Annotated in this window: 397 protein-coding genes, 45 tRNA genes, 12 rRNA genes, 1 pseudogene, 6 riboswitches and 1 other annotated feature (2 of these 462 running past the window's edge); of the genes and pseudogenes, 124 read left to right on the top strand and 331 right to left on the bottom strand. The window is 41.9% G+C overall.

Going from position 1 to position 461373, the window contains the following annotated elements; genetic code table 11:
• The 4 genes from IMZ31_RS03205 to safA form a co-directional block, all read right to left on the bottom strand.
• A protein-coding gene (locus tag IMZ31_RS03205; protein ID WP_207529180.1) for an alpha-helical endospore appendage domain-containing protein crosses the window boundary here: on the bottom strand, positions 1–2 show a 2-nt sliver of it. 346 nt of this gene lie to the left of the window's left edge; only 2 of the gene's 348 nt are visible here; its start codon straddles the left edge of the window (only 2 of its three bases are visible, at positions 1–2); the stop codon falls past the left edge of the window.
• Between the two features lie 204 nt (positions 3–206).
• Positions 207–1631 (bottom strand): aldehyde dehydrogenase family protein, encoded by a 1425-nt coding sequence (locus IMZ31_RS03200; protein ID WP_207529179.1) that lies wholly within the window; start codon positions 1629–1631, stop codon positions 207–209.
• Positions 1632–1877: 246 nt separating this feature from the next.
• On the bottom strand, positions 1878–3092 hold the full coding sequence (locus IMZ31_RS03195) for a NupC/NupG family nucleoside CNT transporter (protein WP_207529178.1): 1215 nt from the start codon (positions 3090–3092) through the stop codon (positions 1878–1880).
• A gap of 294 nt (positions 3093–3386) precedes the next feature.
• Positions 3387–4010 carry a SafA/ExsA family spore coat assembly protein gene (gene safA / locus IMZ31_RS03190; RefSeq protein WP_207529177.1) on the bottom strand — a complete coding sequence of 208 codons (624 nt, stop codon included), beginning with the start codon at positions 4008–4010 and terminating at the stop codon, positions 3387–3389.
• Between the two features lie 153 nt (positions 4011–4163).
• On the opposite strand from safA, the gene IMZ31_RS03185 reads away from it, so the two are divergent.
• A complete protein-coding gene (locus tag IMZ31_RS03185) occupies positions 4164–4874 on the top strand; it encodes an alpha/beta hydrolase (RefSeq protein ID WP_207529176.1) in 711 nt (236 codons plus the stop codon).
• Between the two features lie 553 nt (positions 4875–5427).
• Here the strand turns inward: IMZ31_RS03185 and opp4C are convergent.
• Genes opp4C through IMZ31_RS03160 form a run of 5 tightly spaced genes read right to left on the bottom strand, consistent with a single transcriptional unit; the run spans position 5428 to position 11183 of the window.
• Positions 5428–6339, bottom strand: a complete 912-nt coding sequence (gene opp4C / locus IMZ31_RS03180; protein ID WP_207529175.1) for an oligopeptide ABC transporter permease — start codon at positions 6337–6339, stop codon at positions 5428–5430.
• 11 nt (positions 6340–6350) lie between these two features.
• On the bottom strand, positions 6351–7316 hold the full coding sequence (gene opp4B, locus IMZ31_RS03175; protein WP_188654243.1) for an oligopeptide ABC transporter permease: 966 nt from the start codon (positions 7314–7316) through the stop codon (positions 6351–6353).
• A gap of 38 nt (positions 7317–7354) precedes the next feature.
• Entirely contained in the window at positions 7355–9124 is a 1770-nt protein-coding gene (gene opp4A, locus IMZ31_RS03170; RefSeq protein ID WP_207529174.1) for an oligopeptide ABC transporter substrate-binding protein, read from the bottom strand.
• 35 nt (positions 9125–9159) lie between these two features.
• Positions 9160–10161 carry an ABC transporter ATP-binding protein gene (locus IMZ31_RS03165; RefSeq protein ID WP_207529173.1) on the bottom strand — a complete coding sequence of 334 codons (1002 nt, stop codon included), beginning with the start codon at positions 10159–10161 and terminating at the stop codon, positions 9160–9162.
• A complete protein-coding gene (locus IMZ31_RS03160; RefSeq protein WP_207529172.1) occupies positions 10158–11183 on the bottom strand; it encodes an ABC transporter ATP-binding protein in 1026 nt (341 codons plus the stop codon). Before IMZ31_RS03160 ends, IMZ31_RS03165 begins: the two co-directional genes overlap by 4 nt.
• A 271-nt stretch (positions 11184–11454) precedes the next feature.
• Between IMZ31_RS03160 and IMZ31_RS03155 the strand changes: the two genes are divergently transcribed.
• Positions 11455–11919, top strand: coding sequence for a hypothetical protein (locus IMZ31_RS03155; protein WP_207529171.1), 465 nt, complete (start codon positions 11455–11457; stop codon positions 11917–11919).
• Positions 11920–12011: 92 nt separating this feature from the next.
• On the opposite strand, the gene yhbH is transcribed toward IMZ31_RS03155, so the two are convergent.
• From yhbH to IMZ31_RS03105, 10 genes are all read right to left on the bottom strand, one after another.
• Positions 12012–13172, bottom strand: coding sequence for a sporulation protein YhbH (yhbH, locus tag IMZ31_RS03150; RefSeq protein WP_207529170.1), 1161 nt, complete (start codon positions 13170–13172; stop codon positions 12012–12014).
• A 351-nt stretch (positions 13173–13523) separates the two neighbouring features.
• Positions 13524–14294 (bottom strand): membrane protein insertase YidC, encoded by a 771-nt coding sequence (gene yidC / locus IMZ31_RS03145; protein WP_207529169.1) that lies wholly within the window; start codon positions 14292–14294, stop codon positions 13524–13526.
• A 26-nt stretch (positions 14295–14320) separates the two neighbouring features.
• Positions 14321–14629, bottom strand: coding sequence for a hypothetical protein (locus IMZ31_RS03140; protein WP_207529168.1), 309 nt, complete (start codon positions 14627–14629; stop codon positions 14321–14323).
• A 163-nt stretch (positions 14630–14792) separates the two neighbouring features.
• Positions 14793–16121: a 2-oxoglutarate dehydrogenase complex dihydrolipoyllysine-residue succinyltransferase gene (gene odhB, locus IMZ31_RS03135; protein WP_207529167.1), complete on the bottom strand. Its 1329-nt coding sequence runs from the start codon at positions 16119–16121 to the stop codon at positions 14793–14795.
• Positions 16108–18960, bottom strand: coding sequence for a 2-oxoglutarate dehydrogenase E1 component (locus tag IMZ31_RS03130; RefSeq protein ID WP_207529166.1), 2853 nt, complete (start codon positions 18958–18960; stop codon positions 16108–16110). Before IMZ31_RS03130 ends, odhB begins: the two co-directional genes overlap by 14 nt.
• A gap of 201 nt (positions 18961–19161) precedes the next feature.
• Positions 19162–21261 carry an RNA degradosome polyphosphate kinase gene (locus IMZ31_RS03125; RefSeq protein ID WP_207529165.1) on the bottom strand — a complete coding sequence of 700 codons (2100 nt, stop codon included), beginning with the start codon at positions 21259–21261 and terminating at the stop codon, positions 19162–19164.
• A 281-nt stretch (positions 21262–21542) separates the two neighbouring features.
• Positions 21543–23075: a Ppx/GppA family phosphatase gene (locus IMZ31_RS03120; RefSeq protein WP_207529164.1), complete on the bottom strand. Its 1533-nt coding sequence runs from the start codon at positions 23073–23075 to the stop codon at positions 21543–21545.
• A gap of 181 nt (positions 23076–23256) precedes the next feature.
• Positions 23257–25152 carry a PrkA family serine protein kinase gene (locus IMZ31_RS03115; protein WP_207529163.1) on the bottom strand — a complete coding sequence of 632 codons (1896 nt, stop codon included), beginning with the start codon at positions 25150–25152 and terminating at the stop codon, positions 23257–23259.
• A gap of 218 nt (positions 25153–25370) precedes the next feature.
• Positions 25371–25811: a MarR family winged helix-turn-helix transcriptional regulator gene (locus IMZ31_RS03110; RefSeq protein WP_207529162.1), complete on the bottom strand. Its 441-nt coding sequence runs from the start codon at positions 25809–25811 to the stop codon at positions 25371–25373.
• A gap of 18 nt (positions 25812–25829) precedes the next feature.
• A complete protein-coding gene (locus IMZ31_RS03105) occupies positions 25830–26159 on the bottom strand; it encodes a DMT family transporter (protein WP_207529161.1) in 330 nt (109 codons plus the stop codon).
• Between the two features lie 153 nt (positions 26160–26312).
• Here IMZ31_RS03105 and IMZ31_RS03100 point away from each other — a divergent pair, with 153 nt between their 5' ends.
• Positions 26313–26657, top strand: a complete 345-nt coding sequence (locus tag IMZ31_RS03100; RefSeq protein WP_207529160.1) for a hypothetical protein — start codon at positions 26313–26315, stop codon at positions 26655–26657.
• Between the two features lie 262 nt (positions 26658–26919).
• A complete protein-coding gene (locus IMZ31_RS03095; protein WP_207529159.1) occupies positions 26920–27120 on the top strand; it encodes a hypothetical protein in 201 nt (66 codons plus the stop codon).
• A 68-nt stretch (positions 27121–27188) separates the two neighbouring features.
• On the opposite strand, the gene trmL is transcribed toward IMZ31_RS03095, so the two are convergent.
• From trmL to IMZ31_RS03075, 4 genes are all read right to left on the bottom strand, one after another.
• Positions 27189–27662 (bottom strand): tRNA (uridine(34)/cytosine(34)/5-carboxymethylaminomethyluridine(34)-2'-O)-methyltransferase TrmL, encoded by a 474-nt coding sequence (gene trmL / locus IMZ31_RS03090; protein WP_207529158.1) that lies wholly within the window; start codon positions 27660–27662, stop codon positions 27189–27191.
• A 48-nt stretch (positions 27663–27710) separates the two neighbouring features.
• Positions 27711–28589 (bottom strand): amidase domain-containing protein, encoded by an 879-nt coding sequence (locus tag IMZ31_RS03085; RefSeq protein WP_207529157.1) that lies wholly within the window; start codon positions 28587–28589, stop codon positions 27711–27713.
• A gap of 156 nt (positions 28590–28745) precedes the next feature.
• Positions 28746–30317: a PTS transporter subunit EIIC gene (locus tag IMZ31_RS03080; protein ID WP_207529156.1), complete on the bottom strand. Its 1572-nt coding sequence runs from the start codon at positions 30315–30317 to the stop codon at positions 28746–28748.
• 88 nt (positions 30318–30405) lie between these two features.
• The gene (locus IMZ31_RS03075) at positions 30406–31758 is read right to left on the bottom strand and encodes a 6-phospho-alpha-glucosidase (RefSeq protein ID WP_207529155.1); all 1353 of its coding nucleotides are present in this window, start codon (positions 31756–31758) and stop codon (positions 30406–30408) included.
• A 148-nt stretch (positions 31759–31906) separates the two neighbouring features.
• On the opposite strand from IMZ31_RS03075, the gene IMZ31_RS03070 reads away from it, so the two are divergent.
• Positions 31907–32617, top strand: coding sequence for a GntR family transcriptional regulator (locus tag IMZ31_RS03070; RefSeq protein ID WP_207529154.1), 711 nt, complete (start codon positions 31907–31909; stop codon positions 32615–32617).
• 145 nt (positions 32618–32762) lie between these two features.
• Here the strand turns inward: IMZ31_RS03070 and IMZ31_RS03065 are convergent, their stop codons facing one another.
• From IMZ31_RS03065 to IMZ31_RS03040, 6 genes are all read right to left on the bottom strand, one after another.
• Positions 32763–33293, bottom strand: a complete 531-nt coding sequence (locus tag IMZ31_RS03065; protein WP_207529153.1) for a methylated-DNA--[protein]-cysteine S-methyltransferase — start codon at positions 33291–33293, stop codon at positions 32763–32765.
• 123 nt (positions 33294–33416) lie between these two features.
• The gene (queG, locus tag IMZ31_RS03060; RefSeq protein WP_207529152.1) at positions 33417–34544 is read right to left on the bottom strand and encodes a tRNA epoxyqueuosine(34) reductase QueG; all 1128 of its coding nucleotides are present in this window, start codon (positions 34542–34544) and stop codon (positions 33417–33419) included.
• A 37-nt stretch (positions 34545–34581) separates the two neighbouring features.
• Positions 34582–36291 (bottom strand): ABC-ATPase domain-containing protein, encoded by a 1710-nt coding sequence (locus IMZ31_RS03055; protein ID WP_207529151.1) that lies wholly within the window; start codon positions 36289–36291, stop codon positions 34582–34584.
• 151 nt (positions 36292–36442) lie between these two features.
• A tRNA-Gly gene (locus IMZ31_RS03050) sits at positions 36443–36516 on the bottom strand.
• A gap of 202 nt (positions 36517–36718) precedes the next feature.
• On the bottom strand, positions 36719–38104 hold the full coding sequence (gene argH / locus IMZ31_RS03045; protein WP_207529150.1) for an argininosuccinate lyase: 1386 nt from the start codon (positions 38102–38104) through the stop codon (positions 36719–36721).
• 13 nt (positions 38105–38117) lie between these two features.
• Positions 38118–39323 (bottom strand): argininosuccinate synthase, encoded by a 1206-nt coding sequence (locus IMZ31_RS03040; protein ID WP_207529149.1) that lies wholly within the window; start codon positions 39321–39323, stop codon positions 38118–38120.
• A 357-nt stretch (positions 39324–39680) separates the two neighbouring features.
• On the opposite strand from IMZ31_RS03040, the gene IMZ31_RS03035 reads away from it, so the two are divergent.
• The 4 genes from IMZ31_RS03035 (at position 39681) to IMZ31_RS03020 (ending at position 43189) form a co-directional block, all read left to right on the top strand.
• Complete coding sequence (locus IMZ31_RS03035) at positions 39681–40598, top strand: metal ABC transporter solute-binding protein, Zn/Mn family (protein WP_207529148.1); 918 nt, start codon at positions 39681–39683, stop codon at positions 40596–40598.
• Between the two features lie 78 nt (positions 40599–40676).
• Positions 40677–41426: a metal ABC transporter ATP-binding protein gene (locus tag IMZ31_RS03030; protein ID WP_036786162.1), complete on the top strand. Its 750-nt coding sequence runs from the start codon at positions 40677–40679 to the stop codon at positions 41424–41426.
• 3 nt (positions 41427–41429) lie between these two features.
• Positions 41430–42299 (top strand): metal ABC transporter permease, encoded by an 870-nt coding sequence (locus tag IMZ31_RS03025; RefSeq protein WP_207529147.1) that lies wholly within the window; start codon positions 41430–41432, stop codon positions 42297–42299.
• Positions 42296–43189: a metal ABC transporter permease gene (locus IMZ31_RS03020; protein ID WP_207529146.1), complete on the top strand. Its 894-nt coding sequence runs from the start codon at positions 42296–42298 to the stop codon at positions 43187–43189. Before IMZ31_RS03025 ends, IMZ31_RS03020 begins: the two co-directional genes overlap by 4 nt.
• 379 nt (positions 43190–43568) lie before the next feature.
• Here the strand turns inward: IMZ31_RS03020 and ilvD are convergent, their stop codons facing one another.
• From ilvD to IMZ31_RS02920, 20 genes are all read right to left on the bottom strand, one after another.
• Positions 43569–45251, bottom strand: a complete 1683-nt coding sequence (ilvD, locus tag IMZ31_RS03015) for a dihydroxy-acid dehydratase (RefSeq protein ID WP_207529145.1) — start codon at positions 45249–45251, stop codon at positions 43569–43571.
• A gap of 375 nt (positions 45252–45626) precedes the next feature.
• Positions 45627–45708, bottom strand: a tRNA-Leu gene (locus IMZ31_RS03010).
• Positions 45709–45715: 7 nt separating this feature from the next.
• Positions 45716–45789: transfer RNA gene (locus tag IMZ31_RS03005), tRNA-Cys, on the bottom strand.
• A 9-nt stretch (positions 45790–45798) separates the two neighbouring features.
• Positions 45799–45873: transfer RNA gene (locus IMZ31_RS03000), tRNA-Gly, on the bottom strand.
• 9 nt (positions 45874–45882) lie between these two features.
• Positions 45883–45957: transfer RNA gene (locus tag IMZ31_RS02995), tRNA-Gln, on the bottom strand.
• Between the two features lie 7 nt (positions 45958–45964).
• Positions 45965–46040: transfer RNA gene (locus tag IMZ31_RS02990), tRNA-His, on the bottom strand.
• A gap of 13 nt (positions 46041–46053) precedes the next feature.
• A tRNA-Trp gene (locus IMZ31_RS02985) sits at positions 46054–46127 on the bottom strand.
• Positions 46128–46147: 20 nt separating this feature from the next.
• Positions 46148–46233, bottom strand: a tRNA-Tyr gene (locus IMZ31_RS02980).
• A 15-nt stretch (positions 46234–46248) separates the two neighbouring features.
• Positions 46249–46321: transfer RNA gene (locus IMZ31_RS02975), tRNA-Thr, on the bottom strand.
• A gap of 8 nt (positions 46322–46329) precedes the next feature.
• Positions 46330–46405: transfer RNA gene (locus tag IMZ31_RS02970), tRNA-Phe, on the bottom strand.
• Positions 46406–46451: 46 nt separating this feature from the next.
• Positions 46452–46528: transfer RNA gene (locus IMZ31_RS02965), tRNA-Asp, on the bottom strand.
• Positions 46529–46600: 72 nt separating this feature from the next.
• A tRNA-Met gene (locus tag IMZ31_RS02960) sits at positions 46601–46677 on the bottom strand.
• A 72-nt stretch (positions 46678–46749) separates the two neighbouring features.
• Positions 46750–46825: transfer RNA gene (locus tag IMZ31_RS02955), tRNA-Val, on the bottom strand.
• Positions 46826–46836: 11 nt separating this feature from the next.
• Positions 46837–46911 (bottom strand) — tRNA-Glu (locus IMZ31_RS02950).
• A 13-nt stretch (positions 46912–46924) separates the two neighbouring features.
• Positions 46925–47016, bottom strand: a tRNA-Ser gene (locus IMZ31_RS02945).
• Position 47017: 1 nt separating this feature from the next.
• Positions 47018–47092 (bottom strand) — tRNA-Asn (locus tag IMZ31_RS02940).
• 50 nt (positions 47093–47142) lie between these two features.
• A 5S ribosomal RNA gene (gene rrf, locus IMZ31_RS02935) occupies positions 47143–47258 on the bottom strand.
• Between the two features lie 275 nt (positions 47259–47533).
• Positions 47534–50448: ribosomal RNA gene (locus IMZ31_RS02930) — 23S ribosomal RNA — on the bottom strand.
• A 213-nt stretch (positions 50449–50661) separates the two neighbouring features.
• Positions 50662–52224 (bottom strand): 16S ribosomal RNA (locus IMZ31_RS02925).
• The 16S, 23S and 5S rRNA genes sit together here with 15 tRNA genes alongside, the layout of an rRNA operon.
• A 421-nt stretch (positions 52225–52645) precedes the next feature.
• Complete coding sequence (locus IMZ31_RS02920) at positions 52646–53521, bottom strand: nucleotidyltransferase-like protein (RefSeq protein WP_207529144.1); 876 nt, start codon at positions 53519–53521, stop codon at positions 52646–52648.
• A 128-nt stretch (positions 53522–53649) separates the two neighbouring features.
• Here IMZ31_RS02920 and IMZ31_RS02915 point away from each other — a divergent pair, with 128 nt between their 5' ends.
• A complete protein-coding gene (locus IMZ31_RS02915) occupies positions 53650–54024 on the top strand; it encodes a YgzB family protein (RefSeq protein WP_207529143.1) in 375 nt (124 codons plus the stop codon).
• A 98-nt stretch (positions 54025–54122) separates the two neighbouring features.
• Here IMZ31_RS02915 and perR read toward each other — a convergent pair whose 3' ends face one another.
• From perR to IMZ31_RS02900, 3 genes are all read right to left on the bottom strand, one after another.
• Positions 54123–54560: a peroxide-responsive transcriptional repressor PerR gene (perR, locus tag IMZ31_RS02910; protein ID WP_371825478.1), complete on the bottom strand. Its 438-nt coding sequence runs from the start codon at positions 54558–54560 to the stop codon at positions 54123–54125.
• Between the two features lie 125 nt (positions 54561–54685).
• Complete coding sequence (locus IMZ31_RS02905; RefSeq protein WP_207529141.1) at positions 54686–55243, bottom strand: cob(I)yrinic acid a,c-diamide adenosyltransferase; 558 nt, start codon at positions 55241–55243, stop codon at positions 54686–54688.
• Positions 55244–55245: 2 nt separating this feature from the next.
• A complete protein-coding gene (locus tag IMZ31_RS02900; RefSeq protein WP_242705627.1) occupies positions 55246–56211 on the bottom strand; it encodes a D-2-hydroxyacid dehydrogenase in 966 nt (321 codons plus the stop codon).
• Between the two features lie 601 nt (positions 56212–56812).
• Here IMZ31_RS02900 and abc-f point away from each other — a divergent pair.
• Entirely contained in the window at positions 56813–58405 is a 1593-nt protein-coding gene (abc-f, locus tag IMZ31_RS02895) for a ribosomal protection-like ABC-F family protein (RefSeq protein ID WP_207529140.1), read from the top strand.
• A gap of 92 nt (positions 58406–58497) precedes the next feature.
• Here the strand turns inward: abc-f and bcp are convergent, their stop codons facing one another.
• Positions 58498–58968, bottom strand: a complete 471-nt coding sequence (gene bcp / locus IMZ31_RS02890) for a thioredoxin-dependent thiol peroxidase (RefSeq protein ID WP_207529139.1) — start codon at positions 58966–58968, stop codon at positions 58498–58500.
• Positions 58969–59021: 53 nt separating this feature from the next.
• Positions 59022–59441, bottom strand: a complete 420-nt coding sequence (locus IMZ31_RS02885) for a potassium channel family protein (RefSeq protein ID WP_207529138.1) — start codon at positions 59439–59441, stop codon at positions 59022–59024.
• 198 nt (positions 59442–59639) lie between these two features.
• Between IMZ31_RS02885 and IMZ31_RS02880 the strand changes: the two genes are divergently transcribed.
• The 3 genes from IMZ31_RS02880 to IMZ31_RS02870 all read left to right on the top strand — a co-directional run bounded on the left by IMZ31_RS02880 (position 59640) and on the right by IMZ31_RS02870 (position 67098).
• Positions 59640–60935: a glutamate-1-semialdehyde 2,1-aminomutase gene (locus tag IMZ31_RS02880; RefSeq protein ID WP_305849399.1), complete on the top strand. Its 1296-nt coding sequence runs from the start codon at positions 59640–59642 to the stop codon at positions 60933–60935.
• A gap of 370 nt (positions 60936–61305) precedes the next feature.
• Entirely contained in the window at positions 61306–65832 is a 4527-nt protein-coding gene (locus tag IMZ31_RS02875) for a glutamate synthase-related protein (RefSeq protein ID WP_207529136.1), read from the top strand.
• Between the two features lie 192 nt (positions 65833–66024).
• A complete protein-coding gene (locus tag IMZ31_RS02870) occupies positions 66025–67098 on the top strand; it encodes an FUSC family protein (RefSeq protein ID WP_207529135.1) in 1074 nt (357 codons plus the stop codon).
• Positions 67099–67481: 383 nt separating this feature from the next.
• On the opposite strand, the gene IMZ31_RS02865 is transcribed toward IMZ31_RS02870, so the two are convergent.
• The 3 genes from IMZ31_RS02865 to IMZ31_RS02855 all read right to left on the bottom strand — a co-directional run bounded on the left by IMZ31_RS02865 (position 67482) and on the right by IMZ31_RS02855 (position 70451).
• Positions 67482–69260: an ABC transporter ATP-binding protein gene (locus tag IMZ31_RS02865; protein ID WP_207529134.1), complete on the bottom strand. Its 1779-nt coding sequence runs from the start codon at positions 69258–69260 to the stop codon at positions 67482–67484.
• A 165-nt stretch (positions 69261–69425) separates the two neighbouring features.
• The gene (locus IMZ31_RS02860; RefSeq protein ID WP_036787395.1) at positions 69426–69956 is read right to left on the bottom strand and encodes a nucleoside tri-diphosphate phosphatase; all 531 of its coding nucleotides are present in this window, start codon (positions 69954–69956) and stop codon (positions 69426–69428) included.
• Positions 69957–70253: 297 nt separating this feature from the next.
• On the bottom strand, positions 70254–70451 hold the full coding sequence (locus tag IMZ31_RS02855; RefSeq protein WP_036787397.1) for a gamma-type small acid-soluble spore protein: 198 nt from the start codon (positions 70449–70451) through the stop codon (positions 70254–70256).
• A 149-nt stretch (positions 70452–70600) separates the two neighbouring features.
• Between IMZ31_RS02855 and IMZ31_RS02850 the strand changes: the two genes are divergently transcribed.
• Complete coding sequence (locus IMZ31_RS02850; RefSeq protein WP_188655159.1) at positions 70601–70825, top strand: hypothetical protein; 225 nt, start codon at positions 70601–70603, stop codon at positions 70823–70825.
• 118 nt (positions 70826–70943) lie between these two features.
• Here IMZ31_RS02850 and mutY read toward each other — a convergent pair whose 3' ends face one another.
• The gene (mutY, locus tag IMZ31_RS02845) at positions 70944–71996 is read right to left on the bottom strand and encodes an A/G-specific adenine glycosylase (protein WP_207530282.1); all 1053 of its coding nucleotides are present in this window, start codon (positions 71994–71996) and stop codon (positions 70944–70946) included.
• A gap of 92 nt (positions 71997–72088) precedes the next feature.
• On the opposite strand from mutY, the gene IMZ31_RS02840 reads away from it, so the two are divergent.
• The gene (locus IMZ31_RS02840) at positions 72089–73069 is read left to right on the top strand and encodes a metal-dependent hydrolase (RefSeq protein ID WP_207529133.1); all 981 of its coding nucleotides are present in this window, start codon (positions 72089–72091) and stop codon (positions 73067–73069) included.
• Positions 73070–73147: 78 nt separating this feature from the next.
• On the opposite strand, the gene IMZ31_RS02835 is transcribed toward IMZ31_RS02840, so the two are convergent.
• Positions 73148–73414: a YfhJ family protein gene (locus IMZ31_RS02835; RefSeq protein ID WP_036787406.1), complete on the bottom strand. Its 267-nt coding sequence runs from the start codon at positions 73412–73414 to the stop codon at positions 73148–73150.
• A gap of 139 nt (positions 73415–73553) precedes the next feature.
• Between IMZ31_RS02835 and sspK the strand changes: the two genes are divergently transcribed.
• A complete protein-coding gene (gene sspK / locus IMZ31_RS02830) occupies positions 73554–73712 on the top strand; it encodes a small acid-soluble spore protein K (RefSeq protein ID WP_036787409.1) in 159 nt (52 codons plus the stop codon).
• A gap of 12 nt (positions 73713–73724) precedes the next feature.
• Positions 73725–73898, top strand: coding sequence for a YpzG family protein (locus IMZ31_RS02825; RefSeq protein ID WP_207529132.1), 174 nt, complete (start codon positions 73725–73727; stop codon positions 73896–73898).
• 122 nt (positions 73899–74020) lie between these two features.
• Here IMZ31_RS02825 and IMZ31_RS02820 read toward each other — a convergent pair whose 3' ends face one another.
• From IMZ31_RS02820 to glcT, 4 genes are all read right to left on the bottom strand, one after another.
• Positions 74021–74620 carry a TetR/AcrR family transcriptional regulator gene (locus IMZ31_RS02820; protein WP_207529131.1) on the bottom strand — a complete coding sequence of 200 codons (600 nt, stop codon included), beginning with the start codon at positions 74618–74620 and terminating at the stop codon, positions 74021–74023.
• Between the two features lie 220 nt (positions 74621–74840).
• Positions 74841–75107, bottom strand: a complete 267-nt coding sequence (locus IMZ31_RS02815) for a phosphocarrier protein HPr (protein WP_036787411.1) — start codon at positions 75105–75107, stop codon at positions 74841–74843.
• An 18-nt stretch (positions 75108–75125) separates the two neighbouring features.
• Positions 75126–77153, bottom strand: a complete 2028-nt coding sequence (ptsG, locus tag IMZ31_RS02810; RefSeq protein WP_207529130.1) for a glucose-specific PTS transporter subunit IIBC — start codon at positions 77151–77153, stop codon at positions 75126–75128.
• Between the two features lie 199 nt (positions 77154–77352).
• On the bottom strand, positions 77353–78192 hold the full coding sequence (gene glcT, locus IMZ31_RS02805) for a glucose PTS transporter transcription antiterminator GlcT (RefSeq protein WP_207529129.1): 840 nt from the start codon (positions 78190–78192) through the stop codon (positions 77353–77355).
• Between the two features lie 157 nt (positions 78193–78349).
• Here glcT and IMZ31_RS02800 point away from each other — a divergent pair, with 157 nt between their 5' ends.
• Positions 78350–79147 carry an HAD family hydrolase gene (locus tag IMZ31_RS02800; RefSeq protein WP_207529128.1) on the top strand — a complete coding sequence of 266 codons (798 nt, stop codon included), beginning with the start codon at positions 78350–78352 and terminating at the stop codon, positions 79145–79147.
• Between the two features lie 47 nt (positions 79148–79194).
• Here the strand turns inward: IMZ31_RS02800 and IMZ31_RS02795 are convergent, their stop codons facing one another.
• The gene (locus IMZ31_RS02795; protein WP_207529127.1) at positions 79195–79545 is read right to left on the bottom strand and encodes a YfhH family protein; all 351 of its coding nucleotides are present in this window, start codon (positions 79543–79545) and stop codon (positions 79195–79197) included.
• Between the two features lie 82 nt (positions 79546–79627).
• Between IMZ31_RS02795 and IMZ31_RS02790 the strand changes: the two genes are divergently transcribed.
• Positions 79628–80287 (top strand): SDR family NAD(P)-dependent oxidoreductase, encoded by a 660-nt coding sequence (locus IMZ31_RS02790; protein ID WP_207529126.1) that lies wholly within the window; start codon positions 79628–79630, stop codon positions 80285–80287.
• 50 nt (positions 80288–80337) lie between these two features.
• On the opposite strand, the gene recX is transcribed toward IMZ31_RS02790, so the two are convergent.
• The gene (gene recX, locus IMZ31_RS02785) at positions 80338–81153 is read right to left on the bottom strand and encodes a recombination regulator RecX (RefSeq protein ID WP_207529125.1); all 816 of its coding nucleotides are present in this window, start codon (positions 81151–81153) and stop codon (positions 80338–80340) included.
• Positions 81154–81272: 119 nt separating this feature from the next.
• Between recX and IMZ31_RS02780 the strand changes: the two genes are divergently transcribed.
• The 8 genes from IMZ31_RS02780 to IMZ31_RS02745 all read left to right on the top strand — a co-directional run bounded on the left by IMZ31_RS02780 (position 81273) and on the right by IMZ31_RS02745 (position 91029).
• Positions 81273–82178, top strand: a complete 906-nt coding sequence (locus tag IMZ31_RS02780) for a TIGR01777 family oxidoreductase (RefSeq protein ID WP_207529124.1) — start codon at positions 81273–81275, stop codon at positions 82176–82178.
• Between the two features lie 21 nt (positions 82179–82199).
• Positions 82200–83312 (top strand): amidohydrolase, encoded by a 1113-nt coding sequence (locus IMZ31_RS02775; RefSeq protein WP_207529123.1) that lies wholly within the window; start codon positions 82200–82202, stop codon positions 83310–83312.
• A gap of 446 nt (positions 83313–83758) precedes the next feature.
• Positions 83759–85177, top strand: coding sequence for an MBL fold metallo-hydrolase (locus IMZ31_RS02770; protein WP_207529122.1), 1419 nt, complete (start codon positions 83759–83761; stop codon positions 85175–85177).
• Between the two features lie 207 nt (positions 85178–85384).
• On the top strand, positions 85385–86182 hold the full coding sequence (locus IMZ31_RS02765; RefSeq protein WP_207529121.1) for a DUF4397 domain-containing protein: 798 nt from the start codon (positions 85385–85387) through the stop codon (positions 86180–86182).
• A gap of 10 nt (positions 86183–86192) precedes the next feature.
• Positions 86193–86825 carry a class F sortase gene (locus IMZ31_RS02760; RefSeq protein WP_207529120.1) on the top strand — a complete coding sequence of 211 codons (633 nt, stop codon included), beginning with the start codon at positions 86193–86195 and terminating at the stop codon, positions 86823–86825.
• 335 nt (positions 86826–87160) lie between these two features.
• A complete protein-coding gene (locus tag IMZ31_RS02755; protein ID WP_207529119.1) occupies positions 87161–87712 on the top strand; it encodes a GNAT family N-acetyltransferase in 552 nt (183 codons plus the stop codon).
• A gap of 103 nt (positions 87713–87815) precedes the next feature.
• A complete protein-coding gene (locus IMZ31_RS02750; RefSeq protein ID WP_156969235.1) occupies positions 87816–87938 on the top strand; it encodes a YfhE family protein in 123 nt (40 codons plus the stop codon).
• A 760-nt stretch (positions 87939–88698) separates the two neighbouring features.
• Entirely contained in the window at positions 88699–91029 is a 2331-nt protein-coding gene (locus IMZ31_RS02745) for a sensor domain-containing phosphodiesterase (protein WP_207529118.1), read from the top strand.
• Positions 91030–91108: 79 nt separating this feature from the next.
• Here the strand turns inward: IMZ31_RS02745 and IMZ31_RS02740 are convergent, their stop codons facing one another.
• The 3 genes from IMZ31_RS02740 to IMZ31_RS02730 form a co-directional block, all read right to left on the bottom strand.
• Positions 91109–92584 (bottom strand): 4-hydroxyphenylacetate 3-hydroxylase family protein, encoded by a 1476-nt coding sequence (locus tag IMZ31_RS02740; RefSeq protein ID WP_371825477.1) that lies wholly within the window; start codon positions 92582–92584, stop codon positions 91109–91111.
• Between the two features lie 92 nt (positions 92585–92676).
• Complete coding sequence (locus tag IMZ31_RS02735; protein WP_207529117.1) at positions 92677–94038, bottom strand: sodium/glutamate symporter; 1362 nt, start codon at positions 94036–94038, stop codon at positions 92677–92679.
• 398 nt (positions 94039–94436) lie between these two features.
• Positions 94437–94509: transfer RNA gene (locus IMZ31_RS02730), tRNA-Ala, on the bottom strand.
• A 146-nt stretch (positions 94510–94655) separates the two neighbouring features.
• Between IMZ31_RS02730 and IMZ31_RS02725 the strand changes: the two genes are divergently transcribed.
• The 4 genes from IMZ31_RS02725 to IMZ31_RS02710 all read left to right on the top strand — a co-directional run bounded on the left by IMZ31_RS02725 (position 94656) and on the right by IMZ31_RS02710 (position 97747).
• The gene (locus tag IMZ31_RS02725; protein ID WP_207529116.1) at positions 94656–94874 is read left to right on the top strand and encodes a PLD nuclease N-terminal domain-containing protein; all 219 of its coding nucleotides are present in this window, start codon (positions 94656–94658) and stop codon (positions 94872–94874) included.
• The gene (locus tag IMZ31_RS02720) at positions 94871–95779 is read left to right on the top strand and encodes an ABC transporter ATP-binding protein (protein WP_207529115.1); all 909 of its coding nucleotides are present in this window, start codon (positions 94871–94873) and stop codon (positions 95777–95779) included. Before IMZ31_RS02725 ends, IMZ31_RS02720 begins: the two co-directional genes overlap by 4 nt.
• Positions 95779–96555, top strand: a complete 777-nt coding sequence (locus IMZ31_RS02715) for an ABC transporter permease (RefSeq protein WP_207529114.1) — start codon at positions 95779–95781, stop codon at positions 96553–96555. The genes IMZ31_RS02720 and IMZ31_RS02715 overlap by 1 nt, the downstream gene beginning before the upstream one ends.
• 412 nt (positions 96556–96967) lie before the next feature.
• Positions 96968–97747, top strand: coding sequence for an SDR family NAD(P)-dependent oxidoreductase (locus IMZ31_RS02710; RefSeq protein ID WP_207529113.1), 780 nt, complete (start codon positions 96968–96970; stop codon positions 97745–97747).
• A 17-nt stretch (positions 97748–97764) separates the two neighbouring features.
• On the opposite strand, the gene IMZ31_RS02705 is transcribed toward IMZ31_RS02710, so the two are convergent.
• Together IMZ31_RS02705 and IMZ31_RS02700 are read right to left on the bottom strand one after the other, a co-directional pair.
• A complete protein-coding gene (locus IMZ31_RS02705) occupies positions 97765–98490 on the bottom strand; it encodes an N-acetylmuramoyl-L-alanine amidase (protein ID WP_207529112.1) in 726 nt (241 codons plus the stop codon).
• On the bottom strand, positions 98468–98779 hold the full coding sequence (locus tag IMZ31_RS02700; RefSeq protein ID WP_207529111.1) for a hypothetical protein: 312 nt from the start codon (positions 98777–98779) through the stop codon (positions 98468–98470). The genes IMZ31_RS02705 and IMZ31_RS02700 overlap by 23 nt, the downstream gene beginning before the upstream one ends.
• A 205-nt stretch (positions 98780–98984) precedes the next feature.
• Between IMZ31_RS02700 and IMZ31_RS02695 the strand changes: the two genes are divergently transcribed.
• From IMZ31_RS02695 to IMZ31_RS02675, 5 genes are all read left to right on the top strand, one after another.
• On the top strand, positions 98985–99998 hold the full coding sequence (locus IMZ31_RS02695; RefSeq protein WP_207529110.1) for an ABC transporter ATP-binding protein: 1014 nt from the start codon (positions 98985–98987) through the stop codon (positions 99996–99998).
• Positions 99979–100953, top strand: coding sequence for an ABC transporter ATP-binding protein (locus IMZ31_RS02690; protein ID WP_207529109.1), 975 nt, complete (start codon positions 99979–99981; stop codon positions 100951–100953). The genes IMZ31_RS02695 and IMZ31_RS02690 overlap by 20 nt, the downstream gene beginning before the upstream one ends.
• 42 nt (positions 100954–100995) lie before the next feature.
• Entirely contained in the window at positions 100996–102666 is a 1671-nt protein-coding gene (locus IMZ31_RS02685; protein ID WP_207529108.1) for an ABC transporter substrate-binding protein, read from the top strand.
• Positions 102667–102842: 176 nt separating this feature from the next.
• On the top strand, positions 102843–103847 hold the full coding sequence (locus IMZ31_RS02680; protein ID WP_207529107.1) for an ABC transporter permease: 1005 nt from the start codon (positions 102843–102845) through the stop codon (positions 103845–103847).
• A gap of 14 nt (positions 103848–103861) precedes the next feature.
• Complete coding sequence (locus IMZ31_RS02675) at positions 103862–104758, top strand: ABC transporter permease (protein ID WP_207529106.1); 897 nt, start codon at positions 103862–103864, stop codon at positions 104756–104758.
• 59 nt (positions 104759–104817) lie between these two features.
• Here IMZ31_RS02675 and IMZ31_RS02670 read toward each other — a convergent pair whose 3' ends face one another.
• The 9 genes from IMZ31_RS02670 to trpE form a co-directional block, all read right to left on the bottom strand.
• Positions 104818–106278, bottom strand: coding sequence for an FAD-binding domain-containing protein (locus IMZ31_RS02670; RefSeq protein WP_207529105.1), 1461 nt, complete (start codon positions 106276–106278; stop codon positions 104818–104820).
• 128 nt (positions 106279–106406) lie between these two features.
• Positions 106407–106703: a hypothetical protein gene (locus IMZ31_RS02665; protein ID WP_036783902.1), complete on the bottom strand. Its 297-nt coding sequence runs from the start codon at positions 106701–106703 to the stop codon at positions 106407–106409.
• A 239-nt stretch (positions 106704–106942) separates the two neighbouring features.
• Complete coding sequence (locus IMZ31_RS02660) at positions 106943–107542, bottom strand: anthranilate synthase component II (protein ID WP_207529104.1); 600 nt, start codon at positions 107540–107542, stop codon at positions 106943–106945.
• 43 nt (positions 107543–107585) lie between these two features.
• A complete protein-coding gene (gene trpA, locus IMZ31_RS02655) occupies positions 107586–108398 on the bottom strand; it encodes a tryptophan synthase subunit alpha (RefSeq protein WP_207530280.1) in 813 nt (270 codons plus the stop codon).
• A gap of 13 nt (positions 108399–108411) precedes the next feature.
• Positions 108412–109602, bottom strand: a complete 1191-nt coding sequence (trpB, locus tag IMZ31_RS02650; protein WP_207529103.1) for a tryptophan synthase subunit beta — start codon at positions 109600–109602, stop codon at positions 108412–108414.
• Positions 109580–110239, bottom strand: a complete 660-nt coding sequence (locus IMZ31_RS02645; RefSeq protein WP_207529102.1) for a phosphoribosylanthranilate isomerase — start codon at positions 110237–110239, stop codon at positions 109580–109582. The genes trpB and IMZ31_RS02645 overlap by 23 nt, the downstream gene beginning before the upstream one ends.
• A complete protein-coding gene (trpC, locus tag IMZ31_RS02640) occupies positions 110220–110996 on the bottom strand; it encodes an indole-3-glycerol phosphate synthase TrpC (protein WP_207529101.1) in 777 nt (258 codons plus the stop codon). The genes IMZ31_RS02645 and trpC overlap by 20 nt, the downstream gene beginning before the upstream one ends.
• On the bottom strand, positions 110989–112014 hold the full coding sequence (trpD, locus tag IMZ31_RS02635) for an anthranilate phosphoribosyltransferase (RefSeq protein WP_207529100.1): 1026 nt from the start codon (positions 112012–112014) through the stop codon (positions 110989–110991). Before trpD ends, trpC begins: the two co-directional genes overlap by 8 nt.
• Complete coding sequence (gene trpE, locus IMZ31_RS02630) at positions 112007–113530, bottom strand: anthranilate synthase component I (protein ID WP_207529099.1); 1524 nt, start codon at positions 113528–113530, stop codon at positions 112007–112009. The genes trpD and trpE overlap by 8 nt, the downstream gene beginning before the upstream one ends.
• Positions 113531–113958: 428 nt before the next feature.
• Here trpE and IMZ31_RS02625 point away from each other — a divergent pair, with 428 nt between their 5' ends.
• Positions 113959–115446: a potassium/proton antiporter gene (locus IMZ31_RS02625; protein ID WP_207530279.1), complete on the top strand. Its 1488-nt coding sequence runs from the start codon at positions 113959–113961 to the stop codon at positions 115444–115446.
• Between the two features lie 152 nt (positions 115447–115598).
• Here IMZ31_RS02625 and IMZ31_RS02620 read toward each other — a convergent pair whose 3' ends face one another.
• Positions 115599–116900: an NCS2 family permease gene (locus IMZ31_RS02620; protein ID WP_207530278.1), complete on the bottom strand. Its 1302-nt coding sequence runs from the start codon at positions 116898–116900 to the stop codon at positions 115599–115601.
• Between the two features lie 110 nt (positions 116901–117010).
• Positions 117011–117112: riboswitch (purine riboswitch) on the bottom strand.
• A gap of 257 nt (positions 117113–117369) precedes the next feature.
• Here IMZ31_RS02620 and IMZ31_RS02615 point away from each other — a divergent pair.
• Positions 117370–118575 carry a helix-turn-helix domain-containing protein gene (locus IMZ31_RS02615; RefSeq protein ID WP_207529098.1) on the top strand — a complete coding sequence of 402 codons (1206 nt, stop codon included), beginning with the start codon at positions 117370–117372 and terminating at the stop codon, positions 118573–118575.
• A gap of 30 nt (positions 118576–118605) precedes the next feature.
• On the opposite strand, the gene IMZ31_RS02610 is transcribed toward IMZ31_RS02615, so the two are convergent.
• Entirely contained in the window at positions 118606–120774 is a 2169-nt protein-coding gene (locus IMZ31_RS02610; RefSeq protein ID WP_242705625.1) for an ATP-dependent helicase, read from the bottom strand.
• Between the two features lie 198 nt (positions 120775–120972).
• Positions 120973–122211 carry an aminopeptidase gene (locus IMZ31_RS02605; RefSeq protein WP_207529097.1) on the bottom strand — a complete coding sequence of 413 codons (1239 nt, stop codon included), beginning with the start codon at positions 122209–122211 and terminating at the stop codon, positions 120973–120975.
• Positions 122212–122716: 505 nt separating this feature from the next.
• On the opposite strand from IMZ31_RS02605, the gene IMZ31_RS02600 reads away from it, so the two are divergent.
• The gene (locus IMZ31_RS02600) at positions 122717–124348 is read left to right on the top strand and encodes a BCCT family transporter (protein WP_207529096.1); all 1632 of its coding nucleotides are present in this window, start codon (positions 122717–122719) and stop codon (positions 124346–124348) included.
• A 329-nt stretch (positions 124349–124677) separates the two neighbouring features.
• On the opposite strand, the gene queE is transcribed toward IMZ31_RS02600, so the two are convergent.
• From queE to queC, 3 genes are read right to left on the bottom strand one after another with little or no spacing between them, the layout of a single operon-like run.
• Positions 124678–125442: a 7-carboxy-7-deazaguanine synthase QueE gene (gene queE, locus IMZ31_RS02595; RefSeq protein ID WP_371825476.1), complete on the bottom strand. Its 765-nt coding sequence runs from the start codon at positions 125440–125442 to the stop codon at positions 124678–124680.
• On the bottom strand, positions 125387–125860 hold the full coding sequence (gene queD, locus IMZ31_RS02590; protein WP_207530276.1) for a 6-carboxytetrahydropterin synthase QueD: 474 nt from the start codon (positions 125858–125860) through the stop codon (positions 125387–125389). The genes queE and queD overlap by 56 nt, the downstream gene beginning before the upstream one ends.
• Positions 125861–125865: 5 nt before the next feature.
• Entirely contained in the window at positions 125866–126531 is a 666-nt protein-coding gene (gene queC, locus IMZ31_RS02585) for a 7-cyano-7-deazaguanine synthase QueC (protein WP_207529094.1), read from the bottom strand.
• 97 nt (positions 126532–126628) lie between these two features.
• A riboswitch (PreQ1 riboswitch) is annotated at positions 126629–126673 on the bottom strand.
• A gap of 895 nt (positions 126674–127568) precedes the next feature.
• Here queC and IMZ31_RS02580 point away from each other — a divergent pair.
• Both IMZ31_RS02580 and IMZ31_RS02575 read left to right on the top strand, forming a co-directional pair.
• Entirely contained in the window at positions 127569–128408 is an 840-nt protein-coding gene (locus tag IMZ31_RS02580) for an STAS domain-containing protein (protein WP_207529093.1), read from the top strand.
• Between the two features lie 145 nt (positions 128409–128553).
• Positions 128554–129060 carry a cupin domain-containing protein gene (locus IMZ31_RS02575; protein ID WP_207529092.1) on the top strand — a complete coding sequence of 169 codons (507 nt, stop codon included), beginning with the start codon at positions 128554–128556 and terminating at the stop codon, positions 129058–129060.
• 376 nt (positions 129061–129436) lie between these two features.
• On the opposite strand, the gene IMZ31_RS02570 is transcribed toward IMZ31_RS02575, so the two are convergent.
• Complete coding sequence (locus IMZ31_RS02570; protein WP_207529091.1) at positions 129437–130495, bottom strand: class I SAM-dependent methyltransferase; 1059 nt, start codon at positions 130493–130495, stop codon at positions 129437–129439.
• A 181-nt stretch (positions 130496–130676) separates the two neighbouring features.
• Positions 130677–130997 (bottom strand): FAD-dependent monooxygenase, encoded by a 321-nt coding sequence (locus IMZ31_RS02565; protein ID WP_242705624.1) that lies wholly within the window; start codon positions 130995–130997, stop codon positions 130677–130679.
• Between the two features lie 208 nt (positions 130998–131205).
• On the opposite strand from IMZ31_RS02565, the gene IMZ31_RS02560 reads away from it, so the two are divergent.
• A complete protein-coding gene (locus IMZ31_RS02560) occupies positions 131206–131754 on the top strand; it encodes a GNAT family N-acetyltransferase (RefSeq protein WP_207529089.1) in 549 nt (182 codons plus the stop codon).
• A gap of 65 nt (positions 131755–131819) precedes the next feature.
• Here IMZ31_RS02560 and mbcS read toward each other — a convergent pair whose 3' ends face one another.
• The 9 genes from mbcS to IMZ31_RS02515 form a co-directional block, all read right to left on the bottom strand.
• Positions 131820–133403 (bottom strand): acyl-CoA synthetase MbcS, encoded by a 1584-nt coding sequence (mbcS, locus tag IMZ31_RS02555; RefSeq protein ID WP_207529088.1) that lies wholly within the window; start codon positions 133401–133403, stop codon positions 131820–131822.
• 391 nt (positions 133404–133794) lie between these two features.
• Positions 133795–134433 carry a YczE/YyaS/YitT family protein gene (locus IMZ31_RS02550; RefSeq protein ID WP_036783952.1) on the bottom strand — a complete coding sequence of 213 codons (639 nt, stop codon included), beginning with the start codon at positions 134431–134433 and terminating at the stop codon, positions 133795–133797.
• 444 nt (positions 134434–134877) lie between these two features.
• Positions 134878–135567, bottom strand: a complete 690-nt coding sequence (locus tag IMZ31_RS02545; RefSeq protein ID WP_207529087.1) for a GntR family transcriptional regulator — start codon at positions 135565–135567, stop codon at positions 134878–134880.
• 53 nt (positions 135568–135620) lie between these two features.
• On the bottom strand, positions 135621–136469 hold the full coding sequence (locus IMZ31_RS02540; RefSeq protein WP_207529086.1) for a YitT family protein: 849 nt from the start codon (positions 136467–136469) through the stop codon (positions 135621–135623).
• A gap of 360 nt (positions 136470–136829) precedes the next feature.
• A complete protein-coding gene (locus tag IMZ31_RS02535) occupies positions 136830–137273 on the bottom strand; it encodes an SRPBCC family protein (RefSeq protein WP_207529085.1) in 444 nt (147 codons plus the stop codon).
• A gap of 62 nt (positions 137274–137335) precedes the next feature.
• Positions 137336–137716 (bottom strand): hypothetical protein, encoded by a 381-nt coding sequence (locus tag IMZ31_RS02530; protein ID WP_207529084.1) that lies wholly within the window; start codon positions 137714–137716, stop codon positions 137336–137338.
• A 232-nt stretch (positions 137717–137948) separates the two neighbouring features.
• Positions 137949–140372, bottom strand: a complete 2424-nt coding sequence (locus tag IMZ31_RS02525; protein WP_207529083.1) for a glycogen/starch/alpha-glucan phosphorylase — start codon at positions 140370–140372, stop codon at positions 137949–137951.
• Positions 140372–141811 carry a glycogen synthase gene (locus IMZ31_RS02520; RefSeq protein ID WP_207529082.1) on the bottom strand — a complete coding sequence of 480 codons (1440 nt, stop codon included), beginning with the start codon at positions 141809–141811 and terminating at the stop codon, positions 140372–140374. Before IMZ31_RS02520 ends, IMZ31_RS02525 begins: the two co-directional genes overlap by 1 nt.
• Positions 141812–141963: 152 nt before the next feature.
• Positions 141964–142848 (bottom strand): DNA-3-methyladenine glycosylase family protein, encoded by an 885-nt coding sequence (locus IMZ31_RS02515; protein WP_207529081.1) that lies wholly within the window; start codon positions 142846–142848, stop codon positions 141964–141966.
• Between the two features lie 162 nt (positions 142849–143010).
• Between IMZ31_RS02515 and IMZ31_RS02510 the strand changes: the two genes are divergently transcribed.
• Both IMZ31_RS02510 and IMZ31_RS02505 read left to right on the top strand, forming a co-directional pair.
• A complete protein-coding gene (locus IMZ31_RS02510; RefSeq protein WP_207529080.1) occupies positions 143011–143412 on the top strand; it encodes a VOC family protein in 402 nt (133 codons plus the stop codon).
• A gap of 12 nt (positions 143413–143424) precedes the next feature.
• A complete protein-coding gene (locus IMZ31_RS02505; RefSeq protein WP_207529079.1) occupies positions 143425–144048 on the top strand; it encodes a class I SAM-dependent methyltransferase in 624 nt (207 codons plus the stop codon).
• Positions 144049–144080: 32 nt separating this feature from the next.
• On the opposite strand, the gene pdaA is transcribed toward IMZ31_RS02505, so the two are convergent.
• The 5 genes from pdaA to IMZ31_RS02480 all read right to left on the bottom strand — a co-directional run bounded on the left by pdaA (position 144081) and on the right by IMZ31_RS02480 (position 148321).
• Entirely contained in the window at positions 144081–144869 is a 789-nt protein-coding gene (gene pdaA / locus IMZ31_RS02500; RefSeq protein WP_242705697.1) for a delta-lactam-biosynthetic de-N-acetylase, read from the bottom strand.
• A 214-nt stretch (positions 144870–145083) separates the two neighbouring features.
• Entirely contained in the window at positions 145084–146403 is a 1320-nt protein-coding gene (locus IMZ31_RS02495) for a Na+/H+ antiporter family protein (protein WP_207529077.1), read from the bottom strand.
• A gap of 192 nt (positions 146404–146595) precedes the next feature.
• Positions 146596–146760, bottom strand: coding sequence for a hypothetical protein (locus IMZ31_RS02490; protein WP_207529076.1), 165 nt, complete (start codon positions 146758–146760; stop codon positions 146596–146598).
• On the bottom strand, positions 146729–147817 hold the full coding sequence (locus IMZ31_RS02485) for an AimR family lysis-lysogeny pheromone receptor (protein WP_207529075.1): 1089 nt from the start codon (positions 147815–147817) through the stop codon (positions 146729–146731). The genes IMZ31_RS02490 and IMZ31_RS02485 overlap by 32 nt, the downstream gene beginning before the upstream one ends.
• A gap of 357 nt (positions 147818–148174) precedes the next feature.
• Positions 148175–148321, bottom strand: coding sequence for an SE1561 family protein (locus IMZ31_RS02480; RefSeq protein WP_188655004.1), 147 nt, complete (start codon positions 148319–148321; stop codon positions 148175–148177).
• A gap of 144 nt (positions 148322–148465) precedes the next feature.
• Between IMZ31_RS02480 and IMZ31_RS02475 the strand changes: the two genes are divergently transcribed.
• Entirely contained in the window at positions 148466–149347 is an 882-nt protein-coding gene (locus IMZ31_RS02475; RefSeq protein WP_207529074.1) for a mechanosensitive ion channel family protein, read from the top strand.
• A gap of 121 nt (positions 149348–149468) precedes the next feature.
• Here the strand turns inward: IMZ31_RS02475 and IMZ31_RS02470 are convergent, their stop codons facing one another.
• Together IMZ31_RS02470 and IMZ31_RS02465 are read right to left on the bottom strand one after the other, a co-directional pair.
• A complete protein-coding gene (locus tag IMZ31_RS02470; protein WP_242705623.1) occupies positions 149469–150278 on the bottom strand; it encodes a YfkD famly protein in 810 nt (269 codons plus the stop codon).
• A 133-nt stretch (positions 150279–150411) separates the two neighbouring features.
• Positions 150412–150810, bottom strand: a complete 399-nt coding sequence (locus tag IMZ31_RS02465) for an OsmC family protein (RefSeq protein WP_207529073.1) — start codon at positions 150808–150810, stop codon at positions 150412–150414.
• Positions 150811–151023: 213 nt separating this feature from the next.
• Here IMZ31_RS02465 and IMZ31_RS02460 point away from each other — a divergent pair, with 213 nt between their 5' ends.
• Positions 151024–152190, top strand: a complete 1167-nt coding sequence (locus IMZ31_RS02460) for an MFS transporter (protein ID WP_207529072.1) — start codon at positions 151024–151026, stop codon at positions 152188–152190.
• Between the two features lie 112 nt (positions 152191–152302).
• On the opposite strand, the gene IMZ31_RS02455 is transcribed toward IMZ31_RS02460, so the two are convergent.
• Positions 152303–153151 (bottom strand): transporter substrate-binding domain-containing protein, encoded by an 849-nt coding sequence (locus IMZ31_RS02455; RefSeq protein ID WP_207529071.1) that lies wholly within the window; start codon positions 153149–153151, stop codon positions 152303–152305.
• A gap of 271 nt (positions 153152–153422) precedes the next feature.
• Between IMZ31_RS02455 and IMZ31_RS02450 the strand changes: the two genes are divergently transcribed.
• On the top strand, positions 153423–155354 hold the full coding sequence (locus tag IMZ31_RS02450) for a heavy metal translocating P-type ATPase (RefSeq protein ID WP_207529070.1): 1932 nt from the start codon (positions 153423–153425) through the stop codon (positions 155352–155354).
• A gap of 338 nt (positions 155355–155692) precedes the next feature.
• On the opposite strand, the gene IMZ31_RS02445 is transcribed toward IMZ31_RS02450, so the two are convergent.
• From IMZ31_RS02445 to IMZ31_RS02435, 3 genes are read right to left on the bottom strand one after another with little or no spacing between them, the layout of a single operon-like run.
• Positions 155693–156508: a YihY/virulence factor BrkB family protein gene (locus IMZ31_RS02445; RefSeq protein WP_207529069.1), complete on the bottom strand. Its 816-nt coding sequence runs from the start codon at positions 156506–156508 to the stop codon at positions 155693–155695.
• A gap of 29 nt (positions 156509–156537) precedes the next feature.
• Positions 156538–156831 (bottom strand): YtxH domain-containing protein, encoded by a 294-nt coding sequence (locus IMZ31_RS02440; protein ID WP_207529068.1) that lies wholly within the window; start codon positions 156829–156831, stop codon positions 156538–156540.
• A gap of 16 nt (positions 156832–156847) precedes the next feature.
• The gene (locus IMZ31_RS02435) at positions 156848–157318 is read right to left on the bottom strand and encodes a low molecular weight protein-tyrosine-phosphatase (RefSeq protein WP_207529067.1); all 471 of its coding nucleotides are present in this window, start codon (positions 157316–157318) and stop codon (positions 156848–156850) included.
• A 170-nt stretch (positions 157319–157488) separates the two neighbouring features.
• On the opposite strand from IMZ31_RS02435, the gene IMZ31_RS02430 reads away from it, so the two are divergent.
• Positions 157489–158859, top strand: a complete 1371-nt coding sequence (locus IMZ31_RS02430; RefSeq protein ID WP_207529066.1) for an alanine/glycine:cation symporter family protein — start codon at positions 157489–157491, stop codon at positions 158857–158859.
• A gap of 232 nt (positions 158860–159091) precedes the next feature.
• Here the strand turns inward: IMZ31_RS02430 and IMZ31_RS02425 are convergent, their stop codons facing one another.
• From IMZ31_RS02425 to IMZ31_RS02395, 8 genes are all read right to left on the bottom strand, one after another.
• Positions 159092–160015: a LiaF transmembrane domain-containing protein gene (locus IMZ31_RS02425; protein ID WP_207529065.1), complete on the bottom strand. Its 924-nt coding sequence runs from the start codon at positions 160013–160015 to the stop codon at positions 159092–159094.
• Positions 160012–161097 (bottom strand): hypothetical protein, encoded by a 1086-nt coding sequence (locus IMZ31_RS02420; RefSeq protein WP_207529064.1) that lies wholly within the window; start codon positions 161095–161097, stop codon positions 160012–160014. Before IMZ31_RS02420 ends, IMZ31_RS02425 begins: the two co-directional genes overlap by 4 nt.
• On the bottom strand, positions 161090–161539 hold the full coding sequence (locus IMZ31_RS02415) for a zf-HC2 domain-containing protein (protein ID WP_207529063.1): 450 nt from the start codon (positions 161537–161539) through the stop codon (positions 161090–161092). Before IMZ31_RS02415 ends, IMZ31_RS02420 begins: the two co-directional genes overlap by 8 nt.
• Positions 161539–161850, bottom strand: coding sequence for a sigma-70 family RNA polymerase sigma factor (locus IMZ31_RS24415; protein ID WP_242705696.1), 312 nt, complete (start codon positions 161848–161850; stop codon positions 161539–161541). Before IMZ31_RS24415 ends, IMZ31_RS02415 begins: the two co-directional genes overlap by 1 nt.
• An 11-nt stretch (positions 161851–161861) precedes the next feature.
• Entirely contained in the window at positions 161862–162017 is a 156-nt protein-coding gene (locus IMZ31_RS24410; RefSeq protein WP_256438014.1) for a sigma factor, read from the bottom strand.
• 220 nt (positions 162018–162237) lie between these two features.
• The gene (locus IMZ31_RS02405) at positions 162238–162903 is read right to left on the bottom strand and encodes an SOS response-associated peptidase (RefSeq protein ID WP_207529062.1); all 666 of its coding nucleotides are present in this window, start codon (positions 162901–162903) and stop codon (positions 162238–162240) included.
• An 80-nt stretch (positions 162904–162983) separates the two neighbouring features.
• Entirely contained in the window at positions 162984–163430 is a 447-nt protein-coding gene (locus tag IMZ31_RS02400; RefSeq protein WP_207529061.1) for a DUF4385 domain-containing protein, read from the bottom strand.
• Positions 163431–163498: 68 nt separating this feature from the next.
• On the bottom strand, positions 163499–165253 hold the full coding sequence (locus tag IMZ31_RS02395) for a CAP domain-containing protein (RefSeq protein WP_207529060.1): 1755 nt from the start codon (positions 165251–165253) through the stop codon (positions 163499–163501).
• A gap of 165 nt (positions 165254–165418) precedes the next feature.
• Here IMZ31_RS02395 and IMZ31_RS02390 point away from each other — a divergent pair, with 165 nt between their 5' ends.
• Complete coding sequence (locus tag IMZ31_RS02390) at positions 165419–166249, top strand: HAD family hydrolase (protein WP_207529059.1); 831 nt, start codon at positions 165419–165421, stop codon at positions 166247–166249.
• A 593-nt stretch (positions 166250–166842) separates the two neighbouring features.
• Entirely contained in the window at positions 166843–167607 is a 765-nt protein-coding gene (locus tag IMZ31_RS02385; RefSeq protein ID WP_207529058.1) for a LysM peptidoglycan-binding and 3D domain-containing protein, read from the top strand.
• 483 nt (positions 167608–168090) lie between these two features.
• On the opposite strand, the gene IMZ31_RS02380 is transcribed toward IMZ31_RS02385, so the two are convergent.
• Entirely contained in the window at positions 168091–168465 is a 375-nt protein-coding gene (locus IMZ31_RS02380; protein WP_371825475.1) for a DnaJ family domain-containing protein, read from the bottom strand.
• A gap of 123 nt (positions 168466–168588) precedes the next feature.
• Between IMZ31_RS02380 and glsA the strand changes: the two genes are divergently transcribed.
• Complete coding sequence (gene glsA, locus IMZ31_RS02375) at positions 168589–169536, top strand: glutaminase A (protein ID WP_207529057.1); 948 nt, start codon at positions 168589–168591, stop codon at positions 169534–169536.
• Positions 169537–169604: 68 nt separating this feature from the next.
• Here the strand turns inward: glsA and IMZ31_RS02370 are convergent, their stop codons facing one another.
• The 8 genes from IMZ31_RS02370 to IMZ31_RS02335 all read right to left on the bottom strand — a co-directional run bounded on the left by IMZ31_RS02370 (position 169605) and on the right by IMZ31_RS02335 (position 177698).
• The gene (locus IMZ31_RS02370; protein WP_207529056.1) at positions 169605–171047 is read right to left on the bottom strand and encodes a glycoside hydrolase family 32 protein; all 1443 of its coding nucleotides are present in this window, start codon (positions 171045–171047) and stop codon (positions 169605–169607) included.
• Between the two features lie 12 nt (positions 171048–171059).
• Positions 171060–172010, bottom strand: a complete 951-nt coding sequence (locus IMZ31_RS02365; protein WP_207529055.1) for a carbohydrate kinase family protein — start codon at positions 172008–172010, stop codon at positions 171060–171062.
• 113 nt (positions 172011–172123) lie between these two features.
• On the bottom strand, positions 172124–173497 hold the full coding sequence (locus IMZ31_RS02360; RefSeq protein ID WP_207529054.1) for a sucrose-specific PTS transporter subunit IIBC: 1374 nt from the start codon (positions 173495–173497) through the stop codon (positions 172124–172126).
• A 219-nt stretch (positions 173498–173716) separates the two neighbouring features.
• Entirely contained in the window at positions 173717–174544 is an 828-nt protein-coding gene (locus tag IMZ31_RS02355) for a PRD domain-containing protein (RefSeq protein ID WP_207529053.1), read from the bottom strand.
• A gap of 107 nt (positions 174545–174651) precedes the next feature.
• On the bottom strand, positions 174652–175149 hold the full coding sequence (locus IMZ31_RS02350) for a PTS sugar transporter subunit IIA (protein ID WP_207529052.1): 498 nt from the start codon (positions 175147–175149) through the stop codon (positions 174652–174654).
• Positions 175150–175355: 206 nt separating this feature from the next.
• Positions 175356–175808: a nucleoside deaminase gene (locus IMZ31_RS02345; RefSeq protein ID WP_207529051.1), complete on the bottom strand. Its 453-nt coding sequence runs from the start codon at positions 175806–175808 to the stop codon at positions 175356–175358.
• 112 nt (positions 175809–175920) lie between these two features.
• Positions 175921–176655 carry a CAP domain-containing protein gene (locus IMZ31_RS02340; protein ID WP_207529050.1) on the bottom strand — a complete coding sequence of 245 codons (735 nt, stop codon included), beginning with the start codon at positions 176653–176655 and terminating at the stop codon, positions 175921–175923.
• Between the two features lie 290 nt (positions 176656–176945).
• A complete protein-coding gene (locus IMZ31_RS02335) occupies positions 176946–177698 on the bottom strand; it encodes a YkgJ family cysteine cluster protein (RefSeq protein WP_207529049.1) in 753 nt (250 codons plus the stop codon).
• A gap of 358 nt (positions 177699–178056) precedes the next feature.
• Here IMZ31_RS02335 and IMZ31_RS02330 point away from each other — a divergent pair, with 358 nt between their 5' ends.
• The 3 genes from IMZ31_RS02330 (at position 178057) to nhaC (ending at position 181130) form a co-directional block, all read left to right on the top strand.
• Entirely contained in the window at positions 178057–178191 is a 135-nt protein-coding gene (locus tag IMZ31_RS02330; RefSeq protein ID WP_207529048.1) for a YflJ family protein, read from the top strand.
• Between the two features lie 178 nt (positions 178192–178369).
• A complete protein-coding gene (gene mreBH / locus IMZ31_RS02325; protein ID WP_207529047.1) occupies positions 178370–179377 on the top strand; it encodes a rod-share determining protein MreBH in 1008 nt (335 codons plus the stop codon).
• Between the two features lie 328 nt (positions 179378–179705).
• Positions 179706–181130, top strand: coding sequence for a Na+/H+ antiporter NhaC (gene nhaC, locus IMZ31_RS02320; RefSeq protein ID WP_207529046.1), 1425 nt, complete (start codon positions 179706–179708; stop codon positions 181128–181130).
• A 32-nt stretch (positions 181131–181162) separates the two neighbouring features.
• On the opposite strand, the gene IMZ31_RS02315 is transcribed toward nhaC, so the two are convergent.
• The 5 genes from IMZ31_RS02315 to yfcC all read right to left on the bottom strand — a co-directional run bounded on the left by IMZ31_RS02315 (position 181163) and on the right by yfcC (position 187303).
• Positions 181163–182512: an alanine/glycine:cation symporter family protein gene (locus IMZ31_RS02315; protein WP_207529045.1), complete on the bottom strand. Its 1350-nt coding sequence runs from the start codon at positions 182510–182512 to the stop codon at positions 181163–181165.
• A 181-nt stretch (positions 182513–182693) separates the two neighbouring features.
• Positions 182694–183323, bottom strand: coding sequence for a hypothetical protein (locus IMZ31_RS24405; RefSeq protein ID WP_242705622.1), 630 nt, complete (start codon positions 183321–183323; stop codon positions 182694–182696).
• 68 nt (positions 183324–183391) lie between these two features.
• On the bottom strand, positions 183392–184456 hold the full coding sequence (locus IMZ31_RS02305) for a PQQ-dependent sugar dehydrogenase (RefSeq protein WP_207529044.1): 1065 nt from the start codon (positions 184454–184456) through the stop codon (positions 183392–183394).
• Between the two features lie 150 nt (positions 184457–184606).
• Positions 184607–185776: a beta-aspartyl-peptidase gene (iadA, locus tag IMZ31_RS02300; RefSeq protein WP_207529043.1), complete on the bottom strand. Its 1170-nt coding sequence runs from the start codon at positions 185774–185776 to the stop codon at positions 184607–184609.
• A 24-nt stretch (positions 185777–185800) separates the two neighbouring features.
• On the bottom strand, positions 185801–187303 hold the full coding sequence (gene yfcC / locus IMZ31_RS02295) for a putative basic amino acid antiporter YfcC (protein ID WP_207529042.1): 1503 nt from the start codon (positions 187301–187303) through the stop codon (positions 185801–185803).
• A 155-nt stretch (positions 187304–187458) separates the two neighbouring features.
• On the opposite strand from yfcC, the gene IMZ31_RS02290 reads away from it, so the two are divergent.
• Positions 187459–189474, top strand: a complete 2016-nt coding sequence (locus tag IMZ31_RS02290; RefSeq protein ID WP_207529041.1) for a sigma 54-interacting transcriptional regulator — start codon at positions 187459–187461, stop codon at positions 189472–189474.
• A gap of 98 nt (positions 189475–189572) precedes the next feature.
• Here the strand turns inward: IMZ31_RS02290 and IMZ31_RS02285 are convergent, their stop codons facing one another.
• Positions 189573–191480, bottom strand: coding sequence for an ATP-binding protein (locus IMZ31_RS02285; RefSeq protein WP_207529040.1), 1908 nt, complete (start codon positions 191478–191480; stop codon positions 189573–189575).
• Between the two features lie 411 nt (positions 191481–191891).
• Positions 191892–193610: a WG repeat-containing protein gene (locus IMZ31_RS02280; RefSeq protein ID WP_207529039.1), complete on the bottom strand. Its 1719-nt coding sequence runs from the start codon at positions 193608–193610 to the stop codon at positions 191892–191894.
• A gap of 154 nt (positions 193611–193764) precedes the next feature.
• On the opposite strand from IMZ31_RS02280, the gene IMZ31_RS02275 reads away from it, so the two are divergent.
• Positions 193765–193926, top strand: coding sequence for a CDGSH iron-sulfur domain-containing protein (locus IMZ31_RS02275; RefSeq protein WP_371825474.1), 162 nt, complete (start codon positions 193765–193767; stop codon positions 193924–193926).
• A 71-nt stretch (positions 193927–193997) separates the two neighbouring features.
• Here IMZ31_RS02275 and IMZ31_RS02270 read toward each other — a convergent pair whose 3' ends face one another.
• From IMZ31_RS02270 to IMZ31_RS02245, 6 genes are all read right to left on the bottom strand, one after another.
• Positions 193998–194276, bottom strand: coding sequence for a hypothetical protein (locus tag IMZ31_RS02270; RefSeq protein WP_036784061.1), 279 nt, complete (start codon positions 194274–194276; stop codon positions 193998–194000).
• 80 nt (positions 194277–194356) lie between these two features.
• Entirely contained in the window at positions 194357–195055 is a 699-nt protein-coding gene (locus IMZ31_RS02265; RefSeq protein WP_207529038.1) for an AIM24 family protein, read from the bottom strand.
• Between the two features lie 102 nt (positions 195056–195157).
• A complete protein-coding gene (locus IMZ31_RS02260; RefSeq protein ID WP_207529037.1) occupies positions 195158–195619 on the bottom strand; it encodes a DUF2188 domain-containing protein in 462 nt (153 codons plus the stop codon).
• A 59-nt stretch (positions 195620–195678) separates the two neighbouring features.
• On the bottom strand, positions 195679–196116 hold the full coding sequence (locus tag IMZ31_RS02255; RefSeq protein ID WP_207529036.1) for a hypothetical protein: 438 nt from the start codon (positions 196114–196116) through the stop codon (positions 195679–195681).
• A gap of 439 nt (positions 196117–196555) precedes the next feature.
• Positions 196556–196882 carry a thioredoxin family protein gene (locus IMZ31_RS02250; RefSeq protein ID WP_207529035.1) on the bottom strand — a complete coding sequence of 109 codons (327 nt, stop codon included), beginning with the start codon at positions 196880–196882 and terminating at the stop codon, positions 196556–196558.
• Between the two features lie 89 nt (positions 196883–196971).
• Positions 196972–198444, bottom strand: a complete 1473-nt coding sequence (locus tag IMZ31_RS02245) for a methyl-accepting chemotaxis protein (RefSeq protein WP_207529034.1) — start codon at positions 198442–198444, stop codon at positions 196972–196974.
• Between the two features lie 137 nt (positions 198445–198581).
• Between IMZ31_RS02245 and IMZ31_RS02240 the strand changes: the two genes are divergently transcribed.
• Together IMZ31_RS02240 and IMZ31_RS02235 are read left to right on the top strand one after the other, a co-directional pair.
• Positions 198582–199151, top strand: a complete 570-nt coding sequence (locus tag IMZ31_RS02240; protein WP_207529033.1) for a methyltransferase — start codon at positions 198582–198584, stop codon at positions 199149–199151.
• Between the two features lie 100 nt (positions 199152–199251).
• Entirely contained in the window at positions 199252–199431 is a 180-nt protein-coding gene (locus IMZ31_RS02235; protein WP_207529032.1) for a hypothetical protein, read from the top strand.
• A gap of 141 nt (positions 199432–199572) precedes the next feature.
• Here IMZ31_RS02235 and msrA read toward each other — a convergent pair whose 3' ends face one another.
• Positions 199573–200043: a peptide-methionine (S)-S-oxide reductase MsrA gene (gene msrA, locus IMZ31_RS02230; RefSeq protein ID WP_207529031.1), complete on the bottom strand. Its 471-nt coding sequence runs from the start codon at positions 200041–200043 to the stop codon at positions 199573–199575.
• 124 nt (positions 200044–200167) lie between these two features.
• Positions 200168–200289, bottom strand: a riboswitch (SAM riboswitch).
• Between the two features lie 290 nt (positions 200290–200579).
• Between msrA and IMZ31_RS02225 the strand changes: the two genes are divergently transcribed.
• Positions 200580–200966, top strand: coding sequence for a Rid family detoxifying hydrolase (locus IMZ31_RS02225; RefSeq protein WP_207529030.1), 387 nt, complete (start codon positions 200580–200582; stop codon positions 200964–200966).
• A gap of 251 nt (positions 200967–201217) precedes the next feature.
• Here IMZ31_RS02225 and IMZ31_RS02220 read toward each other — a convergent pair whose 3' ends face one another.
• Positions 201218–202270 carry a C45 family autoproteolytic acyltransferase/hydrolase gene (locus IMZ31_RS02220; RefSeq protein ID WP_207529029.1) on the bottom strand — a complete coding sequence of 351 codons (1053 nt, stop codon included), beginning with the start codon at positions 202268–202270 and terminating at the stop codon, positions 201218–201220.
• A 35-nt stretch (positions 202271–202305) separates the two neighbouring features.
• Positions 202306–202536: an excisionase family DNA-binding protein gene (locus tag IMZ31_RS02215; RefSeq protein ID WP_207529028.1), complete on the bottom strand. Its 231-nt coding sequence runs from the start codon at positions 202534–202536 to the stop codon at positions 202306–202308.
• A 255-nt stretch (positions 202537–202791) separates the two neighbouring features.
• Between IMZ31_RS02215 and IMZ31_RS02210 the strand changes: the two genes are divergently transcribed.
• The 5 genes from IMZ31_RS02210 (at position 202792) to IMZ31_RS02190 (ending at position 208906) form a co-directional block, all read left to right on the top strand.
• Positions 202792–204060: an ATP-grasp domain-containing protein gene (locus IMZ31_RS02210; RefSeq protein WP_207529027.1), complete on the top strand. Its 1269-nt coding sequence runs from the start codon at positions 202792–202794 to the stop codon at positions 204058–204060.
• A 27-nt stretch (positions 204061–204087) separates the two neighbouring features.
• Entirely contained in the window at positions 204088–206049 is a 1962-nt protein-coding gene (locus tag IMZ31_RS02205) for a hypothetical protein (RefSeq protein ID WP_207529026.1), read from the top strand.
• Positions 206050–206601: 552 nt separating this feature from the next.
• Positions 206602–207408 carry a glutamine ABC transporter substrate-binding protein gene (locus IMZ31_RS02200; RefSeq protein ID WP_207529025.1) on the top strand — a complete coding sequence of 269 codons (807 nt, stop codon included), beginning with the start codon at positions 206602–206604 and terminating at the stop codon, positions 207406–207408.
• 109 nt (positions 207409–207517) lie between these two features.
• Positions 207518–208183 (top strand): amino acid ABC transporter permease, encoded by a 666-nt coding sequence (locus tag IMZ31_RS02195; RefSeq protein WP_036784105.1) that lies wholly within the window; start codon positions 207518–207520, stop codon positions 208181–208183.
• Entirely contained in the window at positions 208184–208906 is a 723-nt protein-coding gene (locus IMZ31_RS02190; protein ID WP_207529024.1) for an amino acid ABC transporter ATP-binding protein, read from the top strand.
• Positions 208907–208962: 56 nt separating this feature from the next.
• On the opposite strand, the gene IMZ31_RS02185 is transcribed toward IMZ31_RS02190, so the two are convergent.
• Complete coding sequence (locus IMZ31_RS02185; protein ID WP_207529023.1) at positions 208963–210276, bottom strand: phenylacetate--CoA ligase family protein; 1314 nt, start codon at positions 210274–210276, stop codon at positions 208963–208965.
• A 242-nt stretch (positions 210277–210518) separates the two neighbouring features.
• On the opposite strand from IMZ31_RS02185, the gene IMZ31_RS02180 reads away from it, so the two are divergent.
• Positions 210519–211319, top strand: coding sequence for an alpha/beta hydrolase (locus IMZ31_RS02180; RefSeq protein WP_207529022.1), 801 nt, complete (start codon positions 210519–210521; stop codon positions 211317–211319).
• A gap of 426 nt (positions 211320–211745) precedes the next feature.
• Positions 211746–212183 (top strand): CHRD domain-containing protein, encoded by a 438-nt coding sequence (locus IMZ31_RS02175; RefSeq protein ID WP_207529021.1) that lies wholly within the window; start codon positions 211746–211748, stop codon positions 212181–212183.
• 58 nt (positions 212184–212241) lie between these two features.
• On the opposite strand, the gene IMZ31_RS02170 is transcribed toward IMZ31_RS02175, so the two are convergent.
• From IMZ31_RS02170 to IMZ31_RS02150, 5 genes are all read right to left on the bottom strand, one after another.
• Positions 212242–213297, bottom strand: a complete 1056-nt coding sequence (locus IMZ31_RS02170) for a PLL family lectin (protein ID WP_207529020.1) — start codon at positions 213295–213297, stop codon at positions 212242–212244.
• Between the two features lie 82 nt (positions 213298–213379).
• Positions 213380–213871, bottom strand: coding sequence for a hypothetical protein (locus IMZ31_RS02165; RefSeq protein ID WP_207529019.1), 492 nt, complete (start codon positions 213869–213871; stop codon positions 213380–213382).
• A 112-nt stretch (positions 213872–213983) separates the two neighbouring features.
• The gene (locus tag IMZ31_RS02160) at positions 213984–214682 is read right to left on the bottom strand and encodes a Na-translocating system protein MpsC family protein (RefSeq protein WP_207529018.1); all 699 of its coding nucleotides are present in this window, start codon (positions 214680–214682) and stop codon (positions 213984–213986) included.
• Positions 214683–214969: 287 nt separating this feature from the next.
• Positions 214970–215812 carry a formate/nitrite transporter family protein gene (locus tag IMZ31_RS02155; RefSeq protein WP_207529017.1) on the bottom strand — a complete coding sequence of 281 codons (843 nt, stop codon included), beginning with the start codon at positions 215810–215812 and terminating at the stop codon, positions 214970–214972.
• Between the two features lie 209 nt (positions 215813–216021).
• Positions 216022–216489, bottom strand: coding sequence for a divergent PAP2 family protein (locus IMZ31_RS02150; RefSeq protein ID WP_207529016.1), 468 nt, complete (start codon positions 216487–216489; stop codon positions 216022–216024).
• Between the two features lie 231 nt (positions 216490–216720).
• On the opposite strand from IMZ31_RS02150, the gene IMZ31_RS02145 reads away from it, so the two are divergent.
• Positions 216721–216903, top strand: coding sequence for a hypothetical protein (locus tag IMZ31_RS02145; protein WP_188655489.1), 183 nt, complete (start codon positions 216721–216723; stop codon positions 216901–216903).
• Between the two features lie 28 nt (positions 216904–216931).
• Here IMZ31_RS02145 and IMZ31_RS02140 read toward each other — a convergent pair whose 3' ends face one another.
• The gene (locus IMZ31_RS02140) at positions 216932–219124 is read right to left on the bottom strand and encodes an ATP-dependent helicase (RefSeq protein ID WP_207529015.1); all 2193 of its coding nucleotides are present in this window, start codon (positions 219122–219124) and stop codon (positions 216932–216934) included.
• 215 nt (positions 219125–219339) lie between these two features.
• Here IMZ31_RS02140 and IMZ31_RS02135 point away from each other — a divergent pair, with 215 nt between their 5' ends.
• Positions 219340–220557: a DUF4317 domain-containing protein gene (locus tag IMZ31_RS02135; RefSeq protein WP_207529014.1), complete on the top strand. Its 1218-nt coding sequence runs from the start codon at positions 219340–219342 to the stop codon at positions 220555–220557.
• Between the two features lie 38 nt (positions 220558–220595).
• Here the strand turns inward: IMZ31_RS02135 and IMZ31_RS02130 are convergent, their stop codons facing one another.
• The gene (locus tag IMZ31_RS02130; RefSeq protein ID WP_207529013.1) at positions 220596–221060 is read right to left on the bottom strand and encodes a UPF0158 family protein; all 465 of its coding nucleotides are present in this window, start codon (positions 221058–221060) and stop codon (positions 220596–220598) included.
• Between the two features lie 171 nt (positions 221061–221231).
• Here IMZ31_RS02130 and IMZ31_RS02125 point away from each other — a divergent pair, with 171 nt between their 5' ends.
• A complete protein-coding gene (locus tag IMZ31_RS02125; RefSeq protein ID WP_207529012.1) occupies positions 221232–221945 on the top strand; it encodes a DsbA family oxidoreductase in 714 nt (237 codons plus the stop codon).
• Between the two features lie 143 nt (positions 221946–222088).
• On the opposite strand, the gene IMZ31_RS02120 is transcribed toward IMZ31_RS02125, so the two are convergent.
• Entirely contained in the window at positions 222089–223192 is a 1104-nt protein-coding gene (locus IMZ31_RS02120) for a DUF1648 domain-containing protein (RefSeq protein ID WP_207529011.1), read from the bottom strand.
• Positions 223193–223579 (bottom strand): GntR family transcriptional regulator, encoded by a 387-nt coding sequence (locus tag IMZ31_RS02115; protein WP_207529010.1) that lies wholly within the window; start codon positions 223577–223579, stop codon positions 223193–223195.
• A gap of 196 nt (positions 223580–223775) precedes the next feature.
• Between IMZ31_RS02115 and IMZ31_RS02110 the strand changes: the two genes are divergently transcribed.
• Entirely contained in the window at positions 223776–224654 is an 879-nt protein-coding gene (locus tag IMZ31_RS02110) for an NAD(P)-dependent oxidoreductase (RefSeq protein WP_207529009.1), read from the top strand.
• A gap of 292 nt (positions 224655–224946) precedes the next feature.
• Positions 224947–225771, top strand: coding sequence for a Cof-type HAD-IIB family hydrolase (locus IMZ31_RS02105; RefSeq protein ID WP_207529008.1), 825 nt, complete (start codon positions 224947–224949; stop codon positions 225769–225771).
• 160 nt (positions 225772–225931) lie between these two features.
• Here IMZ31_RS02105 and IMZ31_RS02100 read toward each other — a convergent pair whose 3' ends face one another.
• Both IMZ31_RS02100 and IMZ31_RS02095 read right to left on the bottom strand, forming a co-directional pair.
• Positions 225932–226129 (bottom strand): hypothetical protein, encoded by a 198-nt coding sequence (locus tag IMZ31_RS02100; RefSeq protein WP_207529007.1) that lies wholly within the window; start codon positions 226127–226129, stop codon positions 225932–225934.
• Positions 226130–226295: 166 nt separating this feature from the next.
• On the bottom strand, positions 226296–226835 hold the full coding sequence (locus tag IMZ31_RS02095; RefSeq protein WP_207529006.1) for a GNAT family N-acetyltransferase: 540 nt from the start codon (positions 226833–226835) through the stop codon (positions 226296–226298).
• Between the two features lie 244 nt (positions 226836–227079).
• Between IMZ31_RS02095 and IMZ31_RS02090 the strand changes: the two genes are divergently transcribed.
• The 4 genes from IMZ31_RS02090 to metA all read left to right on the top strand — a co-directional run bounded on the left by IMZ31_RS02090 (position 227080) and on the right by metA (position 230499).
• Positions 227080–227406, top strand: coding sequence for a PadR family transcriptional regulator (locus tag IMZ31_RS02090; RefSeq protein WP_207529005.1), 327 nt, complete (start codon positions 227080–227082; stop codon positions 227404–227406).
• A 4-nt stretch (positions 227407–227410) separates the two neighbouring features.
• Positions 227411–228157 (top strand): HAAS domain-containing protein, encoded by a 747-nt coding sequence (locus tag IMZ31_RS02085; protein ID WP_207529004.1) that lies wholly within the window; start codon positions 227411–227413, stop codon positions 228155–228157.
• 127 nt (positions 228158–228284) lie between these two features.
• Positions 228285–229367, top strand: a complete 1083-nt coding sequence (locus tag IMZ31_RS02080) for a thermonuclease family protein (RefSeq protein ID WP_242705621.1) — start codon at positions 228285–228287, stop codon at positions 229365–229367.
• 202 nt (positions 229368–229569) lie between these two features.
• Positions 229570–230499 carry a homoserine O-acetyltransferase MetA gene (gene metA / locus IMZ31_RS02075; protein ID WP_207529003.1) on the top strand — a complete coding sequence of 310 codons (930 nt, stop codon included), beginning with the start codon at positions 229570–229572 and terminating at the stop codon, positions 230497–230499.
• 241 nt (positions 230500–230740) lie between these two features.
• On the opposite strand, the gene IMZ31_RS02070 is transcribed toward metA, so the two are convergent.
• The 3 genes from IMZ31_RS02070 to IMZ31_RS02060 form a co-directional block, all read right to left on the bottom strand.
• Positions 230741–233500, bottom strand: a complete 2760-nt coding sequence (locus IMZ31_RS02070; protein ID WP_207529002.1) for a UPF0182 family membrane protein — start codon at positions 233498–233500, stop codon at positions 230741–230743.
• Between the two features lie 352 nt (positions 233501–233852).
• Positions 233853–234602 (bottom strand): C39 family peptidase, encoded by a 750-nt coding sequence (locus IMZ31_RS02065; RefSeq protein WP_207529001.1) that lies wholly within the window; start codon positions 234600–234602, stop codon positions 233853–233855.
• Positions 234603–234911: 309 nt separating this feature from the next.
• Entirely contained in the window at positions 234912–235889 is a 978-nt protein-coding gene (locus IMZ31_RS02060; protein ID WP_207529000.1) for a thermonuclease family protein, read from the bottom strand.
• A 245-nt stretch (positions 235890–236134) separates the two neighbouring features.
• Between IMZ31_RS02060 and IMZ31_RS02055 the strand changes: the two genes are divergently transcribed.
• Positions 236135–236962: a toll/interleukin-1 receptor domain-containing protein gene (locus IMZ31_RS02055; protein ID WP_207528999.1), complete on the top strand. Its 828-nt coding sequence runs from the start codon at positions 236135–236137 to the stop codon at positions 236960–236962.
• A gap of 158 nt (positions 236963–237120) precedes the next feature.
• On the top strand, positions 237121–238761 hold the full coding sequence (locus IMZ31_RS02050) for a DUF2075 domain-containing protein (RefSeq protein ID WP_207528998.1): 1641 nt from the start codon (positions 237121–237123) through the stop codon (positions 238759–238761).
• A gap of 630 nt (positions 238762–239391) precedes the next feature.
• Here IMZ31_RS02050 and IMZ31_RS02045 read toward each other — a convergent pair.
• The 3 genes from IMZ31_RS02045 to comJ (IMZ31_RS02035) all read right to left on the bottom strand — a co-directional run bounded on the left by IMZ31_RS02045 (position 239392) and on the right by comJ (IMZ31_RS02035) (position 240991).
• On the bottom strand, positions 239392–239652 hold the full coding sequence (locus IMZ31_RS02045; protein ID WP_207528997.1) for a YesK family protein: 261 nt from the start codon (positions 239650–239652) through the stop codon (positions 239392–239394).
• Positions 239653–239794: 142 nt separating this feature from the next.
• A complete protein-coding gene (locus IMZ31_RS02040; RefSeq protein ID WP_242705620.1) occupies positions 239795–240370 on the bottom strand; it encodes a VanZ family protein in 576 nt (191 codons plus the stop codon).
• Between the two features lie 150 nt (positions 240371–240520).
• On the bottom strand, positions 240521–240991 hold the full coding sequence (comJ, locus tag IMZ31_RS02035; protein WP_207528995.1) for a competence protein ComJ: 471 nt from the start codon (positions 240989–240991) through the stop codon (positions 240521–240523).
• Positions 240992–241331: 340 nt separating this feature from the next.
• Between comJ (IMZ31_RS02035) and IMZ31_RS02030 the strand changes: the two genes are divergently transcribed.
• Positions 241332–242552, top strand: a complete 1221-nt coding sequence (locus tag IMZ31_RS02030) for an IS110 family RNA-guided transposase (RefSeq protein ID WP_207528994.1) — start codon at positions 241332–241334, stop codon at positions 242550–242552.
• Positions 242553–242779: 227 nt separating this feature from the next.
• Here IMZ31_RS02030 and IMZ31_RS02025 read toward each other — a convergent pair whose 3' ends face one another.
• The 18 genes from IMZ31_RS02025 to IMZ31_RS01940 form a co-directional block, all read right to left on the bottom strand.
• Complete coding sequence (locus IMZ31_RS02025) at positions 242780–244747, bottom strand: insertion element protein (protein WP_207528993.1); 1968 nt, start codon at positions 244745–244747, stop codon at positions 242780–242782.
• Complete coding sequence (locus tag IMZ31_RS02020) at positions 244740–244994, bottom strand: hypothetical protein (protein ID WP_207528992.1); 255 nt, start codon at positions 244992–244994, stop codon at positions 244740–244742. The genes IMZ31_RS02025 and IMZ31_RS02020 overlap by 8 nt, the downstream gene beginning before the upstream one ends.
• A 306-nt stretch (positions 244995–245300) precedes the next feature.
• Positions 245301–247145: a DUF2075 domain-containing protein gene (locus IMZ31_RS02015; RefSeq protein ID WP_207528991.1), complete on the bottom strand. Its 1845-nt coding sequence runs from the start codon at positions 247143–247145 to the stop codon at positions 245301–245303.
• A 238-nt stretch (positions 247146–247383) separates the two neighbouring features.
• The gene (locus IMZ31_RS02010) at positions 247384–247890 is read right to left on the bottom strand and encodes a YehS family protein (RefSeq protein ID WP_207528990.1); all 507 of its coding nucleotides are present in this window, start codon (positions 247888–247890) and stop codon (positions 247384–247386) included.
• 75 nt (positions 247891–247965) lie between these two features.
• A complete protein-coding gene (gene rlmD, locus IMZ31_RS02005) occupies positions 247966–249339 on the bottom strand; it encodes a 23S rRNA (uracil(1939)-C(5))-methyltransferase RlmD (protein ID WP_207528989.1) in 1374 nt (457 codons plus the stop codon).
• 131 nt (positions 249340–249470) lie between these two features.
• Positions 249471–250373 carry a diacylglycerol kinase gene (locus tag IMZ31_RS02000; RefSeq protein ID WP_207528988.1) on the bottom strand — a complete coding sequence of 301 codons (903 nt, stop codon included), beginning with the start codon at positions 250371–250373 and terminating at the stop codon, positions 249471–249473.
• 153 nt (positions 250374–250526) lie between these two features.
• Complete coding sequence (gatB, locus tag IMZ31_RS01995; RefSeq protein ID WP_207528987.1) at positions 250527–251957, bottom strand: Asp-tRNA(Asn)/Glu-tRNA(Gln) amidotransferase subunit GatB; 1431 nt, start codon at positions 251955–251957, stop codon at positions 250527–250529.
• Positions 251957–253432, bottom strand: coding sequence for an Asp-tRNA(Asn)/Glu-tRNA(Gln) amidotransferase subunit GatA (gatA, locus tag IMZ31_RS01990; protein ID WP_207528986.1), 1476 nt, complete (start codon positions 253430–253432; stop codon positions 251957–251959). Before gatA ends, gatB begins: the two co-directional genes overlap by 1 nt.
• 11 nt (positions 253433–253443) lie before the next feature.
• The gene (gatC, locus tag IMZ31_RS01985) at positions 253444–253734 is read right to left on the bottom strand and encodes an Asp-tRNA(Asn)/Glu-tRNA(Gln) amidotransferase subunit GatC (protein ID WP_036784246.1); all 291 of its coding nucleotides are present in this window, start codon (positions 253732–253734) and stop codon (positions 253444–253446) included.
• Positions 253735–254226: 492 nt separating this feature from the next.
• Positions 254227–255771, bottom strand: a complete 1545-nt coding sequence (gene putP / locus IMZ31_RS01980; protein ID WP_207528985.1) for a sodium/proline symporter PutP — start codon at positions 255769–255771, stop codon at positions 254227–254229.
• 534 nt (positions 255772–256305) lie between these two features.
• A complete protein-coding gene (locus tag IMZ31_RS01975) occupies positions 256306–257445 on the bottom strand; it encodes a bifunctional cystathionine gamma-lyase/homocysteine desulfhydrase (RefSeq protein WP_207528984.1) in 1140 nt (379 codons plus the stop codon).
• Between the two features lie 4 nt (positions 257446–257449).
• Positions 257450–258364, bottom strand: a complete 915-nt coding sequence (locus tag IMZ31_RS01970) for a PLP-dependent cysteine synthase family protein (protein WP_207528983.1) — start codon at positions 258362–258364, stop codon at positions 257450–257452.
• A 12-nt stretch (positions 258365–258376) separates the two neighbouring features.
• Positions 258377–258844, bottom strand: coding sequence for an S-ribosylhomocysteine lyase (locus IMZ31_RS01965; RefSeq protein WP_207528982.1), 468 nt, complete (start codon positions 258842–258844; stop codon positions 258377–258379).
• A 28-nt stretch (positions 258845–258872) separates the two neighbouring features.
• Positions 258873–259514, bottom strand: a complete 642-nt coding sequence (locus IMZ31_RS01960) for a class I SAM-dependent DNA methyltransferase (RefSeq protein ID WP_207528981.1) — start codon at positions 259512–259514, stop codon at positions 258873–258875.
• A 286-nt stretch (positions 259515–259800) separates the two neighbouring features.
• Positions 259801–260970 carry a CamS family sex pheromone protein gene (locus tag IMZ31_RS01955; protein WP_207528980.1) on the bottom strand — a complete coding sequence of 390 codons (1170 nt, stop codon included), beginning with the start codon at positions 260968–260970 and terminating at the stop codon, positions 259801–259803.
• A gap of 15 nt (positions 260971–260985) precedes the next feature.
• Complete coding sequence (ligA, locus tag IMZ31_RS01950; RefSeq protein WP_207528979.1) at positions 260986–262992, bottom strand: NAD-dependent DNA ligase LigA; 2007 nt, start codon at positions 262990–262992, stop codon at positions 260986–260988.
• A gap of 15 nt (positions 262993–263007) precedes the next feature.
• The gene (gene pcrA / locus IMZ31_RS01945) at positions 263008–265254 is read right to left on the bottom strand and encodes a DNA helicase PcrA (protein WP_207528978.1); all 2247 of its coding nucleotides are present in this window, start codon (positions 265252–265254) and stop codon (positions 263008–263010) included.
• 15 nt (positions 265255–265269) lie between these two features.
• Positions 265270–265959, bottom strand: coding sequence for a heptaprenylglyceryl phosphate synthase (locus IMZ31_RS01940; RefSeq protein WP_207528977.1), 690 nt, complete (start codon positions 265957–265959; stop codon positions 265270–265272).
• Between the two features lie 413 nt (positions 265960–266372).
• On the opposite strand from IMZ31_RS01940, the gene IMZ31_RS01935 reads away from it, so the two are divergent.
• Complete coding sequence (locus IMZ31_RS01935) at positions 266373–267761, top strand: glycine--tRNA ligase (protein ID WP_207528976.1); 1389 nt, start codon at positions 266373–266375, stop codon at positions 267759–267761.
• A 1089-nt stretch (positions 267762–268850) separates the two neighbouring features.
• On the opposite strand, the gene IMZ31_RS01930 is transcribed toward IMZ31_RS01935, so the two are convergent.
• Genes IMZ31_RS01930 through IMZ31_RS01920 form a run of 3 tightly spaced genes read right to left on the bottom strand, consistent with a single transcriptional unit; the run spans position 268851 to position 272067 of the window.
• Positions 268851–269156 carry a YerC/YecD family TrpR-related protein gene (locus IMZ31_RS01930; RefSeq protein WP_188655446.1) on the bottom strand — a complete coding sequence of 102 codons (306 nt, stop codon included), beginning with the start codon at positions 269154–269156 and terminating at the stop codon, positions 268851–268853.
• A gap of 17 nt (positions 269157–269173) precedes the next feature.
• Positions 269174–270274: a DUF3048 domain-containing protein gene (locus IMZ31_RS01925; RefSeq protein ID WP_207528975.1), complete on the bottom strand. Its 1101-nt coding sequence runs from the start codon at positions 270272–270274 to the stop codon at positions 269174–269176.
• Between the two features lie 53 nt (positions 270275–270327).
• Positions 270328–272067 carry an adenine deaminase C-terminal domain-containing protein gene (locus IMZ31_RS01920; RefSeq protein ID WP_207528974.1) on the bottom strand — a complete coding sequence of 580 codons (1740 nt, stop codon included), beginning with the start codon at positions 272065–272067 and terminating at the stop codon, positions 270328–270330.
• A 107-nt stretch (positions 272068–272174) separates the two neighbouring features.
• On the opposite strand from IMZ31_RS01920, the gene IMZ31_RS01915 reads away from it, so the two are divergent.
• Both IMZ31_RS01915 and IMZ31_RS24735 read left to right on the top strand, forming a co-directional pair.
• Positions 272175–272426: a YgaP family membrane protein gene (locus IMZ31_RS01915; RefSeq protein WP_036787834.1), complete on the top strand. Its 252-nt coding sequence runs from the start codon at positions 272175–272177 to the stop codon at positions 272424–272426.
• Between the two features lie 487 nt (positions 272427–272913).
• Positions 272914–273018: an EYxxD motif small membrane protein gene (locus IMZ31_RS24735; RefSeq protein WP_332307825.1), complete on the top strand. Its 105-nt coding sequence runs from the start codon at positions 272914–272916 to the stop codon at positions 273016–273018.
• Here IMZ31_RS24735 and purD read toward each other — a convergent pair.
• Genes purD through purE form a run of 11 tightly spaced genes read right to left on the bottom strand, consistent with a single transcriptional unit; the run spans position 272990 to position 284277 of the window.
• Positions 272990–274261: a phosphoribosylamine--glycine ligase gene (gene purD, locus IMZ31_RS01910; protein ID WP_207528973.1), complete on the bottom strand. Its 1272-nt coding sequence runs from the start codon at positions 274259–274261 to the stop codon at positions 272990–272992. The two genes, IMZ31_RS24735 and purD, sit on opposite strands and share 29 nt — an antisense overlap.
• 14 nt (positions 274262–274275) lie before the next feature.
• Positions 274276–275814: a bifunctional phosphoribosylaminoimidazolecarboxamide formyltransferase/IMP cyclohydrolase gene (purH, locus tag IMZ31_RS01905; RefSeq protein WP_207528972.1), complete on the bottom strand. Its 1539-nt coding sequence runs from the start codon at positions 275812–275814 to the stop codon at positions 274276–274278.
• The gene (gene purN, locus IMZ31_RS01900; RefSeq protein ID WP_207530270.1) at positions 275811–276389 is read right to left on the bottom strand and encodes a phosphoribosylglycinamide formyltransferase; all 579 of its coding nucleotides are present in this window, start codon (positions 276387–276389) and stop codon (positions 275811–275813) included. The genes purH and purN overlap by 4 nt, the downstream gene beginning before the upstream one ends.
• Positions 276389–277411 (bottom strand): phosphoribosylformylglycinamidine cyclo-ligase, encoded by a 1023-nt coding sequence (gene purM / locus IMZ31_RS01895; protein WP_207528971.1) that lies wholly within the window; start codon positions 277409–277411, stop codon positions 276389–276391. The genes purN and purM overlap by 1 nt, the downstream gene beginning before the upstream one ends.
• A gap of 12 nt (positions 277412–277423) precedes the next feature.
• A complete protein-coding gene (gene purF, locus IMZ31_RS01890) occupies positions 277424–278836 on the bottom strand; it encodes an amidophosphoribosyltransferase (RefSeq protein WP_207528970.1) in 1413 nt (470 codons plus the stop codon).
• Positions 278812–281034: a phosphoribosylformylglycinamidine synthase subunit PurL gene (gene purL, locus IMZ31_RS01885; protein WP_207528969.1), complete on the bottom strand. Its 2223-nt coding sequence runs from the start codon at positions 281032–281034 to the stop codon at positions 278812–278814. The genes purF and purL overlap by 25 nt, the downstream gene beginning before the upstream one ends.
• On the bottom strand, positions 281018–281701 hold the full coding sequence (gene purQ / locus IMZ31_RS01880) for a phosphoribosylformylglycinamidine synthase subunit PurQ (protein ID WP_207528968.1): 684 nt from the start codon (positions 281699–281701) through the stop codon (positions 281018–281020). The genes purL and purQ overlap by 17 nt, the downstream gene beginning before the upstream one ends.
• Entirely contained in the window at positions 281698–281949 is a 252-nt protein-coding gene (gene purS / locus IMZ31_RS01875; protein WP_207528967.1) for a phosphoribosylformylglycinamidine synthase subunit PurS, read from the bottom strand. Before purS ends, purQ begins: the two co-directional genes overlap by 4 nt.
• A complete protein-coding gene (gene purC / locus IMZ31_RS01870; protein WP_207528966.1) occupies positions 281942–282661 on the bottom strand; it encodes a phosphoribosylaminoimidazolesuccinocarboxamide synthase in 720 nt (239 codons plus the stop codon). The genes purS and purC overlap by 8 nt, the downstream gene beginning before the upstream one ends.
• A gap of 4 nt (positions 282662–282665) precedes the next feature.
• The gene (gene purK, locus IMZ31_RS01865; RefSeq protein ID WP_207528965.1) at positions 282666–283799 is read right to left on the bottom strand and encodes a 5-(carboxyamino)imidazole ribonucleotide synthase; all 1134 of its coding nucleotides are present in this window, start codon (positions 283797–283799) and stop codon (positions 282666–282668) included.
• On the bottom strand, positions 283777–284277 hold the full coding sequence (gene purE / locus IMZ31_RS01860; protein WP_207528964.1) for a 5-(carboxyamino)imidazole ribonucleotide mutase: 501 nt from the start codon (positions 284275–284277) through the stop codon (positions 283777–283779). The genes purK and purE overlap by 23 nt, the downstream gene beginning before the upstream one ends.
• Positions 284278–284427: 150 nt before the next feature.
• Positions 284428–284529: riboswitch (purine riboswitch) on the bottom strand.
• A 440-nt stretch (positions 284530–284969) separates the two neighbouring features.
• Here purE and IMZ31_RS01855 point away from each other — a divergent pair.
• Positions 284970–286469 carry a glycine betaine uptake BCCT transporter gene (locus tag IMZ31_RS01855; protein WP_207528963.1) on the top strand — a complete coding sequence of 500 codons (1500 nt, stop codon included), beginning with the start codon at positions 284970–284972 and terminating at the stop codon, positions 286467–286469.
• 82 nt (positions 286470–286551) lie between these two features.
• On the opposite strand, the gene purB is transcribed toward IMZ31_RS01855, so the two are convergent.
• From purB to IMZ31_RS01840, 3 genes are all read right to left on the bottom strand, one after another.
• Complete coding sequence (gene purB, locus IMZ31_RS01850; RefSeq protein ID WP_207528962.1) at positions 286552–287847, bottom strand: adenylosuccinate lyase; 1296 nt, start codon at positions 287845–287847, stop codon at positions 286552–286554.
• 190 nt (positions 287848–288037) lie between these two features.
• Positions 288038–288235, bottom strand: a complete 198-nt coding sequence (locus IMZ31_RS01845) for an NETI motif-containing protein (RefSeq protein ID WP_036787801.1) — start codon at positions 288233–288235, stop codon at positions 288038–288040.
• Positions 288228–288785: a DUF2179 domain-containing protein gene (locus IMZ31_RS01840; protein ID WP_371825473.1), complete on the bottom strand. Its 558-nt coding sequence runs from the start codon at positions 288783–288785 to the stop codon at positions 288228–288230. Before IMZ31_RS01840 ends, IMZ31_RS01845 begins: the two co-directional genes overlap by 8 nt.
• A 207-nt stretch (positions 288786–288992) precedes the next feature.
• Here IMZ31_RS01840 and IMZ31_RS01835 point away from each other — a divergent pair, with 207 nt between their 5' ends.
• Positions 288993–289427: an Hsp20/alpha crystallin family protein gene (locus tag IMZ31_RS01835; protein WP_207528961.1), complete on the top strand. Its 435-nt coding sequence runs from the start codon at positions 288993–288995 to the stop codon at positions 289425–289427.
• 38 nt (positions 289428–289465) lie between these two features.
• On the opposite strand, the gene rrf (IMZ31_RS01830) is transcribed toward IMZ31_RS01835, so the two are convergent.
• The 10 genes from rrf (IMZ31_RS01830) to IMZ31_RS01785 all read right to left on the bottom strand — a co-directional run bounded on the left by rrf (IMZ31_RS01830) (position 289466) and on the right by IMZ31_RS01785 (position 303071).
• Positions 289466–289581: ribosomal RNA gene (gene rrf, locus IMZ31_RS01830) — 5S ribosomal RNA — on the bottom strand.
• Between the two features lie 68 nt (positions 289582–289649).
• Positions 289650–292564: ribosomal RNA gene (locus IMZ31_RS01825) — 23S ribosomal RNA — on the bottom strand.
• 104 nt (positions 292565–292668) lie between these two features.
• Positions 292669–292744: transfer RNA gene (locus IMZ31_RS01820), tRNA-Ala, on the bottom strand.
• Positions 292745–292767: 23 nt separating this feature from the next.
• Positions 292768–292844, bottom strand: a tRNA-Ile gene (locus IMZ31_RS01815).
• A 196-nt stretch (positions 292845–293040) separates the two neighbouring features.
• A 16S ribosomal RNA gene (locus IMZ31_RS01810) occupies positions 293041–294603 on the bottom strand.
• A gap of 603 nt (positions 294604–295206) precedes the next feature.
• Positions 295207–296535, bottom strand: coding sequence for an NCS2 family permease (locus IMZ31_RS01805; RefSeq protein ID WP_207528960.1), 1329 nt, complete (start codon positions 296533–296535; stop codon positions 295207–295209).
• A gap of 114 nt (positions 296536–296649) precedes the next feature.
• Positions 296650–296751: riboswitch (purine riboswitch) on the bottom strand.
• A gap of 80 nt (positions 296752–296831) precedes the next feature.
• Entirely contained in the window at positions 296832–298370 is a 1539-nt protein-coding gene (gene guaA / locus IMZ31_RS01800) for a glutamine-hydrolyzing GMP synthase (protein WP_371825472.1), read from the bottom strand.
• Positions 298371–298497: 127 nt separating this feature from the next.
• Positions 298498–298599, bottom strand: a riboswitch (purine riboswitch).
• A gap of 27 nt (positions 298600–298626) precedes the next feature.
• Positions 298627–300843 (bottom strand): transglutaminase-like domain-containing protein, encoded by a 2217-nt coding sequence (locus IMZ31_RS01795; protein WP_207528959.1) that lies wholly within the window; start codon positions 300841–300843, stop codon positions 298627–298629.
• Positions 300843–302108, bottom strand: coding sequence for a DUF58 domain-containing protein (locus IMZ31_RS01790; protein ID WP_207528958.1), 1266 nt, complete (start codon positions 302106–302108; stop codon positions 300843–300845). Before IMZ31_RS01790 ends, IMZ31_RS01795 begins: the two co-directional genes overlap by 1 nt.
• A 3-nt stretch (positions 302109–302111) precedes the next feature.
• Complete coding sequence (locus IMZ31_RS01785) at positions 302112–303071, bottom strand: AAA family ATPase (protein ID WP_207528957.1); 960 nt, start codon at positions 303069–303071, stop codon at positions 302112–302114.
• A gap of 271 nt (positions 303072–303342) precedes the next feature.
• Here IMZ31_RS01785 and IMZ31_RS01780 point away from each other — a divergent pair, with 271 nt between their 5' ends.
• The gene (locus tag IMZ31_RS01780; protein WP_207528956.1) at positions 303343–304986 is read left to right on the top strand and encodes a glycoside hydrolase family 68 protein; all 1644 of its coding nucleotides are present in this window, start codon (positions 303343–303345) and stop codon (positions 304984–304986) included.
• Between the two features lie 106 nt (positions 304987–305092).
• Here the strand turns inward: IMZ31_RS01780 and IMZ31_RS01775 are convergent, their stop codons facing one another.
• Entirely contained in the window at positions 305093–305371 is a 279-nt protein-coding gene (locus IMZ31_RS01775; RefSeq protein ID WP_207528955.1) for a hypothetical protein, read from the bottom strand.
• Between the two features lie 241 nt (positions 305372–305612).
• Between IMZ31_RS01775 and IMZ31_RS01770 the strand changes: the two genes are divergently transcribed.
• Positions 305613–306503 (top strand): fructose bisphosphate aldolase, encoded by an 891-nt coding sequence (locus tag IMZ31_RS01770; protein WP_207528954.1) that lies wholly within the window; start codon positions 305613–305615, stop codon positions 306501–306503.
• Between the two features lie 293 nt (positions 306504–306796).
• Here IMZ31_RS01770 and IMZ31_RS01765 read toward each other — a convergent pair whose 3' ends face one another.
• The 5 genes from IMZ31_RS01765 to IMZ31_RS01745 form a co-directional block, all read right to left on the bottom strand.
• Positions 306797–307831, bottom strand: a complete 1035-nt coding sequence (locus tag IMZ31_RS01765; RefSeq protein WP_207528953.1) for an aldose epimerase family protein — start codon at positions 307829–307831, stop codon at positions 306797–306799.
• 29 nt (positions 307832–307860) lie between these two features.
• Positions 307861–308772 (bottom strand): ArsR/SmtB family transcription factor, encoded by a 912-nt coding sequence (locus tag IMZ31_RS01760; RefSeq protein WP_207528952.1) that lies wholly within the window; start codon positions 308770–308772, stop codon positions 307861–307863.
• Between the two features lie 98 nt (positions 308773–308870).
• The gene (locus IMZ31_RS01755; RefSeq protein WP_207528951.1) at positions 308871–310271 is read right to left on the bottom strand and encodes an MFS transporter; all 1401 of its coding nucleotides are present in this window, start codon (positions 310269–310271) and stop codon (positions 308871–308873) included.
• A 17-nt stretch (positions 310272–310288) separates the two neighbouring features.
• A complete protein-coding gene (locus tag IMZ31_RS01750) occupies positions 310289–312100 on the bottom strand; it encodes a glycoside hydrolase family 2 protein (protein WP_207528950.1) in 1812 nt (603 codons plus the stop codon).
• 349 nt (positions 312101–312449) lie between these two features.
• A complete protein-coding gene (locus tag IMZ31_RS01745) occupies positions 312450–313100 on the bottom strand; it encodes an SDR family oxidoreductase (RefSeq protein ID WP_207528949.1) in 651 nt (216 codons plus the stop codon).
• Between the two features lie 247 nt (positions 313101–313347).
• On the opposite strand from IMZ31_RS01745, the gene IMZ31_RS01740 reads away from it, so the two are divergent.
• Entirely contained in the window at positions 313348–313887 is a 540-nt protein-coding gene (locus IMZ31_RS01740) for a general stress protein (RefSeq protein WP_207528948.1), read from the top strand.
• Between the two features lie 295 nt (positions 313888–314182).
• On the opposite strand, the gene IMZ31_RS01735 is transcribed toward IMZ31_RS01740, so the two are convergent.
• Entirely contained in the window at positions 314183–314401 is a 219-nt protein-coding gene (locus IMZ31_RS01735; RefSeq protein ID WP_207528947.1) for a hypothetical protein, read from the bottom strand.
• A gap of 368 nt (positions 314402–314769) precedes the next feature.
• On the opposite strand from IMZ31_RS01735, the gene IMZ31_RS01730 reads away from it, so the two are divergent.
• Positions 314770–315531 (top strand): coiled-coil domain-containing protein, encoded by a 762-nt coding sequence (locus IMZ31_RS01730; protein ID WP_207528946.1) that lies wholly within the window; start codon positions 314770–314772, stop codon positions 315529–315531.
• A 74-nt stretch (positions 315532–315605) separates the two neighbouring features.
• On the opposite strand, the gene IMZ31_RS01725 is transcribed toward IMZ31_RS01730, so the two are convergent.
• Positions 315606–316280 (bottom strand): hypothetical protein, encoded by a 675-nt coding sequence (locus IMZ31_RS01725; RefSeq protein ID WP_207528945.1) that lies wholly within the window; start codon positions 316278–316280, stop codon positions 315606–315608.
• A gap of 188 nt (positions 316281–316468) precedes the next feature.
• Between IMZ31_RS01725 and IMZ31_RS01720 the strand changes: the two genes are divergently transcribed.
• Positions 316469–316615 carry a hypothetical protein gene (locus tag IMZ31_RS01720; RefSeq protein WP_207528944.1) on the top strand — a complete coding sequence of 49 codons (147 nt, stop codon included), beginning with the start codon at positions 316469–316471 and terminating at the stop codon, positions 316613–316615.
• A 186-nt stretch (positions 316616–316801) separates the two neighbouring features.
• Here the strand turns inward: IMZ31_RS01720 and rlmD (IMZ31_RS01715) are convergent, their stop codons facing one another.
• Complete coding sequence (rlmD, locus tag IMZ31_RS01715) at positions 316802–318322, bottom strand: 23S rRNA (uracil(1939)-C(5))-methyltransferase RlmD (RefSeq protein ID WP_207528943.1); 1521 nt, start codon at positions 318320–318322, stop codon at positions 316802–316804.
• A 253-nt stretch (positions 318323–318575) separates the two neighbouring features.
• Between rlmD (IMZ31_RS01715) and IMZ31_RS01710 the strand changes: the two genes are divergently transcribed.
• Both IMZ31_RS01710 and IMZ31_RS01705 read left to right on the top strand, forming a co-directional pair.
• Positions 318576–319493 carry an ABC transporter ATP-binding protein gene (locus IMZ31_RS01710; RefSeq protein WP_207528942.1) on the top strand — a complete coding sequence of 306 codons (918 nt, stop codon included), beginning with the start codon at positions 318576–318578 and terminating at the stop codon, positions 319491–319493.
• Positions 319490–320266 (top strand): ABC transporter permease, encoded by a 777-nt coding sequence (locus IMZ31_RS01705; protein ID WP_207528941.1) that lies wholly within the window; start codon positions 319490–319492, stop codon positions 320264–320266. Before IMZ31_RS01710 ends, IMZ31_RS01705 begins: the two co-directional genes overlap by 4 nt.
• A gap of 76 nt (positions 320267–320342) precedes the next feature.
• On the opposite strand, the gene adhE is transcribed toward IMZ31_RS01705, so the two are convergent.
• Both adhE and IMZ31_RS01695 read right to left on the bottom strand, forming a co-directional pair.
• Entirely contained in the window at positions 320343–322946 is a 2604-nt protein-coding gene (gene adhE / locus IMZ31_RS01700; RefSeq protein WP_207528940.1) for a bifunctional acetaldehyde-CoA/alcohol dehydrogenase, read from the bottom strand.
• A gap of 66 nt (positions 322947–323012) precedes the next feature.
• Positions 323013–323240: a hypothetical protein gene (locus IMZ31_RS01695; protein ID WP_207528939.1), complete on the bottom strand. Its 228-nt coding sequence runs from the start codon at positions 323238–323240 to the stop codon at positions 323013–323015.
• Positions 323241–323500: 260 nt separating this feature from the next.
• On the opposite strand from IMZ31_RS01695, the pseudogene IMZ31_RS24400 reads away from it, so the two are divergent.
• The 3 genes and pseudogenes from IMZ31_RS24400 to aceA all read left to right on the top strand — a co-directional run.
• Positions 323501–323587: pseudogene (locus IMZ31_RS24400) on the top strand (YhfH family protein); the annotation flags it as partial.
• A 69-nt stretch (positions 323588–323656) separates the two neighbouring features.
• On the top strand, positions 323657–325249 hold the full coding sequence (gene aceB / locus IMZ31_RS01690) for a malate synthase A (RefSeq protein WP_371825471.1): 1593 nt from the start codon (positions 323657–323659) through the stop codon (positions 325247–325249).
• A gap of 14 nt (positions 325250–325263) precedes the next feature.
• The gene (gene aceA, locus IMZ31_RS01685; protein WP_207528938.1) at positions 325264–326550 is read left to right on the top strand and encodes an isocitrate lyase; all 1287 of its coding nucleotides are present in this window, start codon (positions 325264–325266) and stop codon (positions 326548–326550) included.
• Positions 326551–326647: 97 nt separating this feature from the next.
• Here the strand turns inward: aceA and IMZ31_RS01680 are convergent, their stop codons facing one another.
• The 16 genes from IMZ31_RS01680 to groES form a co-directional block, all read right to left on the bottom strand.
• A complete protein-coding gene (locus IMZ31_RS01680; protein WP_207528937.1) occupies positions 326648–327445 on the bottom strand; it encodes an MBL fold metallo-hydrolase in 798 nt (265 codons plus the stop codon).
• A 175-nt stretch (positions 327446–327620) separates the two neighbouring features.
• The gene (locus IMZ31_RS01675) at positions 327621–332654 is read right to left on the bottom strand and encodes a TIM-barrel domain-containing protein (protein ID WP_207528936.1); all 5034 of its coding nucleotides are present in this window, start codon (positions 332652–332654) and stop codon (positions 327621–327623) included.
• 13 nt (positions 332655–332667) lie between these two features.
• Positions 332668–333882, bottom strand: coding sequence for an ROK family transcriptional regulator (locus tag IMZ31_RS01670; RefSeq protein WP_207528935.1), 1215 nt, complete (start codon positions 333880–333882; stop codon positions 332668–332670).
• Between the two features lie 336 nt (positions 333883–334218).
• Entirely contained in the window at positions 334219–334587 is a 369-nt protein-coding gene (locus tag IMZ31_RS01665; protein ID WP_207528934.1) for a hypothetical protein, read from the bottom strand.
• 80 nt (positions 334588–334667) lie between these two features.
• Complete coding sequence (locus tag IMZ31_RS01660; RefSeq protein ID WP_207528933.1) at positions 334668–335519, bottom strand: DegV family protein; 852 nt, start codon at positions 335517–335519, stop codon at positions 334668–334670.
• Between the two features lie 328 nt (positions 335520–335847).
• Positions 335848–336057, bottom strand: coding sequence for a hypothetical protein (locus IMZ31_RS01655; protein WP_207528932.1), 210 nt, complete (start codon positions 336055–336057; stop codon positions 335848–335850).
• A 28-nt stretch (positions 336058–336085) separates the two neighbouring features.
• Positions 336086–336244 (bottom strand): hypothetical protein, encoded by a 159-nt coding sequence (locus tag IMZ31_RS01650; protein WP_207528931.1) that lies wholly within the window; start codon positions 336242–336244, stop codon positions 336086–336088.
• Positions 336245–336530: 286 nt separating this feature from the next.
• A complete protein-coding gene (locus IMZ31_RS01645) occupies positions 336531–336722 on the bottom strand; it encodes a DUF488 domain-containing protein (RefSeq protein ID WP_207528930.1) in 192 nt (63 codons plus the stop codon).
• A gap of 12 nt (positions 336723–336734) precedes the next feature.
• Positions 336735–338666: a fructose-1,6-bisphosphatase gene (locus IMZ31_RS01640; protein WP_207528929.1), complete on the bottom strand. Its 1932-nt coding sequence runs from the start codon at positions 338664–338666 to the stop codon at positions 336735–336737.
• Positions 338667–338974: 308 nt separating this feature from the next.
• Complete coding sequence (locus IMZ31_RS01635) at positions 338975–340189, bottom strand: Bcr/CflA family efflux MFS transporter (RefSeq protein WP_207530266.1); 1215 nt, start codon at positions 340187–340189, stop codon at positions 338975–338977.
• 336 nt (positions 340190–340525) lie between these two features.
• A complete protein-coding gene (locus tag IMZ31_RS01630) occupies positions 340526–342589 on the bottom strand; it encodes a UvrD-helicase domain-containing protein (protein ID WP_207528928.1) in 2064 nt (687 codons plus the stop codon).
• A gap of 1 nt (position 342590) precedes the next feature.
• On the bottom strand, positions 342591–344624 hold the full coding sequence (locus IMZ31_RS01625) for an ATP-dependent nuclease (RefSeq protein WP_207528927.1): 2034 nt from the start codon (positions 344622–344624) through the stop codon (positions 342591–342593).
• A 905-nt stretch (positions 344625–345529) separates the two neighbouring features.
• Positions 345530–346003 carry a competence protein ComJ gene (gene comJ, locus IMZ31_RS01620; protein ID WP_207528926.1) on the bottom strand — a complete coding sequence of 158 codons (474 nt, stop codon included), beginning with the start codon at positions 346001–346003 and terminating at the stop codon, positions 345530–345532.
• A 14-nt stretch (positions 346004–346017) separates the two neighbouring features.
• A complete protein-coding gene (locus IMZ31_RS01615; protein WP_207528925.1) occupies positions 346018–352437 on the bottom strand; it encodes a DNRLRE domain-containing protein in 6420 nt (2139 codons plus the stop codon).
• 452 nt (positions 352438–352889) lie between these two features.
• A complete protein-coding gene (gene groL / locus IMZ31_RS01610; RefSeq protein ID WP_207528924.1) occupies positions 352890–354524 on the bottom strand; it encodes a chaperonin GroEL in 1635 nt (544 codons plus the stop codon).
• Positions 354525–354584: 60 nt separating this feature from the next.
• On the bottom strand, positions 354585–354869 hold the full coding sequence (gene groES / locus IMZ31_RS01605) for a co-chaperone GroES (protein WP_036786984.1): 285 nt from the start codon (positions 354867–354869) through the stop codon (positions 354585–354587).
• A 279-nt stretch (positions 354870–355148) separates the two neighbouring features.
• Between groES and IMZ31_RS01600 the strand changes: the two genes are divergently transcribed.
• The 3 genes from IMZ31_RS01600 (at position 355149) to IMZ31_RS01590 (ending at position 356570) form a co-directional block, all read left to right on the top strand.
• Positions 355149–355847, top strand: coding sequence for a CPBP family intramembrane glutamic endopeptidase (locus tag IMZ31_RS01600; protein WP_036786982.1), 699 nt, complete (start codon positions 355149–355151; stop codon positions 355845–355847).
• Positions 355848–355854: 7 nt separating this feature from the next.
• Positions 355855–356055, top strand: coding sequence for a YdiK family protein (locus IMZ31_RS01595; RefSeq protein ID WP_198135881.1), 201 nt, complete (start codon positions 355855–355857; stop codon positions 356053–356055).
• A 110-nt stretch (positions 356056–356165) separates the two neighbouring features.
• Positions 356166–356570: a hypothetical protein gene (locus IMZ31_RS01590; RefSeq protein ID WP_207528923.1), complete on the top strand. Its 405-nt coding sequence runs from the start codon at positions 356166–356168 to the stop codon at positions 356568–356570.
• Between the two features lie 57 nt (positions 356571–356627).
• On the opposite strand, the gene IMZ31_RS01585 is transcribed toward IMZ31_RS01590, so the two are convergent.
• Positions 356628–358040 (bottom strand): MDR family MFS transporter, encoded by a 1413-nt coding sequence (locus IMZ31_RS01585; RefSeq protein WP_207528922.1) that lies wholly within the window; start codon positions 358038–358040, stop codon positions 356628–356630.
• Positions 358041–358145: 105 nt separating this feature from the next.
• A complete protein-coding gene (locus IMZ31_RS01580) occupies positions 358146–358823 on the bottom strand; it encodes a redox-sensing transcriptional repressor Rex (protein ID WP_207528921.1) in 678 nt (225 codons plus the stop codon).
• A 325-nt stretch (positions 358824–359148) separates the two neighbouring features.
• Here IMZ31_RS01580 and IMZ31_RS01575 point away from each other — a divergent pair, with 325 nt between their 5' ends.
• The gene (locus IMZ31_RS01575; protein WP_207528920.1) at positions 359149–361083 is read left to right on the top strand and encodes an ABC-F family ATP-binding cassette domain-containing protein; all 1935 of its coding nucleotides are present in this window, start codon (positions 359149–359151) and stop codon (positions 361081–361083) included.
• Between the two features lie 336 nt (positions 361084–361419).
• On the opposite strand, the gene tsaD is transcribed toward IMZ31_RS01575, so the two are convergent.
• The 22 genes from tsaD to IMZ31_RS01465 all read right to left on the bottom strand — a co-directional run bounded on the left by tsaD (position 361420) and on the right by IMZ31_RS01465 (position 371761).
• Positions 361420–362454, bottom strand: a complete 1035-nt coding sequence (gene tsaD, locus IMZ31_RS01570; protein ID WP_207528919.1) for a tRNA (adenosine(37)-N6)-threonylcarbamoyltransferase complex transferase subunit TsaD — start codon at positions 362452–362454, stop codon at positions 361420–361422.
• The gene (gene rimI, locus IMZ31_RS01565) at positions 362454–362876 is read right to left on the bottom strand and encodes a ribosomal protein S18-alanine N-acetyltransferase (RefSeq protein WP_207530265.1); all 423 of its coding nucleotides are present in this window, start codon (positions 362874–362876) and stop codon (positions 362454–362456) included. The genes tsaD and rimI overlap by 1 nt, the downstream gene beginning before the upstream one ends.
• Positions 362877–362892: 16 nt before the next feature.
• Positions 362893–363603: a tRNA (adenosine(37)-N6)-threonylcarbamoyltransferase complex dimerization subunit type 1 TsaB gene (gene tsaB / locus IMZ31_RS01560; protein WP_207528918.1), complete on the bottom strand. Its 711-nt coding sequence runs from the start codon at positions 363601–363603 to the stop codon at positions 362893–362895.
• Positions 363600–364058, bottom strand: a complete 459-nt coding sequence (tsaE, locus tag IMZ31_RS01555) for a tRNA (adenosine(37)-N6)-threonylcarbamoyltransferase complex ATPase subunit type 1 TsaE (RefSeq protein ID WP_207528917.1) — start codon at positions 364056–364058, stop codon at positions 363600–363602. The genes tsaB and tsaE overlap by 4 nt, the downstream gene beginning before the upstream one ends.
• A gap of 222 nt (positions 364059–364280) precedes the next feature.
• Positions 364281–364357 (bottom strand) — tRNA-Asp (locus IMZ31_RS01550).
• A 149-nt stretch (positions 364358–364506) separates the two neighbouring features.
• Positions 364507–364583: transfer RNA gene (locus IMZ31_RS01545), tRNA-Met, on the bottom strand.
• Between the two features lie 164 nt (positions 364584–364747).
• Positions 364748–364863, bottom strand: a 5S ribosomal RNA gene (gene rrf / locus IMZ31_RS01540).
• A 198-nt stretch (positions 364864–365061) separates the two neighbouring features.
• Positions 365062–367976, bottom strand: a 23S ribosomal RNA gene (locus IMZ31_RS01535).
• 213 nt (positions 367977–368189) lie between these two features.
• Positions 368190–369752: ribosomal RNA gene (locus IMZ31_RS01530) — 16S ribosomal RNA — on the bottom strand.
• Positions 369753–369862: 110 nt separating this feature from the next.
• Positions 369863–369939 (bottom strand) — tRNA-Ile (locus IMZ31_RS01525).
• 10 nt (positions 369940–369949) lie between these two features.
• Positions 369950–370023: transfer RNA gene (locus IMZ31_RS01520), tRNA-Gly, on the bottom strand.
• Between the two features lie 16 nt (positions 370024–370039).
• Positions 370040–370116, bottom strand: a tRNA-Pro gene (locus tag IMZ31_RS01515).
• A 9-nt stretch (positions 370117–370125) separates the two neighbouring features.
• Positions 370126–370202 (bottom strand) — tRNA-Arg (locus tag IMZ31_RS01510).
• An 84-nt stretch (positions 370203–370286) separates the two neighbouring features.
• Positions 370287–370373, bottom strand: a tRNA-Leu gene (locus tag IMZ31_RS01505).
• Between the two features lie 53 nt (positions 370374–370426).
• Positions 370427–370511 (bottom strand) — tRNA-Leu (locus IMZ31_RS01500).
• Positions 370512–370525: 14 nt separating this feature from the next.
• A tRNA-Lys gene (locus IMZ31_RS01495) sits at positions 370526–370601 on the bottom strand.
• Between the two features lie 10 nt (positions 370602–370611).
• Positions 370612–370686, bottom strand: a tRNA-Gln gene (locus tag IMZ31_RS01490).
• A 6-nt stretch (positions 370687–370692) separates the two neighbouring features.
• Positions 370693–370769, bottom strand: a tRNA-Asp gene (locus IMZ31_RS01485).
• Positions 370770–370780: 11 nt separating this feature from the next.
• A tRNA-Glu gene (locus IMZ31_RS01480) sits at positions 370781–370855 on the bottom strand.
• 10 nt (positions 370856–370865) lie between these two features.
• Positions 370866–370956 (bottom strand) — tRNA-Ser (locus IMZ31_RS01475).
• 2 nt (positions 370957–370958) lie between these two features.
• A tRNA-Asn gene (locus IMZ31_RS01470) sits at positions 370959–371033 on the bottom strand.
• A gap of 281 nt (positions 371034–371314) precedes the next feature.
• Positions 371315–371761 (bottom strand): SprT family protein, encoded by a 447-nt coding sequence (locus tag IMZ31_RS01465; RefSeq protein ID WP_207528916.1) that lies wholly within the window; start codon positions 371759–371761, stop codon positions 371315–371317.
• A gap of 116 nt (positions 371762–371877) precedes the next feature.
• On the opposite strand from IMZ31_RS01465, the gene cmpA reads away from it, so the two are divergent.
• Positions 371878–371991: a cortex morphogenetic protein CmpA gene (cmpA, locus tag IMZ31_RS01460; protein ID WP_156969217.1), complete on the top strand. Its 114-nt coding sequence runs from the start codon at positions 371878–371880 to the stop codon at positions 371989–371991.
• A gap of 16 nt (positions 371992–372007) precedes the next feature.
• On the opposite strand, the gene IMZ31_RS01455 is transcribed toward cmpA, so the two are convergent.
• The 15 genes from IMZ31_RS01455 to acpS form a co-directional block, all read right to left on the bottom strand.
• Entirely contained in the window at positions 372008–374170 is a 2163-nt protein-coding gene (locus IMZ31_RS01455) for a Tex family protein (protein WP_207528915.1), read from the bottom strand.
• 134 nt (positions 374171–374304) lie between these two features.
• A complete protein-coding gene (locus IMZ31_RS01450) occupies positions 374305–374898 on the bottom strand; it encodes a SpoIIE family protein phosphatase (protein WP_207528914.1) in 594 nt (197 codons plus the stop codon).
• Positions 374895–375686: an RNA polymerase sigma factor SigB gene (gene sigB / locus IMZ31_RS01445; protein ID WP_188655951.1), complete on the bottom strand. Its 792-nt coding sequence runs from the start codon at positions 375684–375686 to the stop codon at positions 374895–374897. Before sigB ends, IMZ31_RS01450 begins: the two co-directional genes overlap by 4 nt.
• The gene (rsbW, locus tag IMZ31_RS01440) at positions 375658–376137 is read right to left on the bottom strand and encodes an anti-sigma B factor RsbW (protein ID WP_036786609.1); all 480 of its coding nucleotides are present in this window, start codon (positions 376135–376137) and stop codon (positions 375658–375660) included. Before rsbW ends, sigB begins: the two co-directional genes overlap by 29 nt.
• The gene (locus tag IMZ31_RS01435) at positions 376137–376472 is read right to left on the bottom strand and encodes an STAS domain-containing protein (RefSeq protein WP_036786611.1); all 336 of its coding nucleotides are present in this window, start codon (positions 376470–376472) and stop codon (positions 376137–376139) included. The genes rsbW and IMZ31_RS01435 overlap by 1 nt, the downstream gene beginning before the upstream one ends.
• Before the next feature lie 67 nt (positions 376473–376539).
• Positions 376540–377550: a PP2C family protein-serine/threonine phosphatase gene (locus IMZ31_RS01430; RefSeq protein ID WP_207528913.1), complete on the bottom strand. Its 1011-nt coding sequence runs from the start codon at positions 377548–377550 to the stop codon at positions 376540–376542.
• Between the two features lie 14 nt (positions 377551–377564).
• Positions 377565–377966 carry an anti-sigma regulatory factor gene (locus tag IMZ31_RS01425; RefSeq protein ID WP_036786615.1) on the bottom strand — a complete coding sequence of 134 codons (402 nt, stop codon included), beginning with the start codon at positions 377964–377966 and terminating at the stop codon, positions 377565–377567.
• Between the two features lie 4 nt (positions 377967–377970).
• Entirely contained in the window at positions 377971–378327 is a 357-nt protein-coding gene (locus IMZ31_RS01420) for an STAS domain-containing protein (RefSeq protein ID WP_036786617.1), read from the bottom strand.
• Positions 378328–378332: 5 nt separating this feature from the next.
• Positions 378333–379202 carry an RsbT co-antagonist protein RsbRA gene (locus tag IMZ31_RS01415; RefSeq protein WP_036786619.1) on the bottom strand — a complete coding sequence of 290 codons (870 nt, stop codon included), beginning with the start codon at positions 379200–379202 and terminating at the stop codon, positions 378333–378335.
• Positions 379203–379433: 231 nt separating this feature from the next.
• Entirely contained in the window at positions 379434–379784 is a 351-nt protein-coding gene (gene ndoA / locus IMZ31_RS01410; RefSeq protein WP_036786621.1) for a type II toxin-antitoxin system endoribonuclease NdoA, read from the bottom strand.
• Between the two features lie 4 nt (positions 379785–379788).
• On the bottom strand, positions 379789–379998 hold the full coding sequence (locus tag IMZ31_RS01405; protein WP_255688859.1) for an antitoxin: 210 nt from the start codon (positions 379996–379998) through the stop codon (positions 379789–379791).
• A gap of 216 nt (positions 379999–380214) precedes the next feature.
• A complete protein-coding gene (gene alr, locus IMZ31_RS01400; RefSeq protein ID WP_207528912.1) occupies positions 380215–381396 on the bottom strand; it encodes an alanine racemase in 1182 nt (393 codons plus the stop codon).
• 151 nt (positions 381397–381547) lie between these two features.
• Positions 381548–382573, bottom strand: coding sequence for a LolA family protein (locus IMZ31_RS01395; RefSeq protein WP_207528911.1), 1026 nt, complete (start codon positions 382571–382573; stop codon positions 381548–381550).
• A gap of 50 nt (positions 382574–382623) precedes the next feature.
• Positions 382624–384147 (bottom strand): NAD(P)H-hydrate dehydratase, encoded by a 1524-nt coding sequence (locus IMZ31_RS01390; protein WP_207528910.1) that lies wholly within the window; start codon positions 384145–384147, stop codon positions 382624–382626.
• Positions 384148–384222: 75 nt separating this feature from the next.
• Positions 384223–384579: a holo-ACP synthase gene (acpS, locus tag IMZ31_RS01385; RefSeq protein WP_207530264.1), complete on the bottom strand. Its 357-nt coding sequence runs from the start codon at positions 384577–384579 to the stop codon at positions 384223–384225.
• A 138-nt stretch (positions 384580–384717) separates the two neighbouring features.
• On the opposite strand from acpS, the gene IMZ31_RS01380 reads away from it, so the two are divergent.
• A complete protein-coding gene (locus tag IMZ31_RS01380) occupies positions 384718–385482 on the top strand; it encodes a rhomboid family intramembrane serine protease (RefSeq protein WP_207528909.1) in 765 nt (254 codons plus the stop codon).
• Between the two features lie 108 nt (positions 385483–385590).
• Here IMZ31_RS01380 and IMZ31_RS01375 read toward each other — a convergent pair whose 3' ends face one another.
• The 4 genes from IMZ31_RS01375 to IMZ31_RS01360 form a co-directional block, all read right to left on the bottom strand.
• Entirely contained in the window at positions 385591–386799 is a 1209-nt protein-coding gene (locus IMZ31_RS01375) for a DUF4129 domain-containing protein (protein ID WP_207528908.1), read from the bottom strand.
• Complete coding sequence (locus IMZ31_RS01370; RefSeq protein WP_207528907.1) at positions 386792–388006, bottom strand: DUF58 domain-containing protein; 1215 nt, start codon at positions 388004–388006, stop codon at positions 386792–386794. The genes IMZ31_RS01375 and IMZ31_RS01370 overlap by 8 nt, the downstream gene beginning before the upstream one ends.
• Positions 388006–388953, bottom strand: coding sequence for an AAA family ATPase (locus IMZ31_RS01365; RefSeq protein ID WP_371825470.1), 948 nt, complete (start codon positions 388951–388953; stop codon positions 388006–388008). The genes IMZ31_RS01370 and IMZ31_RS01365 overlap by 1 nt, the downstream gene beginning before the upstream one ends.
• Before the next feature lie 219 nt (positions 388954–389172).
• Positions 389173–390696, bottom strand: a complete 1524-nt coding sequence (locus tag IMZ31_RS01360) for a degradosome RNA helicase CshA (RefSeq protein WP_305849398.1) — start codon at positions 390694–390696, stop codon at positions 389173–389175.
• Between the two features lie 225 nt (positions 390697–390921).
• Between IMZ31_RS01360 and IMZ31_RS01355 the strand changes: the two genes are divergently transcribed.
• On the top strand, positions 390922–391830 hold the full coding sequence (locus tag IMZ31_RS01355) for a DMT family transporter (protein ID WP_207528905.1): 909 nt from the start codon (positions 390922–390924) through the stop codon (positions 391828–391830).
• 56 nt (positions 391831–391886) lie between these two features.
• Positions 391887–392741 carry a DegV family protein gene (locus tag IMZ31_RS01350; RefSeq protein WP_207528904.1) on the top strand — a complete coding sequence of 285 codons (855 nt, stop codon included), beginning with the start codon at positions 391887–391889 and terminating at the stop codon, positions 392739–392741.
• 110 nt (positions 392742–392851) lie between these two features.
• Here IMZ31_RS01350 and IMZ31_RS01345 read toward each other — a convergent pair whose 3' ends face one another.
• The 5 genes from IMZ31_RS01345 to IMZ31_RS01325 all read right to left on the bottom strand — a co-directional run bounded on the left by IMZ31_RS01345 (position 392852) and on the right by IMZ31_RS01325 (position 397143).
• Positions 392852–394129, bottom strand: a complete 1278-nt coding sequence (locus IMZ31_RS01345) for an MFS transporter (protein WP_207528903.1) — start codon at positions 394127–394129, stop codon at positions 392852–392854.
• 127 nt (positions 394130–394256) lie between these two features.
• A complete protein-coding gene (locus IMZ31_RS01340; protein ID WP_207528902.1) occupies positions 394257–394655 on the bottom strand; it encodes a YppG family protein in 399 nt (132 codons plus the stop codon).
• A 134-nt stretch (positions 394656–394789) separates the two neighbouring features.
• Positions 394790–395074: a glutaredoxin family protein gene (locus IMZ31_RS01335; protein ID WP_207528901.1), complete on the bottom strand. Its 285-nt coding sequence runs from the start codon at positions 395072–395074 to the stop codon at positions 394790–394792.
• A 242-nt stretch (positions 395075–395316) separates the two neighbouring features.
• Entirely contained in the window at positions 395317–395943 is a 627-nt protein-coding gene (locus IMZ31_RS01330; RefSeq protein ID WP_207528900.1) for an SDR family oxidoreductase, read from the bottom strand.
• Between the two features lie 741 nt (positions 395944–396684).
• Positions 396685–397143 (bottom strand): MarR family winged helix-turn-helix transcriptional regulator, encoded by a 459-nt coding sequence (locus IMZ31_RS01325; protein ID WP_207528899.1) that lies wholly within the window; start codon positions 397141–397143, stop codon positions 396685–396687.
• 179 nt (positions 397144–397322) lie between these two features.
• Between IMZ31_RS01325 and IMZ31_RS01320 the strand changes: the two genes are divergently transcribed.
• A complete protein-coding gene (locus IMZ31_RS01320) occupies positions 397323–397940 on the top strand; it encodes a class I SAM-dependent methyltransferase (protein WP_207528898.1) in 618 nt (205 codons plus the stop codon).
• 105 nt (positions 397941–398045) lie between these two features.
• On the opposite strand, the gene IMZ31_RS01315 is transcribed toward IMZ31_RS01320, so the two are convergent.
• The 15 genes from IMZ31_RS01315 to IMZ31_RS01245 form a co-directional block, all read right to left on the bottom strand.
• Positions 398046–398450 carry a FixH family protein gene (locus IMZ31_RS01315; protein WP_207528897.1) on the bottom strand — a complete coding sequence of 135 codons (405 nt, stop codon included), beginning with the start codon at positions 398448–398450 and terminating at the stop codon, positions 398046–398048.
• A 21-nt stretch (positions 398451–398471) separates the two neighbouring features.
• On the bottom strand, positions 398472–399380 hold the full coding sequence (locus IMZ31_RS01310; protein WP_207528896.1) for a YegS/Rv2252/BmrU family lipid kinase: 909 nt from the start codon (positions 399378–399380) through the stop codon (positions 398472–398474).
• A gap of 102 nt (positions 399381–399482) precedes the next feature.
• Entirely contained in the window at positions 399483–400592 is a 1110-nt protein-coding gene (locus IMZ31_RS01305; protein WP_207528895.1) for a hypothetical protein, read from the bottom strand.
• A gap of 98 nt (positions 400593–400690) precedes the next feature.
• Entirely contained in the window at positions 400691–401353 is a 663-nt protein-coding gene (locus IMZ31_RS01300) for a DUF4396 domain-containing protein (RefSeq protein ID WP_242705618.1), read from the bottom strand.
• 58 nt (positions 401354–401411) lie between these two features.
• The gene (locus tag IMZ31_RS01295) at positions 401412–402896 is read right to left on the bottom strand and encodes an AMP-binding protein (RefSeq protein ID WP_371825469.1); all 1485 of its coding nucleotides are present in this window, start codon (positions 402894–402896) and stop codon (positions 401412–401414) included.
• A 315-nt stretch (positions 402897–403211) separates the two neighbouring features.
• A complete protein-coding gene (gene fabG / locus IMZ31_RS01290; RefSeq protein WP_207528892.1) occupies positions 403212–403952 on the bottom strand; it encodes a 3-oxoacyl-ACP reductase FabG in 741 nt (246 codons plus the stop codon).
• Entirely contained in the window at positions 403949–404866 is a 918-nt protein-coding gene (locus IMZ31_RS01285) for an intracellular short-chain-length polyhydroxyalkanoate depolymerase (protein ID WP_207528891.1), read from the bottom strand. Before IMZ31_RS01285 ends, fabG begins: the two co-directional genes overlap by 4 nt.
• Positions 404866–405882 (bottom strand): 3-oxoacyl-ACP synthase, encoded by a 1017-nt coding sequence (locus IMZ31_RS01280; RefSeq protein WP_207528890.1) that lies wholly within the window; start codon positions 405880–405882, stop codon positions 404866–404868. Before IMZ31_RS01280 ends, IMZ31_RS01285 begins: the two co-directional genes overlap by 1 nt.
• A gap of 3 nt (positions 405883–405885) precedes the next feature.
• A complete protein-coding gene (locus tag IMZ31_RS01275; RefSeq protein ID WP_207528889.1) occupies positions 405886–406080 on the bottom strand; it encodes a hypothetical protein in 195 nt (64 codons plus the stop codon).
• 14 nt (positions 406081–406094) lie between these two features.
• Positions 406095–407096 (bottom strand): branched-chain amino acid ABC transporter permease, encoded by a 1002-nt coding sequence (locus IMZ31_RS01270; RefSeq protein WP_207528888.1) that lies wholly within the window; start codon positions 407094–407096, stop codon positions 406095–406097.
• 6 nt (positions 407097–407102) lie between these two features.
• On the bottom strand, positions 407103–407963 hold the full coding sequence (locus IMZ31_RS01265; protein ID WP_207528887.1) for a branched-chain amino acid ABC transporter permease: 861 nt from the start codon (positions 407961–407963) through the stop codon (positions 407103–407105).
• A gap of 15 nt (positions 407964–407978) precedes the next feature.
• Positions 407979–408686 carry an ABC transporter ATP-binding protein gene (locus IMZ31_RS01260; RefSeq protein WP_207528886.1) on the bottom strand — a complete coding sequence of 236 codons (708 nt, stop codon included), beginning with the start codon at positions 408684–408686 and terminating at the stop codon, positions 407979–407981.
• On the bottom strand, positions 408670–409437 hold the full coding sequence (locus IMZ31_RS01255; protein WP_207528885.1) for an ABC transporter ATP-binding protein: 768 nt from the start codon (positions 409435–409437) through the stop codon (positions 408670–408672). Before IMZ31_RS01255 ends, IMZ31_RS01260 begins: the two co-directional genes overlap by 17 nt.
• Before the next feature lie 72 nt (positions 409438–409509).
• Positions 409510–410766 (bottom strand): substrate-binding domain-containing protein, encoded by a 1257-nt coding sequence (locus IMZ31_RS01250; protein ID WP_371825468.1) that lies wholly within the window; start codon positions 410764–410766, stop codon positions 409510–409512.
• A 156-nt stretch (positions 410767–410922) separates the two neighbouring features.
• Entirely contained in the window at positions 410923–414165 is a 3243-nt protein-coding gene (locus tag IMZ31_RS01245; protein ID WP_207528884.1) for an AfsR/SARP family transcriptional regulator, read from the bottom strand.
• 211 nt (positions 414166–414376) lie between these two features.
• Here IMZ31_RS01245 and IMZ31_RS01240 point away from each other — a divergent pair, with 211 nt between their 5' ends.
• Positions 414377–415366, top strand: a complete 990-nt coding sequence (locus IMZ31_RS01240; protein WP_207530261.1) for an LLM class flavin-dependent oxidoreductase — start codon at positions 414377–414379, stop codon at positions 415364–415366.
• 38 nt (positions 415367–415404) lie between these two features.
• Here the strand turns inward: IMZ31_RS01240 and IMZ31_RS01235 are convergent, their stop codons facing one another.
• Positions 415405–415914 carry a GNAT family N-acetyltransferase gene (locus IMZ31_RS01235; RefSeq protein ID WP_207528883.1) on the bottom strand — a complete coding sequence of 170 codons (510 nt, stop codon included), beginning with the start codon at positions 415912–415914 and terminating at the stop codon, positions 415405–415407.
• 122 nt (positions 415915–416036) lie between these two features.
• Between IMZ31_RS01235 and IMZ31_RS01230 the strand changes: the two genes are divergently transcribed.
• Positions 416037–416996: a BMP family lipoprotein gene (locus tag IMZ31_RS01230; RefSeq protein WP_207528882.1), complete on the top strand. Its 960-nt coding sequence runs from the start codon at positions 416037–416039 to the stop codon at positions 416994–416996.
• A 1-nt stretch (position 416997) separates the two neighbouring features.
• A complete protein-coding gene (locus tag IMZ31_RS01225) occupies positions 416998–418647 on the top strand; it encodes a methyl-accepting chemotaxis protein (RefSeq protein WP_207528881.1) in 1650 nt (549 codons plus the stop codon).
• A 77-nt stretch (positions 418648–418724) separates the two neighbouring features.
• On the opposite strand, the gene IMZ31_RS01220 is transcribed toward IMZ31_RS01225, so the two are convergent.
• Together IMZ31_RS01220 and IMZ31_RS01215 are read right to left on the bottom strand one after the other, a co-directional pair.
• Positions 418725–418979, bottom strand: a complete 255-nt coding sequence (locus IMZ31_RS01220; RefSeq protein WP_207528880.1) for a DUF2164 domain-containing protein — start codon at positions 418977–418979, stop codon at positions 418725–418727.
• A 14-nt stretch (positions 418980–418993) separates the two neighbouring features.
• Positions 418994–419620: a class I SAM-dependent methyltransferase gene (locus IMZ31_RS01215; protein ID WP_207528879.1), complete on the bottom strand. Its 627-nt coding sequence runs from the start codon at positions 419618–419620 to the stop codon at positions 418994–418996.
• A 161-nt stretch (positions 419621–419781) separates the two neighbouring features.
• Here IMZ31_RS01215 and IMZ31_RS01210 point away from each other — a divergent pair, with 161 nt between their 5' ends.
• Together IMZ31_RS01210 and IMZ31_RS01205 are read left to right on the top strand one after the other, a co-directional pair.
• Positions 419782–420456 (top strand): SIMPL domain-containing protein, encoded by a 675-nt coding sequence (locus tag IMZ31_RS01210; RefSeq protein ID WP_207528878.1) that lies wholly within the window; start codon positions 419782–419784, stop codon positions 420454–420456.
• Between the two features lie 125 nt (positions 420457–420581).
• Complete coding sequence (locus tag IMZ31_RS01205; protein ID WP_207528877.1) at positions 420582–421205, top strand: Bax inhibitor-1/YccA family protein; 624 nt, start codon at positions 420582–420584, stop codon at positions 421203–421205.
• A 69-nt stretch (positions 421206–421274) separates the two neighbouring features.
• Here IMZ31_RS01205 and IMZ31_RS01200 read toward each other — a convergent pair whose 3' ends face one another.
• Positions 421275–421763 carry a hypothetical protein gene (locus tag IMZ31_RS01200; RefSeq protein WP_207528876.1) on the bottom strand — a complete coding sequence of 163 codons (489 nt, stop codon included), beginning with the start codon at positions 421761–421763 and terminating at the stop codon, positions 421275–421277.
• Positions 421764–421860: 97 nt separating this feature from the next.
• Positions 421861–422163: a thioredoxin family protein gene (locus tag IMZ31_RS01195; RefSeq protein ID WP_207530260.1), complete on the bottom strand. Its 303-nt coding sequence runs from the start codon at positions 422161–422163 to the stop codon at positions 421861–421863.
• A gap of 753 nt (positions 422164–422916) precedes the next feature.
• Between IMZ31_RS01195 and IMZ31_RS01190 the strand changes: the two genes are divergently transcribed.
• From IMZ31_RS01190 to IMZ31_RS01145, 10 genes are all read left to right on the top strand, one after another.
• Positions 422917–424155: an ABC transporter substrate-binding protein gene (locus tag IMZ31_RS01190; protein WP_207528875.1), complete on the top strand. Its 1239-nt coding sequence runs from the start codon at positions 422917–422919 to the stop codon at positions 424153–424155.
• The gene (locus IMZ31_RS01185; protein WP_207528874.1) at positions 424133–424993 is read left to right on the top strand and encodes an ABC transporter permease; all 861 of its coding nucleotides are present in this window, start codon (positions 424133–424135) and stop codon (positions 424991–424993) included. The genes IMZ31_RS01190 and IMZ31_RS01185 overlap by 23 nt, the downstream gene beginning before the upstream one ends.
• A 1-nt stretch (position 424994) precedes the next feature.
• The gene (locus IMZ31_RS01180) at positions 424995–425804 is read left to right on the top strand and encodes an ABC transporter permease (protein ID WP_207528873.1); all 810 of its coding nucleotides are present in this window, start codon (positions 424995–424997) and stop codon (positions 425802–425804) included.
• Complete coding sequence (locus IMZ31_RS01175) at positions 425801–426787, top strand: ABC transporter ATP-binding protein (RefSeq protein ID WP_207528872.1); 987 nt, start codon at positions 425801–425803, stop codon at positions 426785–426787. Before IMZ31_RS01180 ends, IMZ31_RS01175 begins: the two co-directional genes overlap by 4 nt.
• Before the next feature lies 1 nt (position 426788).
• Complete coding sequence (locus IMZ31_RS01170) at positions 426789–427442, top strand: TVP38/TMEM64 family protein (RefSeq protein ID WP_207528871.1); 654 nt, start codon at positions 426789–426791, stop codon at positions 427440–427442.
• A 20-nt stretch (positions 427443–427462) separates the two neighbouring features.
• Positions 427463–428044, top strand: coding sequence for a CDP-alcohol phosphatidyltransferase family protein (locus tag IMZ31_RS01165; protein ID WP_207528870.1), 582 nt, complete (start codon positions 427463–427465; stop codon positions 428042–428044).
• 14 nt (positions 428045–428058) lie between these two features.
• Complete coding sequence (locus IMZ31_RS01160; protein ID WP_242705617.1) at positions 428059–429489, top strand: dihydrolipoyl dehydrogenase family protein; 1431 nt, start codon at positions 428059–428061, stop codon at positions 429487–429489.
• 164 nt (positions 429490–429653) lie between these two features.
• A complete protein-coding gene (locus IMZ31_RS01155) occupies positions 429654–430091 on the top strand; it encodes an OsmC family protein (RefSeq protein WP_207528869.1) in 438 nt (145 codons plus the stop codon).
• A 170-nt stretch (positions 430092–430261) separates the two neighbouring features.
• The gene (locus tag IMZ31_RS01150) at positions 430262–430369 is read left to right on the top strand and encodes a YjcZ family sporulation protein (protein WP_084599696.1); all 108 of its coding nucleotides are present in this window, start codon (positions 430262–430264) and stop codon (positions 430367–430369) included.
• 51 nt (positions 430370–430420) lie between these two features.
• The gene (locus tag IMZ31_RS01145; protein WP_084599704.1) at positions 430421–430552 is read left to right on the top strand and encodes a YjcZ family sporulation protein; all 132 of its coding nucleotides are present in this window, start codon (positions 430421–430423) and stop codon (positions 430550–430552) included.
• 726 nt (positions 430553–431278) lie between these two features.
• Here IMZ31_RS01145 and IMZ31_RS01140 read toward each other — a convergent pair.
• From IMZ31_RS01140 to IMZ31_RS01110, 7 genes are all read right to left on the bottom strand, one after another.
• On the bottom strand, positions 431279–432082 hold the full coding sequence (locus tag IMZ31_RS01140; protein WP_207528868.1) for a DUF368 domain-containing protein: 804 nt from the start codon (positions 432080–432082) through the stop codon (positions 431279–431281).
• Positions 432083–432097: 15 nt separating this feature from the next.
• Positions 432098–433405 carry a DUF2254 domain-containing protein gene (locus IMZ31_RS01135; RefSeq protein WP_207528867.1) on the bottom strand — a complete coding sequence of 436 codons (1308 nt, stop codon included), beginning with the start codon at positions 433403–433405 and terminating at the stop codon, positions 432098–432100.
• Positions 433406–433495: 90 nt separating this feature from the next.
• Positions 433496–434305 (bottom strand): ZIP family metal transporter, encoded by an 810-nt coding sequence (locus IMZ31_RS01130; protein ID WP_371825492.1) that lies wholly within the window; start codon positions 434303–434305, stop codon positions 433496–433498.
• A 266-nt stretch (positions 434306–434571) separates the two neighbouring features.
• Entirely contained in the window at positions 434572–435555 is a 984-nt protein-coding gene (locus IMZ31_RS01125) for an NAD-dependent epimerase/dehydratase family protein (RefSeq protein WP_207528865.1), read from the bottom strand.
• A 150-nt stretch (positions 435556–435705) separates the two neighbouring features.
• Positions 435706–435996 (bottom strand): YkvA family protein, encoded by a 291-nt coding sequence (locus tag IMZ31_RS01120; protein WP_207528864.1) that lies wholly within the window; start codon positions 435994–435996, stop codon positions 435706–435708.
• A gap of 108 nt (positions 435997–436104) precedes the next feature.
• Positions 436105–436299 (bottom strand): hypothetical protein, encoded by a 195-nt coding sequence (locus tag IMZ31_RS01115; RefSeq protein WP_207528863.1) that lies wholly within the window; start codon positions 436297–436299, stop codon positions 436105–436107.
• Positions 436300–436432: 133 nt separating this feature from the next.
• Positions 436433–436882 (bottom strand): GNAT family N-acetyltransferase, encoded by a 450-nt coding sequence (locus tag IMZ31_RS01110; RefSeq protein WP_207528862.1) that lies wholly within the window; start codon positions 436880–436882, stop codon positions 436433–436435.
• 139 nt (positions 436883–437021) lie between these two features.
• On the opposite strand from IMZ31_RS01110, the gene IMZ31_RS01105 reads away from it, so the two are divergent.
• Positions 437022–438455, top strand: a complete 1434-nt coding sequence (locus tag IMZ31_RS01105; RefSeq protein ID WP_207528861.1) for a DUF2254 domain-containing protein — start codon at positions 437022–437024, stop codon at positions 438453–438455.
• Between the two features lie 127 nt (positions 438456–438582).
• Here the strand turns inward: IMZ31_RS01105 and IMZ31_RS01100 are convergent, their stop codons facing one another.
• The 3 genes from IMZ31_RS01100 to IMZ31_RS01090 all read right to left on the bottom strand — a co-directional run bounded on the left by IMZ31_RS01100 (position 438583) and on the right by IMZ31_RS01090 (position 440836).
• The gene (locus IMZ31_RS01100; RefSeq protein WP_207528860.1) at positions 438583–439599 is read right to left on the bottom strand and encodes a cation diffusion facilitator family transporter; all 1017 of its coding nucleotides are present in this window, start codon (positions 439597–439599) and stop codon (positions 438583–438585) included.
• A gap of 135 nt (positions 439600–439734) precedes the next feature.
• Positions 439735–440127, bottom strand: coding sequence for a DoxX family protein (locus IMZ31_RS01095; protein ID WP_242705616.1), 393 nt, complete (start codon positions 440125–440127; stop codon positions 439735–439737).
• A 154-nt stretch (positions 440128–440281) separates the two neighbouring features.
• Entirely contained in the window at positions 440282–440836 is a 555-nt protein-coding gene (locus IMZ31_RS01090; RefSeq protein WP_207528859.1) for an LOG family protein, read from the bottom strand.
• Between the two features lie 114 nt (positions 440837–440950).
• On the opposite strand from IMZ31_RS01090, the gene IMZ31_RS01085 reads away from it, so the two are divergent.
• From IMZ31_RS01085 to IMZ31_RS01075, 3 genes are all read left to right on the top strand, one after another.
• Entirely contained in the window at positions 440951–441586 is a 636-nt protein-coding gene (locus tag IMZ31_RS01085; RefSeq protein ID WP_207528858.1) for a uracil-DNA glycosylase, read from the top strand.
• A gap of 132 nt (positions 441587–441718) precedes the next feature.
• Positions 441719–441944 (top strand) — a binding site (T-box leader).
• 256 nt (positions 441945–442200) lie between these two features.
• Positions 442201–442683 (top strand): sunset domain-containing protein, encoded by a 483-nt coding sequence (locus IMZ31_RS01080; protein WP_207528857.1) that lies wholly within the window; start codon positions 442201–442203, stop codon positions 442681–442683.
• Between the two features lie 196 nt (positions 442684–442879).
• Positions 442880–443887, top strand: a complete 1008-nt coding sequence (locus IMZ31_RS01075; RefSeq protein WP_207528856.1) for a S8 family peptidase — start codon at positions 442880–442882, stop codon at positions 443885–443887.
• Between the two features lie 38 nt (positions 443888–443925).
• Here IMZ31_RS01075 and IMZ31_RS01070 read toward each other — a convergent pair whose 3' ends face one another.
• On the bottom strand, positions 443926–445224 hold the full coding sequence (locus tag IMZ31_RS01070) for a globin-coupled sensor protein (RefSeq protein WP_207528855.1): 1299 nt from the start codon (positions 445222–445224) through the stop codon (positions 443926–443928).
• 191 nt (positions 445225–445415) lie between these two features.
• Between IMZ31_RS01070 and thiD the strand changes: the two genes are divergently transcribed.
• Positions 445416–446240: a bifunctional hydroxymethylpyrimidine kinase/phosphomethylpyrimidine kinase gene (thiD, locus tag IMZ31_RS01065; protein WP_207528854.1), complete on the top strand. Its 825-nt coding sequence runs from the start codon at positions 445416–445418 to the stop codon at positions 446238–446240.
• A gap of 345 nt (positions 446241–446585) precedes the next feature.
• Here thiD and glmS read toward each other — a convergent pair whose 3' ends face one another.
• The 6 genes from glmS to sigW form a co-directional block, all read right to left on the bottom strand.
• Positions 446586–448391: a glutamine--fructose-6-phosphate transaminase (isomerizing) gene (glmS, locus tag IMZ31_RS01060; RefSeq protein ID WP_207528853.1), complete on the bottom strand. Its 1806-nt coding sequence runs from the start codon at positions 448389–448391 to the stop codon at positions 446586–446588.
• Between the two features lie 503 nt (positions 448392–448894).
• Positions 448895–450247 carry a phosphoglucosamine mutase gene (gene glmM / locus IMZ31_RS01055; protein ID WP_207528852.1) on the bottom strand — a complete coding sequence of 451 codons (1353 nt, stop codon included), beginning with the start codon at positions 450245–450247 and terminating at the stop codon, positions 448895–448897.
• 39 nt (positions 450248–450286) lie between these two features.
• Complete coding sequence (locus tag IMZ31_RS01050; protein ID WP_207528851.1) at positions 450287–451516, bottom strand: CdaR family protein; 1230 nt, start codon at positions 451514–451516, stop codon at positions 450287–450289.
• Positions 451509–452342 carry a diadenylate cyclase CdaA gene (gene cdaA, locus IMZ31_RS01045; protein ID WP_207528850.1) on the bottom strand — a complete coding sequence of 278 codons (834 nt, stop codon included), beginning with the start codon at positions 452340–452342 and terminating at the stop codon, positions 451509–451511. The genes IMZ31_RS01050 and cdaA overlap by 8 nt, the downstream gene beginning before the upstream one ends.
• A gap of 163 nt (positions 452343–452505) precedes the next feature.
• Positions 452506–453117 (bottom strand): anti-sigma factor family protein, encoded by a 612-nt coding sequence (locus IMZ31_RS01040; RefSeq protein WP_207528849.1) that lies wholly within the window; start codon positions 453115–453117, stop codon positions 452506–452508.
• Positions 453118–453131: 14 nt separating this feature from the next.
• Positions 453132–453695, bottom strand: a complete 564-nt coding sequence (gene sigW / locus IMZ31_RS01035; RefSeq protein WP_188656201.1) for an RNA polymerase sigma factor SigW — start codon at positions 453693–453695, stop codon at positions 453132–453134.
• A gap of 208 nt (positions 453696–453903) precedes the next feature.
• On the opposite strand from sigW, the gene IMZ31_RS01030 reads away from it, so the two are divergent.
• Positions 453904–454056, top strand: coding sequence for an aspartyl-phosphate phosphatase Spo0E family protein (locus IMZ31_RS01030; RefSeq protein ID WP_084599698.1), 153 nt, complete (start codon positions 453904–453906; stop codon positions 454054–454056).
• Between the two features lie 59 nt (positions 454057–454115).
• Here IMZ31_RS01030 and rocF read toward each other — a convergent pair whose 3' ends face one another.
• The 16 genes from rocF to IMZ31_RS00950 all read right to left on the bottom strand — a co-directional run.
• Positions 454116–455015: an arginase gene (gene rocF / locus IMZ31_RS01025; RefSeq protein ID WP_207528848.1), complete on the bottom strand. Its 900-nt coding sequence runs from the start codon at positions 455013–455015 to the stop codon at positions 454116–454118.
• A gap of 188 nt (positions 455016–455203) precedes the next feature.
• A tRNA-Ala gene (locus IMZ31_RS01020) sits at positions 455204–455276 on the bottom strand.
• Between the two features lie 7 nt (positions 455277–455283).
• Positions 455284–455358 (bottom strand) — tRNA-Gly (locus IMZ31_RS01015).
• A gap of 39 nt (positions 455359–455397) precedes the next feature.
• Positions 455398–455470 (bottom strand) — tRNA-Lys (locus tag IMZ31_RS01010).
• A 9-nt stretch (positions 455471–455479) separates the two neighbouring features.
• Positions 455480–455554: transfer RNA gene (locus IMZ31_RS01005), tRNA-Gln, on the bottom strand.
• A 4-nt stretch (positions 455555–455558) separates the two neighbouring features.
• Positions 455559–455644 (bottom strand) — tRNA-Tyr (locus IMZ31_RS01000).
• A gap of 70 nt (positions 455645–455714) precedes the next feature.
• Positions 455715–455791 (bottom strand) — tRNA-Thr (locus IMZ31_RS00995).
• Between the two features lie 16 nt (positions 455792–455807).
• Positions 455808–455883, bottom strand: a tRNA-Val gene (locus IMZ31_RS00990).
• A gap of 15 nt (positions 455884–455898) precedes the next feature.
• Positions 455899–455973, bottom strand: a tRNA-Glu gene (locus tag IMZ31_RS00985).
• A 20-nt stretch (positions 455974–455993) separates the two neighbouring features.
• A tRNA-Thr gene (locus tag IMZ31_RS00980) sits at positions 455994–456066 on the bottom strand.
• A 4-nt stretch (positions 456067–456070) separates the two neighbouring features.
• Positions 456071–456145: transfer RNA gene (locus IMZ31_RS00975), tRNA-Asn, on the bottom strand.
• Positions 456146–456206: 61 nt separating this feature from the next.
• A 5S ribosomal RNA gene (rrf, locus tag IMZ31_RS00970) occupies positions 456207–456322 on the bottom strand.
• Positions 456323–456522: 200 nt separating this feature from the next.
• Positions 456523–459437, bottom strand: a 23S ribosomal RNA gene (locus IMZ31_RS00965).
• Positions 459438–459541: 104 nt separating this feature from the next.
• Positions 459542–459617 (bottom strand) — tRNA-Ala (locus tag IMZ31_RS00960).
• 22 nt (positions 459618–459639) lie between these two features.
• Positions 459640–459716 (bottom strand) — tRNA-Ile (locus tag IMZ31_RS00955).
• A gap of 121 nt (positions 459717–459837) precedes the next feature.
• Positions 459838–461373, bottom strand: a 16S ribosomal RNA gene (locus IMZ31_RS00950) (it continues 27 nt past the right edge of the window).

The raw sequence follows: 461373 nt of genomic DNA, 5'->3' as shown, positions 1-461373 counted from the left end.
ATATAAAACCTCCTAACTCATTGATCAGCTTTTATTGAGTTCATTTCAGTATATGGCTCATCATTAGTTCGTAATGACAACTATTTATTGATTCTTTATACCAGTCCTCAATATTTAACATTATTACCTGGGAAATTTGAAGATTCAGCAGCATTCGACTAAAAAAGCTCGTTTTGGAATAATTCCAAAACGAGCTTTTGATACCCTTATTGTTCTAAATTCATAACAACTAAACGATCTTCCGTCATATCCTCAATCGTGTATTTTGGTCCTTCTTTACCCCAGCCGCTGTTCTTAACACCCCCATAAGGCATAAGGTCTACACGGTACTGAGAAGCATCATTAATCATAAACCCACCAACTTCTACTTTCCGAGCAGCTTTAAAAGCACGATCGACATCTTGTGTAAAGATTCCACCTTGTAATCCATAGTTTGATTTGTTTACCTCTTGAATACACTTATCAAGATCAGTGAAGGACATCATTGTCACTACAGGTGCAAAGATCTCTTCACAAACGACTTTCATAGAGTGGTCTACGTTTGTTAACAAAGTGGGTTCAAAAACAGATCCTTTTCGTTGGCCTCCGTGAATAACATCAGCCCCTTGTCCTTTGGCCTCCTGAATCCACTCTTCAACCCGTTCTGCTTCGCCCTGACTAATCATCGGTCCTACATCCGTGTCATCATCTGTTGGATCACCTACATTTAACTCTTTCGTAGCGTTAATAAAATGTTTCTTGAATTCTTCTGTTACTTCTTCATGAACGTACATGCGCTGAACAGAAATACATACCTGACCTGCAAAAGCAAAACTCTTTTGAGCTAAAGTTTCTGCAGCCCACTTTACATTAGCTGCCTTGTCTACAATGACAGGTGAATTATTTCCAAGCTCTAAAATCAACTTATTCAAGCCTGTATTTTGCTTTAGCTTTAACCCAACTTCGGCACTCCCCGTAAACGTATAAAGGTTGATACGCTCATCCTTCATCATTTGGCTACCAATATCTGACCCAGATCCTACTACAACGTTTAAAAACCCTTCAGGTAGGCCTGCTTCTTGGAATAACTGTGCCAGTTTTAAAGAAGAGATTGGTGTGTTCTTAGCTGGCTTAAGGACAACAGCATTCCCAGCAGCTATAGCCGGAGCAATCTTATGAGACACAAGGTTTACAGGGAAGTTAAAAGGACTGATCGCCCCAACGACTCCAACAGGTACCTTGATGGTAAAAGCCATCCGATTCTCTGACCCAGGAGCTGCCTCCACAGGGACACCTTCTCCATGAATCCGTTTCGCCTCTTCAGCAGACAGTTCAAATGTTTGAGTAGCTCGGTCTATTTCAGTCCTTGCCTGCTTAATTGGTTTCCCTGCCTCAGCCGTAATAATTTGGGCCATTTCTTCTTTATGTTCCTGTAACAACTTACTTACTTTATGGAGAACTTCAAAGCGCGAATAAGGAGACATTTCTTTATTACGATACGCCGACTCTGCACTAGCAATCGCCTGGTCTACCTCATCTTTCCCGGCTTTCGAAACATTCGCAAACACTTCTTGAGTATACTTATTGTACACCTCTACAGTTTCTTTGGATTTTGCCCATTCACCATTTATAAAAAGTCCGTACTGCTCCATAATACGAGCACTCCTTTATTTGGAATATTCCTTTGGATATTACCTTTATTAGGAAATTGTAAACATCAAAGCACGAGCTCTTCTCCTATTCCATAAGCGGGCAGTAATTATGAAAACTCGAAGCTGCGAGAATGTTTCCGTTAGCTTTAGTTTAGTGTAAGATGGGCCTGGAAACCACTCGCTTTCCTGTGGGCGATAATGGCATAAAAAAACGCTTAGAACATATTGTTCTAAGCGTTTTAGACTTTATAAGAATAGTCCAGCGATTGTTGCGGATAGTACAGAACCAAGTGTCGCACCGATTAACAACTTCAAACCAAACTTGGACACGGCTGCACCCTTCTTACTATCAATTCCTTGAACTGTACCGGCAATAATACCGATAGAAGCGAAGTTCGCGAAGCTTGTAAGGAACACAGATACAATACCAATCGTTTTTTCGGACAATTCATTTGGCTGATTAGCCATAATATCTGTCATTTGAAGCATTGCAACGAATTCGTTTGTGATGATTTTCGTCCCCATTAAGCTACCTGCCTGAAGGAGATCGCCAGAAGGAACACCCATTAAGAAAGCAAGTGGAGCTAATACATAACCAAGAATTTGTTCTAGTGTAACCCCTGCGAAAACGCCAGAGATCAGGAAGTTAACAAAGTCAAGAGAAGCAGTAAATGCTACCAACATAGCAGCTACGATTAAAGCAATTTTACCGCCATCAAGAGCTCCGTTCCCCATTGCCTCGAAGAAACTGTTTGCGTTTGAGACTTCTTTAATATCTACATGGTCTTCTTCTTTAGAAACTTTTACAGGAGCGATGATTGATGCAAGAATAAGAGCACTAAACATGTTTAACGGAATCGCTACAAGTACAAATTGTTCTGGTAACATTTCAAGATATGCACCTACAATTGAAGCAGATACAGATCCCATTGCGGAGGCACTTACGATGTACAGTCGGTTATTTTCTAAGTGGTGAAACTGGGACTTAATCGCCAATAACGCTTCAGACTGGCCAAAGAACATACTGTTTACAGCGTTAAATGATTCTACTTTTGGAAGACCTGTGATTTTAGAAATCGCAGCTCCCAAGTATTTAATAATTGTAGGTAAAATTTTCAAATACGTTAGTACAGAAAGAAGAACAGCGAAGAAAATAATGATCAAAAGAACATCTAGGAAGAAGACGTTCATCGGGCTTCCATCTTCCCCAACGTTTGCAACGTTTGGAAGAATAAAACTCACACCAGCTCGTCCAGATTGAATGAGCTGATCAAACGCACCTGATATCCCCGTAATAATGATCTTACCAATCTTAGTATTGAACACAAACCAAGTCGTAAACAATTGAAGCACAAGCATAATTCCGATACCTTTATAATTAATGTTGCTTCTGTTATTGGACATTAAAAATCCGATACCAAGAACCACTACAATTGCAAGCAAGCCAAGTAAAATATTCATGGCACAAATGCCTCCCTTTCCCTTTTATATAAATTTAATAATAATTGATATGACGGCAATGAAAATGCTTTCATTAATACCTTCTTACAGAATCATACCAAGTTGTCAGACGTCATGCAAATGCAAACATTTCCAAATAAACGCTTACATAGGGAAAAACGTTAATTTATCGCTATTTTCAATAAATAATTTTTTTTGCCCGCTCTCGTAGTATTGTCCTATTGCGTTTGAATCATGTCGTGTAGAGGTGCTTTTCATACAAAAAAAAGCCAGCCGAAAAGGCTGACTTTTACATCATTTTGTAATAAATTGTTGAGTCCAATAGTGGCCATAGCTCCCGCCCTGAGCATATCCTACCCCAATATAGGTTAGGTCTTTATCTAGAATATTCTTTCTGTGTCCAGGACTATCCATCCATGCTTGAACAACTTCTTGTGGAGTGCGTTGTCCTGCTGCAATATTTTCTGCTGCTTTACGATACGAAATATTAAACGACTTCATCATTTCAAACGGTGATCCATAAGTTGGAGAATTATGGGCGAAGTAACCCTGGTCTCTCATATCACGTGATTTGTAACGCGCTACACGCGATAACTGCCAATCACTCTTTAAAGCAGGTAACCCTTGCTTCGCCCGTTCCTTGTTTGTAAGGCGAATGACTTCTTGTTCAACTGATTTAAGGTCTCCTTTAAGCGGAATTGTAACTTGATCACCAGGATAAATTAAGTCAGGATTACTAAATTGAGGGTTGGCATTAATAATTTCTGTCAGCCCAATTTGATATCGCTTAGAGATCTTCCAAAGGGTGTCACCACTCTTTACGGTATATGTATCCGTACTCTGTGCATGGCTAGAACCTGGCACAATCATGGCAACAAGCAGAACTGCAAAAAGAAGGGAAAATATAATCTTCTTCATTTCTTATCGCTCCTTATTTTTTGTAATCATGTGTAGTGTGCCTAAAATAAGGAAAAATACTCATAAATCTAAACAAACGTTAACAAAACCTATATTAATGAAGGACAAAAAAGGGTACTGCTCTAGAGTCACTAAATACAAGGAGTGGTTATATTGGCTGTAGGCTGTCTCTTCATTCATGGATTTGGTGGAGCTCCTTACGAATTAGAGCCCCTTTATAAAGAAATTGAAGAGCATTCGAACTGGGAATTAAAAATCCCGATTCTACCCGGACACAACGAGGATGAATCACTGAAAGAACGTGAGTATATGGACTGGGTGCACAAGGCAGAAAACGATTTAAGAAAGTTGAAAGCAAGGTGTGATACCGTATATATAATCGGCTACTCGATGGGGGGAGTCATCGCGGCTTACCTCTCCACTATTTACAAGGTTGATAAACTTGTTCTTTTAAGTACATCCGCTCATTATATAGACATTTCACAAATTGCTAAGGATTTATGGAAAATGGCCAAGGATGGTATACGGGGAGATTTACTTGAAAATGATCTATTTCATCGGTATATCAGACGCATGGGAAATGCGCCAGCGAGCGCATCACTTCAATTTCAGAAACTCGTAGGTGAGTTCCGCCCGTATTTCAAACAGGTCACAACCCCTACTTTAATCCTTCAAGGTGGAGAAGATGGATTGCTCCCCCCAAAGAGCGCCAGATACATTTATAATTCCATCCAAGTCACAGAAAAAACTCTTCACTTCTTGCCTCAATCGAAGCATATGGTCTGCCATGGGCCTGACCAAAGCGACCTCATTGATATGTGTTTTGAATTTTTGGATCACAGTAAACGTACGGAGTCTTATTAAACTAATAAGATAGGTAAGCCCTCCTTATATGGAAGACTTAGTTTTGAGATGGTTATGTTATGCGACAAATGGAGTGATGTTTCCGTCAGCCTTAATGGAGCGTAAGGTGGGCCTGGAAACCACTCGCTTTCCGCGGGCGAGCTGGCGAGCCTCCTCGGGAAAACCACCCTGCGGGGTCTCGTCTACCTCTTTCACCCGCAGGAGTCTCGCAATTTCCAGGCCCACCTTTGCCAAATAGGGAGAGACGGAAACGTGCCAGAGTTGGTAAGTATGGGGATTAAGAGCAAATATAATAAGCGGGCCGTTCACCTGTTTAACGTTAGGGCAGGCTTGGGGACTGCGAGACTCCCGCGGGGTAAGGAGCCTAGGGGAGACCCCACAGAGAGCGAAAGCGAACGAGGAGACTTCCCAGCTCCCCGCAGGAAAGCGAGTAGTCCCCAAGCCTGCCCTTGCACTTATAAGAGTAACGGCCCCCAGTCACAATAAAGTGTCTCAACATCGAGTCTTCGTGGAAATAAAAAAAATCTACCAAAGAATCTTTGGTAGATTTTACTTAACGGAAGGATTTTGGATTAAAGGCGTCTTTAACCCCTTCTCCGATAAAGTTAATAGCTAGGATGGTAAACACAAGAATTACCGCTGGTGGAACCCAGATCCATGGCATATCCTGAAGAACTTCAGGTTGTTGAGAGGCGCTTAACATGTTCCCCCAACTTGGCACTTCCTGCGGAACACCGAAGCCTAAGTAACTTAAAGCTGATTCGGCTACGATCATGTTTGCAAACAATATTGTCGCTTGAACAATGACTGTTGTCAAAACGTTTGGTAGCAAGTGTTTCATTATGACTTTATTGGGTCTGCCTCCGATTGAAGTAGCAGCCAGTACATATTCATTTTCTTTCTCAGATAAGATCTTACTACGGACAAGACGGGCAACCCCACCCCAACCGAGAAGACTAATAACCCCAATTAGTACACCGACACCGCCTACTTTACCGAATAGAATCGCGTTAAGAACGATAACGAATACTAAGAATGGGAAGTTCAGAACAAAGTCCGTGAAACGCATCAACATGCTGTCTACAATACCACCGAAGAAACCGGCAATTGCTCCTACTATGACTCCTAGGAACAAGATAATCATCGTACAGCTAATTCCTACAAATAATGAAACACGGCCTCCGTATAACAAACGAACGAAAACGTCTCTTCCACTAGTATCTGTTCCAAACCAGTGCTCGGAAGAAGGAGGGAGTTTCATTTGCCCAATATTAACTCGTGAAATATCCACGGTAGTTATGTACGGAGCTAAGAAGGATAGGATTGCTAAAATGATTAAATAAACTAAACTAATCATCGCTAATTTGTTCTTCATAAACTTTCTACGGGCCATTGCCCAAGGGGACATACTCTTGGGTGGCTTTGTTGTTTTTAGTTGTGGGTCTTTGTTAGGAACAACTTCCATAGCCACACCTCCTAATCAATTCTGATCCTTGGGTCAACGATTCCGTATAATATATCAGCTATTAAGTTACCGACTAAAACGATAAACGAGAACATCAATGTTAACGTCATCAGAGTAGGATAGTCAGAAGCCTGAACTGACGTTAGGAATAATTGTCCTAAACCTGGATAAGTAAAAATCGTTTCCGTAATCAACGCACCATTTACTAGAGATACTAAGTCAAAACCTAAGAATGTAATCAATGGAATGACAGAGTTTCTTAAGATATGGTGGTTATAAATTCTAGACTCAGGCGTACCTTTCGCACGCGCTGTCCGCACAAAGTCTTTGTTACTGTTATCAATAATATCGTTACGCAAGAATTGTGTGTAACTCGCCGTTCCCATAGCCCCTAATACTAGTGCAGGTAAGAACGTATGATAGACCTTACTTAACCACCAGTCTAGTGTACCTTCATCAACGGCTATGTTAACGGAACCGTTAAACGGAAACCAACCTAATTGGAATGAGAAGAAGTAAATCGCAAAAACACCTGCGATATAACTAGGGATAGCCAACATCATGTAGTTAAATCCACCGATAAAGTGATCCAATTTTGTGTAAGGCTTTCTCCCAGCTGTCATTCCCATAGCAAAGGCAAAGCAGTATGTGATGACTAATGACATTATTCCCAAGAATAAAGTGTTTGGCAAACGTTGAGCAACTAAATCACTTACAGGGATCTTGTACTTAACAGACTTACCAAAATCTCCTTGAACAAACCCAGTAATCCAATCGTAATACTGTACGTGAATTGGATCATTGTACCCCAATTTCTCACGCATTTCTTCAATATACTCTGGATCGGTATTATTCGGATCTATCTCTCCAGAGAAGGGATCTCCTGGCATAGCTAATGCCAGGAAGAACACTACAATGGAGATAAGGAGTAACATCGGAATCATGCCTAATAATCTACGAAGTGTGTACTTTAACATGGACATTCCCCTTATCTAATAAAACTTACAAGATGGTCTTAGTTCTGGATGTACCATTCGTGAGGGCTGTTTGAACCTGATACATCAAATTCTACTCCGCCTACACGTTTGTTTACACCATAAATTTCTTGAAGTTCAGCGATATAAAGCATTGGAAGCTGCTCGTTAAGAAGTTGTTGCCATTCACCATAAACTTCTTTACGTTTTTCTTGATCTGTACCAACTACATCAATATCAATCGCATCTTCTAGAAGCTGATCACTTTCTTCGTTTACCCAACGAGTGTAGTTCCACAGCTGGTCAGATTTCCAAAGTGCTGATGGGTCTGGGTCAGAACCAGTTCCCCAACCGCCGAAGTACACTTCAATACCTTCAGCATCTTTCTCTAGCTTGTCATAGTAAAGGCTTGATTCGATCATTTCTAGTTCAGCCTTCAGACCTACTTCTTCCCAGTACTGAGTCAATGCTTTTGCACGAGACTCAAAAGTTGGGTTTGTAGAAGAATAGTGTGCAAAGTTAATAACAAATTCATCACCATTTGGATCTTCACGGAAACCGTCATCGTTTACATCTTTATAGCCTGCTTCATCAAGAAGGCTCTTCGCTTTTTCAGGATCATATGCATAGTCGTTTAGTTCGTCTTGATCAGCTGCAATCCAGTGAGCCGTTGGTACTGGAGCATTTACTTTAGAACCATAACCACTAAAGAATGCGTCAATCCACTCATCACGGTTAATTGCATGGTACATTGCTTTACGAAGCTCTAAGTTTGCATACTTGTCATTTTGTTCAACAACTTCTTTCTTTTCATTGTCGAACTTACCAAATTTGAATCCAACATAGTAGTATGCAAGACCTGGGTATGTTACAAGATCAACATTTTCCATATTTTCTACTTGCTCACCTAGTGTTGGGTGAACAGGAACCATGTCCACATCGCCATTTTCAAGAGCACCAATTACTGCTTTGTTATCAATTACTTTAACGATAACTTTGTCTAGCTTTGGAGCGCCTTTCCAATAGTCTTCATTTGCTTCAAACTGGTACGATTCACCAGGTACAACTTTAGTAAGTTTAAATGGTCCAGTACCCATCATGCTTTGACGTGTTTTTTCGCTGTCAAGAATGTCAGCTACTTCTACACCTTCCCAATAGCTACGGTTCATAGGATATGACCAAACATTAAGTAAGTTGTTTACACGAGCTTTGTCGAATGTAATCTTAATTTCATAATCACTAATAACTTCGATACCAGAGATGCTGTCTGCTTCTCCATCACGGTATGCTTTTGCACCTTCAATTGTTTCAACGTTTGCATAGCGAGGACCTTCATAATCAGGGCTAGCAAGCGTTTCAAGTGCGAACTTCCAGTCTTCAACAGTTAGCTCATCGCCATTATGCCATTTAATACCTTCTTCAAATGTAAAGGTATAAACTTTGTTATCCTCAGTGCTCCAATCAGCAACATTTGGTTGAATGGCTAAATTCTCGTCATATTCGAATAATGGATCAACAGCGAACTGGATAATTTCAAAGTCCGTTGCTGTACCATAATAGTGAACGTTCAGAATACCTTCTGGTTCACCATCAATTGCGTAATTTAACGTTCCACCCTCTTGTGGCTCTCCACTTGCATCTTCTCCACTGTCACCTTCAGAGTCTGTGTTTTCAGTAGTATCTTCCGTGTCGGTTTCTCCACCGTCACCTTCACCAGAATCTCCGTTAGCATCACTGTTACATGCTGCTAAGAATAACGTTAGCATTAACATTAAAGACATTAACCAATAAAAACTTCTTTTGTTATTCATGAAAAAATGAACCCCCCTGATAATTTTTTGAATGATTATTCATAAAGAAGACATGCGACGTGCTGACCTGGTTTCACCTCCTTTAATTGAGGTTTGACTTTAGAACATTCATCCATCGCTTTTGGACATCTTGTATGGAATGGACATCCAGATGGTGGATTTTCAGGACTTGGAACGTCCCCTTCAAGGACGATACGCTCACGTTTTTGCCCCATTTTCGAGGCATCTGGCACAGCTGAAATCAATGCCTGAGTATAAGGGTGTAAAGGCTCTGCATAAATAGAGCTCTTATCAGCTACTTCCATGATATTTCCTAGATACATAACACCAATTCGATCACTCATGTGTTTTACAACACTTAAGTCATGTGCAATAAAAAGATAGGTTAAATCAAAGTCATCTTGTAACTCGTTTAATAGATTCAACACTTGTGACTGTACAGAAACGTCCAATGCAGATACAGGCTCGTCCGCAATAATGAGCTTCGGTTTAAGCGCAAGCGCTCTAGCAATTCCAATACGTTGACGTTGTCCACCTGAGAACTCGTGCGCATACTTATAATAAGCATCTTCAGGAAGACCTACACGAGTTAATAAATCCATAACTTCCGCTTTCAGTTCTTCACCTTTGCGGTTTTTATGGTAGTTCTTAATAGGTTCGCTTACGATATCCCCAACCATTTGCATGGGATTTAAAGATGCGTAAGGGTCCTGGAACACCATTTGTATATCTTGACGGATATCCCGGAGTCTTTTACCTGTTAATTTCGTAATATCCTCACCATTGAAGAGAACCTCTCCATCCGTAGGATCTAACAATCTTAAAATGGAACGACCTGTAGTAGATTTCCCGCACCCAGATTCTCCTACAAGGCCTAGCGTTTCACCCTTTTTAATATCAAAGGAAACACCATCTACTGCTTTCACAGCTCCTATTGTTCTTTTAAAGAAACCGCCCTTTACCGGAAAATGCATCTTTAAATCGTTCACTTCGAGCAACTTTTCGGTTTGAGATTTGTTCAATTCGGTTATACTCATCGTAACACCTCTTCTTCAGGTCGACTTGTTTCGTAGAGTAAGCAAGCTACTTCATGACCTTCTTCATTTTTCGCTAACTTAGGTGTAACGGTTGTGCATTCTTTCATAGCTTTTGGACAACGATTAGCAAATCGACACCCAACTTCTGGCATCTTCGTCAATGAAGGCACAATTCCATCGATTGTTGCAAGCATATCTTTCTGTTCCTCTAATCGTGGAATAGCTCCCATCAACAATTCTGTATATGGATGTTTAGGTGAATTGAATAGACGCTGAACATCCGTACGCTCTACAATTCTTCCTGCATACATAACAATAACCTCATCACAAGTCTCAGATACAACTCCAAGATCGTGTGTGATAAAGATAATCGCCATATCATTTTTCTTTTGAATATCTTGAAGTAGCTCAAGGATTTGAGCTTGTACCGTTACATCCAATGCTGTTGTAGGCTCATCTGCGATTAGTAACTTTGGCTGACATGCAATCGCCATGGCAATCATGACGCGCTGCCTCATACCACCAGATAACTGGTGAGGATACTCATCAACAATACGGTCTGCTCTTGAAATTCCAACAGCTGATAAGAGTTGTACAACTTTTTCCCGTGCTTCTTTTTTTGACAATTTAAAATGGTTATGGAGTACTTCCTCCAACTGATAACCAATTGTAAATACCGGGTTTAAGGAAGTCATAGGCTCTTGGAAGATCATCGATATATCTTTACCGCGAATTTTATTCATTTCTTTATCATCTAAACCTTCTAAATTTCTTCCTTCAAAAAGAACCTCTCCATTTCGGATTTTCCCGATTCCTTTTGGTAACAAATTCATAACAGATAAAGACATTACACTTTTTCCACAACCGGACTCTCCAACGATTCCAACGATCTTACCTTTTTCGACATTAAAAGAAACACCGTCGACCGCATTGTGGTCTTTCCCCTCAATACTAAAGGCCGTCTCTAAGCCCTTTACCTGAAGTAAAGGTTCATGATTTACATTTGATTGTGAGTTATTCATTAGGACACCTCAGATTTAATTTTTACAAATGTATTATAATTAATAATTTTCTGATTTTTTATTATAGTAAACTATTTATTGGTAGAACGTCAATGCTTTATTAACAATTTATTGTAATATGTCCGAAATTTTTTAAAGATTTGTAATTATATTGTAATATTTGACGCTTAATTTTCATGTTAAATAATCATTCCGGCCTATTAAACAAAAAGGGTCATATGAATTTGTGTCGAATATTAAGATGTAGAACCCATACAATAGGAGGAGAACAATGAAACAAGACGTGGATCAGTTACATAATTTAGAGGATTTTCATAAGAAAATGGCCGTAGATTTATTTAATTACGTTTGGACCTTTCTTGATCTCGAAGTTCGAACTTCAGATCAAGAGCAAACAATGATTCATGCTGCACATGCCTCGAGGTATCACTGGGAACAAATTGGGACGCCGCTCAACAAAGTTCGAGGGGATTGGCAACTAGCCAGAGTATATTCTGTTAGTGGCCGAGCGGAACCTGCCCTATATCATGCTAAGGTTTGTTTAGACTTATGTTTGGATGAAGAGATCGGAGATTTTGACTTGGCTTTTGCATATGAAGCAATGGCAAGAGCGTACAAATTAGCTGGGCAAACGGAGAAGAAAGAAGAATACAAAGGACTAGCTCTTAATGCTTGTGAGGATATTAAAAACGAGCCAGATCGCCGCATTGTAATGGAGGACCTTGCTTCACTCTAAGTTAAAAAAGGCATAAACTTAAAGAGTTTATGCCTTTTTAGTTAATTACACAAAAAAACTCGAGTCCCTTATTCGAGGGACTCGAGTTTTTCTTATACCAACACTTCCTCATCTTCCTCTTTAAAGAAATGCTTCATCGCGTAAAATACATCAGCTTTTCTTCTTAAAACAAAGTGTCTGAAGCGCTCATCTTCAATTTTCTTATAGGCTGACATTAGGGTACTATGACGGTTATACTGATTCACTTCACCATATCCAAACATACTCGATACATCCATTAATTGTTCCACAAGCTGTAAGCATCGTTTATTATCAGAAGTTAAGTTATCTCCATCAGAGAAGTGAAATGGATAGATGTTGTAACGCTCAGGGTTATATTTCTTATCGATTAAATCAAGTGCCTTCTTATACGCCGACGAACAAATAGTTCCTCCACTTTCTCCTTTTGAAAAGAAGTCATCTTCTGGGACAACTTTGGCTTCTGTGTGGTGGGCGATAAATTCAATATCCACTGTTTCGTATTTCGTTCTCAAGAAACGTGACATCCAGAAGAAGAAACTACGAGCCATATACTTTTCCCACATACCCATTGAACCTGAGGTATCCATCATGGCTAACACAACCGCTTTTGACTCCGGCTTTACTTCCTCATTCCACGTCTTGTATCGAATGTCTTCTGGGTAGATTGGATTAAACGTTGCATCCCCTCCCATAGCATTCCTCTTAAACGCTTCTAGCATAGTACGTTTCTTATCGATATTTCCTTGTAATCCCGTTTTCCGAATGTCATTAAAATTAATATCCGTTGTAATGATGTTATCTTTCTCTTTCTCCTGCAAATTCGGCAAAGCCAACTGGTTAAACAAAGCCTCTTCTAACTCCGCAATCGAAATCTCTGCTTCATAAAAATCCTCACCAGGCTGATCACCTGGTTTCTCACCTTTTCCTTGCGCTTGTTGCGGGGATCCATCTCTAGCAATGACATCTCCGACTTGGCTGTCTCCTTCACCTTGCCCTACATGTTTATTCTTATCATGGTTATAGCGAATCTTATATTCATCCAACGACCGAATCGGAATCTTCACAACATCTTTCCCATTTGACATCACAATGTTTTCTTCAGAAATCAGGTCCGGGAGTTGATTCTTCAGCGCATCCTGAACTTTTTCTTGGTGGCGCTGCTGATCATCATACCCTTTTCTATGGAGGGACCAGTTCTCTTCAGAAATCACAAAATTTTTCGAACGACTCATCCTTACCCCTCCTCCATTTTGTTTACTCTATCATATGCAGAAGTTGTCATTTTGATTAAAAATTCTGAAAACTTATTTAAAAACTTGTCACTTTCCGCACATGACTGCTTGCACCCATAGCGTTCCGTCCGCGACAATACTTATAATACCTGTAAGCTGACCGTGCCTCACCTAACGTTTTATGTCTTTCATCATATGTGCGAATGCCGTCTATTATGAGTCGGTCATAAATAGAGGACATGTATTGTCATGTTCATTTGAGGCCAATAGTGATAAGACTGCCTACCTCATCGTTTTCCAAAGAAACTAAAGCCCAGGATCCTATAGAGGGGCCTGGGCTTTAGTTTATAGTTAGTTTGAAGTTTGCGGTACAGGTTCTGTTTCTGTTTGATACAGTTTGCGCCCAATAATCGTCTGGACAATTAAGAACAGCCCACCTACTGCCCAGTAAACTGGTAACGCTGCAGGAGCGTTAAGAGAGATGATAAGAATCATTACTGGAGACAGTAGACCAATGAGCTTCATCTGTTTTTGTTGTGATGCTGGTACGCCGACTAATGAAACCCTGTATTGAACAAAATATAAAGCTCCTGCAATGAGAGCCATTGCAATATTGGGTTCGCCAAGGTTAAACCATAAGAAAGAATGTGTGGCAATGGTTTCTGAGCTTCGAATTGCAAAGTAGAAGCCCATTAAAATTGGCATTTGTAAAAGCATAGGCAGACATCCCATATTTAGTGGATTCACGCCATGTTTTTGGTATAGAGCCATCATTTCCTGCTGCATCTTTTGTTTATCTTCAGGAGTGGCCTCTTTCATTCTTGCCTGAATATCATCCATTTCAGGCTTCATTCCTGCCATTTTCACCTTCATTTGTTGCTGGCTTTTATACATGTTCAGCATAAGAGGCATTAACACAAGGCGAATGATTACGGTAATGACAATAATGGCTACCCCGTAATTTCCGCCTGTAACAGAGGCTGCCATTTCAATGGCTTTCGTGAATGGTTCAACGAATAAGTTGTGAAGAATTCCATCTCCACCATCATCCTGACTTGAACATGCTGACAGTACAAATGCTGTAACAAAAAATAGCAGACTTGATTTCCATAAAGCTTTCATTCTATTTCATCCTCCTCAATAGTCGATTATAAAATGAGTAACCGATTATTGAGGTAGTCTTCATCATCTGGTGAACTTTCTTGTCTCCCTATTGTTTTGCAAAACCAACTAACGAAATGGTCAGTCGGTTTTACTCCACTGTTCATATGAGACGGTAATTGAATAGTTGTTTGTTTAATGGACCAATCTTTTGAGAATAGATTGGCTGCATCGCCAACGAGTGAACCCCATACTCTATTAAACGCAAGGGATAAGAACAAACTTACGTAAAATGAATAAAGAAAAGGGTCATTGACTAAATCCATATCCAAAAGATATTCGATAAGCATATTCATTCATCTGCCTCATTTCTTCTTTGCATCTCTTACATTTACGGCACAATCATTAAATGCGTTTCATGTTTCTTGCCATCAGTCTACTACTTTTTCTACTCTCAAACAACCAACCTAAAAAGCCCGTTCTGCAAACGAGAGCAGAACGGGCTTTTAGATAATCTTATTAACCTTCTAGTAGAAGATTGTATGGATCTTCTAACATTTCTTTAATACGAACAAGGAATTGAACCGCTTCTTTCCCATCAACAATGCGGTGGTCATAGGACAATGCAATGTACATCATCGGACGAACCTCAATAGAATCATCTGGCATAACCATTGCACGTTTTTGGATGTTGTGCATTCCTAAAATCCCTACCTGTGGAGCGTTTAGGATTGGCGTAGAAAGCATAGAACCAAAGATTCCACCATTTGTGATTGTGAATGAACCGCCTTGTAGCTCGTCTAGCGCTAACTCTTTGTCACGAGCTCTCTTGCCAAGACGACCAATTTCTTTCTCAATACCAGCAAACCCTAATCGGTCTGCATCACGAACAACTGGAACAACAAGTCCTTCATCTGTAGATACGGCCATACCGATATCATAGAATTTCTTTTTCACAATCTCATCGCCTTGGATTTCAGCGTTAAGAAGTGGGAATTCCTTAAGAGCACCGACAACAGCTTTGGTGAAGAAGGACATGAAACCAAGTTTTACATCGTGCTTTTGTAGGAACTGATCCTTACGTTCTTGACGAAGATTCATAACCGCAGTCATATCTACCTCATTAAACGTTGTAAGCATAGCAGCCGTTTGCTGTGCTTCAACAAGACGTTTTGAAATCGTTTGACGACGACGAGACATCTTCTCACGTTCAACTGGCTTTTCGAATTCGGTCTTCTCAGATGACTTCTCATCTGATTTCTTAGATTTCTTACTTTCTTTCTTGCTATCCTTAGAACCTTTGTCCTCTTTAGATTGGTTGGCTGCTGCCTCTACATCTTCTGGACGAATGCGCCCTAACGGATCATTCGGCTTAACTTCTCGCAGGTCAATCCCCAATTCACGCGCTTTCTTACGAGCAGCAGGAGAAGCTACGACATCTTTATTCGGATCTTCTTTGCTATCATCCTTTGTATCTTCTTGTTTCTCTGAAGCTTGTTCTTTGCTGTCCTTGGAAGATTCCTGTTTTCCATTATCAGACGACTCTTCTTGTTGCTCAGATTCTTCTTGTTGGCCGCTATCTTCTTCAGCCTCAGAAGAACCGCCGCTTTCACCGTTTTCATCTATTTTTGCAACGGTATCCCCTACTTCAACGTCGTCTCCTTCCTCAACTAGAAGTTCGGAGATGACGCCAGAAGCATCAGCGTTTACTTCAACATTTACTTTGTCTGTTTCTAGTTCAAGGATCGCATCGCCTTTTTCAACGGAATCGCCTTCTTTGACGAGCCATTCTGCGACCGTGCCTTCTGTAATGGATTCTGCAAGTTCTGGTACCTTAATTTCCTTCATTGGAATCTCCTCCTTTAGATAGCTTCAGTGCTTCTTGGATGATTCTGTTTTGCTCTGTCTTGTGAATATTCGGTTCACCGACAGCTGGTGAAGAACGTTTTGGACGTCCAATATATTTAATTTCGTGTGTATTGTTTACTAATTGATAAAGTGTTTCTTTAACAAAGTCCCATCCGCCCATATTACGCGGTTCTTCCTGGACCCATACCACTTCTTCGATATTTGGATACTGTTCCAGTATTTCCTGCAGTTGCTTTTCTGGGAATGGATAGATCTGTTCTACCCGAACGATATGAAGCCAGTCCCAGTTTTGATCTTCATTTTCGATCCTGTCTTCTAGATCAATCATGACCTTCCCGCTACCAATAACAAGACGTGTCACTTTATCTTCGTTTTTCCCTAATCCGCGCTGCGGTTTAAGTGGCTGGAATTGTCCTTCACTAAATTCTTTACCATCTGAAGCAACACGTTGGTTACGAATAAGGCTCTTTGGAGTCATGAGCACGAGTGGACGTGCTGCGTCTTTACCACCAATTGCAGCCTGGCGACGAAGCAAATGGAAGTACTGAGCGGAAGAAGTTACATTTGCAACCGTCCAGTTATACTCTGCACTCATCGTCAAATAACGCTCTAAACGGGCGCTGGAGTGTTCAGGGCCTTGTCCCTCATAACCATGAGGTAACAACATCACAAGACTTGATTTCTCTCCCCATTTTGCACGTCCGGCTGAAATGAATTGATCAATGATTACCTGACCTGCATTGGCAAAGTCTCCATATTGCGCTTCCCATAGAACAAGGGCTTCTGGCGCCAGAACGCTATACCCATATTCAAAGCCAAGCACACCCGCTTCATTTAACGGGCTATTATAGATATCAAATGAAGCATTCGCTTCTTCTAAACCATGCATCGGGCAATAGGTAAATCCATCTTCTACATCATGTAAAACAAGGTGACGATGTGCGAAAGTTCCTCGCTGGCTATCCTGACCTGTTAAACGGATCGGCTTACCATCTTGCAAGATTGAGGCGAAAGCAAGCGATTCACCTGTAGCCCAATCTACTTTGTTCCCTTCTTCAAGAACATTTTCACGACGCTGAAGGATTTTCTCTAACTTCTTAAAGCCATTGAAGCCTTCTGGACGTTGTAATAAACCTTTATTCAACGTTTTCAGGACATCTAGCGAAACAGATGTATCAATGGAATCTAGTCCACTTACCATTTCTTCTGGAACATCTTTCGCATCACGTTCTCCTGTTTCATTTTCTTTCATATTTTCATACGTTTGGCGGAAGTTCTCGTCAACCTCTTCTTTCACTTGGTCGAAGTACCCTTCCTCAATCACACCTTCATCCTGAAGTTGCTCTGCATACAACGTTGCAACCGTGGCATGATCATCGATTTCTGAATACAACTCAGGCTGAGTAGCACGAGGCTCATCCATTTCGTTATGACCAAAGCGACGATACCCTACAAGGTCAATCAAGAAGTCTTTATGGAACTTCTTACGGTATTCATATGCTAGCTGCATGGCAGACAAACACTGAATTGGATCATCAGCGTTCACATGAATAATCGGGATCTCGTACCCTTTAGCAAGATCACTTGCATAACGAGTCGAACGCCCGTCCTTTTGAATCGTTGTAAATCCAACTAGATTGTTGGCAATAATATGAACGGCTCCACCTGTGCGATAGCCCGGCAAGTCACTCATATTTAGCGTTTCAGCTACAACCCCTTCACCTGGGAAGGCTGCATCCCCATGAATAAGAATTGAGAAGGCTTTACTAGTATCCTGATCTGACAAACCACGTTCTTCGCGGCTATCCTGAGCTGCACGGGCAAACCCTTGTACAACTGGATCGACAAATTCAAGGTGAGATGGGTTGTGAGAAAGGGTTACACGTGTTGTTCGCTCTTCCTTCTCAACATCAAGACTAGCACCAAAGTGATATTTCACATCACCAGTCCAACCATAATTAATGCCCATTGAACCTTCTGATGGCACAAGCTCCTTATTTGGAGCATGGTGAAATTCAGAGAAGATTCGGTCATATGGCTTTCCTAATACGTGAGCTAAGACATTTAAACGGCCACGGTGAGCCATCCCCATCATCACATGCTCGACGTCCTCTTCAGATGCTGCTTGCACAATGTGATCAAGCATTGGAACCATGACATCTAAACCTTCAATTGAAAATCGCTTTTGAGCAACGAAGGTTTTAGCAAGAAAATGTTCAAACCCTTCTACTTGAGCTAATAGTTTCAGGACTTGCTTCTTCTTATCATCATTGAAATCTACTCTATACGTACCTTGTTCAATCTTGTCTTGTAACCACGTACGTTCTTCCTCATTGTGAACATGATCTACTTCGAAAGAAATACGTCCAGCATATTGCTGCTTTAACGTATGAATAGCTTCAAGTCCATTCGATACTCCATTAGGCGCTTCAGGCCAAATCCATTTCGCTGGAATGGATTTCAAATCATTCTCCGACAAATTATATGTTTTCGGATCGAGTAGCGGTGAATAACGCTCTCGGCCTCGACCAACGGCATAAACTTCTGCCTCTAGATGACCGGAACGACGAATAGCCTCAACCAATTTCAAAGCTGAGGTCACCTTCTGGATATCCGCAGCAGATGGGCTATCAGAACCTTGCTGGCTCTCTTCCCCTTTTATCCACTCCGGAGCACCATATTGTTCAAACACCTCGACTAGAGATGAATCGACCCGCTCTGGATCTTCTAAGTATAAATCGTACTGTTCTTCGATGTACCCCATGTTGGGGCCATGAAACTGTTCCCAAATGTTTTCGTTAGACCCTTTGTTCGACACTGTTTACTACCCCCATTAGAAGTTCGCTTTCTGTGACGTAAACGTTTGCAAACTCATCTTCTATTATAATTTTTTTCCGTTTTCTTCTTCAACTACTTTACCCTAGTTTTTTTTAAGAAAACAAAAAAAATTGAAAAAGATAATAAAAAAAGTACAAATGTACGGAATATTGTACACTTGTACCTATTGATTTTTCAACTATTATTCTTCATCTTCGCTCACCGTGTAAGCTCGATCAAATAGTTCTAGCTGGCTATCGAGTTCTTCTTCGTTTGGACTTTTCTTTACGTAGTGGTAATTACCATGCTCATCCTGAACACGAGCTTTTAAATTATCTTTCAACTGAAGTTCTAGTATTTGGTGTAACCTAGACTCTATATGGTGGTCATAGATTGGGAAGAGCAGCTCTACACGCTTTTCCATATTACGTGTCATTAAATCTGCAGAGGATAAATATATTTTACCTTCCCCGTTTTGATGACAATAATAAATTCTACTATGCTCCAGGAAACGGCCGACTATACTTCGTACTCGAATATTTTCGCTGACACCTTTAATTCCCGGACGAAGGCAACAAATTCCTCGAACGATTAAGTCGATTTGAACACCTTCGTTTGATGCTTCGTAAAGCTTTTTAATAATAACCTTATCTGTTAACGAATTCATCTTGGCAATAATTCGACCACTCCCATGCTTCTTGTGACTTTCAATCTCTTGATCGATGAGAGCCACCAGGTCGCTACGAATATCAAATGGCGCCATTGAGATGTGATGGTAGGCTGGCTTCTCTGTATAACCACTTAAGTAATTAAAGAAGTTTGTTGCATCGATTCCAAATTTACGATCTGATGTAATAAGCCCCATATCCGTATACAATTTAGCTGTTTGGTCGTTATAATTTCCTGTGCCAAGGTGTACAAATCGCTCAATCTGATGCTTCTTCCTGCGGACAACTAGTGTAATTTTACTGTGAGTCTTTAAATAGTTCATCCCGTATATAACATGACATCCGGCTTTTTCAAGTTCTTTTGCCCATTGCACGTTATTCTCTTCATCGAAGCGAGCTTTTAACTCCACCAGAACCGTAACTTGTTTCCCTTTTTCAGCAGCCCTTTTTAAACCTTCAATAATCGGAGAGCCTCCACTTACCCGGTACAGTGTTTGTTTAATGGCTAAGACGTCCGGGTCATCAGCGGCATCCTCTACGAAGTCTACAACAGGCTGGAACGATTCATATGGATGGTGTAGAAATACGTCACGCTCTGCCGCAAGCTCGAATAAATCTTCATCTGATCCCACGTCTTTAGGCGGCTGAGGAATTAACGCTTCATAGATAAGGGAATCATTGTATTCTTCCATATCTTTATAAAATTTAAATAAGAACGTAAGATCAAGAGGCCCGTCAATTTCGTATACATCTTTACGATGGATCTCAAGAACATTCAAAAGAAACTCTAACAATTTCGGATCATATTGTTCGCGCTTAATCTCTAAACGAACTGCCGCGCCCCATTTCCGCTTTTTTAGCTCCTTCTCAATCTCCTTTAATAAATCTCGTGCACCTTCCTCGTGAATCGTCATGTCTGCATTTCGCGTGATTCGAAATTCTGTAACAGACTTGACCTTATACCCTTGAAACATTTTGTAGATAAAGTGGCTTATGATATCTTCAAGCATCATAAACTTGCGTGTCCCTTCCTCATCCACCTCTAATTCAATATATCGATCGAGGACGGCAGGGACCTGAACAATAGCCGTTTTCTCAGAGTATTCCTCTTCATCAAACGTATCTTCAAGCACAACGGCAATATTAATACTTTTATTAAGAAGCATTGGAAAAGGACGATACGCATCCACTGCCATAGGGGTCAGCACAGGGAAGACTTGCTCATCGAAATATTTTTCCATCGCATCGTGTTGCATGGTGGTAAGTTTGTCCATTTCTACAAATGAGATCTTATGCTCTTCTAACATAGGAAGTAAGATGTGTTGATATGTCGAATATTGCATATCAACAAGTTTATGGTTTTTCTCAGAAATTTTAGCTAACTGCTCCTTTGGGGTAAGGCCTGCTTTATTCTCTGGCTTATTGAATCCTGCTTTTACCTGGTCTTTTAATCCAGCTACACGAACCATAAAGAACTCATCCAAGTTCGAGCTAAAAATCGCAAGGAATTTAAAGCGCTCCATTAATGGGTTACGTTTATCTAACGATTCTTGTAGTACCCTTTCGTTAAAAGCTAACCAGCTTAATTCACGGTTATTATAATAACGTGGATTATCTAGTTGAATAGTTTCCATCTCTCCTCACCCTTTCATCCAAAGTAGACAAATGTAATCACTTATATTTTATCAACAAATTATTATTGTCGTATTAATCAAATATGAACCTCGTGTTAACTTTTCACTTCTATTTACCACTGACTAGTCTATGTCAATCCACAAAAAACTATCACACCTCTTGAACCTTTCACACACCACCGCACGAAACGGTGCCAGACACCCTTCATGCTAGTAAAGCACGAAAGGGTGTCTGGCACGCTTTCATGCTTTAGTGTGTAAAAAAAGGGTAGCTTTAGTGGCTACCCTTTTTGTGTGAATGTGATGTTGATTCGCATTTTAAGCGCTTTTTCTAGATGTTTCTTTTGCTTCTCAACTTGATATTCTTCCGCCATAGGATCCTGGTTGCAAAAAGCAACGATATTAATATCTTCACCTTTCACTTCTACGTGTAGATCTTCTACAACGCTTCTCCTTGTTGAATCAAAGCTGTAAGCAAATTTCGTCAGTGCTCCAAGGGTTCGAATTTTCTTCTTCTCTTCTTTTAAGAACCAATGTTTATACGGATGAAGGTACTGTTTAAAGATTGGCTTACTTTTATAAGAAGCAACAAGAGCTAGCATAAGTCGTTCTTTATGCATCAAACCATCGATGGTCCGATTGGCTAGTAAATAAAACGTGTGCTGAGAGCTTGATTCTGAGTCAATATACTCCCCAAGGTTAAATACGTATGCACCTCGCTTAAGCAAGGTCACATCTTCTCTTGTTAGGTGGCTCACTTCCGCTTCTTGCAACTCATCGAACATGATTTGCGCTAAATGAGTTACCTGGTGAACGTGTTTATAATTAATATTATAGTCAATGGCCAGTTCGTTAAAGCTTTCTTCTAATACATCAGGAAAAACTGTGATATTAAAATCTTCCATTAGTTGTTCATAAAACACGCCGTCTCTTAGTCCCTTACGACTCAAAATGAACGATGTGGCATCTGTCACCTCATATAGAGAATGAAAGACTTCAATGGCTGGTAAGATAATATCCGCACGGTCTTTCGTTAATCCTTCGACCTTTTGCAGCTTCTTAAATGACAACGTTAGTAAATAACTTTTTATAAAACTCATATCGTGTTCAAACATGCGGTATTGGTGAAGGCCAGCTAATGGGTAGCTTTTCAGTGACTGATCGACCTGTACCATGTTACGAGCACTTCCCCCGATCCCGATGACAGGTACTCTTCTGTCTGATAACCAGGACAATGAATGAAACTGCTCCATTAAGTAATTCTTCACATTTTCCATCTCTTTAGCCGACGGCACATCGTCTTTCACAAACATTTGCTTTAGCGTTAATGCACCGAAAGGGAAGCTATGAGAATGCTTAATTTCCTTATCTTTGTAATACGTAACTTCTGTACTTCCACCACCGATATCAACCGTAATGCCCTCACGAAGTGCTGTAGAATTGACAACAGCAAGATATCCGTAGTAAGCTTCTTCTTCTTCAGAAAGAATCCGCATATCGTGATCAAGCTCGTCCTTTACACGTTTAGTAATCATTTCTTGGTTAAGTGACTGACGAATCGTCGCTGTAGCTACGCAAAGAAGCTGCTCTAATTCATAAGTGTCTGTGACTTTCTTAAAACTTCGTAAAATCGATAGGAGATTCTCGATCCCCTCTTCGCTTAGATTAAAATCTTCTCCTAGATAATTCCTTAGCCGAGCTACCGCTTTAATATTCTCTACTTCCTTAAAACGCCCACTTTCACTCCGCTCATAAACGACTAATCGCACTGTGTTGGATCCTATATCAATAATCGCATAATGCTGTTCACTCATCGGAAGACACCCTTTTCTAACAATGAAATTTCCACCATTATAGCACAGGTGCTCCTTTAACCCTTGATTAGATATACATTCTTTCATCCGGATGAACATTTACCTCTTTGAAACGTATTTTAATAGTCTTTATCATGAAATAAAAAACCGGATCGCTTAAACGATCCGGTCTCCCTACTACCTATCGATTTAACAAGCTACCTACATACCTTAGCAACTCATTGGCTGAACTAGAATTGTAACCGTACTCCTCTACAAGGGTCGCCACTACTTCATTTACTTTCTTAAGCTGCTGTTCATCTGGTGTTTTCGTCGAGGTAGTTATCTTCACTACGTCCTTCAGATCGGCAAACAGCTTCTTCTGGATCGCTTCTCGTAAACGTTCGTGAGAAGAATAATCGAACTTCTTCCCTTTACGAGCATATGCTGAAATGCGAATGAGGATTTCTTCACGGAACGCTTTCTTCGCATTTTCAGAAATGCCAATTTGCTCCTCGATGGAACGCATTAGCTTTTCATCTGGATTAAGCTCTTCCCCTGTTAACGGATCCCGAAGCTTCGATTTGTTACAGTATGCTTCAACGTTGTCGAGGTAGTTATCCATAAGCGTCTTCGCAGATTCTTCATAAGAGTACACAAAGGCTTTTTGCACTTCTTTCTTCGCAATCTCGTCATACTCTTTACGAGCAACTGAAATGAAATTCAGGTAACGCTCCCGGTCATCTTTTGAAATGGATGCGTGACTTGAAAGCCCTTCTTTCAAAGAGCGTAACACGTCTAGCGCGTTAATCGACGTCATCTCTTTTTTAATAATGGTTGATGAAATACGGTTGATGACATAACGTGGATCAATGCCACTCATCCCTTCATCGTGATGCTCATTGCGCAATTCCTCTACATCTACATCACTAAAGCCTTCAACGGTTTCCCCATCATACAAGCGCATTTTCTTCAATAAATCGATGTTATTTTTGTTCGAGTCTTTCAGTCGAGTCATAATCGTAAACATCGCGGCCACTTTCAACGTGTGAGGGGCAATGTGGACGTCTCTAATATCACTTTGGTTAATCATTTTGTCATAGATGCGTTCTTCCTGCGTGACTTTTAAGTTATATGGAACTGGCATAACAATCATCCGAGAATGGAGGGCTTCGTTCTTTTTATTCGAAATAAACGAGCGATACTCCGATTCATTCGTGTGAGCGATAATCATCTCATCTGCTGAGATCAAAGCAAACCTTCCTGCCTTAAAGTTTCCTTCCTGGGTTAAAGATAGTAAATGCCACAAGAATTTTTCGTCACATTTCAACATCTCCTGAAACTCCATGATGCCTCGGTTGGCTTTGTTAAGTTCACCGTCAAAACGATAGGCTCGAGGGTCAGATTCAGAACCATACTCCGCAATCGTCGAAAAGTCAATCGAACCTGTCAGATCCGCAATATCCTGTGATTTAGGATCAGACGGACTAAAGGTTCCAATACCCGTCCGCTTATCCTCTGAGAAGAAGATTCGCTCGACTGGCATATCTTCAATACGTCCTCCGAATTCTTGCTCAAGCCGCATTAAGTTTAGAGGTGATAAATTCCCTTCAATGCGGACACCAAATTCATCAGCAAAATCTTCCCGGAGATGTTGTGGAATTAAGTGCAAAGGATCCTCATGCATCGGGCACCCCTTAATTGCATATACTGCACCTTCATCTGTATGAGAAAATCGCTCTAATCCGCGTTTTAACAACGTAACAAGTGTTGATTTACCACCACTGACCGGTCCCATCAATAACAAAATACGTTTCTTTACATCCAGTCGCTTGGCTGCAGGGTGGAAATATTCCTCCACCAATTTCTCCATCGCTTCTTCTAACCCAAAGATCTGATCATCAAAAAACTTATAATGAACTTTTCCATTTTGCTCCTCAATTCCCGCATGTTTAATCATATTATAAACACGGGAGTGAGACGACTGAGCCAGGTACGGACGTTCTCGAAGCATGTCTAAATACTCACCAAATGTCCCTTCCCACTTCAAATTCTCCTCTTCTTCCCTGTAACTTTGCACCTTTTTTAAGAAATCCACTCAAAAGACCTCCCCTGTTGAAGTTAGGCAAGCACTGAATAATACAGTCTATGTACGAGGTTTCGGAAAAATGAGTCGAAAGAGAAGATTCATGTCCATTACATATGAGCTTAAGGAAACACTTCATCATTTATCACTCTGTACACTATGTACTTTTACTTAGCGCTACGTAACATGAAAGAACTTTTAAACCATATAAAAAGCTGACCCCCCTCTTTTTAGGCGTCAGCTTTTTGATGGATGTTCCGTAAAACCTTTTCAAACGATTGAGCCGTTTGAGTGAGCTCTTCGTCAGAGAGACTGTTTGCAAATAAATCATAGACATAGCTGTCGTATTGCTCCAGATCCTTGGCATAAGCTTCACCTTTATGACCTAAACCTATACGTTGAATACGCTTATCATCTGGGTCAGCAAGTTTAATAATGAACCCATCCTCTTCTAACTTTGAGATCATTTGACTCACTGCACTCTTTGTAATTGATAATTTTTTCGCTAACTGACTGCTTGTAGGTTTCTCCAATCGAATCACTGTGGTTAGGAGAACTTCTACAGTTGAAGATAGACCATATTCTTTGAACCGATCTTCTTCTTCAGCCAGATTCATCCACAATTCTTCATATAGATGCTGTAAATAAGCAGCCTTTTCATTCGTCTTCATGAGTATCCCTCTAATCTATTAATGGGCAGCTTTAGCCATATTCAGGATAAAGACACCACCGATGATCAACACTAAACCCGCAATCATCATACCATTGATTTGTTCTTTAAAAAGCAGAGCGCTAATAGCTACTGTGAGCGCGGTTCCCCCACCAGCCCATACCGCATAAGCTGTGTTTAATGGGAGGTACTGAAGAGTGAGCTGAAGGAAAAAAAGAGCCATCAAGAATCCAGAAATAACTCCAATCGTTCCCCATAGTTTGGATATGCCTTCGACTGTAGACCATTTCAACATGGAACTTCCGAACACTTCCGTTACTATGGCAGCTAGTAGATAAATGTAACCCATGTACACCCACCCCTTTACATTTTAATATTTTAGTTTAGTTTAGTTTAGTTAACTAAACTAATATTACACCGTTACTAATCTTATGTCAATCTCGTTCTATGGAACATGCCTCTTCTTTCTATTGCATATACATCAATAAGGAGTTGAGAGCGGATGAACAAACGAATCGTTATCATAATAGGGTTGTTGTTACTTACTATATCTGCAGGCTGCAACGAAAAACCTCCTTCCCTATATGGTACATGGGTTATTTTAGAAGAGGGGGGATCTTTCCATACAGGAGATCGTTTAACTTTAAAAGAAGATGGTATGATAACCCTTAACGGATGGACCTCACAATATGAACTTATTGAAGATCAGCATATAAAAATTGCAGCAGATCGCGGGAAGTTGATGTGGGCGTATAGTGTGACGAAAGATACCTTAACTCTTCAGTCTAAGAACAGCAAACATGACATGAAAGTGTCTGCTCAGCGCATAGTTACTAAGCAACCTTAAGAAAACGTTCACATTTCAACTAAGAAAAAACCTATTCTATGTTCACACTTTTGTCCAAATTGGGTATAATAACTAATAGCGAACATTTTCTCGTTTCAAGACTAAGGGGGCATCAGATATGAAGATCATGTTAATTCTTGGGGTTATTGTAACTTTTGTTGTTTCCATTTTCTCAGCAGGTTACGATACAAAATAATGCGCTACATAAAACCAGCATCTTTTGAAGGTGCTGGTTTTTTTATAGTAAAGGAGGCTTTTTTAGATGAAAAATATCCATGTATTCTATATCAAACTTCTCTTTACCGCAGCCTTGCTCTATTACTTTTTTCATTATCTAGTCACAGGTGAAGGTGGCCTTTTAAACATATTGCTACCATTTGTCTATATCACCTGGGTGGGATCGGATTTCATGAGACACCGAAAAAACAATACGTGGCAAGAACCTTATACGTTCAAAAGCTGACTTTTTAAGTATGTTTGATACACATAAAAAAGCCGATCTGTCATTATCAGACAGATCGGCTTTTTTCGTTAACTTAATCCAGGAAATCCTTGCTGACGTAATACTTCATACACTACAATTGCGGCCGTGTTCGATAAATTTAAAGAACGAACTTTATCAGACATATGAATACGCAAGCATTGGTCTTCCTTACCTTCTAGTAAGGATTTTGGAATACCGTCTGTCTCCCGTCCAAACACAAAGAACAATTCTTCTTCCGGGTTGCTATAATCATAATCCGTCCAATATTTCGTACCGAAATTTTCAATAAAATAAAAGCTGCCATCCGGATGAGCTTCATACAGATCATGAATAGAATCATGATAGCGAACATCAACATCGTGCCAATAATCAAGGCCAGAACGACGAAGCATTTTATCATCTGTAGAGAAGCCAAGTGGGCGAATTAAGTGCAGTACAGTATCTGTAGCCAGACAAGTTCTTGCGATATTGCCTGTATTGGCTGGGATTTCTGGTTGGTATAATACGATATGAAGAGCCATTTGCAGTCACCTCTAACATGTAATAACTACAGTATTATACCATATTTTCTACTCTCCTATTCGAAAAAACTTATACTGAATATTTGTAGTATATGCTGTAGAATCCTCGTAGTCCCAATAGCGGTGATAGCTATTTGAAGTGTGAGCATTGACAAGAGGCTCACCAAAGGCATCTTTTTCTACTACTATGGTCGTATGGTTCCACCTTCCGTCCCCTTCAAAGTCATAACAAATAATATCCCCTAATATAAGATCACTTGCCCTCTCCATTTCCCTGCCTCGAACCCCTTGCTTTGCTCCGCTTAAGTACCATCGCATAGCATTCGCAACTGTCCAGCTATAGCTCCAAACTTTACTGTTGTACCACCAGCCCTTCCCCCTAGCAGGCGAGCCCCACATCGGTGCCCCTCCAGCTCGAAGACACTGCGATATGAAATTTGTACAATCATCTGTGAAGTGGCGATAAGCAGGGTTATAAGTGTTCCACCACAAATTAGCGTACTGCACCGCCTTCTGCCGATCATAGGTTCCTCTCTCTCCCTCGTTCTCGAGAGTACCTTCTTCATTTATTAATGTGAGAGCATCTCGCGGGACCTCTGGCTCATGAGGAGCAGGCAGTTGCTCATCGTAGAGTAGCTCCCCTCTTACGAAATGTGCCCTATGATTACGCTGTTCCTCCTCTATATAATAATAGTCTCCTTGTTGTATAAAGAAAGTGACATATAGGGCATAATCTACCTGATGCTCTCCGCCATTTGTATATAATGATCGATACGGAGCCCCCTCAGCTGTTACACGAACAACTCTTGACCCGCGCTTTTCATGACACTTCATTTTATGAGTGATCCATGAATGATTCCTTGCGTCAATCTCACTGCTATTGAGGGATCTTTCCCAGTACCTCTGTAACCGCCTTTGAATCTCCATAGCTCCCCTCCTTTCTTACAATCTATGAAACACCACCGCAAATCATCCCTTTCCCACACTAAAGCATGAACGCGTGCCTGGCACCCTTCACTGCTCTAAAGCACGAAAAAGGGACAGGTTTTCTTTACGTTGGTAAAGATCCCTGTCCCTTTTTGATTAGGCTGTTTCTTGTTTGATGATGCGGTTAATTTCGTTTTTATAAAGGTCGGAGCGCCCGCCAAATATGGCTTGTATATTGTGGTCTACTTTTACAACTCCAGCTGCTCCTAAAGCTTTCAATTTGTCTTCGTCAATCTTCTCACGATCACTGACTTCAACACGTAAGCGAGTGAAGCAGGCATCAACATGTTTTAAGTTTTCCTGTCCACCTAGAGCTTCCATAATCGCCGAAGCTGTTTCTCTATTAGCGCTTCCTTTATCCTTCTTACCTTCCTTCTCATCGCCTTTCTTATCATTATAATCTGCTCTTGTATAGAGCTTGTTCTCTTGTCCACCGCGACCTGGTGTAGCAAGATCCCATTTCTTGATTGCAAAAGAAAAGGAAAAGAAGTAAATAACGAAGAATGCAGCACCTAATACAAGGTTCATCCACCAGTTTCCTGTTCCAGGTATAGCGTTTACTAGAACATAATCAATAAATCCAGAGCCCCCGGCCCATCCTAAATGGACATCTAGCATATACGTAACAGCGTAAGAAACCCCTGCTAGGAAAGCGTGGAATACAAAAAGCAATGGAGCTACAAATAAAAATGTAAATTCAATCGGCTCGGTAATACCTGTTAGAAAAGCCGTCCCCGCAGCTGCGATTAGCATTCCCTTTACAACCGGTCGATTGTCTTTATCAGCTTGACGATACATCGCAAGGGCTGCACCTAATAACCCAAACATAATGACTGGGAATTTCCCTGCCATAAAGCGACCAGCCGTAACTTCTACACCCTCAGCAATTTGAGCTAAGAAAATATATTGGTCACCTGATACCATTTGACCAGCCACTTCCGTTGTTCCACCGAGTGACGTCCATAAAAACGGTGCGTACCAAATATGGTGTAATCCTGTTGGAATAAGGGCACGTTCCAAGAAACCGTAGAGACCAATGTACAGAGGATTTGTTGCACCGTTCGCAATCACGTTCGCAACAGCATCTATACCACTTTGAATGGGTGGCCATACAATCATCATCCCTATAGCAAGAAAGATCGATGTAAATACCATTGCAATCCCTACTGATCGATCCCCAGCGAAGAAACCGAGCACTTCCGGAGGATCAAACTCATGGAATTTGTTATATACCCAAACCGCAAGTAACCCGACAACAATTCCACCGAGCACCCCTGTCTCGAGCGTCGGAATGCCAAGCGCCATCCCATACTCACCGTTATCTGCTACCATCTCAGGAGTGATACCAAGTGCAAAAGAAATGGTCTTATTCATAATCACATAACCAAGTAACGCTGCTAAAGCAGCAATTCCTGATCCGCCAGTTAAGCCAATCGCTACCCCGATTGCAAAGATAACAGCAAGGTTGTTAAATATACTAATTCCGATATCTGACATGCCTTCACCGATAAATTGAACAACATCATGTTGTAGAAATGTAACGGTTTCCGCCAGCGGACCTGTCAGCGCTGCCCCAAAACCTAGTAATATACCTGCTGCCGGCAGGAGTGCCACAGGAACCATCAACGATTTACCAAACTTCTGTAATGATCCAAAATATTTTTTCACGATTCCGATCCCCCTTTTAATACGAAAACGCTTACCTATTCAAATGAGAAGAAGACCCGGGGTGTGGTCCGGGCCCATCTATCACCTTTTACTGTAAAACAGCTTCCTTACTCTGTTTATGAAGGTCTGGCCAATAGTCTTTATTCGCATCAATTAAGTCATCTAAAATTTGACGTGCAACAGGTGCGTCGACAACCGTACGATTTAAAGTTAACGCCTGGAGAGCCTTTTCATAACTATTCTCAAAGTAGGCATCTACTACGAGTTTCTCATAAGCAAGCTGGCCTTCAATTAACCCTTTATAGAAAGTTGAGATGTGCCCTACAGCAAATGGTTTAGGTCCGCGGTTTGTCATCATAGCCGGAACCTCTACCATTGCATCATCTGGAAGGTTGGCAATCGTACCGTTGTTCTTAACCATTACGATGAAAATATCGCCGTTATTGTATGCCATCGAAGCAGCTACACGGATCATGTAGCGCCCGTGAATATCAACTTCTAACTCAACATTTTCCGTCGTTCCATCTGCCACAATTTGGTCAGCTAACGCATGCACACGTTCCTGACGACCATTAATGACTTGGCGAGCTCTTGTGTTCTCAGGATCTTCTTTCTGCACCATTTCAGTTGGGTATAAATAATACTGCAGATACGTATTTGGAAGGTAATCAGGAAAGTCATTGACCATCCGCTCAACCTGCTTAAATGTCTTAATCCAAGATGGGTCATTTGCAATTTCAGCGTCTTCTGGTATGAATCCATCTTCTGTAATCGCACGCTTAATCGTTTGTGTATGGTCATTTCCGTCCTTGTCATAGATCCCTGTAAACCAACCAAAGTGATTCAGACCAAAGTACTCTGGCACAAGGTCGAAAACATCTTTCCCTAAGATCCCTGCGTAACTTACCATGATAGCTGCTGGCATATCACAAATATTTAATAGTTTCTTATCGTTTGGAAATTCTCGCTTAAGTGCTTCCGCTACAATCGCAGCAGGATTTGTATAGTTCAGAATCCAAGCGTCAGGAGCATAATGTCTTATGTCATTGACGAGATCAATCATATCTCCAATAGAACGTAGTCCATAAGCCATCCCTCCTGGACCACATGTTTCCTGGCCAACCGAATCGTAACGAAGAGGAATCTGCTCATCTTTCTCACGCATCTGCAATCCACCTGTACGAATTTGAACAAAGACGAAGTCAGCTCCTCTTAAAGCTTCTTCTTTATCTGTGGTATAAGAGAATTTTTCAAGCTCAGGATATTTCTCGCGTAAAATAACATCTGTTGCTTTAGCTATCTGTTCTTGCCTCTCTCCATCTGTGTCATAGAACGTAATCGTTTTCAAAGGAAATTGTTCTTTTTCAGCGATCAAACTCATAATCATCCCGATTGTATATGTGCTTCCGCCACCAACAACTACTAAATTTTGTTTTTTCATATTCATAACCTCCAAAAAGGTATTATATTTGTATTAAAAATAACTTAACATGAATATAATACACATTTGTGAAAGCGTCAACATCATTGATCGATATTTTTTATATTTTCCGTTATAATGGTTTTATAGAAGAACTGGAGGAATCCTTATGTCAGCTCCCCTATATAGACAAATTGCACACAAAATAAGAGAAGAAATCGAATCAGGAAATTGGAAAGAAGGAGAAGCCATCCCCACAGAGAAACATCTCTCTGAACAATATTCCGCTTCTCGTGTAACCATCAGGCAAGCCATTAAATGCCTCGTAGAAGAAAACATGTTAAAGCGGGTTCAGGGCAGTGGAACATATGTAAATGAGAAAAAAATAGAACATAATATCTTTGAATTACAAAGTTTCACAGAAGAAATGAGACAGTTAAATAAAGAACCAGTAAACCATGTTATAAACTTTCAAATGATTTCTCCTAATGATTATGTAAGAGAAATTTTGCAACTCCCAGACGGCGAAAAGGTCTTTTATATTAGACGGCAGCGTTTAGTAGATGAGACGCCTTATGTATTAGAAGACACTTATTTGCCAGTCACGATGTTTCCAGACCTCTCTTATCAGATTATGAGCGGATCGAAATATGACTATATTGAACAAATGCGAGGCATGAAAATAAAAGAAAGCTTTCAAGAAGTTATTCCGATCTTGCCTGAGGAAGAAGTAGCCACTTCACTGAGTCTTGATAAGACCACGCCTATCTTAAAGATCCAACTGCACAGCATCTTTTTCGATGGCACCGTCTTTGAATACAGCGAAATCTACTTTAAAAGCGATGAATACAAATTCAAACTTCGCGCATCAAGACCATAAAAATGAGGCAGCTCCTATAGGAGCTGCCTCACTTTTATTCTATAAAGGAACACCGCGTGTCAGACACCCTTTACTAAGGTAAAGGGTGTCTGACACGCGGCAGTTCTTTGCTGTAATAAAGTAAACGAAAAAAAGCCGTTTCCTCCTAGGAGGAAACGGCTTTATGATGTTCTAAATCAAGTAAATGCTCTTTGCGCTCAAGGCCGCCTGCATATCCGACAAGTGCACCATTACTTCCAATGACTCGATGACACGGAAGAATAATAGATAGAGGGTTCTTATTAACTGCTCCCCCTATAGCGCGGACAGCTTTTGGCGCCTGAATAGCTAAGGCAATATCTTTATAGGAACGAGTTTCACCGAACGGAATTTCGGCTAAGGCTTTCCATACTTTTTGTTGAAATGGAGTTCCATACAAATCAAGCTGGACCTCAAAACGATCTCGTTTGTTGGAAAAATACTCATCTAACTGTTGCTTTAATTGCTTAAATTGAGCTGGGTCGTGAACGTATTCAATGTGTAAGAAATATTTCCTGGCCCACGTTGTTTGTCTAGATTCAACATCCCGCAACGAACCATGGTCAATGCGACAAAGACCTTTTTCAGTTGCAAGAAGTGTTAGGGGCCCAATCGGACTGTCCATTTCATCGTAATAAAGGAAGGAACCTTTCGTCATGTTTTATCCCTTCTTTTACAACAGATTTTCTATTATTGTACATGGTATTCAGGGAATGTAAAAGTGTTTTTCAGCCATTTTTATAAAAATAGACTTACTAATTTTAGGAGAATTTGTCGAAGATTATAATAAAGCCAACCCTTTATCCATCTCTCCGACTACTTCGTCATCTGTTTCTTTCGCTTTTGCTTCGTGTATTGCAGTATATGCAGAAGGGTTCCCAATTTTACCTAACGCCCAGGCGGCTGTCCCACGTATCACAGGTCTTGGGTCTTGGTTCATTAAACGGATAAGTTCATCCTGAGCTGTTTCATCTTTGTAGTGTGCAAGTGCCAAAATCGCATTTCGCTGAATTGGTTTCTTCCCACGCCAGGAACCAGACATCTGTCCATACGTTTCTTTAAATTCACGGTTCGAAATGGATAGAAGAGGCTTTAAGCTTGGCTTTACTCTCTCTGGATCTGGTTGAAACTCAGCATGAATTAAATTGTGCTTCTTTCGATTCTTCGGGCATACTGTCTGACACGTGTCACACCCATATAATCTGTTTCCTATTACACTACGATATTCGTCAGGAAGAAACCCTTTTGTTTGGGTAAGGAAAGCAATACACTTCTGTGCATTCAATTGTCCACCTTCAATAAGAGCTCCCGTCGGACAAGCATCTACGCATATGTTGCAGTCTCCACATGAATCTTCAACAGGCTCATCAGGAGGGAATGCGATATTGGTTAGCATCTCTCCAAGGTAAACATAAGACCCGTATTCTTCCGTAATTAAATTTGTGTTCTTACCAGTAAATCCAATACCAGCTCGCTCTGCAACAGCACGGTCAGACAGTTCCCCAGTATCGACCATAGACCGACCATAAAAATCTGATACACGTCCTTGCAAATATTCGCCTAACTTATTCAAACGGTCACGAAGCACATCGTGATAGTCTTGTCCCCAAGAGGCACGGCAAAATAATCCGCGACGATCATCTTTCGTACTACGTGGTGCATCCTTAAGCTTTGATGGGTAGGCAAGAGCAATCGAGATAATGGACTTAGCTTCTGGAACTAACCGATTCGGCTCTGTACGTTCCTCAATGCTCCCCTTTTCAAAACCAGATTGATAACCCAAATCTTGTTGGGTACGTAAGCGTTCTTTTAGCTCCGTAAACACATCTGGTGTTGTAAAACCAATCTTATCAATCCCAATCACTTTAGCATAAGCCTTTACGTCTTCTTTCAACTCATGAATATTCATCTTCATCCCCTCCCTTCCTGTATAATCTTGATTTAGTTTATGAAAACTGGTCTACTTTACTCGTTCTTAAACGATTCAGCGTAGCTGCAATCTCATGTCGTCTTGGTCTTGCCAAGTCGCCTGGGTGTTGATCTTTAAAGCCTGTAAATGAAGCGAGACCCTTTTGGTCAAGTTGGTCTTCTATCGCATCTAGCAGTTCTTTAAAACTACGCTGTTCCTTCAGCCAGTTTCTTTGCTCTAAATGGTGAAGAACCTCCGCAATCATCCGTGTTTGAGAACCACTAACAAGCTGCTCCACATAGTGTAGAGAGATTTCAGAACGCCCCATTAAAATCAGTGTACGACCCTTTGCCTGTACTTTCGACTTTTTCCCTTTTCGACTATCTAAACTACCTGGAAGGAAATGACGGTTTGGCATCGACTTGAACTGATTGACTGCTTCTTCATCACGATGGAACGGATACTTCTCAGCAATCGCTTTTGCTTGATCCGTTACGTTATAAGGAAGATATTGATCTAGCATAATAACATCGTCAACCGCATCAAAGTAGTCACCTGAGCCTCCCATAACAAGGATGGTTGATACGCTTAATTGATCACGCAATTGCTTAATCTGATCAATAAATGGTGTAATTGGCTCCTTATCTTTTGCAACAAGCTCCTGCATACGCGCATCTCGAATCATAAAGTTCGTTGCACTTGTGTCCTCATCGATGAGTAAAGAAGATGCTCCTGCTTCAATGGCTTCCATGACGTTCGCTGCCTGTGATGTACTACCACTTGCGTTTTCTGTAGAAAAGCGAATCGTATCTTCGCCGTGAGGTAAGTGGTTAATAAATGGTGATATGTTAACGCTCGTAACCTGGCGTCCATCTTCTGCACGGACCTTAACAGCATCAGGATCTGTTAAAACATATTCACGACCGTCTCCTATAATATGAGGATACACCCCACGCTCGATCGCTTTCAATAGTGTACTTTTTCCGTGGTAACCGCCACCAACTATGAGAACAATTCCCTTGTTCAGAGCCATACCTGTAATTGGTTCATCTCGATGAGGGATTGTAAAGGAAACTCTGTTGGCTTCCGGACTTTGAAATGGAACAGCACGTTTCATAGGCTTGTTGCTTATACCGCTCTCACGAGGAAGAATAGAATCGTCTGCGACAAATGAGATCCATCCCTTTTCCTTCATCTTCGCGCGGATTGCGTCATGCTGATCTGCTAGTTGACAAACAGCTTCGAAATCATTTTCCCGCATCTTAAACAAAGATGTTTTCATAATTGAAGGAATCACCTGGAGAAATAATTTCTCGGCTTCTTTGCCATTGATGCGACGACCGTTCGCCGGAAGTCCAATGGATAAACAGATCTCAGTCTGTTTTTCATTGATCGACACGGCTGTTCGTTCTAGGATTTCCTGCCCTGGAGCATCAATCGAAATCGCTCCACTCTTTCCAGACCCTTTGACGACTGTACGATCTTGATGAATCGCTCTGCCAACATGACGAGCGACCAGGTCTTCTATATACGTCAATCGAGTCGACGTTTCCATCCACTCGTTCGCTATTTTATATTGATTTGATGGTACAACTATCCGAATTTTAGATGGTGCTGCAAACGGATCACCCTGAACATAGTCTATCGCAAGCGAGTAAGATTGAAATCCATAACTCCCTTGAATATCCTTATAACCTTTATAACTTTTTCCATCAATTTGTCTCAATTTTTGCTGTAGGTCCTTCATCCAAATGGCACCCTTTCTTTATTGGTTCTTGTTGTTATGATAAAGGGCAAAGAATCCCTTATAACCAATGTAACCTTTTTGGACAATATAAAAACGCAATGCTTCGTTTCCACACCTTTAAACGAAACACTGCGTTGGCAACATAAAATTATGGAGCGGGTGATGGGAATCGAACCCACGACATCAGCTTGGAAGGCTGAGGTTTTACCACTAAACTACACCCGCATTTCACCAAATGCATAAATTATTTATACTATGACTGTAATGTTAATTATGTGCTTGAATCAGCTACAGAAATTATCTTAACAAACCCTTAACAATAGGGCAATAGAAATTTAAAAAAATTGTCGAAAACCGTAACATTTATGCGAAGTTGGAATTCTTTGAATCTTTCTTATAGTGTATACAAAAAGAGCAACTATTAAACCTAATAGTTGCTCTTTAATAGAGATTTCGCATGATTTAGTTGTTTTTTCACCTGATTTGGAGCTGTTCCACCTAAGCTATCACGTGCTGCTACAACGTTCTCAGGACGCAAGAAATCATAAATATCCGCTTCTATATAAGAAGAATACGATTGATATTCTTCAAAACTGACTTCTAATAGGTTTTTCTTCTTCTGGATCGCCGTTAGCACGATTTTCCCGGTTACTTCGTGTGCCTTTCGAAAGGCCATTCCCTTCGTAACCAAGTAATCAGCAAGGTCGGTTGCATTCGAGTAATCCTGTTTCACTGACTCATACATATGCTCACTTCTAACCGTCATACTTTCAATCATTGGCGCAAGCACCGACAAACTCTTCTCAAGGGTTTCCACCGTATCAAACATGCCTTCCTTATCTTCTTGCATATCTTTATTATAAGTGAGTGGCAACCCTTTTAGCGTTGTTAACAGCCCCATTAAGTGTCCATATACGCGCCCTGTTTTCCCTCTTAAAAGTTCCGGCATATCTGGATTCTTTTTCTGTGGCATCATACTTGATCCTGTACAGAAAGTATCATCAAATTCGACAAACTTAAACTCCTCACTCGACCAAATGATCATCTCTTCACTAAGACGAGATATGTGCATCATGAGCATCGAAGCATTGCTTAAAAATTCAACTATGAAGTCCCTATCACTTACAGCATCCATACTATTCGGATAAACTTCATCGAAGCCAAGGAGCTCTGCTGTAAACGTTCTGTCAATCGGAAATGTCGTGCCTGCGATGGCTCCTGCACCGAGGGGGGAAACATCAATCCGCTTCAAACTATCCTCAAGTCGTCCTGTGTCCCGATGAAACATCCAGAAGTAAGCTAACAGATGATGGGCGAACGAAATGGGCTGTGCACGCTGGAGGTGAGTATAGCCAGGAACAATCGTATCAATGTGTGCTTCTGCTTTGTCACATAAAACATATTGTACATCTTTTAAAAGTCCCATGATGCTTTTAACCTTCTTCTTAAGGTATAAATGCATATCCGTAGCAACCTGGTCATTACGACTACGTGCCGTATGAAGTTTCCCCGCCAGATCTCCTACTTCTTCATGAAGCAACATTTCCACATTCATATGGATATCTTCATATTGAGCTGAAAACGTCGCTTCCCCCGATGTTACTTTTTCATGAACCCTCTTTAGCCCTTTTGTAAGCTTTTGAGCTTCATCTTCTTCTACAATGCCGCAACGAGCCAGCATAGCTACATGCGCTATACTGCCTTCTATATCCTCATCTAATAGAGCCTGGTCAAAAGAGATGGAAGCGTTCATTTCCTCTACGAGTTGATTAGGACTAGCGGTAAAACGTCCTCCCCATACTTTTGATGACATATTCTCCCCTCCTTTATACCTTTACTTTAGTCTTTTGCTTTTTAGCGTATACTTTAGAAGGCAGTCCCCACAGTTTTATAAAACCAACAGCTGCATCGTGATCAAAGGCATCCCCTTTTGAATACGTCGCTAATTCTTCATCATATAAACTCACATCTGCTCTAGTACCTAAAACAGTCGCTTGCCCTTTAAAGCACTTCACCTTAACTTCTCCAGTCACATTGACCTGTGTCTCTTCATGAAAGGCAAGGAGAGCTTCACGTAGTGGGGAATACCATAATCCCTCATAAATAAGCTCTGAAAGTTGCTGCTCCGCTTGTGGTTTAAACTTAGCTACATCTCTCGTATGAGTAAGATGCTCTAATTCTTTATGAGCCTGAATTAACATCATCGCTGCCGGGCACTCGTATACTTCGCGTGATTTAATGCCCACAAGGCGATTCTCAACATGGTCAATACGCCCAATCCCATGTTCGCCACCAAGAACATTTAACTTTTCAATTATATCCACAAGGGACATAGATTTGCCGTTTAATGCGACAGGCTTCCCTTTCTCAAAAGAAATAAAGATCGTCTCTGGCTCATCTGGAGTAAGATGAATCGGTGCTGTCCATTCATAGGCTGCTTCTGGTGCCTCCTGCCATGGATCTTCAAGAACTCCTGCTTCACAAGCGCGCCCCCAAATGTTTGCGTCAATCGAGAACGGATTCTCATCTGTAATCGGTATGTTAATCCCTTTTTCTTTTGCATAAGCAATCTCTTCATCACGAGTCATTTTCCACTCCCGAACAGGTGCAATGACTTCAAGATCGGGATCTAACCCTTGAATCGCTACTTCAAACCGCACCTGATCATTTCCTTTTCCGGTACAACCATGCGCTACAGCGACCGCTCCTTCCTGGTGAGCTACTTCAACGAGTTTTTTAGCAATCAACGGACGAGACAGCGCTGAAGATAAAGGATACTTTCCTTCATATAAAGCATTTGCTTTTAGTGCTGGCAATAGAAAATCTTCTGCTAGTTCTTCTTTAGCATCAATCATGATGGCTTTCACCGCTCCAACATCTAATGCTTTCTGACGAACCGATTCCATATCTTTACCTTCACCAACACTCAATCCCAGTGCAATGACATCATAACCGTACTTTTCTTGAAGCCATTTAACAGAAACGGAAGTATCTAAACCTCCGGAATAAGCTAATACACACGTTTTACCCATATTAATAATCTCCTTTCCTGCTCCCATGTTCTATAGTATGTATGATTATAACTCTTTTAGTATACTTATTCAACAATTGTGTATAAAACGATTGATAGAAGCGGTTTTTATTCATTTAAACGTATAAAAAACCAATTATGTATTTATTTCACGCACAACTGTTGACATTTCTTTCGGTTATCTATATATTTTGCACTAAGGAAACTTTTATTGTATCGGTTAAATTTTATAAAAACACGCACACTTTTCATCTAAGCTCATATCTTTATAGAGCTAAAGAAAAGTCATTTTTTTAATTATTTTTTTGCGTAAAGGAAACTTTTATTAACATGTACAAAAAGGGAGGACAAAAGAAACATGAAAAAGTTTATTACAATCGCATTACTATCCATTGTTGCTTTAGTAGGGTGTAATTCTGAAACAGGCACAGAAGAAGAAGGAAACGTTAAGGTTGTCACCACTATCGCTCAAATTGGAGATATCGCTGAAAACGTTGGCGGTGAACATGTTGAAGTGAAGAGTCTAATGGGACCAGGAACAGACCCTCATACCTACAAAGCCACAACAAGTGATATTGAAAACTTACAAAAAGCAGATGTGATTTTTTATAACGGACACCACCTCGAAGGACAAATGAATGATGTGTTTGCGAAAATGCGCTCTGAAAAACCAACTCACGCTGTAGCTGAAGCGATTCCTGAAGATATGCTAGATGCTGACCCAGAAAATCCTGATATTCCTGACCCTCACGTCTGGTTTGACATTAACTTATGGAAGTACGCTGTAGATGAAGTTACAAAAGGTTTAAGCGATTTAGATCCTGAGAACAAAGAATACTATGAACAACAAGCCGAAAACTATAAACAAAAATTAGACGAAACGCATACTTATGCTAAAGAACAAATTTCTCAAATTCCAGAAGAAAGCCGCGTCCTTGTCACAGCACACGACGCTTTCCATTACTTCGGCAAAGCATATGGATTAGAGGTAATGGGACTTCAAGGGTTGAGTACAGAGTCTGAATACGGATTAAAAGATGTCCAACGTATTATAGATACGGTCTCAGAACGCAATATTAAAGCCGTATTTGTTGAGAGTAGTGTAAACGAACGGTCCATTAACGCTGTAGTTGAAGGCGCAAAAGCTGAAGGGCACCAACTGAAGATCGGCGGAGAGTTATATTCTGATGCAATGGGTCCAGCGGATACGGAAGAAGGAACGTATATTGGAATGTTTAAACACAATATTGATACAATCGTTAATGCATTGAAGTAATTAGAGACTAGAGGGGATTAAGTCCCCTCTTCATTGTTTTACGAAAGAACAGGAGTCAAATAGAAAGGAGTTTCTTATATGAAAGCTATTGAAATTCAGAATCTGGCTGTTACCTATGAACGACAACCCGTCCTTGAAAATGTGAATTTCACAATACCAGAAGGAACGCTTACAGGAATCATTGGTCCTAACGGAGCTGGAAAATCCACTTTAATTAAATCAATCCTTCACCTAATCCCTCGTTTATCTGGGGATGTTGTTGTTTATGGGAAACCGTATAAAAAACAACGAAATTTAATTGGCTATGTACCTCAAAGAAGTGAAGTGGATTGGGATTTCCCAACCAACGCGCTAGACGTTGTCCTAATGGGACGCTATGGACATATAGGCTGGATTCGTCGTCCGAATAAGAAGGAAATTCAATTCGCCTATGAGTGTCTTGAAAAAGTCGGTATGAAAGAATTTGCAAATAGACAAATTAGTCAGCTCTCAGGAGGACAACAACAACGCGTCTTCCTCGCTCGCGCATTAGCACAAGATGCTCAAATCTACTTCATGGATGAACCATTCGCAGGAGTAGACGCTGCAACGGAGAAAGCGATTATGAAATTATTGCAAGAATGGCGTGAACAAGGTAAAACGGTGCTTGTCGTACACCATGATTTACAAACGGTAAAAGACTACTTTGACCACTGTCTATTGCTAAATAAAACACCTGTAGACTATGGGCCAACTGAAAGTGTCTTTACACTTGATAATTTAGAACGGACTTATGGAGGAGCCATTTCCTTTTTAGGCAACAGTCCTATACTCACTCAAGGAGGGTAACCCATGAATGAATTACTAAGCCTTTTAACCAACCCAAACACCCAATGGGTTTTAGCAGGTTCCTCCTTACTCGGTTTTGCCAGCGGATTAATCGGTAGCTTCGTACTACTCAAAAAACAAAGTCTAATCGGAGACGCTATGGCTCACGCTACATTGCCAGGCGTCTGCTTAGCATTTCTCTTATTTGGTGTTAAGTCGATCCCTCTCTTTTTAATAGGGGCTGCGACAACAGGGTTAATTGCGACATACTGTATTCAAGCTATCGTTAAACACTCTAGAATTAAAACGGATGCGTCAATCGGCGTAGTGTTATCTGTCTTTTTCGGTCTTGGGATCATGCTCCTAACTTATATTACGAAACATGCAAAAGGAAACCAGAGCGGTCTAGAGGACTTCATCTTTGGCCAGGCGGCTGCAATGGTTAAGAGCGATATACAAGTCATTGCAGTTGGGTCCCTTTTAATCATTATTCTTTCATCACTATTTTTCAAAGAATTTAAGATTTCAATATTTGACCCTAACTATGCTCGAGGTATCGGTTTACCAGTCAGCGTCTTTAATTTTGTTCTAATGGCTCTCGTCGTAGGCGTAGTGGTTGTCGGAATACAAATGGTAGGTGTAGTCCTTATTGCAGCACTTCTAATCACCCCTCCCCTCGCTGCCCGCTATTGGACAGATCAACTTGGGAGGATGGGTGTAATCGCAGGTGTATTTGGGGCCATCTCTGGTGTAACCGGCACACTAATAAGTACAGCAGGAGAAGGACTTCCAACAGGCCCACTCATTGTCTTGTGTGCCTCATTAATCTTTGTCCTTTCCCTTCTATTTGGAGCTAGTAAAGGAATCATTGTAAAGGCGGTGAGACAAACATGACGTACAGTTTATGGATTATCATTACAGGAGTATTAGTTGGCGTTACATGCGGTATGACAGGAGCCCTTCTCGTTCTTAGGAAAATGTCGATGCTTGCAGATGCAATCAGTCACACCGTTCTTCTTGGAATTGTAGGAGCTTTTCTTGTGACGCACTCTTTAAACGGGGTACCTATGCTTGTTGGAGCTGCTACTGTGGGAATACTCACAGCTTTAATGGTGCAACTACTAGACTCAAGTGGGGTTCAGTCAGATGCGGCAATTGGAGTTGTTTTCACCTCCCTTTTTGCTCTAGGTGTCGTACTCATATCCTTTATAGGAGATAGTGTCCACCTCGATGTTGAGCATGCTCTAATGGGAGAGATTGCTTTTGTTCCATGGGATACATGGACATGGAACGGCATGAACCTAGGACCAACAGCAGTCTGGCTCTTAGGATTTGTTTTTATCTTAAACCTAACCATTATACTACTCTTTTATAAAGAGTTTAAAATTAGCACATTTGATCCTCAGTTGGCCATATCAATCGGTGTTCCTGTAGTAGCGATCCATTACGTATTAATGTCGATGGTTTCGTTCTCTACAGTTGCTTCCTTCGATAGTGTAGGAGCTATTCTAGTTGTAGCGATGTTAATCGTTCCAGGTGCTACTTCTTATCTTCTAACGGATTCTTTTGGTGGTATGATTGCTTTAAGTGCCCTAATTGGCGCACTATCATCCTTGCTCGGTTATACATTCGCTCTATTCGTAGATGTGTCCATCTCAGGAGCCATGGCAACAGCCACAGGCCTTCTCTTTACCCTAGCCTTCTTCCTTAGTCCAAAACACGGCATGCTCGCTAAATGGTATAGAAGAAAGCAAATGCAAAAGCAACAACAACTAAACGCGTAAGAGTATACTACTTTAGCTTCCTACTCGGTTAGTAAAATAATATGCTATAGCAATATGAACAACTTAATAAACAAACAGAAACGTTCAGAATTACTTCTGAGCGTTTTATTTATTCCTTTATGAAGATCTCATTAGTGTAAGGATGTAGATTGATTATTCTCCCTGTTGGACATTTTCAGCCCATTTTCAGATCATGGCGTTATTTACGTCGTTTGCCCTTCTTAGGGAATAGGGTTGATCTTGATGTATGAAAAGATCTACTTCCTCATAGGGTTCTTCGAATAGCATTTTGGCCTAAAAAATTTTTTTAATTTTCTTTGGTTAAAGTTTAGGATAAAAAAACTCCAGTTTCTGAAAACTGGAGTTTTTCAATATGAGTTTAATTTTTGTAATCTGTTACAGCACCTTTGGAAGAGCATGATACATTATGAGCATATTTGCCCAAAATCCCCTTCTTGTAAAGAGGCGGTGCTTCCCAATGCTTACGACGACTTTCTAGTACTTGTTCTGTTACATCCATGGATATTTCTTTTTTGTTTGAATCTATTGTGACAAGATCCCCTTCTTCTAATAGAGATATTGGTCCTCCGACTTGAGCTTCAGGTGCGATATGACCCACCACGAGTCCATGGGTTCCTCCAGAGAATCTACCATCTGTTAATAAGGCGACCTTTTCCCCTAAGCCTTTCCCAACCAATAGAGCGGAGATTGATAACATTTCAGGCATACCAGGCCCGCCTTTAGGACCAACATATCGTATAACTAATACGTCGCCTTCTTGTATTGAATTATTCAGAATAGCTTCCGTAGCTTCCTTTTCAGTATTAAATACACGAGCTGGTCCAGTATGACGCGCAACCTTAACACCGGATACTTTAGCTACTGCACCACTTGGAGCTAAGTTACCTTTCAAGGTGATCAAAGGTCCATCTTCTCGCTTAGGATGACTAAATGACGTTATAATATCTTGTCCTTCTTCTAAGGTTGGCGCTTCTTCTAAATTCTCTGCAACTGTCTTTCCTGAAACAGTTAAACAGTGTCCGTGTAGATAGCCATTGTCATAAAGAAGCTTCATAACTGCCTGTACTCCTCCAACTTTATGCAGGTCTTGCATCACATATTTGCCGCTCGGTTTCAAATCAGCAATATGTGGTGTTTTTTCTTGAATTCGATTAAAGTCTTCCATAGTTAAATCCACTTCAATGGCATGAGCCATAGAAAGCAAATGAAGTATCGCATTTGTAGAACCACCAAGTGCCATAACGACTGTAATCGCATTTTCAAAAGCCTCTTTAGTCATGATATCTTTCGGGTAAATATTATGCTCGAGTAAGTATCTCACAGCTTCTCCAGCCGACTCACAATCTTTTGCTTTATGGTCAGATTCCGCAGGATTTGAGGAGCTTCCAGGTAAACTCATCCCCATAGCTTCAACAGCAGATGCCATCGTATTTGCAGTGTACATACCACCACACGCTCCTGCACCAGGACATGCACTACACTCAATTGCGTTTAGTTCATTTTCATCTATGTCACCCTGGTTATATTTTCCGACTCCTTCAAAGACAGAAACAATATCAACATCTTTCCCTTTATGAGACCCGGGAGCAATTGTGCCTCCATAAACAAAAACAGATGGCACCTCAGCATTTGCAATAGCAATCATACAGCCTGGAATATTTTTATCACAGGCTCCGATTGCAACTAATCCATCCAAGTTCTGAGCTCCTACTACCGTTTCGATAGAGTCAGCGATCACATCTCTACTTGGTAATGAATAACGCATTCCCTGTGTTCCCATAGAGATACCATCCGATACAGTAATAGTATTAAAGATTAAGGGTAACCCTCCTGCTTCTTGGGCACCTTTCTTTGCACGGATGGCTAAATCATCTAGGTGTATATTACATGGAGTCACTTCACTCCATGTACTTGCAATACCAATCATCGGCTTTTTAAAGTCATCATCTGTAACACCAACAGCACGAAGCATGGCACGGTTCGGTGCTCTCATTGCACTTTCACTAAACACTTTACTATTTATTCGTAAATCTTTTGTCATTCAAAATCCCACCTTTTCTTTCGCATAATTATAGGACTCTTTACTTTAATCTTCAATGATTTTTTCTGAAAAATTTTTTTATTTAGAAAATAATTAATATGTGATTAAAGCAATTTATGTATAGAGTAAATGCAAGGTAGGGGGCGACAGGAGAAAAAATTACCTTCTAGCCATTTTGTTGTGTGTATTAATAGAGTCTTTCTACTAAAATAAAAAATCCCCGTTAACATAACGGAGATTAGAGAAATTTATAAATAATTCTGTGCCTATGAGTCCTAAACAAATAAAACAGTATTTTCTAACTCAAACTTATTAATTAGACATAAAAAAAATCGCTTTCGTTAGCGATTTCCATTGCAATGTTAAGTTTTACGATACCGGTGGTCGGGCTCGAACCGACACTCCGTGAGGAACACGATTTTGAGTCGTGCGCGTCTGCCAATTCCGCCACACCGGCATATGAATGGAGGCGGCAACCGGATTCGAACCGATGGTAAAGGAGTTGCAGTCCTCTGCCTTACCACTTGGCTATGCCGCCAAATAAAAATGGAGCGGAAGACGGGATTCGAACCCGCGACCCCCACCTTGGCAAGGTGGTGTTCTACCACTGAACTACTTCCGCGAAAACTCTTGGCTGGCCCAGCTGGATTCGAACCAGCGCATGACGGTACCAAAAACCGTTGCCTTACCGCTTGGCTATGGGCCAATATTTATGGGGCGAATGATGGGGATCGAACCCACGAATGCCGGAGCCACAATCCGGTGCGTTAACCACTTCGCCACATCCGCCATAAAATGAAATTGGCAGGGGTAGTAGGAATCGAACCCACATCGGCGGTTTTGGAGACCGCTGTTCTACCGTTGAACTATACCCCTACTTACTGTAGTAATTATAATGGTGGAGGGGGCAGGACTCGAACCTGCGAACCCAGAGGGAGCGGATTTACAGTCCGCCGCGTTTGGCCAACTTCGCTACCCCTCCACGTTTTTTAAAGTATGCAGGCCAGAGGACTTGAACCCCCAACCTACTGATTACAAGTCAGTTGCTCTACCAATTGAGCTAGGCCTGCACAAAACATGGTGGCTCGGGACGGAATCGAACCGCCGACACACGGATTTTCAGTCCGTTGCTCTACCGACTGAGCTACCGAGCCAGTCTTATGTACTTTACAGTAACAAGAATTTATTTAATTGAAAAAGTGGCGGTCCGGACGGGACTCGAACCCGCGACCTCCTGCGTGACAGGCAGGCATTCTAACCAACTGAACTACCGGACCATTGGTTGCACCTAAAGGTACACAATCATTTGTAATTCGAAGAAGTCTTTTCGACGTAGTACAAATTTAAATTGGTTGCGGGGACAGGATTTGAACCTGCGACCTTCGGGTTATGAGCCCGACGAGCTACCAGACTGCTCCACCCCGCGATAATGTTGAATACTTAATGCATATTCAATTATATGATGTTTGCAATGATCTTGTGCATTGCATTTTTAAAATGGTGGAGGATGGCGGGCTCGAACCACCGACCCCCTGCTTGTAAGGCAGGTGCTCTCCCAGCTGAGCTAATCCTCCATAATATTAAGTGGTGACCCGTACGGGATTCGAACCCGTGTTACCGCCGTGAAAGGGCGGTGTCTTAACCACTTGACCAACGGGCCAGTGAAAAGTTAGTGGCGGAGAGCGAGGGATTCGAACCCTCGAGACCCGTGTTTGGGCCTACACGATTTCCAATCGTGCTCCTTCGGCCACTCGGACAGCTCTCCATGGCTCCAACGGCAGGATTCGAACCTGCGACCGATCGGTTAACAGCCGATAGCTCTACCACTGAGCTACGTTGGAATCATGTCAAAAGACCGTTTGCCTTTTGATCAAAGTCAATAAAGTGACTTGCCTGGCGGCGTCCTACTCTTGCGGGGGTGAAACCCCGACTACCATCGGCGCTGAAGAGCTTAACTTCTGTGTTCGGCATGGAAACAGGTGTGACCTCTTCGCCAAAACCGCCAGACTCTTTATTGATTTTCTCTCTCGTTTTTTCAACGACAAGTTATATTTTATCTTGTTTCGAAAGAAAAGTCAAGAGGTATTTTAGATTTTTTCTAAGTACCTTCAAAACTAGATAAGAATTATGACATCGTGCCTGATCACGTGTTTGCGCTTGAACTGACTTCCAGCTCCAACTCCCAGACCCTAGCGTATAAGTCATCTTTTCTACAAAGGCTAATCGCCTTTTCCGAAAATCTGTCTTATCCGTACGGGTCTAAGCGGTCGTTTGCGCTTTAGATAGATAAGCCCTCGATTTATTAGTATCGGTCAGCTGCACGTGTCACCACGCTTCCACCTCCGACCTATCAACCTTGTCGTCTACAAGGAATCTTACTCACTCGAAGTGATGGGAAATCTCATCTTGAAGTGGGCTTCATGCTTAGATGCTTTCAGCACTTATCCCTTCCGCACGTAGCTACCCAGCTGTGCTCCTGGCGGAACAACTGGTGCACCAGCGGTGCGTCCATCCCGGTCCTCTCGTACTAAGGACAGCTCTCCTCAAATTTCCAACGCCCACGACGGATAGGGACCGAACTGTCTCACGACGTTCTGAACCCAGCTCGCGTACCGCTTTAATGGGCGAACAGCCCAACCCTTGGGACCGACTACAGCCCCAGGATGCGATGAGCCGACATCGAGGTGCCAAACCTCCCCGTCGATGTGGACTCTTGGGGGAGATAAGCCTGTTATCCCCGGGGTAGCTTTTATCCGTTGAGCGACGGCCCTTCCATGCGGCACCGCCGGATCACTAAGCCCGACTTTCGTCCCTGCTCGACTTGTAGGTCTCGCAGTCAAGCTCCCTTGTGCCTTTGCACTCTGCGAATGATTTCCAACCATTCTGAGGGAACCTTTGGGCGCCTCCGTTACTTTTTGGGAGGCGACCGCCCCAGTCAAACTGCCCACCTGACACTGTCTCCGGACCGGATCACGGTCCTGGGTTAGAATGTCAATACAGCCAGGGTGGTATCCCACGGATGCCTCCACCGAAGCTAGCGCTCCGGTATCGACGGCTCCCACCTATCCTGTACAAGCTGTACCAACATTCAATATCAGGCTACAGTAAAGCTCCACGGGGTCTTTCCGTCCTGTCGCGGGTAATGCGCATCTTCACGCATAGTATAATTTCACCGGGTCTCTTGTTGAGACAGTGCCCAATTCGTTGCACCTTTCGTGCGGGTCGGAACTTACCCGACAAGGAATTTCGCTACCTTAGGACCGTTATAGTTACGGCCGCCGTTTACTGGGGCTTCGGTTCAAAGCTTCGCATAAGCTAACTCATCCCCTTAACCTTCCAGCACCGGGCAGGTGTCAGCCCCTATACTTCACCTTTCGGTTTCGCAGAGACCTGTGTTTTTGCTAAACAGTCGATTGGGCCTTTTCACTGCGGCTCCTCCTATGAAGGAGCACCCCTTCTCCCGAAGTTACGGGGTCATTTTGCCGAGTTCCTTAACAAGAGTTCTCCCGATCACCTTAGGATACTCTCCTCGTCTACCTGTGTCGGTTTGCGGTACGGGCACCTCTTTCCTCATTAGAGGCTTTTCTTGGCAGTGTGAAATCAGGAACTTCGGTACTATAGTTCCCTCCCCATCACAGCTTGTGATTGATGCACGGATTTGCCTATGCATCTCACTCACTGCTTGGCCGCTCACATCCAGTGGAGCGGATTCCCTATCCTACTGCGTCCCCCCGTCATTCAAACGGAAAGGAGGTGGTACAGGAATATCAACCTGTTATCCATCGCCTACGCCTTTCGGCCTCGGCTTAGGTCCCGACTAACCCTGAGCGGACGAGCCTTCCTCAGGAAACCTTAGACTTACGGTGGAAGAGATTCTCACTCTTCTTTCGCTACTCATACCGGCATTCTCACTTCTAAGCGCTCCACCAGTCCTTACGGTCTGACTTCACAGCACTTAGAACGCTCTCCTACCATTGTTCGTAAGAACAATCCACAGCTTCGGTGTTATGTTTAGCCCCGGTACATTTTCGGCGCAGAGTCACTCGACCAGTGAGCTATTACGCACTCTTTAAATGATGGCTGCTTCTAAGCCAACATCCTGGTTGTCTGAGCAACTCCACATCCTTTTCCACTTAACATAAACTTAGGGACCTTAGCTGGTGGTCTGGGCTGTTCCCCTCTCGACTACGGACCTTATCACTCGCAGTCTGACTCCCAAGGATGAGTCGTTGGCATTCGGAGTTTGACTGAATTCGGTAACCCGATGAGGGCCCCTAGTCCAATCAGTGCTCTACCTCCAAGACTCTTACCTTGAGGCTAGCCCTAAAGCTATTTCGGAGAGAACCAGCTATCTCCGTGTTCGATTGGCATTTCACCGCTACCCACACCTCATCCCCGCACTTTTCAACGTGCGTGGGTTCGGGCCTCCAGCCAGTGTTACCTGGCCTTCACCCTGGACATGGGTAGATCACACGGTTTCGGGTCTACGACCACATACTATTTCGCCCTATTCAGACTCGCTTTCGCTGCGGCTCCGATTTTTCATCTTAACCTTGCATGGGATCGTAACTCGCCGGTCCATTCTACAAAAGGTACGCTGTCACCCATTAACGGGCTCCAACTACTTGTAGGCACACGGTTTCAGGTTCTATTTCACTCCCCTCCCGGGGTGCTTTTCACCTTTCCCTCACGGTACTGGTTCACTATCGGTCACTAGGGAGTATTTAGCCTTGGGAGATGGTCCTCCCGGATTCCGACGGAATTCCTCGTGTTCCGCCGTACTCAGGATCCACTCCGGAGGAAACAAGATTTTGACTACAGGGCCGTTACCTTCTTCGGCTGACCGTTCCAGATCATTCATCTATCTTGTTTCTTTGTAACTCCAATGGAGTGTCCTACAACCCCAGAGAGCAAGCTCTCTGGTTTGGGCTAATTCCGTTTCGCTCGCCGCTACTCAGGAAATCGCGTTTGCTTTCTCTTCCTTCGGGTACTGAGATGTTTCAGTTCCCCGAGTCTACCTTCCTTAACCTATGTATTCAGTTAAGGATCCTACCCCATTACGGGTAGTGGGTTTCCCCATTCGGAAATCTCCGGATCATAGCCTACTTACGGCTCCCCGAAGCATATCGGTGTTAGTCCCGTCCTTCATCGGCTCCTAGTGCCAAGGCATCCACCGTGCGCCCTTATTCACTTAACTATCTAAAATCAATGTGAAAAGACGCATCATAATGATGCTTACGTTAAATCTAACGTTGGTTTGATGTCTAATTCTTATCTAGTTTTCAAGGTACTGTTTGAAAGCATTTGAGCTTCCAAAACCGAACGAAACAAACATGGTCAATGGTTTAATGGCACAGTATGTGCCTGCTAGCAAGTCCCGAAGGACTCGCTAGTTCCGTAATATCCTTAGAAAGGAGGTGATCCAGCCGCACCTTCCGATACGGCTACCTTGTTACGACTTCACCCCAATCATTGGCCCCACCTTCGGCGGCTGGCTCCAAAAAGGTTACCTCACCGACTTCGGGTGTTGCCAACTCTCGTGGTGTGACGGGCGGTGTGTACAAGGCCCGGGAACGTATTCACCGCAGTATGCTGACCTGCGATTACTAGCGATTCCGGCTTCATACAGGCGAGTTGCAGCCTGCAATCCGAACTGAGAATGGTTTTTTGAGATTTGCTTGACCTCGCGATCTCGCAGCCCTCTGTACCATCCATTGTAGCACGTGTGTAGCCCAGGTCATAAGGGGCATGATGATTTGACGTCATCCCCGCCTTCCTCCGGTTTGTCACCGGCAGTCACCTTAGAGTGCCCAACTGAATGCTGGCAACTAAGATTAGGGGTTGCGCTCGTTGCGGGACTTAACCCAACATCTCACGACACGAGCTGACGACAACCATGCACCACCTGTCATTCCGTCCCCGAAGGGAACTCCCTATCTCTAGGGATAGCGGAAGATGTCAAGACCTGGTAAGGTTCTTCGCGTTGCTTCGAATTAAACCACATGCTCCACCGCTTGTGCGGGCCCCCGTCAATTCTTTTGAGTTTCAGCCTTGCGGCCGTACTCCCCAGGCGGAGTGCTTAATGCGTTAACTTCAGCACTAAGGGGCGGAAACCCCCTAACACCTAGCACTCAACGTTTACGGCGTGGACTACCAGGGTATCTAATCCTGTTTGCTACCCACGCTTTCGCGCCTCAGCGTCAGTTACAGACCAGAGAGTCGCCTTCGCCACTGGTGTTCCTCCACATATCTACGCATTTCACCGCTACACGTGGAATTCCACTCTCCTCTTCTGTACTCAAGTTCCCCAGTTTCCAATGGCCCTCCACAGTTGAGCTGTGGGCTTTCACATCAGACTTAAGAAACCGCCTGCGCGCGCTTTACGCCCAATAATTCCGGACAACGCTTGCCACCTACGTATTACCGCGGCTGCTGGCACGTAGTTAGCCGTGGCTTTCTGGTTAGGTACCGTCAAGGTACCAGCATTTCCTCTGGTACTTGTTCTTCCCTAACAACAGAACTTTACGATCCGAAGACCTTCATCGTTCACGCGGCGTTGCTCCGTCAGACTTTCGTCCATTGCGGAAGATTCCCTACTGCTGCCTCCCGTAGGAGTCTGGGCCGTGTCTCAGTCCCAGTGTGGCCGATCACCCTCTCAGGTCGGCTACGCATCGTCGCCTTGGTAAGCCGTTACCTTACCAACTAGCTAATGCGCCGCGGGCCCATCCATGAGTGACGGCCGAAACCGCCTTTTACCAGTGAACCATGCAGTTCACTGGGTTATTCGGTATTAGCTCCGGTTTCCCGGAGTTATCCCGATCTCATGGGTAGGTTGCCCACGTGTTACTCACCCGTCCGCCGCTCGATCCACAACAATCACCCCGAAGGGATCATGTTGTTTCACGCGCTCGACTTGCATGTATTAGGCACGCCGCCAGCGTTCGTCCTGAGCCAAGATCAAACTCTCCATAAAGTTAGAGTTTGCCTAGCATCAAATAAATGATTACTGGCTTTAAAAATAATTTAAAGACATTGACGTTACATGTTGTTTCGTTCAGTTTTCAAAGATCAAATGTTTCTTTAAAGTGTTTCTTTTTGTTTGCCTGCTGTTTAACAGCGACTTAATCATCTTAACATTTTGTCGTTTTGATGTCAACAATGTTTTTTAATTTTTTCGTTGCCGTTTTGTTGGCTGCTCGAAATTGTTTGTGCCGTTTCAGCGACAAGTAATACTATATCACCCTGAGAAAACATCGTCAATAACTTTTGTTAATTTCTTTTGATATTTTCTCGAAGCTTTTTGGGCTCTCTTAAAGCCACTTACCTATACTAAAAGAAAAGAGCCTCCTATGCAACCCTTTTTTTAAAGAATTGCGGGAGGCCTTATTTTAACTTTAGTCATTCCTTCTTAACCGATACGTTCTATGATATAAGTTCTTGCCTTTTGTTTCGATTTGTACAGCTTCAATGATTTCCTTATCTACAAGGTAATCTAGGAGCGCTCCAAGATCAAGCGCGTATGGTTGGATATCTGGATGAACCATCAACTCCCCATATGCCCAAGGCTCTTCTTTACTTCCCATTACTTCTATTAAATGTTTTGCACAATTAATCGTTCTTGAATTAATAGCAAACTCAGTAGCTAAAAGCATAAGCTGAACCCGTTTATCGAGCGTTTCATTGCTTTTACTCAATTCTTGATGGAGCTTGTATACTTCTGGTTCTATTCTTTTCACCTGGTTCCATACTGTCACTTCTGGGTGGAATCCTTTTTCAATGACCGAGAGACGAGCTAAGTAATGTAGTGAATGAATCATTTTACTAAATGCATCCATGTATTGTTCTGTTTCATATAGATCTTTACATTCTCCATACGTTCGAATGAGCTTGGCGAATTCAATTGCCTTTTTCAAATCACGCTTTTCCTGTGGGAAGTTACGTAAGTTTTCTTTTAAAGTTGTTACATACTCGTTTCGATCGAATACAACACGACCCTCTATCACCCATTCTACTGCTCTGCGGAATGAACTCGTGTCGATCCAATGGGTAAGTTGATCTTCATCTACGATGTGCATGGCCGCATTTTTGTTCTCAAATTCATAATGTTTAACGTACCAAGGCTGAGTAGCCCCTCGTACAATGATTAATAGAATAACATCAAAGTTATCTGTTACAGGGCTAATGGGCTTTTTCTTTTCTATAATCAAAATTCCTAATGTGCTTTTCTGACTAGCGCGTTCTTGGTAGATCGGACGTAACACATCTTCCATACTACTTTCCCCCAAATACTAAGATAGTGATTAATTTCGACACATTCACAGAAAATCCTTTTTTCGACGACGCTTTCTCTCCTAGAAATATGCTATACTACCAATTGAAAATGTTAGGAGGGAAAAGGTTGGGCGTTAAGTACTCGAACAAAATAAACAAGATACGCACGTTTGCGCTAAGTTTAGTATTTATCGGTTTTGGCATCATGTATGTTGGCCTTTTATTTAAGGATACAATGTGGCTAATGAGTATCTTTATGATCCTTGGGCTTCTTTCAGTCACCCTGAGCACAGTAGTGTACTTTTGGATCGGAATGTTATCCACCAAAACGATAAAAGTTGTCTGCCCTAATTGTGGCAAGCCAACAAAGCTATTAGGACGCGTCGACGCATGCATGCACTGTAATGAGCCCTTAACTTTAGATAAAGATCTTGAAGGAAAAGAATTCGATGAACGGTACAATTCTAAAAGATATCAAAAAAATACAGAAAATCAAAAGTAAAATGAAAGTTAATTGAAAAGACCTTGTAGAGTATACACTCTTCAAGGTCTTTTTACATATCCATAAAAAATGAGAGTTCTTTAAAAAGAACTCTCAGCTTAGTGCTTTGACTTACACTCTTCACAAATTCCGTACACTTCCATACGGTGGTTACTAACATCAAATCCTGTAACCTGTTCCGCAAGCGATTCTACCTCATCAAGGGATGGATAATGGAAATCGACGATCTTTCCACAATTATTGCAAATCGCATGGTAGTGCTCAGAGGTATTACAATCAAATCGGCTTGATGAATCACCATAAGTCAATTCACGAACCAACCCAATTTCACGAAATACGCGAAGATTGTTGTATACCGTGGCTACGCTCATATTTGGGAATTTGCTTTCTAATGCTTTATAAATTTCATCTGCGGTTGGATGAGACATGGAATCAATGAGAAACTCAAGCACCGCATGACGTTGGGGTGTAATACGGACGCCAGAATCTTTTAATGTGTCCAAAGCCTCACGAAGTCGATGATCAGACACCGTCATGCACCTCGCTTTCACATATTTTCATATAAACAATATTATTACATTAAAATCTTTATAAATAGTGTATACCCTTGTGCCTCTTTTTGTCAATGTAACTCGCTTGATACCAAGCCTATTTACATATATTACACATCAGCTCGTAGCGGCATTTCTTTACCACCTGTCATCTTATTAACAAATCGAGCTGCTACGAATAAGAAATCAGATAATCGGTTTAAATATGTCAGAACAAGTGGGTTATTTAACTCATCTTTCACGACCACAGCACTACGCTCAGCTCTTCTCACAATCGTACGTGCAGTGTGTAATGTAGCCGAAGCCTCGTGACCTGACGGTAGAATAAAGTTCTGAAGAGCTTCTAGTTCTTGATCCCAACTGTCAATTTGTTTTTCTAGTTCATCAATGTGACCCTGAGTGACTTGCCACTTTACTTCTTTTCCTTGAGGGGTCGCAAGTTCAGCACCTACATGGAAGAGAATGGTTTGCACACGGTGCATCGTGTCACAGAAGGTTTGTTTCTCCGGCCAGTCTTCTCTTCTTAAATAACTTAAGGATAACCCAATCATGGAGTTGGCTTCATCACAAGTACCATAAGCATCGACGCGTGCATCACTTTTCGGCACCCGTTCCCCGTAAATAAGTGAAGTATCACCTTTGTCACCGGATCGTGTATAAATCTTCATTATTAATACCCCTTTCTTGGATCAATTTGATTCACAAATACTTCCCCGCCAGCTTGGAAAGTATGTAGGTTTTCTTCAAAGATTGACATGGCTCTTGGTTGATAATTAGGAGACATTCCTGATGAATGAGGTGTTATGGTCACATTCCCCATCTCCCAAAATGGGTGAGCAGCCGGCAAAGGCTCTACTTCAAACACATCTAATATCGCATGGTGAATTAACTTTTCTTCCATTACATGCAATAAAGTATCTCCGTCCACTACATCGCCTCGGCCCATATTAAGGAAGACCGCATCGTCTTTCATTATTTCAAAGTGTTTTCTCTTAAGAAAGTTCTTAGTACCTTCTGTACTAGGAAGCACTGAAACAACGAAGTCAGCTTCAGACAGATGCGCATCTAGTTCATCTTTCGTATAAACATTATCAAAATGTTCCTTAGCCGTTCCACTATTCGATATACCGATTGTGTACATTCTAAATGCCTGAGCAAGGCGAGCAACTTCCTGCCCTATCGCCCCTGTTCCTGCGATGAGCATTGTCTTCCCAGTAATTTCAACAGGCTTCACACTACGATCCCATTCATGCGCCTTTTCATTCTCTAGCAATAAACGAGTATTCCTTGCTACTTGAAGAAGCATTGCTATGGCATACTCCGCCATCGGGGCTTTATGGATTCCCTTCGAATTGGTAACGAGAATCCCTCTTTCTTCTATCTTCTCAAATGGCATTTTATCTAACCCGGCCGACAAAACCATAATCCACTTCAGTCGGGCAGCTTCCTCTACGAGTTCTTCCGTCAAATCTTCCCCATATGTAAGTAGTACATCCGCTTCCGACAAAGAAGAAGCAGCTTCCCCCATCGACTCTGTAAACTGAAACGCAACTGAAGGATAGGCCTCCACTAAACGCTCCCGTAAATCCCTTCTGATCTTACAAGACGATAAAATAAACAAATGATTCCCTCCCATTCTAAAACTCCTACTGTCTATACTATAACCTATTCCCAAAAAATCATAGAAATCAATGCTCCACAACACTTTCACACACTAACGTAATACAACGTACCAGACACCCTGCACCTCTGCACAGCAGTAAAGGGTGTCTGGCACGCTGGGCTTTGGTAGAGTGCTAAAGGCATTAAAGAAAGCGCGAATGAGATTCGCGCTTAACATGTTGCTCTATATAATAAGGGGAGGTTGGTTTCTTAATGTACTATACGCAGATCTTCATTAATTGGTATGGACCTTCACCCAGCGTTTTGAAAATAGGCTCATACTCATTTTCCAAATTCAAGTTGATTTTCAATATAAAACACGCGTATAATAATAGTAATATTATGGAAGGGGTGAACGTTAGCGCAATGAAGTACTAATCCTAGTTTGAGAGGCGAGTTCAATAGCACATTTTATTGGAAACGACTCGTTCCAGACAGGATAGGTATGTCTTCTTACAGACCACTTGCGCAAACACACGCTTCTTCACCTATAGAACGGTAAGATTTATTTGGTGTGCCATGAGCATAAGTACGTCTATATACCTTCCTCTCTGGAGCGTCCAGGGAGGTTTTTTATGAGATTATTACACGCTAATCACATTCATTATTCAATCGCAGACCGTACATTACTTCACATCAACGAGCTCTCCATCAATAAAGGGGACCGTATTGGGTTAATTGGAAGGAACGGACAGGGGAAAACACTTTTACTACATTATTTACTAGGAAAAACCGAAGCATCCGCTAAAGTAAAGTTGTATAGTAGGGTTGCTTCATTTGATCAGTTAGACCTTAATCGAGAAGATCTGAACTGGGATCGATTAAGTGGCGGGGAAAAAACACTTCAAAAATTAGAGGAGTTGTTTTCTAAAGAGGCTGATCTTCTCTTCTTAGATGAGCCGACTAACAACTTGGATTGGCAACAGATTGAAAAGCTTGAGCACAGGCTTTTAACTTGCAAGAGTTCCTACGTAATTGTATCGCATGACCGAGAGCTCCTTAATCAGGTTTGTTCGACCATTTGGGAACTTGATGAAGGTGAGATTTCTAAATACAAAGGAAATTTCAGCTCTTATGAAAAGGCTAAAAAGATCGAAATCAATCAGCAGCAAGAAGCTTACGAGAAGTATACAAAAGAAAAGAAGCGCCTTACAGAGCGAGTTCACCAAAAAGAACAACAGTCAAAAGGAATGAATAAACCTCCTTCACGGATGGGAAATTCTGAATGGCAACTCCACAAAGGAAAAGCCAAAGGGCAACAACAAAAAATCCAGCGCGTTACAAAAGTGATGCAAGAACGGCTGGAACGGTTAGAACGTGTAGAGAAGCCATTTGAATGGGCTGATTTAATAATGACAAATCATTCAACGGAGCCCATAAGCAACAAACACATCCTGTCTGCACAAAATTTATCAGCCAACATAGCTTCTACCCTTTTATACCGAATAGACCGACTATCGTTAAAAACGGGTTCAAAAACAGCACTTTTAGGCTCGAACGGTAGCGGGAAGACCACGTTGCTTAAACAATTATTGGCTGATTCAGATTACGTGACCATGTCCAAGCAAGCACGTGTTGGATATTTTGCTCAAGTAATTGAGGAACTCCCTCAAGACCAAACCATTCTCCAATATGTGAAACAAGATAGCCTATTATCCGAGCACATCATCCGAACGATTCTTGGACGCCTTCGCTTTCTTCGTGAGGATGTGAATAAACCTATACGTGTTCTTAGCGGTGGCGAACGGGCTAAGACGGCTATCGCCAAATTATTGAGCGGTCAGTTTAATGTTCTTATCCTCGACGAACCGACCAACCACCTTGATATTGAAGCTATTACAGCATTAGAGCAATTAATCAACGATTTTCCCGGTACGGTACTTTACGTAAGCCATGATCGCCGCTTCGTAGAACAAACAGCCACCAACTTGTGGTTACTAGAGAACCATACCATTAACGTTTTTGAGGGCACCTACAATCAATGGACAGAAAGAAACTCCAAAGCTTCTGCCCCTGAAGAAGAACAATACGATCTTATGAAACTTGAAACAAAGTTATCCGAAATTATAAGCAGACTCAGTACACTAAACACCGGAGAGGACAAGAGCGAACTTGAACAAGAGTATCAGAATACCTTACGCAAAATACAATACATCAAACAAGATTAGGTCACATTGATACACTAATGCGCGAAAGCGTGCCAGACACCCTTCATTACAGTAAAGCAATCCAAACAAAAACCCTCCTTGATGGAGGGTTTTTAAGTTAGGTTTTCTCTTATATATTGTAAGGCTTCTTCAACATGGCCCTTCACGCGTACTTTACGCCATTCGTTCACTAAGTTACCTTCCTTATCAATAACAAAAGTTGAACGTTCGATCCCCATGTACTCTTTACCAAAATTCTTCTTTAACTTCCATACATCATATTCTTCAGCGACCGCATGCTCCTCGTCTGCTAATAATAAAAACGGGAGTTCATGTTTATCGATAAACTTCTGATGACGATCAATAGGATCTGGGCTAACACCTAGAATAACAGCATCTAAGTCTTTGAAGCTTTCATGATGATCGCGGAAGTCACAAGCTTCGGTCGTACACCCTGGCGTCATATCTTTCGGATAAAAATACAAGACGACATTTTTCCCTTTATAATCAGAGAGCTTTACCTTTTCCCCATTGTTAGCTGGCAGTTCAAAATCTGGCGCTGGTTTACCAATTTCCATAGTCATTCCTATCCCTCCTGAACATAATCTACTTTAAGGGTAACCAAATTCAGGAGAACTTACAACTTATCTGATGGCTCATCCTGGTGATGATGATGCATATATTGAACAACAAAGGCAGCGGGCACGATATAACCAATCATAGCCTCAATTAAAGCAATTGCCTTCCCTAATCCTATCGGAGTAATATCACCGTATCCTACCGTCATTAGTGTTACCCCGCTAAAATAAACAGAATGAGCAAAACGATCAAGCAATGAATCCTGTTGCAAGAGCTCATCTTGTAATATCACCAAACCTTCAGAAGCTAGAATAAAGTAGATCAAACCAAACCCTATCATAACGATTCCATAAACCGTAATAAGCGTATAAAAGTGATGAAAGGAGAATAGTTGGCGAACTTCTTGATCATGCCGAAAAAAACCTGCTAAACTCCCACAAACACTCAACACAACAAGACTCAACAACACCCAAACCATCTCACACCACTCCCCCTATCCCTATCATATAAACAAGCCCCACCTAATATGAATTCCCTTCACCATATTAAAGCGTGCCAGACACCCTGCATCTCTTCACAGCACAAAAGCGTGCCAGACACCCTTCTCCTCTGCACAGCATTAAAGGGGAGGTGTGTGTTAGAATGGGGGTGAGTATTTTTTATGGAGGTTTTCTTGTTGAATATTAATAGATCGAAAGAGTTATATAGAGAAGCAGAGGACCATATAGTCGGAGGGGTGAACTCGCCTTCTCGCGCGTATAAAGGGGTTGGTGGCGGAACTCCTATCTTTATGGATAAAGCAGAAGGGGCTTACTTCTTTGACGTCGACGGAAACAAGTACATCGATTATCTAGCCGCGTATGGACCAATTATTACAGGCCATGCTCACCCACATATTGCTGAGGCGATCTCAAAGGCAGCCTACAACGGTGTGTTATATGGTACACCAACTAAACTTGAGAACAAATTCGCGAAGATGATTAAAGAAGCGATCCCATCTATTGAAAAGGTACGCTTTGTCAACTCTGGTACAGAAGCTGTTATGACAACGATTCGTGTCGCACGTGCTTATACAAACAGAACTAAAATCATTAAGTTCGCCGGCTGTTACCACGGACACTCTGACCTTGTCCTTGTTGCAGCAGGATCTGGACCCGCGACACTTGGCACACCTGACTCAGCAGGGATCCCGACATCCATCGCACAAGAAGTGATCACGGTCCCATTTAATGATATCGACACATACAAAGACGCACTTGAGAAATACGGGGACGATGTTGCGGGTGTTCTTGTAGAGCCAATCGTCGGGAACTTCGGTATCGTTGAACCAAAGCCTGGTTTTCTACAAGAAGTAAACGACCTTGCTCACGAAGCTGGTGCTCTTGTCATTTACGACGAAGTCATCACAGCTTTCCGCTTCCACTACGGTAGCGCCCAAGATATCGTCGGTGTTGAACCAGACATGACAGCAATGGGCAAAATTATTGGCGGTGGTCTTCCAATCGGAGCCTACGGAGGCCGTGTAGATATTATGGAACAAATCGCTCCACTTGGCCCAGCTTATCAAGCTGGAACAATGGCTGGTAACCCTGCATCCATTTCAGCGGGAATTGCTTGTCTTGAAGTACTACAAGAAGAAGGCGTCTACGACAAAATGGATCAGCTCGGCGCTATGTTAGAAGAGGGAATCTTACAGCACGCCGAGACATATCAGCTTCCTGTTAAGGTCAACCGCCTAAAAGGAGCCCTCACCGTATACTTCACAGATGTAGAAGTTGAAAACTATGATCAAGCAGAAGCGACAGACGGTGAAATGTTCGCGAAATTCTTCCACCTAATGCTACAAGAAGGAATCAACTTAGCTCCATCTAAATTTGAAGCATGGTTCTTAACAACTGAACACACAGAGGCTGACATTAAAGAAACGCTACGTGCTGCGGAATCTTCATTCAAAGCATTAGCAAGCGAATAAATATACAGACTTTTATACACCTCCGCAGACACAATGTTTGCGGAGATTTTTTGCCCTCTTTTTGAAAACGCTTACCTAAAGGTACCTCAACGATTTCAGCACTTCGTATACACGCAAATCCCTCTTCTTCATCATACAATTCACTGTATATTTAATTGCAAAGCCTACACCCTTATGATACTATAATAAATAATTCAGAAAATTTGTACATCGGATTGTACACTTTTCATTTCTTACCCTTTTCATAAAATCTTTCACTTCGCTCCGAAAGATTTAGTTCTGAACAGAACACTTTTCAAGGCTTTTGCAATCTATTGCGAAAGCCCTTCTTTTTCTCCATTGACGACTACAGGAAGTCCTTCACTTCCTAATGTCGATTCTATTTGTAAATCTTCAAGGAGGTGCGGTCATCTTGACCAAATCGAGACGAGTAAACTGGGATCCTAATGAATTTCGTGATTATCACAAACATGAACATGATGCATGTGGAATTGTTGCTTGTGTTCAGAAAGAAAACAAGCCCACAAAAGAAAACATTAACACTGTCATTAATGCCCTTGTGACCATGAACCACCGTGCAGGTTTCACTAAGCAAGAAGGAGACGGCGTTGGTATTCATATGGATATACCAAAAGCCCTTTGGGAAGAGAAACTAACTTCTAAACAACAAGACAAAAACCTTGCCCACCACTCTCAATTTACTGTAGGACACCTTTTCATCAATAAGCAAGCTCAAACCACCACTATAAAAACCAACATCCAAGATATCTTAGCTCAACACGGCTTTCAACTAATCTACCAAGACGAACAATCAACTCGCACAGAAGCACTAGGCCCTCTTGCGCAAAAACAAGAGCCGATATTCTGGCAGATTGCCCTTTTACCAAACAATGAGGACGTTAACTTAGAGCGTGCTTTATTTGATGTTTCCCTTGCGATTGAAGAGGATGAGAATGTACATGTCGCCTCTTTATCTTCTTATCACGTGGTCTATAAAGTAATGGGTGCCGGAGATCAGCTTCCTCAGTACTTCGCTGACTTAGACCACCCCAAGATTGCTTCTGCTATGACACTAGGACACAACCGCTACTCTACAAACACGCTTACAAGCTTTTTTCGTGTGCAACCATTTAGCATGTTAGGACACAATGGTGAAATTAACACGATCGCTAAACTTCGAGATGAAGCTGAAATGATCAATGTCCCTTTAACCGGTAACGGTAGTGATTCACAGGACCTTAATCGAACAATTGAAACGTTTGTGAAACGAGAAGGTTATGGATTGTTTGAAGCACTCGATTTAATGTTCCCACCTATTTTAAACGAATTAAAGCGGTACCCATCTCACCTCCAAGACATGTATGCCTACATGCGTGAAGCTTGGGGTCATTTCGCGCAAGGCCCAGCTGGTATTATTTCAAGACACAAAAATGAAGCCGCCTTCAGCTTGGATTCTCTTGGGCTACGGCCGCTATGGCAGCTTGAAACAATGGATGCTCATCTATTCTGTTCAGAACCTGGTATTCGGGCAAATAGCGAGTACGTTAGCGATCCTAAACCTCTCTCCCCAGGAGAAAAGGTAGGGGTAAAGTATGATGAAGAAGGCACGCTGCAAGTTTTCGACCACTTTGCTTATCAAGAAGAAGTTTACCGTCGTATGGGCGCACGCTTTGATTTCGAAGGCTTCCATTCTCGCATCCAACCTGGTAAGGCAGATACAGTTAAGCCTCACCCAACCGTAACGAATGTTCACAATGGGTGGTATGCTGCATATGGTTGGGACAGGGAACACATTCAACTTCTTGAGCAAATGGCTGAAAAAGGAGCTGAACCGATTCGCTCTCTTGGGCATGACGTTCCTCTCGCTTCTTTACACCAGGGCCGTAAAAACATAGCCGATTACTTTAAAGAAAGTGTCGCAGTTGTCACAAACCCGGCAATCGACCGGGACCGTGAAGCCGAGCACTTCTCTACCAGAACAATCTTAGGGCGTCGTCCTAATGTAGTAACAAAAGACGAAGCTCCCTTTAACTTAGAGCTATTATCACCAATTCTCGTAGAAGGTGTACACGCTCAGACCATTTCATATAAAGAACAGCAACCTTCTTATGAACAAATTCTCCACCGCTTTGACCAAGACGGACTTAGCCAAACTCTGTCTATAACAGCTAGAGAGGATGAAACGATCGAAGAGGCCATCAACCGGTTATCAAGTGAAGCAGAATCACTTGTAGATAAAGGTGCTGAACTTCTTGTTCTAGATGATGGGAATACTCATCAGGAAGACCACCTTTGGCTAGACCCTCACCTTGTCGTATCGGCAATTGATAAACGACTCGTTGAGAATCATAAACGTAGAAACACATCGATCATTCTGCGTTCGGCTTCTATTCGCTCCTTACATGACCTCATCACCGTATTTGGTCTAGGAGCAGATGCAATCAACCCTTATCTACTTTTCGCGACTGTAGCTGAGGAAGAATTAACGCCAACCCTTAACTTGTATCATGCGTTGAATAAGGGCCTTGAAAAAGTTATTTCAACAATCGGTATTCACGAACTAAGAGGATATGCTCGCCTCTTCTCAAGCATCGGTTTACACAACGATTTCTCAAGATTGCTACGCATTGTAAACTTCTTTGGCGGTGAAGGGTTATCCTATAACTGGAATGCACTGAAGGAAGATTCCATCGCTCGTCGAGAAGATTTCCAAAACGAAAAAGCTCGTCCAGGCAAGAGCTTCCATGCTTGGCCTCGCCTTTGGAAATCAATCGGAGATGTAGCCAAAGGAAACCCTATAGATGATCTTCGTGACAAAATTGACGGACTTGAAGAGAAGAATCCGCTAAGCATTCGTCACTTAGTTCAACCAAAATCAAGCGAACATAAAGAAGAAGCATCTAAAGTAGATCTTGGAGTTGGCACACATGATTTGCCATTTATGATCTCTTCCATGTCATTTGGTTCTCAAAACGAGACAGCTTTCCGTGCCTACGCTGAAGCTGCCGACCAACTAAATATGATTTCCTTCAATGGCGAAGGCGGAGAGATCAAAGATATGCTCGGAAAATATCCAAACACACGCGGTCAACAAATCGCTTCTGGTCGATTTGGTGTGAATGCAGAGTTATTGAATTCTTCTAATCTACTAGAAATCAAGATTGGTCAGGGCGCAAAACCTGGTGAAGGTGGTCACCTGCCAGGCTCCAAAGTAACCGCTAAAATTGCAGAAGCACGTAATGCGACAATCGGTTCTGATTTAATTTCGCCATCGAACAACCATGATATCTATTCTATTGAAGATTTAGCACAAATGATTTCAGAGCTGAAAACCGCCAATGATCAGGCGAAAGTTACAGTAAAAGTCCCGATTGTTCCAAACATCGGAACAATTGCCGTCGGTGTAGCTAAAGCCGGCGCGGATTTCATTACGCTCAGCGGCTTTGATGGCGGTACAGGTGCAGCAAGAATTCACGCTCTTCAACACGTAGGACTTCCTGTTGAAATAGGTGTGAAGGCTGCTCATAATGCACTTCTTGAAGCCGGTCTTCGTCATTCTGTTGAGATTTGGGCAGATGGAGGGCTACGCAGTCCTCTTGATGTAATGAAAGTCATGCTTTTAGGAGCTAATCGCGTTGGATTTGGCACGTTATCTATGATTGCCGTTGGGTGTACCGCTTGTCGCGGGTGTCACCTTGATACGTGTCACGTTGGGATTGCTACACAAATTGAAACAGAAGCTCAGGCAAAAGAGCACGGACTTCGCCGCTTCGTTCCAAGGGAGTACCAACCTTCTGTTACAGGGCTTATGAATCTATTTACCACATTCGGTGAAGAACTTAAACGCCTAACAGCTGAGCTAGGGTTCTCCAAAACTCAAGACCTGGTCGGCCGTTCTGATTTACTAGAACAGTACCGTGGTGAAGACTGGATGGATTTAACGCCTCTACTTGAAAAACTTGAAGTTGAAGAAATCCAAGCTTATCAGAAGAAATATGAACGAATGGAAGAACGTCTCCTTATGGCAGTAGGAGCAGAATATTTAGACGGTAATCAAGAACAACTTCTTGATTCCAGGGAATTCTCTAATGTAACAAGTGAACAACGAAACCTTAGCAGTCGCGTTTCTTGTCACCGCGTCCGTGATCGTCTCGATGGATCCTATCGTGACCTTGATCCAATTCGACTCCACTATAAAGAAGGCTCTATAGTGGGTAATGGATTTGGGGCCTACCTGACTGACGGTATGGATACATCTGTTATCGGTGGCGGTCAGGACGGTGTCGGAAAAACGGCATTCGGCGGAACCCTTGCTATCTTAAAATCCCCTGGAGCTCACGGTGGGTATATTAACGGAGCGGTTGGAAAAGGGTTTGGATACGGTGCTCAAAAAGGGCGACTTATTGTTCAAGGCACAGCTGACTCTAGAGCCGGCATTCGATTATCTGGTGCTGATATTATTATAGGGCAGCAACTACAGGCCCCTCTTCCAACTGAACACGATGGCAACTTCGGATGTTACTCAAGTATTAAAGGGTTCGCCTTTGAATATATGACCAACGGACGCGGCCTGGTACTTGGGGATCCAGGACCTTGGATGTGTGCCGGAATGACTGGCGGAGCCGTTTACCTTCGTCATCAACCAGAAATGGGATTAACGAAAGAAGCTCTTCATAAACGAATCGCTAAAGGAGCTAAAGTCGAAATTGAACCCTTGAACGAAGGCGGAAAAGATGACGTAAACGAAATGCTTACGGGATACATTGAAGTCTTAAAGCAGCATGACCAACATGCAGAAGCGGAATCTCTTGAACTTCTTCTCGAAAACCTTGAAGATCACTTCCTTCAAGTCGTTCCTGAGAAAATTCAAGCAGATCCATCCGTATCAACCGAATAATATACGATGCCCTGCCAAGTGCAGGGTATTTTTTTGCATTCCTTCCCCCTCTATACTAGACTCATCATGAATAGTATGTGACACTGTCCACATAGATTAGTAAAGATTTACAAATAAGATCTATTATTTTAACGAAAACAATTGTATAATCAATCTCGCTTATTGGATTTTCTTCTGAAGGAAGGTTATGAAATGAAGTTAGGTGCACGTATGCTGAAGACAGGATTAGCCGTAGCCATTGCGATGTATATAGCGGCTGCCCTCCCCTTTCAGACCAGCACAGTTTTCGCCGGTATGGCTGCCTTATTCTCGATACAGCCATCCATTTACCGGTCGTATCAATCGATTGTTGAACAGGTAGAAGCAAATGTTATAGGTGCTATTGTAGCCTATATAATTTTGATTTCCCTTGGTAACGACCCATTCATCATGGGGTTCACCATTGTCCTCGTCATCGGAGTTTGTGTGAAGTTTGGCATGAAAGAAAACACGATCCTTCTTGCCCTTGTAGCTGTAATTGCCATTATGGAATCAACAGAGATGGATCTGCTTCCATTTACAATGCTACGGTTTTCATCACTTATGATCGGGATTTTTGCATCCTTTGTCGTAAACTTAGTCTTTTTACCGCCAAAATATGAAACAAAACTTTTTAATCAAGTAGACCAGCATACAAGTGACATTCTGCAGTGGCTACGTATTACCACACGCCACTTATCCGATCGCCCGGCACTTAGGGAAGAAATTGAGAGGCTTGAAGGCGCCATGGTCAATTTAGATCATACGTATAGCTTGTTTAAAGAAGAACGAACCTATTTCAAAAAACGTCGTTTCGAAAAGGCCCGCAAACTCATTTTGTTTAAACACTTAATCTCAACTACACGTAAAGCTTTCGAGGTATTAAAAACATTTAGCAGTCTAGAAAACGAAATGGATAAGGTTCCAGCTGAGTTTCGAACGACACTTGTTAACGAAATTGATAAGGTCATTCATGTTCACGAGAAGCTCATCCTCTCTATTAAAGGCAGAATCCGTTTTCACGAATCAGACCCAATAGAAGAAGCAGGCGAACCCAATATTCCAAAGCTCGTTGAACATTTAATTGATATCTACGAGGAAAAAGAAACAGAAGAAGAAAAATTAATGTTTCTCCCTCTTGCTACAAAATTAATGGATTACCATCAGAAAATGGCACACTTGAAAAAACTCCTCTCAAGTTATCAGCTTTATCATACGAGCGAGCATATTAAGACGATTAAGAAGTAGACCCTATCCATGTATAGGGTCTACTTTTCATTTAACGATCGTTAGAGTAACATTTCCGCCAGCTTTGATGGAGCGTAAAGTGGGCCTGGAAATCACTCGCTTTCTGTGATCCCATACAATATGGGAGGAAAGAGAATTAAGACAACCTGTAATAAGCGGTCCGTTCATCCCATTAACGCAAGGGCTTGCTGTGGGACGACGAGACTCCCGCGGGGTAAGGAGCCTAGGTAAGACCCCGGACGGAGCGTCAGCGAAGGAGGAGGCTTACCAGCTCCCCGCAGGAAAGCGAGTTGTCCCACAGCAAGCCCTATCCCCCAATCGGTAACGGACCCCTTAAACATAAAAAAGAGAGGAGCCGCGCAGTGCGGTTCCTCTTCTTCTTTTTATGTTCCTAAATATTCAGTTTCAGGTTCAGCGTCATCCAGTTGCTGTACTTGATAGAGATCGTAATACGCACCCTTTTTATTCATCAACTCTTCATGACTACCAACTTCCTTAATCTCACCATCGGCTAACAACACAATGCGATTAGCGTGAGTGATTGTTGATAAGCGGTGAGCAACGATAAAGGTCGTTCTGTCTGCAGCGAGTTTTTCTAAGGCCTCTTGTATTAAATGCTCACTTTCAAGGTCTAGTGCGGATGTTGCTTCGTCTAAGATTAACAGAGGTGGATTCTTTAAGAATACGCGCGCAATGGCTACACGCTGCTTCTGTCCTCCTGATAATTTGACGCCTCTTTCCCCTACAGTGGTGTCATACCCATAAGGCAAGCTCATAATGAAATCATGAGCATTGGCCGCTTTGGCTGCTTCGATCATCTCATCATCTGAAGCATCAGGGTTCCCCATTTTAATATTCATCGCAATCGATTCACTAAACAAAATGTTATCCTGCAGAACCATACCAATCTTATCACGAAGTGTACGAGCTTCTACATCTCGTATATCTTTTCCATCAATCTTAATACTTCCTGATTCTACATCATAAAAGCGCGGTAGAAGGCTGATGAGGGTCGATTTTCCTCCACCACTCATCCCAACAAGCGCAATCGTTTCCCCTTTTTTTACGTTTAGAGAAAGATCCTTGAGCACAAGACTTTCATCTTCATCGTAACGGAAAGAGATACGGTCAAATTCCACATCACCGTGAACGCGGTCGAGCTTCTCTGCCCCTTCCTTATCTTTTATATCATACGTTTCATCCATGAATTCGAATACTCTGTCCATCGATGCTAACGATTGAGTTAGAACCGTTGAAGAGCTTACAAGTCTACGAAGCGGGCTGTAAACCCGTTCCATGTAACCAATAAACGCGACCATCGTACCAATTTGAATATTACCTTGGATAACAAAGTAACCTGCAAACCCAATCACGATAAGTGGTGCGATATCAGTAATCGTGGACGTTACGCTGAACGTCTTCGCATTCCAGCTTGTATGACTAAGTGCTTTATTCAAGAAGTTTCTATTCTGAACAGTGAATTGCTCCTGTTCGTAATCTTCAAGAGCGAAACTCCTCACAACCGGCATCCCCTGCACTCTTTCATGCAAGTGTCCTTGTACTTGAGCCAAAGCTTGAGAACGATCTCTTGTTAACCTTCGTAATTTAGAATAGAAGAATTTAATAGCAAATCCGTAAAGTGGAAACAGAGAAATCGAAACGAGTGTTAACCAAACATCCATATAAAGCATGATACCAATGGCAATGACAATGGTAATCATATCTAGCCATATATTCATAAGCCCTGTCATAACGAAGTTCTTCGTTTGTTCGACATCATGAATGACACGAGATATAACTTCCCCAGTCTTTGTTTTAGAATAAAAGCGTAAGCTAAGCCGTTGAATATGATCAAATAATTTCTCTCGAATATCAAATAGAATACTGTTTCCCACCCACTGAGCAAGATATTGCCTGAAATACTCAACAGGCGGTCGAATTACAGCAAATACAATAAAAGCTCCTCCCATGAGCCACAGCAGTTGATCGATTTGTTCTGTCTGGGTCATGTCAGGGTTGTTAAGGATTGAATCAATTACATATTTAGATAACAGCGGAATCAATAGCGGAATACCGAATTTCACTATTCCGATTGACACCGTTAATACAATTTTCCATTTATATGGCTTCACAAAATTCATATAGCGCTTCACGCTACCCATGGTGTCACCTCTTTCTCTATGTTGTTGAAAAAACGTTCCCCTACTTCAAGAACAAGATATCAACAAAGTAGTCATTCTGATCGTGCAAAAACCATTCAACGAACATAAAAGGGGACAATCCCACAACTTGCTGGGATCCGTCCCCTTTTAGGACATTTCTTGTACTTACGATAAGTAGGTTAAATAACGTTCATACCATTGATCTATAAATTCCGGTGAGAATGGCCCTTTTCTTTGCCTTACCCAACGAAGCAAATGATTCACATTATTTTTTAGAATGTGGTCTAAAACACCGGGATAGTTCATATCTTCACGATGGATTTCATACTCATCCTCATCTAACAGGATATGCGTATAATCCGGGAACACTTTAACATCAAGGTCATAATCAATGTACTTAATCGCTCCTTCATCATAAACGAAGGGAGAGCTGATATTGCAATAATAATAAACCCCGTCGTTTCGAAGCATGCCAATAATGTTAAACCAATACTTCGAATGAAAATAACAAATGGCTGGTTCCCTTGTTACCCAGGTACGACCATCACTTTCGGTTACCCTGGTTTTATCATTGGCACCGATGACCACATTATTCGTACCCTTCAAGATGGTGGTGCTATCCCACACTCGGTGCAACTGACCATTATGCTTGTAGCTATGAATTTGTATATGTTGACCCGGCTTTGGGACTGACATGAAATCTCCCTTTCTCCTCTATTCGCACGACCTTTATTTATAAAATTCTATATCTTTCCTTCATATTATTATAACGATAACAAGGGACGATTGGAAATAATAAAACCATATTAAAGAGCGAGAAAGGGATTTTTATTTATAATATGTATAAAAAGAGTACCCCCTAAGCTACTCTTCCGTAGGTTCCTGGCCGATTAGGCTAAGGAAAACTAGGGGGAGAGATCTTTTCAGGGATACTCTTCTTCTTAGGAAGTCGTTAGAATTCGGGGGTTACGACCGCCAAGTATAGTGTTGCTGTTATTGTTTCTTTTGAGCAGACTTTTGGTTTTGTTGTTTCACGTGTTGTACGTCTGTTTTACCTTGACCTTGAGCAAATTCTGTACCATATTGCCCTTGTCCTTGTGCAGACTGTTGGTTTTGCTGTTTCACGTGATCAACACTTGTACCTGAAGCTGTTTTGTTTGCTTGCTGCTGTTGGTTTTGTTTTTTAGCCAACTTAATCACCTCCGCAACAACTAGATTGTGCAGAAATCGTTAAAGCTATTCCACGAATTTATATTCCATTAAAATCCATTTATCACAACAGCCTATCGGTATAGGTGACGTTCCAAATGCCCATCCTATATATATGGGAGGGATCAAATATGTATATCGGTAGAGATATGACCGAACTCACAATGACAAAAAAAGACGATTGGCGTGAAGATGAACTCGTTTATTTTCAACATGCTTTAAGTCAGATGGTTCCTTACCTTAACTCTGAAGGAACCACCATCCTCAGAGAAATTAATCAAGAAATCCAAAACCGCGGCGGCTTCCAAAGACGAGAAGCCACGTGGACATCTGGAACAAAACCAATCGTTGATTAATACAAAAGCGAAAGCACCCGTTTAGCAACGTACAGACTGGACTGAACCCGAGTAGAGATCAAGGAAACTCTAGATTTAAAGGAAAAAAACTGCCCCCATTAAAGGGGCAGTTCTCTTCCTATAGATGTTTATGAACTTTTTGGTGGGAAACCGGAAACGGTAACTCCTCTAGTTCCTCTTTTGTAGAAAAACGAGCTTCTTTAGATTCTAGCTCTCCTTTTGCTGTAGCGGTAACCACTTCCATATCCCAAATAACGTGGGAGAAGGTGTGTTTGATTTGATCAACGGTGTTCATTAAATCAATTTCCAAACCATAATGGTCTTTTACCCAATCGACGACTTTTTCTCGGTCTACTTGCTGCATCGGTACCATAGGAAATTGCCATAGATTAGCGAGCAGTCCGTTATCAGGACGTTTTTCAACTACATATCGTCCTTCTTGATCTTTTAGAACCAGTGTCATATAAGGAAGTCGTTTCTGCTTTTTTTTAGAAGACTTAATAGGCAACTCGGTTTCTTTCCCCTGATGGAAAGCTCGACAATGAGAGCGTACCGGACACAGAAGACAAGATGGGCTCTTAGGTGTGCACACAAGAGCGCCTAACTCCATTAAACCTTGATTGAAAGCAGATGGATCTTCTTTTGATATTAACTCTCGTATAAGCGATTCAAAAATCTTTCTTGTGGCTGGCTTGGCAATATCTTCTTCAATCATCAAAATACGGGACAACACACGCATAACATTTCCATCCACAGCAGGAGATGGAAGGTCATAGGCAATACTTAAGATCGCCCCACGAGTATAAGGCCCTACACCTTTTAAGGAACCAAGTTCTTTTTCATCATTTGGCACCTTGCCATCGTAGGATTCTACTACTTCACGGACGGCTGTTTGCAAATTACGTGCACGGGAATAGTAACCTAAGCCCTCCCATGCTTTTAATACTTCTTGCTCTTCAGCATAAGCAAGAGCTTCTGGAGTCGGGAATTTCTCTAAAAAGTTTTGGAAGTATGGAATTACCGTATCAACCCTTGTTTGTTGGAGCATAATTTCAGATACCCACACACGATAAGGGTCCTGGTTCTCACGCCAAGGGAGTATTCGTTGTTCAGCTCGGAACCACTCGATTAAATCATGGCGAAAGGCTTCTATATCAAAGCCTTCGAGCATATTGTAAGTTGGTTCATTTTTCACAATTGTTCACCCTTTTGTTACAATAAAGTTATCTAAAAAATCGAAGAGAGTCTACAAGGAGGCTTAAGATGGACACTGGTACCCATGTTGTTATGGGAGTTGCTTTAGGAGGACTAGCTACGCTAGATCCTGCTGTACAAAGCGATCCGGCCCTATTCAATGCCGTTTTCATTGGCGTAATGGCTGGTTCTCAAGCTCCCGACCTCGATACTGTTAACAAACTTCGCAATAATGCAGTCTATATTCGTCACCATCGGGGGATTACCCATTCAATGCCAGCTGTTGCTTTATGGGGGATTTCAATCGCAGCATTAATTTATGCGTTCTTCCCTCAGGTGGATTTCCTTCATTTATGGTTATGGACTTTCTTCGCCGTTATTCTGCACGTATTTGTTGATGTATTTAACGCATACGGCACGCAAGCATACAGACCATTCTCAAATAGATGGGTTGCCTACGGGATTATTAACACGTTTGATCCGTATATTTTTGGTCTTCATATTGTTGGCATCATCGCCTGGGCACTCGGTGCTGATCCTGGAATAACCTTTCTCATCGTTTGGTTTGTACTCGTCCTTTATTATCTTAAACGATATTTCACTAAACGTGAAATGGTAAATAAAATCAAGAATCATTATGATCATGTTGAGCAAATCGTGACTTCCCCTACCATTCGATATAATAAGTGGCGACTAGCTATCACAACGATGGATAAGTTTTATGTTGGTCGGGCTGAGAACGGGGAAATTGAAATACTGGATGAATTCATGCGTAAACCACTTCCTGATTTACCTGTTATGCAAAAAGCCATTGAAGATGAAAACATGGACGCCTTTCTTTCCTTCTCCCCTGTATACCGCTGGGAGATTGACGAATACGATGATTACACGGAGGTACGGTTGATTGACTTGCGTTACCGGTCCAATGAACGCTACCCGTTCGTGGCTGTCGTGACATTAGATGACGATCTAAATATTTTATCTTCTTATACGGGGTGGATCTTCTCAGAAGAAAAGTTACAGAAGAAGTTAGACATCTTACCGACATGAAAGGATGAAAAAGACACGGAATAGCTATTCCGTGTCTTTTACTCATATCCGAAAACAATGTATGTTCTCTATCCTTCATTAGTGCAATTGTTGATCATCATTGAATAAGTGCTGGTAACGGGGGTTCTGACTCATAAAGTCATGAAGACGAGAACCATAGCTGTTAATCCATTGCATAACAATCTGCTCTGTCATCTGTTTTCCCTCATATTCACGCCCAGCTTTGGCTCTTGTTGTTTCAAAATCTTCCCACAAGTACTCTACCCAAATCCTCGCTTGGTACATGCTTAGTTTATCATTTTCTTCACAAAGACGATTCGCTAATCGATCGAAAATATCTTCCATGGTATTCACCTCTTTTACTTCCAACAATCTGTCCTTCATTGTATCACATAGCTTAGGCTTACATGCACATACTATGCTTACACCACTTCAAAGAACTTGTTCTTTGAGAGGTGTAAGAGATGACTCAGGAGGGATTAGAATGGTAAGAAATAAAACCGTGGGATTTCCTGAGAAAAAGCCAAATGGTGAAGCACGCGCTAAGTCTGAATACGGAGCTAAACGTGCAAACGGCACCATTAACACGCGCCCACAAGAACGAGCGCGCAAATCTTCCCAACGCGATCACACAAATTTCTAGGAGGGACCTGTCGTGGCCAATAAATCAGAGAAACGTGAAGATAAACGTTTTTTCAAGAATTTATACAGTGACCCTTTCCAATCTCCACGAGCTAGTGCGAAACACGCTTTCGATCAAGTAAATGGAGAGACCCAACAATCTCAATCCGAAATCATCACCAAAGTCCAGATGCGCAAGCGCAGCTAAACCTGGACAAGAACCAAATACTCTAACGCTTTAAAAGAACAAAGGGTGTCTGACACCCTGCTGTACTTTACAGCGATAAAGAGTGTGTATGAGTGAGGCGAGCCTTTATGGGCTCGTCTTTCTTATGTGAGTACAAACTGTAATTTCTTCCTGATTCCGTTGTTAAGCTGCTCTCTAGAATGATTAGGCTGATATATATAAACTAGGAACTCAAAAGCTAATACACTGTAAATAATTTCTCCTGCTTGAACAGAATCAAATTCTTCCTCAAGGCACCCTTTATCTTTCAGATCATCTAAAAACGCAATTAAATCATCAACGAACATAAAATCCATTTGGACGAACTTGTTCATCAGCCCTGGTTTCTTCTTCATAAGACTTAAACTCCACGACATCATTTCTTTAAACATTTTCTTACCAAACACCATATAACGATCCAAACGCTTCATGATATAATCGTATACAATGTCTGCTACGGCCATATTTAGATCGATTTGCTCGAGTTCTTGTGCATCCTCTTCCTCAAGAGAAAAACCTTCTATCATAAGCTCTATTACGAAGTCACCTTTTGATTTGAACATCCCTACAAACTGTTTCTCAGAAAGGTTTGCTTCTTCTGCAATCTCCTTCATAGTTACTTCTTCATATCCACGCTCGATAAACAGTTGTGTTGCACAGTTATATATTTCTTCTTTCCTCGCATCATCCTGAAACCCTCTCATGTTCCCACTCCCATTCCTTCCAATCTAACTCCATTGTAGAAAATCCCCACCCCCAACACAAGTAGACCCAAGGGGACTTTCCCCAACTAAAGCGTGCCAGACACCCTGCTTTTCTCTACAGCACTAAAGGGTGTCTGACACGCTTTCACACTCTACCACGATAGAGGGGAGTGCATAAGAAAAACCAGCATCGTAGAGATGCTGGTTTTTGGTTTGGTTATTATTCGCCTAGTTCTTGGTTTTTAACAACGTCGATGATTGCTTTAAGTGCTGCATCTTCGTCGCTACCTTCAGCTTTGAATGTTACTTCTGCGCCTGAAGGAATTCCTAGAGACATGATACCCATGATTGATTTTAGGTTTACACTTTTACCGTTGTAGTCAAGGGTAACGTCTGCTTCGTATTTACCTGCTTCTTGAACAAGTACTGTTGCTGGGCGTGCGTGCACACCGTCTTTTGCTGTAATTTTCACTGTTTGTTCTGCCATGAAAAATCTCTCCTTTTATTAAATTGAAATAATATCCTCTTGTCCTTGTGAGACAGTGCCTTCTGCGTTGATCTTCACAGCTTGTCCTTCTCCAAGGTTTGTAAATACAATTGGAGTGACAATGGATGGTACTTTCTCTTGAACAGATGCAATATCAACTTTCAATAAAGTTTGACCTTGCTTAATTTCATCACCTTCTGAAACAAATGCTTCGAATCCTTCACCTTTAAGGGTAACGGTATCGATTCCAAAGTGGATAAGTACTTCTGTTCCATCTTCAGCTTGTAAACCAAGAGCATGTTTCGTTGGGAAGACATTTAGTACTTTACCGTTGATCGGTGAAACAATCTCACCATCAGATGGAAGAATTGCAAAGCCGTCCCCCATCATTTTACCTGAAAATACGTCATCTGGCACGTCTGAAATCGGCATAATTTCACCTTTTAGAGGACTCACAAAGCTAAATTCACCTACTGGGGTATCACAAGCTTCTTCTGTAGTCGGTTCTTCAGGCTTCTCTTCCGGTTTTCGAGGCACTTTGCCATCAATAATATCTTGAATCTGGCCTCTTATTGAGTCAGAAGCAGGGCCGTAAATGGCTTGAATATTATTACCAACTTCCATTACACCTGATGCGCCATTCTTTTTCAAGCGTTCTTTATCAACTTTCCCTTTATCGTCCACAGATACTCGTAAACGAGTGATACAAGCATCTAAATATGTGATATTTTCTTCTCCACCTAGAGCTTCAAGAATGTTATAAGGTTTTTCACTTACTTCTATTTGTTCTCCGTCATCGTCGGATTCATCTTCACGCCCCGGAGTAGCCAGGTTAAATTTCAGAATAGCCCAACGGAAACCGAAGTAATAAATAACCGCAAATACTGCCCCTACCGGTAGTACAAGCCACCAGTCAGTTTTATTTTGAAGAACTCCAAATAGTAAGAAGTCAATTAAACCACCAGAGAACGTCATCCCGATCTTAACTTGCAAGATCTCCATTACCATAAATGATAAACCAGCGAAGACCGCGTGCACCGCAAATAATAATGGTGCCACAAATAGGAATGAGAATTCAAGTGGCTCTGTAATACCTGTTAAGAAAGATGTTAAAGCTGCAGAGGCCATAATTCCTCCAACAACTGCTTTTCGTTCAGGTTTGGCTGTATGATAAATCGCTAGTGCTGCTGCTGGAAGACCGAACATCATGAACGGGAACTTACCTGTCATAAAGGTACCAGCCGTTAATTCTACATTGTCTTTTAACTGTGCAAAGAAGATCTGTTGGTCACCACGAACAATTTCCCCTGCCTGAGTTGTATAGGTTCCAAACTCAAACCAAAATGGTGAATAGAAAATGTGATGCAATCCAAACGGAATAAGAGAACGTTCAATAAGTCCAAACACAAACGCTGAAATTACTCGGTTTTGATTCAACATTAGGTGCGAGAACGCATTAAGTCCATCTTGAATTGGTGGCCAAACGAAGACCATCGCAATACCCACGAATAATGAAGTAAAGGCCGTCACAATTGGTACGAAACGTTTACCAGCGAAGAACCCTAAATATTGCGGGAGTTCGATATTAAAGAAGCGCTTGTATAAGAGGGCCGCTATGACACCTATTATAATACCTCCAAATACCCCCGTCTGTAAGGTCGGTATTCCTAGGACCTGACCGTATGCGGCACTGTTTTCTGCCATTTTAGGTGTTACTTGTTCAATCGTCCCCATCGTAACATTCATAATGAGGTAACCGATGATGGCAGCTAGTCCTGCCGCACCTTCACCACCTGCTAAACCAATCGCAACTCCGACTGCAAAGAGCAAGGCTAAGTTTGCAAAGACAATATCACCTGCACTCGCCATTACTTCAGCAAGAAGCTGGAACCAATCAGCTTTAAGAGCAGGAAGACGCTCTAATAATGTATCATTCTGAAACGCTGTCCCAACCCCAAGTAGCAAACCGGCAGCAGGCAATAGCGCAACCGGAAGCATTAGAGCCTTACCAACTTTTTGTAATGTACCAAATGCTTGTTTAAACATTTTTGTTTCCTCCCCTTCATGAGTTTTGGAACAAAAGCTGCAAGCCCATTCACAAACGCTTTCATTTAAAGCATTAAAAAAGGCATGAGTAAAAAAAGACTTACAAATCTCCTTAAAGGTACACGTGACCCTTAGTATGATTTGTATTGTCTTTCCTTACTCATGCCTGATCGTGTCAGTAACACGTAAAGAATAACGTTTATGATGATTGCAAACGCTGTAAATGAATCGTTAAATAAACGATTTCAGCATCGTCAATAGGTTGTTTAAGCTTTTGTTGCATAATCTTAATCAACTTCCATGCTAAATTATAGCATACAGGATACTCATTTTTCAATAGGTTATCAAGTTTTGTTCTTTCTCCTACTTCTTCGCCTTTGTAAACGCGGTCAATCGCACGCCTTAAGTGCTGAACAAGTCGGTGAAAATCAATACTTTGGCGATCCAAATCAATCGAAAGCTCCTGTTCAATCATGTGCGTTAATTGCCTGATTAATTCTGAGTCGCGGCTAATTTGGGAGATTTCTTTATCTGTGATGGCACTGTGAATGTGCATCGCTATGAACCCAACTTCCCCTATTGGAAACTTAAAACCAAGCTGACGCTCAATCATATCAACAACCTCTATGGCAACCTCATGTTCTTTAGGATACAACGACTGGACCTCAATTAAAAAAGGATTATTAAACTCTAACCCTTCCTTCATCCGCTTAATCGCGAATGATAAGTGATCGGTTAACGCAATGTGAATGTGCTCATTTAAGGTACTGTCCATCCGCTTTTCAATATGTGATAAGAGATCGTCCATAAATCCAATAAATTCTTCCCCTACATAGGGTAAGAGCTGCTTGTAATTTTCTTGCATCACCTTATCTTCTAATAAAAACGTCTTCTCGACTTCACTCACATCTAGCGCCTCTCCATTTTTCTTGCCAAACCCAATCCCTTTTCCTATTAAAATGACTTCTTCATGAACAGGATGGATGGCTATGACAACATTATTGTTGAGTACTCTTTTGACCCTAGCTGAAGCTGGCATTCCCTCACCCCATTTCCACTCTTTTAACCAGTTATGTCTCTTTATCTTTATCATAACAGTCTTTACTATTTGTATAAAAACGCTTGCAAATTATAAAATAATTTTATGGTAAAATCAATCTTTGACCCCAATCCATATAATAGAAGGTGTGTTACATATGATAAAAATGCTTGTTCTTGATTTAGATGGAACAATTTTAAACTTTGAGAGAGAGGTGAGCCCCCGTGATATCGAAGCTATTAAAAGAATCATGGATCACGGTGTTCAATTAACCATTGCCACAGGCCGCCTCGATCACGAGATAGAAGCTGTCCTAGAGATGATGGACCTAAAAGGAAAAGCCAATCGTATCAGTCAAAACGGTGCTTTTGGTTACGACAAAGAAGGTCTCCACATTCACAGTCACACGTTTGATCCTACTCATGTCAAAGAGATCTTCCAAGCAGCTGTACATGATGAGTTAATTACAACAGTCTCTACAGAAAAAGACGTATATGTAAAAGAAGAAAGCGAAGGTCTTGAGGCTATGAAAAAGCGAATGTTCCGTCCAGTTATAATCGAGCCTAACTTGGCTGACCAGCTTGGAACAAATGTAGAACCATCTAAGATCTCTCTTCACGGAGCGAACATAACTCTTAAGCAAATGCAGCAAAGAATTGAAGAACAGTTCGGTCATCTTCTGGACACATTCATTTCGGATCCTGCCTGTCTTGACTTAATGCCAAAGAATATCAGCAAAGGAGCAGGAATTAAGCACCTTCTTGAATCATTTGATATACAACAAGAAGAAATTGCATGTGTCGGAGACTCCTTTAACGATTTATCTATGTTCAACTTAACCGAGCATAGCTTTGCAATGTCTCAGGCTGAACAAGCTGTAAAAGACCAAGCAAGTCACGTGGTTCCTTCTGTAGCCAAAGCGATTGAATCTATGTATGATCAAAGATTAGTCTAAATTAAAAAGTCCCGCCTAAAGGAGGAATTCCTTGTGCGGGACTTTTTCTATAATTGAACCCTTTCACCAAACATCGAAATAGGCATCGCTTCTTGCTCCTCAGAACCTTGAACATCTAAGCGCTCACCTTGTGAACTCAAGCGATATCCCCAGGCAAAAACACCGTTCATATATACAATCTCAAAGAAAATCCCCGGGTCTCCCTCGATCTCATAAACCTCCCCAACCTGATACTCGGCTGGGTTCATCATATATGATTTTGCCATAATAATTTTTCGCTGATGGACCGCATATTCATTTACCATTCCCATTTGTTCAGCTTTCCTAGCTTGCTCAGTAAGCTCAGCCACACGGTCTCGTAACTCTTCAATCGTCATATCGCTAAAACGTTTCTCCATGTTGACACCCCTTTCATTTACATTTTAGCAACGATTGGACACAATAGAAACTAGATTCTATTTAAAGAAAGGGAGTCATCACATGAGTTACATAGCCATAACAGGAGCCGGAACAGGGTTAGGAGCAGCTCTTGCCAAACAGTACGCTGCAAATGGCCATACCATTTACCTTCTAGGGAGAACAGAAGACCGACTACTTACCATTAAGCGCGAGATTGAGGAGAAAGCCGGAGAAGCAAGCGTTGTAATATGTGATGTAACGGATCCTTCTTCGGTCGAAGAAGCGATGACACAGATGCCTAAATTAGATGTTCTAATTAACAACGCAGGACTTGGTATTTTCGGCCCTGTTCAAGAGTTAACAACAACAGATATCAACCAAATGCTCAATACAAATGTGAAAGGTACCATTTATATGACCCAGACTGCTCTACCTCTTTTAACCGAATCAGGTGGCCGAATTTTAAACATTATCTCCACTGCTGGTCTTAGAGGAAAAGTAAACGAATCCGTCTATTGCGCTAGCAAGTTCGCCCAACGAGGCTTCACCGAGAGCCTGCAAAAAGAACTCGAAAACACCTCTGTTTCTGTAACAGCGGTATATATGGGTGGAATGAATACCCCATTTTGGGATGGAAGTGAGCACGTAGATAACCCAACAAAGCTCAAAGACCCTGCCACAGTAGCTCAAATCATCTTTGACCAGGATGACGGACGTCAAGAAATAAAAGTACCAAAGTAGAGATTAAGAAAAAGCTGCCTCACCTGTTCTCAAAGATGGCAGCTCTCCCTTTATTCTTCCGTCACATATTCTTCTAGGAATTGTTCAATTAACTCAAAAGGAAAACCTTTACGGTATAAGGCCCCTTTGATTTTATGCTTTAATTCATACCTTTCTGCCTTTGAAGCATACTTCCGAAGAGCTTTTTCTCCCTGGTGAACAACAGCCTCCCATTCGGCATCATTGTCTTTTTCCTCTTTCACATCTTCCATCGCAACTTTAATCACGTCTTGAGGAAATCCTTTTTGCATAAGGGTTTGTTGGACTTTTTGAATCTGCTGTTTGAACGACTTTTTTCCATCTAAACGAAGCTTCTTCTCTACCCATTTGCTTGCCTTTTCAACTTGGTCTTCATATGGATAGTGTTGAAGCGCATCTTCCGCTTCATTAGCTGTTAACCCTTTTTCAATCAGCTCTTTCTTCACAAGCATTGGACCTTTACTAGACGTATGAAGTCGTGTACGAACGAGAGCGACCGCAAATTCCTGATCATTAAGGAGTCCCTCTTTTACTAAACGGTCTACCACATAATCAATCTTATCCTCATCGTACTCTTTCTCTCTCATATAATTCCTCATCTCTTTCACAGAGCGCATTCGGTAGCTTAAGTAATTGAGAGCCAGGGAATACGCTTTGTGATAGCCGTCTTTTTCAACAAGAACTTCAATCGTTGGTTCATCAATTTCCTTCCCTTTACGAAGCATATATTCAATTAATATTTCTTCGTCAACACTAAAGGCGTAGGCTTCCCCTTCGCCTCGATCAAGGAAAATGTTATAGCGCTGCGTATTTTTCTTTTGCGTAGTTATTTTAGTGATTTTTGGCAACCATATTCACCTCTGTTTCATCTTATCACGAATAGAGGTATGACTCGTACATTCCTCTATCGCTTTTTCCAAAGAACTGATATAAACTAAAATTACCTATATTTGTAGGAGGGTTTCCAATGCGAATAGCCATTACCGGAGGAACAGGTTTTGTAGGAACACACATCACGAGACATTTTGTTCACCAAGGTCATGAAGTTTACGTTTTAACAAGAAATCCAGACAAACACCCTAATACGGATCAAGTAAAATATGTAGGCTGGTTAAAGGATGAATTTAAACCAGAAGAAGAACTTCCACCCTTAGACGGGATTGTGAATCTTGCTGGGGAGAATTTGAACAGTAGTCGCTGGACAGAAGAGACAAAACAAAGCATCATGAACAGCCGTATTGAAGCAACAGAAGCAGTATTAGACCTGATCAAAACGATGGAACACCCGCCGGGAGTACTTGTCAACGCATCCGCCGTAGGTTTTTACGGCACATCAAGAAGCGAAACATTTACAGAAGAGACAACAAAACCAGGTGATGACTTCCTAGCAAAAGTCGTAACAGAGTGGGAAAAGCGTGCGGAACAAGCGACAGATTATAACGTCCGCACCGTCTACTTACGCTTTGGAGTCATTCTTGGTGATGAAGGGGCTCTTCCGAAAATGGCCCTTCCCTATAAAATGATGGCTGGGGGCCCTGTTGGTGACGGGGAACAATGGATGTCGTGGATCCACATTCAAGACATCGTTGGGATGGTCGACTTTGCTTTAAACAACGAAAATGTTTCAGGACCAATGAATGCAACAGCTCCTGAGCCAAAACGGAACAAAGAGCTTGGTCAAACAATCGGGAAGGTACTAAACCGCCCTCACTGGCTACCTGTTCCTTCTCTCGCATTAAAAGGAGCACTTGGCGAAATGAGCATCCTCCTTCTACAAGGACAATACGTATATCCACAAAAAGCGCTAGAACTAGGCTATCAATTCAAATATGCAACGCTTGAACCAGCCTTACGCGATATTTTGTGCGATTAAAGAAAGGGAAATAGGCAACCCATGAAAACTCGTATTACAAATGTTTCGATTAACCCCATTACATCTCCTGCTATAGAGTATGGAGAAGTTCTTATTGAAGACGGGAAAATTAAAGCGATTGGGCAGACTGTGGATGGAAATTCAGATGTTGAGGTCATTGATGGACAAGGCCTCCACTTATTTCCTGGTTTTATTGACGTTCATACCCATTTGGGTTTGTATGATGAAGGGACAGGCTGGGCAGGAAACGATGCAAATGAAACGATTGAACCCATGACACCGCACATTCGTGCTTTAGACAGCGCACATCCTCTCGATAGTGCTTTTCAAGACGCGCGACAATTTGGTATTACTGCAGCTCATATCATGCCAGGTAGTGCAAACGTAATCGGAGGTACAACTTCTGTCATTAAAACGGTGGGCAAGAATATCACGAACATGTTATTGAAAGAAACGGCCGGACTTAAACTTGCTTTAGGTGAGAACCCAAAACGAATTCACTCTCAGTCACGCGATGATTCCATTACCCGCATGGGCATAATGGGGATGCTTCGGGAAACATTTATACGTGCACAGTGGTGCGAATATCCTGAAGACCCTCGTAACAAACCAATCATCCAAGCACTGAAGCGTGAAATTCCTGTACGAGTACACGCACATAGAGCAGATGATATTATGAGCGCGGTCCGCTTTGCTGAGGAATTTCAATTAGATCTTCGCATTGAACACTGTACAGAAGGGCACCTCATTGCAGAAGAATTAGCAGGACGTAACCTCCAAGTAGCTGTGGGCCCAACATTTACCCGCCGTTCAAAAGTAGAGTTAAAGAATAAATCTTGGGAAACGTCTCGGGCTCTTACAGAACAAGGAATTCACGTAAGCATCACCACCGACCACCCCTACACTCCTATTCAGTATTTAAATGTATGCGCAGCCCTTGCTGCCCGCGAAGGTCTTTCACCACAAAAAGCACTTGAAGCCATCACCATTCTTCCTGCGCGAAACTTGGGTGTAGACGACCTGGTTGGTAGTATAGAAGTTGGTAAAGACGCGGACCTTGTTTTGTGGAATGGTCACCCATTTGATTTTATGTCAAAGCCTGTTTGGACAATGATTGACGGTAAAATCGTATAATCCCTCCCCTCTTTGAGTAGTCAAAGAGGGGGTTTTTTGTAGCTCAGCTACTATTAACTTGGTGAATTTATGATTTATGCCCCACTAATTTCACCCCCTCCATATATAAAAGACTTAGGAAAAGATCATTCTTTAAAAAACATACTTTTTTACCTCGGTGGGTACATACGTTACACTATATATATCCTTTCTTTTTCACTATGTTAACGTTTTGTGAAGAAACGGTGATTTTGAAGGAGATTCTTCATCTCCCTTAGAAGAAATGGAATAGGGACAAGACCTTAAACTACAAACATTAATTACCAAAAAACAAACCCCTTTACCCCTGAGGGTATATGTGGTACTATAAAAAATGTAGCAAGCAAGACAAAAATTTTTTAGTTGTTTATATACCTCCACTGGTATAAAAGATTGATATAAAAATTTATTAAAAGCGAGGGATTTTCATGTTATTAAAGTATTTTTATGATGAAAAACTAGCACAGGCTTCTTACATGGTTGGTTGCCAGGCAACTGGTGAAGCACTAGTTGTAGACCCTTCCCGTGACATTCAAGCTTATTTAGATACTGCAAAGAAAGAAAACTTAACGATTACACGCGTTACAGAAACACACATTCATGCTGACTTCGTTTCAGGTGCTAAAGAGCTAGCAACAGAAACAGGCGCAACAGCGATGTTATCTGGAGAAGGCGGTAATGATTGGACGTACCAATTCCTAGATCAGATTAATCACGAAATTGTACGTGACGGCGATGAATTTATGGTCGGTAACGTGAAGATCGAAGTTATGCACACTCCAGGTCACACACCTGAGTCAATCTCATTCGTTCTTTACGATCGCGGCCAAGATACGCCAATGGGTGTATTCACAGGCGACTTCGTATTCGTTGGTGACGTTGGGCGTCCTGACCTTCTTGAGAAAGCAGCCGGTCAAAAAGACACATCTCGTGTAGGCGCTAAGCAGATGTTTGAATCACTTAAACGTTTCAAACAACTTCCAGATCACATGCAAGTATGGCCTGGCCACGGAGCTGGAAGCGCTTGTGGTAAAGCACTTGGTGCAATTCCTTCTAGTACAGTTGGATATGAAAAAGTAACCAACTGGGCACTACGCCATGACGAAGAGGAAGCATTCATTAACGAATTAATCAGTGAGCAACCAGAACCACCGAAATACTTTGCTGTTATGAAAAAAGTCAACAAAGTTGGCCCGGCTCTTATTCGCGAGTTAGGCGAACCTAAGAACACAATCCTTTCAGCAGATGAACTAACAAAAGAACTTGAAAACGGTATGCAACTAATCGATACACGTCCTGCAAGTGAATTTGCTAAAGAACACATTGCCGGAACTATTAACATTCCAAACAACAAGTCCTTTGCTAACTGGGCAGGTTGGTTAGTTGATTACAACAAGCCTGTTTATCTAATTGCTGACGAACGTAACATTGAAGATTTAACGAAATCTCTTCGTTCTATCGGAGCTGACGAGGTTGCAGGTTACATGGAAACAGCTGCAATTGCTGGCTTAAAAGGAGAAGGCATTGCAACTGAATCTTATGAAGTAGCTACACCTGATCAGCTAAAAGACAAAATCGCTAACGAAGAAGTTACCCTAATCGATGTGCGTAACGAAGGTGAATGGAACGATGGACACATTCCACAAGCCCAGCACATTATGCTCGGTTATCTTCAAGAGCGCATTGACGAAGTCCCAACAGATAAGCCAGTTGTACTGCAATGTCAGTCTGGCGGTCGTTCTGCAATGGCTACAAGTATCCTTCAAGCAAACGGCATTAAGAACGTAACAAATATGGCCGGTGGCTTTGGTGCTTGGGCTAAGGAAGACCTACCACAAACTAAATAAAATCATCTATAAAGAACGCTCTGATAGGGCGTTCTTTTTTTACTTTCTTATTTAGAGGAGAATCTTTACTGGTTAATAAAGTGAAATCATACCCTTAGCACATTGCGGAGAGTTTGAAGGTTGTTTTTATTGTATAACGGGTAATACAATTAATATACAACGATAGAACAATTGTTGTACAAAAACATTAAAGGGAGAGATTCTTTCATGAAAAAGTTTTTATCAGCTCTTTTCGTCACAATGCTTATTGTAGGAACGATGGGTTCTTCAGTTTTTGCCGATAACCACAGCGATATGGCAATGGTTCGTGTGCTTCACGCTTCCCCTGATGCTCCTGAAGTTGATGTTTATGTAAATGGAAATGCAGTTGTAGAAGGCGCTTCTTTTAAAGCTTCAACTGACTACTTAGAACTACCTGCTGGTGAACATACTGTTGAAATTTACGCGGCTGGCACTAAAGGTGAGAAAGATCCCGTAATTTCACAAAAATTAACTGTAAAATCTGGAATGGCTTATACAGTAGCTGCGATTAACACACTCGAAAATCTCGAACTCAAAGTTGTAGAAGATTCTATGAACATAACAGAAGGAATGACGAAAGTACGCGTTGGACACCTTTCTCCTGACGCTCCGACAGTAGATGTTGGTGTTATTGGTGGAGATGCATTATTTAGTGGCGCAACTTTCCCAATGGTAACAGAATACAAAGAACTTGATGCTGGCACATATGACTTAGAAATTCGTACAGAAGACGGAACACAAGTTATGGATCTTTCAGGAACATCCCTTGAAGAGAACACTGTTTACAGCGTATTCGCTGTAGGTATGGCTGATAATCTTGACGTACTAATGCTTAAAGATTACACGGTAATGCCTAGCGATATGCCACAAACTGGTATGGGCGGAGCATCTACTAACGCTACATCTTACCTAACGATGCTTGCTGGTGTTGCAGTACTAGGCGCAGGTGCACTTCTGTTATTCCGTCGTCGTACTCAGCAATAACATGAAACGCATGACCATTGTGTTTGCTCTCCTCTTGTTAACTGCCTGTAACGGAGAGATCGTTGACACAACTAACGACACTTCATTAGTAGAGCCAGAACAGGCTACAATCCAGCCCCTGACTTCTACGAGTGTCAATGCAACAAGAAATAGTTCTGGAAGCGAGCAACCAACCATGCTCCAAGAACCTGATCAACACGGAATCTCTCCTACTCGTGTCCGCATTCCCGCCATCAATGTTGATGCACCTATCGTTCAGAAAGGGTTGAACGAAGAGCGCGAGATGGAGGTTCCTGATAACGGCGAGGATGTTGGTTGGTTTGAACCAGGTACCATGCCAGGTAATAGTGGTAACGCGATCCTTGCCGGTCATGTTGATGATCGCACTGGTCCAGCTGTTTTCTTTGACCTCAAAGATTTGGAACAAGGAGATTTAATCTATTTAACAGGTAAAGATGGTAAGGAACTTACTTTTGAAGTCAACAAAGTCATTGCTTACCCAAAAGACAATGCTCCTCTTCATAAGATTTTCGGGCCATCTAACCAAAGAAATCTTAATCTCCTAACCTGCACAGGGACATTTGATCATTCAATCCAAGATCACGAAGAACGCCTTGTTGTTTATACTTCATTAAAGCCCTAACAGAAGGTATCAGTCCATCTTTAGAATTCTAAAGATGGACTGATTTTTTTGAAAATATTTTTTGAAAATGAGCAAAATAATGATTCCCTTTTTCACTTGCATCGAGTACTATAAGGTTAGAGATATGATGCGAAATCATAAATTATTAATAGACAATTTCGCAGGGAAGGCAAATGGTGAGCCACCAGTTACGACTGGTCCTAGTGGGTTCGATTCCCACCCCGGATTTTTGTGAGCATTTGATAAAAATTCGAGGGTGGTTCGAGACCAGGAAACCAATGTGTGGATTCCAAAGACGGTACATTTCTGCCCTCATGACCAGGAGGGTATTTTTTATGTTGAAAAAACGTGATTTGCATGATTCCCCGCACCTTTTCGATTTGATGTCTGACCCTGATGTGTTCCCGTATGTCCGCCACAAAGCTTATTCCTCAGATGAATATTACTTTCTAACAAAACAAACCCTCGAGGCTGAAGAACGAGGCGAATTAATTTCAAGAACCATTGTAGACGAATGGCACCAGCCGATCGGTACAATCAACCTGTTTGATATGGACAACAACACTGGTTTCTTGGCAACGTGGTTAGGTAAACCCTTCCACGGAAAAGGGTATAACCGTTTAGCTAAAGAAGCTTTCTTCGAAGAGTTGTTTTTTGAATTAGATGTGCAAACCATTTTTATGAAGATTCGAAAAAGCAATCCAAGGTCTCAAAGAGCTGCTCTAAAACTTCCATACTGTTCTATGGCAAACAAAAGTTACCCCGAAGTTTACGATTGGATCAATAAAGAAGATAAGGTATTTGACCTCTTTGCGATCTCTAAAGATCAATTTGTCTTTCATTACTACCGTACAGACGAAGGAGAAGAACAAGCGCAAGAAGCATGAAAAGCAGCTTAAAGAGCTACTCGTATCCAATAAGGCGAGTAGCTCTTTTTGTATAATTTTCCTCTTTTTCGCCTATCCTATAACTAAAAAGGAGGCATTCCTAATGAAATCAAAAGCCCAACAAGCCAAAGAACGACGAAGCAAATTAAGTAAAGCTCAAGAAGTGATGTATCGTAAAGAATTTAAACGAGCGAACACAGCTCTAGATCATGCAAAGAAGAGTTGATTTTTTTGAAAATTAACCCTGTTGAAAAAAGTTATCCACACAGTTGTGCACACTGTTAACAATCTTGGAAAAACCTTTCATATCCGTTCCCCATTTTGTGTATAATAAAATGTGTATAAATTTTCAGAATTTTGTGGATTATGTTGATAACATCTGGAAAACACATGTATATAACACTTCACTTGTGGATATAACTGTGTATAACAGATTGTTCCATTCAAGCGAACTATATCGCAATCACATGCACCGATTCCTCCCCTTTTCGTGCACATATAGAATGGAGCAATCACTCTGTACGGCTACCTAACTAGTAGCCGTTTTTTTATTTCCGGACGCTTGGGGATGGCGTCTCGACACTTGGCGGCCTTGTCCGGACACTACAGGGCTGCGTCCCGACACTTAGCACCTCCGTCCGGACACTACGGGGCGGCGTCTCGACACTTGGCGGCCTTGTCCGGACACTACAGGGCTGCGTCTCGACACTTTACTGCCTTGTCCGGACACTACAGGGCTGCGTCTCGACACTTTACTGCCTTGTCCGAACACTACAGGGCTGCGTCTCGACACTTTTCTGCCTTGTCCGGACACCCAGCCACGGCCTCCCTTCAATAAAGCGTGTCAGCCACCCTTTAACAAACTAAAGGGTGGCTGACACGCTTCTTTGCTTTACTAGAGTAACGTAAAGGTTATTGCTCCCTTTTAGGCTTTTGTTTTGTTATAATACCGTTATCTCGAATACTGAAGGAGGAGCTTGTCGATTATGCTACAATCTGAATCAGAACTATTTGAAGTACTCAAGCTTATCTACCGTGAAATGGATAAACGCAGTGTTCCTGAGGCAACCTATTATGCTCTCGAGCAGATGAATCATTTTTTCCAAAGTGATGGCGCCGTCGTATATACCACTCATAACAGTCGCTTGTTTCCTGAGTACGAAGCGATTTTAAATACAAGTCTATACCCCCTCCCTTTGTTATCTCCTCAATGGTTAAACGAAGTAAAAGCCTCAGACAAGTATATCCATACCAATCCTCTTTCCTCACCTATTATAGAACCATTTAAGAATATGCCTGCAACGCATCACATTGTCGTTCCTTTAGAGTATAAAGATCTGCAATTAAATGGAGCTCTTGTAGTATTTTCAGACAAACCCTTTAAGCATCATCATTATATTACGCCACTCATTACATTAATTGGAGTCATGTTAGCTCAGAAGCAACCAGCTTCCAAGGTGCAAGAAGAAGGTGTGTTATACAGAACCGACCAAGTTCGTCGTCAGCAAGCCGAATTCATGCGACTCGCTAAAGACGAAAGACTCAACTCTGTAGACTTAGTTCCAGCTATGCGAATGCTTTGTGAATCCACAGCCCATACCCTTGGGGCTAGCCGTACTAGCATCTGGCTGAAAGAAAAGGATCAATACTCGTCATATTTTGAGAATGTTACATCATACTCGAGTGAAACTAGGTCCCATTCAAAAGTCGAACCTTTGAGAAAAGATGAACACCCCACGTACTTTGAAGCAATCGAGGAAGAGCGTACCGTTTCAATAGACAACACAACTCTGGATCATCGTGTTAATGAGTTTCAAGACGTTTACTTTCACAAAAACAACATACACGCATTACTAGATGCACCGATTCTTTGTAACGGGAAATCAATTGGAGTTTTATGTGTTGAACATACGAAACCAAGGCACTGGACATTTGAAGAAGAAGCTTTTGTCAGCTCCATTGCAGACCTGACTGCTTTTGTACTAGAACATATTGAACGTAAGAAAGCTGAGGATGAGATACGCAACCTTGCTTACGTTGATCCATTTACCCAGCTACCGAACCGCAATCAAATGGAAGCCTATATGGAAGAAAAGATAGCACAGGTAGATGAGCAGGTAGACACATTCGCCGCCATCTATATTGATTTAGATCAGTTCTGGAAAGTTAACGAAGCACTAGGGTATAAAGTAGGCGACCAACTGATTCTCGCCATTACGAAGCGTATAAATCACTTACTGGAAGATGGGGAACATTTAGGTCGTTTAAATGGGGATAGCTTTCTGATTCTAACCCGAGTTACTCCTGAACAACATGCTCTTTATCGTCGGATCCAAACCTTTAAGGATGCATTTAAGGAAGCTTTTACCGTGAACGAACAATGCTTATATTTAACGTGTAGCTTCGGGATTGCATTTTATCCGGAACATGGAGACTATTCTGGTGTTTTAATTCAAAATGCACACCGGGCTACTTATGAAGCAAAGCACAGAGGGCGAAATGGACTTCAGGTTTATCAAGATTCAATGGAACACCAATCAAAAGAACGCCTGATTTTTGAAATGAATCTTATGCAAGGGCTACAAGAAGGCCAATTCCAACTGTATTATCAGCCTCAAATTGACCTTCACACGAAGAAAATTGTCGGTATGGAAGCTTTAATTCGCTGGCATCACCATGAGCATGGTCTTATTTCTCCAGCTGATTTTATTCCATTAGCTGAAATCACAGGACACATTGTCCCGATCGGAGAATGGGTGATACAAGAAGCTGCTCATCAATTGAAAGAATGGAATGAGATGGGACATAAAAGTCTCACTGTTTCTGTGAACATTTCACCGCGTCAGTTTCAACAAGGAAACCTTCCTGAAGTGATTCAAGAGGCTATTGCCAACACAGGCATCGACCCTTCTTCTCTTATTATTGAAATCACAGAGAGCTTGGCTATGGAAAATCAGGAGCGAATCATGAAGCAAATGGATGCCATTCGAGATCTAGGATGTTGCATTGCAATTGACGACTTTGGCTCTGGGTATTCGTCATTACGCTATCTTCAACACTTCCCTATCCAATCGTTGAAAATTGATCGACGTTTCGTAGAGAATATTCATTCAAACCAAAAGGATGCAGCTATTGCCAGAACAATGATTAACTTAGCCAAAAGCTTAGAACTGACTGTCGTTGCTGAGGGTATAGAAGAAATAGAACAACTCAAAACCTTAAGGAAAATGAACTGTCATCATATACAAGGCTACTTCATTTCAAGACCGCTTCCTGTCCAAGATATTACAACATGGATGGAACAATATCCTTTATAAGCAAGAAACCAGCATCTCTTTCAAAAGATGCTGGTTCTCATTATAGGACCATATCCACGCAATGCCCACTTAATGGCTGTTACTCTAAGAAACGGCTGACCCGACGGACCGCACTCTCAGTCGAACAAGCCTTATACACCGATTGTGCAAGTCGAACAGGATCCCCGAAAAAGAAGCGTTCATATAGAGTTTGTCTTGAACCAAACTCACTCATCGACAAATCCCAAGCAAGGCGAAATAGCTCAACTTTCTCTTTTCCGTCCTTTTCGTATCCTTTTAAATAGAAGTGAAGATCATCATCTAATTCAGAAGAAAAGTCACGTTCAGATGGGAGAGTCACCATCCCGCTAGCACCGAGTTGTTGAACAATCTCCATACAACGAGGATAGAAAGTCTGGAATTCATTCACTGCTACATAGAGAGGTATAGAATCCGGGATATAAACCCCACTTTCATCTAGCCTTCCTGTTTCTTCTGCCTTGAACAAAAGAGCTTTTATTGATTCAACGCCGCGAATCATTTCCGCCATCTTCCCCTGCACATGCTCATACTCACCGATGTTTATCATCTCAATAATGGATTGAGCAACCCCCAATGCAAATTCAGCCTTTATTACTTGCCTTGAAACAATTTGATGGAGGGTGAAAGGAATAAACTTTCCATCTTGATATAAACTCGACACTGCCCTTATATTTTCATAAATAAACACCCGCTCCCAAGGGACAATAACATCATCGAATAACACGATTGTATCCATTTCATCAAAACGGGAAGAAAGAGGGGTATCACAATGCACGAAAGAGCGTCTGCATATAAATTTCAATCCTTTTGTATCACTTGGTATCGAAAATAAGTATGATTGATCTTCTTCAGCTGTCCCAGGAGTGGAATACACAATGATCTCGTCTGTAATCCCTCCTTGTGTTGCAAGTAATTTCGCTCCTCTTATAACCAATCCTTTGTCGCTTTTATCTATAATTCTTGCATTCGTAACCTCCTCATCAAGAACAGAGAGCTTCGATCGGTTTGATTGAGGACTAATAAACGTATGAGTAAAAGATAAATCATTCTCTCGAGCGTATTCATAAAATGTCTTCAACCTCTTCGGGAATGTTTTCTTCTCTCCTTTAAGGACCTCAAGAGAAGCAGCGAAAGAAGCTAACACCGTATTCATATAATCCGGACTTCTCCCCATAAGTCCTCCATTAAATGACGCCCATTCCTGAATCATGTCTCTTCGCTTCTGTAAATCCTCTTTTGATCGAGGGATGAGGTAAGAGACACCAACGTCCGCCCCTGTTTTCTCACATTTAAAAGTCATATTCTTGTTCTGGTGTTGCAAATCATATAAAGCTGCTTGGCTTTTAATCATTCCTGCAAAAGCAGGGTGCTCTGAGATCTTCCCTGTTATCTTCTGCCCGTCATACCACACATTGCTCTTGAGTGCATTAACTCTTCTGAGGTACTCATCGCCTATTATGGCCGGCATATCCTCACATCCCATTTTAGAAAGTTCATATCCTATATTATTAGGGAATCCACTAAATGTGAGCATAAGAAAACCCTCGTTCTAAAGAGAACGAGGGAATCTAGAAATGTTAGTCTAACAGATGGCGATCCTGAGTTAGAGTCCATCTAACATTTATATTATGAAACTTTTGAATTCTCGCTTGGAACATACGCTTTTGAGTTTGGTACAAGCCACCCCACTCTACCAGCCACAGCTACGAGCACAAGACTCCCACCTAATAAAATCAGCGAGAATACTGGACCAAGTCCACTCATCGCCATAATAGGTCCAAGCGCAATAATTAAGATTTCAATCGGAATCATGCCTACATAACCTAGAGCATAATCATCAAGTGTTGTACTCTCTGATTTCGGATCAACGATACGTAGTAATGCAATCCCCATCGCTACAGTACCCGTACTCCAGCCCCAGCCGAAGATCCCATTCTCAAACCAATGTTGATGGAACACGCGTGGTGCGATAAATCGGAAAATACAGTAAGCCCAAATGACACCAAACACCATTAACGCTAATAGCGGCCATAAGTAAGATGCCACTACAGCTAGATTAATAGACGTCATACCAAAGATGACAATTAAATCTGTAGCTGTCCCGCTTAAACGGTCAATAATACGCTTATCCACATATTCATTCGTACGAGTGCCATTCAACACCATCTGGATAATAAGACCAACAACAAAAGAAAGACTCAACAGCGGTATACTTACTTGTGGAAATAAGGCTTCAATACCCGTTTTTAAATAAAAACTTCCTAACACCACAACACCTAAGATCGCTATGTGGAAAAATAACGGATCGACCGTATTGCTAGAAACCGTATCCTCACCTGAAGCTACACGCTTGTCCTTCTTCACAAGTCCTGTTCGTAACTCTTGTGGCAGATCGCTAAAATCTGAAATGAAGTTTGTTTGCTTCTTCTTTGTATTTGACTTAATTAACAAAAGTCCGCCTAAAATTGAAGCAACAAGTCCAATCGTTGCTGAGGTATAACCAAGGTCTGTCGCCTCTTCCCAGCCTAGTCCACTAAACGCTTCTCCAATCGCAGCTGCCGTGCCATGGCCTCCAAGGAAACCGGCACCTAAAATTAAACCAAAACCATCTGGAACATCAGACACCCGGGCAATCAGAAGGTACGTAATAAATGCTCCCCCGCCCCACATAAGGAGGGTTAGTAGCATGGAGTAGACCCACATGTTGCGAACTCGTCCAAAAGTTTTCTTCCACTGAACTTTAGCAGCTCCAATCGGAATCGCACCAAAAATTACGGCAATTAAAACCGTTGGATAAGAAGAAACCATATCGCTAAACGGCAGAAGGTCAAACCCATTTGGTCCAAAGGTCAGTCCTAAAACTCCTGCTGTAATACTTGCTGGAATAAATAATTTTTGCATAAATGTAACTTTGGCACGTAACACCACGCCAATTAGTAATAATACGGAAATGACACCTAAATCAATCGCTAAATCCCAAACTGTCATTTACCCACGCTCCTTTTATGTTTTTATTGTCTTTCTTTCGTGTAGGGTAACTCTGTAAATGTAGGGTAGAGTTCTCGCGGAAGTTAAACTTCAAAAATATGGAAAGATAATTCATTAAAAACGACTTTTTTAGGCAGAAAAAAAGCCGCTTCAGGTAGAGGGATCCTCTTGTATTGGCAGCCTAGTGTGCATGGAATTCGACAAAATATCTCGAGTTCCGACTTATTTAATTATAAGCATTTTTTCGGTTTTAGCAAGAAAAATTTTCAGGATGTTCATTCCATTTTTATAGGTTTATGTTGCCAGTACTGTGATTCTTAGTCCTATTAGCTCACATCTAACATTCCATTTAGAACATAAAAAAACCTTCTTGCAAGTATGCAAGAAGGCCTTCTCGATGGAGCATAGCGGGCTCGAACCGCTGACCTCTACACTGCCAGTGTAGCGCTCTCCCAGCTGAGCTAATGCCCCGTATGTAATATTAGTCAACGATTAGTATACTACACAAAGCTAACCATAATCAATCCTTTTTCAAAAAAATCTAATTTCTTATTTTTCATGAACCTTTCCCCTCCCCCATACGTTATATAAGTGAATACTTAGAAGGGATGATGGAAATGGAACAAACATTTTATGAAGTGATTAGTAGCATTCCATGGGGGATTGTAGCTCCTCTTCTTGTCATACAAGCCATTTTACTTATAGTCGCACTAGTGGATTGGTTTAGAATTGAGCGAACTAACGGTCCTAAGTGGATCTGGCTAGTTATTATTCTGTTCTTCAATATACCTGGCCCCATTCTTTACTTCCTTATAGGAAGGAGAAATGATGGATGAGTTTTATACGCGTACAACATTTAAAGAAACAATTTGGTGGGACTGCTGTGATTGAGGATGTTTCCTTTGAGTTAGAGAAAGGAATGTGTGTATCCTTACTTGGCCCAAATGGAGCCGGTAAAACTACAACCTTGCGCATGCTTTCTGGTTTAATGAAGCCAACATCTGGCCTCATTACGTTTGAAGGCAAGTCCAATAAAGAAGACATTCGTTCTTGGATTGGATATTTACCTCAGTATCCTGTCTTCCATAACTGGATGTCAGGTCGTGAATTCCTCATCTATGTTGCTCGCTTAGCTCGTTTATCTAAGAAAGAGGCCGCAAGCCGTGCAGATCAACTTTTACAAAAGGTAGGATTACACGAAGCTAAAAACCGTAGGATCGGAAAATATTCTGGTGGAATGAAGCAACGACTCGGGATTGCACAGGCTATGATTCACCGCCCTAAATTAATCATGCTCGATGAGCCAGTATCCTCCCTTGACCCGAACGGGCGTCGTGAGGTGCTAAACTTAATTGAAGAATTAAAGAAAGAAACAACGATCTTGTTTTCGACACATATCTTAAGCGATGCCGAGGAAGTGAGTGATAGACTATTGCTTCTTCATAATGGAATACTACATCATTCAGGGACAATTGAAGAACTACAAGCAAATCAAGCCGTAAACAGAATCATTATAGAATTTGAATCACATTCAGAGCAATATATTGAACAACTCCATTCATTACCAGAGGTCCTCCAGGTAGAGCGGCACGGAGATGCACTCTACGTTGAAGTGAACGAAATAAAAGATGCAAGGTCAGCTATTCTACAACAAGCCGTCGAACATTACTGGCCACTTACCTCGTTTGAAATCGGACGCCTTTCCCTAGAAGAATTGTTCATGAAGGTGGTGAACAAGTAATGCAGTGGATGACACTATTTCAAAAAGAAACGCTTGAAAACTGGCGAAATTTCAAGTGGTTGTGGGTACCGATCACGTTTATTTTGTTATCTGCCCTCGATCCTGTTACGACACATTATTTACCCGTCATTCTTGAAAAGTCTGGTGAGTTGCCTGAAGGAGCGACCTTTGACTTACCAACTCCCACACCGCCTGAAGCATTCTTATTAAGCTTCGGACAGCTTAATCTCCTCGGTGTTGCCGTTGTGCTTCTTATGACAATGGGGATTATTGCCGCAGAGCGTAAGAGCGGGGTTACAGAATTAATTCTAGTAAAACCCGTAAGTTATACAGCCTATATTACAGCTAAATGGGCAAGCACGCTTGTCCTCATACTTGTAAGCTTATTCTTAGGTTTACTGACTAGCTGGTATTACGTCAATATCCTTTACGGAGACTTAGCATTCTCTATTATGATCGGTTCCTTTTTCCTTTATAGTGTATGGATCACGTTTGCCCTCACCATCTCGATCTTTATGAATGTATTCTTTAAAACACCTGGACTGGTGGGATTTCTATCAGTAGCCCTTATCATTGTTATCAACAGCCTTAACGGACTTGTCTCAAGGTTCATTGAATGGTACCCACCTCAAATGAATACGTATATAAGGGAGTATGTCATAAACGGCTCAACTAGCAAAGACTTGTGGCTTACTATAATTATCACTCTTTTACTTATTGGTGTATTGTTAATAAGTTCCGTCTTGATATTCCGGAAAAAGGAACTAGCTGCATAATAAAAGCGTAAGCACCATTTCTCTATAAAATGAACTCAACCAGATGATATTAAAGCAAAGGAGGCTCAATTAGAGCCTCCTTTTACGTTGTGTGCGGAACGGGTCTTTACGTCGTCCTCCTCTAATCCTAGTCTCATGTGACTCTTCCTCCTCCCCACACAATAATTCCATTTATTGCTCAAATATCCTTCACTAGATTTAGAACTCAATAGAAACGGGTACATTATATGAAAAGGAGATTGTCTATGTTTGCTATAGTATCTTCCATTATCATCGTTCTTGCCGTCATTATGTTTCTCGTCTTTGGACGCTTCAGTGCTTAAACAGCCAAGTTGACTTTACAGATAAACTTATGTATGGTTTAAATACTTAAACATACGAACTAACAAACATTGTAGGAGGTTCTTTTGCTATGAATCCAACTGCCTTAATTACAGGAGCATCTAGTGGTTTAGGATACGAATTCGCGAAACTTTATGCAGCAAACGGCTATAACTTGATTATAACTGCCCGAAACGAAGAGAAACTTCAGAAGCTGAAAGACGAATTGAATCACATAGAGGTTACGATCATTCCTAAAGACCTTTCTCAACCTGAGGCTTCAAAGGAACTATACCAATATGTTGTGGACAAGGATCTTCAAGTCAGTGCGCTCGTCAACAACGCTGGGTTTGGATTAAATGGGTATTTTGATGAACTTTCCCTTCAAGAACAACAAGATATGCTTCAAGTAAATATTACAGCCCTGACTGAACTTACGCATTACTTCCTGCCTTCATTGAAAAAGGCAGCAAACCAAGGCTTGTCCGCAGGAATCTTGAATGTAGCTAGTACTGCTGCATTTCAACCTGGTCCTAAAATGGCTGTTTATTACGCATCCAAATCTTACGTTCTTTCCTTCTCAGAAGCCATGGCGGAAGAGTTAAAAGACTCAAATGTTCATGTCACGACGCTATGTCCTGGTGCAACGGAAACGAACTTCTTTAAAACTGCAAAAGCAGAAAATTCTAAACTAACTTCGAGCACGATGTCTCCACAAATGGTTGCTAAAGCTGGATTCGAAGGATATATGAAGAAGCAGCGCGTTATTGTACCTGGTCGAATAAACCGGGTTAGCGCCCTTGCTGCTAAATTTGTTCCTCGTTCTGTCGCTGCTCGTATTGCACAAAATATGAATAGTGCCAATTCCTAAAGGAGTTGGCACTATTTTTATGCATCGATTACATAAACCGTCCACCCGAACTCACCCTCTAGTACGGATGCATAGCGCTCAGCTTCCTCTTTTGATACAAAGGTCCCTGTTATAAGCCGGTACGGAGGGTTAAAGTTTGAATGATCCGCTCGTTCATACACCGTCCAGTTAAAGCGACTTAATAAGCGCTTTTTACCTTTTGATAATTCTTCGGCCGTAGAGAATGTGCCTGTCATTATTCGGTACCTTTTAACGTCTGCTTCCACCTTCGCTTTTTCCAACACAGCCCTATAGTCAAAACTAGGGCAAGCCTTCCATTCATAACCTGGAAATTCATTGTGACCTAACGTACGCTCATAGCGGGGCATTTCTTCCTTCAATGCCTCATGAAGGACCCTGAGTGCCTTCTTTTGATCTAAACTCGGCTCATAATACCTGAAATCTCCTACCAAACAAACTCCGATCGCTCTTTTATTCCCATTTCCTACGTGATAACTCATTCGATCCAAATCGTGGTTCCATTCAATCGTTCCATCTTTCAGAATGACAAAGTGATAGCCGATCCCTGGCCATTGGTTCGTATGGACATGATACCTAGCAAAGGCTTCTGAGTCCCCCTCATCTGTTAACGAATGGTGGATTGCAATATCTGTTTTACTTTCTAAACCACCCCGTTTATAATCCCCATCCTGCGCTGTTTTCCCACGCAGATCTACTAGTTTAGGTAGACTTTTGATTTTCATCCTCTCCCTCCTTCTTCGTCTCTTCCTCTATAACTTCTTTATTTGCCTCCTGATCTAAAAGCTGTTGTTCTTCTTCCTTAGATTTGATTTCCTCTTCTAACACTTCCTTAATGACTTCCTTCTCGGGTGAATGGATGACGCCGAGGAAGATTAAGATTGAGAGAATCACGCTCACGTACATTTCATATCGATCTACCATATTGATAAACCCACAATCTTGCAAGAACATCCCTAAAAGCGCTGCAATGGCTACCCATAGTCGATAACTCTTCCATCTATTCCTCTTCATATACTCACCTCCTTTTCTCTTTCTATAGAGTATGAAAGGTGGTCCACTTTTGACTGTACATTCCAGGAAAAACAACCCCTTTCTCCTCTATAATCGCGTGCAAATTATTTTAAGGTGTCTACCTTCTACCAAAATCAATTCATGAATATTCATTTCATTACATGAATAGAGTGATAGTACTAGATTTAGAGAAAGAGGTGGAACTGTGGACAAGCAGCAGGACATTTTACATGTACAAGGGTTACGGACAAGTTTCTTTACTGATAATGGAATTGTACCAGCAGTCGATCATATCGATTTCACCATTCATAAAGGGGAAGTATTGGGGATTGTTGGAGAGTCCGGATGCGGAAAAAGCGTAACGTCGCTATCGATTATGGGCCTTCTCCCTCAAGCAGGGAGAATCGTCGGCGGAGAGATTTTATTTCAAGGGGAATCCCTTACGAAAGCTACTGAAAAACGAATGCGGTCTATAAGAGGAAATGAAATTGCAATGATTTTTCAGGAGCCGATGACCTCACTCAATCCCCTTTTTAAAATAGGAAATCAGCTCACTGAAGCCATTCATACCCACCAAGCATGCTCGAAAGAAGATGCCAGAAAGCGAACAGTTGAGATGCTTGAGCTTGTTGGGCTACCGAGAGCTAAGCAACTACTTAACGATTACCCTCATCAGTTATCAGGGGGCATGAGACAAAGAGTAATGATTGCGATGAGCATGATCTGTGAACCACAACTTTTAATTGCGGACGAGCCTACAACAGCTTTAGACGTCACGATTCAGAAACAAATTCTTCAGTTGATGAAAGAGTTGAACCAGAAGCTCCATACATCCATTATGATGATTACTCATGACCTCGGTGTTGTAGCTGAAGTATGTGACCGAGTTGTCGTAATGTATGCGGGAAAAATTGTCGAGGAAGCCCCTATTAAGACGATTTTCAAACACGCCTTACATCCATACACACAAGGGCTACTCGCATCTGTTCCAGATATTCGTTCTAAAAAGGATCGCCTTCAATCCATACCAGGTAACGTGCCAAAGCCTGGATCCATTGATACGGGCTGTCGCTTTGCGGAGCGTTGCGAGCATGCAATGGAGCGATGTTTTGTCGAAGACCCTCCTCTTTACAAGGCAGAGGAGAGTCAACAAGTAAGATGTTTCCTTTATGACACAGAAACTAAAAAGGAGGAAGGCCATGAAACTACCACTCCTTGAAGTAAACCAAATTAAAAAATACTTCCCCATTAAGGGTGGAATTCTGAGCAAAAAAGTCGGAGAGGTCAAAGCCGTGGATGGTGTTTCATTTGCCGTGTACAAAGGAGAAACGTTAGGTCTTGTAGGGGAAAGTGGATGTGGAAAGTCGACAATCGGACGCCTCTTACTCCGTCTTCAGGAAGCAACAGATGGCGAAATACGATTTGAGGACAAAAATATCCAAGCCCTCTCACCTAACCTTATGAAAAAAATTCGAAAAGAAATGCAGCTCGTCTTCCAAGATCCTTATGCCTCCCTTAATCCAAGGCACAAAGTTGAGAAGATCCTAGAAGAGCCACTTATTGTTCATGGCATTAAGGATAAAAAAGAGCGGAGGGAACGTGTCATGAACATGCTCGAAACGGTCGGATTAGACCGATACCATGCCGCGCGTTATCCCCATCAATTTAGTGGCGGACAGCGTCAGCGAATCGGCATTGCCCGTGCGTTAATGACAAATCCAAAGCTCATCATCGCAGATGAACCTGTCTCCGCTCTAGACGTTTCCATACAGTCCCAAGTATTGAACTTGTTAAAGGATTTACAAGCTGAATTTGACCTCACCTATATTTTTATTGCACACGATTTAGGAGTTGTTCGTCATATCAGCGACCGTGTTGGCGTAATGTATTTAGGAAGAATGGTCGAGCTAACAGACAGTGAAACACTTTACGAGGAACCGCTTCACCCTTACACCAAGTCTCTCCTCTCTGCTGTTCCTGTTCCAGACCCAGACTATCAATCAGATAGTGAAGTTTTAACTGGGGAAATCCCGAGTGCTTCTAAACCTCCTAAAGGCTGTGCCTTTCACACAAGGTGCAAAGAGTGTATGGACGTCTGCAAAACGAGCCGCCCTGCTTTTCAAGAAATTAGTCCTGGGCATCACGTTGCGTGCCATCTTTATGGTGATGCGTAACATTTATATAAAGCTTTTAAAAATTAAGGGGGAATTTCAAGAATGACGAAACGTTTTTGGCTTTTATCATTACTACTTATGCTTGTCTTATCTGTGGCTCTAGTTGGTTGCAGTGACAAGGAGAAAGAAGACGAAACGAAGGAACCTGCGACAGAAGACCAAACTGATGACGCTACAGAAGAAACGACGGACGATGGTTCAGAAGAGGGTACTACGGAAGTAAAGGACACACTAGTTTATGCTCGTGGCGGAGACTCAACAGCTCTTGATCCGATTACAACGACGGAAGGTGAAACATTCCGCGTTACCGAGAACCTTTTTGAAACCCTATTAAACTATGAAGATACAAATACAGAACTTGTTCCAGGTCTGGCTAAGGAGTGGGACGTTTCTGAAGATGGGTTAACCTACACCTTCTCACTTCAAGAAGGCGTAACATTCCACGATGGAACTCCTTTCAACGCAGAAGCAGTTGTATTTAACTTTGAACGTTGGATGAACGGGGATGCAGATCAATTCCCTTACTACACCATGTTTGGTGGATTTAAAGGAGACGAGGGACACGTTATTGCAGGCGTTGAAGCTGTTGACGAGTTTACCGTTCAATTTACTTTAAATCGCCCACAAGCTCCGTTCCTGAAAAACTTAGCCATGTCTCCATTCGGAATGGCAAGCCCAGCTGCCCTCGAGGAATATGGCGACAAGTTCACAGAAAACCCTGTTGGAACAGGACCTTTCAAGTTTTCAGAGTGGAAACGGAACGAACGTATTGTATTAGAAAAGAACGAAGATTACTGGAAAGATGGACTACCGAAGCTTAATAAAGTGGTTTACACGGTTATCCCTGAAAACTCTGCTCGCCTGAATGCTCTGATGACAGGTGAAGTTGATCTCATTGATGGCGTAAATCCGTCTGATGTAGAACGAATCAAAGCAGATGACACTCTTCAACTACTAGAACGCCCATCTATGAATATTGGATACATGGCTTTTACTATGAACCGTGAAACACCAATGGCTGATGTATTGGTGCGCCAGGCTCTCTCTCATGCCGTACCGAAGGATCAAATCATTGAGGCCTTCTACGGAGGGTTAGCAGAACCTGCAAAAACCGTTATGCCTCCAAGTATTGAAGGATACAACGATGATATTGAGGATTATGAGTACGATTTAGAAAAAGCTAAATCTCTCTTGGCTGAAGCCGGATATGCAGATGGCTTCGAGTTTGACTTATGGTATATGCCTGTTCCACGCCCGTATATTCCAGAAGGCCAAAAAATCGCAGAAGTCCTACAACAAAGCTTCGCTCAAATCGGGGTCACAGCGAACTTACAAACGGCTGACTGGGGTACGTATCTTGAGAAAGCCAGCAAAGGAGACTTTGATGCCTTCTTACTTGGCTGGACAGGTGACAATGGCGACCCTGACAACTTCATTTACACATTACTTGATAAAGACAGCATCGGTAGTAACAACTATGCCTACTACTCAAACGATGAGCTTCACGATATCTTGATTGAAGCTCAAACCATAACCGACCAAGACAAACGTAACGAGCTATACAAAGAAGCCCAAGTCATCGTACACAATGACGCACCATGGATTCCACTTGTTCACTCAACTCCAGTCATCGCAGCTAAGAAAGAAATCAGCGGCTACATCCCACACCCAACCGGATCCGAACCAGTCACAAACACAGAATTCACCAAATAAAAGTTTCACACATTAAAGCAGTAAACGGTGCCAGACACCATGCCATACTGTACAGTGTTAAAGAACTGAAGGGTGCCTGACACCCTCAGTTGCTGTGCAGCATTAAAGTGGTGCAGGGTGTCTGGCACCCTTCTTTATGATAAAGCAGTAAAGTTTGCTAATACGGGAGGTGTCGTATGGGGGCTTATGCCGTTCGTAGGATTTTTATGCTTTTACCTGTTTTGTTTGGTATGAGTTTACTGGTTTTTTCGATCATTTATTTAATACCTGGTAATCCAGCACAGATTATATTGGGGCAACGAGCCACCGTTGAAGCCATTGCTGAAGTGGAGAAGCAGCTCGGGCTTGATCAACCATGGCATATTCAGTATGTAGATTATATTGGCAGCCTTCTTCAAGGGGACCTTGGAACATCTATTAAAACGGACGTTCCAATTAGTCAGGAGATCTTCCCTTATCTGGCTGCTACAGTAGAATTAACGATTGTCGCTATGGTCATCGCTATATTTATCGGTATCAACGCAGGAATCATTAGTGCTTGGTTTCATAACTCTTGGTTCGACTATACCGCTATGGTGTTTGCTCTTATCGGTGTTTCGATGCCAATCTTCTGGCTCGGTTTAATGGAGCAATATATCTTCTCTGTTCAATTAGACTGGCTCCCTTCTACCGGCCGTTATGAAGCTTCAAGCGTAATAGATCCCATCACTCATTTATATTTGGTGGACACGCTTTTACAAGGAAACATGGAACAATTTACAGACGTAGCCAAGCACCTAGTTTTACCTGGCATTGCTCTTGCCACTATTCCAATGGCCATTATCGCCCGCATGACTCGTTCATCAATGCTTGAGGTTATGCGTTCTGATTATATCCGTACTGCACGCGCAAAAGGGCTCACAAACTTCTGGGTTGTGTACAAGCACTCTCTAAAAAATGCAGTGATTCCCGTCCTTACAGTTATTGGGCTTCAAACCGGACTATTATTAGGTGGCGCCATATTAACCGAAACCATCTTCGGTTGGCCAGGGATTGGACGTTATATTTACGACGCCATCCAGTACAGGGACTACCCTGTTATCCAGTCTGGGATTCTATTAATTGCAACGATCTTCGTCTTTATTAACGTCATTGTGGACTTGCTTTACGCCGTTATCGATCCACGAATCGATTATAAATAGAAAGGAGGAAACGCATGCAGCAGACCACACCTTCACTACAACAACCTGTGGACACTTCTATAGAAAAACCATCATCTCCTTGGCGTGACGCATGGCGAAGCTTTGCCAAGAATAAGATTGCTATTGCAGGCTTGAGTATTGTTGTCTTTTTTATCTTAGTGGCGCTTCTCGCCCCACTTATTATGCCCTATGATCATACGAAACCAGATCTATTAAATCGATTAAAGGGTCCTTCTGCTGAGCACTGGCTTGGGACAGATGACTTCGGACGAGATATTCTATCACGCATTATTTACGGTGCAAGAATCTCTCTTTGGGTCGGCTTCTCTTGTGTAGCAGGATCCATCCTAGTCGGCTGTACACTTGGTATATTAGCCGGATTTTACGGAAAATGGGTGGATACAGTCATCTCAAGAATATTTGATATTCTCCTGGCCTTCCCTAGCATCCTTCTCGCTATTGCAATCGTAGCTATACTAGGACCGGATTTACAAAATGCACTCATTGCCATCGCTGTCATTAACGTACCGAATTTCGGTAGACTCATTCGTTCAAAAGTGTTGAGTGTGAAAGAAGAAGAATACATCACAGCAGCTAGATCAATTGGCATGAATGATGCGCGTATCCTTTTCCATCACGTACTCCCTAACAGTATGACCCCTGTCATTGTACAAGGGACACTTGCTGTAGCTACAGCGATTATTGAAGTAGCCGCACTAAGTTTCCTTGGTCTAGGTGCACAGTCACCAGACGTTGATTGGGGGAAAATGCTCGCAGATTCAAAAAGTTATCTTGTACAAGCCCCGTGGACGATGATCTTCCCAGGACTTGCCATTATGTTGACAGTGCTTGGTTTCAATTTAATGGGGGATGGATTGCGGGATGCCCTTGACCCTAAGATGAAACAATAAGATTCTTGACCAATAAAAAGCGCGAAGAGTTCCATTAACCCTTCGCGCTTTTATACGTTTTATTCCGTAAACAAATCAAATACGATTTGTTCATCACCTTCCTTAGCTGCTTCCTTCTTTTCTGAATCCTCCCCACTACTTTCAATGTCTGCCATCCGTGTCTTCACATGTCGATTAGCTCTACCTACATCAACAATGGGACCATAGTAATCCAAGTGAAAGAAGCCATCATATTTCCAAGGTTCATGAATGTATTGATCCGGAACATGCTTTAATTCCGGTATATACTGGCGCACGAACCTCCCTTCTGGGTCATTCTTTTTCCCTTCTTTGACAGGGTCATATAAGCGCACCCTTTTACTAGATTCAGGTGAGACGACTAGATGTACCTGTTTATAATAAATACCTGGCTCATAATCTACGAAAAGTCCCGCAAGGTATTCAGCTGGTTCCTGCCAGTTCATCCTGAGTGTGTGACACGCAAAAGATAAAAGCATGGCACGAGATCTAAAGTTAAGCCAACCTGTCTTTATTAGAGCTCGCATCGCTGCATCAATTATAGGGAGCCCCGTCTCTCCTCTAGACCACCGTTCGAAGCCTTCTTCCCATACTTCCCTACTTGGATCGAATGAAGGATTACCAGAGTTGCAAGCAAATTGAGGGTGGTCCTCAATCCATTGAATGGAACGACAATGCTCTTCCAGCTTAGAGTTGAACGCTTTTAATTGTTTCCTATCATCACTCTTATCACAATGCTCTATCGCTTCCTTTGTTTTCTGCACGACCTGCCTCATAGATATATTCCCAAAGGCAAGGTAAGGAGAAAGTCGGCTACAAGTGTTCGTTGAAGCAAGAGGATTAGCAAGTTCTTCTTTGTACCTTGTAAATCGCCCGTCAAGAAAGCTCTCAAGCGTTTCATGCGCCAGTCCTTCTCCCCCTTGTTGCCCGTATTTGATACGCGATCCTCCGGTTTTAAACCTCAAAAGCGTATCCATATTAGTGGTGATCGTACTTGGTAGAATTTCCTGATCTAGGGTAAGAATCGAATTAGGAGCATTCATAACAGGCGTTTCGATAAACTCTTTCCAATCTTTCTTAAAAAGCTCCTCGCTCTTCTCTCCCCGCACAACCCCACAGTGTTGATATTCATGAAAAAGAAGACCGCGATCCTTCATCCATTGACGCACACGCTTGTCTCGCTCGTATGTAACAGGAGTTCCATTCTCTTCATGAGCATGCAATGTAAAAGGGCCCACCGATTCGTAAATCGTATTTAGAACGCTCTCCATCTCTGCAATCGTCACGAACATTGATCCCCCTAATTCTTTAAAAGCTCCCTGTAAATCTTCCAAACTTTCTTTCACGAACTGGAAATGGCGAATGGACAGTTCACTCTCTTGCCAAATAGACGGTTCCGCCACATAAAGAGGTAAAATAGGCTCCTTTTCTCTCCATGCTTCTTGAAGCGGACGATGATCATGAATACGTAAATCTCGTTTATACCAAACTACATGTAACACAAGAATCCCCCCTCTTGATGTACAATTATTGTAAATCAAATTGGAAACATTCGCACAGAAATAGAAGCGCTCTCCATAAAAAAGGAGTACTCGATTACCGAGTACTCCTTCTCTATCTAACATAAACTTTATAAATGATAGGCAATTCCCCTGCAAAATTCGTAAACAAAATCTGCATCAACCATCTTCGTTGATCCATTGGCAGAACATAAGTAAAAGGTACCTTCTTGATTATGAATATAATCTCCACTTCCAACGTATTGACCGTTTCTTAATTCAATTAAGCAATTAGGCACGTGTACGATATTTTCATTTCTAAAAGTAATCAAATACTCTACAGTTTTCTCATCTTGTTCTTGTTTCGCCCGGGAAATGCTTTGCAATAAACTTAAGTCCGATTCAAGAAACTTTGCTGTCATTGTCATATGCATGCCCTCCTATTATTTTTATATAATACCCGTTTCCAAGTATTATAAAACGTTTCTAGTGAAAAAACGCGCGAATTTTGTAGATTGTTCTAAATTTTCTAATAATATTATGTAAAATATTTATTACAGATAGATACTGCCTTCTTTTCGTAAGACTACCCCACTGCCCCGCTACAAAAAAAAGTAGTCCAGTTCAAGGAAATCATCCCCTTAAATACTGAACTACTTCTATACATCTATTGAACTGCTTCTTTTTTAGTGGTCGCAACCTCATAATAGTCTAAGAAATTACGAAGGAGTTTCTTACCATGTTCCGTTAAGATCGATTCAGGGTGGAACTGAACGCCTTCCACTGCGAAATCCATGTGACGAACTCCCATTAAGTCACCCTCTGGCGTACGCGCGGTAACTTCCAGACTCGGTGGCAGCGTTACTTCACTCCCTATTAGTGAGTGGTAACGAGCCACGGTAAATGGAAGAGGAATTTGATTATACATGCTACGTCCATCATGTATAACGAGCGAGGTCTTGCCATGGAACAACTCTTTCGCTCGACCAATCTCCCCACCAAACGCTTGAATAATCGTTTGATGTCCAAGGCAAACGCCTAAGATCGGCGTGACTCCTGCAAATTGACGAACGACCTCTAAACAAATTCCGGCTTCATTTGGACTACATGGACCAGGAGATAAAATGATAGCATCAGGCGCCATAGCTCTAATCTCCTCAATAGTCACCTCGTCATTTCTCCTTACTGTGATATCTCCATAAATCTCACCTACATATTGAACTAAGTTATATGTGAAAGAGTCATAGTTATCAATCATTAAGATCATATTTACTCTCCTATTCTCGGCTATTCTCGGCTCCAAAGGAATATTATTCGTTCCCTTTAACTAACTGCTCCACTTCACTCTGTAACTCTTGCAACGCTCCTGCTCTAGTCGTTTCATTTGATAGAGCTTCACGATGAGTGTCGATTAATTTAATGATTTTACTTCCAATAATGACACCGTCACTATGGCCTTGGACAAGCTTAACTTGTTCATAGCTCGAGATCCCAAACCCAACCGCTACAGGCACTTGGCTATATTGCTTCACCTTCTCTAAGAAAGAAGCGATATCAGGGTTCATATCCTTTCGTTCCCCCGTTACACCAAGAGAGGAAACGCAGTAAAGGAATCCTTTTGCTTGCTCTGCAATACGCTTAATGCGTTCTTCTGAATTTGGGGCCACAAGGGATATGAGCTCGACCCCGTACTGTTCTGTAAATCCTCGAATATCTTCACTTTCTTCTAGCGGAATATCAGGAATGAGTAATCCATCCACATCATTTTCTTCCATTGCCTTCGCAAAAGCTTCAAGACCATATCGTAAAACAGGATTGTAGTACGTAAATAGGACAACCGGAATAGTAACCCCGCGCTCCCTCATCTTTGGAACCAGCTTCATCGCTTCTGTCAGGTTCATTCCTTGCGCTAAAGCTCGACCTGCTGCTTCTTGAATCGTTGGTCCATCAGCTAGCGGATCTGAATAAGGAACTCCTAGTTCTAATACATCTGCTCCGCTTTGCTGCATTGTGTACGCAATCTCAACAGTCGCCTCAGGAGTCGGGTCCCCACTCATGATAAACGGTATAAATAAATCTTTCTCGCGCTTCAACCTCTTTTGAAAACGTGTTTGTTCGACCATTTGCGTCATTGTGTTACCCCTCCTGAAATTGTTCCATAATCGTATTCATATCTTTGTCTCCTCGACCAGACACGTTAATCACAATGGTTTCACTAGGATCCATTTGTTTTGCTTCTTTAACAGCTTGAGCAATGGCGTGAGCACTCTCTATAGCTGGAATAATACCTTCCGCCTGCGAGAGGGTTTTTACGGCTTCTAACGCTTCAGCATCTGTAATTGATTCGTATCGAACGCGACCGGAACTGTGCAAGTAAGCATGCTCTGGTCCAATACCTGGATAGTCAAGTCCAGCCGAAATGGAATAAGGCTCTACGATCTGGCCGTGATCATCCTGAATTAAATACGTCATAGAACCATGAATAATTCCTTGTGTTCCATTAAGAAGCGTTGCTGCATGATCAGGGGTATCAATTCCTTTTCCAGCCGCTTCAATTCCAACAAGCTCTACATCGTCCTCTAAGAATGGATAGAACATGCCAATTGCATTACTCCCTCCGCCTACACATGCGTAAATTCGATTAGGAAGCTTTCCTTCTTTTTCTTTGAACTGGCGCTTTGTTTCATCACCAATGACACGTTGGAAATCACGAACCATCTTCGGATATGGGTGCGGACCTACAACAGATCCGATTAGATAATAATGATCATCACAGTGGGCGACCCAGTAACGAATCGCTTCGTTGGTGGCATCTTTTAATGTCTTGTCACCAGAAGAGACAGAGATGACTTCCGCTCCTAATAACTGCATACGAAATACGTTTAGCTGCTGACGTTCAATATCTTTCTCTCCCATGAAGACCTTACATTCTAACCCAAGCTTCGCAGCTACGGTTGCAGATGCAACACCATGCTGACCGGCACCTGTTTCAGCTATAATCTTTTTCTTCCCCATCCTTTTGGCTAGAAGCGCCTGACCGATCGCATTGTTTAGCTTATGAGCTCCTGTATGATTTAGATCTTCACGCTTTAAGTAGATTTGGGCTCCACCTAATGTCTTCGTGAGCTGATCGGCATAAGTAAGAGCCGTTGGACGACCGCTGTAATGCTCTAGTTCATTACGGTAGGCTTCCTGAAAGCTCTCATCTTTCATAGCTTCATCAAGTGCATCTTCAATCTCTTTTAACGGAGCCATTAATGTCTCCGGTACAAATTGACCTCCATAATCCCCATAGCGACCTCTGTTATCCGGATATACGACTGACATGATGGATCCCCCTTACAAATTTACTTATCTTATCAATATCTTTAGCTTCATCTGATTCAATCCCTGAGGAAACGTCAATACCTTCAGGCTTTAACTTTACTAATTCACTCACGTTCTCATCTGTTACGCCCCCTGCAATAAAGCAAGGCACGCCTTGTCTTTTACCCTCTTCTATATAGAAAGGAGCCTGACCCCAGTCAAAGCGAACACCTGAACCTCCCCAGTGTCCTTTCACTTTAGAGTCAACCACGTATCCATCAACTACACCTTGAAACAAACCCATTCTTTCAAGCGCGTCTTCAGAGTGATGGATTGCCTTCCAGACCGGTTTCTTAAATCGCTCTTTTATGGCAAGGACTTCAGACAACGTCTCCGTTCCATGCAGTTGTATAATATCTAAATGAGTCAGGTGCAGGGCTTCTTCAATATCTTCGATGGACGGATTAACGAATACACCCACTATTTGCTGATTCTCGCTTAAAGGCGCTCGCTCTAACCAGTCTGAAACCTGTTCTGGAAGAACTTGGCGTTTACTTTCAGCGAAGATTACACCTACGTAAGGTACACCTGACTGGATGGAATTCTTTAGATCTTCAAAGCTTCGATTTCCACAAAATTTAAGAGCGGTTTGACTCATGATGTACACGTCCTAACATGTTGTGAATTTGTTTTGTCGCATTGTTCTCACGCATGAGAGCCTCTCCGACAAGGATTGCTTTGGCTCCTGCCTGTTTCACCCGCTTCACATCTTCATAAGAGAATAGACCACTTTCACTAACAACTAGACTGCCTTCAGGAATGAACCTAGCAATCTTTTCAGTTTGCTCGAGAGTCGTTTTGAAAGTCGTTAAATCTCGGTTATTCACGCCAATAATCTTTGGTTGAAAAACATCAAGAATGCGCTCGAGCGTTTCCGCTGCATGAACTTCCACCAAAGCATCGAGACCTAACTCTGTGGCTTTTTGATAAAGTTCGTAGAGCTTCTGAGGCTCTAACACTTCTCCTATAAGAAGAATGGCATCTGCACCAATCCGCGCACTCTCTTCCACTTGGAGCTCATCTATAATAAAGTCTTTTCGTAAGATAGGAACCTTAACGTGTTGCTTAACCGCCGTTAAGTCTTCCCTCTTGCCTTGGAAGTAGGTCTGATCGGTAAGAACAGATATCGCACTAGCTCCTGCTTCATTATATATAGCAGCAATTTCGACAGGACGAAAGTCTTCACGAATTACCCCCTTAGAAGGAGATGCCTTTTTCACTTCAGCAATGAGGGAAATGGGATCTTCTCCTGTACTTAACGCTTCATAAAAAGAACGCTTCTCTACTTCTGCTTGTTCAGGTAATGAAAGAGTGCTCACTTCTTCTTTCTTCGTTTCAATGATTCGATTAAGCATAACGCGCTCCCTCCAGTGTGTGTCGCAACGATTGATAATAATGATAAACCGTTTTATTCATTAATGCCTTCTGAACTTCTTGTACCCCTTCTTCAATAGAAGAAACTCTTCCTCCTACATAAAGACCAGCACCAGCGTTCAGGACAACAATATCTCTCGCACTCTCATTTGCGGTTCCTTCAAAGATTGCTTGTATGAGATTAGCGCTCTCTAGTGAATTTTGGACTTGTATCTCTTCTAAACGCCCACGCTTCAGACCAAATTGCTCGGGCTCAACGGTCGTTCTCGTCACAACGCCTTCTTTTAATTCCACCACGTTTGTTTGTTCTGAAATCGAAAATTCATCTAAGCCATCTTTTCCAGTTACAAGCAGAACATGCTCAGATCCAAGTTCGTGTAAAGTATGAGCCAACTTCTCTCCAAGCGAGGTATCATATATCCCGATCACTTGATGTCTGGCATTAGCAGGATTGGATAATGGACCTAGTACATTAAAGGCTGTACGAAAGCCAAGTTCCCGTCTTGCTGTTACAGCATGCTTCATGGCTTGGTGATAATTAGGTGCGAATAAAAACGTCATTCCTGTAGTCTCTAGCATTTCAGCCGCTTGTTCGGCTGTCGTATCAACCGGCACTCCAAGATACTCTAAAACGTCAGCACTTCCACTTGCAGATGATACTTTTCGGTTTCCGTGCTTCGCGACTTTCACATCCATTGAAGCTAATACGATTGCAACGGCTGTTGAGATATTAAATGTGGACAAACCATCTCCGCCCGTTCCACAGGTATCCACAACTACCTCTTCTGAATGTTGAATCGTTCGCATGTGCTTACGCATTCCTTTAGTAAATCCAAGAAGTTCTTCGACCGTTTCACCACGAAAACGCAAGATTGATAGGAAACTAGCAAGCTGCTCTGTACCGATTTCCCCTTTCATGATAAGATCCATAATCTGAAAAGCCTCTTGTTCCGTTAACGTCTCTTCATTTAACAATCGGTTAAGGGTTGCTTTAAGCATAGTTCGTCTCCTCCTCGTGAGATTTCGTTCCAAACAGTTCCTCTGCTTGATCAATGGTCTGCAACAGCGCACTTGCTTTATTCACGGTTTCCTGCCATTCTTTCTCAGGGTCGGAATCAGCTACAACACCTGCGCCAGCTTGCACGTGAGCCATTTGATCTTTAAGTAGAATGGTCCTGATTGCAATACACGAGTCGAGGTTTCCATCAAAACCAAAGTAAACGACGCCTCCGCCATATACGTTACGAGCAGTCGGCTCTAGTTCTTGCAGGATTTCCATAGCTCTGATTTTAGGAGCGCCTGATAATGTTCCTGCTGGGAATGCAGACTGAAATGCTTCAATCGGATGAGTCCCAGGACTAAGGTCGCCAGTAACTTTACTGATCATATGCATAACCCTTGAGAACTTCATGATTTCAGAAAGCACTGGAGTTCTGACTGTTCCAAAAGAAGCCACTCGGCCTACATCATTTCTCGCTAAGTCCACTAACATGTAGTGTTCTGATTTCTCTTTCTCATCTTGGAGAAGGTCTTCTGCCAAGGCATCATCATCTTCTTTTGTTTCCCCACGCTTTCTTGTGCCAGCTATGGGATGGATTTCAATTTCATCATCAGCTACCTGAATTAAACGTTCTGGGGAACTACCGATCAATTCATAATCCTGATAGTTAATATAAAACATATAAGGTGATGGGTTCACGTGCCGTAATACACGATACAACTGAAGTCCATCAACGCTCACTTTCTTTGAAAATCGTTGGGATAGTACAGATTGAAATATGTCTCCTGCGCGAATGTATTCCTTAATTTTCTCTACATCTTCTTTATATTTGCTCTTCTCATAGTTCGTCTCGACACCCTCGAGACCATTTGTTTTGCTATGGTTGTGAAAAGCTAAAAATGGCTGTGCCTCTTGAGTTGATGAAAGCTTTGACAAAAGCTCATTCACCTTATTTACAGCCTGGTCGTACTTTTGACGAAGTGTGTCTTCATCATCATCCTCGCTTCGAACAAATCGAACAAGGGTTAGCTCATTTGACTTATGGTCGTAAGCTAATAATGTTCGACAAAACAGAAAGTGGTAATGAGGCATGTTCAAATCGTCATATCGAGGAGCTGGTATTTTCTCCATATCAGAAATGGCATCATAAGAAACAAATCCGACTCCTCCGCCGTGAAATGGCAATGGGACATCTGGTAGTTTCACTTGTAGTCGATTAAAAATTTGATCAAAGCCGTCTTGAAGGGACTCTGCCTCTGTTGTTTCTTGCCGATCTTCATCGTAAAACGAAATTTGACCATTCGTTTCTGACATCGTAATAAATGGGTGTAAGCCAATAAAGGAATATCGAGACCAAGAGGAGGTATGGTCTCCGCTTTCTAATAAATAGACCGCTTCTTCGCGCAAGCGTTCATACATTTGAATGGGGGTTACCGTATCACTATAGCACTGATACGTAACGGGAACCGTCTTATGGGTAGACGACTCCTGTAAAAATTGAAGTATGTCTTTCATCGATCTCACCTCTCCATAATAAGTCATGGAAAATGAGAGGGCTTGAGGATAAATATATGGGGAACCATCTTCATATGATGGACCTATGCTCTACTCATCTCAACTAAAAACTCCTCAACTCACCTATCTCATTCTCAACTCACCTAAACTAATCTCTTCTATTTAACATCATACTAATCTAATCTACTCTGCATACATCTAATTGCCTAATTTTCTCTAATCTAAACTCTTCTAAAACTTGTAAACTAGTGTAATACATGCCTTACTTCATGTCAATCGGACAGCTGTCCAACATTTATTTGAATGCATTTATTGGAGATTGATTTTCCTTTTTAATATAATAAAGAAAAGAAATAATTGGGCAAGCTAGAAATAATATTGCCTATTTATCCATTTCTAAGTGTCAGTTACAAAGGACGGGATTCAGAATCGAAGAGCTATTTCAATCTAATCAAACCATACTGCTTATATCAATCTTATTAATAACAAGTGTTTTAGTCACAAAGTTCTCAACAAGACTAGGTGTACCGTCTCTCGTCTTGTTCATTGGAGTTGGAATGCTTGTTGGAAGTGACGGTCTTGGCTTTATTTATTTCGATAATGCTGGACTTGCTCAAACGGTAGGAACGTTCGCACTCATCGTTATATTGTTTGAAGGTGGACTAGAAACAAAATGGGGCACGATAAAAAAGGTCGCAACGCCTGCATTAATTCTTGCTACAGTCGGGGTGTTGATTACATCGGCACTTGTCGGGGTAGCCTCTAAATTCATATTTGATATTTCTTGGCTTGAAGCCCTGCTATTCGGCTCGATCGTCGGATCTACGGATGCTGCTGCCGTCTTCGCCGTATTAAGAGGGAAAAATGTTAAAGGAAAAATCGAAGCAACCCTCGAAGCCGAATCCGGGTCAAACGATCCCATGGCTGTTTTCTTAACCGTTTCGTTTATTGAACTGATTAAACAACCAGAAGCCAATTACTTCATAATTGCAGGCTCTTTCTTTTGGCAAATGGGTATTGGTTTACTTGTTGGCTTAGGAGTCGGGAAGCTCGGGAGCATGGCAATCAATCGAATTAATTTGGATTCTGGGGGACTCTATCCTTTATTTGCTCTTTCCTTTGCCTTACTTACATATAGCGTAAGTTCATTACTTCAAGCAAGTGGTTTACTCGCTGTATACGCTGCAGCTCTTGTAATCGGTAACTCAGAATTAACCTATCGTCACTCTATTCTCCGTTTCAACGAAGGCTTTACGTGGATGATGCAAATTACCATGTTTGTAATCCTTGGGTTACTTGTATTTCCTTCTGAACTGTTTACATCAGATGTGGTAGGAAAAGGCTTATTACTATCCCTTATTCTCATTTTCATCGCTCGACCGATTGCTGTATTAATCTCTTTAAGTGCATTTCGCTTTTCCCTTAAAGAAAAGCTGTTCTTATCTTGGGCAGGCCTTAGAGGGGCCGTTCCAATTGTTTTAGCTACTTTTCCACTAATGGCAGACCTTGATGACAGCCAGTTGATCTTTAATGTTGTATTCTTTATCGTGCTTACTTCCACCCTTCTCCAAGGAGCTACAATTACACCGCTAGCTAAGAGATTAAAGCTTGCAGGTGAAGCACGAAACAACCCGGTTCATTCCCTTGAGCTCATCTCAATCGGTAAGGCTAACGTAGAACTTGTGGAATACGAGGTGACACCTACAACCTCCATTAATGGACAGAACCTTGAATCTATTGAATTCCCAGAAGGCACGCTTATTAATGCGATTATACGAGACGGAGATATTGTCACACCTTATGGTCAAACCGTCATTCAAGAAGGTGATGTATTATACATCCTTGTTTCCAAGAAGAACAAATCAGAATTGCAAAAGCTATTGCAAGCCGAAACGCTTCATGCCCAAATTGAATAACGTTTACCTAATGACACTTCGATTGAACTAAATCGGAGTGTTTTTTGCGTTTACGAAAGTCCTGTCAAAAAGCGGTGTTGATTTTTTAAGATCCCCTACAAAAAACCCCCTGCAACTTTACGGTTACAGAGGAAATTGAAGAGCTTGGCTCTTTATGCACTATATATTAAATAAGGAATAAATAGAACGAATAGCACATACATCATCGGGTGCATGTCCTTGTGTTGTTTGGATGCGATCATGGTAATCGGATATACAATAAACCCAAGAGCAATACCTGTTGCGACACTGCTTGTTAAAGGCATCATAAGAATGGTTATAAACGATGGGATCGCAATTTCGATTCGAGTCCATTCAATCGCTTTTGCCTCTGATGCCATCATTGCACCAACAATTATAAGAGCTGGAGCAGTAAGAGTAATCGGGACAATGGACAGAACAGGTTCAAAGAAGATTGCAATAGCAAAACAGATACTCATAATGACAGCTGTGAACCCTGTACGTCCTCCTGCTCCAATTCCTGCAGAAGATTCTACCATGGAAGCGGTAGTAGATGTTCCTAGCGCAGCCCCTACCATTGAAGCTGTACTATCTGAAAGTAAAGCACGTCCTGCGTTTGGTACTTTATTGTCCTTCATTAAACCAGCTTGTGATGCAATGGCAATCAGGGTACCCGCTGTGTCGAAGAAAGCTACGAATAAGAACGTAAAGATTACAGGTAAAACAGCAGGAGAGAGAGCGTTAGCTAGGTTCTCAGGTTGGAGGGCCACACCAAGAGTTGGCTCTAAACTTGGAATACCACCTACAATGGCGTCTGGCTTTTCAATCATCCCTGTTAATAAACCTACAACCGTAGTAATGATAATTCCGTAAAAGATAGCACCTTTCCATCCGTAAGTTAGCATAATAATTGTAATAATAAATCCGAATACAGCTAAAAGCGTGCTCGCGTCCGTTAAATCTCCGAATGCTACAATCGTGTCAGGGTTACTCACAATCAAGTTCGAGTTTTTTAAACCGATAAAAGCAATAAAAAAGCCAATACCAGCTGATACAGCATGCTTTAAATTTTTAGGAATGGCGTTAATAATCTTTTCGCGGATTTTTAACAAGCTTAGGATTGTAAACAGAATCGCTGCTATAAACACACCAGTTATAGCTGTTTCCCAAGGGATCCCCATTGTATTTACAACTGCAAAAGTAAAGAATGAATTTAAGCCCATACTTGGTGCAATCCCAATCGGATAATTGGCGATTAAACCAATCATGAGTGTACCAAATATAATGGTTAAGGCCGTAGCGGTAAAGACAGCACCTTTATCCATTCCTGCTTGACTCAATATCGCTGGATTAACAATTAAAATGTACGCAAGTGCCAAGAAGGTTGTCATCCCAGCAATGGTTTCTTGTTTGAAGTTTGTTTCGCGTTCTTTAAATTGAAAGAACTCTTGTATGCGGTTCATAGTTGATCCTCCCTTTATGCATTAAAAAAAGCCTCGGTTAGGTATCTACCGAAGCTTGAGATCTACAAAGGGATCGTGTATCAAAATCCAAAATGGGATTATAAATAAACGAAATCCCTTGTAGCCTAGCTATTTACGGTAGCTTAGTAGATACGTTCGAGCCCTATTCTCGAACTTATACAAGGAAATGAAGTGAAGTGTAGTGTATAGTATTAATTCATTGATGACGATATCGTCACTTAAGCAACTTTAGCAGTCTGGGATAATACCGTCAATACTATTATCATTTTCGAAAAATTAAGTGTATAAAGAAGTTCGACTAAGATTGTCATACCAATGATCTCTCCCACTTCATGAGGGATAAAAAAACTTATACAAAAAACACATATTTCTTATACATCTTTGCAATTTAATGCTATTATATGTAAACGAATAGACTACAATAAAAGGAGATTATAGTATGGAGATGAAAACAGATAATTCTCTGCGCGCTCTGTTCACCTTTTATTACTCGACTAGAGTCCCCATCTATTTCTTCGAGTACGATAATCAGACTAAGACATCCTTAGGTGAGATTCCAGCGCCACTAGAGCGTTTACACCAAGAAGAAAGGAAACTCATCCAAGAGCAAATGAAAGAAAAAGGACGGGTTCACCACGTAACAGACGCTTTCCACCGCCACTTTTTAGCTATTAATACCGAAACATTTGCCTCGTTTCCAACAGGTTATGTTTGTATAGGACCTTTCCTGTACAATGAGTTAAACAACCAAGATATTCAAGAAGCCTTTCAAAGACAAAGAGAATCTATTTATGTTTCGAGGAAGGTGTTAGCGTACTATTCCCAACTTCCTGTTGTTCATACGAAGCAAGTTCTTTATTACGGACAGATCTTACTCGCCTTACTCACCACTGATTGGGACACGTCGATACTTGATCAAACGTTTGATCAATTTACTTTTTTCCCTAAGAAAACAGAGCCATCTCAAGAAGACACAAAGTTCTTATCTCAAGCTTTTCAGTTGGAGCAAGAGTTCTTGCACAAGTTAAGACAAGGAGACCCTTCTGCAGTTAATGATTTGAGTCACGCCAAGTATTATCCTACTCCAACTTACGGGAAGGACAATATGGTACGTTCTTATAAGAACAGGTTAATTGCCACAGTGACGCTAGTAGCCCGAGCAGCTATTGAAGCAGGAGTGAACGAAACGGAATCCCTATCCATTTCTTACTACTATATAAATGAAATTGATCAAAAAGAGAAAGTTGAAGATCTTATGCACTTAGAGAAAGTGATGGTCCATGATTATCTTTCTAAAATACAAAAACAAGAACAACTTGACCACTCACCACTCATGCAAGCCTGCCTTGAAAGTATACAGGCTAACCTTCATAAACCTATTACAATTGAAAGAATGGCGAAGGAGTTAGGCGTAAGATCCGAGCACCTATCCAACCTATTCAGAAGAGAAGTTGGCCTCTCCCTTCAACAATACATTCATAGACAAAAAATGAAGGAAGTTAAAAAAGCATTACTTAACCAGAAAGACTCTATTTTATCCGTCGCAGGACAATACGGCTACAAGAGCGCCTCTCACTTCTCTCGTATATTTAAAAAATACGAAGGTATATCACCAAGTAACTATCGAAAACAAAACGGATTATAAAAACGAGGCTGTCACATGCAGCCTCGTTCCTTATTCATTCGACCGTTCTAAACGCTTGAAGTTCCAACTAATAGGTCGAGTCACTTCCATCTCTTCGAAATAGATTTTATACATCCTTTTCCGATCATCCACCTCTTCAATGGTACCTATACCAAAAACAGGATGCTTTACCCGCTCTCCTTTATTGAAAGCAGCATCTGATGTATGTGTCGCGTCCAATTGACTGTTCATCCGAATGACTTCCTTCGCCTCTTGTTCAAACTCCTGTTCAATAATACCAATTCGTTCGTACAATGTTTCTTCAAGTTCAAACAGGAAACGAGAAGGATACTTCTTCTCTCCTCGTCCACCTCCCCCCTCAGATTCGGTCAGGTATAGTTCACGTTCCGCTCTGGTGATGGCGACATAAGCAAGGCGACGTTCTTCTTCAAGAGCATACTCTTTTCTTTCTCTCAGAGATCGTTCATTAGGTATAACCCTATTATTAAATCCAACCAAGAAAACATATGGGTATTCTAACCCTTTCGAGGTGTGGATGGTCATGAGCTTCACAGCTTCTCGCTGGTCCTCTCTATCATTTTCCGTGTAAAGCGTAAGCATTTGTAAATAATATTCAAGAGAAATCTCTTCCCCCATTGCTTCTTCGTACTGTACAACGGAGTGCTTAAGTTCCATAAGGTTATCTAATCTCTCATGATCTCCATCCTCACGAATAAAGGCTTCATAACCTGTAGCCTGCAATAAATCTTGAAGTAAGTCTGCGACAGATAGTTCGTTCCGCTTTAGTTTCATTGCTTCTATGATTTCAATGAATTCTTTCGCTTTCGTACGATTAAAGATAGAGTGGTCTATATGGTCGCGTAACGTCTGATAGAGTGACTTTCCTCCTTCTTCAGCCCGCTCTCGTAAAAAGGTCATTCGCTTCTTCCCCATTTGTCTTCTAGGTGTATTTATTATTCTCATAAATGATAAATCATCTTCAAAAGCCAAAAGCTTAAGATGAGCAAGCGCATCCTTAATTTCTTTTCGTTCAAAGAACTTAAATCCTCCAAAAATACTGTACTCTAAGTTTTCATGGATGAGCTCTTGTTCCACAAAACGGGATAAGTAATTCGCACGGTATAAGATTGCCACCTCATTTAACGAGGCTCCACTTTCTTTTTGCAAGGATTGAATACGCGAAACAATCCATTTGGCTTCTTCTTGCTCTGTCTTAGCGTGGTAGTGAATGACATTAACGCCCTTAGGGTTTTGTGTGAACATATCTTTATCCACTCGTAGTTTATTTTGTTTTATAAGTGCATTTCCGAGATTTAAGATTTGAGGAGTGGAGCGGTAATTTTCATTTAAGAGAATCGTTTTACAACCAGGAAACCATTGATTAAAATTCACCATAAATTTCGGATCCGCCCCTCTCCATTCGTAAATCGTTTGGTCGGGATCCCCAACTACGAACACGTTTCCATGACCTTTACTAAGAATACGGATGAGTTCAAATTGTTTTGGACTACTGTCTTGAAACTCATCCACCTGAATATAGTATAGTCTTTCCTGCCATTTCTCCAATACGTGGTTATATTCTCCAAAGAGAACTAATGTAAAGTTTATAAGATCATCAAAATCGAGCCCATACACTCGTTTTTGTTTCTTTAAATAGGCTACTATAATCTTCCGGTCTAGCTCCTCTACTTGGTCTGGCTCAAAGGTTTTTTCTCTCGAAATAAGATCATACACATAGCCGGTATCTGCTTTAAGTTCACCGATTTTCTTTAAAATCCGCGCAAACTTATGATCATTCACCTTTAACCCGAACTCTTCATAGATTTCCCTTAGGATTGATTTTTGATCTTCAGTGTCCAAAATGAGAAATTGCTTTGGATAAAAGAGGTGATGAATATCTTCTCGTAAGATCCTCACACAAAAACCATGATACGTATTGATATAACCCGTATCCCTTTCTCCTCCTACAAGTTTTTTCACCCTTCTTCTCATTTCTTGAGCTGCTTTGTTCGTAAACGTGACACACAAGAGATTAGAAGGCTCAATCCCTAATTCACTTACTAAATAGGCATAACGATTCGTTAAAGTTCGTGTCTTACCAGAACCAGCTCCAGCAATAACCCGCACAGCTCCTTCAGTCGTAGTAACCGCCGTTGTTTGCTGTTCATTCAGACCATTAAAGATTCCATCCACTTCCATTTAACCAACCTCCGAACGGAACATTTGTTTGTACACCATTATACCAAACAACCGACCACTTTAACCATGCACAGCACTGAAGGGTGCCAGTCCCCCGTTACCTAAGTAAAGGGGGACTGGCACCCCGCAACCCTTTACAGTGATAAAGAATTAGGAACATAAAAAGAGAGCTCAAATAGAGCTCTCCTTTTTTAGGCATTAAGAAAAATCAAATGCCCAGTTCCCATTACGAAAAACAGGTTCTGTTTCACCAGATGGTGTGATACCGTCGATATCAAGTTCTCCTGATCCCATCATAAAGTCAACGTGAACAATGCTGTTATTCACACCGTTTTCATCAAGCTGATCATCATCCATCTTTGCTCCACCCTCGATACTGCTAGGGTAAGCTTTTCCTAAAGCAAGGTGACAAGACGCATTTTCATCGTAAAGTGTGTTATAGAAAATAACGCCACTTTGAGAAATTGGGGATTGATGAGGAACAATGGCAAGCTCTCCTAAACGACGAGCCCCTTCATCCATGTTTAACAGTTGCTCTAATGTTTCATACCCTGTTTCTGCTTCGAAATCAACCACTTTACCTTCTGTGAATGTTAAAGAGAAATTCTCAATCAAGTTCCCGCCATAACTAAGTGGTTTAGTACTTGAAACGGTGCCATTTACTCCGTATTTATGAGGTAATGTAAAGACTTCTTCAGTAGGCATATTTGCATTAAAGGATATTCCTTGCTCTGACTTAGATGATCCACCTTTCCAAACATGGCCATCAGGTAAGTATACTTCAAGATCTGTACCTGGAGATTTATAGATCAATTTCTTAAATTGCTTCTTATTAAGGTAATCGCGAGCTTTCCCTAACGTTTCGTTATGCTCATCCCAAGCTTTCAGTGGGTCTTCTTGGTCTACTCTCGTAATCGTAAAGATCTGTTCCCACAGCTTAGATAACGCCTCTTCTTCCGATACATCAGGAAAGACCTTTTTAGCCCATTCTGTATTTGGTATGGCTACGATTGACCAAGTAATCTTGTCATTCATCGTGTACTTTCTAAAGTTCTTCATCGCTTCTCCACTTGCTTTACTAGCGGCAGCTATTCGAGAAGAATCAATGCCATTTAAATTATCGGGGTCGGTTGAACGAATAGATAAAACAGCAGCACCATTTTCAGCGAAATAATCATATTGATCTACTTTCCATTGAGGTACTGTTTCTAAGACATCTTGTGAAGCATGTTCAAAGTAAAGACGTTGCATAACATCATCGGCCCAGTTAATATGAACATCTTTCGCACCAGCTTCATAGGCTTTCCTAGCTACAATGCGCGCAAACTCAGCACCATCTACAGGAGCATTTAACATAAGAATTTGATCTTTCTGTAAGTTGACCCCTTTATGTATAGCTAACTCTGCATATTTTTCTAACTGTTGTGTTGTAGGCATATAAGCCCTCCTTTAAAGTGTTTGGAATACTTTGACTTCTCTTTAGCATAACAAATTACGGCCTTTTTTTGTAACAAAAGCCTTCTTACTTTCCTTTATGATCCACTATTAAGATTCGAATTTTCTTCACTGGATGTAAAAATAACGGACAGGATCATTGTTTACGAACATTATAGAAAAGTTTGAGATCACAGAACGCTTTGAACCTGTCATGCTTATTTTTACCGGAAAAGAAGACTGGACTGAACCGCTGTGAATTTAAAGAAACTCTTAAACTCTTTATAAAAACTATTAATATCCCCCAAAAACCTCGATTTAAATCGAGGTTTTTTTATTCTTTTCGACAAAATTTCAACACCTGTTCACCCCAGCATTATCAGTAAGTTTGTCCAGTTTGATCACCTCGTTCTTTTCAATTAATTCAAATAGATTGTACAATTTGTTCTGTACAAAAAGTTATCAATCTATTATGATTAAATATGTACTTGAAAGAAAGGACGATTAGATGAATAAAAAAATAATGGATTGGCCCACATTTGCAGGGGCATTATTCCTACTATTATCAGTAACAATTCCACTCATTTTATTTCCTCAAAAAGGTCAGGTTGTCGTAGACAAACTCCAAGAAATCATAACCACAAACTTTGGTGTTGTCTTCATGATTGTTGGCCTCGGCATTTTCTTATTCCTTCTCTATGTCGCATTTAGTAAAAACGGTCAAGTAAAACTAGGAGACAAAGGTGAAAAGCCTGAATTCAAAACATTCTCCTGGGCAGCTATGTTATTCTGTGCCGGAATCGGTTCTAGTATTCTATACTGGGGTACGATCGAGTGGGCATATTATTACCAAGCACCTCCATTTGCAGTTGAAGGTGGCACGAAAGAAGCGATCCAATGGGCGAGTGTATACGGAATCTTCCACTGGGGACCAATTGCTTGGGCCATTTATACATTACCCGCACTACCAATTGCTTATTTCTATTATGTTCGTAAAAAACCTGTATTAAAAATTAGTGAAGCTTGTCGACCTGTTATCGGAAAACGAGCTGACGGCCCTCTAGGTACGATCATTGATGTTCTATTCATGTTTGGTTTAATGGGCGGAGCAGGTACAACACTAGCGCTCGGAACACCTATGATAGCTGAAGGAATTTCAAGTCTTACCGGCATTGAAGTTACACTCGGACTTAAAACGGGTATACTAATTGTTTGTACTGTTATTTTTGCCATTAGTGCTTACTCTGGGTTGAAAAAAGGAATTAAAGTTCTAAGTGATGTGAACTTATGGTTATCACTTTTCTTACTTGCCTTTGTATTTATTTTCGGACCAACGAAATTTATCTCTGAAACAACGTTTAATAGTCTTGGTTTATTAGCGGATAATTTCTTCCGCATGGCTACATGGACAGAATCATTTGCTGGTCTTAATTCAATTGCTGAAACAAGCTTCCCGGAATCATGGACGGTCTTCTACTGGGCTTGGTGGCTTGTATACGCACCATTCGTTGGACTCTTTATTGCAAGAATCTCGCGTGGGCGTACAATCAAACAGATGGTTCTTGGAACAATGCTTTACGGTACACTAGGAAGCGTTCTTTTCTTCGGAGTAATCGGAAACTACGGTATGTACATGCAACTTACAGGACAATTTGATATTATTGGTGTCTTGAATACACAAGGAGCACCAGCTGCAATTATTAGTGTAATCGCACAATTGCCAATGGCTCCTATTATGATTACAACCTTCACTGTTCTAGCAATTATCTTCCTTGCAACAACATTTGACTCCAGTTCTTACATACTGGCCTCTGTTGTACAGAATTATGTTGAAGAAGAACCATTACGTTGGAATCGTTTGTTCTGGGCCTTCGCCCTTTGCCTACTTCCACTTACCCTAATGATCTTAGGCGGATTAGGTACATTACAAACAGCTAGTATTGTCGGAGGAACACCATTACTATTCATTATGGTCATGCTAGCCTGGTCATTTATGAAAGCTTCAAACGAAGACATCGTTGCTTCAGATGACTACCAACCAAAAACAATTAATCTAGATTCTAAACAAATCAAACGACGCTTAAAGCGCAAAAAACGTCTTCAAAAAGAACAAGAACAAGAAGACTCTCAAGTAAGCTAACCCCCCCTATTTATATAGAAGAAAAGGTGCTCCTTCACTAAGGAGCACCTTTTTTATGTAAGCTTTATAAAGCTATAATATTGAAGATAAAGGCAGAATTGTTGAAGACTCGAAGTTGAGACATGTTAGTGGGGATGGAAACTGCGAGACTCCCGTGGGCAGAAGAGCCTAGGTGAGACCCCGGAGCCCGGCTTTGCCGGGTGAGGAGGCTCACCAGCTCCCCACAGGAAAGCGAGTGGTTTCCAGGCCCACCTTACACTCAATTAAAGCAAACGGAAACATTCTCTCAACTAAAAAGCAGTACCCTCCAAAAAGAGTACTGCTTCACCTTATACACCTCGTCGGTTACCCCACAGCAGTGCGTGCACTTGAGGCAAGACGCGAACGCGGTTTAATTCTGTCGAGGCCATTACCTGATCAATAAGCCATTCATACTTCCCTAACAAATGATGCATCAATTTCGTATCATCAGCCTCTTCCGTATCATCGTTTCCAACTTGTACGAAGAACGGAATACCAGGATAGCGTTTATGCACTCCTTTGGCATAGTCCAAGTCTTCTTCATTAAAGACTACAACTTTCAAACTCGTTGTTAGAGGATCAAGATGTTCAATAATATCATCAAGCTTTTGCCAGTCTGTTTTCATCATCGAGCTTGGTGGCTTCGGTGAAATCGTAAGGTCATCAATGCTTGTAAACCAGTCCTGCCACTTACTCCCCTGCGTTTCAAGAGCAACCTCACAACCGTTTTCGTGCAGGAGATCGACAAGCTGGCCCATATGTTTTAACAACCCAGGATTGCCACCAGAAATCGTAACGTGATCAAAGGCTTCTCCACCAACTTCTTTTAACTCATCATATATTTCACCTGCTGTCAGTAAACGAATGTCCTCTTTCGCACTTCCGTCCCATGTAAAGGCGGAATCGCACCAGGCACAGCTGTAATCGCAACCAGCTGTTCGGACAAACATCGTCTTTCGCCCAACAACCATCCCTTCTCCCTGAATAGTCGGTCCGAATATTTCTAAAACAGGAAGTTTACTCAAGCTCCATCCACTCCCTTCTTGCCTCTGCAAAGCTTGTTGGTGTTTCATAAAGCTTTACAAATTCAACACGAAGGGATTGATTATTCTGCGGTAATGCGCCTGCCATCTTCTCATAAATCCACACGACCATGTTCTCAGCAGTCGTATTCATCATAGGAAGGGTCTCGTTGATGTAACGGTGATCTAGGTGGACTTCAATTTGTTCTTTCCAAATTTGCTTAATGTCGCCAAAGTCCATTACGATACCGATCTCATCCGTGTAACCACTAATGCCAAACACAACACGATACGTGTGTCCGTGTAAGTTCTTGCATTTCCCTTCATAGCAATGCAGATGGTGAGCAGCATCAAACGTAAATTCTTTGCTGACCATGACGCGCTTTTTATGATACTGAAGGTCACTACGCTTAATATCCTGATCAATTTTCTGTAAGTCTTCTACGATGCGAAATCCATATTGATCCATAGCCATTATGCGTTCGCTCCTTCTTTTTGATTTATATAAGTGTCTAAACCGTTTTGTCTTAATTTACAGGACGGGCATTCGCCACAGCCTGAGCCACGAACACCGTGGTAACAAGTTAACGTACGTTCCTTCACGTAAGTAAGTGCATTAAGGTCATCCGCAAGCTCCCATGTTTGTGCTTTGTCTAACCACATTAACGGCGTATGAACTACGAACTGATCGTCCATAGATAGATTAAGCGTTACGTTAAGAGATTTAATAAATACATCACGACAGTCTGGGTAGCCGCTGAAATCTGTCTCACAAACTCCTGTTACGATATGCTGGGCGCCAATTTGTTTACCCATAATAGATGCAAAAGATAAGAATAATAGATTTCGACCTGGTACAAATGTAGATGGAAGATCACCATTTTCCCCATCTTCCACCTCTATATCATCTCTAGTCAAAGCGTTTGGTGCCAGCTGACTTAATAACGACATATCAAGTATGGTATGCTTCACACCTAAATCTTCCGCTATCTCTTTCGCTACTTCAATTTCTTCATCATGACGCTGATTGTAATCAAACGTCACTGCCTCTACTTCATCAAAATGCTTCATTGCCCAAAAAAGACAAGTCGTACTATCCTGTCCCCCACTAAACACAACAAGGGCTTTCTTATTATCCATAAAAAAATTCTCCTTTCATTATAAAAAGAGAATTCTACACACCCGTACATCAATTCGAACTAAATAAAAAAACCATACCTAAGGCGAAGGTACAGTTCGATCCTTAGTTTTTTATAGAGGGTGTAGCTAGAACCTCTCCTGCATCACACACGCAGATTTTCATTCAATTTTGTCTACTTGATTGTAACATAAGTCCATGCCAAAACGTAAGGTTTCATTTAGTCCACCTTTGCGCTAGGTAGAGTAAGCTGAAAATGCTGCGGAAGACAGCAGGTTTGTTGAAGGACTCGCTACACTCCAGCTGCGGGGCCGTTCTACTACTTCTGATAAGGGGTGTCTGGGGAACGGGGAGACTCCTACGGGAGAAAGAGGTCGACGAGACCCCGAAGCGAACGAAGTGAGTGAGGAGGCTCTAATAAGAACAAGGAAGTTCGACTAAAATCGTCACGTCCTGTGACAACGCCGAACGACCTCACGTCGTGTGAGGCCGCCCGTGGAAAGCGAGTCGTTCCCCAGACACCCCTACCACCTCACTAACATAACGGCCCCTTTCACGCGAAAGTTATACAAAAAAAGAAAGCTAGCAGCTCGTTTCCAAGGTGCTAGCTTTCTCTTATGGGAGTGGTTTTTACAATTTAGGAGTCTTTTACAATGCACACGGGGGAAAAGATTCTCCAATTGCATAAAGGGAAAAAGCCGCCAAACCTTTCTATCTAAACCGGTTAAACATTTGTGGGACACGGAGTTCAATAAGCCAAAGGATATTGTTTAAACCTGACGTAATCGACAATAACGAAAGGGGGGCGTTTGGCGACTTTTTTTATGGGTAAAAGGTGGTCAATGGCGTTTGACCTTCTATAATGTATCAAGTTGAAAATGCTTTCAGCAACATAAAATACTTGGAAATCAAGATGTTTTTATTTTCTCAATAATCCAAACAAAGAATTATAGCGGATTTACTAGTTATTAATTTCATTACACTTTTATCTCCGATATGATGGGGGAGGAGCACGAATATGCAGCCGGAGGTGTAAACGATGAACATTTATCATAAACTTTATGAATACATAAACAATAACGTATCAGATATTACAGAAGCATGGCTAAACATGCGAGAAAACGATGTAACCTACTACTCTTCAACAAAGAGCAATGCAAGTACTGACCAACTAAGGGATGAAAATTATCAATTAATTGAATCTCTATCGAATGTTTTTATTTCTGATAAAACGGATCCTAATCTAGAACTAAAAGATTGGGCACAGCAAATTTCAGAGAAACGAGTTGGAGAACAGGTACCTATTAATGAAGTGCTTGGGCAGTTTTCAAATTTCCGTAAAGCAATTTGGCAACACCTTAAGACATTTGCCAATGAATATAATATTGGAATTGAACAGGCGATGGATATCGGCCAAATGTTTAACGATGCCCAAGACTATGTAATTTATCAGTTCTCTAAACATTATTACGAAACAAGCATTCGTCAAATCCATACTCAGCAACAGCTCATCAATGAATTAAGTGCGCCCGTTATACCTATAACAGATAAAGAAGCGATCATTCCTCTTATTGGTGACTTAGATCCTGAGCGTACGAAACATATTCAAGAGCATACGTTAGAACAATGCAATCAGCATCCTTATGAGACGCTTTACCTTGATATGTCAGGCGTTCAGAACATTGATACCTTGGTAGCTCACCATTTGTATCAACTTATTCAATCCTTAGACCTTCTAGGAGTAAAGTCTGTCCTTTGCGGAATGAATCCAAAAGTAGCACAAGTAGCTATCCAGCTCGGAATCAACTTCTCTAATGTGCCTATCAAAAGCACGCTTTACCATGCACTTGAAGAAGCATCCTTACACCAAGGAAAGTGATTTCCTATAAACTCAGAAGACTCAAGTATAAACATATACTTGAGTCTTTTTTTACTAACTATTTCCTTTTTCTTCATATTTTATGGTTTAATTATAACTATAGGAGGGTATTTCCCTAAGGAATTGGTTATAGGAGGAAAGTCTTATGCATGCATTTGCTAATCAGATACAAACCTACTCATTTGAAGACGACGGAGAGATCCCAAATAATCCGCTTCCACTATTGGTTTATCCTGGAGTACTAAACGAATACATCGACCAGATGGACGAAATCTTTTTACAAAAAGGTTGGCACAGTACATGGATTGGCTCAATCTTGCCCCATCACCACTACCATAGCACCGCACATGAGGTGCTCGGGGTCCTAAGCGGTGAAGCCACAGTTCAATTTGGCGGTCAAAGCGGACGTAAATTAGAAGTATCGCCTGGTGATGTTCTCATTATCCCAGCAGGTGTAGGTCACAAACAGCTTTATGGTTCGAAAGATTTCCTTGTTGTCGGAGCTTATCCAGAAGGCCAGTATAAAGATATGCGGAATGGCAATCCAAACGAGCGCCCTGAGGTCTTACACAACATTAAAGAGGTCCCTCTCCCCTCAACAGACCCCGTATTCGGAGACGATCTTCTTTTCTTAGAGTATTGGGGCAAATAATTGGCAGTACATATAAGAAGAGGCTCCCACTATAATGAGAGCCTCTTCTTATTCGTGTGAAAGATTAAGAAACTGTCTCCCCTCCCTCGATTCTCCACCTTGATATTGATATTTTTAACACGTTTCTTCAATAATAGGGCAGGATTGTTGAATGCTCGTAATTGAGAAAGTGTTTCCGTTTGCGTTGTTAGAGCGTGAGGTGGTTCGGGAAATCACTCGCTTTCCGCGGCGAGCTAGCCCAACCACTCATCAAACATAACGGTCCTTTCCAGCTTAAATATCTCAACTTCGAGTCTTCCACATAAGGCGGCTTATGCGAAAACAATCACCACCCACTATTAACAGAGACAAAAAAAGCCTGACCTACAATTGTAGATCAGACTTTCCCGGATGCTATTAAGGGGCGTGACTCTGGCTCTCTCTCTAAATTGGAATCAGACACAGTTTGTGGCATCAACCAAAAGGCATACCATCCACCTTCCTTAATAATAGAGTTGTAAGCTGATAGCGTAAGACCTGAAGCTTCAGCTAACTCTTCTATATCCTCAGAAGAAGGAAGAGCATATAAGTTGGAATGAGCTGTAAAGAAACTATTGAAGGCACTAGAGAATGCCTGCCCTTGATCTGTTTCGTTTACTGGTGTAATCACTGAGATGCGACCTTCATCAGATAACCAGGATGTTAAATTACTCAAAAGTTCTATGCGGGCCATCGGGTCTAAATAGTGAAACACATTATGCAAAAGAATTAAATCAGCTTTTTCACCCTCTTCAGGACGCCAATCACTAGCATCTGCAACAATATAATCAATATTGTTATATCCTGCTGAGGCCTTTCTCGCTGATTCAACTACCCGTTCATTCACATCTACACCTAGCATTTGTACTTCAGGGAAATCTTTCGCCAGCTTCCTTAAGTAACCTCCATGCCCACACCCTAAATCAATCACGGTTTCTACTTTATGTTCTTTCATCATCTTCTTAATCCGACGTATCGCGAAGTGCTCTAACAATGTAGACGTTTCCGCCACCACATCTCCGAACTTCTCATGATTGAATACCGCACGTTCGTTTGATTTCATGTACTTTGGATATGCAAGTAATGTGGGAATGTGCAGTTCCATCATCTCTTTTAAGAGAGCTCCTACACTGTTAGATCCATCTTCAAGAAACTCCCCGCAGTGATGTTTAGACGTTCGATACCGTCCACCTGTCCGTTTTCGTAAATGCTTAATGGAAGCCCCTACATCTACCCAACACTGCAAAAGCTCTTTACTGAGACCTGTTTCTGCTACAACTTCATCTACTGTTTTCGGATTTTTGAAAGTCTTAAATAAGTCTAATTCATACCCTACATAGGCATGCCAGGTAGGTAAGAATGATTCATTCCGCTTCATCCAGTTTCTCGCCTTTAAGGCGGTTTGGATTATATTCATTTCCCATCACTCCTATTTCTCCCATGGATAGTCTTCACTACGTTCAAAAAAGTATTTAAGCTGTTTTGATTCTGAGACGTATCATGAGCTGTATGTCATTCCAATTGCGAAGAGATGTAACATGGTCAAAAAGCTCAGGGCAAAGTTCTGCATATGCTTTATGAAAATAGTCGATTCCCTCTTACTGGTTCGCCTTCTTTAATAAAATAGACTTTAACGTTTCATGAGGGATCATAAGGGCGTAATTGTACGGTGTCGTTAATAATCCGTAATCCATACACGATTCTCCGACTTTTCTAGGCTGTTCAGATGATTGTCTTTCTAGCTCAATGTACTCAAGGGAAGAGAAGGAATGGCCACTTGCCAATACCTGATCGATTACGCCAAGATCCTCTAGAATAGCTAGCGTTTTAGGCTGCAACAGTTCCCCTTTATATTGAGGAGACTCCGCCTTTAATTGTTCAACTACCGCTACATTCACACCCCGACTCGCTAATTTCACAGCTAATGTGAGGCCTCCCACGCCTCCCCCATTAACTAAAACCTCCGTGTCGATGATCCTCCCTCCTTACATGGATTATGTAATGTTAATCTATTCCACCCACCCAAATAGATGAAACCTTTCAACTATCCGACCATTTCCTTTTCGTATCATAACCTACAATCTTTTGATAAAATATTGAATAACCTTCAATAAGGAGGATTCATTCATGTTTATCTATCAAATTAACAAAGAACTCCATTTAAAATTACTAGATATAACAGATGTAGACCGGCTTTTTCAATTGGTTCATTCGAATCGAATCCACTTAAGAAAATGGTTACCTTGGATCGATGAAACAGAAAAGCCAGCAGATACTAAACGTTTTATTGAAGGAACCATGGAGAAATTCGCTGATAACAAGGGGTTTGAAACCGGCATTTATTATAAAGGAGAGCTAGCTGGTGTGATTGGTGTCCATCAATTGGATCATCAAAATAAACACACGAGTATCGGATATTGGTTAGGTGAGAAGTTCCAGGGTAAAGGAATTATCACGAAAGCCGTATCCACCTATTTGCATTACCTTTTTGAAACACGTGAATTTAATAGAGTAGAAATACGCTGCGCAAAGAGGAATAAGAAAAGCCAAGCCATTCCTGTGCGCCTAGGCTTCACAAAAGAAGGAACGATCAGACAATGTGAGTGGTTATACGATCGTTATGTAGATCATGTTGTTTACAGTCTCTTAAAAGAAGAATATGATCTTATGAAATAAGAAAAAAGCTGGTGTAGAGGTCATTGAAGACTTCCACACCAGCTTTTTGATTTAAGTAAGATTTGTTATGCACGTTCTGATTGTTTCTCTTGATTCCGAAGTTCAACCCGGCGGATTTTTCCTGACGTCGTCTTCGGTAACTCAGCAAGGTACTCAATTTTTCTTGGATATTTATAAGGAGCTGTATGATCTTTGACATGTTGTTGAAGCTCACGCGTAAGCTCATCCTGATCCACTTGAACGTTCTTCTTCAACACAACAAATGCTTTAACTATATTTCCCCTGATTTCATCAGGACTAGCTACGACGGCACACTCTTGCACAGATGGATGTTTAACGAGAGCATCCTCCACCTCAAAAGGTCCAATTGTATATCCTGAACTAATGATAATATCATCACTTCGGCCTTCAAACCAGAAGTATCCATCTTCATCCATACTAGCTTGGTCCCCAGTTAAATAGTAGTCACCTCTAAAAGACATCTTCGTACGTTCTGGGTCTTTATAATATTCTTTAAATAAAGCAGGTGTATTCAAATGAACGGCAATATCACCGATCTCTCCCGCTCCTAATGGTCTTCCTTCTTCATCAATGATCGCGACTTCATTACCTGGCGTCGGTTTCCCCATTGAACCTGGTTTAACTTCCATCCCTTTTAATATGCCAACTAACAGCGTATTTTCCGTTTGTCCGTAACCATCCCTCACCGTTACATTAAAATGGTTCAAGAAGATATCAATAACTTCCCTATTTAATGGCTCACCTGCTGATACAGCACTGTGTAAATGTGACAAATCAAACCGGTCTAAGCCATCTTGCTTCGCCATCAATCGGTATTCAGTCGGAGTACAGCACAATACATTTATTTTGTGGTTATCCAACAAGGTCAGATAGCGTTCAGGATCAAATTTACCTTGGTACACAAAGCCAGTGGCTCCTGTCCCAAGCACAGATAAGAACGGACTCCATATCCACTTTTGCCAGCCAGGCCCCGCTGTAGCCCATACTTTATCTCCTTCTTCAATGGCCAGCCATTTATAAGCAGCTGTCCGCAGGTGAGCAAATCCCCACCCATGAGTATGTACAACCCCTTTAGGGTTCCCTGTTGTTCCAGATGTGTAAGATAGAAATGCCATGTCATCCCTTGATGTAGGAGCGATCTCAAGATGATCATTCTCTTGATCCATTAAATAATCCAGGTAAAGCCACCCTTCTGATTCATGACCCACAACAAATTTAGTGACTTGATCAATTGCATCTACATCAGCAAATTGGTCAACATAAGGATAGTAACTGACTACAGCCTTAACTTCCCCATGCTTTATCCGATATTGGAGGTCCTTCGCACGAAGCATCTCTGAACTCGGAATGACGACAAGACCAGCTTTCAGCGCACCAAGATAAACTTCATACGCTTCAATTAGCCGAGGAACCATGACTAAAACTTTGTCCCCTTTCTTAAGCCCTCGCCTCAAGAAAGCGTTACCAATTTTACTTGCACGTTTTATCAGTTTCCGGTACGTAATCTCACGAGCATTACCAGAATCATCTTCCCAGTGAAGCGCTGTATGGTTCGGATCGTTCGCAAACCGCTCTACTTCACTTACGACATTATACTGCTCTGGAGCAATTAAATCTTCACGTTTCATCCTGACATCCCCTCTCAACAAATTGATCGACTCTATTATATCAAATTTTCTAACAATTTAGGAAGAGGCATATTATCCCCACCCGCACCACGCTTTCTTGTGTTTAGGGCCGTTACGTTTATTGAGTGCTAAGGGGTGTCTGGGGAGACCCCACAGAGAGCGTAGCGAACGAGGAGGCTTCCCAGCTCGCCGCGGAAAGCGAGTGATTTCCCGAACCACCTTATTCTCAGTTTGAGCAAACGGAAGCATTCTCTCAATTCGTGTCTTCCACATAAGGGGGACTTATGTGAAAGATTGGACTCGGTTACTACTACCGCAGGGGACAATCGATAAACATAAAAAAGCACGAGGTCCTTCCTACTATTAATAGAAGGAGAGAACCTCGTGCTTATTAGGAGATGAGTTCAACCTCATCTTGATAATTCGGATGGAATCGATAATACATTGGATAAGTTTTCATATACCAGAACTGTATGGCTGGGCCTAAGAATAGAATACCAGCTAATGTCCCAAGACCTACGGGACCTCCAATTAAAAATGCACTGGTAGCCATAACAACAGCTACGACCGTTTGCCCCATGCGCAAGCTTAGATTAAAGCGGCGGCTTACAGTTAAGAACAGCTGATCCACGGGTGCTCTTGGGAACTCAGGGATAATATAGATCGCTACACCAAGACCCGTAATAAGGACACCTGATATAAGCATAACGACTTGTAATAAAAACGGAGCTGTTGAGAAGTCTAAATGTCCAAAGACAATCTCTAGCCAAAAATCCAAAATAAAACCTTCCAAGATCACAGGAATCACTGCTCTAAATTCAGGTGCTTGCTTGATTAACCATCCATTGACGAAAATAATAAGAAATTGGAAGATGGCATACCAAGTACCTACCGTAAGACCAAACAGGTCGGACATACCTATAAAAAAGGACGTCCAAAATCCCGCTCCAAGTGTGGCATTAATAATTAATGCTACACCAAAGAAATTCACAAACATTCCAAGAAGGTAAACCGTTACTCTATAAGTCATGACGATTTCCCCCTTTCTTTGATGTAATTATTCACTAAGCTGTAGGGCCAATTGAAAAATCCTGAAAACATTCTACACCCGCTTATGCAAGGTGGTCAATACGTATAATCCATTTATTCGATAACGTTATATAACAATTTTATTACACTCAAAAATGAAATCGTATTCACTGATTCATACATACATAAAGGAAGTAATAATATCCTACGAGTCCAAAAAAAAGAAACCTGAAACGGCATCTTCTCTTAATCTTCCAGAGAAGTATACGTTCAGGTTTCTTGTTTTTTATTTATACTAATTCAAGTTCGTCTTGATATGCTGGGTGTAATCGGTAATACATAGGGTATGCGTGCGTACAGCTCAGAGTCTTCCATATAAGGAGGCTTATATGGAACAACACCTCATAAAAAAGACTGATTGCGAAATGGCTCACCATTTAACAAATCAGTCTTCGAGTACGTTCTCTAGCGAACGATATGTGGTTTTATCTAAATTCATCGATTCTAAACTGAATCGCATATGACGCTCAATTAAATGCAACAAATGGTCAAGATCGCGGTTACTAAGAGCTTCTATAATATGCTCATGCTCAACAAAGCGTGTACTTCCTTCCATCGATGAGTCAGCATCGTAGAAGACATCATATAATACTAGATAGACATTCATCTGATCCAATATTCGCTCCATATAGTCTTGCAAAAACGTGTTTCCCGTCTTTTGAGCTAGATACATATGAAAGGATTTATTTACGTGAATATATCTTAAAATATCGACGCTTTCATACGTTTCTTTTTCCCTTGAAACCAGCTCTCTCATGACTTCTAGGTCCTTGTCTGTTATCTCACCAATTGCTAAGCGAGCTGCGGTACTCTCTAGTTCCTTTCTCATGACAAACGCTTGTCTAATCTCTTCTACGGTAGGTTGAACTACAAAAGCTCCTCTATTTGGAACAATCGTAACCAGTCCTTCTTGTTCTAAACGAATCATTGCGTGTCGAATTGGCGTTCTAGAGACACTGAGCTGCTCAGCAATCGTCTTCTCAACTAGTTGCGTTCCAGGTGCAATCTTCCTATAAAGAATCGCTTCTTTAAGGGATTGATGAACGCGATCAATCATTGATTTTTTCTCACTCATGGTGAACTATTCATCCTTTATAAACAAGTTCTATTTTGACAAGTTTATTATCTTTAGGCCAAACGTTTAAAGTTCTCTCCGATGATTTCATTCATCGAGTGAACGGTAATAAACGCGGTATGGTCAATTTCAGCGATATATTTCTTAAGACGCGTATAATCCTTACGTTTCAGAATCGTTGTAATAACTTCTTTAGAATCCTGGGTAAAGGCACCTTTAGCAGTATGAATCGTTGCCCCTTTTCCAAGTTCATTAACGATAAAGTGTTGAACTCGTTCACTTTCACGACTAATGATGACAATCTCTTTGTTATTATCAAATTGCTGCAGTGCGTAATCAATCACAATTCCATTCAGAATAACACCAAAGAAGGCATATAGTCCGATTTGTGGACCGAATAAGAATATAGATGATGTTGCAATAGCAATATCCGAAAGCAAGACAGCCTTACCAAGTTCTAGGGAGAAGAATTTATTAATAATCATAGCAATAATATCGGTTCCTCCCGTAGATGCCCCCTGGTGAAAGACCATAGCAATACCAGCAGCAGCAATCATTTGGCCGATAATCAGTTGAATCAGAATATCATCGGATACCGGTTGGCTAAGGGGAGCAAATCGCTCAAGTGCCCAAACCATGAACGAAACCGCAAAGCTTGTATAAATGGTTTTCGCTCCAAAGTTAAATCCGATAAAGATAAAGCCTAGTATGAAACAAATTACGTTCAAGATTAACATAACAAGTCCCAATGAAATGTCGGGATAGATATTATGAAGAACGATAGAAAGACCACTCACTCCGCCTGTTGCCAGGTTGTTTGGAGATAGGAAAAAGTGGACGTTTACCGCTAAACAAAATACACCCAGATTAATGATTAAAAAGGAAAGGACCTTTTTGAACATACGCATCTTCCTCTTCTTCAAATTGTTTTCGTATTGTCGATCAAAATTGTAGTACAATCTGAAATTATAAGACTCATAGAAGACCGTGTAAACAGCTGAATTTAACTTTTTACAAAAAATCCACATAAGCGCTTAAACCTTGATTTAAAGGCTCTGGAAAGCGTTTACTTAAACAAATTTTCAAACAACTATAAAGAAATTAATATCTTTAATCTAAATACATCTCTTGCTGAGTCACTCCAAATTCGAAAGGTATATACGGACCAGCTATTTAAATAAACAAACAAATTAAAACGCCTAGAGTTAAAACTCCAGGCGTTTTAATGCTTGCAATATAATCTTTCATTAAACAGAAGGAGCCTACTCGCTTTCCTCCAGAGCCTTCTTGATCAGCGATAAATGCTCTTTGTCTTCTCGTTGTAGTGTTCTTTTGAAGATCGGTTTAATCATTTTCATCTTTAGTGTAGAGGTATTAATTTCGCACTCAAACTTGATCGTGGTGGTTTGTTTCTCATCTTCATGGAAGGAATAATGATAGATTGTTTCTAAACCTTCAAGCGCGCTGCGTACAGAATAACGCTCACTTGGAACGAAATCTATCACCTCAATTGTAGTGGTACCTTTCCTCCCCTTGATCTCCCGTGTTTCTTTTATCTTAGTACCGACCCCAAATGCACCTTCTGTAATAGTTTCTACTTGGACTACATTAGGCATCACTTTTTTAAAATTATCTATATTAGTTGTAAATGCAAAAACCTCTTCAAGAGGTTTTTCGATTACAACTTCATCTGTAAATGCAGTCATTGTTATTCTCCTCCCCTAAACGTTCTTATATACCCAGTATATCAAACGGGGCGAGGTGAAATCTATGAAGTATGCAGTAAACAAGGCGGGGCCATGGATGTCTGTGCATGGATAATGTATGAAAGCGCTTCCTTTTCAGATGAGAATTTCCCCTCGATTGGAAACCAGCCGAAACGTTCTCTTAAATCCTCGACCGCTTTCAACTCTATATACTTTAAATTCCCTCTATCATCCCGATACACAGCAAAACCTTCTGTATCTAGCTTAATCTTCCCTTGCCGAATCCGATTTTGTACATACTTCCTGGCTTGTTTTTGTGTAGGAAAACCTCCTACAACATCAACGTAGCCCCATACTTTCTGAAAACTTTGGTGATCATAACTAGACAATATAAAAAAGCAATCAGGGGTTTGCACGACAACAAAGCGTTTCGCTCTTTCCATGGTTTCTTCCCCTCCTAAAATGAAGCCTTTTCTCTATTATATCTCAATCTCTTTCTTTAATACTAGTCCAAAAGAATGATTCATTTTACAAGTATGTAGTGTGGTAGAAAAAGAAATACTAGATATATAAATACAGATATTCCGTATAAATTTTCACAAAATAGAAGTCTTTTTACGAAAGTAAGAGGCAAAAAGGATGACGCGTAGCGCCACCCTTTGAACAAATAACCTATTAGATAAACACCGGTTCAAGCTGCCAGATCCCACTTGCATACTCATGGATGGTCCGATCACTTGAGAACTTGCCGGAGTGTGCGATGTTGTGTAAACTCATGCGCCTCCACTCCTTTTGATCCACATACGCTTTGGCAATGCGCTGCTGAGTATCAATATAGGCGGAAAAGTCTTTCAGCACGAAGAATTCATCGTGATCAATTAAGCTGTAATAAATGGACTTAAAATCCACGTCTTCCTTTACAAATGTTCCATTCATCAGTTGATCTAAAATTTGCTTCAACCGGGGATCTTGATTATACATTTCGCGGGCGTGATAACCACCATTCTCATAATAGGAGAGAACTTCATTCGGCTTAAGGCCAAATAAGAAGATATTCTCCTCCCCTACCGCTTCTGCCATTTCAATATTAGCTCCGTCATGTGTACCAATTGTAACAGCACCATTCATCATAAATTTCATATTTCCAGTTCCTGATGCTTCTTTACTTGCCGTTGAAATTTGTTCACTAATGTCTGAAGCCGGGATGATTCGTTCTGAATCTGACACCCCATAGTTCCGAATAAAAACAACTTTTATCTGATCATTAATTGATTTATCATTGTTAATAACATCTGCAATCGTATGGATCAGCTTCACGACACTTTTGGCTAAATGATAGCTCGGAGCGGCTTTACCACCGAATATAAACGTGCGCGGGGTAATTCTGCTCTTTGGATTTTCCTTTATCCTGCGATAAAGATCCATAATATGAAATACATTCAACAGCTGACGTTTGTAAGCGTGCATACGTTTAATTTGTACGTCAAATATAGAGTCAGGGTCCACAGAGATCCCGTATTGATCCGCAATGTGATTGGATAGCCTTTCTTTATTGTGACGTTTCACGTAAGCGCTGGCTTGTTGAAGAGATGGATCATTCGTTAAGGGTTGCAAATTCATCAGGTCACTCGGGTTCTTCAACCATGTTGACCCAATCGCTTCCGTGATGACTGATGTTAGGTCAGGGTTCGCATACATTAGCCAACGTCTGTGAGTGATGCCATTAGTCTTGTTATTAAACTTATGTGGTTCCCACTCATAGAAAGGCTTCATCAATTCCTTCTTAAGAATGTTGCTATGAAGCTTCGAAACACCATTGACGCTATAGCTTCCTACAACAGCTAAATTGGCCATATTCACATACCCATCAGCAATGATCGCCATGTGGTGAATCTTCTCCCATTGACCAGGGTAGGTTTCCCATAGCGTCTTACAGAAACGCTCATTGATCTCATCTATAATCATATAAATTCTTGGAAGCAGCGCTTGCATTAAATCAACGGACCATCGCTCTAACGCCTCTGCCATTAGTGTATGATTGGTGTAGGAAATCGTCTTCTTCGTAATCGACCACGCCTCATCCCAACCTAACCCTTCTTGATCCATTAACAGACGCATCAACTCAGGAATCGCAAGCACAGGATGAGTATCATTGGTATGAATCGCTACTTTATTCGGAAGCTCCGACAAGTCGTGATTCATTCGTTTAAACCGACACAGAATACTTTGCAGGTTGGCTGATACCAAAAAGTATTGTTGTTTCAACCGAAGCCGCTTCCCATCTTCTGTTGAATCATCCGGATACAGGAATTCTGATATCGCTTCAGTTGCCTTCTTATATTCAATAAGACGATGGTAATTGTGATCATTCATTTGATTGAAATCAAAGTCCTTTATAGCAGACTCAGCACTCCACAAGCGGAGAGAGTTCACTGTTTGATTCCGATACCCGACAATCGGCATATCGTATGGAACGGCCAATACAGGTTCATAATCTTCGTGCACAAACGTTAGTTGATCATCCTTTTCATACGACGTTACCCGTCCCCCGAATCGGACCTCAACAGCTTTATCTGATTTCCTAAGCTCCCACACATTCCCTTCCCTCAGCCAATAATCAGGGATTTCTACTTGATAACCATCTATGATCTTCTGCTCAAACAATCCGTACTTGTAACGAATTCCACACCCATGCCCAGGAAGACGAAGAGAAGCCATTGAATCAAGGAAATCAGCTGCAAGACGTCCTAACCCACCATTTCCAAGACCAGCATCAGGTTCTTGTTCTTCGATCCTGTCCAAATCGATCCCCAATTCGTCCAATCCCTGCTCGCACAATTCACGTATTCCTAGGTTCATCAAATTACTCTTCAACAATTTCCCTAAAAGAAACTCCATGGACAAATAGTAGACTTGTTTCTCTCCCTTATCCCGGTACTGATCATTCGTGGTAATCCAATTTCGACTAACATATTCCCGAACCATTGCTCCAAGCGTTGCATACTGGTCTGATGGAGTCGTTTCCTCCACACCTTTCCCATGCATATTCACTAGCCTTTCTAGGTAAGCCTCTTTAAAAGCATCTACGTTTCGAAACATTATAATCGAACCTCCTGATCAGTGTATGAAAGAAGCGTTTTATATAAATTTACGTACGATTTAGATGGTTCATTCCAGCCGTAGTCTACAGATTTGATATTTTGCACAATACGCCACCAAAGTAACGGGTCTCTATAAAAGTGAAGAGCTCGTCGCACAGTGAAAAGCAAGTCGTGAGCTTGATAAGGAGCAAAACTAAACCCGTTCCCTTCTCCTGTAAATTCATTAAAACTCGTAACCGTATCTTTTAGCCCACCTGTTTCTCTCGCCACAGGGACCACCTCATATTGAAAAGCCATAGATGCCCTTGCTCCTCCTGGTTCACATTTAGAAGGGATTAACGATAGATCGGCCGCAGCGTACACCTGCCTAACTAACTCCTCGTCCCATCCACTATGAACGAAAAGCTTTTCCTTATACACGTCCTGCCATTCTTTCAAACGGTGCTCAATGCCCTCACTTTCTTTTCCAATAATCAGAACTTGTACTTCTTCATCCAATAATTCTTCTATGACAGGTAAGAAGATTTCTATTCCTCTTGAATATCCAACTGGAGAAACCATAATAAGAATAGGTACTTCTCTTACCGCCAATGATAGGAGTTGTTGGAGAGCCCTTTTATTCACAGCCTTCCACTCTTTCAGTGGGGGATGACAGACGAGTGAAGGATCTGTATAGGGGTCATAAACAGAGAGATCTATCCCATTACAGATTCCAACAAGTTTAGATTGTTGTTCCCGTAACACCCCATCGAGACCTTCCCCGTGATAGGGGGTGAGAATTTCATCCGCATAGGTCTTACTTACCGTTGTAAGTAGATCCGCATGTATCAAAGCTCCCTTCATGAGGTTGACCTTGCCATAATACTCACAAGTATCTTCATTTATACTGAGCAGATCCTTAAAGGTTCCGGCCGTATAGACTGCTTGTTGATTCAATTGATAGATCGTGAACATGGTTTTTATAGAGGCATAATAAGGGTTATGGTTATAGTCTTCTTTTAACAAATAAGGAATAAATGCTGCGCGCCAGTCATGCGCATGCAACACATCTGGCTTATCACGGAGTTTTGGAAGAACTTCTAGAACGGCTTTACAGAAGAAAGCAAAACGCTCCGCTTCATGAAAAGAGCGAGGGTCACCATAGACCTCCTCTTTCCCAAAATACTCTTCTTGTTCTATAAAATAATATCTTAGTCCATCAAACTCCGCTTCTTTTAAATAACAAACCTTCTCTCTCCACCCCAAATGCAACGAGCATACTGTTTTAGTTGTCATCAAGGCTCTAAAATGAGAAGGAATCGCTTTATATAAAGGCAGTATAACGCTGACCTTAACGTTTTGTTCCTGAAGAGCCCTTGGTAAGGAACCTAGCGCATCAGCTAAATCATTCGTTTTACAAAACGGCACACACTCTGAGGCGATATGGAGTACATTCATTTTTCCTCTCCTTACTCAATTGATCGTATATGTGATAAAAGACATATAGAAAAATGTATGCTCTGGAACAACAAACATGCCCACTTTCCATGATCCACATTTAATTTGATTCAAATAAAAAAAGTCTGGTCATTTAACATGACCAGACTTCTTCACCCTTCTATACTTCTCCAAAGAGTCAGAGATGCATAACTCTTATACGGACTCCAACCGCTACTCATAGCTTCAATATCATCTTGCTTAGGCTTCGATTCAAATCCAAAGTAATGCTTTAAAGCGTTTTGGATACCAATATCCGCCTTTGGTAAGAAATTGGCTCGTCCTGCCCCGAATAAGAGCCAATTCTCTACCGTCCAAGGTCCAATCCCACGAATTTTGGTGAGTTTCTTCATAACTTCTTCGTTATCTAAGGTAGTGAGTTCTTGCAAGTTCAGCTCCCCATTAACCATCTTTTGAGATGTATCGATTACATACTCAGCTTTTCGTTGGCTAAATTGCAAGGCACGAAGCTCTTCATAAGGAATCGATGCTACGCGCTCAGGTGTTGGATAAAACCAAACGCCATCTATTTGATTACCGTATGTCTGAACAAAACGAGTACTCAATGTGTAAGCAAACTTCATATTGAGCTGTTGATGAATAATCGTTTTCATCAAACAATCATACGGGTGATAATCCTTAACAATCGGTGTGGCAGGGTGATCCTTAAACAACTGGTCAAGGTTCGTATGGAGAAAATGCTCATGAACGTCTTCAAGATTCACATCCCACTGAAATAAGTCGTGCATGTGGTGAAGCAGTTCTTCTTTCCTCTCTACTGAATCCCCTTTTATAACAAAAGCCGGCTCTTCTCTTGTACCAGTCCCTTCTACTTGAACCACATGCTGTTCCGAACCGATTTGAACCGGGATTTGCACCCACCTTTCTTCCCGATTTAATTTACTCAACGGATCGAGACTAAAACGTAACAATGTGTAGTCAAAGTCATAAAACGTATCTAAATAAACATGTTCCTGCCAAGCGTAACGTGTCGACAAATCAAGCCCCTCCCTTTCTTAAACGCTTCATTTTCTGAATGTCTTTTAACGCTACCCTAAAACGTTCTACATGTAACTTGATATGGTTTTCTTGTTTATCAGACGTACAAAAAAGGAAGAGAAAAATAATAGTTTGCAAACAAAAATGAAGAGGTGAAGATCATGGATGATAAATTAATCGTAAAAATTGCAACCATCGAAGTACCCGTTTCAAATTTAGAAAAGTCTCAGGAGTTTTACACTGAAATCCTCGGGCTACACACGGTAGAGGAACAAGACCATGCCCGCTACCTTTCCTTTGGAGAAAAAGGAACAGCAACGATAAAATTAACGGAGACAAATTCGGTATCTCCTTTACATTTCTCCAATTCCAACGCGAATATCCAGCATAATCCTGTCATAGATTTTTATACAACAGACATTCATGCCTGTTACCACTTCTTCCATGAAGTGAATCTGTCCGTTACAGAAATCGAAGAAGCCGAAAGTGGAAAAATCTTTTATTTTCAAGACCCAGATGAACATTGGTTATGCATGAGCACGACCAACCATGTCAGCCAGTAAGGAGTTGATCTAATGAGCTCCGAGCAAATTGGGGCGGTTGATTCCCAACATGAAGCCTCACATAAGTTTGACTACTTCTTTCAAAAATGTGAAGACCAGGGCACGACACTCTATAGGAGAAATGTATTAACCTTAGGCTGCGGAGATGGTGCTTTCACAAATGCTCTCTTTCATCACGAAGCCCACGTCACAGGACTTGACCGTTCTACTAAGAAACTTACTGATGCTAAAAGCCGAAACCCAAACATCACTTACCGTAAAGGCGATGCTGAACACTTGCCTTTTGAAAGGGACAGTTTCGATGTCGTTATAGCCTTTGGGGTTTGGCATTTATTTGACCGTCCAAAAGTTTTGAGTGAAGCAAGCCGTGTCCTTACTGAACACGGAACCTTACTTATAGTTTGCGAAAAAATCCTTTCCTCTAACGAAAATTCCGAGACCGCTTCCTTTTTCCCTGAGGAATGGTACGAGGAATGGGAAGAAACAAAGTGGCACATTAATAATCAATGGTCTGTACAGGACGTTTCTTCAAAATGGTTTCCTGAGAAAACATTTTTCCAAAACGACCAAAAGTTGAATCAATTTAATTTGGTTGAAGTCGAAACGCACTACAACTGCATTACATTACGAAAATAGCGAGTCCTCCAAAGGCGAGGTCTCGCTATTTCTTATTGCTCAGATAATGACTGCAATGGGTTTGGCAATAGATCTTTCAAGACTAAATCATCAAGACTCTTAAACGTGTAGCCTCTTTTTCGAAGTTCATCGATCATATGTTCAAGAGCAAGTGCGTTATCCTCTGAAACAGTGTGAAGCAGTATAATTGCGCCTGGATGGACTTGTTTTACAACACTTTTATATGCATATTCCCACCCTTTTTGACCGTCCGTGTACCAATCCACAAAAGCTAAAGACCAAAACATTGTAATGTAACCCATTCTTTCTGTTTCAGCTAAACTTCTCTCACTAAAGGTTCCTCTAGGAGGGCGTAGATATTGCATGGATTCCTGATCTGTAAGCTTCGCAACAGCATCCTCAACCCTGTCTAATTCTTTTTGAATCTTATCAGAAGAGGACCTTGAGAAATCTGGATGATTCCAGGAGTGGTTACCAATAATATGCCCTTCTTTAACCATTCGCTTCACAAGATCAGATGCGCTATTCACATAGTGCCCGGTTACAAAGAACGTTGCCGGAACTTCTTTCTTTTTTAATACATCTAGAATCCGCCCTGTGTATCCTTGCTCGTATCCATTATCAAACGTTAAATACACGACTTTTTCATCAGTATGGTCCATATAATAGCCGCCATATTTCTCTAAAAGCGGTCCGTATACACCAACATCAGGAGGCTGTCCTTCTCCCACCTTACTGAATCCCCACCCATAGCTTCCGTGAGCACTCACATTTGGCGCATAGAGTAAACTCCCCGCCACCATACTAATAAGCAACCAAATCCTCACAAGCACACACCACCTTTTTACATTAGTCTTCATCACAACCACCAAAATATACATCACCCATCCTTCACCGCTCCACCGTAGTGCAGCGTGTCTGACACCCTGCGAGGCTTTAACGTAATGAAGGGTGTCTGACACCCTTTAGTGGTTTAAAGACATAAAAAAGCCTGCCCCGGTGTGGTGGGGCAGGATGGTGGAACAATCGATTTATTTATAAGATAATCGCTGCGACCCAACCGAACACAAACAATGGAATGTTGTAGTGTAAGAAGGTCGGAACGCAGGTGTCCCAAATGTGGTTGTGGCGACCATCAGCGTTTAAGCCTGATGTTGGGCCAAGTGTACTGTCAGATGCAGGTGAACCCGCATCGCCAAGTGCTCCTGCTGTACCGATAAGCGCTACAGTAGCAAGTGGAGAGAAGCCTACTGATACACAAATTGGTACATAAAGAGCTGCTAAAATCGGAATTGTACCAAAGGATGAGCCAATCCCCATTGTGATTACAAGACCAACGACAAGGAGAAGGAACGCAATGACCATCTTGTTATCACCAAGTTGACCAGATGTTTGTTCAACAAGTGCGTCAACTGCACCAGTTGTCTGAATAACATTAGCAAAGCCAGAAGCAATGAGCATAACAAAGGCAATTGTCCCCATCATCCCAATACCTTCTGAAACAACTTGATCGCCTCTCTTGAACGGTACAATACGGAAAGCAAACATCGAAACAAGTCCAGCAAGTGCTCCGAACACCATACTACCTGTATACCACTGAATACCAAGGGCAACAATAATGGCAACAATCGTTAATACATGCTTACGACCAAAGGTTTCTACTTTTTCTTCTGAAGCAGCTACTTCAGCTTTTTCAGAGTCAACCTGAATAACATCCTCAGGGTCACGTGGTTTACGATACGTGAACAAGACCGCAATAAGCAGACCAACAACCATTCCTAAACCAGGAATCAGCATCGACTGAGCAATTTCAGGCACTGAAACGGTCACTCCATTTTCTTTCATAGAGTCTTGAATAGTCTGATGGAAGATAAGCCCGAAACCAGCAGGAATCATAAGGTAAGGTGCTTTCAACCCAAATGTTAAAGCTGTGGCAACACCGCGACGGTCTATTTTCATTTCGTTAAACAGTTTTAAAAGCGGTGGTATAAGAATTGGAATAAATGCAATATGAACCGGGATCACGTTTTGGGATAAAGAAGCAACACCTGCAATAACGAATAGAAGCGCTACTCGTTTCCCCTTCATCACCTTTAATAAATTTTGGACCAGAATGCCTGTAATACCTGAATAAGCAATCGTAACAGCAAAGGCACCTAATAATATATAACTTAGGGCAACTTGCGCTTGATTACCCATACCGTTAATAATCATATCTAGCGTATCTGTCAAACTCGCACCAGTCATAAGCCCGCCTGTAAGCCCTGCAGCTAATATGGCAATGATAACGTTGACGCGCAACAAGCTTAAAACCGTCATAACAAGAACAGATACGACAACTGACCAAGCTAGCATATTTTAATACCCTCCTATAGTTTTCAAGAAATTTGTATTTTTACGTTATTGTATTAGTTCGTTAACAATTTAATATGGTAAAGGACTAACGTAAAAAAATCAACCCTCTTGATTAAAAAAAGGGAGGTGGGAATATTTGTTGTTATGGGAGGGCATAGAAAAAGGAAGCATTGGGATGCTTCCTATAGAGTATTATTTTCCTACACCTTTGATGTATGGGTCACTAAAAGTCATAATTTCAACTGAAGTAGTTTCTATAGATGACTGATTAGTACTTTTATCTTGTTCTACTCCTAATTGCAAAGATAGAGTTAACGCTAATACACTAATTAATGTGATAAGCTTTTTCTTCAACATTATCCCACCCCCTTTTTTGTAACTCTCTCAACGGCAATCTACCAAAGAAATAGTCTCCTATTTCATCAATAATTCTCCTATAGGACTCATATAATAATTTTTCATCATCTTTAGCTAAGCCTAGGTAGTAAAGTTGGAAAGGAGATAGAGATTCAAGTTCACTTAATAATTCTATAGCTTTTTCCTTTTCCCCTTTCATTACTGCTAGGTGAGCAGCTTCAGGGATATCAGTTGTTTCAATGCCTTCACACTTTCCGTTCACCGCATGGATAAAAGGTATTATCTCTTTTCTAAATAAATCCAGGTAGTAAGTAATATTGTATTCTTCTGCAATCTTAACAGCTTGGTCCATATAATTAATTGCCATTTTAAAATCATCATATATATAAGTTTCAGCTAAATTAGCTAACACATAACATTTTTTCTCGTAATTAATAAGGGTATTTTCTAGCAGATTCTCACCATAATGGCGTGCCATTTCTACTTCATTATTCCTCCAATGAATTACAAACAACATTTCATTTTCTCTATACTGGAAATATAGTCTAAGTAATGTACTCTCAATCTCAAGCATTTTCTGAGTCAGTTCACTTCTATGCCCTTTGGTATAGGCAAAGTTTAACTTATCACAATGAGCATAAAATACAGTAAACATTACCAAGCACTCTAATTCAGGATCAGAAGATTGGAATTTTGAAATAAATGTATCAAGATCAGCAATTTCAGCTCCCCTCAATTTTCGATCTAAAAAGAATTGATAGAGAAATGCCCATTCGCGATTAACTTGGTTCTCTGAATTCTCGTTGATTTTAACGAGGTCTTGCACCTCATCTAGAAGTCCATTCATATACAAATACTCTAGACCCACTCGCATATTTTCATCAGTTTGGCATAGAAAACAAAATTCTCTCATTAGGCGTATGGTCGTAACCTCATCATATTCCTTCGTTAACTGTTGCAACACGGTAAACAGCGCAGGCTCGTCGGGGCCTACTAACTGTCGAACCGACTCTAATTGCTCAGAAGAACAGATCGGACCAGTTTCTTCATTTCGCATATGCTAATCCCCTTATATAGAAGATTGAATTCACATCTGATCGTTTCGTAGTAAGATGCCAGAATTCTTGGTGCTTACTGAGGTTCTTTTCTAAGGTGTCCTTTTTCACATTTCTGTATTGTCAATGATTCTCTGTGACTATCTTAGTTATCATCTTAATATAAAAATGGAATTTTTACCATTCTAAATGTTTAAAAATGAAGAATTTATAGAAAAGTTAAAACAAAAAGTAATTTCCTATAAAAGTTGTCATATCGATTTATAAACCCCAATCCGTATTTACTACTCGAACCATTTCTCTTACTTGTGATTACCTATATAAATATAAAAAAAGACACCCCTAAAGGTGTCTTTTCATTAAAAACGTTCTTCTAAATCTTCTAGCATTTTAATTAAACGATCCACATCTTCAACAGATGTTTTCTCTGGATCCAACTCATCAACTTTCGTCATAAACGTGTTTAGACGTAATTTCAGTTCATCAATTTTAGCTTCGTTACTCATGGATGTGCTCCTTTTTAATTGAAGTCATGTAGCTCTATCCTATTAGAAAAGTCGTAATTTGTCTAATGACGCCGCGTGTTTATAGAGCCGCACTTCCGTTCATGCTATAATATAGCCAACATACAGCACGACGGAGGTGTCGATATGGAATGGATAAACAAATTGCAAGACTGGTACGGAGTTTTCATTCAAATATTCGAATATAAAATCGTTCAAGTCATAGTTGCGATTCTCGTCGTTTTTATAGGAATTCGCTTCATCAGGCGTTCTATTCGATCTTTCTTTTATCGTACTTCTTTCATAGAAGAACGAAAAGAAAAGACGCTTGAATCGATGATTAACTCCATTGTTTCTTACACAGCTACGATTGGAATCATTATTTATATTCTTTCTGTATATGGTGTACAGGTCGGAAGCATCCTTGCCGGGGCTGGTGTCATCGGTATTATTCTTGGCTTCGGTGCACAAAGTCTTATTAAGGACATTTTATCGGGTATCTTCTTTATTTACGAAAAGCAGCTTCATAAAGGCGATTTCGTCTCTATTAACGACAAGTTCATTGGGACTGTAGAAGATATTGGGCTACGCTTCCTTAAAGTACGGCAGTGGAGCGGGAAGCTCCTGACCATTAGTAATGGGCAAGTAACTTCGATTCAAAACTATAACATCGATCATATGCGCGTCATCGAAGCGATCACTGTTAGCTTCACTGAGGATCCAAAACGTATATTTACGCTATTAGAGGAAACTTGTGAACAACTTAATGAAGAACTTGATCAATACCTTAAGAAAGACTTAACGAAAAAACCAATTCAACCATTCCAAGTGTACGGCATGACCTCCTTAAACAAAGATCACAGAGGATATGAATACACCATTGTTGGATTAACCGAAGACCTCGTGTACTGGACCGCTGCGAAAGAAGCCAGGAGGATGATCGCTGAAAAACTGTTTGACTCTGGTGTTCAAATGTCACTACAGCATATTGACCTTCCATCTCCGCCATCAAATGAACAGAATCAATAAAATGCCTGCCCTCTTGAGGGACAGGCATTCTTTATTGCTGTAAAGGACCACCGTGTGCCAGACACCCTTTAGCACTCTAAATCCCTAAACGGTGTCTGGCACGCTTTGTTTGGCTAAAGTGTTATTGGATGTTGAAGTTGAAGGAGATGTGGTCTTGGATTGGGATCCAGGCACCAATTCCTTGTTTGGTTACGTTTTTTACAACGAGGTATTTTTTTGAACCTTTTAGTTCGATATATACTTCTCCAAATGTAACTTTCCCTTTTTCATTTACGGCTGGTGCAAAAGCGCTTAATGTTCCGATCTTTTTAGGCGGTATACCGTAGGAGTTATCTTTCTTTGTCCCTTTACCAAATACCGTATGGAATGATAGGGGTAAATCTGTATTCTCCTGCGCCTCAAGTAGCATCATCTTTTTGATATCTTCTGTTTTTTCAATCTTAGCTGTTAAGCCACCTTTGATATGCTTCTCAGCCTCTTGATTATAATTAAGCTTTTGTGTCTCTTTACCACCAAGGTTGTTTAACTGGTTTTGATTAATCTTTTGGTATTGCCAATTGATACTAGTTTCTTCTGATTCATATTGAAGTGGCCAGTGCCCCATGTAGATCATGCCACGATACCCAATCGCTACAGGTGACGGTTTCAGATTTGTTTCATTAAGCATCTTGATTAACTGAGGGTTCTCGATTTTTACCTCTGACCCTTCAATTAACTCTCTCGTTAGTTCACTTGGCTCTAACGTCACTTGATCTTGTGTTGAATTAGGGTACGTATTGTCTTTTGAAATGTTTAATACATGACTTGGAATCTTTCCTTTATCATCCTGGCTTTCATCAGGACCCTTCTTTTCAGCTGCATTCACAAACCCCGGAACAAGTAGGACGATAGCGACAATAAGAGCAAGGAATTGTTTCATATCTATTTTCATCGGTCACTTTCCTTTCGATTTTTGCTTAGTTTGAACGTCCTCAGGAATTTGTATGCATCCAGAGATTCAATTCATACACAAAAAAAAGAGCTTCACTGCCTATGCAGCAAAGCTCTTCCCCTTTTATACCAAATTAGTCTAGCTCGATCGCTTCAACTGTTTCCTCAATCTCGATGCATCCTTTAACGGATTGGACCATTGAGCAGTTCTTACTAGATAACTCTAAGTTCTTTGTAAGCTTATCTTCATCAAGGTGTGAACCTTTAACAACGAAGTGTAAGTGAATCTTCTCAATTCGATTCGCTTCAGCTTCATTACGAGTAATATCAGCTGTCACTTTAATATCTTCATACTCAATACGTTGTTTGTCTAGAATCTGACGATAAACAGAAAGGCTGCAACTTGCAATGGAAGATACCATCAATTGAAATGGGCGAAACCCTTTTTCCTCATCAGGTGAAATATTAAGTTGACCAAATTCCGTAGATGTACGAACACCTTCATTTTTCAAATAAAACTGTAGCTGTGGCATTAAGCTTCACTCCTTTTCAAATCTCAGTAAGATTTCTTGTTACATATAGTGTAACCGATATTAGTGGATTGATAACGTAATCTGCTTACATTAACCCTTCATTACTTTGCCACAAGGTCCCTTATGAAACAAGAGACATGGCAGGATTTCTCTTGCTATTTCCTATGACCGTTAGTAGCATAAACAGATGAACAAGTTTTGGAGGACGACATAATGGCTTCAACACGATTTCGTTTTACAGCATTAATACTTTTAGTTTCTATTTCAGGCTTCACTCAAGGGATGCTCTTACCGTTAATTGCAGTCATTTTAGAGCAAAACGGTGTATCATCCTCGATAAATGGCCTTCATGCGACCGGCTTATATATTGGCGTTTTACTTGCCTCTCCCTTTATGGAAAAGCCTTTGCAACGAATTGGCTTTAAGCCAATGATCCTCCTCGGAGGTGCGCTTGTTTTTGTCTCTATGGCTTTCTTTCCGTTTTGGGAATCGTTATGGTTTTGGTTTATATTACGCGTAACGATCGGGATTGGAGACCATATGCTCCATTTCGGGACACAGACTTGGATCACCACAACATCTGCAGAAGAACGTCGTGGGCGAAACATTGCATTATATGGCTTATTCTTTGGTGCTGGCTTTGCAATTGGTCCACTAATGACAAGGCTCGTGGATATCCACATCGCTTTACCTTTCTTATTATCTGCCGGTTTCAGTGTGATTGTCTGGTCTCTTATGCTTTTTGTACGCAATCAGTATCCAGAAGATGACGGGGGCTACACCTCTTCATCTAGCTCTTTTTCCCGTTTCTTTCAAGCAGGTAAATTAGCATGGGTAGCGTTCCTGCCTCCATTTGGTTATGGTTTTCTCGAAGCGACCCTACACGGGAACTTCCCCGTGTACGGAATGCGCATTGGACATGAAGTGAGTATGCTGTCATTAATCATTCCTATGTTTGCAGTTGGAAGTATTCTTTCACAGCTCCCTTTAGGGATTCTTAGTGATAAAATCGGTCGTAAAAACGTGCTTATTGGTGTAATCCTCGCTGGAATCGTTTGTTTTTTCCTAGCTTCAATCTTTGAAGATTCAGTAGCTTGGTTATTTGGCTTATTTACACTTTCAGGCATATTCGTGGGATCGATCTTCTCGCTCGGTATTTCTTACATGACCGATATACTACCAAAGAGCCTTTTGCCTGCCGGGAACATTATGTGCGGAATTGCTTTCAGTATCGGAAGTATAATAGGACCCTACACCGGAGGAGTATTCATTGATCTCTTCCCAGGAGCTTCCTTCTTCCACATCATCACAACTATGCTCATCCTGATACTAATTCCAATCTCCCTAAAAAAAGAAGCACCACTCCCTTCAACACAATAAAGACCCACAGCGTGCCAGACACCATCTGTCACACTAAAGCGCTAAACGGTGTCTGGCACGCTTCACTGCTTTACTATAAGAAAGAGGCATCCCATAACGGGATGCCTCTTTCTTATTGGGTTGCTACTGGGCTTTGTTGGATTGGGGCTTGGGGTTTGATGGATGCATCTTCTCCGAAGAATCGTTTAGCAAGCCGGGTGAGCTGACCTTCTTGTCTCAATGCCAACATTGCCCTATCGATTTCTTCCTTAAGAGATTGATTCTCCTTATTTAATAAAACTCCATGCTCAGTTGGATTTAGTTTAATATCAGGATGTAAGACAAGATCATATTCAGGATAAGCTTGAAGCCCTAACTTCGATAAGTAATAATCATTGATAATGACATCAAGTATTCCTCGATGGACATCCTTTAAATAAACCTCATTCGAAACGTTATCATATGTAATTACTTTAGCCCCAAAAGCACGTGCAATTTCACTAAATGTCGTCGTGGCTTCTCCCCCTGCTTTCTTATCTTCCAGGTCTTCCAACTCCTTAATTCCGCTATAACTGTCTTCACGCACAATCATGGTCGTATATGAATACTTATAAGGATTACTAAACAAATAGCTCTCTTCTCGCTCATCATTTATCTGAAAGTCGTTCATCGCAGCATCAATCTTCCCACTCTTTACTGCAGCAAACATTTCATCTACACCTATCTCTTTAAACACAATATCTATACCCATATGCTCTCCCAGAGCATGCATAACTTCCACGTCATAACCCGACAATTGATTAGAGCCTTCCGGTGTATAAGAAACCCCAACAAGCGTTCCAGACGTTCCAACGACAAGCTCGCCAGTTTCTTGTACTTGTTCCCACTTGGAATCAGATTGTTGAGTATCTCGAGAACACGCCGATAAAAGAAAAGCAAAGCATACGAGCGCTCCATAAATCACTACACGTTTCAAAACCATTGTCACTCCTCTTGATGTAATCTCACTTAATATAGCAACCACCCCATTTGAATTCAAGCGGGTTTACAGTTTATCCTCCGCACATGCGTATTTTAGTTGTAAGTCTTGACTTCGACCAAAAACGTGCTACTATTAAATTACATACTAAATTATAATTATTCTAAATAAGAATCATTATCACTATAGACAAAGCTTTTACAAAACACATTTAAAACATTATAGATAATTGAAAAGAGTTTTCATTCTCAATTAAAAAAGGAGAGTTGAGAAAATGTCAGCTGAATCAAAAGCAATGAACACCTCCCCTTCCACGACACCGACCTCACAGAACCCGTCCGCATTCATCGCCAGCCTGAAAAGTAATGGTGAATTAATCGCGGCCATTATAAGTGGAATCATTATTTTAACAGCTTGGTTAACAGAAGGTATACTTAGTGAACCTGTATCCGTGGGACTATACATTTCTGCCTTTATTATAGGTGGCTTTGCTAAAGCGAAAGAAGGTATTGAAGAAACGATTGAAGATAAAGATCTAAATGTAGAAATGCTCATGATCTTTGCTGCTATTGGATCAGCTTCCATTGGATACTGGACAGAAGGTGCTATTTTAATCTTTATTTTCGCTATGAGTGGAGCTCTTGAAACGTATACGATGAACAAGAGTCAACGTGAGATCTCATCCTTAATGGACCTCCAACCAGAAGAGGCGCTTCGAGTTCATAATGGAAAAACAGAACTCGTTCATGTTTCTGAACTTACAATTGGTGATCACATCCTGGTAAAGGCCGGAGAACGCGTTCCTTCAGATGGAGAAATCATTAAAGGAAACACTTCTCTCGACGAAGCCGCCATTACAGGAGAATCGGTCCCTGTCTCTAAAGAAATGGGTTCAGAGGTGTTTGCCGGAACCGTTAATATCAACGGAAGCATAACGGTAAAGATTACGAAACGATCTAACGAAACGCTTTTTCAGAAGATTATCCAGCTCGTCCAATCGGCCCAAAGCGAAAAATCACCTTCCCAGTTATTCATTGAGCGTTTTGAGGGAACATACGTTAAAGTTGTACTGATCGCCGTTGCCCTAATGATGTTCATCCCTCACTATGCTTTCGGATGGAGTTGGCAAGATACCATTTACAGAGCGATGATTCTACTTGTTGTTGCCTCTCCTTGCGCTCTTGTCGCATCGATTATGCCTGCAACATTATCTGCTATTTCTAACGGGGCACGGAACGGTATTCTCTTTAAGGGAGGCGTTCACCTAGAGAACCTGTCCCATCTTCAAGCAATCGCTTTTGACAAAACAGGCACTTTAACAAACGGCAAACCAATTGTAACGGATGCCTACTTCCGCTCAGAAGATGAGAACTTATTAGAAGTTTTCACTTCGATAGAACGGGAATCGAATCACCCCCTTGCACAGGCCATTGTGAAATACGGGGAAGCAAATAATGCTACTGAGCACTTAGATGTATTCAATATGAAAGATGTATCCGGTAACGGAGTAACAGCAAGCGTATACAATAAAGAATGGAAAATCGGGAAAGCTGCTTTCGTCGGAGAAGAAGAAGCTTTCAATTTCCAAAATGGCATAGCTGAGAAATTAGCAAACGAAGGAAAGACGTTAACCTTTATTGCTGATGAGAATGGCATAGCCGGATTAATCGCGCTCAAAGATACAATTCGGAAAGATACGAAACGTGCCATCCAAACCCTACGTCGTAATGGCATTTACACCGTAATGCTTACAGGTGACCATGAGACAACAGCGAAAGCCATCGCAAAAGAATGTGGCATCGACAATTACGTGGCCGAGTGTTTGCCAGAAGACAAAGTTGAACAAGTGAAGCTTCTCCGTCAATCCTTCGACAATGTTGCCATGGTGGGCGACGGCATTAACGATGCCCCTGCCCTAGCTACCGCAAACGTAGGGATTGCTATGGGAGAAGGAACGGACGTTGCACTCGAGACAGCCGATATCGTTCTTATGAAGAATGATTTACCAAAGATATCCAATGCATTGTCTTTATCAACAAAAATGAATCGAATTGTGAAGCAAAACGTGATTTTTTCTATACTCGTTATTATGCTTCTGATTATTTCAAATTTTCTTCAGTTCCTTAACCTGCCTCTAGGTGTGGTTGGCCATGAAGGGAGTACCATTCTTGTTATTTTAAACGGTCTGCGTTTATTGCGCTCGTAGAGAATATCCAAGGAGTATGAAGCTGTCCTTCAGCTACATATTCCTTTTTACTTTCCCATACAAAGAAGCCCCGTTAAATGAATAACGGGACCTTCTAGAAGCAAGCCATACGTGTTAAGCTCCACTTCTTCATTAATGGAAATTGTTCTTTTTATTCGCTGAGCTACTTGTTTTGTGCTTTGCATCATCAGAAGTTTGCTTATTTTGGTTTTTATCACTGCGTGCTTTTTGGTTACGCTTGTTGTTAGCCATTCGTCATCAACCTCCCTCTCATGAAGTCCTTATTAGAATGCTCGTGCAAGCCATTCTTTATGTACATCGTAAGGACCTTGAAAGAGTTACCTTTTAAACCATTGACGCTCACGTAACATCGCATTTATTTCGCCGCCCAGAATGATTACAACACCTGAGAGGTAGAACCAAATCATTAAGATAATGACAGCTCCTAAACTCCCATAAGTAGCCGAATAGTTACCCACACCTGAATTTACATAAAATGAAAATCCTAACGAAGCCGCTTGCCAGGTCACCGTTGCAAATACAGCCCCAATAAATGATTGCCTAATATTTACGTGATGGTTAGGTGCTAAGATGTATAAAGACATCAGCACTAGCAAGAAGAGTGTAGACGATATGACCCACCGCAACGCATTCCATACTGCCAGAAAATCTTCAGACACACCAAACCATGAAAAGATATATACCCCTATCGCTTTACCGAATACCGGAAGCATAAGAGCAACAAGAATGACAATAAACATCGCAACGGTAAGTACAATGGCAATCAGACGACTCTTAATAAACGAACGGTCTTCTTTAACGTCATAAGCTCTATTAAACGCCCTCATGACAGCATTCGTCCCATTTGAAGCAGACCATAACGTTGCGAGTAAACCAACTGATAGCAGCCCTGTATTTTTCGTTTCTAAGTTTGACGTTAGTAAATCCATCGCTTCACTTGGAATATAGCGTGACATGGCCAACACGATATCTTCAATTGAAATCGGCAAATATGCCATAAGCGCAATTAAAAAGATCATAAATGGAAAAATGGATAGCAGAAAGAAATACGCTAATTGTGCGGCAAGGCCAGCCACTTCATGGTCGGAGAAGCGACGAAACAAATCTTTCCCGAATTGAATTATAGTCGACAATGTATCCCCCTACCTCGCAAATGGAGTGTTTACTCAGGAGGTTCTTCGCTTTGACTTTCGATCTTTTCTAGAAATTCATTGAGCTGATCCAAGATACGAACAGCCTGCTCAGAACCTGTAGTAACAGCTTGTGCCATATGTTCGTATTTCAAACGAAGGTCGTGAATCGCATCAGATGGGTGCGCTGCATACTCTCTTACTTTTCCACTCGTTTGCTTTACACATGTTGAAGCTTCGCGTCGAGTATCTTTATCAAAAAGCGAATACACAACACCCGCTAACGCCCCCATTAACACGCCTTTAATAAATTTATTTTCTCCCATGGTATCTCCTCCTATTTTATAACTTATATGCTTCTTTTATGTCAGCTAAAAGATTTTCACAGCCTTTTTCAATGAGTTCATATACTTCCTCAAAGTTCCCTGTGAAGTAAGGATCCGGAACGTCTTGATCATCGCTGTCCTGCACAAAATCCATGAACTGAGCAACTACCACACCTTCACCAAACGAACGAAGCGTCTCTAGATCACTATAATTCTGACGATCCATTGCAATAATGTAATCAAACTCGTCCCAGTCAGCAACCTTCACTTGACGGGCTGTCATTCCATCATAAGAAACATTATGTTGATCTAACATTCTTCGCGTATCCTGATGGGGAGGTTTCCCCTCATGCCAACTTCCTGTTCCAGGTATATCGATCCGAAATTGCCCTTTCAACCCTTGTTGCTCCGTTAAATTTCTAAACACCGCTTCCGCCATTGGAGAGCGGCAAATGTTCCCAAGACATACAAACAATACATTTATCACACGATCACCCTCTTCTATCATTAGTTCTTTCTATATTATATAAAATCCTCTACTCAATTACACATCATAGCTCTTTTTGAAAACTTATAAAAATTTTAGCACAAGATCCCTTGACAATCGTTCAGATTTTTCAGAATATTTATACTATATGAAAAAGGGAGGTCAGTATTATGCAAGAGCAGATCTTAGAAGTACTAAGCAGCATCAGCGATTTCGTATGGGGAACACCACTCCTTGTTCTGCTAGTCGGAACTGGAATATACTTAACGATTCGATTAGGGTTTCTACAATTACGCATGTTACCTTACGCTCTCCAACTTGCGTTTAGCCCGAAACGACAAGACAAAAAATCAAAGGGAGATATCTCTCACTACCAGTCGTTGACAACCGCCTTAGCGGCGACTATTGGAACAGGTAATATCGCCGGTGTAGCTGGAGCGGTTCTTCTAGGAGGACCTGGTGCGATCTTTTGGATGTGGGTCACAGCACTCTTTGGTATGGCAACCAAGTATGCAGAAGCCATACTTGCGGTTAAATACCGTGTGACTGACAAAAATGGCAAAATGGCCGGTGGCCCTATGTATTACTTGGAAAAAGGACTAAAAGCCAAGCCACTTGGAATATTATTTGCCCTTTTTGGTTCCATTGCCGCTTTTGGAATTGGAAACATGGCACAGTCCAATACGTTAGCTGATGCCGTAGACACAACGTTTAATGTACCCACTTGGCTTACAGGAATTATTTTGACAGTCTTAACGATTTTAGTAGTTTTAGGTGGGATTAAAAGTATCGGGAAAGTAACATCTTTCTTTGTTCCGATTATGGCGATATTTTATATTATTGCTGGTCTTATTATTATCCTTCTCAACTTAGATCTTGTCGGCCCTGCCTTTTCTACAATCTTCACTAGCGCCTTCACAGGGGAAGCTGCTGTGGGTGGAGCAGTAGGTAGCGCAATCCGATACGGTGTAGCTCGAGGAGTATTCTCAAACGAAGCCGGTCTTGGTTCTGCACCCATTGCAGCCGCTGCCGCCAAAACAGACTACCCTGGCCGTCAGGCACTCGTATCCATGACCCAGGTGTTCCTAGACACCATCTTAGTTTGTACCATCACAGGACTTACAATTGTTATGGCGGATATGTATTCAGGAAACATCGATGGTGCTGATTTAACAAGTGCATCCTTTGAGCATTTCCTTGGTAGTACCGGTTCAATGATCGTCGCAATTGGCTTAGTCTTCTTCACGTTCTCAACCATTGTGGGTTGGTCTTACTACGGAGAGAAATGTTTTGGATACTTAACGAAAGAACGAATGCTCCCAGCCTACCGAATCGTCTTCATCGCATTTGTATTCGTGGGGGCTGTTGTCAAAATCGATATCGTTTGGACATTTGCTGATATCATGAACGGTCTTATGGCTGCACCAAACTTAATTGGACTCCTTGGACTATCGGGCGTTGTTGTTTCTGAGACGAAACGATTTATGCGAGTGGCAAAAGAAGAACGAAAAGCAAAATCTGACCCAAGTTATGAAGCCTAACGAAAAAGAGCATCCTCATTCGAGGATGCTCTTTTTATGATTGGCCCTGTTACTATTTAGTGTTGCTCAGGCTCCACATAAGCCCCTTATATGGAAGACTTGATACTGAAATAGAAATGTTCTTGTATAGATAGAGAGAGGTTTCCCAGCTCCCCGCAGGAAAGCGAGTTGTCCCCAAGCCTGCCCTAGCACTTCAAAACGCAACGGACCCCCTCTGATGAAGCAGATCCTCTTAAGACCTCGGCCCGACGTCTTTGATTGTAAATTGATCAACCAAATTCAGTTGTATGGTCGCTTCTCCATCTCCGAACACTTTCTCTTTATAAAACAATTCATTCTTCTCGTCACCGCTACGAATCGTTTCTTCTTTATCCCACTCAACGTCCCAACCTAGTTGTTCAGAATAACTTTCAGCTTTAACAGAAACGTTCGCTTCTTCCGGGAGATTCAGGATCATATTACGGGCTTCATCAATCATCCAGTCTCCGGTTATATTCCCTGCGTTTAGTTTCAGATTCCCTGTAGTACCACGGATTTCAACATCAACATCTTCAGGCAAGGAAATCGTACGGTTAAACGTTGTTCGGCTATAGTGCATTCCTTCCTTAGACGGTCCTTGCAACAATTGAATGTACAGTTTATCTCCTACTTTGTTGATTGAAGCTACATCAGTCTTTTTTAAATCTTTTTGTTTTAGAAACTCCGAGGTGAATGTTCCAAATATGTGAACCTTACGAGCATTATTCGTCTCAACGACCAAATCATCATACGCTTGCTCAAGCACGATCGTATTGATATCTTCTGAGATTGACTCTTCTAGAGATGGCAAGGGACCTTGAACTCGTTCTGTATTCATAGCCCCTTTCACTTCATTAATCAATCCTAGTGAGGTCATTACATATAGACCAAGAGCTACCATTCCAAGTACCCCGATAAAGAAGATTGAAAGGAAGTCATATTGCACGATCGGCTTCTCCTTCTTAGATAGAGCAATGTAGACGAGCACCTCGATTCCAAGCACAATTAAAATAAACGGCCACCACGACATGGTTAAAGTAATAGGATCCCAATCTGTAAACTGCCCCACCATTAGTAAGACTCCCAGGAAAATAAGAGCAAGTCCCATTGATACCGTCCCTACGCGCCACTTCCTCATTTGCTGACCTCCCCGTTCTTCACTTTTGAGCCTAATAATAGCTTAATTCCCCCACCGATAAAGAGCAGGCAAACAATAACCATTTGGAAATAACGTTCGTAGTAATAATAGAGATTAATTTGAAACGTCTCGCGAATTTCATCTGCTAAAACAGGCATTAACACATCATCTAACATATAGAACACACCTAGCAAAATGAGCGCAATTCCAATCCAGCGCTGATGATTAATAAAGTACTTAATAACTGGGACATCATCAATGATCTCCTCTTCATACCGACTAGCAAGCTGAAGCGCGTCGAAGAAGCTGAAGAACCAGATAATCGGAATTAAGAATAAGAAGATCGATAAATGTAAGACATCAAGAATATAGATCGACAATAAGAATGCAGCCATTAGTTGTAAACCTCTGCGCTGTAATCCTAAATACATATGCCCGGCTCCCGGAAAAATTCCAAGCAACGTTGCAATCACTCGGCTTTTCTTGCCACTATCACGGTGACGATCAAAGTCTTCTAAAATGGTACGATCTTCGAGTGCTTCACCTTTATCCTTTTGGTTTAATAGCTGAATCACATCAAATAGTCCATATATCCAAATAATTGGCAGTGCCAGAAGAAAAATCAGAAAACCTCCTGTACTCGTAATAGCAGCCACAAAAAAGATCATGATTCCCACACCAAGAAACCCTGTTAAGAAGGTAAGTCCACGTTGGTTTAACCCTAGATGAAAATGACCAACACCCGGAATAAATGATAAGAGGATTGTTACCCCCCGTTCTTGACTTTTAGAAGCGGACAAAATGGTGTCGTCCGTATGTTTAATTCCAATTTGTTGATTCTCTTTCTCCATTTTTCGTAACTGCCTTATCATATCTCCCATGTTGATAAGCCACACCAATAATGGAAAAACCACTAGTATAATGGCATCTCCACCCGTACCCATCACCGCCACCGCAGTAATAAAAAGTGGGGCAAAAAAGAACACTCCGAAAATCAATCCCCTTATTATAAGACCGAGATAAAGTTGCCCTAGTCCTGGCACAAAGGATAAGAAAAAGGCCAATATTACTGACTTATTCATCTACATCACTCCTCATATCTTCATTTACTTTCTGAAACAAGCGATCCGTTTCATTTACAATATCCTCTGAAATTGAAGGTCTGTCTTTAAAGGAGTCTTCATCAAAAACATGGAGAACTTGTTCAAACACACCAGATACCATCAAAATCATCGTTAAGCCCGCTGCAAGTCCGTAATGAACGAGCGTACGCTTTTGCTTTTGGACTGAACCTCGTTTAGCCTCTTCCATTGGCATCACTTGCTTTTTAACGATTTGATCAAACGTTTGATCAGTAAAATCCTGTGCAAGGGAGGGTTCCAAGGTCCAGCTTTCTACTTTCGTCATGTAGGCTTCAAAACAAAAATCACATTCATCTAAATGATCCTCAATTTCCCTACGTTCATAATCACTCAACGAATCTTCCATAAATGCTTCTAACCGAGTCGTCTCTATATGCTTCATCAGAACTCATCCTCCTTCCAATTTCGTTTCATCCACTTCCTTGCACGGTACAATCGCATCTCAACCGTCTTCTCCTCAAGCGCTTGCTCTCTAGCAATCTCGCTGTATGATTTACCTTCTATGTAATACGCCTGAACAACCCCTTGATAATTTACTGGTAACAATCCTATTGAATGAGAAACAGCTACAACCTTTTCATGTTCAAGCCATTCTTCTTCTGCACTTTGCATCCGCTCATACTCGAACGTTTCATAAGCCAAATCCTCTTTTTGCCTGGCTTTCTTCCGCTTATAATCAATAGCTTTATTCATTGCAATACGACTTAACCACGTCTTAAATCCTTGTGACTGATAAGAGGGGAGGGGAGCGCATCCATCATTTTGATAAATGTTTCCTGAGCCAGATCCTCAGCCTCTTTCTCATCACGGACAACGCTATAGGTTACTTTAAACACGTGTCCTTTATAACGCTCAATCAAAAGCCTGAGCGCCTGCTGATGACCTGCTTTAACCTTTTCAATTAACCGCTCATCCTGAATTCTGCTCCCCTCCCTTCATTCTTAATCCATCTTATAGACGAAGCATACAACAAATCCCCTACACATTTCAGAAAAATTTTTCAAAACATAAAAAAAGCTCAGGTTATTATCCTGAACTTAGTCATTTATCATTTCGAAAACCATATCCCTATCTCTCATTCTAAGCTAGCGGCTCCACACATTCCGGACCTTCATTCTTAGCGTTGTTCACATACGTGCTGACCGGATATGCTTCTAACGTCTCTATATTTAATTGGCTTAAATATTCATGCATCTCATTAGGATCTTGCTTCGTTTGCTCCATCCACCATGACTCATCTTCTCTAGGAAGAATAATTGGCATTCGATTATGAATGGGCGCCATGAAGTCGTTGGCTTCTTTCGTTAAGATCGTACATGTTACAAGTTCAGCGTCACCTTGTTTCCACCGATCCCACAATCCAGCAAATGCAAAGAAAGATCGATCTTGAGGAGAGATTCGATAGGGCTGTTTCTGTCCATCTTCTTTTTTCCACTCATAGAAACTATCCGCTAAGATCAGACACCTTTTTCTCTCTAGCAGACGTTTGAAGCTTGGCTTTTCATGAGCTGTTTCAGACCTTGCGTTAATCATTTTATACCCAATAGAAGGATCCTTCGCCCACACAGGAACGAGACCCCATTTCAATTGACCAATCCGGTTCTTCTCACCGTCATTTATAACCGTCACTACTTGTTGACCAGGTGCAATGTTATAACGGGGTTCAATCAAGTCTTCATCTGGTTTAATCCCGTACTCTTTTAAAATCTCGTGTTCTTCTATTGAAAATGTAAAACGACCACACATGTCATTCCGCCCCTTTCTACTTACTGGTAGTGTAAGCATTTTACAGCAGAATTTCAAATTGAACTGCACCTACAGAGAATTCACCCATAATTCTTCTGATGCTCTTTCTTATAAGCTAAGTATTCATCATCATTACGCACCTCTTTCCACTTCTCCTCAAAGATGCGGGCCGATTCAGCTTTTTCTTCGTCGATCTCTCGTTCGTTTATGTTACCGTCTTGGTCGTACTTCTTTCCGCCTTTGTAATTCGCATAACGTCTTGCTCGTGTGTATCCCATTTGGATATATTTACGAGCCATATCCATTCCCACAAAATCTTCTTGCTGTCTATATTGCTGAAACAGTTCATAAATCTTATCTGCTGACTCTTTTGCGATATCAGGAGTTTTAAATCTCCAGTGGGGCAGGATTTCGCTTTTATATGGCTCTACCATTAGCACACCTTGCTCTCCCTTTCCCACTCTGTAAAGATCCGGTCGCTCTCTAAAATTGATGTTGTCAAAGTCCATTTCATAATCAAAGCTCATAGAAAAACCCCCTTCCTTTGCTAAACTTCCCAATACAAAGGAGGGGGAAACACTTCAATCTTCTTAGACTAGTAAGGCGTGTAACCACTTTCTATATTCTCTTCTTGAGTAGGTAGAACAGTAGATGAATCTCCTGCCTCACTTCCATTTAAAAAGGATGTGATTAGGTTTCCTATACGATCAATAATGAAGGAGCCCTCCTCATCATGATCCGATTGCTGCCCCCTATCATTAAAGACCTTATACGAGCCGTAAAAGCTTTGGCGAGCTTCCCATATCGGGAATTTTTGATAGAGCGCCTCTAGTGAATTCGTTTGATAAAAGTCCACAACTTTTAGGTTGCTTCCGTATTGATAGTGAGGAAGATTCCCCGTTTCAATCTTGAGGATATAGGTTTCTTGCTCATTAAAGTGAGGGCTATCAACCTTCAGCTCATATGTTCCTGATTCAAGGGATCGGACAGTACGCTGCGTATCCCCTTTCTTCTCTATATAAATCTTATCTTTCTTACTCAAAATAGCCTTAGCTTCAGGATCTTCTCCATTTGCCCATTCTAAGGTTAGAAAGTGAACCCCATTCTGTGCTTCGAAATAAATATCATCAAACCGAACACTCGCCCCAGTTTTAAATGACCACGTTCGTGACACATCGAACAGATTCCCTTCCCCTGTCTTCGCTTGAGCATTCACTCTCGCCTTGTAACCTGCACCCGGCATAAGCTTCTCTTTTGGAATCAGGAAAACGTGATGAGTACCTTCGTTCTCCATTTGTGGCGTGACCGTGTAGGATGGCACTGTTTCACCATTCTCATTAACTAATGATGCCTCTGAAACTTGGAGTTCATGAGAGGAAGGACCATAATACACATAAGAAACAGGATAACCTGTCCATACCTGATCTTGGTTGAAAAAACGGAGAGGATTAGGCGTTTCATAAGCAAACCAGGAAACGGGCACACCTCTTTGTTTTGGATAAGGATACTGAATAATACGGTGCTCCCCTTCACTTCCATCTCCACCTAAGTTCATGACTACATCGCCTTGATTATTGTACCCTGTTCCTACTTCGTTATAAAACGGATTCATTAAGCTCAAACGATGGTAGGGAGCGTCAAAAAGATGATCAACAGCGGATGATCCTCCGGGCTCTTCATAGGAAATCCCTTCTCCTACAAACCATTTGGTATAGCCAAAATAAGACGTCCTTTCAGCAGGTTGTTTTCCAGTAAATAAATTAGCACTGCTGTTTGTTTCATGGTGTCCTTTGGAATAGACATTCATATAATTGGCATGAGCTTGAGCTGCTTCTTTTAAATGATCATTGCTTTTTAATAGAGGAATATCCAACCGTTCACGATATTCGTTAGCACGAGCTAGCGCATCGTTTCCGACAGAGGTCAAGATTTCGGTATCCATTGAAGCAAAAGGATCCATATTGCGACTGTCTATTTCAAATGACCAAGAACGTTCAAGTTGCTTTTCACCATACACTTCAAGTTGAACCGTGACTGTATTTGCACCTGTTAAACCCCGGGACTCATAGGTGAGCATCCCTGTATTTTCACTATACGTCGAGGAAACTACCTTTCCATTTACAAACATGTCCACCTCATAGGGCAAATCATAATTCGATAGTTTTATGAAATATGTAATTTCGGGCGAACCTGTAGATACTAAGCCATTCGGAGACCCTTCTTCATGGTAACGAATGGTATAAGAATCTAATTCCATCTCAGGCTGATTATTCTCAGTACCATGAACGTCATCAGGCAGAAGGACAAACAACACAATACCTACTAGAATCCAAACCGAATGCTTGATCATCTTAATAACACCTTTCTCAGATCTTTTCCTTTTATTTTACTAGAAAGAAACCTACACTCCTAGTGGTTCAGAAAGTTTTTCCATATCGTCCCCACCTCTTTACTTGAAATTAAAGAAGGGATTTCAGATAATGAAACAAATTGCCGGAAAGGAAGCTGATCGCGCATGTCACTACATGATTCATACTTAGACACATGTCACCTCTTCATCTTTGACCTCGACGGAACCCTATATGAAGACACGTTGCACTTTGACCATTTTGCTTATAAATTAAAGGATAAATTACCAAAAGAAGAACACGAGTCTTTCTTAAGAGACTTTACACAAGTAAAAGAAGGTCTCCATCCACTGTCCATCGGAAAGGTCTATGACACGAAAGAAGATCTATTCTGGACGTGGGATCCATTTACCGAAAAAATTAGCAACCCTGAGTCATGGAACGGTGAACAAGTAGAGCGCTCCTCAGACGAACCATTTCCCGCATCTACATTCGATTTTGAACGATGGATTGCAATCGGAGATGGTTGGTGGCCCCCATATGTACTCGCGCGCCATTATGGGTTACCGATGAGCGAATGTCACAAAGCCTATGATGAAACAAAAGTCGATATGTCTTCTCAACAAGGGTGGCTAACAGAGACACCTGGATTACGTTCTTTCTTGGAGAAAATGAAGAAAGAGAAAACCATCGTCCTTATGACAAATAGCGAAGCTACAGATGTAGATCGTCTACTCAAGGAACTGAACCTACAGGATCTATTCCATGACCGGATCACATCAGCTACAAAGCCTGTTCAAACGAATGAGCACTTCCATGAGCTATTAAAACGATACAAAGTCAAGCCAGAAGAAGCCGTATCAATTGGCGACAACTTCATGAACGAAATCGCCCCCGCCCTCCAATATGGCATGCACGCAATCTGGCTAACACCCGATGAACCAAACATCGAACACGAGAAACTCCATCCTGTTCGTTCGTTAACAGACATTCTTTAAACTAAGGCTCTGTTAATGTTTATTGTTGTATTCATTTAATCCATATAAATCCCTTATATATAAGACTTGAATTCAAGATGATTCCGTCTTGCTACGAATAGAGAAACGCTCCCGTAAACTTTTATGGAGCGTAAGGTGGGGTTTTAATGCAACCATGATGAGGGGCCGTTCATCCAATAAACGTTAGGGCAGGCTTGGGGACTGCGAGACTCCCGCGGGGTAAAGAGCTTAGGGGAGACCCCGGAAAGCGCGTAGCGATTGAGGAGGCTCCCCAGCTCCCCGCAGGAAAGCGAATTGTCCCCAAGCCTGCCCTAGCACTTATAAGCGTAACGGCCCCATAAACAATACAGTGTCTCAGCTTCAAATGCAGAAAAATAGAGAAAAAGATCCTCTAAAAGGGTCCTTTTCTCTATTTTTCCCACATTGTAAAATGCATGTAACATTCTTGTTAGAATTGCAATCACATTGTTGTCATTCTGTTGTTGGGCTTTTCCCATGAGCTTGTTATAGTTGTCCATAGAGTTAATTCGTTACTCAATAAATTGTGAATTTCAACAGCTCAAGGCTATTGTAATTCCTAGGAGGTTAACAAAATGAAAAAACTATTTCTATCCCTAGCTGCTGTAGCAACGATTTCTACAACAACAGCGATCACAGCAAGCGCAGAAGAAGTAGACGTCAAGAGCGGCGACACATTATGGGGTATCTCTCAGGATTACGATGTGTCCGTTGAACAAATAAAACAACAAAATAATCTAACATCTAACTTAATCTTCCCGAACCAAAAACTAACAGTAAACCGCAGCGGAGACAGTAAAACAACTGCTGATAGTAATGTGTATACTATTAAACCTGGTGATACACTATTCGCCATTGGTCAACAATATAACGTAAGTGTGAATGAGCTAAAACAATGGAATAGCTTAAGCTCAAATACGATTTATTCAGGAGATACCCTGAACGTAAACGGATCAAACGTAGCAACTAAAGAAAAAGCAACTGTAGCAAGCACACAACCTGCTCAACCTAAAACACAAGAAAAACAAGTCCAAACTGAGCAACAAGAGCAAAAGACCATTACTATGGAGTCTACAGCTTATACAGCACACTGCGACGGCTGCTCTGGTATCACAAGAACAGGGATCAACCTTCTTGAAAACCCAGATCGTAAAGTCATTGCAGTAGACCCTAACGTAATCCCACTAGGCACTGAAGTATATGTTGAAGGGTACGGAAAAGCAGTAGCTGGTGACATCGGTGGCGACATCCAAGGAAACAGAATTGACGTCTTCATCCCATCCCAATCAGAAGCACTAAACTGGGGACGCAAATCAGTAGACGTAACAATCTTAGACTAATTCCTTCCCTTAAAAAATGATACAAGCCCAAAGCTGAATGCAGCTTTGGGCTTTTTTATGCTCTACTCATCCCAATCCGGAAAGCGCTTAGCGATTGAGGAGGCTTCCAAGCTCACCGCAGGAAAGCGAGTAGTCACCAAGACTGCCCCTTGCTCTCATTAAACGTAACGGCCCCAATCACAATAAAGTGTCTCAGCTTCGACTCTTAAGGTTACTGAATCTCTCTGACTACAACAAAAACACCACTGCGTACTCTTCAAAAGAGAACACAGTGGTGTTGTTAATCTTGCGCAGTCTGAAGACCATTCAAGAGATAATCAATCGTACGATTAATTTCAGCCTCGTCGTACCATTTATATTCTTTAATAAATGTAGCATTTATATGCCCACATCCCCCCTACTCTCTAAAGAGAAGGTCAGCGCATAAAAAAGAACACTTATCCTTAAGGGTTCTTAGATAGTAAAAGCTGAAAACTTATGAGATTATAAACCAAACCTTCTCCGAATCTTACCGCTATATCTCTTATAAGCACCAGATTCCTTCATCTTCCGTTTTTCCATAAGCGTTTGGAAGTGAATCTGCTTTTCGTTTAACTCTTTTTGATAGGCTAGTCGTTCTTCTTCATCATTACAAAGTTCTACTAGTTCTTCGATACGAATCATTTCCTTTTTCACTTCCATCTCTTCAGGGAGCATATTCGCATTCTTCAAAATCGTATAACTCGCCCTCAGGTCCTCAGGAACAGCTTGAATCTCTGACAAGTCGAGCGGTTTCCCTTTACCAGGAAGGTCCTTGAACGCCCCTTCACGCTCGGCTTGTTTAATCTTTTCCTCAGCCATCATTGATACAAAATCCAATTAAATGAACCTCCCTTAAAAAGGTTTTCGTTATATTACATAAATTGTAACACATGTTTTGTAGGTTTCGACCTTGTAAAGTTAGGCTACATAATTAGGACGAAGACGATTGGGGGCAGCATTATGGTTACATTAAGTAATGAATATTTAAAAGAAATTATCACCGAATATACACCATATACCACTCAGGGCGAAGTCGTTCAAAGTCTCCCTTGTGTGAGTGAACTCAACCAAAATGATATCGGAATTGCTGTAATTGATTTAGATCAAAACGTATACACAGCAGGCACTAAAGATCTTTCCTTCTCATTACAAAGTGCTTCTAAGGTTGTCAGTCTTATGATTGCCCTCGAGGACCTCGGAGAAGAAAAAGTGTTTCAAACCGTCGGGATGGAGCCAATGGGCGATTTCTTCAATACTATTAGTCATCTAGAAGCTGATGATGTACATAGACCATTTAATCCAATGGTAAACGCAGGAGCTATTGCCATCTGTTCTTTAATTAAAGGATCATCAGTGGAAGAGCGATTTGAGCGAATCTTGACAATGTTAAAGAAGGTCCTTGGTCATGATGACATACACATGAATGAAGATGTGTATCAAGCCGAGAGACGAAAAGGAGACCGCAATCGCGCACTTGCTTACTATATGAGCAGTACAGGTTCTGTAGCCCTTGACCCTGAGGAAGCGCTCGACTTGTATTTCAGAATTAATTCCATAGAGTTTCAGGTTCGGGACTTAGCCTTACTCGGATTGTTTTTTGCAAACGGGGGCAAAACGATTGAAGGTGGAGAGCAACTTCTACATCCCGATCATTTAACAACAATTGAAGCCATTATGATGACATCCGGCATGTATAATGAATCAGGTCGCTTTGCTGTAAATGTTGGATTTCCATGTAAAAGTGGAATTAGCGGCGGGATCTTCGGAGCTGTTCCAGGCCGATATGGAATAGGCGTCATCGGACCTGCCATCAACCCTAAAGGTAACAGTGTAGCCGGCAGTAAAATCCTTGAACGTCTCTCAAAGGACCTAGGTTTAAACATCTTTCACCCTGAAGCAAAAGAGTAAAAGGTTATAGACGAAAGACGCCTTTGGGGCATAACCCAAAGGCGTCTTTTTTATATGATTCTATTTTTTTATAACTTCCAATGAGAAACATTTAACGTCAGTTCGCCTGAAGCAGCAAAATAAACGGAACGATTCTCTTGCTCAGGATAGTAACGAGCTGTGAAGACTTCTTCCCCGCCATTGACAAACATCTCTACAGAAGATGTATCTACGAACAAACGAAGATCTTCTAACTCACCAATCTTGCACGTTCTTGATTCCATTCTACGATCTTCAAATCGTTTACGCTCAAGAGTTAATTCACCACTTGGCTTGTGGTACACAACGCGCGCATTGTTTCGTAGCGTTAGTTCGAACACATCCGAATTGCTGTGTTCAACCCCGATCTGAAGTTCAAAGGCATCCCCTTCAATTCCTTCAATGGTCGTTTCTACCCCATTTAATTCCACCCGTTCGTAAGAGGTTTCTTCTTTTCGAAGCTTCTCTAACTCCGCTACAGGCTTTTGAATCAGCTTGTCTCCATCAAACGTTAACTCTCTCGGAAGAGTCAACGTATGGATCCATCTATGTTTAATCGTTGGATGATGTTCTTCGTCCTGATCAGGTACACCCATCCAGCCAACTAAAATGCGACGCCCTTGATCATCTTCAGTAGTTTGAGGAGCGTAGAATTCAAATCCTTGATCCAGTTCTTTAAACGACCCATGATCAAGCTTCCCTGTTTCGTAATTCATATCGCCCACAAAGTAACCAGATTGATAGACATTTTGATAATGGTTGCCTTCTACTTCTAACCCTTGAGGAGATACAACTAAGATGTGCTTATCCTGAAGTTCGAACAAATCTGGACATTCCCACATAAAACCGAAATCATCTAATTGATCCGTATGTGCACCAGTTACAACGCCCATGTGCTCCCAATCACTAAGGTCAGATGAACGGAACAGCGCTACACGTCCCTCTAGATCGTGATTCTGTGTGCCAACAACCATATACCAGTACTCTTCATGCTTCCACACTTTTGGATCGCGGAAGTGGGCTGTATAGTCTTCAGGTAATTCTAATACGACACCTTGCTTCTCAAAATGAATTCCGTCTTCTGATGTTGCTAACACTTGATAGCTTTCACGGTTGCCTTCTTCATCTTTCACATTACCCGTATAGAACAAATTCATCAATCCATTCGCTTCAACAGCACTTCCGGAATAACAACCATTCTTCTCAAACCACTCAGAAGGTGTTAGAGCGATTGGTTCTGCCTGCCAGTTCACTAGATCCTCAGATGTGTAATGGCCCCAGAATTTTGCCCCATGTCCTGTTTTAAATGGCATCCATTGATAAAACATGTGATACGTGCCATTATATTGAATAAAACCATTTGGATCGTTTAACAACCCAACAGGGGGCTGAATATGAAAGCGAAGGCGATGAGGATCGGCTTCTACTTGATCACGAAATTTCTCGATTTCTGCATAAGCTTCTTGACGAAGCTGATTATCTCTATGAGACACAAAAGTCCCTCCTTAGGAAGATAAGTGTTGTTTAACTTGTTCGATGGTTGGTAAAGCTGTCATAGCACCTTTAGTCGAGGCTGCAAGTGCACCAGATACACTCGCCATCTTCGCCATCTCTACAGCTTGTTCAATTGATAACTCTTCCATAGAAACATCCGCTTCATTGATTGCATAAAGAATTCCCGAAACGAATGCATCTCCTGCACCAGTTGTATCGACTGCATTCACTTTCATAGCGTCCACTTTAGCCATTTCACCATTCGTAACCACGTAACTACCTTCTCCACCAAGTGTTACAAGCATAAATGGAATATCGTACTTCTCGTTCAATTGCTTAATTCCAGCTTCAATGTCTTTCTCACCTGTAACAAACTCAAGTTCTTCCTCTGAAACTTTCAATACATCTACCTGGTCAAGCATAGAAACAATCGCTTCTTTCGCCTGATCTTCAGACGACCACAAGCTCATACGTAGGTTTGGATCAAAGGATACAATCATGCCTTTTTCACGAGCTATCTGCACAGCATGCTTCGTTGCTTGCTTAGCAGGTTCATTAATCATCGAAATTGTTCCGAAGTGAAGAACGCGATGTTCATCAAATAAAGATTCTTCTACATCATTTACATGAAGCATCTGATCGGCACTTGGATTAATGAAGAATTCAAAGCTACGCTCCCCATTTGCTGCAAGAGATACAAACACGACACCTGTTCGTACGTCTTGAGTAAAGGTCATGCCATCTGTTCTCACACCATAAGAAGTAAGAGTATCTTTCAGGAAGTGACCTAATGAGTCATCTCCTACTTTACCTAGAAATGTTGATTTTGCTCCTAAACGCGCCAAGCCTACTGCAACGTTAGCCGGAGCGCCACCTGGGCTTTTCTGATATTCAGTGTTCTCACTTGTTAATGGGATAAAGTCGATTAGTGCTTCACCCAAACTAATAATACCTTTTGTCATGGTTCTATCTCCCTTCACGAGTTCCATACTTACAGATTACCAAAAACGAACTCTTATGTCCTACATGAATAAAAGAAGTCAGGCAACCTGGCCTGACTTCTTGTTCATTTGTTCTATTTTTTCTCTTCTTTCCAACCTAGCAGCAATGTTGCTAAGAAGGCACCACCGATAGCAATCACAAGTCCGATGATATAATTTAGCGTGTCAGAACCTGTTGTTAGAGCAATCATTGGTAGTCCAGTTAAACCAATACCATTCGCTATTACGCCTGTAAAGGTAACGTAGAAGCCACCTAGAGCGCCACCAATCATCGCACCGATGAATGGACGACGGTGCTTCAAGTTAACACCGAAGATGACTGGCTCTGTTACACCAAGGAAGGCGGATACAGCACCTGGAAGTGCAATTTCTTTTGTTTTCTTGTTCTTTGTTCTGAAGAATACAGCTAGACCAGCACCACCTTGAGCTACGTTTGCCATCGCCCAGATTGGTAGAAGGTAGTTACCTGCTTTGGTTAAAAGCTCAGCTTCTATCGCGTGGAAGCTGTGGTGTACGCCCGTCAATACGATAAGGGAGTACGTACCACCAAACACTAGACCAGCTAGTCCTTGAGCTGTTCCATAAACCATATCTAAAACCGTTGTAATACCAGAACCAAGTAGACGGCCTGCTGGTCCAACGACAAGCAGTGCTGCGAAACCAGTTAAGATAACCGTTAAGAATGGTGTAACAAGTAAATCAATAACTCCTGGAACCACTTTGCGGATATTCTTCTCAAGAACACTCATGATATATACCGTTAACAATACCGGGATAACTGTTCCTTGATACCCTAACATTTCAATGGAAAAGCCAAAGAAATCCATTGTAGGAATTTCAGCTGAACCTGCATTCCAAGCGTTTAATAACGCCGGGTGGGTCATAATACCACCAATAACAGCACCTAGATAAGGGGTCGCCCCAAACTCTCTCGCTGCACTAAAACCAATCAGAATTGGTAAGATAATAAAGGCTGCAGAAGAGAACATATCTAACATGGTGAAGATCGCGCCATCTGGATCTCCCCATTCATAAGCCTTCATCAAACCAAGAAGCCCCATTAACATACCGCTGGCTACGATTGCCGGGATGATTGGTACGAAAATATTCGAAAGCATACGAGCGAAACGAGCAAATGGATTCATGTTTTGCTTAGCTGCCTCTTTATGATCGACACCTTCTTTTTGCTCACCTTGCTCAATGCCTAATTCTTTTGCAAATGGTTGAAACACTTTGTTGACAATTCCTGTACCGAAAATAATTTGATATTGACCTGAACTTGAGAAGGCCCCTTTAACCCCATCAAGTTCTTCAATGGCAGATTGGTCAACCTGGCTTTCGTCACTAATCACCAAGCGAAGACGTGTTGCACAGTGAGTCGCACTGACAACGTTATCCTTTCCACCTAACAACGGAACTAACTTCTGTGCTATATCTTTGTAGTCCATGTTGTTTTCCTCCCTTTTCAATATAAGTTAACCAGAACGTTTCTAAAATATAAAAAAAGGCAAGACCTAAACCATCTACAAAGGGTACACCTATCCCTTGTAAACACTTTAGGTCTTGCCTGCCAAAACAGTAACAATCCTGCTTTATTAGTTTGTATCTCCATTGTAGTGTAAGCGTTGCCGAGATGCAATACTTTTATCCTAAAAATCCTTTCCAGTCTAGGTACGTTCTAGTACTCGCTGGATGTGAAGAGCAATGTAACCAATCTCGGAATCAGGGAATGTAATTTCATACTCTTCTTTAATATACTGGGCCATCTTCTGAGACAACACAAAAGCCCCTTCATACTTTGTTCGAATTAGATCAAGCATATCCGGGTCCATATCATGAAATGGTTCTCCTGTTTCAATACGATTTAAAGCAAAGTGAAGATGCGTTACCATACGCTGGTGAGAAATCCCTTCAGGATCTACCCTTGAGCCTGACTCTTCTTCTAATACACCGATCATTTCATTAATCATCGTTGTATGCTTCATCGTATTCTCCATCGTACTTGCTCCAAGCTTTGCCGTATGAATGTGCAAGGCAATATGTGCGGCTTCATCCTCAGGAATCGGAACCCCAGTTCTCTTCTCAATCAAGTCAATTGCCCACAAGCCTATTGAGAACTCTTGAGCATAAAGGGTCTTTATTTCTGTAATAAGCTTGTTCTGAATTCGGAATCCTTGTCTTAAACGCTCTACTGCGAAGGATATATGATCAGTTAAAGAGATGTGAATATGATCACTAAGGGGGACTTTCAAAAAGCCCTCCGCATAACTGATAATTTCTTCTGCTAGTTCAACAACGTCTTCAGGCAGCGTTTTCAACAGTTCCTGGAATTTCTTATTCCCTTCAGACATAACGAAGATCTTCTCAATCTTTGATTGACTGATCACATCATTCTTGGATTTTTGGAAGGCAATTCCCGCTCCCATTACAATCTTTTCCTGATCGTCTTCTTTAACGACTACCGCATTATTATTTAGGATTTTGTTAATTTTCATATCGCCGCCACCTCCTATACGTTTCTAAAAAAATAAAAGGTTGTGTTTATCATGGCAGTTTTCCATGATAAACACAACTTTTGATGAAGCAAATGGCGGCTAGTGTATTATTTTACGGTTACTTTTAGAAGTTCAGTTTCACCTTTAGTCGCATCACCGCTGTTTAGACGCTCCATATTCTCAAGTTCATCACTGTTTGTGATGATGACTGGTGTAATAGTGCTCTTAGCTTTTTCTTTTACTTTATCCATATCAAACGTAATTAGAGAGTCACCCGGTTTCACTTTATCTCCAACTTCTACGTGACCTTCGAAACCGTCACCTTCCATGCTAACAGTCTCAAGACCAATGTGAATAAGTACTTCTAGTCCACCTTCTGTCTTGATCCCAATTGCGTGCTTGGTTGGGAATAATTGAACAATTTCACCAGCAATTGGTGCTACAACATTACCATCTGCAGGTTCAATCGCCAGTCCTTCACCCATCATCTTTTGAGAGAAAACAGGGTCAGGTACTTCTTCAAGGTCTAGCACCTTACCGTTTAGTGGAGCTACTAGTACTTCTTCTGATACTTTGTCTTTTTTACCAAATAATTTCTTTAACATATTAGGTCACCCTTTTTCAGAATATTTTATGAAATTAAAAAGACCTAAAACGGGTAGAGGTAATCTACGTTTTAGGTCTTGCCTGATCGAGTCAGTTACAATCCAAGTCATATGTTTACTTTTAAGAGTAAACGGATCCATATGGATTGTCAAGAAGTTGTAACGTAGTTTACCTTATACAATGAATATACCCGATCTACATGTGGTTAACCATTTTCTTTTTTATAGTAACCCATTGCATCAAAGTCTGAATTGCTAATCGGGACGTGCACCATATCGATCGAGCGTTGTTCTTTAGGTTTTGATAACTCCATATAAACGTGTTTAGATAAACCAAGCCCTGTTTCTTCAGCTTCAAGAATCGTTTGAGCGTAGAACACTTTCTTGATGCCGGCGAAATACATAGCTGTTAAACACATTGGGCAAGGCTCGCCACTTGCGTACATCACACAACCTTTAAGATCTGTTTGCCCTAACTTCTCTTGCGCCCTACGTATAGCTTCCATTTCCGCATGTGCACTAACATCGTACCTTTGGTGTGTACGATTCACATCTTCCGCTACAATTTCATCCCCTTTTACAAGAACTGCCCCAAATGGCGTTCCACCTTCGCCCACGTTCTGAACAGCTAACTCTAAAGCTCTTTTTATAGGATCCATATCTACGCCTCCTTTTCCCTTTTCATATTATGTACCCGTTCTTCCTCTATTAAAGTATCCTGATTGGCACAAAAAATGCCCCGGGTATAATAACCCGGAGCACAATGAGATCTTACTTTCCAATAAATTGTTGTGTCCATACATTTCCATTCTCAACGAAACCTACACCAATATGGGTAAAGTTCTCATTTAAGATGTTTGCACGGTGACCTTCACTATTCATCCATGCATCTACGACTTCTTGAGGGGTTTGCTGTCCTTTAGCAATGTTTTCACCTGCTGTACGGTATTCAATACCAAATTGTTTCATCATATCAAATGGAGACCCGTATGTTGGGCTATCATGAGAGAAGTAACCGTTTTGAGCCATATCTTGAGACTTCTTCTCGGCTACATTGCTTAACTCTTTATCAATCTTAAGTGGTTCTAAGCCCTGCGCTGCACGCTCTTCGTTTGTAAGTTCAACCACTTTTTGCTCAAACTGACTCAGCGCATTTGTTTGTTGTTGTTCCGGTTGCTTTTGAGTTTGGGCAGGCTCTTGTTGTTGTTGTGGAGCAGGTGCTTGCTGTTTATCAGGAGCTGGCGTTGCTTCCTCTTGTTTAGGCTTCTCTTGTTGAGGTTTTTCTAGTTGTTGTTTGTTTGGTTGATTCCATTTAATTTCATAGTTTGATAGAAAATCGTTCATCCATTGATCTAGTTGTTCTTGACTGACTTGTTGTCCACCTTCAAATTGGAACGTTTTCGTCTTAATTGAATCTTGAGACTGTGCATGTGCGTCAGATTGCATCACGCCTCCCGCCATAAGAGATGCTGCAAGAGCAGTTGTTATTGTGACTTTTTTAAACATGTAATCTCCTCCTGTAGAGTTCTTTGTTTGGAACATCTACATCATACCATCGGATTTTATGTAATATTTTTGGGAGGAATTTACTCGTGAGGCTTTTTGAAATGAAACCTATTATCGAAAAAGTGGCTCAATTATTGATACACCAAACTAGAACTAAGATTTAATCAGAATCAAGAATCTTCCCATATATATCCTTTGATAGTATAATTTTTAAGAGAATTGCTATTGACGTCTACAAAAGAAAGCCTCCCTTGTAACATTAAGGGAGGCTTTGTAAACTTGTTGTTACATTATTTCTGTTGTTCTTCCGCAATCCACTGCTTGGCCCAGTTCGCCAGATAATCATAATTCCAAACGTCTGACGGATAGTCTATAAACATCTCTTCTCCGTCTTCATACATTTCTTGAAGAACTTCATTTAATGAACCCATATAAAAGTCATAAAGGAATTCATAACTAATCGTTTCCTTTGGCATGTAGTTATCCGCACAAACTTGAGGGTCTGCATAGTTCACATACGTCCGGCACGGAATCGGTCTGATTTCATAAGCCATACACATGTTACTTTCTGTATCTAACATTGGGCAAGGAACCTGTGAAGCAATATATTTCTTCTTAAACTCAGGGTCATTCTCATGATCAATGGACGTAACATGTTCAATTTCTTCCTTATAATTAACCTGCCACTTTTTTAAATGATCCATAATACGCTGCTTACGTTCTGCCGGCCAATGATCAATGATCCGCTTCATTGTTTTTGCTTCAAGTTCGGTAATAATAATTGGGAAGTAACAACAAAACGCACATCCCATAAAACAAGAAGCTTTAACATCCATGAACTGCTCCATGTTACTCATTTCTTCATTAACTTGTTGAAGAAACTGCTGAAACCCATCCATTATAATCTCATCAGCCGAACGCTCACTCGCCAATAGCTGATCTGTAATGGAAGCAAAATATCTATCATTTAACTCGTATTGCTCATTTAATAATTCAATACGTTTTAAAATGTCCTCATATGTCAAATAGTGCTGTGATGTCACACCTTACACCCTTTCCTAAACCTTACCTACTCCCAATAGTTTAACATCAGCACTCACTTTTGTACTAGTTTAAAAGGAAATTCGAGCACCCTCGAACAGGATCCATATATTGTAACCCAAAAAAGAGGGGACGTTTCCAAGCCCCCATTCCCTCAATAAACGTAACGTCCTCAACCAAAACCCAACTTCAAGCCTCTCACATATATGGTGGATATATGAAACGAATGAAAAACAAGAGTAAACATATACAGGACCAAAAAAATAAAGGGATACCCTTTCACTAGCTTGGGAAAGATGGTACAATGACAACGATGATTATTGCTCTTTATTAAATGCTATAGAAGAAAGGATGTTAGCCATGCATATCGGAAGCAAAGGTTGGTATGTTAACGAACTTAAAAAAGCTGGCATGAGCCGTTACGAAGGCCGCAAGCTTGAAAGCTATAAAAAGCACATTCTTGCAAACCTATACTTCGGCAAAGCTGCTAAGTAAGGTTGCTTGAAAAACAGAGAGCCCTCGCGCTCTCTGTTTTTTTATGCTTAAATACATCATCCCTCATTAGCAATACTGGAATATATTGCGCACAAATCGCGACGTCTGACACCCCCATAAAACTTGGCTTATAGGAGAAAACTATAGGAAGAAATACATCATTGGAGGAACGCTACACATGTTTTCTAATGCAGAAATTGGTATTGATTTAGGTACTGCGAACGTTTTAATTTATTCTAAAAATAAAGGGATTGTTTTAAACGAACCCTCTGTTGTAGCTATTGATACAGAAACTAAAAATGTTTTAGCTGTCGGGAAAGAAGCTAAACAAATGGTCGGAAAAACACCTAAGAACGTCATCCCGATCCGCCCTCTTCGAGAAGGAGTTATTGCGGACTATGACATAACCGCACAAATGTTAAAAGAAATGCTTAAAAAGGTCAGTAAGAAAATGGGTCTTTCTATGCGTAAACCGAACGTAGTTATTTGCACACCATCTGGTTCCACTTCTGTTGAGCGTCGTGCGATCCATAACGCTGTAAAAAGTTATGGCGCAAAGCATGTTCACTTAATTGAAGAGCCAGTAGCAGCAGCAATTGGTGCTGATCTTCCTGTAAGTGATCCCGTTGCAAACGTTGTTCTCGATATTGGCGGTGGTACAAGTGAAGTAGCGATTATCTCCTTTGGTGGTGTCGTTTCCTGCCGTTCGGTTCGCTATGGCGGAGACACTATGGATGAAGAAATCGTTCAACACGTACGCCGAAACTACAATGTGCTTATCGGTGAACGCACAGCTGAAGAAATTAAAATCAACATCGGCTATGCACTAGTCGATCACGAAGAACTAACGATGGAAGTCCGCGGCCGCGACATGGTAACTGGCTTACCTAAGACGATTACACTTGGCTCTGGAGAAGTTCAATCTGCCTTACGCGAAAATCTTGAAAACATTCTCGAAACCGTCCGTGCTACACTAGAAGATTGCCCACCTGAACTAAGCGGCGATATTGTAGACCACGGCGTTGTCATCACAGGCGGAGGAGCTTTATTAAATGGTATGGAAGAATGGTTAAGCAGCGAGATCTCTGTTCCTGTTCACCTTGCTCCAAACCCATTGGAATCTGTCGCAATCGGCACAGGCCGTTCCCTACAAATGATTCAAAAACTTCAAAAAGCTGCAAAATAAAAAAAGGCTGTCCTAACAATATTAGGACAGCCTTTTTGTTTTGGTTTTGAGGTCGTGCTCGTCCTTCTTGGGCCGTGCTCTTCACTTTTCGAGCCGTCGCTCGCGGCTTGTACGCGTTCACTTTTCGGGCCGTTGCTCGCCGCTTTCGGACCGCGCTCTTCCCCTTTCCACCCATCCGGACTCTTTTCTAATCTCGTTCCATGCTTATGTTGACATTCCAGGCAGATGCAAGTAAAATATTTTAGTAAGTAAAAGCATAAAAGCATAAAAGCGTTAAAGCAATTTGTATACATCTTAGATTTTTTTCACTATGAAAGGAATGCACTCTATGAATAAAAAACCTAGCTTTCTACTAGCTCTGTTCCCGCCAGCGGCACTTATTGCAGCGGCAGCGTACTCCATTCCGAATGAGTTAGGAATGTTCCTTCCCTTAATTATCGGAATTGTTGCTACTAGTATCGTTGGAATGATTACAGGAAACTCCTGGGACGAGCTACAAGAATATATGAAAAACGGTGTTTCAAGAGCCCTACCTGCTATCTTCATCCTATTTATTATTGGTACCATCGTTGGATCGTGGATGTTAAGTGGTACGATCCCTTCTATTATCTATTATGGATTAGAATTTATTAAACCGAGTCTATTTCTTCCTACCATTGCCTTAACAACAGGTGTAGTGGCCATTACACTCGGAAGTTCATTCACAGCCATTGCTACTGTTGGTGTGGCATTCATGGCAATTGGAGCCGGCATGGGAATACCAGACCCATACATTGTCGGAGCATTAGTATCTGGCGCATTCTTTGGTGACAAGATTTCACCACTATCTGATACGACCAACATCGCCCCTGCTATGGTTGGGGTAAACCTCTTTGATCACGTAAGACACATGCTTTGGGATACGATCCCAGCATTCGCCATTAGTTTAATTTTATTCTGGTTCCTTGGCTTAAACGCAGGAGGAGGAGCTGCTCAATCAGAGAAGATCTCCTCTATTATGTCTGGCCTAACTGACACGTTCACCATTCATCCATTACTTCTGACTCTACCGGTCATTACGATTGTCTTAATCGTGAAGCGATTGCCAGCAGTGCCTTCCCTTGTGATCGTGAGCGTGATTGGAGGAATCGTTGCCTTCTTCGTTCAAGGCAGTTCACTTGCTCAAATTATGGGCGCCATGACAGATGGCTTCGCTCCAAGCACAAGTTCAGAGACATTAAATGCTTTATTCGATCAAGGCGGAGGCGTGACATCCATGCTTCCAACAATCGGTTTAATTATTGCTGCAACAGCACTAGGCGGTGTTCTTGAAGGAACAGGGATCTTCACAGTTCTATTAAATCGCATCGTCAATACGATTCAATCCACAGGATCACTCGTGTTACGCACAGTTCTCTCAACGCTCGTTGTTGCATTCACAAGTGGTGAGCAGTACTTGTCGGTCATTCTTCCATCCCGCGCTATGGCTGAAGCATACGAGAAACAAGGGGTTCATCCAAAGAACTTATCTCGCACAGTGGAAGCAGCTGGTACCGTGGGAATCAACTTAGTCCCATGGGGAGTTACGGCACTATTCGTTAGCAATATTACAAACGTTAGCCCTTATAGCTTCATACCATTTATTTTCTTTGCTTATCTCGTAATTGGGATTAACCTATTCTACGGGTACACCGGGATCTCTATTACAAAGGCAGATGCTAAAGCAGAACAAGATGAACAACAAGAAAGGGACAGGTTCCCTGTAGCTCGTTAAGACGCTACAGGGGCCTGTCCCCCTTTTATCATCTAGCGGAAGTCATGTAAGTAAGTCTTCCATGTTTTTTTAATTATTTTCGTTAAGCCAATAAGAGCAAGAATGTTTGGAATGACCATTAATGCGTTAAACGTGTCAGCCATTTCCCAAACAAAATCCACTTGAACGAGAGCTCCCAATACAATGCAAATTAAAACAATACTTCTGTAAAACGGAACACCTTTTTCTCCAAACAGAAACTTCACATTCACTTCGCCGAAATAAGCCCATCCGAGGATGGTCGTGAACGCAAAGAAAAGTAAACATATCGCGATAAACGGAGTTCCGAATGAACCCAAGCCTCGCGCAAACCCCTCTTGAGTAATCGCACTCGCTTCTAATCCTGATTTATGAGCATTTGTTAACAACACGACCATAGCTGTTAGCGTACAAATAACAACCGTATCAATAAATACACCAACCATCGCAACTAAACCTTGTTGGGCTGGATGCTTCACGTTTGCAACAGCATGAGCATGTGGTGTTGAACCCATACCTGCTTCGTTTGAAAAAAGTCCACGCGCAATTCCATAACGTACTGCTTCTTTAATCGTCGCTCCAAGTACACCACCACCTGCAGCTTCAGGGCTAATAGCTGATTGTACAATCAACTTTAAAGTTGGAATGACCTGATCAGCATGCAAGAACAGGATAACGAGACTTCCTATAATATAAAGGAGCGCCATTACGGGAACAACATTCCCAGCGAATGTTGAAATACGGCTAATTCCTCCAAAAAGAATGAGCCCAACAAAGAAGGCAATAAGGACACCCAAGATAATATTAAAGAATTGAGAATGATTTCCGATTGTTTCGTTCATTGCTACAGTAATCGCATTAGATTGCACCATGTTCCCTACAAACCCTAACGCAAATATAATCGCAATCGCGAAAAAGCCTGCAAGCCAGCGACTGCCGAGACCATCTCTTATATAATAAGCCGGACCACCATAGACCTGATCTCCTTTTTTCACTTTATACACTTGCGAAAGCACCGCTTCAGCGAAGATTGTCGCCATGCCAAAGAAAGAACTAATCCACATCCAGAATATTGCGCCGGGACCACCAGCAGCAATCGCCGTTGCTACACCAGCAAGGTTACCCGTACCAACTTGTGCTGAAATGGATGTAGCAAGTGCTTTAAACGAATTAATACCGTCTTCTTCCTCCTGCTTTTTAAACAAAGGGGCAAACGTTCGTTTAAACCCTTCTCCTAAAAAACGAACTTGAATGAAACCAAGCTGTATTGTTAACCAAAGACCTGTCCCAAGTAAAAATAGGAGCATAACCGGCCCCCATAAGAAACTGTTAATTTGTTCAAATGTTGTTGTTAAAAAATCCACGATGTATTCCTCTCGATCTGTTTTCATTATTCACGCATAATACCATAGAAGAGTATAGTACGTGCAAGCGTTTTACAGCAAGACATTTTCCACCAGAGATAGACAGTAATTTATGGGAGGTGGAATCATACAAAAAGAGGCCCATTCTTTGGGCCTCTTCTATTATTGATCAAACGTTTGATTAAAAGAAGAACGGATAGAACAGACGGCCAATTCCGAAGAATGGGAAACGGTACCTTCTGAAGCGACGGAAGCGTCTTGGATAACCATATCCATAACCACCATACCCTCCGTAGCCGCCATATCCACCATACCCAAACTGGCGCTCATCTGGTGATTCACCATCTTCCTCATCACCCATTGGAACAAGCATGTAGACATTTTCTTTATCTACTTCATCAATAATCCCTTCATATTGAGCACCATCTTGCATTTCAATGATTACAAAGTAATGCATGTGACTATTCGCTTGGTTTTGCTTATCTTTCATACTCATATTTTGAGAAGGTCCTTCCCCTTGACCCATGCCCTGCTGTGGCATTTGCATCCCGTTACCTTGACCCATGCCTTGCTGTGGCATTTGCATTCCGTTACCCTGACCCATGCCTTGCTGTGGCATTTGCATTCCGTTACCCTGACCCATGCCTTGCTGTGGCATTTGCATTCCGTTCCCTTGACCCATGCCTTGCTGCGGCATTTGCATTCCGTTCCCTTGACCCATGCCTTGCTGCGGCATTTGCATTCCGTTCCCTTGACCCATCATGCCTTGTTGTCCAGGCATTTGCATATTAAATGGTTGCTGTTGATACACATTTATCTCCCCTTTTTGTTTCTTAAGTCGATGTTAGTGTATTCTTTTGACTGGGTGAATGTGACACTTTACTGTGACCGATCCATCATCTCAGTACGATAAAGTTTATCGTCATCAGGTTGCGGCGTGCCCCTTCCATCCGTATTATTCGTTACAAAGTACAAAACATTTTCTTCTATTATTAAGTCACGCACACGACCAACCCCATCTTTATATATACGAGATGTCCCTTTCTTTAAATCGAAGGCCCGTATCTGTTCTCCTCGCAATCCTGCCATATAGAGCTTTTCGTTATTGTATCTCAATCCTGAAGGAGCCCATGTGTCTTTCCCAGAGTGAAATAAGGGTTTCTCCATACCAGCTTTCTGTTCATCCCCGCGAATTACAGGCCAGCCGTAGTTTGAACCTGGTTTAATCAGATTAATTTCATCATAAGCTCTAGAGCCATGTTCAGCTGCATACATCGTTCCATCCTCTGCCCACGTCATTCCTTGTGGGTTACGATGGCCGTAACTATAAATGTACGAGTTAGCAAAAGGATTATCTGAAGGAATTGAACCATCAAGATTCATGCGCAAAATTTTACCCGCAAGGCTGTTCCGATCTTGCGCACTACTTTCATTCGCAGCGTCACCTGTAGAAATATAAAGAAGCTGATCGGGTCCAATCTCCAACCGCCCTCCATTATGAATATTACTACCTGGAATACGATCAATAAGAACATTCAGCTCCTTCCAAGTGTCATCCTCAAGCCTCACCGTAATCACTCGATTAAATCGCCCCTGAGCTTCATACGTATGGTACAGAAACGCTAAACGATTTTTATCAAAATCAGGATGAAGCACAAATCCGAGCAGACCCCCTTCCCCTTGTTGAACCACTTGCTTATCTAATTGAAGAGGCATCTCTTCTTTCACTCCATCTTCTTGGACTTTCACAATCGTTCCACTGCGCTCACTAATATAAAACGAATCCCCCACCTTATTGATATCCCAGGGTACATCAAGGTTCTTTGCAATGACCTCTCCTCTATCCGTTTGATCTTTCGTAACAGGTTCAGCTTCTTGTTTTTTTTCTTCCGCCTGACACGCGACTAATGTTAGGGCAGTCATCCCAATTAATATGTATTTCATCTGATCAATCCCTTCCGTTCTTGTACTTACACGTTTCCCCATAACTGAACAAATTAGACCCCGCATCTTACAGTCTTTCACAACCTATTAAAAAACGACCAGAGCACATTCTCTGGTCGTTTCGATCGAAATGCATTAAATTTTTTTAGTTTATTCAAACGTACCTTTAACAATGGCTTCTTTGCCCTCAACCATAAGCTTACCAAGGGCAAATACCGTATCCACTTGAAGATTCTCATCAAGCAAAACAAGATCCGCATCTTTCCCTTTTGAAAGCTCCCCTTTATGAGTAAGCTTCAGAATGCGAGCTGGGTTACTCGTAACGGTTCGGATAGCTGTTTCTAGCTCAATACCTTCTTCTATTACCGCTTCTCTTACTGCTTTATATAGCGTATCTACTTTCCCTAACTTCAGGCCAATAAATTCACCATTTGCGTCAAAGTCAGGTAAGCTTGCCTGACCGTCTGAAGTAAACGTGATTTGCTCTACGGGAACACCTGCTTCTAGCATCCTTTTTAATGCACGGCCACATTTTACTTCACCTTCTTCGAGGAACTTTGGGATGGTACTTGTTGTAAAATCAACATAGCCACCCTTTAGCGCGTATTGAATACCCGCTTCAAATAAATGCGGATTCCGGTTCATATGGGTGGGGTAAAATTGTTTTATCGGGATATCCGTTCCATCTGCAATCTCTTCTAGGATCGAGACCCCGTCTTTACTATCACCGACGTGTACATTTACAATACCGGACTTGCCCGAAAGAATACCGCCGATACGGGCCTGTGATGCAATCTTCGCCAATTCCTCAATAGTTGGTTGGGAAGAGCGATGGTCTGCTATCGCAATTTCACCTGCCCCAATAATTAAGTCAATTAAAATGAGGTCATCCTCGATCTTACCCGTCAGCGTCTTCACAGGTACTTGATAGGAACCAGTATGAGCAAAGCAACTGATCCCTTCCTCTCGTAATGCTCTGGCTTTTGCAACAAGGTTCGTCATTGTTCGGGTTGTTCCATCTGTCCCTAATACGCCTACTAGGGTCGTAATTCCACCAAGCGTAGCGTCTGTTAACTGAAGTTCTGGCGTCCGAGTCTTATAACTACCCTCGCCACCACCTCCTGTAATGTGTACATGGGAATCAATAAAGCCAGGAACGATTTTTTTCCCAGTTGCATCAATGACATTAACATCCACAAAGTTCTCCGGAACCGGGATCGAATCTGCAATCGCTCCAATTTTTTGATCTACGAGTAAAATGTCTTTTCTTCCTATATATTGCGGCGCATATACATCACCATTCTGAATAAGAGTTAGCATAGATTCTCACACCTTTCCTGCTGTCTACACAAAGTTAAGTAAAGAAGCTCCGATAACAAACAAGGATCCTCCGATAAATAACACGACGAAGAACTTAATAACAAACTTAAACCAAGTCCCCCACTCTAATCTCGCTGCTCCTAATGACCCCATAAGAGCTGCAGATGTTGGAACAATAATATTCGCAAAGCCATCTCCTAGTTGGAAAGCTAGTACAGCAACTTGCTTTGTCACACCTGCAAGTTCAGCAAGCGGAGCCATAAGCGGCATCGTTAAAGCAGCCTGCCCAGAACCAGATACAACAAAGAAATTAAATACCGTTTGGAACACATACATAAACCAGGCTGATATAGCCGGAGCTACACCATCAAAGAGCTGCCCCGCTCCATACAATACAGTATTTAAAATTGAAGGTTCAGCCGGGTTGTCTCCACCTAAGATAATTACAATCCCTTGCGCCATCCCTACAACTAATGCTGCTGGCAGTAAATCTTTCGCCCCACTAGCAAAAGCATCGGCAATATCGTTAACCCGCATGTTATTTAATTTAAAGATCACTCCAATAATACCTGCCACAAGTCCCATCGTGAAGAACTGACTTGCGATCTCAGGAATATAGTAAGCATGCTCAACAACGCCCCAAATAATCCATGCAATACCGGCTAACACGGTTAATAGGACGAGAATGTGACCTGTTTTAAAATGAACATCCAGATCCTTTGATTTGAAGTCTTCCCTAAAGTACTCGTCAGATTGATACGATAGCGAGCGAGTTGGCTGCTTTCGAATCTTATTTGCATACCACCATGTATAAGCAATTCCTAACAGCGTGAAGAATGCCCACATCGCAATTCGGAAAGGCGCACCAGAGAATACCGGAACTCCGGCGACCCCTTGAGCAATAGCTACTCCAAAAGGGTTCATCCAAGAAGTTGCAAATCCAATTTGAGTTGCTACATACGTAATCATGACTCCCGTGATTGCATCATAACCAAGTGCAACAACTAAAGGAACGAGGATCATAGCAAAAGCAATTGCTTCTTCCCCCATACCAAATACTGCTCCACCTAGAGAAAAGAGAAAGAATAAGATCGGAATAATAAGTCCCTCTTTCCCTTTCGTTTTATCAATAACTGAAAGAATCCCCTCTTCAATCGCACGGGTGCGAATGATAATTCCAAAAGCACCACCAACAATGATGATAAAGGCGATTACTCCAACAGCAGATCCCCATTTACTTCCTGAAACCAACCCTTCAAAAACGTAGTTTAAGAAACCAGCGCCTCCTCCAGGTTCAAATAAACTAGTTCCTTCCTGCTCTCCTTCAACATAACTGAAGCTATCCGGAACCAGGACCGTTTCGGTTTGCGTCTCTCCACCTTTCTCATACGTTACCTCTTTCGTCTCGAATACCCCAGCCGGAACCACATATGTCAGAACAGCTGCCAATACAACCACAAAAAAGATAATAACGTACGTATGAGGCACCGTTATCCCTTTCTTTGGTTCTCTTTGGTCTTTCTCCATTTTAATTCCTCCCTGTAATGGTCTTATGTACTTAGATGCAAAAATCATGCCAACTTAATAATCTGAATTTTCTGGTGTCAATTGGTTCGTAATCTCTCATATCGTTGTTTTAGGGTGTTATAATTAAACCATTAACAACCTAAAAGGAGAATTCAATGAGAACACAAGAGCTTGTCTTATTAGCTGGAACAACTGAAACGCAACATACACTTCAAGAACAGCTAAACGATATCCTCGGAGAATTTATCACCATTCATAGCTACGCCTCCGAAGATTGGCTACCAGATACTCTGACAGATCAACTCGTTATCTATTCATCCGCTATCATAGATAAAGAAGTTCAACACGTAGTAGGACAAGGGTGTAAAGTCATCGTAGCTCGACGTACCACAAACTATGAATATATCGACCAACTCTTTGAACTCCCACAAGGAGAGAGAGTATTATACGTTAATGACTTCCCCCAAACAGCAGAAGAATCGATCGAGACGCTTCAGAAAATCGGAATTCATCACATCCATTACGTCCCATATTACCCCGGCAAAACACTTACTCCCGATCAGCAAACCATCAAAACAGCCATTACACCAGGCGAAGTGCATTTAATTCCTGACTCCGTTACACAGAAGATTAACATCGGGGTTCGTCTAATTGACATTACGACTCTTATGGAGATTTTAGAGCACTTTAATCTTAAAGAAGCTTTAGGTGGAGAGATTTCCGATCGTTATACTAGAAAAATCATCGAACTAAGTCACCATCTATCTCTCGTAAACCAGCAGACTACTTTACTAAACCAGCATTTAAAACATGTGGTTGATGGAGTGAATGACGGGGTTGTTGCGTTTGATTCAAGAGGGAAGATTACCGTTTTTAATCAAGTGGCTGAACAGTATATCCGCGTTTCTTCCGTTCATGCAATCGGGAAACACATTCAACATATTTTTAAGCAAGACTCCCTTCTCTCGTTTATTTTTCAAAACGATGAAACAAGTCGTTACTTTACAATTAACGGATTGAACTTGATGGTTTATCGCTTCCATTTAAATGAAGAAGATACGACTGTGATTATTTTCAAGAATACAGACGAAACCATTTCTATGCAAAAAGCAGCCCGTCATGACCTTCTCCAAAAAGGTTATATCGCTAAACATACGTTTGACGATATCATCGGTAACAGTCCGGCCGTTCTAAAAACAAAGCAAATCGCCAACCGCCTCGCCCAAACTGAACTCCCTGTTCTAATCCAAGGAGAAAGCGGAACAGGAAAGGAACTTTATGCAAATGCGATCCACAACGTTTCATCGAGAAAATATCAACCATTTCTAGCTGTTAACTTTAGCGCTTTACCTGAAGACTTACTAGAGAGTGAATTATTTGGATACGAAGAAGGAGCTTTCACAGGGGCTAAAAAAGGGGGAAAGAGGGGATTATTCGAACAAGCCGATGGAGGGACAATTTTCCTCGATGAGATAGGCGATGTAAGCGTGAAGATGCAAGCAAGACTTTTGCGTGTCATTCAAGAGATGGAAATCCGCCGTATAGGAGGAAATAAAAATATCCCGATCGATGTCCGCATCGTTGCTGCAACAAACAAAGACCTACTCAAACTCATTGAACAAGGGGCTTTTAGAGAAGACCTCTATCATCGCCTAAAAGTGTTAACTTTATCGTTGCCAGCTTTACGAGAACGAGCTGGAGATATCCCTGGACTCGCAGCCATGTTCATAAGGGAGCAAACTCATGAAGAAATTCACGTCTCCACTCCAGTTATGAATCAATTAAAGATGAATCCATGGAACGGAAATATTCGAGAACTAAAAAATACGATATCCTATATGCTTGCTGTCCGTGAATCCAACGAATTAAAGCGTGAGGATCTACCAAATCCCGTTTCTTATCAACCCGGAACTACACAATCCACCAATGCTGTAGATATTGTAGAGAAACAAGACCAAGTAGAGCTCCTTCAAGTCATCTATGATCTCAACCAACATCAAGGCAGAGCAAGTCGAAGCAAAATCACCCAAAGGACCCCCCTATCCGAGCAACAAGTTCGATTGAGACTTCAGAAGCTACAAGAAAAAGGTTACATTCAAGTTGGAAAAGGACGATCAGGAACAGCGATCACCGATGCAGGCGTTACTTTTTTAAAAAGTCAATCCTTGTAATAAAGAGGTATAATTCCCCCAAGCATTTATGAATCTAATGCTTGGGGGATCTTTGCCTACGGCAAAAAAATCGGAACCCCTTAAAGGTGCTCCGATCTTTAATCTGAATGTATAACAGGTAATGTAATCGTAACTGTTGTACCATCACCAATTTCACTTTTATATTTGACAGTTCCCCCTAAGCTCTCAACGAATTTAGTTGTGACCATCATGCCAAGACCTGTTCCCTTTTCTTTTGTCGTGAAGAAGGGTTCACCGATCCTTTTGATTTTTTCTGGCTCAATCCCTTTTCCGCTATCCGATATGTTAATAACAACAACATCCATATCAACTTTATACATCCCAACTACTGTAAGATCACCAGGGCCATCTATAGCCTCAATGGCATTTTTTATAACGTTAATAAAGATTTGTTTTAACCGCTTCGGATCTGATGGGAGGTCTGGTATAGTTGCATCAAAGTCTGTGGTCACTTTAATGCCACCTTGACGACATTGGGCCCGAAACAGAGCAAGAACATAATGAATAATATCAATAAGATTTGTATCTTCAAGCTCAACTTCTTGTTCCGGTTTAGCTAACAACATAAATTCATTTACAATCGACTCAATACGAGATAGTTCTGAGAAGACGATATCCCCATATTGGCCGTTACTCGATTCGCCAGACATCATCAGTTGTAAGAAACCTTTAATAGACGTGAGCGGATTCTTAATTTCGTGAGCAATTCCGGCAGCAACACGTGTAATTGTCTCGAACTGTTCAGACCGAGCAATAAGTTCGTCTTTCTCTTTAATATCCGTGATATCTTCATGAACCCCAACAATCATGACCTTTTCCGCTTTCTCTAAAGGGTAGCCTTTCGTGCGAATCCACTTCCACACACCAGGCTCATATTCAAATCGGTATTCACAAGCCGTCTTCTGCGAGCCCATTTGACGGAACGCTCTTATTACACGATCCCTGTCCCTTACATGGATACAGTCTAACCAAGTATTATAATCCCTCTCAACAACTGGTATAGAGAGACCAAAGATTGATTCAAACGTTGGACTCATGTACTCCCATGTTTGGAAGTTGGATGACAAAACCCAAAAAGCTTCGTTAATGTTGTCAGCCAGTAAAGAAAACCGTTCTTCTGTTTCCTGCAAGGCATGAATGTAGGTGTTTACTTCTGTAATATCCTGAACAAAAACAGTAAGTTCATCATTAGAAGGATATGCAGTTACGTCTACCACCCTTCCAGTCCCATAAATATAATCTTGGAACTTTACAACCTGATTGAGCTCAAAAGCTCGCTTGTAATGCAGGTAGTAGTTTTGATAGACCTCGCCAGGAAAAACCTCCCAAAGATTGCGATTACACAACGTTTCTGAAGAACGGTCGAGTATTTCTTCAAGCGTAGGATTTACGTACAAAATCTCCCAATCCCGACTGATCACCGCAAAACCATGAGGAATGTGCTCAACAACTTCTTTCAAACGATTATAGACAACCGAACTTCCACCTGGCGCTTCAAGAAACCGTTCTAAACTCTTAGAGCTTAGGGGTTGATTATTCAGTTGCTCATCTATCAAAGAAAGCCAAGTCATAAAATGATCGACCGATTGCGAAGCCGGAATCGTCCCTAATTGACTATCAATTTGATAACTCCCTTTGCCTTGACTCGTCAATGAATGATGGCCCGTAACCATAACTCTGCTAGGAGATAGTCTCTTCATGACCCCTTCTAATCTAATCCCCTCAGGACTCGTCATAAAAATATCTACAGAAGTCATAGCATCATCATTCTTGAGCACACTTTGTCCTCTTTCGTTAAACATAGATACCCACTCATCACGATTGATCACTGGGTGATCTAACTTGAACAACTTCATGAATTGTTCATTAACGCGGACCTCACCTTTCTCTTCATTTAATAAACACAGCCAATTCCCCGCTACATTAAACATTTCCAAGCACTCGTCTATGAGAAAGTACTCTTCCACCTTTTCAGTTTGAACCACACACATCCCTCTCTTTTCCTTGATCGCGTAGTTCTTTCTAATCAAGTACACGTATAATAGTACTCTCATCATATACTAAATAAGTAAAAGTTTGTATAGATTCGAGGGTATTTTCGGTTATTCGCCACCATTCGACAAAAACCTCAAAAAAGAGCTGAAAAGGCCCGTTACGTTTATGAGTGCTTGGGCTTGCTCGGGGACAACTCGCTTTCCTGCGGGGAGCTGGGGAGACCCCAGAGGGAGCGAATGCGACTGAGGAGGCTCCCCAGCTCGCCGCGGAAAGCGAGTGATTTCCCGAACCGCCTCACGCTCCAATAACGCATACGGGAACATTCTCTCAGCTTCAAGTCTTCAAGATTAATTCCCCATTCTTGAACGCAGAGCAAAAAAAGACCAACGAAGGTAAAAACCCTAGTTGGTCATATTACTATGGAAGGACCTCCAGAAGGACCCCTTATAATCAATAAGTTCGCTGATTTGCTCAAAAGGAATTTCAAATGTTGGGAAGCCTGCTACATAAGGAGCGATTTCATAAGGGGCATAATATACGAACAAAGATGTATCGTTCACATAGAATGGCTGATCCGCATCCACTTTCACATCTACATCGTCAAAATAATAAGAGTCAGCTTGTTCTTTTATTTGCTCATTAACTAACTTTGTTAACACTTCAGTATAAGGGCTTCCCTCTTTGAAGAGATTCGATAGTTGATAAAATGTACCATCAACTAGATTCAGATTAGCATGCAGTTTCGTTGGCATTGGATGAGCAGCTCCAAAGTAATATTGGGAGCCGTTTAATTCAATAACGACAAGATCTTTATGGAAATAATCAATCGCGAAATCACCAAAATAGCTGTAATCGAGCTTCTTTTCTTTTGGGATCTCCTTAACCTGTGACATCTCTTTTAAAGTTTCGTTGACTTCTTTTTGAATATCCGTTTCATCCATTCCTCTTACGACTGGGTAGTAGACGAGATAATCGATATTTGGTTTGTACTTCATCTTCAAAATTCGAAACTGGTTATTCAGACGTATTGTCCTCTTTGGCCTCCATATCACTTCCCCTTCTTGTGTTAAATAGAGAAGTTCATAGTCAATTATGGCTTTAATAAGAGGACCTTCTAACGAGAGGTTACCTTGACCTGGCAAGACTGGTTTGTTTTGCGCGATATTACCTTTTCGATTGAGGAAAAATGTATTTTCATCATCATGAGCGGATGCCAATCCTTTCTCATAATCCAATACATTCTGATAACGAAATGGAGATAAAAGGTCTCCATTTAAATCCGCTATGGCATACTTACTCCCAAGGTACGGTTGGTCAGGGACAATGGCCTTACCTATCGCTATCCTCTTCTCCCCCAACCGATTGATATCATCATGAACAGGCTGTAAGATTTGGTTGCCTTTTGGGTCAATCAGTCCATACCGAAAGATATAATCTTCAGCCACGGTAACAACAGCACGACCTTCTTTAAAAGCCTGCACGTAATCGTAAGAAGGTTCTATGACCACTCGACCTCTTTCGTTAATATAACCGTATTTCCCACCCTTATCTTGTTGAAAGGCGAGCATCCCTTCGCCATAATTGCCAACATACGGGTAATTATAGGTATAAAAAGGATTTCCATCTCGGTTAATTAAAGCATATTGATTCTCCTTGACCTGCACAACTGCCCTCGCATCCTTAAATGGATCACCAGACAAATATTGAGCAGGAATTGCTTCTTGACCTTGATTATTTAAATAACCGTAATACGTCGTCCCCTCTTTCTCTTCACTAAATAAGGCTAAACCATTTTGGTACGTTCCAATGTATGAATAGGATTTGGGCGTAAGAATAGCCCCTTTCTCATTAATAACCTGAAACTCATTATTTCTATAAACGACTGCTCGCCCTTCACTGAATTCAGTAATGGATTCATATATAGGTTCAACAACATAATCGCCTTTTATATTAATAACTCCATTTCGCTGATCCCCTTCCACTACTGCTAACCCATTATTCTGAAAATCCCGTGCATATGAATACTTAGGTGTTATTTTAATGTCGCCTTTACGATCAATATATCCCCATCTTTCCCCGTCATCCATTTGAACCAATACCGGAAATCGCTTGATAGACATAGAAACCGCCCCCCCTAACTGAACACGTTTACATTAGTTTATTCGCCCATTTGCATAATGTGCTTAGACTGTCGTAAAAGTTAGCTAACCAACATATAGTGACAAAAAGGAGGAGATCGAGATCGCAGATATAAAAGTAAGAGACAACGGGCCTTTGTTTGTAACGGGAGACTTCACACTTAAAGATGCTACAGGCAAAGAATTTACCACAAAGAAAGGATGCTCCCTGTGCAGATGTGGACGATCTAGTAACAAACCCTTCTGTGACGGAGCACATAAAGGCGTATTTAAAGACGAATCCCGTGCTAGCGAATAAGGTTCAGCTATATAGAAATCATATATTGCGCATAAAAAGCGACCTTTCTTGTACAAGAAAGGTCGCTTTGATTAAGAGACTTCATTTACTTTAAACAAAGCATCGACTTTTTGTGCCAGTTCCGATATGAATCGGTTCACATCTGGCGGAACAGTTTGTTGACTCTTCCATTCTACTTCTCTGCTATTCATCATTTTCGGGCGGCTCGATACAAATACCCAGCCAACGTTCCCTTTCTTTACAAAAGCCGTCCATAGCCATTCCTCACGTTCCCCAACACTTACGCCAACGAGCTTATGTTCAGCTCTTCTATTGCCACTACGCTCAATCCGTTTCAGTTGATGCTTCAATCCTGCCACTCCTTGCCTTTTTTCTATCAGTATGAACGAATGCAGTCGGAAACATACTTGAAGGAGCAGTGCTAGTTCACTTACTGGTTAGATTGAGAATAGTAGACTTCTTCAAAAGGTTGAACGATTACGAAGCCTTCACCAGAGAATTTCATTTGAACAGACTCTCCACTCCCCCGTCCAAAGAAGCTCTTCAACGTAACATCGGTTTTAAACTCAGGCTGCAAATGTCCAGACCAAGCCACAGTAGCGTTAGGATCCGTCATAACAGGTTGATCCGGTGTAACCAAAAGGGTTAAAGGCTCGTAGTGAGAGGTTATGGCTACAAGTCCGCGGCCTTCTAATCGAATATTAAAAAGCCCTCCAGACATCATGCCAGCTACCTTTTTCATCAACTTAATGTCCCAGTCGATGCCAGGTTCAAAAGCAAGAAGGTCATTGCCATTTACCGTAATTGCTTCATTATTCAGATGAAGGATGGTAATCTTCTTCCCCTGATCTGCTAAATAAAGCTTTCCATTACCATCTGCCTTCATGAGAGAAGCACCTTCTCCTGAGAAAGCTTTCTTAAACATCTTTCCAATTCCATGTTCAAGGATTCCTTCGCGCTCAAATCGAATGGATCCATTATAAGAAATCATGGACCCCATCTTAGCCCACACATCACCATTTAAATTAACCTCAAGCATACGAGGGGTTTCTAACTCAAAGTAATCATTCTCCGATTCATCCTGCTTTGTCTGCCGAATAAACTCATCAATGGAATAGTTATGTTTCATAAGTCGACCTCTCCTCTATTAAGTATAAACTCAAACTCAAGACACTTTGCCAGATTTAAAATAAAGCTGTCCCACCTTTGTTGTATGAGACAGCTTTGGTAATTATGAATCGTATGATGTTTGTTCCTGGATACTGCCATCTTTTTTATGGATAATGACTTTCGTTCCTTTGTTTTGAGCGATCTCTTTGGCACGGTCAATAGCATCTTGCTTCTTTTCAAACACGTCTGAAGGCTTTTTCGCCTGCTCTGTTTGAACGGCCCACCCATCTTCATGAGCTACAACGTGTTCTCCTTTTTCAAGAAGTTCAGGTCGAGGATCAGACTGATTGTCTTGATCATCACGACTCTTTAAATCCTGATCACTCATCTGTTTCACCTGATTGACTTCTTTTTCACTTGCATTGTCATACCATTCTTTCGCTTGTTCTGTCGCAATTGGAATAGCCCGGTCTTCGTCATAGCCATCATCTAACATTGCATTCGCAATATCGATTGCTTTCTTTCTTATAGGTGTGTCTAAATTCTTTAATGAGCTTGGATAATCATTTGTATCCCAAGGCATATCGCCCACCTCCGGTAACCTTTTTCTTACAAATTACCGCATTACGTGCGAATGTAAACCTATTTCAAACGACCGTAACCACTCACGAACTGCTTCGCTTCCTCAAGACTAGCCGTCTCGAAAACCAACGCTTCCCACGGTAAATCAGATTGAGTTACCGTATGAATCTTATGTTCGAAAAACAAGAAGTACGGCTCTTGTTCCTTGTTATAGCTAGTGTTTGCGAGAAGCCCGTCCCACGTATCCTCATATTGGTCCCCATAAAGGTCAACTCTACAAAGTATATGACCAGGCTCAAACCACGAATACTGTTCAGAAAGCTCTTTCAATGGTTGAAACGATTGCTCAAATTGCTCTTCATCTTCTATTTCCATAACGATATAATTGCTAATGATGGACATTTGTCCTACTTCCTCAACCTCTTCTCTCTTACGATCCGTACGAATAATCATATACGCTAAGAAAAGGGCTACAACCGCAAAAAGCACGTAAATCATGCTGGATCAATCCTCTCTTCATTATCTTCGTGACACCTTCTAGTATTTCCTCTTTACTCCAAGAGTTTACATCGTTTTCACAGAGCATCTGCTTTATTAGTATTCTATCATGTATATGTAATGAAAAAGTAAGGATAACAGAAAGCTCATTACTCAGTAATTGACTCTTCACTGGTTGAGGATTACGGCTCAAATACTGCGAGCTCGGCTTAAGTTAGTGATACATGACTCAAGTCAGTTTGCGCAGGTTCAAGCTATAAAAATAACAGCTTAAATCTGACTTTTATAGCGCAAGATCAGGAGACATGGCTCCACTTACGTAATGGTGGCTTAAGTTGAGCAAAAAGCGGCTCTAGTGCGAGAGCACAAAAGCGGATATCTAATCTACCATCTATAAAAAACTCGTCCATTCTCATAAGGAATGAACGAGGCTCTTCAATTACTCATTAATAAGACGATTTAACTTTGCAAGTTGCTCTTCGAATTCATCCACAGGTACGAAACGAGCTTTACGAAATTGCTCTTTCCCATCCGCAAAAACCATTATTACAGGTACAGTAAAGATAGAAAATTCCCCTGCTATTTCAGGGATTTCATCTGCATCCGCGTGCACAGCTTGAACGGCAGGGTACTGCTCTAATACTTCATCAATTTGAGGTAAAAGGGCATGGCACACTGAGCATCCTGGCCTTGAAATATATAAGAGGTTTAATCCATCTTGTTCAATTGTTGAACGAATCTCTTCCATTGTTTGAGCGTGTTGCATAGGTACACCACCTAACATATAATCGATTACTCGTAGTGTACCACAGGAGAAGGAATGATACTCCATATATGCTCATAGGGGTATATACCTTAAAGGGATATAAGCTGCCTTGCGCTTGTAGAGGTTTCATCTATATAAGCTCCAATTTTCTCACTATCTTCATTAAGGCTCTCAATCGTCGCGCTCATCTCTTCCATACTTGCAGAAGCTTGTTCAATAATAGCAGCTAGTTCGCTCGTAGCTGCTTCTACTTGACGAGATCGATTTTCGACATCTCCGCTTATGGCGTTACACTCATCTGTACGTTCCTCGACATGACGTAATGATGACTGGATACGTTCAAACGAAGAAACAACTTCGTTCATGGTTTCTACACTTTCATCGAGCTTTTCACTACCTGTTTTCATCTGATTTAACGCTTTTGCATTGCTATCATTTAATTCTCCAAGATTTGTGGTAATCTTCTTAGCTGACTGACCCGTTACCTCTGCCAACTTACGAATTTCATCAGCTACCACTGAAAAGCCTTTCCCTGCTTCTCCGGCTCTTGCTGCTTCAATCGAAGCATTAAGAGCAAGAAGGTTCGTCTGTTCTGTAATTTGCTGAATATCTTCAGTAAATTGATTCGTTTCTTTAATTTTGCCTGTTAAGATATTAAATGTATCATTGAGCATGCGAATCACTTTTCGTAGCTCATTCATTTCAGATTCAAGATGGTAAATACGTTGTTGGCCTCCATTAATCTCTTTAGACGCTTGATTCGTTTCTGACTGAAGAACGGTTAGCGACTCTTTCATTTGAGAAATGGTTGTCATCGTACTTTGAGCGTGTTCCGAAATATCTGTAATTTGCTCACTTTGACTTTGGGCACCAGCTGACACCTCTTGAACGGCTGTTTTCATTTCCCCTTGTGCGTGAACGTTTATCTGAACCTGATCGTTAACACGGGTAATGTTCTCCGCAATGAGTGTAGCCTCTTTTTCAAGCTTTTCCTTCTGCTTGGCTTGAATCTCTCGCTCCTGTTCAGTGGTGTAAAGAATCGTCTCAAGTTTCTTAAACGTTTGTTCCGCCAAATAAACCATTACACCTAACATGACTCCCATTAACAAATAGATAAACGTTATAGCAGGGAAAATCGTGTTCATCAATTCTACTTGATCTGGGTCAGGCCAAGTATGACTGGCAATTAAAGTAGCAAGCCCAAGGACATACCCTATCGCAAAGTTCCTACGGTCTAAATGGATGGCCGAGAATACAGCTAGGAATAAAAGAATTAAATCCCCAGTTAGGGTTCCGCCTTCTAAATAGACTATCCAGCCATATCCACCGAATGGCATAAGCACAGCGATGTAAGCAAACACTTTTGGTTTTTGTAACAGCCTTTGTAATACATAGAGCAATATCCAGAACATGATTAACTCTATTCCATAGATCGACGCTCGAAAAACAGCCTCCTGTTGTAAAGCGAGGGTTAGCCCTGACAACATAGTAATACTATATGTAGCAGTCATTAACACGTTTTTCTTTTTCACATCTTGCAAACGCATGTCCTTAACATTCATAATCAGCTACCTCCAGAAGTCATCTTTTTTCTTTTTATCGACTTCTCAGAGTTTACATTCAAGTGAAAATGGCATATTTTGTAGAATTCAAAGAATTATATCTCACAATTATCAATCGGAAAGGAAATTCTTTTTTTATGATTACAAATGCAATGACAGTCATACTTCTTGCAACCATCACATTTATTCTTGTCTCTATTGTATTACGTTCATTTACAAATGGAATCACGCCAACACCTACAAGTCTTAAGGTTAAGCAAGAAGTAATAAGGGTTGCAGAAGCTTACAATCCTTCTACAATCGCCGACTTTGGCGCTGGTTGGGGAACAATGGCCATTGCTTTCTCTAAGGAATTTCCTACCGCAACGGTGTACGCCTATGAAACCTCCTTAATCCCATTCCTCTATATGAAAGGGATGATTCGCTTAAGAGGTTACCGCAATATAGTTGTTATTAGAAAAGATTTCTTTACCGCTTCACCCGAACAATTTGACCTCATTTATTGTTACTTATTCACTAGAGCCATGAGAGAGCTTTCCATCACACTGTCTACTTATAGAGGGGTTGTCATTTCCAATACCTTTTCCTTACCAGGGGTCACCCCCTATTCTTCGGTTCAAGTCAGTTCTTGGAATATCACGACACCTATTTATATATACCGAGAACAAAAAGGAAACCTAAACATAGATAAGATCGTATATGAGTAAACGGTAAGGAAATCTTTTAGGAGGTAGATCATATGAGTTTATTAAATAGTTGTATCTTTTTTCTATCTAAGAAACAAGATAAAGGACAAAGGGTAAGCCTATGAAGACTATTCTCCTCTTTATAGTGGGATTTATATTTGCGATTATTGGTTATTTTAATGATATTGCCACATGGTTTACGCTGTTTTGTTATGTAGTTGCAGCTACATGCTTTATTGTTTTAGCTTTAATTCAGATAAAACTAGAAAGAGAAAAAGGCGATACGAACCGTTATGAATAACGGTTCGTATCGCCTTTAGAATGAATCATTATGTAACCTGCCACCTCAAACGGATGGTTAAGTTCCCGCAGTCGTATCGATTACGAGGTGGCATTGAAATTAAAATATCATATGTTCTGAAGAAACACAAGTCAGGCTGCCTTAGCCAATTCCGCAAGAAACGGAGCCATTCTTCTGAAGATACTTCTGATGATACTCTTCAGCGTCGTAAAACTCTGTAACTTCATTAACTTCCGTAACAATCTCGCTCTTGAATATACCTTTGTTGTTCCATTCAGTAATCTTGGCAGAAGCAATCGCTTGTTGTTCTTCTGTAGCGAAGATAACAGATCGATACTGAGAACCTACGTCTTCGCCCTGACGATTACGCTGTGTAGGGTTGTGGCATTCAAAGAAGTGATCTACAAGTTCGCTATAGGAAATCAGGCTTGGATCATATTCAACTTTCGTTGCTTCCGCATGACCGGTTCCCCCTGCTTTCACCTGTTGGTATGAAGGGTTTGTAACAGTGCCTCCCATAAATCCGACGCGTGTCGCTTTCACGCCTTCAATTCGTTCAAAATAAGCCTCTACTCCCCAAAAACATCCTGCTGCAAATACTGCTGTTGCCATTCTAATCTCTCCCTTTCTTAAAACGACACTTCTTTCTTCGAGAGTACGATCGCGGCCTCTTACATATAGAAGAGCCCTCTCTTTTTATCCAAGAAAGGGCTCGTAAGTGTATATCCGTACGATCCTCTCATCTTCCAAGAACATATTGTTCCTGCAGGAATTGGCACCGTTCTTGTCGATTGTATTCATCGACTCGATGGTTGCCGGGCATCAAAGGGCCAGTCCCTCCGCCTCTCTGGATAAGAAGTTTATCGCTATTTAAAATTTTAAGTTAACCCAAATCATACATGATCCCATTAGCGAAGTAAAGTGGTAAGCGCCTAAAAATTTCGATCGTTAAAATTTTCTGATAATATATGGTATGATAGGCGTACTTGCCACGCAAGCTTTCATCAACTTTTGTATCCTCATTATATAAAAAGTTCATCGCATTTATGCGTGTCCATTAGACTTTTTTTATGAATAATGAGGCCTTCATTTATAGGGGTGGACTCCCTCACATACCGTCCCATTAAATAATAAAGGAGTTTTTCAAAATGGTTAAAGCAATTTCAACAAACAACGCACCAGAAGCAATCGGCCCTTATTCTCAAGCAATTGACCTTGGTCAAATTGTATTCGTATCCGGACAAATCCCACTAAACCCAAGCACGATGGAAATTGTTTCAGATGATGTGAGCGAGCAAACGACACAGGTGATGAAGAACGTTGGAGCGATTTTAGAAGAAGCGGGCCTTAACTATGCGCATATCGCTAAGGCGAATATTTATCTTGCTTCTATGGAAGACTTCCAAACAGTTAATGAAATCTATGCCAGCTTCCTTCAAGAACCTTACCCAGCACGAGCAGCCATTGAAGTAAGTCGTCTGCCGAAAGATGTTAAAGTCGAAGTAGAAGTAGTCGCCCACCGCTCAGACGCGTAAGCATTCCAAGGTAACTATAGGCAGAGAAGGTCCGTTACGGTAAAAGAGCTTGGGCTGGCTGGAGGACAACTCGCTTTCCTGCGGCAGTAGGAGCCTAGGGGAGACCCCGGAATGAGCGTAGCGATTGAGGAGGCTCCCCAGCTCGCCGCGGAAAGCGAGTAATTTCCCGAACCACCTTACACTCTACTAAAGCGAACGGAAACAACCTACAGCAACAAAGAAGGGCCACCTTTTTAGGTGGCCCTTCTTTGTTAGCGTGCGTTTTCGTCCATGTGGACAAATGGTAGGTCTGTGTCGACTTCGCCATAGATGCGGGAGATGTCCAGGTCATTTCCTTGCAACCAGTGAGCAAAGTCAAATTCTACTGGCTCTCTGTTGCCTCCAAGGGCCATCCAGGCTGTAAGGCTCTTTGGGAAATAGGCGGTGGTGTGAATCGTTCCTGCCCAGTTCCGATATTGCTTCGAGAATACACCTCGGTCAGAATCGTTCATCAATCGAAAAGCTTCATATCCGCTTGTGAGTTGATCCTTTTCATGATTAATGACATCCATTCGACGCTCAGAGTCTTTTAAGTAGTTCCGGTTCTCATGTTTCATAATCTCGAAATGGTTCGTGCATACGTTCGATTGGCGCACCTCGACACCTCTTGGAGATGTTTCTACAACATAGGTCTCGCCTTTGCCATCATAAACGATATAACTGAAGGAATGACGATGAGGAATGTCTTTAAGCATCGCCACCGCTTCGTCCACATTTGCACACGATTCAAGAATTAAGCGACCAATCATGCAACAAATAAATCCATTACCCGGCTTCTTGCGGTGCATAAAGTTATACCCTATTGCCAAACCTTTCTCATTAATGCCATCCATTCTGCCTGTTACACGCTGAGAAGGTCCAGCCATCGCGTAGCCCCCATCTGTTGGCTGATAGAAAACATAACGACCTTCGTACGTTTTGGGCTGGTAGTCGTAGTTACGAATCATGTAGCCATCGCCTGTTAAGATGGAACAGCCCGATTTTACATACTCGACGCGATATCCACCAAACTCCATCATCACCCGCTCCATCGACCAGCCGAGAGCATCTCTAAGTCCTAATAATTCATCCCAAATACCAGGGGCAAACCGCTTAATAGCATTCTTAACTTCCTCCTCCTCAACCGTAAACCGCGGTTTTCGAATCTTCCACTGCTTCTCTCTGTTTCGGACGGTTAATGAATCCTTTAAGAGTTCACCTTGTTTATAGCCAAAGTCATAATGCGTCCCTCGATATTGCAGCACTTCACTATAGATTTCTTTCAATGCAAAGCTCCCTTTCTAGATGGGCCTCTCCCACATTAATCCTCATCCTTAATGTCTGGATCTTCTGGGATTGGTTCATTTAAGTAGTCTTGTATATATTGGCGATACTTCTCCACTTGTTCAAAATGAGTTGTAAACTGATTTTGATTAATCAAATAGCGTTCACCATCAAATATAGAACGAATTCTCCCCACTCTTACAAGCTTTTCAATATATTCTGCAGGTAATTCTAAGTACTCTGCTGTTTCCTGTATTGATAAATACATGCGTTCACCTTCTACACTTCAGTGTTGTACGTTCAAATTACCAAATCTAGCATGAAAACACAATTGTTCGTTAAATCTTCATAAAATCCTTGTAGAATCGACACTAGTTTTGTCGAATCGACTATAAAGCGCTTACTCTTTCTACGAGTTATGATACGTTTAAACTAACACTGCACTCCATCCAAATTTAAACTGGCAATCATCATGCTTCTCCACAGACGTTTCATCACTTATTGATTAAAAGGAGCGATTTATATGGAACTTGATCAATTAGAAAGAGAATCATCTACACAAGAAACAGATTTAAAGGAACAAACAAAACCTTATTTAACTGCTTTAATCGGTTGGAGTTTACCTGCCATTGAAGCAGCAGCTCGGCTAAACCGACCATTTGTTGTAGTTGGACCTCCAGATTTTGAATCTTATGCGGAAAAACATGATATAGCCTTTGTTGGGTGGGACTTTCACAAGCTAAATGAGGGTTCTGACTTATTGTATAAGAAGTTAAAAGCACTAGGTGCTGAGCTAGCCGTTCCTCTTTACGAAGAGTGTGTAGAATGGGCAGGCGCACTAAATGCTCGTTTTAGAGAAGAACCACGTATCTTCAACAGATCCCTGTTACTACGTGACAAAGGAATGATGAAGCGAAAAGCTCAAATAGCTGGTATTAAAGTTGGTGTATTTGAAGAAGCGCGCTCAATCGAAGATGTAAAATGGTTCCTAAAACGAGTGAATGAAGCCCTACTTAAGATTGACGGGGATGTATTAGATCCAATTCACGTTAAGCCTCTTGATAAAGCAGGATCTGTCGGCCACCTAGCCATCAATACAGAAGAGGATGTTGAAAAGCTTCAGGATCAAGACTTCCCATTACTTATGGAAAGTCACTTAGACGGTCAAGAGTTTTCTTGTGAAGCTTTTGTTCATAAAGGCAAAGTCCGCTTCTTAAACATTACGGAATATATTCGCTTAGGCTATTCCAATTTCGTTCCCGCCTCTCCTTCTTTAGAGGCAAAGCGTCCTCTCATTGAAAAAGCTGTTCAACAGCTCGTGGATGCGTTCGAAATTGAGTATGGCGTCATTCATCCAGAATACTTTATAACGCCTGATGGAACACTTCACTTCGGGGAAGTTGCTGCACGGGTTCCTGGTGGACATATCTTTGACTTGATTGAAAAAGCTTATGGATTTAGTGCGTACGAAGCGCAAATTCTATGCAGCGATCCAAATACAACTGATGAAGAACTAGAACTCTTCTTCCCTAATCCAACTGATTTTGACGGTTATGCAGGATGTTTGATGGTTCATCCTCAAACAGATTACGTAGAAGAGTTAAACATTCCAGAAGAGCTTGAGGAACATCCGTTTTTTGAAAAGCACGATCTTTTTACTCCTCCTCAAGGGAAAGTAGCAGAGCGAATCGGCTTTGGCAATCACTATGGAACGATTTTCTTCCACGGAGATGACAGCGAAGAAATGCGTCGATTACTACAGTTGTACGAAGAATATAATTTCTACCGTTAAGTTTCTAAATGTAAAGGGAGAGTAGATATGGCTCAACGTACTGAAGATCTAGTCGAACGTTTTACACATGCTTTACAAGCATTAGAAAAAGCTGCACCTTTCGCAAAATCAAGATACCAAACGGACGTGTATCAAGAAGCCAACCGCCTCCTTCGAACAGAAGATGGACTTGAACAACTGTTTCACTTTGCTCACCAGTTCGAAGAAATAGGTGTCTTCCAAGATGGTCCTTGGGAAAAGGCTGAAAATTTACAGCCGCCTCTTGTTTCAGGCTCCTTAAAGGCTAAAGGAGTACCGATGATTATCGAAATCTTAAGCGAATTACGGATGCTTGCGATCGCTAAAGATGCCTATACTCATCCAAAAATATCGGCTGAAATGGCAGAGGAGTTTTTGAACGAAGTATTAGCTTTAAATTTAAACCTCCTCTTCCCTGATGCTAGTGAAAGTGCTCGCATTGAAAAACACGAAAACGATGATTTAACAAGCGAAGTGTTTCAATTTATCGCAAGCTACTTATCTACCAATGCTTTAACCAAAACCCTCGTCTCTGAGATTACGAGAATTACGGCTCAGCGCCCTATTATGATCAGGCGTGTCGTTTCTATGATTCGAATGGGGAAAGAAATGCTAAAGTCAGAATTGGAATATGATGAGAGAGAATCGCTTCTTACTTATATAGAAGCCATTGAAGGCCCTTCCCCTCTCAGCAAGCAGTACAGAGACTTAAGCATATACAGAAATCGACTGCGAGAGTTATCCCAACAAGAGTTACGTTCTGAGTGCGTTGCTATGGCCACATCGATGCGGAAAACCGGCTTAACTTGTCCGCACCATGCGACTCTTTTAAGGGTACTCTCAAAGAAGGTTCCTACTCTTATACCATATGCACTTCAACTGAACGGAAAAGGAAAGGCAAACCTCGAAGAACATCAGGACATGGTTACACAATTAATTAAGGTCGCGGTCTTTCCCGCAACCTGCCAGTCCATTTATGGCTTAGCTCTGATGCTCGAACGAGGCGTTCTATCTTCTTCTCCGGTTATGCCTGGCTTAAGAAGATTAATAGAATTGGATATTCTCCCTGATGTCCGAACAGCTCTGTTGAAAACGGTTCGAAACGGAGAGGGAATGACAGCAAACAGCATCCTAGTTGCTGGTGTTATCAGCGTTCTAGGCCAGCCACTAGGAGTGGGCCAGGGATTCAACCCAACATGCCAAGCGGCTCGAGGCATTAGTCTATGGGCACAGCATGCACCTGGTGTGCTACTTGAGCTAATCCCACGCGCAGCACGTGATGGAGATATCGATTTCACATTTGAAGGTCTCCCAATTCATTCGAAAGATTTAAAAGGAGGGCTAGCACCTGAGTTGCACACAGAACTTGATCCAGTATCACTCGTTCTCGTCCCTCACCTTGACCGGATCTATAGTGAAATGATGACGAAAGTCGCCCTTCGTGGAGAAGACGGCCACCGCTGGGTAAATCCGGCTTTCTATGGGGATTGGGTGTCTAAAGGCTTCAGTACCGTAATCGATCCACTTACAGGGTTTATCAACGACTTCTCTGGCTTCGTCCGCCTGTTTTATGCCACCCACCACCCTGATTATAACGATGACTATGAACTAATCTATCCAAACCCAGTTGGGATTTTCATTACCAATGTAAGAGGTAAATTGCTCGGGTTCCATGCGGTCTCCATCATTAGAATCGCCAGAGATTCAAGTGATCAGTACCGGGTTTATTTCTACAATCCAAATAACGACAGCTCCCAGAACTGGGGACAAAACATTGAACCAAGTGTCATGGGCAACGGCGAACAAGAAGGCGAATGCTCCCTACCCTTTCACGAATTCACATCACGCCTATACGCCTTCCACTACAACCCATACGAACAAGGCGACGCCTACGCAGTAGAACCCCACCTCATCAACCAAGTCAAACAACTAGCGAAAGAGAGTTGGGGTGAGGACTATACGTGGGTATAAAGAAAAGCGCAGGCGGGGTGCTCAGGGCCGTACGGATAAGCAAGCTGCCGGAAGTGACGCTAGTCACTGCAGGTAGATTGCTTATCGCGCTAGCCTCTAGCCCCCGGAGCTGGATCTAGAACGAAAAGCGCAGGCGACTGGTCAGCAGAAAAGGAAGTTCGGTTAAGACCGGCACGTCAATAGCCAACACCGAACTGACCTGCATCCTGCAGGCCCGCATAGCTAATAGAAAAAGCAGCCTCTATCAGAGAGCTGCTTTTTCTATTATTCTTCTAAGTATTTAATAGTGAATTTCTATGAAAGTTCTACAACATCCCTCAAAAAGAAGCCGATACAACTCTCTCAAAGCCAACATAAACTTACAAATCATGAATAATTACGAGCAATCACGACCAAATACAAGCTATTGTAAGTAAAGCGGCAATATATACAGTACAGCTTTAATTTTCATACTTTTCTGTTAATTACTAGCCCTTACCGATATTTAAATTTTCTGACTATTATGAGATACTATTACACAGATTCATAAAATTGGAAGGGGATGTCCATTAGGTGAAACGTTTATTTGCACTTTTTATCACAATTCTATCAATTGCTGTACTAGCAGCATGTGGTTCCTCATCGGACTCTAGTGGGGATGCAACAAATGGAGATAGTGGAGACAGCGGTGACTCTGGAGAGAAAGAGACATACACGGTTGCCACAGATGCAAACTTTAAGCCTTTTGAATATAAAGATCCGGATACTGGAGAAATGAAAGGCTTTGATATTGATTTAATGAAAGCTATTGCTGATGAAGCTGGTTTTAACGTTGAATTTAAATCCATGCAGTTTGACGGACTTATTACTGGAATGCAGTCCGGGCGCTATCCACTTGCCATTGCTGGGATCTCTATTACAGAAGAACGTAAGGAAAGTATTGATTTCTCAGACCCTTACTATGATTCTGGCTTAATTTTAATGGTTAATAGCGATAACGATGAGATTAAATCGATTGATGATGTCGATGGAAAAGAAGTCGGCGTTAAGACAGGAACAACAAGTGAGGCATACTTAAAAGAAAACACAGATGCTAAGATAAAAGCTTTCCCTCAGATTATCAACGCTTATATGGACGTTCGAAACGGTCGCGTTGATGCATCTTTATATGATAAGCCGAACGTCGAATTCTACATTAAAGAAAGTGGCGAGGGTGAGTTGAAGACGGTTGGTGAAACCCTTCAAGGTGAGTCTTACGGTATTGCAATGGAGAAAGGCTCAGACCTTGTAGAACCTGTTAACGAAGCGCTTGCTACACTGAAGGAAAACGGAACTTACGACGAAATTTATGAAGAATATTTCGGGAAAAAACCAGAGTAATAGAAGTCACTTAGGTTCATAACACCTTAGAAGGCACAACAGAAAGCGCGACAAGTTATGAACTTGTTGCGCTTTTCTATTTCGTACTTAATTAAGGAGCGATTAATCAATGTTTGATGCTATTATGGATTCTCATTACATTCGAAGTTTTCAAGCGATCTTCCCTGAAGGACTCATACTCACCATAGGGATTACATTAGCTGGTTTATTTTTTGGCTTTATCATTGGAGCCATCGTAGGCCTAGGGCGTTTATCAAAGAAAAAGATCATCAACTTACCGTCTCTTTGGTTTGTAGAGATTGTTCGTGGTACTCCGATGCTTGCACAAATTCTTTTTATCTATTCAGGACTCACAGAAGATATTATCGGTTTTAATATCGGAGCACTTCCAACCGCTATAATTGCAATCGCTATAAATGCCGGCGCTTATATTGCTGAAATCGTCCGTGGTACGGTACACTCTATTGATAAAGGACAACGTGAAGCAGGACGTGCACTTGGGTTAAGTGAGCGGGAGACAATGCGCCTTATCGTATGGCCACAGGCTTTCAAACGAATGATTCCTCCTCTTGGAAACCAATTTGTTATCAGTTTGAAAGATACCTCTTTATTTTCCGTTATCGCCATTGGTGAGCTTTTATATCTCGGAAAACAGTATTACAACATAACGTATTCTCCATTTCAGACGCTAATTGTTGTCTGTTTCTTATACTTATGTATCACAATCCCTGCCTCATTTTTCTTAAGAAGATTAGAAAGGAAGCTGGACGTATAAATGATTACCGTAAAAGATCTACACAAATCGTTTGGTAAAACAGAAGTCTTAAAAGGAATTGACGCTAAAGTTGAGGAAAAAGAAGTAGTCTGTGTAATCGGTCCCTCAGGTTCAGGCAAGAGTACGTTCCTAAGGTGCCTCAACCTTTTAGAAGAGGTCACCTCTGGTGAGATTATCATTGATGGAGATGTCTTAACAGACCCGAAAGTGGATATTAATGCTGTACGTTCCCAGGTTGGAATGGTGTTTCAGCACTTCAATCTATTCCCCCACAAAACGGTCTTAGAGAACATCTCATTAGCTCCTATTAAAGTAAAGGGATTATCTAAAAGTGAAGCGGATAAAGAAGGGCAAGCTCTTCTTGATAAAGTCGGGCTTGGTGACAAAGCAAATGTCTACCCTGAGAGTTTATCAGGCGGACAGAAACAGCGTGTCGCCATTGCACGTTCTCTTGCCATGAACCCTAAAGTCATGCTCTTTGATGAGCCAACCTCTGCTCTTGATCCAGAGCTAGTCGGGGACGTTCTTCAAGTTATGAAAGACCTTGCCGTTGAAGGTATGACTATGGTCGTTGTTACCCACGAAATGGGCTTCGCTCGCGAAGTAGGTGACCGTGTACTCTTTATGGACGAAGGGATTATTATGGAAGAAGGATCTCCTTCACAAATTTTTGATGACCCTCAAAACCCTAGAACCCAATCCTTCTTAAGTAAAATTTTATAAAATCTAAAAAGCCTAAATCGTAAGAAACGATTTAGGCTTTTTAGTAGACTCTACTACTAACTCATCATCTGCTCTACAACCCGAACCGCTTTCCCCTCAGAACGAGGAATGGAATTCGGTTTGTTCACACGTACATCGACAGAGACAAGACAGTTATTTTTCATGATTGTCCTGATTTGTTTTGATAAGGTCACGCATTTCTCATGATTCAGATTCTCTCCGATACTCCCATAGAACGCTTCATCAACTTCGACCTGTAACTCCACTTGTTGCATACTTCCTTTACGCATTAAATGAAGCTGATAATGAGGAACAATTCCTTTTACCTGTAATAGAAAATGTTCAATCTCAGAAGGAAATACGTTTACTCCCCTTATAATAAGCATGTCATCGATTCGACCTTTGACTCTCGACATGCGCGTTGTCGTACGCCCACAAGCACAAGGTTCACGTGTAATCGAAGCGATGTCACCTGTACGGTAACGGATAACAGGAAAGGCCTCTTTCGTTAAGCTGGTAAAAACAAGCTCTCCGTCTTCACCATCAGGCACTGGCTGCATCGTTTCAGGATCAATGACCTCAATAAGGAAATGGTCCTCAGCAACATGAAGGCCTTCTTGGGCTTCATGACATTCCATAGCCACACCAGGCCCCAACACTTCACTTAGACCGTAAATATCACACGCTTTAATATCAAATTTCTCCTCAAGAGTTCGTCTCATCTCTTCAGACCATGGCTCTGCTCCAAAGATACCATACTTTACGGAAGTAGCACGTGGATCTTTACCCATAAGCTCCATGCGCTCTGCAATATTCAACATATACGAAGGAGTACCACAGATTACCGTGGGTTTGAAATCCTCAATCAGTGTAATCTGACGTTCGGTATTCCCCCCTGAGACAGGAACGGTGGCCATCCCTAACTCTTCACTTCCAAAGTGCAGACCAAGCCCACCCGTAAATAAACCATAGCCATAAGCATTGTGCAGAATTTCCCCCTTCTTCCCACCTGCTAAAGAGATCGCACGAGCAACAAGATCGGACCACATCTGTACATCCTTTTTTGTATATCCGACAACAGTCGGCTTTCCGCTTGTCCCAGAAGAAGCATGCAGACGCACAAGTTCACTACGATCTACGGCGAATAACCCAAATGGATAATGTGCACGAAGGTCCTTTTTCTGCAAAAAAGGAAGCTTTTGAACATCCTTAACTGTTTGAATATCACTAGGCTTCAGACCTAGTGCATCAAATTGTTCCCTGTAAAAAGGAACATTCTCGTAAACACGTTGAACAGTAGTCTTAAGACCATCTAGCTGCACTTGTTCCATATCACTTTTTGAAGCGCTTTCATTTTTGTGCAAAATCATGTATCTTCCCCCATTTTCGCTTAGAATCATTCCTAAAACCAGGCAGACAGAACCAAAACGTATTGCACTAATATATCGGATTTGTATTTATCGTTATATCATCTACTTACTAACTTATCTTGAAAGAAAAGGAAAGTCAACAATTAATCAGAAAATTAAGTCTTTTAAACTGCACGGAACTTTCATTTCCATCAGTCATCTGTGAGATAATGCCTTATATAAAAGAATGAAGAGGTGTTACGATGAAGAAAATATTTTACGGAGACCACACAGACCAATTTGGGGAACTAAGACTCCCAGAAGGAGACGGACCTCACCCAGTTGCAGTTGTCATCCACGGTGGTTTCTGGAGAGAGCCATTCAATTTAAATCTCATGGACAAGGTTGCAGAAGATTTAACCACCCAAGGCTTTGCTACTTGGAATATTGAGTACCGACGTGTCGGGCAGGATGATGGTGCTTGGCCAAACACTCTTTTAGATGCGGGACAAGCCTTTGATTACGTACTTAAACTTGCTCATGAATATAACTTAGATACGAGTAAGACCATTACTATTGGCCATTCAGCTGGCGGACATCTAGCCATGTGGCTCGCAGGTCGTCATAAGATCTCTCCCATAAGTGATCTTTATGTAGAGAACCCTCATTCGGTGGCAGGAGTCGTAAGCCTCGCAGGTGTGGTTGATCTTGAGACAATGTACAATGTTCACCATTTCAGAGACACTTCTATGGGAGCAGAACCAAACAACCCTGTTGCCGATTTATTAAAGGGCAGCCCTAAAGAAGTATCTGAACGACTAAAAGCCGCCTCACCGCTTGAACTGCTTCCTTTTAACGTTCCGCACGTCCTTATTCACGGGGCACTAGATATACATGTCCCTATTGGAATCAGCTCACGATATCAGCGCATCGCTGAAGAACTGGCTGAATTTGTGAAGTTTGTAGAACTTACAGAAGCCGAACACTTTATGCTGATCGACACAAAAACAGAAGCATGGGCCGCCGTTCGTGAGGAAGTGGATCTACTTTTACAGAGTATATAAACTCAAAAAGATCTTACTATTAAGAAGAGACGAAGTTAGTAGACTTTTTTTATGAAAGGAGTCGTTACATATGTTGAGTAGTTAAGGTGTATAGGGGACGATTCACTTTCCACTGGCGAGATGTCGAGATTTCTTTATTTTAGGTTGGGCATAAGGCGGGCCTATCACTACATAAACGCAGGGCTTGCTCGGGGACTGCGAGACTCCCACGGGGAAAGGAGCCTAGGGGAGAATCCGCAAGAGAGCGAAAGCGAACGAGGAGGCTTCCCAGAGCTCCCCCGCAGGAAAGCGAGTTGTCCCCGAGCAAGCCCTAAACCCCATATGGTAACGGCCCCTTCACACTAACTCTCAGATCCACTTAAATATACAAACACCATTCAGAGCCCAGTGAATAAGATAAGAGCGTTCACTACAGGAGGCGATGATATGGATAAATTTTTTAAAGCACGCTTAAAAGGAAGAAACGAAGTTCCACCAGTTGAATCTGAAGCATCTGGGTTTGCGAAATTCGTCGCAAATAAGTATGACACTAAAATTAAATTCGTTTTAAAAGTAGAAGATATCGAGAACTTTGTTCAAGCACATATCCATTTGGGCGATCGTGATCAGAATGGGCCTGTTGTAGCTTTTTTGTTCGGGGCAGATCTTGATACGCTGCCAAACCAAAACGGCATCTCCACTCATAAAGGTGTAGTAACAGGCATTCTAAGGGATGAAGACATTGTGAAGAACGACGTCGGGATTCACTCCATTTCTGAACTTCTCGATTGTATGAAGAAAGAATTAACGTATGTGAATGTCCATACTGAACAAAACCTAGCAGGTGAAATCAGAGGCCAGATCATTCCTATACATGAAGGCTAATCATCCATAATTACAACAACGAAAAGCCTGCACCTCCTATAGGAGATGCAGGCTTTTTCTACGAATACCACTTATGCCACATATTATCGTTTCTTCCTCTTACAAAACAGTCCACTCGCTTCCTTGCCCATGAGACTGCCGCCGGGCTTGAGCGGACACCACCTTGTGGAGAACCAAGGTCTTTCCAATTACTCCACTTCGTCCCTTTCCATGTTTTCTTCCATAAACTATTGTTATCACCTCGAACGAAGCAGTCGATTCTGTCCGAAGACCACGATGAAGCTGCCGGTGCATTTTCAAATCCACCACGCGGAGCACCAAGGTTCTCCCAATTGCTCCATCTAGAACCATCCCACCATTTATGCCATAGCTGATCAGTACGACCGCGCACGAAACAATCAATTCGATTAGGTCCCCATGACACAGCGCCAGGACCATCACGTAGCCCACCTTTAGGCGATCCTAAGTTCTCCCACTCGTTCCACCTGAAACCATCCCACCACTTATGCCACATGTTGTTGTCTTCACCTTGAACAAAACAATCTAATCGGTTTGCTTGCCATGATGCCACAGCTGGAGCACCTTTCATGCCTCCAGGAGGCGTGCCAAGGTCTTCCCACTCGTTCCAACGAGAGCCGTCCCACCACTTGTGCCACATTCGTTCGTTGCGTCCACGAACAAAACAGTCAATACGGTTTTGCCCCCATGACACAGCAGCCGGATAGCTTCTTAGACCTCCTCGTGGTGCACCAAGATTCTCCCACTCTCTCCACCGGGAACCATCCCACCATTTATGCCACATAGCGTTATCGTCCCCACGTACGAAACAATCCAGCCTATTGGCCTGCCAGGAGGCCACTGCCGGTGCTCCTTTCATTCCCCTTGGAGGAGAGCCAAGGTCTTCCCATGACTTCCAACTGGCACGATAGGCTGGATCAAATCCATCTTGTACTATGAGTTGATCGGCATATGAAAGTGGAACTTGGGCCGGATCATAGTAAACAGGTTGCTGCTCGGCTCCATAGCCTCCCTGTCCAGCATATCGGGCATCATGGTAATAAGGAGTTTGAAAAGGATAATAAGGATACATATGATATCCATTCTGATTCCACATTGATGTCCCTCCTATCTAAGCTGATCTATACATGATATGCCCAAGAAGGAAGGATTAGAGGTCGTCCACTTGAAAAAATGCCTTACTCTCCTTCTTTTTCGAAATCCGGAAATTTATTATGACGAATAAGGTCATAGATCACCCTTCCGTTGCTCGGTTGACCATCAGGGTAATACACAGGAAGAAAATCGAATAAGACAAAGTAAAACGCATAGAAGATAAACTGAGTCCAGAACGACTCCATAGGAATTCCATCTATGGCAAGTAGCGCATTGACTCCAATTGCTACCACTACGTTACTTAATATGGGCGCAGAATAAATGACGATATGAGCCCATTTCTTATCAAATTTTAAAGAATCATAGCTACACCAGCTATACATAAAATAATAGCGTCGCACTTCAAAAACTCCTAAATTAAATAGCTTCGGACCGCACCCTACCGTTACCTTAGAACTGCTGGCCCCCAATAAATAACTCGCAATTAAATAGCCCCCTTCCCTAATAATGGATACAACGGGCAATATAATAAATGCTGATAGAATAAGTTTAATTACACCTGCAAATCCAAACATGTTTTCTTACTCCTTTTCTTTCATTTCGCTTTTATCCACAAAAAAAGCCGAAAAGACGTCACATGACGTCTTTTCGGCTTATGTCTAGCTCTATAGTCTAGCCCATTTCCACCTACATCGGTTTATTCTTTTGAATAATTAATACTATAAAACTCTGATCCAACTGAAAATCCCAGTCTACAAAAAGATCGGTAATTGAAACACCTAATATAGATTCATAGAGTCGACGGTCGAGCATGTCTTTCTCTAACCTCCGCTTACTTAAGCGAAGCGGCTGCTCATACCCTGAGCGAATCAGTTCTTTCTCAATATCAACTAGGATTCCTTTACGCTGAATAACGAGTGTTCGATCATTCAAATAAAGTGAATTCGTTTTTTCCGGCTCTTTCTCAACCTGTCGGCTTACACGGTTAATCTCTTCATGCAGCTTATCTTTGGCCGGATATTCATAAAAGTGTTCATCCTTGTTTGCTTGATCTTCTGACAGGACGCCGAGAATAATACCCGTACGGTTTTCTAACGACCAGTCATAGTATAAGTTATCAACTTGAAGGTCCGCCACAACCGTTAACGTGGCCTTCAGTTCATGTAAAACTTCTTTCATTAAAAGGTCCCGTGTCTCTTCCACCTTCCGATCGTGACCTTGGCTACGAAGGACACGCTCTGTCGGGGTGAGGAAATCACGAAGATAAAATGTAATAAACGGATGCTTAATCGACACATAGACAGAAGCTGGTCCTTTGCCATAGTGCTCTCGTAAAAGCTTTCCTGTATAACTCGCTAATTCAGCTTGAACGGACTTCTCTTCCATATCTCTCAACCCTTTTCTTTCGCAGTTTCTACTATCGTCTGATAGATACTTTACCTCTTAAGAAAACAAGCTAAACAAATCGTAGAAGAAGCGTTCAAAAAAGCCAAAGAAGGCTAACCTTCTATGGCTTAGGTAGACAGTAATTGTGGTTTCTTATTGTAGGAGAAAAGTTTATTCATCTCTCCCGTGGCTATTATAACGCTTCTACCATTATTTTTAAATAATAATGTTAAATGTTTCCGTTGCTTCTGGTTAGAGGTAGATGGTCCGAAATCAAAAAGTTATGTTTATACTTGAGAGGTCTTAGAGGATTGACCTTTCAATGGTTTTAGTCCTTTCACAGACACAGGTACGTGTTGTTTTTTCTGGTTTAAGTATACGTAGACAGCTCCTACAAAGAAGCCTCCGCCGATAATATTGCCAAGTGTAACAGGAACGATGTTATGCATGAAACCTCCAAGACTCACTAAAGCTGTGTGAGGAGAGGATAATGCTAGTGAAAACAGAGCGACGTTTGCAATACTATGTTCATAACCTGAAATGAAGAATGTGAACACAAGAAGCATCATTAGCATAATCTTCGAGATATCCTCCTTCACTTGCATAGGAACCCAAACAGCCAAACATACGAGCCAGTTGGCTAAAATGGCACGGAAAAATAGTTGGGAGGTTGGTACGTTCATCTTCTTCTCAGCTGCAGCGATTAGAAAAGATTCTTCAGGAATAATGGTTTGAAGAAGACCTGTAAAATAGATCATCCCCGCCAAAAATAAGATCCCTATAACATTCCCTGCATAGCAATAACTCCATACTTTTATCGTATCCCACCAAGTCGTCTCTTTCTTTAAAGAGGATACAGTCAAGTACATCGTGTTTGACGTAAAGAGTTCTGAACCGCCATAGATAATTAAACAAAAAGCAACTCCAAAAAACAACGCATTCAAGAGATAGGTTGATGCTACATGTTGTTCGTAAAAAGGCTGAGCAAGTGTAAAAGATAAAATAACAGCAAATCCAATATAAACCCCTGCTAACGCAGCTCGGATTAAGTAATGACCTGGGCTCTCCTCCACCATTTTCTTCTTCCCGATAGCCTTTTGCACTACCTGGTGTATTGTGTGCTCCTCCATAAAAATCACCCCCACCCGTTATGTGAATCACTTCACATTTAATCTTATGCCTGTCTTTTAAGAATGGCAACCTTTATCACTAATTTGTAATATATAGAAAATAGTAACGTTTTCGTTTCAACTTTAAGTTGACAATATAATGGAATAAGGTTCTTGCCATTAAAAGAAACCTCCCTTTACAAAGAGAGGTTTTTAAGACTACATATTCCTTAGTTATTCTCGAGCTTCGCTGAAGCAAAGCCTAGGGCACAACCAAAAATCGCTCCACCTAATACTTCCACAGGTTGGTGACCAAGTAGTTCTTTCAATTCTTTCTCTCGCTCTACAAATTCAAAGCTTGGGAAATCCCCAGCTAAAGAGGCAAAGCTGTCCTCTAACTCATTTACAAGTCGTGCGATCTCACCAGTATGTCGTCTTATTCCTTGAGCATCATACATAACAATCGCTCCAAAAACCGTGGCTAGCGCCGTTTCTGTATGACGCGCTCCCTTATGAGAAGCTAAGTACGTAGCTAAGGCACAAACCCCAGCCGAGTGAGAACTTGGCATTCCTCCTGTCGTCGCTACCTGCTTCCAGTCCCAATTACCTGAAAGTTTCTTATGGGTTAAAATTTTTAGCCCTTGAGCGATCCCTATTGATGATAAAGCTGTTAGAATTCCTCGATTCATTTTCTTCATCTGTTCACCCTCCGTAACATCATCTTCATTCCAGTCATGAACTTCTAGTAACTCCATACCCCGAAATGGGTCAATTTAAGCAGGTGATGTGTGTAAAAGCTATGTGTTTCAAACTGTAGATGAAGACCATCGAGAAACTTTTGACTCAATTGTGTGAATGTTGAACAGTGCATCCACGGTATAAATGTTCTCCCAAGAAACATACTAAACTAGACAAAAGGAGGGATTCACATGGCAAAGAAAACAAAGAAAAACGATGCAGAGCAAAAGCACAAAAAAGGATTTGATCCGAAGAAGATGGACGTTGAATTTGGACAAGAAGTTACGGGCGAATTCGGAAGTGCCGCAGCGAACAAAGCGCACAAAGAATCAGCTAAACGCGCACGCAAATCGAAGAATCCTGAACAAAACTAAAAAAAGGACTTCCTCATTACAGGAAGTCCTACTCTTTCTTACGCAATATTCCATTATCAATACAAATCTCCGCATTAAATTCTTTATAACCTACTTCTTTAAATTGAATGGAAATGGCATCGCCGCCGTACTCTTTAATAACACCAACGCCAAATTTTTGATGCTCCACTTCTTTCCCTACCTCAATCTCATCCCATCCGAGCAAACTCTTATCAGATAAATCGGGAGCGGGGCGTGTACGTCGTGTTACAGCTCTCTTCTCATCAGGGAACTTGGCAATTCTGCGTACATTGGTCAAAAACTGCGACTCAGATACACGCTCGTCCCCTTTATACCCATAAGTCAACAGCTCCAAGTGAGTACGTGCACGCGTCATACCAACGTAGAAAAGACGAACCGCTTCTTCCATCGGGCCATATTCTTTCTTCCGATAGCTGTCCATATCTTCCTTCGAAGGTACAACGCCATTGATTAAATCAATCATATAAACCTTGTCATACTCAAGTCCTTTAGCACTGTGGAAGGTAGTCAGGGTAAGGGAACACGACTCTTTATTATATTTAGACGTTTGGACCAATTGTTCAAGCTCCTTCAGCCGGTCTGCAAAACCTTTTAAAGACCCGAGTCCTTCTGCAATCTCTTCTAGTGTATTTAAAATCGTGAACAAATGCTCGCCGTTAAAGCCGAATTTCTCTACCATCTTCTGAATGGCTTTGTCGTAACCAAGCCGATCGCGAATGACACGGATGGCTCTCGCGGGTTCCATCTTGTTCATCTCAGCGAACAGCTTCTTTGCCTGCGTCACGTTTTTCTTCTGATAAGAAGGGAGCTCAGTTTCAAGAAGAAGATCAAAGACTGATTCCTGAGCGTTGTGACTTCTGAGAAACGCTATCTGCCTCTTTGTGATATACGCATTAAACTTCGTATGAATTCTCTCTAGTATATCCACGCGTCGATCATTGTAAGTGAATCTCATAAAGTTGAGGATGTCCTCAACAATCCAGTGTTTGAAGAACTTCGCATCAATATCTTTCATATAGAAGTCGATCCCTGCTTTACTAAGCTTATCCGCAAGGGGTACTGCAGAAGCGTTATTTCGGTACAATACCGCGACTTCTTCGTCTGGACCGCTTTGTTTCACTTGCTCCGTCACGTACTTTAGCTGATCCTCATAGCTTCGCATTGCTTTAATGGCAATCGGATTGGCTGAGGGATTTTCGGTGAACATTTCCTTATGAAATCGGTTCTGATTCCGCTTAATAAACTGGTTCGAAACTTCAACAATCTCAGTAGAAGAGCGGTAATTCTGCGACATTGTGAGCACAGTCGCATCCGGGTACGTCTTCTCAAACTGAAGAAGCTTCGTCACATCAGAGCCGCGCCACATAAAGATTGACTGGTCATCATCGGCCACAACACATAAGTTATTTTGAGGCTTCGCAAGCAGCTCGACAATCTCATGCTGAACAACTGAATTATCCTGGCTCTCATCTGTTAGAATATATTCAAACTGTTGCTGATACCTGCTCAGGATCTGCGGATCATCCAACAAGCTTTGATGACAATACGTCAACATATCGTCAAAATCGAGCAGTAAAGAACTTGTGTACTCTTTCTTAAAACGTTCATAAGCCTGATAGATCGACGCTGCATTCTTGACATTCGCCTTTACTTTATAAAGCTCTTTCCCACTAAGCATCCGGTTTTTCACGAAACTGATATACGTCATCAGCTCGTCCATCTCATCATCAGAGATTTGGGTCCCGTTCTCATCTTCAAAGAGCTTCTTTAAGATAAACTTCTTGTGAAGAGGCACATGGTCCCCGTGGAATCCTTTCCTCCACTCGTCCTCATTAATCTGTCCTTCGATGAGCTGAAAGTCTTGTCCTTCTTTCCTTAAAGCCTCCCGAACGACCTTAAAGGCAAAGCTGTGAATGGTTGAGAAATGAACCTTATCATCTGTTAAGCTAGAGAAGAATTCATCAAAGCGTTCTGACATATCCTGAGCCGACTGCTTACTAAACGTGATCGCCATAATACGCTCTGGACTAACCTTCTTCTCTAACAACAAGTACCCAATCTTCATATTAAGAGTTGTCGTCTTCCCAGATCCAGGTGAAGCTAGCAACAGAAGCGGCCCATCCGTATGCATCACAGCTTGTTGCTGCACCTCATTTAAAGCAACCCCTGTTGCCTCCTTCATTCTCGTAAAGAAATCCATTAAAGCCTCTCCCTTTCCTTATCTATACACAGAACAAAAATAGATGGAAGAAGGCACAGCATCCCTCTTCCATCTATTCTCCTCACACGACATGACTCGGTCTATGTCCTACTTGTATTATATCTTCTATCTCTATGAGATTCTACCTCTTTTAAGGTGGTAAGCTATGTTAAAATAAACTATTATAAGCAGAACCACGTAGGAGTGAACGACCGATGGATAAGAAGGATATCGCCGGAATTCGCCGGCAGCTGAAAGTTGATAACGATCTACTCAAGATCCAGAACATCTTTAACGTCTATATCATGAAAGAAACAACAGAAATCTACCACCATCAGAGCCAGCCATTTGAACTACTAGAGCGGGAACAGCAAGAACTGTTTATGAACAATTTCAAAAAGTTGCTAACAGGAAAGCTCGATGAAAAGTTGTTTGAACTAAAGTTTCAACGAGAAGCCGAGAATCATACGCAGCTTATTTTACATAAAGGCCTGTTAACCAATAATGTTCAGGACTGGATGCAAGAAATGCTCTATATGACGGAGAAGATGATCGCAGAACGCCCTTACGAACACGATGTAGTCATTACATTCGTCCGGGCAGAATATTTGAAACCAACGCGTAGAGGGAATTCAGAATCAGAAGAGAGTGACCGGGACACTGTATACTCCCATCCCTTCATCCTTTGCAGCGTGAACAAAACAGAAGATCCGAAGAAGGAATATCAATTCGACTATGTGCAGAAAGAGTTTAAGTACAACATTGAAGTCGACCCCGTCGTTGACCTGAATACACCAATGGGCGGCTTCCTCTTCCCTACGTTTACCAATCACTCAGCGGATGTGAACCACATTCTGTACGCTTCTGGAAAAGCTCATGAGCCAGACCTTCATTTTGTAGAAGAAGTGCTAAACGGTGAAGAACCAATGACGGCTATGGAGGATAAGGCAGTATTTGAAGAAGTGATTCGCGATGTCGTGGGTGATCAACTTAATCCCTCTACGCTCGGGAACGTCTATCGTGAGGTCAATCAAGTTGTTGAAGACCATGAAGAAGGCGAAGAGCCACCGAAACTTGATTATAGAGACGTTGAGCGCGTTCTGACCATGAGCGGTGTAGAGCAGGAGAAGATTGATTCTGAGAAAATCAAAGAATCCTTTAAGAGGTACACAGAAGACGATAATTATGAATTAAAAGCCAGCAGTATCGTACCGAAATACAAGTCAAAATCAATCAAGATCAATACGAAGCTCGCCAATATCTCCATTAGTCCGCAAGACTTAGAACACGTCAAACAAGTCAATTTCGACGGAAGACGTTATCTAATGATCGAACTAGAAGAAGATGCGGAGATTGAAGGCTTTAAGATGTTGCCAGAAGCCTTTGGCGGTGCCACAAAAGCAGAAGAAAAAGAAGAAGAAGGAGACAGTTAACTGTCTCCCTCTTTTCCTTGATCAAACGTTTGATCAATTTATGATTCGTAAGGAATTTCTTCATCCTCGCACCATCTCTCGGCGACTTTAAGAAATTGAGCTTCCCGATAAGCATACCAATCTTCTGCGAGGCCTAAGTCTCCCACCATATCTTTAAAACGGCGGAAAGCTCCTCGGCCGCGAATCGCCCGAAGTAACTTATTCCCCTTCTCTTCATCTTCTAGCGAATGAGCGAAGGATTCCATCACTCTATACTCGTCCAAGTCACGTGGTGTTGGCAGTTCTACGAAGCGACCATTCTCATCCGCGACAAAAAGATCGGCCCATTTACGATTTTCTTGCTGCCAATCCGGTAAATGATCAATTGGCTTCTCGTCTTCTGCATCACGGATCTCATCATGAGTGATTGTGATGATCTGTCCTGTTTCTTTGTCCAGGTATATATTCCAATCGCCATCGTTCATTTCTGCGTTCTCAGCAATAGTTTGAAGGTTTACTTTCATTACGTTCAGTCCTTTCCTCCATAAATCATAGTTTTTTATAATTTCAACGCCCTTTTCGGCTCTACTGTAACAAACCTTACTTTGCACAGAACAGCCCTAAAGCACCTAACATGCCCACAAACCTCTCCGATGTTATAATAGAGGCACGTAAGAGACATGGAGGTATGTATCATGAGAATTGAAGTATGGTCAGATGTAGTCTGCCCGTTTTGCTATATCGGGAAACGTCGTCTAGAAGCGGCTCTTAAAGAATTTGAACAAGCCGATCAAGTAGAGATTGATATACAGTTTAAAAGCTTTGAATTAGACCCAAATGCTCCAGTGAACAGCAATCAAACCACCAATGAAAAACTCGCTGAAAAATACGGCAAGACCTTAGAAGAAGCCAAACAAATGACAGCAAATATGACTGAGCAAGCTGCAGCAGTTGGTCTTGACTTTGACTTTGATCGTACGATTCCAACAAACACGTTCGATGCTCATCGCCTCTTCCAACGTGCTTCTGAAAAAGGAAACGGCAACAAAGTATCTGAGCACTTATTCCAAGCTTACTTTGAAGCAGGCAAACACGTCGGCGACCGTTCCATCTTGAAAGAAATCGCCCTTGAAGCTGGTCTATCAGAAGAAGACGTAAAAGCTGCCTTTACTGATGAGAAATATGCAACAGCTGTAAGAAGCGATGAACAAGAGGCCGGACAAATCGGTGTTCAAGGCGTTCCATTCTTCGTATTCAACCGCAAATTTGCTATATCAGGCGCCCAGCCGAAAGAAGTCTTCTTACAAGGCTTGCAAAAAGCTCACGAAGAAGAGAAACAAGCACCTGCTTTCGAATCGATCGGCGGTAAAGACACAGAAGTATGTACGGATGAAGGATGCGACATCTAATGAAGAGTTTAAATATACAAAAATAAGACAGGGCTCTAGGCCCCTGTCTTATTTTTTAGCTATATTTTATTGATCAAACGTTTGATCAATAGCCCATCACCTTCGATATCAAAGGGGTTTAGAGAGTATTGATGAGATACTCTCTAAAGGAAAGATAGTAATAAAATCAGCAAAATCGGAACCACTAACACAATGTAAGCCATCGGACGAGCAAAGTTAACCGTCATTCCTATCCCAAACCGCTTCTCTACCAAGACAGAAGGATCTTGTTTATTAAAGTAGATCATGCCACCGATCCAGTACCTGTCTTCATCATACTCCTCTACTTTACCATCTTGATCCGTCACCACAACTTCATCTAAATCAGAATCCACTTTCCCAACTTTAATAGCAAACACTACGGCCCCGGCTAATGTAAGAAACATAAAGATCAGAGGCACCAGCATAATCATCATGTCATCAAACATGTTTCCGTATAGAGTCATAGCTTGTAAAAACGAGAATAGCATGGTCAGTAACAAAGAGACTAACAGCAGTAACCAGCTTGTGTATTTACGTAAGTTTATTTGCCTCTTTTTAGACGCCTGTTTGTTCGTTGGACGAATTTTTATACCTGAGCGTTTCGTTAGTTCAATGATGCCAAGAAACATCCCTTGGAGAACCATCAAGATAATCGGAAGGGAGAAAACAGATAGAACACTCTTATCTGTATAAGCATCAGGTTGCCCATCTGCTCCCCAATGAACAGGAATCTGATCAGGAAACTGATTATAGTTGGCTGCTGTAAAAGCCATTAATCCGATTGTTAAAAGAATTGGCAGGGACACGACATACCAGGGCAGCATTTCATCTTTAGCCCTGATGTTTAGATCAGAGATTTTCACTTGCTTTTTACCCTCAAACCAGCGCTGTTCCTTCTTCAACTTAGAGATCTTCACATGAAAATAGAAGTAAAGAACAAGTGAAGTAACAATAACAAGCATCGGCTGCATCGTTCCCATAAGTGCCAGTTGGACATCTGTTGGTGTGGTGCTCATGCTCCAGACTAAGAAAGTTATGAGAACACCAAGTGCCAATACCCCGGTAATAAGAGAATATAATTTTTTCGATCGCTTAATCACCGCGTTATTCGTATGTTCCATCGGTACCGTCACACCAAACACAACAGTCCGTTTAACTAAGAAAGGAATGGAAACTTGAATGACACTCACGATCAGCGTCGATAAGAATAAAATGATCCCTTCCATTTATTTCATCTCCCTTACATTTCTCATAATTGAATCTACAAGCGCGTGAACCTCTTCATCGTTCATCCCTGAAACCATAGCTTCAACAACAGTCGGCCTTAGCTTTTCAGACAATAGATTCGTTTGCTCTTTAGAGGCACCTTTCAATGGGTCCACGCTTATAACAGCTCCTGATTTCGGAACGATTGTTATAACCCCTTTGGCCTCCAAGTCATGATAGCTCTTATTAATCGTATGCATGTTCACACCAAGGTCCGACGCAAGACCACGCACAGAAGGTAACACATCGCCAACTGCTAGCTCCCCGCGAATAATCCCTTCCATCACCTGGGTGCTCACCTGGGAATAGATCGGTATATCCGAGTCTGGCTCAATTTGAATATACATCCTCCCACCTCCATTCTGTTCTACTACTATTATAACAGAATTGTTCTAGTTGGTGTATAACAATTTACAGTAGACATAAAAAATAGGCAGGAATCGAATTCCCGTTATTTAAAACCCAAAATAGATGCAATTCCTGTAATCGCTACCACTCTCCTGCTATACTGTACATAAATAAAGAGTAGGATGGTGAGTACATATGAATAAGACAATTGGCTTTATCGGAACAGGAGTTATGGGGAAAAGTATGGCGCGGAACCTAATGAAAGCTGGATTCTCGGTCAATGTATATACTAGAACGAAAGTAAAAGCAGAAGACCTAATTGCTGAGGGGGCTTCGTGGAAAGACAATGTGACAGAGCTCGCTGCAAGCTCAGACATTATCATAACGATAGTGGGATACCCAAGTGATGTGGAAGAAGTGTATCTTGGAGACAATGGGATTATCCAACATGCCAAATCCGGTTCTTACCTCATTGACATGACTACCTCCTCGCCACAACTGGCTCAACAAATCTTCGACACAGCAAAAGAACATAACCTTCACGCGTTCGACGCTCCTGTTTCAGGTAGTGACATTTACGCAGAGCAAGGGAAGTTAACGATTATGGTTGGTGGAGACAAGGAGTACTTCAATGACGTTCTCCCAGCTTTTGAGGCCATGGGCCAAAATGTTGTCCTTCAAGGACCAGCAGGATCAGGCCAACATACGAAAATGTGTAACCAGATCGCTATTGCCTCTACGATGATGGGCGTTGTTGAAGCCATTACGTATGCAGAGAAAGCAGGACTCGATCCAAAGACCGTTCTTGAAAGCATTCAGTACGGAGCAGCAGGCAGCTTCTCCCTATCCAATCTAGCCCCTCGTATGATCGATGGAAACTTTGAACCCGGCTTCTATGTGAAACATTTTATTAAAGATATGAACCTCGCCATCGAGTCAGCTGATAAAATGGAGTTACCAGTCCCAGGCTTAAAGCTGGCTAAAGATCTATATGACCGTTTGAGTGAAGCTGGTGGGGATAATGACGGGACCCATGCGCTTTATAAATATTATAAGATGATGGCTGAACAATAGGATAAAGATAATTAGTTCTCTTTCACTTATAAAAATAAAAGCAAGGAATTCTCCCCCTTTATGGAGAATTCCTTGCTTTTTTAATGACTTCGAAGCTACTATAAGTACTTTGACACAGTTTAATAATCCATGCTCATCGCAATATTTTATCAGGATCTCATCCCCACTATATAAGCGATTATCCTTTATCTCCCTTTGTTTCATATGAAAGACCCTTCCCCATGTCTTAAGAATTCTAGTAAAATGATAGTAGATACGAAATGAAGCTAGATAAAGAGAGGATTATGCAGGCATGTCTTACAAAATGATTATTCTAGACTTAGACGATACATTGTTAGGAAATGACCACAAGATCTCAGATCGCAATAAACAGGCTCTAATGAAAGTTCAAGAACAAGGGGGTAAAGTGGTACTTGCCTCAGGTCGACCAACGTATGGCATGGTACCTTTCGCTAAAGAGCTTTCCCTTGCTGAATACGGAAGCTTCATTCTTTCCTTTAATGGTGGAAAGATTATAAACTGCCAAACAAATGAAGAATTCTTTAGTCAGACGTTAAGTGTAGAAGCCGTTCGTCGACTAAACGAAATTAGCCAGCGAGAAGGCGTTCAGATCCACACCTATGTTGGAGATGAAATCGTTACAGCGGAAGAAAACCCTTATACGTCAATCGAATCAGATCTGACAGGTCTTCCGATTAAAGTGGTGGATTCATTTATGGATGGTGTGACTGAACCCGTTGTGAAAATACTTATGGTTGGAGAACCTGAGCACCTTAAAGTTGTTGAAAAGAAACTTCAAGAAGAACTAGGGGACGAATTTAGCGTCATGCGCTCGAAGCCATTCTTCCTCGAATTCACCGATAAAGGCATTACAAAAGGAACAAGCATTGAGAAATTAATACAAGAACTTGGTGTAAAGCGTGAAGAAGTAATTGCCATGGGCGACAGTTACAATGACCAGGAAATGATTGAATTCGCAGGTCTGGGCGTTGCGATGGGAAATGCCCCTGAGGATATTAAACACGTTGCTGATTTTGTGACCGATACGAATGTGAACCATGGTGTCGCACAAGTGGCTGAGGAGTTTCTGTTGAAAGAGCACTTCACTTATAAATAACGAACCTTTGCAAAGGCATTGAAAAACAAGATGAAGCATCGCTCATACGATTGTAAAAGAGATCCCGAAGAACTAAGATTAGTTCTTCGGGATCTCTTTTTATCTTGATCAAACGTTTGATCAACGCTTGTTTCGCTACTAGCATATTCACCTATAGCAATTATTCCAATTCCACAACTCTTGCAACAGACTCTCCGCAGTTTTTGCATTTTCCTTCTAAGAGAACGCCCTCAGGATGATCTAAGATGATAAAATCCACTATAGTCACAGCATCCAGGCAATTTGAACAAAACACATTTTGAATTAACTTCTCCCTACTATCTTTTGGGATCGATAACCACTTTTTGTTTGCTTCCATTATGTCACCTCCAGGGACCATGAGACAGGTTCCTTGTCCCGCTTTGGGTAAAGCTGTCAACTTTTCACTCATTATACTAAGGAAAGGTCACTGATCTTTTTTTTCTTTAACTTTGATAAAATGTCATTGATCATTATGGTGATCGCCTAAAAAAAACTCACCTCAATCATAAATCATTTGGATTAATAACCGCAAACACCTGATGATCTTCCCAGATTCCATTAATCTTCACATTTTTAATTGCCAGTCCCTCTTTATGAAAACCTGCTTTCTCTAACACACGACAAGAGGCTTTGTTCTTTGGCATAACACCAGCTTCAATACGATGTAACCCCAAAACAGTAAACGCGTACGCAACAACTAACTTCACTGCTTCTGTAGCATATCCCTTGCCGTTATAATCAAGCGCCAAAGAATAACCGATCATGGCGCTTTGTAAGGCGCCCCGCTTCACATCAAATAAGCTCACCTCTCCAATTAACTCATCATTTTCCCGTAAGAAAATGCCAAACTTATAACTTTGATCCTGCTTTTGGTATTCTATAAACTTCTGAATCCTGTCACGTTGATTATCATATGTATAGAAATCAGGTTCTCTCGCCATCGAGGTGGATTCAAAAAAAGCTCGGTTGTCTTGCTGTAGATGAAGCAAGCTTTCTATATCCTCCATTGTAAAAGACCTTATATAGATCACAGTTGATTTCAAGCAGGTCACCTCCTCTCTTTTCTAATACCATTATACACATTGTAACATTCAAGGCACTAAGGGACTTGGGGACAGGTTCCTTGCCCCATAAATTAACAAAAGACTTGAATTTCCATCTAATGTATATTACCTTTAAACTATATTGTATTACAAAGTAGTTGAGGTTTCTGGTTATTTTTTTTGGTTAACTATATTGCATTACAAGTTAGTTAACGACAACGAACTGTTAAAAGGAGGTACATGATTGTCTTCAAGTCAAATACTAAAAGGCATTCTAGAAGGGTGTCTTCTCTCGATTATTGGTAAGGGAGAAACCTATGGCTATGAAATGATAGAAAAGCTACATGCCTCCGGGTTTACTATGGTTAAAGAAGGGAGCATTTATCCCCTATTACTCCGTATGAAAAAGGATGGGCTTGTAGCAACGACTCAAAAGAAGGTGCCCTCAGGTGGACCAAAACGTAAATATTATTCTTTAACCTCAAAAGGGGAAGAAGAACTAGAGGAGTTCAAGAAGAGATGGAGTGCTATTTCAGGAAGCGTTGAAACTTTGTTAGGAAAGGATGGTTAAATACATGCAGATATCTAGGGAAAGTCAGGAATTTTTGAAGAATCTAAGGGTGTACTTATTGTCTAGCGGTAAGAACGAACAAGAAATTAATGATATTGTTGAAGAGTTAGAAGATCATTTACATGAAGCTGAGAAGAATGGAAAAGACGTGGATGAAATCATCGGTCAGTCTCCAAAAGAGTACATGAATCAGTTAGCAGATGAAATGCCACTTGATCTCACAAGCGTATTAAAGTATATTCCTATTATTATACTTGGGGGCTTTTCGTTTATCCTGATGGAGGACGCGATTCGAGGTAACTTAGAATACTCATTACTAGAGATCATCGGTTACCCATCGGGTCTCCTAATCAATCTCTTTCTTATCGGCGCCGCTTTTAAATATTTAGCTAGCACTAAATTATCTGCAACCAAACAATGGCTCATCCTATCCATTGTTGGAATGGTCCCTACTGCATTATTTGTCGGTATTTATTACTTAGATCGTTTTATTGAAACACCTGCGTTTCAGTTAGGAACCTTTGGAGTCGCGTCGGCGGTCGTTGTTTCCATTTCGGTCTTTATCGGAATCGCTGTATGGAGTAAGTCGTGGGTAACGATCATTATTCCTCTTCTCTTGTTCCTGCCAAAGGTGCTCATTGATATGACGAGTATTGAAGGGGACACAAAGTTAATCGTCAACAGCATCTTACCCTTCTTATTGGTCGGCCTTTACCTGCTGATCGTTTCAAAGAAAGAGCAACAAATCTAACGATAAAAAGACTGCTACTGTAGCAGTCTTTTTTCTTTGCTTTACTGATAATGTGGAATAATTTTGATCTGTAGTTACTATATGTTTTATAATGAACGCTGATTGAAAAACGTTTGGAGGACTTTTTTTGAATAATGTATTTATGATACTCGTGCTTCTGTCATTCCTTGGATTGATTGCAGGTTTAATAGCTCCTAAACTCGCAATCTTCTGGAATCGCAACAAGGCGAGTCGCAAGAAAGTGTTAAAGATCTATCCGGCAATTTTAGTAGCCAGCTTCATTCTGTTTGGTATTACATCTCCTTCCCTTGAAGAAATGGAAGAGAAAACTACTGTATCTAGCGAATCGGAGACTGTTGAAGAAAGTAAGCCAGCGGAAGATACAAAGGAACAAAAAGATGACCCTCAAACTAGTGAAAATAAGACTGATGAGGTAGAGAATAAAGAGAAGCACAACTCAGTTGAAACAGAAAATAACAACACTGCCAACAAGAGCAAGGAAGAAGATGAGTCAAATCAATCAATAAGTAAAGACTCTCCATATGAACAAGCGACTGTTTCAAGAGTAGTAGATGGCGACACAATTGAAGTTACGTATAACGGGAAAACCGAAGACGTGCGCTTGTTACTGGTAGATACACCTGAAGTGAAACACCCATCAAAGCCTGTTCAAGAATTCGGGCCAGAAGCATCGGCATATGCAAAGAAGATGTTAACACCAGGAACAAAAGTTGGACTCGAATTTGACGGTCCAAAACGTGATAAATACGACCGACTTCTTGCTTATATTTGGGTAGATGGACAAAACTTTAATAAAGCGTTACTCGAAAATGGATATGCCCGATTAGCCTACAGGTACGATCCTCCCTATACCCATTACGAAACGTTCATGAAAGCACAGAATCAGGCCAAATCTCAAGACCTTGGCATTTGGAGCGTAGAAGGCAATTACGTACAAGATGATGGATTCCACCAGGAAGTTCTAGTTACAGAAAGTGCCGAAGAAGAGACGCAACAACAAGAAACAACTAGAGATCAAAACGGAACAACTAGTTTACCGTATGATCCAAATGGACCTGACCGTGACTGTGGCGATTTCGACTCTCATGAAACAGCCCAGGCATTCTTTGAAGCTGCAGGAGGTCCGGAACGAGATCCCCATCGATTAGATGGCTCAGATGGAGACGGGCTAGCTTGTGAGAGTTTATAAGGAACAAGGGTTTCAGACCCTTGTTTTTTTATTGGATATGTTAATAGAGCTTTCTGTTTTATTGATCAAACGTTTGATCAATCCCTCTTCACCCATTCCCCCTTTTCCTTCATGAATTTAAAATTTTTCGGGATGGTGAATACATTAAATTTTGTTATAATAGATAAAATATTGAAAAAGTTTAAAAGAGGGGTGAATGCGAATGCCTATTAATATACCTGAGAAACTACCGGCTAAAGATATATTAGAGAAAGAAAACATCTTCCTCATGGAGGATCCACGCGCTAATAAACAGGATATTCGTCCTTTGAATATCCTCATCTTAAACCTAATGCCAGAAAAAGAGAAAACCGAACGCCAATTGCTTCGTTTACTTAGTAATTCACCATTACAAGTCAACGTAGAATTCATCCACACATCTACATACGAATCGAAAAATATTAGCAAATCTCACTTAAGTCAGTTCTACAAAACGTATAATGAAATTAAAGAAAAAAATTATGATGGGATGATTATTACGGGTGCCCCTGTCGAGCAGCTACCTTTTGAAGAAGTTGCTTACTGGGAAGAGCTAACGGAAATTTTGGAATGGACGAAAACAAACGTTACATCTGTTCTGCACATTTGTTGGGGTGCACAGGCTGCTCTCTATCACCATTATGGGATTGATAAGTATGAACTACCAGAGAAAATCTCCGGAGTTTTTCAACACCGCATCATGAATGAAACGAACAAACTAGTCCGAGGAATGGATGACGCGTTCCTTGCTCCTCATTCACGCTACACTGATGTATCAGAAGAAGAGATTCTAGCGAACGACCGATTAACGTTACTCGCCTCATCAAAGGAAGCTGGCGCACTATTGATGATGTCTAACGATGAGAAGCATGTGATGATTACAGGTCATATTGAGTATGAATCAACGACGCTCGCAGAAGAATATGAGCGGGATGTCGCGAAAGGGCTCGATGTCAAAGTTCCATCCGGCTACTATCCAGATGATGATCCTGACCAGAAACCTCTCAATCGGTGGCGATCACAAGCCTATCTGCTGTTTTCGAATTGGCTGAATTACTGCGTTTATCAGGAGACTCCTTATGAATGGGGCACGGAAGATTTGTGGAGCATTTAGTGGGCCAGGGGGACAGGTTCCTTGTCCCTATGTAGGATCTACTACCTTTTGATTGATTACAAAAACCTATTAAAAGATCACTGATCTATTGAATCAGTGATCTTTTTTCATTTCATCCACCTCATAACGTCACAGATCCAATCACCTATACTCCCCCTATCCAAAAAGTGGGACAAGGTACCTGTCCCCACTTCCCACAAATAAAAATGCCCGCCACAATTAAGGGCGGGCAGATTATCATTTATCCTTCTGTATCAGAAGAGGAATCCTCAGACTCCTCTTCCCCATCAAGTTCCGGCTGGGAAGGTTGTTGTTCTTGTTGAGCTTCTTCCAACAAGGACTGAATCTCCTCCATAATACGTCCGGCTTCTTGATAGTTGCCTTCTGACGTTTGTTCCTGATACTGATCAAATAGATCGGATACTTCTTGAAGTACTTGACTTGATTCAAGCATCTCTCCTGTATCAGGTGTCTCGCCTTGCTCTCCTTCTCCATCTGGCGCTTCGCCATCAGGATCAATGCGGGATAGCAAGACTTCTAAAGCACGGTCAAAGGTCGGCTCCATCACAATCTGGTTCTGATAGGCAACGATGACCTGTTTGACTTCTGGTAAAGATGTTTCATTAGACGATTTTATATAGATTGGTTCCGCGTAAAGGATCGTATCCTCAATCGGCAGGACAAGTAAGTTCCCGCGGATGACCTCAGATCCACCTTGAGACCACAGGTTCAACTGCTGAGAAATGTCGCTGTCCTGGTTAATTCTGTTCTCGATTTGTTGCGGACCGTAGACGTTTTCCTGTTTAGGGAATTCGTACACCATCATCTCCCCGTAGTTATCCCCATCGTTTCGAACACCCATCCAAGCAATCATATTTTGACGATTACGCGGAGTGAATGGAGTCATGAGGACGAATTCTTCTTCCTCTGCTTCAGGCAGACGCATCGTCACATAATAGGGTTCCATCGTTACATCATCGTTAAAGTATTTTTCCGTTGGAATCTCCCAGTAGTCCTCACGATTATAGAAGACTTCAAGATTCGTCATATGATAGGTCTGGTAAAGATTCGACTGGACCTTGAACAGATCGATCGGATAACGGAAGTGACTGCGAACATCTTCAGGCACTTCTTCTGTGAACAGGTCTGGGAAGATATTGCGGTACGTCCCAAGCAATGGCTCTTCAGGGTCTACCACATAAAACGTGGTTTCTCCTGTATACGCATCTACGGTTACTTTCACCGAGTTACGGATATAGTTTTTACTTCCTTCATAGGCCTCAGAGTAGGGATAATTACTCTCTGTTACATATGCATCAATCATCCAGGCCATTGTCCCATCATCTCTGACGAAAATATATGGATCTTCGTCATACGAAAGGAACGGAGCAATACGCTCCACACGATCCATAATGTTTCGTGTCTGAAGCATTTGGCTATCCCCCGTTACCTGATCCGAAACAAATAATCGGAACGACCCTTCATCAAGGGCAAAAAGTGCTCGGTTAATGCCAGATAGCGGAATGCCGGTATCCGCTTCAAAACGGTTCGACTTGTTCTCATCCCCAGAAGGATAATCAAACTCGTCGACCCCACTATTTACAACAACCGTGTCATACTGCTCCTCACCGAAGTAAACTTGCGGTCGTGTGATCTCCAGCTCTCCTTGAGGAGGCAAGTTCTGAACCATATATTCTGGTTGTCCTTGCGGTGTAATCTCATGAACGTTACTCATTGCGAGCCCGTAACCGTGCGTATAACGAAGGTTCTGGTTCACCCACGTCTGCGCTTGCGATGGCAAGTCTGACGTATTCAATTCACGAGCTCCCAAGAAGACTTGTTGGTATTCACCATCAATGTTGTAACGATCGATATCAATATCATTAAATTCATAATACGTACGGAACGTTTGTAGCTGATTGTACACATCAAGGATTGGTCGACTATCGTTAATGCGTACATTATTAATCGTATCCTGGTTTCGTTCCACCATCTCACGATCAAGCGTATCCGCTCCCGGATGCTGAGCCTCCGTCATATCCTCAAGCTCATAGGCAGTTCTTGTCATAGAGAGGTTCTCTTCCAAATAAGGGCTTTCTTTAGAAAATTCATTCGGCGACACAACGAAATTTTGTACAATCATGGATGCACCTTGTGCCACAATCCCCACGACAATATAAAGAATAATCGGCAGAATCATGCTCTTCCAATTGCCACGGAATAAAGAAATGATCACCCAGATTGTACCGAGTAAAGCGGCACCAGCCAGAACATATGAAGCTGGGTTATTAATCACATCGTCCGTATAACTCAAGCCATGCACAACACTTTGTTGCGCCACATTGACCTGATTGGTAAGTAGTGAATAAAACGGCTCAAGTACATGTTGCGCTGCTAGTAACACGCCAATAATCGCTAGTGTCGTACCAAGATGCAATTGCGCTGTACGACTTGTGCGATACATCGTGAAAACAGAATACAATCCAATTTCCACAAACAAGAAGAAAATCGCAAGACCTAAAACAGTCGATAGAGCGAACTCTATAAATGGCAGCACGAACATATAGAAGGATACATCACGATCAAAGTGTGGATCACTTACACCGAAAGGCTCATAATTCAAGAACTTAAGCCACGGCTCCCAGCCTACTCCTTGAACAATTGTACTTCCGATCAGTCCAATAAATAGGGCCAAAAGAAGTACCAATGATCGACTCCACTTCTTACTCGTAACGAGCGTTGGTAACTGCCCTTCATTAAAGTGTCTTAAATAAGATTTCCGTACCCAACTAAACGTAACGTAGGTACAAACCGCGAAGAGGATAAAGCCAACAATCCCAAGCATAAACTTGCTCGTCAGAATCGTCATATAGGAATCCTGGTACCCTACTGTCCCCATCCATATGTAGTCTGTAATCCAGTTTAAGGACAAAAGAGTGAGAACCAACAAGGCAATGACAACAAACCCTATCTTCCCAAACCATCCTCCAAACTTTTTCATCTTTTTATTTCCTCCAGAGGGAAATCCTCTGACATTACTCGTCTCGTTGTCCAAACCAACGCCTCCTTTTTCTCTATACCTAACTATACGAATGAGAGTAAGAAATGTTTCGTGATTCTTTAGTTTGACTATAACGGAATGGCACGGCGTCTGCAATCAAAGGATGGGTCGTCTTGATCAAACGTTTGATCAATTTTTTATAAAGGGTGGCAGGGGCAAGTGGGTCTCTGACATTTTGATTGCTTTTTGCTAGGAAAAGGTCATAGAACAGGTTCTTCTCTTACCTTTTGGAGCTCCCAATCTATAAAAGGTCACAGACAGACTCCTGTGCCCCCATCTATAAGTGATGAGATTAGTTTAATGTAATAGCTTGTCTACCAAATGTATCCCAAGCAGCTACGAAATCTGATAACGGTAATTTACGATCCTTTTCCTCATAAAGTGGATCGTTTATATAGACGTGGTCTTCATCATAGCCCGTAATGAGAACAGAATGAATCTTCTTCGTAATACGTAGCTCTCCTTCATTAGTGATCCATGTTTCCCAGTGTTCGGGATCAATGTCTCCAAATGTACTCGCTACAATGACCCATACTGGCTTCTGATTATCGAGCGCCATCTGAATTTGATAAAATGAGCCACCCGTTAGATTGTGAATCTCACCTGGCAAATACGTTTCAGCCAAACTCACAACAGGCTCCGCAAAGACAGAAAGACCAGGATTTGAGTAATCATACATATCACCCACAAACCCGTCATTCGGATTCCCGTATAACCCATTTGCTAAATAAGGTACCTTCGGGATCTCTTCAGCTAGCTTCATTTTATCTACATCAACATCTGCATATTGCAGCAACATCGCGAGAGATGTCATTTCACATCCCCTTGGTAACTCTGGTAATTGTTGAATATGAGGGGCATTTACGAGTACTTGTGATTCTAGTTTTGGTGTTAGAGGACTTGAAGAAATAGTAGGTTTGCTGCTATGTGACGACGCTTGATAGACAACAACTTCTTTTGCTTTAGTAGTTTTATGATTCTGAAAGACAAACATCACAGCTACAATCGTCAAAATAGTAATACCACTATATAAAATTTTCAATACTTTCTCCCCCGTATTTAATTATGTGGTGAATCTGGGTTAATTCTATCTTTTGTACTATAGTTAATTATAACCAAATCCTCCCATGTGTTAAATAGAATTTTTGGACTGGGAGGCAATTCAGATATTAGAAACTAGTTTAATAGTAATAAAGTATTACTGTATAAGGATTAAGGAAAAGCGCCCGTCGTAGCTTTATCAAACTATGAAATATGCGTAACATAAAAAAAGTGTTTGGCCCTCAGAACTGAGGGCCAAACACTTTGTTTCACGAGCGCTAAACACACCTATTCCTATGACAGCGCCTCCTTAAGGTAAACTCTCACATGCCACACCATTACCATCTCTATCTAAACCATGTGGATCTTCTTCAGGCCCACCTGCAGCCTCAAAGAAACTCTGAGCTTCTTCGTGAGTATCAAAATCACTGCAATTCTTATCTTCACCAAATGGATCATACGGACCTTCATACTCCTTATCGTTATTCGGATCTTCTGCAACATCTGAATTAAAGCCATCTTCTGTTACATAACCTTCAATACTCCATATATTCAGGTTTTTGTTCACTGCTTTCGTCTGAGCTTTTATGAACGATTCAGAATAAGTATATGGTGGGTCGTAAACATAAGCATAGCGAGCCAACCCTTCTTCTAGAAGCATTTTGTTAAAGTTAGCACCATCAACCCAAACATAGGCGAGTAAACGGTTATACTTGTCTCTCTTTGGGCCATCAAACTCAAGTGTAACTTCTTTACCACTCAAAGTTTCTTTAGTAAATTCACTCGCTTCCGGGCCATAAGGTTGCACTGGCAAGGATGGATGTTTCGTTTCTGGTGTATCTACTAACAGTAGCCTAACCTCTTCTGTTTTACCATTATAGGCAACCTCAATCGTATCACCATCAATCACGCGAGTTACAGTAGCCGTTTGTTTTTCATTAATAGTGAAGTTAAAAGTCGTTTCCCCATTCATTTCTAGCCCTTGCGAAGAATGAACCCCACTAATATGTAAGGTGTACTCAGCACCAGTATCGTAACCATTATCAGGAGCTTCAATTTTTAGAGTATGTTCATCAGACAAATAGATGTTTTGTGTTAGGACAAGTCCATTGTCTCCTTTTTGAACATAAACATCATCCAACTGATCCCCATCAATGGATGTATTGAACTCTACTGTCCAATCCTTATCCACCGGTACATCCGTTTCAGAACCGAATGTCTCTGCATGAATAGGAGTGACTACAGCTAACATGAACACGAGTGCCATCAACCACGTTTTCCATTTCATCGCTATCTCCTCCTCAAGTTTTAATCTAATTACCCAACCTTATATTAACAAAAGTAGTATATTACGGAAATTAATTCAGGGCAAGGGAACAGGTACCTTGTCCCCTGGCTTAAACCCATCAGTTAACAGGATGCAAGATTTATATATGGAGAACTTTAATATAAAAAACATTGAATTCCCCCTCCAAAAAATACATTTTATGTTAAAGTTTTAGGGAATACAGCAAAATGAAAGAGGTGGAATAATTGGATACATTAAAAAGTCTTAAGTTTGATGCGCAAACATATAAAAAATTAGTTAAAGATTACATTGATGATCCTTATATAAATAAAACTTTTGATAATTTAATTACTTGCTTAGAGAGTAAGGATTATGAAGGTACGATGTTTTTTTTAGAAAAAATATTAAACTGGTATACATCAAATCTTCAAAAAATTGAGAATAATGAATTTGTTAATAATTACGATAGCCACTTTGAAGCAGCAGTTCAGATTACTAATTACTTTCATACATTAAAAGAGCTTTCTAATAGAAATGAGTTAGGTATTGAAAATTTTGATGTGAATAATACTACTCACCCAAAAGAAACAATTTTAGGTAACCGCATATTTATAAGTCACTCTAGTAAAGATGAAAGGATTTGTACCGCCTTCGTGAACCTGCTAGAAGTTTTAGGTGTGCCTGAAGAAAATATATTATACTCAAGCTCCGAACGATTTGGCATACCTGCAGGAAAAGATATTTTTGAATACTTAAAAGACAGTATAGTTGAAAATTTCAACGTATTTTATATGTTGTCAGATAACTATTATAATAGCGTTTATTGTCTAAATGAAATGGGAGCAGCTTGGATAAACCAGAATGATTTCTCCATTTATCTTCTTCCTAACTTCCATCAGGGGATTGAAGGTGTTATTGATAAAAATGTTAAAGGATCTAATTTAACCAGTAAAGTGATGTTAAATCAGCTCAGAGATAAAATAACACATGACTTTAATACATCAATTTCGGAAAATAGATGGGAAGAAGAGAAAGATAAATTTCTTGAAGTAGTAAATTCTTTTGAAGTTTAAAAATTTTGTAGAAGTCCACTGTAGCGCCGAAGCGTGTCTATTGCTCTTTCCAACAATAATTTCATCTAAAAAAGAAGCATGGAAACCTTCCTGTTCAAGTGAAAAAGTACTTCTTTTATTAAAGCCTATTATCTAAAAAGAAAAATGAGGCCAAAAATATGAGTGAATTAGTATTTGAAAACAGAGATTTTACATGGGATTATGAGCATACCGTTAAGCAGGTTCATCTAAATAATTATCCTATCGTCTATATTCTTTATAACGAGAAAAAAAGACCATCAGCTTATATCGGACAAACCGTTCAGGCTACAAGAAGGTTAAAGAATCATTTAGAGGATAAAAGGCGAAAGAACTTGAACCGGTCTATTTTAATTGGACACATGAAGTTTAATCAGTCTGCTACGTATAACATCGAGTCGAACTTAATTAATTTTTTTATTGCCGATAACCACTTTCAATTGCAAAATGTAAGTCAGACCAGCTCAAGGGAAACGCACAATTACTTTCAGAAATCATTCTATAATGAAGAGCTTTTTCAAGAAATTTGGGAGAAGCTTCGGGAAGATAAAATTGTGAATGATACCCTTGAAAATCTTAGGAACAAAGATATTTACAAACTATCACCTTACAAGGAATTGTCACCTCTGCAGCTAGATATTAAAGATGAAATTCTTAATTTCTGTAAGGAACATATTAATTTAAAAGAAAACCATGTGATTACAGTTGAAGGAGATGCTGGGACAGGTAAAAGTGTCCTCTTAAGTTCTTTGTTTAATACTATTCAAGATTTATCTAAAGATAGTAGCTCTCTTCTACAAGGAACCGATAATTACATGCTAGTAAATAATGGCGAGATGCTAAAGACCTATAAAAATATCGCTAACAGTTTGCCGAATATTAAGAAAAAAAATCTAATGAAACCAACATCATTCATTAATGAGAAAAAGAAGGCAGGAGATTCAGCTGATATTGTTCTCATTGATGAGGCTCATCTACTATTAACAAAGGAAGATAGCTATAACAATTTCTACTCTAAGAATCAATTAGATGAAATTATTAAACTTAGCAAGATTACTATTGTTATCTTTGATCCTAAGCAAGTATTAAAAATTAAAAGCTATTGGAACGACAGTTTGCTTAAGGAAATTACCAAAAACTATTCCGCCAAAACCATAAAGTTAACAGACCAAATGAGAATGAATGCCAATCCTGAAACAATAAATTGGATTGATCACTTTGTCGCCAAGGACGTTCTTCCTCTCCCTGTAGAAAAAGACTCCTCATTTGAGCTAAAGATTTTTAAAGATGCTGAGTCGTTTAAAAAAGCTATAGAAATTAAGAATACTGACATTGGACTATCTCGTATTGTTTCAACCTTTGACTACTTACATAAGAAAGACAAAGAATTGTATTTTGTCGATAAAGAAGGGATTAACATGCCTTGGAATAACACTATGAATAATGTGGCATGGGCTGAGAATCCGGAATCAATTAGAGAAGTAGGCTCTATTTATACTGTTCAAGGCTTTGACCTTAACTACGTTGGAGTAGTTCTAGGTCCATCCATTAGCTATAATGAAGATGAAGAAAAACTAGTTATTGATCCCTCAAAATATAAGGATAAAGGGGCATTCGCTTCACGATCTGACTTATCAACAGAGAAGAACCGAGAAATTAAGGAAGAAATCATTCTCAATTCCATTAACGTTTTAATGAAAAGAGGAATTCACGGTTTATATATTTATGCTACAGACCCTATATTAAGAAGACACCTACTACATTTAGAAAGAATAAGATAAGCTTGAGCGATATTCCACAGTTAATTAATAAAATAAATACATTCCAAGTCGAGCGTAATTAGAGACCATATCACTATCCTAAAACTTTGTTAATTCTATTGAAGTAGCTGAACTACTTGAAGACTTTAAAGGGACCAGTAGCGAGGAAGCAATAGAAACTAATAAAGAAAACATCCGAAAAAAAACGCGGATATCTAAATCTACTCATGTTCTTCATCTGCATATTTTCTGACTGTTCGCAAATTAACTTTTGCTCGGTTTGCGATTTCATTTATTGAAACATCTTCATGAGGTCTTAAAGTTTTCATATAATTATCTTGCCCATTCCTAGCAATCCTTTCGACCTCCACTGTCTTTGGTTCGACACCAATAACAGTAGAGCTATACAATGAAAAAAGAAGCAGCAAAAAAGCTTAAGTAGTTCAGTTGTGAAGTAGAAAACACCAATTCACAAGCGAAATAACAAGGTAAATCGCATAACTTTGGACAGCAAAATCGCACAAGAAAACGCAGAGGTATATGTCCCTCTGCGTTTTTAATGTTTTATTGACTTGTTTTTCAACTAAAGCACCCGTTAGCTTAATAGGGAACGTTGTTAAAGTGCCCTGACTGGACCGCTTTTTTAAGCGGTTACTTAATTCTTTTCAATAAAGCTGAGGTCCACATAACGATAGAAGAGATGACGGAGGCAATCAAAATCGAAAAGCTTATAGCCCCTATCCCTATTCCTTCCCAACCTCCCACAAGGAAACTGATCAGTAATAAAACAATACTTACCAACATGAATAGTGGTGAAAAGACATAGTAGAATTTGGAGTCATTCTTTTGTAATATCAAAGAAATGCCTATTAAACTAACGGTAATGATAGCCGTCATGAATAAGTAAGACATTTGAATTCCTCCTCTGGAAAAGTCGTAACATACATCTCTATATTCAAAAAATCGTTCTTCCACTAAACTGCCCTATTAGTAAAAAGCGATCATCCATTATTGAACAATCGCACCCGTTAGTTGAAGTAAATCGCTTAACAAATCAAGCCCCAACACCTTGATCTTTTTTATTTTTTGCAAATATGATAATTCTTTTAATTAGTTCAACAACTACAAATCCTAAAAGACCACCCAAAGTATTTAAAATTAAATCATCTACATTAAATGTTCTTCCTCTAATAAACCCTAAAAACCCAAATATTAGCTGGGAAATTTCAATAGTCAGACTTACCATAAGAACAACAAAAAAGGATTTTGAAAAACGTTTTAATCTAAATAAAACAGATAAATAAATTCCTAATGGCATTAACATAATCAAATTATAAACACTTAATTTAACAGAGTTCCAAAAAAACCAATCCAGACCATTGTTATGATACATGCCGTACAAGTCACCAACAAAATGGAGTGGAACGACCTGTATTCTTGGATCAACATCTTTTTGAGGGGGAAGCACAATTCCACCCGTTGTTAATTGAATGACATTCAAAAGATAAAAAATGAAACTATAAAAAATAATTCTTCTTAATAGATTTTTTGTTCTATTTTTAATCACATCAATAACTATGTATATAACTAATAGTATTGAACCTAATGCAACAACATCATATATAGCCAACAAGATCCCTCCACAATTTCGTTCATTTAGATTACCCATACCAAACCTTAATTCTTGTTAAACATTACTGCCTCTTTAACACAATAGGAGCTGCCGCATCGACAACTCCTATTTCACTATCGCACCCGTTTGTTTAATTAGACTTTCTCTTTATATTGCTGGTTCAGCTTTCATCAATAACGCTGATGGTGGGTTTGGTTCTTCATCTGCTTTGATAATATTTGCCTTTGGATTATTATTTTTTATGAAATTGAATGAATAATGACCTAAACCATTTTCTAATCGCTTTACGGTAAAAAGTAACTCGTACATCCCTTCTTCGATATCGATAGCTGTTGTTTCCATGACAGAACCAATTTCAATTCCTTTATCACCGATTTGAAAAGGTACAACTATTGCCCTAATAACATCAGTATCCACTTCTTTTTTTTCCGTAACTCTTACAGTAATTTTGCCCTCTTCATCATCGGAAAGAGTACCAAAAGATACAGAACCTTTTCTCCAAGCAAAACCTTGATTTATATGAATGTCATTCCAGTCATTAAAGGGGGTTTCTAAACCATACTGAAATACAGCTAATTGGGAATAGAAAATATCACTTTCAAAGGTTATCTCACTCATTGACCTCATCATTTTAATAAATAATAAAACCATTATACCGTAAGTAAAAGAACAACTCTTCTTTCACTAAACTGCCCCGTTAGTCATTCATGTAGCGCAAGACCAGCGCTACACCACAGAGAATGAAAATGGATATGATCTGGATATACTGATTCTACGGCTGGATGAGGAAGGTCGATAAACTTTGGTGCGTTAGAGCCCTTCCGTTAGTCTGACTCCTTCGACCACGGTGCATCACAGACTGTCGCTCCCTTACGGGAAGCACTCATGGTAGATTAATCCTTTTTCTGGTTGTTGCACCAGCCTCCAATAATTTTTTGCCGTAGAAAGGATGGTTTCAATGGATGTCATCATTGAAAGAGCCTGTGGTATGGATGTCCACAAAGACAACATTACTGCATGTATCATCACTCCAGAAGGAAAGGAGATTAGAACATTTTCAACTAAAACGGTATTCTTGATTCAAATGATTGACTGGATCAAGGAACATAGGTGTACCCACGTGGCAATGGAAAGTACAAGTGTCTACTGGAAACCTATTGTCAATTTACTAGAAGCAGAAGATATTGAGTTTCTAGTTGTGAATGCCCAACATATTAAGTCTGTCCCTGGACGTAAAACAGATGTAAAAGATGCTGAATGGATTGCTAAACTATTAAGCCACGGCTTACTCAGAGCTAGTTTCATTCCAGACCGAATTCAACGAGAGTTGCGTGAACTTGTTCGTTATCGTCGAAGCATCATTGAAGAGCGTGCTAGACAACATAATCGGATTCAAAAAGTTTTAGAAGGAGCTAATATCAAACTTGGTTCTGTTGTTTCCGATGTTATGGGCGTATCAGCTCGTGATATGCTTCGTGCAATCGCCGAAGGCGAAGACGACCCAGAAACACTAGCTAACTTTGCAAGACGAACAATGAAAAAGAAAAAAGACGAACTTAAGCTTGCGCTTAAAGGTTATATTAGTGATCATCAACGTCTCATGATAAAGACTATTTTAAATCATATTGATTTCCTGACCGAACAAATTAATATGTTAGATCAAGAGGTATCAGCTAGGGTGAGTATCTATCATGAAGATGTAGAGCGTTTAGATTCAATTCCAGGTATCGCAACAAGAATGGCTGAACAAATGCTTGCTGAACTCGGAACAGATGTAAAGAATCAATTTCCAAGTGCATCCCAAATGTGTTCTTGGGCAGGATTAGTACCTGGAAATAACGAAAGTGCAGGAAAAAGAAAATCCTCTAAAACTAAGAATGGAAACAAATACTTAAAATCAGCATTAATTGAAGCAGCTCATTCTGTCCGAGGATCAAAGAACTATCTTGGCGCACTTTATCGTCGTACTGCTTCACGAAAAGGTAAAAAACGAGCAGGAATTGTAGTCGCTCATGCAATATTGCGTATCTCTTACTATCTATTAACCCGTAAAGAAATGTATGTAGATTTAGGAGAAGATTATTTTGATAAGCAAAAACAACAATCTATTATTCGGCATTCACTACGAAGACTAGAAAGTCTCGGTTACACTGTTTCAATTGTAGAACCAGAAGCATAATAAACTGATTCAGTCAACTTTAATAGATATTCGAACTTAAGCGCACTCCCTTTTTAAAAAACAATGTGCTGCGTCTTCTTTAGTTTTGCCTTTTTACTGATTTTGGGTAAGTTAATTTTCATGGTAGTTTAAGTACATTTCTTCACAAACTCTACATTCATTTTAACATTAAATCCCAAAACCCTCCATGTATTTGGATAAAAAAAACCAAGCTCAACACACTTGGTTTATCTTAAATAGATAATGTCGTTCCAATCGAACGCTTTATCAGTAATTCCTAGTCTCTGGGCGGGAGTTGCAGTTACAATTCCTCCATTTTCTTTTGTGTTAAAACTCAAGCAGAAGTTGTAATGCGTTCTTATAATCGTAATTGCCATTTGTGCGTACTTCGGATTGAAATTTGAATAGATATAACTCTTTCCATCCTTTCGAGCAGTCACAATAGGTCTTTCTAAGATACTTAAACGTCGACGAATTTGTTGTAAAAAAGAACTAATCGCATTGTCATTTACGTTTAGCAGCAGCTCTGCAATTTCCTTTGGCTCGTATGCAGATAAGTCCGTAGTACAGTCCACCTCATTAAACCCTTTGTCTTTAGATGCTATCGGATGTTCAATAGGCGAGTTAGCCCACTCCCTATAAGAATATCCTGATGCTGTCGTCGTAGTTTCGTGAAATGAGTGCGTTTTGAAGTGTTCGGTTAACTTATGCTTTGCCAAATTCATAATATTTTTTGTGTCGTATCCTCTGTGGGCTCCCCAATCTAATAAATCTTCTTTGGCATTTTCAAACTCCCTCAACGCCTCTTTCTTAGATTTGTTTCTATCGGTTAAAAACAAGAAATGGTGAGCATCAGAACGCTTGATTTCCTTTGCAAATACACGGTAGAAAGCGGTCATTATAGAGTTATCCTTATCACTTACCATGCGCCACTGAGAAGCTTTCACAAGCTGTTTAATGAGCCAGTAATGTGCGACGGTTGTGTAGGTTGAATTAACGTGCAATCCATTTACATACTGTTGTCTTTGCTTAATTTCACGCAGTTTTTTATCGAAATCAAACTTCGATTCCGTATCGTTTTTAGAGGGTTCTTGAGGATAGTGTTGGAAGTCTAATCGAGCATTCTTCTTACAGAAATCATTGAGGTGATCCTCTTTGAATTTTCGGGTATCAACGTTTAATTCATCAAATGATTTCTCCCAATCGTAGGCAATATCTGAACGGATTATATAACGAGAATGAACATCGCCTGTCACAACAATATAAGTGGGCAGCAACAGATCTTCTAATCCTCTATATTTCGCTGAACCTTGCCCTTTCTTCCGAACATTGTTGAGGTAGTAGTGCATTTTGTCAGTATTGAGCCAAATCTCTTTAAATTCATTTACTTCAAAAGCTGGTTTTTCGTGGCGTTCAAGAAACTCTAAACACCTACGATATAGCCATTCTAACTTGCCATAATACGTTCCTGAACCGATCTCCAGAATATCGCAAGCGCGATTAATAGGGACTTTATTGACAAGCAGTTTAGCAAACATAGGAAGGATATCATTTCTTTTTTGATTGTAGGTTGTTGATTGTTTTCTGGTTGGCAGAACATTGGTGATTTTCTTGCAGGTCTTACATTGCCATCTTTGAGAACCAGCGGAGCTTTTCCCTTGCTTATAAAACAACTTTTTAAATTCGAAGGGAGAAGAGCCAGTGTTAGGACACCCATCCTTATGAAAGTTATAATCAGGGTCAATGTCTTGCACAGTTTCCATCGTTACTATCCGCCTAATTTCTTCTGCAATAGCCCAGTTTGATAGGGGGACGGTACTACAATCAAGCGTTGGCAGTCCTTTAGTGGGATTTATTGGGTCGGGGTTGCAACGAATGGTTTTGCTTCTACTTTTTGAACTTCCAAAAAGTCGGTATCTACTTGGTTTGCCTTTAACAGTTTCGTATTTGTGTTGATCTTCTCCAAGCCACTTACAAAAAGGTTCGTTACAGTGGTTATATTGAATGGTATGGTTTAGACCATTCCAATTAAAAGATACAGGTTTATAAAGCATGTCATTGTATCTAGTTGCAAACTTCTTAGGTTTTAATAAATCGTATTGCTTTTGGCGATCTTTTATTTCCTCATTCGAAACAGGAACTGCTACCTCAACAATTGTGTCCTCACTTGTTGCAAGTCGCTTTAATTTAGCCAATATGCAAATCCTCCAAGTCTTTTTCTTCGATTTCCAATTGCTTTAAAATCCGCTTATTATTTCGCTTAGAAGCGATCCATTCTAAGAATTGTTCATCATTTAAAATGTTCACCAAGAACATATCGACAACTTCACTTTCACTGTATTCGGTGTATTCCGCGTAGTATTTCACAATTGCTCTAATACGTACTGAGATGTCCCAATCCACTTTAGTAGAATTCTTATTTTTGGGTTCAATGAACTTCATACTCCAATTCGACTCCTTCTATTGAAAATGGTGGTCTAAATAACATACAAACTAACATTGTTTTTAGCACGCTTTTAAACATTGACCAACAGCTATTGTCCACTTGCTAAAACAAGTGTTAAAACTAATGCTAATTTGTGTGTTGAAACGTAAGAAAGCTTATAATATCAGTATATACTAAAAGGCGAATTCATATGCGAATTCGCCTTAAAATTAACCTGTTATTTTCGTTTTTCTACCTCAGAACTGAACTACTTAAAAAAAGCTGCTTCTTTTTCATTGATGTAATTTGTGTCTAATGTTCACTCAAGACTTTTTCTTAAGATATCCCCCCAATTCTTCATCACAACAATAAACATAACACCCTTTCATGCCCCGAGTCATAAGCGTCTTATACGTATTCCGCACCAAATCAAACAAGGGATCCTCTTCTCCTTTTTTAGGCTTCCGAGGTCTAGCGCCTTTATCTTTAAATTCTTCCCTTCGCACAATAAGGGAGTCCGTTTCTGTGTCATATCCTAGGTCCTTTCCAATAATGACACCTACATAATCCATCTCTAATCCCTGGACTGTATGAATACACCCAACCTGCTCCGAACAGTCAGGGTGAATTGCCCAATCGATTCGATTTGGGTCGTTCCAAGGAAGAGCAAAGTTGTGTTTTGGTATTGTTACATCAAGCGGAAGTTCTCCCCCTTTTGAGTTCTTGTCCCAATCCCAAGCATATCCTGCCAATAACCTTCCTGAACGTTTATTGACGATCTCTTCTGTAAGTTCATGGGGATTCGAAACCACTTTAAAGTCAAAATCACCTTCTAGCTCAACCTCTTCATCGGTATAACCTAATACACTATTCAGCCATTCAATGAAATTACCTGAACCTGAACACCGATACTGTGAATCTAGTTCAACGGTATGCATGGTAGCTCCTTGTTTAGCGGCTTCTTCTCTGATGACCTTTTCACTTCCAATATCCTTTTTAGAGATAACTTGCTCGTCATCTACAAAAAAGACACTCACTTTAGAAGACCGAATAATTTGGGTAGCCTGATTCTCCCCTTCAATCTTTTTCTTCATATGGCCTTGTTCTTTTAAACGGTGAGCCTCATCGCAAATTAACACATCAAAATAATCTACCGGTGTATGAACGTAAGAAGCCGAGCCTTTGAATAAATCTCGCACTTCTACATGACTAGTTGAACCAATTAGTTTTTTACGGAGGATTTCTCTGAATGCCTGATTGGGAGTAATATACTCGGCATATGCGTTTTGCTTTAATAACTGACTCATAAGGTTCAATCCTATAACAGACTTACCAGTTCCGGGTCCACCTTTAATAAGGATCGAATGCTTTTGATCCGTTTCTGGGCTGATTCGATTATATATACTTAACACTTTCTCAAAAGCGACCTTTTGTTCGTCTAACAACACAAACTCCTCATTACCATCTATTAAGGATTCTACTGTTTCTACTAGTTTCTTAGAAGGTTTTATTTTTCCATGTTCGATGGCCTCAGCTATCTCGCCTCCCCCACCTTCAGAAACAGTATGATTAATCCTCTTCGCTAGGTCACGGTCACTAAATTGAAAAAACAAAGGAGATTCATCTAAATATCCTTTATAGCGCGGGTCCAACAAAGGTTCTTTGTCTGGATTTTGGATATAATTATGTAAGTACGCGCAAGAAGACAACTGGATTGAATCATCTGTGTAGAGTGATTCATTAAAATTAAGTAAAAACTTTTTGTAAGAAGATGCTTGATAAGAGGGATGAACCGTTTCTCGATCACGCCCTCCTAGAAATGTTGTGACAATACCATTACCATCTGCGAGATTAGCCTTTTGCCATTGTTTTAACTCAATAATCATAGCGTTCTTTTTATTCTCCTTATCACGGCCTGCTATGATGAAGTCAATTCTCTTCTCTGTAGACGGAAGCTTATACTCTAATAAGATATGGGCATCTTTATCCACACCTGAATCTCTTATCACTTTAGCCATTTGGGGCAAGGAATTTTCCCAGGATCTAATTTCACTAGATGACACCACTTTATTCATTTTGTTTAAGACGTTTTCCTTTAAGACGTATCCAATTTTATTCTCTTTTATATGGTTAACAAAACTTGATGACGTTTCATTATAGATAATCATATGTATGATCCGTCCCCTCTAACTGGATATTTAAGTGCGTTTATCTCAAGGCTTCTATATACTTACTCTTCTAAGATTATTAATCTTTTTTCATTCTGTATTTAAGAAACCCTTATATTGTAATAAGTTTTAATCAGTTTCATTTTACCATCAATTTACATCGAGTTATATTATAGAAGCCTACTCAACACTCTCTACAAAAAAACAGAAACCCTCAAAGAGTTTCTGCTTCTCAACATCAAATGCTTTTACCCCTATACCTCACAGTCAACCCCTTCAAAAAACTCCTCGCAAACTTATCCCCACAATCCTTATAATGCTTATGCCCCTTCTTCCTAAGCAAAGCACTCAACTGACCTTTCGTCACATGAACTCCCGCCTGATCGAAAACCTCAAGCATATCCTCACTCGTCAACTTAAGAGCAATCCTCAACTTCTTCAACAGGACATTATTAATCCACTCATCGCGAGACAATGCTGGGCGCTCAGGCTGTCCTGGCTTCGGCTCTTGCTTACCTCTTTTATGAATAATCAATCCATTTAAGAAGCGCTCTACCGTTTCATCATCGACCGTCTCTTCCGCTTCCTCTAGGTCCTCGCTGTAACTGTCATTTGGCTTAGTAAGCATTTCGCCTACTTCTTCTTTTGTTACCTTCATGCCGCCTAGTTCAAAGATCTCGACCATTTCGTCATTCTTTAAATCAAGCGCATATCGCAATCGGATTAATCGATCGTTATTTATCATTTATCTGGACCACCTTCGTTTATAAAGCAAAGCCCCGAGAATTAGGACAAACTCTCGGGACTCTTGTCTTTTGTATTATTTTCTTTTTAACCAAGCTACATTCTCAATGTGGCCGGTTTGTGGGAACATGTCCACTGGCTGTACTTCCTGGGTCTCAAATCCACCATCTTCTAGAATGCGAAGGTCGCGGGCTAGTGTTGATGGGCTGCAGGATACATACACAATTTTCTCTGGCTGCATCTCGATCATCGCCTTTAGTAGCTCTTCGTCGCACCCTTTACGTGGAGGGTCAACTACGATCACATCAGGATCAAGGCCCTGGCTCTTCCACCATGGGAAGACTTTCTCGGCTTCTCCGACGAAGAACTCAGCGTTGTCCATGCCGTTTAGTTTTGCGTTTTTCTTAGCGTCCGTTACGGCTGGGGCAACGATTTCAACGCCATATACCTTTTTCGCTTGTTGGGCTAAGAAGAGGGAGATTGTGCCGATGCCGCTGTAAGCGTCGATTACCGTTTCGTGACCTTTTAGGTCTGCATAAGCTAGAGCTTGATCGTATAGCTTCTTCGTCTGAACAGGATTGACCTGGTAGAACGATTTTGGTGAGATCTTGAACTCGATATCGCCAATGCGGTCGACGATGTAGTCGTCTCCGTATAGAACGGTAGTTTTGTCACCTAAGATGACGTTTGTTTTCTTTGAGTTAACGTTGTGAACGATTGACTTCACATTCGGATACGTCTCTCGAATCTCTTCGACAATTTGTTCTGCGTATGGCAACTGCTTTGTACGGGTTACCATGACAACCATAACATCGCCAGTTGTTTGGCCGGTGCGAACCATAATGTGACGAAGGACGCCGCGGTGTTTTTCTTCGTTGTAAGCTTCAATGCCGTACTTCTCAGCAATGCGGCGAACAGCTTCGACCATGCGGTTGTTGTGTTCGTCTTGAATCATGCATGTGTCCATCTCAATTATGTCGTGGCTGCGCTTGCGGTAGAATCCAGCCTTCAGGCGATCACCGTCTTGCCCGACTGGGATCTGAACTTTATTACGGTAGTACCACGGGTCTTCCATGCCGATGGTTGGATGTACAGGCACGTCGCTTAAGTGTGCGATCTTATGCATAGCGTTTTTCACTTGATTCTGTTTCATATCTAGCTGCATTTGGTAGCTCATATGTTGAAGCTGACAGCCACCGCATTGCACGTAAACAGGACATGGCGGGTCTACACGGTCCTGGCTTGCTTCTGTAACATCTAGTAACTTCCCAAATCCGAAGTTCTTCTTCACTTTAATGACTTTCACTTTTCCTGTTTCACCTGGTAGAGCATAAGGTACGAAGAGCGGGTACCCATCGACTTTGCCGACGCCGTTCCCTTCGTGCGTTAAGTCTTCAAATGTCACTTCAATTGTGTCATTCTTCTGTACCGGTGGTGCTGGCTTAGACATTCACATCTTCCTTTGCCGTTCAGATTGCTGAATGGAATCAGCTCTTTTGATTAGTGTTGCCATTTCCTGAACAGAATAACAAACGACTCTGAATCTTGCCGCTGTGACAAAATCCGAGCCGTTTTCATTCCTTATTTCTCTTCCCATCGTTCTCTAGGGAGAAAGAATTCCAGATGGCGATATAAATTGACAAATTCCCCGGGCAATAATCCGCCATATTCCCCGTCAATATTTAACTGCATCTTCTCGTTCGTATGAACCTTAATGCGGTTTGCTTTTGTATAAATGACGTTCGGGTCACTGATGTGATTCCCTTTCATCGCGAGTGAAGCGAGACGAATGAGTTCAGCAAGGTTGACGCGCTTAATAATAAGCAAATCAAACATACCATCATCCATCTCAGCGTCTGGTGCTAGCTTCTCTAAACCGCCGACAGAGTTCGTGTTCGACACGAGAAACACCATCACTTCGCCTTCGAAATACTTTCCGTCATACTCGATTTCAACAGTCGTTGGACGGATGGAAGGGATCATTTCAACGCCCTTCAGGTAATAAGCGAGCTGCCCCAGCATCGTTTTTAATTTACTCGGAACTTCATACGTCAGTTCCGTTAATTTACCGCCACCGGCGATATTCATAAAGTACTGGTCGTTCACCCGGCCAATATCAAGCTCTTTTGAAAATCCGTCCAGAATCACATCAACAGCTTTCTTCACATTCCGCGGCACACAAAGCGCTCTAGCGAAATCATTCGTCGTTCCAACTGGAATAATCCCCAGTTTAGGGCGATATTCATGTTCGGCGAGACCATTAATGACTTCATTAATCGTCCCGTCTCCACCTGCTGCAACCACTACATCAAACTTCCGCTCTACGGCGATTTTGGCTGCATTGGTTGCATCTCCAGCGCACGTCGTTGCGTGTGTAGATGTTTCATATCCTGCTTGTTCAAAGCGTTGCATGATATCAGGGAGCTCTTTCCTTACAGCCTCCCTGCCTGACGTGGGATTGTAAATAATTCGAGCACGTTTCATAGGTCCTTCCCCCATCCAAGCCTATTTTTCCTTACATCATCATAAACCTTTTTCATCCATTTGAAAAGTTTTTCCTATTAGGCTCTTTTTCCATTTTATAACCCACACAAAAGCACGCTGTAGCAGCGTGCTTTCATGCAAGATTCATACTCTTTAGCGCTTATCCATTTCTTCAACGATAATCTTGTTTACCATTGGTGGGTTCGCTTGTCCTTTAGTAGCTTTCATCGTTTGACCAACAAGGAAGCCTAGTGCACGGTCTTTCCCGTTCTTGTAGTCTTCAATTGATTGCTGGTTCTGATCAAGGATGCCAGTAATAATCTCACGAAGCTGTCCTTCGTCAGAGATCTGACCCATGCCTTGATCTTTCACGTATTGTTCTGGCTCTGTACCATTCTCAACTGTTTCAGCGAATACTTTCTTCGCGATCTTAGAAGAAATTGTACCGTCTTCAATAAGTTTGATTACTTTTGCAAGATTAGCAGGAGTTAACGCAACGTCTGTTAGTTCCTTTTGTTGCTTGTTCAAGTAAGCCGATACTTCACCCATCATCCAGTTTGATGCTTGCTTCACGTCAGCACCTGCATCGATTGTTTCTTGGAAGAAGTCAGATAGCTCTTTGTTATTTGTAAGAACCATCGCATCGTACTCAGGTAAACCTAGGTCGTTAATGTAACGAGCTTTACGAGCATCTGGAAGCTCTGGAATCTCAGCACGTACGCGCTCTTTCCAGTCTTCACTCACGTATAGTGGTACAAGATCTGGCTCCGGGAAGTAACGATAGTCATCAGAACCTTCTTTAACACGCATAAGGATCGTTTCTTTCGTAGCTTCATCGAAACGACGCGTTTCCTGAAGGATCTCGCCACCGGCTTCTAGTACTTTTTGCTGGCGCTTTTCTTCAAACTCTAGTCCTTTTTGAACGAATGAGAAGGAGTTTAAGTTCTTAAGCTCCGTTTTCGTACCGAATTCTTCCTGACCGATTGGACGGATGGAGATGTTCGCATCAGCACGAAGAGAACCCTCTTCCATCTTACAATCGGATACGCCTGTGTACTGAATGATGTTCTTCAGTTTCTCAAGATATTTGTATGCTTCTTCAGGAGAAGCGATATCTGGCTCAGAAACGATCTCAACCAGCGGCGTACCTTGACGGTTGTAGTCGACTAGAGAATAGCCGTCGTCACTGTGCGTTAATTTACCCGCATCTTCCTCGATGTGAAGACGAGTGATTCCAATGCGCTTCGTCTTGCCGTCTACTTCAATGTCGATATACCCATTCTCACCGATTGGCTGGTCAAATTGAGAGATTTGATATGCTTTCGGGTTGTCCGGGTAGAAGTAGTTCTTACGGTCAAACTTTGTATGTGTAGCGATGTCACAGTTTAGTGCCATCGCAGCTTTCATAGCGTAATTGACAACCTCTTCGTTTAGGACAGGTAGTACTCCTGGGTACCCTAAATCGATTGGGTTCACGTTTGTATTCGGCTGGTCACCGAACATGTTCGGACTTGGGCTGAAGATTTTAGACGCTGTCTTTAGCTCAACGTGTACCTCAATACCAATAACTGTTTCAAAGTTCATTACTTCGCACCTCCCAGGCTTGGCTTTTGTGTATGGAAATCAGTCGCCTGTTCGTAAGCATGTGCTGCACGGTAAACCGTTGCTTCATCAAAGTGCTTACCAATGATCTGTAGACCAATTGGAAGCCCTTCTCCTGAGAATCCACATGGCACAGAGATTCCTGGTACGCCCGCTAGGTTTACAGGGATTGTCAGGATATCGTTCGCATACATCGTTAGTGGATCTTCTGTCTTCTCGCCTACTTTAAAGGCAGGAGTTGGTGTTGTTGGTCCGATAATCACATCGTAATCTGCTAGTACATCATCAAAATCCTTCTTGATTAGCGTACGAGCTTGCTGCGCTTTCTTATAATACGCATCGTAGTAACCAGAGCTTAACGCAAATGTTCCAAGCATAATACGACGCTTCACTTCGTCACCAAAGCCTTCACTACGAGATAGTTTGAACATGTCTAGCATATTCTCAGCATTTGGAGAACGACGACCATAGCGTACACCGTCGAAGCGTGCTAGGTTAGCAGACGCTTCAGAAGAAGATAGTAGATAATACGTTGATAGTGCGTATTTCGAGTGAGGAAGCGTTACTTCATCCCACGTCGCGCCCATATCTTCGTATACTTTAAGAGCCTTTTTAACGGCTTCTTTTACTTCATCAGATACACCTTCAGCAAGGTACTCTTTCGGCACAGCAATCTTAAGGCCTTTCACATCACCTGTAAGAGCTGCTGTGTATTTTGGTACTTCAATGTCAGCAGATGTAGAATCCATCTTATCAAGACCTGCGATTGTCTCTAAGATGTACGCATTATCTTCAACCGTACGCGTTAATGGGCCAATTTGATCTAAAGAAGACGCAAAGGCAATCAGACCGAAACGAGATACACGGCCATAAGTAGGTTTTAGTCCAACAACACCACAATAAGCTGCTGGCTGGCGGATGGAACCACCTGTGTCAGAACCTAATGAGAACGGTACTTCGCCTGCTGCAACTGCTGCTGCTGAACCACCACTAGAACCACCTGGTACATAGTCTGTGTTCCATGGATTACGTGTTGCATAATAGCTTGAATTCTCGTTCGAAGAACCCATTGCGAACTCGTCCATATTTAACTTACCAACGTTAATCGCTTCAGCTGCATCAAGCTTCTGCACAACCGTTGCATCATATAATGGATCTGTTAGGTTATCTAAAATTTGGCTGGCAGCCGTTGTACGAAGGCCTTTTGTTACGATGTTATCCTTCACACCAATTGGCATACCGAATAACAGGCCGCGTCCTTCAGGCGTACCTCGTAGTTCATCTAATTCTTTCGCACGAGCACGAGCAGTTTCTTCATTTAATGTAATGAAGGCTTTCACGTCTCCGTCTACTTCGCTGATTCGATTATATGCTTCATCTAAAAGATCATTTACGCTGATCTCTTTCTTATGTAGCATTTCTTGAAGATCTGATAATTTATAATCAAAAAGAGACATTCGTCACCCTCCTATTCCAAAATAGATGGTACACGGATTTGACCATCTTGCGTTTCCGGCGCATTCTTAAGCGCATCTTCTTGTGTAATCCACTTCTTCGGTTCGTCCTTACGCATCACATTCTTAAGATCCTGAACGTGTGTCGTAGGCTCAACACCCTCTGTATCCAACTCGTTCAACTGCTCCGCAAACGAGATAATATCATCCAATTGTTTCGTAAAACGCTCTGCTTCTTCATCAGACACGTGCAAACGCGCCAAATGAGCCACATGCTTCACTTGCTCTTCACTAATTCTAGACATCCTTTAACCTCCATTCGTATCGAACATCACATAATAATGATAATACCAAAAAACAAGGTACTTTATCAATCTCGGGACTAAGAAAAGCGCAGGCGGGGTGCCCAGGGCCGTACGGATAAGAAAGCTACTGTAAGTCTGCGTAGCAGACTGGAGGTAGATTGCTTATCGCGCCAGGCCCTCCCCGCCGGAGCTAGACAAGAAAAGCGCAGGCGGGGTGCCCAGGGCCGTACGGATAAGCAAACTGCCGCAAGTGGCGTTTAGCCACTGCAGGTAGTTTGCTTATCGCGCTAGGGCCCTCCCCGCCGGAGCTAGATCTCATAAAAGCTAAGGCGGGTTGGTCAAGTAAAAGAGGAAGTTCGACTACACCGCCACTTAAATAGCCAACACCAAACGCCCGACGTCATTATAGGCCAAAATGTATACATCCCCACCATAACGGAAAGAGCTATACAAAAGAGCCCCTTCTAAAAAAAGAAGAGGCTCTCAACAATCTTAGCTATTCGCTTTATCAAATTCAGCTTGAATTTCTTTAGACGGGCCATTGCCAATCATACTTACAACAACTGCTGCAATTGTACAAAGGATAAAGCCTGGTACGATTTCATATAAACCGAAGATATTCGTCCAATCTTGACCTTCTGTAGGATTTAACAGATCGCCCCAAATGACGACTGTAATAGCACCTACAAGAATCCCTGCTACTGCACCATTACGAGTAAGGCGTTTCCAGAATAGACTCAAGATGATAATTGGTCCAAATGCGGCACCAAATCCTGCCCAAGCGTAACTAACAAGTTCAAGTACAGAGCTTTGTGCACCGTATGCAAGTGCAATCGCTAGTAAAGCAATCGCTGCTACTGAGAAACGACCAACCCATACAAGTTCACGCTCAGAAGCGTTCTTACGTAGGATGGCTTTGTAGAAGTCCTCCGCTACTGCAGAAGATGATACAAGTAGCTGAGAGTCAATTGTACTCATAATCGCAGATAGAATTGCTGCTAGTAAGATCCCGGCAATTACAGGGTGGAACAAGATTTGTGAGAAGGCAATGAAGATCTTCTCAGCTTCTGTGGAATCCGGAATCACATTGTATCCACCTTGCTGAACGATTTTCACACCTAAATCAGCAAGTTCTCCTGCCGTACCACCGTTAGCTACATAAGCGATACCAACAAGACCTGTAAAGATCGCTCCATATAGACCCAGAATCATCCAAGTCATACCAATGAAACGAGCTTTCGGTACATCTTTAGGAGAACGAAGCGCCATAAAACGAGTTAAGATATGCGGCTGTCCAAAGTAACCAAGTCCCCAGGCAAGGGAAGATACAACACTTAAGACCCCAACACCTTTAACCATATCAAGACGAGTTGCGTCGATCTCACTAATCATGCTAACTACTTCATTCCAGCCACCAAGTTCGCTGATCGCAACGATTGGTACAGCCAGTAAAGCAACAAACATCAGAATTCCTTGGAAGAAGTCCGTCCAGCTTACTGCAAGGAAACCACCTAGGAATGTATAAGAAATAATAACAATTGCACCAATCCAAAGGGCTTGGTTATACCCCATATCGAAGGATGCTGAGAATAATTTAGCTCCACCTACCATACCTGAGGATGTGTAGAAGGTGAAGAAGAATAAAATTACAAGTGCGGAGATCACACGTAAGATATGTGATGTATCATGGAAGCGATTTTCTAAGAAGTCCGGTACTGTAATGGAATCATTCGCAACCTCTGTGTAAACACGAAGACGACGTGCTACAAACTGCCAGTTTAAATAGGCACCTACCGCTAGCCCGATTCCAATCCATGCTGCAGACAGACCTGAAGCATAAACAGCACCTGGTAAACCAAGTAATAGCCAACCACTCATATCAGAAGCCCCTGCACTTAACGCAGCAACACCTGGCCCTAAGCGTCGACCACCTAACACATAATCTGATAAGTCATTTGTCATTCTTGAAGCAATAACACCAATTAAAAGCATTCCAAGTAAATAAACTATAAACGTAATTAACGTAGCTATACTCATTAAGTTCTACTCTCTCCTTCCAGTAAATAAAGTGATGGTTGATAGGATAATTAATAATGGCATGGGAATAAAGAGCCACATCCATGTTGCAGTTGTTAACATTCGACGCCCCCTCCTTTTCAATGCATTATATATACAATACCATACATTTTTCTTATAATTCTGACAAGTCATGTATGGTATGCATCAATGAATTGCAATTGATATACAACAAGTACTATAACATAAAGAAATTGTCAGAACATTGCGTATTTTAATTCCTTCGTATTATTTTGTATTATTATACATCAAATTCTTGTATTTGTAATAATATAAATAGAATCGCCTATATGTATTCATCATAATTTATAAAATTAAATCTAGAACTTTTGTCATTTTTATCTTTTTTTAGAAAAAAACTCTAATACTAGAATGTGTATTTCTCACAACTATTTTTATTACCCATTTCACACAAAACTAAACTTCTTTCTAAATAAATCAGCCATCTTTTCTTATAAAAAAGAAGCCCAGAAAATCTCTGAGCCCCCTCTTCACTTATTCTCCTTTTAGCGCCTGAACGAAGTCTTCTTTCAGATCTTCTATGTCTTCAAGTCCGATTGATACTCGAACAAGTCCATCGGTAATCCCTAATTCCGCTCTTCGGTCACTCGGAATTGAGGCATGAGTCATTTTTGCCGGAACTGAAATTAGACTCTCTACAGCTCCTAAACTCTCGGCTAACGTAAAGTACTTTAGGTTCTTCAATAATTTCTCTGCATTTTCATCACTTCCGACGTCAAAAGAAATCATGCCGCCTGCTCCCCTAGCCTGTAAAGCATGGATATCATGACCAGTGTGATCGTTTAAGCCAGGGTAATAGATCGTTGTCACTTCCGGATGCTCCTGAAGGAATGAAACAAACGCATGAGTATTTGATTCGATTTCTTCCATACGGATCCCAAGTGTCTTAATCCCTCTCATTAGAAGCCAAGAATCCTGCGGTCCTAATACAGCCCCTGCTGAATTTTGAACATAATGGAGTTCTTCTGCTAAGCTTTGTGAATTCACCACAACCAGGCCTGCTACCACATCACTATGCCCACCTAAATACTTCGTCGCGCTATGAAGCACGATGTCAGCACCTTGCTCAATTGGATTTTGCCAATAAGGGGTACTGAACGTATTATCGACAATAAACGTAAACCCTTTTTCCTTCGTTAGACGAGCTACGGCCTCAAGATCTGTTATCTTTAGCAAAGGATTAGTAGGTGTTTCAACATAAACAGCCTTCGTATTTGGTCGAATCGCCTCTTCAATGTTATCAACATTAGACGTATCCACAAACGTTACATCAAGGTTAAAGCGACTAAGCACACCAGAAAGAAGGCGGTATGTGCCTCCGTACACATCATCCGTAATAATAAGATGATCACCACTCTTATACATCATAAGAATGGACGTAATTGCAGCCATCCCCGATCCAAAGGCAAAGCCAGCATAGCCGCCTTCTAAATCTTTAATCAATTCTTCTAACGCATGACGAGTTGGATTGCCTGTTCTTGAGTATTCATAGCCTTTGTGCTTGCCAACTCCATCTTGTTTATACGTACTGACTTGATAGATCGGGACAGAAACCGCTCCAGTTTGTTCATCACCTGTGATGCCACCGTGTATTAGTTGTGTTTTCCTTCTCATATTCTCACTCCTCGTAGATTCCTTGGCTTAAATATCGTTCACTACTATCTGGGAAGATTGTAACAATGTTTGTTCCAGGCTCAGCCTGCTTCGCTTCTTTCAGTGCTGCCACAAACGCAGCTCCTGAGGAACTAGCGACAAGCAGTCCTTCTTTCTCCGCTAAAAGCTTTACCGCTCTGAACGCATCTTGGTCTGAAATGGTATGAATGCCATCGAAATAATCCGTATCCATATACTTCGGCAAAAATTCCATCCCAATTCCTTCTGTTTTATGAGGGCCTGCTGGACCCCCGTTTAAAATCGACCCCTCTGGCTCGACAATGACGGTTTTAATAGAGGGATTCTTTTCTTTCAGATAGCGTGCGGTTCCCATGAATGTACCACCTGTTCCGCCACCTGCTACGAACACATCCACACTGCCTTCTAAAGAATCATAGATTTCAGGGCCAAGCGTTTCATAATAGGTCTGCGGATTGGCGTGGTTATCAAATTGTTGGGGACAAAAAGCGTTTAACTCTTTGGCAAGGTCAGTCGCTTTGTCAATGGCTCCCTGCATGCCTTCTTCTGTGGGGGTGTTGATAATTTCAGCACCGAGCGCTTTCATAAGCGTCTGTTTCTCCATGCTGAATTTTTGAGGTACAACGAACATCACTCGAAACCCTCGACCTATAGCGGCGAGAGCTAATCCAATTCCTGTATTCCCAGCAGTGGGCTCGACAATTGTTCCTCCAGGGTTCAATTGTCCAGACTGAATTGCGTCGTCAAGAAGCTTCTGCCCAAGACGATCTTTAATGCTGCCTCCTGGGTTAAAATATTCTAATTTAGCAAAGAGGCGCACGCCCTCAGGAACTCCAACATTCTGGAGTTCCATTAGAGGGGTGTGGCCAATCAGTTGCTGAATGTTAGTCACGTACTGCATATCGTTCGCTCCTTATTGTTGTTCAGCGAAAACCTCTGTCCATTCGTCTCGTTTGTCTAATAGTTCTTGAGCCAGCTGCTTTGCCCCTTCTAAGCTGTGACTAGCTGCGAAGCCACACTGCACTTCATTGCAAGCTGGTACTTCCGTCGCTTCTAAGACATCTTTCAGCGCATTTTCAATAACAGTTAGGATGTTTTCGTAACTATCATCATTTAATACGGCAATGTAGAAACCGGTCTGGCAGCCCATTGGGCCAATGTCTAAGATATGGTCGTGATGATTGCGGCTAAATTCTGCCAACATGTGCTCTAACGAGTGAAGAGCAGGCATGTTCATGTGATCCTTATTTGGTTGTTTAATACGAAGGTCGTATTTGTAAACTTTATCTCCTTTTGAACCTTCTGTAATTCCAACCAGTCGTACATAAGGTGCTGCGACTTTTGTGTGATCTAAGTTAAAGCTTTCTACGTTCATTGGCATGGATAAACCTCTCCCTTTTTTTTTGAAATTATTTTTTCTCTGCTACCATTACCCAAACATATTTATTCTTCTGCTCAAACAGTACTTCAAAGTTATATTTCTTACAGATTGCTTGCAGGGTTGGAATGTCGGAGTAGTATTCTACTGATAAATCATCAGCTAAATTGTTATAGTGCGAGGCAATAGCTGTTTCAATCGCTTTCCTCTTTGAAGCATGTGTTTCAAAAACGGTATCAGCGAAAACAATCCGGCCTCCTTTTTCTAAGATCCTACTATATTGGCCAATCGCCAGATCCTTTTCCTCATCTGTAAGGTGATGAAATGCGTAACTGCTCACAATCGATTGAACCGGTACCTGTGGCTTTGGAAATTCAATAAAATCTCCATCATACACTTTGGCATCTGGCACTTTAATCTGAGCAATCTTCAGCATTTCTGCCGAAGGCTCAACACCAATAACGGAATGTCCTCGGTTAATTAACTTCTTCGTTAAATTCCCTGTTCCAACACCAAATTCAATGACGTTTGGTCCCTTTGTATGATCAACTACAGCGTTTAAGATCTCATCATAATGCGCGAATACTTCTTTATATTCAACGTCCTCACCAGACACGGTCTGATCATAAGACGAGGCCCAACCATCAAATAAATCAATAAACTCTCTTCCCATACCCTTCACCTCGTGGTGTTAATTTATATAATCCTTATAAGTTTACTCAGGTTTAGTTGTATAAAAAATTCTAACACATTCGTGTAAGTAAAGTAAATGGGCATACACCCAATTTACAATTTGCCAAATAAAAGAAGTAAAGCGTGCCAGACACCCTCTGTTACAGCACAGCATCAAAGGGTGCCTGGCACCCTGCGGTACTGCACAGCACTGAAGGGGGTCTGGCACGCTTTCTTCTTCTACAGCACAAAAGAAAGGGACAGCGCAGTTAGCGCTGTCCCTTCCTTTATTTGTCGTAGATGTGTACGTATGGTTTGTCTTCGCCTGGTTTTCGGACGATGAGACTTTCTTGTCCTTCATGCGATTCAATTTTCACTTCAATCCCGAAGTAGTTCGGGAAGTTTTCCATGATGAGCGAGTAGACATACTGGGTTAACGAGACGATCTCGGCTTTACCTTTGAATTCAACAGGAATGGTAACTTCCATATTGACTAATTCATCATCTTTGTAGAACCCTTTCCCAACAACCCCAATGTAGTTCGGGAAGTAATTGGCAACATCGTTCTGGAAGTCCACCATGTCTTCAGACTCTTTCTTATAGTTTTCTTCCGCTTCGTCTGAAGGGAATAAGATGTATTTCTCATCAATTGTTTCCCATTCACTAATCTGATCATTTTTTTCCTCAACGGTCGTTTTCGCTAAGTAATTACCCGGCACTACAGAAGACTTTGCTTCTTGCTGATAGATCGTAATCATAATCGGAATATCCTCAAGCTCCTCCATGCCACGGAGACGCTCTAATACTGTTTGTGCCATTTTCTTTCCTTGTGTAAGCATTTCATCCCGACTAATCTCTTCATAGTAAGAAGCTCCCCACTTCTCTACTTGGAATTCATATTGTGATTTCATCGCAAGACTTATAGAGATACCGCTTAATTCGACAGAGTTCCCATCCGTCTTCTTAAAGAAGTTCTGCTCGAGAATATGAGAAAGATAAACAGGGTTATCTCTATATTGCTGCTGAGATGCACCTAAAGGCAGAGATGGATTTAGACCATTTGGTGTTCCATCTGATCCCTCTTCATTCACTTTTCGATCGAGCCAATCATTGAGAATATCATCTGTTAAGTACTGACCGTCTTGAAAGAAGTATTCCTCAGGGTCATAAACCTCCTTCGAATGACGTCTTAACCCCATTTCCATCTCTTCAATATCCAAGCGATTATCAACTTGGCGCACAATGATGCCTCGCGCTTTACTCGGTTCATACTTATCCTGCTTATTCACAAGAGGACGATAATACTCATCAGAGATGCTATGCTTCGGCACAATGGCCTTCTCTTTCTGACTATTCTCCTGCGTTTCTTTCGTTAATTCTTCTTCCTGCTTATCATAGGCCGGAGCGCACCCTGCCAATAGAATGGCAAGGCCTACTATCCATGCGATCCGTTTCATCCGTCTCCACTCTCCCTATTCTTGTAACGCAGATTGGAAGCGCGCCTCATCCCAGATCTCAATGCCTAGCTTCTCTGCTTTCTCATATTTCGAGCCAGCATCTTCCCCTGCAATTAGCATATCGGTGTTCTTACTCACGCTTCCTGTCACTTTACCACCTAACGCTTCAACATGTGTTTTCACGTCGCCTCGGCTATAGTTTTCCATTTTTCCTGTAATCACGATGGTCTTTCCTGCGAACGGAGAATCTTCAGGCTGCTCGCTTCTCTTCTGCCCTTTATACTCCATATTCAGACCGAGGCCTCTTAATTCCTCAATTAATTCAACAACCGGTTCTTTCTCGAAGTAACGAACGATTGAATCTGCCATCTTTTCCCCAATGTCATGGATAGCCACCAACTCGTCATAGGTCACATTCATTAAACGCTCCATCGTTTCAAACTCTTCAGCAAGCGTCCTGGCTCCTTTTGACCCGACAAAACGAATGCCAAGTCCAAATAACAAGCGCTCTAATGAGTTTTCTTTCGAGACGTTAATAGATGAGAGAAGATTATCTGCTGACTTTTCACCCATACGCTCAAGTTGCAATAGTTCATCTTTATCCAACTTATACAGGTCAGCAATCGTATGAACCAAATTCTCTCGGAAAAGTTGAGCAATCACTTTCTCACCAAGTCCATCAATGTTCATCGCATTTCTAGAAACAAAGTGGATAAGGCCTTCGCGAAGCTGAGCCGGGCAGTTCGGATTAATACAGCGAAGCGCCACTTCTTCCTCTAAACGCTCCAAATCACTTCCACATTCCGGACATACGTCAGGCATATAAAAAGGTTCTTCATCTCCTGAGCGCTCATCCGTCACAACGCGAACCACTTCCGGGATAATATCTCCCGCTTTCTTAATCACAACAGTATCCCCGATGCGGATATCTTTCTCACGAATCAGGTCCTCATTATGGAGAGAAGCGCGTCCTACCGTTGTACCGGCTACTTGAACAGGGTTCAAAATCGCTGTTGGGGTTACGGCACCTGTACGACCAACGCTTAATTCGATATCCGTTAGTTTCGTAATTGCTTCCTCTGCCGGGAACTTAAAGGCCGTCGCCCAGCGAGGGCTTTTTGCTGTGAAACCAAGCGTTTCTTGCTGCTCTAGACTGTCTACTTTAATAACAATCCCATCAATTTCATAGTTCAAATTAGGACGCTCTTCTGTCCACTTTGTAACATAGTCGATGACTTCCTCAATATCGTTACACTTTTTCCACTCCGGGTTTGTTTTAAATCCAAGTGACTTCATATATTCAAGTCGCTCGCTATGAGACTCAAGCTCTCCAGCTTCCCATTGCCCAACGCCGTATAAGAATATATCTAAATTACGCTTCGCTGCGATCTTCGGATCAAGCTGGCGAAGAGAACCTGCAGCCGCATTACGTGGGTTAGCAAAAGGCTCTTCCCCGTTCGCTTCACGCTTTTCGTTCATAGTTAGGAAAGAACGATGCGGCATAAAGGCTTCTCCGCGCACTTCAATCGGCTCCTGCTGCTCAATACGAAGAGGAATACTCTTAATGGTCTTCAGGTTCTGCGTAATGTCCTCACCTGTTTGCCCGTCACCACGCGTTGCACCGCGAACGAGTAGTCCATCTTCATATTTCAAAGAAATCGCTAGTCCGTCAATCTTCAACTCACACACATAGTCCACATCTTCACCGTCAACGCCTTCGCGCACACGACGATCGAAATCTCGAAGCTCCTGCTCGTCAAAAGCATTACCTAAGCTCAGCATCGGAATCTCATGCTGCACCTTTTGGAAAGCATCAAGAGGTGCCCCGCCTACACGCTGTGACGGGGAATCCGGAGTGACAAGATCAGGATGCTCTTCTTCTAAATCAATGAGCTCACGCGTCTTCTTATCATATTCATAGTCAGATACAGATGGCTGATCGAGCGTATGGTACTCATAGTTGTACTGCTCTAACTCACGACGGAGTTCTTCAATTCTTTTCTTTGCTTCTTCCTTATTCATACGTTCACCTCAAAGCTATTGCTTAGTAATGGGAGCAAATTTGGCCAGCACGCGCTTGATTCCATTTGGTGCAGGGAATGCGATGTCTAGCTCTTTAGAGTCCCCTTCACCTTGAACTTTCACGACCGTTCCTTCGCCCCACTTCTTATGGGACACCTTATCTCCTACAGCAAAATCATCTCCGTCCCCAGATGCTGCTTTTTGCTTCATCGTTGTCGCTTTACGCTTCGGTTGTGGTTGTTTTGGTTGCCCTGTATTGAATCCAGAAGGCGCAGGGTCCTGGAATCCACCGCCAAACGGAGATCCACCACCTTGGTTCCCTCGTCCTTCAATCAATTCAGCTGGGATCTCTGAAATAAATCGACTCTCAGGATTCATATTCGTACGGCCAAATAGGGTGCGCATCTTCGCGTTTGTTAAGAATAACTGCTGTTCAGCACGAGTAATTCCTACATAAGCGAGGCGACGCTCCTCTTCCATTTCTTCTTCATCCTGAAGGGAACGACTGTGAGGGAAGACACTCTCTTCCATCCCAATTAGGAATACAACCGGGAATTCAAGTCCCTTAGCTGAGTGAAGCGTCATCAGAGTAACCTTGTCATCAGCGAACGGATCCTCATCAGCCGAGTTAATATCCGCTACAAGTGCAAGATCCGTTAGGAAAGCAATCAAACTCTTGTCTTCATTTTGCTCTTCAAAGTTCTTCGTAACAGATAAGAATTCATTAATGTTCTCAAGGCGACTTTGCGCTTCTAAGCTGTTCTCGTTCTTTAACATATCCTCATATCCAGTGATCTTAAGCACATCTTCTACAAGATCTGTTGCAGATAAGAAATCTTGTTGCTGCGTCCAGTTTCGAATCATTTTGTGGAAATCACGAATCGCATTCGTTGCACGCTTACTGAGTCCAACCTGCTCGACTTCACCAGCTGCTTCATATAAAGAAAGATCATGGCGAGCGGCATACATTTGTATATTATCAAGGGACGTACGGCCAACGCCTCGCTTCGGTTCGTTTACAATTCGGCCAAAGCTAATATCGTCATCCGGATTCGCAATAAGGCGCAAGTACGCAAGCATGTCTTTAATTTCTTTGCGGTCGTAGAACTTCGTGCCTCCGACAATTTGGTACGGAATATTCGCTTTCACAAACGTTTCCTCAATTGTACGGGATTGAGCATTTGTACGATAAAGCACAGCGCAGTCTTTATATTTAAACTTCGTTGCACGCACCATGTCTTCAATCTTGTTCGTTACAAAGAGTCCTTCATCGCGTTCAGTCGGCGCCTGGTAATAGAAAATTGACTCGCCATCATCATTGTCCGTCCATAAGTTCTTCGGCTTACGACCAGAGTTATTCTGAATTACCTCGTTCGCCGCGTCTAGAATACGCTTCGTGGAACGATAGTTTTGTTCAAGCATAATCACTTTAGCTGTTGGGTAGTCTTTCTCAAACGACATAATATTGGCAATATCCGCTCCGCGCCAACGATAGATCGACTGGTCAGAGTCTCCAACTACGCATAAGTTTTCAAAACGATTCGCAAGCATTTTAACAAGCTGATACTGCGCATGGTTCGTATCCTGATACTCATCTACGTGAATGTACTGGAAACGGCGCTGGTAATACTCCAACACCTCAGGAAGACGATCAAACAGCGTTAGTGTCTGCATAATTAAGTCATCGAAATCTAGTGACTGGTTCTTACGAAGCGTCTTCTGGTATTTCTCATACACACCCGCTGTTTGTTGCTCATAGTAGTTGCCTGTTGTTTTACTAAAATCTTCAGGCGTTTTCAGTTCGTTCTTCGCTGTGCTAATGGCTCCAAGCATGGCACGAGGGTCAAACTTCTTCGGATCTAAGTTCAAGTCCTTCAGTACCTGCTTAATGACAGAAAGCTGGTCCGTCGTATCTAAAATGGAGAAGTTACGGTTAATCCCAATGCGATCAATATCACGACGCAAAATGCGTACACACATGGAGTGGAACGTGGAGATCCACATATCGCGTGCTTCTGGCCCCACTAGGTCACCTACACGATCCTTCATCTCGCGCGCTGCTTTATTCGTAAACGTAATCGCTAATACGTTACGCGGTGCAATCTCTTTCTCTCCTAATAAGTAAGCAATACGATGGGTTAACACACGCGTCTTCCCACTACCTGCTCCGGCCATTAGAAGCAAGGGGCCATCTGTCTTCACTACAGCTTCACGTTGTTGTTCGTTCAATCCTTTTAGCAAGTCGTTTGTTAACGGGCTCAAGAGAGCGACACTCCTTTATTCTCGTTCTTTTACGGCTGCTACCGTTTTTAAAGCTTGTTTCATATTATCGTAAATGACATTCCCTACCACAAGGACATCTGCAAAAGCTTTCATTTCCTTCGCTTGTTCGGGCGTCTCAATACCGCCTCCGTAGAATAACAAGGTTTGATCAAGCGTTTGATCAACTTTCTTAACTAACTCCGGATCACCATATATACCGCTATATTCAAGGTAAAAGATCGGCAGTCGGAACAAGTGCTCAGCCATTCTGGCATAAGCAATCACATCTTCCTCATCAGGCATGACACTATTGGTAGCCTGAAACGCCTTCGACTCAGGGTTTAAGATACAATACCCCTCAGCAAGCATCTCATCCCAATCTGTAATATCTCCATATTCTTTCACAGCTTCATGATGAACATCCATCATCCAGCGTTTTTCAGAACTATTTAACACCATCGGAATAAAATAATAATCATACCCAGGTGTAATGGCTTCTAAGTTGGATATCTCTAAAATACAAGGAACCGAATAACGGCGAATGCTCGCAAGCAGTGAGAGGACTTGGTCTAACGTCACATCATCCGTCCCACCTACAATGACAGCATCTGTTCCCGATTCACATATTCGTTCTAAATCTTCATCTGAAATCTCTTTGTTGGGATCGAGCTTAAACACGTGCTCCCACTTTTTTATATCGTACATGGCACTAGCCTCCGTTTACCATATTCCATTTATCCATTATAGCAAAAAACCCCCCTCAAATCGAAAGGGAGTTCGGCTTTTTCCGTGTAGACTTGTGAACAGAAACAAGCTATGCTACTATTAGAAAACAAAAAGTTTATATCATATGATGACGGAAAAATAGTATTTAAACCCCCTTCCCCCTAGCGATCTGAGGATGGTGCGAGCTCAGAGAATGGTTTAAAGAAACGGCGTTCCTGAGTATGCACGCATAAAGTGGATGCTTGCTAACCGAGCAAGTCATCAATCAGGGTGGAACCGCGGGTTATAATCTCGTCCCTGGGCATAGTCCCAGTGGCGAGATTTTTTTATGGCTTTTGGGACAGCTTCACAATCTGTTTAGTAAAGTTCAAGTGATAAAGGAGGACATACACATGTCTAAGAAAGCAACAATGGATCAATTAGTATCACACTCAAAGCATCGCGGCTTTATCTTCCAAGGTTCTGAAATCTACGGCGGCCTTGCGAACACATGGGATTACGGCCCACTTGGCGTTGAGTTAAAGAACAACTTAAAGCGCGCATGGTGGCAAAAATTCATCCAAGAAAACCCGCTTAACGTTGGTCTTGACGCAGCGATCTTAATGAACCCGAAAACATGGGAAGCATCTGGTCACTTAGGCAACTTCAACGACCCGATGATCGACTGTAAAGAATGTAAGTCACGCCACCGCGCAGACAAACTAATCGAGAACAAGCTAGAAGCTGAAGGAAATGAACTAGTCGTTGATGGCCTTCCATTTGAAGAAATGGAAAAGCTAATCGAAACACACGACATCGCTTGCCCAACTTGTGGCGAGAAGAACTTCACAGGTATTCGCCAGTTCAACCTTATGTTCCAAACGCAACAAGGTGTTACAGAAGGCGCAACAGACGATATCTACCTTCGCCCTGAAACCGCACAAGGAATCTTCGTGAACTTCAAAAACGTTCAACGCTCTATGCGTAAGAAGCTTCCATTCGGAATCGGACAAATCGGTAAGAGTTTCCGTAACGAAATCACACCTGGTAACTTCATCTTCCGTACACGTGAATTCGAACAAATGGAAATGGAATTCTTCTGTAAGCCTGGCGAAGAACTAGAATGGTACGATTACTGGAAGAACTTCTGTCACAACTGGTTAATGTCTCTTGGCATTGATGGCGACAACCTACGCCTGCGCGAGCACGGTGAAGATGAATTGTCTCACTACAGTAACGCAACAACAGACATTGAATATCAGTTCCCAATGGGCTGGGGCGAACTTTGGGGCATTGCTTCCCGTACAGACTTCGACCTGACTCAACACGCTGAGCATTCTGGCGAAGACTTTAAGTACATCGATCAAGAAACAAACGAGCGCTACATTCCTTATGTAATCGAGCCTGCCCTTGGTGCAGACCGCTTAGCTCTAGCATTCCTAGCTGACGCATACGAAGAGGAAGAATTAGAAGACGGATCTTCCCGTACTGTGATGAAGTTCCATCCTTCCGTTGCTCCATACAAAGCAGCGATCTTCCCACTTTCGAAGAAGCTAGGCGACGAAGCGAAAGAAGTATTTGCTGAATTATCCAAGCACTTCATGGTCGACTATGACGACGCTGGTTCGATCGGTAAACGTTACCGCCGTCACGACGAGATCGGTACACCATTCTGTATCACATACGACTTCGATTCCAAAGAAGACGGTCAAGTTACCGTACGAAACCGTGACACAATGGAACAGACTCGCCTAAACATTAGCGACCTACGCAGCTTCATTGAAGATCAATTAAAATACTAAGGTGCATTCAGAAACCCACATGCTGACGATTTCAGTCGACATGTGGGTTTCTTTTGTTTAGATAATCGAAAGGGATCGTTTATTAACTATTTTTGTCATCATGATCTTGGTTACTTGTTCTCATTGATTATTTGAATGTTAAAAAAGTTACACGTGAAACAATTTCCAGAGCGGGGAGGGATTAGCTTGGAAGGAATTTTACAAGTGGCTCGAGTGCTTGGCGAGCGGCTCAAGTTCGCCGAGACTGGCTCAAGTTAGAAAAAAGCGACTCAAGCCTTAGCTGAAGTGACTCTAGTTTTCCTTTTACTGGCTCAAGCGGCCAAAATTACAGCTCAAGTTCTAGGGAGAGCGGCTCAAGTATAGGCATTCCGGCTCGAGTCGCGAGGTTTTGACTCAAGTTTCAGAAATACTGACTCAAGCCCCATCCAGGCTTTGAAGGGATCTCGACTTTCTGGCTCAAGTGCTTGGCGGGCGGCTCAAGTTCGCCGAGATTGACTCAAGTTAGAAAAAAGCGACTCAAGCCTTAGCTGAAGTGACTCTAGTTTTCCTTTTACTGGCTCAAGCGACCAAATTTACGGCTCAAGTCCAAGGGAGAGCGGCTCAAGTTTAGGCATTCCGGCTCGAGTCAGGAGGTTCTGACTCAAGTTTCAGAAATACTGACTCAAGTCCCCTCCAGGCTTTGAAGGGATCTCGACTTTCTGGCTCGAGTGCTTGGCGGGCGGCTCAAGTTCGCCGAGACTGGCTCAAGTTAGAAAAAAGCGACTCAAGCCTTAGTTGAAGTGACTCTAGTTTTCCTTTTACTGGCTCAAGCGACCAAATTTACGGCTCAAGTCCAAGGGAGAGCGGCTCAAGTTTAGGCATTCCGGCTCGAGTCAGGAGGTTCTGACTCAAGTTTCAGAAATACTGACTCAAGTTCCTCCTACATGTGAACGAACGGGTCACCACTTTCTGACTCAAGTTCGCCCAGACTGGCTCGAGCCCCTCCCCCACGAATAATCAATAGGTAGTGGTTTTGCGTTTCAACCTGACCGCCCCTAAAAATCTCATAAAAAAAAGACCACCCCATAAGGGGCAGCCTTCTCACTAGTCTTAGTCTTCTTTTTCAGATTCCTGAATGCGATCTAGAGCCATTGCATAGGCGTCGTTTCCGTAGTTTAGGCTACGTTTTACGCGAGAGATTGTTGCTGTTGATGCGCCTGTGTCGTTTTCGATTTTGTGATACGTGAATCCTTCACGAAGCATGCGGGCTACTTCTAAACGCTGGGCAAGGGATTGAACCTCGTTCATTGTTGCCAGGTCATCAAATAGTTTGTAGCATTCTTCTACTGATTCCATTGTAAGGATCGCTTTAAATAGCTGATCTAATTCTTTACCCCTTAGTTTATCAATTTGCATGTGCGACACTCCTTTTATTATTGCGAGGTGATTGAAACGGACTGGCTGATGCCTGGTTGTTCAGGTACGATGTTGACCCACGTCTTACCCGGAACGAATCCTACCTTTTTACCATCTTTGAAAGGATAGATTCTGCCATCTTCATTCTTCCAAGTCACTTTTTGTACTTGCCCTTTTTGAATCAAGTACCCGTCCCCACCAGAATTTAAATCTATGGCCCTGCGTAACTTACTATCAATTACACGATGACCTGTTTCTACTATAAAAATATTATCGACCGTAGTGGCTTCTTTTGAATGATAATCTACGGTTGCTTCTCCGTCGTTGAACCGTGCGTAATTCTCTTCTTTAAGATTATATTTGAACGTGACTATTTCTTGTGGTGTGTTTGAATACGTAATCGTAACGTTCGATGCTTGCTGCCCATTAAGGGACTGAATCTCTTCCTCCGTCAAAAACGGAAGGGGGGCATGATCCTTCGTTACATCGTAACCTTTTTGTTTAGCTACATCATAGACAGCATCAAGAAGAATATACGAGTTATGTGGAGCATTACGGAAACTTTCTCGTTTAAATAAATTCCGATCATTATCATAGTACATACCGTTCAAATGATCAATTGCGCCTGCTTTTAGCTGATTCTCAATATACTCAGCTGCCCCGTGATACAAGTAAATCGCATCGTACCCTTTTGCAATAGTAAAGTAGTACTCGCGGGCACTTCTGACAGGACCGACCACTTCAGGTTGGTTACTATGATAAAAGGCTAAAAACCTTGTGATGCTTCCTTCAGCCAATACTTCGTAAACGAGATCTGCATCGTGTAAACCTGATTGTGGTCTAGCGTAGGAATGATTATTGACCATAACGGCCATGATACGATGACTGACATTGTCATTCGTTCTCTCACCTGTTAACGGATACACATTCTTAAATTCCGGCTCTTGTTCCAATACAGGTGTCTCTTCGATGGTTTGTTCCATTTCTTTCTTTGAGTGCTCTTTGACGTCGCCTTCTGCAGGCTTTTCTGCGCTTGCTTTATTCGCCAGTTGATCGACGGAACAAGCCGTCACGACAAAGAGCATGAGTAAAAACACCCAGCCTAACGACTTACGCATGTTCATACACACCTTTTCCTTAAACTACTTCACTACTTTACCCTAGTTACATTTTAACGCATTATTGCAGGAAAGAGTACCTCTTTCTTCTTAACGTCCATAATTCCTTTAGGTGTAATTCGTATGAAAGGAAGATGCATAGATGAGAGAAACAATAGTGTATAGATAGGGTCTTGAAACGGATATCCATGCTCTCCTAAAATCCGCTTTACTTGTTTCTCGTGCGAGATAATCGTTCCCATTTCTTCATCAGACATCATCCCGGCAACAGGTAAAGGAAGCTCATATATAACTTCACCTTCGTGAGCTAGCACGATGCCTCCCCCGATCTCTTTCATACGGTTAAAAGCCATCTCCATATCCGACTTGTTCTTTCCAATAAAAATGAAGTCCCCCGTATTTGAGTAAGAACTTACAAGTCCGCCAAGTGTCTTCGTAAATCCTTTAATCATCGAATTCACCTTCCACTTACCTTCCCTGTCCATTAGCATTAAGAATGCTTCATCTTCCGTCCCTGCTTGGTCTCCTGAAAGTTCAGACTGCACGGCGTACGGCTTTAGAATTACTTCGTTTACCATCTCTAAACCAAGAGGAATAGAGAATTGCAAATCTCGTTCTGTTAAATCCCAATCAATTTGCAGAGGGCTTAAATCATGCTCATCCCATTTGAAAGAATGAGACTGTTCAACCGTTTGCCCATCCCTTTTCACCCATTCTCCTTTCGCTATAACGGAGGTTGGAGTTGGCTTATGTTTATCGCTAAGAATATTAATGTGAGCCACACACCCTGGGGAGATGCTTCCAACACGATGATCTATCCCAAAGTGTTTAGCAGCATTATAAGAAGCCATACTATACGCTTCATAATCAGGCACATCGTTTTCTAATGCAATTTCGATACAGCGATCCATGATTCCTTGTTCGTAAAAGGATGGTGTCGCACCATCTGTTGTCATCATAAGACGGTCATACACACGGATATTCCAGTCTTTCATCTCCTTTAACAACTGCGGAAGGTCAGGTCGAATGGAGGAATAGCGAAGAGCTGTCATATACCCAAGCCGGATTCGATTCCATACCTCTTCCCCTGTCATAGATTCATGATCGGAATCGGTTCCAAGGAGCTTCATCTTCGTCAGCGTCTTCTCCGATGCTCCAGGGAAATGACCCTCTATAGGCTTTCGTTTACGCTTGGTCTCTTGCATCCAATGTAATACACGATCATCATCTTTTAATACACTCGGCCACCCTGTCAGTTCACCACCCTGTATAACAGCATCATGCTCAAGCCAATCCTGAACATCCTCGTCACTCAGAAAATGATCCTCTCGTTGAAGAGCTGACTGGGAATCAAAACGACTCCACCAGTACATAGAAGCCGGCACATCATTCAATTCCCCTAATAAAGAAAACGCTTTCTTTTTGTGTAATAAAAAAAGCAACACTAAGTTATCGTTGATTAACGTGGTTGTTCCAGTTTGTAATGCATATTGAGCTAAACGGTGGGGATTATATAACTGAAAAGGATGGGCATGCGGTTCGATGTAGCCCGGAACGATATACTGTCCAGTGCAGTCCACGACTTCAGTAGCCTTATTAGACTCAGGAAGTGCATCACCCACATAGACAATGCGATCGTCGTAAATCCATATATTCGCTTCTATCCATTGTTTTAAGTAAACGTTTAAATACGTCGCATTGGCTAACACGATCGACGGAGCATGTGCACCATCTACTACTGCTACATGTTCACGGAGTTGTCGATTGCGCCATCGGTAACGGTGTTCATTCATCGTCCATCACTCCATCTATATTGAATGTCAAAGCTTGTCATCTTTTTACCATCGTAACACACGCAAACATTTACTGCATTAACGTTTTGAAGGGAATGAGTAAAAAAATGGTACGTCCAAACATCGGAATTATCAACGCAATGATTCGCATCACATTCGGATTAACACTACTCTGCTTTTCCACTGCAAAAATGGTAAGAAAACCATGGAGAGACGGCAACTGGATGATGATCATGCTAGCCTCCATGAAAGTAGCCGAAGGCATCGTCCGCTACTGCCCAGTCGTAGCCATGATGGAAGAAACAAAGAACAACCAGCAGGATAAAGAAGATGAGGAAAGTACTTTCAATCCGTCATGAAAAGCGTAGGCGGGTTGGTCAAGGGCGTACGGATAAGCAAGCTACTGTAAGTCTGCTTAGCAGACTGGAGGTAGATTGCTTATCTCGCTAGCCCTTACCCGCCGGAGCTAGATCCCATGAAAAGCGCAGGCGACTGTTCAGCAGAAGAGGAAGTTCGGTTAAAACCGGCACGTCCTGTGCCAACACCGAACTGACCTGCATCCTGCAGGCCCGCATAAGCAAGCTGACGGAGGTTCGCGCAGCGAACTGTAGTCAGATTGCTTATGACGCTAGGGGCTAGGAGCCGGAGCTGGATCTCATAGAAAAGCGCAGGGGGCTTGCCCAGGGCCGTACGGATAAGCAAGCAAACGGAAGTTCGCGCAGCGGACTGCAGTTTGATTGCTTATCTCGCTAGGCCCTAGCCCCCGGAGCTAGATCTCATGAAAAGCCCAGGCGCAAAAAACGCCTGGGCTAACCAATATCCACTATTGAAAGGAATGATGTGGTCATGAATATTATGGAATACCTAACCGATATGACGTTTGTAATCGCCACAATTATCGGAAGTATTGTTGCCATCCTCTTTATTTATATTCAGAAGAAGAAGACATAGTCTTATGACGCGCGATATCTGTTCGGTAAAAGAAATACGGACTTGTGACGGGGAGGAGAGTTTTGTATACATTTGCCGTCGCTTCCTCCAAGTTAGGTTGAACAGAACCGATCAACATGACACGACCCCCATCAGATATGAGGTTACCTTGATCTTCTTTTACCCCTGCATAAATGGAGAAACAAGCCGGGTCCTCATCAAGTTCCGGCAGAGGATACCCTTTTTCATAGGAACCCGGATATCCAGAAGAGGCTACGACAACTCCCGCACAAGTTGCTTGCTTCCATCGAACCTTTGGATCACGCCCAGCCGCTACATCCTCAATCACCTGCATCAAGTCATTTTCTAATAACGGCAGAACGACTTGGGTTTCAGGATCGCCGAATCTGGCGTTAAATTCAATGACTTTCGCACCTTCCTCCGTCAGGATACAACCTGCATAGAGGATCCCTGTAAATGAACGACCCAGGTCAACAAGAGCTTCAGCTACAGGTTTGAGAATGGATCTAACTGCACGTTCTACCTCACTCGCTGGGATATTCTCAGAAGGGGCATAAGCTCCCATTCCACCTGTGTTAGGCCCTTGGTCATCGTCAAAAGCCCGCTTATAATCTTGAGCAGGAATCATCGGATACACATCTCGCCCATCCACAAAAGCCATGAGTGAAAACTCTTCGCCTACTAGAAATTCCTCAATAACGACCGTTTTCCCAGCTTCACCGAACTGCTCTCCTCCAAGCATCCCTCGAATCGCTTGATGAGCCTCTTGTTCATCTTCTGCAATGACGACTCCCTTACCAGCAGCAAGTCCATTGGCTTTAATCACAATTGGAAAATCTACTGACTCAAGATATGAAATGGCTTCCTCTTCATCAGAGAACGTTCGATAGTCTCCAGTCGGTGTACCGCTACTCGCCATAACTTCTTTTGCGAATGCCTTACTTCCCTCAATAAGAGCCGCCTCTTTAGTCGGGCCGAAAATGTTTAACCCTTCTTCCCTAAAAGCATTAACAATACCCTCTAGTAAAGGAACTTCAGGGCCCACGATCGTCCAAGCGACCTCCTGCTGTTTAGCGAAAGTAATCAGAGCTGCGCTGTCTTGTTCAGAGATCGCTACGGGCACAGCTTCTGTCATCCCAGCATTTCCAGGGGCTGCAAAGATTGTTCCCACTCGTTCACTCTCCGCTAACTTCCGAACAATACTATGTTCTCTACCACCACGCCCAATAACCAATACATTCATGACCTCACCCCTATTTAGTGTTTGAAATGGCGCATGCCTGTTAAGACCATCGTAATGCCATGTTCATTACAGGCATCGATTGAATCCTGGTCTCGCTTAGATCCTCCAGGCTGAATAATCGCTGTTACGCCAGCTTTAGCCGCAGCTTCGACCGTATCGGGCATCGGGAAGAATGCATCACTCCCGAGTGCTGCACCGTGACAGTGCTCCCCAGCTTGTTCAATCGCTATATTCGCTGCTCCAACTCTATTCATCTGACCCGCTCCAACACCTACGGTACGATGGTTTTTGGCTAGAACAATCGCATTTGACTTCACGTGTTTCACAACTTTCCATGCAAGCTGCAAGTCTTCCCATTCTTGGTTGGTTGGGCGGCGATCCGTTGGGATTGAGATGGATACATCGTTAAGAGTACCTTCATCCGTATCTTGTACGAGCACACCACCACGAACGCTTGTGACAAGTTTAGATGCTCCACTTTCCTGATTAAGATCAAGTTTCAACAAGCGCAAGTTTTTCTTCTCTTTTAGAACCTCTAATGCTTCGTCTGAGAAAGAAGGCGCGATAATAATCTCGAGGAAAATTTCTTTCATTCGTAGAGCTGTATCCCGATCAACTCCACGGTTAACCGCGATAATCCCACCGAATATGGAAATCGGGTCCGCTTCATAAGCACGCTCAAACGCAGAATAAATCGTGTCCCCTTCACCAACTCCACAAGGATTCATATGCTTTACTGCAATAGCGGCCGGTTGTGTAAAATCGAGGACCATAGATAATGCAGCGTTGGCATCTTGTATGTTGTTGTAGGAGAGTTCTTTTCCATTCAGCTGTTCGGCGTTAGCAATGGATGCACCTTTATAAAGAGGATCTCTATAGAAGGAGGCACTCTGGTGTGGGTTCTCTCCGTATCGAAGTGATTGAACAAGTTCATACGTATTCGTTTGTTGAGCTGGCGTTTCATCTTCTAACATTTCATTGAAATAGTTCGCGATGTACGTATCGTAACTTGCCGTATGGTTAAACACCTTGGCAGCTAGATTTTTACGAACATGGTATGGAACTTCGCCCTCTTTTAAATAAGGAAGTACTTCAACATAATCGTCCGGGTTAACAAGTACAGTAACACCTTCGAAATTCTTCGCGGCAGCACGAAGCATAGTTGGCCCGCCAATATCAATATTTTCGATTGCCTCTTCTTCTGTTATCCCTTCTTTCGAAATCGTTTCTTTAAAGGGATAAAGGTTCACAACGACAAGATCAATTAAATCAATATGTAAATCATCCAGCTGTTCGAGGTGCTCTCGTTGGTTCCGTTTCGCTAACAGACCAGCATGGACATTTGGATGAAGGGTTTTCACTCTTCCATCCATAATTTCAGGGAAATCAGTAATTTCTGATATAGAACGAACAGACAGCCCCGCTTCTTCTAACGTACGCTTCGTGCCTCCTGTCGATACAAGTTCATACCCAATAGTTGCAAGTTGATTTGCGAATTCTACGATGCCCTTTTTGTTCGATACACTTAATAATGCACGCTTTTTCTCTGTCATGTTGCTTTCTCCCCTTTAATACATTGTTTGACGACGGTTGGGTACAAGTCGTGCTCAACGCGCTGAATATCATGTTGAAGCCTGGTTCGATCTCCTTCGATTCGAACAGGAACCTGCTCAATAACTGGGCCCGTGTCCATCCCTTCATCGACAAAGTGCACAGTAACACCGGTTACTTTCACCTTTGCATCAAGGGCTTGCCCAATCGCATCTTTCCCCGGGAATGCCGGAAGCAGTGATGGATGGATGTTGAGAATCTTCCCTTCGTATGCTCTCAGGAGAGTAGGCCCGATTAATCTCATATATCCAGCTAACACACACCATTCAATCGATTGATCCCTCAGCTTCTGCAAGATCGCCGATTCCAATGTAGCTTTATTAGGATAATCTTTGGAACGAAAAGAGAAGACGTCTATGCCGAATCGTCTTGCTTTCTCGATAACGGCTGCTTCAGGTTGATCACAGACCAAGAGACTTACATTGTAGGTCGGGTCATCCCCTGCACGCTTGACGAGAGCTTCAAAGTTCGAGCCGCTTCCAGAAGCGAAAACGGCTATTGAAACTGGTTTGCTCATCATCTGTAAGCCACTCCTTCTTCCTTAGTCACGCTCCCAATCACCCAAGCTTCTTCTCCGGCTTCCTCTAATTGCGCAAGAGCCGTCTCAACATCACCCTCACCTACTACAACAGCCATCCCGATTCCCATATTAAACACACTGTACATTTCGACAGACGATACAGAGGTCTTATCCATTAGAAAATCAAAAATCAACGGAGGCGTCCATGATCCTCTTTGAATAGATACACCAAACCCTTCAGGAAGCATTCTTGGTATGTTCTCTTCAAAGCCTCCACCTGTAATATGGGCCATTCCTTTAACATCGATCTCAGTATTTAAAGAATTGATGGCTTTAGCATAGATTTTTGTCGGAGTAAGTAGCGTTTCCCCAAGGGACACTGGAAAAAGCCCATAGTGATCGAAAAGGTCTAAGTCATGCTTCTCTATCCACTTTCTTATGAGGGAGTAACCGTTCGAATGAATCCCACTCGAAGCAAGACCTATGATCCGGTCACCCTCTTGAATCGCTTCACCTGTAATAAGTTCTTCTTTCTCTACCGCCCCTACAACAAATCCAGCCACATCATAATCCTCTTCTTTATACATGCCTGGCATTTCAGCTGTTTCACCACCGATTAGTGCACATCCAGCTTGTTCGCACCCATCTGCTATACCTTTTACAATGGCCTCAATCCGCTCAGGAACGTTTCTGCCACAAGCGATATAATCCAAGAAAAATAATGGTTCAGCACCTTGCACGATAATGTCATTCACACACATGGCCACCGCGTCTATCCCTATCGTATCATGTCGATTTAAATCTATCGCTAGTTTTAACTTTGTTCCCACTCCGTCTGTGCCTGAGACGAGAACAGGATTCTGATAAGACGTCTTGGCTAAATCAAACAGACCACCAAATCCGCCAACGCCTCCCATTACACCAGCACGTTTTGTTCTGGCGACATGTTGTTTCATCCCTTCTACGGCCTCATATCCCGCTTCCACATTAACGCCCGCTTCTTTGTATAACTCTCTCATATCATCACCTCGTTATACTTTCTCATATGGATGAACCGTATTTGGAAAGATTTCAGTCGGATAACTTCCGGTAAAGCAAGCCTGACACTGTCCGTGGCGTAGAGAATCTTGAGGCGATCCTATCGCTTCTTGAAGCCCCTCTATCGATAAAAAAGCAAGGCTATCAGCACCAATCATCTCACGGATCTCTTCGACACTATGGTTTCCTGCAATAAGCTCTGCTTTCGTTGACGTATCAATGCCGTAATAGCACGGATTCTTAAGTGGAGGAGCACCGATACGCACGTGGACCTCTTTCGCTCCTGCGTCTTTTAACATTTGAATAATGCGACGGCTTGTTGTTCCTCTCACAATCGAATCATCCACCATCACGACACGCTTTCCTTCTACAATCCCTCTCACCGGGGATAACTTCATCTTTACACCTTGTTCTCTTAGTTCTTGTGACGGCTGAATAAATGTGCGGCCTACGTAGCGATTCTTGATGAGTCCGAGTTCATACGGGATTCCTGACTGTTCAGCGAACCCAATCGCTGCAGAGATACTAGAATCAGGCACACCTGTTACAACATCAGCCTCAATGGGCGCTTCTTTCGCAAGTTCTTTTCCCATCCTCTTTCTTGCAGAGTGTACATTCACTCCATCTAAATTGCTATCAGGACGAGAGAAGTAGACGTATTCCATTGAACAAAGCGTCCGCTGAAGTGGCTCTGAGAAACGATCGGAATGAAGTCCTTCTTGATCAATCGTAATCAATTCACCAGGATCGACTTCTCTTATATACTCAGCTCCGACCACATCAAGAGCACACGTTTCAGAAGACACAACATAAGCATCTCCTAGTTTGCCTATTGATAAAGGCCGCAATCCCTTTGGATCGAGGGCCACAAATAGCTTCTCTTCCGTCATCATTACGAACGCATAGGCACCTTTTAACATGGCAAGAGCTTGCATGATGCGCTCTTTTAATGGTAAATGACCGCTTCTCTTAATAAGGTGGGCAACGACTTCTGTATCAGATGTCGTTTGAAGAATACTCCCTTGAGCTTCTAACTGGTGCTTTAAGGCGTGTGCATTAACAAGATTTCCATTATGAGCCAAAGCAAGGCTCCCTGTCTGAGAGCGGAAAACAAGAGGCTGGACATTTTCATATCCACCGCCCCCTTGTGTCGCGTAACGCACGTGGCCAATGGCGCCATGACCTTCAAGGCGATCGAATTGCTTCTCTTCAAACACCTCAGTGATTAAACCAAGCCCTTTCTCGAGACGCATTTGCTCACCATCCGTAGCGATAATACCGGCACCTTCCTGTCCACGATGTTGAAGACTGTGCAGGCCGTAATAAGTCAAGTGCGCAGCATCTTCGTGGCCCCATACACCAAATACACCACACTCTTCGTTTAATCCTTTGATTTCAGTTGGCACGGAATAGCCTCCTTCCAGGCTTTCTTAAGATCAGGCGTAAATAAAGAGATCACGTCTTCTCCCTCATGTTTCACACAGTAATGTTGATGATCCGTTACGACACCGAGATAGTCTGCATCGCTAACTACTGATTCAAACGCCTTCTGATGTTCTCCGGGTACAGATACGACGTAACGAGATTGCGTTTCACTAAAGAGTTCCGTAAGCGGTTCTCCATTTATTGAGACGTCACAACCAAGGTCGTGTTCAAACAATGATTCAGCAAGTGCCACGCCAAGCCCCCCTTCAGCAACATCATGAGCAGAACGAACGAGTCCTTGTTGAATAGCAGATAGCACTTCTTCTTGCCTTCTCTTCTCCACTTCTAAATCAAGCTTTGGACAAGGTCCAAAGTAATCGTCTTCTAACACTTTTTGCAGTTCGCTTCCGCTAAATTCAGGTCTTGCCTCGCCAATTACGTAGATCAGATCTCCACGCTCTTGAAAACCTTGACGCGTAATATGCGAGAGATCTTCAATTAATCCAACCATTCCAACAACAGGTGTAGGGTAAACAGATACGCCCTTTGATTCGTTGTACAAGGATACGTTCCCGCTAATGACAGGTGTAGAGAGCGTCGTACACGCCTCGCTCATACCCAGCACGGATTGCTTCATCTTCCAGTACGTTTCCGGAACCTCTGGACTTCCGAAATTCAAGCAATCTGTTAGTGCCAACGGACGGGCGCCGGAGCAAATGATGTTTCGGGCCGCTTCAGCCACTGCAATTTGTCCCCCAAGGTGCGGATCTAAATGAATATAGCGAGAATTACAGTCCGTTGTCATCGCTAACGCCTTCCGTGTCCCTTTCACACGAACCACTGCTGCATCAGAACCTGGCGCGACAACCGTATTCGTTTGAACCATATGGTCATACTGCTCATACACCCATTCCTTACTTGCAATCGTAGGCTGCTTGAGTAGTGTCATTAGCGTTTCGCCCATATCTTCTACTTCAGGGAGGTATATGATATTTCTGTATTCTTCAATATAAGCAGGCTCTATCTCTTCTTGCACATAAACAGGTGCTTCCTCAGCTAGCGCGTCTACAGGAACATCCGCTACGACTCTACCTTCATGTTCTAGTCGTAACACCCGCTCCTCAATGACTTCGCCAATTGAAACCGCATGTAATCCGTACCGTTCAAAGATCTCTGCAATTTCTTCTTCACGACCCTTCTCGACAACGAGAAGCATTCTTTCCTGAGATTCTGAAAGCATCATTTCATAAGCGGTCATATTCTCCTCGCGTTGTGGAACGTCATCTAAATTCATTCGGATTCCAGTACCAGCTTTACTCGCCATCTCACTCGCAGAAGACGTTAACCCAGCTGCGCCCATATCCTGTATGCCGACAAGAGCATCACAGTGGATGACGTCTAAGCATGCTTCAATGAGTAACTTTTCCATAAAAGGGTCACCGACCTGAACAGATGGGCGTTTACTAGCTGAAGCATCCGATAATTCCTCTGAAGCAAACGTTGCTCCGTGAATACCATCACGACCTGTAGGTGCACCGGCGTACATCACCGTATTTCCAACTCCTGCCGCAATCCCTTTCTGAACGTCTTGTTGATCAATTAATCCAACACACATCGCATTTACAAGGGGGTTGCCTTCGTAACAGCGATCAAACTGAACTTCTCCACCAACAGTCGGAACCCCAACACAGTTTCCATACCCAGCTATACCGTGCACGACTTCCTTAAATAAGTACTTCATTCGCTCTGTTGTTAGCTCTCCAAACCGAAGAGAATTCAGTAAGGCAATCGGACGAGCTCCCATGGAGAACACATCACGTAAGATACCACCTACACCTGTTGCGGCACCCTGATATGGTTCAATAGCGGAAGGGTGATTGTGGCTTTCCATTTTAAATACAACAGCCTGATGATCACCGATATCAACGACGCCGGCTCCTTCACCAGGTCCTTGTAAAACATGTGGACCTTTCGTTGGAAAGTGCTTCAACAATGGCTTAGAGTTTTTGTAACTGCAGTGTTCGGACCACATCACAGAGAAAAGACCTGTTTCAGTGTAGTTTGGTACACGCCCAAGCACGTTTTTCATCAGGGTAAACTCAGAATCACTCAGTCCCATTTCCTTATAGAGCTGTTCTTCTTCAATTCGTGATGGACTCAAATCAAGTGTGTTGTACATGGGATCCCCTCCAATTCGCTACCATTGATTGAAATAACTTCAAACCATCTTCTGAACCAAGAAGTGCTTCAACCGCACGTTCAGGGTGTGGCATCATACCAAGAACGTTTCCTCTTTCATTGCAAATACCGGCTATATCATAGGCGGAGCCATTTGGATTGTTTTCATAAGTAAATAGAATTTGATGATGATCTACGAGACGACGGTAAGTAGCTTCATCGCAATAATAGTTGCCTTCCCCGTGAGCAATCGGTAGTTTCAGAGCCGCTCCTTCTTCATAAAGGTTCGTGAATACGGTATTGTTGTTCGCTACACGAACAAGGTCTGTTTTACAGATGAAAGCTAGGTCACGATTTGGAAGCATGGCTCCAGGAAGTAGTCCAGCTTCTAAAAGGATCTGAAATCCGTTACATACGCCTAGAATAAACGTCCCTTTATCCGCTTCTGCTTTAATCGCACGAACTACAGGAGCAACACTCGCCATCGCGCCTGAGCGTAAGTAATCTCCATGAGAGAACCCACCTGGTAGAAGGATGGCGTCGTAGGCGGACAAGTCAGTCGCAGCAGAGGAGACCATCTCTACATCTTCTTTTAAATGAGTCCGTATTGCATCAAACATATCTCGGTCACAGTTTGAGCCCGGAAATACGATTACGGCGAACTTCAATTGGGAACGACCTCCTCTAAGGTATAGCGGTATTCTTCAATGACAGGATTGGCAAGCAATCGATCACATAGCTCATTTACACGTTTGTCGATTTCACCTGTATCCTTTACAGTTAGCTCAAAATACTTCCCAACTCGAACGCTCTCAACCTCATCATAAGCTAATGAATGCATCGACTCCCGAATCGCTTTCCCCTGCGGATCAAGAACTCCCTCTTTCAACGTTACGTAGACATATACTTTATACATGAACGATCGCCTCCAGACGCTTTAAAATAATTTCATAGATTTCAACAAGATCCTCTATATCATTGCGGAACACATCTTTATCCATTTTTCGGTTCGTATCCTGATCCCATAGGCGGCACGTGTCAGGCGAAATTTCATCAGATAACACAATGGAACCGTCATGCAGGCGGCCAAACTCCAATTTAAAGTCAATTAATCGAAGCTCAATCTCACTGAACATAACTTGTAAATGCTTGTTAATCTTGTGGGCAGCTGCTTTGATATGGTCCAAGTCGCTTTGGTCTACTTTCGCTAACAAGCGTGCATGTTCATCATTTATAAATGGATCATCGAGTTCATCACTCTTATAATAGAATTCCACAATCGGCTTAGGGAGTTCCGTCCCCTCTTCTAAACCAAGGCGACGCGTCATGCTACCGGCTGCAACATTTCTGACCACGACCTCTAGCGGAATAATTTGCGACTGCTTCACAAGCTGTTCTGTATCCGATAGCGTTTGGATAAAATGTGTTGGAATTCCAGCTAACTTTAAATAGGAAAATACATGGGCTGAAATTAAATTGTTGAGACGACCTTTTCCTCGAAATGTCTGATGTTTCTTCCCATTAAATGCCGTTGCTTCATCTTTATACTCCAGAATCAATTCATACTCTTCTCCGATTAAGGAATACACTTTCTTCGCTTTTCCCTCGTATAGCAATGAACCTTTCATTTCGCTACCCCCTGGTTCCAGGAACAACCTGGTCTTGGTCTAATTTTTCTTTCGCTTCTTCTACCGTTTTACCGATCGCTGTCACGTGGCCCATCTTGCGCAAGGGTTTAACCTGGTCTTTCCCATACAAATGAACGTGACAATCTAAAAAGAGATGAGTGTCCATCCCATAACCTTCTGCCTCTGTCCCGATAATATTTCTCATCACTGCCGCATAAGGTGTGTCTATGTTTAGAAGAGGCAATCCGCAAACGGCCCGAATATGTTGTTCAAACTGGGAAACGTTACAGGCTTCTATCGTAAAGTGCCCAGAGTTGTGAGGGCGAGGGGCCATCTCATTAACGTAAACCTCCTCTCCCACTACAAACATTTCGACTGCAAACGTTCCGACTACGCCTAAGTAGGTAGCTATACGCACCGCGTACGTCTTTGCTTTATCCAACACTTCACTTGATACGGGTGCAGGTACTACACTTTCCCGTAGCATATGATGTTCATGAAGATTAGCTGGCATAGGGAATACGGCAATACCACCGTCAATCCCTCTTGTCATAATGATAGAAACTTCTGTATCGAACGGTAACCAGCTTTCCAATATGCAACTCCCATGATCTTCAAGGAATCGTTGTGCTTCACTCACGTCTTCCTTGCTACTTATACGAAACTGCCCCTTGCCGTCGTAACCACCTTCAACCGTTTTAATCACACATGGAACACCAATGGTATCGACCGCTTCTTGGAGATCATCGGTTTCATCAAGCAGTCGATACGGAGCTACAGGAACACCCGCTTGTTCAAGGCGCTTCTTCTCCCTCCCACGGTTCTGTGTAACTTCTAGTGCCTCAACACCTTGAGGGAGCTTCCCCTGCTCAACTAAATACTTGGCTAAGGAAAGGTCTACGTTCTCAAATTCATACGTTATGACCTCACTCACTTCAGCAAGCTTCTTTGCTCCTTCAAGACTATCCAAAGCATAAGGAATATGGATATCTGCAACCTGAGCGCACGGGCCATCCTCCGCAGGATCTTGCACGGCAATTCTATATCCCATTTGCTTTGCAGCCACAGCCATCATACGGCCAAGCTGTCCTCCTCCAAGTATGCCAATAGTAGCGCTAGGTAAGATTGCTTGATTCATAGAGTTGCCCCCTCATCTCTTCAACGTTTTCTTTTAATTCATCCCGATAAGCTTTCAAACGGTTCGCTAGTTCATGGTCAAATACCGCTAATATTTCAGCGGCCAGAATGCCTGCATTTTTTGCTCCAGCCGTACCTACAGCCACGGTAGCTACAGGGATTCCTCCTGGCATTTGAACAATCGACAACAACGAGTCCCAACCATCTAACTTCGATTGAACAGGCACTCCAATAACTGGGAGGGTCGTTTTAGAAGCAACCATACCTGGCAAATGAGCCGCTCCCCCAGCCCCAGCAATAATAACCTTTAGTCCCTTACTCCGCGCCCCTTCTGCGTATTCAAACATATCTTCTGGAGTACGGTGAGCTGACAGAATTCCTTTCTCGTACGACACACCAAGATGTTCTAACATGAAGCAAGTATGTTTCATCGTTTCCCAGTCTGATAAACTGCCCATCACTACGCCTACATCAGCCATCTCTAATCTTCCTTTCCTATATAAAAGTAACTGTTTCTTCTGCTCTCTAGTTTCTACCTATAAAAAAAGCGCCTATTATCTCATCTCAACTTGAGAGAAGATAATAGGCGCACGAATGGGTCCAATCACATCTATATGTAATAGGTACACTTGTGTCCAATCTTCCCTCATAGTCCGACCATTTAAGGTAGTCAGGTAGAAACTTACGGGCCTTATCCCCGAGATTATATGAGGTACGTCGTTCTTTTCATTTATACTTATACTCTAACAATACTCCTCAAATAAATCAACAATACACGAACATTTAAATTAAATCATACCTTTTCGTTCGCTTTCATTACATCCTTCCTTTATTTAGTTATCTCATTATATTGTCGTTAAATATATGGTAGGTTTTAATGCTCAAGACTGAGACACTGCAATCCGTGAGATTTAGTTGAGCGTAACATTTAATAATATTAATAGCGGGGGTTTACATTCTATGGCGCGGGGTATGTTTATCATACAGACACCCCTGACCCACAAAGGCAACTTCCAATTCTTTCAATTTTTAATAGTAGACTACCAGCAAAGTAATTATTTATTGACGATTCTTAAAAAAATGTTACACTTATATTCGGAACAAAACGTTTATACCAAATGTACAGTTTAAACTAAACAAATAATTACATTTGTATCAGGAAGGGGATTCGATGAATAAGGTAACTCCTGTTTTTTGGATATCACTCGCTATTTCAGCCGTCTTTGTTCTTTGGGGAACGATTTCGCCAAGTAACTTACAAGCTGTTTCTGGAGAGATCCAAGGATTTCTTACCGACAAATTCGGTTGGTTCTACTTACTAACTGTAGCTATATTTCTCATTTTCTCAATTTACTTAGTAGTTAGCCCTTACGGGAAACTAAAACTAGGACAACCGAACGACAAGCCAGAATATAAAACCATTACATGGTTTGCTATGTTATTTAGTGCTGGTATGGGGATTGGTCTTGTATTCTGGGGATCAGCTGAACCATTAGCACACTATGCAACACCGCCTACAGGAGATGCTGAAACAGCAGAAGCAGCTAAGAAAGCTCTTCGCTACGCATTCTTCCACTGGGGCTTCCACGTATGGGCCATCTACACGGTAATTGCTCTTGCGATTGGTTACTTCAAATTCCGTCGTAAAGCACCAGGTGTCATCAGTGCTACCTTCGAACCTTTATTAGGGGAGAAAGCGACAAAAGGAGCTCTTGGTACAGTCATTGATGTCATCGCTGTATTTGCAACGATCTTCGGTGTTGCGACATCTCTTGGACTTGGAGCGACACAAATCGCTGGTGGACTTGCTTTCATCACACCAATTGAGAATAATAAAATGACTCAGTTTGTTATTATTGCAATTGTAACGGTACTCTTCATGATTTCCGCATGGAGTGGCTTGAGTAAAGGTATTAAGTATTTAAGTAATACGAACATCGTTCTAGCAATTGGTTTAATTGCAATGACGCTTGTTTTAGGACCTACTGTCTTTATCATGAATACATTTACAACAACATTAGGTTCTTACGTTCAGAACTTACCAATGATGACTTTCCAAATGGCACCACTTAGCACGGATCAGAATGAGTGGATTCAAGGCTGGACCGTATTCTACTGGGCATGGTTTATCTCCTGGTCCCCATTCGTAGGTACATTCATTGCTCGTGTATCAAAAGGACGTACAATCCGTGAATTTATCATGGGTGTTTTACTTGGACCAAGTATTTTCAGTGCCTTCTGGTTCGCAGTATTTGGTGGTACAAGCCTTAAGCAAGAACTAAGCGGTCAGAACACTGGTTTAACTGATCTAAGTGCTGAACAAGCACTATTTGGAACTTTTGAAACAATGCCAATGGGAATTATCCTGACAGTCGTTGCTATTCTTTTAATCAGCACATTCTTCATCACTTCTGCTGACTCAGCAACATTCGTTCTAGGAATGCAAACGACAAACGGTAGCTTAAACCCACCAAACGTTGTGAAGTTAAGCTGGGGTGTTATCCAAGCAGCTACTGCAGCAGTACTACTAGGAGCAGGAGGCCTCGGTGCGCTACAAACAGCCGCCATTGTTTCCGCCTTCCCGTTCGCCTTTATACTCCTGTTTATGTGCTGGTCCTTACTGATCGCCTTAAATCAGGATGCAAAAGCAGCCAATATAAAGAAAAAATAGACACTAAAAAAAGCTATGGCACATGCCATAGCTTTTTTATATGCTCGCCTTAATTTCTACTCCAACGTTCAAGTATAAAGGTTTAGCTCAATCCAATTCGCTCAAATACATGGTCAACATTCTTCAAATGATACGTTGCATCAAAACACTCATCCAACTTCTCTTCACTTAAAGCGCTAGTAATCTGTTCATCCCCCTCAACAAGTTGACGGAACTGCACACCTCTTTCCCACGCATCCATAGCTTTTGGCTGCACAAGATCGTACGCCTCTTCTCTAGACATTCCTGTATCAATAAGAGATAACAAGACGCGTTGAGAGAAGATTAACCCGTATGTCTTATCCATGTTCTTCTTCATATTGTCTTCGTAAACGGTCAGGTTCTTCACGATTTTACTGAAGCGATTCAACATATAGTTAAGAGCAATCGTAGAATCAGGTAGGATGATGCGCTCAGCTGATGAATGAGAGATATCTCTTTCATGCCATAGAGGAACGTTCTCATACGCCGTAAGCATATGTCCTCTTACAACCCTCGCAAGGCCCGTCATGTTCTCAGAACCGATTGGATTTCGCTTGTGAGGCATTGCAGAAGAACCTTTCTGTCCTTTAGCAAAGAATTCTTCAACTTCTCGGGTTTCGGACTTTTGTAAACCACGGACTTCAACAGCAAATTTCTCAATAGATGTCGCAACTAAGGAAAGCGTAGAAAGATAGTGAGCATGACGATCACGCTGAAGCGTTTGAGTCGAGACAGGAGCAGGCGTCAATCCAAGCTTCTTACAAACGTATTCTTCAACAAATGGATCAATATTCGCATAGGTACCAACAGCGCCTGACAGCTTCCCAAATTCAATATTATGAGCTGCCATTTCAAAGCGCTCTAAGTTACGCTTCATTTCTTCGTACCACAGAGCAAGCTTTAAGCCAAACGTAGTCGGCTCTGCATGAACCCCATGAGTACGTCCCATCATTACGCTATACTTATGTTCCTTAGCTTTATCAGCTAAGATATCAATAAACGTCTGCAGGTCATGACGTATGATATCATTTGCCTGCTTTAACAAATAGGATAAGGCAGTATCAACAACATCCGTCGAAGTTAGACCATAGTGAACCCACTTACGCTCTTCCCCAAGAGTCTCGGAAACAGCACGTGTGAAGGCCACAACATCATGACGAGTTTCCTGCTCAATTTCTAGTATACGGTTAGTATCAAAGGAAGCATGTTCCCTAAGCTTTCGAACATCTTCTGATGGTATGTATCCTAGTTCACTCCAAGCCTCACATGCTAAGATTTCTACTTCTAACCATGCTTTATACTTGTTCTCATCTGTCCAAATAGCACCCATTTCAGGTCTTGTATAACGTTCGATCACAATCATCATCCTCCCATAAAATAAAAGCGCCTATTATCTATAGATAAAAAGATAATAGGCTCACTTGTCACGTTCGTAGCTTGTCCCACCTTCGGACAAACCATGACTGTCTACTGGTATAGTATCAATAGCCAGGAAAAAAAGCAACTTTTCCCGAACGTTATATTCAATTATTATAATATCGTTCGTATCAATCTTGCTTTACAGCGTCGAACACGATTTTACTACCAATCGGCTCTACCTTTTTCTCACCATTTTCAATTCGCTCTTGGAAGATCGGCTCCTCTACACGACGAACTGGCATATAGCCTTCTTCTTTCATCATATTAAGAACAGAATCGATGGAATCTCCTTCTTCAACTGTAAATCTCTTCTTTTGTTTACCCATCTTTGTCCAACTTTCCTTTCCTTACTTGCTTCACCCAGAAACCGCCCCGAATTTGCTTCGGTTCGTAAGCCACTATAAAAGCTTTAGAGTCTATATTCTTAATGGTTTCATATAAAGATAGCTCATACTTACGAGGTGTAAGGATCTGCATAGCCAGGCGATCACCTTCCATGCCATAGGCAAACCAACTCGTCACACCATATCCTTTGTCTCTTAATTGTTTAGTAAACTCAATATCTGGATTGGATGAAATTACATTTACCGTAATATAGCCCAGAGCAAGTTTTTCTTCAATCTTCATTCCTACTATAACCCCTAAACCAAAGCCTAATGCATAGGCGACGACATTCTGGATTTGATCAAGGTTATCAAGCACTAGACCAAGTCCTACAATATAAACTGTAATTTCAAATACGCTAATAAATGCTGCCCAGTAACGCTGACCTTTCAGGGTAAAGATCGTTCGAATGGTTAAAAACGAAACATAGACGATATTAACCACTAAAATGATCAATACCATCGCCCAGCTATTCTCTAACAGATTTTCCATAAATACACCGACTCCTCTCCGTCGAACATAATACTTGTTTATTCCCCAAAAACGGGACATTCACCCACTTTACATCTTATGCATACACTATAGCGCAATCCATTAATAATTCTCAATTAATTTCTACATTCTTTTTTGTCATAAATGGAGTAGAGAAGGAAACGAAGACACTTTAATCATCAGTATAAACATAAGGAGTGAGTGAAGGTGGACCCTTTCCAAAACATGAATAACTGGCGTCAGAACATGGACCGATTTTTTGGTGAAGATTTTTGGGGAGAGTTTGAGGGAATCCTGAAACCTACCATCCCTCAAATCAATATTTACAAATCGGATAATGAACTCTTACTACTCGTCAACGTCCCCGGATTAGAAAACCTTGATGATTTAGATATCTTTGTAGATTACTCTATATTAGAAATCAGGGGCATCATTTCTCTTCAATCATCTCAAAAACAGTGCATACAAGAAGAAATCCTACAGGGTACGTTTGAGCGTAAAGTAGAACTTCCTTATCCTGTACGAGGCGATCGCATGCAGGCGACCTACCGCAATGGGATTGTCGTTATCCAACTTCATCGTATGATTCAAGAAGAAGGAAAACGTAACAAAATTAAAATAAAGTCTTTAGACGAAAAATAAACCCAGAAGATTTAATCTTCTGGGTTTATTTTTAAAATGCATGGCGGCGTCCTACTCTTGCGGGGGTGAAACCCCGACTACCATCGGCGCTGAAGAGCTTAACTTCTGTGTTCGGCATGGGAACAGGTGTGACCTCTTCGCCAAAACCGCCATACTATTGTTTTTTGAAGGAGTACCTTCAAAACTAGATAAGAATTAAGACATAACCGCTTTTCACTTTAGTTAGATAAGCCCTCGATTTATTAGTATCGGTCAGCTGCACGTGTCACCACGCTTCCACCTCCGACCTATCAACCTTGTCGTCTACAAGGAATCTTACTCACTCGAAGTGATGGGAAATCTCATCTTGAAGTGGGCTTCATGCTTAGATGCTTTCAGCACTTATCCCTTCCGCACGTAGCTACCCAGCTGTGCTCCTGGCGGAACAACTGGTGCACCAGCGGTGCGTCCATCCCGGTCCTCTCGTACTAAGGACAGCTCTCCTCAAATTTCCAACGCCCACGACGGATAGGGACCGAACTGTCTCACGACGTTCTGAACCCAGCTCGCGTACCGCTTTAATGGGCGAACAGCCCAACCCTTGGGACCGACTACAGCCCCAGGATGCGATGAGCCGACATCGAGGTGCCAAACCTCCCCGTCGATGTGGACTCTTGGGGGAGATAAGCCTGTTATCCCCGGGGTAGCTTTTATCCGTTGAGCGACGGCCCTTCCATGCGGCACCGCCGGATCACTAAGCCCGACTTTCGTCCCTGCTCGACTTGTAGGTCTCGCAGTCAAGCTCCCTTGTGCCTTTGCACTCTGCGAATGATTTCCAACCATTCTGAGGGAACCTTTGGGCGCCTCCGTTACTTTTTGGGAGGCGACCGCCCCAGTCAAACTGCCCACCTGACACTGTCTCCGGACCGGATCACGGTCCTGGGTTAGAATGTCAATACAGCCAGGGTGGTATCCCACGGATGCCTCCACCGAAGCTAGCGCTCCGGTATCGACGGCTCCCACCTATCCTGTACAAGCTGTACCAACATTCAATATCAGGCTACAGTAAAGCTCCACGGGGTCTTTCCGTCCTGTCGCGGGTAATGCGCATCTTCACGCATAGTATAATTTCACCGGGTCTCTTGTTGAGACAGTGCCCAATTCGTTGCACCTTTCGTGCGGGTCGGAACTTACCCGACAAGGAATTTCGCTACCTTAGGACCGTTATAGTTACGGCCGCCGTTTACTGGGGCTTCGGTTCAAAGCTTCGCATAAGCTAACTCATCCCCTTAACCTTCCAGCACCGGGCAGGTGTCAGCCCCTATACTTCACCTTTCGGTTTCGCAGAGACCTGTGTTTTTGCTAAACAGTCGATTGGGCCTTTTCACTGCGGCTCCTCCTATGAAGGAGCACCCCTTCTCCCGAAGTTACGGGGTCATTTTGCCGAGTTCCTTAACAAGAGTTCTCCCGATCACCTTAGGATACTCTCCTCGTCTACCTGTGTCGGTTTGCGGTACGGGCACCTCTTTCCTCATTAGAGGCTTTTCTTGGCAGTGTGAAATCAGGAACTTCGGTACTATAGTTCCCTCCCCATCACAGCTTGTGATTGATGCACGGATTTGCCTATGCATCTCACTCACTGCTTGGCCGCTCACATCCAGTGGAGCGGATTCCCTATCCTACTGCGTCCCCCCGTCATTCAAACGGAAAGGAGGTGGTACAGGAATATCAACCTGTTATCCATCGCCTACGCCTTTCGGCCTCGGCTTAGGTCCCGACTAACCCTGAGCGGACGAGCCTTCCTCAGGAAACCTTAGACTTACGGTGGAAGAGATTCTCACTCTTCTTTCGCTACTCATACCGGCATTCTCACTTCTAAGCGCTCCACCAGTCCTTACGGTCTGACTTCACAGCACTTAGAACGCTCTCCTACCATTGTTCGTAAGAACAATCCACAGCTTCGGTGTTATGTTTAGCCCCGGTACATTTTCGGCGCAGAGTCACTCGACCAGTGAGCTATTACGCACTCTTTAAATGATGGCTGCTTCTAAGCCAACATCCTGGTTGTCTGAGCAACTCCACATCCTTTTCCACTTAACATAAACTTAGGGACCTTAGCTGGTGGTCTGGGCTGTTCCCCTCTCGACTACGGACCTTATCACTCGCAGTCTGACTCCCAAGGATGAGTCGTTGGCATTCGGAGTTTGACTGAATTCGGTAACCCGATGAGGGCCCCTAGTCCAATCAGTGCTCTACCTCCAAGACTCTTACCTTGAGGCTAGCCCTAAAGCTATTTCGGAGAGAACCAGCTATCTCCGTGTTCGATTGGCATTTCACCGCTACCCACACCTCATCCCCGCACTTTTCAACGTGCGTGGGTTCGGGCCTCCAGCCAGTGTTACCTGGCCTTCACCCTGGACATGGGTAGATCACACGGTTTCGGGTCTACGACCACATACTATTTCGCCCTATTCAGACTCGCTTTCGCTGCGGCTCCGATTTTTCATCTTAACCTTGCATGGGATCGTAACTCGCCGGTCCATTCTACAAAAGGTACGCTGTCACCCATTAACGGGCTCCAACTACTTGTAGGCACACGGTTTCAGGTTCTATTTCACTCCCCTCCCGGGGTGCTTTTCACCTTTCCCTCACGGTACTGGTTCACTATCGGTCACTAGGGAGTATTTAGCCTTGGGAGATGGTCCTCCCGGATTCCGACGGAATTCCTCGTGTTCCGCCGTACTCAGGATCCACTCCGGAGGAAACAAGATTTTGACTACAGGGCCGTTACCTTCTTCGGCTGACCGTTCCAGATCATTCATCTATCTTGTTTCTTTGTAACTCCAATGGAGTGTCCTACAACCCCAGAGAGCAAGCTCTCTGGTTTGGGCTAATTCCGTTTCGCTCGCCGCTACTCAGGAAATCGCGTTTGCTTTCTCTTCCTTCGGGTACTGAGATGTTTCAGTTCCCCGAGTCTACCTTCCTTAACCTATGTATTCAGTTAAGGATCCTACCCCATTACGGGTAGTGGGTTTCCCCATTCGGAAATCTCCGGATCATAGCCTACTTACGGCTCCCCGAAGCATATCGGTGTTAGTCCCGTCCTTCATCGGCTCCTAGTGCCAAGGCATCCACCGTGCGCCCTTATTCACTTAACTATCTAAAATCAATGTGAAAAGACGCATCATAATGATGCTTACGTTAAATCTAACGTTGGTTTGATGTCTAATTCTTATCTAGTTTTCAAGGTACTAATAGAAATTGGTGGAGCCTAGCGGGATCGAACCGCTGACCTCCTGCGTGCAAAGCAGGCGCTCTCCCATCTGAGCTAAGGCCCCATAATTAAATTTAGAAACAGAAATGGTGGGCCTGAGTGGACTTGAACCACCGACCTCACGCTTATCAGGCGTGCGCTCTAACCAGCTGAGCTACAGGCCCATTCCTTATACTTTTTGAAGAATCGATCTTTCAAAACCGAACGAAACAAACATGAACGCGATATTAGTGTCTAGCTCCGGCGGCTAGAGGCTAGCGAGATAAGCAATCAAGCTACAGTGGCTGAACGCCACTTCCGCTTGCTCGCTTATCCGTACGCCTCTGTTCAAGCCGCCTGCGCTTTCCGTATAATCCTTAGAAAGGAGGTGATCCAGCCGCACCTTCCGATACGGCTACCTTGTTACGACTTCACCCCAATCATTGGCCCCACCTTCGGCGGCTGGCTCCAAAAAGGTTACCTCACCGACTTCGGGTGTTGCCAACTCTCGTGGTGTGACGGGCGGTGTGTACAAGGCCCGGGAACGTATTCACCGCAGTATGCTGACCTGCGATTACTAGCGATTCCGGCTTCATACAGGCGAGTTGCAGCCTGCAATCCGAACTGAGAATGGTTTTTTGAGATTTGCTTGACCTCGCGATCTCGCAGCCCTCTGTACCATCCATTGTAGCACGTGTGTAGCCCAGGTCATAAGGGGCATGATGATTTGACGTCATCCCCGCCTTCCTCCGGTTTGTCACCGGCAGTCACCTTAGAGTGCCCAACTGAATGCTGGCAACTAAGATTAGGGGTTGCGCTCGTTGCGGGACTTAACCCAACATCTCACGACACGAGCTGACGACAACCATGCACCACCTGTCATTCCGTCCCCGAAGGGAACTCCCTATCTCTAGGGATAGCGGAAGATGTCAAGACCTGGTAAGGTTCTTCGCGTTGCTTCGAATTAAACCACATGCTCCACCGCTTGTGCGGGCCCCCGTCAATTCTTTTGAGTTTCAGCCTTGCGGCCGTACTCCCCAGGCGGAGTGCTTAATGCGTTAACTTCAGCACTAAGGGGCGGAAACCCCCTAACACCTAGCACTCAACGTTTACGGCGTGGACTACCAGGGTATCTAATCCTGTTTGCTACCCACGCTTTCGCGCCTCAGCGTCAGTTACAGACCAGAGAGTCGCCTTCGCCACTGGTGTTCCTCCACATATCTACGCATTTCACCGCTACACGTGGAATTCCACTCTCCTCTTCTGTACTCAAGTTCCCCAGTTTCCAATGGCCCTCCACAGTTGAGCTGTGGGCTTTCACATCAGACTTAAGAAACCGCCTGCGCGCGCTTTACGCCCAATAATTCCGGACAACGCTTGCCACCTACGTATTACCGCGGCTGCTGGCACGTAGTTAGCCGTGGCTTTCTGGTTAGGTACCGTCAAGGTACCAGCATTTCCTCTGGTACTTGTTCTTCCCTAACAACAGAACTTTACGATCCGAAGACCTTCATCGTTCACGCGGCGTTGCTCCGTCAGACTTTCGTCCATTGCGGAAGATTCCCTACTGCTGCCTCCCGTAGGAGTCTGGGCCGTGTCTCAGTCCCAGTGTGGCCGATCACCCTCTCAGGTCGGCTACGCATCGTCGCCTTGGTAAGCCGTTACCTTACCAACTAGCTAATGCGCCGCGGGCCCATCCATGAGTGACGGCCGAAACCGCCTTTTACCAGTGAACCATGCAGTTCACTGGGTTATTCGGTATTAGCTCCGGTTTCCCGGAGTTATCCCGATCTCATGGGTAGGTTGCCCACGTGTTACTCACCCGTCCGCCGCTCGATCCACAACAATCACCCCGAAGGGATCATGTTGTTTCACGCGCTCGACTTGCATGTATTAGGCACGCCGCCAGCGTTCGTCCTGAGCCAAGATCAAACTCTCCATAAAGTTAGAGTTTGCCTAGCATCAAATAAATGATTACTGGCTTTAAAAATAATTTAAAGACATTGACGTTACATGTTGTTTCGTTCAGTTTTCAAAGATCAAATGTTTCTTCAAAATGTTTCTTTTGTTTGTCCACTGTTTAACAGCGACTTAATTAGTTTATCATGTGGTTGATTTTGAGTCAATAACTTTTTTAAGTTTTTTTGATCTCTTCTTTTCAACCCGATCTCTCTATCAAATCGGAAGTCATGTTAGTTAATGACTACCTTCAAGATCATTTCGTTGTTTGCGTCGTTTTAACAGCGACTTAAACATCTTATCATGCGGCTGTTTTTGAGTCAATAACTTTTTTTCAAAAGTTTATTTAATCTCTTCCCAACCTGATCTCTTCTATATTAATAGGAAGGCCAATGTGATTGTTAACCACTGCCTCAAGATCGTTTTGTTGTTTGCGTTGTTGTTAACGCAACGTTTAATAATGTACCACGGGGTCGATGGGATCTGCAATAGTTTTTTATGAATTTTTTTATTCCCTCTTTTATAACCCTACAAAAAAAAGAGGAGCAACCACTGTCATGGCGCTCCTCGTCGGTATTTTATAAAACATTAAATTAAGAAAATAAAATAGGCTAGGAAGACAACAAATAAGAAATACATGATTGGATGGATCTCTTTCCCTCTTCCTTTTAAGACCATAGTTAATGGATAAAAGATAAAGCCAATCGCAATCCCTGTAGCAATACTATACGTTAGTGGCATCGCAATGACGGTAAGAAAAGCTGGGACAGCAATTTCGAATTGGTCCCAATCTATATTCTTCAACGAACTACACATCAATACACCAACGATGATTAGAGCAGGCGCTGTTACTTCTGCTGTAACCACACTTAACAATGGAGAGAACAGAAGCGATAGAAGGAAGAAGCCTGCCGTCACAACTGAGGTGAATCCTGATCGACCTCCAGCTGCCACACCTGCTGTAGATTCAATATAGGAGGTAGTGGTTGAAGTCCCTACTACTGAACCTACAACGGTAGCCGCAGAGTCTGCAAATAAAGCACGACCAGCACGAGGTAACTTGTTTTCTTTTATAATACCAGCTTGCGTTGCAACAGCGACAAGTGTTCCGGCAGTATCAAAGAAATCTACAAATAAGAATGTTAAGATGACGATCCACATCTCTCCTGAAACAAGTACAGAAGGTAAATTCTCAATAGCAGCCCCGAATGTCGGAGTAACACTTGGTGGTGTGCTAACTACGGCTGATGGCGCATCAATTAAACCAACGATGATCCCGCCAATTGTGGTAATAACGATTCCGTAAAAGATCCCACCTTTTATGTTAAGAGACATCAGAAGAACGGAAATTACTAACCCAAAGATCGCAAGAAGCGTAGCTGGCTGCGTTAAATCCCCTAGAGCCACAAGTGTATTTGGATCCCCTGTTATAATCCCGGCATTTTGAAAGCCAATGAACGCGATGAACAGTCCAATTCCTGCTCCTACTGCTAGCTTTAAATTGCTTGGGATGGCATTTATAATCTTCTCTCTAAGTCCTGTAACGGTTAAAACAATAAAGATAAGTCCTGATACAAGCACTCCTGCCAATGCCTCTTGCCATGGAATGGCGAACTGCAACATAACGGTAAAGGAGAAAAAGGCATTCAGACCCATACCCGGAGCTAATGCTATTGGGTATCTTGCCAGAACCCCCATAATTAATGAACCAACGGCTGCGGCAATTGCGGTAGCTGTAAACACAGCACCTTGATCAATCCTTGTAACACCCTCAGGTAATTCCTCTACACCCACAAGTGCTAATGTAATCGGGTTGACGACAAGAATATAAGCCATGGCTAGAAACGTTGTTAAACCAGCTATAAACTCTGTACGAAAGTTTGTCCCTAGCTCTTCAAATTGAAAGAATTTTTTCATGTAAGACCCTCCCCGAAACCAGTCGATATAAAAAAAGAAACTCTTAGCGTTAAGCGCCAAGAGTTTCTGGTCCAAAGACAGAGTTCATGATTAAGAGAGATTACTAGAATCCACTTGAATCATATTCTCCATCGTAGTCGAGTCATTTACGGTAACTCGGTAGAAACTCTTGGGCCCTATTCCCAATATTATACGACGGTTCGTGTTTTATTTTATCTAGTTCTATCATACTAGCAACAACGAGAAGAGTCAATGCTAAATACGAATGTTTGAGACTAAAACTAATTGATCGTTCGTTATTCCCACTCGATTGTACTAGGTGGCTTGCTCGTCACGTCATACACGATTCTATTCACGTGGTCTACTTCATTCACAATTCTAGTTGAAATCAGCTCTAGAACATCATAAGGTATGCGCGCCCAATCTGATGTCATCCCATCAATAGAAGTGACAGCGCGAATACCAACTGTATAATCATATGTGCGAGCATCACCCATGACACCAACACTTCGGATGTCAGGTAACACCGTGAAATACTGCCAGATGTCACGTTCTAACCCTGCATTCTTTACCTCTTCACGCAAGATTGCATCTGATTCACGAACGATTGTTAGCTTTTCATCTGTAATTTCACCTAATACACGAATCGCAAGACCGGGTCCTGGGAAAGGCTGGCGCCATACGATATGGTCTGGAACCCCTAACTCTGTACCTAAGGCACGAACTTCATCTTTAAATAACGCATTCAGTGGTTCGATAAGCTTAAATTGCATATCTTCCGGAAGGCCACCCACATTATGGTGGGACTTGATTGTCTGAGCTGTTTCCGTTCCACTTTCAATAATGTCTGTGTAAAGCGTTCCTTGCGCAAGGTAATCTATATCCTTTAACTCATCCGCCTGTTCATCAAAGACATAAATAAATTCATTCCCGATAATCTTACGCTTCTGTTCAGGATCTGAAACACCTCTTAGCTTAGACATAAATCGCTCTTGTGCATCCACTTTTATAACGTTCATGTTAAATCCTTCACTAAATGTATCCATCACCGTATCTGCTTCATCTTTACGGAGCAAGCCATGATCGACAAAGATACACGTAAGTTGATCTCCAATAGCACGGTGAATTAGTGCTGCTACAACAGATGAATCAACGCCACCGCTTAGAGCACAAAGAACTTTTTGATCGCCTACTTGTTCACGAATTTTCTCCACTTCAAGTTCAATAAAGTTCTCCATTGTCCAGTCGCCTTTTTCATCGCAAATATCAAAGACAAAACGCTTTAGTACTTCATTTCCATACTCAGAGTGACGGACCTCTGGGTGGAACTGCACTCCGTACATCTTCTTCTCTTCATGGCTAATAGCAGATACAGGGCAAGATGGACTCGTTGCGTCCACAGAGAACCCAGCCGGAGCTTCAACAACTTTGTCACTGTGACTCATCCATACCACTTGCTCTTTAGGAAGATCTTTAAATAAAGAAGGTTCTTCTTCTACTTGCAAGTTAGCTTTTCCATATTCTCTTTGGAGCGCTCGTTCTACCTTCCCGCCGTAGTGATGCGTCATAAGCTGCATTCCGTAGCAAATACCAAGCACAGGAATATCAAGTTCGAATATTGCCGGGTCACAGCGGAAGCTATCTTCAGCATAAACGCTGTTTGGCCCACCGGACAGTATAATCCCAGTCGGATTCATTTCTTTAATTTCCTCTGCTGTTAGTCGATGAGAATGGAGTTCGCTATATACCCCGAACTCACGGATCCGCCTAGTGATTAACTGGTTATATTGACTTCCGAAGTCTAATACTAAAATCTTGTCATGAACTTCGATCATGATGCGTCTCACTCCTTTGTATTTGCGTGACCCTTTACTATCCTCTCTTGTTTTGGTCCATAAAAAAAGAGACTTCTGCCTCTATGACTATAGAAAGGCAGAAGTCTCCTCATATTTCCAGAGAATGATACACGACTCCCACCTTCATAGTCAGAGCATTATCGGTGCTCCGGTAGAGACTCTCGAACCATATTATCGAGGATATATGAAGGGAACGATTAAGTTGCAATCATTCTATCAATCTAACGAATCCCGGTCAAGACAACGTCTTTTTAATTAAATTTTCCCACAATTCGCGCATTTTCCCCCAAGGATGTTGGGTTGAATCTTTTTGGTAAACAAGTCGCTCGTAATGATAGGTTAATTGCCCCATCTCTTGGGTTCTATAATGATCATCGACAGAATGAGCGAACTCTTGTAAGGTCTGTCCACTTGATCGATTCAAATCTTCTTTCTTATCTAAAACTTTTAAGAGGAATTCATAAGCTGTTTCATAATTATGCTGACCTGGGTTCTGAATATACTTTCTCCTATAATACATGGCCAGCAAATGATAGCGATATTTATACGCCAGTCCGAGAGATGCAAGGACAACAAGAACCAGTACAATCCATAACCATGTAGGAACAGTAAAACTTCCTCCACCATCATTGGATTCGTCTGTCTTACCCGCCATGTCTTGCTCGTCCATTTCAGGTGTTTGTTCTTGGTTTTGTTCTAGCTGTTCTTGTAAATTCTCGTCAACCTCCGAAGACTCTTCGTCATCTCCCTCAGTATCTTCTATATAAAAGTCTGTATGGTTTCCAAACCCTTTTGTCGGCTCAAAAGCTACCCAACCTACATCAGGGAAATAGACTTCTACCCAAGAGTGAGCGTTAGCGCTCGTTACCTGATAGACGTTCTTAAGTTCGCCATCCACTTCTATTGTGTCAATTTGTTCACCGCCCGTGAAACCTTTAGCCCACCTGGCAGGAACCCCAACACTTCGCAGGAGAACGACCATTGAAGTAGAGAAGTTATCACAGTAGCCGACTTGAGTGTCAAGCAAGAACTGCGAGGTATAATCCTCTCCTTCATCTGGAACAGGAATATTCTTCGTACTATATTCGAACCCGTTCTGTTGGAAGTATTCTTCAACCGCCCGCGCTTTCTCATATCGGTTGCTACTCTCAGCGACAATCTCTTCCGCTAAATCTCTAACCTGTTCTGGTAAGCTCTCTGGCAATTGCGTATATGCCTGATCAATTTGTGGCGGATCATCCATTCCACTCTCCGCAAGCTGCGAGAAAGAGAAACTAGGCTGAGCATACCCAATCTCATACCCATTTAGCTGAAATGATTCTCCGTTCTTTTGAGGAATAATCTCCCCTGTAGTTGGGTTAATCACTAAGGTGTCTGCTTCGCTGTTCGACACTTTTTCAATACCATATGGATAGACAAGCTTTGAAAACGTGGCATTATCATTCATAGCGATCGTTGCCACCTTGTCTTCACGCTCAACAGCATCAGTAAAGTAACCTAAGTTAATATCATTCGCTACCGGCTGCTCGATTGGATTCCCCTCACTGGATCGAATCCAGCCTTTCCCCGTATAAACATCTTTTGTCTCGATACGCCAATAATGTTCACGATCGGCTACCGCTTGAAAGACAGGAGTATTATCTTGGACAAAGGAGCCACCTAATTGTTCGTCGTTCGTACCATATCCAACCTTTTGAATCGCATTGCCACCTGAACCTCCTACGCCGTTCACCGCTCCTTGGATAAAAGGAACGGGGTCGGGCCATTGAGGGGCTTTCTTCGGAGCCGCATAGCCAATCAAACTAGCAAATAAGACTACGACCATTAGCGGAATAATCCACGCCCGATAGACACGCCTCCCCCTTATCGCAATTGATTCTTTCTCCATTTCTTTAGTGAAACTGGACAAGCCCATTACAATCAACGAGATCAGGAACGTTCGAATAATCGCTCCCTTCCCTTCATATACCGTGAACGTATCCAAGACCGTCACATATACAATCGTCAATATGACAAAGAAACTCGTTCTCTTAGCTATGACAAACCAGTAATAAAGCAAGTAACTCATTAACCACAGCAAAAGCAAGAAAAGCATGCTACGAAATAATGGGGTCATCTGCCACCACTGATTCGCTACCATCACATCGAAATTATACTGAATATGGTCATACACAAATCGGAACCATTCTCCACTGAGAAACCGTTGTCCAATAAACAACCCATCTATCACAAACGCTAAGCCTATAAGTTTCATCGGAATGGTGAAAAACCACGGTAAGTGAATATACGATAAGAAAAAGCAAAATGCAGCATATACAACAAAGGCAGCCATGTTAGCCGTATCCGTAATTTGATCTAAAGGTCTGAGCCATTCCCAGAACAGTAAGAATCCACAAAGATAAACGATCCCTCTAAACAAAGATTGATTACGCTCGATTGGGTCGTTCGCCATTATGTACTCACCTCAAATTTCGCTTGTGTCATTTCTGATTCTGACAAGACATTAACAACAACGCCATTCACACCTAACTCACGAAGTAACTGCCGTTGTTCACTCGTTATATGTTCTTTTGCTTCTATATAAAAGAAAACAACTCGCGCATGTTTTTGTTTCAACCGAATAACGGATGTTTTTAATGAAGGAGTGAGAGTTCTCGTCACAACCATAACGATTAAGTGATTCGGCAATCCTTGTTGCTGCTTCAATAACGATTCAGCAAACGTTGTCTTCCCAACTGGTTCAACCTTTGATAAATATTGATTCATCCCATCATACTGAGTACGGTCTTTCGTGAAAGGAAAGAATTTATGCTCACTCCCCAAAACCAAGAACGCAAGCTGAGACTCCCTTCTCTTATAGCTCTCAATGATGGATGCCGTCAACTCCACACTTCCTTCAAACGCTAATCTTTTCTCTCCAATACCTTCAGTAGCATCAAGTACAAGCAACACATCCGAACTCTTCTGTTGCTCGAATTCCTTCGTCATCATAGCATTCTTCTTAGCTGATGTTTTCCAGTCAATCCAAGAGAATCTGTCTCCTGGTGCATATTCCCTTACCCCCGTCACGACAGTGGTATCCCGCTTCGTTTGAGAATAGGAAGGAGCTGCACCCTCGTCAAAGCTGTTCACCCGCTTAGTCATTCCTATCCCCCTTCTGTGAGGATATACAAGCACTCGGCCAGGCACGGTGTAATAAGCTTGCTTTGATACAAACCCAAAGAAGTCGCCTGTCTTCACTCGTATACTATGAAAATGGTGCTCCCCCCGTGGTAGATAGGGAAATTCATAATGAAAGTGGATGGAACGCTTAAACCAAGGAAATGCTACACGTTTAATCCGTTTTGCCTTTCTAAGTTCATCAGGATTACCCATATATTGATAGCCTTCTGATTTCGTCCCGATTCTGTTTAGCGTTTCAGGAACATATTCCTCGATGACACAATAATAAAGCGGAAACGGCAATTTCCTCTCTATATGAACGTCAACAGCTAACGTATCTCCAGATTGAAACATATATTTAGACAACGTCCGATCTATATCCCAATTGGAGATCGGATAGATTAATACTCCTAGCATATATAGAAGAAACGGAAGCATCCCGTAAAACAGAAACCAACTAACAAAGCCACCCTGAAACATAGCATAAGCGTATAAAATGACGAAAAGAAGAATCGTAAACACAAATTTCGCTACGACATTGACTGTTTGCTTCATCCGTTATTTTTCCTTACGCACAGGGATTGAGACTTTTTGCAGTATGTCGTTCACTAAATCTTCTGAGGTCATCCCCTCAAATTTCGCTTCTGAATTCAGAATGAGACGATGAGATAACACGAAAGGTGCTAAATATTTCACATCATCCGGAAGAACAAAGTCTCTGTCTTGGATAAAGGCATACGCTTTTGCTGCTTTCATGAGCGCGATCGATCCACGGGGACTTACACCAAGGTAAGCGGACGGATGGCGTCTTGTCTCCGAAACGACATTTACGATATAGCGTTGAATATTTGGATCAACATACACCTCTGCAGCTCGATTCTGTAATTCAATCAGCTCTTCCTTCGTCATAACAGCCTGAACCCGGTTTATTGGGTGGTCATTAGATATTAAGTCAAGCATCTGCATCTCTTCAGCTGCAGAAGGATACCCCATATTTAATTTCAATAAGAAACGATCCAACTGAGCTTCTGGTAGCGGGTATGTCCCTTCATATTCAATTGGATTTTGAGTAGCCATAACGAAGAATGGACGTTTAAGTTCAATCGTATTCCCATCAACCGTTACATGACTTTCTTCCATTCCTTCTAATAAAGAAGACTGCGTTTTCGGCGAGGTACGATTGATTTCATCTGCAAGCACAATATTCCCTAAGAGCGGGCCAGGACGAAATTCAAATTCAAGAGTTTTCGGATTATAAATCGAAACACCTGTCACATCAGAAGGTAATAGGTCTGGTGTGAATTGAATACGTCTAAATTCACAGTCAACTGACTTGGATAGTGTTCGAACAAGCATTGTTTTCCCTACACCCGGAACATCTTCTAAGAGAACATGACCCTTCGCGAGTAAAGCTACAATGCTTAATGTTGTCACTTGTTCTTTTCCGATCATGACACTCTGTATATTCGCGAATAGATCATGTACTTTTCCATGAGCTAAGTAAGTTTGCTGAGGCATGTTATTCGATTCCTCCTATGAAATAATCTCCTAATATCTATTAGAATTTTTTGTCTATTCCAACTATACTACATCCTACTAGGCTATGTGCAGTAGAATGCGCAGGAAATATATCGGAAATAAATCCCTCCTCCCCCTACAACCGCCTGCATTTACTAAAATAAGCATTTTCACCGGACAGTTTGTCTATACCAATCTCATCTTCTCGCATAGTGTATAGCAAGCTTCTAAAAATAGAAGCAAATTTATGTGTTGGAAAGGAATTGGTAGAATGCATCATCATAACAACTGTCAGTGCAAGCACGACAGCGGACATTATCATGATAAGGATGGTCGCTGTCGCAAATGTAAAAAGTTCTGTAGAAAATTCGAATGTTGCTTAGAGGAGAACCGAGGCGCTTCCCCATCTGCTTGGACCAGACAACAAGCTGATCAAATTCGAATCACTTCAGAAAACGCTGCACCAATCATTGAAGAACCATTTGAAGATACGGCTCCAGACCTATGGGTTTGGGATACGTGGCCTCTTCGTGAGAAAGATGGTTCAATCGCAGTCCTTCCTGGAGGATGGCGTGTCATTTTCTCTTTAACAGCTCCAAGAAGCGTGCTACCTGGTAAACGTCACGATATTGCAACGATCCGTTACTTCTATGCTCGCGATGGCCAAGACTGGATTCCAGGAGGCGTAGTTTTCCCTGAAGGGGACGCGTTAGGCTCTCGTCAGTGGGCTGGATCAGCTTTTGTAGAAAACGGTGAAATATTCTTCTTCTACACAGCTACCGGTCGTCGCAATGAAGCACAAGTCACGTACGAACAACGCATGGCTTTCGCAAAAGGAGAAGTTTTCTCTGACTTAAATGGTGTTTTATTCAATAACTGGGAAGAGCACTCCATCATCCTAGTTCCAGATGGCGAGTTCTATCAAACTCAGGAACAATCAAGCGGTGGGATTATTTACTCGTTCCGTGATCCTTGGTATTGGATTGATCCGGAAAGCGGCTGTGAATATATTATTTTTGAAGGAAACACCGCAACACCTCAACAGCCAGTCGACCGAGAGTGTAATCCTGAGAACATCGGGGACGGAGACTATCGAAGCGGGAATGACGTACCGAACGGCTCAGCTAACTTTAATGGAAACGTAGGGGTGGCCCTTCTTCGCAGTAGCGATTATCGCGAGTGGGAACTCCTTCCTCCAATCCTTGAAGCAGACTGTGTGAACCAACAGCTTGAGCGACCACACATTGTATATGTAGGCGGACGGTACCACCTGTTTATTGTAAGTCACCAATTTACGTTTGCCCCAGGACTTGATGGTCCAGATGGTCTGTATGGTTTCGTAGCGAACGACTTCCGCGGTAACTATGTTCCATTAGGCGAAGGCGGACTCGTTGTAGCGAACCCACCTGAAGAACCATTCCAAGCTTATTCTTGGATCGTACTACCAGACTTGTCTACGCTAAGCTTTATTAACTACTACAACCTTGAAGGTGTTAGCTTGGATCAATTGCCATCACTACCGGATCAATTCGTCTTTAACCGCTTCGGCGGAACGTTAGCGCCTACGTTGCAACTATCTATTAATGGAACAGAAACACAAATCGTAAACGAATTAGCTCAAGGACTCGTAATGGAATCATCTACAGAAAGCGCCCCTTTCACACCACGTTGTGAGCGTGATGGAAATTGCGGAGGCGGTCGTAGAGGTTACGGAAATGACATGGATGAAGACATGGAAATGGAAGAAGACATGATGAACAACGGCATGTCTGATGATGGAATGTACGGTGGCTGTGGACGTGGAGGCCATGGTGGTCATGGCAAACGCCATAAAGATGTCGTTTGTGAATGTGAAGTAGATCGAAACGGCAACGTATGTACGCATTGTAACCGACCAAGATGTCGTAGAAAATAAATAATTATTAAAAAGGAGGTTCCCTGGTGGGAGCCTTCTTCTTTATTTGTAGTTGATGATTATAGCGGGATATTGGAATTATTTCACCCTACTGATCTTGCATTCTTTATGATGAAACTTCGATAGTAAACTTTTTATACGTAATGACTCCCACTATGACAAAGGCTCCTAAACCCACCAAAGTCAAAAGAGGTGATACGGTGTAGAGTTTTGTCACGGCGTAGACGAGCATTGCAGTGAGATAGATACACAGACCATACTTCACTTTACTCCGCTCAAGAAACGCTCGCTTCAGCAAGACCGTCATCCCAACAGCCCCTAACACAAAGAAAAACAGAAAACACAACCCTAACACAATACCCCAAATTCCTTGAAAGAAATTCAAGTCTAATCCCCTTTCGCCCCCTCTATTTATTTCCAATTTTATCATATTGAAAGGGCTCCTGACAGTTAAAGGGTCTTACTATTGATGTTGAAAATATGTTCGATCGTAATCAACTAGACCATTTATTTATTCATCTAACTTATAAGGACAATTAAACTGTCATTTTTTCTATATCCAATGTTAGGGATCCGACATAAAGGGGAAGGATACTAGTGGACTTTTCAAAAAAGGAGTGGGAACCATGAACAACAAACAATTCGATAAAATCAAAAACGGTAAAGGATTTATTGCCGCACTTGACCAAAGTGGCGGAAGTACGCCGAAAGCACTAGCAGACTACGGCGTACCTGAAGATGCTTATTCTGGTGAAGACGAGATGTTTGACCGGGTTCACCAAATGCGTACACGCATCATAACGTCTCCTGCTTTTGATTCAGATAAGATCCTAGGCACGATTCTTTTCGAACAAACGATGGACCGTGAAATCGAAGGCAAATATACAGCTGACTACCTGGCTGACAACGACATTGTTCCGTTCCTCAAAGTGGACAAAGGATTAGCTGACAAAGAAAATGGCGTACAGCTTATGAAACCAATTCACGACTTAGAAGAAACATTACGCCGTGCCAATGAACGAAACATCTTCGGTACTAAGATGCGCTCTGTAATCCATGAGCCAAACCCATCAGGTATCAAAGCTGTCGTTGACCAGCAATTTGAAGCTGGTAAGCAAATTATCGCAGAAGGCCTTGTGCCAATTATAGAACCAGAAGTAAACATTCACAGTGAGGATAAAGAAAAATCCGAAGAAATTCTACGTGATGAAATCCTGAAGAACTTAAACGACCTCACAGAAGACGAAAACGTGATGCTTAAGCTTTCTATTCCAACGAAAGCGAACACGTACAAGGAGCTAGCAGAGCACCCACGTGTCGTACGTGTCGTTGCCTTATCAGGCGGCTATTCACGTGACGAAGCAAATGAGAAGTTGAAAGAAAATGAAAACCTAATCGCAAGCTTCTCTCGTGCCTTGATCGCTGACTTGAATGCCAATCAATCTGACGAAGAATTCAACAAGTCACTACAGCACGCTGTAGACGTCATTTATGATGCTTCTGTAAACAAGAAATAACTAAACCAAAAGCCTCCCATTAATGGGAGGCTTTCGTGTGTTTCAGGATTTTTCATACTCGTGATTGAGAGAATGTTTCCGTTTACCTTATGAGAGCGTAAGGTGGTTCGGGAAATCACTCGCTTTCCGCGGCCCCACACGACGTGGGGTCGCGGAAAGCGAGCCGTTCCCAAGACACCCCAACCACTCAAAAAACATAACGGCCCCCTCTACCTGAAAATGGCTCAGCTCGAAACCTCCTATATGATGAGAGGTATATTCATTGATCAAACGTTTGATCAATAATCTCTAACTCATACAGTCCCAAAGGAAAACGTGGTGTACTTCTCATAAAGCTCACCAGCTTTTAGTCGAACGTCTGGGAAGCCTTCGTGATGAAGAGAGGCTGGTGAAGCTTGTGTTTCTAAACACATTGCATCATGCTTCTTAGCAGGGCCGCTTGCTAATTTATGATCTTCCATCAGATTATTCCCTGTGTAAAACACGATAGCTGGCTGATTCGTCATAAGCTTCATAACTCTTCCGCTCTCTTCATCTTTAACGACGACATTCTCTTCCTTATCGTGATTAAAGAGAAATGAATGGTCAAATCCAGAGTTCGCCAAGGCCATTTGCGGATGATTGGAACCAAGCCTATCTCGTAATAGAGTCTCCTCTCTTAAATCAAAAGGAGTTCCTTGAACCGATTGGATCTTTCCTGTTGGGATCAAGTTTGAATCTAATTCGACAAACTGATTACTATCGAATTGGATCTTTTGATCATGAATCGTTCGTTTAGTATCCCCACTTACATTAAAATAGCTATGATTCGTTAGTGTAAGAGCCGTGTCTTGATCACTCTTTGCCCTGTATGAAATGGTGAACTGGTTCTCATTGTTTAATTGATAGGTTACTTCAACAGAAAGGTTTCCAGGATAGCCACCTTCTAAATGAGGACTGTCATGAGTAAGAATTACCCCTACCTTATCCTCTTCTTGGAACGGAGATAGCTCCCATAGTTTCGTATGAAAGCCTTGTTCGCCTCCATGTAATGAATTCTTTCCTTCATTCTCATGTAAATGATAATCTTCACCATTTATAGAAAACGATGCTCCATCTACTCGTCCTGCTATTCTGCCTATTAAAGCCCCAAGAAAGTTTGGGTCATGGATATAATCTTCATAATTCTCATAAGCCAGAACTACATTTTCTACATGCCCATTTTGATCAGGGACGTTGATTCCTGTAATCGTTCCCCCATAGTTTAGAAAGCTGACCGACATACCAGCGTCGTTCGTCAACGTAACCTCTTTCCAATCGTTTACTGTCAAATGTTCTGTAATGTTCATTTATGAACACCTCCAAATCCTTGTCCTCGTTAGGCGTATTTAATATTCATCTTAATCCCCTGCTCATAATGACCGAATTTCTCTCCGAATAGATTCATGCCGCCTTTATTAACTGCATCTTCTTTAATGCCTAGCTTGAAAGCAATGTAAGGAAGATCACTCAGTTCTAAATCATGAATGTTAATATCTGAGACTTTTTCGTTATCGATAAAACTTCCTTCTTCATTGACTTTCCACTGTTTCAGTAAGCCATATTGTGTTAAATTCGTACGCCACCATTGCGGGGTGAGTTTCCCTCTCTCACCACCAAAATCACCAGGCGAAGTCCACGTCCCAATTTCTTTATGATTGACTGAAGCTGTAATATCCGATGGCCAATCCAATTTGAAATTCGGCGCTTCTGAACAGAGCTCTGCACTAAACACGATTTCCTTAGCTGTATAACCATGTGGAATTCGGTTCGGAAGCCTATATTCCACGTAACCATCTTTAAAATAAAGTAACTGTGCATGTTTACGCTCAGGTTCATAGAAAGAACGAGGATCATCTTGAACCCCAATGTAATCCTTCTCACCCACTACTCCGCAGTGTGGCTGGGCATAGCAGTCCAAATAATCCCCTATATTCATATCCAGTGTAATTTCATGCTCATTGAATTGCCCTTCTTTATTAAATAAGTCAATAACAATTCGATCATAGTTCATGGCACTTACTTTTTGTGTACCTCTTCCAGGTACGAGCTCGGTAATAATCAGTTCCACTTCTTCTAATTTATTGACGTGAGAAGCCGTCGTAGAGAAAGGAAGATCAAGCTTCTCGGCTAACTCGTTCACATTATGTGGCTTTTCACTTAATAAATTTAATATCTTCACTCGTGTAGGATTGGATAATGCCTTATTAATAGGGAGCATATTTTCAAAGTTTAATGGTAGTTTCTTCATGAAAGAAGCCTCCGTGTATCCATAGTTTCCCTTAGTATAACAAAATCTTTCTTCTCAAAATAAATGCTCCCTATTATTTTCTTTAGGCTACACCTTGATTACTTCTGTGGGTAGACTTGAGGGTATTTCTTTCGAACACGTAATTTCTCAACAATATCTTTGTACTCTGTTTCTGTGTAAGAATAGAAGTACATAATGATCAAGCGAATAAGTGAACCAAGAGCAGGAAGCAGGGCAATGACGAAGAATAGCATGTCCATTGTAAATTCGCTCTGAGCCTGATTCGACTGATAATTTATTGCTGTTAAGATCAAACCTGTAGCACCACCAGATACCGCAACTGACAACTTCCCGGTAAATGTCTGGCCCGAGAAGACAACCGCTTCGTTTCTTTTTCCTGTCTTATACTCCGTATACTCAATCGTTTCAGCTAGCATCCCAGAGATGAGTGGTCCAGTACTTGTATACAGAAGCATCGTAACCCCTATGAAGATGAGTGATACAACAACACTGCCATATCCAACAGAGAACCAAACAATTCGAACAAGGATATCGGCTGCTACAATCGCCATTAAAATGTGCTTTTTCTTATATTGTTTTGTTAGCTTAGGGATAATGAAGAACCCGATACAGCTGGCGAAACTAATAATACCAAACATCGTCATAAGTGAAGCGCTTCCAAGATTGTACGTGAAAAAGTAAATATTTAAAGCTTGCGTGATATTCATAAACACATTGCAGAAGAACACAACTAAGATCGCAAACATCGGTTTATTCGCTTTTAGCGCACGCAACCCATCCGAGAATTTCACTTTCGACTTAGGCGGCTCCACACGTTCTTTTGTATTCTTGAAACCATTTAACATAATAGGTAACGCAATGGCCATTAAAGCAATCGTAGCCAGAAGGTAACCCTGACCTGTATCGCCTCCACCGAGCCATTTTGTAAGAGGAATGAAGATTGTTGGTGATAAAGCAATCCCTGTAAATACTCCCATATTGGCAAACGTAATTAATTTAGTACGCTGCTGCGTATCCTGACTCATTACCGAGGACAGTGACCAAAATGGTACGTCAGATGCTGTATACACCATCCCCCACAAAATATACGTACCTCCAGCGTAAATCAGCTTAGCTGTCATACTTAAGCCATCTAATGGCAAGAAACAAGCAATGGTAGATAGAACGATTAAATAAGGCATGTATTTTAGATACGGTCTAAATTTCCCGTGCTTTGATTTTAGCGTATCCATAAGGGAAGCCATCATCGGGTCATTAATGGCGTCCCATGTTCTTGCGATTAGAAAGATGACACTCGCTGCTGCTGCTGAGATCCCTAAAATATCTGTATAGAAGAACAGAATGTACGTACCAATTAATCCAAAGCTTATACACTGAGCAAATCCGTACCCAAAATAAGAAGCGATCTCCTTGGTACGAATATCTTCTTTCAATTCCCCATCCGTCGGTTCTACATGTTGCTCTTTAACACTCTCCACTTTCTACTCCCCCTTAGTTATTCAAAGATAAACCCATCCGCTTTCATGCCAGCTACGATATGATAAATGCGTTTTCTATCGAATTTCTCTTCATGATTATGATCTAACAAACCATTGACCTCTTGTTCAACATCCGTAAGTTGTGTATAACAAAAGCCTTGGATTGATGGTGAATCCATAATTGATTTCATTAACTGTTCAAAGCGGTCTAGTGCTTCTTCCTCGTTCTGTGGTCTTGTACCATAACCCCAATCGTCTTCAGCTCCAGAACCATATGCAATCCCTCCGAACTCACTCATCACAATGGGTTGTCCACTATATTCATATCCATTAGCAAAGTTTTGTTTTCGACTTGTTTTAGAAGGGCTTCCATTTACGTAATCCTCTTTGTTACGATAAGCCAAAGCTAAGTCTTCTGCATTTGAGTTGTAGTCGTGAATCGTTAAGATATCCGTCAGCGTATGCTCCCACCCATCATTTCCGACAACAAGTCGTGAAGAGTCTAACGCTTTCGTCTGATAATAGAGAGCGTTTACAAAAGATTGCTGATCCTTACGGTGATAGATTTCATTTACTCCCCATGACTCATTCATTACGGTATAGACGATAACTGAAGGATGATTACGATGTTTCATCACCATTTCTCGAGTTTCGTTCATCATCGCTTCCATGGAACGATCGGTAAATTTAAAGAAGCTTGGCATCTCAGCCCACACGACTAGCCCCAGTTGATCACATAAATACATGTATCGCCTGTCCCCAATCGTTTGATGTCGCCTCACTCCGTTAAATCCCATTTCTTTTACTTTCGTTAAATCCGCTTTCATATCTTCGTAACTAGCGGTCATCAAAGAATCTTTGTAGTATCCCTGATCTAAAATGAGTTTCTGATAAAACGCCTCATCATTTAACAGAATGGCATCTCCCTTAGCTTCAATACTACGCATACCAAAATAGCTGTTAACTACATCTAAGACATGCTCATCACTCTTAAGTGTAAATGTAATATCATACAACTGCGGATTGCTCGGACTCCAATAAAATACGCGAAAGTCTGCTTCATCTGATTCAACATTAACGGTCATGCTGATGTTCTGTTGATTTGGCTTCACCCATGCTCCTGCTGTATTGATCCATTCTCCTTTGAAATACACGTTCGCTTCCAAGTAAGCGACCTTTCTATGGCGGGGAAGCTTTACCCCCAATTGAAGACTGGAATGTGTTAGATCTGGCGTCATGTTTAGGTCTTGGATATAAAGCGGAGAAACTTCCTCCATCCATACCGGTTGCCAGATGCCCGTTGTGCGTGTATACCAGCATAAGAAGTTCGTTGTTTTCCAGGACTGTTTCCCAAGTACCTGCTCCACGCTGTTACGATCTTCTACCCGAACTGCAATTGTATTTTCACCGGATTGAACAGCTGAACCAATAGAAAAGCTAAAAGGAGTGTGCCCTCCTGTATGCTCGCCTACAAACTGACCGTTCACCCATACTTTCGTATAGTAGTCCACTGCCTCAAAGTGGAGAAGCAGCTCATTTTGATGATCCTTCTCCCAATGAAATGTGCGTTTGTACCACACTACTTCATAAGGTTCCTTCGAATGGATACCAGACTTTTTACTTTGATAAGCATAAGGCACTTGAATCTGTTGAGAGAACGGCTGTGCGGAACCTTCCCATCCTTCCATTTCTCCAACTTCCCAAGCATCAAATGCAAATTCCCACTCTCCATTTAAGTCGTACCATTTATCCCTCTTAAATTGTGGTCTTGGATACTCCGTTCCTGTACTGTTCTTCTGTTCGATGCGAGATAAAGAGCTCACAACCATAACCACCGCTCCCGTTCTGTTTTTAGTAAGGGCTTTCATTTGTTATGAATTATTATTACATATAAACGCGTTTTATTACAACTAAAAATGTAATAAAAAATAAAAGGTTTCATAACAATCGAACGAATGAAGAAACAAAAAAGCCTCACCAACCATTGATGCTGGTGGTGAGAACTCTTCTTGATCAAACGTTTAATCAAGACTCAAAAACTTATTGAAAAGCCCTAGAACGGATGACCAATTGAAGTAGGTCAAAAAAATAAACCTCTCAAGGAATCGACCTTGAAAGGTTTATAAAGGGATCTCTTCATTTGTTTTACACTTAAACATTTTGCCCAATAAAAGGTTATTACAGATCCTTCACTGCATCATGAACTGACTTAGGTCCACCGACAATTTGAAATTCCTTGCCGATCGTGGACTCCTGTTGAAGACTCGCCAAAATAACGCTCGCTACGTCTTCACGTGGAATCTCGCCTCTTTCCACTTTCTCAGCAGCTTCAATTTGTCCAGTTCCTTCATCATTTGTCAGCATGCCCGGGTGGATAATTGTATAATCAAGATCCGTTCTTCTTAACCAATCATCCGCATAGTGCTTCGCGGCTACATAAGGAGAGAAAGAAGATGGAGCTTCCTGGATCGCCTCACGCGTTGTATCGAATGAGCTAATCATCACGTAACGCTTCACTCCTGCTGATTTAGCCGCTTCAATTGTTTTCACAGCACCGTCTAAGTCAATCAGCATCGTTTTATCAGGTCCTGTATTGGGACCAGAACCAGCAGTGAACACAACTGCGTCCACGCCTTCAGTTGCTTTCGTAATTTCTTCAGGTTTTCCTTCTAAATCGACAACAACCGGTTCAGCTCCTAAATCTTTAAAGTAAGATGCTTGCTCTTCTTTTCGAATCATAGCCTTTGCTTGAAGACCTTCTGTATCTTGAATCTTTTTTACAAGATGTTTCCCAACTTGTCCATTTGCACCAACTACTAGCACTTTCACTATGTTTCATCCTTTCTTGACTAACTCTTTTATTTATACCCTAATTGCTTCAATTGGCTCACACTTTTATATAACCGAAACGATTAGAAAGGAAACGAATGAATGTTCTTTCCGCTCTCCCCTCTCTCTATATATCGAATCTATTTTATGTTTACCTGTATGTTTTAATTTGCTCATTTAAGGGGTGATCTACCAATTTTTCGGGTATAGAAGATTATCAGAAGACAAACTAGGAGGATGATCTCGTATGGATACTAAGATTATAGGCGGCGTTTTCTCAGAACTAAACCATGCCGAGAACGCCATATCAGAGTTGCAACATCTTGGATATGATGCAAACGACATTTCTGTTTTCGCAAAAGAAAAGGAAAGTGTGAAGAGGTTGGAAGAGGAGAAAAATTCACCCTCCTCAAGTCATAATGAAATAGCCGATGGCACCGGAAGCGTAACTGAATTAGGAGCTATTTCCGGAAGGTCATTAGGTGGAATCGGTGGACTGCTTACCAATGTAGGACTGGTGCCTGTACCTGGTAAAGGAACATTAACGTCAGCTGGCCCGATTGCATTCAATTCTGGCGAAGAATCAGATACGGGAGGAGAAGGCGTGACACATTCCCTCCATAAAGCTGGCATACCTAAAGAAGAAGCTCAAGAGTACGAAACGTATATAAAGAATGGAAAAATCATTGTGCTTGTAGAAGCGATTGGGAATATGCAACATGATGTCTATCGAACCTTCCTGACGAACCATACTGAAAATCAATCCATGTATCCTGATTCTTATTAAAATGTCGATTTAACACCATTTATTTTGTACATTATTTTGTATATAGGGGAAGATCGTTGTTCAACACTATTGCCTTGCCTCACATTACGTCTATTTCGGTAATATTTGCCCGGAAATTGTTGTACTCCCTCTTCCCCGTTCGACATTCTTTATGTCTCCAATGGCACTGATTATGAACAAATTTGCCACTACGTCCGACTGACTCTTGTTTTCAGAGCATAGAAAAAGCGTCATTCCAATCAATGGCGCTTTTCTACTATGTATATGTAAATAGACTCCCTCTTTGGAACCCCTCTTATCTTCTTTGATGAATGTCACAATTCTTACATTTAGTTTCTTCTTCCATAGCGGCATTAAATAACACCTTGTATACTTTTTGCTCACCCTTCTCAATTTCCTCGCCGCATAACACACAGTTATTCCGATCTTTCCAACCAGGTCCAATAAAACACAGAAACAAAACTAGTCCCACAGCTAACATCGTTCCTCCATATAGTAAGAAAACCCACCACATCTTCGCCTCACCTTTCTATAGTTTAGGATATAAATACATTATGCTCTTCATTCTTCGGAGCTTTACTTTTTTGTATATATTCCAGAAACCCCAAACCATCCCTGATAACGCCTCCGATTGTTCCAGCCATTAAAAATAAAAAAAACCTTTTCCATTCGGAAGAGAGTTTCGCCAGAAAACCACTTTTTTTAAATTTAGAGATTTTGGAGATCCCTAACATCTCCCCTTTGTCGATTTATAAAGAAACATTCCCCAATTGTTCACTTCAATGACAATGAATACTACCGTAACAAATTAAATCTATATACATAAGATGGTGTTAGAGAGTATAGGCTAGTGCTTGAAGTGAGAGGAAGGGGGATCTCAGAATGAATCAAAACCTAGAAGATGCGAACATGCCGTATGAAGAAATACCTATACATGAGCAAACTGGGACAAATGGATGTTCCAAAGACATATTAGACACGAATAACGCTCTCTCAAATGGATTGAACCTTTCGGAAGATGCGCTTGTCTTTCAGCAAATCGCCTTTTACTACGAACAACAATTAGATGAATTAGGTGGACAACAAGATCATCTCACAGACGCTATTAGCAATATGAGGAACATCGTCGATTCAATTGAAAAGCAAATAGGCGCAATAAATGATACATTAGGAATAAATGACGAAACCTCCATTCTAGAAAGCACCCTTCAACAACAGGGCGAAATTAGGAATCAAATAGAACGCTTAGGAACTTCATTAATTAATGTTATTAAGCAAGAAAGCGAGAATATGGCTCAATTTATGATAACAGCTCTCGAACAATTAACAGCCAGAGTGGAAGAACAATCGAGAGACAGTCAAGTGCTCGTACAAAGTACTACTCAGAAAAAAGAAAATTTAGAAATAGCATCAACCAAATATGAAGAAAGTAATATGAACATAGAAGATTTGTATAAAGAGATTATGCTTGCAGGTAATGAGTTAAAAAAGCATAACGAAACCTTTCTGGAAATGAAAGAAGCAATAAAAGAACAATCACAGCAACTAATTGAGATTCTAACCGAATCCAATCAAAAAAGAGAGCAAAAAAAAGCCACCAGGCAACTCCCTCTACACCAGAAAATTTATAGAGGAAACATGTAATCTAGTAAAAGCCATAATAATTTATGTACGGATCCCATAGTTCTATAAGAGCTATGGGATCGTTTTTTAAATTCTTAACGTGCAGGGATGCATTTTTGAATTACTGAATCATTGATTTCGAAAGTAGCTTTAAAGCGCACAAATCTGTCTTTACAACGGCCTTCATCTAAGCTGAAAGTAGTAATCTTTTCGAAGTTCTTACATTTGTGAAGAGTCGCTTTTTCACTTCCACCCTTTACTCTGATTAGGTCACAAACATCTTTACTCATTACAGTACCACCGTTAAACAACTCGTTTAAACAGTCACAAATTTCTTGCAAGCGATCGACATCATTGTTTGGGTCAAAGTAGACGGCGTTGTCGAAGCATACGGTGTCATTACATACAATTGCTGTGGAATTATTGCCAGTCCCTGTATTTTCAGAACATACAGCCGGATCGTTAAATCGTGTTTCGATTTGATAAGGCATACAACCTTTTATAACTAGAGCAGGCGTTACAATAGTTCGCTCCGTACCACTACAAGAGAGTACAACTTCACATTGTTCGACGACACAACATAAACATGTTGGATCATAGTTAATGCGCGGATCATTAGTGCTGAAATCATTGTTAAAGAATGATGGTACCTGTTGTACACAGCATGCATCAACTTCCATGCTACAGTTACATGGATCGGTAAGAGGGGTTACACTGTTGGACTTAACCTCCATATCTTTAACCTCTTTTGTTACTTTTTCTTCACTCACTACTATCATCCTTTCTTTTTGAATTCTCTATAACCTATTCAAATGGAAAGGAAATGGTTTGAGCCAACAACCTAAAGTTAGGAAAAAAAGGGATTATTCCATTAAATGGGCTGCATCATTAAGAAAGAACTTAATAAGAAGCATATACAAATGAAAACTGACTTAACGAAGAAAAGGAGAATTATATAGTGGTTAAAAGAAGGAAATTACCAAAGAGAAAGTGCAGCAAATGTTCTAAAAAGAATAAAATCAACGGAAGCAAGCAAAGAAAAGAGCAAGCACCAAAAGCTCAAAAGAAAGATCAAATACCTGATCAGAAGCATGATAAAGCATAAATCACCCCAAAAATGTGATTTATGCTTTATTGATCTAATCCAATAAGGCCTCTCACCAATTGACCTTTCTCCAATTTTATAGCTTCTAAATTCTATAAACGAAAAAACTACCTCCTTTCGAAATAAGGAGGTAGTTTTCTTATAATTAATGTTCCCATATTATAGCTTACCTAAAAATTGAAGACATTATCGGTTCCCAGCTATGTCTTTCCTCACTAACTTCACTACAGATTCCACATGGTAAGTTTGTGGAAACATATCAACTGGCTGAATGCCATCAACCTGATACCCGTTCTTCACCAAGTACTTCAAATCACGAGCCTGCGTCTCCGGATTACACGATACATACACAACACGCTTCGGTTTAAGCTTCGCAACACTTGATAAGAACGCTTCGTCACTACCGCTTCGTGGCGGGTCCATAATAACGACGTCTGCTTTCTCACCCTTTGAAGCCATGTTGACCATAAACTCACCGGCATCTCCTTGATAGAAACGGGCATTCTTCACGCCGTTACGTTTAGAGTTACGAATGGCGTCGCGAACGGCATCTTTATTCAGCTCAACGCCAATAACGTTTCCAGCTTTCTGACTGGCAATAAGGCCGATTGTACCAATTCCGCAGTAGGCGTCGATTACAGTTTCATTTCCTTTAAGCTCTGCCATTTCTATGGCTTTCCCATACAATTTCTCCGTTTGAACCGGGTTGATTTGATAGAACGATTTAGCCGAGATCTCGAACTCCATTCCACCAAGTGTATCCGTAATCGTTCCTTTACCAAACAGGACCTTCTCCTGATCACCAAGAACCATAGACGTTTTCTTGTTGTTCACGTTCATAAGAAGGGTTGTAATTTCAGGATGAGCTTTTCGTAAAGCTGTTACGAAGTTATTCTTTCCCTTGAATTCAGATGAGGCGGTAACGAGTACTACCATAATCTCACCGCTGACCTTGCCGACCTTTATAAGCACGTGACGCAAAAAGCCTTGTCCCGTGTCTTCATTATAAGGCTGCATTTTCGAATTCTTGAGATAGTCTTTAATCGTATTCACAATCTCGTCCGCTTTCGGATCATGAATCAGACAACGATCCATTGGAATAATCTCATGGCTATTCTGAGCATAAAGGCCGCCAATGACCTGTCGATTATGATTAAGACCAAATGTTGTATGGCTTTTGTTTCGGTAATCATACGGGTGATCCATCGTCATAATCGGGAGAGGCTTGCCAAATGGCTTCATCAGTTTATCAATTGTCTTCTGTTTAAAGCGATCTTGAGCGTTATTCGTCATATGTTGGAGCTGACAGCCTCCGCACTGATAGTAATACGGGCATGGTGGCTCCACGCGTTCTTTCGCCGCGCTGATGACCCGCTTTACTTCCGCATTTACATAGGGACCCTGTCTTGTAACAAGGACTTCAGCCTTCTCACCAGGTAAAAGGTGCGGAACTTCAAGCTCTTTCCCTTCCCACTGAGCAATACCTTTGCCCTCTGAAGTCAGGCCAGAACATGTCACTTCAGCCGTTATGGCTTTACCGCCACCACGCTGACGTTTATCAGAGGCATTACGCTTGCCTTTTGATTTACTGTCTCCACGATTACCGCGCGTTGCTTGTTTCTTTCCGTACGGTTTCTCAGAACTATTGGGTTTATTTCTGGTTTTATTCCCAGACTTCTTATATCCGTTATTCTTTCGTTTATTCATAGGCACTTCCCAACTTTTCTTCTTCTTTGACACTCCATTATATACTACAGAGTGTGAACAGTAAAACTAGTAAAACTCTCCCCTTTGGGAATGGTTGCCCTACCACGCCAGTATTTTCTTTTCATCCACCATTTCCTATTCCATATAATGTAAGATTATGGTACGGTAAGTGCTGCGTTCCTATAAATGGAATGAAACCTTTTATTTACCATAAACGTAAAGGAATACAGTATCTAACAAAGGAGCTGATTGTTTGTCATCTAAACCACTTGTAGTTAAAAATCTATCAAAATCGTTTAAGAAAAAAACGATTATTGATGACCTTTCCTTCGAACTTGATAAAGGAAAAATTTATGGATTCCTCGGACCAAACGGTGCCGGAAAAACAACGACAATTCGTATGCTTGTAAGTCTTCTTCACGCTGACAAAGGAGAAATTATCGTTAATGGTCATAACTTAAAAACAGAGCGGAGCAAAGCTCTCTCAAGTATTGGAGCTGTAGTTGAAAATCCAGAGATGTATAACCTAATGTCAGGAACACAGAACATGCAACATTTCAGCCGTATGCACACGCCAAAGATTTCACAAGACAGGATTAACGAGCTCGTAGATTTTGTAGAGTTGTCAGGAGCTATTGATGATAAAGTGAAGACATATTCACTGGGTATGAAGCAAAGGCTCGGGATTGCACAGGCCCTGCTTCATAAACCATCCATCCTTATTCTTGATGAGCCAACAAATGGGTTAGATCCAAAAGGCATTCGAGAGTTGCGAAGTTATCTAAGAACCTTGGCAGATGAAGACGGGGTAACCGTACTTGTGTCCACTCACCTTTTGTCAGAAGCGGAAATGATGTGTGATGAAGTGTTGATCATCCAAGACGGGAAATTCGTAAAACAATTCTCTATGAATGAAAAGACTGAATCAGAAGAACAAAGAGTAAAGGCTTTATTCCGTGCTACTTCCAACAAGGACCTCATCCCTGTGCTCGAGAAATACGGTACAGTAGAAGAAGAAAAGAAGTACATAACTCTTTCAGAAATTGAACAAGATCAAATTCCGACCATTATTAAAGAAGCTTCAGACCAAGGAATCCTATTGTACGAAGTCATCCTAAAAGATACCCTTGAAGACCAATTCCTAGAACTGACAGGAGGCGAAAAAGCATGAGTTCTTTAATGTATAACGAACTGTTAAAGACCTGGTATCGAAATGGCGTCAAATGGTTTCTTATCATTGTGTTGGGATTATACCTTATTGTATCGATTTCCCTCCGCATCTTTTTGAACGAAGGGGCGCTTCCAACAGCTGAGTCGTTCCTGATTACTTCTCAGATGGTTATAAATGGAACATTTTTGCTGTTTTACGGAGTCATTATAACAACCTCGTCTATTACGAGCGAATTTCATAAAGGGACAATTAAGCAACTGGCGATCCGGCCTATCTCACGGCTGGCTATCCTTGGATCCAAACTAGTGAGTGGCTTTCTGGCTACCCTTATGCTAATGGTAGTCTTTAACATTATCATTTACCTTGTGTCTGTACTTCTCTTTGATGCATCATCTGCTTCTGAGAACCTCTTAGTAACAGCTGCTTTAGCTTGTTTATACAAGATTCCTGTTTACGTGTTTTACCTCTGTCTATCCGTCATTATCGGTACCTTGTTTAAAAGTACAACTGTGGCGGTTGTCTTGTTCTTTGTGATCGATACAGCGGGTAGCATGGTGACAGGTCTCCTCCAATTACTAGATTGGAATGCAAGCTACTTTATTCACCCGAACCTAACGCTTGAGATTTACAGCGACAATGAAATCATTAGCAATCAGGCCATGGTAATGGGCGGAGGAGAAGGACTTTTGTTTTCTCTTACAATCATTGCCGTTTACTCTCTCCTATTAGCCGTAATCGGTTTTTATAGATTTCAAAAGCAAGACATCGCTTGATTTAGATAGGAAAGCAAAGAACCTCAAGGTTAAACACCTTAAGGTTCTTTTTCAATAGATTTATCAAATTTACTAGCTATACACCTTTGTACGCCTTACGATAAACCTCAGCTAATTCTGTCACAAGCGGCAATTTAGGATTCGCCGTTGTACATTGATCTTCAAATGCACGGTCTGCTAATAGATCGAGCTTCGCTTCAAATTCTTTGGCATCTACACCATTCTCAGCTATGCTCATTGGAATATTTAATTCCTGTGCCAAACGAATAATGGCTTGAACTAAACTCTCAACACCTTCTTCTGTTGTGCGTGCTGGTAACCCTAGCATGCGAGCAATTTCGGCATAACGGACATCTGCTTTAAAATGCTCATACTTTGGAAATGCTGTGAATTTAGTTGGTTTTGTTGCATTGTAACGGATGACGTGCGGCATAAGAATGGCATTTGAACGACCGTGAGCAATGTGGAACTCTGCTCCTAATTTATGTGCCAAACTGTGGTTAATACCTAGGAATGCATTGGCAAAAGCCATACCGGCAATCGTTGACGCGTTATGCATTTTCTCACGAGCTTCTTCATCCTTATCCCCGTTGCGATAAGCTCTTGGCAGATACTCAAACACCAATTGGATCGCTTTCATCGCAAGCCCGTCTGTATAATCATTGGCCATATTAGACACGTAAGCTTCAATGGCATGAGTCAGGACATCCATACCTGTATCGGCTGTAACGACTTTGGGTACGGTCATGACAAACTGTGGGTCAATAATCGCTACGTCTGGTGTTAACTCATAATCGGCTAATGGATATTTTACGTTTTCTTCTTTATCTGTAATAACTGAGAAGGATGTCACCTCTGAACCTGTTCCAGATGTCGTAGGAATGGCTACAAATTGAGCTTGTAATCCAAGTTCAGGGTATTTGAACACACGTTTACGAATGTCTAAGAATTTCTGTTTCAATCCGTTGAAATCTGTATCAGGTCGTTCGTAGAATAGCCACATTCCTTTGGCAGCATCCATTGCTGATCCTCCGCCTAACGCGATAATCACGTCTGGCTGGAACTGCTTCATCATTTCTGCTCCGCGCATCACGGTTTCACTGGATGGATCCGGTTCTACGTCAGAGAAGATTTCACAGTGTACATAATCAGGACGTTTCCGTAAGTAGTGCAAGATTTTATCCACATAACCTAATTTCACCATGCCCTCATCGGTAACGATAAAGGCTTTTGAAATCTTAGGCATTTTCGCTAAATACTGAATGGAGTTCTTCTCAAAATAGATTTTCGGCGGAATTTTAAACCACTGCATGTTATTTGTTCGTTTTGCCATTTTCTTAACGTTGATTAAGTGAACGGATCCTACGTTTGTAGACACTGAGTTCCCTCCATATGTTCCGCATCCTAGTGTCAGTGATGGCATATAGGCATTATAGATATCTCCAATAGCACCTTGAGAAGATGGCGCATTCACAATGAGACGGCCTGCCTTCATGCGTAGACCAAAGGCATCAATGACCTGCTGATCTTCTGTATGGATAACAGCAGAGTGACCTAATCCGCCAAACTCAAGCATTTCTTCTGCTCGTTTGAACCCTTCTTCCGTAGAGTTCACTCTATAGCAAGCAAGGACTGGGCTCAGCTTTTCTCTGGATAGCGGATCATTAGGGCCGACCCCTTTTAATTCGGCTACTAGAATTTTAGTGTCTTTCGGGACGGTGATCCCCGCCATTTGAGCGATTTCAAAGGCTGGCTTCCCTACAATATCTGCGTTAACGGCACAAGAATGCTCATTGATCACAAGCTTTTCGACTTTTGCTCGTTCTTCTGGGTTTAAGAAGTAGCATTTGTTATCAATCATTTCCTGTTTAACGTCTTCATAGATTTCTTTATCAATAATCACCGCTTGCTCAGATGCACAAATCATTCCATTATCAAACGTTTTAGATAAGATTAAATCGTTCACAGACCGTTTTAGATTCGCTGTCTTTTCAATGTAACAAGGAACGTTACCAGGACCCACTCCAAGAGCTGGCTTCCCTGAGCTATAGGCTGACTTCACCATACCTGCTCCACCTGTTGCTAGAATAAGAGAGATTCCATCGTGGGTCATCAGTTTCTGAGTTGCCTCTAAAGAAGGAGTCTCAATCCATTGCACGCAGTGTTCCGGCGCCCCCGCGCGAACCGCTGCATCCCTCACCACTCTAGCTGCTTCTGTACTACATTTCTGAGCAGAAGGGTGGAAAGCGAAGATAATCGGGTTACCTGTTTTAATCGACGTAATCGCTTTAAACATCGTGGTCGATGTTGGATTAGTAACAGGCGTGACCCCCGCGATAACTCCAACTGGTTCTGCAATTTCCACCATACCTTCTTCGCTTAGATCATTGATAACGCCAACCGTTTTATCGTATTTAATGTTGTGATAGATATATTCCGTTGAGAACAAGTTCTTAATGATTTTATCTTCATAAACCCCTCGCTTTGTTTCTTCGACCGCTAACTTAGCAAGAGGCATATGCTGATCCAATCCAGCAAGAGCCATTTCCTTCACAATAAAATCAATCTGTTCTTGATTCAATTCCTTCATTCCCACTAAAGCCTTTTTCCCATTCGCCACTAATGCATCAACCATTTTTGAAGCCTTTTCGAGTTTTAATTGCTTTTCTTCAACTGCCATTATAAACCCTCCCATAACTTTGCGAAATATTTCACATGATTATTTAAAAAAAGCTTGGCCATTTCATTAAGCACAAACTGGGTTACGCGGAATTTTAACGAAAGAAATATCTTTATACATACGTGCGTTTTGTTTAATCATCACAACATGATTCGTGGTCCAGATAAATGATGGTATGTCTTGCCCATCCTCCAACATCATTGCTTTAAACTCATCGCCTAAAATTTGTTCAAACAATTCAAGCGTATAGGTCTCTGTATCAGTGGTGAAGTCTTGCCATTTGCAGAGGATCATGGTTATCACTCCTTGTTTTCTTTGGTTGAGTACATCATATCACCTGGCAGCGCTTACAGTTTGTGAAACATTTCACAAATTTGTGAACAAATACAACTCCTGGAAAAAGGACTAGACACATTTAGAAGAAATGAAAATAACAGTTACACAACCAAGCCCTCTTGCGTAATCTGTACCATAACAGTTAACAAAATTTAATTTTGTTATATAAAAGGAGCGAATCATTCATGAAAAAGTCAGATCAAAAAAGTACAGTATCGTGCCCCCAGTGTGGAACAGAAGTTAAATCACAGGTATATACGTACATGATGGAATGCGATCGTTGTCTATCTAAGAAAGATGAGTAGCAGGCTACAGCACCTGTTATACATCAGTGATAAAGCTATTCTTTATCTTATAAAAAAGGTGGCGTTTATGTGGAAATGAAAACAAATAACTGGGTGGTGGAGGGAGACGTTTCTCCTTCCTTCGCTGAAATTTTGACCCCTGATGCTTTGGCTTTCTTAGAACAGCTTCATCATCGTTTTAACGCTAGAAGATTAGAGCTATTAGCAAAGCGGAAAGAAATTCAGAATCAATTAGACACTGGAATGAAACCATATTTCTCTAAAGATGCTGCCTCCATCAGAGAATCAGAGTGGCGCATTGCTCCCCTCCCTCATGATTTGCAGGATCGTCGAGTTGAAATAACAGGACCAGTTGATCGAAAAATGGTCATTAACGGACTTAATTCCGGTGCCAAGGTCTTTATGGCGGATTTTGAAGATGCCAATTCGCCAACATGGGCCAATACAATTCAAGGACAAATTAATTTAAGGGATGCCATTCGAGGAACGATCTCTTTCCAAAATGACAAAGGCAAAGTCTATGAATTAAAAGAAGACACCGCCACTCTAATGGTTCGCCCGAGAGGCTGGCATCTTGAAGAGAAGAATATGACCTTAAATGGTGAGGCCGCTTCGGCTAGCTTAATCGATTTTGGACTTTATTTCTTTCATAATGCGAAGCAGCTTATTGAAAAAGGCTCAGGGCCTTACTTTTACTTGCCGAAACTTGAGAACCATTTAGAAGCAAGACTTTGGAATGATGTCTTCTTATTTTCGCAAAAAGCATTAAATATTCCGACCGGAACCATTAAGGCAACAGTCTTATTAGAGACGATCCTGGCCGCCTTTGAAATGGATGAAATTCTGTATGAACTGAAAGAGCATTCAGCTGGTTTGAACTGTGGAAGATGGGACTACATCTTCAGTTACCTAAAGAAATTTCGAAATGATCCAGCGGTTATCCTTCCTGATCGTTCTGAAGTAACCATGACAAGTCCGTTTATGAGAGCCTATTCTCTTCTAACAATCCAGATCTGCCACAGAAGAGGTGCGCCAGCGATTGGAGGAATGGCAGCGCAAATCCCCGTTAAGAACGACGACGAGCTAAACAAGGAAGCTTTTGAAAAAGTGAAAGCTGATAAACAAAGAGAAGTAACGGACGGCCATGACGGTACATGGGTAGCTCACCCCACGATGGTGCAAACCGCTATGGATGTCTTTAACGAGCACATGCGAACACCGAATCAAATCAACCGATTAATTACAGATCTCGTGATTACAGAAGCTGACTTACTCGAAATACCTGAAGGAACGATAACAGAAGCAGGCGTTCGCACGAATATCAACGTCGGTATTCAATACTTGGCATCTTGGCTAGACGGCCGAGGCGCGGCTCCAATCCATAACCTAATGGAAGACGCTGCAACTGCAGAGATTTCCCGTGCTCAGGTGTGGCAGTGGATTCGTCATCCTAAAGGAATTTTAGACGATGGCAGAAAGGTCACGTTTGAATTAGTTGAGCAATGGAAGCAGGAGGAATTACTAGCTATTCAACAAGAGGTTGGATCAGAAGCTTTTAAGAAGGGGTCATATAAGCTGGCCGAAACCTTATTTGAGAAATTTATACGTGATGATGATTTTGCTGAGTTTTTAACACTTCAAGCTTATAAACACTTACCTTAAGGGGGATTCCGGAGATGACAAACGAACGTATAGCAAAACTATTGAAAGATTGGAAAGATGAAAGCCGCTATGGACATGTGACACGTCCATATGAAGCAGAGGACGTAATTAAGTTAAGAGGATCGATGGATATCGAGTACACGCTAGCTGAACAAGGAGCGAAGAAGCTTTGGCGTTTATTACAGGAAGAGAAATACGTTCATGCACTTGGTGCCCTGACTGGTAATCAGGCAATGCAGCAAGTGAAAGCTGGTCTAAAAGCCATTTATCTGAGCGGTTGGCAAGTCGCAGCGGATGCGAATCTATCCGGCCATATGTACCCGGATCAGAGCCTTTATCCCGCAAACAGCGTGCCTCAAGTGGTGAAACGCATTAACCAAGCGCTCCAACGAGCGGATCAAATCCATCATATGGAAGGGAACAACGATATCGACTGGTTTGCTCCGATTGTTGCCGATGCAGAAGCTGGTTTCGGAGGACAGCTCAATGTATTTGAACTAATGAAAGGCATGATTGAAGCCGGTGCCTCAGCCGTTCATTTCGAAGATCAGCTTTCTTCTGAGAAGAAGTGCGGGCACCTTGGCGGGAAAGTATTGCTCCCTACCCAAACAGCCGTACGAAATTTAATCTCTGCCCGCTTTGCTGCAGACGTGATGGGCGTTCCGACGGTCATTATCGCCCGGACAGACGCTAATGCCGCGGACTTAATAACAAGCGATATTGATTCAACGGATGCTCCTTTCCTTACCGGCGAACGAACAGCAGAGGGTTTTTATAAGACACGTGCAGGCCTCGATCAAGCCATTGCACGAGGGCTTTCCTATGCCCCTTATGCTGATTTAGTATGGTGTGAAACCTCTGAACCAAACCTGGATGAAGCGAAGCAATTCGCAGAAGCCATTCATGAGAAGTATCCTGGTAAATTACTCGCTTACAACTGCTCCCCCTCTTTCAACTGGAAGAAGAAATTAAGTGATGAAACGATTGCTAAGTTCCAGCAGGAGCTAAGCAAGATGGGCTACAAGTTCCAATTTGTCACACTAGCTGGGTTCCACGCCCTCAATCACAGCATGTTCGAGCTATCAAGACAATACAAAGATAGAGGCATGGAAGCTTACTCTGAATTGCAGGAGGCTGAATTCGCTAGCGAGAAAGACGGCTACTCCGCAACGCGCCACCAGCGAGAAGTAGGAACAGGGTATTTTGATGAAGTGGCTCAGGTGATTTCTGGAGGGACGTCTTCCACTATTGCGTTGAAGGGGTCTACGGAGGAAGAGCAGTTTGATGAGGATAAGATTTAATTGACGTAAAGAATTAAAAAGCCTGTTTATACAGGCTTTTTTATGTAAAAACAGAATCCATCCTTATAAGGAGGAGGCAGAAAGCAAAGTCGCTCTACTAAATCTCAACCTCTTCCAATATGGTGCGGATCATATTTTTTGAATCATATTCATTGCTTGAATGGTACACAATCTTCGGTACTTTAGAAAACAATTGGGCATTTATTTCTTCAATGTTATGCCCTTTATTATATAAGTCGTGTACTTGTCCACTTAGTTCTTCTAAGTAGTTAAGCTTCTCCCTCATCGCTTCTTTTCCATTTGGGATGAAACCGGCATGTTGGCAAAACATTTCTTGAAAATCGAGTTGAAGCACTCTCCTAATCGACCGCATCATAACTGGAATCGACTCATCTTCCATCATAACCTTTGGCTTAGGATGGACGAACAAATCCCCAGAAAACAACCTCCCACGTTCTTCATCGTATAAAACTATATGATTCCTCTCATGTCCAGGTGTGTGTATGAGCTGATAGGAATGGTGATTGGACTCAATTGTTGTATCAAATGGTAAAGGCGAGAAAGGCTTGCGGCTCCCCCATATCCTCTCCCTATATAAAGGTAAATTCGCTTCCACCTCACATTCAGGTATCGCTTCTTTTTTTATGTATACAGGGAGATCCAATTCATCTTGAAGCCATTTGGCTGTTCCGGTGTGGTCTTCATGAGGGTGGGTCAAGCTAACAAATTCAATTGGGGTTTCCTTATAGAACGGCTTGAAATCTTCAAGCATCCGCGGGGCACCCGTGTCGACCAACATCCCATCAACATAAAAAATATAAACAGACATGGCAAAGCCTCCAAAGCTCACTTCCCCTAACACGGAAGTGACTCCTCCATGCTCATCGATTTTCATTCTAATCCCCTCCTATATTTAAACCGCTCTCTTTTATCCTACCAGAAAATGTATATATTTTGCCACGGAGCAGGGCTCTTTGAACAATGACAAAAAACTAAAAAAGCAAAAGGAGAGAAAAAACATTAAGCACTAATGAAAAAGGTCCGCGAGTATAATCCGCGGACCTTTTCTCTTATTTACCCTTATGTTTCACTTTGATCGTTACTTCACCATCTTTATGCTTAACTTTCGTTTGGATCCGAATGGTCTTTTGATCTTCGTCATATACAAAAGAATTGCTCTTACCTACCCCCTCTGATTCAAGCTTCTTCCCGTTCACTTCAATTTGATCCGGAGACCCTTGAACGGGTAATTCAATGGTATAGGTTCGGTTTTCAGGCATTCCTTCATAGGAGCCTTGTCTCTTGCCAATACTGATTACCGTGTTACCTCCCTGCTTCTTTGCTGTGATTTCTGTGGTGGCAAATGTCCCCTCTTCATACTTATAAGTACTCCCATCATCTTCATATAAAGTGTATGTGGACAAATCACCAGACTGATAAGGATAAATTCTTAAAGTAGTCTGATCATCTGGTCTTTCCCCAACATACTGAATATCTTCTCCCAATGGTATTATTGAGCCTTCTTTAACAAACACAGGAATCTTCGCTAATGGTGCACCATAGTTAATAGTCTGGCCGCCTTCATACACATCTTGCCCATTCCATTCATACCAATTTCCTTCAGGAAGATAAACGTCTCGCTTTGAACTTCCTTCCTTATGAACAGGAGCAACAAGCAACGATGGCCCAAACATCCATTGATCTTTTATGTTGAACACATTGGAATCGTCCTGATAATCAAAAACTAGCGGCCTCATCAATGGAATATTCTCTTCTGTCGTAGTGTGAACAGCCGAGTAGATATAAGGCAGCAAACGGTAACGCTGTCTTATAGCATCAGTTACAATGGTTTCAGATTGTTCTCCAAAAGCCCAAGGCTCCCGTTCTCCATCAGCACCATGAGAGCGGAAAATCGGCATAAATGCAGCTGCCTGCATCCACCTTGTATACAATTCAGCAGTAGGTACTCCCGAAAAACCTCCCGCATCTGTAGTAAAGTAAGGCATGCCAGACATTGCTGCTGTAAGACCAAGCTGCAAGTTATGTGTCAATGCTTCCCATGATGCATCGACATCACCAGTCCACACTGTCGTACCATATTCACCAATCCCAGAAAATCCTGACCTCGCAAGCGACCAAACCCTATCATCTGTATAAGATCTTTGCCCTTCATAAAAGGCTTTGGATTCTAATAGCGCATAAACGTTACGAATTTCATCCGCCCTTCCTTCTTGGAAGTGGTCACGAATAGGGTCTGTTTTCTGTTCTGGCTCATTTAAATCAATCCACCATCCCTTTGTTCCAACGTCATGTAGCGTTTTCGCTTGCTGAGTAAACCACCGGGCTGCGTCTTCATTTGTAAAGTCAAGTAGACCACTTTCCCCGTACCAAGCTGGATAGATGACCGTTCTGTCTGATTTGTCCTTCACGAAGTATCCGTTATCATCAGCCTCACTGAAATTACTGGCCGTCATCTCGATGTATGGGTCTACAATGGGAGTCACTTTCACACCTTTGTCAGCTAACTGCTTAAGGTGAGATTCAGGATTCGAGAAAGTGTCTGACCACATAAAGTCAAAGTATTGATCTTCTTTCGCCCAATAAACATCTAAGATTAATCCATCCATAGGAATACCTTTCTCTCTAAAGGTATTTGTAATTTGATTCACTTCATCCCAGCTTTTATATCCGTATTTTGATTGGATGTAGCCTAGTGTCCATTTAGGAGGTAAAGGTGGTTCTCCTGTCAATTCGCCATAGGAGGTCATTACTTGTGAAAAATCAGGTCCAGGCATAAAGTAATAAACCAGTTCTCCACCCGGAGCATAGAAAGAATAAGTCGAGGTATCTTTCTGACCTAAATCAAATTGGGCATTCTGATAGGTATTATCAAAATACACTCCATACCCCTTTGTGGAAGCAAGAAAAGTGCCAGAGATATCTGAAGTATTTCCTCCATGTCCGCCCACCATGTTATTATTCATTGTTATCTTCGTTCCTCGTTTATCTAGTTCCCTGGTATGACGATCCATCCCAAGTCCATAAATATGCTCATCTTCTCCAAGCTCAAACGATTGGTAGACCCCTTTGTATTGATCGTACCCAAGGCCTCCATGGGATGTATCTTTTGTAAGCAAGACCTTATTTTGACGGTCATAATAAGCTAGACGAAAAGGGCTCTTATAAGCCCTTATCGTCATCTCTTTTGTTGTGATTTTAAAATAATCTTTTTCATCGGTTAGATGATACACATCTCTTGATGCTTCGTCATCCACCACATAAGACTTTTTCTTAGAGAATGTTCCTGTAGGCTCAAACCAAACACGAGCAATTCCTTCATTTAAGAAAGATAACTTCACCGCTGCTTGATCTTCCGTATGAAAGATAATCTCGTTATCTTGTTCATTATAAGATTGTAACCCAGATAAATGACTAACATTAGGCGTTGTCAATTCTGCCTTAACGATATCGAGCTCATCCAAATCGACATAACTTCCTTCTTCTCCGTCAATAACGACTCCTACTTTAACGACTTCATTTGCTTCTACAGAAATAGGAACCGTCTCTATGGCGCTCCAATTTTCCGTGTCAATTTGTTTAGACTCGTTTCCGCCTCCATAAGAAACATAGATTTCTGCTTTGTTGGTCCCACCACTCTTTCTAGCTTTAGCTTTAACTTTGTAGTTTCCTTCAGGGAGCGTGACATACTGCCAGACACTAGCGTTTGTTTTTATATGAGAATAAGAAGAATTGTTCTCTGTTTTGACTGAGGTTTGTGGTAATGAATCTGTCGTCCAATGGTTCAAACCGTGTTCGAAAGTAGAATTAGGGAGATAGGCTACACTTGATGTTTCACCAACCTTTTCTACCTTCACATCATCAATTTGAAAGGACGTATTACCGGGGGCTACAGTATAAAAACCTATATCTAGTTCCCCGCTTGTCACCTCAAAAGTCTGAGAGATTTCTTTCCACTCGAAATCAGGTTGTTCTGGTTTTATATCTACATTAATTTGCTCACTACCATGCTCAGATACTTCCATTCTAGCTATGTTGCCCACGCCTTCAAATGTAGGGTCGTTATAGGGTTGCAACTTCACCCATGCACTTACTTTATATTCGCCATTCTCAATCCCCTTCAGCTTCTGATGGATGCTAGCCTGGTAAGGTTCTGACTTATAGAAATAATGCTTAGACCCGCTCAGGGCGTCTTCAGTATTCACGCCTACCCAAGCATTGTCAGGATTCCATACTTCCCAACCTGTATGGTCTCCCTTTTCAAAATCCCCATTAGTCAGGAATACTTCTGGATGAATGAGTTCGATATAATCAAGTTGCAACTCACCTTCATCCCCTTCACTATTCTTAAGGCTAATCAAGTTTTCCCCTTCTTCTAACTGAACACTGACCTGTTTACCTTTCCAAGTACCCCAGTCGTTTGTAGAGCCAAACGTTACTGGCTGGCTTTGTTCGTTTACAGCCAAAGTCTTAACAGATGGAGTATCTGATCCATTGGCGTAGCGAAAGTTCAATGTGTAATCACCAGTACTAGGAACCGTAATAGCCACGGTTACAGAAGCATCGGGTTGATCCATGTTCTCAATATATCCAAAACTATTAAAACCCTGTTGCTCATTATTAAAGAACGCACCATGTTGATAGGAAGCTACCTCAGTTTCGTACTTTTTATTCACAGATCGAGGTACGACCTTGACCATACTAGTATCGTGAGGCGTTAGATCGGCTTTATGATTGTAACGATAACCTATATCTTCATGAGCCCACAATTCTCTCACATGTGCTTCTGTGTCGAGACCCAATTCCTTAGAAAAATCTACGGAAAGCTCTTTTTTTACATCGGAACGGTTGAACAAGCCAACAACCCAAGATCCATCGGATAGTTGACCAAGCCAGCGTTCACTATCACGACTGTTGAACTTGTAATGTTTATTATTATAGTAAATGGGCTTTCCTACTAACCCCTCCCGATTCAGTTCAATAAGCTCTGAATTTTGATAGAAGTGAGCATCTTCTCCAATGGTGTCATATTGATCAGCTATAGCGATTGGGGATCCGGCCATTGTAAAAAGGGAAACAGCCGTTTTCTTCTCTTCCTCTTTGTAGTCGCCTGAAAATGTATTTAAGCGAAGAAAATCTCCATCAAGTATCATGGAATTACGACCAGATACATCCGAAAATCCTGTGAAGCCTTGGAAGGGATTAGCCCATTGGGACCAATTTTCCGTCCACTCCTGACGCCTCCCACTTATATGGTCCCATCCTCCATGGAACACATCTTCGTCAATACGAATCATATCTCCATATTTCAGTTCCAACTCAGCATGATTTTTCAAGTGAGGCATAACTAAACTTAGTGTCATGTCATCCCCTGCTGCTTCTTCCATCCACTTAAGGGCAGTTTCATAGTTTTCGCGACCATGAGCTATTCCGACATCTCCAATGCTTTGGTCTGTACCTGTTTCATACCATGAAAGAAAGTCGACGCGTAAAAACTCTGCGCCTTGATCTTTAAAGAAATTCACATACCCTTGCACAAATTCCTTCGCCCCATCTTTCGTAACATCCACCCAATATAGAGAAGTATCTTGACCACCGTTAAAACGATCCCCTTCAGTGATAATGTCTTTAATCTTAATATCCGGTCTTCCGATGACCGTCGCATTTTCGTTATTCACAGCGGCAGGCGTCACCCATAAAGGGTTGTAATAGACTCCGAGGTTCATTCCTTTGCTCTCAAGATAATCAGCCCAGTATTTCCATCCATGCTCCCAGGAATCGTTATGAGAAATGATGTAGCCATTCTCTGTATGCTTCGTCGAACCCTCAATCCACCCATCTGTACTCATCATGTCATACCCATAGGGCAGAAAGTTTTCAGCCATCCAGTCAATATTTTGCTTCCATCGATCCTCAGGTAAATAAGTATTATTTGTAAATTGATGTTCATACGAAATCCAATAAAGAGGACCTGAACCTTTCGCCGTTGAAGGACTCTCCCGTGCCTCCACGTGATTGTTTGTAAGGACCATAAAGAGGAAAAACGAGCAAACACACCAACAATACTTCCATCTACTTGAGTTCATCAAAGTTCCTCCTTTAAGAGAGAAGTAACCGACTCTCTTCATTTATAGGATGCTCAAGCCAGTGATCGATTGCCTGCAAAGCTGCCCCTTGTACCCAAGCATCTTCTCCTAACTTTGAGACTTGAAAGCCCACATCACATCCAGCTTTTGAAAAGAAGTTATCCGAAGCTTTATCAATGGTGTACGTCATAAAAAATTCCTGAGCGACTAAGCCCTCTCCAATAAAAATGACAGCAGAAGGATTTAGTAAATTAATACAGTTCAAAACTCCAATTCCGAGATTTTTCCCAAGTTCTTCAAACAACCCTATGGCCAATGCATCTCCTGATTGTGCAGCTGAAGCCACTTGTTCAAACGTGAAACCTTTGTGATGGAGGGGACTGTCAGGGTAAAGGTGTTTAGTTTGTCTCCCTTCTTCCTCAAGAAATCGTTCAGAAGCATGCATCTCTAGACATCCCTTCTGACCACAGTGACAAGGGTAACCATTCTGTTTGATTACCATATGGCCCACTTCACCGGCTCCACCATGATGACCGGCATTCACTTCACCGTTTGTAAATAATGATGCACCCACTCCAGCTCCAATAGATATGCATAAGAAATCATTTAACCCTTGGCCATAACCAAATTGACGTTCAGCTTTTGTGTAAGCGTTTACATTATTGTCGATAAAAATAGGAACATTAAACGCTTCGCTCATTTGTTCACGAACATTCTCGTTAGACCATCCTAATAGGGTGGAACGGATAATGATTCCTTGTTTGTGATTAATTAACCCTGATGACGCCATCCCTATCCCTATCAGTTTCTTTTCAGGAAGATTCATTTCTTGGATTATCTGTTTTATTTGCAAAATAACCCTCTCGAGCAATTTACTTGGCTCGGTTTCTTTCTCATAAGTAAAGGTCTCTTTACGAAGGATCTTTGCGTTTAGGTTTGTGCAAGCTACAATGACTTGATCTTCCTCAATTTTTACACCAAAAGCATACCCATACTCCTCGTTGAAGGTTAGCAATGTCGCTTTTCTCCCACCTGTTGAATGAGCCGTTCCATTTTCAACTACTAAACCAGCTTCAACAAGCTCTTCCGTAATATAAGTTACCGTTGATAAACCTAAATTTAATACTTTGGAAATCTGAGTACGACTAATTGATTGATGAGAACGAATGGTGGTAAAAACATGAGATTGATTCAATTCTTTGATTAGTGCTTTATTTCCAATCCTCATCTCGCACCTCCTTTTTTCTTTGATTATAACTTACTTCATTCAGTGAAACGAGTAATTATCTGAAAATTACAAAAATTATTTATAGATTTTTACTTTTGTGTTTCAAAGCATTAGTACCAGGAGGAACTATTGACGCTCATTCTGGATATAAAGACACTATAGGAACTCTTGTAATACTTTATATTCACAAAAAAGACTATTGATTTTCATAGTAAGTTAGAAGGATGTGTAAGGAAATCCTTCCATCAAAAGTGAGAGTTTATTTTGCACAAGGTGACCTTCCGCGTGGTGCTTTATCGTATTGCTGAATGATATAACCTTACTCTTTTATGAGATTTATATCACAGTCAATAATTCAATAATTATTATGGTTAGAAAAATGAGAAGTTGAGGAATTACAGCTTTGATTAATTCTTGGTGTTTAATGAAAGAAACAATAAAAACTGATAGTACATTCAAACAAAGAATTCCTAATGGTATAAAGGCTGCAACACCCGTTAAAACAACTAGATTGTAAAAAGTTAAAACTTCTACTACACCCACTGCCAATAAAATCATCCCACCTTGTAAGGACATGACTCTAAAAGATCCTATTAACAGAGGGCTAGCCTTTAATGTCTTTAATTCATCCACCTGCATTTTTTCGCCATAAATGACATGAACCATACTCATCATAATGAGAATCACACCTACGACCAGCTTCATCACAACTCCCCCAAGCATTTAAAAAGAGGATCTTCTCTTCTTGGTATATACACCGTCGTGTTTATGACGTCCCCCCCATACTATTTCTCTAACCCTGCTACTCCAAATCCACCGGGTCCTGAATGAGTCGAAATCATACCGCCGGCTTGGATCCATCTTATATTCTGGAAGCCGTTTTCTTTAGCAACCTCATCCATTCGTTGCTTGATCTTTTCATCAAGTCCTATAGAGTAGATAAAATAAAGCTGCTCTCGATCGATGTTGAATTCCTTTAAATAATCCCTTAAGAGTTTTTCAGTAGCTCCACTCATCTTCCCACGGTACTTCTTTGTAGACATAAGCTTTCCATCCTTCAACTCTATGCATGGCTTTATCTTCAAAAGGGTTCCAATCAAAGAAGCCATATTACTGACTCGTCCTCCCGCTTTAAGAAACTCAAGACTGCCTGGTATGAAAGCGAGCCTTGATTTAGGAACGATGGTCTCTATTCTTTCAACTAACTGTTCTGCTTCAATGTCAGGTTCTTTCTCTAAAACGTTAGCCGCATACATCACAATCGCAGCTAAACCTCCCGTAACGTTCAGAGCATCAATGAGATAAATGTCTTCAAATTCCTCCGCAGCTATGACCGCATTTTGAAAAGAGGAAGACGCTTTTGATGTATAACCAACATGCACAATGATGCAATCCGGATATTCCTCTCTTATACGGTTAAAGAACTCTTGGTATTCGTGAGCATTTGTTGAGGTCGTAGAGGGGATCTTCTTCGTGCGTTCGTAATAGTCATAAATATCCTGGACCGGCAGATGACCGTCTAAATAATCGTTGCCATCCATTATGATGTGCATGGGAACGACTTGAACATTGTACGTTTCAGCTAAATCCCCTGGTAAGTCGGCACCACTTTCGGTTGATAAGATGATCCTTCTCATTCTTTGTCCCCCTTGGAGTTAAGTACTGGTTCACTTTTCCTACGTTATGTATTTATTATACATGAGATAATCTGAGCCGCATTGTGATAAGTTTTATTTTGTAGTTTGCATGCACATTTTGAGGTGTCTTTAAGTGTGAGTCTAGAAGTCTTGGGATGCCTTCTAACGCAAAAGGTTATGAACTAAAGAGGATAAAAAAGAAGCATCTTATTAGTTTTTTCACTAATGAGATGCCTCTACTATTACTCAATTTATAAAATGCTCTATTGTTTAACCGGTTTACCGGATCCCTTAAACGATGAGTCAAGGTACCCGTCCCCGTGGCATTTTATTTAGAGTTACTGCCTTCCTCCTGTGTGCTGCTGTTCCCTACAAGTTTTTGTGATACATATAAGCAGACTAAAGCTTGAACAGTGCGGATTACACTCTCAGCAAGATCGTTTAAGCTGTCATCGTAGTACCCTGTAATCCTTGACACTAGAGCACTGGAAAGGACAAAAAGAATGACAAATACTCCAAACCGTTTAAATTTACTCATAAAATCCCCTTTTATTAAGAACTTTTATCTATTGTAGGAAATGGGCTTCTAAACCAAGCGTCGCAAGGATGGCAATTGCGATTCCTCCTACCTTCTTCGTTAAAGAAACCCCAAATGCCTGGCTAAGACCATCGAAGCCATGACTACCCAGCAGGCTAGCGTGAATAGTTTGACTTAACCATTCCATTAGGTATTCCTTCATAACATATTCCAAAAGGGAATTTTACCATGAAAACGCCACTCACACTCTAAGAATATTTTTACATTACAGAAGACTTGAGGATGAGAGAATGTTTCCGTTTACTTGAATTATGAATAAGTTGGCCCGGGGAACGTCGAGGCTCAAAAAGAACAAAAAAGAGATTTCTCAACAGTTTGTTCCACTATTGAGAAACCTCTCCTTTGATTTATAGTTTTCGAAGTTTAATAGAAGAATAGGAACCGTACGCTACCTCATTTTTAAATAGTTCCCCTTACTTCTCTATCATTTCTTTCAAAACTACTGCGTGACTATGCTCTTTATCTTTAGCACCGAACAGTAAAACGACCCTACTATCAGAGGCTATTTCCTTTAGCTCATTCAGCTTATGGCTCGCCTCGGAATTCTCATTAATTTCTCTCTGACAGGATTCTTTAAATGATTCAAACTTATCTGGATCATGCAAAACTTAACAATATTAATTCGTATACCGATGCTCCAAAAGACTTTTTAAAATCGAAATTTCCTGCTTTAATTCTTCCCCAACATTTGTTTCGAGTACCTTCTTCCGCTCTAGTTCTTTATCAACTAACCTTCTTACAGACAATACATCTGTCCCATTTTCTAAGACATCCTCTTTGGAGGTGAATTGTTTATGAGCGACTATCTGCATGCCGTATGAATTGAAAAGCAAGGTGTAACCGGCGATTCCTGTTGTGGACTGATAAGCCTTTGAGAACCCACCATCAATGACAATCATTTTCCCATCTGCCTTCACAGGATTTTCCCCTTCAATTTCCTTAACAGGGGTATGTCCATTAATGATATGTCCCTGCTCAGGGTCTAATCCAAAGTCTGTTAAAATGTCGCGGCAAACTTCTTGCTTCTCACGCAAATAATAGTAAGGGTTTTTGATCTCTTTATGGGTTTGCTTGTCCTTAATAAAATATCTTTCAAAGGTGGTCATTTCTTTTTTCCCGAAGAGTGAAGAGTATTTCCCAGCCCACAAATACCATATGATATCGGTTGCCAGATCATCTGTTTCTTTAACATGGGCGAACGCATGCCTGACATACTTCTCAAAGACATCTAATAACTCTCGACCCGCATAGGTTTGATCCCCTATTGTCATTTCAGCCATATTCCCTTCTTCATCTAACGGAATGCAGCCATGAATGAGTAAATTGCCGTTATACTTCAAATACAGACTGCCTTTTTTCATGAGGAAGTTCATATGTCTTGCCAACTTTTCTGAATGCTGGACAGAAAACAGTAGCTTATCGATCACTTCTATCTCTTCCTCTAACAACGCTGCAGGCTGTTTTGGATCAACGGTTGCAAAACACGTATTCTCGAGAGGATACGTTTGGCCACGGAGCGTAATCTCATCGGAATCATAATCAACCTTCTCAAGCAAAAGCCTGTTTTCCATTTGAAAATCGGGTCGCCTCTTAATAATAGGGCTTTCTAGTTTAAATTGAATGATCGCAATGGCTTGATGGATTTTTGTAATTTGGATTTGTTCAAAATCAGACATTTCTTCATCATTTTGCAGTTTAGGTCTAAAAGCCGGATTATCTTCGTAATATTTCTCTGCAAGATTCACAAGGGGTCTAAGATTGATGCCGTAAGCGCCCTCAATAATATCCAAGTTAGCGTATCGTGCACAAATACGGATGATGTTAGCAAGGCACACCTTCGACCCCGCAAAAGCACCAATCCACAGTACATCGTGGTTTCCCCATTGAATATCAACGGAATGATTATCGATGAGTGTATCCATAATTTTATCCGGCTCAGGACCGCGATCATAGATATCCCCTACTACATGCAGGTGGTCAACAACGAGTCTTTGAACCGTATACGCAAGGCCAACGATTAACTTCTCCGCTTGTCCAAGAGAAATAATCTGTTGGACCATTTTCGTATAATACTGTTCCTTATTGAAATGATCCCCCGTTTTATACAATAGCTCTTCAATGATAAAAGCAAATTGTTTTGGCAATGCATTATGTAATTTCGTACGTGTGTACTTAGAGGAAACGTAAGGGAGCAGTCGAATCATATAGTCGATGATTTCGGTGTACCATTGATTTAACTCTTGTGCATTGTTCATACGAACCTTGATTAACTTCACTTTATCTTCCGGATAATAGACTAATGAAGCAAATTCATTCATTTCTTGATCCGATAACTCATCCCCGAACATATCTCTTATCTTTTCTTTAACTTTCCCTGCCCCATTTCGTAACACATGCTGAAAGGCGTGATATTCCCCGTGCAAGTCACTAACAAAATGCTCTGTCCCCTTTGGTAGATGTAAAATCGCTTCCCGGTTCGTAATCGCTGTGACGATTTCTTCCTCACTATCATATCGTTGCGCTAATAAATCTAATAGTTTCGAATCCATATTACCCAATCCCCCTTCAATGCTATTCGATTTCGATCAATCACCAAAAATTTCGTGAATTGATTCTATTATAAACCAGGGGTCATCTTTGCGGATAGATTCGATAGTTATAGTTTTATTTCTCTTATTTGTTTAGAAGCTTGGGTACGATTCTGGTGCTTCTAATAGAGGCACCACTTTGTCTAGAAAGGGACTTCTTTCATGTATGCTCCCTACTCTAAGTAAAAAGGAAGCACAGGAATCGCCCCCGTGCTTCCATCCATTATAAAAGCCCCGCTTCATCCAACCGGACGAGCAGAGCTTTCATGTTATCCCGCGTATGCTTTTCTTGCGTCTTTCTTCGTCAACGTGAAGAACAACGTAGCACCGATCGATGCCGTCGTAAATAGAATAGCTCCCATTGGGACAGCCGTCGTCTCATCAAGACCGACCAGTGGCGAAACAACCGCGCCAAACAATAGCGGCAGCATGCCGAGCACAGCACTGGCACTCCCTGCTCGGTGGCCTTGATGCTCCATCGCTAATGTGAACGTACTGGTCAACACCATCCCCATCGCTGTCATATAGATGAAGATCGGCACGACAATAGAATACAGTGGTCCTTCGAGAAGCGTCATCACTAATAGAAAACCCGTAGCACTAACCGCGATCAGTACAGCACTTCTCAGCAAGCTTCTCTCGTGAAAAATGCCGCCAAGACGGCCGACTAGAAAACTACCCGTAATGATCGCCAGGCCGTTCACTCCAAACAAGAAACTGAACGCCTGAGGAGATACGTCATAGATTCCCTGATAAACAAATGGCGTTCCAGAAACATAAGCGAAACTCCCGCCGTGGACAAACCCGATCGTTAAGGCGTATCCGATGAAAGATCGGTCCTTCAACAGACGGCCAATGGTCCGAACCGATTCCTTCACTGAGCTCGGGATCCTGTTTTCTACCGGAAGCGTCTCAGGTAACTTGCCTGCTACGGTGAACACGATGGCGAACCCTACGATACTTAGGAAGAGGAAGATCGTCTCCCATGTGGCGAACGGTAACAGCAAAATCGCCCCACCTGTGATCGGCGCAATCATCGGAGCCGTCGCATTGATCACCATCAGTAAGGCGAAGAACTTCGTCAATTCCCTTCCTGTAAATACGTCTCGTACGACCGCCTTGGAAAGGACGACACCAGCAGAAGCCGTAAACCCTTGGATAAAACGGGCGATGACGAGTACATAGATATTCGGCGCAAGCGCACAAGCAAAGGACGCCACCGCGAAGAGGGATAGGAAGATGATTAACGGTTTCTTTCTCCCTTGCGAATCACTGATGGGTCCAACGACAATTTGACCGACAGCTAGTCCGATCAGACAGGTCGTTAAGCTGAGCTGCACGAGTGACGCACTCGTTTCTAAATCAGATGCAATCCCCGGAAAGCTGGGGAGATACATATCGATGTTGAGTGGCCCTAGTATTCCAAGCATTCCTAGTAAAAACGCTAGCCCTATTCTTTCTTTCCCTGTTGGATTATGTAAAATGATGAACACCTTCTTCTTCTGGTTGTTGAACTATGAGTTTAACTTCATTCATTCTCGAAGTCTACCCCTGGGCTTTTCTATCATTCAGAAAGTAATCTTTAGTAGAAAATGAAGCGCGGGGACGGTTCGAGTGCTTCCTATTTACAAAAGCACTCCAACTTGTAACTAAAAAATCCAACATAAGCAACATAAGTCTAATAGTAAAGAAAAAGAGAGTTCTCAATAGTTTATCCAACTATTGAGAACTCTCTTTTATTACTCATATTGTTAGAACTTTAGAGGAAGCACGGGAACCGTTCCCACGCTTCTCCGATGTAAGTCACTGAAACTTATATTTTAATCAGTAATATGATTGATGTCCCCAAATAACTCTCGAAAAACATCACCATATGAAGCTAAATCGTCTACAACGTAAATTCTAAGATTCTTTATAGCCCTAGAACAGGATACATAAAGCAAATTTCTTACACTTTCATATTTAATCTTATCTTCTCCTTCAAGATTTTGCCTTTGCTGATATTGCTCAAAAAACTTGCCGAAAAAATTAGGATCTCTTCCAAATTTATTCTCCATAACAATTAATACATTATCAAATTCAAGTCCTTTTGTTCCATGATAAGTGTAATAGTTAACTTCACTATTTAGGTTATTACCTATCAACTTATGCCAGTTTTTTAATTCTTTCATGGGAACATTTAATAATTCATCCAGCAATAAGCGCATCTGTTCTATTTCTTCATCCGATTTCTTCTTAGACCAACTATTTCTAAATACATCTAGGAAAGATTCTTTCGATACCTTGCCGTCAGGAAACAAGTTGGAAATAACCTTTCTGAATAAATCTTTTTCAAAACCAAAACCATCATGAATTTTTACCAATTCATCTATGTATTCGCCAAACGTCTCCGCCTCAATACTCCGCATAATGGAGAGAATTTCTCTAAGTTGAGAGATATTAACCTCACATAATACTTTTAGTGGAAATAAATCAGAAATAAGTGACTGTTGATTGTTAATATTCACGCAATTATCAACCAATTCATAAATTGCTCTTTGCGCATAACCTAACTTAGATAAATCACTACTAAGAAGTTCAGTGTTAAGCTGTTCATAACCTTTGCCAACAGAATAACGAGGCATTTTACTAACAGCATTATAAAAGTTCCACAACCCAGTTTGTTCTGCAACCATTCGGTTAGTTAGTACAAGACAATGCAGATTATTCTCCTCATTAATAGCCCAGTCTACTTTGCACTTGTCTATCATCACTGAGATATTATCTCTAGAACCCTGATATAACTCTACACTTCCACAATTACCATCTTCATATATAGACCTCTGAAAAATCCCATCTAATCTAATGTTATTTATTACATCAATTACTTCAGTTGAGGACCTTCTATTAAACTCTTTTACAATACGCGTTAGTCCCGGATGAATTTCCAGCAAAGCATTCCCTACACCATCTTCATAAATATTCTGAGCTGAATCTCCGTAATAACCAATAAAAATTGGGCGTTCAATTTCATTTGCAGTTTGGAAAATCCTATTCATTATATCTACAATTAAAGGATTAGTATCTTGATACTCATCAATAAAGATATATGGGTACTTATCAATAATAAGTCTTCTTAACATGAAATAACGCTCAAACATTTTGTTTCCATATTCAAGCAATGTATCATGACTTATTTGCATTTCATCTAATTTATCACTATTAACTCTTGGTGTATATTGAACTTTTTTGTATCTAGGATTACCTTCCTCAATCTTTTTTATAGCTTTCTTGTATTTCTCAACCTTATAGATTGATAATACTAGTTTTCTAAATGTGCTTACATTGTGTAGTAAACTATCAAATTCACTCATTTGAGGACCAAACTCTTGCTTATATTCTGCACTTTTCATATCATAACATCTATAAAACTCTGACTTTAGTTGATGCATTAAATTAATAAACTTCTCTTTTTCTCTATCTTCTAATTCGTTATACTTTTTGAATTTATTTGAATTTATTTCGCTTTCGATTTCATTTGTATTTTCTTTGAGTTTGCACACATGAATCTCAACTAATTCATCTTGATACTTTTCTATCAATCCCCATATTCTTTCATGTATAGTAGAAACCAGTACTAGATCGGAGTAACCTAAACGCTCTTTGAGCTCCTCTGTTGCTATATTTGTATAAGTAATACAAATAATCTGTTGTCCTTGAAGACTTAAACGTTTACCGTACCTTTTTATCACGTGCCTAAGACTTTCTGTTAATGCATAAGTTTTTCCAGCTCCGGCACCAGAATCAAATACCATGCTTTCATTAGTATCAATTTTCTCGTTAATCTCTTCTTGTATCTGCTTCTCTCTTTGAAGATTTTCATCAGTAATCACTTTGAAAGACATATTATTCACCTTCACCCAATTTAACTTTTAACCAAGAAAGTCCATCAACTATGTATTGTGGTAATGACGGAATACTTTCTGACGTTTCCTCTTGAAGATATCTATACAATAAGCTGTTTGCAAAATCACTTTTATTGCTCGATAGTTTTCTTTGAAGTTTATATGATTGTTCTTTTAACCCACCTTCTTCATTTACTATTTTAATATATGTGTTTCTCTTCACTTCTTTTAATACTTCATTTAAAGTATCATTATTATGATTTGCTAGAATGAAAGCCTCTTCAAAACTTGTTGGGTAAACGCCTTCTTTCAAATCCTGATATACGATCTTCATATTTTCTATAGGTACACTCAAATTAATAGTTTCGATTGATTCTCCGTATTCATTGTATTTAATTAGAGTTTGATTTGTTGTAACTCTCCCATCTAACGTCGTCATTTTTAAATATTCGTCTTTCTCAGCTTTCTCACGCTTTATATCCAAGTCTGTTATTATTAATGTTGGTACTCTCAGTGTTTGGATTAAATTGTGATATACAAGACCGTGAGCACCATCTATATTAAATACTGAGATATAGTACTTATTCAACGTTTCATCATTATCTAAATGATAGTTTATTAATACTTCTTCTGTTGTTCCTTCAACAAAAATAACTGCATCGGAGAAAAAAAGTTCTGAAACCCTATATTTTATATGTTTTTTAAGAAACTCAAAATCTTTTTTATTTTTATCCTCATTTTCTTCCCTTAGGCCACTCGGAGCTACTAGACCATCCTTTAGGCACACCACTTCAGATTCATTATTATTAGAGCTTATATAATTTATATAGTCAAATGAACCACCACTATGTATCTTACTGTTGAGTATATGTGAGGAATGTGTAGTAATAATCAACTGACTATTAACATTTTTGTTTTTCCCTTCAAGAAGTGTTGTAATAGCCTCATTTATGCTCTTTATAAAATTTTCCTGCATCTGAGGGTGCATAAACGTTTCAGGTTCTTCAATAGATATAAGATTTATCCTACTATTAAATGAGTCTTCTGGATATCTCTCCATATACTCAATAAGGTCTGCTATTATCATCATAAGATTTGTGTACCCCAAACCGAATTGGTTTTCAGGTATATAAAGACCATTCTCCACATACTCATATTTCACAAGTTTATTAAGCAAATCATCAAATGAGATATTTGAACTAAGCCGAACGCTTATATGGTCAGAGGTTTCTATTTTACCAACTGATTCATTAATGCTATCAGTATGCTCGGATTTTAATTGATTAGTAACAGATGTATTAAAAGACTCTATTATATCCTCAACATTACTCTGCTGTTCCAATTTAGAAGATCGATATTTCACAATCTTATTGAATGCATTCGAGAGACAATTTTCACTTGTAACATTATTAGCTTTGATAGAACGAAGTTCAATTAACTGCTTTAATGTAAAGTTATTTACCGGCTCATCATCTGCACTAAAGTAGCGAACTTTAAACGGTGTAGCTTGTACTAACTTAATAAAGTTTCCATAACCATGTTCATCATCTTCAACTACTTCATGTAACTTTTCTGCAAACTCCTCAATGTTTTCAGGTTCATATTTCACCTTAATAATCAACTCAGAATCTTGAGCATTAGCAATAGTCATAAAAGGGGCAAGATTACTTATAAGATCTGAACTATCATCTTCTAATCCAATAACTACTTCAAATTTTATTTTAGGTATGGGCGCGACTACATCTCCTGTACTCAGTGAATCAATATACTCACTGAATAGTTCCTTCAAATAATTCATATTTATATCTGTAAAACTAAGTCCCACACTTTTGTCGAGTAAAAGCTCTAATGCCTTAATTACTGTAGTCTTTCCTGTATTATTTTTACCAACAATCAACGTAGTAGTTTTAGCTACATTTAGTTCAACTACACCATCTTCCCGTTCCTTGAAACCTCGAGAATCAACAAATTCTATAACATTATTGCCATTACTAAATTTCCTGAAATTTTCCAGACGAACACTCTTCAAATACATTAGTACTCTCCCCCTAAATAACACGTTCCATATAACCAACTGACAAATCATCCAAGTTTCGGAGTTAACAACCACTTAACTCAGTACTTGTTATCTTCTAAGTTCCTGATCTCTTGATTGTGTTTATATTACTACTTAAATAGTTGCTAAACTTTGAAAAAATGAAGAACTCATTTTTACTGATGTACTCAGTCCCGTATATTTCAATATTCTTCACTAAATCTATGAATCCTTCACAATATTACAATTTTTTCAAATGAAAAACACTTGAACTCTTGCATAATTACTTACCGCTATATAGAGAGAAACCAAGATTTAAGGTACAAAAAAAGAGGCCTCTCACTAGTTTGTTCAACTAATGGGAAGCCCCTTGATATACCCAATGTTAGCACTTTTTGCAAAGAAATTCATAACCCTTATCTACCAAGGCGTTGAGCGGTTATTACATCATGCCGCCCCTATGGTGAGAGTGTGTAATATCTTACACGTTGTATGCGCAAAGTGCGTTAAATCAAGGTTTTTCTGAATGCTGTCTGTAACATCTTTAACGGGGTTTTATCGTTTTTCACTGGATTGCGTTAGCATTATTCATTATAAAATAATAGTAGCAAATTATCTAAATATTTAATGGAATTAGTTAGAGAGAAAGGAAAATCAACTTTTTTGACCTAGAATTCAGAATGCTCCGCCTAAAATACATTTCTGTTCTCACCTGAAATTTTTAGAGTTAGTAAACAAAAATACAATTCCAACCGATGACCTCTACACTGCCAGTGAACTTCAATGATCGTTTTTCCAAAAATTCATAAACGATGTATCAGAGTACCCGCCCCTACGACACTTCAATTCGTCACTTCACGTACTAAAATGAACAACTAATACTAATATTAGTCGTGCAATAAATTTTATATAGCTGGATTTGCTTCCATTAATAAACTATCAGGTAATTTTAATTCATCGTCCGCTTTTAATACTTTTGCATTGGGATTTTCACTCTCTATAAATGAAAATGTATAGTGCTCGGTACCATCTAGATATTTTGCTGTAAACAAGACTTCATAAGTACCTTCAGGTATATCAATTGCTACTGTTTCTATTACAGAACCTATCTCTATGCCATCCTTTTCAACTTTGAACGGAACAATTATCGCTCTTATTATATCTTCATCAATATCAATTTCCATTTTATTAGTCAGCTTTACAGTAATCTTACAATCACTATCACTAGAAAGCGTTCCAAAGGAAACTGAACCACTCCTCCACGAAAACCCTTGATTTACATGAGTTTCACTCCAATCATTAAAGGGGTTAATAATTCCATATTGAAACAATGCAATCTGGTTATAAAGTATTTCAGTCTCAAAAGAAAACTCACTCATTATATAATCCTCCATTATTTAAGTCTTACTTTAGTTCCATCTGGATAATTTCTTAACTTATTTCCTAAATAAGCACCGGCACCTCTGTTATCAGATGGACTAACAGGTCTCACACTTGCACCCTTACCGCCCTCTTTAAACATTGCTGGGGGGTATTCATCTAAATCCTTCCCGGGGACTTTTTCTCGACCTCTTAAGCTATCTCTTCTTCGTGACTTTGCACCTGAACGGTCGATGGTTAATGTGTCTAAGTGACCAGCTTTTTGTGCTTCTTGTATATGCTTACTTGTTTCTGGGTATCTATTAGAAGGTGTAGTTACCTCTACATCAGCATTACTAGTACCTTTAACACTAGGACTGCCACTAGAAACATCTTTCTTCTTACTCGCCGGATTCTTCGTCTTAGGAGTGGAGGCCGAAATGTCTTTACCTCCACTTGATAATGGATCAATCCTACCAATTACCCTACCGGCATCCGCCGATTTGGATGTATTCCTCAAGCCTTTTGCTGCTTTAGCTGCCATGGATATGTTCCCAGGGATAAAGAGCGAAACAGCATTGGAAGCTAACATTAATCCGTTTTCTACAGAAGGGTCTTTCGCAAACGTAACTGCATCTACCACTGTAGAGATAACATCTAAAATAAAGTTTCCTGATGGATCGACGAAGGTTAATGGATTGTTATTTGCATACGTATAATCCGGTAATTCGCCCTGAGGATCTGCACTTAGGAATTGACCGAACTCTGAATGGTAGTGACGATCATTTAAATAGTATAATCCAGTTACTTCATCATAGCGGTACCCCGCGTAACGATAAGGACTAATTTCTGTCTGGCCTGAAGAATCAATGATATTACCAAAAGAATCGTAAGTATACGTTGCCACTACCTCTTGATTACTGTCAATAATTTTCGTGATATCTCCATGGCCATTAAATATTGGATAATACGTTTGTCCATCTACTTCTATATTGAGTAAATGACCCGTCGGACTCCATGTATAATATTTCTGCAGGTTATCGTTCTCATCAAGTTCAGCTACGACTTCATTGTTCTTTCCATTGTAGACAAACTGCGTAACTTCTCCACCAATGTCTTGGTATATCCTTCTTCCTTGATCATCATAACGATATGCTGCAAGCTGATTGGTGTTACTTGAATCCCATACTTCTATAAGATTCCCTTCAGCATCCCACTTATAACTATAAGTTCCATCGTTTGAAATTTGACCGTTCTTTGTATGTTCAATATCTGTATTGCCTACGCTCTGCAGTTGATGGGCTTCTCCAAATTGATAATCTTTCGTATCAACAATTGAACCACTTGCGTCTTTAACAACCTTCTGACTTCTCATTCCTTCAAGTGTATAGTTATATTCATAAGATCCACCAGAAGGCAAGGTTTCTTTTTTTAATTGACCATACTGGTCGTAATCGTAGTTTAACTGTTCTCCATCTTTATTTGTGATTTGAGTGATTAGCTTTTGGGTATCACCATCGTATTCATACTCATCTTGTATGAATAGATCACCACGAAACTCTCTAGATGTAAAGGTATCAATTCTTCCATTTGATGCATAGCTAATTGCCGTTTCTGCCTTCGTACCGTTACGTAACCATGAAAGCTTCCCATGCTCATCGTATAAGATTTCAGATGTTTCTCCTATCGAATTACGGAATGTGCTAGGTTGTCCTACGCGATTATAGGTTGTCGTTTCACTTTTAGTATCTTGACCGAGCTGGAAGGTCTGTTTTGTAATCTGGCCCTCGTTATTTCGCTCATATGTGAGGTTAGCGCTATTATCCGTATAACTTGTCATCAAATTCAAGTTATTATAACTCATGTCCCAAGTTCTATTGTACCTAGGAGCATCAACTTGTTCTACATTTCCATTCACATCGTAGTCGTATGTGAACTTGGTGGTTTGATTTGTTGATAAAGTAGTAACTTGACCTAAATCATTGTATTGATAAGATATCGTGTCCTGGTTAGCCCTTGTTACAGTGTCTGTTAGGCCAGAAGGAGTGTAACTAAATGATGTCACACGATCATTTGTTTCTGAGGTATCCTCATCATCAGATCCAATGACATCGGTATAGGATTTCATGTTTCCATCCTTGGTGTACGCATACTTCGTCTCTGCCTTTGTAACACCGTTGTCTACTGAGCGTAATGCAGTCAGATCTCCATCTTTATTATAATCATAATCTAGTACCAGTTTGTCATTGGTGGTCACTTTTTCTTCAAGGTCTGTTCCATCTTTATATTCAATGTCTTGAACGTTTCCATTCTCATCTTTAATAATTCGAGGTTCACCTATATTTTCTGGGTGATTGCTTGTAGTATAAGTGAACGTTTTGGTGTTCCCCATTGGATCCTTGATTTCTTTTAGCCATGTATTGCTTGAATCGAAGTTATAATGGGTATTCCACTTTCCTAATTGAAGCCTTACGTTATCAAAGTAGACCGTTCCTTTACTCATACCCGGCATTAATCCCGGCCTAATATATGCTGTATTAGTTGGAATATCTTGTGGATCGACTTCAATAGTAAGCTTTCTCCACGGTGTATCTCCGCCTATCTTCTCAGATACAACACGCTCAATTATGTTTTTATCTGAGTCATACATTTCGAACTTAATATGGTTACGGTCTAGTTCATAATTTTCAGTTTTGACAAATGCCGTGAAATGATACGATTCCCCATTAGAGTTGTCATAAGGAATAAAGTTTGTTGGACGGACGGCCCGTGATTCAGTAGGGTTTTGGACTTTAACAGCGTTAGACCCTGTAAATGTTTCCTCTCCAACCGTGGTAACAGAGTACACACCAGTAGGTTTTGTCCATCCATCAGGCCACCCATCAGAGTCGTCATCTCTTTCAAAGCTTGGGTTGTTTACAAGATTCAAATTAGTATCTACCGCATACTTTTGGAGTTGAACACCATCGAAATATACTTGTCCAGTTCCCGTATTGTTACTTCCTCCTAATTTGAGTCTAATTGACGTAGCGTTATCTGGAATTTCTACAGCTTGTAAGACTGTTTTGAGTTGTTGCCATCCCTGGGTACCAGTAACTTCTGTACGGCCCAATTCTACTGTACTACCATCATCCAGGTTGGCTAAAACGGATATAATGCCAAGCTGTTCACCAGAATCCTCATTAACTTTTATATACCCCGATACTACATAGTCTTCAGAAACATCTACATCAGTCTCATCTGAGCTAACAATTGTGTGCGGAAGACTATATGAGTTTGAATTGGTGAATGAAAGTGAATTTGAACCATAGACAGACTCTTTGACCCGCTCAACATATCCGGTCTGCCCTCCGTCATAATTCCATCCATCAGGTAGTCCGTTATTATCAAATGAACTTTCGAAATTACTATTTATGACTAAATTGTCTGCAAGTCCTAGAGTAGGAGAACTCAAGCTTAGATTATCATCCTCATACCTTACAGCATTTGTTCGATAATAAGGATCACGTGAAGTCCATTGTTGGCCTTCTTTATCATAAGTCATCTTATATTTTTCATTGTTTAAATCACGGAACTCCGTTAAGTTTGACTCTCCATCGTAAGAATAACCCGTGCTATCCCCATTAGGATTAGTAACTTTAATAATATTTCCGGAGTCTTGGTCAAGCTCATAGCCCCAAACATTGCTTTCAGGATCCGTTACAGATGTTAAATAATGTTTAATGTCCCGATCCCAGTCATATGTTGTCGTAACATTAGCTCCATTAGGATCCGCTTGGATCTTTGTAACGTTCTGATGCTCATTATATGAATAGAGTGTTTTCCTACCTTCACCATCATATATAGCAGATTTCTTTAAACTTAATGAAGCTGTATATTGGTCTCCGTTGATGAATGAACTCAAATTACCTTGCTCGAGTTGCAAACCATCAAACCAAACCTTGCCTGAACCTGATTTTGCGGAGGCACCTATCTTGACATAAACCCTATCAGTTCCACTTGGGAAGGAATTAATAGTAGAACTACCTCTATCCCAACCAGTAGTTCCTGAGTGATCAATACGCCCGACTTCCCCTAAGTAATTATCGTTGTCATCGTAAGCTAAAATAGATATTACGGAACCAAAGTCACCACTGTTTTCTACTAATTTTGTGTATCCACTTAGTGTATATGTCTTAGAAGTATCTAAATATATAGGATCGCTTAAATAATAGGTGTAATCATTATAATCTGATGAATCTGCTGATAGAGAAACGGAGAAGTCGTTAAAATAGCTAACTGATCCATCTATCTGAAGTGGTAGATCTACCCCGCTTCCGAAGGTAAAGTGATCAGATAAACTATCCCCGTCAGCATCAGTCTCAAAATTCGCATTAGAAATAGCATTAGTAGGATTGATCGCTGTTAAGCGGTCATTGGCTGAATAGCTATAATAGGAAGTGCTACCCGCTGGAGACATTTGATAGACTAAATTATTCTCATCGTTATAGCTATAACTCATGCTTTCCCCATCAGGTGTTGTTAGTCCTGTGAGCAAATTGCCACTGTACTCATAATTCCATACACGCCCCGCAGGGTCTTCTGCTGAATCTATTAAACCATTACTAACATTAAAAGTAATAGCATGCCCTTTACCGTCATCAATAGAATCTAATTGACCGCTACTGTAATTGAAGTTCAGTGAACTTCCCTTAGCATCTTTAATTTTTGTAATTTTACTTGTAGTTAGGTCAAAGGTATAAACAATATTTGATGTTGTAACGATTTCTGCTTCTGTTTCAGAGGTACGATATAAGTCCCAATACAATCCTTCCGGAGAGTCATACGTTCCATCATTATTGTATTTAAAGTATATGCTTGTTCCAGTACCATCAACTAGTTGGGCAGGCCCATACTCTCCTATGCGAAGCTCCATGTCAAAAGGTGAACTCCATCCATATCCAAACAACCCAACATCTTCAGATCGACTATTAAATGTACGCTGAACATTTAATGAGACACCTTTACCTGGGAACTGGGCATCTGTGAAAGAAAGCATTAAGTTACGATTTGCCATGTTCACTGGCCCATCGTAGGTCCAAAACGGCTGCTTACCTAAGCCATCAATAGAGTATGTAATGTCTATATAGGGAACTCCATCAGAATTTGCTGTTGAATTAGAGGACAGGAATTCTCTAATTAAGTTACCCTCATTTTTATACTTGAGTTGTAAGCCATAATTATCTTTACCGTTATACCAGTCCTTCACAATATTTGTGACAGGCATATTTAAAGTTCCTGAAGTTTTAGAAGTTAACTTTTTTTCGTGATTAACTGAACCTGTAGTAGGCTGATTCGACCAACTCACTCCACCGTTATACCAGTCCGATGTAATTCTTGATGCCTGTAAAACAGGTTCTTGGTATTGAGAGTAGACAGTTGTGTTATCCATCACCAAATCAGCAGAATCAATTTTAGAACCGGTTGGTAGGTTAGGGAGTACAAAGCTGATTAAAGCCCTTGTTTTCCCAAAGTCATCCCCTTCACCAACGTAATAATGTGACCAATGATTATAATCAGATTGAGGGTACATTTCAGCAATAAATGTATCTATCGTTTCCTCCTGCTTGGTTTCATTTATAGTAGGATCCAAATAGATAGGAAACTCTCTATCTTCACTATTAATCCAATCCTCGTCTACTGTCATTTTAAAAGTAAATTTGTTTTTACTTTTTTCAGAGATTGAATAGGAAACGACATTATCTTCAGCAACCTCATCTATAATTACAGGTTTATCGAGGGTGAAGATTGGTTCTTCTTTATTATCTTCTTTGAAAAAGATTAACTCTCCATCATCCGTCAACTCGTACTTATATTCTTTTACTTTAAAATCAAATTCAAAAGTCGTCGGCGCTTCTTTCCCCTTCAAAATAAGAATTTCTTTTAAACCAGTTGAAGTTGAAACATATTGAAGGTCCGTTTCTTTTGCTACATTTGGATATGTTAACACATCATCCTCAACAGTAGCTTTTGTAGGTTGCTGTAAGAACAAAGGTCGGAATTGAATTTTTTCTTTCCCTTTACCTATTGAAATGTATCCTTTAGATAACGTCTTTTTTAAAGAAATATCAAATGAGTTACTTTTATTTGTCAAAGTATCATTATTTTCTGAGACTAGCTTCTCATTAATCTTTTTCCAATTTCCATTTTCTTTGAAGTGAATTGGATTTTTGTATATTTTCTCTCTATAAGTACCATCTTCTTTAAGGTAGCGTTTCGAATATTTCGTTCTATAATCTTCTAATTCTGTCTCATGGTTAGAGACCTGCTGGCCACCACCCTCAACTGCATCTTTAGCATGGGTAGGGAGATTCTCCCTTTTAGGTGGATCATCCAATGAGGATGCTTGTACCAACATTGGGTTTGCTAACAATAATACAGATAGCAGCAGGGCTATCGCTTTATCGATTTTCAAAAATATTACCTCCAGATTACATTTTTGTAACACTCAGTAATACAGAGTAAATTGTTTCCTGGTATTACACAACGTCTGTCACGATTTTAAGAAAAAAAGACTAGTTTATTTATGTGATTTTAGGGTAAATGAATTAGTTAAATGTAAATGGGATGTAATTACTAAAGAGGGATACTCAAGAAAATATTTGATTAAATCTTAATTAATATAAATAGGAGAAAATTTCTTTAATACTAAAGACAGGTGAACAAAACCTCTCATTATACCTCCACCTTGAAAAAGAGGTAGATTCTTGATTATTTTACCTAGGTAAAAATAAAGATGATTAAACACAAAAAGAGGCTTCTCGATAGTTTTTCAACTAATGAGAAGCCTCACTTATATTTCACGATGTTAGCATTTCGTTAGCAAAATCCTTCAAAACCCTCATATACCAAGGGTTTGAGCGGTCATCACATCATGCCGCCCATTCCACCCATGCCACCCATATCTGGCATACCGCCACCAGCATTATCTTCTTCAGGGTGATCGGCTACAACCGCTTCTGTAGTTAGGAACATTGCCGCTACAGATGCTGCGTTTTGTAGTGCGGAGCGTGTTACTTTTGTTGGGTCCACGATACCTGTGTCGACCATGTTTACCCACTCGCCTGTTGCTGCGTTAAAACCAACGCCAACCGCTTCGCCTTTAAGACGCTCGATAATAACAGAGCCTTCAAGACCTGCGTTGTGAGCGATTTGGCGAACTGGTTCTTCAAGTGCACGAAGTAAGATCTTCGCACCTGTTTCTTCGTCGCCCGTAAGGTCAAGTGCTTCTACTTTCTTGTAGATGTTCACAAGTGCTGTACCACCACCGGCTACGATGCCTTCTTCTACTGCTGCGCGCGTAGAGTTCAGGGCGTCTTCGATGCGAAGTTTACGCTCCTTAAGCTCTGTTTCTGTAGCTGCACCAACTTTGATGACTGCTACACCGCCAGCTAGTTTCGCAAGGCGCTCTTGAAGTTTCTCTTTATCGAATTCAGAAGTTGTTTCTTCTAATTGAGAACGGATTTGGCTTACGCGGCCTGAGATTTGTTCAGGGTTGCCAGCACCTTCAACGATTGTTGTGTTCTCTTTCGTAACCACAACTTTGTTCGCACGACCTAATTGATCGATTGTTGTGTTCTTAAGCTCTAGGCCTAGGTCTTCTGTGATAACCTGTCCGCCTGTGATGGTTGCGATGTCTTCAAGCATCGCTTTACGGCGATCACCGAATCCAGGTGCTTTAACAGATACAGCGTTGAATGTACCACGAAGTTTGTTCACAACAAGTGTTGCAAGTGCTTCGCCTTCAACGTCTTCAGAGATCATTAGAAGTGGACGGCTTTGCTGGACCACTTGCTCAAGGACAGGAAGAACTTCCTGAATGTTTGTGATCTTCTTATCTGTGATTAGAATGTAAGGATTCTCAAGAACCGCTTCCATCTTGTCTTGGTCAGAGACCATGTAAGGAGATGCATATCCACGGTCGAACTGCATACCTTCAACAACTTCCATCTCTGTGTTGAAGCCTTTAGATTCTTCAATTGTGATAACACCATCGTTACCAACGCGCTCCATAGCTTCTGCGATTAGTTGACCTACTTCTTCATCCGCTGAAGAAATCGCCGCTACTTGTGCGATGGAATCTTTACCTTCAATTGGTTTAGAGATTTGTTGAAGTTCTTTAACGGCTAATTCTGTCGCTTTCTCGATACCGCGACGAACGCCAACTGGATTCGCACCAGAAGCTACGTTTTTAAGACCTTCACGGATCATCGCTTGTGCTAGAACCGTTGCCGTTGTTGTACCGTCACCAGCGATTTCGTTTGTTTTAGAAGCTACTTCAGATACAAGCTGCGCGCCCATATTCTCGAAGTGATCTTCTAATTCAATTTCTTTCGCGATTGTTACACCGTCATTTGTAATAAGTGGAGAACCGAACTTTTTCTCAAGAACCACGTTACGTCCTTTTGGTCCAAGAGTTACTTTAACTGCATCAGCAAGGCGGTCTACACCGCGAAGCATCGAACGACGTGCGTCTTCACTAAACTTAATATCTTTAGCCATGAATAAATACCCTCCTAAAAGATTCTTGTAAGCGTTTATGATTGTCCAACATTAATTGTATTAGTTAACGACTGCTAAAATGTCACTCTCACGTAAAATTAAGTATTCCTTACCTTCGTACTTCACTTCAGTACCAGCAAATTTTGAGAAGATGATGTGGTCGCTAGTGGCTACCTCTAGTGCAACCTTTTCACCATTATCCGTCACACGACCAGAACCTACCGCAACAACTTTACCTTCTTGAGGCTTCTCCTTCGCAGAGTCAGGAAGAACAATACCGCTCGCGGTCTTTTCTTCTTGTTGTACTACCTCAATTACAATACGATCACCTAATGGCTTTAACAAATCAGACACCCTCCTCAAATGGTTAAAAACTATTCTTGTTTTGATTTATTAGCACTCTCTTAACTTGAGTGCTAACACAATTATTATAATAATGAATCTCCAGGTATTTTGCAAGCGAAAACATTTAATTTCTTCATAAAAATTTCCTCACAGAAACTCGCTCACTCCCCCAGCCGATTATGACTCATCTTTTCCGATTTAAACGTTTCTTTCCACTTCTTTAAATGTGTTACAATACGTAAGATAAAGGTATAAATTCTCAAAAGGAGTCGTTGCCGAATGCCAAGGCGCTATTGGTATGTCATCTTAACATATACGCTTGTCCAATTATCAGGTGGGTTGGTAGGTCAGTTCATTCTTTCACTGGACCTTGAGAATCCTCAAACCTGGCTGATCACCTGGACGATCTCATCCTTTATTGCTGGCCTTCTTATTATTACATGGCTCTTAAAGCCAGATATACAGAAGGACCTGCGTCAGGATTACGATATGGGTATCGGGTCTTACATCAAGTGGGGACTGCTTGGAATCTTACTTGCTTTCCTAAGTCAGTACGCCGCTACTGTCATTGAGTCTCTTGTCTTTGGCGTTGATCCTATATCAGAGAACACGCAAAACTTATCGGCTCTTGCGAAAGCAACACCGATCTTCATTCTCATCATTGCCATTGTGGCACCGATCTTAGAGGAGATCATATTCCGAAAGATTCTATTCGGAACATTACGTAAATATACGAACTTCCTCATATCTGCACTCGTATCAGGCAGTATCTTCGGGATCGTGCACGGCGAACCAGAGCACTTACTGAAATATGCCATGATGGGCTTAGTCTTTGCCTACTTATATGAGAAAACAAAGCGCATTATCGTACCGATCATCACGCACGCAACTATGAATTCCCTCGTCATTATTGCCCAGATGACAATAGATGTAGAACAACTGGAGCAAAACGTACAGACAATCCTGTTTGGAGGTTAATCCTATTATGAAAACTTCGCCATTCTTTATGGCATTCCTCTATTTTATTATGGGGATTTTATTTACGTATATCGCCATACTTAGTGTAGAAGAGACAATTTGGAACTTGATTACGCTCGTTTGCTCTTTCGTTGCGACAGTAAATTTCGCCGTCGCGATTCGACTTTTTATGCTGTTCCTAAAAATGAACAAAAGCAACAAAAAATAAGCGGCTTCCCCACTACGGGGATAGCCGCTTATTTTTATGCCACCATGTTCAGATCGTCTATTATCTGCTATTATATGGTAAGGTATAATTTGTAAAAAGGTGGTGATGATATGAAAAATCTATTACGCAGCACCGTGAGCTCTTTACTTATAGGGCTTGGATTCATTACAGGCATCCTTGCATTCGCGTATAAAATGTTAATACTATCTGATATTCCAGTTTCCTTTTCCACTTCGGAAGCCCTCGTCGCCCAGATGTTATTTTTTATCGCTACTACTTTCATAAGTTTTGGCATACTAGCTGTAAGAAGCAATTTAGGACGCGTCATAGCAGCAGGCTTCATCATGCTAGCTTTATTATTCAATCTTTCAGTTTTTCAGACACCCCTATTCGATCACAGGGCATCCGTTGCCTTTTTGCAAATGACTCCTATTTTGCACCTAAGTTTCCTTACACTACTAAGCCTTTACTTGCTTATTCGGAACTGGAAGCAACCACTATATTCGTATAACTAGAATCACCCACATACGACAAAAAAAGGCCATCCTCTTGATGGCCTTTTTTTATAGCAATTACGTCCCTTCTTCCTCCTCAGAAGAGCTCCCTGCTCCTTTCATAATAAAGGAAAACGGGATCGCTAAGACAATAACGACAGCCGAGACTAGAAAGGCTTCATTTAACGTTTGAAGCGTCGCCTCTGTCATATTTGCCTCTCCGGCTGCAATCACTGCTCGCCTTGTTTCATAATAGATCGAGAAGAAGACAATGCCGAATGATGAGGTCATTTGTCTAAGGACATTATTCATCGCCGATCCTTGAGCGACCAGCTCATCCGATATGGCGTTCATTCCAGCTGTTGTGGCTGGCATATTACTAAGCCCCATTCCAGCACCCCGTACTGCGTTTAACGCGAGGATCACCCAGTATGGAGTGGACAACTCCAGAAAACCAAGGGCTGTTGTGGCAGCAGCCATTACGAACAATCCAATAGGGATAACCGCTTTCGGACCTTTCTTGTCCAAAATCCTCCCCCCAATGGACATCGATACACCGCTTAATGCCGCTGCCGGTAAGAAAAGAAGTCCTGTCATAACCTCATTCAGACCATATACATTCTGAATCAAGAGTGGCAGCAAGAAGATTCCTGAGAAAAGACCAATCGATGCCGCGCCTGTTACGACAACAGATACGGCATACGTCGGAACTTTAAAGACAGATAAGTTCAATAAAGGCTGCGTCTTCCGATTTTCCACAAAGACAAAGGCCACGATCGACAAGATACCAACAACAATCAGACTTATGTTACTGGCTGTAAGAAGGGTCTCAAGTTCCTTCCCTCGTCCAAGGGCAAATAAGATTCCTCCGACACCAATCGTCACAAGAATAAAGCCAATGGTGTCGAATTTAAGAGAAGGATTTTTTTCCGTTTCGACTAAATATTTAGTAGATAGGATAATTCCAATCAGTCCAAATGGAATATTAAATAAAAACAGAAAAGGCCAATCAAAGAACTGAATGATTACCCCGCCGATTGTCGGTCCAATCGCAGGTGCTACCATGGCAGCGACCCCGTATACACCTACAGCTAGACCACGCTCGTGCTTCGGGAAAGCGTTAAAGATTAACGCCATCGCAATCGGCATCAGCAAACCACCCGCAATCCCCTGCACGGCCCTAGAGAGAATAACAAGGCTCAAGGTAGGAGAAATGGAGCCTGACACAGAGCCAACTAAAAAGATGATAAGCCCCGTCACATACACTTTCTTCTTCCCGAAACGATCTCCGAGAAAGCCTGTTAACGGCATTGTCATCCCCATTGCCACCATAAAGATCGTCAGCATCCAGCCTACACTTACAGCATCAGCATCGAAGATTTCCATAAAGCGCGGAAGCGTCGGGTTTAACATGCTGTTATTTAATATCACTGTAAATGTACCAAATAAGACGGATACAACGACAAGCCACTTACTTGATAATTTGCTCAAGCTGCGTCCCTTCTTTCGTTTCTAATTATTTCGTTTTACGAATCGTTTTCTACTATATCACATAATCCACTAGCCAAAACCAATTCCTACACACAAAAAAGAGGCTTAGTCAGCCTCTTTTGGTTCTTCTTCGTTGCCCTCTTCATGTTCGAGAGGATAATGTTTTAAAAAGTATGCCAGTGCTTGCAGCTCTACTGCTAGATCGATATGATGCACCCGTATACCTTCTGGGACAGATATCCGAGCTGGTGTGAAGTTTAATACACCAAGAATTCCTGCCTCTACTAACCGATCAGCTATTCTTTGCGCTTCATTAGCTGGTACCGTTAGAATCGCAACGGAAATCTCTTCTGATAAGTACTCCTCTAATTTATCAATATGATAAACAGGCACACCGCCTATATGACTACCGACTTTCTCTTCCTGCGCATCAAAAGCCATCTCAATCTTCGTGTTGTTATTCTTTGTAAAGTTATAGTGTAAGAAAGCAGTTCCGAGATTTCCTACTCCTATTAAAGCAACCCGCGTAACTTCATCTTGATCAAGAGTTTTACGGAAAAAGGTAAGTAAATAATTCACATTATAACCGTATCCCTTCTTACCAAGGGCACCAAAGTAAGAAAAGTCCCTACGAATTGTGGCTGAATCGACCTTCACCGCCTCACTCAATTCTTTTGATGAGACACGTTGCTTACCTTGGCTATGCAGATTATTTATAAAACGATAATATAAGGGCAGTCGCTTGGCTGTCGCTTGTGGTATTTTTGCCTGATCTAGCTCCATCTCTTATCCCCCTCACTTCATACCGTAACAGTACACTAATCGAGTCCTTAAAGGACCTTTCGCTGATACCGTTAACGCTTCCAATTTCTATAACCACGAATTCAGGAAGATCATAAAGATCATCCTCGTTCTGTTATGAATGAAATTCTATGTTTCTATTTGTTGTTCTATATGATGGATTGTCCTTACAGCATAATTGTAAAGAAATGTTTCTAATTTCACAAACATCTCGACCATGGATAAGAAGCCCGAGTTCACTTCAACGTGTGAACCTTGCTTCACACGCATTTCTTAAGATACACTTAACTCATTGAGGTGAACGACCATGATTCTTATGCAAATGAATAATATTACAAAACGCTTCGGCGCTGATCTTATTCTATCGAATATTAAATTAGAAGTACACACCAATGACCGAATTGCCATTGTTGGACGTAATGGAGCAGGAAAATCGACCTTGCTCAAAATTATGGCCGGTGAGCTTTCGTATGAGGAAGGTGAGCTCCACAAACCCAAAGAAGCTACATTAGGGTATTTAGAGCAGCACACCGGACTCGAATCAGATAAAAGCATCTGGGATGAAATGATCGCCGTATTTGACCATTTAAAAGCTATGGAGAAACAACTCCGTCAAATGGAAGAAAAAATGGCGGATCCTGACCTTATAGCTAAAGAGGAACAATACCAGAAACTTTTAAAAGACTACGATGAATTGCAATTGCGTTTCAAGAATGACGGCGGATATCGTTATGAAGCTGACGTTAAAGCTGTATTAAACGGGTTAAACTTCGGGGATTTCGATTTAACCACGCCAATCGCTACTCTTAGTGGTGGCCAAAAGACAAGACTAGCACTCGGTAAGCTCTTACTTTCTAAACCAGATATCTTAGTCCTTGATGAGCCGACCAACCACTTAGACATCGATACGCTTAATTGGTTAGAGCAATATTTGCAAGGCTACCCAGGAGCTGTCGTTATCGTCTCTCACGACCGCTACTTCCTTGATAAAGTCGTAAATGTCGTTTACGAAATCTCTTATCGCTCTTCTGAGAAATTCCACGGAAACTATAGCAAATATCTAGATCAAAAAGCCGCCAATTACGAACGCGATTTGAAGCAATTTGAGAAACAACAATCAGAAATGAAACGAATGGAAGACTTCATTCAAAAAAATATGGCTCGAGCTTCTACTAGTAAACGAGCTCAAAGTAAACAAAAACAACTTGAGAAGATGGAAAAGGTTGATAAGCCTAAAGGAGATCAAAAGTCCGCTAAATTCACATTTGATATCAACAGAAGAAGCGGAAACGATGTGCTAAAAGCGCGTGATCTTTCTTTCCAATACGAAGACAGTAAAAAACCAGTATTCGAAAACGTCTCCTTTGATGTAAATCGAACAGAACGCTTAGCACTCGTTGGACCTAATGGCGTCGGGAAAACCACCCTTCTCAAAAACATTATTGATAAACTCTCCCCTAGCGGAGGCACGATTCAATATGGAACGAACCTTCAAATCGGGTATTACGACCAGGAACAGGCTCAATTAAATTCTTCCAAAACTGTTCTTCACGAACTATGGGATGAATACCCGTTTATGGATGAGAAAGATGTTCGAACTGTACTGGGTAACTTCCTATTTACCGGAGATGATGTCTTAAAGAGTGTGAACTCTCTAAGCGGTGGTGAGAAAGCAAGAATCGCCCTGGCGAAATTAATGCTTGAGAAATCCAATTTCCTTGTATTGGACGAGCCTACCAACCACCTAGACCTAGATAGCAAAGAAGTACTAGAGTCCGCCTTAATGGATTATCCGGGTACCATTTTATTTGTCTCCCACGACCGTTACTTTATTAACCGGATTGCCACCCAAATCTTGGAGTTAGATGGAACAGACACACACCTTTATCTCGGTGATTACGACTACTATTTAGAGAAAAAGCAAGAAGCGAAGGAAATTGCTGAGTACGAAGCGCAGCAAAACCCTACTGTTCAAAAAGAGACTAAGGATTCTAAGAATCAATTTGAACAAAATAAAGCGGAACAACGCGAAGCCAGAAAGCGAAAGCGTCGCATTGAAGAAATTGAACAAGAAATCGTAGAATTAGAGGAAGTCATTGAAAAAAATGATGCCTTACTCTGTGAACCAGAGGTTTATCAGGATCATGAGAAGTCCTTAGAACTCACAGAAACAAATGAACAATCTCAATCAAAAATCGAATCACTAATGGAAGAATGGGAACAACTCCATGAAGAAAACTAAAAAAGAGGGGATATCCACAAGATATCCCCTCTTTTTTTAACGCTTTCATAGGTTTTGTCGAACTGTGTAACTATCCCCAATGATATCCACACCAATTTTCCTTACAAATACAGTTTTTCACATATTTATACACATAATCCACAGAATTACATTAGGTTATCCACAATTTTTATTCACAAACGATCGTTTACTGTGACAGCATTCTACAATATTTATGCACATCTTAATTTCTGGCTGTGGAAAAGACTGTATATGTACACACTAATTGAAACATTCAGACGTGTTTTCCACATCAAAAAGCGAAACCAATAAATGATTTCGCTTTATCCCTGTGTACTATTTTGTTACAGAACGCTTCGCATATCGCTCTAACGATAAAGACGGATTTCCGTTCAGGTCCCAACCAGCACGGTGACCCTGATTAAAAGCAACGGTTCCTGCTGCAGCAATCATCGCTGCGTTATCTGTGCATAAGTGTAGTGGCGGAATTAATAGCTCAAGTTCTTCATCTGAACCAAACTTTTCTTCAAGACGAGCTCGTAATCCTTTATTAGCAGCTACACCACCTGCTACAATAACTTGCTTCACACCATACTGTTTCGCCGCTTTATACGCTTTTGTGGATAATACGTCAACAACACTTTCCTGAAAGCTCGCCGCAATATCCTCCTGCTTCAATTCAATCCCTTTTTGCTTAGCATTGTGGAGCGTGTTAATAACCGAAGACTTTAATCCACTAAAACTAAAGTCAAAGGAATCATTCTCAAGCCAAGCTCTAGGGAAATCAATCGTCACTTCTCCCTCATGAGCCAGTCGATCAATATGAGGACCACCTGGATAAGGAAGTTTTAGCGTTCTCGCCACTTTATCATAGGCTTCACCGGCTGCATCGTCTCTCGTTTCTCCAATCACTTCAAATGAGCCATGTTCTTTCATAAGAATAAGCTCTGTATGTCCTCCTGAAACAACTAGAGATAGCAATGGAAACTGAAACTCTTTCATCAGACGATTCGCATAGATGTGCCCCGCTATATGCTGTACGCCCACCAGAGGCTTCTGATAAGCAAAAGCTAATGCCTTAGCCGCATTAACCCCTACTAATAAGGCTCCGACTAAGCCAGGGCCTTCTGTAACCGCAATGGCATCGATCTCTTCCATATTCATATCTGCTTGTTCTAATGCCTCTTCTAGAACGAGTGTCACCTGTTCCACATGATGACGTGAAGCAATTTCAGGGACAACGCCACCAAAGCGCTTATGGCTTTCAATTTGAGAAGCAACGACATTCGCTATAAGTTCTGTCCCATTTTTCACAATCGCAACAGCTGTTTCATCACAGCTCGTTTCAATTCCTAGAATATATTGATCCATTATAATTTCACCCACATAACTACAGCATCCTCTTGGTTATCTGTATAATAATTTTTACGTACTCCACCTGGTAGCAGACCATACTTACGGTACAGACGCTGGGCTACGATATTCGATACCCTTACTTCTAGAGATAGTTGGATGGCTCCCACCAAACGTGCCTTTTCCATCACCACTTCAAACAAGGCTTGACCAAGCTTCATGCCTCGGTACTCAGGTAGAATCGCGATATTTGTAATATGAGCTTCATCAATAATAACCCATAACCCACAATACCCTACTAATACGCCTTCAAATTCAAGAACGTAATAAACCGCATAGGGGTTATCCTGAAGCTCGTGTTCAAACGCATCTCGGGTCCATGGAGTGGCAAAGCATGCCTCTTCTAATTGAAGAACCCGATCTATATCCTCTTCTGTCATTTGGCGAACGATCGCTTTACTCACTTTGCTGATGCCCCTTTTGGCTCTCCAGCCATTTGGCCTCAGCCTCAGCAAGGCGAAGATAGTTTGGCGTTAGTTCATGAAGAGAGGTTGGCTCCTTCGTAAGAGCAATACTCGCAAGCATTCCTGCACTTGGCAAATGAACCGGTAAGGAAGAGAAAACAGCTTTCTCACCTAATACTTCTTCGATCTTTTCTTTATGAATAGAAGCTTGAGAACTAATAAATAATACAGATTCCTCTGTAGCGCGTAGCACTTCTAGCCAATCTGACATAAGCACGTTAACTTCATCTTTAACAGGAACCATTTTCTCGAACCCTTCAGCTTGGTACAGCCCTGTATAAACTTGTCCTCTTCTTGCATCAAAGAATGGGCAAACAAGACCATTAAAGAATACCCCATTGTAAGACAGCACCTCTAAGCTTGATACGGCCACAATAGGAATGGATAATGACCAAGCCAATGTCTTAGCTGTCGTGAGTCCAATTCGAACGCCGGTAAACGATCCTGGGCCATGGCCAACGGCAATCAAATCTAGATCTTGTGGCGTCATCTTACAATCTGCTAACAGTTGGTTAATGGCAGGCATAAGTTGTACCGAATGGTTTTTCTTTATATCCGTTGTATATTCAGCTAAGAGCTGCTCTTCTTTCATTAAGGCGATCGTCATCGGTTGATTCGACGTATCGATAGCTAATACAATCATTTGACTAACTCCTTACATAATCGTTCATATCGTTCCCCACGAGGGGTTAATTGTATCGTACGGTGGTCTTCCCCATTATAGAAAAGATGAATATCTAACCGTTCTTTCGGAAGATAGTCTTCAATGTATTGGGCCCACTCCACAACACACACGCCTTCACCTTCGAAATACTCATCAAATCCAATATCTTCATCACTATCTTCAAGACGATAGACATCTAAGTGGTAAAGAGGCATACGACCTTCATATTCTTTAACAATCGTAAATGTGGGACTGCTAATGGTTCTTGTAACACCAAGTCCAACGCCCAGCCCTTTTGTAAAAGTTGTCTTACCTGCTCCAAGATCTCCTTCAAGTGTAAGAAGATCATTCGGTTCTAAAAGAGCACCTAAACGTTCAGCTACTTCTTTCGTCTCTTCAGCAGAGCGGGTATGAATGGTATAGCTTTCATTCATGCGAAACACCTACTTCCTATTCCAGTCTAACGAATCGATTCTTATCTAATTCCCATCATAGCAAAAAAGGGGGCAAAAAGAAAAAAACCTATCTATATCAGTAAAGAGTAGAAGATCAGAGTGAGAGCAACCTCTCAGATCTCCTAAAAAAATGCATTAGAAAAGCCTTAGGAGGTTTTCCTAAGGCTTGTATAAACAATCATATGTAATCAAAAACAAAAATGGCGGTCCGGACGGGACTCGAACCCGCGACCTCCTGCGTGACAGGCAGGCATTCTAACCAACTGAACTACCGGACCATTTTCTAATTTGATTAATCTAAATACAACGATTATTTGTAACTCGAAGATGTTAAATCAACGTTGCACAAATTTAATTTGGTTGCACCTAAAGGTACACAATCATTTGTAATTCGATGAAGTAAAATCAACGTTGTACAAATTTAATTTGGTTGCGGGGACAGGATTTGAACCTGCGACCTTCGGGTTATGAGCCCGACGAGCTACCAGACTGCTCCACCCCGCGACGATAAAAAATATTCATAATGTTGAGCATGCTCCAAGTCTCAGAAAGACTGTCCCTTCCTCTGCAAGATCATTCAAGGAAGTGAATGTGTCGGGACAACTCGAAGTTGTTTCAGTGAAGTGATGCTCGTTGCTCCACCCCGCGACGATAATAATATAAACAAAGCATGGCGGCGTCCTACTCTTGCGGGGGTGAAACCCCGACTACCATCGGCGCTGAAGAGCTTAACTTCTGTGTTCGGCATGGGAACAGGTGTGACCTCTTCGCCAAAACCGCCATACTATTGTTTTGTTTGAAGGAGTACCTTCAAAACTAGATAAGAATTAAGACATCGCACATTGGTACGTCTTGCGCACGAGCTGACATCCAGCTCCAACTCCCAGACCCTAGCGTATAAGTCATCTTTTCTACAAAGGCTAACGCCTTTTCCGAAAATCTGTCTTATCCGTACGGGTCTAAGCGGTCGTTTGCGCTTCAGTTAGATAAGCCCTCGATTTATTAGTATCGGTCAGCTGCACGTGTCACCACGCTTCCACCTCCGACCTATCAACCTTGTCGTCTACAAGGAATCTTACTCACTCGAAGTGATGGGAAATCTCATCTTGAAGTGGGCTTCATGCTTAGATGCTTTCAGCACTTATCCCTTCCGCACGTAGCTACCCAGCTGTGCTCCTGGCGGAACAACTGGTGCACCAGCGGTGCGTCCATCCCGGTCCTCTCGTACTAAGGACAGCTCTCCTCAAATTTCCAACGCCCACGACGGATAGGGACCGAACTGTCTCACGACGTTCTGAACCCAGCTCGCGTACCGCTTTAATGGGCGAACAGCCCAACCCTTGGGACCGACTACAGCCCCAGGATGCGATGAGCCGACATCGAGGTGCCAAACCTCCCCGTCGATGTGGACTCTTGGGGGAGATAAGCCTGTTATCCCCGGGGTAGCTTTTATCCGTTGAGCGACGGCCCTTCCATGCGGCACCGCCGGATCACTAAGCCCGACTTTCGTCCCTGCTCGACTTGTAGGTCTCGCAGTCAAGCTCCCTTGTGCCTTTGCACTCTGCGAATGATTTCCAACCATTCTGAGGGAACCTTTGGGCGCCTCCGTTACTTTTTGGGAGGCGACCGCCCCAGTCAAACTGCCCACCTGACACTGTCTCCGGACCGGATCACGGTCCTGGGTTAGAATGTCAATACAGCCAGGGTGGTATCCCACGGATGCCTCCACCGAAGCTAGCGCTCCGGTATCGACGGCTCCCACCTATCCTGTACAAGCTGTACCAACATTCAATATCAGGCTACAGTAAAGCTCCACGGGGTCTTTCCGTCCTGTCGCGGGTAATGCGCATCTTCACGCATAGTATAATTTCACCGGGTCTCTTGTTGAGACAGTGCCCAATTCGTTGCACCTTTCGTGCGGGTCGGAACTTACCCGACAAGGAATTTCGCTACCTTAGGACCGTTATAGTTACGGCCGCCGTTTACTGGGGCTTCGGTTCAAAGCTTCGCATAAGCTAACTCATCCCCTTAACCTTCCAGCACCGGGCAGGTGTCAGCCCCTATACTTCACCTTTCGGTTTCGCAGAGACCTGTGTTTTTGCTAAACAGTCGATTGGGCCTTTTCACTGCGGCTCCTCCTATGAAGGAGCACCCCTTCTCCCGAAGTTACGGGGTCATTTTGCCGAGTTCCTTAACAAGAGTTCTCCCGATCACCTTAGGATACTCTCCTCGTCTACCTGTGTCGGTTTGCGGTACGGGCACCTCTTTCCTCATTAGAGGCTTTTCTTGGCAGTGTGAAATCAGGAACTTCGGTACTATAGTTCCCTCCCCATCACAGCTTGTGATTGATGCACGGATTTGCCTATGCATCTCACTCACTGCTTGGCCGCTCACATCCAGTGGAGCGGATTCCCTATCCTACTGCGTCCCCCCGTCATTCAAACGGAAAGGAGGTGGTACAGGAATATCAACCTGTTATCCATCGCCTACGCCTTTCGGCCTCGGCTTAGGTCCCGACTAACCCTGAGCGGACGAGCCTTCCTCAGGAAACCTTAGACTTACGGTGGAAGAGATTCTCACTCTTCTTTCGCTACTCATACCGGCATTCTCACTTCTAAGCGCTCCACCAGTCCTTACGGTCTGACTTCACAGCACTTAGAACGCTCTCCTACCATTGTTCGTAAGAACAATCCACAGCTTCGGTGTTATGTTTAGCCCCGGTACATTTTCGGCGCAGAGTCACTCGACCAGTGAGCTATTACGCACTCTTTAAATGATGGCTGCTTCTAAGCCAACATCCTGGTTGTCTGAGCAACTCCACATCCTTTTCCACTTAACATAAACTTAGGGACCTTAGCTGGTGGTCTGGGCTGTTCCCCTCTCGACTACGGACCTTATCACTCGCAGTCTGACTCCCAAGGATGAGTCGTTGGCATTCGGAGTTTGACTGAATTCGGTAACCCGATGAGGGCCCCTAGTCCAATCAGTGCTCTACCTCCAAGACTCTTACCTTGAGGCTAGCCCTAAAGCTATTTCGGAGAGAACCAGCTATCTCCGTGTTCGATTGGCATTTCACCGCTACCCACACCTCATCCCCGCACTTTTCAACGTGCGTGGGTTCGGGCCTCCAGCCAGTGTTACCTGGCCTTCACCCTGGACATGGGTAGATCACACGGTTTCGGGTCTACGACCACATACTATTTCGCCCTATTCAGACTCGCTTTCGCTGCGGCTCCGATTTTTCATCTTAACCTTGCATGGGATCGTAACTCGCCGGTCCATTCTACAAAAGGTACGCTGTCACCCATTAACGGGCTCCAACTACTTGTAGGCACACGGTTTCAGGTTCTATTTCACTCCCCTCCCGGGGTGCTTTTCACCTTTCCCTCACGGTACTGGTTCACTATCGGTCACTAGGGAGTATTTAGCCTTGGGAGATGGTCCTCCCGGATTCCGACGGAATTCCTCGTGTTCCGCCGTACTCAGGATCCACTCCGGAGGAAACAAGATTTTGACTACAGGGCCGTTACCTTCTTCGGCTGACCGTTCCAGATCATTCATCTATCTTGTTTCTTTGTAACTCCAATGGAGTGTCCTACAACCCCAGAGAGCAAGCTCTCTGGTTTGGGCTAATTCCGTTTCGCTCGCCGCTACTCAGGAAATCGCGTTTGCTTTCTCTTCCTTCGGGTACTGAGATGTTTCAGTTCCCCGAGTCTACCTTCCTTAACCTATGTATTCAGTTAAGGATCCTACCCCATTACGGGTAGTGGGTTTCCCCATTCGGAAATCTCCGGATCATAGCCTACTTACGGCTCCCCGAAGCATATCGGTGTTAGTCCCGTCCTTCATCGGCTCCTAGTGCCAAGGCATCCACCGTGCGCCCTTATTCACTTAACTATCTAAAATCAATGTGAAAAGACGCATCATAATGATGCTTACGTTAAATCTAACGTTGGTTTGATGTCTAATTCTTATCTAGTTTTCAAGGTACTGTTTGAAAGCATTTGAGCTTCCAAAACCGAACGAAACAAACATGGTCAATGGTTTAATGGCACAGTATGTGCCTGCTAGCAAGTCCCGAAGGACTCGCTAGTTCCGTAATATCCTTAGAAAGGAGGTGATCCAGCCGCACCTTCCGATACGGCTACCTTGTTACGACTTCACCCCAATCATTGGCCCCACCTTCGGCGGCTGGCTCCAAAAAGGTTACCTCACCGACTTCGGGTGTTGCCAACTCTCGTGGTGTGACGGGCGGTGTGTACAAGGCCCGGGAACGTATTCACCGCAGTATGCTGACCTGCGATTACTAGCGATTCCGGCTTCATACAGGCGAGTTGCAGCCTGCAATCCGAACTGAGAATGGTTTTTTGAGATTTGCTTGACCTCGCGATCTCGCAGCCCTCTGTACCATCCATTGTAGCACGTGTGTAGCCCAGGTCATAAGGGGCATGATGATTTGACGTCATCCCCGCCTTCCTCCGGTTTGTCACCGGCAGTCACCTTAGAGTGCCCAACTGAATGCTGGCAACTAAGATTAGGGGTTGCGCTCGTTGCGGGACTTAACCCAACATCTCACGACACGAGCTGACGACAACCATGCACCACCTGTCATTCCGTCCCCGAAGGGAACTCCCTATCTCTAGGGATAGCGGAAGATGTCAAGACCTGGTAAGGTTCTTCGCGTTGCTTCGAATTAAACCACATGCTCCACCGCTTGTGCGGGCCCCCGTCAATTCTTTTGAGTTTCAGCCTTGCGGCCGTACTCCCCAGGCGGAGTGCTTAATGCGTTAACTTCAGCACTAAGGGGCGGAAACCCCCTAACACCTAGCACTCAACGTTTACGGCGTGGACTACCAGGGTATCTAATCCTGTTTGCTACCCACGCTTTCGCGCCTCAGCGTCAGTTACAGACCAGAGAGTCGCCTTCGCCACTGGTGTTCCTCCACATATCTACGCATTTCACCGCTACACGTGGAATTCCACTCTCCTCTTCTGTACTCAAGTTCCCCAGTTTCCAATGGCCCTCCACAGTTGAGCTGTGGGCTTTCACATCAGACTTAAGAAACCGCCTGCGCGCGCTTTACGCCCAATAATTCCGGACAACGCTTGCCACCTACGTATTACCGCGGCTGCTGGCACGTAGTTAGCCGTGGCTTTCTGGTTAGGTACCGTCAAGGTACCAGCATTTCCTCTGGTACTTGTTCTTCCCTAACAACAGAACTTTACGATCCGAAGACCTTCATCGTTCACGCGGCGTTGCTCCGTCAGACTTTCGTCCATTGCGGAAGATTCCCTACTGCTGCCTCCCGTAGGAGTCTGGGCCGTGTCTCAGTCCCAGTGTGGCCGATCACCCTCTCAGGTCGGCTACGCATCGTCGCCTTGGTAAGCCGTTACCTTACCAACTAGCTAATGCGCCGCGGGCCCATCCATGAGTGACGGCCGAAACCGCCTTTTACCAGTGAACCATGCAGTTCACTGGGTTATTCGGTATTAGCTCCGGTTTCCCGGAGTTATCCCGATCTCATGGGTAGGTTGCCCACGTGTTACTCACCCGTCCGCCGCTCGATCCACAACAATCACCCCGAAGGGATCATGTTGTTTCACGCGCTCGACTTGCATGTATTAGGCACGCCGCCAGCGTTCGTCCTGAGCCAAGATCAAACTCTCCATAAAGTTAGAGTTTGCCTAGCATCAAATAAATGATTACTGGCTTTAAAAAATAATTTAAAGACATTGACGTTACATGTTGTTTCGTTCAGTTTTCAAAGATCAAATGTTTCTTCTGGTGGGCCTGAGTGGACTTGAACCACCGACCTCACGCTTATCAGGCGTGCGCTCTAACCAACTGAGCTACAGGCCCATATTTATAATGGAGCGGGTGATGGGAATCGAACCCACGACATCAGCTTGGAAGGCTGAGGTTTTACCACTAAACTACACCCGCATATAAAGTTTTCCGATGGTCGGGAAGACAGGATTCGAACCTGCGACCCCATGGTCCCAAACCATGTGCTCTACCAAGCTGAGCTACTTCCCGGAAAAGAAATGGCGCGCCCGAGAGGAGTCGAACCCCTAACCTCTTGATCCGTAGTCAAACGCTCTATCCAATTGAGCTACGGGCGCATGTTTTTTGAAGCGACAAGATTTATTGTATCATGTCTGTTTTATCAATGCAAGCACTTTTTTATTTTTTCTTTGTGACTTCAATGGTGCGGTCGAGAGGATTTGAACCTCCACGGGGTGAACCCCCACTAGGCCCTCAACCTAGCGCGTCTGCCATTCCGCCACGACCGCTCATCATAAATGAGCTTTTAACGCTTGTTAGCGAAGATCGCTTACTGTAATAATGGTGCGGGTGGAGGGACTTGAACCCCCACGTCGAGAGACACTAGATCCTAAGTCTAGCGCGTCTGCCAATTCCGCCACACCCGCACGGTGTGTATAAATGGTGAGCCATGGAGGATTCGAACCTCCGACCCTCTGATTAAAAGTCAGATGCTCTACCAACTGAGCTAATGGCTCTTCATAATAGTGGCTGGCCCAGCTGGATTCGAACCAGCGCATGACGGTACCAAAAACCGTTGCCTTACCGCTTGGCTATGGGCCAAAATAGTGGCGGTCCGGACGGGACTCGAACCCGCGACCTCCTGCGTGACAGGCAGGCATTCTAACCAACTGAACTACCGGACCAAAAAAATAAATGGTGACCCGTACGGGATTCGAACCCGTGTTACCGCCGTGAAAGGGCGGTGTCTTAACCACTTGACCAACGGGCCAGTTAAGAAATGGCGGAGAAGGAGGGATTTGAACCCTCGCGCCGCTTACGCGACCTACACCCTTAGCAGGGGCGCCTCTTCAGCCACTTGAGTACTTCTCCACTGGCTCCAACGGCAGGATTCGAACCTGCGACCGATCGGTTAACAGCCGATAGCTCTACCACTGAGCTACGTTGGAATAAGAATTAATGAAGCATTTGTTTTCGGCTTATTTTGTTTCGCCGACAATTAAATACTTTATCAGATATTGTTTTTGTTTGCAAGGAATTTTTTAAAGAAATTTAACTGGTTTGTTTCGTTTCTTTTTTTGTTTTCCTTAGCGACTTTTAATATGTTACAACACTTTAGTTGCACTGTCAATTCCTCTAACGAAAAAAATGAAATTCATAAAATCGGTTAAAGTGCCGTATCGATGACGGCTATAATAATTTAACACGTGGGTCGTCCAAGGTCAATACATTATTCTATCTTTTTTAACTTCCCTTTGCATTTTCCGCATCGATATTTCGATGTATTCACTCTCTTCATCCGTTTATAGATGTGCCCACAGTCCTCGCATTGATAGATATGATTAGGCTCTCTATACCGGGAAGGCAGCGCCTTACAGAATCGCGGAGATCCGGTTTTCTTTAATAAAGCTCTGAACTCTGGGTCACGATGTTGGTACCCTTTCCCCTCTATATGAAGATGATAATGACATAACTCATGTTTGATTATCCCTTCAAATTCCTCTTCACCTAACTCTGAAAGGTATTTAGGATTCAGTTCAATTCTTCTTTGAGCCGGCAAGTAGCGTCCTCCTGTTGTACGTAGACGGTTGTTCATTATTACCTCATCCGGATATGGCTTCCCAAACCATTCTCTTGATATCTTATCTACCCAGCTCCATAACGCTTTATTTTCCATAGTTTCCCCTCCTTTATCACATATAGGCGTTTATATGCATAACATAAAAGTAACGCTATTACCTTTCTCAATCGCAACATGACGTTTTACATATTAATAGAAAGGTGGTGTCCTTTATGCCTGGTTGGTTACAGCGACAACTGATGAAAGCATACCAGGAAAAGAATTCTTATCAAATCAAGATGCTTAATCAGTGTTGGTATTTCTATAGAAAAAAACACTGCTCGTAAGCAGTGCTTTCTTCTATTATTCAGCAGGTCCTAGCATCGATAAGGCAATCCGCTCTTTTTTCTTATCTACATCTTCGACCCATACGGTTACTACATCTCCAACCGCCACAACATCTAATGGATGTTTCACAAAGCGCTTAGCTAGTTTAGATATATGAACTAAACCATCTTGCTTCACCCCAATGTCTACAAATACGCCAAAGTCTACAACATTGCGCACTGTACCTTGTAACTCCATACCCTGTCTTAGATCTTCCATTGAAAGAACGTCCTTCTTCAATAAAGGAGTTGGTAAGTCATCACGAGGGTCACGGCCAGGCTGAACAAGAGCTTCTAATATATCTTGGAGTGTAGGAACACCAATACCTAGTTGGCTAGCAGCCTCTGTTACATTTAGGTTCTTAACCTGGTCATTTAGTTTATCTGTTCCAAGATCTTCTACAGAACATCCCATCGTCTTCAGCAATTCTTTCGTTCCTTTATAACTCTCAGGGTGGATGGGTGTACGATCTAACGGCTCATCACCGTCAGGTAACCTTAAGAAACCAATACTTTGTTCATATGTTTTAGCTCCAAGGCGAGGGATTTTCTTTAATTGATTTCGATTTGTAAACTTTCCTTGCTCTTCTCTTGCCTTCACAATATTATTCGCAACTGTTTTGCTAAGGCCTGATACATATTGAAGTAGAGAAGGGGAAGCCGTATTGGCATTCACACCAACCTGGTTCACCGTTGTCTCCACAACGAACGTTAAAGATTGATTTAATTTCTTCTGAGTAACGTCATGTTGGTACTGCCCAACACCTATAGACTTAGGATCAATCTTCACTAGTTCAGCCAGTGGGTCTTGCACCCGGCGGGCAATAGATACAGCACTCCGCTCTTCTACTTGTAAATCAGGGAACTCTTCACGCGCTAACTTCGAAGCAGAGTACACACTTGCTCCCGCTTCATTCACAATCATGTAGGCAATATCTAAATGGTTGTTCTGAATCATATCAGCGATAAATTGTTCCGTTTCTCTAGAAGCTGTCCCATTCCCAATAGCAACCAGCTCAATTGGGTATTCCTTCATGAGTTGAAGAATAACTTTCTCCGCGCCTTTTTTATCATTTTTAGGAGGTGTCGGGTAGACTACCTTGATTGCTTGTACTTTCCCTGTTTCATCTACAACCGATAGTTTACAACCTGTTCGGTAAGCCGGATCAACTCCGAGCACAGCACGCCCCTTTAATGGAGGCTGGAGCAATAAGTTCTTTAAGTTCTTTGAAAAGACATCAATCGCCTGTTCTTCTGCCCTTTCAGAAAGAGATGTGCGTACTTCTCTTTCTACAGAAGGTTGAATTAATCTTTTATAGGAATCTTCTATTGCTTCCTTCCATAATTGGTTGGTCTCACCCGCTTGCTTTGGAACGAGCTTCTTGTGTAAGTAATCCACGACTAATTCCACAGGCGGAGCGATCCCCACTTTGAGTATTCCCTCTTTCTCACCACGGTTAAGTGCAAGGACCCGGTGGGATGCAATGGATCGGACAGGTTCTGAATAATCATAGTACATTTCAAAGATACTCTTCTCATCTAACACTTTATTCTTATCCGCAGATTCAATTGCACCTTTTTCAAAAGTCTTGGTTCTGATGTAGTCCCTATAAGAAGGCTCATCCGAAATCCATTCAGCAATAATATCATTCACTCCTGCAAGCACATCATCAATTGTATGTAATTCGTGTTCCTCTGAAAGATATTGCTCTGCCTCATGTGATAAACGAACCGTCTCATGGTTCCAAATCGCAAGCGCCAAAGGCTCTAACCCTTTTTCTTTTGCAACAGTCGCTTTTGTTCGACGCTTTTGCTTATATGGTCTATAAAGGTCTTCCACCTTCTGTAACTGTTGAGCTTGAAGGATTTCTGAACGTAGCTCCTCTGTCAATTTCCCTTGCTCTTCAATTAAGCGAACAACCTCTTCTTTCCTTTTCGATAGGTTCTGTCCATATTCCCACTTTTCTTGAATGGTATTGATCTGTACTTCATCCAGTCCGTTCGTTTGCTCTTTTCGATACCTGGCAATGAAAGGGACCGTGTTTCCTTCATTGAGCAGCGAGATAACTTCCTGAATTAAAGACGATTTTATTGAAGTTTCTTGTGCCACCCACTGTATAATTTGAGCTTCATCGTTCATATGAGTTCCTCCTATTCCTTTTGACCCTATTCATCTATTTTACCAAACTCCATCACTATTTCCTATTTCACCCTGAAAGAGCTTTCTATACACAAAAAAACCTTGCCCTCTTACAGTTTGTAAGGACAAGGTTTTTAACCATATTTCATCGCAATAAAAGTTGTATCATCATCGTATTTTACTGGTTGTTGTTGCTTGAATGATTCCATAATTAGTTCTAGGTTTTTGGATACGAATGTGTTCGAGGATAAAGTCCGTTCATTTACTCCATCAGAAAACATAAAGAAAAGCATTCCCGTATGTAACGAGTCTCGCTTAACGTTATAAGGCCTGGGATAGCCTGACAAATACCCTGCTACAGGTATATTACGTTGCTTCTTCCCATGCGCAGGGACAACAACAATACCTATATTTCCAATTGAGGTAAAGGAATAAGTTCCTTCAGAGAAATCCATTCTTAGTATACCTAGCACAGCACCACGTTTATCTCTTAAAGTATCATTAGCCTTGTTGATGATGGTATCAATAGACCCATCCACATTTTCTTCGATGACTTCCATAACAGCTTTAGATGATTCGCGAGCATACTCACCGCTACCGAGTCCATCTGCTAATGCACAAATGAACCCATCCTCTGTTTGCTGATAGAAGTAACTATCACCGCAATAATAATTCCCTTTTTTAGGCTGCTGAAATACTTTCAGATCAACTTTCGGTTTTTCCGTCAATAGTAAGACTCCGACTCATCTGTCTGTAAGGCTTCTTTCAACTTACGAAGAGCGCGTCGCTGCAGTCTGGATACGTGCATTTGTGAAATCCCTAACTGCTCTCCTGTGTCTTTTTGACTCATGTTATCAAAGTAGGTACACCTTAGGATTTCTTGTTCTCTTTCCGTCAATATTGGAAGTACTTTTTCAAGTAGCATTTGTTGGTCAATCTGGTCAAAGCCTTTTTCAGAGTTCCCAATTAAGTCTAATATTGTGACCGTACTTCCATCTGAATCTGCTTCAATTTTTCGATCCACAGATAGCGCCTTGTAGCTTTTACCCATCTCCATTGTTTCTAATACTTCCTCTTCTGAAACGCCAATATAATCAGCAATTTCAATTACAGAGGGAGAACGTTGGAGATCTGTTGTAAGTTCTTCTGCTGCTTTTTTAATTTTAGGACCAAGTTCTTTAATACGGCGCGGGACGTGCACACTCCACGTTTTGTCTCTGATGAATCGCTTGATTTCGCCAATAATAGTTGGGATGGCGAATGATTCGAATGATTTCCCAAACGAAGGATCATACCTGCGGATAGCAGCTAGTAGCCCTAACATTCCGACTTGAACTAGATCTTCGTGAATGGAACTGTTTTTAGAGTACTTTTTCGCGATGGATTGAACGAGATCCTCATATTGAAGTACAATCTTTTCTTGTACAACTTCATCTTCAGGGGTTTCCTGTAAGTGTTTGATCCATTCGTAAACCTCACCATCACGTTTATTGTGTGGTTGAGATTTGGTCGTCATTAAACCCCACCTCATTTTCATGAAGATATTTCGTCATTAGAACGATAACTCCGTATTTATTATTAATTTCAACTTTATCCATTAGTGCATCGATTAAGAAGAGTCCAAAACCGCCTTCTCTCAATTCTTCAATTGAGTCTTCTTCCTGGTAAGGGCCTGTATCTTCTTTAACCTTCTTCAGATCAAAGCTACCACCATGATCAGCTACCATAACTTCTAATCGGTCCTCATACACTCCAAAACCAAGTGTAATTTCACCTTCGCCCGTTTCGTTATAGGCATGCTTCACTGCGTTCGTGATCGCTTCAGAGATCCCTACTTTAAGATCTTCTATATCGTCATAAGCAAATCCCATACGATTGGCGATGCCTGAAATACTTAGTCTTACAACACCAACATATTCTGCTTTGGCAGGTATCTTGATTTCAATAAAGTCAAATGTCTCTGTCATTACATTCCACCTCGTACCGTAGAATCTGTTTCAATATCAATAATCTCTGTTAACCCTGTAATTTCAAATAGACGGTATACACGATCATTCATTTTCACCAACGTTAACTGGCTATCATACTCTTTTGTTGATTTTAGAGCACTGATGAATACTCCTAGTCCCGTACTATCCATGTAGGAAACCCCTTCAAGGTCAACCTTTACGACAGCCTGGTCTTCTTGCGTTAAAGGAAGCAATGTTTCTTTTAATTTTGGTGCTGTATATGCATCAATTTCACCGCTTAGAGTTACGGTTTTTAATTTTTCATTATCATCTACATTAATATTAAGATTCATATTTCCTAAGCCTCCGTTTCTTATTTTCTATATCACGCTATAAAAATTTACCCGTTCTTATTTTGAACTAAACATCACGTCTTATGATTACCATTGTAAAGTCGTCCCTTAACTGGAAATCCTGCAGTCTTTCAAAATGTTGATAGACTTGCTCCGTGATCTCTTGAGCGGGTAAGTGCTTGTACTGATGAATAACATCTGAAATCTCTTCCCTTTCGATGAAACGTTCACCAGCCCGACACTCAGTCACGCCATCTGTTAACAGAACAATCATATCTCCTGGTTCTACAAGTGTTTCGTATTGCTTGTAAGTTGCACTACGATCCACGCCTAATACAAGACCCTTTGCTTCTATCTCCGAGAATTCATCATTCTTGGCTGAATAGTAAAAACCGGGTTCATGGCCTGCGGATGAGTAATAAAAATGATTAGAGGCTTGATCATATAAGCCATAAAACATTGTGATAAACATACTCGGGTCCACATTTCGTTCAACAACCCGGTTCATACCTTCTAATATGGAGCTTGGGTACATCTGTTCATCAGGAAAACTATCCATTGAGTACTTAATCATGGACATGCATAATGCTGCTGGGATCCCTTTCCCGATTACATCAGCTACAGCAATCCCCACTGATCCTTTTTGATCCTGAACGAAGTGGTAATAATCCCCGCTCATTTGTCTCGCAGGTTGACTTGTTACACCAATATCCAATCCCTCTACGTTTGGCTTCGTAGTAGATAATAAAGTATCTTGCATGTTGGCAGCGACTGAAATCTCAGATTGCAGTTCAAACTGCTTCTCCCGCAATGCTTGATACTCCTGATAAGCCAGTCCATAAGAAATCATCGTTTCTAAAAGGAAATTCATTGAGTTCATAATGTTTTCAGGGATATCAGGGTATAGCTCCGACAAGGCTTGTACGTGCACATCTACAATTTCATCAGGTGATATATTCTGTTGGATTGAGTGCTTACTGAATTGTTCAGCACGATAAAGAGCTTGCTCATTTTGAGTCTCAATATATTGCTTCAGCAAGTCCTTATAGCTACTAAGATCCATTTTTAAGGTACTCATATCGACTTCCTCCTTTAGCGGAGCCATTTCACAACTCTCACTTCAGTCCCTTCCCCCTGCCTTGATATTACATCAAAATCATCCATTAAACGTTTGACGCCTGGTAATCCTGCACCAAGTCCGCCGGAAGTAGAGAAACCATCTTCCATAACCTGGCTTACATCACGAATCCCAGGGCCTTCATCCATGGCTACAATTCGTAAACCACGTTCATTAATATCTTCAATTGCTTCAAAACAAACCTTACCTGTTCCAGCATATAAATAAATGTTACGGGCAAGCTCGGAGATAGCGGTTGCTATACGAGCCTGATCCACTGTACCAAAGCCAATCTTCTTGGCAATATCACGCCCAAGTTGCCGGGCGCCTACAATGTCCCATTCCTTTTTAATGTTCACACAGGATTGAAAGTCCATTCACTCACTCCTCCAATTCCTGTCGAAGTTTGATCAACCCTTGTTCAAGATCTAAAGCAGTTGGGACGTCTTGCAAGTGTATCCCTAAGTCAATTAGAGTCATTGCGACTGCAGGCTGTATACCTGTCAGAACAACTTTTGCACCCATTAAATCAGACATTGATACAACATCGCCCAATACTTTTGCAATGAACGAGTCAATAATGTCCACAGACGTCAGATCAATGACGACCCCTGTTGAACCACTTTCATGAATCTTACTAAGAAGATCCTCTTGAAACTGTATAGCTGTTTGATCATCTAAATCGATCTGGATAGAAATTAGTAAATAATTGTGAAGTTTTAAGATGGGTATTCTCATGTTCATCACTCCCTATCCAAAGAGTCTACTAACTCTTCTATTTCATTATTCTTACTTTGGATATCTTCAATTCGTCTATTTGTTAACTCTAATGCTGATTCAAACCCTTTTTTCAGAGAGCTCTTTGTCGGGAATTTGCTCAGGTCGATTCCCAAATTCACGATCGTTTGAGCAATCTCAGGACGAATACCTACTAATATACATGTAGATCCAATTAAACGAACAGCTTCAGCCGCTTGTATAATATGATGCGCAACCATTGTATCCACAACAGGAACACCTGTAATATCAATCAAAACGACGTCCGCATGGTGTTTAATGACACCGTCTAATAAGTTTTCCATAATTAACTTAGCTCGTTCAGTATCGATCGTCCCGATTAGAGGCATGACTGTGATATTTTCCATAACGGGGATTAGCGGAGCTGATAATTCTTGAAGAGCAACTTTTTGTAGGGAGACGATGTTTTCCCAACTACCAGAGTATTCGTTAACTAGTTGGTTAATAACGGGGTCGACCCACTCATCCACTTTGCCCAATACCTCAGAGAAGTACTGTGTATCAACTTTAGTGGATTGTCCTAAAATATAGTTAATGGTTACACGCCTAAAGGCTTGCATTCCATCAGTTAAATAACTTAACGGCCATCCTAGATTAATGAGCCGCTCTGCAAATCCTTCAATATCGTTCGTTGCACCTTGTTTCTCAAGGCTTGTAAAGATAACGTTTACAAACTCTCGATTCGTACTCTCAAACAATTCATCTGAGATCGAGGATGTGTAGTCGTGTTTACGATGCTTCTCTACCTCTCCAAGCCACATTTTAACAATGTCATTACTATTGTTAAGTACTATTTCCTTCAAATTCGCTTCCATCTCGGGACCCCCTATGATTCCTGTTCCATTTAAGTCAGAATTACATCCATTGTCACACTTTTGTATAAGCTATGCAAACAACTATACTTGGTCGTTCATCATTATTTTCAAAAAGCGTTTATCCATTTTACTGTAACACCAACGGTTGAATACGGCTACTCTGAACACTCTCTCTTCATTAAGATTTTTCACAGATAATAAAATAAGCTACTCGGAATCGAGTAGCTTATTTTAAAAGTCAATGAGCCCTAAACTGATTTGTAATGCTTCATCAACCCTGCTCATCATAGCTTCATCTAAATGGGTTATTTTGTCTGTAAGTCTTTGCTTATCAATTGTTCGAATTTGCTCTAACAATATGACTGAATCCCGCTCAAATCCATATCGTTCAGCATCAATTTCTACGTGTGTGGGTAATTTTGCTTTTTGTATTTGCGCAGTAATAGCCGCCACAATAACAGTGGGGCTGAAGCGATTACCAATATCATTTTGGAGAATGAGGACTGGGCGGACGCCTCCCTGTTCTGAGCCAACGACCGGGGAAAGGTCAGCAAAGTAAACGTCGCCTCTTTTTACGATCAAATCTTTACACCCCGCTCACTAAGCGTTCGCAGGTAGTTTCTGCCTCCTCTTCAGCTTGAAAAGCTTCTGAAGCAATGTTTAGATTGATCTTTGCCATTTCCATGTAGCCCTGACGCATCGACTCACGAATATGACGTTTTTTACGCTCCCGCAAATACATTTTCGTTGCCTGGTAAATAAAATCGCTCCGATCACCATTTTCGAGTTGTACCATACCATCTAGCTCTTTTAATAAATGCTGTGGTAATTTCACTACAATTTCTTGTGAACTATCGGACACTAAAATGCACCTCCACCATCAACTAAGCACCTTAATCGGTTCATTTCTTTCTCAATCATACCACCAGACTGTAAGCATTGCAAAGGCTCATTGACGATTTTCACCTAATTTACGCTTTTTTCTGTCAAATTTCACACATCTGCGTCGACTTTACACAGATCCATCCCTTTTTTCATTTGAAAACGTTATCCCATTATAAACATCTATCATTTCTTCACCTTTTAGAAAGACTCTTGGAACACGTTCACTAATCATACACGGAACTTCATAATTAATGGTTTCTAGATAATCGGCTATTTCATCAACCTCAATTTCTTCTTTCCCTTGCTTTCCGATTAGCGTCACCTGAGTCCCCACCGGATAAGCTTGATCCATCTTCACCATGCATTGATCCATACAAATACGCCCTATAATAGGCATACGCTTCCCATTTATAAGCACTTCTATACCTTGGAGCTTTCGAATCCATCCGTCAGCATATCCAATAGGAATTGTTCCAATCCACTCCTCCTCAGATGTGGTATAGGTCGCTCCGTAACTGATTGACTCGCCTGGAGGCACTTTCTTGGTATGCACCAACTTGCTATGAAGAGAAAAAGATGAGGACAGCTCAATTGGCCTTATGGCTCTAACTTCTTTGGAGGGGTATAACCCATACATACTTATGCCAAAACGGACGATGTGATTCATCTTTTCTGGGAATCGCATACTTAACGCACTATTACCAGTATGAACTTCAACAGGATCATCCCAAAGAGATGTAAATGTCCTCATTAAGGCATCGAAACGGCACTGTTGCTCTTCTATATAATCGGTTTCTTCCTCATCTGCGGTTGCAAAGTGAGTAAATACACCTTTTAATAAGAGGCCATCTTCATTACATTCCTTCAGGACTTCCTCTAACTCTTGAGGCTCTCGAATACCAATACGCCCCATTCCTGTATCGAGCTTAATATGAAAAGATAAGACTTGATCTAGGTTCATATTTTTTATTTCACGTAACCAGTCTGCCTGGAAGACTGTAAGCGTTATGTCATAGCGAGCTGCGACAGAGACATCTTCAGGCCTGGTCCATCCCATTACTAGGATAGGTGCTGAGATGCCAGTCTCCCTTAAACGAATCGCTTCATCTAATAAAGCAACCGCTAAACCACTAGCGCCCCCTTCCAAAGCCGCTTTGGCTACTTGGACGTCTCCATGCCCATATGCATTTGCTTTTACCACAGCATATACCTCGGTTTTTTTCGGCAATTGTTGTTTTAAATTCTCGATATTCCCTTGAATGGCATCAAGCTGAACCTCTATCCAGGAATCTCTATAATACTGCGCCACAAAGAAAGCCCCTCTCGCAATTGTTTAATCCTTATTATTGAATGTTCATTTACCCGTGTCAAATTGGGGGATCTTGTGACTAAACCTCCTAACAAACCAAAAGCAGACTCATATAATGGAGCATCTGAGTCTGCTGCTGGATATAGAGACATTATTTCACTACTTTTCCTTGAACAGATTGGGCAACCTGAATCATTTCTTCTTTCGTCAGATCTTCACTAGCGAGGTAGAAGTTCATCCCTTCGTGACTCCACTCTAATGTTGATCCAGAAAGAGCCCCCATGGTGAAGCCTAAGTCTACAATTTCACCGGAAACTTCGACAGGGACAGTGGCACTAGCTGGATAGGATGTCCATGATTCTTGAATCAGCGTATACGATTTATCTCCTTTAAAGCTTAGGATAACTCGTTTGCCATTTTCCATATCAACCTCTTTTTGCTCATCAAGCTCTGCATTCCCTACGCTTGCTTCTGGGTACAGAACCGTAAATGGTGTTGGATCGTTCTCTACTCCATCAGCCATTACTGGAATTCCAAGAGCTCCGCTTGTCATATTCTTCTCTGTCGTGAAAGCATCATCACTGAATTTTGGATTCAATTCGAAAGAGGAGAATTCAACTTCTACGAGCGGCTTGCGGTCTTTGTCTAGCACTTTCACCATCACAGGCGTTAAGCTCTTCTTATCAAAATAGATTTCTTGATAAGGTAGATTTTTGCTATTTTGATAGTTTGTCTTCGTTTCAAATACGTAATACGTTTCTGTTGTCTCAAAGCTAGCATCCTGATCCTTCACTACATCAGCTACGAGCGAGTTATACAAGTAAGGCTGGCTGCTGTTGTTTGGCCAATCACTCTGGAACTTAAAGCTCTTATTCAGCGCAGGTGTTAATACGTACACGCCGTCTTCATTTTTCAAAATGATTTGACTGTTTTTCTCGTCTTGTTCGTTATTTAGCAGTACACGGTAATAGTCCTTTTTCTTATGCCATACATCAATTTTATACTTTTGCTCTTCTTCACCTGTCTTCAATGTCATCGTCGCTTCCGTTTTATAGCCACTCATTTCTTCTAACTTCTTCTGTAAGGACTGGACAACGTCTTCTTTTGACTTCTCCCCACAAGCTGATAGTACGAGCATAAGTGAGGCGACGATCCAGAGCCAATATCTTTTCTTCATAATTACAACTCCTTTGTCTCATTTGAATGGACAAAGGGAACGCACTCACCTTACTCAGAAAGAAGTGTACGATACGTTTTCGAAAGACCGTCAATAAGATCAGTAGCTAACAAGTCATACGTTGAATGGGTGTCTTCTGTTAATTGGTCAGCCGTGGATCCATGTAGCCAGACTCCGTTATTCAGCGCTTCTTCGATCGATTGCGGTTGCATCATCATTGCGAGCAGCATGCCAGCAAGGACATCTCCGCTCCCGCCTTTTGCTAACCCAACGTTTCCTGCTGTATGAATCCACTGATTTCCTTCTGGAGTGGTAACAAGGGTGAAAGCCCCTTTCAATACAACGAAAACACCGTAACGAGATGCAAACTGTCTGGAATACTGAAAAGGCTTCTGTAGTAATTCAGGAACCTCAACACCTAGTAAGTGAGCCATCTCTCCTGGGTGAGGAGTTAGAATGGTTGGGTAAGGACGGGATTTCATATGAGGTAAATGGGCTTTTAAAGCATACAATCCATCTGCATCGATGAGAACAGGTGATTCCGCCTGTTCAAGGACTTCTTCTAAAAGCTCTCCCCCTTTTTGATGCCGTCCCATCCCCATTCCAATGGCGACTCCGTCGTAGGCGTATTCGATTCCATCTACAGAGTTGATTTTCCCAGCTTGTTCTTCCAGTGCAATAAATGTAGCTTCCGTTACAGACGATGCAAGGATAGAAATAACATCTTTTACAGTCGCTACTGTCAGAAGCCCCGCCCCCGCTCGAAGTGCTGCCCTTGAAGTCATTGTGACAGACCCAGGCATTTGAAGAGCCCCACCGATTACTAGGCCCCTACCATGCGAGCCCTTATGAGAGAAAGGCTCCCTTTCTGGTAAACTAGCTACTACATCCTCTTTTGTCCATACGCCACATGATTCGGGCTTGCCTCGCAGAAGGTGATCAGGAAGACCTATATCAACAGCTTTCCATTCTCCATAAAAAGGAGCCATGTGTTGTAAAAAGGCTGAGACTTTTGGATACTGAATAACGATCGTATAATTCGATTGAATCGCTCCTTCAAATGATATTCCTTCATCCGCAGGAATTCCACTTGGGAGGTCAACTGAAATGACTTTCGCGTCCAGCTGATTCACATACGGCACAATCTCGTCATACGGGGAACGAAGCGGCCCCTTTACGCCGATCCCAAGCATGGCATCGATGATGACGTTCTTCCCGGAACTAAAGGTCATCAATGAATTCAGATCTTCAAACGTATGATAGCCATACCCAAATGCTTCATAGATCTCCCGATGGGTTAACGCATCCCCCTGAATGTCTTCATCATTCGGAATCTGCAAAACCTCTACGCTGTACCCTCTTTGTAGCAATGTACGAGCAATAACGAACCCATCCCCCCCGTTATTGCCTTTTCCAACAAGAATGAGTATCTGGTCTTTTGAAGACACATACTTTTCAATCTCTGTAGCTACAGCTCGGCCAGCATTCTCCATTAACATGTGACCTTGAAGCCCCATTTCTTCCATAGCGTAACGGTCCGTATCGTACATTTCTTTTGCGGTGACAATGTGCAAATCGTTCCCTCCTACCCGCACTAAAATCATATGAGACAAAGTATGCGATTATGCAGACTAGCCTGACAAGCTTTTTTATTCTTCAATGACAACCTGAGCAATAGCATGGCTTTTGCTATGTGCAATGGATAGCCAAATCTTGAAGGGAAAATTCTTCACATCAATTAAAGGGGCACCTTGATCCGTTCGTGAAACCGTGATATCTAAAAAGGAGTACTCCTTCCCAATCCCTGTTCCCATCGCTTTAGCAAAAGCTTCTTTAGCTGCAAATCGTCCTGCTACAAATTCAGCTTGTCTTTTCGATGCGGTTATATTTTTTAGCAAATCTTGTTCGTTTTCTGTTAATATTCGTTGTAGAAAGCGTTGATTAGACTCAAGACTTTGTTCTATACGTTCAATCTCTACCAAATCAACACCAATTCCTTTAATCATCCATACCACCACTTTCCTATATGTATTCATGATAACCTTTTCTGGTTTGATCATGCAGTTTGTAACATGAATGTACTGGTTTCATTGTATAATGAAATAAGCTGATATCAACTTATTTTACAGTAAGGAGAACTGATTATGTTTTTTCGGACAGAATCCTTTCAAGACTTTATTCGCTTCTATCCAATTGTAGCTACCTTAATCGGTATTCATATCTTCCTCTGGCTGACCGGAGATCTTCTGCAAATCTCCTATTTCGTTCAATTAGAACGCTTAGGAAACGGAAATAATCTAGCCACTGCCGACGGGGAATATTGGAGACTGATTACACCGATTTTCTTCCATGCCGGACTAGCGCACATGATATTTAATTCATTCTCTCTCGTCTTATTCGGTCCTGCCCTTGAACAGATGCTTGGGAAAGGGAAGTTCTTGTTAGCCTATCTTGGGGCTGGCTTTGCCGGAAATATTGGCACCTTTTTACTCGGACCGGATTATTATCTTCATGTGGGAGCATCAGGAGCCATATTTGGACTTTTTGGCGTCTACCTTTATATGATTTATGCTAAAAAGCACCTCATCGATCAGGCCAATGCTCAGATTGTTTTAACCATTACGGTAATAGGGCTTGTGATGACATTCATTCGCCCAAACATTAACATTTACGGGCATATCTTCGGATTGATTGGAGGGTTAGCGCTCGGACCAATTGTAACTTCTGGGGCTCAGACGTTTACGATGAATTTTTCTCGCTCCAGACGAAGAGGATCGGACTCCGATATCGGATTCGATCCAAATCGGTGGAATAAAAGACGAATTCCCTGGCGAAAATATCTACCTAAATTATTATGGGGGATGCTTGTGATCCTCATTATCGCCGGCTTACTTGGACGCTTTATTTAAGAATAGTATACAAAAGGCTCAGAGCTTATTGAATAAGACTCTGAGCCTTTTTTGGTGGCGCTACGTCCTGAGTTATGAAAACTTCTGTTGATATCAAGTGATTTTTCATTATTTTTTTCGAATGGCGTTTCTTAGAGACTCCATCGTATCTTTAAAGGTCTCAAGTTCTCTTGTTGTAAGCGGCTGATCTCCATAACGAACTTTCTGATAAAGATCAGCGTTACCGTCTCGCACGCCAAGTCGTTCAAACCATTCCTCAATTGTTTCAGATGGCGCACGTCCATATCCGGTTTTGGCAGCGAAGGCTTCGAAGTTAAAGAAAAGTTTCCTTGCTTTATCATTCGGGGCGCTTTGGAATAAACGCTTGAACGACGAATGCCGCAGGGGCTTTCTTTCAGACGATAGGTTTGAATAGGTAACGGAATGCTCCTCTTTAAAAGTGTCTACGGTGGGCTCAATCTTTTTATTCCTCGATCGAATAGCCACAGCAATACCAATTACAAGGATAATGAAGAGGGCTCCCCAATACATCAGTTCAGATAGATCAGGAGCGACACCAGGATCAGGTTGCTCTTCCCCTACCCCATTTTCCTCTAGTTCCATATCAGCGGGTTCTATTTCATTGATCTTTTCGTTCCATTCGTCTCCTAATCCAGCCCAGCTAAACAAGAACAATATACCCCTTACAATTAAGCCAAATACTTGCGCAATCAGAGCACCCCCACCGGTAAAACCGGCTCGAAAAAGGTCATAGATGAGAAAGACCCCAATGGTTACACCGACAAACAGCCCCATTACAGACGTGGTTCTAATGTATACCGAATTCTTATTAGCTTGAGCATCAACACTCAAGACATGACTCAATAAATATCCGAAGACAAGAACCACTAATTGGAGGGCTGCCATAAAATAAACAGACGTCTGATTGAAGAAGAGAACGTTTAAAATAAGGAAAAGGAGCGACACCATAAGTAAAACTTGTTCATTGCTTAGCTCAGGGTCTCGCTCATGAACGATAAAACGCCATGCCAAGTAACAACTCAACAGAATGGAAATGATGAGATTAAATGGACTGAAGTAGGATGTTACAAGTGCAGTCAACGGAACGTAGAGAATAATGATAATATAACTCGTGGTGATCTTCACACCAAGAGATAACAGCAGTTTTGACACCACAACAACGAGCAAGAAGCTCCAAAACGGTAGTGGTTCACCAGGGTAGAACAGGAAGTAAATGGGTCCTAACAATAGATAAAACATCATCGCTTCGCCAATCCACAAGTAGGTTTTTGCAACAGAGGTTCTACGATTATCCATAGACATCCTCCTTCTCTAGCGGGTCCCGAAGCGTTGCGAAGTCTCCCTGGTCCTGAACCGTATAGACACGAAACTTTTGCCTATTCCATTTATGCGCATATCGCTTCACTTCTTCGGTTTGCTCTCCTAATAAAAATATGGTCTTCGGCTTATATAATTGGTGATCAAACCGGTGAAGAACAACAGAGAACGAGATCCCTAGCTCTCTTGTTTTAATACGCGCAATCAATTCCAGCGCCTTTTGTAAATGTTCCTTGCCACTACCCTCGGGTAAGTAATAAAAAGGAGGATTTCCTATTTTACGAGCATTTATATAGAGTTCAAAAGGATAACCTTTCTTAGTGGCTAACTGACACATATAAGCTGCATAGGAAAGGACCGCTTCAATGTTAGATGCCACATTCAAATGCCCACCAAGGGAAGGATCAGTTAGATTAATAACGATACTCCACGTATGGTCCCAATTCTTCTCAAGAACTTTTGTCTGTAACGTTTGTTTCCTTGCTGATGCTTTCCAATGAATCCGGTGAAAAGGATCCGAGCTTGTATAATCTCTAGTCCCCATAGGGCTAACCGGGTCTTCAAATGGAGATAGCCGCGCCTGTTGAGAACCAAGAGTCATGTGATTACGCTCCTCAATCCCATAAACGGGCAAAGGTTTTGGATAAACAATGAGCTCAAGCCGATGAAAGGGCAGGTAATAAAGGAAGATTTCATGGAAGTTTAAGAGATGCGGAAAGCTATAATGGATGTCACGAATAATGGTTACTCCTCGACGCTTGGCCTCAAAAGGCACATACCATTCCGTTTTGCCTCTTTCTACAACGGTAAGAGGAACCTCGTACCTCGTCCATTCATCTCCCTGACTTACAACGTACTTCTCACCTTGAACTTCAGAGCCGACTTTAAATTGAAAGCGACCATTTATAATAGGCAAGCGTGATTGGTTTTCAAATGATAAAGGAATTTCTATGCGATCACCAGGAAACATCTTATAAGCTTGCTTCTCATTTTGAAACGTTAACCCTTTTCCTATCAGACGGTCATAGATCAAACTAAATGAAACGAAAGCCACAACAGCCCCAATCATGATAAAGGCCGCTGAGCGATTAAATACCAAGCTCGTAAATAAGAGGATGAGGCTAAAGGCGAGAACTTTATCATAACTTTGCGTTAAACTAGATCCGAGTTCTTTCCTCCACTGCATTATGTACGTGCTCCTGATTCAACCGGCACTTCAACCGAGTTTAATAGATCATTCACCACTTCTGTTGGGGTCTTTTGAATAGAGGCTTGCATAGATAAGATGAGTCGGTGTTCGAATACGTATGGAACTAAACTCTTCACATCTTCAGGACTGACATACGACCGGCCGCGAAGATAAGCTCGTGCCTGGGTTGCCCTCATTAAAGCAAGCGCCCCCCTTGTACTAATGCCTAATTCAATATCAGTGTGTTCTCTGGATACCCGTACCAAACGAAGCAAATAATCATTCACCACATCTGCAATATGTACTTCCTTCACTTCTTCTTGCATACTGACTAAATCCTCAGGTGTTAAGGTTGATTGGAGCGCATCTAGAGGCTCTTCAGTCAAATACGCCCTCATGATGTCTCTTTCTTCCTCTTCACTCGGATACCCCATATCCACTTTAAATAAGAATCGATCGAGCTGTGCTTCTGGCAACGGAAAGGTTCCGTGATTGCTTTCAACTGGGTTCTGGGTTGCAATGACAATAAAGGGGCTTTGAATCGAGAATGTTTCTCCATCAATGGTTGTTTGGTGCTCTTCCATAACCTCTAGTAAACTGGACTGGGTTTTGGGCGTAGCCCTGTTAATTTCATCCGCTAACAATACATTCGTCATAACTGGCCCTTTGCGTAACTCAAACTCTTGCGTCTTAGGGTTAAAGAATTGAATCCCCGTTACGTCTGAAGGCAGGACGTCTGGCGTAAACTGAATCCGGCTAAATGTTCCATCAATCACTTTAGCGAAACTCTTAGCAAGTTTGGTTTTACCAGAACCCGGCACACTTTCTAGAAGAACATGCCCTCGCGCAATCATACCGATCAGCAACAACTCAACAACTTCACGTTTACCATATATGACTCGACCAATTTCATCGATCGCAACATCGACCTTCCTTTTCCCCACCACAATAACACTCTCCCTGAACAATATGAAAATTCTCATAACTATACTATAACAAAATTACCCAATCACCAAACAAAGAAGCCCCTGCACCCCTTTAGAGCACTGACGCGTGTCTGACACCCTGCAATCCTTTAGAGCACTGGTGCGTGCCAGACACGCTTTCGTTCACTAAAGAAACGAAAAAAATCCCTGCTCAGTTGAGCAGGGATTTTCGAGGTCTTAGGAATTATTGCGGTTTGAGTTTTGGTATTTACGGTTACGGTTGCCTTTGTTCTGGCCTTGTGAACGGGATTTGTTGTAACCACCGCCAGATTTGCCATTACGGTTGTAGCCGCCTTTACCTTTAGGACCGCCATTACCATTACGGTTATAGCGTTTGCCGCCACCACCGCGTTTTTGTTTATCTTTGTGAGCTTGCTTTGTACTAACTGGCGCAAGGTAGCTTAGTTGTACAGGTACGTCTTTACGCTCTTTCGTTAGCATTTTAAGCGCTGCTGCAATTACAGATACAGAATCATGCTGTTCTAGTAATTCAGCTGCTGTGCTCTCATAAGACTCAAGGTTATCAGATTCAATGGATTGAACAAGTTTCTCAATCGCGATGTTCTGTTGACCTTTAAGAGCTTGATCATTTGATGGAATCGGAAGTCGATCAATCTTACGCCCTGTAGTCTTCTCAATTAGGTTAAGGTGAGCCATTTCTCTTGGTGTGATGAAGGAAACTGCGTACCCTTCCTTACCAGCACGACCTGTACGACCAATACGGTGTACATAGCTTTCAGGATCTTGAGGGATATCGAAGTTGTATACGTGTGTAACACCTGAGATATCCAGGCCACGAGCTGCAACGTCTGTTGCTACTAGTACTTCAACCCCACCACGTTTGAATTTCTTCAGAACGCTCATACGCTTACCTTGTGTCAGGTCACCATGAATTCCTTCAGCACGGAAACCGCGGGCGCTTAATCCTTCTGTAATTTCATCAACACGCTTCTTCGTACGAGCGAATACAATCGCTAAGTCAGGCGTGTGAATATCAAGAAGACGTGTTAACGTATCGAATTTCTTACCGTCGTTTACTTCGATGAAATACTGATCGATTTTCTCAACCGTCATTTGTTTCGCTTTAAGCTTAACTGTTTCAGGCTTCTTCATCATGCTCGTAGCAATTTCATGAATCTCTTTTGGCATTGTGGCTGAGAACAGTAATGTTTGGCGCTGCATTGGAACAGCTTTAAGAATATCTTTAATATCTTCAATGAAGCCCATGTTAAGCATTTCATCTGCTTCGTCTAAAACAGCTGTGTGAATATTGGATAGCTGAATTGTTTTACGACGAATGTGGTCTAATAGACGACCTGGTGTTGCTACAACAATTTGAGGTTGTTGTTTAAGGGAACGAATCTGACGTCCCATATCTGTACCACCGTAAACAGGCAGTACTTTCACACCTTTATATTGTCCGTACTTATTTAACTCTGTCGCTACCTGCATAGCTAGCTCGCGAGTAGGCGCAATAACTAGACCTTGAATCTTCTTCATATTCTCGTCGATCTTCTCGATCATTGGAATACCGAAGGCTGCAGTCTTACCTGTACCTGTTTGCGCTTGACCGATCACGTCTCTTCCATCCATCGCAAGAGGAATTGTCTGCTCTTGGACTGGTGTAGCTTCCTCAAAACCCATCTCTTGAACGGATTTTAAAACTGATTTGGATAAACCTAATGAATAAAAATTTGTCACTTCGTTTTTCTACTCCTTTTTTGTTCTCTCTAGTTATGCCAAAGAGAAGCACGTAAAAAAAGCCATCCTCACAGCTGGAAGAGGGCTTTCGGTACGAGTTGATTTATACTTTATTCTACCACACTGTTTTCAATCCGGCAATTCATGCAAGTTTAAAGTATCCTTACCTTAAGATCAATGGTAAAATAAGATAAACGCTAACGAACTCGGATGGAGGTGGGTACATTGAATAAACCACCATTTAACCCCTATATCGCCATCGTCATCGGAGTCCTCTCCGTATCTACTGCCGCCGTCTTTGTTAAATTGGCCGCGACAGCTCCAGCGTCTATAATCGCTCTATATCGCTTACTGTTCGCCGTACTTCTTATGGCTCCCTTTGTGTTAACCAAGCATCGCAAAGAATTTAAATCCATCACTAACAAAGACTGGATCTTATCTATAGCAGCTGGCGTCTTCCTTGCTTTTCATTTTATCCTATGGTTCGAATCTTTAAACTATACCTCTGTTGCAAGTTCTGTGGTATTAGTGACACTACAGCCAATATTTGCTTTCATTGGAACCTTTCTCTTCTTTAAAGAAAGGTTTACAGTCGGTGCTATCCTTAGTATGCTAATTGCAATCACAGGTAGCGTTGTCATCAGTTGGGGAGACTTTCAAATAAGTGGGTTAGCCTTATTAGGTGATATCTTAGCACTACTTGGAGCCATGATGGTTACAGGATACTTCTTACTTGGACAGACTGTAAGAAAACGGCTTCCCCTAGTGACCTACACATTTGTGGTCTATGGAATCAGTACCATTACATTATTTATTTATAACATCATTTTACAGAATCCGTTCTACGGGTATCCAAGTCAATATTGGATGATTTTCTTAGCCTTAGCTATCATCCCCACATTTTTAGGCCATACTTTATTTAACTGGTCACTAAAATGGCTAAGCACATCAACCATTTCAATGAGTATCGTATTTGAACCCGTAGGTGCCTCTCTTTTAGCTTACGTCATCCTCGGGGAAACCCTATCATGGTCACAATGGCTAGGAGGCGTAATCGTTATCGTTGGATTAAGCTTATTTATATATAGTACCTCCAAGAAATCCAAACAGATTTCCATTAAGGAAGACATATAAATAAATATATAGTATATATAATCCCATCAGAAAAATTTTTAAAAGCAGGTGAACGCATGAATATTCAACTCATGACAGATGGAGGAGCAGATCTTCCAAAAGATTTACTGGATCGTTATAACGTTCATTTTATCCCTCTTAACATCCATTTTGGAGACGAGCAGTTCTTAGGCGGGGTAGACATCGACTCTCCTACCTTTTACGACAAAATGAGACAAGCTGAGGAGCTCCCTCGTACATCAGCACCAAGTCCATATGCTTTTTATGAAGCCTACAAAACTGTGGACCCAGAAAAGCCAATTCTTATGATTGCTTTATCTAAAGAACTAAGCACGACGTATGAGAATGCCCTATTAGCGAAAGAGATGCTTTTAGAAGAAGAGCCTGAGAGAAAAATTGAAGTGATCAACTCACGTTCAGCTACATCAGGCATGACGCTTTTAGTCGATGAAGCCGGGAAGCGTATTGAGGAAGGCTATACAATCGAGGAATTAACCGATCACATGAACGAACGCGTGAGTAAGTTAGCAACGCTCATCCTACTTCGCACGGTTGAGAACTTGATGAAGAGCGGTCGTCTAAGTCGTTTTAAAGGTGCGATTGCAAAAACCCTTAATATTAAGATCTTAATGCACGGCAGTCCTGAAGGCACGATTGAAGTTACCGAAAAAGTTAGAGGGAATAAGAAAGCAGTCCGTCGTTTTGTTGAACAAATCGGCGAATACTCCAAGGACTTTGAGAACAAGGTTATCGCCATGTCTTACAGCACCGCAGAGGACAAAGCTAAGAACCTCCTACAAGAAATGATGGATCGCTATCCCTTTAAAGAATCCGTGCTTGTAGAAATGGGCCCTCTTATTGCGACCCATGCTGGTGAAGGCGGCTTTGTGATCTCTTTCTTTAAAGATTGAACGAACGATCATTAACCTTAATGGAGTAAGCCAGAGCTTTAAAAAAACCGCTATCTCCATAAAAAGGCGCAGAGCGTATAGCTCTGCGCCTTTTGTATATTACGAACTACTTACCCATGGTAAGCCTGGTAACTTGGTTTTGGAGAAAGCAAAGAGAAGATCATCGCGATCAATGGAAACAGAATCATAATCCACAAGATTCCTTCATAACCCCCGAACCAATCAAAATAAAGTCCAAATGGAAGAGGGCCAAAAGCAGAACCTAAAACCATAATCGTTTGAGCTAGACCTTTTATACTACCTAAATGCTCTCGCCCAAAGTAGTTAGGCCATACAATACTTAATACAATGCGTTCAAATCCGTTCACAAATCCCCATATAATTCCGTAAAGAATGACACCTGTTGTAGAACTGACCTGCAATAATATAAACAAAGCAACGATATGTCCAGCAAACGTGATCGCTAACACATAGTGCACGGAAACTCTGTCTACAAGGTAACCAACCATAAACGTAACCGGGAAGCCAATAACAGCCATCAATGTAAGGACGATCGCAGCAATCTCATCGGATAATCCTTTTCCCTGAACAATTGAAACTAAATGAAACGTAACGCCCGTATTCACAAGCGCCGGGACACTCACACAGAACAATATGAGCCAGAAAGCCCTTGTTTTCATCGCCTCTTTAAGAGTCCAGTTCTCCTCATTCACCTCAACGTTCGGGTTTTGCTGAAGGTCGTTGTGCTTTGGTGTACCATCAGGAATCTCACCGATCTCCTTCGGTTGATTCCTAACTAAGAAAATCGCAAGAGGCACGAAAATCACCGCTAAGGCTACTCCCCAAATCATCCAAGTTGTACGCCACCCAAAGTCATTGATAAGCCATGTATTCAGGGGTGGGAGTAAGGCAGAACTTAAGAATCCGCCAATAGCCATGACGCTTAACGCACGTCCCCTTTTTCCAATAAACCACTGAGGCACAAGTGTATTTGGAATAAGTGTCATGGAACCTTGTCCAAACAAACGGAGCATAAAGAAGCCAACAAACATCATAATGGCCCCCACCATCACACTGTTCCACAAACAAGCGATCGCCAAGAGAATACCAACCACAGCCATCATAATTCGTTGCCCTACCCGGTCCACAAGTCTCCCTACCATAAAGAGGGTTAACCCGGCGATCAACGTAGCAGTAGAATAAAGCGCAGAAACAAATGAACGAGTGTAATCAAAATCAGCTATGTAACTTTCAATAAATATAGAAACCGAATAGGTCTGTCCTGGACCAGAAAAGAAGACACTTAATCCTGCAATAAATACAATCACCCACCCATAATAAAACGGGGTTTTTACAGGTGCATGTCCTGTCTGATTTTGTGCACTCATGATGCCTCACCCTTCCATCCTTAATCAATTATATCTCTCCTAATGGTAGGTGTTTCCATAAAGTAATGCAAAACATAACTCCTGCAGAACAACACAAAAAAGCCCCCGCTTGGGCTTGGGGGCTTTTTTACACTTTAAACCCTTTAATGAACGAACCGATCCCTTTCATAAGTGGGCTAAACTGATTCGCCGTATTTGCCATTTGCCCCATTGTTGACAGCATCTTATCTAAATCAAGCTGTCCGTTCTTATCTTGAAAATACTGCATCATACCAGGCGGTTTCTGTTGCTGTCCATATAACGAAGATTGTTGCTGCAGAGAGTAATAAGGATCCCACTGGTTAGGTTGAGGAGGCTTAGCAAATTGTTCATATGGATTTTGGTAGCCTTGGGGTGCATGATACGGAGCTCCTTGTGAGACAGGAGGCTGACCTGGATAATACTGCTCCTCCCACGGCATTTCCATTGGAAAAGGACCAAGTGGAGTGTTTGGGAACCTTTGATCATTAGGATGTCTTCGCCTCATGACTGCACACCTCCTATACTTTCTTCTTTATCCACTCATAGCCTATGTTAAAAGAAGGAAAATGTGAAATGAAATGGACTCTTTTTTCTACATAAAAAAAGAAGAGGCCTCCCTCTTCTCCTTCATCAATTCTTCTAATCATTAAGGCCTACAGCCCCTTGCCTAAAATAAGAAGCAACCTCATCAATGTTCAGTAATTTCTTTAGCTTACGCTTTTGGTACCCTAAAACCAATTCATCGCCCACATATGTAGCTGGTGTTCCATATACACGTTTCGCTCTCATTTGTTTGTAATGTTCTTTATCAGCTGAAATATTCTTCTCCGTATACGGAATATTCCATTCTTCCATAAAACTTTTCACATTTTCGCAATGATGGCATCCGTTACTTGTATATACTACCACTTGTTGATTCGCCACGATGAGCCCCCTGTCGTTAGTCCCTTAAAGACAACATATATTTCCAAAAACTTAGCGTCCGTTAGATTCTACTTGAATTTACCCTGATAAAATGAAAATAAACATCTTTTTTGCAATTTTATGTCGAAATTATTAAATTCTAATTTCAAATTAGAAATGCACAGGTTCTATGTACCCATATATAAAAGAAGTAGCCTATCTTTCTAAGAGACAGGCTACTTTATCTTAAAATGTGTGCACCTCTACGCAAATAATTGTTTAATGTCGGTTTCCCCACTTAGTAAATCAAAGCTCTTTCCGATGACGCTATCCTCTGTTAGGACATAGGCTAATACGTTCCCTACATCTTCACGAGGAATGGTTCCCATATCTAAATGTTCGCTCATCTGAACTTTTCCTGTTCCTTGTTCGTTTGTCAGACCGCCTGGACGTACAATTGTATAATTCAAGGAAGTTGTACGTAGGTACTCATCCGCTCGGCCCTTCGCATACAAGTAGTGCTTCAATTCTTCAGGACCCACTTCAGGTCGGTCCGCTGCTATAGAACTCAACATGACAAATCTGGAAACGTCCTTACGTTCAGCAAGGTTCATAGCCTTAATGGCACCTTCCTGATCAATCATAATCGTCTTATCAGCTCCCGTGTTCGGGCCTGACCCTGCTGCAAAGATCACAGCATCCACTTCGTCGTAGGCATGAGAGAAATCTTTCTCTAAGTCCCCTAGCACCGTTTGGACATTGCGCTCTTCAAAATAAGGAACTTGATCTTTGTCACGAACCATCGCAACCGGTTCATGGTTATAGTAATTCAATTTATCAACGACATGTTTACCAACCTGACCATTTGCTCCAATTACAAGTACTTTCATTAAAGATCATCCTCCTTGTGCAAAGTCTTTACTCATAATTCCCATGCTTTTCGAAACCTAAACAGGGTGATGCTTTCGGGATTCTGGGGGATTTAGTGTAGGCCGGTTGGTTCTTTGGTCAGGGGCTGTGCTCCCTGGACTTGAGCCACTCGCTAGGGCCCGCTCTCAACTTGAGCCGGTTTTTGCCTAACTTGAGCCGGTTTTTGCCTAACTTGAGCCAGTTCGCTCCTAACTTGAGCCGGCCGCTTTGGACTTGAGCCGTGCTGGGCTGACTTGAGCCGGTATTTTGGAGTCTTGAGCCGTTCTCGTCTCAGCTTGAGCCGGTTCAGCCTCCTTTTGAGCCTTTCTCCCTCAACTTGAGCCACTCGGCCTCGGCCCGCTCTCAACTCGAGCCGGTTTTTGCCTAACTTGAGTCAGTGCGCTCCCAACTTGAGCCGGCCGCTTTGGACTTGAGCCGTGCTGGGCTGACTTGAGCTGTTATTTTGGAGTCTTGAGCCGTTTTCGTCTCAACTTAAGCCGTTGCGCCTTCTCTTGAGCCGTTCTCCCTCAACTTGAGCCATTCGGCCTCGGTCCTCCCCCCAAATCGAGCCGTTTCTTGCCTAAGTTAAGCCGCCCTCTCCCAGCTTGAGCCGCCCGCTCTGAACTTAAGCCGGTCAGCCCCGCTCCCACACATAAGCCCTCACCTAAACACAAAAAAAAGCCCATCCCCCACAGGAGACAGGCTTTTCATAAACATATTCATTATAATTCATCAGCATATTTCCCTAATTGTTTCAGCATAGGGATCAGTTGCTTCTTCTCGTCGTCAGTTAGGCCACCTGTAATGTTCTCGATTTGTTTCCAGTGGCTTGGGAAGATGTCATTTAATAATTGGCGACCTTCTTCTGTAATCACGGCATATGTTATTCTGCGGTCTTTTGGACAAGGTTTTCTTTCTAGTAGTCCTTTTTGTTGCAATTTATCGACCACATAGGTGATGCTACCGCTTGCTAATAAGATTTTGTCACCGATCTTTTGTAGAGGTTGATCTCCTTGATGGTAAAGCAACTCTAATACACCAAACTCTGTCGGGTTTAAGCCATGAGTTTGGATGTCTTCTTTCACTCGATCTGAAATCGCTCGAGCCGCTTTGGAGAGCACAACAAACAATTTCAGCGATGGATCTTCTTTTTTCTCTTGATAGTTCTGTGATTGATCCATTTTACTCAGCCTTTCTATTAATGGTGCATTAGTATAAAGTATAGCGACCATTTCAATTTATTGTCAATCCTTCTTATGTAGGTTCTCTTGTTCTTTTTACTCTCATCAAATCTGTGGCATAATGAAAGAATGAAGCTAGTAGCACTATATCACACTCTTAGAAAGCGGTGTATAAAAAAATGGTAGAAGATACGGGAGAACGCGTTATCCCAGAATATATGAAACCATCAAATGGGATGTTGCTTGAGCATATGGCACGCTATCAATTTGCATTACCATATGTAAAAGGTCGTGTGTTGGATTTATCATGCGGATCTGGTTACGGTACGCACATGATGATTAAAGATAGAAAACATGAAGTATCCGAAATGATCGGTGTGGATATAGATTCTGATATTATTCAATATGCAAAAGGAGCTTACCACCATCCAAAGTCTAACTTCCAAGTAGCGGACGCCACAGATCCGAAATTACCCGAAAGACTTGGTACTTTTGATACGATTGTAAGCTTTGAAACATATGAACATATAGAAGAAGAGGAGAAACTTCTGCAAAACTATGAACGTTTACTTAACCCTGGTGGTACTCTTATTGTCTCTACACCTTTTGGCGAAGGGCGCGGAGTAGATTGTTACTCACCGTTTCACGTCCACCAGATTACACCAGAAGAGTTTCGTCAACTGTTCACAAACTACGAGGAAGTACAATTCTATTATCAAAAAGGTGTACTCGTTGAACCACCTCGGGAAGAAGTCCATTACCCCCTTGGTATTGCTGTATGTAAGAAAGCAAGATAAGCAAGTAGTGTGCAGTACTCCTATTGAAAACAGAAGTATTGAATGAGTAGTCATTTGATGCTGTTTAGAAATAGGAGTACTTTACTAAGATGAACGACTTCTTCGTTAATCATTCGGTTCCTCTACCTTAATCTCTTTCTTTACTTCTTTCTTCTGGCCATTCGCCTCAACGGTAGCTACAATCACATACCTACCAGCTTCATCAAATGTATGTTGAATGGAATAAAGTCCGTTCCCTTGCTTTTGAGAGGGTTTGTGATTGGAGGGTTCCTCCCCTTTTCTTCCCCATGCAAAGGTTACTTTCTTAGCTTCATCTACTTTCTGATCTCCTTGTGTTACTTTTACTTGGAGTGTGGTGATCTGCTCTGTCGTTAACTCTTCTGGAACGGTAAGAACTCGGGCTTGAATTGGATTCTCTGAGGTCGCTTCTGATTCTTCCTCGCCTGACCCACAAGCTACTAAGAAAACCAGAAGAAGCAGAAAGCCACTTATGTGTAATGTAGTTCTCATCAACTTTCTCTCTCTTTCTCCTTATTGTTGTGACTGGTGAAAGATCATACGGAGGTGGTTGGGGAGTACCTTAATGTCTCCTGGTGTTTTTAAATAAATCTCTCCGTCCGTATCCACATCTTGTTCCTTCTCTGTTTCGATTTTCACTTCAGAGGCTTGTTTATGGAAAATTCCTTGTAAATCGTCTGTGCTCTTTCCCGGCTGATCCATATTAATTAATTCCTTAAAGGTGGATAAGTTCGAGTTCTTCACGATTAAAACATCAAGCTTTCCATCATTCACATGTAATGAAGGAACAGGAATGTAACGTGTTCCGATATACTGGCCATTCATAACAAGTGCCATGACTCCTTCTTCTTCATATACCTCTTCTTGATCAATGGTAATTTTATAATGTGAAGGTTCTGAAGCAGTCATCGTTTTCACCGCACTAATGAAATAACTCAATACCCCAAACCTATCTTTCTGGTCTGGGTCAATATTTAGAGATGTATCGGTCACAAGTCCAACGCCCCAGAAATTTAAGAAGTATCCTCCGTCTTGAATATGACCAACGTCAACAGGCGCAACACGGCCATCTACAAGAGCTTGTGCTGCTGCTTTTATATTTTGAGGCATACCAAGCATTCTGGTGAAATCGTTGCACGTCCCGCCTGGTAGTACACCTATAACTGGACGATTCTCTAATTGAGCAAGGGCGTTCACACTATCATGAACGGTTCCATCTCCACCTAGTATATAGATGACATCGACTTCTTCCCCGTACTCCTTACATTTTCGCTTCAAATCATCCGGGCTCTTCGTCTGTATAACGCGTAGCTCTTCAACGTTCTGAGATAAGACCGGAAGCGCTACTGATAGCTTTTGGTTCATTTGATTGGGTCCAGCATCCCCGTTGTACAAGAAGAGCCCCTTGTCGTACTGAATCATTTTTCTTCCCCCTATCATTTGCAATAGTTCTATACATATCATTTCCTTTTCTACGTCTAACGAAACCCGCGAGGACAGTAATAGACTACGGTGGAAATTATGCTACTCTTCTTTCGTTTCAACCTGATGAGGAACCTTTTCTTTTATGACATCTATAAAATAACCTGGGTCATCTACGGTGAGGTAGATTCTTTCTACCTTCTTCGATCGACCAAAGACAAGGTGAACGTCTACCGATTCCTCAAGATGGATCGTCCATTGAGGGGACTGAGATTCAAATGAGGGTAATGTCACAGCAACAGACTTCTTATCCTTCTGGCACTCTTTCGCTGTAACGGTTGCTTTCTCAATGTGTTGAATCGTTTTATAAGGTAGATAGGTGAAGAATCGCAATCCTTTCTGAATATGGATTCCTTTTTGATCAAGAACAATTGGAGATTTGCGCATAGCCTGGTAATCCGCTATGACGAATAACAAGGCGTAGATATCTAGAATAGTTACGACCCAAGCAGCGGTATGACTCCATTGCCAAACCAGGAAATGTAGACCAATGATTTCGATCAGAAGAGCATGAACTAACATGATAAAGATCCCCTGATAATCGCTCTTCTTATGATAGGAAAACACAGGTGCATTTGTGTAACGAAGAACGTTCTCCCGCTTTCCTGCAAACGCATAATAGAAAGCTGATAAATCCGTAATTAGAAAACCTAATACCTTCTGAGTCGATTTCTTCTTCCCTGTCATACCAGAAAATGCGTTCTCTATTCCTTTATAGGCACTCATGGATAGATGATAATAGGCGGAGCGCTCTTTTCGAATTGACCATCTTATTATAGGCCATTGTTTTATAACCCATAAGAACAATAGGAATTCGATTAGAACAATAGAGGCTTCAAGAAAGATGACAGAGCGATTGATGACCCATAAGTGCTCTTTTGCATATTCAGGTACCATCCAATTCAAAGCAAGAAGCCCAGCAAACATCAGCGGGACTAAAGCAAGTAGCGAAGGACGCCTGCGTAACACAAAAAAATAGCATGCAATCGGAAAAACAACTAATAAATCCAATGCCGTCCCCCATACAGCCCCACGTGTTACTGTACCGACTAGCTCATATTTCTGAACAAGAAGATTCGGTAGTAACAGCAGCCCTATAAGAAACAAAAGTCGAAACCAGGCAATCGGCTTTTTCTGCAACATTTCACTCATACAACCTCTCCTTACATAGTTAGCTTTATTATATCAGTATTTGGAAATAAATGAGATTCCGACTAAAAAAGCACTCTCTATAAAAGAGAGTGCTCTGATTACATCGCTTCTTTAATGCCTTTTTTCACAAGCCACCAGTTCGCAGGGTAGCTCGTTAGAAAACCTAAGATCATAGCGATCTGCATCATAAACCAATACGTCGATTGGTCTGGTTTTGGCGGGGTTTGGAATAAAACAAAGTGAACAATAGCCATCCAACCGAACATCCCTATCTCGAATGCAATTAAGGATAACGTGTCTGCCTTAATCGCATCCTTTAAATTCCCTAATATACCCGCCTCTTGATTCATTGGATAAATGGCAAATAACTGAAACAGGATTCCGAATAAGTAAGCTGCTATAAACTCAACCGTATAGTGAGCTAACAATGTTGAGCCTGCCACTGTAAGACTTGTAAAGAATACGATTGGCACACCTACGGCATCTCCCAATGTACACCCACTCGAACAGTGACTCGTTGACATGAACACTTGAGCTCCTATACCGCGGTTATCTTCTCGGTTTAAATCTTTAGCCTTTAAACGTCCCCATTTATAATAAGACCAAACCGCAAATGGCCCGAGAAACCATCCATTAATCGGCCATACCACGTTCATAATAGCCATCATTTGCGGGTGACGAATGACGTCTACGATAATAATAAGGGAAGATAGCAGTCCGATTATTAAAGCAATCCATGAAATTGTTGCTAGCACATTCATCACCTCTTGAAAGTCAATTCGTAATTATCGATACCCCTGGGAGGTGTGAACATAAACATTATAAATTGTTGGAAGCATAATGATCTCGCAAAGCTTTTTTATCAATCTTCCCTACGTGGGTTTTCGGCAAATCTTCTATGATTTGAAATGTTTTGGGGGTTTTATAACGTGATAACTTTAAAGCGCAGTGGTTCCTTAGGTCTATTTCAGTCAGCATACTTCTCGGTTGGAGTGACACGAAAGCTGTTACGACTTCTCCCCACTTCTCATCTGGCACCCCCACTATCGCTACTTCGTTCACTCCTTCTAGGGAAGCAATCCAATGCTCGACTTCCAGTGGATATACATTCTCCCCTCCTGTGATAATCATTTCTTTCTTGCGGCCTACTATATAGACATACCCTTCTTGATCCTGGCGTGCTAGGTCACCCGTATGAAGCCATCCGTCTTGAAGGGACTCTTGTGTAGCTTGAGGATTGTTCCAATAGAAACTGAAAACATGTTGCCCCCGTAATAGCAATTCTCCTACTTCACCTTCAGAAGACTCTTCGCCGTTTTCTTTAACAATCTTAACATCATTAAAAACCATCGCTCGCCCAACGGAACCGGGCTTTTTCACAGCCTCATCGGGATGAATAAAAAAGTTATTCGGTCCCGCTTCTGTTAACCCGTAACCTTCTTTAAAGTTCAGCCCTTTTTGATGAAAAGCTTGATAAATACTTAAAGGGCATGGAGCGCCACCCGAAAGAAACACCTTCATAGATTCAAACGTAGCCTTTTGAAACGTTTTGGTCCGAATGACCATGTGGTACATCGTAGGTACAAATAGCGCAATCGTACAGTGATACCGTATCAAATCGTTCACCGCTTGTTCTGCTTCAAATGAAGGAGATAGTACTACCGTTCCACCAGCCATTAATACAGGAATGCTGAGCGCATTTAACCCTCCTGTATGAAACATAGGTAAACAAGTAAGTGTGGTGTCTTCCTTGCATAAGTTCCAACTAACGATTGTATTTAGTCCGTTCCAACGAATAGAATCATAAGTAAGAACGGCTCCTTTTGGCTTTCCAGTGGTACCGCCTGTATAAATCATGGCCACTGGAGAGTCTTCTGAAAGCTCCTGACTCGTAGACTGTACAGGTACATTCAATTCTTCAACATATTGATCATTTGGGATTGGCAAGACCAAACAGCCTTTACTCTCTCGCCTTGATAACGTCTGGCTATGATGAACTCCAATTAAGGAAGGTGATGCATCTTGCAGAATATAAAGTACCTCTTCCCCCGACAACCTCCAATTCACCGGAACAAAAATGGCTCCACTTTTCATACAAGCGAATAAAAAGTCAAAATAACTAATATCATTCGGAGACAACAGAGCAACTCTGTCCCCCTTTTTAATCCCATGTTGATGAAAGTAAGCCGCTAGTTTCTCTGCACGACTATTTACATCCTCAAACGTCCATTCTCTCCCTGTAGCGGCATCTACAACGGCCCGATCTCTAGGAAACAAACATGCCCGACTTTTAATCCAATCCAATCCACACCTCACAACACAATCACCTCGTTCAAATATAAATTCATAGTCTTAGTGTAGAAGGAAGGAGTTACAGTCTAGTTACAAAAAGAATCCGATCCCAAATGGCGAATCTGAGACATGTTAATGTGGATGGGAGCGTTATGATGTTGAGAGCTGGGGGCTGGGGAACGACTCACTTTCCACGGGCGAGCTGTCGAGAATTCTCTCAGCTTCGAGTCTTCCATATAACGGGGGGGGGGGGGTTATATGGGGAAACATTTCACATTAACAGTGCCAAAAATAAAAAGCCCTACAAAGGGGCTTTTTTGAGACACATCACATCATAATTCCACCGTCTACATGAAGCGTATGTCCATTTACATAGTCCGACTCATCAGAGGCGAGGTACAAATAGGCATTGGCGATATCTTCAGGTTTCCCTAAACGCCCCATCGGAACCATTGTCTTCATCTGGTCGATTACTTTTTCAGGAACTTGCTCCACCATCGCCGTTTCGGTGAAGCCCGGAGCTACTGCATTGACGTTAATCCCTTTTCTCCCTAGCTCTTTGGCCCACGTCTTTGTTAAACCAATTAAGCCTGCTTTAGCTGCAGCATAGTTGGACTGTCCGACATTCCCGTACGTGCCCGTGACAGAAGATGTGTTAATAATTTTCCCTTTTCCTTGTTTGACCATATGGGGCATCGCGGATTGCGCACAATGGAATACGCCTGTCAGGTTGACATCGATTACCTGTTGAAACTGCTCTGGTGTCATTTTCGACAGCATCGCATCTCTTGTAATGCCTGCATTATTTACAAGAATATCAATTCTCCCATACGTTTGTACGGCCTTTTCCATTAAAGCGTCTACGCTTGTACGGTCCGCCACATTGACCTTAACAAATAAAACTTCAGCGCCTTCGTCCCTTAATTCCCCCTCTCGTTTCGCACCTGTTTCTTCATCGTAATCAGCAAGAATAACCCTTGCCCCCTCTTTCGTAAATTTCCTGGCCGCTTCTAGTCCTATTCCGTTAGCCGCCCCTGTAATAATAGCTACTTTCCCATCTAATCTCATTGACGTTGTCTCTCCTTTTCCTCAAGAAATTGTTCCATGGTCTGCACCAACAAATCTAAGTTATCGATTATAGGTGAGTGCCCGCAATCAGGAAGCGGTACATATGTAGCGCGGTCTCCCAAGTCTTCTAGCAGCTCCTCATTCATTCTTTCGGTAATGACAAGATCACGTTCCCCTCGCATAACGAGTACTGGGATATCGATTTGATCAACGCTTCCGTTCCCTTCTACAAGTCCGTTATGGTGATGACTAATATTGAAGAGATTTAAAGATTGATAGACTTCAGCTAAATTTCTTTGTGTCATCATGTCTTCCGTATAGGCTTGATACAGTTCCTCATTCGGTTGATTGTGGGTATAAATAAGAGATTTCCATATGGCTCGCAAAAGCGGCACGTTCTCTTCATCATATGCTTGTTGAATTGGGATGGTCTTCCCTGGGTCCCTCCTTATTTCCTCTATCGTTCCTAGTCGTTTAGAAGGGTCCGGCAACCCATTTTCACCTGTTGCAAAAAACGGGTACCCTCGTGTTGAGGCTGAAGCAAGCAGTAGTAAGCGATTACAATAGTGTGGATAACGAGCACAAAATTCCATCGCAACGGCTCCACCTGTGGACCATCCAACGCATGCGAAATCACTTAGCCCTAATGCATCTACGAATAACTTCACATCTTCAGCGAAGTCACCAATTGTACCAATAGGGTTCAAGTATGTGGACGTACCAAATCCTCTTAGGTCAAGAGCGTACACTTTATACTTTTCATCGATCTTCTCTAATACAAGATCCCAGTGTTTAGAAGAGGTCATATTTCCGTGAAGAAGCAATACAACTTCATCGCCTCCAACTCGTTCTCGATACCCTAACGATTCACCATTTTGAAGTTGAACTTTTTTCATATGAACATTCACTACCATTACGCCTCCTTATGGTTTCCCCATTTTATGACCGTTGCTCCCCAAGCGTATCCAATCCCAGCACTAACAAGAACGATTAGATCCCCGTGTTTCAATTTCCCCTGAGCTTCAGCTAACTCCAGTGAAAGAATTTGATCCATCTGACCAATATGTCCGTAATCCTCCAAATAAATGGATTGATCAAGTGTCAGGCCTAATGCATTCAATACGTATTCGTGCGCAGACCGCTTCATATGAAGCATCGCTACGTAAGCAATGTCTGCCTCCTTATACCCGCTCTTTTTTAAGGCATCGCGGATGACGTAAAGAAAGTTGTCCATGGATTTCTCTTCTAAGCGTTTCTTCATACCTTCAGGGTCTAAAACGTCCAGCTGATAGTCTGTAAGATTCTCAGCCGTTAACGGATGCTTCGTCCCTCCAGCTACTACAACAACATCCTCAGAGAACGATCCATCACTTACTATAGATGTTTCAAGAACGATGTTCTTTGAAACGCCTTTCTTTAAGACAAGCGCTCCGCCTCCGGCCCCCAGGTTATACATGAACCTTGTTCTTGGGTTGGTATAACGAATAAAGTCACCATTGCGATACCCACCAGCTAACAGAACCGTTTGTATAGATGAGTCGCCAAGCATCATACTTTTCGCTACTTTTATCGCCATAATCGTCGTTCCACACCTCATTGCCACATCAAAAGCCCATGCATTGGTAGCCCCAACCTCTTCTTGAAGCTTAATTCCCGCCGTCCATAATGGGTATTCTTTATACTCTTCTCCGATATAAATGACCAGATCAAGATCCTTCGCATCAATGTCTTCTTTCCGGAGCGCTTCTTTGGCTGCACGAACCCCCATTTCACACGTATGGTCATTTGGTCCAGGAATGGTTTTTTGCTTAATACCTAACTTTTGTTCGACAACTTCAACGGGTAATCCTGCCTCACTCGCAATCTCTGACCCTTCTATTCTTGTAGATGGAAGATAAACCCCCGTACTGATGATGCCTATCGCACTCATTCCTTACACCCCCTCCCGCTTCCCTTCCCGATCAACGGATACCTTCATATAACGGAATGCTTCTTCAAGATAGTTAAATGTGCATTCGTGCTCTGTTTGTACATGTGTAACTTTAATCCGATACATTTTCTCCAATGTATTTGGATCTACATTAGCTGTATGAAACCGAATAATAAACGATGAGACCGGTTGGCTCATCTCCTCCCCCTCCTTTAGCTTGCTACATCTTCCCCTTTTGAAGATGATTTCTTCTTTGCTTTCCGCTTCACCCACATGTACTGTAAACTCCCAACGATCCCTCTAGGGAAGAATATTACGGCTAAAATGTACACAATACCGAATAAAATAAGCCATCTTTCGAAGATCCAGTGAACGCTTGCCAGTTCAGATAAATAGTGGTGAGCCACCTCAATAAGTCCAGCTCCAATTAACGGACCTATCAGTGTACCCACTCCACCGATAATGGTCATTAACAGCGCATCTAACGTAACATCTGTTGCAAAAACACTCGTATCCACAAATCGAAGAGATAGGATATAAAGCACCCCCGCAACACTAGCTACAATACCAGAGATGACACTTACCGCTACTTTATAAAACATAATCGAAAACCCAATCGACTCTACCCTTTTTTCATTTTCACGGATTGCCATCACCACACGTCCTGCTGGAGACTGAGTAAATCTGCGAACAAGAAAAAATAGAATGATGAGAGAGACAAGACATGTTAAGTATAGGTGCCCCCGGTCTTTAAAGAATTCTGGTATTTGCATCGTGAAACCGTCATTACCACCAGTTAGCCCCCTCCATTTCTCAGCCAACACGAGAAACAGCCCAGCTAACGCAAGAGTCAGCATCGCATAGAAATGACTTTTTAACCTTAGTGTAAGAAGCCCTGCTAGAAGGCTGACCACACCAGCGATTACAATCCCCACCATAGTTCCAAGCAGAAGATACGCAATCGTAGGCTCATTTCGGTCAATCATGACAGACACACTATACGCCCCGATTCCAAAGAACATGGCATGACCAAATGACACAATTCCGGTAAATCCGAGCAGTAAATCATAGCTCATCGCGAATATGCCAAAGATAAAGATTTGCGTCATAAGAAACAAAATGGTTCTGTTATCGTAGAAAAACGGGACGAGTAAGAGAAAGGTAAACAGCAATAAATAGATTCCTGTGCTTCGTTCAACTTTTAGTACCCTCATATTTCCTCACCCCTTTCCTGTAAATAAACCTTGTGGACGGAAGACAAGAACCGCTACCATGAGAAGCATGTTAACAGCAAGCGAAAGATCCGAATAATAGTAAGCCATAAACGACTGGGCCAACCCTACTAACAAAGCTGCTAAGAGAGAACCTGTAAAGCTTCCCATCCCCCCAATGACAACGACGATAAAGGCGAGAATAGCAAATTCCATGCCCATTTCAGCATAAATTACGCCAGAGTAAGGAGCGAGTAACACTCCTCCAAGGGCAGCAAGAGCTGATCCAACCATAAAAACGAGCATGAATACGAGACGAATGTTAATCCCTAGAGACTGCACCATTTCTTTATCCATAACGCCGGCTCTGACGATTAAGCCGATCTTTGTTTTCTGTAAAATATAAAACATAATCGCATAAACCAATGCACCTACAAGAATGATAAATAAACGGTACTTAATAAGAATGACATCCCCAACCATAAAGGAACCATCCATAAAAGCTGGTGGTTGAGCTGCTTTCTGATCAGGCCCAAATACAACCTTAAGCATTTCTGATAACACAATCATAAAACCAAGGGTAATAAGGATTTGCTGAACGTGGTTCCCATACACCGGTCGAATAATGAGGTACTCTGTTAGCACACCGAGCAACAGACCCGTTACGATCGCTCCTATAATGGCGACAAAGAAATTGCCTGTTATATCATACACCCATACCCCGCTATAGGCCCCCCAGGCAAACAAGCCTCCGTGAGCGAAATTTAAGACGTCCATTAACCCAAAAATAAGTGTAAGCCCTGCCGCTAAAAGAAAAATCAACATCCCTGTAGCAAGACCGTTTACGGTTAAGCTGAGTAGCAGATCCATACCTTCCCCTCCCCTCTAAGCAATTCCTAAGTATTTCTTTCTTAGTCCCTCGTTTTCGCTCAGTTCACTCATAAGCCCCTGATGTACGGTTTGACCATCATCTAAGATATAATAGCGATCCCCAATTTGACTGGCCATCATAAAGTTTTGCTCAACAAGGACGATTGTTGTTTTCTCTTTCATTTGTTGAATTGACTCCATGACCTTCTCGACGATAATAGGAGCCAAACCTTTACTCGGTTCATCAATCAATAGGAGCTCATTTTCATTCACATAAGCTCTAGCTATGGAAAGCATTTGTTTTTGACCACCGCTCAACTGGCCTCCTGGCTTCTTCCAAAACTTTTTCAAATCCGGAAATAACTCAAGGATCCATTCCGTCCTTTCAAGAGTTGCAGCATCCTCTTTTTGCATTGATACTTTCATGTTCTCCTCGATAGTTAAACCGGCAAAAATCCCCTGGTCCTCAGGAACATATCCGATACCTTTTCTCGCAATTTGATAAGGAGGAAGCTTCGTTATGTCTTCTCCTTTAAATAAAATATCACCCTTGTTAGCCGGGTTCAGTCCCATAATCGTTCGTAGCGTCGTTGTTTTCCCTGCTCCATTTCGCCCCAGTAAAACGGTGACCTCTCCTTTAGGTACCTCAAATCCAATGTCATGAAGAATATGAAACTGGTCAATATTCGTTTCAACCCTATTTACGTTAAGCAGAGTCTCCATTATATAACCCTCCTAAGTATGCAGACTGAACGGTTGAATTTTTCATAATCTCTTCAGGAGACCCTTGTGCTAACAGCTCACCGTGAAAAAGGACTAGGACTTGGTCGGATAAGTCTAAGATCATATCCATTTTGTGCTCGATTAAGACAATTGTACGATTGCCTCTCTCTTTAATCGATCGAACCACATCTAAAATGGCTGGCACTTCTTCAATCGACATGCCTGCTGTCGGTTCATCAAGAAGGAGGATTTCTGTTTCTAACGCCAAAAGCATTGCAATCTCGAGCTTTCGTTTCTCCCCATGCGCTAAATTATTGGCTAGGGATTGTGCTTTATCCTGAAGAAGAACTTGCTCCAACAATTCATGAGCTTCTATTTCGAAATCTTTATAAGCGGTGAAGTGGCGAAGCATTTGAAAGCGGACACGATTACGCGCTTGGACTGCTAACCGAACGTTTTCCAAAACGGTCAGGTTCGGAAAAACATTCGTTATTTGAAACGAACGACCAATTCCTTTACGGGTTCGTTTTGTCGGACGAAGCTTCGTAATTGACTCTCCTCTTAGAAAGATCTCTCCCTCTGTTGGCTGAAGTTGACCACTCAATAGATTAAAGAAAGTCGTTTTGCCCGCCCCATTTGGTCCAATTACAGAGGTGAACTGTTTCTCAGGAATTTGCACGGATATATGATCCACAGCCACATGTCCTCCAAAAGCAATAGTCAGATCTTTTGTTTCCAATATAGAACTCATAAGTCCCCTCCTCATGTTCATGAAACAAGAACTCCGGCACGTGATTCTCACCGAAGTCCTCGTTTATATGATTTAGTTTTGTACTGGCGGAGCCGTTTCTTCAGGCGTCAGCACGCGTTCTAGCACCGGAACCGGGTGATCCACACCTTCTTGTTCTTCTAGTGTAATCTTATAAAGCGATTGAAGGGCCTGGTGGTCTTCAGCTCTAAACGTCATCGTTCCTTTCGGTGTTTCAAAGCTCATTCCTTCCATTGTTGTAATCAATTCATCTGCGTTCACTTCACCATTCGTTTGTTTTAGAGCTTCTGTAATCGATAAAGCTGCACTCATGCCTCCTGGTGTAAACAGATCAGGAACAGAACCGAATTTCTCCTGATGCTTCTCTACTAACCAGTCGTTGACTTCATTATCAGGAAGAGTATGATAATACACGGTGAATCCTTCCATACCAACAAGTTCCTTCATTGTACTGAGCGCTGCAATATCCGGAGCTCCAGTAGAAATCTTAATCCCTTTTTCTTGAAGCTTCATGTCAGAAATTTGGTTCCAAGGGGAATTTGCTCCCGCCCAAATGACAAACAAGTAGTCAGGTTCAGATTGAATGATCTTTTGAATGTTAGCTGTAAAATCTGTCGCTGTTGGATCGGCGTATTCTTCGTGAACAATTTCAGCTCCTAAATCTTTAGCTGCTTTCGTAAATGCAGCTACCCCATCACGTCCGAATGAGTAGTCAGGAGCAAGCGTGGCGATTTTAACCCCTTCTTTCGCAATTGCTGCAGCTCCAGCCACTGCATCCTGAGAAGAGTTACGTGCTGTACGGAACACGTATTTATTCCAGTCTTTACCGGTGATACTATCCGCAACAGCCGGCTCTACGACCATAATCTTCTGATATTCTTCTGCCAGTGGCAGAACAGCTAGTGTATCTCCTGAACTAGAAGATCCAACAAGGAAATCAACTTTGTCATCCTCTAATAGCCCAATGGCTTTTTGACGTGCCACTTTGGGATCTGTTTCTGTATCTGCATACACGACTTCGATCGGGCGACCAGCAATCTCATTTGTCCCCTCTGTTGCATACTCAATGCCTAAATCAAATCCTTGCTTCGTTTGTTTTCCATATGATTCAAGAGCGCCTGATAAGGAAGCCAATACTCCAATCTTAATCGGTTCACCTGAGGTAGCCTCTTCTTCATTATTATCTGTTGTTTCTTCTGTCTCTACATCTTCTTCAGTACTTTCAGAAGAAGCATCATCACTGCTACAAGCCGCTACAAATACAAGTAACAATAAAAATACCAACATCAAAAATCCACGTTTCAACATCATTTAAACCTTCCCCCTTTAACTCATTTAAATAATTTGTACTGATAGCTTCATGTTAGAAGACGAGAGTTACAAGATAGTTACAAACCAAAATCATTACGAATTCCTTTCCACAAAAAAAGCATGAAATTGTTTGGCAATTTCATGCTTCACTTATCCTTAAATGTAACTTTGGACGTGCTTTTCATTTTGAATTAATTGGTACATATCTTGTGTGGATTCCATTGGGAGAACACTTAGTTCTTCCTCAAGTACACGGCAACATTTCTGGTACCATTTAATCGCTTGAGGGCGATTGTGGCGCCGATAGTAGCTAAACATCATTAATCTATAAGCCTCTTCCCATGTCGCATCCACCCTTAGTATCCTTTCACACCATTGAATACACGTATCATATTCTTCTATTCGTACACAGTACTGTGCTAACCTTTCAGCTCCTCTAAGGAATAATACTTGGAGTCGTTCTCGTTCATGTAAACACCAATCTGTTAGACGCCTTTCTGGCAAGTAATCATTCTTGTACATAGATAACCCTCGTTCTAACATATCTTTCACCTGAGAAGGTTCACTTTCTTTTAAGCCGGCTTCAACCCATTCTTCAAACAATGCACTGTCCAGTTCGTAACCTGATTCAGGGTGTATTCCGTAAGCGCTTCCTTCTTTCTTAATAAAAAAAGAGGCCCCTCTAGCTTTGCGGTTTGGTTCTATTGTTTTTAATAACGCATTTAATGCTACTTTAAAACCACGATTGGCGCTCTCTTCATCCTGGTCAGGCCATAAAGCTGCTAAAATCTCTTCTTTCCTTACTAGCTGCTTCCGCTTCGTAATAAGCAGTTCAAATAGCTCTCTCGCTTTCCCTCGTTGCCAGTCTTCTTCTTGGATAACATCAGTACCCATATGAAGCTTTAAAGGGCCTAACGTTTCGATACGTAGGGTGAATCCAGGGTGGTTATCACGTTGTCCGTAGCCTAGATTAGATATGACCGTCGAGACAAACGATTCATGAATGTGCAGGCTTCTTGCTTCAAATAAGAGGGGGACCGTGTTTTGCAGATCAATGGGGCCAAATGTCGTCCGTTCAGATAGGAAAAACTCATACCGACCTGTTTGAACGCGCTGAAGAAATATTCTCATTTCCCTTTGAAATGATTCTTCATCCCCCAATTCCCAACTTATATAAGCTTTCCAATATGAAGAAAGCATCAGTCCATATCGGTCTCCGCACTGATGAAACTGCTTTTCGATTATTTGGAGGTCTTCTTTCGCCCTCTCATATTTGCGATTATAGACTGCTGCTATTGCCATACATAATTTAATTAATGTAGAGAGCCACACATCGCGGACAAGTTCTGTTTCATACAGCCCGTTTTCCCCTGCTTCTATTGCTTTCTCATAGTTACCCTGCACACCATATAGTACACAAAGTCCCATATATGGCTCTGCTTTCCCTCTTGAAACATTAAGCGATTCCATCATTTCGAGGGAAGTTTGATAGCAGCGTTCTGCAAGGTCTGGCTCATAGCGATTAAGCAACTGAACAGCATGACCGATTCGCATCCAACCACATGCTTCCACGAAAGGGGACTGTACTTGAATACCTTGCTTTATTCCTTCCTCGGCATGCTTCTTGCTTACGTCTCCCTTGCCCATAAATGCAGCTATAATCGATAATAGGATATCGGTTTCCCGATGCGAACGAGGCAAAAGCTGAATTCCATCAAGAGGCTGTTCTTTCTTCCTCGTTAGCAGGACCTTCTCAGCCTGTTCCAGTCGCCCCGTGCGCAAGTAAAGACGCGCTTCGAAATTATCATCTTGTAGGGGTAAATTGAGGTCTTTCGCTCGGTTAAACCAGCTTTCTGCTTTACGCGCCTGTCCGGCATTTAATAGGTTCTCAGCTAAAAGGTGATAAAGGCGTGCCATTTCTTCTTTGTCTACGTCCGCTTTCTCCCTATATTCAATGGCTTGTTGCAAAAATCGTTCTGCCTGTTCTGGTTGAATCGTATCAAGATAAATCCTGGCCATTCCCTCTAGAGCCAGGCTCGTAATATATGCTTCCGATCGACTCTGTCCAATCTCATAAATTTTCTTGTAGCACGCTTTTGATTGCTCATATAATGAACGATAGCGCAACACCTCGCCTTCATAAAACCAAAGCATTGGACGCCTCTCTTTTACAGCTTCTGATAACACTTGAAGAGAATCATAGAGACTTTGGAGCTTTCCTGATGCAATCATAACCTCTCCGCATTTTTCTAGTATGTTAGATACTCGTTCATCATCTTCTAATTGATTTGCATGAGAAAGTGCCGTTTCCATATCCCTCTTAGACTCATAAAAGGTCGTAGCTGCGAAATGTAGTTGGCGATAAGAGCGAATATCCTTATGTTTCATACGGTTCTGAAGGAAGATCTTTATGAGCGCATGGTAGCGGTAATGAGTTTCGTCTATACGTTGGAGGAACAATTGTTGAGATGCCAGTTGGTCAAGTATATTCTCTGAACCAGAAATGCCTAAAACAGCATCACATACTTCGGCTGATAACACATCAAGAATTGCGGTTTGTTCTAGAAATTGCTGAATCATGAGGGACTGCTTCGCTAGTACTTCCTGAGCTAAGTAATCAAATAGGTCTTGTAATGATGTGGATCGATTTTGAAGGATTTTCTTCGTGGGCACCCCAGCTTGAAGCTGTTGTAAAATCATTTCAAATGCAATGGCCCACCCTTCTGTAATACGATGAATAGCGTGTAGGTCGTCCGATTTTACTTGAACCTCGTATAAATCCTCAAGTATGTGCCCCATCTCCTCTTCTGATAGCAGAAGGTCCTCTTGAGTCAGTTCCATGAGATTTCCTTTTACTTTTAGAGAGGTTAGTATATTCAAGCGAACCCTTGCACGACTAGACAAGATGATATGTACATGTGGTGGTAGATGTTCAAAGAAGAGTTCAATCCATTCTTTTATATTCGTTGAATGATTGAGATGGTGAAAGTCATCGATGATGGAGTAGATTGGATGATGAATCTGGTTCAACTCGTTAATAAGTAGAGATACCAGCCTGGCTATTTCATGTTGTTGATCTTGATGGAAGCTATTCAATTCGTTCAGCATGCGGTCACCGAATGATGGCTCCTGAACTCGAAGAGAATAAATCCATTTTGTTAGAAACGGTATAAGATCGTCATCGTTTGATGAAACGCTATACCAGGCAATATTTAAACCGCTATCTTGTACAAAAAGTGTTAAAGCCGTGCTCTTGCCGTACCCCGCTCCAGCATGCATGCAGATCAAAGGATACCTTGTGATAGAAGCTATCTTCCTTTGCAAAGATGCTCTTCGAACAAAACGATCCTGGACCACCGGTGGCCTTAATTGTGTTTGGATAATAGGAATTGAAGACACATGCTCCCCCCGTTACTATTACTACCTTTTCATTCAGTTTACCATATAGGTTTGTGATATTTTGTCAAAATATAGACAAAGCGTTCGACGAGTATGTAAAAGAATGTGCGGTAAAAATTTTATGGTAAAGCAATATTTTTGCATGGGGTGATGGTTTTCTCTGATAATAAATATAGACGATGAACAAATATGAGGATGGTGCACTTTGACGATAAAACTAAGCGTGCTGGATCAGTCACCTGTCTTAATTGGGCAAACTCCAGCAGACGCCTTTCAACAAACAACAGAACTCGCGAAACATGTCGACCAGTTGGGGTATCATCGCTACTGGGTATCAGAACATCATAGCACCCAAAGCTTAGCAGGTTCTGCTCCCGAAGTATTAGTAGCCCACCTTGCAGCAAACACCCAGAACATTAGAGTTGGTACAGGAGGGGTTCTTCTTCCCCACTACAGTTCCTATAAAGTAGCTGAAGCGTTCCGGGTACTCGAAACATTGTACCCAGGTCGAATTGATTTAGGGATTGGGCGCGCGCCAGGTGGAATGCCTAACGTCAATTACGCTTTAAACGACGGTTCGTATCCGAATGTCGAGAAGTACCCTGAACAAGTGAAAGAATTAATGGCTTATGTACAAGGTCATGACCCTTATAGCCTGGACGTGCGCGCAACGCCACAAACAGAAACCACTCCACCAATCTGGATGCTTGGTTCAAGCGGAACGAGTGCCAGACTAGCTGCAGATCTTGGTGCTTCTTATTCATTTGCCCATTTCATTAACGGCTTTGGTGGTACACGGGCAATGGATCGCTATTCCAATCACTTCACACCTTCTATCCAACAAGGGGAGCCAAAAGGAAACGTATCTGTTTTTGTTGTTTGTGCTGAAACGGAGGAAAGGGCGGAGTATCTGGCTTCATCTTTAGATCTATCCATTTTAAAAATCGAGCAAGGAGCGAAACGCGATGGTTTCCCTTCTCCAGAAGAGGCTAGTCAGTACTCTTATTCTATCTTTGAGAAAGAGCGTGTCCGCGAAAACAGGCAGCGCATGATTGTTGGAAATCCTGAACAAGTAAAAGAAAGAATCGAACACCTTGCTCACGCCTATAATGTGAACGAAATCATTGTGAATACCATTATCAATCCATTTGAAGAACGACTTCGCTCTTATGAACTGCTCCGGAAGGCCTTCAACCAGTAATTTTTCCCCTTCTCTTTTGGTGAAGGGGAATTTTTTTATTACCCCTCTTTTATATTTTTCTCATAAAAGTAAAACGGCGCCTTGCGCTCTGGAGTGCTCCACTCCCCTATATAGCTATAGCTAGCCTTTTGAAACACACGTTGCGCAGCCGGGTTTAAGGAATACGTATCTGTCTTCAAATATTGAATTCCTCTGTCACCTGCTAATTGTTCAACATAGTGATAGAAAGATTCAGCAATCCCCTTCCCTCTCACTTCTGGATCAACAGCAAGCCTTTGCGTTAGCAATACCTTCTCTCCTTTAGGCTTCGACCACGGTAAGAGCGAATAATGCTCAGGTTCTTGTTCATTAAAACATGCAACTCCATAGACGCTCTCTCCCTCTTCATAGACGAATAAACGTCCATGTTCAAAGTCATTTTCATAATCTGAGTAAAGAGGATAAGCTGAATCCCATTGATCGCTACCTGTTGCTCCCATTAATAGCTTTGAAGCTTCTACAATTTCCATAATGCGCTCTAAATCTTCTCTTGTTGCTTTTCGAATCACGGTGTCATTTCCCCTTTATTTCTTGTTTCTTACTATTTAATCCCCTCATGAGTATTAAATCAAGCCCTATGTAAACCGATATATAAACTATGTGTGAAATTACGGAATAAAGGGGTTATGTCATGCAGAAGAAAACATTTCTTTTATGGATGATTGGGTTGTCGCTCTTGTTAAGCGCTTGTACACAAGTGAGCCAATCCAGTAAAGCAGAAGACAAGAAAACAATTGGACTCTTGGTCACAGATAGCGGACTTGGAGATAACTCATTTAGCGACTCGGCTCTTCAAGGGCTAGAACGGGCACGTGACGAGCTCGGGGTTTTTTTCAATTATAAAGAACCGCTCACCGGGAATTACGTTGGTTATTTAGAAGATCTCGTCAAAGAAGGACACGACCTAATTGTAGGGTTAGGATTTGAATCGCAGGAAGCTGTTGAAAAGATGGCTAAGAAATATCCGGATCAGAAGTTCCTACTTATTGATGCTGTATCCTCTCAACCAAACGTTACATCCCTCACATTTAAAGAAGATGAGGGAAGTTACTTAATCGGTCTTATCGCTGGTATGCGTACCGAGTCCAACCACGTTGGGTTTATTGGCGGGATGGACATTCCTGTTGTAAAGAATTTTGAAAAAGGGTTCAAAGAAGGCGTTCAAAACGCAAATCCAGACGCTACTATTTCCGTTGATTACATAGGTGATTTTGACAATGACGATAAAGCAGCTGAACTTGCAGAGAAGCAAATCGCTGACGGAGCTGACCACATATTCCCTGTAGCAGGGTATGCAGGTGTTGGTGCTTTGAAAGAATCTCAAGAGCAAGGCATTTACTCATTTGGCGTTGATAGTGATCAATACTTTTTAGCTGAAGAATCGATCGTCACTTCAATGATGAAACGCATTGATGTTGCTTTATTTGATATTGCTAAGCAGCTTAAAGAAAGTTCCTTCGAACAAGGGAAGCATCTTCAACTAGGATTAAAAGAAGAAGCAGTTGGCTTAGCTCCCATCCGCATTATAAAACTGACCAACCCACAACGGGAAACCTTAGAAGATGCCATGAATAAAGGGGGCGACGAATAAAATGTCTCTACGCAAACGGATTTTATTACTATCCTCCATCCCTCTAATATTAAGTTTAGTCCTTATTGGTTATGTCATTACTCAGATGATACAAGTACAAGAGTCGTCTTCTCAAGAAGTTGAACTTCTCCTCGATGCTGAACATCTGAATGGAAGTGTTGTGACGCTTCAGCAATCATTAAATAACTTCGCTAACAACCCATCGGAAGCTAGCAGACAGGAGTCTAGAGATTTACTAGAATCAGTAAACAGCGAGGTTATTGCATTAAAAGACCAGTTAAAGAATGCTGAGCAAAAGAAATGGTTCAACCAGCTTGAAGCGAAATATGCTTCGTTAAAAAGCAAATCAGAACAATACCTGGCCTCCAATGATACAAATGAGATCAGTCGACAAGCTGCTAGAGCAGGCGGAATTCTAAATGATGCGTTTATGATTAATTACACAGCCAACCAGTGGCACGAAAGTCAAATCCAAAGCCGAAAAAATCAAATTGAACAACTCATTCTTATCACTCTAATTGCAAGCGGAGCATTAATTCTCCTGTCCGTATTGTCTTCATGGAGGTTGTCTGTTCAAACAGCAAATCCTATTCGAGACTTGGCTAAAAAAGCCCAAACGATTGCAAGCGGAGATTTAACTGTGCACGTTGCTATGACAAAGCGAAAGGATGAAATTGGACAATTAGCCTCTTCCTTTAAAGAAATGGTTGAACACTTAAAGGAAACGATCCAATCTATTGAAACGATGGGGAAAGAAGTACAAGAGTTTAGTTTGGGATTAAAAAGCAACATCGATACTCTATCAGAAAGCTCTATACAAGTTGCAACGTCTACAGATGAGCTTGCACAAGGCAGTCAGTCGATTTCAACAGATGTCCAAGATGCATCATACTTAATGGAGGAAATGCATATCGGATTTCAACAAAATGTGGAAGCTAGCCGAAATGCAAGCGCACAAAGTGAAAGCGCGCTCCAAAGCGTTGAAGTCGGGCAACGATCCATTGAAAACCAACAAGACCTTCTAAATAAGGGCATTGTAGCCACAAGGTCGATTGAACAATCAGTTCAATCCTTTGTCCAATATACAAATGAAATTCATCAGACGTCCCAGCTCGTTAATGATTTATCTGAACAAACGAACCTTCTTGCTCTTAATGCGGCGATTGAAGCTGCTCGAGCTGGAGAACATGGTAAAGGTTTTGCAGTTGTCGCAGAAGAAGTTCGAAAACTCGCCGATCAATCTAGAAACGCAACGGAACAGATCTTCAGCATGGTTGAGCAAATTCAAAAAGGTATTCAAATGATAGAAGAGGATACAAGCCGATCAACATCTATTTCCACGAAGCAAGAAGAAACCATGAATGAGTCTAAAACGGCGTTCTCTTCCATCCATGAGCATGTGACGATGATTCACACGGAATTACACCAACTCGTACAGAATATGGACGCCTCCCTCAACCGGAGTGAGCAAGTATCATCTAGCATGCAAAGCGTAAGCGCCATTACAGAAGAAACCGCTGCAGGAACTGAGGAGATCTCTGCTTCCACTGAAGAACAACAACGCACCTTCGACAACGTACAACAACAATCTGTTCAACTACAAACAATGATCAACCAGCTAGAAGAACAACTCAACCAATTCAAACACTAATATACTTTAACACTTCACAGAAAGAACGCGTGCCAGACACCCTTTAGCACACTAAAGGGTGTCTGGCACGTTTTTGTTTATCTTCTTGTGGGGGAAGTGGGTTTTTCAAGAGAGGTGATATCTTCGTCGAGGTTCATCATTTTCTCTTCTAGCATTCTCTTTGCGTCTCGCACTCCCTCGTTGTAGAAATGTGGAGCAATTTCTTTCTCAATAAACTGAAAGACTTGATCAGCTGCAATTGTTCCGATCTCCTCTCCTCTTTCCACTTCAAAGTACCCTTGAATCTTAGATAGTATTTGTTCACGTTCTTCTTTTTTTAATGATGGCTTCATTGTCTTCGCTCCCTTCAAGAATCATTGGCTATCAGTGGAACAGACGATACTGACCCAACGACACACGTTGTTTTCGTTGGGTTACCGGGCTTATGATGGACAAGCACTTGCTTAAAGCCTGCTTGCTCTAGGAATGAGCGAATCTGATCCCCTATGATGACCGTCGTCTGGTCATTTGCCCCTTTCTCATGAGGCTGGAGAGCTACAGAAATCCTGCCCTTCTCGCTCATCCGTTTTCTCAGAGTCGTCAAAGTCCCAACCGGATCTTCCCAATACGTTATGTTATTAATAGCCAGCACTTTATCTATTGTATCATGAACCTCAGTCACTTCTTCTGCATAGCCTTTTACTAGCTTCACTTGCCCCTGTTCTACCCCTTTTTGATTACGTCTCTTTGCCTCTTCAACCATCGTTTCAGAAGGGTCCAAGCCAATCACACATACTCCCTCATACGTTTCACAAAGTTCTTTCACACAATATCCTGGCCCAAAACCAATCTCTAACACACAATCCGTCGATTGAATATCCAAGAAAGACATAGCCCATTTATTGATATCGGCATTTTGCTTGTACATCATCCAGCCCACTACTTTTCCAACAAATCCTGAGGGTTTTGAAAACTGAGAGAATAAAAATCCCATAGTTGTTCGCTCCTTTTTTAGAAATCCTTTCTTTCCATTCCCCCATTTCCATACATCTTTAACAACTTTTCTCCACTTTAGCAGGTCAAAATGGCATATTTGACCCTCTCCTTTCATGAATTAAGTAGTAGGGTTAATTTTAGACGGAAGGTGGAATCATTATGTATTATCCATCACCACAACCGCTTAATCGCGACGGGCGACGCAACGCTAACCGCTTCCTAACAGTTACAGGTATTGGTTCAGTCAAGGCTGAACCAAATGTCGCCAATATTAAGTTAGGTGTAGAAACGCAAGATGAAGAGCTAACAACGGCTCAACAAACGAATGCCCAAACGCTTGATCAAGTGATTGATTCTCTCATTCAAATTGGTATTCCAAAAGAAAATATTCAAACCGTCGACTACTTCATTTTCCCGCAATATGATTATATTGATGGGAAACAGCAGTTCAGGGGCTATGAAGTCACTCATCTCATTAACGTGACCATTGAAAATCTAGATCAGACAGGTGAAGTAATTGATACGGCTGTTGCTAACGGAGCAAACCGAGTCTCGAACATTTCTTTTACCATTCAGGACCCTCAGTCTTATTACCAAGAAGCACTAGCCTCTGCTTTAAAGAATGCCAACACGAAAGCCCAAACGATCGCACAGACGATGAATCTCCAAATTGACATGACACCGATCTCAATTGATGAACAGTTACCACCTTCTCAACCTACACCACAAACAATGGTTAAAGCTCAAGCTACGGGGGCAACAAGTACTCCCGTAGAACCAGGGCAGTTAGAAATTACAGCACGGGTTGAAACCAAATACCAATACATCTCGTAAACTATATAGACACTTAGCAAGATGGTTACCGATAGCATACAAGGGGAACAAACAAGACGGGTAGACGCTTGCTCAAGTTGCGATTATACTAAACACCGCACCTACACCTATTGGAGGGAACACTTTTGAAAAAACATGAACTACTCAGCAAAGTACTCCGAACCTTTGCGCTATCTCTACTTGTCGCAACGGTCGGTTTGTATATGGGGCAATGGGTACCACCCGCATTGTTTCTCCCACTCGTAATCTTAGAATTTATTTTACTAATCTCTGTTTTCTTCCTCCGTAAAGCGAAGAAAATTGGGTACAGCTTTCTGTTTCTGTTTACATTTATATCAGGATTAACGTTGTATCCAGCCATTTCGTATTACATTAGTTCCATTGGAGCTACTACGGTCCTTATGGTACTTGGCGTTACAACCGTAATCTTCATCGTATTGTCCCTTTATGCGTGGAAGACAAAACGAGATTTAAGCTTTCTTGGCGGAATGCTCATGAGTGCGCTACTTGCCCTCATTCTTGTATGGCTGATCCACATCTTCTTTAACTTAGGCAGCGCAGCTATTCTTGTGATTACATTGATTAGTGTTGTTATCTTTTCAGGGTTTATTATCTACGACATTAACAAGATTAAGAACGGTCACTTTAACGAGAAAGACGTTCCACTTCTTGCACTGAACTTGTATTTAGATTTTATTAATCTATTCTTAGACCTGCTACGTCTTGTAAAGATATTAAAAGATGACTAAAGAAAAAACGAGCCGGAAACCTTCTAAAAGGTATCCGGCTCGTTTTTATTCCCTATGTTCTTAATCGTGTTATTCGAACATGCTCCCCACCCAGAAAAGGGTAGCGAAGAATACAAGGGCAATCGCTAATAATAAAGCCGCCAACCTGACCTGATTCTCTCGCAAAGGATCAGGATCTTGATACTTATTAGGATCTTTACGCAGTCGAGCAAATACACCACTCACAAAGATGGTACCTAACAGAAAGAACTTCTGTGATTCTCCCCCCGGCACTTCAGCCGGCCTTTCATTTATGATGATCAGCATAAAAACAAAAGCGACTGGAAATCCTTTCACAACCTTCCATCCAAACCGCTTCATCACACCCTCGTTTGAAGATGAAAGAGACGCTTCTACTGAAGCATCCGTTACTAACTGAAGAAGAGCTAACAAGAGAATACCTATGTACAACATATAGAATGATAGTGACAGAAACGAAACAGCTGCCATCAATGCTCCAATCCCTAATAAGACCGAGGCAACCACCCATTTATTATACTTTTGCAAAATCCCTAGCACCTTATCCCCCCTTACAATTACACATAAAAAAACACACAAACGCGGAGTTTTTTCCATTTTACTCCACATTTGCGTGTTTGAAAACTAAGCAATTCGGTTATTTAAACGTGCTAGCTAAGAAACCTTGCACTTCCTCAGGCGTCTTCGCATCTGCACTATGAAGATGAGCGATTTTCTGACCGTTTTGGAATACTAGAATACTAGGAATCCCCATAACTTCATACTCCTTTGCAACCTCAGGTAACTCATCATTGTTGATCTCGAACCATTTATAAGCATTGTACTCTTCCACAATTTCACCAATAAACATATCCATACGCTTACAATCCGGACACCAATTCGCAGAGAACTTAATAATAACCGGCTCTTCCCCATTTATAAGATCTTGAAATGTCTTCATCTCACGAATAAACTCCACTAAAACAACCTCCTTGAAATACTCTCACCCTATTTAAACATATCCCAACCAGAATCGAAACACATGAGCACATTCATGTAAGTTGGATTAGAGTTAATACTTTTATAATAAATGTATAATGGAATAAAGAAAAGCACAGGCGACTGGTCAGCCCCATACGCATAAGCAAGCTACCGTAAGTCTGCGTAGCAGACTGCAGGTAGATTGTTTATGACGCTAGGGGCTAGGAGCCGGAGCTAGACAGAAGAAAAGCACAGGGGGCTCGCCCAGGGGCGTACGGATAAGCAAAATGCCGGAAGTGGCGTTAGCCACTGCAGGTAGTTTGCTTATCTCGCTAGCCCCTAGCCCCCGGAGCTAGACAATAGAAAAGCACAGGCGGGGTGCCCAGGGCCGTACGGATAAGACAGCTTTTCGGAAAAGGCGATTAGCCTTTGGAGAAAAGATGACTTATCGCGCTAGGCCCTCCCCGCCGGAGCTGGACACCAAGAAAAGCACAGGCGACTGTTCAGCCCCGTACGGATAAGCAAGCTACTGTAAGTCTGCAGAGCAGACTGGAGGTAGTTTGCTTATCTCGCTAGGGGCTAGGAGCCGGAGCTAGACTCCAGAGAAAAGCACAGGCGGGGTGCCCACGGGAAAGAGGAAGCTCGACTAAAACCCTCACGTCCTATAACAACGTCGAACCGCAAAGCTCAATTACATACAAAAATATTATCTAACAAACAAGGGGGATTACACTTGAAAAAATTTATAGGCTTTTTTCTATTAACACTTCTTCTAACAGCTTGCAGCAATGCAGACGGAGAGAGTAATAGCAACACCCAATCCTTACATGACACCTCTTGGGAAGAGATCGAGGCTCAAGCTTCAGAAACCACTGTACGCATACATATGTGGGGAGGCGATGAAGGGATTAACGAATATATAGACGAATGGGTTGCCCCTCGTTTACAAGACCAATACAACATCAACTTAGAACGTACTCCTATGGACACAGGCAACATCCTGCAGAAACTTTACTCTGAGAAGCAGGCAAGCAAACAAGATGGCACGATTGATGTCATTTGGGTAAACGGAGAAAATTTTAAAAATGCGAAAGAGAACGAACTGCTCTATGGGCCTTTCCGTAATCAATTGCCCAACTTTAAAGACTACTACGAACAAGAAAACCTTGCTTTTGATTACGACTTTGGGACACCAACGGAAGGCTATGAAGCACCCTGGGGGAAAGTCCAGTTCGTTTTCTTATATGATCAAGAAAAGATCGAACAACCACCTGAAACGTTCGAGGAGCTTAAGACGTGGATTAGCAAGAACCCCGGTGAATTTACCTACCCCAATCCAGATGACTTCTCTGGCAATGCTTTCTTAAGACACCTTCTCTATAAAGGGGCAGAAGATACCGATACACTTATTGAAGAGCCGTTTTCTAAGGAGTTAGCAAGTGAAGCCGGCTCATACATGTGGTCTTACTTGAACGAGATCCAATCTGATTTATGGAGAGATGGTAAGCACTACCCCGCTTCTTTGGCTGAATTAGATCGACTATACAGTAAAGGAGAAGTGTCAATGACGATGGGATATAATGAAGCGCGCGCTGAACATATGATCGAAGATGGAGTGTTTCCTGAATCGACTCGTAGTTTCGTATTAGAATCAGGTTCAATTGGAAACACTCACTTTCTAGCGATCCCTTACAATAGCCCAAATAAAGCAGGCGCCATGACAGCAATCAACTTCTTGTTATCCCCAGAAGCTCAAGTTGCAAAACTGAAGCCTACCTATTGGGGCGATAACACACCGATCACTTTAGATAAACTACCAGAAGAGGACCGCGAAGCTTTTGATTCATTAGACCGTGGAGAGAGCGTCCTATCAAACGAAGTATTAAATAAGAGCTTCCTTCCAGAGGCCGATGCCCAATATGTAGAGTGGATAAAGGAGAATTGGAAAGATGAAGTTATCAGAGACAAATAAGGCTTGGGTTCTCTTAACTCCAGCCTTACTTTTTCTCAGTTTACCAGCCTATGGTTTATTTTCAGCCATATCGACCAGCTTGCATGAAAGTGGTTCATTCACAATCAAACATTACAGAACAATCTTCCAACAAGAGACGTTTTGGGAGTCTGTTGGATATAGTGTCCGCATTACCTTAATCGCAACATCGATCTCTTTATTACTTGGGCTACTGCTCACGAGAACCTTCACCCCTATCATTCAGAGTACAAAAGGAAAGCTTAGCATTTGGCTTCCTATGTTGTTTCCTCATTTTGTATGGGGCTATATCGTTCTTCTCCTTTTTGAGCAAAGCGGTCTCATCTCCCATTTACTTGTTGAAATGGGGTTGATGAGCAGCACATCATCTTTTCCTATTATGACGAATGACCAAAATGGAATCGGAATTATTCTTACCTATGTAGGAAAGGAGACACCTTTTGTCGTCTTAATGCTGCTTCCGATCTACGCCAAGCAGCAAGTTGGATACAAAGATCTCGTCCATACTTTAGGCGGAGGGAAGTGGGCGGCATTTAAAGATGCAGAATGGCCATGGGTAGCACCGGTACTGCTTGAAGCAGGCATTATCTTATTCGCCTTTATTTTAAGTGCTTACGAGGTTCCGTTTCTACTCGGAGCTACGTTCCCAGAGATGATCTCCGTTTTAACCTACGATTGGTTTTATTCAGGAGATTGGAATGAACGACCTCTAGCTTTTGCTGCGATGATCATAACTAGTGTTTTAATCGGAATCATAAGCTTTATCGCCTTTTCGGCTATGAATCGAAAACGGATGCTTCTTACGAAAGGACAGGATTAGTATGGATCGCCTTAGCAAACAGAAAAAAATACAGTTTTGGGCGCTCACATTGCTCTTCTTCATCCTTCCTGTCGTATTTTTATTTTTAAAAAGCGTCGTGTTGAACTTTGGTTTTGGCCATAGTTCAGGCATTGATTTTTCTTTAAGAGGATGGGAAGCACTATTTTCCGAGAGTCAGTTAATTCAAGCAACCCTTGTTTCCTTAGGCATCGGGGCTCTTGTCGTTTTTCTGAACTTGGGCGTTGGTCTCTTAGCCGGAAAAGCGCTCGCTTTCTATTCTTTTAAAGGGAAAGCGCTAATTGAGGCACTCTTCCTTCTCCCTTTAATTGTTCCTTTATTGGCTATTGCGATGGGGATTCACGTCGCCATGATCCGTATTGGACTTTCAGATACTTGGATAGGAGTTGTACTTATTCACCTCGTGCCTACTATTCCATACAGCATCAAAATGTTGCAAAGTGGCTATGCTTCGATAGGTACTGGTATTCTGCAACAAGCTCAGGTACTCGGTACGAATAGGTGGCACCGCTTCTTTAGTGTTGAATTACCTCTCCTTATGCCATCAATTAGAAGCACGGTTTTTCTCATCTTTGTGATTAGCCTTAGTCAGTATGTCATTACAGCCATTATTGGAGGCGGGAATGTCGTCACGCTCGCCATGATTTACTTTCCTTTCTTAGATTCAGCAGAAAGTACAGTACTTGCAGCGTTCTCAGCCTGGTTCGCTTTGCTTCCAATCTTATTCTACCTTTCAGTGGAGCTTCTTTTATCGCTCCTTCCGTATCAAAACCCTTGGAGGACTCGTTTATGACACCATCGTTTATTACAGTAGATCATACATCTAAATCATTTAATAAAGAAGCGATTTTCTCGAATCTATCTTTCACATTAAATAAGGGAGACATCTTAAGTATAGTAGGGCCTTCTGGAAGCGGTAAGACAACACTTCTTCGTTGTTTAGCGGGACTTGAGACCTTCTCGACTGGTAAATTTCTGATCAATGGCAAAAACGTAACAGCTTTAGAAGCGAATAAACGGCCGGTAAGCTTAGTATTCCAACAGCCGTTATTGTTTCCGCACATGACCATTCAAGAGAACGTAGCTTACGGTTTAACCTTTCAAAGAAGAAAGAAAAAAGAAAGGCTACGTCATGCACAAGAGTTGATCAACCAAGTTGGGCTTATCGGATATGAAAAGAGTTTCCCCTATGAATTATCAGGTGGCCAGCAACAGCGCGTATCCTTAGCTCGATCTTTAGCCATCTCACCAAATCTGCTCTTACTCGACGAGCCTTTCAGTAGCTTAGATGTTCGACTTAGAAATGAAATGCGAACCTGGGTAAGACAACTGTTGAAAGACCAGGAGATTACGGCAATCTTTGTAACCCATGATAAGGAAGAAGCGATGCAAATGGGAGATTATGTAGGCGTCTTTGAAAGTGGAAAGTTCCAGCAAATTGGGGAGCCAGAACATGTCTATCACTCCCCTGATAATGCCTTCGTTGCTGATTTTTTTGGGGACCATTTAATAGTGGACCACGAAACCTTCATCCCTGTTCAGTCGCTTTTCTTATCAAGGTCGAAAACAAAACAAGTTGGGTCAGTATGGAAAGGCATCATGAAGAGCAAGTTACATGTTCACGGTCACAGTCTTTATCAAATTTTCATAGCAGACTTAAATCAACACGTTACCGTTTCAAGCTCAATAAGACTCAATACCGACGAAGAGATATACGTATTAGCACACCCTGATTCCGTTCAAACGTTTACAAATCGACAGCAAAGGAATGGGTAATATGACACAACTAAAAAAATGGATGAAACCGGCAATTGTACTCATCCTATTTGGTATAGCCGCTTATATTGTTCGATTTGAGTTCAATTTAGGGAAAGATGAAATAAGTGCCTTTGTAAAGTCTTTCGGATGGTGGTCACCTTTTATATTCTTCCTCATTTATGCGCTCGGCCCCATCGTCTTCTTCCCTACATCGATTCTATCGTTAGTGGCAGGGTTCGTGTACGGAGTGTGGCCTGGCTTTCTCTATATTCTATTAGGAGCAACCGGGGCTGCAGCGACCGGATACGTGATGGGGCGTTTCTTTGGGGATTCACTCGTCAAAGTACAAAACTTCTCATGGTCTGAAGAGTTATTTGCAAAAATCGATCAAAACGGATTTCTATACGTTCTCATTCTTCGCCTTACTCCAATCGTTGGATTCGATCTCTTAAGTTATGTAGCAGGAATTACCCGGGTTAAATTCCGATCCTTCATTCTGGCATCCATGATCGGGATGTTTCCAGGAACGCTTCTTTACAGCTATTTAGGAGCAAGTCTTGGTACCGGAAATATAAAACAAATTATGTTAGCTATCTCTCTTCTTCTTGCGCTAATGGCCATCACCTTTCTATTTCGGGAACGGATTAAAAGGTGGCTTGGCTTCACAGGATAGAGAGCGCAGGAGGTGTAAACATGCTTGACACACATGCTAGAAAATATGTTCAACCTTCAATTGAGCACACATCGAAGTGGTTAACCAAATTAGGTTTAACTGCCAATCAAGTCACTACAATCGCGTTTATCATTGGTATTGCCTCAGGCGGGATCTACGCCCTTGGTTTCCCTATACTTGCTGTTATTGCACTTTGGCTTTCTGGCTTTTTAGATGCTGTAGACGGTACGATGGCCAGAATGACAAAGCCTTCTTCATTCGGAACAGTAATGGATATCACATTTGACCGAATCGTTGAAATCAGCATTATTTTAGGTGTAGCCTACCTTCACCCTGAAGTCATGTGGCCCCTCCTTCTCTTAAGTGTCTCGATTATCTTCTCGATGACAATCTTTCTTACTGTAGGGGCTGTGTCTGAGAAACAAGGAATTAAATCTTTTTACTACCAAGCGGGAGTGGCAGAGCGTACAGAAGGTTTCATTTTCTTCAGCGTGATGATGCTATTCCCTTCAATCCTGATGTGGACAACACTCGCTTTCTTCGCTGTTGAAGTCTTCACAGCTATGCAACGCTTTTTAGAAGCCAAACGAATCTTGTCATAGAAAGGGGAAATGTAATGATGAAACAGTACGACTTAATCATAATAGGTGGCGGGGCAGGCGGCCTTACCGTCGCTTCAGGAGCCGCTTCTTTAGGTGCAGAAGTAGCATTAATCGAAAAACGAGAAGACTTAGGAGGCGACTGCCTTCACTTCGGATGCGTTCCTTCTAAATCTCTCATTGAAGCCGCAAACGAAATTCATCACGCACGGAGTGTTTCCAAATACGGCTTACACGCATCAGGTGAAGTAGATTTAAAGGCCATCAATCAACGCGTTAAGGAATCCATTTCTCATATACAAGAGCACGACAGTATCGAACGCTTCGAAGAATTAGGCATCGATGTCTACATCGGGGGAGCATCGTTTCGAAATGATCATGAAGTCGAAATCGAGAACCATGACGATCCCATCTTTGGAAAGCGCATCGTAATCGCAACAGGCTCAAGGCCTAACGTCCCTCCCATTGAAGGGTTGAAAGACACAGGATACCTGACAAATGAAACCGTCTTTGACCTAGAACATTTACCGAAGAAAATGGTCTTTATCGGCGGAGGTCCGATCGGTCTTGAGATTGCACAAGCTTATGCCCGCTTAGGCTCTGAAGTGACAGTTCTCGAAGCCGGACCAGGTGTACTCGGCAAGGAAGACCAAGATATTCAACAGAAAGCTCAAGAGATTCTGGAGCGAGAACTAACGATTATCACTAATGCAAATGTAGAGAAAACATCTCGATCGGGTGAGCAGAATTACGTTCACTATTCGGTTAACAACGAAGAACACAAGCTCGAGGCGGATCAAATCTTCCTTGCGACAGGACGTAAACCAAATACAGACTCTCTAAAACTGGAGCAAGCTGGTGTTGAAATGAATGAGCGTGGATTTGTGAATGTCGATGAAACCCTTCGCACAAATGTTGGTCACATCTTTGCTATTGGAGACGTGAACGGCACACCACCATTCACTCATGTTGCGGGATACGAAGGAAAAACTGTTGTGCAAAATGCTATTTTCGGCCTGAGCCGGAAAGCTTCGTATGATTTAATCCCATGGAACACATACATTACACCTGAAGTGTTCCACCTTGGCTTAACCCAAAAAGAAGCACAAGAAAAACATGATGGAGTCCTTCTCTACCATACAGACTTAGCTGATGTTGACCGCTTCGTTGCGGATCATAAAACAGAAGGATTTATAAAAATTATTACGGATACAAAAGGGCATATTTTAGGAGCACACGCAATAGGAAAAGGTGCTGGTGACTGGATGCAAGTTGCTATTCTGGCTGTTGAAAAAGGGATGAAAATCGGAGAACTTTCAAGTATGATTTATCCTTATCCAAATCACACAGCAGCCATTGAAAGATCCAGCAACGAATACTGGAGAAGCAAATTGTTTAGTGGAGTAGTCCCATCCATTACCGAGAAGTATATTAAGTGGTTCAGATAAATAAGAAGAGCTGCAGATGGTTACACATCGAGCAGCTCTTTTGATGTTTTCTATATCGTTTAAACCATTTGTAAAAGGGAATTTATCGAAAAGAGTGTAATGTTCTTACACCTTGTTACTCGTATTACCTTGCGAAAAGATCACAATAAAGGAGGAACTGAATCATGGCAGAACAAAAATTTCATGTAACCACAAACTCCAAAGGTATGAAAACTGAAATTAAAGCAGATGAGCACACGTTTGTTATAGACGAACCCCCAAAAATGGGAGGTACAAATGAAGGAGCTGATCCTCTTTCAACCCTTCTTGGCTCCTTAGCAGGTTGCGAAACTGTTGTGGCAAACATGGTTGCGAAAGAAATCAACTTCGATTTAGAAAGCATTGAATTTAATATTGATGGCTCTCTTGATCCCCGCGGATTAATGGGAGATGAAAACGTTAGACCTTATTTCCAAACGGTTACCGTTCATGCATTGGTTCACACTAGCGAAACTCAAGAACGAATCAATGAACTTCAACGTATTACGGATAAACGCTGCCCGGTTTACACGACCTTAGAAGCCGCTGGCGTTGAACTAACACCTAAATGGGAAAAAGCCTAAAATAACTCAGGAAGCCGCCTTTTTAAGGCGGCTTTTTTTGTATGAAATCATCACCCTTCCACCTTCTCTAGGCAAACGTCCATTTTTAATGAATTAGCGGAAGAACCCAACCAATTATGGGTCATCTGCATATTGTAGTAGAGAAGTCAGATCTTGAAGGAGGGATTCAAATGAGTGAAGGATACGGCACAGGATTCGCGCTCGTCGTGGTTCTTTTCATCCTACTGATCATCGTAGGAGCATCGCAATTTGGAGGACACGGTGGCTACGGTTACTAAGTCTAATGAAGAATGAATGAATCTCTTAAGATCACAAAGGAGGAAGATGTTATGTACGGTTATGGTGGATACGGTTGTTGTTACGGTGGCGGCTACGGCGGTGGCTACGGAGGAACATTCACACTTATCGTTGTACTATTCATCCTACTAATCATCGTAGGCGCAACAGCATTTAGGTATTAAGAAAAGCGCAGGGGGCTTGGTCAAAGGCGTACGGATAAGTAAGCTACTGTAAGTCTGCGCAGCAGACTGGAGGTAGATTGCTTATCGCGCTAGCCTTTAGCCCCCGGAGCTAGATCCAATGAAAAGCGCAGGCGGGGTGGTCAGGGCCGTACGGATAAGCAAGCTACTGTAAGTCTGCGCAGCAGACTGAAAGTAGATTGCTTATCGCGCTAGGCCCTCCCCGCCGGAGCTGGATCAAATGAAAAGCGCAGGCGACTGTTCAGCCCCGTACGCATAAGCAAGCTGGCGGAAGTTCGCGCAGCGAACTGTAGTCAGATTGCTTATGACGCTAGGGGCTAGGAGCTGGAGCTGGATCTAAGAAAAGCGCAGGGGGCTTGCCCTGTAAAAGGAGGAAGTTCGACTAAGACCGCCACGTCAATAGCCAACGTCGAACGACCCCACGTCGTGTGGGGCCGGATAAGCAATCTACTGGAGGTCTGCATAGCAGACTGGAAGTAGATTGCTTATCACGCTAGGCCCTAGCCCCCGGAGCTAGATTCAATGAAAAGCGCAGGGGGGCTTGCCCTGTGAAAAGAGGAAGTTCGACTAAGATCGCTACGTCAATAGCCAACGTCGAACAACCCCACGTCGCGTGGGGCCCGCATAAGCAAGCTACTAGATTTAAAAAGAAACAACTACAAAAATAAGAGGTCATCCCCAAAAGGATGACCTCTTATCTATATAACCCTAATACTCAACTTTCCCTAATAAATAAGCCACCAACAAGCCACCAATAAACGTAATCAAGCAAAGAATTAGATCACCCGGCATACCCGGAAAGACAACAAAAACAGATCCAATCACAAGCCCGATTACGGTTGCGTACGTATGAGATGGGAAACGTTTAAACAAATAACGGATTGCCTTACTACTTATTAGAAGACCTACCGCTACACCGGCTCCAATTAGAGCGATGCGTCCGATTTGAAGCTGAGATATAGCTTGTATAGCCGTTTCATAAACTCCCACTAAAAGTAAAAGGAAAGATCCACTGATACCTGGTAAAATCATAGCCATACTTGCCATCCACCCTGAGAAGAATAACGCGATCATTTGCCCGGTGGACAAGCTCCCTTCCCATGCTTCTGGCTCTCCTGTCTCAAGAAATGCCATAGACGCGACGAGCGCAGCAAAAACAAGCAGGAACACCATGTGACTCCCTTTAAAGTTTTCTTTATAATTAGCTTGATGTAATAGGAAAGGAATAACTCCGATAATTAGTCCAAGAAAAAAGTAAAGCGTCGCTTGTTCGTGGTGTTCAAACAAGTACTCGATCAATTTACTCAGCGAAACAATCGAGATCCCCACCCCAATACCCAAGGGGATGAGGAAACCTATATACTTCTTCCAATCTTTACTAAAGACACCCGAAATCGCCTCAATCAATCGGTCGTAAATCCCCAATAGGACAGCAATCGTTCCCCCACTTACACCTGGGACCACGTCGCTTGCTCCCATCAACATTCCTCTATAAATGTTTCTCCACTCCATAAATCTCTATCTCCTTTAAATCACAGGTTCCTTTTGACAATGCTTGGCCAATTCAGAAGCAATGTCTCGTATTACGTTAAGGTCTACTTCATGATACCCCTCATCTTTAATTCCATCAATTATATAAACAGCAAACTTCCAAATATCCTCAATAATTTCACCTTCATTTACAAGAGCTGTTTTATATAATGCTTCTAACACTCCGTTCATGACAGAAACATCATTTTTCCCATATAAACGAATTTGGTAAAAGCTCTTATAAAGATATTCACTATAAGGCTTAGGCTTGAGTACAATTCTTAAATTTTCCTCATTATCTGTATAATAACGAAATGGTTTGTATTTATGTCCTAATTCAGCTAGTAAAGACCCGATTCGGTTAATGCAATTAATGGCCGTATGAGGGTCATTTATTCCAGGAGATATAGCTCTAAGAGCAATCTCCACTAATTTTTGTATCGAAAACTCAATATCCTGTAGACTCGTTCGTTCCTTCCCTACAATCATACAATTCAAACCAGCACTTTCATTTATGTCCGCTTTTTCGTTTGTCCGATAAGAAAATAAAGGGATTCCCTTCTCTACGTAATCGCCAACCTGTACATGCATCCAAGCCGTTATGTTGTTTTGCTTTGCCCATTGTATAAATGCTTTAAACTCAATATGCTGCAAATAGCCAGAACGCTCAACATAAACCACTCGATTAAGGTTAGATTGAACTTGTTCTACTTCTTTTTGGTCCCACTCCTGAAAAACATCATACTGCTTCTCAGAGAAAGTCCTCCCAATTACATCATATGTTTCATGTTGGATTTTACCTATTAAATTATTCACCTGCACCCAGCGAGTCGAGTGATGAATAAATACAACAAAGAACCCAAGTGTCGTAATGGCCACTAGAACGGTAAGGAACGGACTAGCCAGAAGACGTTCTTTATCTTTTGTGAGGAGGAGTAAGTTGCATAGCGTATAAATAAAACCAAACACATAAACACCTAATACGTGCTGTGTTGTCCTGTCACTCATAAAATCTTGTAACGTTCTTGGAGAGAACTGCTGTGAGTACGTCGTTAATACAACCATGATGGAAGAGAAGCTAATGGTCGTCATCGTTAAGATGGATGTAATAAGAGCTGTATAGAGGGACATCGCTACACTTCGATTGGTTAGAAATATAGATGGAATAACTTTGGCAAAATCCTCAACGAAAAACAGGTCAGCTAACGCTGTTACCCCAACTGCTATAATCGACAATATACTGTACACACTTGGGAGGAACCAATAACTATTTCGTATACGTAACCACCACGCTGTATTTCTCATATGTAAACCCCTTTCTATTACCTAGAATATATGGAACTGGAGCCCTAAAAAAATCCCCCTGTATCTATCTTTGAACAGGGGGACATAAATTTATCCTAATGCAACATCTAAGGTCATCATAACGGCAAAGCCGATCAGAAGACTAATAGAAGCGATCTCAGTATTCCCTTTTTCCTGCGAGCCTGGAATAATCTCTTTTGCAACAACAAAAATCATCGCTCCGGCCGCAAAGCTTAATGCATATGGAAGAAGGGGTTCAATGTAAATAACCGCCGTTGCACCAATTAAAGCGCTTATTGGTTCAACCATACCAGAGAATTGGCCAAAGAAAAAGCTCTTCTTACGTGACATCCCTTCCCGGCGTAGCGGCATAGATACGGCAACGCCCTCTGGAAAATTCTGAATTCCAATCCCAATACCAAGCGCAATAGCTCCAGCTAGAGCAGCTTCTGAGAAGGAAGAAGCTAGTGCACCAAAGGCCACACCAACTGCTAACCCTTCGGGAATATTGTGAAGCGTCATCGAAAAGACTAGTAAGGTCGTTCGTCGTTTAGTGTCATTCGTATCGATATCATGCAAGTATGGATTATTCTTAAACATTGGCAACAATTTATCTACTAATAGTAAGAAGAATCCACCTAGCAGGAATCCAACAACTGCAGGTAACCACTGGGGAACTGGCTGGTCTGATGCCATCTCTATTGCCGGTGCAAGTAAAGACCAATAACTGGCTGCAATCATAACACCTCCGGCAAAGGCAAGCATACTGTCCATAAATTTCTGATTCGTGCCTTTTGAGAAGAAAACAAGGGCCGCGCCGGCCGCTGTCATCCCCCACGTGAATAATGTAGCAATTAAGGCTTGCATTACAGGGGCCATTGATTTAAATCCTTCATATATAGTTTCAAATGCTGTAATCATGTCTTTGTCACCTCTTTTTATTACTATTTCCTGTCGTTTTTTGCGCATACGCAAATTTTATTGTCGAATTCATTTTATATGGTTTTATAAAAGACCGTCAACGTATAGGAATTAACGTTCTCAAATAAAAAAGCAGCTACGAGGACAAAGGCCCAAGCGCTGCTTTCAAAAGTACCGTAAATTTTTGCTGCTTGATCATCACCATCAACAGACCCATACTTCTAGAAAGAAGTATGGGTCTTGATTTACTTACATCGCCTTACAATCGTCGCTTCTTTATCCGGTTCTATACCAACACGCATGTCTGTGTCTTCTCTTTCCTCAAACCATTTCCTCGTATCTTCTATGGTTTCTTCTAGCTTTCGGAACGTGAGTCCCTTTTCTCTAGCCTTCTTGTTCGAAGCAAGAATAAACCCGTGAGGATGATCTTCTGAGACCGGGATCCACAGTGGCAAGTCAGAGGAGGGTTTAGCATCGTTATCTAATAGGCACTGATCACTAATCCACTGATCTTCTGCATTAGGATTTTGCTTAATTAGAGCATCTACAAATTTCTTCATTGTTAATTCTTCATCATATCCAACCGCATTGTATGTGCCGGTTTCCTCCTGTTCAGCCATTTGGATGATCCATTTTGAAAGATCACGTGCATCAATCCACTGTATAGGACGATCTTGCTTACCTGGAACGAGCACTTCTCCTCCGCGACCAAAACGCATAACCCAATACGTAAAACGATCGGTCGGATCATGAGGGCCTACGATGATACCAGGTCGTATGTTAAGAACCCTACCCGGCATAACCTCTTCAAGCTTCTTCTCGGCTAAAGCTTTCAACGGACCATAGGTTTTGGCATTCACTTCTTCAGTTGTTTCATCCTCTAGTTGTCCAACGGGATAGGTTTCGTCTACGTATTTCTCGTGGAAATCTCTGTACGCTGAGATCGATGAAATAAAAATGTACCGCTTTACCGAATCTTTCAGTAATTCAGCAGCTGCCGTGGCCTGACTTGGTGTGTATCCTGAAGCATCAATGACTACATCCCATTCCCGGTCCTTTAATGCCTCTAAATCATCCGAACGGTCCCCTTTTAGCTTTTCAACATCGGGGAATAAATCCTGATTCGTACGACCGCGATTAAACAACGTCACCTCATGACCGTGTTCTAATGCAGCTTCTGTTAGATGGCGACCAACAAAAACCGTGCCACCTAGAATTAATATGCGCATATAAGCGCCTCCTTTAAATGATAATCAGAATATGTAAAAGGTTTTCCTTTCCCTTATACATTCGAAACGCACCAGTTGAATTCCTCTTTCATTGAATGTGCTCGAGGGGTTAAACAAAAAAAGATCTCGGGGATCATAACTCCGAGATCTTTACGTTCTTGCCTCACCGTCCAGGTCATACTTGTCTTGTAAAGACGGTGGTGCCATCTTTACAATCTGTTGAAGAACAAAGGTGAAAATCGTGACATCGTCAAGAACCCCGAAAAATACAAGGAAATCAGGGATAATGTCAAAAGGAATGACAATATATAAGATTAAAAAGCCCACAGACAGAACTTTTTTCTGAATGGGGACTTGCCGGGTCGTAAAGAACTCCCACAAGAATGGAACAGATTTACGAACATTAAACAGAAAGCGTAATCTTCTCCAAATCTTACGCATACCTTCACCCACATTTCATTCATAATATTATTAGGCTCCTAGTATAACTTTACCCGCTATACGCTCTTATGTATCACTTTTCAAAAGAAAAAATGCATGCCTGGTTCATCAGCATGCATTCGAATATAAACTATTAGCATATAATGTTGTGCTTGTAATGACGTTATAGCTCGTTTCCTCATCATTAAAGTTGGCATAAGCTATAAAAATAAAAATGGCCGTCAGAATAATTAAAGCCAATATGAGAAAAATCACCTTCCATAGCAACGTAATGCTTTTCTCATTACTCTTTTTCACTGCCATATTCATCGCCCCTTCCACCCCTTAGAATGCACCGAAACCCTAAAAATACTCATCCTTCACCCGATTAAAGGGTGTCAGACACCCTTTAATACGGTGATCCACTACAAGAGCGATGGGTGTCTGGCACGCTTTGTCACTGTGAAGTATTTAAGAGCATATCCACATGCGGTATGCCGTCTTCAAGGTAGACCTGACTAATATTGTTGAAGCCAAGTGATGTGTAGAAGTCATTTAAGTAGTGTTGGGCTTGAATTTTGATGGCTGGTTCTCCCCACACTTGAATAATGGTATGTAACGCTTTTTCTAGCAATAATTGAGCATGTCCTTCGCCTCTTCTTGATTCTTTTACGAAAATTCGTCCAATCGATGCTTCTTTATACTTAATACCAGAAGGAAATAGTCGACAATAGGCTACAATCTCTCCACCGTCCTCAAGCCACAGATGCTCTGCTTGATCATCATCTCCATCTACCTCCGGATAGGGACAGTTTTGTTCTACTACAAATACTTGAACCCGCTCCTTGAATATATCGTGCAATTCCCTTTTGCTTAGCTCTTCATACGATTTTAGCTTCCACTCCATGCAAGAAATCCCCCTCGAAACCGTTTATTTTATTATAAGGAATAGCTTTAGTCTAAAAAAGAATGAATTGTTAGTGAAATAGTTTTATGGGGGTACAGCAAGGGGAAAGAGGGTACTTAGAAGGAGGACCGATCGACTCATGAAAATCATCCCACCAGGAATCCGAAAATATTTAGAAATGTCACAGAGATTAAGAAAACATGAGCTAAAACTCACTTTATGGTTCACCCCTGCTATTTACATCTTAGGCTCATTTTTCTTTGCAGCAGTCATCTTATTAATCGATTTAAACGTTCAATTAGGTAATTGGGTGCCTAAATTCTTACAATCAAAAGCTTCTGTTTCAAGAATGCTAATTACAACGTTAATTGGAGGCATTTTAACCCTAAGCGCCTACACGTTAAACTCCATACTTGTTGTCTTAACAACATTTAGCGGGCAATTCTCACCAAGGATGTTACTTAACTTCGTCTCAGATAAACGTACCCAGCATGTCCTTGGAATCTTCAATGGGTGTTTTGTTTATGTATTGACGCTGTTTATTTTTATTACGAATTATGAAGATCAAACATTCGTGGCTATCCCTTTAGTGACAACCATTGTTGCATTATTTGCTGCAGTCACCTTTATTTATTTTATTAATCACGCTACAACGTGGATGCAAGTTCACAACATTTCTTTCAATATGCAATCGATCTCTAAACAAATCCTCAATCAGTCGATTAAACAAGAAATGTCCCCCTACCGAAGTACCGATACGCTGTATCATGAACAAGAGGCTAAGAAAAAACCTGATCATCCAGAGAAAATCTACACGAAACAGTCTGGGTACATCCAGCTTATCAACTTCGATCAAATTATTGATCAAGCACAGAAAGATGGGATTGTCGTTCAGTTAGAAGCAAGTGTTGGTACATTTTTATTAGAAGGAAATCCAATCTTGTCTTACTGGAGTGGAAATGGGGAACCTATAGACATTAATCAAGATTTATACTTAGGCATGTTAGAGGTAGGACAAAAACAAACTGAAATACAAGATGTGGAGCACGGGCTTAACAAGTTATCGGAAATTGCCATTAAAGCTCTTGGCAATAACGATCCAAAGACAGTAAGCAATGTGATTCATCAATTAGGTGAGTTACTTCTAACCATTTCAAGAATGATGAACATCCCTACGTACCTCGTCGACAACGAGAAACAACTGAGGTTGATTATACCAGGCGAGAGCTTTGAGTTTTATTTATATAAAGGGTATGGTTACATTCGCCACTATGCCGAAGGGAATATCCAAATTATCACTGAGATTCTACGTGTGATGAATTTATTAGCTAAATCCGTTGACAGTGAACACCACACAACCTTGTGGGAGTTTGCCTGTAACACCGTTTACGGTTTCCAATCTCTTCACATTTATGAACTAGACCAGCACTACCTTCTAGAAACCCTTAAAGATTTAAGTGAAACCACTGGTCATAAAGAAAAATACGAAAGCATTCGTGAACAAATCATTGAAGCAGATCAACCAACAGCAGACCCTTATAAAAACCAACAAAAAGCTGCCCAATATGAATAACGGGCAGCTTTTTTCTAATCAATGACTTTACCACATTAACGCAAAGCAGGGTGCCAGGCACCCTGCACTACTCTAAAGCGTCATAGGGTGTCTGGCACCCTTCACTTCTATAAAGGAGTAACGCGGGTTATTCTTCTTCTGAGTCTTCAGGGTGGGACCAGGAGCTGTTTCGTTCGTTCTTCTTCGGATCCCAGTCCTCTTCTTCATTTGTTTCAACAATCCCTAAGGATACATCAGATATATCATCATTATTAAGCAGACGATCCCAAACTTTAAATTTAATATCATCCGCTTCTGCTAACGATAGCCCCTTCTCTAATTCAAGCATGGCTTCCACGTGATACGTCCTGCCTTCTTTCACAATACGCATCCTTCTTATATCAACTACTTGTTTATGTTGTAATATAGAATCCGCTACATCACGCTCAACATCGCGAGGCGCAGCCACCCCTATTAAACCGATCATGTTCTCATACCCAACACGAAATGCTACAGCAAACATCAATAGTCCGATTAGAAGGGTCACTACTCCATCAAGAATCGCAAAGTTTGTAAACGTCGTAATGGTAACCGCAATTAGAGCAAGCAAGGCGCCTGTTACAGCAACTATGTCTTCAAAAAAGACGAGTCGAGTGGGCGGTGAGGCTTGAGGAAGATTTTGAACCGCTTGTGATGGGATCTTCCAACCTGAAGCTTCTTCTTTCGCCTCTTTGTTGATTTCCTTCATCGCTTTAATCAAAATCCAGCCATCAATCGCAATGTTCAAAAGAAGAATCCCTGCATTCAGCCAGAAGCTTCCTGATTCTTTCGGGTGCTGAATTAAGTGCCACCCTTCTTTTACCGACTCATAGCCTAATATCGTAACGATAATAACAGCAATCATTACAAAGATATTAATAACCCTACCAAAGCCCGTTGGAAAACGAGAGGTCGGCTCTTTCTTAGCTAACACGCTCCCTGCAAATACAAACCCCTGGTTCACAGAGTCTGCAGTAGAATGGAGAGTAGACGCAAGCATTGCTCCACTTCCACTCACAAAAGCCCCTATCGCTTTTGCTATTGCAATAATAAAGTTGCCTGTGGCCGCGTATGCTGCCGATTTATTCCCTTTTTTAATTAAATCAATCCATGATTGGGATGCCATACCCCATACCTCCTGACTTACAAATGCTTATGCTATTATTAGTATCCCGAAATCTGTACATTTCATGAATGGAACTAAAAAAGCCAGTCCCCTATTACAGATAGGGGACTGACCTTTAACATTCATTTTCCATTATCATGAACGCTCTCCATTGGGCTTCGAAACAGCAAGCACCCACCAAATCAGTAATGGTTGGAACAAGAGGCGAACAAAGAGAAGCGTGCTATTTGCTTCATCTGAACCTGGTGCTGGAATACCAGCGATGGCAGCATAAATATTTGCCGGAAAAATAAGCACCAAGTAAATGGCTGTCCAAATTCCAGCTTGTCTACGAGTCGAAGGGATAAGTAATAGAATGGCCAAAATCCATTCAACAACACCTGTAGCATAAATAATCATATTTCGATAAGGAATGATGTCCGGAATCATAGCCGCGAATCCTTCAACTTGAGTAAAGTGCACAACCCCCGCAACGATAAAAAACAAACTAAATAGGATAAGGCCAATCATTTTTAAAATTGACTTCACGATCAGAACTCCTTTCTCATCTACCTTGTATCTTACTTGATTGACTGTACACCATCAAAGCATGACTCTTTGCTTATTTTATAAAGCATCATCTCTATTCAAACAAAAAAAGCACCAGACATCCTTTAACTAAGTAAAGGGTGTCTGGCACCATTTAGTTCTGTGCAGAGATAAAGGATCGGAAGTTTGTGAGAAGAGTATCGGCACTCTCTTCGACCATAACCATGTCACGGTTGTCTTTCTTTAAGAATTTCTGTTCGACCATATGATCGAACAAGGAAATCAAAGGTGTGTAATATTGGTTCGTGTTCAAAATCCCAAATGGCTTCTGGTGAATTCCAATTTGAGCCCAAGTGTATACCTCAAAAAACTCCTCAAGAGTCCCAGCTCCACCTGGCAAGGTGATAAACGCATCAGATAACTCCGCCATCTTCGCCTTCCTTTCGTGCATGGAATCCACAACGTACAGTTCTGTAAGACTGGCGTGGGCAATTTCTCGCTCTACTAGTTTCTTTGGAATCACACCGATCGCTTCGCCACCTTCAGCAAGCACTGTGTCCGCAACAGCACCCATTAGACCGACGCTTGAACCTCCGTAAACAAGGGTAATACCTTGTTGGGCAAGGAGACTCCCCAAACGTACTGCATCCTCTTTATATGCAGCAGAGGCGCCTTCACTTGATCCACAAAACACAGCAATCCTTTCCATCCAATCACCTCGATATTTTATAAGTATGAAATTACTAAAAGTATAGAGGATTTTTCAAATGAATAAAAGCAGGGAAATGTAAAGATACATAAATGACTCCAGGAGGCGATCACAATGTTCCCAGAATATTTACGAGAACTTGGTAACAAGCGCATTGAACCTTATCAAACAGAGGGGTTCGTTCCCGGCAAAGGTCCTAAGTATCCAGATATTATGGTAATCGGAGAAGCACCCGGAAGAAATGAAGTCAAAGAAGGTGTCCCTTTTATTGGCCAGGCTGGCGAGAAACTCACTGAGTTCTTTGAACATATTGGGGTAGACCGAGACGAGTTATATATCACAAGCGTAGTGAGGAGTCGCCCTTACAAGGTTGTAGAAACGACAGATCGAAAAGGGAATCCCATAACCAAGACGCCGAACAGGACCCCCAATCAAAAAGAAATACTCGCTCACGCACCTCTTCTCGATTATCAAATCGATGAAATGAAACCAAAAATTCTCGTCACACTCGGAAATATTGCTTTAAGACGCTTAATCGGGAAAGACTACAAAATCTCTGACGTGCATGGAAAAGTTTTAAATCAACCGATTTATAAATGGTCAGGTGAAGAAGATGAATCCTATGAGCTCACAGAAGAAACCTACACAATTTTTCCCATGTATCATCCAGCAGCTGTTCTCTATAATGGCTCATTAAAAGACACGATCTATCAGGATTTCGAGCACCTGAAACAACTCTTAAACGACTAGCCCACTTTAGTGAAGTAAAGGGTGTCAGACACCCTTTACTTCACTAAAGAAAGTTTATTACTAAGAAAAAATAGTTGACTTTAGCACTTTTAAGCGTTTAAGATATAAAGCAAGCAACCGTACGAATGAAGTATAAAAGCTTCGATGGATTTGAAGTAGTAACTCTTTCCCTGTTTCAGAGAACTGGTGGTCGCTGCGAACCAGTACATAAAGACGTTACGAATTACGTTTCCTTAGCTTTGATGTGATGTGCACCGCATCAACGGGTCTGTTCCGTTATCAACGATGAAGAGATAATCTCTTACGAATAGAGATTATAATCAGGGTGGTACCGCGAATGAATTCGTTCGTCCCTGCTGGCATATAAGCTAGCAGGTTTTTTTATCCCTAAAAACTTTAACACTTAAAAGCGTTTAAGCGTTAAGGAGTTACCTCTAGTTCTTCAACACTTTAGAGGTAAGAAGTGTATCTGACACCCTCTGGTGCAGTAAAGCGCTAAATGGTGTCTGACACCCTGTCTTGCTGTAATAGATTAAAGAATTTGAGGTCTGGCGGGTTGTGGGTTGGACGATGGGGAGTCGAGGGGCTACAATAGGTGTAAGGAGGAGAGGATGATGAGGAAATTCGGTGTTGTTCTAGTTTATTTAGCCGTATTTGCAAGCGGAATGATGTTTGCTTTACTATTCTTCACTCCGTCTCAGCGCAAAGCGCGCATTCGTTCTACACCTCACACTGTTCAAGCCCCTACAATTCAAACAGAACCAAGTCACAAAGAGACAGAGTTAGTTGAGTTTGCAGAGGAAGAAGAGTTTAAGAGCTTAGAAGAGAAAGATGAGTTAGTAGAGGCAAGTTCAGAACAGAGAGATCCGTTCGAAGAGACGAGAGAAAGCATTAGAGATGAGATGAGATCGGTAGTTGAGATGAGCGATATTGGACGCTCCCTTAACCCGCAACCCATTAAAGGCAATCAAAATGCCAAAGGGGAAAAAATCTATCACATGCCTGGCGGACAGTATTACAGCCGCGTGAAGGCTATTGAAGTTTTTGAAACCCCTTCAGAAGCAGAAGCAGCAGGATATCGAAAATCCAGACGTTAAAGGTTTGCTTCCATAGGTAGCAAACCTTTTTCTTTTTGCTTAAAAATAACCGCCATTTTTCTACAAAATATCCCCTTTCCATAGTCCCATCTAACCTAGGTCAAAATGGTTATTTTTACAAAAGTTAGAATATTATAATTTATTTCCTTCCCTCTTTCGTGTACGATTCAAGTAACCATATTGAGGAGGGGTTGTCATGGAGAACATGTATCTGATTCCTTACCAAACGGAAGATGTATTTGAAAGCACATCAATGATCCCAGAAGGCGTACGCATGATTGAAGCACCTGCTATCTGGGAGCAAACATCCAAAGGAAAAGGTAGCGTTGTGGCCGTTATAGATACAGGGTGTCAGCTTGATCATCCTAATCTACAAGGGCAAATTATTGGCGGACGTAACTTCACAACAGATTACGAAGGTGATGAAACCAACTACGCTGATAATAATGGCCATGGGACCCACGTGGCGGGCACAATTGCCGCTTCTGAAACGACCACGGGAGTAGTAGGTGTCGCTCCCGCTAGCCAACTCCTTGTTCTAAAAGTCTTGACCGGATCAGGACGTGGGAATTATGACTGGATAATCGACGCCATTAACTTTGCAACAAACTGGGAAGGTCCAGACGGTGAACGTGTCCGAGTCATGTCCATGTCGCTTGGAGGCCCAACAGATGTACCAGAGCTACATGAAGCAATTAAAACAGCTGTCGAAGCAGGAATTTCTGTCGTTTGTGCGGCAGGAAATGAAGGTGATGGTCGGGAGGATACGAATGAATATGCCTACCCGGGAGCTTATAATGAGGTCATACAAGTAGGTGCCTCGGATTTCAATCGAAATATCGCTGACTTTACCAATACAAATGATGAAATAGATCTTGTAGCTCCTGGCGTTAACATCCTTTCCACTTATACAGAAGGTCGTTATGCTCGCTTATCAGGTACTTCCATGGCTACTCCGCACGTATCAGGTGCTTTGGCGCTGCTCATTCACCTCGCTGAAAAGCAATTAAATCGAAAGCTTTCAGAAGCGGAAGTTTATGCTCAACTAATCAAGCGTACCGCTCCAATCGGAAGTTCACCACAAGCTCAAGGAAATGGATTCCTCACACTTGGTTTAGTTCATAAGCTTGAGAACCTTTTAAACCTCTATACCATCGACTGGAGTGATATGGTCAAACGAAACACTGACAAAGTAGAAGTATAAAAAAGACTTGTCCCTATTCCCTGGGACAAGTCTTATCCTTACATTTTCTCTGTCATATGAGTTAATCGATCTGCTGAAGCCGCTACTGTTGCGGAAGCTTGATCCATTTCTTTAATATTTTCGAGCAAGTGCTTCGTCTCCTGATTAATACGTTCGTTATGTTGAACAGTCTCCCTCATATACGTAAGAATTGTTACGAAGGAGTCTGTCGTTTCTTTCATACTTCCTTTCCCCAATTCAACAAAAGAACGAATAGAGTCAATCGACTCTGTAACATGAGAGCTCTGCTGATTCACATCTTTAATAAGATCTGCTACGGTTGATGTTGATTGCTTCGTCTGTTCTGAGAGTTTACGAATTTCTTCCGCTACTACCGCAAATCCTTTTCCATATTCTCCTGCACGAGCTGATTCAATCGATGCATTCAAAGCAAGTAGATTCGTTTGTTCAGCAATCCCGCTCACAATATCAATGACTTCAGTAATCCGCTTAGAAACTTCCCTTAACCCTTGGGCATTCTCTGTAATTCGTTCCATCCCTTGTTCCATACTATCCATATTTTCATTCTGATATTCTACCTGGCGCTTACCTTCTTCAGAGGCATGCTCAGATTTTTTGGCCAATTCAGTGCCCTGGTTCGCCATCTCTTTAACATTTTGTGATTGAGACGTTAGCTCTGTAATCGACGAGCTTGTTTCCTGTGAAGTACCTGCTAGTTCCAGTGCTACATCTCGGACTTTACGATGCAGTTCGTCCGCTTGAGCTTGCTGCTCGTGTCGGATCCGCTTATGCTCTTGTTCATAAGCCTCAATGACTAGTTGTTGTTCAAAATTCAACATCTTCGTCAAAGTTTGAATCGCTTCAGTGAAATGTGAAGGTTGCTGGATTTTTACACGTAAGATATCAAATAATGAATTTAACAAACTTTGAAACGCACCAACATACCACTTTGTTTCTAACCCAACCCGTACATGAGCATAAGCAATACGATAACGCTTCTCAAGAAAACCTTGATCTATTCGACCATCAAACAGCTCTTCTATATGTTTCTTTAATGTTGTTTTCAAACGTCCTAGCGTACTATGATCTTCAATAATCTCCATCAAGTTGGGCTGTTTGGTAATATTGGCATAAAACTGTTCTGTAATCTCATCAATATGCTCGCGAATGGTTGGCTCTAAAGACCTCATAACCTTTAAGTCTCTCTCGGTTAAACCAATGACCTCAAGCTGTTTCTTTATTTCCTCTGGAACCTCAAGATGAACTTCCAAACTCTCTAGGTTATTTTCCTCCTTTTGACGCTTTTTCCCTTTAGTCAATAAACTAAGTAATGGCATAAATATTCTTCTCCCCCTGTAACATAAAAGCCACATTATATATACATGTCTATCTTATATTTCGTCAGCTAGGAGATATTTGTTAAGGAAGAATAAAGAAAGTACCACATTAAAAAAACGAAATGATTTAAAAACACATCAATTACCGTTAAAATAAAGAAAACACCTAAGAGTGGAAGGGGAATAAACAGATGAGAAAAAAAGTTCTTACAATTGCAGGATCAGATAGTAGCGGAGGAGCTGGAATCCAGGCTGATTTGAAGACATTTCACCAGCACGGGGTATACGGCATCTCTTCTTTAACAACTATTGTGGCAATGGACCCGGAGAATGGATGGGCTCATAACGTATTTCCAATGGAGCTTAATACAGTGAAAGAACAGTTAAAGACCGCAACGTCTTTAGGAATAGATGCAGTAAAAACTGGTATGCTAGGTTCACCTGGTATCATTGAACATGCAGCAGAGGTTGTAGAGCAAAACGGAATCACTGATGTTGTTATTGACCCTGTTATGGTTTGCAAAGGTACAGATGATGTCCTCCATCCAGAGAATCTCACAAGCCTTCGTGAATCTCTTGTTCCTCGTGCCAAAGTAACAACACCTAACCTCTTTGAAGCTGCCAAACTTGCAGGACTTCGTCGAATTGAAACAGTAGAAGAACTAGAAGGTGCAGCGAAAACTATTCACGAACTAGGTGCACAAAACGTTTTAATCAAAGCCGGAACGCTTGTAGACGAAACAAAAGCAACCGATCTTTTATATGATGGACAAGACTTCCACTACATCCAAACCGATCAGTTTGATACAGGAAACGTACACGGCGCAGGTTGTTCCTACGCAGCAGCAATTACCGCTGAACTTGCAAACGGCAAAGAAGTATTAGAAGCCATCAAATCCGCGAAAGCCTTTATCACAGCAGCAGTAAAAGAAGGCTTCCCTCTTAACGAATATGTAGGCCCTGTTTATCAAAAAGGGGACTCTAGTGTTGTTGAAGTTTCCGTCACAACAAAATAATGGTACTAAAAAAGAGCTTGAATGGTGATTCAAGCTCTTTTTCTATTTGTTCTCCATTTGATTCAGACTCTTCCATATAAGCCTCACTATATGGAAGAGTCGAAGTTGAGGTATATAAGCTGAAGGGGGCCGTTATGTTTGATGAGTGGTTGGGATTGCTCGGGGACAACTCGCTTTCCTGCGGGGAGCTGGGAAGCGAGTGGTTTCCAGGCCCACCTTACACTCAAATAAAGCAAACGGAAACATTCCCTCAACTTCGAGTCTTCCATATTAATCCCCATTCTTGAATATACATATTAAAAAACGCATGCAGCCTCAATCTGAGACCACATGCGTTATCGTTATTTATTCAACGGTTACACTCTTCGCTAGGTTACGCGGCTTATCCACGTCACAGTCACGGTGAAGGGCTGCGTAGTATGAAATCAACTGCATTGGAACAACTGATACTAGAGGTGTTAAGAGTTCGTGCACCTGTGGAATGACAAATGCGTCGTTCTCTTGGTCTAACCCCTTCATACTAATAACGCAAGGCTTCGCACCACGGGCAGCTACTTCTTTCACGTTACCTCTAATGGAATAGTTTACATTCTCTTGTGTTGCGAGCGCCACAACCGGTGTTCCTTCTTCAATAAGGGCTATTGTGCCGTGCTTCAGTTCGCCGCCTGCGAATCCTTCCGCTTGAATATAAGATATTTCTTTTAGTTTTAATGCGCCTTCTAAACCAACATAGTAGTCTTGGCTACGTCCGATAAAGAAGCAGTTTCTTGTTGTTGATAAATAATCAGCAGCAATTTGTTCAAGCTCTTCTTTTTGGTCACAAAGAGCTTCCATTGCGTTCGCTGCAATACCTAATTCTTTCATAGGGTTAAACTCTAGCTCAATTCCTTTTGCTTTGGCTGTATCAACAGCTAGAATCGCTAGGACAGCCATCTGAGCTGTGTAAGCTTTCGTAGAAGCTACAGCAATCTCAGGTCCTGCATGTAAGTGTAGCGTGTAATCCGCTTCACGAGAAAGGGTAGAACCAGGTACATTCGTAATCGTAAGGGCCGGATGTCCTTTTGCCTTCGTTTCAACAAGAACCGCACGACTGTCAGCTGTCTCTCCACTTTGAGAGATGTAGACAAATAGCGGCTTCTCAGAAAGAAGAGGCATGTTATAGGAGAATTCACTAGCTACGTGAACCTCTACTGGCACTTTTGCTAGTTTCTCAATGAACTGCTTTCCGATTAAGCCAGCATGATAACTTGTTCCACAAGCAATAATGTACACACGGTCACAGTCCATCATAGCCTGACGAACGTCTGGGTCTAATTTAATTTCATCATTTTCATTTTGATATTCTTGGATAATTTTACGAATCACAAATGGTTGTTCATCAATCTCTTTTAGCATGAAGTGTGGGTAGGTACCCTTTTCAATATCACTTGCGTCGAGTTCAGCTGTAAATGGTTCACGGTTCACTTGTGTACCATCTAATTTCTGAATCTCTACTTCATTACGACGTACAAGTACGATTTCTTTGTCTTCTAATTCAACAAATTGATCGGTTACCTTCAACATTGCTAATGAGTCACTTGATACAACATTAAAGCCTTCTCCTAAACCTACAAGAAGAGGACTCTTATTCTTAGCCACGTAAATGACGTCAGGATTCTCAGCATCAATAATACCAACAGCATATGAACCTTTTAATAAAGAAATCGCTTTGCGGAACGCCTCTTGAACATCGCCCATTTCATTATAAAGGTTCTCAACAAGTTGCACGATAATCTCCGTGTCCGTTTCGCTGTTCATCTCTACATCAGCCAAGTATTCGCGCTGAACATCTTCGTAGTTTTCGATTACACCGTTATGAACAATAGTGAAGCGGCCAGACGCGCTTTGGTGTGGGTGAGCGTTCTCAAAGCTTGGCGCGCCATGAGTTGCCCAGCGGGTATGACCAATCCCCATTGTTGCTTCGATATCTTTCTTCTCAACTTCTGAACGAAGAGCAGCAATACGTCCCTTTACTTTCGTAACATGAACACCTTCGTCATTTAACTCTGCAATACCAGCTGAGTCATAACCACGGTATTCAAGTTTTTCTAAGCCTTGTAATAAAATTTCTGTTGTATCTTGTGTTCCAATATATCCTACAATTCCACACATATCGTTGTTTCCTCCTTAAAATAAGGGGCAAATCAACGTTCCGATGGTTCGGGGCTTGATCTGCCCCTTCCTCATGAATTTTATCTTACAATCACCTTGCTTCGATTCTTTGTGCAAAGGGTCACCCCTTTGTTTTAGAATAAAAGCTTACGATTGTGGTGAATCCAACCGGGAGGCATCCGCCGATACTCGATGAACCTCCTCCTCGTCAACTACCTTCTTTCCGAACGGAAGATAGTCCAGGCGCTTTAGTCATACGAAAATATAACTCAACTTCTTACGTTTCACAAACATGCCTTAATGTATGAAAGCATACTTAATGGTAGTATCCTTTATGAATACGCTTTAAACATGGAATGTGAATTTACGCGGAACAAATTTCATTCTACTCTATTTCTTCTTATAAGGTCAACATCTGATGCATTACATGTTTGTTACAATAGTTAATCTGTTCCATATAAAATATGCGCAGTGACACATAGTGTGCCACCTGCGCATTTTCTTTAGGCTTCCTTCATACCTAGTTCAGCTTGAACGACTTGGACCACTTGATTTACGTATTTCTCACAATCTTCTTCAGTCGGTGCCTCAACCATGACACGGACAAGCGGCTCTGTTCCAGAAGGACGGACAAGAACACGACCTTCATCTCCCATAGCTTCTTCAACCGCTTCAATTTCTGAAGTAATGCGAGGGTTAGTCATTACTTTCTTCTTATCAATAACACGTACGTTCTTTAACACTTGCGGGTATTTCTGCATTTCAGCAGCTAATTCTGATAACGATTTTCCAGTTTCTTTCAATACATTTACTAATTGTAACGCTGAGAGCAACCCATCTCCTGTTGTGTTGTAATCCAAGAAGATAATATGTCCAGACTGTTCTCCGCCAAGACTGTAATCGCCACGACGCATTTCTTCTAACACATAGCGATCGCCTACATTTGTCTTATCACTCTTCATACCATTCGCTTCTACAGCCTTATAGAAGCCAATATTACTCATAACAGTTGAAACAACAGTATTGTGACGAAGGCGACCTTGCTCATTTAAATACTTAGCGCAGATGAACATGATTTGATCGCCATCAACGATTTCACCTTTCTCATCCACGGCAATTAAACGATCTCCATCGCCGTCAAACGCTAATCCAATGTGAGCTCCCTTTTCTTTCACAAAGGATTGTAGTGCTTCTGGGCTTGTAGAGCCAACATCATCGTTAATATTCAAGCCATCTGGAGATGATCCCATTGTTGAAAGTTCTGCTTCTAAATCCGCAAAGATATGCGGGGCAACAGAGGATGTTGCACCATGTGCGCAATCTAAAGCAACGTGTACCCCATCAAAATCGTAATCAATGGTTTGCTTCAAATATTGCATGTATTTTTGACCACCTTCGAAGTAGTCGTTCACAACACCTACATCAGCTCCACTAGGTCTTGGGAGTTCATCTGTTTCTTGGTCCATTAGTGCTTCTATTTCATTCTCTTGTTCATCTGTTAATTTAAATCCATCAGGACCAAAGAATTTAATACCATTATCTTCAACAGGGTTATGAGAAGCAGAGATCATAACTCCCGCTTCAGCTCCCATGGATTTTGTTAAATAGGCTACACCTGGAGTTGGAAGAACTCCAAGTCGCATAACCTCTGCACCGATTGACATTAATCCTGCTGTTAAAGCGTTCTCAAGTAGTTGACCAGAAATCCGTGGATCACGGCCTACTAATATTTTTGGCTTTGGTGTGTCTTTCGTTAACACATAGCCTCCGTATCTTCCTACTTTAAATGCTAGCTCTGGTGTTAATTCCTGATTGGCTACGCCACGCACACCATCTGTACCAAAATATTTTCCCATTATCAATCGCTCCTTCATTCTAGGCAAATGAGGTAGTTACTACTCTATACGAATTAGAGCTTCATCATTACTTGTTTGCCATTCAATACTTTCAGGTCCATTTACTTGAACGGGTACATTTGCTTCGCCATTGACGAGCTGTTCAACGTCGATAAATACTTCGAAATCTTCCTTCGTAATATTCTCTAATTCTCGCTTTGTACCTATTAACGTCAAGTCGATGACCTGCTGTTCTGGTGTAATAAAAGTTAGGTCTTTACCTGCATCCAGGTTTTCTACATTAATCTCTACATTGCTAATCGTTTTTTCTGTTATTTGCTCTACATTGACTTTTGCTTCAATCGTTTTTGGCTTGATTGTTTCGATTCCCTCTGGCAAAGGAAGGTCTACCTCAATTGTGGTGTCCTCTTTAAGATCCGTTATATCCACTTCTATATCGGCAAAAGCACTAACCCCTTTTAAGGCATCTTGTGAACCATATACAGCTACTTGATCTGGTAAGGGTTCAATTGATACCAGCCGATACCCTTCGGCAAGGTCCCCTTCAGCCTTTAACGCAACGGGGACTTCTTTACTTGGAGGCAATATAGGTACAGTTACTCTGACCGTACTTGGTTCTACGACGACATTTAGTTCATTACCTTGTTCATCATAAACCTTCACAGGTGACTCTTTCTTTGTAATATCACTCTCAGCATTCTGCACATCAACAATGGCTTTCACTAGAGATACTTTTGAAACTTCTGTTTCTGAGCCTATGACATCTACCTGATTAGGCGTCACTTCTGGTGTGCCTAGTTGGTAGCCCTCTTTCATTGTGTCACGGTGTATGTAATCCGCGCCAACCTGGAACTCTTTTGAAGATCGCTTCTCTAAAACCACAGTAACTTCCTGAGGATCTACAGAAACAGATAACTGATTAGAGATACCTTGAGTTTGTATAGGAACCGTTTGAGAGCCAAGTTCAAGCCCTTCTAAATCGATAAAAGCTTCGAACGTCTTTTGCATAACAGTTCTAGTCACTATAGAATTCGGTCCCTCTACGGTAACAGTGACGCTCGATGGCACTTCTTTCACTACATATTTTTCCTCATTCATTTTTACTTGTAAAGGGATATTATTCATTGCTGCAATTTTATCATTGCCTTCAAGAAAGATAGAATCCGAACTCGTTTGCCCGTCATCAAGGTTTATTGAGGCATACAAGAGGAGTGCTAATATTAAAGAAATCGCTCGAATGAACCACGGACTTCTTAACCACTTATCCATCTTTTTTCCCCCTCCAATCCCAATTCTTTGAGCTAGGAGCTTTCGTCGCTCGTTCTAATTCTCTTTCTAAAATATCTCGAAGAGCTTGTTCATCTAATCCCCGATGCAATTCTCCATTCCGCGTACAGGAAATTCCTCCTGTTTCTTCGGAGACTACGATTGTAAGGGCATCTGTGACTTCACTGATTCCCATAGCAGCACGGTGCCTCGTCCCTAATTCTTTTGATATAAATGGGCTTTCAGATAGAGGCAGGTAACATGCAGCAGCCATAACCTCATCTTGCTTAATAATAACCGCTCCATCATGAAGAGGGGTATTAGGGATGAAGATATTTGTTAACAGTTCACTCGATAACATTCCTCTAATTGGAATGCCGGTTTCAACATAATCTCCCATGCCTGTCTCTCGTTCAATCGTAATAAGAGCGCCAATCCGACGTTTGGCCATATAATTACATGACTTTATAATCGCCTCTACTGTTTGTTTCATCGAATCTTCTTCACTACTCGAATTTCTGGCAAAGAAACTACCTCTCCCTAGCTGCTCTAACGCTCTTCTGAGCTCAGGTTGGAATAAGATAATTACGCCTAGAAAACCCCATGTCATCGCTTTGGACATTAACCACATTAACGTACTAAGTTGAAGGAAGTAGCTAACAAGCCATATTCCAAGTACTACAAAAATTCCTTTCAACAACTGAACCGCTTTTGTACCACGGATTAACATGATTAATTTATACAAAACAAACCAGACAAGGGCAACATCAATAATAATTCGAATGTACTTTAATCCATCTAATTGAACATTCAATCCCCCATCAAGCATGTGTACACTTCCTTTTATCCTTGAATTCAACTATCGAATTAATCTTATGTATCAAATTCACAATAGTTTTATTATAGCATACTTCTCTATAGTAAAAATAACACTAAAACGCTCCAATTAAACAAAATAAAAAAAGCCACTGTAAAAGTGACTTTTGAACCCTTTATTGGGTGAATGAGAAAATATCTGTCGCTGTTTTTTTAATATTGTACCACATCCAACCAAAGACTTGGTCTACTTGATTCAGATCACCTGTCACTTCACCGGCAGAGGCTTTTAGGTGATCACCATTTATTAATACAACGTCACCATTGACTTTACCTTCAACCTTTAAGTTCCCATTTTTCACAACTAAATCGCCTTCTACAGTCTTTCCTTCAGGAACAATGACCGTGTTTTCCTGAATGATAATATCTTTTTGTTTAGATACGCTTAACTGTTGATCTTGGCTCCAAGTAGAAAAGATACCACTAAACATCATAATAAAGAATATAGCAGCTGCCGTTACCACAGGATGGGCCTTAAACCACCTCTTATAACCTGATCGTTTCTTTTCTTTAGGCAGGCTCCCCATTACCTTCGCAGTAAAGTCAGAAGGAGCTTGGACCGCACTGGTACTTTGGACCATTGCTACAGCCCTCTTAAGTTCATGAAAATGGTTCTGGCAATCATCACATTGTTGAAGATGTTGCTTTAATTGTTTTCTCTCTTCTTCGTTTAACCCGTCGTCTAAATGTTTATGCATTAACTGAATGGCTTCATTTGCACACTTCATTTCCCATCACTCCTTTACACGTGACGAAGTTTCTTACGAAGCGCTTCGCGTCCCCGGTGGACCCTTGTCTTAACCGTTCCAACCGGTATGTCCAATATGTCACTAATCTCTTGTAATGAGAGCTCATCTATATATCGCAGTACGATAACAGATCGATACTTGGCCGGGAGCTTGAGAATCTCTTGATGAATATATTCCTGCAGTTCTAAGCTTTCCACTTCTTCTTCAGGTAAATCTTCATCTGCAGAAATTTGCGAGTACATCGTTAAGCCCTCTGTACCTCTTACTTCAGCATCTAAAAAGTAATCTGGTTTCTTTTTTCGAATGCGATCAATTGATAGATTGGTGGCAATTCTATATAACCAAGTAGAAAATTTGCGATTCTCATCATAAGAGTGAATATTAGTGTAAGCTCGAATAAATGCTTCTTGAGCAATATCTTCTGCTTCATGTGCATTACCAAGCATACGATAGCATATTTGGTACACCTTGTTTTGGTAAAACGTCACTACATCTTCAAAGGCCGAGTGATCACCTTTTTTAACTTTTTTAATCTTTTGTTTTATAAATATTTCCATGCACTATACCTCCGCTAGATCTGCGGTCATTCTACATACGAATACACCTGCGATCAGGTTTCAAAATCAATTAAAAAAATAAAAAAGAATTTTTTGTATGTACAAAAGTTATACATTTGATTTCTTTAAATAAAGAGGTTTAACTTTAAGTAGAAAGGATATATACAACTATAGTATAGTACTAAGGTTTTAGTAGGGAGGAAATAGAATGTGTAAAGAACTTTTGAACGAAATTGAAATGTGTAGAAATGAAATGATTCAGCTTAGCTCTAGCTTACCTTTATCATCTCAAGAGGTCATTGAGGCTAGTTCAAAATTAGATGGATTACTAAATGAATATGAGGAAAGAAAAAATAAATAACGGAAACAGCAACTTATGTGAATAAGCTGCTGTTTCGCCCATTTTTCTCTATAAATCTATTATTTTAAATTCTCCCCAAATAACGATCCCATTAACCCAACCGCTACCGTAGCTGTTTTATTCTTCTCATCCAATATCGGATTAACCTCAACAAATTCAGCCGAAGTAATGAAATTAGCTTCTGCAAACATTTCCATCGCTAAGTGACTTTCCCTATAGCTCATTCCACCCATAACAGGTGTTCCAACTCCAGGTGCCTCATTAGGGTCCAAACCGTCCAAATCTAAGCTCAGATGCACCCCATCCGTTCGATCCTTCAAATACTCTACAGACTCTTTAATAACTTCTGGCATTCCCATGCGATCAATCTCATGCATTGTATATACCCGAATTCCTTTTTCTTTAATTAATTGCTTCTCACCCTCATCAAGAGAGCGTGCTCCAATGATAACGATGTTTTCTGGTTTAATTTTTGGCTCAAAACCATGGATGCTCGTCAAACGTTCATGACCAATACCTAAGCTTACAGCTAAAGGCATTCCATGGATATTTCCGGAGGGGGAAGAATCTCCTGTATTTAAATCCCCATGAGCATCATACCAAATTACACCAAGATTGTCATAATATTTGGCAATTCCAGCAAGAGATCCAATCGCAATACTATGATCGCCTCCAATAATTAGAGGGAATCTTCCTGATGATACAACCTGATCAACAGTCTCTGCTAAGTTTTCATTTCCTTCTGCAACTTCTTTTAAATTTCTCAAGTGGCTCTCTTGTTCTTCTTTTCTATTTGGACGAGGAATATGAACATCTCCAAGGTCCTCTATATCATATTCTAAACGTTCTAATCGCTCAATTACCCCTGCATAACGAAGAGCACTTGGCCCCATATCTACACCTCTACGATTCTGCCCTAAATCCATAGGGGCTCCAATAATTGAAAGTTTACGATTCATTGTCCCATCATCCTCCTTTAACTCTACACCTATTGTAGACACAGTTGGGACAATGACTCAACTGGACAGAAATTTGTATATATATGCGGAAAACAAGGGGTATTGAAAGAATTTTCTCATAAATAGCCACCATCAAACATTTAACGAATACAAAAAACCTTAAGTCTACTTAGACTTAAGGTTTTGGATGGAGCCTAGCGGGATCGAACCGCTGACCTCCTGCGTGCAAAGCAGGCGCTCTCCCAGCTGAGCTAAGGCCCCGTATATATGGAGCGGAAGACGGGATTCGAACCCGCGACCCCCACCTTGGCAAGGTGGTGTTCTACCGCTGAACTACTTCCGCAAACTAAAAACACATCAACTAAGTTAATGTGAAAAGTGATGAGCCATGGAGGATTCGAACCTCCGACCCTCTGATTAAAAGTCAGATGCTCTACCAACTGAGCTAATGGCTCGTTATAAAATGGCTGGCCCAGCTGGATTCGAACCAGCGCATGACGGTACCAAAAACCGTTGCCTTACCGCTTGGCTATGGGCCAAAAATGGTGGAGGGGGCAGGACTCGAACCTGCGAACCCAGAGGGAGCGGATTTACAGTCCGCCGCGTTTGGCCAACTTCGCTACCCCTCCAAACACAAATAATAGTATACCATGCTTGCACTTTATTAAGCAAGGATTTATTTAACTGAACATAACTTGCTGGTGCCGACCGAGGGACTCGAACCCCCAACCTACTGATTACAAGTCAGTTGCTCTGCCAGATTGAGCTAGGTCGGCAGATAAATAAATAAAATGGTGGAGGATGGCGGGCTCGAACCACCGACCCCCTGCTTGTAAGGCAGGTGCTCTCCCAGCTGAGCTAATCCTCCATGTTTATAAATAAGTGGTGACCCGTACGGGATTCGAACCCGTGTTACCGCCGTGAAAGGGCGGTGTCTTAACCACTTGACCAACGGGCCAAATATATTTTCTTACAGAGAGCTTCCAGCCGGACTTGAACCGGCGACCTCTTCCTTACCATGGAAGTGCTCTACCGACTGAGCTATGGAAGCAAATTGGCTCCAACGGCAGGATTCGAACCTGCGACCGATCGGTTAACAGCCGATAGCTCTACCACTGAGCTACGTTGGAATATTGTCAAATCCATCTGTCCTAGAAGAAGTCTCTTGGATAGCTTTTATAAGATAACAAAGCATGGCGGCGTCCTACTCTTGCGGGGGTGAAACCCCGACTACCATCGGCGCTGAAGAGCTTAACTTCTGTGTTCGGCATGGGAACAGGTGTGACCTCTTCGCCAAAACCGCCATACTATTGTTTTTGTTGAAGGAGTACCTTCAAAACTAGATAAGAATTAAGACATCGTGCCTGATCACGTGTATGCGCTTGAGCTGACTTCCAGCTCCAACTCCCAGACCCTAGCGTATAAGTCATCTTCTTTCCAAAGGCTAATCGCCTTTTCCAAGAAGCTGTCTTATCCGTACGGGTCTAAGCGGTCGTTTGCGCTTTAGATAGATAAGCCCTCGATTTATTAGTATCGGTCAGCTGCACGTGTCACCACGCTTCCACCTCCGACCTATCAACCTTGTCGTCTACAAGGAATCTTACTCACTCGAAGTGATGGGAAATCTCATCTTGAAGTGGGCTTCATGCTTAGATGCTTTCAGCACTTATCCCTTCCGCACGTAGCTACCCAGCTGTGCTCCTGGCGGAACAACTGGTGCACCAGCGGTGCGTCCATCCCGGTCCTCTCGTACTAAGGACAGCTCTCCTCAAATTTCCAACGCCCACGACGGATAGGGACCGAACTGTCTCACGACGTTCTGAACCCAGCTCGCGTACCGCTTTAATGGGCGAACAGCCCAACCCTTGGGACCGACTACAGCCCCAGGATGCGATGAGCCGACATCGAGGTGCCAAACCTCCCCGTCGATGTGGACTCTTGGGGGAGATAAGCCTGTTATCCCCGGGGTAGCTTTTATCCGTTGAGCGACGGCCCTTCCATGCGGCACCGCCGGATCACTAAGCCCGACTTTCGTCCCTGCTCGACTTGTAGGTCTCGCAGTCAAGCTCCCTTGTGCCTTTGCACTCTGCGAATGATTTCCAACCATTCTGAGGGAACCTTTGGGCGCCTCCGTTACTTTTTGGGAGGCGACCGCCCCAGTCAAACTGCCCACCTGACACTGTCTCCGGACCGGATCACGGTCCTGGGTTAGAATGTCAATACAGCCAGGGTGGTATCCCACGGATGCCTCCACCGAAGCTAGCGCTCCGGTATCGACGGCTCCCACCTATCCTGTACAAGCTGTACCAACATTCAATATCAGGCTACAGTAAAGCTCCACGGGGTCTTTCCGTCCTGTCGCGGGTAATGCGCATCTTCACGCATAGTATAATTTCACCGGGTCTCTTGTTGAGACAGTGCCCAATTCGTTGCACCTTTCGTGCGGGTCGGAACTTACCCGACAAGGAATTTCGCTACCTTAGGACCGTTATAGTTACGGCCGCCGTTTACTGGGGCTTCGGTTCAAAGCTTCGCATAAGCTAACTCATCCCCTTAACCTTCCAGCACCGGGCAGGTGTCAGCCCCTATACTTCACCTTTCGGTTTCGCAGAGACCTGTGTTTTTGCTAAACAGTCGATTGGGCCTTTTCACTGCGGCTCCTCCTATGAAGGAGCACCCCTTCTCCCGAAGTTACGGGGTCATTTTGCCGAGTTCCTTAACAAGAGTTCTCCCGATCACCTTAGGATACTCTCCTCGTCTACCTGTGTCGGTTTGCGGTACGGGCACCTCTTTCCTCATTAGAGGCTTTTCTTGGCAGTGTGAAATCAGGAACTTCGGTACTATAGTTCCCTCCCCATCACAGCTTGTGATTGATGCACGGATTTGCCTATGCATCTCACTCACTGCTTGGCCGCTCACATCCAGTGGAGCGGATTCCCTATCCTACTGCGTCCCCCCGTCATTCAAACGGAAAGGAGGTGGTACAGGAATATCAACCTGTTATCCATCGCCTACGCCTTTCGGCCTCGGCTTAGGTCCCGACTAACCCTGAGCGGACGAGCCTTCCTCAGGAAACCTTAGACTTACGGTGGAAGAGATTCTCACTCTTCTTTCGCTACTCATACCGGCATTCTCACTTCTAAGCGCTCCACCAGTCCTTACGGTCTGACTTCACAGCACTTAGAACGCTCTCCTACCATTGTTCGTAAGAACAATCCACAGCTTCGGTGTTATGTTTAGCCCCGGTACATTTTCGGCGCAGAGTCACTCGACCAGTGAGCTATTACGCACTCTTTAAATGATGGCTGCTTCTAAGCCAACATCCTGGTTGTCTGAGCAACTCCACATCCTTTTCCACTTAACATAAACTTAGGGACCTTAGCTGGTGGTCTGGGCTGTTCCCCTCTCGACTACGGACCTTATCACTCGCAGTCTGACTCCCAAGGATGAGTCGTTGGCATTCGGAGTTTGACTGAATTCGGTAACCCGATGAGGGCCCCTAGTCCAATCAGTGCTCTACCTCCAAGACTCTTACCTTGAGGCTAGCCCTAAAGCTATTTCGGAGAGAACCAGCTATCTCCGTGTTCGATTGGCATTTCACCGCTACCCACACCTCATCCCCGCACTTTTCAACGTGCGTGGGTTCGGGCCTCCAGCCAGTGTTACCTGGCCTTCACCCTGGACATGGGTAGATCACACGGTTTCGGGTCTACGACCACATACTATTTCGCCCTATTCAGACTCGCTTTCGCTGCGGCTCCGATTTTTCATCTTAACCTTGCATGGGATCGTAACTCGCCGGTCCATTCTACAAAAGGTACGCTGTCACCCATTAACGGGCTCCAACTACTTGTAGGCACACGGTTTCAGGTTCTATTTCACTCCCCTCCCGGGGTGCTTTTCACCTTTCCCTCACGGTACTGGTTCACTATCGGTCACTAGGGAGTATTTAGCCTTGGGAGATGGTCCTCCCGGATTCCGACGGAATTCCTCGTGTTCCGCCGTACTCAGGATCCACTCCGGAGGAAACAAGATTTTGACTACAGGGCCGTTACCTTCTTCGGCTGACCGTTCCAGATCATTCATCTATCTTGTTTCTTTGTAACTCCAATGGAGTGTCCTACAACCCCAGAGAGCAAGCTCTCTGGTTTGGGCTAATTCCGTTTCGCTCGCCGCTACTCAGGAAATCGCGTTTGCTTTCTCTTCCTTCGGGTACTGAGATGTTTCAGTTCCCCGAGTCTACCTTCCTTAACCTATGTATTCAGTTAAGGATCCTACCCCATTACGGGTAGTGGGTTTCCCCATTCGGAAATCTCCGGATCATAGCCTACTTACGGCTCCCCGAAGCATATCGGTGTTAGTCCCGTCCTTCATCGGCTCCTAGTGCCAAGGCATCCACCGTGCGCCCTTATTCACTTAACTATCTAAAATCAATGTGAAAAGACGCATCATAATGATGCTTACGTTAAATCTAACGTTGGTTTGATGTCTAATTCTTATCTAGTTTTCAAGGTACTAATAGAAATTGGTGGAGCCTAGCGGGATCGAACCGCTGACCTCCTGCGTGCAAAGCAGGCGCTCTCCCATCTGAGCTAAGGCCCCATTTTATTTTTTTAAATAGGAATGGTGGGCCTGAGTGGACTTGAACCACCGACCTCACGCTTATCAGGCGTGCGCTCTAACCAGCTGAGCTACAGGCCCATTCCTTATAAAATTGAAAAATCAATCTTTCAAAACCGAACGAAACAAACATGAACGCGATATTAGTGTCTAGCTCCGGCGGCTCTGTTCAAGCCGCCTGCGCTTTCCGTATAATCCTTAGAAAGGAGGTGATCCAGCCGCACCTTCCGATACGGCTACCTTGTTACGACTTCACCCCAATCATTGGCCCCACCTTCGGCGGCTGGCTCCAAAAAGGTTACCTCACCGACTTCGGGTGTTGCCAACTCTCGTGGTGTGACGGGCGGTGTGTACAAGGCCCGGGAACGTATTCACCGCAGTATGCTGACCTGCGATTACTAGCGATTCCGGCTTCATACAGGCGAGTTGCAGCCTGCAATCCGAACTGAGAATGGTTTTTTGAGATTTGCTTGACCTCGCGATCTCGCAGCCCTCTGTACCATCCATTGTAGCACGTGTGTAGCCCAGGTCATAAGGGGCATGATGATTTGACGTCATCCCCGCCTTCCTCCGGTTTGTCACCGGCAGTCACCTTAGAGTGCCCAACTGAATGCTGGCAACTAAGATTAGGGGTTGCGCTCGTTGCGGGACTTAACCCAACATCTCACGACACGAGCTGACGACAACCATGCACCACCTGTCATTCCGTCCCCGAAGGGAACTCCCTATCTCTAGGGATAGCGGAAGATGTCAAGACCTGGTAAGGTTCTTCGCGTTGCTTCGAATTAAACCACATGCTCCACCGCTTGTGCGGGCCCCCGTCAATTCTTTTGAGTTTCAGCCTTGCGGCCGTACTCCCCAGGCGGAGTGCTTAATGCGTTAACTTCAGCACTAAGGGGCGGAAACCCCCTAACACCTAGCACTCAACGTTTACGGCGTGGACTACCAGGGTATCTAATCCTGTTTGCTACCCACGCTTTCGCGCCTCAGCGTCAGTTACAGACCAGAGAGTCGCCTTCGCCACTGGTGTTCCTCCACATATCTACGCATTTCACCGCTACACGTGGAATTCCACTCTCCTCTTCTGTACTCAAGTTCCCCAGTTTCCAATGGCCCTCCACAGTTGAGCTGTGGGCTTTCACATCAGACTTAAGAAACCGCCTGCGCGCGCTTTACGCCCAATAATTCCGGACAACGCTTGCCACCTACGTATTACCGCGGCTGCTGGCACGTAGTTAGCCGTGGCTTTCTGGTTAGGTACCGTCAAGGTACCAGCATTTCCTCTGGTACTTGTTCTTCCCTAACAACAGAACTTTACGATCCGAAGACCTTCATCGTTCACGCGGCGTTGCTCCGTCAGACTTTCGTCCATTGCGGAAGATTCCCTACTGCTGCCTCCCGTAGGAGTCTGGGCCGTGTCTCAGTCCCAGTGTGGCCGATCACCCTCTCAGGTCGGCTACGCATCGTCGCCTTGGTAAGCCGTTACCTTACCAACTAGCTAATGCGCCGCGGGCCCATCCATGAGTGACGGCCGAAACCGCCTTTTACCAGTGAACCATGCAGTTCACTGGGTTATTCGGTATTAGCTCCGGTTTCCCGGAGTTATCCCGATCTCATGGGTAGGTTGCCCACGTGTTACTCACCCGTCCGCCGCTCGATCCACAACAATCACCCCGAAGGGATCATGTTGTTTCACGCGCTCGACTTGCATGTATTAGGCACGCCGCCAGCGTTCGTC

Source organism: Pontibacillus sp. ALD_SL1, from assembly GCF_017355605.1.
Note: the sequence above shows the minus strand (reverse complement) of the source record. Positions and strands in the feature narration are given on the sequence as shown.

Excerpts from the sequence above, each read along its gene's own strand:
- IMZ31_RS03200 (WP_207529179.1), bottom strand. The coding sequence starts at position 1,631 with ATGGAGCAGTACGGACTTTTTATAAATGGTGAATGGGCAAAATCCAAA.
- IMZ31_RS03195 (WP_207529178.1), bottom strand. The coding sequence starts at position 3,092 with ATGAATATTTTACTTGGCTTGCTTGCAATTGTAGTGGTTCTTGGTATC.
- safA (WP_207529177.1), bottom strand. The coding sequence starts at position 4,010 with ATGAAGAAGATTATATTTTCCCTTCTTTTTGCAGTTCTGCTTGTTGCC.
- opp4C (WP_207529175.1), bottom strand. The coding sequence starts at position 6,339 with ATGGAAGTTGTTCCTAACAAAGACCCACAACTAAAAACAACAAAGCCA.
- opp4B (WP_188654243.1), bottom strand. The coding sequence starts at position 7,316 with ATGTTAAAGTACACACTTCGTAGATTATTAGGCATGATTCCGATGTTA.
- opp4A (WP_207529174.1), bottom strand. The coding sequence starts at position 9,124 with ATGAATAACAAAAGAAGTTTTTATTGGTTAATGTCTTTAATGTTAATG.
- IMZ31_RS03165 (WP_207529173.1), bottom strand. The coding sequence starts at position 10,161 with ATGAGTATAACCGAATTGAACAAATCTCAAACCGAAAAGTTGCTCGAA.
- IMZ31_RS03160 (WP_207529172.1), bottom strand. The coding sequence starts at position 11,183 with ATGAATAACTCACAATCAAATGTAAATCATGAACCTTTACTTCAGGTA.
- IMZ31_RS03155 (WP_207529171.1), top strand. The coding sequence starts at position 11,455 with ATGAAACAAGACGTGGATCAGTTACATAATTTAGAGGATTTTCATAAG.
- yhbH (WP_207529170.1), bottom strand. The coding sequence starts at position 13,172 with ATGAGTCGTTCGAAAAATTTTGTGATTTCTGAAGAGAACTGGTCCCTC.
- yidC (WP_207529169.1), bottom strand. The coding sequence starts at position 14,294 with ATGAAAGCTTTATGGAAATCAAGTCTGCTATTTTTTGTTACAGCATTT.
- IMZ31_RS03140 (WP_207529168.1), bottom strand. The coding sequence starts at position 14,629 with ATGAATATGCTTATCGAATATCTTTTGGATATGGATTTAGTCAATGAC.
- odhB (WP_207529167.1), bottom strand. The coding sequence starts at position 16,121 with ATGAAGGAAATTAAGGTACCAGAACTTGCAGAATCCATTACAGAAGGC.
- IMZ31_RS03125 (WP_207529165.1), bottom strand. The coding sequence starts at position 21,261 with ATGGAAACTATTCAACTAGATAATCCACGTTATTATAATAACCGTGAA.
- IMZ31_RS03120 (WP_207529164.1), bottom strand. The coding sequence starts at position 23,075 with ATGAGTGAACAGCATTATGCGATTATTGATATAGGATCCAACACAGTG.
- IMZ31_RS03110 (WP_207529162.1), bottom strand. The coding sequence starts at position 25,811 with ATGAAGACGAATGAAAAGGCTGCTTATTTACAGCATCTATATGAAGAA.
- IMZ31_RS03105 (WP_207529161.1), bottom strand. The coding sequence starts at position 26,159 with ATGGGTTACATTTATCTACTAGCTGCCATAGTAACGGAAGTGTTCGGA.
- IMZ31_RS03100 (WP_207529160.1), top strand. The coding sequence starts at position 26,313 with ATGAACAAACGAATCGTTATCATAATAGGGTTGTTGTTACTTACTATA.
- IMZ31_RS03095 (WP_207529159.1), top strand. The coding sequence starts at position 26,920 with ATGAAAAATATCCATGTATTCTATATCAAACTTCTCTTTACCGCAGCC.
- trmL (WP_207529158.1), bottom strand. The coding sequence starts at position 27,662 with ATGGCTCTTCATATCGTATTATACCAACCAGAAATCCCAGCCAATACA.
- IMZ31_RS03085 (WP_207529157.1), bottom strand. The coding sequence starts at position 28,589 with ATGGAGATTCAAAGGCGGTTACAGAGGTACTGGGAAAGATCCCTCAAT.
- IMZ31_RS03075 (WP_207529155.1), bottom strand. The coding sequence starts at position 31,758 with ATGAAAAAACAAAATTTAGTAGTTGTTGGTGGCGGAAGCACATATACA.
- IMZ31_RS03070 (WP_207529154.1), top strand. The coding sequence starts at position 31,907 with ATGTCAGCTCCCCTATATAGACAAATTGCACACAAAATAAGAGAAGAA.
- IMZ31_RS03065 (WP_207529153.1), bottom strand. The coding sequence starts at position 33,293 with ATGACGAAAGGTTCCTTCCTTTATTACGATGAAATGGACAGTCCGATT.
- queG (WP_207529152.1), bottom strand. The coding sequence starts at position 34,544 with ATGAATATTCATGAGTTGAAAGAAGACGTAAAGGCTTATGCTAAAGTG.
- IMZ31_RS03055 (WP_207529151.1), bottom strand. The coding sequence starts at position 36,291 with ATGAAGGACCTACAGCAAAAATTGAGACAAATTGATGGAAAAAGTTAT.
- argH (WP_207529150.1), bottom strand. The coding sequence starts at position 38,104 with ATGTCATCAAAAGTATGGGGAGGACGTTTTACCGCTAGTCCTAATCAA.
- IMZ31_RS03040 (WP_207529149.1), bottom strand. The coding sequence starts at position 39,323 with ATGGGTAAAACGTGTGTATTAGCTTATTCCGGAGGTTTAGATACTTCC.
- IMZ31_RS03035 (WP_207529148.1), top strand. The coding sequence starts at position 39,681 with ATGAAAAAGTTTATTACAATCGCATTACTATCCATTGTTGCTTTAGTA.
- IMZ31_RS03030 (WP_036786162.1), top strand. The coding sequence starts at position 40,677 with ATGAAAGCTATTGAAATTCAGAATCTGGCTGTTACCTATGAACGACAA.
- IMZ31_RS03025 (WP_207529147.1), top strand. The coding sequence starts at position 41,430 with ATGAATGAATTACTAAGCCTTTTAACCAACCCAAACACCCAATGGGTT.
- IMZ31_RS03020 (WP_207529146.1), top strand. The coding sequence starts at position 42,296 with ATGACGTACAGTTTATGGATTATCATTACAGGAGTATTAGTTGGCGTT.
- ilvD (WP_207529145.1), bottom strand. The coding sequence starts at position 45,251 with ATGACAAAAGATTTACGAATAAATAGTAAAGTGTTTAGTGAAAGTGCA.
- IMZ31_RS02920 (WP_207529144.1), bottom strand. The coding sequence starts at position 53,521 with ATGGAAGATGTGTTACGTCCGATCTACCAAGAACGCGCTAGTCAGAAA.
- perR (WP_371825478.1), bottom strand. The coding sequence starts at position 54,560 with ATGACGGTGTCTGATCATCGACTTCGTGAGGCTTTGGACACATTAAAA.
- IMZ31_RS02905 (WP_207529141.1), bottom strand. The coding sequence starts at position 55,243 with ATGAAGATTTATACACGATCCGGTGACAAAGGTGATACTTCACTTATT.
- IMZ31_RS02900 (WP_242705627.1), bottom strand. The coding sequence starts at position 56,211 with ATGGGAGGGAATCATTTGTTTATTTTATCGTCTTGTAAGATCAGAAGG.
- abc-f (WP_207529140.1), top strand. The coding sequence starts at position 56,813 with ATGAGATTATTACACGCTAATCACATTCATTATTCAATCGCAGACCGT.
- bcp (WP_207529139.1), bottom strand. The coding sequence starts at position 58,968 with ATGACTATGGAAATTGGTAAACCAGCGCCAGATTTTGAACTGCCAGCT.
- IMZ31_RS02885 (WP_207529138.1), bottom strand. The coding sequence starts at position 59,441 with ATGGTTTGGGTGTTGTTGAGTCTTGTTGTGTTGAGTGTTTGTGGGAGT.
- IMZ31_RS02875 (WP_207529136.1), top strand. The coding sequence starts at position 61,306 with ATGTCGATTCTATTTGTAAATCTTCAAGGAGGTGCGGTCATCTTGACC.
- IMZ31_RS02870 (WP_207529135.1), top strand. The coding sequence starts at position 66,025 with ATGAAGTTAGGTGCACGTATGCTGAAGACAGGATTAGCCGTAGCCATT.
- IMZ31_RS02865 (WP_207529134.1), bottom strand. The coding sequence starts at position 69,260 with ATGGGTAGCGTGAAGCGCTATATGAATTTTGTGAAGCCATATAAATGG.
- IMZ31_RS02860 (WP_036787395.1), bottom strand. The coding sequence starts at position 69,956 with ATGTCAGTCCCAAAGCCGGGTCAACATATACAAATTCATAGCTACAAG.
- IMZ31_RS02850 (WP_188655159.1), top strand. The coding sequence starts at position 70,601 with ATGTATATCGGTAGAGATATGACCGAACTCACAATGACAAAAAAAGAC.
- mutY (WP_207530282.1), bottom strand. The coding sequence starts at position 71,996 with ATGCTCGAAGGCTTTGATATAGAAGCCTTTCGCCATGATTTAATCGAG.
- IMZ31_RS02840 (WP_207529133.1), top strand. The coding sequence starts at position 72,089 with ATGGACACTGGTACCCATGTTGTTATGGGAGTTGCTTTAGGAGGACTA.
- IMZ31_RS02835 (WP_036787406.1), bottom strand. The coding sequence starts at position 73,414 with ATGGAAGATATTTTCGATCGATTAGCGAATCGTCTTTGTGAAGAAAAT.
- sspK (WP_036787409.1), top strand. The coding sequence starts at position 73,554 with ATGGTAAGAAATAAAACCGTGGGATTTCCTGAGAAAAAGCCAAATGGT.
- IMZ31_RS02820 (WP_207529131.1), bottom strand. The coding sequence starts at position 74,620 with ATGAGAGGGTTTCAGGATGATGCGAGGAAAGAAGAAATATATAACTGT.
- IMZ31_RS02815 (WP_036787411.1), bottom strand. The coding sequence starts at position 75,107 with ATGGCAGAACAAACAGTGAAAATTACAGCAAAAGACGGTGTGCACGCA.
- ptsG (WP_207529130.1), bottom strand. The coding sequence starts at position 77,153 with ATGTTTAAACAAGCATTTGGTACATTACAAAAAGTTGGTAAGGCTCTA.
- glcT (WP_207529129.1), bottom strand. The coding sequence starts at position 78,192 with ATGCCAGCTTCAGCTAGGGTCAAAAGAGTACTCAACAATAATGTTGTC.
- IMZ31_RS02800 (WP_207529128.1), top strand. The coding sequence starts at position 78,350 with ATGATAAAAATGCTTGTTCTTGATTTAGATGGAACAATTTTAAACTTT.
- IMZ31_RS02795 (WP_207529127.1), bottom strand. The coding sequence starts at position 79,545 with ATGGAGAAACGTTTTAGCGATATGACGATTGAAGAGTTACGAGACCGT.
- IMZ31_RS02790 (WP_207529126.1), top strand. The coding sequence starts at position 79,628 with ATGAGTTACATAGCCATAACAGGAGCCGGAACAGGGTTAGGAGCAGCT.
- IMZ31_RS02780 (WP_207529124.1), top strand. The coding sequence starts at position 81,273 with ATGCGAATAGCCATTACCGGAGGAACAGGTTTTGTAGGAACACACATC.
- IMZ31_RS02775 (WP_207529123.1), top strand. The coding sequence starts at position 82,200 with ATGAAAACTCGTATTACAAATGTTTCGATTAACCCCATTACATCTCCT.
- IMZ31_RS02770 (WP_207529122.1), top strand. The coding sequence starts at position 83,759 with ATGTTATTAAAGTATTTTTATGATGAAAAACTAGCACAGGCTTCTTAC.
- IMZ31_RS02765 (WP_207529121.1), top strand. The coding sequence starts at position 85,385 with ATGAAAAAGTTTTTATCAGCTCTTTTCGTCACAATGCTTATTGTAGGA.
- IMZ31_RS02760 (WP_207529120.1), top strand. The coding sequence starts at position 86,193 with ATGACCATTGTGTTTGCTCTCCTCTTGTTAACTGCCTGTAACGGAGAG.
- IMZ31_RS02755 (WP_207529119.1), top strand. The coding sequence starts at position 87,161 with ATGTTGAAAAAACGTGATTTGCATGATTCCCCGCACCTTTTCGATTTG.
- IMZ31_RS02750 (WP_156969235.1), top strand. The coding sequence starts at position 87,816 with ATGAAATCAAAAGCCCAACAAGCCAAAGAACGACGAAGCAAATTAAGT.
- IMZ31_RS02745 (WP_207529118.1), top strand. The coding sequence starts at position 88,699 with ATGCTACAATCTGAATCAGAACTATTTGAAGTACTCAAGCTTATCTAC.
- IMZ31_RS02740 (WP_371825477.1), bottom strand. The coding sequence starts at position 92,584 with ATGCTCACATTTAGTGGATTCCCTAATAATATAGGATATGAACTTTCT.
- IMZ31_RS02735 (WP_207529117.1), bottom strand. The coding sequence starts at position 94,038 with ATGACAGTTTGGGATTTAGCGATTGATTTAGGTGTCATTTCCGTATTA.
- IMZ31_RS02725 (WP_207529116.1), top strand. The coding sequence starts at position 94,656 with ATGGAACAAACATTTTATGAAGTGATTAGTAGCATTCCATGGGGGATT.
- IMZ31_RS02720 (WP_207529115.1), top strand. The coding sequence starts at position 94,871 with ATGAGTTTTATACGCGTACAACATTTAAAGAAACAATTTGGTGGGACT.
- IMZ31_RS02715 (WP_207529114.1), top strand. The coding sequence starts at position 95,779 with ATGCAGTGGATGACACTATTTCAAAAAGAAACGCTTGAAAACTGGCGA.
- IMZ31_RS02710 (WP_207529113.1), top strand. The coding sequence starts at position 96,968 with ATGAATCCAACTGCCTTAATTACAGGAGCATCTAGTGGTTTAGGATAC.
- IMZ31_RS02705 (WP_207529112.1), bottom strand. The coding sequence starts at position 98,490 with ATGAAAATCAAAAGTCTACCTAAACTAGTAGATCTGCGTGGGAAAACA.
- IMZ31_RS02700 (WP_207529111.1), bottom strand. The coding sequence starts at position 98,779 with ATGAAGAGGAATAGATGGAAGAGTTATCGACTATGGGTAGCCATTGCA.
- IMZ31_RS02690 (WP_207529109.1), top strand. The coding sequence starts at position 99,979 with ATGAAACTACCACTCCTTGAAGTAAACCAAATTAAAAAATACTTCCCC.
- IMZ31_RS02685 (WP_207529108.1), top strand. The coding sequence starts at position 100,996 with ATGACGAAACGTTTTTGGCTTTTATCATTACTACTTATGCTTGTCTTA.
- IMZ31_RS02680 (WP_207529107.1), top strand. The coding sequence starts at position 102,843 with ATGGGGGCTTATGCCGTTCGTAGGATTTTTATGCTTTTACCTGTTTTG.
- IMZ31_RS02675 (WP_207529106.1), top strand. The coding sequence starts at position 103,862 with ATGCAGCAGACCACACCTTCACTACAACAACCTGTGGACACTTCTATA.
- IMZ31_RS02665 (WP_036783902.1), bottom strand. The coding sequence starts at position 106,703 with ATGACAATGACAGCAAAGTTTCTTGAATCGGACTTAAGTTTATTGCAA.
- IMZ31_RS02660 (WP_207529104.1), bottom strand. The coding sequence starts at position 107,542 with ATGATCTTAATGATTGATAACTATGACTCTTTCACATATAACTTAGTT.
- trpA (WP_207530280.1), bottom strand. The coding sequence starts at position 108,398 with ATGGTCGAACAAACACGTTTTCAAAAGAGGTTGAAGCGCGAGAAAGAT.
- trpB (WP_207529103.1), bottom strand. The coding sequence starts at position 109,602 with ATGTCAGTCGTATATCCGGATAACAGAGGTCGCTATGGGGATTATGGA.
- IMZ31_RS02645 (WP_207529102.1), bottom strand. The coding sequence starts at position 110,239 with ATGAGTCAAACCGCTCTTAAATTTTGTGGAAATCGAAGCTTTGAAGAT.
- trpC (WP_207529101.1), bottom strand. The coding sequence starts at position 110,996 with ATGCTTAATCGAATCATTGAAACGAAGAAAGAAGAAGTGAGCACTCTT.
- trpD (WP_207529100.1), bottom strand. The coding sequence starts at position 112,014 with ATGCTTAAAGCAACCCTTAACCGATTGTTAAATGAAGAGACGTTAACG.
- trpE (WP_207529099.1), bottom strand. The coding sequence starts at position 113,530 with ATGAAAGACATACTTCAATTTTTACAGGAGTCGTCTACCCATAAGACG.
- IMZ31_RS02615 (WP_207529098.1), top strand. The coding sequence starts at position 117,370 with ATGGAGATGAAAACAGATAATTCTCTGCGCGCTCTGTTCACCTTTTAT.
- IMZ31_RS02610 (WP_242705625.1), bottom strand. The coding sequence starts at position 120,774 with ATGGAAGTGGATGGAATCTTTAATGGTCTGAATGAACAGCAAACAACG.
- IMZ31_RS02605 (WP_207529097.1), bottom strand. The coding sequence starts at position 122,211 with ATGCCTACAACACAACAGTTAGAAAAATATGCAGAGTTAGCTATACAT.
- IMZ31_RS02600 (WP_207529096.1), top strand. The coding sequence starts at position 122,717 with ATGAATAAAAAAATAATGGATTGGCCCACATTTGCAGGGGCATTATTC.
- queE (WP_371825476.1), bottom strand. The coding sequence starts at position 125,442 with ATGAAACACCAACAAGCTTTGCAGAGGCAAGAAGGGAGTGGATGGAGC.
- queD (WP_207530276.1), bottom strand. The coding sequence starts at position 125,860 with ATGGATCAATATGGATTTCGCATCGTAGAAGACTTACAGAAAATTGAT.
- queC (WP_207529094.1), bottom strand. The coding sequence starts at position 126,531 with ATGGATAATAAGAAAGCCCTTGTTGTGTTTAGTGGGGGACAGGATAGT.
- IMZ31_RS02580 (WP_207529093.1), top strand. The coding sequence starts at position 127,569 with ATGAACATTTATCATAAACTTTATGAATACATAAACAATAACGTATCA.
- IMZ31_RS02575 (WP_207529092.1), top strand. The coding sequence starts at position 128,554 with ATGCATGCATTTGCTAATCAGATACAAACCTACTCATTTGAAGACGAC.
- IMZ31_RS02570 (WP_207529091.1), bottom strand. The coding sequence starts at position 130,495 with ATGAATATAATCCAAACCGCCTTAAAGGCGAGAAACTGGATGAAGCGG.
- IMZ31_RS02560 (WP_207529089.1), top strand. The coding sequence starts at position 131,206 with ATGTTTATCTATCAAATTAACAAAGAACTCCATTTAAAATTACTAGAT.
- mbcS (WP_207529088.1), bottom strand. The coding sequence starts at position 133,403 with ATGAAACGTGAAGATTTAATTGCTCCAGAGCAGTATAATGTCGTAAGT.
- IMZ31_RS02550 (WP_036783952.1), bottom strand. The coding sequence starts at position 134,433 with ATGACTTATAGAGTAACGGTTTACCTTCTTGGAATGTTTGTGAATTTC.
- IMZ31_RS02545 (WP_207529087.1), bottom strand. The coding sequence starts at position 135,567 with ATGAGTGAGAAAAAATCAATGATTGATCGCGTTCATCAATCCCTTAAA.
- IMZ31_RS02540 (WP_207529086.1), bottom strand. The coding sequence starts at position 136,469 with ATGTTCAAAAAGGTCCTTTCCTTTTTAATCATTAATCTGGGTGTATTT.
- IMZ31_RS02535 (WP_207529085.1), bottom strand. The coding sequence starts at position 137,273 with ATGACTGCATTTACAGATGAAGTTGTAATCGAAAAACCTCTTGAAGAG.
- IMZ31_RS02530 (WP_207529084.1), bottom strand. The coding sequence starts at position 137,716 with ATGGAAAGAGCGAAACGCTTTGTTGTCGTGCAAACCCCTGATTGCTTT.
- IMZ31_RS02525 (WP_207529083.1), bottom strand. The coding sequence starts at position 140,372 with ATGTTTCGAAACGTAGATGCTTTTAAAGAGGCTTACCTAGAAAGGCTA.
- IMZ31_RS02520 (WP_207529082.1), bottom strand. The coding sequence starts at position 141,811 with ATGAATGTACTCCATATCGCCTCAGAGTGTGTGCCGTTTTGTAAAACG.
- IMZ31_RS02510 (WP_207529080.1), top strand. The coding sequence starts at position 143,011 with ATGGATGATAAATTAATCGTAAAAATTGCAACCATCGAAGTACCCGTT.
- IMZ31_RS02505 (WP_207529079.1), top strand. The coding sequence starts at position 143,425 with ATGAGCTCCGAGCAAATTGGGGCGGTTGATTCCCAACATGAAGCCTCA.
- IMZ31_RS02495 (WP_207529077.1), bottom strand. The coding sequence starts at position 146,403 with ATGCTAGCTTGGTCAGTTGTCGTATCTGTTCTTGTTATGACGGTTTTA.
- IMZ31_RS02490 (WP_207529076.1), bottom strand. The coding sequence starts at position 146,760 with ATGTTGAAGAAAAAGCTTATCACATTAATTAGTGTATTAGCGTTAACT.
- IMZ31_RS02485 (WP_207529075.1), bottom strand. The coding sequence starts at position 147,817 with ATGCGAAATGAAGAAACTGGTCCGATCTGTTCTTCTGAGCAATTAGAG.
- IMZ31_RS02480 (WP_188655004.1), bottom strand. The coding sequence starts at position 148,321 with ATGAGTAACGAAGCTAAAATTGATGAACTGAAATTACGTCTAAACACG.
- IMZ31_RS02475 (WP_207529074.1), top strand. The coding sequence starts at position 148,466 with ATGGAATGGATAAACAAATTGCAAGACTGGTACGGAGTTTTCATTCAA.
- IMZ31_RS02470 (WP_242705623.1), bottom strand. The coding sequence starts at position 150,278 with ATGAAAATAGATATGAAACAATTCCTTGCTCTTATTGTCGCTATCGTC.
- IMZ31_RS02465 (WP_207529073.1), bottom strand. The coding sequence starts at position 150,810 with ATGCCACAGCTACAGTTTTATTTGAAAAATGAAGGTGTTCGTACATCT.
- IMZ31_RS02460 (WP_207529072.1), top strand. The coding sequence starts at position 151,024 with ATGGCTTCAACACGATTTCGTTTTACAGCATTAATACTTTTAGTTTCT.
- IMZ31_RS02455 (WP_207529071.1), bottom strand. The coding sequence starts at position 153,151 with ATGGTTTTGAAACGTGTAGTGATTTATGGAGCGCTCGTATGCTTTGCT.
- IMZ31_RS02450 (WP_207529070.1), top strand. The coding sequence starts at position 153,423 with ATGTCAGCTGAATCAAAAGCAATGAACACCTCCCCTTCCACGACACCG.
- IMZ31_RS02440 (WP_207529068.1), bottom strand. The coding sequence starts at position 156,831 with ATGGGAGAAAATAAATTTATTAAAGGCGTGTTAATGGGGGCGTTAGCG.
- IMZ31_RS02430 (WP_207529066.1), top strand. The coding sequence starts at position 157,489 with ATGCAAGAGCAGATCTTAGAAGTACTAAGCAGCATCAGCGATTTCGTA.
- IMZ31_RS02425 (WP_207529065.1), bottom strand. The coding sequence starts at position 160,015 with ATGAGGAAGTGGCGCGTAGGGACGGTATCAATGGGACTTGCTCTTATT.
- IMZ31_RS02420 (WP_207529064.1), bottom strand. The coding sequence starts at position 161,097 with ATGAATAAGTCAGTAATATTGGCCTTTTTCTTATCCTTTGTGCCAGGA.
- IMZ31_RS02415 (WP_207529063.1), bottom strand. The coding sequence starts at position 161,539 with ATGAAGCATATAGAGACGACTCGGTTAGAAGCATTTATGGAAGATTCG.
- IMZ31_RS24415 (WP_242705696.1), bottom strand. The coding sequence starts at position 161,850 with ATGAATAAAGCTATTGATTATAAGCGGAAGAAAGCCAGGCAAAAAGAG.
- IMZ31_RS02405 (WP_207529062.1), bottom strand. The coding sequence starts at position 162,903 with ATGTGTGGTCGTTTTACATTTTCAATAGAAGAACACGAGATTTTAAAA.
- IMZ31_RS02400 (WP_207529061.1), bottom strand. The coding sequence starts at position 163,430 with ATGAGCTTTGATTATGAAATGGACTTTGACAACATCAATTTTAGAGAG.
- IMZ31_RS02395 (WP_207529060.1), bottom strand. The coding sequence starts at position 165,253 with ATGATCAAGCATTCGGTTTGGATTCTAGTAGGTATTGTGTTGTTTGTC.
- IMZ31_RS02390 (WP_207529059.1), top strand. The coding sequence starts at position 165,419 with ATGTCACTACATGATTCATACTTAGACACATGTCACCTCTTCATCTTT.
- IMZ31_RS02385 (WP_207529058.1), top strand. The coding sequence starts at position 166,843 with ATGAAAAAACTATTTCTATCCCTAGCTGCTGTAGCAACGATTTCTACA.
- glsA (WP_207529057.1), top strand. The coding sequence starts at position 168,589 with ATGGTTACATTAAGTAATGAATATTTAAAAGAAATTATCACCGAATAT.
- IMZ31_RS02365 (WP_207529055.1), bottom strand. The coding sequence starts at position 172,010 with ATGACAAAAGGTATTATTAGTTTGGGTGAAGCACTAATCGACTTTATC.
- IMZ31_RS02360 (WP_207529054.1), bottom strand. The coding sequence starts at position 173,497 with ATGGACTACAAAGATATAGCACAGAAGTTAGTTCCGTTGTTAGGTGGA.
- IMZ31_RS02355 (WP_207529053.1), bottom strand. The coding sequence starts at position 174,544 with ATGAAAATTAACAAAATCCTAAATAATAATGCGGTAGTCGTTAAAGAA.
- IMZ31_RS02350 (WP_207529052.1), bottom strand. The coding sequence starts at position 175,149 with ATGTTAAAGAAATTATTTGGTAAAAAAGACAAAGTATCAGAAGAAGTA.
- IMZ31_RS02345 (WP_207529051.1), bottom strand. The coding sequence starts at position 175,808 with ATGGATCCTATAAAAAGAGCTTTAGAGTTAGCTGTTCAGAACGTGGGC.
- IMZ31_RS02340 (WP_207529050.1), bottom strand. The coding sequence starts at position 176,655 with ATGTTTAAAAAAGTCACAATAACAACTGCTCTTGCAGCATCTCTTATG.
- IMZ31_RS02330 (WP_207529048.1), top strand. The coding sequence starts at position 178,057 with ATGCATATCGGAAGCAAAGGTTGGTATGTTAACGAACTTAAAAAAGCT.
- mreBH (WP_207529047.1), top strand. The coding sequence starts at position 178,370 with ATGTTTTCTAATGCAGAAATTGGTATTGATTTAGGTACTGCGAACGTT.
- nhaC (WP_207529046.1), top strand. The coding sequence starts at position 179,706 with ATGAATAAAAAACCTAGCTTTCTACTAGCTCTGTTCCCGCCAGCGGCA.
- IMZ31_RS02305 (WP_207529044.1), bottom strand. The coding sequence starts at position 184,456 with ATGAAATACATATTAATTGGGATGACTGCCCTAACATTAGTCGCGTGT.
- iadA (WP_207529043.1), bottom strand. The coding sequence starts at position 185,776 with ATGCTAACTCTTATTCAGAATGGTGATGTATATGCGCCGCAATATATA.
- yfcC (WP_207529042.1), bottom strand. The coding sequence starts at position 187,303 with ATGGAGAAAGACCAAAGAGAACCAAAGAAAGGGATAACGGTGCCTCAT.
- IMZ31_RS02290 (WP_207529041.1), top strand. The coding sequence starts at position 187,459 with ATGAGAACACAAGAGCTTGTCTTATTAGCTGGAACAACTGAAACGCAA.
- IMZ31_RS02280 (WP_207529039.1), bottom strand. The coding sequence starts at position 193,610 with ATGTCTATCAAGCGATTTCCGGTATTGGTTCAAATGGATGACGGGGAA.
- IMZ31_RS02265 (WP_207529038.1), bottom strand. The coding sequence starts at position 195,055 with ATGAAACATAACTATTCCATTGATGAGTTTATTCGGCAGACAAAGCAG.
- IMZ31_RS02260 (WP_207529037.1), bottom strand. The coding sequence starts at position 195,619 with ATGCCTTGGGATACAAATGATTATCCAAGCTCATTAAAGAATTTAGAC.
- IMZ31_RS02255 (WP_207529036.1), bottom strand. The coding sequence starts at position 196,116 with ATGATTTACGTGCTTTTTGCGGTTGTAGCCCTTTTCTTAGCGTATATG.
- IMZ31_RS02250 (WP_207529035.1), bottom strand. The coding sequence starts at position 196,882 with ATGCAACACGCTCAAACAATGGAAGAGATTCGTTCAACAATTGAACAA.
- IMZ31_RS02245 (WP_207529034.1), bottom strand. The coding sequence starts at position 198,444 with ATGAATGTTAAGGACATGCGTTTGCAAGATGTGAAAAAGAAAAACGTG.
- IMZ31_RS02240 (WP_207529033.1), top strand. The coding sequence starts at position 198,582 with ATGATTACAAATGCAATGACAGTCATACTTCTTGCAACCATCACATTT.
- IMZ31_RS02235 (WP_207529032.1), top strand. The coding sequence starts at position 199,252 with ATGAAGACTATTCTCCTCTTTATAGTGGGATTTATATTTGCGATTATT.
- msrA (WP_207529031.1), bottom strand. The coding sequence starts at position 200,043 with ATGGCAACAGCAGTATTTGCAGCAGGATGTTTTTGGGGAGTAGAGGCT.
- IMZ31_RS02225 (WP_207529030.1), top strand. The coding sequence starts at position 200,580 with ATGGTTAAAGCAATTTCAACAAACAACGCACCAGAAGCAATCGGCCCT.
- IMZ31_RS02215 (WP_207529028.1), bottom strand. The coding sequence starts at position 202,536 with ATGTATTTATCAATACAGGAAACAGCAGAGTACTTAGAATTACCTGCA.
- IMZ31_RS02210 (WP_207529027.1), top strand. The coding sequence starts at position 202,792 with ATGGAACTTGATCAATTAGAAAGAGAATCATCTACACAAGAAACAGAT.
- IMZ31_RS02205 (WP_207529026.1), top strand. The coding sequence starts at position 204,088 with ATGGCTCAACGTACTGAAGATCTAGTCGAACGTTTTACACATGCTTTA.
- IMZ31_RS02195 (WP_036784105.1), top strand. The coding sequence starts at position 207,518 with ATGTTTGATGCTATTATGGATTCTCATTACATTCGAAGTTTTCAAGCG.
- IMZ31_RS02190 (WP_207529024.1), top strand. The coding sequence starts at position 208,184 with ATGATTACCGTAAAAGATCTACACAAATCGTTTGGTAAAACAGAAGTC.
- IMZ31_RS02185 (WP_207529023.1), bottom strand. The coding sequence starts at position 210,276 with ATGATTTTGCACAAAAATGAAAGCGCTTCAAAAAGTGATATGGAACAA.
- IMZ31_RS02180 (WP_207529022.1), top strand. The coding sequence starts at position 210,519 with ATGAAGAAAATATTTTACGGAGACCACACAGACCAATTTGGGGAACTA.
- IMZ31_RS02175 (WP_207529021.1), top strand. The coding sequence starts at position 211,746 with ATGGATAAATTTTTTAAAGCACGCTTAAAAGGAAGAAACGAAGTTCCA.
- IMZ31_RS02170 (WP_207529020.1), bottom strand. The coding sequence starts at position 213,297 with ATGTGGAATCAGAATGGATATCATATGTATCCTTATTATCCTTTTCAA.
- IMZ31_RS02165 (WP_207529019.1), bottom strand. The coding sequence starts at position 213,871 with ATGTTTGGATTTGCAGGTGTAATTAAACTTATTCTATCAGCATTTATT.
- IMZ31_RS02160 (WP_207529018.1), bottom strand. The coding sequence starts at position 214,682 with ATGGAAGAGAAGTCCGTTCAAGCTGAATTAGCGAGTTATACAGGAAAG.
- IMZ31_RS02155 (WP_207529017.1), bottom strand. The coding sequence starts at position 215,812 with ATGGAGGAGCACACAATACACCAGGTAGTGCAAAAGGCTATCGGGAAG.
- IMZ31_RS02150 (WP_207529016.1), bottom strand. The coding sequence starts at position 216,489 with ATGAAGAAAATGAATCGAGGAATTCTAACAGCTTTATCATCAATAGGG.
- IMZ31_RS02145 (WP_188655489.1), top strand. The coding sequence starts at position 216,721 with ATGGCAAAGAAAACAAAGAAAAACGATGCAGAGCAAAAGCACAAAAAA.
- IMZ31_RS02140 (WP_207529015.1), bottom strand. The coding sequence starts at position 219,124 with ATGGATTTCTTTACGAGAATGAAGGAGGCAACAGGGGTTGCTTTAAAT.
- IMZ31_RS02135 (WP_207529014.1), top strand. The coding sequence starts at position 219,340 with ATGGATAAGAAGGATATCGCCGGAATTCGCCGGCAGCTGAAAGTTGAT.
- IMZ31_RS02130 (WP_207529013.1), bottom strand. The coding sequence starts at position 221,060 with ATGAAAGTAAACCTTCAAACTATTGCTGAGAACGCAGAAATGAACGAT.
- IMZ31_RS02125 (WP_207529012.1), top strand. The coding sequence starts at position 221,232 with ATGAGAATTGAAGTATGGTCAGATGTAGTCTGCCCGTTTTGCTATATC.
- IMZ31_RS02120 (WP_207529011.1), bottom strand. The coding sequence starts at position 223,192 with ATGGAAGGGATCATTTTATTCTTATCGACGCTGATCGTGAGTGTCATT.
- IMZ31_RS02115 (WP_207529010.1), bottom strand. The coding sequence starts at position 223,579 with ATGTATATTCAAATTGAGCCAGACTCGGATATACCGATCTATTCCCAG.
- IMZ31_RS02110 (WP_207529009.1), top strand. The coding sequence starts at position 223,776 with ATGAATAAGACAATTGGCTTTATCGGAACAGGAGTTATGGGGAAAAGT.
- IMZ31_RS02105 (WP_207529008.1), top strand. The coding sequence starts at position 224,947 with ATGTCTTACAAAATGATTATTCTAGACTTAGACGATACATTGTTAGGA.
- IMZ31_RS02100 (WP_207529007.1), bottom strand. The coding sequence starts at position 226,129 with ATGGAAGCAAACAAAAAGTGGTTATCGATCCCAAAAGATAGTAGGGAG.
- IMZ31_RS02085 (WP_207529004.1), top strand. The coding sequence starts at position 227,411 with ATGCAGATATCTAGGGAAAGTCAGGAATTTTTGAAGAATCTAAGGGTG.
- metA (WP_207529003.1), top strand. The coding sequence starts at position 229,570 with ATGCCTATTAATATACCTGAGAAACTACCGGCTAAAGATATATTAGAG.
- IMZ31_RS02070 (WP_207529002.1), bottom strand. The coding sequence starts at position 233,500 with ATGAAAAAGTTTGGAGGATGGTTTGGGAAGATAGGGTTTGTTGTCATT.
- IMZ31_RS02060 (WP_207529000.1), bottom strand. The coding sequence starts at position 235,889 with ATGAAATGGAAAACGTGGTTGATGGCACTCGTGTTCATGTTAGCTGTA.
- IMZ31_RS02050 (WP_207528998.1), top strand. The coding sequence starts at position 237,121 with ATGAGTGAATTAGTATTTGAAAACAGAGATTTTACATGGGATTATGAG.
- IMZ31_RS02045 (WP_207528997.1), bottom strand. The coding sequence starts at position 239,652 with ATGTCTTACTTATTCATGACGGCTATCATTACCGTTAGTTTAATAGGC.
- comJ (WP_207528995.1), bottom strand. The coding sequence starts at position 240,991 with ATGAGTGAGATAACCTTTGAAAGTGATATTTTCTATTCCCAATTAGCT.
- IMZ31_RS02030 (WP_207528994.1), top strand. The coding sequence starts at position 241,332 with ATGGATGTCATCATTGAAAGAGCCTGTGGTATGGATGTCCACAAAGAC.
- IMZ31_RS02020 (WP_207528992.1), bottom strand. The coding sequence starts at position 244,994 with ATGAAGTTCATTGAACCCAAAAATAAGAATTCTACTAAAGTGGATTGG.
- IMZ31_RS02015 (WP_207528991.1), bottom strand. The coding sequence starts at position 247,145 with ATGATTATCTATAATGAAACGTCATCAAGTTTTGTTAACCATATAAAA.
- IMZ31_RS02010 (WP_207528990.1), bottom strand. The coding sequence starts at position 247,890 with ATGATAAATAACGATCGATTAATCCGATTGCGATATGCGCTTGATTTA.
- rlmD (WP_207528989.1), bottom strand. The coding sequence starts at position 249,339 with ATGTCTAAGCCAGCACCACCGGTACAGAAGAATGACACAATTGAAGTG.
- IMZ31_RS02000 (WP_207528988.1), bottom strand. The coding sequence starts at position 250,373 with ATGAAACGTGCTCGAATTATTTACAATCCCACGTCAGGCAGGGAGGCT.
- gatB (WP_207528987.1), bottom strand. The coding sequence starts at position 251,957 with ATGAACTTTGAAACAGTTATTGGTATTGAGGTACACGTTGAGCTAAAG.
- gatA (WP_207528986.1), bottom strand. The coding sequence starts at position 253,432 with ATGTCTCTTTTTGATTATAAATTATCAGATCTTCAAGAAATGCTACAT.
- gatC (WP_036784246.1), bottom strand. The coding sequence starts at position 253,734 with ATGTCTAGAATTAGTGAAGAGCAAGTGAAGCATGTGGCTCATTTGGCG.
- putP (WP_207528985.1), bottom strand. The coding sequence starts at position 255,771 with ATGAGTATAGCTACGTTAATTACGTTTATAGTTTATTTACTTGGAATG.
- IMZ31_RS01975 (WP_207528984.1), bottom strand. The coding sequence starts at position 257,445 with ATGAGAAGGAAAACACAACTAATACACGGTGGCATCACAGGTGATGAA.
- IMZ31_RS01970 (WP_207528983.1), bottom strand. The coding sequence starts at position 258,364 with ATGCAGTACGTGACTAACATTCAGCAACTGATTGGCCACACCCCTCTA.
- IMZ31_RS01965 (WP_207528982.1), bottom strand. The coding sequence starts at position 258,844 with ATGCCAATGAACGTAGAAAGCTTTAACTTAGATCACACAAAAGTCGCA.
- IMZ31_RS01960 (WP_207528981.1), bottom strand. The coding sequence starts at position 259,514 with ATGGGAAGAGAGTTTATTGATTTATTTGATGGTTGGGCCTCGTCTTAT.
- IMZ31_RS01955 (WP_207528980.1), bottom strand. The coding sequence starts at position 260,970 with ATGAAACGGATCGCATGGATAGTAGGCCTTGCCATTCTATTGGCAGGG.
- ligA (WP_207528979.1), bottom strand. The coding sequence starts at position 262,992 with ATGAATAAGGAAGAAGCAAAGAAAAGAATTGAAGAACTCCGTCGTGAG.
- IMZ31_RS01940 (WP_207528977.1), bottom strand. The coding sequence starts at position 265,959 with ATGTACGATATAAAAAAGTGGGAGCACGTGTTTAAGCTCGATCCCAAC.
- IMZ31_RS01935 (WP_207528976.1), top strand. The coding sequence starts at position 266,373 with ATGTCTAAGAAAGCAACAATGGATCAATTAGTATCACACTCAAAGCAT.
- IMZ31_RS01930 (WP_188655446.1), bottom strand. The coding sequence starts at position 269,156 with ATGCAAATTGATAAACTAAGGGGTAAAGAATTAGATCAGCTATTTAAA.
- IMZ31_RS01925 (WP_207528975.1), bottom strand. The coding sequence starts at position 270,274 with ATGCGTAAGTCGTTAGGCTGGGTGTTTTTACTCATGCTCTTTGTCGTG.
- IMZ31_RS01920 (WP_207528974.1), bottom strand. The coding sequence starts at position 272,067 with ATGAATGAACACCGTTACCGATGGCGCAATCGACAACTCCGTGAACAT.
- IMZ31_RS01915 (WP_036787834.1), top strand. The coding sequence starts at position 272,175 with ATGGTACGTCCAAACATCGGAATTATCAACGCAATGATTCGCATCACA.
- IMZ31_RS24735 (WP_332307825.1), top strand. The coding sequence starts at position 272,914 with ATGAATATTATGGAATACCTAACCGATATGACGTTTGTAATCGCCACA.
- purD (WP_207528973.1), bottom strand. The coding sequence starts at position 274,261 with ATGAATGTATTGGTTATTGGGCGTGGTGGTAGAGAACATAGTATTGTT.
- purH (WP_207528972.1), bottom strand. The coding sequence starts at position 275,814 with ATGACAGAGAAAAAGCGTGCATTATTAAGTGTATCGAACAAAAAGGGC.
- purN (WP_207530270.1), bottom strand. The coding sequence starts at position 276,389 with ATGAGCAAACCAGTTTCAATAGCCGTTTTCGCTTCTGGAAGCGGCTCG.
- purM (WP_207528971.1), bottom strand. The coding sequence starts at position 277,411 with ATGAGAGAGTTATACAAAGAAGCGGGCGTTAATGTGGAAGCGGGATAT.
- purL (WP_207528969.1), bottom strand. The coding sequence starts at position 281,034 with ATGTACAACACACTTGATTTGAGTCCATCACGAATTGAAGAAGAACAG.
- purS (WP_207528967.1), bottom strand. The coding sequence starts at position 281,949 with ATGTATAAAGTATATGTCTACGTAACGTTGAAAGAGGGAGTTCTTGAT.
- purC (WP_207528966.1), bottom strand. The coding sequence starts at position 282,661 with ATGAAAGGTTCATTGCTATACGAGGGAAAAGCGAAGAAAGTGTATTCC.
- purK (WP_207528965.1), bottom strand. The coding sequence starts at position 283,799 with ATGAATCAAGCAATCTTACCTAGCGCTACTATTGGCATACTTGGAGGA.
- purE (WP_207528964.1), bottom strand. The coding sequence starts at position 284,277 with ATGGCTGATGTAGGCGTAGTGATGGGCAGTTTATCAGACTGGGAAACG.
- IMZ31_RS01855 (WP_207528963.1), top strand. The coding sequence starts at position 284,970 with ATGAATAAGGTAACTCCTGTTTTTTGGATATCACTCGCTATTTCAGCC.
- IMZ31_RS01845 (WP_036787801.1), bottom strand. The coding sequence starts at position 288,235 with ATGGGTAAACAAAAGAAGAGATTTACAGTTGAAGAAGGAGATTCCATC.
- IMZ31_RS01840 (WP_371825473.1), bottom strand. The coding sequence starts at position 288,785 with ATGGAAAATCTGTTAGAGAATAGCTGGGCGATGGTATTGATCATTTTA.
- IMZ31_RS01805 (WP_207528960.1), bottom strand. The coding sequence starts at position 296,535 with ATGAAAAAATTCTTTCAATTTGAAGAGCTAGGGACAAACTTTCGTACA.
- guaA (WP_371825472.1), bottom strand. The coding sequence starts at position 298,370 with ATGATCGAAGTTCATGACAAGATTTTAGTATTAGACTTCGGAAGTCAA.
- IMZ31_RS01795 (WP_207528959.1), bottom strand. The coding sequence starts at position 300,843 with ATGGCGAACGACCCAATCGAGCGTAATCAATCTTTGTTTAGAGGGATC.
- IMZ31_RS01790 (WP_207528958.1), bottom strand. The coding sequence starts at position 302,108 with ATGAAGCAAACAGTCAATGTCGTAGCGAAATTTGTGTTTACGATTCTT.
- IMZ31_RS01785 (WP_207528957.1), bottom strand. The coding sequence starts at position 303,071 with ATGCCTCAGCAAACTTACTTAGCTCATGGAAAAGTACATGATCTATTC.
- IMZ31_RS01780 (WP_207528956.1), top strand. The coding sequence starts at position 303,343 with ATGCATCATCATAACAACTGTCAGTGCAAGCACGACAGCGGACATTAT.
- IMZ31_RS01770 (WP_207528954.1), top strand. The coding sequence starts at position 305,613 with ATGAACAACAAACAATTCGATAAAATCAAAAACGGTAAAGGATTTATT.
- IMZ31_RS01765 (WP_207528953.1), bottom strand. The coding sequence starts at position 307,831 with ATGAACATTACAGAACATTTGACAGTAAACGATTGGAAAGAGGTTACG.
- IMZ31_RS01760 (WP_207528952.1), bottom strand. The coding sequence starts at position 308,772 with ATGAAGAAACTACCATTAAACTTTGAAAATATGCTCCCTATTAATAAG.
- IMZ31_RS01750 (WP_207528950.1), bottom strand. The coding sequence starts at position 312,100 with ATGGTTGTGAGCTCTTTATCTCGCATCGAACAGAAGAACAGTACAGGA.
- IMZ31_RS01740 (WP_207528948.1), top strand. The coding sequence starts at position 313,348 with ATGGATACTAAGATTATAGGCGGCGTTTTCTCAGAACTAAACCATGCC.
- IMZ31_RS01735 (WP_207528947.1), bottom strand. The coding sequence starts at position 314,401 with ATGTGGTGGGTTTTCTTACTATATGGAGGAACGATGTTAGCTGTGGGA.
- IMZ31_RS01730 (WP_207528946.1), top strand. The coding sequence starts at position 314,770 with ATGAATCAAAACCTAGAAGATGCGAACATGCCGTATGAAGAAATACCT.
- rlmD (WP_207528943.1), bottom strand. The coding sequence starts at position 318,322 with ATGAATAAACGAAAGAATAACGGATATAAGAAGTCTGGGAATAAAACC.
- IMZ31_RS01705 (WP_207528941.1), top strand. The coding sequence starts at position 319,490 with ATGAGTTCTTTAATGTATAACGAACTGTTAAAGACCTGGTATCGAAAT.
- adhE (WP_207528940.1), bottom strand. The coding sequence starts at position 322,946 with ATGGCAGTTGAAGAAAAGCAATTAAAACTCGAAAAGGCTTCAAAAATG.
- IMZ31_RS01695 (WP_207528939.1), bottom strand. The coding sequence starts at position 323,240 with ATGATCCTCTGCAAATGGCAAGACTTCACCACTGATACAGAGACCTAT.
- aceA (WP_207528938.1), top strand. The coding sequence starts at position 325,264 with ATGACAAACGAACGTATAGCAAAACTATTGAAAGATTGGAAAGATGAA.
- IMZ31_RS01680 (WP_207528937.1), bottom strand. The coding sequence starts at position 327,445 with ATGAAAATCGATGAGCATGGAGGAGTCACTTCCGTGTTAGGGGAAGTG.
- IMZ31_RS01675 (WP_207528936.1), bottom strand. The coding sequence starts at position 332,654 with ATGAACTCAAGTAGATGGAAGTATTGTTGGTGTGTTTGCTCGTTTTTC.
- IMZ31_RS01670 (WP_207528935.1), bottom strand. The coding sequence starts at position 333,882 with ATGAGGATTGGAAATAAAGCACTAATCAAAGAATTGAATCAATCTCAT.
- IMZ31_RS01665 (WP_207528934.1), bottom strand. The coding sequence starts at position 334,587 with ATGAAGCTGGTCGTAGGTGTGATTCTCATTATGATGAGTATGGTTCAT.
- IMZ31_RS01660 (WP_207528933.1), bottom strand. The coding sequence starts at position 335,519 with ATGAGAAGGATCATCTTATCAACCGAAAGTGGTGCCGACTTACCAGGG.
- IMZ31_RS01655 (WP_207528932.1), bottom strand. The coding sequence starts at position 336,057 with ATGAGTAAATTTAAACGGTTTGGAGTATTTGTCATTCTTTTTGTCCTT.
- IMZ31_RS01650 (WP_207528931.1), bottom strand. The coding sequence starts at position 336,244 with ATGGAATGGTTAAGTCAAACTATTCACGCTAGCCTGCTGGGTAGTCAT.
- IMZ31_RS01640 (WP_207528929.1), bottom strand. The coding sequence starts at position 338,666 with ATGGATTCGAAACTATTAGATTTATTAGCGCAACGATATGATAGTGAG.
- IMZ31_RS01630 (WP_207528928.1), bottom strand. The coding sequence starts at position 342,589 with ATGTCTTTCAAAGTGATTACTGATGAAAATCTTCAAAGAGAGAAGCAG.
- IMZ31_RS01625 (WP_207528927.1), bottom strand. The coding sequence starts at position 344,624 with ATGTATTTGAAGAGTGTTCGTCTGGAAAATTTCAGGAAATTTAGTAAT.
- comJ (WP_207528926.1), bottom strand. The coding sequence starts at position 346,003 with ATGAGTGAGTTTTCTTTTGAGACTGAAATACTTTATAACCAGATTGCA.
- groL (WP_207528924.1), bottom strand. The coding sequence starts at position 354,524 with ATGGCTAAAGATATTAAGTTTAGTGAAGACGCACGTCGTTCGATGCTT.
- IMZ31_RS01600 (WP_036786982.1), top strand. The coding sequence starts at position 355,149 with ATGCCAAGGCGCTATTGGTATGTCATCTTAACATATACGCTTGTCCAA.
- IMZ31_RS01595 (WP_198135881.1), top strand. The coding sequence starts at position 355,855 with ATGAAAACTTCGCCATTCTTTATGGCATTCCTCTATTTTATTATGGGG.
- IMZ31_RS01590 (WP_207528923.1), top strand. The coding sequence starts at position 356,166 with ATGAAAAATCTATTACGCAGCACCGTGAGCTCTTTACTTATAGGGCTT.
- IMZ31_RS01580 (WP_207528921.1), bottom strand. The coding sequence starts at position 358,823 with ATGGAGCTAGATCAGGCAAAAATACCACAAGCGACAGCCAAGCGACTG.
- IMZ31_RS01575 (WP_207528920.1), top strand. The coding sequence starts at position 359,149 with ATGATTCTTATGCAAATGAATAATATTACAAAACGCTTCGGCGCTGAT.
- tsaD (WP_207528919.1), bottom strand. The coding sequence starts at position 362,454 with ATGGATCAATATATTCTAGGAATTGAAACGAGCTGTGATGAAACAGCT.
- rimI (WP_207530265.1), bottom strand. The coding sequence starts at position 362,876 with ATGACAGAAGAGGATATAGATCGGGTTCTTCAATTAGAAGAGGCATGC.
- tsaB (WP_207528918.1), bottom strand. The coding sequence starts at position 363,603 with ATGATTGTATTAGCTATCGATACGTCGAATCAACCGATGACGATCGCC.
- tsaE (WP_207528917.1), bottom strand. The coding sequence starts at position 364,058 with ATGAATGAAAGCTATACCATTCATACCCGCTCTGCTGAAGAGACGAAA.
- IMZ31_RS01465 (WP_207528916.1), bottom strand. The coding sequence starts at position 371,761 with ATGGAAAATAAAGCGTTATGGAGCTGGGTAGATAAGATATCAAGAGAA.
- cmpA (WP_156969217.1), top strand. The coding sequence starts at position 371,878 with ATGCCTGGTTGGTTACAGCGACAACTGATGAAAGCATACCAGGAAAAG.
- IMZ31_RS01455 (WP_207528915.1), bottom strand. The coding sequence starts at position 374,170 with ATGAACGATGAAGCTCAAATTATACAGTGGGTGGCACAAGAAACTTCA.
- sigB (WP_188655951.1), bottom strand. The coding sequence starts at position 375,686 with ATGACGACCAAATCTCAACCACACAATAAACGTGATGGTGAGGTTTAC.
- rsbW (WP_036786609.1), bottom strand. The coding sequence starts at position 376,137 with ATGACAGAGACATTTGACTTTATTGAAATCAAGATACCTGCCAAAGCA.
- IMZ31_RS01435 (WP_036786611.1), bottom strand. The coding sequence starts at position 376,472 with ATGAATCTTAATATTAATGTAGATGATAATGAAAAATTAAAAACCGTA.
- IMZ31_RS01430 (WP_207528913.1), bottom strand. The coding sequence starts at position 377,550 with ATGAGTACCTTAAAAATGGATCTTAGTAGCTATAAGGACTTGCTGAAG.
- IMZ31_RS01425 (WP_036786615.1), bottom strand. The coding sequence starts at position 377,966 with ATGGACTTTCAATCCTGTGTGAACATTAAAAAGGAATGGGACATTGTA.
- IMZ31_RS01420 (WP_036786617.1), bottom strand. The coding sequence starts at position 378,327 with ATGAGAATACCCATCTTAAAACTTCACAATTATTTACTAATTTCTATC.
- IMZ31_RS01415 (WP_036786619.1), bottom strand. The coding sequence starts at position 379,202 with ATGGAAGCGAATTTGAAGGAAATAGTACTTAACAATAGTAATGACATT.
- IMZ31_RS01405 (WP_255688859.1), bottom strand. The coding sequence starts at position 379,998 with ATGGTACAACTCGAAAATGGTGATCGGAGCGATTTTATTTACCAGGCA.
- IMZ31_RS01395 (WP_207528911.1), bottom strand. The coding sequence starts at position 382,573 with ATGAAGAAAAGATATTGGCTCTGGATCGTCGCCTCACTTATGCTCGTA.
- acpS (WP_207530264.1), bottom strand. The coding sequence starts at position 384,579 with ATGATTAAAGGAATTGGTGTTGATTTGGTAGAGATTGAACGTATAGAA.
- IMZ31_RS01380 (WP_207528909.1), top strand. The coding sequence starts at position 384,718 with ATGTTTTTTCGGACAGAATCCTTTCAAGACTTTATTCGCTTCTATCCA.
- IMZ31_RS01375 (WP_207528908.1), bottom strand. The coding sequence starts at position 386,799 with ATGGATAATCGTAGAACCTCTGTTGCAAAAACCTACTTGTGGATTGGC.
- IMZ31_RS01370 (WP_207528907.1), bottom strand. The coding sequence starts at position 388,006 with ATGCAGTGGAGGAAAGAACTCGGATCTAGTTTAACGCAAAGTTATGAT.
- IMZ31_RS01350 (WP_207528904.1), top strand. The coding sequence starts at position 391,887 with ATGAATATTCAACTCATGACAGATGGAGGAGCAGATCTTCCAAAAGAT.
- IMZ31_RS01345 (WP_207528903.1), bottom strand. The coding sequence starts at position 394,129 with ATGAGTGCACAAAATCAGACAGGACATGCACCTGTAAAAACCCCGTTT.
- IMZ31_RS01340 (WP_207528902.1), bottom strand. The coding sequence starts at position 394,655 with ATGAGGCGAAGACATCCTAATGATCAAAGGTTCCCAAACACTCCACTT.
- IMZ31_RS01330 (WP_207528900.1), bottom strand. The coding sequence starts at position 395,943 with ATGAAAGTACTTGTAATTGGAGCAAATGGTCAGGTTGGTAAACATGTC.
- IMZ31_RS01325 (WP_207528899.1), bottom strand. The coding sequence starts at position 397,143 with ATGGATCAATCACAGAACTATCAAGAGAAAAAAGAAGATCCATCGCTG.
- IMZ31_RS01320 (WP_207528898.1), top strand. The coding sequence starts at position 397,323 with ATGGTAGAAGATACGGGAGAACGCGTTATCCCAGAATATATGAAACCA.
- IMZ31_RS01315 (WP_207528897.1), bottom strand. The coding sequence starts at position 398,450 with ATGAGAACTACATTACACATAAGTGGCTTTCTGCTTCTTCTGGTTTTC.
- IMZ31_RS01310 (WP_207528896.1), bottom strand. The coding sequence starts at position 399,380 with ATGATTCAGTACGACAAGGGGCTCTTCTTGTACAACGGGGATGCTGGA.
- IMZ31_RS01305 (WP_207528895.1), bottom strand. The coding sequence starts at position 400,592 with ATGAGTGAAATGTTGCAGAAAAAGCCGATTGCCTGGTTTCGACTTTTG.
- IMZ31_RS01300 (WP_242705618.1), bottom strand. The coding sequence starts at position 401,353 with ATGAATGTGCTAGCAACAATTTCATGGATTGCTTTAATAATCGGACTG.
- fabG (WP_207528892.1), bottom strand. The coding sequence starts at position 403,952 with ATGAGATTAGATGGGAAAGTAGCTATTATTACAGGGGCGGCTAACGGA.
- IMZ31_RS01285 (WP_207528891.1), bottom strand. The coding sequence starts at position 404,866 with ATGGTAGTGAATGTTCATATGAAAAAAGTTCAACTTCAAAATGGTGAA.
- IMZ31_RS01280 (WP_207528890.1), bottom strand. The coding sequence starts at position 405,882 with ATGAGTGCGATAGGCATCATCAGTACGGGGGTTTATCTTCCATCTACA.
- IMZ31_RS01275 (WP_207528889.1), bottom strand. The coding sequence starts at position 406,080 with ATGAGCCAACCGGTCTCATCGTTTATTATTCGGTTTCATACAGCTAAT.
- IMZ31_RS01270 (WP_207528888.1), bottom strand. The coding sequence starts at position 407,096 with ATGAGGGTACTAAAAGTTGAACGAAGCACAGGAATCTATTTATTGCTG.
- IMZ31_RS01265 (WP_207528887.1), bottom strand. The coding sequence starts at position 407,963 with ATGGATCTGCTACTCAGCTTAACCGTAAACGGTCTTGCTACAGGGATG.
- IMZ31_RS01260 (WP_207528886.1), bottom strand. The coding sequence starts at position 408,686 with ATGGAGACTCTGCTTAACGTAAATAGGGTTGAAACGAATATTGACCAG.
- IMZ31_RS01255 (WP_207528885.1), bottom strand. The coding sequence starts at position 409,437 with ATGAGTTCTATATTGGAAACAAAAGATCTGACTATTGCTTTTGGAGGA.
- IMZ31_RS01250 (WP_371825468.1), bottom strand. The coding sequence starts at position 410,766 with ATGATGTTGAAACGTGGATTTTTGATGTTGGTATTTTTATTGTTACTT.
- IMZ31_RS01230 (WP_207528882.1), top strand. The coding sequence starts at position 416,037 with ATGCAGAAGAAAACATTTCTTTTATGGATGATTGGGTTGTCGCTCTTG.
- IMZ31_RS01225 (WP_207528881.1), top strand. The coding sequence starts at position 416,998 with ATGTCTCTACGCAAACGGATTTTATTACTATCCTCCATCCCTCTAATA.
- IMZ31_RS01220 (WP_207528880.1), bottom strand. The coding sequence starts at position 418,979 with ATGAAGCCATCATTAAAAAAAGAAGAACGTGAACAAATACTATCTAAG.
- IMZ31_RS01215 (WP_207528879.1), bottom strand. The coding sequence starts at position 419,620 with ATGGGATTTTTATTCTCTCAGTTTTCAAAACCCTCAGGATTTGTTGGA.
- IMZ31_RS01210 (WP_207528878.1), top strand. The coding sequence starts at position 419,782 with ATGTATTATCCATCACCACAACCGCTTAATCGCGACGGGCGACGCAAC.
- IMZ31_RS01195 (WP_207530260.1), bottom strand. The coding sequence starts at position 422,163 with ATGAAGACATTTCAAGATCTTATAAATGGGGAAGAGCCGGTTATTATT.
- IMZ31_RS01185 (WP_207528874.1), top strand. The coding sequence starts at position 424,133 with ATGAAGTTATCAGAGACAAATAAGGCTTGGGTTCTCTTAACTCCAGCC.
- IMZ31_RS01180 (WP_207528873.1), top strand. The coding sequence starts at position 424,995 with ATGGATCGCCTTAGCAAACAGAAAAAAATACAGTTTTGGGCGCTCACA.
- IMZ31_RS01175 (WP_207528872.1), top strand. The coding sequence starts at position 425,801 with ATGACACCATCGTTTATTACAGTAGATCATACATCTAAATCATTTAAT.
- IMZ31_RS01170 (WP_207528871.1), top strand. The coding sequence starts at position 426,789 with ATGACACAACTAAAAAAATGGATGAAACCGGCAATTGTACTCATCCTA.
- IMZ31_RS01165 (WP_207528870.1), top strand. The coding sequence starts at position 427,463 with ATGCTTGACACACATGCTAGAAAATATGTTCAACCTTCAATTGAGCAC.
- IMZ31_RS01160 (WP_242705617.1), top strand. The coding sequence starts at position 428,059 with ATGATGAAACAGTACGACTTAATCATAATAGGTGGCGGGGCAGGCGGC.
- IMZ31_RS01155 (WP_207528869.1), top strand. The coding sequence starts at position 429,654 with ATGGCAGAACAAAAATTTCATGTAACCACAAACTCCAAAGGTATGAAA.
- IMZ31_RS01150 (WP_084599696.1), top strand. The coding sequence starts at position 430,262 with ATGAGTGAAGGATACGGCACAGGATTCGCGCTCGTCGTGGTTCTTTTC.
- IMZ31_RS01145 (WP_084599704.1), top strand. The coding sequence starts at position 430,421 with ATGTACGGTTATGGTGGATACGGTTGTTGTTACGGTGGCGGCTACGGC.
- IMZ31_RS01140 (WP_207528868.1), bottom strand. The coding sequence starts at position 432,082 with ATGGAGTGGAGAAACATTTATAGAGGAATGTTGATGGGAGCAAGCGAC.
- IMZ31_RS01135 (WP_207528867.1), bottom strand. The coding sequence starts at position 433,405 with ATGAGAAATACAGCGTGGTGGTTACGTATACGAAATAGTTATTGGTTC.
- IMZ31_RS01125 (WP_207528865.1), bottom strand. The coding sequence starts at position 435,555 with ATGCGCATATTAATTCTAGGTGGCACGGTTTTTGTTGGTCGCCATCTA.
- IMZ31_RS01120 (WP_207528864.1), bottom strand. The coding sequence starts at position 435,996 with ATGCGTAAGATTTGGAGAAGATTACGCTTTCTGTTTAATGTTCGTAAA.
- IMZ31_RS01115 (WP_207528863.1), bottom strand. The coding sequence starts at position 436,299 with ATGGCAGTGAAAAAGAGTAATGAGAAAAGCATTACGTTGCTATGGAAG.
- IMZ31_RS01110 (WP_207528862.1), bottom strand. The coding sequence starts at position 436,882 with ATGGAGTGGAAGCTAAAATCGTATGAAGAGCTAAGCAAAAGGGAATTG.
- IMZ31_RS01105 (WP_207528861.1), top strand. The coding sequence starts at position 437,022 with ATGAAAATCATCCCACCAGGAATCCGAAAATATTTAGAAATGTCACAG.
- IMZ31_RS01100 (WP_207528860.1), bottom strand. The coding sequence starts at position 439,599 with ATGGCATCCCAATCATGGATTGATTTAATTAAAAAAGGGAATAAATCG.
- IMZ31_RS01090 (WP_207528859.1), bottom strand. The coding sequence starts at position 440,836 with ATGGAAAGGATTGCTGTGTTTTGTGGATCAAGTGAAGGCGCCTCTGCT.
- IMZ31_RS01085 (WP_207528858.1), top strand. The coding sequence starts at position 440,951 with ATGTTCCCAGAATATTTACGAGAACTTGGTAACAAGCGCATTGAACCT.
- IMZ31_RS01080 (WP_207528857.1), top strand. The coding sequence starts at position 442,201 with ATGAGGAAATTCGGTGTTGTTCTAGTTTATTTAGCCGTATTTGCAAGC.
- IMZ31_RS01075 (WP_207528856.1), top strand. The coding sequence starts at position 442,880 with ATGGAGAACATGTATCTGATTCCTTACCAAACGGAAGATGTATTTGAA.
- IMZ31_RS01070 (WP_207528855.1), bottom strand. The coding sequence starts at position 445,224 with ATGCCATTACTTAGTTTATTGACTAAAGGGAAAAAGCGTCAAAAGGAG.
- thiD (WP_207528854.1), top strand. The coding sequence starts at position 445,416 with ATGAGAAAAAAAGTTCTTACAATTGCAGGATCAGATAGTAGCGGAGGA.
- glmS (WP_207528853.1), bottom strand. The coding sequence starts at position 448,391 with ATGTGTGGAATTGTAGGATATATTGGAACACAAGATACAACAGAAATT.
- glmM (WP_207528852.1), bottom strand. The coding sequence starts at position 450,247 with ATGGGAAAATATTTTGGTACAGATGGTGTGCGTGGCGTAGCCAATCAG.
- IMZ31_RS01050 (WP_207528851.1), bottom strand. The coding sequence starts at position 451,516 with ATGGATAAGTGGTTAAGAAGTCCGTGGTTCATTCGAGCGATTTCTTTA.
- cdaA (WP_207528850.1), bottom strand. The coding sequence starts at position 452,342 with ATGCTTGATGGGGGATTGAATGTTCAATTAGATGGATTAAAGTACATT.
- IMZ31_RS01040 (WP_207528849.1), bottom strand. The coding sequence starts at position 453,117 with ATGAAGTGTGCAAATGAAGCCATTCAGTTAATGCATAAACATTTAGAC.
- sigW (WP_188656201.1), bottom strand. The coding sequence starts at position 453,695 with ATGGAAATATTTATAAAACAAAAGATTAAAAAAGTTAAAAAAGGTGAT.
- IMZ31_RS01030 (WP_084599698.1), top strand. The coding sequence starts at position 453,904 with ATGTGTAAAGAACTTTTGAACGAAATTGAAATGTGTAGAAATGAAATG.
- rocF (WP_207528848.1), bottom strand. The coding sequence starts at position 455,015 with ATGAATCGTAAACTTTCAATTATTGGAGCCCCTATGGATTTAGGGCAG.